Raw genomic sequence first — 455,178 nt, forward strand, 5'->3', positions numbered from 1 at the left:
TCGGGCGAAGGCCGGCTTCGTCGAACGGCTCGTCTGTTTCTGGTCGAACCATTTCTGTGTTTCGGTGGCGAAGGACATCCTCATTGAAGCCAGCGCCGGCGCCTTCGAGCGGGAGGCCATCCGCCCCTTCGTGCTCGGCCGCTTTGCCGACATGCTGCTGGCGGTGGAGCATCATCCGGCGATGCTGCTCAATCTCGACAACCAGCAGTCGGTCGGGCCGGACTCTCGGGCGGGCAGCAACCGCAAGCGCGGGCTCAACGAAAACCTCGCCCGTGAAATCTTGGAACTGCACACGCTCGGCGTCGGCAGCGGCTACAGCCAGGCCGATGTCACCAGTTTCGCACGCATCCTCACAGGCTGGACGATGGCCGGGCGCGACGGGCGGCTGGGCGAGCCCGGCAATTTTGTCTTCAACGCAAACGCACATGAGCCGGGGGATGCGGTGCTGCTCGGCAAGACCTATCCTGCCGGCGGCATGGGACAGGCGGAGGCCGCGCTCAACGATATCGCCCGCCACCCGGCAACGGCCTTGCATATCGCCACCAAGCTGGCCCGCCATTTCATCGCCGACACGCCGCCGCCGTCTGCAATCGCCCGCCTCGCCAAGGTCTTCGCCAAGACCGACGGCAATCTGCGGGCGCTGGCCGCCGCCCTCATCGCCATCCCGGAGGCGTGGTCGACGCCATTGGCGAAGATGCGTTCGCCCTTCGACTATGTCGTCGCCATCCGCAGGGCGACCGGCCCCGGTCCGGCCAAAGATCCCGGCCAGTCGCTCGGCTGGCTCAACGCGCTGGGCGAGCCGCTGTGGCAACCGCCGGGACCGAACGGCTTTCCCGACGGGGCCGACGGCTGGGCATCGGCGGAGGGCATGAAGATCCGCCTCGACATCGCCTGGCAGGCAGCGCGGCAGGCTGGGGATATCGGCAATCCCAACGACATGCTCGATGTGCTGATCGGCCCTGCCGCCTCACCGGAGACGAGGCAAGCGATCGCAAGGGCCGAATCCAAGCAGCAAGGGCTGGCGCTGTTGCTGATGGCTCCCGAATTCCAGCGCAGATAGTTCCAGCGAAGATCGCTGCCGTGGAGGCGAAATCATGAGCCTGCTGTGCGAAACACCGGATCCCTCCCGCCGCGCGATATTGATGACCGGCGGCGCATTGTTTGCCTGGGCCTACATGCCCCGCTTTGCCCGCGCCGCCGACAATCGCGATCCGCGCCTGATCGTCATCGTGCTGCGCGGCGCACTTGACGGGCTCTCGGCGGTCGGTCCGGTCGGCGATCCCGACTATGCCGGCCTGCATGGCGACATCGCCCTGTCGCTGGCAGGCCCGCATGCGGCGCTGCCGCTCGACGGCTTCTTCGCGCTCAATCCGGCGATGCCGGTGTTTGCGCGGCTGTATGGGAATAACCAGGCGGCGGTCGTGCATGCGGCCGCGACCGGCTATCGTGAGCGCTCGCATTTCGACGGCCAGGATGTGCTGGAAAGCGGCTTTGCCGGTCCCGGACATGTCACGACCGGCTGGCTCAATCGGGCGCTGGAAAGCCTGCCAGCGGGCGACCGCGTGGCAACGCTTGGCGGTCTGGCCGTCGGGCCGTCGACACCACTGGTGATCCGTGGGGCGGCGCCGGTGCTTGGCTGGGCGCCGCTATCGCTGCCGACGCCCGGCGACGGGCTCGCGGCGCGCGTTCTCGATCTCTACCAGCACCGCGACCCGGTTCTCGCAGTGGCGCTGCAAAAGGGGCTCGACGCCGACCGGATGGCCGTGGACGACAAGATGGGCAAAACAATGAAGCCGAAGGGCGGCCTCGACAGTGCGGCGGGGATGCGGCAGGCCGCGCAAGGCGCTGCAAGGCTGATCGCTGCCGATGACGGGCCGCGCGTTGCAGCCCTGGCTTTCGATGGCTGGGACACGCATGTCAATGAAGGCGGTGCGACCGGCCGGCTCGCCACCTTGCTCGGCGGCCTCTACGGCGTCTTCGAGGAATTCGAGAAGGGCTTGGGCGAGCGCTGGAAGGACACCGCGATCGTCACCATCACCGAGTTCGGACGCACGGCGCAGGTCAACGGCACCGTCGGCACCGATCACGGCACCGGCACCGTGGTGCTGCTGGCCGGCGGCGCGATCAAGGGCGGCCGCGTCATCGCCGACTGGCCGGGGTTGAAGCCGGCTCAGCTTTACGAACAACGCGATCTCGCGCCGACCAGTGATGTCAGGGCAGTGCTGAAAGGGTTGCTTGCCGATCAGTTCGGCCTTTCCGCCGCGGTCCTCGGCGACAAGGTGTTTCCCGATTCCGCCGCGGTGAAGCCGATGCGAGGGCTCGTCGCCTGAAGTAGCCTTGCTTCAGAGCGACGCCACGGTCTTCAGCGCGCCGTCGAGCATGTCGCCCTTCTCGTCCTTCAGTGCCGCCTCGCGCAGGCGGCGGATCCAGTCGGCGGCATCCGGGCGGCCCTTTACCAGATCGAGCGCCGACAGCACCCGGTCGAATTTCGACTGGGCGCGGACGTGGGTGTCGCTGTAGCCCTTGATCAGCCGGCGGCAGTTGAGGATTTCGACGGCCAGCGCGTAGTCGACCGGCACGTAGCCAAGTGCCAATGCGTACCAGCGTTCGAGATGGTTGGTCTCCACCTGGTGACGCAGCAGGCGACGGCGCCAGCGGCGCAAGCCGCCGATGAACCAGAGCGCTGCAAAGCCGGCGAAACTGTCGGTGCGGATGCGACGGCCATGGTTGATGCGGCGGTCGAGAAAGGCGGCGAGCTTCGGCCGGCTCTCGATGTAGCTGCCTAAGTTTGCCGGCAAAGTACCGCAGAACTCCTCGATGCGCGGATGGAAATATTCGGTCACCTGGAGGATCGAACCGTCCTTGACGCCGACCTCGCGGCGCACCCGCCGGTCGCGCGTCGAGCGCGTCTTGAGATCAGCGACGCGGATCATGTCGTCGTAGCACATGGCGTTGGCGAGATGCTTCGCGGCAGCGACCGACAAGTCATATCCGCGATCCGGCCCGTCCAGCGCGATGGCCTTGTCCAGCCGGTCGAGATATTCACGCCCGTAGGCGATGTCCTGATAGTCGACGACCTTTCTCAGCCCCCTGAGCGCCATGTCGCGCACCGCCTCGGGCATCACATCGATGCGGGCGGTCAGCGCCTGCCAGCCTTGCAGCAGGCTCTGCGGGCCAATCACATGCCCTGCGCCCAGCGCAGATCCGACAATCGCCGGCTCTGCCTTCTTTGGCGCCGGGGCCGCCGTGCCGCGCGCGCGATCAAACGCAGCACCGAAGGCGGCGAGGCTGGCCTTGACGCCGCGCCCGCCGGCACCGATCGCCTGCTCGTAGCTTTCGCGGGTGAACGGCAGCGCGTCTGACCCGGCCAGCGCGCCAAGCAAGCTGGCCGAGATCATCGAGCCATTGTCGGCGGCGATCTTCTCCATGTCGAAAGCGATGAAGCGCTTCGAGGCGGCTTCCGCCGTCGCATGCACTTTCAAGGAGGACGCCCGGCCGTCGCCAGGCTCGATCTTTTCCGAGACGGCAGCGATGCGGTGCGAGGACGCGATCAGCGTCGTCCGCTCTGGCGTGACGAAGCCGCGGATGATGGCGCGGCCGGCTTCCATCAGTTCCGCCGCGATCAATATGTCGACGTCGCCTTGCGAGGGCGACAGCGCGAAGACCGGCAGCTGGCCGGTGTCGCGGGCCATCTCGACATAGTAGATGGTGGCGCCGGTGCGCTGGGCGACACCGGCGACCGAGGTCGATTGCGCGACGTAGCCATTGCGCTCGGCGACGTCGGTGATCCAGTCGGCCAGCACGCCGCCACCCTGGCCGCCGACCGCAAGCACGGCGAGCTTGATGACGCGCTCGTCGTCGTGAGCGCCGGCTCGGGGGCGAAATGGCGGGACAGCGTCAAGCATCTGCGAAGGTCAGGCGCCGGCTCTCGCGGCGGCGCTGCAACAGGCTGATGATGGCGCGCCGCGCCGCTTCGAGGAAGCGATCCCAGCGGCCCGGATTGTGGACGACATCGGCGCGATAGAACGATGGGCACAGCACCGCCGCATCGGCGACCTCGCCGCAATTGCCGCAGCCGACGCAGCTCTGGTCGATATGGGCCACGGGATCGTCGCGCAGCGGATCGTCGAGCGACTTCACCGACAGCGACGGGCAACCGGACAGCCGCATGCAGGCATGGTCACCGGTGCAGATGTCTTCGTCGATGCCGAACTTCGGCTTCACCACGCGCTCGCCACCCTTGATCGCCTTGTCGACAAGGGGCTTTTCGCGGCGCTGCCGGTTGAGCATGCATTCGGACGAGGCGACGATGACCTTCGGTCCCTTCTCGTCGGTGGTCAGCGCCTCGCGCAGCGTGTCCTGCATTTTGGTCACGTCATAGGTGCGGTCGATGTGGCGCAACCATTTGACACCCATGCCTTTCACCGCCTCGGTGATCGGATGCTTGGTCGACTTGGTCTTGTTGCCCGCGCGCGACGACAGAATATCCTGCCCTCCGGTCGCGGCCGAATAGAAATTGTCGACGATGACGATGACGCCATCGTTCTTGTTGAACACGGCATTGCCGATCGAGGAGGTCAGGCCGTTGTGCCAGAAGCCGCCGTCGCCGACGAAGGAGATCGAGCGGCGCTTGGCGTCGGGCGAATTGAAGGCCGAGGCCGAGGCCGGCCCCAGCCCATAGCCCATGGTGGTGGCGCCGAGCTCGAATGGCGGCATGATCGAGAACAGGTGGCAGCCGATGTCGGAAGCGATGTGGTGCTTGCCGAGTTCCTGCTCGACCAGCTTGGTGGCGGCAAAGATCGGCCGTTCCGGGCAGCCGATGCAGAAGCCCGGCGGACGACCCGGCACGACGTTGATCAGGTCGGCAGTATCGACGCCGTCGCCGACCTTGTTGGGCGCGCGCACCTCGCCCGGCAACAGATGCGGCGCCTCGGCACGCAGGAAGGCGCCGATGCCGTCAAGCATGACCTGGCCGGTGTATTCTCCGGCCATCGGCAGATGCTCCTTGCCGACCAGCCTGGTGCCGCGCCCGGCCTTGTGCAGCATCGCCGCAAAGGCCTGCTCGATGTAATTGGGCTGACCTTCCTCGACGACCAGCACGGACTGCTTGCCCTCGCAGAAGGACAGGAACTCGTCGTCGATCAAGGGGTAGACGGCATTGAGCACATAAAGCGGCACATCGGTGTCGCCATAGGTGTCGGCGAGGCCGAGCCGCTGCAGGGCGCGAATGACCGAATTGTACATGCCGCCCTGCATGACGATGCCGACCGAGCCGTGGTCCGAGCCGAACATCTCGTTGATCTTGTTCTTGCGGATGAAATCCACCGCTGCCGGCCAGCGCTTCTGCACCTTCTCCTTCTCGTGCAGGAAGGAGGCGGGCGGCAGCACGATGCGGCCGGTGTCGCGGCGTGGCGCGTCGAGCGCATCGGCCACCGTCATCGGCGGCCGCTTGTTGTCCTTGGCGATGAAATGGCCATGGACATGACAGCAGCGGATGCGGACCTGCAGCATGACCGGCGTGTTGGAAATCTCGGACAGCTCGAAACCGTCCTCCACCGCCTTGACGATCGACGGCAAATTGGGGCGCGGGTCGAGCAGCCAGACCTGGCTCTTCATGGCGAAGGCGTGGCTGCGCTCCTGCATGATAGAGGAGCCCTCGCCGTAGTCCTCGCCGACAATGATCAGCGCGCCGCCGGTGACGCCGCCCGACGCCAGATTGGCGAGCGCATCGGAGGCGACATTGGTGCCGACGGTCGACTTGAAGGTTGCCGCCCCGCGGATCGGGTAATGCACCGATGCGGCCAGCATGGCGGTGGCGGTGGCCTCCGAAGCGCTGGCTTCGAAATGCACGCCGAGCTCGCCCAGAATGTCCTGCGCGTCGGCCAGCACGTCCATCAAATGGCTGATCGGCGCGCCCTGATAGCCGCCGACATAGCCGACGCCGCATTGCAGCAGCGCCTTGGTGATGGCGAGAATGCCTTCGCCGGCAAATTCCTCGCCGGAACCGAGCCGCAGCTTTTCGACTTCCTTGGCAAAAGACCGTTCGGCCATTTCTTTCTCCCTTCCGTTACCGCCGGCGCTGGCGGCGCGTAGGTCTAGATGTCGTGCTTGCGGATGTTTTTGAGCATCTTCAAAAGTGTGGCGATGAGCGCGGAATATTCGGCGTCGTCGATATCGTTAAACATCGCCTCGAACGCGTCATGCATGGCTGGCCAGGCGCGGGTGAACTCGGCGCGGCCATCGTCGGTCAGGAAGACATGGCGGATGCGGCTGTCGGTGACACCCTGCTCGCGCCGCACCAGGCCCTGGCCCTCCAGAGTGTCGAGCGTCCGGCTCAAGGTCGACTGCTCGATCACCGTATAGACCGAGAGGTCGTTGACGGTGATGCCGTCGGTGACCGACAGCACGGCCAGCGTGCGGACCTGCGGAATGGTCAGCCCCTGTTTGCGGAAATCGTCGCGGAGGGTGGCGTTATAGCGGCCCATGATGCGGTTCATCAGATAGGGCGCGAATTGCTGCAGGCCGATCTGCCCCAAGGTGGAAATGCGCTGGCGCTTTTCCGCGACCTTCTGTTCCATCACAGCCTCCCCGCCAGGAGAAAGCCGGAGCCGCCGCCGAGGCCGGCACCGGGATGGGTCGAGGCGCCGATATGATGGAGGCCCTTGATGCCGGTCTGGTGGTTGCGGCTGGTCTTGAACGGGCGCCACAGGAACGACTGGTCGATGGTCGAGGAGCCGCCATAAGGATCGCCGCCAACCAGATTGATGTTCATTGTTTCGAGATCGGCTGGCGAATAGGCGCGGCGCGCGATGACGCTGTCCTTGAAGCCGTCGATATGGCTGGCGAGGATGGCCTCGACGCGGTCGGCATAGGCTTCGCGCAGCGCCTCGGTCCATTGGCCATCGGCCGGTGTCCCCAGCTTGCCGGCGGCATCGCCCTTGATGTAGCGTGGCGCCTCGGGCAGTTGCAGCCACAGGATCGCCTTGCCCGGCGGGCAGCGCGAGGGATCGAGTGCATGCGGCTGGCCGACGCAGATGGTCGGAACCTCCGGCAGCATGCCGCGCGCCGCCTCGTTGCAGGCTTTCGACACGCCATCCAGTCCCGGCGTCAGGTGCAGCAACGCGACCTTGTCCAGGCCTTCGCCGCGCCATGCCGGCGGTCTGTCCAGGGCATAGTGGATCTGAAAATTGCCTTTGCCGTAGCGGTATTTCCGCATCGCCTCGGCATCGCCCCTTGGAGCATCAGCGCCGAGCAGCCGGCCATAGAGTTGCGTCGGCGTGACCGAGCAGATGACGCTCTTCTTCGCGTTGACCGTTTCGCCCGAGGCCAGCCGCACGCCGGTGGCGCGACCTCCAGTCACGATGATGGAGGCAACGTCCGCTTCGGTGGAGATGACGACGCCGCGTTCGGTGATGAGCGCCTCGAAGGCGGACAGCAGGTTCTTCGCCCCGCCCTTGACGATCGGCGCGCCGGCCGCCTCCAGCGCAAAGGCGATGACCTTGGCGATCTGGCCGGAGAAAGCATCTTCCGGTCCGAGCCCGGCATGCAGCACCCAGGGTGCCCACAGCGCGCGGATGGTTTCCGACTGGTAGGTGCTTTCGAGCCAGTTGCGCGCCGGCACCAGCGCTTCGCCGAGAAAGGCGGCAAGGCCACGTGGGCCACGCCGCCAGCCGTCGCCAACCAAAAGCTTCGCCGTCGGATAGGACCACAGGCTGCCGCCGAGCAGGCCGAACAGCAGGCCGGCATTGCGTTCGATGCCACCGACATCGTCTGCATGCCGGTCGCCATCGCCCGCGGCGATGGCATTGAGCGCCGCGATGTTGGCGGCGCGGTCGGTGCTGAGCACGGCACGGCTGCCGTCCGGTCGCAGCACGCCGGTCGGCGTGCCGGTGTGGCAGAACTCCAGCCCGTGCCGGGCGAGGTCGGCGCCCAGCGCCGCAAAGGCCGGTGAGGTGATGAACAGCACGAAGGTCGTCGCCATCACATCATGGATGAAGCCGGGCGCGGTGATCTCCTCGGTGCGCATGCAGCCGCCAATGCGGTCGTTGCGCTCGAGGACGAGCACCTTCGCGCCCTTGCCGCCAAGCATCGCCGCGCAGACCAGCGCGTTGATGCCGCTGCCTACGATGATGTGATCCGGCTGGCTCACGTCAAAACGCTTTCGCTTAGCCCTTCGGAACAAGCGCCAGCGCGCGGATCGGGCTGCCGGTGCCATGTTCGATCTTGAGCGGCGCCGCGATCAGGATCGCACCCTTCGGCGGCAACTGGTCGAGGTTGCAGAGGCTGGCAAGCCCATAACGGTTGGCCTTGTGTATCAGCGTATGCGCCGGGAATGGCGGCTCCATGCCACCGGCCTTGCCGGCGTCGGTGCCGATCGTCTCGCTGCCCCAGCCCTTGATGTCCTTGCTGATCAGGAACTGGATGGTTTCCGCCGTCGGACCCGGCGTATGCGGGCCGGTCTCGTTGGCGTTGAGGAACTCGGCCTCGGAGCCATTGCGCTTGTACCAGTCGGTGCGCATCACCACCCATTCGCCGGCATTGATCGCGCCATGCTTGGCTTCCCACGCCTTGACGTGGTCGACGGTGAGCAGGAAATCGTGGTCGGCGGCGGCTTCCTTCGAGCAGTCGATGACATTGACCGGGCCGACGAAGTTCTGAGCCGGAATGGTGTCGGTGGCGCCGTCTGGATAATCCTTGCCGGTGATCCAATGCTGCGGCGCATCGAAATGCGTGCCCGAATGTTCGCCGAGCTTCAGCCAATTCCACGCCCACCACGGGCCGTTCTTGTCATAGCGGGAGATGTTATGGATTTCGACCTTCGGCGTGTCGACGGCGAGTTCCGGCGGCAGCTTGATCAATGGCGTATTGGGGCCGAGCGGCGCTGACAGGTCGACCACCTTGATGGCGCCTGAAAGAAGCTGGCCGGCGACTTCGCCGAGGAGTTTTTGGGTGTCCATGGTCTCTGTTCCCTCTTTCGTGATGATGATCAAGGCTCGTCTCGGCCCTTAATATCCTACTAGACGAAAACATATGCATCTGCAATTATCTTTAAGCATAAAGGAAATGGGACCGGGGCGTGAGCGAGTTCGACGCCATCTTTGTCGGGGCGGGCCACAACAGTCTGGCATGCGCCGCGCATTTGGCGCTCAAAGGCTGGAAAACCGGGATTTTCGAGCGCAGTGCAACAATCGGCGGCGCCGTCCAGACCCGCGAATTCACCCTTCCAGGCTTCCGCCACGATTTCGGCGCGATGAATTTGAGCTTGTTTGCCGGCTCGGCCTTCCACCGGAAATATGCAAATGAATTGAACCGCCAAGGGCTGGAGTTCGCGCCGGTCGCCGACTGTTTTGCCAGCGCCTTCCCTGACGGACGCTGGTTCGGCGTCAGCAACGACCTGGAAAAGACCGCCTCGCGCATGGCCGCTTTTTCAGCCGCGGATGCCGCAACATGGCGCAGGCTGGTCGCCGCCTTCCCGGCGGAGGCCGAGCATCTGTTCCGGCTGCTGGGATCACCGATGAGCGCCCGCGCGCTTGCCGGCACGGCATGGAACCTGTGGCGCAAGAAGGGCGTGTCCGGCGCGCTCGATACCGGCCGGCTGCTGCTGTCGTCGCCTCGCGCCTGGTTGGAGGAGACTTTCGAGTCGCCTCATGTGCGGGCAACGCTTGCCACCTGGGGCATGCATCTCGACTTCGCGCCCGACATCGCCGGCGGTGCGGTGTTCCCCTATCTGGAATCGATGGCCAACCAGAGTTTCGGCATGGTGCTGGGCAAGGGCGGGGCAGATACCATCATCCGGGCGCTGTCCGGCATGGTCACGTCTGCCGGCGGCACAATCGTCACCAGTGCCGAGGTGGCGGAGATCACGGTTTCCGCCGGCAAGGCGACCGGCGTGCGGCTCGCTTCCGGAGAGACGCATACCGCGACCAAGGCGGTTATCGCCGGCGTGGCGCCGAGCGCGTTGACCGGCAAGCTGCTGCCCAATGGTTCGGGTGACGCCGGCTTCGACACCGCGATGAAAAAGTTTCGCCACGCACCAGGCACGATGATGATCCATCTGGCGCTCGACGACCTGCCGGACTGGCGCGCCGGCGCCGAGTTGCGGCAGTTTGCCTATGTGCATCTGTCTCCCTCGCTCGACGCCATGTCGCGCACCTATCAGCAGGCGATAGCGGGCATGCTGCCGGACGAACCTGTGCTGGTCGTCGGCCAGCCGACGGCGATCGACCCGACACGAGCGCCCGCAGGCAAACACGTGCTGTGGGTGCAGGTGCGCATGCTGCCCGCCGAAATCCTGGGCGATGCGGCCGGCAAGATCGCACCCGCGCATTGGGACAAGGTCAAGGACAACTACGCCGAGCGCGTTCTCGACATCATCGAGAGCTACGCGCCCGGCCTGCGCAACAAGATCCTTGGCCGGGCGGTGTTTTCGCCCATCGACCTGGAGCGCGAGAACCCGAACCTCGTCGGCGGCGACCAGGTCTGCGGCAGCCACCATCTGGCGCAGAATTTCCTGTTTCGACCGACGCGCGGTTTCGCCGGCTGGAACACACCGATCGGCAATCTGCATCTCACGGGGGCCGCGACATGGCCGGGCGCGGGCACCGGTGCCGCCTCGGGCTACATGCTCGCGCAACAACTTGGCGGGAGGTAGGAGCCCCAGGATTTTCTGGGTGAAGAAGGGCAAGGCGCTGCTGCCCAAGGAGGCTGAAACGATGAACTGAGATCGCCGCGCAACGACAATAAACCAACAAGGGGAACGACCATGACAATCAACAGACGCGAATTGCTCGGATACAGTGCCGCGGCACTGGGGGCGGCCGCTATCGGCCTGCCGCAGATCGCCAAGGCCGCTGCCGGCGAACTGACCATCGCCTACAACGTCAACCTGCCGTCCTGGGATCCGACGACCGGACCTTCGGCGGTCAACCCGACGATCCAGGGCCTCTACCAGTCGGTGTTCGACCAGTTCATCCCGCAAAAGCCGGACCTTTCCTTTGCGCCCGGCCTGCTCACCGAATGGGGCTGGAACGACGACCGCACGAAGATCATGATGACAGTGCGCGAAGGCGTGACCTGGCATGACGGGTCGCCGTTCACGGCCGAGGACGTGGTCTGGTCGCTGCAGCGGGCGGGTGACGAAAAGACTGGCAACCCGATCCAGTTCGTCTGGAAGAACGTCAGCAATTTCAAGATCGACGGCAACAAGATCACCGGCGATGTCGTGCAGTTCGACCCGGTGTATTTCAAATGGATGTCGTTCCTGACCGGCTACATCATGCCCAAGGCCTATTACGAGAAAGTGGGTGCGGAAGGTTTTGAGAAGGCGCCGGTCGGCACCGGCCCCTACATGGTGGAAAAATTCGAGCGCAACGCCTTCTTGCGGCTGAAAGCCAATCCGAACTACTGGGGCGGCAAGCCGGCCTTCGAGAATGTGACGATCAAGTTCGTTGCCGATGCGGCGAGCCGGGTCGCCGAAATCGAGTCCGGCTCCTCTCAGGTGACGCTCGAAATCCCATATGAGGAGTACGACCGGCTGATCGCCAAGGAAGGGCTTGCCGGCTCGTGCAAGAACGTCTCCGATATCGGCATGATCTTCTTCAACGACATCGAGGCGATGCTGGATAAGAACGTCCGCCAGGCAGCCGTGATGTCGATCGACAAGAAGCTGCTGGTCGACCGCCTGCTGCGCGGCTACGGCCAGCCGATCGACACGCTGGAGACGCCGGAATACACGGCTTACGATGCGTCGATCAAGGTCGAGCACAATCCGGAAAAGGCCAAGGAACTGCTCGCTGCTTCCGGCTATTCGCCGGAAAAGCCGGTCAAGTTCACGATACAGACGACCAAGGGCTTCAAGCCCAAGGACTATGAGATGATCCAGGCGATCGTCGGCATGTGGCGCAAGGTCGGCATCGAGGCGACGATCGAGGTCTACGAGATCGCCAAGCACTACGAACTGCGCGCCGCCGACAAGCTGGCGCCGGCCGCCTTCTACAATTGGGGCAATGCCATCGGCGATCCGACCACCTCGACCGGTTTCGCCATGTATGGCCCGAGCCCGCATTCGGTGTGGGACAGCCAGGACCTGATCGACATGATCAACCCGCTATGGGGCGAGAAGGACGAGGCCAAGCGCATTGCCGGCTGGAAGGCGGTCGACAAATACATCGCCGAGCAGGCCTATGTGCTGCCGCTGATGCAGTATGCGCAGCCGATCGTGCATGCCAAGGGCGTCAATGTCGTGCAGCACGTGTCCGGCGCGTTGCTGCCGGCCCTGATGACTCCGGCCTGATATCGGCCTGGGATTGCCGCGCGCCGTCCATCGAGACGGCGCGCATTTCCTATCCGGCATACGAGCCAGCTGGCTCCTGCAAAGATTTACATGCTTCTGCAAAGATTCCTGATCCGTCTTCTGACGATGCTGGTGACGCTGTTCGGCGTTGCCGTCGTCGTCTTTGTCGTGATCCGCGTTGCTCCGGGCGATCCGATCGCGATGATGCTGCCGCCCGGCGCCACGGACGCCGACATCGCCCGGCTGCGCGCACTCTATGGGCTCGACAAGACCATCGTGCAGCAGTTCTTCATCTGGCTGTCCGGCGTTGTCAGGGGCGATTTCGGCACCTCGATCTCGCTGCGGCAGGATGTTCTCAGTCTTGTCTTCAACCGGCTGCCGGCGACGCTGGAACTCGCCATCGTCGCTCTGTTGATGGCGGTGGCGATCGGCGGCACGACTGCGATCCTCGGTGCGCGCGAACGCGGCACGGCGGTCGAGGCCGGCATCGATATCGCCAGCGGTGCCGCGCTTTCCATTCCCGACTTCCTGTGGGGCCTGGTGCTGATCTTGCTGTTCGGCGTGCTGGTGCCGATCTTCGACATTTCCGGCCGGGTGTCGCCGCAGCTCGACCTGCCCTTCTTCACCCAGTTTTATCTGGCCGAGAGCATCCTGAGACTCCGCTTCGATCTCACCTGGGATCTCCTCAAACACATGCTGATGCCGGCGGTTGCGCTGGCACTGCCGCTGGCGGCGATCATTTCGCAGTTGTTGAAACAGTCGCTGAAGGAAGTGCTCGACCTCGACTATGTCGTGCTGGCGCGGGTGAAAGGGTTTTCGGAAACGCAGGTCATCCTGCGCGAAGCGCTGAAGAACGCCGCCCTGCCGACACTGACGCTTGTCGGCGTGCAGTTCACCTTCCTGATCGGCGGCACGGTCATCGTCGAACGGCTGTTTTCCTATGAAGGCCTCGGCAATATGGCTATCGATGCCGTCATCAACCGCGACCTGCCGCTGATCCAGGGCATCGTGCTGGTGTTCGCGCTGCTGTTCGTATTGATCAACCTCACCGTCGACATGATGTATGCGCTGCTCAATCCGAGGCTGCGCCATGGATGAGAGGCGCGCTCCGAGGCGTGGCGTATCCCCGCGCTTGTGGCTGGCCGGCGGCTGGTTGCTACTGGCGCTGCTGGCCGCGATCTTCGCGCCACTGGTCGCTCCGCAGGATCCGCTGGCGCAGGATTTGATGCTGGAGCGGCTGCCGCCGTTCTGGCTTGATGGAGCCGAGCCCGGCTATTGGCTCGGCACCGACAGCCTCGGCCGCGATCTGTTGTCTCGGCTGATCTTCGGCGGCCGTATTGCCTTCATCGTCGCCTTCGCCGCCGCCATCGCCACGTGCCTCGTCGGCTCGACGCTCGGGCTGATATCAGGCTATTTCGGCGGCTGGGCCGACCGCATCATCTCGCGCATCGTCGACGTCTGGATGGCCTTCCCGCCGGTGCTGTTCGCCATCCTGCTGGTCGCCGTGCTCGGCACCGGGCTCAGCTCCGTCATCATCGCCATCGCCGTCATCGACTGGACGCGTTTCTGCCGGGTGATCCGGGCCGAGACGATGGGCCAGTCGCGCATGGACTATGTCGAGAATGCCCGCATCGCCGGCTATGGCCGCATCGGCATCATGCTGCGCGAAGTGCTGCCCAATGTGGTGCCGTCGATCGTGGCGCTGCTCTCGCTGGAAATGGGCATCGCCGTCATCGTCGAGGCGATCCTCTCCTTCGTCAATCTGTCGATCTCGACCGACGATCCGACCTGGGGCGGTATCATCGCCGAGGGCCGGATTTCCATCCACCAGGCCTGGTGGGTGCTGGTGTTTCCGCTGATCACGCTGATCCTGACGGTGCTGTCGTTCAGCCAGTTCGGCGAGGCGTTGAAGACGCGTTTCGACCCGGTGCTGCGATGAGCGCTTGTCTCGACATCAGGGACTTGAGCGCCGTGCTGCCGAACGGCCAGCGCGTGCTGCGCTCGGTGTCGCTCTCCGTGCAACCGGGAGAGGTCCGCGCGCTGGTTGGCGAGAGCGGCGCCGGCAAGACGATGATCGGCAAGGCGGTGCTTGGCGTCTTGCCGTCGAGCGTGCGCATTGTCGAGGGCGACATGCTGCTTGAAGGCGAAGACCTCGGCAGGTTGGAGCCAAAGGCAAGGCGCACGCTGATCGGTGCACGCACGGCGCTGATCCCGCAGGACCCGCTGACCGCGCTCAACCCGTCACGTCGCATCGGTTCGCAGATGACCGACCGGCTGGTGCGGATCCTGGGCTGGAGCGGTGAGAGGGCCGATACCCGAATTCGCCAGTTGCTCGACGAGGTGCAGATCCGCGACCCCGATCGCGTGCTGAAGAGCTACCCGCACGAGCTTTCCGGCGGGATGCGCCAGCGCGTGCTGATCGCTGCCGCCTTCGCCGCCGAACCACGGCTGATCGTCGCGGACGAACCGACCACTGCACTCGACGTCACCGTGCAGAAGCAGATCCTGCGGCTGATCGCGCAGTTGCAGCGCGACCACGGCACGGCGATCCTGTTCGTCACCCATGATCTCGGCGTCGTCGCCAAGATCAGCCAGAAAGTTTCGGTGCTCTATGCCGGCAAGGTGGTCGAAGAGGCCGAGACTGCTGCCCTCTTCGCTGCCCCACAACACCCCTACACGCGGGCGCTGATGGCCGCCACACCGCGCTACACCGATCCGTTCGCCTCGCTGAAGCCGGTGGACGAGGCGGTCCTGGCCGGGCTTGCCGCCGAGATCGCCGCCGCCGACCAGGCCTGGAGGCGTCCCCATGGCTGAGCCGCTGTTCAAGGTGCGCGGGCTGAAGGTCGCGCTGCCCGACATGACACGCAAGCCGCTGATCGGCCGCGCGCCGCTGGCCGAGATCTTGAAAGGCCTGGACTTCGACCTGCCCAGGGGCTCGGTGACCGGCATTGTCGGCGAATCCGGATCGGGCAAGTCGACCCTCGGCCGCGCCCTGGTGCGCCTGCTGGAACCCAGCGCCGGCAGCATCAACTTCGACGGCCGCGACATCACCCATCTGTCGGAAGCGGAACTCAGGCCATTGCGCCGCGACCTGCAGATGATCTTCCAGGATCCGATGTCGTCACTCAACCCGCGCCGCACCATCGCCAGCATCATCGCCGCACCACTGAAGCAGAATGGCCTTGGCGACAATCTGAAGGCGCGCGTCGCCGAGGCCTTGCTGCGCGTCGGCCTGCCGCAGAGCTTCGCCAGCCGCTACCGCCACGAACTGTCGGGAGGCCAACGCCAGCGCGTCGGCATTGCGCGCGCGCTGGCGCTGTCGCCGAAATTCGTGCTCGCCGACGAGATCGTCTCCGGCCTCGACGTGTCGACCCAGGCGCAGATCCTGACCTTGCTGGAGAAGCTTGCGGCCGAGATGGGCCTGACCGTCGCCTTCATCAGCCACGATCTGTCTGTCATTCGGAGGCTATGCCGGCAAGTGATCGTCATGCGCGAAGGTGTGATCGTTGAAGCGAGCGCCACCGACGCCCTGTTCGACAACCCCCGGCAAAGCTACACGCGCGACCTGATAGCAGCCATTCCGCTGCCCGAAATCGATGCCGGCTGGCTGGACATTTCTTCCGCCGCCAAGGCGACATGAATGCATACGCACGCCGAAAAGCGGGCCTCGGATGTGCGACGGGCAAATGACCAGGCCCCGCCCATGGAGGAGGACTGACATGAAGACGATACTTCGAAACGCCGCGCTCACCGCCGCTATCCTTGGCAGCGCCGGCATTGCCACCGCCAGCTCGATCCCCGGCATGCGCGGCCACGATCACACCGGCATTACCGTTCCCGACATGAAGCAGGCGGTCGACTTCTTCACCGAAGTCGTCGGCTGCAAGAAGGCGATGTCGTTCGGTCCGTTCGCCGACGACAAGGGCACCTTCATGCAGGATGTGCTGGGCGTCGACAAGAAGGCGGTGATCGAGCAGATCACCATGGTTCGCTGCGGCAGCGGATCGAACATCGAACTGTTCAAATACACCGCGCCCGACCAGAAGGATCTGACACCGAAGAACAGCGACATAGGCGGCTTCCACATCGCCTTCTATGTCGATGACGTCGCCGCCGCCAAAGCCTATCTCGACGCCAAGGGCGTCAAGACGCGCATGGGGCCGATACCGGTTTCCGAAGGGCCGGCCGCCGGCCAGACCATTCTCTATTTCCAGGCGCCGTGGGGTCTGCAACTGGAAGCGATCAGCTACCCCTCGGGGATGGCTTACGAGAAAGGCGCCGAGACCGTGCTGTGGAGCCCGAAGAACCCGGAAAAATGATTGGAAGGCGCGCTTGCGCAACGTCACGCAAGCGCGCCTCCGTGATATCCAGATAATCATTTCGATATGAAACTTTAAGCTTGAAATAATTTGTCGCCGGCGCGATACTGGGGCCAGCAAGCGAAGAGGAGATCGCACAGATGAAGGTTGCGGTTCTCGGCGGCGGACCAGCCGGCCTCTACTTTGCCATCTCGATGAAGCTGAGGGACGCCGCGCACGAGGTGACGGTGTTCGAGCGCAACCGCGCCGACGACACGTTCGGGTGGGGCGTCGTGCTGTCGGCCGAGACGCTCGACAATTTGTCGAAGAACGATCCGGTCAGCGCCGTCTGGATCAAGAAGCATTTTGCCTACTGGGACGATATCGCCGTCATCCATGACGGTGTGCGCACGGTTTCGACCGGCCATGGATTCTGCGGCATCGGCCGCAAGCGGCTGCTGGTCCTGCTGCAGCGGCGTGCGCGCGAACTCGGCGTCAAGCTGATGTTCGAGACCGACATCGCCGATCCGCGGCCCTATATGGAGACGCACGATCTTGTCGTCGCCGCCGACGGCCTGAATTCCAAAGCGCGCAACACCTTCGTCGACGTCTTCAAGCCCGACATCGACACCCGCAAGTGCAAGTTCGTCTGGCTCGGCACCAACCAGAAATTCGACGACGCTTTCACCTTCATCTTCGAGAAAACCGAGCATGGCTGGGTGTGGGCGCACGCCTACCAGTTCGACAGCGACACCGCGACCTTCATCGTCGAGTGCAGCGAACAGACTTGGGCTGCTTTCGGCTTCGGCACGATGTCGCAGCAGGAATCGATCGCCGTCTGCGAGCGCATTTTTGCCAAGCATCTTGGCGGCCATGCACTAATGACCAATGCCAACCATATTCGTGGTTCGGCCTGGATCAATTTCCCGCGCGTGCTGTGCGAACGCTGGTCCTACAAGAACCTGGCGCTGATGGGCGATGCTGCCGCATCGGCGCATTTCTCGATCGGCTCCGGTACCAAGCTGGCGCTGGAAAGTGCCGTGGCGCTGGCAGAGTATGTCGAGTCCGAGCCGGACCTCGACGCCGCGTTCCGCAAATATGAAGATGCCCGCCGCACCGAGGTGCTGAAGCTGCAATCGGCGGCACGCAATTCGCTCGAATGGTTCGAGGAGGTCGAGCGCTATCTCGGCCTCGACCCAGTGCAGTTCAACTATTCGCTTTTGACCCGCTCGCAACGCATCAGCCACGAGAATTTGCGGTTGCGCGATGCCGCATGGTTGGGCGGCGCGGAGGAATGGTTCCAGCGCCAGGCGGGTGCCGGCGGCAACAGCCTGCGCCGCGCGCCGATGTTCGCGCCGTTCAAGCTGCGCGACATGACACTGCAGAACCGCATCGTCGTCTCGCCAATGGCACAGTACAAGGCTGTCGACGGCTGTCCGACCGACTGGCATTTCACCCACTATGCCGAGCGCGCCAAGGGTGGCGCTGGCCTCATCTATATCGAGATGACCTGCGTCAGTCCCGAGGGCCGCATCACACCAGGCTGTCCCGGCTTCTATGCGCCCGAACATGAGGTGGCATGGAGGCGGCTGGTCGATTTCGTCCATACAGAGACAGAGGCGAAGATCTGCGCCCAGATCGGTCACTCAGGCGCCAAGGGTTCGACCCGGCTCGGCTGGGAAGGCACCGATGTGCCGCTGCCCTCAGGCAACTGGCCTGTAATGGCCGCATCGGCCGTTGCATGGTCGCCGCAGAACCAGGTGCCGAAGGCCATGGACCGCGCCGACATGGACAAAGTGCGCGACGAATTCGTGGCCTCGGCCGAAATGGCTGATCGTTGTGGCTTCGACATGCTCGAGATCCATGCCGCGCACGGCTATCTGCTGTCGTCCTTCATCACGCCGGTCACCAACCGGCGCGCGGATGCCTATGGCGGCTCGCTCGAAAACCGCATGCGCTATCCCCTGGAAATCTTCCGCGCGGTGCGCGCCGCCTGGCCAGCTGAGAAGCCGATCTCGATGCGCATTTCTGCCAATGACTGGGTCGGCATCGAGGGCGTCACCCCGGCCGACGCGGTCGAAATCGCACGGCTGCTGCATGAGGCCGGTGTCGACATCTGCGACGTTTCGGCCGGCCAGACTTCGGCATTGGCAAAGCCGGTCTACGGCCGCATGTTTCAGACACCGTTTTCCGACCGCATCCGCAATGAGGTCGGCATGGCGACGATGGCGGTCGGCAACATCTACGAGCCGGACCATGTCAATTCGATCCTGATGGCCGGCCGCGCCGATCTCGTGGCGCTGGCTCGGCCGCATCTCGCCGATCCCTACTGGACACTGCATGCGGCGGTGACGCTCGGCGACCGCGGTGTCAAATGGCCGGATCCGTATCTGCCCGGGCGCGACCAGCTCTACCGGCTGGCCGAGCGCGACGCCGCGGCGGGGCTGAAAGTATGAGCGCCGCTGCAACGATTGCCGGTAAGCATGCACTGGTTACCGGCGGCGGCTCCGGCGTCGGCCGGGCCATCGCGCTGGCGCTGGCGGGCGCAGGCATCGACGTGACCATTTGCGGCCGCCGCGACGCGGAGCTCGCCAAGGTCGCCAAGGAGAGCGACCGCATCTTCGGCATTGCCGCCGACGTCACCAATGAGGCGACAATGGCGTCGCTTTACGAGACTGCCGAAGCCGCGCGCGGCCCCTTCGACATCGTCGTCGCCAATGCCGGCATGGCCGGCAGTACACCGGCGCACAAGACCACCCTTGCCGACTGGCAGCGGACGCTGGATGTGAACCTGACCGGAGCCTTCCTGACAGTGAAGCCGGCGCTGGCCGGCATGGCGGTGCGAAAGACCGGCCGGATCGTGTTCGTTGCTTCCACCGCAGGCCTGAAGGGCTACGCCTATGTTGCGCCCTATGTCGCCGCCAAGCATGGCGTCGTCGGCCTGATGCGGGCGCTGGCGGCCGAGACCGCCAAATCGGGCGTCACCGTCAACGCGGTGTGTCCGGGTTTCGTCGAGACCGAGATGCTGGAGGAATCCATCCAGCGTATCATAGACAAGACCGGCCGTTCAGCCGAGCAGGCACGGTCGAGCCTTGCCTCGACCAACCCGCAAGGCCGCTTCATCCAACCGCAAGAAGTTGCCGCCGCCGTGCTGTGGTTGTGCGGCGATGCCGCGGCGTCGATCACCGGACAAGCGATTTCCATTTCAGGAGGCGAAACATGGTAGCCGGCCCCCTGCCCGCGCCGACCGGACCCGGCAAGGACCGGCTGCGTCTGTGGATACGGCTGCTGCGCGCCTCGCGCACGATCGAGGCCGAGCTGCGCGAGCGCCTGAAGAAGGACTTCAACACGACGCTGCCGCGCTTCGACGTGATGGCCGCACTCTATCGCGCGCCCGAAGGCATGCTGATGAGCGACCTGTCGCGCTTTCTTTTGGTATCGAACGGCAATGTCACTGGCATCGTCGATCGGCTGGTGTCGGAAGGGCTGGTTGCCCGTGCCCGCCGCAATGGCGACCGTCGCACCTCGATGGTGCGGCTGACCGAGGAAGGCTCGAAGGCTTTCGGCATCATCGCCGCGGCGCATGAAGGCTGGATCGGTGAATTGCTGGGCAAGGTCAGCGAGGACGACGCGCGCCGGCTGACCGGCATGCTGACCTCGTTCCGCAGCAATTGGGAGGGACGCGAATGACCGGGATGGCCGGCCTCGAGCCGAAGCATTTCCTCTGGCAGGTCGAGGGCAGGATCGCGAAGATCCGGCTCGACCGGCCAGAGCGCAAGAACCCGCTGACCTTCGACAGCTATGCCGAGTTGCGCGACACATTCCGCGACCTCGTCTATGCCGACGACGTCGACGCCGTGGTGTTCCTGTCCAATGGCGGCAATTTCTGCTCCGGCGGCGATGTCCACGACATCATCGGGCCGCTGGTCAAGATGGACATGAAGCAGCTCTTGGCCTTCACCCGCATGACCGGCGATTTCGTCAAGGCGATGCTGAATTGCGGCAAACCGATCATTGCGGCAGTCGACGGCGTCGCGGTCGGCGCCGGCGCCATCATTGCCATGAGTTCCGATATCCGCATTGCTACGCCAGAAGCCAAGACGGCGTTCCTGTTCACCCGCGTCGGCCTCGCCGGCTGCGACATGGGCGCCTGCGCGATCCTGCCGCGCATCATCGGCCAGGGCCGCGCCGCCGAATTGCTCTACACCGGCCGCACCATGACGGCGGCGGAAGGCGAGCGCTGGGGTTTCTACAACCGGCTGGTCGCTGCCGCTTCACTTGAGGCCGACGCGCTCGACATGGCGGCGCGCATTGTCTCCGGTCCGACCTTCGCCCACGGCATCACCAAGACGCAGCTCAACCAGGAATGGTCGATGGGTCTCGACCAGGCGATCGAGGCCGAAGCGCAGGCGCAAGCGATCTGCATGCAGACGCGCGATTTCGAGCGCGCCTACAAGGCGTTCGTGGCCAAGGAAAAGCCGGTGTTCGAGGGCAATTGATGGCTGACAAGAGCTTCCTCTCCTGGCCCTTCTTCGAGGACCGCCATCGCCAACTGGCCGAGCGGCTGGAGGCGTGGTGTTCGAAAAACCTGCCGGTCGATCATCATGACGTCGATGCCGCCTGCCGCGAGCTGGTGGGCAAGCTCGGCAGGGACGGCTGGCTGAAGCCGACGGCTGTGGACACGGACAATCCCGGCCCCCTCGATGTGCGCACGCTGTGCATCACGCGCGAGACGCTCGCCCGCCATGACGGGTTGGCCGATTTCGCCTTTGCCATGCAAGGGCTGGGCACCGGCGCGCTCAGCCTGTTCGGCACGCCCGAGCAGCAGCAATGGCTGGCAAAGACACGTGCCGGCAAGGCGATTTCCGCCTTCGCCCTGTCGGAACCGCGCTCCGGCTCGGACGTCGCCAACACCGAAATGACGGCGACCCGCGACGGCGACAGCTATGTTCTGTCCGGTGAAAAGACCTGGATCTCCAATGGCGGCATCGCCGATCTCTATGTCGTCTTTGCCCGCACCGGCGAAGCGCCGGGTGCCAAGGGGCTTTCCGCCTTTCTCGTGCCGGGTGACGCCAAAGGCCTTGGCATCGCTGAACGCCTCGAAGTGATCGCGCCGCATCCGCTGGCGCGGCTGTCGTTCGACCAGGTCCGCCTGCCTGCCTCGGCGCTGATTGGCAGACCGGGCGACGGCTTCCGGATCGCCATGTCCGTGCTCGACGTGTTCCGCTCGACCGTGGGTGCGGCAGCGCTCGGCTTTGCCCGCCGCGCGCTGGATGAAAGCATCAAAAGGGTGGCCGAGCGCAACCTGTTCGGCGCGCCGATGGCCGAATTGCAGATGGTGCAGGGTCATATCGCCGATATGGCGCTCGACGTCGACGCGGCGGCGCTGCTGGTCTACCGCGCCGCCTGGACCAAGGACATGGGTGCCGCGCGCGTCACCCGCGAGGCGGCGATGGCCAAGCTGTTCGCCACCGACAAGGCGCAAGAGGTCATCGACAAGGCCGTACAACTGCATGGCGGCGACGGCGTTCGCAAAGGCCATATCGTCGAAAGCCTGTATCGCGAGATCCGCGCGCTGCGCATCTACGAGGGTGCCTCGGACGTGCAGAAGGTGGTGATTGCGCGGCAAGTGATGGGCGCGGCCTGATAGCAGGAAATTTGACGGGCATTCGATTTTGAGACTTGGTTTTTGGACTACCGGGAGGTTTTGAATGCACGAGATCCTGCAGCCGCAAGGCTGGGCAAAACCGGTCGGTTACGCCAATGGCGTCGCGGCGCGCGGCAAGCTGGTCTTCGTCGGCGGACAGGTCGGCTGGAACGGGCAGTGCCAGTTCGAAACCGACGATTTCGTCGGCCAGGTGCGGCAGACGCTTGAGAACATCGTGGCGGTGCTGGCGGAAGCCGGTGCAGAGCCGCGGCACATCACCTCGATGACCTGGTACTTCACCGACAAGGCCGAATACCGCGCCAACCTCCGGGGCATCGGCGAGGCCTATCGCGAGGTGATCGGCCGGCATTTTCCGGCGATGGCCGCCATGCAGGTGATGGCTCTGGTCGAGGACCGGGCCAAGGTCGAGATCCAGGCGACTGCCGTCATTCCGGAATGACCTTTGCTTATCCGCGAAGGCCAGCCTGCCTCAAAATCGGCAGCACGTGGTCGCAGAAATAGGGCAGTTCCTGCGTGTAGTTGACGAAGGACAGCGCGATCCCCTGGTAACCCTGCTCAGCAATGGCGACCATGTCGGCGGCGATCGTTTCGGGCGTGCCAATCAGGGGATAGGTGCCGGCGCCACCGGCGAAACGCTGCCGGTAGCGGTCGTAGGCATGCGGGTCGTGCGATTGCGAGAATTCCTTCTTGCCGGCCATGTGGGCATCGACCGCGTCGTGGTCGGCCATATCAACGGCATAGCGCGTGTAGTAGGCCTGCGCCTCTTCCATCGTCGGGCGGCAAACCACATGCGCCACCGTGTAGACGCCGACATCACGGCCCACTTTGTCGGCACGTTCGCGCATGTCGGCGACGTGCTTGCCGGCGTCGCCCATCTCGGAAAAGGTCGTGAACAGATAGTCGCATCTGGCGGCGGCGAAATCGCGGCCCGGCCCGCCGAAAGCGGCGTTCATCGTCACCGGGCGCGGAACTTGCAGGCTGGCCGGACGGCTGACCGCTTCCTTGAGGCGATAATAGGTGCCTTCATAGTCTAGAGGCTCGCTCGAGGCATAAAGCCGTTCGAGGATCTCGATCCATTCGGCCGCCTGGTCGTAACCCTTTTCGACCAGCGGCGTGCCGAACATGCCGAATTCCTTCGGGTTCCAGCCGCAGACAATGTTGAGGCCGGCGCGGCCCTGGCTGATGTGGTCGACGGTCGCCAGCGCCTTGGCGGCGTAGAGCGGATGCACGAGCGGCACATGCACGGTCATGAACAGGCCAATCTGTTCGGTGGCCATGGCGAGTGCCGCCGCCCAGGTGAAGGTCTCGAACGACCATTCGCGCACCTTGTTGCGGCCGCCGAAGCCGCGCCAGCGCGCGATCGGCAGCATGAATTCCAGCCCGGCGCGGTCAGCGATCTGGGCCGCCGTCAGATTGTCCTGCCAGCTTGCCGCCCAGCGTTCCGGAACGTCGGTGATGGCAAGGCCGCCATCGGCATTGGTCGAAAAGACGCCGAGCTTGAGTTTGTTCGGGCCGTGCAGGGGATGCGTTTTGATCATGTCTGGAACTCGTGGCGGGAGAGCCCACGCTAGGCCCGCGCGAAAATATTTCAAGCCTGAAATAGCTTCGCCTGACAGTCGTTTGCGGATATGGATTCTGGCAGGGCGAGAAAGGTGACGGGCATGAGCGAGTTCCGCCAGAAGTGTATCGGCAAGACGAACCTCGTTGGTTCCTTTGCCGCCATTCCCCATCCCGTGGCAGTCGAAGTGATGGCGCAGTCCGGCCTCGATTTTCTCTGCATCGACTGGGAGCATGCCCAGATCTCGCGCGACATGATCGAGACCATGGTGCGAGCGGCCGACGTGCATCGCTTGCCGGCGATGGTGCGCGTTCCAGGCCATGCGCCGGAAGCGATCCAGGCGGCGCTGGACAGCGGCGCGCAAGGCGTGCTGATCCCACGCGTCTCGACCGCTGCCCAGGCGGCGATGGCTGTCAAAGCCTCGCGCTATCCGCCACAGGGCGAACGTGGCGTCGGGCCCGGCCGTGCGGCCGGCTACGGCTATCGCATTCCCGAATATCTCGCCGGCGCCAATGGCAGGATCGTCGTCGCGGTCCAGGTCGAGACATCGGAAGGACTGGCCAATATCGAGGCCATCGCCGCCGTCGACGGCATCGACGTGATCTTCGTCGGCCCCGGTGATCTTTCGGTGTCGATCGATGCGATCGGACCGAAAGGCGCCGACAAGCTCACCGAGGCAATCCGCAGGATCATCGGCGTCACGGTTGCGCATGGCAGGACATCAGGCATCTTTTGCGCAAAGCCGCAGGACGTCTCCCAATGGGCCGCCATCGGCGTCAGCTTCTTCGTGCTGGCCAGCGACACGATGTTTCTCGGCGCGGGCGTTGCCGCCGGCACCGCCGCCGCGCGGGCCGAGCTGGCTCGAGACGAGCCGTAGCTAGCGCAACAAGGCGTATTGGTCGGGCAACAGGCCGGTCAAACTTTTTAAGCTTAAAACTTTCGCCTTGAAAAGCGCCGCGCTTTGGATAAGCATTCCAAGATCGATGGCGACTGCGGTACCGGGCGGGCTTGCCGGGGGCAGTCCATCGTGGTGTTCCGGGTGGGAGGGGTTTCAGTCCTTGTCGTTCATGCTGCCCCAGTCGTCGTCCAGCGCGCGCTATGCCTTTGATGGCATTCGCGCCCAAATCCGTGACCTGCACACCGAGAACATCGCCAACCTCGCCGTTCGGGCGCGCGAACTCGGCGACGTCATCGCGCTCTGGTACGGCGAAGGCGACATGGTGACGCCCGCTTTCATCCGCGATGCGGCCAAGGCTGCCTTCGATGAAGGCCTGACCTTCTACGTTCCCAATATGCGCGGCCATGGCCCCCTGAATGAGGCGCTGTCGGAGTACCAGACGCGCATCCATGGCCGGTCGATCCCGATCGCGCGCACCACTGTCACGCCGGGCGGCATGCAGGCGCTGTATCTTGCGCTGGAACTGCTGGTCGATACCGGCACCAACGTCGTCTATGTCGCGCCGCAATGGCCCAACATCCACAACGCCATCCACTTGATCGGCGGCGAGCCACGGCCGTTTTCGCTCGACTATAGGGGTGACTGGCATCTCGACCTCGACCGGCTGTTTGCGACCTGCGATGCCCGCAGCCGCGCGATCTTCCTGTCGACGCCGTCCAACCCGACCGGCTGGACCGCCTCAGCCGAGGAAATGCGCGCGCTGCTCGATTTCAGCCGGCGCACCGGCATCTGGATCATCTCCGACGAGGTCTACGGCCGGCTCTATTTCGATAGCGATGTTGCGCCCTCCATCCTGCAGATCGCCGAGGATGGCGACCGGGTGCTGTCGGTCAACAGCTTCTCGAAGGCCTGGGCGATGACCGGCTGGCGCATCGGCTGGCTGACGCATCCGTCCGGGGTGGCCGACCAACTCGGCGCGATGACGCAATATGTAAACAGCGGCACCGCCGCGCCGATCCAAGCCGGTGCGGTTGCAGCGATCCGCCAGGGCGAGCCGCTGGTCGAGGAGATCAGGCAGCGGATCAGGACTGGCCTTGACCTCGCCTATGACCGGCTGGCGCAGATTCCGGGCGTCATTCTGCCAACGAAACCGCGCGGCGGCATGTATGCCTTCTTTGCCATGGAAGGCGAGAGCGATGCACGGCGCGCCTGCACCAGGATTCTCGAGACGGCGCGCGTCGGGCTGGCACCCGGTCATCTGTTCGGAAGTTCGGCAACGGCCTTCCTGCGGATGTGCGTGTGCCGTGAACGCAAAGAGATAGCGACCGCGCTCGACCGCATGGTCGCGGCCATGAATTGACGCCCTGCCGACGGTGGGACGGCAAGAAACCGTGCGGGGCCAACCCCGCCCGATCAACAACCAGAGGGAACACCCCAGAGGGAACACCATGAATCTGAACCGTCGCAATCTCATGCTTCTCGCCGCCGCCATCGGCATCGCCGCCGGCCCTGCCACCGCCTATGCCGCCGACGTCCTCAATGTCGGCGCCTACCCGACCAACCCGCCCTTCGAGTACAAGAACGAGAGCGGCACGTTCGAGGGCTTTGAAGTCGACATCGTCAACGAAGCAGCCAAGCGCATCGGCATGACCACGGATATCGCCGACCTCGGCTTCCAGGCGCTGTTCGCCGCCACGACATCGAAGCGCATCGATGTCGCCATCTCGTCGATCACCATCACGCCGGAGCGGCTGAAGTCGCAGTCGTTCACGCAGCCCTATTATGATTCCGACATGGGCATCGCCACCAAGGCCGACAGCCCGATCAAGGCCGAAGCCGACCTCAAGGGCAAGATCGTCGGCGTGCTATCCGGCTCGACGGGCGAAACTTGGGTCAAGGGGCATCAGGAAGCCGACGGCTTCGCCGACGTAAAGGGCTATGACACGCAGCAGAACCTGCTGCTCGATCTCAGCGCCGGACGCGTCGATGCGGCAGTCAGCGACATCCCTGGCATGCAGTACTCCTTCACCAAAATGAAGGACCTGACAGTCAAGGAGCGCATCAAGACCGGCGAGCAATACGGCCTGATGATGACCAAGGACCACCCGCTGCTCGGCAAGCTGAACGACGCGCTTACCGCGATGAAGAAGGACGGCACGCTGGCCGCGATCCACAAGAAGTGGTTCGGCAGCGACGCGCCCGCCGATTCCTCGACCGTCAAGGAAATGCCGCTGCCGAAGGCCTGAGCGGCGACTGACAGAACGCAGGCGTGCCGGCTCGAAAGGCCGGCACGTCCTGTTTTATTCATGCCCTTCCCGGAGCCGTGGTTTGGTACGGCGCAGCCGATTTCGGTGTTCGGGTCTTGCTCTGGCGTCACTGGACGCAAAACGCTTCGGGAACGCTCCCATGTCGCTGATCGACACTTTCTTCAATCCCGATGTCATCATGTCCAGCTTGCCGGCGCTGCTGCGTGGCTTCCTGAACACACTGCTGCTCGGGCTGCTCAGCATCGGCATCGGCATCCCCATCGGCCTGGTGATCAGCCTGATGCGACTTTATTCGCCGAAGCCGCTGCGGTGGCTTGCGGTCGGCTACACCGACATCTTCCGCGCCCTGCCGGTGCTGGTCGTGCTGATCCTGATCTACTACGCGCTGCCGTTTCTCGGCATCCGCCTGTCATCCTGGGCGTCCGCCGTGACGGCGTTCGCCATCATCATGTCGGCCTACTCGGCCGAGGTGTTCCGCTCCGGTATCGAAAGCATTCCGCGCGGCCAGTTCGAGGCGTCGCAGGCGCTCGGCCTGCCGTTCCTTTTGACCTTGCGCAAGGTGGTGCTGCCGCAGGCGGTCCGCGTGGTCATCCCGCCGATGACCAGCAACTGCGTCTCGATGTTCAAGGACACTTCGCTCGCCTCGACCGTGGCGCTGCCGGAATTGTTGAAGGAAGCGACCAATGCGCAGTCGCTCTACGCCAACCCCTCGCCGCTGATCGGCGCAGCACTCGTCTATCTCATCTTCCTCTGGCCGATGGTCCGCCTCGTCAGCTTGCTTGAAGAACGCTTCAAGACCGAAAAGACGCGCTGACCTCGCAAATCAAACCACCCGCCAAGAACTTCGCAGGAGCCGACCTTGAACAAACATCAAACCGACAATGCGAGCGCCGCCGCGTTCCCCGTCGACACCATCCGCGCCATGTTTCCAGCCTTGCAGCGGGCCGGCGATTTCATCTTCATGGACAATGCCGCCGGCGCGCAGATCCCGCAGAGCGTGCTCGACGCGGTGACCAACCATCTGGTTTCACACAATGTGCAGCGCGGTGGCCGCTATGGCCGCAGCGTGACCGTCGACCAGTCGGTCGCCGACGCCCGCGAAAGTGTCGCCCTGCTGATCAACGCCGCCAGCCCGGCCGAAATCTGCTTCGGCATGAACGCCACCTCGTTCATCCGCCTGGTCAGCCTCGGCATCGGCCAGATGCTTCAAGAGCGCGACGAGATCGTCATCACCGACATGGACCACGACGCCAACATCGCCACATGGCTGGCGCTGGAGTCCGCCGGCGCCAAGTTCAAATGGTGGCGCATGCGCGAAGACGGCAATTTGCATGTCGACGATCTGCGCCCGCTGGTTTCCGATCGTACCCGGCTGGTCGCCTGCACGGTCACAGCGCATTCGATCGGCTCGATCGTCGACGTCGCTTCCGTTGCCAAGATCGCGCGCGCAGCCGGCGCGGAGGTGTTCCTGGACTGCGTGCACTATGGGCCGCATGGGCTGATTGACGTGCAGGCCTGGGATTGCGATTACCTCGTCTGTTCAGGCTACAAGAACTTCTCGCCGCATATGGGCTTCCTGTGGGGCCGCTTCGAGACGCTGAAGCGGCTGCCGACCTTCCGCGAGGATTTCATCCCCGACGAGCCGCCCTACAAGGTCGAGGCCGGCACCTTCATCTACGAGAACGTCTCGGGCATGGATGCGGCCGTGCAGTATCTCGAACTGATCGGCCGCAATCTCGCGCCATCCAACAACCGCTCGCGGCGCGAAAACATCGTCGCGGGCATGGGTGCCATCCGCGACTATGAGCTGGTGCTGGCGCGCGAGATGCTTGGCGTGCTCAAGGATTGCGGCGCGACGATCTACGGCGTCGCCGACGAAGCCCGTATCACCGAACGCGTGCCGACCTTCTGCTTCAACATCGGCAGACTGTCACCGCAAAGAATCGTCGAGGAAATGGCCGACATGCACATCGGCATCCGCGACGGCCACATGTACGCGCCGCGGCTGATGAAGCGGCTCAACCTGTCGATGGACAGCGGCGCCATCCGCGCCTCGCTGGTCCATTACAACACGGTTGAGGAGATCAGGCGCTTTGGCGAGGCGCTGCGCACCATCATCGCCAAGCTGTCGTAAGCGGCTTGGCCTAAAGCGCGTCGCGTTTGAACGGATTCAGGCGACGCGCTTTGGGTTTTTGGTTTCATGCATGTCGTTCTCGCAAAACCGAGGCCACTTTTGCGCGACATGCATTAGGGTGTGTTGAGATTCAGGTCAGGCCGAGTCGAGAATGGTGGCTTCCGAAAACCGGAGCGGAGCGTACTTAAGGTACGTGAGCACCGGAAGCGCAGGAAGCCCGCCATTCGCAGGCCGGCCTCACCTGAATATCGACACGCCCGGTCAGGCGGCCTTCTTCTTTGCCAGCCTCGCCTTGATCGAAGCGACGTCGGCGCGCGGCGTCGCCGCGAACAGCGTCTTGGTGTAGCTGTGCTTGGGGTCGGCGAAGACCTCTTCGCGCGAGCCGTATTCGACCGCTTCACCGAAATACATCACCATCACGTCGTCGGCGATGTAGCGCACCACCGACAGGTCGTGGCTGATGAAGACGTAGGTCAGCTGGAACTCGTCCTGCAGATCGGCGAGCAGGTTGAGCACCTGCGCCTGCACAGACAGATCGAGAGCCGAGACCGGCTCGTCCAGCACCAAGAGGCTGGGGTTGAGCATCAGCGCTCGGGCGATGGCGATACGCTGGCGCTGGCCGCCGGAAAACATATGCGGATAGCGATTGTAGTGCTCGGGTCCGAGACCGACCTTCTTCAGCATCTTCATGGCAAGGTCGCGCCGTTCCTCAGCCGGCTTGCCGGTGTTGATGAGCAGCGGTTCGCCCAGCACGTCGCCGATTTTCTGGCGCGGGTTGAGAGACCCGTAAGGGTTCTGGAAAACGATCTGCACCTTGCGGCGCATCTCCTTGCTCAGCCCGTCCTTGGCGATGTCGACCTTGTTGCCGTCGATGAACAGCTCACCCGAAGTCGCAGGATCGATCAGCGTGATGATGCGGGCCAGCGTCGACTTACCGCAGCCGCTTTCACCGACGATTGCGAGCGTCTTGCCCTTGTCGACGCTGAACGAGACACCCTTGACCGCATGCACCGTACGCTGTGCGCGAAACAGCCCGCCCCCGACATGATAGTCGCGGACGATATTCTTGCCTTCGACGACCTTGATGCTCATGCGGCGGCTCCCGAAGGCGCCGGCTCGAACAGCATGTCGGAAACGGTCGGCAGCCGGTCGCCGACGGCATTCTCCGGCAGGGCCGACAAAAGCGCGCGCGTGTAGTTGCTCTTCGGCGATTCAAACAGCGACAGCACGTCGGCCTCTTCCATCTTGCGGCCCTTGTACTGGACGACGACGCGGTCGGCGGTCTCGGCAACGACGCCCATATTGTGGGTGATCATGATCAGCCCCATGCCGTATTTGGCCTGCAACGACACCAGGAGATCGAGGATCTGCTTCTGGATGGTGACGTCGAGGGCGGTGGTCGGCTCGTCGGCGATCAGCAGCTTCGGATTGCAGGCGATGGCGATGGCGATCATGACGCGCTGGCACTGGCCGCCCGACATCTGGTGCGGGAACGAGTTCAGCCGTTCCGCCGGCTCGGCAATACCGACCTGCGTCAAGAGTTCGATGGCGCGCTCCCGGCGCTGCGCACCGGCCATACCCATATGAAAGCGCAGCACCTCTTCGATCTGGAAGCCGACGGTGAAGCAGGGATTGAGGCTGGCCATCGGCTCCTGGAAGATCATCGACATGTCCTTGCCGACGATCTTGCGCCGCTCGGCAGGGCTTAGCTTCAGAAGATCGCGGCCATTGAAGCTCATGCGGTCGGCGGTGACAGTGGCCGTCCATGGCAACAGCCCCATGACCGCCAGCATCGACACCGATTTGCCTGAACCGGATTCGCCGACGATCGCCAGCACTTCGCGCTCGTCGACATGGAGCGACACGCCGTCAACGGCGCGGAATGAACCGGAAGCGGTCTGGAACTCGACGACGAGGTTCTGGATATCGAGCAGCGCCATCACGACCTCCTCAGTTTCGGATCGAGCGCGTCACGCAGACCGTCGCCGATCAGATTGATGGCAAGCACAGTGATGAGGATGGCAAGACCGGGGAAGGTCACGACCCACCAGGCGCGCAGGATGAATTCGCGCGCCGAAGCGAGCATCGTTCCCCATTCGGGCGTTGGCGGCTGGGCGCCGAGGCCGAGGAAGCCGAGAGCGGCCGCCTCGAGGATAGCGTTGGAAAACGACAGCGTGCCCTGGACGATCAGCGGTCCCAGGCAATTCGGCAGGATGGTGCGAAGCATCTGCCTGATATGGCCGGCGCCGGCGACCTTCGCCGCCACGACATATTCGCGGCTCTTCTCCGCCATCACGGCAGCGCGCACCAGCCGCGCGAAATGCGGCTGCAGGACAAGCGCGATGGCCAGCATCGCATTGAACAGGCCAGGGCCAAGGATGGTGACCATCACCAGCGCCAGCAACAACGACGGGAAAGCCAGGATGAGGTCCATCACGCGCATGATCGCCACGTCGACCCAGCCGCGGAAATAGCCGGCCAGCAGGCCGAGCGTGATGCCGCCGGTGAGCGCCAGCGAGACCACGACCGCGCCGATCAGCAGCGAGAAGCGCGCGCCGTAGAGCAGGCGCGAGAGGATGTCACGCCCGACCGGATCGGTGCCGAGCAGATATTGTGTCGAGCCGCCGTCCTGCCAGGCCGGAGGCCGCAGGAATGCAGTCTTGTCCTGGACGTCGGGTGCATAGGGAGCCAGCAGCGGCGCAAACAGCGCAGCCAGCACCAGCAGGATGAAGACGAACAGGCCGATGACGGCGCCGCGGTTCACCGAGAAATAATACCAGAAGGTCCTGAGACCGGTGAGGCGATCCGGGTTGCCGGCGGCCATCGGGCCGATTTCGGTCGACTGGCTCATCATGCCGCCCTTATGCGTGGGTTGATAACGGCATAGAGTACATCGACGATCAGGTTCACGGCCATGACGATAAGGGCGATCAAGAGCAGGCCAGACTGCACGACAACATAGTCGCGCTTGGATATGGATTCGACCATCCACCTGCCGATGCCAGGCCAGGAGAAGATCGTTTCGGTAAGGATGGCCCCGGCGAGCAGCGTACTAACCTGCAGGCCGATGGTAGTGACCACCGGAATGAGTGCGTTGCGCAGAGCGTGCACGCCGATGACTCGGGCCGACGAAAGCCCTTTGGCTCGGGCCGTCCGCACGTAGTCCTCGCCCAGCACCTCGAGCATGGCGGAGCGCGTCTGGCGCGCTATCACAGCCAGCGGAATGGTGCCGAGCACGATTGTCGGCAGCACCAGATGGCGCAATACCGAGCGAAATGCATCCCATTTGCCGTAGAGCAAGGTGTCGATGGTCATGAAGCCGGTGATCGGCTTGAAGAAGAACTGCAGGTCGATGCGGCCGTTAACCGGTGTCCAGCCGAGATAGCCGGAGAAAAAGATGATCAGCAGCAGGCCCCACCAGAAGATCGGCATGGAGTAGCCGACGAGCGCCGTGCCCATCAGCGACTGGTCGAACCAGGAGCCGCGCTTGATCGCCGCGAAGATGCCGGCCGGAATGCCGAGCACCATGGCGAAAATCATGGCGAAGAACGACAGTTCCAGCGTCGCCGGGAAGAGCGTCTTGAACTCTTCGAGCACCGGGCGCTTGGACGAGATGGAGACCCCGAAATCGCCGGTCACGACCTCGCCGACATAGCGTGCGTATTGCTGCCAGATCGGCAGATTATAGCCGAACTGCTCCTTGAGTTCCTCGTAACGCGCCGGCGCCACGCCGTGTTCGCCGGCCATGGCAAGGATGGGATCGCCAGGCAGCAGCCTGACGAAGGCGAAGGCACAGATAGTGATGCCGACAAGCGTCGGGATCAAAAGTGCAATTCTGTGAAGAATATATTTGAGCATGGCGAAGGGGGCAGCGCTCTACAGCGCCGCCCCACTCGATATCTTATTCGGCTTTGTCGACGCCGTCGAAGCGGTGAATGCCGAGCGGGTCCATCATGAAACCGCTGACATTCTTGCGCACGACTGCGTAGACTTGGCTGTGTGCCAGCAGGAAGGCCGGAGCCTGCTTCTGGAAGACGACCTGCGCCTGCTCATAGAGCTTGGTGCGCTCGGCCTGGTCGCTGGTCTTCTTGGCCTTCTGGATCAGGTCCTCGAAGTCCTTGTCGCACCAGCTCGAGTAGTTCGAGACGCCGATGGCGGAGCAGGCGAACAGGGTGGCGAAGAAGTTGTCCGGATCGCCATTGTCACCGGTCCAGCCAATCTGGAAGGCGCCTGGACGGTCCTTCTTCTTGCCTTCCGAGCGATACTTCGTCCACTCGTAGTTCACGATCTCGGCCTTGACGCCGACCTTGGCCCAGTCGGCCTGGATCAGTTCGGCGGCGCGCTGGAAGTTCGGGTTGTAAGGACGAACGCGATCGGAAGCCCAGAGCTGGATTTCCGTCAGCCCGGCAGCGGACAGAACTTTCTTGGCCGCATCCGGATCATAGGCGTCGGCCTTCACATCCTTGTCCCACGACCACATGGTCGGCGGGATCAGGTTTACGGCCGGCGTGGCGCCAGCGTCCTGGAACAGCGACTTGATCAGTGATTCCCGATCGATGGCCTGATTGAGCGCATGGCGCACCTCGGGCTTGTCGAGTGGCGGGATGGTGGTGTTGTAGCTCATGTAGCCGATGTTCAGGCCGGCCTGATCCATCAGGGTCACGTCCTGGTTGGCCTTGATCGTGCCGATGTCCGCAGGATTCGGATAGGGCGCGATGTCGCATTCGCCAGCGAGCACCTTCTGGATGCGGGCGGTCGCGTCAGGGGTGATGGCGAAGACGAGATCGTCGATCTTCTCCTTGCCCTTGAAATAATCCGGATGGGCCGCGTAACGGATAACCGAATCCAGCTGATAGTCGACGAACTGGAACGGGCCGGTGCCGATCGGCTTGGTCGAGAAATCGGCCATCTTACCGGACTTCTCCAGCTGCTCGGCATATTCCTTCGACACGATCGAGGCGAAGTCCATGCCGAGGTTGGCAAGCATGGGCGCGTTCGGCTCGGTCAGGGTCAGCTTGACGGTCAGGTCGTCGACCTTTTCCCACTTGGCGACATACTTCGGCATGTCCATGCCGGTGTAATAATCCCAAGTCAGGTTCGGCAGGTATTTATCGCCGTTCCACGGGTTCGCCTTGTTGAACTGACGGTCGAAGGAGAAGACGACGTCGTCGGCGTTGAGGTCGCGGGTCGGCTTGAAATAATCGGTGGTCTGGAACTTCACACCTGGATGCAGATGGAAAGTATAGACCAGGCCATCGTCCGAGATTTCCCACTTGTCGGCAAGGCCGGGCTCGACCTCGGTGCCGCCATGCTTGAATTCGACCAGGCGCGAATAGACGGTACGCGACGAGGCATCGAAGTCGTTGCCGCCCGTCGTCGTACCCGGATCAAAATTGGCCGGCGATGCTTCCGAGCAATAGACAAGCGTCTTCGCATTGGCCATGCCGCTCAGGACGCTTGCAGCCAGCAACGCGGCCGCAAAAGCGAGTTTCTTTTTCATTGAGCACTCCCTGATGTTCTTCCAAGCCCCTCTATCAGGCTCGCGAAGCCCGCATATAAGCACCGTTTTTCCGGCTTTGGAACACCCCGTTTGCTTACCCCTCGGGAAGCAGGAAAAAAATCCGCCATTTTGCTAAATGGCAGAAAAAATTAGCAGTTTTTTCCATTCACGGGATTGTTAACGACCGCATTTTTTTATTGATCGCCGATCTGGCGATACAGGTGCCGCGCCGACCTTCGCCCGGCCGAGGATGCGGCAGGACACCGGCTCGCAGTATCGGCGGCGGAAAGATTTTCGGCGGCAAATCTTTCGCCGCCTTGCCGCAGGGGCAAGACTTGCACCGCCGCCGATAGAGGCAATACATAGAAGACATCCCAGGCCGCAGCGGGGGGACGTCTCTGTCAATTCGGGGCGAGCGCGGCACGGGCGAACAAGAATTATCCAGGGAGGAACGGGTGGCAAAAGCATCAAAGACGACGGCGTCGGTGAAAGCCAAGACGGCTGCCAAGGCAGCCGCCGGCGCATTCAAGCCGAAAGCGCCCGTTGCCAAAGCCGCCGCGGCCAAGCCGAAGGCGGCACCTGTGCCGGTGCGGGCAAGTGCAAAGCCCGCGGCCAAGGCCCAGGCCAAGCCTGCCGTCGGAAAGCCGGCCGCGGCCTCGCGATTGCCGAAGGTACTGACGGCCCTGACTGCCGGACTGCCGGAAAAGCCATGGCTCAAAAGCTATCCGAAAAGCATACCAGCTGAAATCGGCGCCTTGCCCTACAGCTCTATCGGCGATTTCCTGGTCGCCGCCTGCAAGCAATTTTCCGCCCAGCCCGCCTTTACCTGCATGGACAAGTCCATCAGCTATGCCGATGTCGAACGGCTGTCGGCGGCCTTCGGCGCATACCTGCAATCGAAGGGACTGCAAAAGGGCGCACGCGTCGCCCTGATGATGCCCAACGTGCTGCAATATCCGGTGGCGATGATGGCCGTCTTGCGCGCCGGCTATGTCGTGGTGAACATCAATCCGCTCTACACGCCGCGCGAACTGGAGCACCAGCTCAAAGATTCCGGTGCACAGGCCATCGTCATCCTGGAGAACTTCGCCAGCACCTTGCAGGCGGTCATCTCCAGAACGGCGGTCAAGCATGTCGTGGTCGCCGCGATGGGAGACATGCTCGGCGGACTGAAGGGCACGATCGTCAATTTCGTCGTGCGCCGGGTGAAGAAGATGGTGCCGGCATGGTCGCTGCCCGGCCATGTCAAGTTCAACGCGGCCGTCAAGGCCGGCGGCGGCGTGGGCTTCAAGCCAGCCAAGGTGGCGGCCGACGATGTCGCCTTCCTGCAATATACGGGCGGCACCACCGGCGTCTCGAAGGGTGCAACGCTGCTCCACAGCAACGTGCTGGCCAATGTCGTGCAGAACGCGCAGTGGATGGAAGACGCCTATACGATCAAGCCGAAACCGGCGCATCCGAACTTTATCTGCGCCCTGCCGCTCTATCATATCTTCGCGCTGACGGTGAACGCGCTGATGGGCATGCAGCAAGGTGCGCGCAATGTGCTCATTCCCAACCCGCGCGATATTCCCGGCTTCGTCAAGGAACTGCAGAAATATCCGATCCACATCTTTCCGGGCTTGAACACGCTGTTCAACGCCCTGCTCAACAATGAGGACTTCCGCAAGCTCGACTTCAAGCCGCTGGTGCTGACGCTGGGCGGCGGCATGGCGGTGCAGAAGGGCGTCGCCGAACGCTGGAAGGCCCTGACCGGCTGTCCGGTGACCGAAGGCTACGGGCTGTCGGAAACCTCGCCGGTGGCCACCGCCAACAAGTTCAGCGCCAGCGACTTCACCGGCACCATCGGCCTGCCGCTGCCGTCGACGGAGATCGCCATCCGCGACGACGACGGCAACAATCTGCCGCTCGGCGAGGTCGGCGAAATCTGCATCCGGGGGCCGCAAGTAATGGCGGGCTACTGGAACCGGCCGGATGAGACCGCCAAGGTGATGACCAAGGACGGCTATTTCAAATCCGGCGACATGGGCTTCATGGACGAGCGCGGCTACACCAAGATCGTCGACCGCAAGAAGGACATGATCCTGGTCTCGGGCTTCAACGTCTATCCGAACGAGCTTGAGGAAGTCGTGGCGATGCATCCGGGCGTGCTCGAAGTGGCGGCGATCGGCGTGCCGGACGAGCATTCGGGCGAGGTGCCGAAGCTGTTCGTGGTCAGGAAGGATCCGGCGCTGACCGCAGAGACGCTCACCGCCTATTGCCGCGAGAACCTGACCGGCTACAAGCGGCCTAAATACATCGAATTCCGGACCGAGCTGCCGAAGACGCCGGTCGGCAAGATCCTGCGGCGGGCGCTCCGCGAATGACGGCAGCCGACGGCCTTGGCGCCGTGGATGCACCTTGCCGTCCTGACCCGACCGAGTTCATCAGGGCGAACATGCGCATCGCCCCGGTGCCGTCGCTTCCCGAGATCCTGCTTTATACGGCTCATCCGGGGAGTGGCCTGAGGCGGCTTATCGATCCGCGGCAAAGCTTCGACGATGATGACGACACGGCCGAGGCGGATGAGGATGGACCCGATCCGCAGCCGCCCTACTGGGCCTATGCCTGGGCCGGCGGCGCCGTCCTTGCGCGCTATATACTCGACCATCCACTAACCGTGGCCGGTCGGCGCGTGCTCGACCTCGGCGCCGGTTCGGGCCTTGTCGGCATTGCCGCGGCCAAGGCCGGGGCGAGCGCGGTGATCGCCGCGGAGATCGATCGTAACGGCATTGCAGCGATCGGCCTCAACGCCGCGGCGAACGGCGTCGCGATGACGGTCATGGCGCAGGATATTACCCGCGGATCGCCGCCTGCGGTCGATGTCGTCACCGCCGGCGACGTCTTTTATGGACAGGACGTCGCCGACCGCGTCATGCCTTTCCTCGACCGCTGCCTTGATGCCGGTATCGAGGTTCTTGTTGGCGATCCGGGCCGCGCCTACCTGCCGCGATCGCGGCTGCGCCTGCTTGCCGAATACCAGGTGCCGGACTTCGGCCAGACGAACGACAGCGCGCCGAAGAGCGGTGTCTTCCGTTTGGAGGGTATATCCGGCCGCTAGATCGTTTCCTTGACTCGCGCCGACAGAAAATCCGGCAGATCGGCAACCGAATCCAGCACGATATCGGCGATCGACGACAGCGATTCAGGTGTGCCGGTGCCGGAGAGCACGCCGATCGCCAGCCCGCAGCCGCCGGCTCGCGCCATCTCCAGGTCGTGGCGATTGTCGCCGACCATGGCGACTTGCGCCGGCTTCAGCCCGGTCAGGTCGCAGAAGGCGAAGATCGTGTCCGGCGCCGGTTTCGGATTGGCCACCGCGTCATAGCCATAGGCAGCGTCGAAGAGCTGGGCGACGCCAAGCGTGACCATCGTCTTCTCCGCGCCGCTGGTTGAATCGTTGGTAGCGACGCCGAGCCGGTAGGATCGCTTGTGCAGCACTGTCAGCGTTTCGACGATGCCGGGCAGCGCCACCGCCATCGACGAGCCTTGCACGGACGTGATTTCGTTGAAGCGGGCGACGGCCAGCATCTGGTCCTCGTCGGACAGGCGCGGGAACCACAGTTCGACGACATCCATGTTGGTGCCCGAGGCAAAGATCGAATCGGGCCTGAACCGCTTGTTGACGAAATCGAAACCCGCCGCCGAAAGGAGCCTGTCGGCCTTCCAGCGATCGCCCTCGGCGGCATCCATGGCCATGAAGTCGGCAATGCCGAGCCAGGTCGCGTTGAAGTCGACAAGCGTCCCGTCCTTGTCGAACAATATGCCCTTGATGTCTGCCAAACTGCTCACTCCGAACCACGCAAATGCTGGATGTATCCCACCAGGCCAGCGGTCGATGCATCCCGCTTCGCGGCACTTTCCTTGCCCTCCACGACAGGCAAGAGGCCGGTGGCCAGTTCCTTGCCGAGCTCGACGCCCCACTGGTCGAAGGAATTGATGTTGAACAAAGTGCCTTCGACGAAGACGCGATGCTCGTAGAGCGCGATCAGCCGGCCGAAGGTGCGCGGGTCGAGCTTGCGGTAGAGGATGGTCAGCGAGGGCCGGTTGCCGGAGAAGACGCGGTGCGGGGCGATCTTGTCGACCTCGGCCGGCTTCATGCCCTTGGCCAGCATCTGGGCGCGCGCCTCCTCCAGCGTGCGGCCCTTCATCAAGGCTTCCGACTGCGCCAGGCAGTTGGCGAGCAGCAGATCATGCTGATGCTTGAGGTCCGGCTCGTGGCCGACGGCCGCGGCGAGGAATTCGACCGGGATGAAATCGGTGCCCTGATGCAGCAGCTGGAAGAAGGCATGCTGGCCGTTGGTGCCAGGCTCGCCCCAGACCAGCGGTCCGGTCGGGGTCGTCACCGCAACGCCTTCGAGGGTGACGCTCTTGCCGTTCGATTCCATGTCGAGCTGCTGCAGATAGGCCGGCAGCCTGGACAGCCGCTGGTCATAAGGAATGACGGCGCGTGCCGGGTATCCGCAGATCACGCGATGCCACCAGCCGACCAGCCCCAGCAGCGCCGGCAGGTTGTCCTGCACCGGCGCGGTGCGAAAATGCTCGTCCATCTCGTGCGCGCCATCGAGGAAGGCGCGAAAATTCCGCGGCCCGACCGCTATCATCACCGGCAGGCCGATCGCCCCCCAGACCGAATAGCGGCCGCCGACCCAGTCCCAAAAACCGAAGACGCGATCCGATTCGATGCCGAACTTGGCCACCAGCTCGAGCGCGGTCGAGACGGCGGCAAAATGCTTGCCGACGGCTTCCTTGCCGAGTGCCTTCTGCACCCATTTGCGCGCCGTCTCGGCATTGGTCATCGTCTCGACGGTGGTGAAGGTCTTGGAGGCGATGATGAAAAGCGTGGTTTCGGCCGACAGGCCCTTCAGCGTGTCGTGGATATGGGCGCCGTCGATGTTGGAGACATAGTGCGCGCGCGGCCCGTCATGGTAGGGGGCCAGCGCCAGCGTCGCCATGGCCGGGCCGAGATCGGAACCGCCGATGCCGATGTTGACGATGTCGGTGATTTTCTTGCCGGTGGCGCCGGCCGCCTTGCCAGAGCGCACGGCATCGGCAAAGGCGCCCATCGCGTCGAGCACGGCAGTGACGTCCGCCTTGACGTCCTGGCCATCCACGATGACGCCCTTGCCGGTCAGGTTGCGCAGCGCCGTGTGCAGCACGGCACGGTTTTCGGTGACGTTGATCTTCTTGCCGGCGAACATCGCCGCACGGCGGCCTTCGAGATCGGCTGCCCTGGCAAGTTTCTCCAGCAGGTCCATGGTGAGCGTGTCGACCGCGCATTTCGACCAGTCGAGCAACAGGTCGCCGTCGGTGGCGGAGAATGTCTTGAACCGCTGCGGATCGGCGGCGAAGGCCTGGCGCATGCTGGCTGGCGCCGCGGCGCGATGATCGCGCAAGGCTGCGAGCTGTTTCTGGAAGGCTGACTGATCCACTGGCGGGACTCCTGGCGTTTTCGACGCACCATATCAGACCGGATGTTTCCGGCGCGTGTCGTCGCGCCAAAACTAGTGAGCCGAATTCTGTACGGTCAATACGCGGGCGATGACGCGAATCGTCACGCGGCGACGATGCAGGCGCGTCCCGAGGTGGGCGGAGTGCCGGATTTTCCGCCGAAGGATCACTGGCATAAATCCCAACGATCAGAAAAATTGATTGGCGCAACCCCTTGTGCCACCGTTACATTCGACTGGTCCAGCCAAGCGAAAAAAGCTGGCCATCGAGGAACATCTTCCATGCCACAGCGAAACGACACGGCGATATGGTCCGGCCTGTTCCGGATTTCGGCCGAATCCGGCCAGACCCTGCAGGCACAGATCCGCCAAGCCATCGTGGCCGCCATTCTCGACCGCCAGATCGCCGCTTCGATGCCGCTCCCCTCTTGCCGGATCCTGGCCGAAAAACTCGGCGTGGCGCGCGGAACCGTGGTGCTGGCCTTCCAGCAGCTCGTCGACCAGGGCTTCCTGGTGGCACGCGAGCGGCGCGGCCATTTCGTCAATCCCGATGTGTTGGCGACACCAGCCAAGCCGCATCAGAAGGCGCCCGACCAGGCCAACGAGCTCGACTGGAAGGCACGCCGCAAGATCGCCGCAAGCGACATGCCGCCGCCGGCCAAGCACGAGAACTGGATCAAGTCGTCCTACCCCTTCGTCTACGGCCAGTTCGACCCGGCGCTGTTCCCGACCGCCGAGTGGCGCGAGTGCAACCGCATGGCGCTTGCCGTGCTCGAAATCCGCAACTGGGCGTCCGACATGGTCGATCGCGACGATCCGTTGCTGATCGAACAGATCCAGGCGCGGCTGCTGCCGCGGCGCGGCATCTTCGCCAATCCCGACGAAATCATCGTCACGCTGGGCGCCCAGAACGCGCTCTACATGCTGGCGACGCTGCTGATGGGCAAGGGCTCCAAGGTGGCGATGGAGGACCCCGGCTATCCCGACGCACGCTCGATCTTCCGCCTTGCGGGCGCCGATATACAGCCGGTGCCGGTCGACCAGTCCGGCATTGTAACCGCTTCTATTCCCAATGATTCCGGGTTCGTGTTCGTCACGCCCAGCCATCATTGCCCGACCATGGTGCCGCTGTCGGCGGAACGGCGGCAGGATCTCCTGGCGCGGGCCAACCGCTACAACCAGATCATCATCGAGGATGGCTATGACAGCCAGCTTCTCGACGAGGCGCCGCAGCAGGCATTGAAGAGCCTCGACCGCTCCGGCCGCGTCGTCTATGTCGGCTCGATGTCGAAGACGCTGGCTCCAGGCCTGCGGCTCGGCTACATCGTCGCCTCGGCCGGACTGATCTCGGAACTCAGGGCGCTGCGCCGCTTCATGCTGCGCCATCCACCTGCCAACAACCAACGCGCCGTCGCGCTGTTCCTGTCGCTCGGCCATCACGAGGCACTTGTGCGGCGGCTGTCGAGCGCCTTCGACGAGCGGCGCAAGCGCCTGGTCCATGCGATTTCCGCTTTCCTGCCGGAATGGCGTTCGACCGATTCGGCCGGCGGCACATCGCTGTGGCTTGAAGGGCCGCGCGGCACCGATTCGCGCGGACTGGCCGAGGCAGCCGCCTCGCGCAGCGTCATCATCGAGCCGGGTGATCGTTTCTTCGATCGCACTGAAAAGCCTTCGCGTTTCATGCGGCTGGGCATTTCCTCGATCGCGCTGCAGCACATCGAGCCGGGCATCCGCGAACTGGCCACCGCCGCCGGACGCAGGCCGGCCGCCGCCTGATCCACCCGCCCGACCCCCTTGCCGGAGCCGCACAGCGTGGCTCCGGCTCCATTAGCCCTGGCATATGCAGCCGGACTGTCTGGCTCATAGGCTGGGCCAATGCCGGCGGCATAGTCGGAGCACAAGGGGAAGAAGCAGCCGATGGTGGACCAACCGCCGCGCTCTGCTTCTCAGAAAGGTGGAGTGTCTCCATGTCAGTTCTTGAAAAGCAGGAAGCGGCGGCGGATCAACGTTCGCGCCGCTCCGGCGGGCGCGAAGCGCGCCGCGCCATGCGGGCAGCACCGTTGGCCGACGACATCAAGCCGGTGCGCGCCGGCCTCGAAGGCGGTAGCTACGGGCCGCTGACGGAGAACGACCAGGAACGCATCCACGAAGCCGTGCTGACGCTCCTGGAAACGGTTGGCTTCGCCAATGCCATTCCCTCCTGCATCGATGCCCTGACTAAGGCCGGCGCCAGCTATGGCGACGATGGCCGCATCCGTTTCCCGCGCGCGCTCGTGCTCGACACGATCAAGAAAGCGGCCCGGCATTTCACGCTGCACGGCCAGGACCCCAAGCACGACATGCTGATCAAGGGCAAGCGCGTGCATTACGGCACGGCGGGCGCCGCCGTGCATCTGGTCGATGTCGAAAAGCGCGAATACCGCGAGTCGCTGCTGCAGGACATCTATGACGCCGCCCGCCTCGTCGAGGGGCTCGACAACATCCATTTCTTCCAGCGCCCGATGGTGCCGCGCGATATTCCCGATCCACTCGATATGGATTTCAACACGCTCTATGCCTGCGTGATGGGCACGTCGAAGCATGTCGGCACCTCGTTCACGGTGCGCGAGAACGTGCAGCCGGCGCTCGAAATGCTCTATGCCATTGCCGGCGGCGAGGAGAACTTCCGCGCCCGGCCGTTCGTTTCGAACTCCAACTGCTTCGTCGTGCCGCCGATGAAGTTCGCCGAGGACGCCTGCGGCGTGCTCGAGGCCTGCGTCGAAGGCGGCATTCCGATCCTCTTGCTGTCGGCCGGTCAGGCCGGTGCCACGGCCCCAGCGGCGATTGCCGGTGCGGTGGTGCAGGCGGTGGCCGAAGTGCTGGTCGGCCTCATCTATGTCAACGCCATCAAGCCGAGGCATCCGGCGATCTTCGGCACCTGGCCATTCGTGTCGGATCTCAGGACCGGCGCCATGTCGGGCGGTTCGGCCGAGCAGGCGGTGCTGACCGCGGCCTGTGCGCAGATGGCGCAATATTACGACCTGCCGGGCGGCTCGGCCGCGGGCATGACGGATTCGAAACTCCCCGACATCCAGTCCGGCTACGAAAAAGGCATCACCGATGTGATGGCCGGCCTTGCCGGGCTCAACCTGGTCTACGAATCGGCCGGCATGCACGCCTCGCTGCTCGGTTTCTGCCTGGAGAGCCTGATCATCGACAACGACATGCTCGGCCACTGCCTGCGCTGCGTGCGCGGCATCGAGGTGACCGACGAGGCGCTGTCGATCGACACCATCGCCGATGTCTGCCTGAAGGGACCGGGCCATTATCTCGGCAACGAGCAGACGCTGCGGCTGATGCAGACCGAGTATTTCTATCCGGCCGTGGGCGACCGATTTTCACCCAAGGAATGGAATGAGAAGGGCCGGCCCGACATCCTGCAACGGGCGATCATCGAAAAGAAACGCGTGCTTGCCGAGCGCTTTCCGCGCCATGTGCCGAAGCTGATCGACGACAGGCTGCGTGCCCGCTTTGGCGAGATGATCAAGCTGCCGCGCGGCAGCATGGGCGGGTAGGCCCTCGCAAAACAATCAGTCCGCGTTGAGCCCGTAGCGCTCGACGACTTCGGCATTGATCAACTTGGCGTGCAGCGTCATCAGCACGATTTGCGCATCCAAGCTGTCGCCAGTTTCAAGGGCGGCCTCGATCCGGCGCTCGGCCTCCAGCCTGTTCTGAAGACCATTCGATCGTTCGAAGGGTTCCCGTCCGGCGATGCAATAGCTGAACAGCCGCGCCACTTCTGAATAAGCTTGTGTGGGCGGCTCGTCGGGCCAGCGATCCTTCATCAGATTGACGATGGTCAGTTTTACGCCCTCCGGCACGAGGGCGGGATGAAGGTCGGCGCCACCCAATGCCGCATCGAGCTGCCTCAAGTCGCCCGAGCGGCCGAACATTCCGAGGAAGCCAAGGGAAGAGCGTCGTGGCGCCATCATGTTCCAATCCGTTTCCAACCACTTAGGTGGTTCGCAAGCGGAATACAAAGGCAGTGATTTCTATGGCGTGTCGCATTGAAACGGGTTCACGCGACGCGCTTTGTGCCTTTGCCGTTGTGCATCTCAGCCACTTGCCGCCAACAGCAAGACACCGGCAAGGGCCGATCCGGCAAGCGTCGGCAGCATGCCGATCTTGAGCTTCAGGATAGCGATCATGGCGACACAGGAAAGCAGCGCCGCGCGCCAGTCGATCGACGAAAATACCGGCACATTCATGCCGAGGCCCAGCGCGTGTACCTCACGGAAAATGACGTGCAGGGCGAACCACAGAGCCAGATTCATGATCACCCCGACAACAGCGGCGGTGATCGCGCCAAGTGCTGCCGACAAGGCCTTGTTGCCGCGCAGGGCCTCGATATAGGGCGCACCGAGGAATATCCAGAAGAAGCAGGGCGTGAACGTAACCCACAGGGTCAGCAACGCCCCCAGCGATCCGGCAAGCAACGGGTCCAGCGAGCCGGGATGGCGGAACGCGGCGATGAAGCCAACGAACTGCAACACCAGGATGAGCGGACCTGGCGTCGTTTCGGCAAGCCCCAAACCGTCGACCATTTCACCGGGAGCGAGCCAACCGAAGGACTGGACGGCTGCCTGGGCGACATAAGCGAGCACCGCGTAGGCGCCGCCGAAGGTGACGACCGCCATGAGACTGAAGAACCGGCCGATCTCGGTCCAGACGCTTGCAGAGCCGGTAAGCCACCAGATCAGCAGAACAGGCCCGAACCAGATCGGCAGCCAGATTGCAATCGTGCGCGGCGCATGCCATTTCGTCGGCCTGATGTGGGCCAGTTCGCCGCGCTCGAACATCAGGTCGACCGCTCCCTTGCTATCGGCAATACCGTCCTTGCCATGTGCCGAGCCGGAAAACAGCGCCGGAGCAATGCGGTTTCCCAGCCATCCTGTCAGGCCCGCGAGCAGGACGATGAGTGGGAACGGTACATTCAACGCATAGATGGCGATGAAAGCCGAGACGGCGATCGACACCATGACCCTGTTCTTCAGGGCACGCCGTCCGATCCGGATCACCGCCTCGATGACAATGGCAAGCACCGCCGCTTTCACCCCGAAAAACAGCGCCTCGACGAGCGGCACGTCGCCATAGAGCACGTAGAGGCTGCTCAGGACGAGCATGACGAGCGCGCCCGGCACCACGAACAGGATGCCGGCAACAAGGCCGCCGATCGTCCTGTGCAGCAGCCAACCGACATAAATGGCGAGTTGCTGGGCTTCGGGGCCAGGCAGCAGCATGCAATAATTCAGCGCATGCAGGAAACGCTGCTCGCCGATCCAGCGCCGATCCTCGACCAGTTCCTTGTGCATCAATGCGATCTGCCCGGCCGGCCCGCCGAAGCTGAGCAATCCGATTTTTGCCCAGAGTTTTGTGGCTTCGGCGAACGTCGGCGCAGCTGGACCCTGGACCATCGTGTCATGCGACTCGAGCGCGCTCATGACGGTTTGCCCGCGCCTGCACCGGGCCAGTTGTGCGTTTCGTCAGTGGCGTCACGACACCAACGGAAGAACGCATCGTAGAGCAGCATGCCTGCGTCCAGCTGTTCCAGGTCGTCGCGAAACATACGCGACAGGCCAAGCGAAGCCGCCAGGAAGCCGGCAGCCTGGGGAACAAGGTCGAGGCTTGCGGTGTCTGCCGCGCGCACGATCAGGGCAAGGCGATCGAGCGCCTCGGATTCCAGCCCGAACTCCTCGATCATCGTGTCGAAGGTGCAGCGTTCGCCGCGATGGCTCCAGAACACATCGTCGATGTCGAAAGGCACGGCCAGGAAGCGATCGGCTACGGCAAGAACTTCGGCCGGCTCGACAAACAGAAAGATCGCGTGAGGATCGACGAAACGCCGGATCAGCCAAGGGCAAGCGATGCGATCCACCTTCGGGCGGGCTCGTGTCACCCACACGGTGCGCCCCTTTTCGTTGCGTGAGGGCAAGGTGTCGGTGCGAACCAGAAGTCCCTTTGCATCGCGCCAGGCTTCGAACCCACCGTCGAGGCTTTCGGCGGAAATGCCCTCATGGCGCAGCCATGCGGCGACACCTTGCGAGAGTTTCAGCCCTTTCTGGCAAACGACCGTCACTGGCTTGCCGGCGAACTCGTCGGCCCAGGTCGAAACGGTTTTGAAATCGCGCCGGCTCGAGGCCGGCAGAAGGCGTGGATCGGCGTCGAAGTCATCATCGATACGGACATCGATGATGACAGGCGCGCCTGGCAGACCGATCAGACGGGATAGTTGCGATACGGTGATAGCGGTTGTTGACGGCATGGCGTCCACCTCCTGGAAAAAGAAGCTTGGACGCGAACGTTGGGCTGACGCCTCACGGGGTCGTCGCGATGCACCCCTTGCCATGATGGTGGATGCATCGCGCGGGCTTGTCAAGGATGACGGCGGCCTGATCCGGATCAAGCCGCCGTTTGTCGTTTATGTAAGCATCTACGAACAGATGATCGCTCAGTGATTGTCCCTGGGGACACCTCTGGTGTGAGCGACATCCTGGTATTTCACCGCCGGCTTCAGCACCATTCCCTCTGAAAACTGCGCAACCATGCCGCGCTGGATCTCCTGCCAGGGCGTCTGGTGCTTGGGATAGTCATAGCCGCCATTGTTCTGCAGTTCGGCACGCCGCCGGGTGATCTCGTCGTCGGTGACGAGGATGTCGGCCGTGCCCTTGCGCAGGTCGATGCGGACACGGTCGCCCGTCTTGAGCAACGCCAACCCGCCGCCGATCGCGGCTTCCGGCGAGGCGTTGAGGATCGACGGCGAACCCGACGTGCCGGACTGGCGGCCGTCGCCGATGCAGGCGAGCGCATGGATGCCCTTCTTGATCAGATAGGCCGGCGGCTGCATGTTGACGACCTCGGCGCCGCCGGGATAGCCGATCGGGCCGGCGCCACGCATGAACAGGATCGTGTGTTCATCGATGCCTTGCGCCGGATCGTCGATTCGGGCGTGGTAGTCCTCGGGCCCGTCGAAGACCATGGCGTTGCCTTCGAAAGCCTCGGGATCCTTCGGATTGGAGAGATAGCGCTCGCGGAATTCGGGCGAGATGCCGCTGGTCTTCATGATCGCGGAATCGAACAGATTGCCCTTGAGGTTGATGAAGCCGGCATTGGCCTTCAGCGGCGCGGCAACGGAGCGGATGACGTCGGTGTTCTCGTTGGCGACACCCTCGCTATTCTCACCGATAGACTTGCCGTTGACCGTGCGCGCACCGGGATGCGGCAACAGTCCGCCCTTCATCAGTTCGGCGATCACCGCCGGCACGCCGCCGGCATGATGGTAATCCTCGCCCAGATATTCGCCCGTCGGCTGCAGATTGACCAGCAGCGGCACATTGAGGCCGACCGTCTGCCAGTCGTCATTGTCGAGCTTGACGCCGAGATGGCGGGCGATGGCGTTGAGATGGATAGGCGCGTTGGTCGAGCCGCCAATTGCCGAATTGACGACAATGGCGTTCTCGAAAGCCTCTCTCGTCATGATGTCGGACGGCTTGAGGTCTTCACGCACCATGTCGACGATACGTTTGCCGGTCTCGTAGGCGATCTGGCCGCGCTCGCGGTAAGGTGCGGGGATGGCGGCCGAGCCCGGCAATTGCATGCCAAGCGCCTCCGCCAGCGAGTTCATCGTCGTGGCGGTGCCCATGGTGTTGCAGTAGCCGGTGGACGGCGCCGAAGAGGCGACGATGTCCATGAACTCGTCATAGTCGATCTCGCCGGCCGACAGGCGCTGGCGCGATTCCCAGACGATGGTGCCGGAGCCGGTGCGCTTGCCCTTGTGCCAGCCATTGAGCATCGGGCCGACCGACAGCGCGATCGCCGGGATGTTGACGGTGGCTGCCGCCATCAGCAGGGCCGGCGTTGTCTTGTCGCAGCCGATGGTGAGCACGACGCCATCGAGCGGATAGCCGTATAGCACTTCGACCAGGCCGAGATAGGCAAGGTTGCGGTCAAGAGCGGCGGTCGGGCGCTTGCCGGTCTCCTGGATCGGATGGCACGGGAATTCGAACGGAATGCCGCCCATCGAGACGATGCCTTCGCGCACGCGCTTGGCCAGCTCGATGTGATGCCGGTTGCAGGGCGAGAGATCCGAACCGGTCTGGGCGATGCCGATCAGCGGCTTGCCGGACATCAGTTCGGCCCGCGTCAGGCCGTAGTTGAGGTAGCGCTCCAGGTAGAGCGCCGTCATGCCCGGATTATCGGGATTGTCGAACCACTCCTGCGAGCGAAATTTTTTCTTCCTGGTGGGGGCGCCTGCCATCGTGGTCTCCGTATTTGTAAGACAAATCGATATGGCAACGCGCGGGAGCAGGCAAGAGGGCGCAGGGTCGCATCCGGACTTTGGTGCGATAGACATGCATGCAGCCGTGCGTTACGGCTTCGATCAATCGTGTCAGGGAGGTTTTCATGGCTTTGGTGATCGAAGGCGAGGAGCGCATTGCCGCGCCCCTGCAAAAGGTGTGGAAAGCGCTGAACGATCCCGAGGTCTTGAAGGCGACGATTCCCGGCTGCCAGAGCCTGGAGATGAAGTCGCCGACCGAGATGGCGGCGACCGTGGTGGTGAAGATCGGGCCAATCAAGGCGACGTTCAACGGCGAGGTGACGCTCAAGAATCTCAAGCCGCCGTACTCCTACACCATCCAGGGCGAAGGCAAGGGCGGCATCGCCGGCTTTGCCAAGGGCGGCGCCGACGTGACGCTGACAGAGGATGGGCCGGATACCACGGTGCTGAAATACGCGGCCAAGGCCGATGTCGGCGGCAAGATCGCGCAGCTCGGCAGCCGGCTGATCGAATCGACCTCGAAGAAACTGGCCGGGCAGTTTTTTTCCAGCTTCGGCGAGAAGGTTGGCGCGGCTTAGGTTACGTCCTCGCTCGAACGACGCCTGGCTTCTCTGGGGCCAGCGCTGCCCCTCATCCGCCTGCCGGCACCTTCTCCCCGTATAGTGACGGGGAGAAGGGAACTGGCCGCAACGTCGGCACCCTTCCTCCCACGCTGGTGATTGGAGAAATCATCAAGGACGGTGTCTTTCTCCCCGTCACGATACGGGGAGAAATGTCCGGCAGGACAATGAGGGGCGGCGCCAACCGAACGAAAAACTACTCGAACACGATGTTCGGCACCGCATCCGCGGCCGCACCACGCTCTTCATTGATCCGGTCCCAAACCTTCGAGGCGATATCCCGGTAGATCCTTGCCTCGGCGCCGTCGGGCTTCGAGACAACCACCGGCGTGCCGGCATCCGAGCTTTCGCGAATGCCCATCTCGAGCGGCACTTCGCCAAGGAAGGTGACGCCCAGACGCTCGGCTTCGCGGCGCGCGCCGCCATGGCCGAAGATGTCGTAGCGTTTGCCGGTATCGGGAGCGATGAAATAGCTCATGTTCTCGACGATGCCGAGCAGCGGCACGTCGACCTTCTTGAACATGTTGAGGCCCTTGCGTGCATCGATCAGCGCCAGATCCTGCGGCGTCGAGACGATGACGGCGCCGGCCAATGGGACTTGCTGGGCCATGGTCAGTTGCGCGTCGCCGGTGCCGGGCGGCATGTCGACGACGAGCACGTCGAGCCGGCCCCATTCGACCTCGCGCAGCATCTGCGTCAGCGCCGACATCACCATCGGACCGCGCCAGATCATCGGTGTCTCCTCATCGACGAGGAAGCCCATCGACATCACTTTAAGCCCATAATTCTCCATCGGTTTCAGGATCTTGCCGTCGACGGTCTGCGGCCGGCCGTGGATGTTGAGCAGTCGCGGCATAGACGGGCCATAGATGTCGGCGTCGAGCACGCCGACGCGCAAACCATTGGCGGCGAGGCCAAGAGCGATGTTGACGGCCGTGGTCGACTTGCCGACACCACCCTTGCCGGAAGCGACGGCGATGATCGCTTCGATGCCAGGCACGCCACGCCTGCCCTGGCTGTGCGAAGGCGGAGCGTGCGGAGCGGCACGCGGCGCGGTGGGAGCCGGCGGCGCTGGCCTGGGTGCAGGGCGCGATGGAACCGGCGCTTCCATGCCGCCGCCTTTCTTTTCCGCCGTCAGTGCAACGACGGCACCGGCAACGCCGGGAATAGCCTTGACGACGCGCTCGGCAGCAGCCCGCAGCGGTTCCATCTCCTGGGCGCGAGCGGCGGGAACGGTGATCGAGAAGAAGACCTTGGAATCGGCGATGAAAATCTCGGAAACCATGCCAAGGTCAACGATGTTGCCGGTGAAATCCGGGCCATTGACCGTCTTCAGGCGCTCGGTGACGATTTCCTTGGTGACGGACATCAGTTCTTCCTTATGCAAGCTTTGGCCTGAGATAGTGCAGTTTCCGGACAGAACCAAGCCGTGGAGCAATAGCTGCCTTGGTGTGCCCGCAAAAACGACGATCGGTGTCGGAGCAGCCGGCATTTTGCGAACCGGCGGTCGCCAAACGGCCCTCCTGATCTATTTCAAGGATCGACATGAGCAATCGAGATGAGCAATCAGGGAAGGAGACGATCATGCTCGCAAACAGCAATGCAACGGCCAATGTGGCGGTGAAAGACCTGGCGAGGGCAAAGGCCTTTTATGAAGGGACGCTGGGCCTGAAGCAGGTGGATGATATGGGTGGCGAACTGATCGTCTACAAAAGCGGCGACACGCTGATCAATGTCTATCATTCGCAATTCGCAGGCACCAACAAGGCGACGGCGGTGACCTGGACAGTCGGCGACGAGATCGGGACCATCGTCAAGTCGTTGAGGTCGAAGGGTGTCGCCTTCGAGCACTATGAGATGCCCGGCCTCACGCTGGAGGGCGACGTGCATGTCGGCTACGGCATGAAGGTGGCATGGTTCAAGGATCCCGACGGCAACATCCTGAACCTCGTCGACAAATAGGCTATTGCGCATTTTCGAAGAGGCGGCGGGCGCATGATCCGGAACAGGCACTCCTAGCCGGTTTCTCTGGAGCCGGCGGTTCGTTCTAAGCTTTTGTTCTGTTGCATTTATGCGGACGCCAAAATGCTCTAGCTTCCGTCCATGATCGACAAGCTGGAATTCTTCATCGCACTGGCCAGGGAAGAGCATTTCGGCCGGGCGGCGGAAGTATGCGGGGTTACCCAGCCGACGCTGTCGGCCGGCATCAAGCAGCTCGAGGGCCAGCTCGGCGTGATGCTGGTGCTGCGCGGCTCGCGCTTCCAGGGGCTGACGCCCGAAGGCAAGCAGGTATTGGTCTGGGCGCGTCGCATCGTCGGCGATACCAGGACCATGCGCGAGGAGATGCGGGCGGCGCGCCACGGCCTGTCTGGTCGCATCCGCATTGCCGCAATTCCGACCGCCCTGGCCATGGTGGCGCGGCTGACGACCCCCTTTCGGGCAAAACATCCCGGCGTCACCTTTTCGGTGCTGTCGCGGACCTCGATCGAAGTGCTGTCGCTGCTCGGCAATTTCGACATCGATGCCGGCATCACCTATCTCGACAACGAGCCGCTGGGGCGCGTCACCAGCGTGCCGCTCTATGACGAGCGCTATCAACTGATCACCGCGGTAGGGAATCCCTATTCCGACCGCGACAAAGTGACATGGGCGGAGCTTAGCAGCCTGCCGCTCTGCCTGCTGACGCCGGACATGCAGAACCGCCGCATCATCGACCAGCATCTGGCCGAGGCCGGGGTGCAGGTGCGGCCGACACTCGAATCCAATTCGATGATCGTACTGTTTTCGCACATCCGCACCGGCAAATGGTCATCGATCATGCCGCTCAACCTGGCGGAAACATTCGGCTTTTCCGAACCGATCCGGGCCATTCCGATCGTCGAGCCGGACGCCAGCCATACGGTCGGCCTGGTGGCTGCGCCGCGCGAGCCGCACACGCCACTGGTCTCGGCGCTGCTGGACGAGGCGATGGCGCTGGCGGACGATTTCCACGCCCGCCGCTAGGATAGACAATAGCGGCTGACCAAGCTCGATAGACGATTTCTATCGAGCAACGAAACAGCTTTATTGATTCCAAGGGTTTCCTCTGATTTTGTAAAGACTTAGCGATAAAAGCTATCGACCAGGGAGGGCGCTGCGTGCCAATGCAGCCTGCAAGTACCGAGATCACATCGCGCACGACCGCGATCATCCAGGAGCTGAAAGGCCTCGAAGGCCCGCTGCTGCCGATCCTGCATGGCATCCAGGAAGAGTTCGGCCATGTGCCGCAGGATGCGCTGCCAGTCATCGCCGAGGCGCTGAACATCTCCAGGGCCGAGGTGCACGGCGTTGTCACCTTCTATCACGATTACCGCAGCCATCCGGCCGGCCGGCATGTGCTGAAGGTTTGCCAGGCAGAATCCTGCCAGTCGATGGGTTCCGACGCCATCGCCGCCAAACTGAAGCAGTTACTGGGCATAGGGTTCCACGAGACGACCCGCGACGGTTCGGTGACGCTGGAGCCGGTCTATTGTCTCGGCCTGTGCGCCTGTTCGCCCGCCGCCATGCTCGATGGCGAAGTGATCGGGCGGCTCGATGACGAGAAGCTCGACGAGATCGTTGCCGAGGTGCGCTCATGATCCCGCGTATCTACATTCCCGCCGATTCGGGCGCACTGGCGCTTGGCGCCGAAAAGGTCGCCAAGGCGATCGCCAGTGAACTGGCGGAGCGCGGCATCGAGGCAAAGATCGTGCGCAACGGCTCGCGCGGCGCTTATTTCCTCGAACCCATGGTCGAAGTTGCGACAGCCAACGGCCGCATCGCCTATGGCCCGGTCAAGCCATCCGACGTCAAAAGCCTGTTCGACAGCGGCTTCCTCACCGGCGGCCCTCACAAGCGCTGGCTGGGCGCGCCGGACAAAATCCCCTTCTTGGCCAAGCAGACACGGCTGACCTTCGCGCGTTGCGGCGTCATCGATCCGCTGTCACTCGAATCCTACAAGAAGCATGGCGGCTTGGATGGGCTGACGAACGCGTTGGCATTGACGCCCGCCGCCATTGTCGCCCAAGTCACCGAATCCGGACTGCGCGGGCGCGGCGGCGCGGGCTTCCCGACCGGCATCAAGTGGAAGACGGTGCTCGATACCGTTGGCGACCGCAAATACATCGTCTGCAATGCCGACGAAGGCGACTCGGGTACCTTCGCCGACCGCATGATCATGGAGGGTGACCCCTTCGTGCTGATCGAAGGCATGACGATCGCCGGAATCGCCACGGGTGCCACCAAAGGCTTTGTCTATGTCCGCTCGGAATATCCGCATGCGGTAGCGATGATGAACAAAGCCGTCGAGGTTGCCCGCAAGGCCGGCGTGCTTGGCGCGAGCGTGTTGGGCTCACCCTACACTTTCGACATGGAGATCAGGGTCGGCGCAGGCGCCTATGTCTGCGGCGAGGAGACGGCGCTGCTTGACTCGCTCGAAGGCAAGCGCGGCATGGTCCGCGCAAAGCCGCCGCTGCCGGCTCACAAGGGGCTGTTCGGCAAGCCGACGGTGATCAACAACGTCATCTCGCTGGCCTCGGTGCCCGTCATCATGGACAAGGGTGCGGCCTTCTACAAGGATTTCGGCATGGGCCGCTCGCGCGGCACGATCCCGATCCAGATCGCCGGCAACATCAGGTATGGCGGCCTGTTCGAGGCGGCCTTCGGCATGACGCTGGGCGAGATCGTCGACGACATCGGCGGCGGCACGACGACGGGGCGCCCGGTCAAGGCGGTGCAGGTCGGCGGACCGCTCGGCGCCTATTTCCCGCGCGCGCTGTTCGACACGCCGTTCGATTATGAAGCCTTCGCGGCCAAGGACGGGCTGATCGGCCATGCCGGCATCGTGGTGTTCGACGACACTGCCGACATGCTGAAACAGGCACGCTTCGCGATGGAGTTCTGCGCCATCGAAAGTTGCGGCAAGTGCACGCCCTGCCGCATCGGCTCGACGCGCGGTGTCGAGACCATCGACAAGCTCGCCGCGGGCATCGAGCCGGAGAAGAACCTCGCTCTGGTCACCGACCTCTGCAACACGATGAAATTCGGTTCGCTCTGTGCGCTGGGCGGCTTCACGCCTTACCCGGTCATGAGCTCGATCACCCATTTCCCCGACGACTTCAAGCCTGCGCCCGTGCGCGTGGCTGCTGAATAGGAGCTGGCAGATGAACATCAAGGCCGACTTCCCATCACTCGTCGAAGAGATCGACTACGGAACCCCGCAATCGAAGGCGCAGAAGCAGGTCACGCTGAGCGTCGACGGCCGCAGCATCACCGTTCCGGAAGGCACCTCGATCATGCGTGCCGCGATGGAAGGCGGGGTCGAGATCCCGAAGCTTTGCGCCACCGACATGCTGGACTCTTTCGGTTCATGTCGTGTCTGCCTTGTCGAGATCGAAGGGCGCGGCGGCACGCCAGCGTCCTGTACGACACCTGTCGGCGAAGGCATGGTGGTGCATACGCAGTCCGGGCGGCTTGACGCCATTCGCCGCGGCGTCATGGAGCTTTACGTCTCCGACCATCCGACCGGCTGGAACGAGACGGCCGGAACCGGCGCCAGCGAGTTCGACACGGTGGCGAAGTCGATCGGCTTGACCGAGAACCGCTACGGCATCGAGGGCCGCAACCACGTCAAGCAGGAAAACGGCGTGGCGCCCGGCCATGGCTCGCTGACGGTCGATTACATCGCACGCGACGAATCCAACCCCTATTTCACATATGATCCCACGCAATGCATCGTCTGCTCGCGCTGCGTGAGGGCCTGCGAAGAGGTGCAGGGCACCTTCGCGCTGACCATCGAAGGACGTGGTTTCGAATCCAGGGTTTCGGCGGGAATGCACGAGGCGTTCATCGATTCGGAATGCGTGTCCTGCGGCGCCTGCGTGCAGGCCTGTCCGACCGATGCGCTGCGCGAAAAAACAGTCCTTGCCAAAGGCCTGCCGGAGCGCTCGGCCGTCACCACCTGCGCCTATTGCGGCGTTGGCTGCTCGTTCAAGGCCGAAGTCAAGGATGACGAGGTCATCCGCATGATGCCCTACAAGGAGGGCAAGGCGAACCACGGTCATTCCTGTGTGAAGGGCCGTTTCGCCTATGGCTACGCCACCCACAAGGACCGTATCTTGTCGCCGATGATCCGCGAAAAGATCACCGACCCCTGGCGCGAGGTGACTTGGGAAGAGGCTATTTCCCACACGGCCAAAGAATTCCGCCGTATCCAGTATCAGTACGGCCGCACCGCGATTGGCGGCATCACCTCGTCGCGCTGCACCAACGAGGAAACCTACCTCGTCCAGAAGATGGTGCGGCAGGGCTTCCGCAACAACAATGTCGACACCTGCGCGCGCGTCTGCCACTCGCCGACGGGCTACGGGCTCGGCCAGACTTATGGCACCTCGGCCGGCACGCAAGATTTCGACTCCGTCGACTACACAGACGTTGCCGTCATTATCGGTGCCAATCCCGTTTCGGCCCACCCGGTGTTCGCCTCGCGGCTGAAGAAGCGGCTGCGTCAGGGCGCCAAGCTGATCGTGCTCGATCCCCGTCGCACCGAGATGGTCAAGTCGACACATGTTGAAGCGGATTATCACCTGCCGCTGAAGCCCGGCACCAATGTGGCGGTGCTGACGGCGCTGGCGCATGTGATCGTCACCGAGGGTCTTTTCAACGAGGCCTTCATTCGCGAACGTTGCGACTGGGCGGAGTTCCAGGATTGGGCATCGTTCGTCGCCTTGCCGGAAAACAGCCCTGAAACCGTTGGCAAACTGTCCGGCGTCGATCCGGAGATGATCCGCGGCGCGGCGCGTCTCTATGCTACCGGGGGCAACGGCGCGATCTATTACGGCCTCGGGGTGACGGAACACAGCCAGGGCTCAACCACGGTGATGGCGATCGCCAACCTCGCCATGGCCACCGGCAATATCGGCCGGCCGGGCGTCGGCGTGAACCCGCTGCGTGGCCAGAACAATGTGCAGGGCTCCTGCGACATGGGCTCGTTCCCGCACGAACTGCCGGGCTACCGTCATATCTCCGGCGAAGCCGTGCGCGACATCTATGAAAGCCTGTGGGGCGTGAAGCTGGACGACGAACCCGGCCTGCGCATCCCCAACATGCTGGACGCCGCCGTCGACGGCAGCTTCAAAGGCATCTACATCCAGGGCGAAGACATTCTGCAGTCCGATCCCGACACCAAGCATGTCGCCGCCGGTCTGGCTGCCATGGAATGTGTCGTCGTGCATGACCTCTTCCTCAACGAGACGGCGAACTACGCGCATGTCTTCCTGCCGGGCTCGACCTTCCTCGAGAAGGACGGCACCTTCACCAATGCCGAACGCCGCATCAACATGGTGCGCAAGGTTCTGGAGCCGAAGGCGCGCTACGCCGATTGGGAAGCGACGCAGGAGCTTGCCCGCGCGATCGGGCTGGATTGGAACTACCAGCATCCCTCCGAGATCATGGACGAGATCGCCCAGACGACGCCGAGCTTCGCCGGCGTCTCCTTCGAGTTGCTCGACCGTGTCGGATCCGTGCAATGGCCCTGCAACGAGAAGGCACCGCTCGGCACCCCGATCATGCATATCGATGGTTTCGTGCGCGGCAAGGGCAAGTTCATCCGCACCGAATATGTGGCAACGGACGAAAGGACCGGCCCGCGCTTCCCGCTGCTGCTGACCACCGGCCGCATCCTGTCGCAGTACAATGTCGGCGCGCAGACCAGGCGCACCGACAACATCATGTGGCACAGCGAGGACCGGCTGGAGATCCACCCGCACGATGCGGAGAATCGCGGACTGCGCGACGGCGACTGGGTCCGGCTGACAAGCCGCTCGGGCGAGACGACGTTGCGCGCGCTGATCACCGACCGGGTGTCGCCCGGCGTGGTCTACACGACCTTCCATCATCCGGACACGCAGGCCAACGTCATCACCACCGACTTCTCCGACTGGGCGACCAACTGCCCGGAATACAAGGTGACGGCGGTGCAGGTCGGCGCCTCCAACGGCCCGTCGGAATGGCAGCGCGACTATGACGAACAGGCCAAGCAGAGCCGGCGCATCGCCTCGCTGCAAGCGGCGGAGTAGTCTTGAGCGAGCGCCGCAAAGCCACGACGCAGGTCTCGCGGCTGGCGCGTCGCGCGAGCGGGACGACGGCTGCCAACCGGATGGTGCCGGAAGAGACGCCGGTGGCGTTCTCCTTTGCCGGCACCACCCATGCGGTGATGATGGCAAGCCCGGCCGATTTCGAGGATTTCGCGCTTGGCTTCTCGCTGACCGAAGGCATCATCGCCAAGCCTGACGAGATCGAAGCCATCGAGGTCGAGGATCATGGCGCCGGCATCGATATCCAGATCCGGTTGAAGGACACCGCCAATACGCGTTTCGAAGCGCGGCGCAGACGATTGGCTGGCCCGGTTGGTTGTGGCCTGTGCGGCATCGAATCGATCGAGGAAGCGATGCGTTCGGTCGACGCGGTCGGTTCGTCGACGCTTACATTTGATGCCGACGATATCGTCCGCTCGGTTAAGCTTTTGTCGAAAGTGCAGCCGCTGCACACGGAGACCGGAGCCGTGCACGCCGCCGGCTTCTATATGCCGGACAAGGGCATCGTCATGGCGCGTGAGGATGTCGGCCGCCACAATGCGCTCGACAAACTCGCAGGTGCGTTGGCGAAAGCCGGCATCGACGGCTCAACGGGCGCTGTGGTGGTGACGTCGCGCGTTTCGGTCGAAATGGTGCAGAAGACGGCGGCTATCGGCGCCGCAATCATCATCGCCGTTTCGGCGCCGACCGCGCTCGCCATCCGCACTGCGGAGGCCGCCGGGATGACACTGGTTGCGCTGGTTCGCGGCGATGATTTCGATATTTTCACCCACCCCGACCGGGTGGTTTGCGGAGTTGCCAAGCATGTCGCATGACGAAGAACACATCATGAGCACCAGCGAGAAGCTGGTGCGCATGGCAAACCAGATTGCCGATTTTTTCCATTCCAAGCCGCGCGAGGAAGGCGTTGCCGGCGTCGCCGAGCATATCAACAAGTTCTGGGAGCCGAGGATGCGGCGGCAGTTGTTCGATTTGCTGGACGGCGGCACCGAGAACTTCAACGAGTTGGTGGTCGCCGCCTCGGCCAAGATCAGGCGACCGATCACGCCGGCTGAGGCCGACCTCCGACTCGGCCTCGAGGCCTCCCCGGCCGACGTCGCCGCTTCGCAAAAATAGCGGCGAGGCACCGCGCCTTATATTTTCCATCGCTAAAGTTTGAACTGCCGCGATCAGGCTGTTCTGCTATGGTTTGACGACCAGAAGTCGTCAGGCCGGGGCGGAACCTCGTGAGGCCGATCGAGACCCGATATGCCCGTAGCGGCGATGTTCGGATCGCCTATCAGGTGGTCGGGCAGGGATCGTTCGATCTCGTCTTCGTGCCCGGCTTCATTTCCAATCTCGACCTGCATTGGGAAGACGAAGGCTACAGCCGGCTTCTGAAGCGGCTTTCGGCGTTCTCGCGGCTGATCCTGTTCGACAAGCGCGGCACGGGACTGTCCGACCGTGTCGACGCGCACCACCTGCCCAGCCTCGAAACGCGCATGGACGATGTGCGTGCCGTGATGGACGCGACCGGCAGCGGCCGGGCGGCACTGCTTGGCGCCTCGGAGGGCGCGCCAATGGCGATGCTGTTCGCCGCCACCTATCCGGAAAGGACGCGGGCGCTGGCGCTCTATGGCGGCTATGCGCATTTCCACAAATGGGTGATGCCGCCGGAACGCCTCGATGCCTTCATCGAGACGGCTGAAACGTCATGGGGCACGGGTGCTACCTTGCCCAGCTTCGCGCCGGGCCGGGTCGACGACCCCCATTTCACCCAATGGTGGGCCCGCTTCGAGCGGTTGTCGGCAAGCCCGACCGCAGCAGGCGCGCTGGCGCGCATGAACGCCGGGATCGACGTGCGCGGCGCGCTGGCGGCAATCCGCGCGCCAACGCTGCTGATCCATCGCCGCAACGATGTGCGGGTCGATCCTGACGCCAGCCGCTTCCTGGCCAAGACCATCCCGAATGCGCGGCTGGCGGAAATCCCCGGGCGCGACCATCCGATCTGGACCGGCGATGTAGATCGGGTGGCTGACCTGATCGAGGAATTCCTGACCGGCCAGCGCGCCGTGGCGGAAGCGGAGCGCGTGCTGGCGGCGCTTTTGGTGACACGCATCCATGACACGGCGCGGCTCGGCGACCGCATGTGGAGCGAACGCAGCCAGCGCTTCCAGGAAACATGGCGAACCCTTGTCGGGCGCCATGGCGGGCGCTGCGTGGAGACGCATGGCGAAGTGATGATTTCACGTTTCGACGGACCGGGGCGTGCCTTGCGATGCGCAGCGGCGTTGCGCGACGCAGCGCAGGAAATCGGCGTAGCGAGCGCGCAGGGGGCGCATGTCGGCGAGGTCGAGTTGCGCGGATCGCCGGAGGGCCTGACAGGTCGCGTGACGATGCAACTCGCTGCTCATGCCGGGCGCGGCGACATCCTGGCATCGCGGCTGGTCGCGGAGCTGGCGGCCGGCTCAGGGCTCCATTTCGCCGATGCCGGCCGTATCAGCATCGACGAACTGGACGAACCGCTGGCGCTCGTGCTGGCGATGTCCGAACAGCATCTGGAACCGGCCTGCCGTCCCAAGGCCAGGGCGACGGAGCCGGCTTCGCTGACGGCGCGCGAGAGCGAGGTTGTGAGCCTGATTGCCGATGGCAAGAGCAATGCCGCGATTGCCGCCGAGCTGAGGCTGAGCGAGCACACGGTCAAGCGCCACGTCGCCAATATACTGCTCAAGCTGGACCTGCCGTCGCGGGCCGCGGCAGCGGCATTTTCCGCCAGGCACACTGGCCCGGACGGGCCATAGGAGCCTTGGCGCTTTCGGGCGAAGCGGCGCGTGGCCTGCAGGCGCTATCAATTCTCTCCATGCGGGCCAGGCGGATGGCGCCGGGAAAGGCCTGCCAAGGGAGGATCAAATGCTGAAGTCAAACCGGACACTCGGATCGCTGGTGATTGCGGCAGGTGTTGGAGCGTTGTTCGCTATAGCTCCCGCAAAGGCCGAGGATGCGTCTGCGACAGCCGCCTACAAGGACATCCAGGCGACGCTCGGCTCGGTGCCGGACATGTTCAAGACCTTGCCGGATGTGGCCGTGGCCGGCGCCTGGGCCGAGATCAAGGGCGTGCAGCTCAATCCGAAGACAGCACTCGACGGCAAGACCAAGGAACTGTTGGGGCTCGCCGTCGCAGCACAGATCCCATGCCAATACTGCATCTATTTCCATACGGAGGCGGCCAAGCTCAACGGCGCCAGCGACGAGGAGATCAAGGAGGCGGTGGCGATGGCCGCGATCGTGCGCCACTGGTCGACGATGCTCAATGGCAGCCAAGTCGATCTCGCGACCTTCAAGAAGCAGACCGACGACGTCTTCGCGGCCGTCAAGGCCAAGTCGCAGTGAAGAAATCCTGCCCGGCGATGAGCGCCGGTAGCATCATGATCATCGACCGCCCGATCGCGAAGACGGGTATATGGAGGATAAAATGCTGACCAAGACACAGGCCGTGGACGGCGCGGCGATCAAGAAGGCGATCGAAGGCCGTGATGGAAAGATGCTGTCGAGCTTCTATTCGGACGATGCGCTGGTGCGGGTGATCGACCGCAACAATCCGCCGAGCAAGCCGCGCGAAATCCGCGGGCGCGCGGCGATCAGCACGTTCTGGGACGACATCTGCAGCCGGGCGATGACCCACAAGGTCGATACCACGATCGCCGATGGCGACAGCCTCGCCTTCACCCAGGCCTGCACCTATCCGGACGGCACGAAAGTGTTCGCGGCAGCCATGCTGGAGATGAAGAACGGGCGGATCGCACGGCAGACTGTCGTGCAGGCCTGGGACGAGTGAGGCGTCCATGTTCAGCGCCAGATGGCAGATCGACGCCAAGTTCGGGCACAAGCAGACCGTGCTCGAACTGATGAAGAAATGGGAACGCGAGATCGGCTCGCAGGTCGGCCTCGCCGACCTGGAATTCCAGATCATGACCGGATCGATCGGCGCGCGGGAGGCGACGATCGAATCCCACCACAAGGTCGAAAGCCTGGCCCAGTTGGAGGCGTTCTTCGCCAAGATCGGCAAGATCGACGCCCACGCCAAATGGGGCAAGGAGTTGGAGCCCTATGTCGTATCGGGCACCAGCCTGTGGAATATCTATCGCATCGTGGAGTAGTGGCCGGTGCCCTTCTCCCCGGCAACGGGGAGAAGGACAGGCGGCGACTACATCAAGCCAAGCTGCTTGTAGAAGCCGAGCGCATCGTAATAGTCGCTCTGGGTAGCGATCTTGCCGTCCTTGATCGAGAACATCGAGGCGCCGGTGAAGGAGAACTTCTTGCCTGTGGCGGCAGTGCCGTCGGCCCAGGCGCCAGTATTGGTGCCGGAAAATTCCCATTCGAACGAGACACGGTCGCCCTCTACCACGGGCGCGCCCTTCATCGTCCACACCGCGTCGGGGACTGCTTTCAGGAAATTGTCGATGACGCCGGTCTTGGCCGCCTCCTTGCCCTTGATCGGTTTGCCGACAGAAGCGTCGTAGTAGGTGACGTCGTCGGCGAAGTAGCCGGCCGCCTTGGCCGCGTCATGGGCGTTCCAGGCGGCGACATAGGCTTCGACCACCGATTGCGCAGTGTCGGCGGCAAAGGACGGCGCCGCGACGAAGAGCGCGGCGGCGACAGCTGCGGATGTCAGAAATTGACGGCGATGCATGGTTCTTTCCTCCCTTGTTGATGGCTTCCTTCAGCGCGCTAGCCGTGAGCCACCATCACATGGCGGACGGCTGTGTAGTCTTCCAGCGCATAGAGCGACATGTCCTTGCCGTAGCCGGATTGCTTCAACCCGCCATGCGGCATCTCGTTGGTCAGCATGAAGTGGGTGTTGATCCAGGTGCAGCCATATTGCAGGCGGGCAGCCGTCGCCATGGCGCGCGAGACATCCTTGGTCCACACCGATGACGCCAGGCCATAGTCGCTGTCGTTGGCCCAGTTCACCGCCTCGTCGACCTCGGAAAAACGGGTGACGGAGACGACCGGGCCGAATACCTCACGGCGCACGATCTCGTCTTCCTGCAGCGCACCTGCAACGACGGTCGGCTGGTAGTAGAAGCCTGAGCCCTCGCCCGGCTTGCCGCCGGTAGTGATCTCGATGTGCTTCAGTTCCGAGGCCCGCTCGACGAAGCTCGAGACGCGGTCGCGCTGGCGGCGCGAGATCAGCGGGCCGATCTCGTTTTCGGTGTCGTCGGGGCGATTGTACTTGATGGTCGAGACAGCCGAGGAAAGATCGGCGACGAGCTTGTCGTAGATCTTCTTGCCGGCATAGATTCGGCAGGCGGCGGTGCAATCCTGACCGGCATTGTAATAGCCGAAGGCGCGCAGGCCGTTGACCACCGCGCCGAGGTCGGCGTCATCGAAGACGATGACCGGCGCCTTGCCGCCGAGTTCGAGATGCGTGCGCTTGACCGATTTGGCGGCCGCCTGCAGCACCTTCTTGCCGGTGGCGACATCGCCGGTGATCGAGATCATGTTGACCTTGGGGTGATTGATCAGCGTGTTGCCGACGCTGTCGCCGCGACCGAGCACGACATTGACGACGCCTTCCGGCAGGATTTCGGCAAGGATTCTTGCCAGCTTCAGCGCCGTCAGCGGGGTCTGCTCCGACGGCTTGAAGACCACGGTGTTGCCGCCGGCGATCGCCGGCGCCAGCTTCCAGGCCATCATCATCAGCGGATAGTTCCACGGTGCGATCGAGGCGACGATGCCGATGGCGTCGCGGCGCACCATCGAGGTGTGGCCGGGCAAATATTCGCCGGCGACGACGCCTGGCATGGAGCGAACGGCGCCGGCAAAGAAGCGGTAGCAATCGACAATCGCTGGGATTTCGTCATTCAGCACGGCGTTGATCGGCTTGCCGCAGTTGAGCGCCTCGAGCGTCGCGAACCCTTGTGCCTCGGCCTCGATGCGATCGGCGATCTTCAGGAGATAGCCGGAGCGCTGCGCCGGCGTGGTGCGTGACCACAAGACGAACGCTTGTTCGGCGGCCGTGACCGCCGCCTCGATCTGCGCCTGGCTGGCTTCGGCAAGGTTGAGGATGGTCGCCCCGGTCTTTGGATTGAGGATCGGCTCCTCGGTTTCGGTGCCCTTCTCGAATTTCGAGCCGATCAGCATCTGGGTGTCCATGGACGTCTCTCCCTAACGAATTCGTGGATTTATTTGCCCGAACCGGCGATCTGGTCGCCACCGCGGGTCAGGTAATAGGCGGCGAGGATCGGCAGCAGCGTCACCAGCACGACGACCATCGCGACGACATTGGTGACCGGGCGCTGGCGCGGTCGGATCAGCTCTTCCAGCATCCAGATCGGCAGTGTCTGCTGCTGGCCGGCGGTGAAGGTGGTGACGATGACCTCGTCGAAGGACAGAGCGAAGGCCAGCATTCCACCGGCGAGCAGCGCGGTGGCGATGTTGGGCAGCACAACATGGCGGAAGGTCTGGAAACCGTCAGCGCCGAGATCCATCGACGCCTCGATCATCGACCCCGAGGTACGGCGGAAACGGGCCACGGCATTGTTGTAGACGACGACGACGCAGAAGGTGGCGTGGCCGAGCACGATCGTCCAGAACGAGAACGGAATGTCGGCCAGAGAAAAGGCCGAGCGCAACGCGATGCCGGTGATGATGCCGGGCAGCGCGATCGGCAGGATGACCAGCAGCGAGATGGTTTCGCGGCCGAAGAACTTGGTCCGTGACACTGCCGCCGAACACAGCGTGCCGAGGACCAGCGCGATCGCGGTCGAGATCGCGGCAACCCTGACCGACAGCGACAGTGCCTGCCAGACATCGGGCCTGTTCCAGGTGACGGCGAACCACTGCGTGGTCAGACCGGGCGGCGGCCAGACAAAACTCTTCTCCTCCGTCGTGAAGGCATAGACGAAGATCAGCAGGATCGGCAGATGCAGGAACAGCAGCCCGCAGGCGGCCGCGATCTTCAGGCTGAGCGGAGCCGACTGAGAACCATCAGAGCGCATCGAAGGCCCCCATGCGCTTGGCGCCCCAAAGGTAGAAGCCCATGATGACGATCGGCACGACGGTGAAGGCAGCGGCGAGCGGGATGTTGCCGGCGGTGCCTTGCTGGGAATAGACCGCCTGGCCAATGAACAGGCGCGAGGTGCCGATGATCTGCGGGATGATGTAATCGCCGAGCGTCAGCGAGAAGGTGAAGATCGATCCGGCGACGATGCCCGGCAGCGCCAGCGGGAACAGCACATTGCGAAAGGTCTGTCCCGGCGAAGCCCCCAAATCGGACGAAGCCTCGACCAGATTGCCCGGCACGCGCTCGAGCGCCGCCTGTACCGGCAGGATCATGAATGGCAGCCAGACATAGACGAAAACGATGAACGTGCCGGTGAACGACACCGACAGGGAATTGCCGCCGACGACCGGCAGCGACAGCCAGGCGTCAATCAGCCATTGCAGATGCAGCTTGCCGAACAGCCAGGTGAGGATGCCTTCCTTGGCGAGGATCAGCTTCCAGGCGTAGATCTTGACCAGGTAGCTCGACCACAGCGGCAGCATGATGCCGAGATAGAACAGCGCCTTCCAGCGGCCACGGGCATAGCGCGCCGCGTAGTAGGCGATCGGAAAGGCGATGATCGCCGAGGCCAGCGTGACCAGAGCCGCCATCGTCACCGTGCGCAGGATGATGTCGAGATTGGCCGCCTGGAACAGGTCGCCATACGTCTTCAAAGTGAACTGGCGGTTGATGAGGCCGGAAAACTCGTCGATGGAGAAAAAGCTCTGCGCCAGCAGCGCGAACAGCGAGCCTATATAGACGATGCCGAGCCACAGAACCGGCGGCAGCAGCATGAGGAGCAGCAGAACCTTGGGTCTGCGCCAGAAAAGATCCGATAGCGCGCCGCGCACGCCACCGCTGCCCGGCAGGATGGCGGGCGCCGTGGCGCGCTGGATGGCGGCGTCGAGGCTCATACCGGCTCGTCCATCAGGTGCAGGTGCTCGCGGTTGAAGGTGAGCACGACCGCCTCGCCTTCCACGGGCAGCGGGTTGCCGGCCGGCACGATCGCATGCAGCTTCAATCCGTCGGCATCGAGCGCGAGTTTTGTCGTGGCGCCGAGATAGTTGGTCGAGACAAGGCGAGCGGAAACGCCTTCGCCACTTGCGGTGCGGCCGACGCGAATGGATTCAGGCCGCAGGCTGCCCCAGCGATGCTGGCCGCAATAGCGCTGGACGAAATCCGGCGGCAGCACGTTGGAGGAACCGACGAAATCGGCGACGAAGCGGGTCTTCGGCCGCTGGTAGATATCCTCCGGTGTGCCGATCTGCATGATCTTGCCGTCATTGAAGACGGCGACGCGGTCGGCCATCGACAGCGCCTCGCCCTGGTCGTGGGTGACGAAGACGAAGGTGATGCCGAGCACTTTCTGCAGCGACTTCAGCTCCTCCTGCATGTTCTCGCGCAGCTTGAGGTCGAGGGCGCCGAGCGGCTCGTCGAGCAGCAGCACCTTGGGCTGGTTGACCAGCGCACGGGCGAGCGCGACGCGCTGGCGCTGGCCGCCGGAAAGCTGGCCGGGGCGGCGGGCGCCATAGCCGGGCAGCCGCACCAGCGACAGCGCCTCTTCAGCCGCCTTGTGCCGTTCCGCCTTGCCGATGCCCTTGACCATGAGGCCATAGGCAACATTGTCGAGCACGCTCAGATGCGGGAACAGCGCGTAATCCTGGAACACGGTGTTGACGTTGCGGCGATAGGGCGGCACGCCCTCGGCGCGTTCGCCGAAGATCGAGATCGAGCCCGAGGTCGGCTGCTCGAAGCCGGCGATGAGGCGCAGGCACGTGGTCTTGCCGGAACCGGACGGCCCGAGCATGGCGAAGAACTCGCCCGGCGCGATATCGAGATCGACCGCATCGACGGCGCGAACGCTGCCGAAATGGCGCGAGGCTTTCTGGAAGGAAACGGCGGTGGTCATGGGTTGTCAGCCTGTTGCCGGTTTAGTTTTGTCATCCTCACCTGCAGAACCCTGGCTGGGATGGCAAATTCGCGCGCCGCTTGACCTCCCCCTCGAGGGGGAGGTCGCGGCAAAGCCGCGGGTGGGGGTGATTTCACAAGCAAGCCATGTCAGGGCAGACCCCCACCCCGACGCTGCGCGTCGACCCTCCCCACAAGGGGGAGGGTAAGGGCACTCACCGCCCGCCAATGACGCCGATATAGTCCGACACCCAGCGGTAATAGGGCACGCACTGGTCGTTCTCGGTGGCGCATTTCGACACCGGAGTCTTCCAGAACTTGATCTTGTCGAAATTGTCGTAGCCGTTGGTCTTGCAGCCTTCGTCGGTCAACAGCTCGTTGCCCTTGCAGGCCGCAGGCACGACCGGCAGCGAACCGAACCAGGCCGAGACATCGCCCTGCACTTTCGGCGACAAGGAATGTTCCATCCACATATAGGCGCAGTTGGGGTTAGCCGAGTCGGCCTCCATCATGGTGGTGTCGGCCCAGCCGGTGACGCCTTCTTCCGGCACGGTCGACGCGACCGGTTTCTTGGCGGCGACCAGCGCATTGACCTGATACGGCCACGAGCCGGAAGCAACGACGCCTTCGTTCTGGAAATCGTCGACCTGGATGGCGGCGTCATGCCAGTAGCGGCCGACCAGCGTGCGCTGGACGCGCAGCAATTCGAGCGCTGCCTTGTACTGGTCCTCGTTCAGCTCGTAGGGATCCTTGATGCCGAGTTCCGGCTTGTGGAACATCAGATAGTTGGCGGCGTCGGCGATATGGATCGGCCCGTCATAGGCCTGGACGCGGCCCTTGTTGGACTTGCCGTCCGGCAGCTTCATTTCCTCGAAGACGATGTTCCAGCTCTTGGGCGCTTCCTTGAACACCTCGGTGTTGTACATCAGGACGTTCGGACCCCACTGGTAGGGAACGCCATAGTGCACGCCACCGACGGTGAACCACGGGGCATCCTTGAGGCGTTCGTCGACAGTCTTCCAGCTCGGGATGAGATCGGTGTTGATCGGCTGCACGCGCTTGCCGGCAACGAGGCGCAGCGACGCATCACCTGAAGCGGTGACGAGGTCGAAGCCGCCCTCGTTCATCAGCGAGACCATCTCGTCGGAGGTGTTGGCGGTCTTGACGTTGACCTTGCAGCCGGTCTCCTTCTCGAAGGAGGTCACCCAGTCATAACCCTTGTCGGTTTCGCCGCGTTCGATGTAGCCCGGCCAGGCAACGATGTTGACCTGACCTTCGCCCTTGCCAAGTTCCTTGACCTGGGCGACGGCCTGGCCGGAGAAGGTCAGCGCGACCGTCAAAGCAGTGCATGACTTCAGGAATGAATTCATCATCGATCTCCCATTTTGGCGCCTGACCCCGAAAGCCGGTTTCGGTCTTCGCTAGGGGTCACGCGCGGACTGAAAACTGTCAGTTCGTGCGTTGGACTTGATGTCGCTCTGGTGGCGACTTTGGTCCCTGGACTGAAAGTGCTTTGAAAATTCCGGTTTCGCAAATTCATTTATCAGAAAGGCGATATCGGTTTTTCCGATAGATCGATGCCCCTTCAAGCCAGCGCCGTCACCAGCCAGCAGGCGGCGTTGAAGCGAGCCTCACCATCCTCCACGAAAGGCGCGAACGCAGCAGGCAACACCGCAGTGATTTTTTCGGCCGTTGCCCGGTCAACCTCACGTAACGCGGCGCCGACCGGCCCTAGTCGGGTGACAAACGTTATCAGATCATCTTCGGCGATCTGACACGCGACATCCACCTGTTCGACTTCGATTGACGACCAGCCACCCGCTTCAAGAATCCGCTTCACCTTGGCGGCGTTGGCAAAGGCAAACTGCCCCGGCGCATCGGGGTCCGGTGCGGGTGCGGGCGGCAGGAAAGGCGCAGCCGCTCGCGCGGCGGTCGTCATGAAATCATTCTCGGCCGGACTGCGCCAGGCAACAAAGGCGAGTTTGCTGCCGCGGCTTGCGGCCTGTCTTATGTTGGCGAACGCAGCCACGGGATCATCGAAGAACATGACACCAAAACGCGAGACAACAGCGTCGAAGTTCCCGGCTTCGAACGCATACGTCTGGGCATCGCCCACTTCAAAACTTGCGTTTGCTACCTCTTCTGCCCCCTTGCGTTTCGTCGCCAAGGCGACAAGCGGCTGCGAGATGTCGAGCCCAACACAATTACCGTCGTTGCCCACGCGGCGCGCCATCGCCAGAGTCGTGGCGCCGGCGCCGCAGCCGATGTCCAGGACATTGCCCCCTTCCCCGGGATAGCCGGCATCGACTACCAGCCGCTCGAACGGCGCCATTACCTGGTCGAGGATCGGTTGCATCTCAACCCAGGCCTTTCCGCTGGCGTCGTTCCAGAGCGCGGCTTGCCGTGTGTTTGGCTGCGCGGATTGCGGCATAACGGACCTCGCTTTTCTGTTGCTCTCACTGATCGTCGCGAGCACTCTACGAGTTCAAGCCGGCTTGAGGTCAAGCATGAAAGATATGGACATTGCCGAAGTGTCGCGCCGCACCGGCGTGCCCGCCTCGACACTTCGCTACTATGAGGAGAAGGGCCTCATCGCTTCAATCGGCCGTCGCGGCCTGAGCCGCTTGTTCGACCCGGCCGTCCTGGAGCGGCTCGCTTTGATCGCTCTTGGACGCGCCGGTGGATTCGCGCTGGACGAGATTTCCGCGATGCTGAGGCCCGACGGCCTGCCGAAAATGGATCGAGGGCGCCTGGATGCCAAGGCGAACGAACTGGACCACACCATCCGGCGCTTGACCGCGATCCGAGAGGCTTTGCGTCACGCCGCCCGATGTCCGGCCGCCCGGCCGATGGAGTGTCCGACGTTCCGCCGCGCCGTCAGGCTTGCCGGTGCTGGCCGCTTCGAGGTTGCTCCGATCGGGTCGTTCAAGGCGGAGGCGGTTTCCGTCACAAGGCGCAAGCGCGAGACTGGAGACGTCAGGCTGGAGTAGGCCACTAGCGGCGGATCGTGCGCTGCGACTGGGCAAGGCCGATAAAATCGCGCGCCGCCTGCGGCAGGCCGGAACCGCGACGCCAGACCATGCCGACCTGGACCACCGGCAAGGAGCCGGAAATATCTCGCGATTCGATGCGGTCGCCTTCCAGCGACCAGGGCCGGTAGACGAGGTCGGGCAGCAGCGCCACGCCGGCGCCGGTGGCAACGAGACTGCGCACGGCTTCCACGGAACGCGTACGAAAGGCGACATGCGGCTTGGCGCCGATCGCCGTCAGCAGCTTGCCGGTGTTTTCCTCGATCTCGTCGACGGTCAGCATGATCAGCGGCTCGAAGGCGATGTCGCCAATGCTGATGATGTCGGCGCCGGCGAGCGGGTGGCCGAGCGGCAGCCAGAGGCGATAGGCCGAGACCTCGAGGATTTCCGACTGCAGTGCCGTGCGGTCGCGCAGGTTGGAGGTGACCATGACGGCAATGTCGAGCTTGCCGCCGATCAGGAGATGTTCGAGATAGTCGCCATTGTCCTCGATGGCCGAGACCTCGACGCCGGGATAGGCGCGGCGGTAGCGGGCAAGAAGATCCGACAGCACGTAACCGGCGACCATCGAGGTGACGCCGAGCTGCAGCCGGCCGCCTGCTGCTGCCTGTTCGCCGGAGAAAGAGCGGCGTGCATCCGAAACGTCGGCAAGGATTTTCGTTGCATGGCGCAGGAACTGGTGGCCCTTGTGGGTGATGTTCAGGCCGCGCGGATGGCGTTCGAACAGTTCGACCCCGAGATCGCTTTCGAGTTCCTTGATCGCTTCGGTGACCGAGGATTGCGAGATCGAGAGGTTCTGCGCGGCACCCGACACCGTGCCTTGCTCGGCGACAGCGATGAAGAACTGCAACTGGCGGATGGTGAAGGCCATGCCGGACTAAACACCGGCGCGCAAGGGAAGGAAAGCCGACGGCAGAGCTTATCCCGTGACTGGTGACTGTGCCGCGAGCTCAGCCTGATACGCCGCCGGCAGCACCGGGCGAGCGGGTGCGCATCTTCGAGTTGTTCTACCGGCTGCAGGATCATGGCGCCGGGCTTGGCCTCAACCTGGTGCAGGAAATCATGCAATTGCATGGCGGGCGCATCGATATCCTCGACGGCAGACCGGGCGGCGCCTGCTTCAGGATGACTTTTCGCGCTCTGACGGCATAGGCATGTCCGCAGACGACCACCGCGCGTAGCGGCGCGTTTGAGATCCGTATGCGTCCACCAATTGCTGATGTTCGGCCAGACTCTTGCGGACTCTAGAATCCGGCTGCGTCGCCGGCGATGCTGAGCCGAGCGCCGGCTTGCGAGAGGGCGGCGGCAATGTCGCGCGACGGCGACCGGTCGGTGGCGAGTTCGGAAAACCCGTCGAGGCCGCAGACCTGGACCAGGCCCAAGCGGCCGAACTTGGTGTGATCGGTGACGACGAGCGAACGCTGGCCGCGCGACAGCACCATACGGGCGAACTCGGCCTCTTCCAGATCGTAGTCCATGACGCCCATCACCGCATCGACTGCACCGGTGGAGATGATGGCATGGCTGACCGAGAAACGGCTGACGAAGTCGATGGCCGAGGCCCCGAAGGCAGCGCCTGAATCGCTGCGCAATTCGCCGCCGGCCATGTAGACCTTGTTGCCGTTGACGGTGGCCAGCGTGCGGGCGATGTCCGACGAGTTGGTGACGACGGTCAGCCGCCGGTGGCCGAGCAGCTCACGGGCCAGGAACGAGGTTGTCGTGCCGGTGTCGAGCATGATCGATTCACCGTCGCGGATGGTGGCGGCCACCATGCGGGCAATGATCCGCTTGGCATCGGCATTCTCGCGCATGCGCCGTTCGAATGGCGCTTCGCCGATCATCGACGGCAGGCCGATGGCGCCATGCATCTTGAGGACGGAGCCGTCGCCGGTGAGCGGTTTGACGTCACGGCGCACGGTCTCGAGTGAAACGCCCAGCCGGTCGGCCAGGCTGGCGATGGTGACGGTCCCCTCTTCCTGCAGCAGCCGCAGGATCTCGCCGTGTCGTTTTGAATGGACCATTTGGGTTTCCCGGACTTAGCCCTTTGCCCGATTCTAAGCTAATTCGAGCGGTTTTAAAGGAATTGCCTGCGCTTTCGGGCAAAATACCCGAAAAAAGTCACAACTTTTTGTTGACAGGCAGGCAACCTTGGCGTGAAATTGAGCTATCAAACACGGGTTCGGAGCTGCAACGGGAGGGTGATGGCAGAGCCGCAACTCATTGACCAGGCAGTTTTGAACGTGTCTGGCGCAAGGAATTTTCAGATCCGCGGGGGCGGATGCCGGGGTCAAAAACCTGGCCAAGGGGCTCGTCGGTGCGGTGCGGGATACCGATCCTGGCGTCTCGCACCGACGAGATTTTTTGTTTCTCCTCGCTGTCGTTGGGCTGTCCATGGCGCCCTTGCCGACGCTCAGCAAAGTCGACGCTCAGCAAACCAGGGATGATTCCGTGATTGCAGAAGACCGCATCCGCGCCCTGCCCTGCTGGACCGGCAACATCGAGATCGCGCCGTTGCCGGGCGGCCTGAGCAACGCCAATTATGTGGTCAAGGACGCGGCCGGAAAGCACGTCGTGCGCTTCGGCAGGGACTATCCGTTCCATCATGTCTTTCGCGAGCGTGAGGTGATGACCGCACGCGCGGCGCATGCCGCCGGTTTCGCGCCAGCCGTCCTCCATGCCGAACCGGGCATCCTGGTGACGGAATACCTTGGTGCGAAAACCTATCTTGCACAGGACGTGCGTGCCAATCTTGGTCGTGTCGCAGGCCTGATGCGCGGCTTCCACCGGGAGATGCCCAATCACGTCTCCGGCGCCGGCTTCATGTTCTGGGTGTTCCATGTCATTCGCGACTATGCGCGCACGCTTGAAGAAGGCGGCAGCCGCAAGCGAAGCGAATTGCCGCGCTTGCTGACGCTGGCTGACGAACTGGAGCGCGCGCAGAAATTGCTGCCGATCGTTTTTGGCCATAATGATCTTTTGCCGGCTAATATTCTAGACGACGGCAGCCGGCTGTGGCTGATCGACTTCGAATATGCCGGCTTCAACACGGCGATGTTCGACCTTGCCGGCGTAGCCTCGAATGCCGGCATGAGCGACGAGGAATCCTTCGCCTTCCTGACCGCCTATTTCATGAAGGAACCGGACCAAGCGATCCGCCGCTCGCATGCGGCCATGCAATGCGCTTCGCTGCTGCGCGAGGCGATGTGGAGCATGGTGTCCGAACTCTACCTCGACGCGCCCGGCATCGACTACGTCGCCTACACCGAGGAGAACCTGACGCGGCTCGAAGCCGCGCTCGATAACTACAGAACGAAGTACGGGATACAGAAATCATGACATTGCCCAGCCAGGCCGCAATCGTCGTCATTGGCGGCGGCATCATCGGCTGTTCGACGGCCTATCATCTGGCGCGTGACCACAAGGCGGACGTGGTGCTGCTCGAACAGGGCAAGCTGACATCGGGCTCGACCTGGCATGCCGCGGGCCTTGTCGGGCAATTGCGCTCGTCGGCCTCGATCACCCGCGTGCTCAAATATTCCGTCGACCTCTACAAGGGACTGGAGGCCGAAACCGGCCTTGCCACTGGCTGGAAGATGACCGGCTGCCTGCGGCTGGCCACCAATGCCGACCGCTGGACCGAGTACAAGAGGCTGGCGACGACGGCGAAAAGCTTCGGCATGGACATGCAACTGCTGTCGCCGGCGGAGGTCAAGGCGATGTGGCCGCTCCTGGAAACCGGCGATCTGGTGGGCGCTTCCTGGTTGCCGACAGACGGCCAGGCGAGCCCTTCGGACATCACGCAGTCGCTGGCGAAAGGCGCGCGCATGCATGGCGCCAAACTGTTCGAGGATGTGCGCGTCACCGGCTTCGAGATGAAGGACGGCCGCATCGCGACGGTGAAGACCAGCAAGGGCGACATTGCCTGCGACAAGGTGGTCAACTGTGCCGGGCAATGGGCGCGGCAGGTTGGCGCCATGGCCGGCATCAACGTGCCGCTGCAGCCGGTGAAGCACCAGTACATCATCACCGAGAAGATCGATGGGCTGGCGACCGAGGCGCCGACCATCCGCGACCCGGACCGGCGCACCTATTTCAAGGAGGAGGTTGGCGGGCTGGTGATGGGCGGTTACGAGCCCAACCCGCAGGCCTGGACGACCGGAGATGTGCCTGACGATTGGGAGTTCCGGCTCTTCGACGACGACTACGACCATTTCGAACAGCATATGCGCCAAGCGATGGCGCGCGTGCCGGCGCTCGAAACCGTCGGCGTCAAGCAGATGATCAACGGGCCGGAGAGTTTTACGCCGGACGGCAATTTCATTCTCGGCGCGGCGCCCGAATGCGCCAATATGTTCGTTGGCGCCGGATTCAACGCCTTCGGCATCGCCTCGGGTGGCGGCGCCGGCTGGGTGCTGGCGCAATGGGTGGTCGACGGCGAAGCGCCGCTCGATTTGTGGGTTGTCGACATCAGGCGCTTTTCCGATCTGCACCGCGACCGGCAGTGGGTCTGCGACCGCACGCTGGAAGCCTATGGCAAGCACTATACGATCGGCTTCCCGCATGAGGAGTACGCCAGCGGGCGGCCGCGCATCGTCTCACCCCTTTACAACAGGCTGAAACAGCAGCGCGCCGTGTTCGGGTCGAAGCTTGGCTGGGAACGGCCGAACTGGTTCGCGCCCGAAGGCGTCGAGCCGCAGGATGTCTATTCGATGGGTCGGCAGAACTGGTTTGCGGCGGTCGGCGACGAGCACCGGCACGTGCGCGAGAAGGTCGGCATCTTCGATCAATCCTCCTTCGCCAAATACGAACTGAGCGGGCCTGACGCGCTGAAGGCGCTGGACTGGATCTGCGCCAACGACGTCAGCAAGCCTGTCGGCCAGCTGACCTACACGCAACTTCTCAACACGCGCGGCGGCATCGAGGCGGACCTGACCGTGGCGCGGCTGGCCGAGGAGAAATTCTACATTGTCACCGGCACCGGATTCCGCACGCATGATCTGTCATGGATCGGCGACCATATCGGCGAAGGGCTCGATGCCACGCTTGTCGATGTTACCGAGGAATTCGGCACGCTGTCGCTGATGGGACCTCGGGCGCGCGACGTGCTTTCTGCCGTGACCGAAGCCGACGTGTCGAACACCAGTTTCCCGTTCGGCCATGTGCGTGAGATTGCCATTGCCGGCCACACAATTCGGGCGCTACGCGTCACCTATGTCGGCGAACTCGGCTGGGAACTGCATGTGCCGATCGCGGCGACAGGCGAAGTCTTCGATGCACTGATGGCGGCCGGCGGCAGGCATGGCATCCGCCCGGTCGGCTATCGCGCCCTGGAATCGCTGCGGCTGGAAAAGGGCTATCGCGCCTGGGGCTCCGACATCACGCCCAACGACACGCCGCAGGAAGCCGGCTTGGGCTGGGCGGTCAAGCTGCGCAAGAACACCGATTTCGTCGGACGGCGCGCGCTCGAGAAGACCAGCGGCGCGGCCTTGAAGAAACGCTTTGCCGGCTTCACGGTCGCTGACCCGGAGATCGTGCTGCTCGGCCGCGAGACCATCCTGCGCAATGGCGAGCCGGTCGGCTATCTCACCAGCGGCGGCTATGGCTACACGGTGAGCCGGAACATCGGCTACGGCTACGTGCGCAACGGCGACGGGGTGAGCGACGATTTTCTCGCCTCGGGCGACTATGAACTGGTCGTGGCGATGGAGCGGACGCCGGCCCAAATCCATCTCGAGCCGATGTACGACCCGACAGCCGCCAAGGTCAAAGTGTAGATCGGGGTCAAAGCGTAGATCAGGTGACGCGCAGGGCGAGACCGCGGCTTGGCAAGGTGTCGGCCTCGCCCGGCATGGAGACGTAGGGACGCGTTTCCTCGACGCGGGTGACAAGGCCTTGCGCTTCGAGTTCGGCGATGCGCGCGCCAAAGCCGGCTTCCCACAGCGTGTTCTTGACTGTCAGCACGATGATGCCACCCGGCCGGCAGATGCGGATCAGTTCGTCCAGCCCCTCGGCACCGACATGGCCGGAGGTGAAGACGCCAGCCGAAATGATGCCGGTATAGGCATCGTCGGCAAACGGCAGCTTGCCGCCGAGCGCCAGGCAATGCAGCGCCGAATAGACCCCCTTGCGGGCGGCCTGGGCCAGCATGCCTTCAGATATGTCGAGCGCCTCGACCAAGGGATAGCCTGTTATATCAAGCCATTCGCCAATAAGCCCGGTGCCGGCTCCCGCATCGAGCAGCGGCGCGGCACCGCGCGGCAGATGGCGGGCCAGCAAGGCAAGGCAGATCGTCGGATGGCGATAGCCGGCGGCCGACATGTCGGCGTCATAGGTCTGCGACCAGCGGTCATAGAGTGCCGCGACGTCCTCTGGCCGCTTCGCCGCGTAGGCTGCTGCAAGCGGGCCTCGATGTTTGCTGTGCGCCACTTTTGTCCTGTCCACCAATCGGTCTTGCATCGCATGATAGCCAAACCACGAAAATTGTGGAACCGTCGCTGCGACAAATAACAGCGTGGGGGCGCAGGCATGGTGACAGACGAGGCGCGTGCGGCACTTGCCGACATTTCCTTGGCCACCATTCCCATGCTGGCCGGCTACACCGGGCCGCTCGAACGGCTCGGCGGCCTCACCAATCTGGTCTTCAAGGCTGGCGGGTTCTGCCTGCGCATTCCCGGCAAGGGCACCGAGGAATACATCAACCGCGCCAACGAGGCGGTGGCGGCGCGCGAAGCGGCAAAAGCGGGGGTCAGTCCAGAGGTGCTGCATGTCGATCCCGCCACCGGGGTCATGGTGACGCGCTTCATCGCCGGCGCCGAGACGATGTCGCCGGAGAAATTCAAGGTTCGGCCCGGCAGTCCGGCGCGGGCCGGCGAGGCCTTCCGCAAACTGCACAATTCCAACGCGGTGTTTCCCTTCCGCTTCGAACTGTTTGCGATGATCGACGACTATCTCAAGGTGCTGTCGACCAAGGACGTCGCCCTGCCCACCGGCTATCACGACGTGGTGCGCGAGGCCGGGAGCGTGCGGTCGGCGCTGGCCGCCCATCCTTTGCCTCTCGCTGCCTGCCACTGCGATCCACTGTGCGAGAACTTTCTCGATACAGGCGAGCGGATGTGGATCGTCGACTGGGAATATTCGGGCATGAACGATCCGCTCTGGGATCTCGGCGACCTCAGCGTGGAAGGTAAATTCGATACGGCGCAGGACGAAGAGATGATGCGCGTCTATTTCGGCGGCGAGGCGAGAGCGGCCGAGCGTGGCCGCATCGTCATCTACAAGGCGATGTGCGACCTGTTGTGGACATTGTGGGGGCTGATCCAGCTGGCCAACAACAATCCGGTCGACGATTTCCGCGCCTATGCCGACGGACGGTTCGTGCGCTGCAAGGCGTTGATGGAGACGGCGGAGTTTTCACGGCACCTGGCAGCGATACGCCTGGGTTAGGCACAGGAAATCTGGACCCTAATTGACGCCTTTCGGCACGTTTTCGGGCGGCACCGTGGTGTCGACCACTTTCTGGCGGTGGAAGATGAACAGGCCGGCGAGAACGACGATGCCTGAGCCGATCAGGATGCGCGGACCGGGAACGTCACCAAAGAACACCAGCCCGAACACCACCGCCCACAGGAGCAGCGTGTAATGTAGCGGCGCCAGCGTCGAGGCCGGGGCCAGCTTGAGCGCCCTGGTGATCATCAGATGCGCGCCGCATGAAACGATACCGAGCAGCAGCATGGCGCCGAAATCAAGCGCCGACGGGGTCTGCCAGGCGCCGATGGTCAACACGCCGCCGACCACCATCGTGCCGATGGTCTGCCATGTCACCAGGTTGGTGTCGCTGGTGCCGCGCAGGCGCCGGTTGAGGATGATGGCGAAGGCGAAGGCAATGCTGCCGGCGAGCGCGAAGCTCGATGACAACGAGAACGCCGCCGAGGACGGTTTCAGCATGATCACCACGCCGCAGAAGCCGAGCAGGATCGCCATCCAGCGGCGCCAGCCGACCTTCTCGCCGAGCAACAAATGCGAGAGTGCCGCGACATAGATCGGTCCGGCCATGTAGAAGCTCATCACGTCGGCAAGCGGCAGGTAGACAACGGCGGCATAGAACAGTGCCGTGTCGAGCGTAGTCATGACCACACGCAGCAGCTGCAGCTCCAGGCGCTCCATGTGAAACAGCTTGGCCGTGCCCTGGTGGGCGATCATCGGGCCAAGCACGAAGAACGCGCCTATGGAACGGATCAGCACCACCTGGCCGACGGAGAAGCTGGCGACCAGCCACTTGCCCATGGCGTCGTTCAGCGCAAACAGGAAATCGCCGGCCAGCATCAGCAGGATGCCGGCCAGAAGCACGTTCCTGATTGTGGAATTCTGCGCCACGGGCTGCGTCATGCCGATCCCGATTCCTCCCTAGAGCAGATGCCGAAAAGTGTGAAGCGGTTTTCGGACGACATCATGCTCTATCTCTTTGATTTAGAGCCGCGTCGTAGACTGAAGCGCCTGCTTTGACGAGGAGAAATCCGGAAATCCGCAAGGCCAGAACCGGGAATCGGCTGGGTCTGGCCTGTTCTATTGGGCCTGATGCGGCGTCCGGTGCCTGCGGTTCACGAGGCCGGGCCTGCCCGGGATGGACAGCCTGGTGTGCTGCTTCGACCGCTGCGCCACCACCTTGCCCTTGGCGATGACGCACAGGCGTTCGGCGCGCAGGCGCAGGGCTTCGATCGGATTGCCGGCATCCAGGATGACCAGGCTGGCGCGCTTGCCGACCGCCAGGCCCAGATGATCGAGCCCCATGATCGACGCGTTGACATTGGTGACCATGTCGAAGCAGCGGGCCATGTCGGCCGGGCTCGACATCTGAGCAACATGCAGGCCCATGAAGGCGACGTCGAGCATGTCGGCGGTGCCCAGCGAGTACCAGGGATCGAGCACGCAATCCTGGCCCCAGCCGACGCGGATGCCCAGCGCCTGCATTTCCTTGACCCGGGTCATACCGCGGCGCTTGGGAAAGGTGTCGTGGCGGCCCTGCAGCATGATGTTGATCAGCGGATTGGGGATCGCCGAAACACCCGCCTCGGCGATCAGCGGCAGCAATTTCGAGACATAGTAATTGTCCATCGAATGCATCGAGGTGAGGTGTGAGCCGGCGACCTTGCCCTGCAGGCCGAGGCGCTGCGTCTCATAGGCAAGCTGTTCGATATGGCGCGACAGCGGGTCGTCGGTCTCGTCGCAATGCAGGTCGACCATCAGGCCGCGCTCTGCCGCGATCTCGCACAGGTCCGTCACCGAGCGCGTGCCGTCGGCCATGGTGCGCTCGAAATGCGGAATGCCGCCGACGATGTCGACGCCCATGTCGAGTGCGCGGATGGTGTTGTCGCGTGCCGTCGGCGAGCGATAAAGCCCGTCCTGCGGAAAGGCGACCAATTGCAGGTCGATATACGGGGCGATCGTCTTCTTGACCTCGAGCAGGGCCTCGACCGCCAGCAGCCTGTCGTCGCAGACATCGACGTGGGTGCGGATGGCAAGCAGGCCCATCGATACCGCCCAGTCGCAGTAGGCAAGCGCGCGGTCGCGCACCGCTTCATGGGTCAACAACGGCTTCAGCTCGCCCCACAGCGAGATGCCTTCGAGCAGGGTGCCCGACGCGTTGATGCGCGGTATGCCGTAGGAGAGCGTTGCATCCATGTGGAAATGCGGGTCGACGAAGGGCGGCGAGACCAGATTGCCACTGGCGTCGATCGCCGTGCCGGCGGTGACATCGAGCTTCGGCTCGATCGCCGCGATCGTCTCGCCGACGATGCCGATATCGGCGACCCTGCCATCAGGCAGCGTACCGCCGCGAACGATAAGGTCGAAATCCATCCGTCGTCATCCCGCTTGAAGAATCAGCATTCTATCGTGGCGGCAAAAATCTGCGGCGCTTGTGCCGCCCGCCTGCCGGCACCTTCTCTCCGTATAGTGACGGGGAAAAGGGACATGCTGCGGCCTCGCCGTTCTTTGTCAACGCCTACAATTGGCGAAATCGTTGGTGACGGCGCCTTTCTCCCCGTCACTATACGGGGAGAAATGTCCGGCAGGACAATAAGGGGCAGCGCCACGCTGATGGAATTCAGCCTTACTCCGGCACGAACCTGACCGCGCCCTTGGCAGCGCTGGTCGCCATCGCGGCGTAGGCGCGCAAGGCTGTCGTGACCTTGCGCTTGCGCTTTTCCTCGGGCTTCCAGGCAGCAATCCCCTTGGCCTCCATCGCCGCCCGGCGACTGGCAAGTTCAGCATCGCTGACGGCAAGGCGGATGGTCCGGTTCGGGATGTCGATCTCGACCGTATCGCCCTCCTGCACCAGGCCGATCAAACCGCCCTCGGCGGCTTCCGGCGAGACATGGCCGATCGACAGGCCGGAGGTGCCACCGGAGAAGCGGCCGTCGGTGACCAGCGCGCAGGCCTTGCCCAGGCCCTTCGACTTCAGATAGCTGGTCGGGTAGAGCATTTCCTGCATGCCGGGACCGCCGCGCGGCCCCTCATAGCGGATGACGACGACATCACCGGCCTTGATCTCGTTGGCCAGGATCGCCTTGACGCTGGCGTCCTGGCTTTCGAACACGCGGGCCGGGCCGGTGAACTTCAGGATCGATTCGTCGACGCCGGCGGTCTTCACGATGCAGCCGTCGAGCGCCAGATTGCCCTTCAACACGGCAAGGCCGCCATCCTTGGAGAAGGGGTGCTCAACCGAGCGGATGACGCCTTTCTCGCGGTCGAGGTCGAGGTCGTCCCAGCGGCGGTCCTGGCTGAAGGCAACCTGCGTCGGCACGCCGCCAGGCGCGGCGAGGAAGAAATCGCGCACGCTTTGGCTGGTCGAGCGCGAAATGTCCCAATGGTCGAGCGCTTCCCCCAGCGTGCGTGTGTGCACGGTCGGCAGATCGCGATTGATCAAGCCGGCATTGTCGAGCTGGCCGAGGATCGCCATGATGCCGCCGGCGCGGTGGACGTCTTCCATGTGCACATCCGCCTTGGCGGGAGCCACCTTGCACAGCACCGGCACCTTGCGTGACAGCGCGTCGATGTCATCCTGATCGAAGTTGATCTCGCCTTCATGCGCGGCGGCCAGTATGTGCAGCACGGTGTTGGTCGAGCCGCCCATGGCGATGTCGAGCGTCATGGCGTTTTCGAAGGCAGCCTTCGAGGCGATGTTGCGCGGCAACGCGGTTTCATCGTCCTGCTCGTAGTAGCGCTGGGCGAGATCGACGATCAGGTGGCCGGCTTCGACGAACAGGCGCTTACGGTCGGCATGCGTGGCCAGCGTCGAGCCGTTGCCCGGCAGCGACAGGCCAAGCGCCTCGGTCAAACAATTCATCGAATTGGCGGTGAACATGCCCGAGCAGGAACCGCAGGTCGGGCAGGCCGAGCGTTCGATGACCTTGACGTCCTCGTCGGAGATCTTGTCGTCGGCGGCCGCCACCATGGCGTCGACCAGGTCGAGCGCCTGCGTCTTGCCGGCCAGCACCACCTTGCCGGCTTCCATCGGTCCGCCGGAGACGAAGACGGTCGGGATGTTGAGGCGTAAGCTGGCCATCAGCATGCCCGGCGTGATCTTGTCGCAATTGGAGATGCAGACCATGGCGTCGGCGCAGTGCGCGTTGACCATGTATTCGACGGAATCGGCGATCAGTTCGCGCGACGGCAGCGAATAGAGCATGCCGTCATGACCCATGGCGATGCCATCATCGACGGCGATGGTGTTGAATTCCTTGGCGACGCCGCCGGCCTTCTCGATCTCGCGCGCGACCAGCTGGCCGAGGTCCTTCAGGTGGACATGGCCCGGCACGAACTGGGTAAAGGAGTTGACCACCGCGATGATCGGTTTGCCGAAATCGGAATCCTTCATGCCGGTGGCGCGCCAGAGGCCGCGAGCGCCGGCCATGTTGCGGCCATGGGTGGTGGTGCGGGAGCGATAGGCAGGCATGAATTTTCCTTGGCTGGCTTGCTGCGCTCCATGCGGAGCGTGGCGGCGCTGAATTCGGACCGCAGGCCTTATAGACGCGCAAGCCTGGTCTGGCCACAATTTTGCAATGCGCCACGAAATCCGGATGTGCGGTTGACGAGCGGCGTTCACCTGTATATAGCCAATCAGGTATATACCCATTTGGCTATGGATACCCGATGAACCAGCTGGACGCCACTTTTGCCGCACTCGCCGATCCGACGCGCCGCGCCATTCTTGCCCGGCTCATCCAGGGCGAAGCATCCGTGATGGAACTCGCCGAGCCTTTTGCGATGAGCCAGCCCTCGATTTCCAAGCACCTCAAGGTGCTGGAAAATGCCGGATTGATTTCACGCGGCCGCGACGCACAGCGCCGGCCGTGCCGGCTCGAAGCAAAACCGCTGGCAGAGGCCAATGACTGGCTGGAGCGTTATCGAAGGATCTGGGAAGGCAACTTCCAGCGCCTCGACGCGTTGCTCGGCGCGATGAAGGCCGAGAAAGCCCCCGACAGTACCGACCAATAGCGCGAAAACATCGCGGCCTGTGTCGGATCACCGGCCTGCCGCACGTCCTTTGGCAAACATGAGGAGGATCATCATGAGCACCACAACCTTGCCCGGCTCGACCGTCGCCACACTGACGGTGACCACGCCCAGCGACCGCGAGGTCCAGATCACCCGCATCTTCGATGCATCGCGGCCGATGGTCTTCGACTGCTGGACGATACCGGAGCTGCTGAAGGGCTGGCTGCACGGCCCCGATGGCTGGCGGCTGGCGGTCTGCGAAATTGACCTCAGGGTTGGCGGCGCCACACGCTACGTCTGGCAGCACCGCGATGGCCGCAGCATGGGCATGAGCGGCGCCTATCGCGAAATCGTGCGTCCAGCCAGGATCGTCGCCACCGAATTGTTCGACGAGGACTGGACCGGTGGCGAAACCATCGGGACGGTGGTCTTCACCGAACAGAGCGGGAAGACGCTTCTGACGCAGACGGTGCTCTACGCTTCGCAAGCGGCCCGCGACGGCGCGCTCGGCACCGGGATGACCCGCGGCATGGGCGAGAGCTATGCCCAGCTCGACGCTTATCTCGCTTCACTTCAGGACGCTGCCAAAGGCGCCGCCTGACGCTTCCTTCATCCCCCAAGAGAAACGAGGAGAAAGACCATGCAAAAGATCACCACCTTCCTGTGGTTCGACGGACAGGCCGAGGAGGCCATGAACCATTACATGTCCGTCTTCAAGAATTCGAAGGAGCTGAGCGTGACGCGTTGGCCCAAGGGTCACGCTGATGAGGGCAAGGTGCTGGTGGCCTCGTTCGAACTCGACGGCGTCCCGTTCCTGGCGCTCAACGGCGGACCACAATACAAGTTCACCGAGGCGATCTCACTATCGATCGACTGCAAGACGCAGGAAGAAGTCGATCATTTCTGGACCAGGCTCACAGAGGGTGGCGGCGAACCAGGACCCTGTGGCTGGCTGAAGGACAAGTTCGGTGTTTCCTGGCAGGTCGTGCCGGAACAACTGCCGCGCCTGCTGCAGGATCCGGACAGGGCCAAGGCCGGCCGGGCGATGAATGCGATGATGCAGATGGGCAAGATCGACATCGCCAAGATCGAAGAAGCGGCCAGAGGGTGAGCGGACTTCCCCTTCTCCCGCTTGTGGGAGAAGGTGGATCGGCGCGCAGCGCCTAGACGGATGAGGGGTGTTCCAGCGGAGTGAGACCTTGGCGTTCCCTGGAACCATCCGTCGCCTTCGGCGACACCTTCTCCCACAAGGGGAGAAGGCAAGATGGCGCTTCAAGCCGCCCTGTCGCGAACCTGATAGTCCTTGATCGTGGCGAAGCGGATCGCCTTCCAGCGTTCCGCTTCGTAGTTCAGCGAGAAGGCGTGCTGGGCGAGGAACACCGGATCATTGTCGAGGTCGCGGGCGATGTCGCCGCGATGTGCCTCGATGAAACGCAAAACCTCGGCCTTGTCCTCGGCCGATATCCAGCGGCAGACCGAAAAGCGTGACATCTCGAACTCGACCGGGAGCGTGTATTCGAAGTTCAGCCGCTCCTTCAGGACGTCGAGCTGCAGCGCGCCGACGACGCCGACGATGGCCGGCGAGCCATCCTCGGGCGAGAACAATTGCACGACGCCCTCCTCAGCCATCTGGTGCAGCGCTTCCTTGAGCTTCTTGGCCTTCATCGCGTCACCCAAGCGGACGCGGCGCAGGATTTCCGGGGCGAAGTTGGGCACGCCTCGGAACAGGATTTCCTCGCCCTCGGTCAGCGTGTCGCCGATGCGCAGCGTGCCGTGGTTGGGGATGCCGACGACGTCGCCGGCAAACGCCTCGTCGGCGGTGACGCGGGTGCGGGCAAAGAAGAATTGCGGTGCCGACAGGCTCATCGGCTTTCCCGTGCGCACCAGCTTGGCCTTCATGCCGCGCTCGAGCTTGCCCGAGCAGACGCGGACGAAGGCGATGCGGTCGCGGTGATTGGGATCCATGTTGGCCTGGATCTTGAAGACGAAGGACGTCATCTTGTCCTCGGTCGCCTCGACCTTGCGGGCATCGGCCTCCTGCGCGCGCGGCGGCGGCCCAAAGGCGCCAAGCGCCTCGATCAGGTCGCGGACGCCATAATTGCGCAGCGCCGAGCCGAAATAGACCGGCGTCAGATGGCCCTCGCGAAAGGCGTCGATGTCGAGCGGACGGCAGGCTTCGCGCGCCAGTTCCAGTTCCTCGATGAAGGCCTCGCGCTCGTTCTCCGGCAACAGGCCGGCGACGCGGTTGGAATCGGGACCGTTGACCGGCGTACGTTCCTTCTCGTCGTCACCCTTGCGCACCGCATTCAGCGCCAGGTGATAGGTGCCGGAAAACGTCTTGCCGCGACCGATCGGCCAGGTGATCGGTGCGGTATCCAGCGCCAGCTTCTGTTCGATCTCGTCCAGAATCTCGAACGGATCGCGGCTTTCGCGGTCCATCTTGTTGACGAAGGTGATGATCGGAATGTCGCGCAGCCGGCAAACCTCGAACAGTTTCAGCGTGCGCGGCTCGATGCCCTTGGCGGCGTCGATGACCATGACCGCGCTGTCGACGGCCGACAGCGTACGATAGGTGTCGTCGGCGAAATCCTCGTGGCCGGGCGTGTCGAGCAGGTTGAAGACATTGTCCTCATATTCGAACGTCATCACCGAAGTAACGACCGAAATGCCGCGCTCGCGCTCGATCTTCATCCAGTCGGAGCGGGTCTGGATCCTATCCTTCTTGGCCTTGACCTCGCCGGCAAGCTGAATGGCGCCGCCGAACAGCAGCAGCTTTTCGGTGAGCGTTGTCTTGCCGGCGTCCGGGTGAGCGATGATCGCGAAGGTGCGGCGGCGCGCCACTTCTTCTTCTATTGCTTCAGGCATTCTTCAGGATTTCCGTGTGACAGGCCGGGCTTCTAGCAGCGCAGTGCCGGGCTGTCGACCGGTCCGGCGGCGCTGACACCGCCGGTTGCCGTGGCTTGCTCAGGCCAACTCGGCCGTACGGCTCGCCGGAACGATCCCCGGAAGCCAGCCGGCAATGGCCTCGCCTATCGCGTCGGCATGGTCCTCCTGCAGATAGTGCGCGCCAGGCCCGAGATTGATGAACCGGCAGTTCTTCAGCCCGGCGGCGAATTCGCCTGCGGCTTGCGGTGAGATCAGCGCACCCGGATCGCCAGCGAACAGCAGTTTCGGGTAGGTGGAAAGCCGCAGCGCCCGATGGTCGTGCTCGCTGATGGAGGCGACGTCGGCAGGCTGACCCTCGATCGGCAATTCCCTGGGCAGGCGCAGCACCGGCTTGCGCGATCGCGGCGTCGGGAATGGCGCCCGGTAAGCCGTCATCTCCTCGTCGCTCATTGTCCGCAAAACCGAGGCCGGCAGCACTTTCTCGACGAAGACATTGTCTTCCAGAACCAACTTTTCGCCGACATCCGGCGTGCGCAGCGCCTTGAACAGCTCGCGGGCCTGCGGACGCTGGTGAAAATCCTCCCAGCGCCCGAAGGGCCGGATGAATTCCATGAAGGCCAGGCCGAGAATGTTGCGCGGCCGCCGCGCCGCGAGATGGAAGGCAAGTGCCGTGCCCCAGTCCTGCGCGACCATCACCATTTCCCTGATGTCGAGCGCATCGAGGAAGGCGTCGAGATAGCGGACATGATCGAAGAAGCGATAGTCGATATCGGGCTTGCCGGACTGGCCGTAACCGATCAGGTCCGGTGCGATGCAGCGCCCGAGCGGCGCGACATGCGGGACGATGTTGCGCCAGATGTGGGATGAGGTCGGATTGCCATGCAGGAACAGCACGGTCGGACCGACCACGCCGGCCTCGACATAGGACATGGTCGAATCGAGCACGGCGATTTCCTCGCGCCGCGATGCGGTGGAGCCGGATTTCGGCTTGTCGACGTTCAAACTCATTGGATCGGCTCCTTTGCAAAGACTGTGCTGAAGATGATTTTCTTGAAGCGCTCGAGCGGCGCCGGGCTGCGCTCGACCTTCATGCGCAGCATGGCGCCTTGCCACGACGACAGCAGGAAGTCGGCGAGGTCGTCGGCATCGAAAACCCGGGGGATGTCACCGCCCGCCTGGCCCTCGGCGATGCAGGCCGCGAATGGCTGGCGCCAGCGCTCGAAGATGGCGACAAGCCGCAGGCGTAGCGGTTCGCTGTGCACCGCGGTTTCGAGGCTGAGATTGCCGATCATGCAGCCGCGCGCCCAGTCATGCGCTTCGAGCTTCGAGGTGATGACATCGAGGTAGCGGCGGAGCCTGCCGACGGGCGGCGTCCCGTCCTGCGCAAGGGCTGTTTCGACCAGGCCGCTGACATAGGCGAAATAGCGGTCGAGCACCTCGCCGGCAAACTCCTCCTTGGAGGCGAAATGGTTGGTGAACGAACCTGGCCGGGCATCAGCCGCGGCAACGATGTCGCGCACGCCGGCAGCGGCATAGCCTGAATTCCATATGGTCCGGAAACCAGCGTCGAGGAGTTTTTCGCGGAGTGATTGTCTAGCCATGGGAGAATAATACGTACGTACGTATTGATGTCAAGCGGCGTATTTGGTGTTGGCAAGCGACCATGGGGATGGCACTGGAATCAGTGCCCTCAGGGGCCACGAGGCAGAGGAGCAAGCATGACTGCGGCGAAACAAATGATCGTCATCGGCGCCGGCATCATCGGTGCCTCCATAGCCTGGCATCTGACCAAGGCAGGGGCGCAGGTGATGGTCATTGCCGACAGCGCCGCCGGCGGCGTCGCGACGCCGAACTCGTTTGCCTGGATCAATGCCAGCTGGGGCAATCCGCAGCCATATTTCCGGCTGCGCACCCGCGCGATGGCCGAATGGACGCGGCTGGCTCGGGACCTGCCCGGCCTCCCACTCAGCTGGTGCGGTGGCCTGTGCTGGGATTTGTCGGCGGCCGCAATGGAAACCTACGCCGCCGAGCACTCCGCCTGGGGCTACGGCATCAAGCGCGTCGACCGCACTGGCGTCGCGCGCCTCGAGCCCAATCTCGCCGAGCTGCCGGATGTCGCCTTGCACGTCGCCGAAGAGGGTGTCGCCGAACCGGTGGCCGCCACCAGGGCGCTGCTGGCGGACGCCGAACGGCGCGGCGCGCGGATCATCTCCAGCACGGTGACGGCGCTGGTCCAGACTGGCGACCATATTACCGGCGTCGACACATCGCATGGCCTGATAGCTGCCGACGAGGTGGTGATCGCGGCAGGCGTCGGGTCACCGCCTATCGCCGCGACGGCCGGGATTGACCTGCCGATCGAGACACCGCCCGGGCTGATCGTCCATTCGCGGCCTTATGCAAAACTGCTCAACGGGCTGGTGCTGGCCGAGCGGCTACACATGCGCCAGACGGCGGAGGGCCGCATCATCGCCGGCTCGGATTTTGGCGGCGCCGACCCTGGCGTGGATGCCGAAGTCACCGCCCGCGACCTGTTTGCGGCCCTGAAAGCCATGCTGCGCGGCGGTGACGGACTGGAGCTGGATTTCCATACTGTCGGCTACCGGCCGACGCCGATCGACGGTTTTCCGATCATCGGCCGCGCCGAGGGCATGGACGGTCTCTACGTCGCGGTCATGCATTCGGGCATCACGCTGGCGCCGGCTGTCGGCCTGTTCGCCGCCCGGGAAATCCTCGACGGCGAGCGCGACCCGCTGCTGGCGCCCTACGGGCTGTCGCGCTTCGCTCAGTAACCCGGCGGACGGCGAAAGCCACCCGCCAGCGGTTCGATTGCCTTGGCGACGCCGAGCAGCCGCGACTCCGACCAGCGTTTGCCGACCAGTTGCAGGCCGATCGGCAAACCGTCGCGGTCCTGTCCGCACGGCAGCGAAAGTGCCGGATGGCCGCTGTAGTTGAACACGGCGCCATAGGCCGGCAGCATCCAGTAGCTCTGCTCTTTGCCGTCGACCTGGATCGGCGCGCCCGGATCGCAATGCGGGAAGGCCGTCGTCATGGCGACCGGGCAAAGCAGCGCATCCCAGGTTTCGAAGAACTGGTCCCAGGCGAGAATGGATCTGTCGCGGCGGGCGAGCGCCTCGAACCAGCGCGAGACCGGTGTCGGCTCCTCCGGCGGCTCCGGCTGCGCGGCCTCCATCATCATGCCGATCAGCGCGCCGCCTTGCTTGAGATCGTCGTGCAGGTCGAGTTTTCGACGTTTCGCTTCCTCGACGGTCGCCCCTGCCGATTGCAGCCGCCTTGCCAGACTTTCGACCGCGGCGCTGATCTCGCTGGCCACTGGCAACCCTGGAAAGGTCGGTGCGAAGGCGATGCGCAATGTCTTGGGGTCGAGCTTCGGCATGCCTTCGACCGGCACCGGCGCAAGATCGGTATCGCTTCCGTCGGGGCCGGCAATGATTTGATAGATCAAGGCCAGATCTTCCACGCTGCGCGCCAGCGGGCCAAGACATGACATCTGCCGCACGCTGCGCGCGGCACCGCTGGGATCGGGGAAGGCGCCGGCCAGCGAGACGCGATGCTCGGTCGGTTTGAGGCCATAGACGCCGCAAAAGGCGGCGGGCAGCCGGATCGAATCCTGCATGTCGGAGCCGACATCGAACGGCGTCATCCCTGAGCAAAGCGCCGCCGCCGCGCCGCCGCTGGAGCCGCCCGCCGTGCGCTGGAGGTTCCACGGATTGCCGGTGCGGCCGAACAGCGGATTGTCCGACTGCCAGTCACCCAGCATGGTCGCGACATTGGTCTTGCCCATCAGCACCCCGCCGGCTGCCTTCAGCCTGGCAACGACCGGACTGTCCCGTTTGGCGACGTAATCGGCGAAGGCGGGAAAACCGACCGTGGTCTTCATGCCTGCCGTCTCGTGCATGTCCTTCAGCGTGAACGGCACGCCATGCAGCGGCCCAAGCGCCTCGCCGCGCGCCAGTGTTGCGTCGGCCCTTTTTGCGCGGTCGCGGGCGCCTTCCCGGTCGAGCGAGATGACGGCGTTGACCGCCCCATTGTGGTTGTCGATCTGCGCCAGATGGGCGTCGAGCGCCTCGACCGCGGAGACTTTTCGAGTGGCGATCGCGGCGGCCAGTGCGGCGGTTGTGGAAAAGGCGATGTCCATGATCAATGCTCCGGCTTGGCCGCGCGTGTCTGGATCAAGATGGCCGACAGCGACGCGACTTTAAGCGAAGTTGAGCATTTGAAACTCGCCAGTACTTGATCGAAATTGCGCCACGGAGATCAATTGAAGCCGGCGCTCTACGGCGCCCCCCTCTCTGTCCTGCCGGACATCTCCCCCACGGGTGGGGAGATTGGGTTTCACGACGGCTTTCGCCAATCTCCAACGTTGCAAGATTGAGCGAAGCGCTGAAGCTGCCAATCTCCCCACCCGTGGGGGAGATGTCCGGCAGGACAGAGGGGGGCGCGAAGGAACGCGAGGTTGCCGCAAAATTGGAAAGCCGGCAAAACTGGACAGCCGAAAGCCTACCCGACCAGCGCCAGCTTCGCGGCTGCCGGTGCAAAGGGACGGATGGCGATACCATCCCTGGTCATGGTGACGAAGCTCGATGGCGGGATCGCCTGCCAGTCGCCGCCCTCGCGATCGAACGGCTCGGAAACAATGCAGCGGCCGCCGCCTTTGCGGAAAACGGAGGTGTAAAGCGTCGGGGCGTGAGCGTCGGTGGCATAGCGCACCGCGTGCAGCGCCTGGCCGTCGGAGAAGGCGGCGGTGAGTTTCAGCGCGGGCTGGAGGCCGGCCCGGCGCGAGGCTTCAAGCACGCGGCTGGTGGCGCGCGAGACGGCGCCTTGCGGATCGGTGGCCAATCCTTCGTCGATCATCAGCAGGAAAAACAATTCGGAATCGGTGGTGCCTTCGCGTTGGTCGAAGACGGCATCGGACAGCGAGTTTTCCAGCGTCCGGCGGATCTTTTCAAAGCCGCCGATCTGGCCGTTGTGCATGAACGACCAGCGCTCCGAAATGAAGGGATGGCAGTTCATGCGGCTGGTGGCGCCGCCGGTCGAGGCCCGCACATGGGCAAGGAACAGGCCCGACTTGATCTGCCGGCACAGGCTCTTCAGATTGGGGTCGGACCAGGCCGGCAGGATGTCGCGGTAGAGACCGGGCTCCGGCCGGTCGCCATACCAGGCAAGGCCAAAGCCATCGCCATTGGTCGGCGATTTCGCTTCCTGGGCACAATGGCTCTGGGCAATCAGCGAGTGACAGGGCGCCGTGAGGATGTCTTCGAGAAAAACCGCTTCACCGAGATAGGCCGCCCACCGGCACATCGCTTCTGTCGTCCCCTAGGCACGATCCATGAGAGCCGTTGGCTCCTTGGTCCCGTGCGAGCCTCTGTTGTGCGTCCGCTCGTAAAGCTCGCGGACGATTCGGCTGGCGGTAGTCTCGAACAGAAATGGCAAGAAAGCGTGAACGAGCGCGGCACCCGCCGCCATCAGCAACCGCGACGAGAACCAGGCGGCAAAGGCCATATGGCCGAAATAGGTTTCACCGACCTTGGCCGGATGAGAGGTGAAGATCGTTGCGAGCGACATGCTGTTCCCCTTTCAGCGCTTGGTGTTCCTGATATGAGTATCATGACACGCTTCGCCGGTTCATTGGTCTCAAAATGTCCTTGTATTTGGCCGCTCCGTGGGACAAACATCCCACATGGCACCGGAAATCGACGAAATCGACCGTAAATTGCTGACCGAACTGCAACGCGACGGCACGCTGTCGGTCGACCAGCTGTCGGAACGGGTGGCCTTGTCGCGCAATGCCTGCTGGCGCCGGGTGAAGCGACTTGAGGAGGATGGCATCATCACCGGCCGCGTGGCGCTGGTCGATGCCGAAAAGCTCGGGCTTGGCCTCTCGGTGTTCGTCCTGATCCGCACGTCCAACCACGACCCGGACTGGCTGCAGAAGTTCCGGGCGGCGGTGACCGGCTTTCCCGAGATCACCGGCGTCTATCGCATGTCGGGCGACCTCGACTACGTGTTGCGCGCCCGGGTCGCCGACGTGAAGGCCTATGACCGGCTTTACCAGCGGCTTATCGCCAAGGTGGCGCTGTCGGACGTTTCGGCCTCCTTCGTGATGGAGGAGATCAAGGAGACCACCGTGGTTCCAATGGAACTGCGCTAGCTCTTGTCACAGTGATGCCCGAAAGAAAGCCGTTGATAGCGCTAGACCTGAGTTGACTGAATCGCCGTTCGCGCCGATAGGATCGATTTTATGCGCGCAGCCCTTCAAAATCCCTCCGTCATCGGTCCGACCGTCGGCTTCGTCAGGTTGCCGCATGGTGACGGACTTCCCCTCCCCGCCTATGAAAGCCCCGGCGCGGCCGGTATGGATCTGCGCGCGGCGGTGCCCGACGACCGGCCGCTGCTGATCCTGCCTGGAAAACGCGCTCTGGTGCCGACCGGGCTGATCCTGGAAATTCCCGAAGGCATGGAAGGCCAGGTCCGGCCACGCTCCGGCCTTGCTTTCAAACATGGTCTTACCGTCCTCAACACGCCCGGCACCATCGACAGCGACTATCGCGGCGAGGTGAAGGTGCTGCTGATCAATCTCGGTGACGAGGATTTCGCGGTGACGCGCGGCATGCGCATCGCCCAGATCGTGTTCGCGGCGGTGACGCAGGCGGCCGTGGAAGAGCGCAGCCTGGCTGGCGGCACGGCGCGTGGCTCAGGCGGGTTCGGATCGACCGGCACCGCCTGATGCCCGAACTGCCAAAACTCGTCATCTTCGACTGCGACGGGATCCTGGTCGATACAGAGAACCTCGCCAATCGACGCCTCGCCGAATGGCTTGTTACCGCCGGCTATCCGACGAGCTTCGAATATTGCCGCAAGCATTTCTCCGGCCGCAGCATGGCGTCGGTGCAAAAACAGATTGAAGAGGAGACCAGCGTCCGCCTCGGCGCCGATTTCGTCGACCGCTGGAATGCCGGCCTGCCGGACCTGTTCGCCCACGGGGTCGAGGCGATCCCTTACGTCCGCGAGTTTGTCGAAGCCGTGCGCTCAGCTGGCATCGCCTATTGCGTCGCCACCTCGGCCAGGGTGTCGAAGATGCACATCACACTTGGCCAGACCGGGCTGTTGCCGCTGTTCGAACACGCGATGTTCAGCTCGACGATGGTCGGGCGCGGCAAGCCATTCCCCGACCTGTTCCTGCATGCGGCCAAGACGATGGGCTTCGCGCCCGCCGACTGCGTCGTCATCGAGGACAGCGTCGCCGGCACGCAAGCCGGCATTGCCGCCGGCATGCGGGTGTTTTCCTATCATGGCGACCCCTATTCCGACCGCGACGGCCTGATCCAGGCCGGCGGCATCCTGTTCAACGACATGCGCGAGCTGGCCGGGCTGGTGCCGATCCACTGACCTGCCGGCCACCGATCCGCCGGGTTTGACGGACGGATTGGACGTCCCGGACCGCTATGCTACGTTCCGCGCGCCCGACAGACCAAGGCGCGCCTATGACAACGAACCTGCTTCGCTTCATCCTCGCCTTGACGCTGCTGCCATTTCTCTGGACAGCCGCCGGCGCGCAAGCCGTCAGCTTCCCGGAACTCGGCAGCGCGCTGCCCGGCCACCAGGACGTCACCTATCTCGACCTGGCGAGGATGGTCATCCCCGATCTCGCCGTGGACAAGGACGGCTTCTACAAGGGTGGGCTGCCGATCGACATGCGCCACATCGAGGGACCTGACAGCGGCGGTTCGCCGCCCGAGACATCGGGCTTTTCAAATGCCGCGGTGCTGGCCGTCAAGGCTGGAGGCAAGGACCGGCTGACTATGCTGTTCGACCTCGGTGATTCTCCCGACAGTGCCGAAGGCTATGCGGTGCTGGCGCTGTACGACACTTCGGCCAAGCCAAAGCTGCTCGACGCCGTCAATGTCGCGGTCGACCGTGGCACCTATTTCCGCGAACCAGGCAAGCTTTCCGTCAGCGCCAACGATGACATCCTCATCACCATGAGCGCGCATTTCAATTCGAACCAGAACTATGTGGCCACGCCGCTGATCATGGTTCGCGGCGACAAGTTCGAACTGATCGACATGATCTATACGTTCGATGAAAACCTGTGCAGCTACAGCCGCAAGCAGGACGTGGCCTTCCAGGCCATCGCCGACGACCGGCCTTTTGCCGCCATCAAGGTGACGGTGACCGATGCCACGGTGCCGAACGGTGAAAGCTGCGATGACACGCCGCCCGCGGCCGCGTCGCAGGACATTTCCGTCACCTATCACTGGGACACCACGGCCTCGCACTACGCCAAGGATTCCGACGCGCTGGAAAAATTGGCAGGAGAGAATGCCAAACGCTTCTGAACCAATGGCATTCGTTTGCCCGGCCAGTGAGGGCAGGATAAAATCCTCTCCGCCACGCCGCACATGATGGGGGGAATTACCATGGACAAGGGCAAGATCTTTCGTGACCTGCATGCCTCGACCTTCGTCATACCCAATCCCTGGGATGTCGGCACGACGAAGCTGCTGGATTCTTTCGGCTTCAAGGCGCTGGCGACGACCAGCGCCGGCTTTGCCTTTTCGCGCGGCCTGCCGGACGGCGCCGTGACCTTCGAAGCGATGATCCATCATTGCCGCGACGTGACGGCGGCGACCAGCCTGCCGGTCTCGGCCGATCTCGAGAGAGGCAAGGGCGACAGCGCCGAACGCGCCGCCGAAACCATTTTCGCGGCCGAAGCGGCCGGCCTTGCCGGCTGCTCGATCGAGGACCACACCGGCGATCCGGACAAGCCGATCTATGATTTCTCGCACGCCGTCGAGCGCGTCGCGGCCGCCGTGGAGGCGGCGCGGGCGTTGAAGCGTGATTTCGTCTTCACCGCGCGGGCCGAGAACTTCCTGTGGGGCAGGTCCGATCTCGACGACACCATCAAGCGGCTGCAGGCCTTCGAGAAGGCCGGCGCCGATGTGCTCTATGCGCCAGGCATCGGCGAAATAGAGATGGTGCGCACGATCTGCTCGGCGGTCAGCAAGCCGGTCAACGTCATGGCGAGGCCCGGCTTCACCGTCGCCGATCTCGCCATGGCTGGCGTAAAGCGCATTTCGCTCGGGCCGTGGTTGACCAATTTCGCCTATGGCATGTTGGAAACGGCGGCACGCGAGATCCAGCAGGACGGCACGTTCGGCTTCACCCGCGCCGCCATGCCGTTCGGCAAATTGCAGGCCTTGTTTGGCAAATCCCCAGATTAAGAGGCCTGTCGCATGACGCTGACTGTCGTCGACATGCATACGGGCGGCGAGCCGCTCAGGATCGTTACCGGCGGCTACCCGGATATCCCGAATGGCACCATCCTGGAAAAGCGCGCCTATGTGCGCGACCATCTCGATCATTTGCGCAAGATTTTGATGTTCGAGCCGCGCGGCCATTATGACATGTATGGCGCCTTGCTGGTCGAGCCGGATCTGCCCGGCGCCGACCTCGCCGTGCTGTTCATGCACAATGAAGGCTATTCGACCATGTGCGGCCACGCCATCGTCGCACTCGGCCGCTACGCCGTCGACGAAGGGCTGGTGACGAAACGCGAGCCGGTGACGACCGTAAACATCGAGGCACCGTGCGGGCTGGTCGTCGCTTCGGTGGAGGTCAGGGATGGCAAGGCCGGTGCTGTCTCGTTCGAAAGCGTCCCGGCATTCCTGTTCGCACGGAACCAGGCGATCGAGCTGCAAGGCTATGGCATGATCGGCTTCGACATCGCCTATGGCGGCGCTTTCTACGCGCTGGCCGACTGTCACCAGTTCGGGCTGGAGTTCGGCCGCGACCGGGTGCGCGATTTCGTCGATGCGGCGACCGCGCTGACCAACAGGCTCAAGGCCGAGCTGCCGCTGTCGCATCCCGACCATGCCGACCTTGCCTTCCTTTATGGCACCATCCTGACCGATGGCCGCGACGCGTTTTCCGGCGACGTGACCAAGAACGTCTGCGTCTTTGCCGAGGCCGAGGTCGACCGCTCGCCGACCGGCTCCGGCGTCACCGCCCGGCTGGCGGCCATGCATGCCAAGGGCGAGATCGACATCGGGCAGACGCGCACATTCGAAAGCATCGCCGGCTCGCGCTTTTCCGGGGCCGTGGTGCGGACGGCGACGGCTGGCCTGCACGAAGCAATCATCGCCCGCGTCGGCGGCCGCGCCTATTATTCCGGGCGAGCAGAATTCATCGTCGAAGCCGATGATGAGTTGGGGCGTGGATTCCTGTTGCGCTGAACAGAGCTCACCCCCGCGAGACGCGAGCCGCTTCCCGTCCGCTAATCGCCTTGTGCAGATGCACCATCATGGCGGCGGCAAAAAGCGGCGTCCCCAGGTTGAGCAGCGGCACGGCGAGGAAGGCTGATATGACCAGCCCGGCGAGGAACACCGTGCCGGCATAGTGCCTGCGCAAGGCCCTGGCCTCTTCTTCCGGGCGAAAGCGCATGGCGGCGAATTCGAAGAACTCACGCCCGAGCAGATAGCCGTTGACGATGAAGAAGGCGGCAATGTTGACGCCCGGCACCAGAAGGAGCAGCAGGGCGATGATGTTGCCGAAGACGACTACGCCCAAGAACCTGGCTGACAAAACCAGCGAGCGCAGCGCCGGCATGGCGCGTCCGGCCGGGTCGCCGGGATAGTCGGTGCGTTCGACGACTTCCGCGATGTCGTCGAGGAACAGGCCGGCGACAATCGCCGTGACCGGCGCGATCAGCAACGCCATGCCGAAGGCAAGGACGATGGCGGCGACAACGCCGCCCAGCCAGCCGGCCCAGGACGGCATGCCGGGCAACAGCGTTTGGAGCCACGGCAGGGCCAGCCACTCGACGAGGCTGGTGATGCCGAACCACAAGGCCACCAACGCCAACAAGGTCAGCCCGAGCGTCTTGATGAACACCGAACGGAATTCAGGCGAGAACAACTGGCCGGCGGCGGCTCGGGCGGCGTCAGAGATCACGGTGCTTCCAACCTCACGTCGAACGGATCGTCCGGAGATAGGCGGCGCGCCCGCCCGCCACAAGCGCGGATCGCTTTCGGGCCGTGGCAATCGTTTCAGGTTTCGAACTCGCCCCACTCCCCTTCCGGAGGTGGGCGCTGCCCCTCACCTGCCTGCCGGCATCCTCTCCCCGTATTTCGCCACAAGTCGGAGACTATCTTCGAAGCGATTGCCCTGCCTATCGCGCGAGCGCCGGCTTTCGAACCGGGATGGTCATGGCTGCGACGCCTGCGACGACAAAACCCATTCCCAGCCATGCCGTCGGGCCGAGGCTTTCGCCGAGGAAGACGGCGCCGATGCCGACGCCGATCGGCACGCGCAGATAGGCTTGCGAGGTGGTGCCGACCGAGCCCAGCGTGTGGATGAGGCGGAAATAGATGACGAAGGCCAGCGCGGTCGAAAACACCGATAGGCCGAGCAAGGCCAGGATCGACGCCGTCGATGGCGTGAGCGTCCAGGGCTGGTCGACCATCAGGCTGAGCGGCAGCAGGATGATGGCGCCGCACAGCATCGAACCGGCAGCGGGCAGCATCGGGTCGAGGCCCTTGAAGCCACGGCCGAAGATAGCCGCACCGGCGTAGCAGATCGTCGCCGCGACGATTGCCAGTTGCGCCCAGAGCTCATGACCGAGACCACCCAGCGCCTCGGTGCCGATGATGAGGCAGATGCCGGCAATGCCGGCGCCGACACCAATCAGTTTGCGAAACGTGACCGGCTCGTGGCGGGTAATGAGCGCGGTCAGCAGGAAGGTGAAGATCGGCGAGGTCGCGTTGAGGATGGTGGCGAGACCGGCGTCAACCGAGCGCTCGGCGGCTGCGATCAGCGTGAACGGCACGACGCTGTTGAGGCATGCCTGGAAGGCGAAGCGGCGCCAGCTTGCGGCATCGCCCGGCATGGCAAGCCCGCGCCAGCGGATGATGGCGAACAGGATACCACCCGCGATCAGTGTGCGGGCGGCAATGAAGGTGACCGGCGGGATCGTCTCGACGCCGATCTTGATGAAGGTATAGGAGGCGCCCCAAAGCACCGCCAGCACGGCGAGCAGCGCCAGGTCGGTGGTCATATCGTTCTTTGTAGGCCTGTTACTTGTAGGCATGGGGGCTGGCTCGCCTTAGAAAAATGATCGCTGCGCCAGGCTTGTAAGCGGCGCCGCGATGAAATGCTTCGGCCACGGTCGAATTGTCATAGCGCCTCGTCGCGGATGCGCACCATGATTTGCAAGAACCGCGGCTCCGCGCCTTGCTCCACAAGGGAATGGTCATCGCCGCCACGCCGGCACGACAGAAAATCGGTTGCCAATTTTCGGAGTCTTGCTGTAGACCCGCCCGGGCATGGCAAGAAGCCGGCTCGGGTTTTTGGCGGAGACATTGATGCCGGATTATGACGTGCTTTGCATCGGCAATGCCATTGTCGACATCATCGCCCAGTGCGACGAGGAATTCCTCGAGACCAACGGCATCATCAAGGGCGCGATGAACCTCATCGACACCCGGCGCGCCGAACTGCTCTACAGCCGCATGGGCCCGGCGATCGAGGCGTCCGGCGGCAGCGCCGGCAACACGGCGGCCGGCGTCGCCAGCTTCGGTGGCCGCGTCGCCTTCTTCGGCAAGGTTTCGAACGATGCGCTGGGCCAAATCTACGCGCATGACATCCACGCGCAGGGCGTCGCCTTCGACACCAAGCCGCTCAAGGGCGAGCCGCCGACGGCGCGCTCGATGATCTTCGTCACTCCCGACGGCGAGCGCTCGATGAACACCTATCTCGGCGCCGCCATCGAACTCGGGCCGGAGGATGTCGAGGCGGACAAGGCTTCCGGCGCCAAGGTCACCTATTTCGAGGGTTATCTGTGGGACCCGCCGCGGGCCAAGGAAGCGATCCGGCAGACGGCGAAGCTGGCGCATACGGCAGGCCGCGAAGTGTCCATGACACTCTCGGATTCGTTCTGCGTCGACCGCTACCGCGACGAGTTCCTCGAACTGATGCGCTCGGGCACCGTCGACATCGTCTTTGCCAACAGCCACGAGATCAAGTCGCTCTACCAGACATCGTCGTTCGACGAGGCGCTGGCGCAGATTCGCAAGGATTGCCGGATCGCCGCCGTGACCCGCTCGGAAAAAGGCTCGGTCATCGTGCGCGGCGACGAGACCGTGCTCATCCAGGCGACCGCGATCAAGGAACTGGTCGACACGACAGGCGCCGGCGACCTCTATGCCGCCGGTTTCCTGCACGGCTACACACAAGGCCGCGACCTCAAGGCCTGCGGCGATCTTGGCTCGCTGGCGGCCGGATTGGTGATCCAGCAGATCGGCCCACGCCCGCGCCAGAACCTGCGCCGCGAGGCTGAGCAGGTGGGATTGCTGTAGCGACAGGCTCTCCCTTCTCCCCTTGCGGGAGAAGGTGGCCGAGCGAAGCTCGGTCGGATGAGGGGTGTTCCAGCTTGGCACCGACGGCACTCCGTCCAGCACCCCTCAACCGTCTTGGCGCTGCGCGCCAATCCACCTTCTCCCCCAGGGGGAGAAGGGAAAAACCGTCGCGCGGCTGTCATACATCGCTCCTACACGCAATCGAGGCTACCTGGGACTGACATTTCGGGGCGCCCGCAGCCAGTTGAGGTGTCAAAAAATGCAAGACAGCATGCTGTCGGGCCGCTGCATCTGTTGCCGCCGCGATTTCCGCTTTCCGCTCTAGCCATTCAACAATCGGCCGCGGCTGTGGGGAGGAGAGCGCGCGGCCCGGAAGACAGATGCATGAACAGATTTCAAACCCAGACAACCAGCATCAAGCAGGACGACTTCGCGGAGATGGTCGCGGAGGACGTCGAACGTGCGCTTGCCCACTATGACGAGGCCATCAACAGACCCACCATGGTCTCGGTCGGCAAGATCGCCGGCAGCATAGCTTCCGCTGTCACCTTGCTGTCGCCGAAGCATCAGCGTGCCATCGACGCCATCCATGCCGACCTTCCTGGCCTTGCATCGAAATTCGTGCGCGCGCTGGCGGCGGAAGCCGCGCGCCGCAGCGAGGCGGGCACAGGCGGCGCAACGAGGCTGCCGCCGGCATCCCCGGCGGATATCGATGGACCTGTTTCCCCGCGCGCCGACGACCTTGAATCGATGCTGATCGAGGACTGGGCCGGCCGCGTCGCCGGATCGACCTATCTGGAAGAGAACCTGCGCATCGCCCGCTCGACCCTGCATCGCTGGCAAAGGCGGGGTGAGGTCATTGCCCTGCGCAAGGGCGGCCGCAAGCATGTCTTCCCGCTGGCACAGTTCGTTGACGGCAGGCCGGTCGCGGGCCTCCGCGACGTGCTCTCCCTGATCGGCAATCCCAGGCTGGCATGGCTGTGGCTGACACGCCCCTCGGCACAGCTCGACCGACGCATTCCGATCGACCTGCTGCGGCAGGATCAGGTCGAGGAGGTCGTCGAAGCCGCGCGCGTGTTCGCGCCCGATTGAAGCCGGGTCTGCGGCTCGATGGCGCGGCTACGCGGTCCGACGGTGACGGGGCAATGGCTGCTGCGGCTCCAGCGCATCGGCAGTGACCAACCGGTCGCGGCCGCCCTTTTTTCCGATGTACATCAGCCGGTCGGCGAGTGCGATCAGCGCTTCGGAACCGGCGGCTTCCGCCGGATACATGGCCACACCGACGGTGCAGCCGACCTGGATCGCGCCATTCGGCGTGGGAACCCTGATCCGCAACCTTTCCAGGATGCGTTCGGCGACGCGCACGGCTTTCTGACGGGCCAGATCGGTGTCGCCCGAGAACAGGAAGGCGAACTCGTCACCGCCAAGCCGGGCGACGAAATCGGCGCGGCGCAGGATCGAGCGAAGCTGGCTCGATACACGCTGCAGAAGCGCATCGCCGGCCTCGTGGCCGAGCGTGTCATTGACCTCCTTGAACCGGTCGAGGTCGATGAACAGCAGGCCGGCCGCCTCGCCGGTGGCGCCGCAGCGGGCGACCACCGACTTCAGCTCATCGTGAAAGGCGCGCCGGTTGGGCAGGTCGGTCAACAGATCGTGGTTGGCCGAATGGTCGCTCTGCTGTTTCGCCAGCTCGATCTCGCGCTTCTGCGCCGATAGCTCCTCGTTGGCGGTCTTCAGGTCTAGCAGCAGTCGGGCATTGAGGTCCTCGACAACCTTACGGTCGCTGATGTCGACGACGAAGCCTTCGAGGAATTCGAGTTCGCCGGCGTCGTCCCAGACACCGCCGCCGATCTCGCGGACCCAGAGCGGTTCGCCGACGGCCGGCACGATGCGGTAGTCAACGTTCCAGTTGCGTCGCGCCGCCAACGCTTCGTCGACCGCGGCATAGACGGCGGCGAGGTCATCCGGGTGGATGGCCGAGACATAGTCGCGCACCGTGTTGTGGATGAAGTCGCTCGGCCGGTAACCGCTGACGGTGAAAATGCCGTCGCTGATATAGAGCATGGTGTAGGACGCGTCATTGCGGCAGCGGTAGAGATAGCCGTCCATGCGGCCGGTGATGCTGAGCAGCGCGTCCAGGCGCTCGTCGTGGTGATGGCCGACCACGGACGCAGGAACTGTATCTTGCTTCATGGCCGCACCCCCAATGGCGGGTCGTTCCCAGCCGAGATGCCGTTGCGGCAGGTCGACACCACCTCCTATAACAGGCGAATATTATTAATGTCTTATTGAAGAAAGCGACGACGCCCATGGTATTCTCGGGCGGGTAAGCGGCACTGCCTACAGCTTTGCCAGCGTCGAAAGCCTAGCTCGAAGAGTAATGTCGTCAGCCGGTTGCACGGCTCGGCTGGGCGGCTTGTGACGCCTTGCGGGGGCCTGTCGTTATGGGCCCCATGACGCATACCTAGTGTGCCGTTCTGATCTATTCACCGCCCGTACGAATCGGCGCGATTTCAGGGCCAAGGAAACCACCTGCGGTCTCGGGCACGAAAAGGATAAGCTTATCCAGCTCCAAAATGCTATATGCCTTCAATGGCCTACGACTTCTCACGATTCTCCACACAATCCTTTGAGCGATTTGTCCAAGCTTTGGCTGCAGCCATAGTCGGGGGGCGCATTCAGATTTATGGCAATGGCAAGGACGGTGCCCGCGAAGCAACCTACACAGGACATTGCAAAATCGCAGATGACGGTTGGCAAGGCTATGTTGTCTTTCAAGCAAAATATCACGAGATATCTGAGACACCCGCTAAGAACGCCTCATGGCTGATCAATCAGATCAATCAAGAGATGTCAAAGTTTGCAGACCCAAAACGAGCATTACCGCTTCCGGATTATTATGTCTTTGCTTCTAATGTGCGTTTGAGTGCTAACTCTTCCAATTCCTCTGGCAAAGGGAAAGGAGGCGTCGACAGGGTCACCGAGCATTTGCAAAGCTGGGCAACAAAGCTCGGAATAAAGGGCATTCATCTATGGCATGCTGACACATTGAGCACATTGCTCGACGTCCACCAAAGCGTAAGGACGCTTTTTGACTTTTGGGTTCAGCCCGGCGACGTGCTTGCAGCGGTCTTGCACCGTCTCAACGATCAACATGGAGACGTTCTTCCCAAGTACCTTCGCAGCAGCCTTCGTCAGGCCCGAGAGATCAAGACGCGCGATATCGGCCAAGCGGTCGGGCGAACCGTATCGCTTGACGAAGTTTTCATTGACTTGCCTATAGATCAGCAGCCGTTGAATAATTTTTCAATAGATTTTGGTTACGTTGATGTCAATCACGTTGATCAGGACGATGAAAGAGAGTTAACAGACGATGACGACCTTGAGATTGAGAATCTCGTAGTACACACACACCCGCGTATATTGGCAAATCTTATGCGACGTTCCTTCGACAAATTTGATCCGCAATCGTGGTATCAAGAAGAATGCGATCGCAACGAAGAAAAGAAGCCTCGTCGTAAATCCGTTTTGCCTAATCGAATTGTTCTGCTCGGCGGCCCCGGTCAAGGCAAATCCACAATTGGACAGTTCTTGGCGCAACTTTGTCGAGCAAGGCTTTTGCGAGAGACCCGCAACGCTCAGACTCCAGAAATAAATTCGGCCACCGTAGCTATCCTCAAACGCGCTACAGCTGAAAGCATTCCGCTTGACGGACCTCTTCGTTATCCGTTCCACGTCGAATTGCCGCGGTATGCTGACGCACTAAGCGAGGCGCACAGGGCCGACTCGAGCCTCTCCATTTTAGCTTATCTCGCCAGGCAGGTGGAAAAGGCTAGCGAAGTTGATGTCACCAGCGCCATGCTTCGTCATTGGGTGAAGGCGATACCTACAGTTATCATTCTGGATGGGCTGGATGAGGTTCCACATAGTGGAAACAGATCCCAGGTAATTATAGCGATCGAGGAACTTCTGGATGCGCTTCATGAAGAAAACGCTGACAGCCTAATTCTCGCCACGAGTCGACCGCAAGGTTATCAGGATGAACTTTCTCGTAAGCTATGGGAACACTGGAATCTTGAGCCACTTGACACGTCGGATGCGCTAAGACTCGCCTCTCGAGCCGCACCAATACTGGTTAGCGAGGAGACTCGCCGCGATGAAATAATGTCGATACTCTCTGACGCTGCCAACGAAGAGGCGACAGCGCCGTTAATGACAAGCCCTCTGCAGGTTATGCTATTGTTTCAACTTGTTTCTACCCACAACAATATACCTAAAGATCGCTGGACTTTATTTTACCGACATTATGAGACTCTTCGAGATCGCGAAATTGCCAAAGGCGGCCGAAACGGTCATACCATAGGAAAATTTCGGTCGCAGATCGATCGTATCCACTATGACGCGGGCTATCTATTACATCTCCGTTCAGAAGGAGCCGGGGGAGCCAACGCGTTTTTTACTATTACCGAGTTCTCTGCCCTGGTCATGGATCACCTTCGTCGAGACGGCTTCGAAGACGATCTTCGGAATCTAACCCACGACATTGTTGATCTCGCGACAAATCGCTTAGTCTTTCTCCGTTGCCAAGTCGATGGCCAAGTCGCCTTTGACGTGCGGTCGCTTCAAGAGTTCATGGCCGCTGCTCGTCTGACAACAAGCCCCGAAGGTAGCATAAAAGATCGGCTCTATGAAATCGCTGGTCGAGCGCATTGGCTCCACGTTTTCAAAATTGCATGCAGCAAAATATATGCTTCGAATACGCACGAGGCGCTTCGCGAGCCAATCATTGCGCTATTGGACAGCTTGGATGCAGGGGATCGGTCTCCAGACGACCGAATCGTAAAAATTGGAGCACGCTTAGCTCTTCAACTCCTCACGGACGGAACCGCTTCGAGTCTCCCAATTTACCGCAAAAAGCTTGTCATCCGAGCTATAAAATTGTTGTCGGTGCCTGATCGGGGCGTGATTTGGCCACTCGCGCGCGCTCTAGATTTGAGCAATAGAGAGATGCTGGAGCCATTTTTTGTTGAAGCGATCAACAGCGGCGACAGAGTTAGTCGCCAGTCGGCCCTACGTTTACTTAGCGCCATGATCAAGGACGATCATGGGCAGGACTTTCATTGGCCATTAGAACTGCTTGCGACCTTTTGGCCTACAACCCCAAGTGAAATTTTGGAGATATTCGACGATATCTCCTCTATCCCCAACTCTTATGCGATTATTAGTAAAATACGAATCTCTCTTTGGCAATCTTCACCTGCGGAAGCAATGACTTGGCTGGGATCACTGGAAGCAGACTATTCGGAAGATCGGGATACACCCTCAGAATTGCTTATTTGCGGTTTGACACCGCGGCAGAAATATTGCTCTCTTCATAACACGGAAGGAAAACCCACAGATATCTCTTTTTCTTACTTCGGTTTGACCTCATCAGTTTCGATCCAGCAAGTTCCTGATGAGGCACTACCTATTTGGCATGTCGCAAGGGCTGCGTCCAATTTCAGTCAAGAGCCGACGATCGCCGCTGCGAGATCCTTTCTTGATGAGATAGATGAGTTAGGCTTACTTGAGCAAGCCAAAAATCTGAGATTGCCGTGGGTTCTTCGAGCTCTATTGGTAAACGTAGATGATGTTGAAGCTCTTCGAGCTCGGAGCAAAGAACTCCATACTGGGATGCATGGAGACACTTCGGCGTGGGAGGCGGCGGAAGCTCGATGGGAATCGAATGGCATCACGCAGCAGGAGCTAGTTCCAACCAGAGGCGCGGGCGGAATCCCCAGCACATTTGTGACGCAGGGCGCACCTCCGCCTACCGGCCGTAGGATTGAAAAAGGGCACGTTAGTGCACTTCCCGAGCTGCTCGATCTAGTCGAGCGTTTGCCAACTAGCATTTGGGCTTTGAACACACTTTTGTTCTATATGTCCAGGACTCGCATACCCTTAGATGAAAGGGCCAACGCGTGGCTGATTGGGGCATCGTTGGACAAAGGCGATGCCCCAACACCGACACTGGGTTGGTTCGCTCTCGCGCTTGTCACCGCTTGGCCAACCGCAAAGGATCGAGGATTGCTAGTAGAACGATTGCGTCAAATCTTGCCTATTAGACAATTTTCTTTTCCTAGAGCGGTTTTCCCTTAATCGGAGTCGTTTGTTTGCAGTGAACGGCTTGTTCTGATTCCCTGATCGAAGTGATTTGCGGAAGGAGCAGCGGCATGGCACGAGCTTACAGCCTGGATTTGCGGACGCGTGTTATCGAGGCGATAGAGGCAGGCCTGTCGACCCGAGAAGCGGCACGGCGGTTTGCCATCGGGATATCGACGTCTGGTGCATGGTATCGGGCCTGGCGTTCGAGCGGCAATCTGGAACCTGGGCGGCAGGGCAAGCCGAAGGTATCGAAGCTGGACGCGCACGAGACTTTCATTCTCGCCTTGGTCGAGACCGATGAGCGGGACATCACGCTTGCCGAGATCGTCGATCGCCTTGCGGCAGAGCGCGGGGTCAAAGCCAGCCTGACGACGGTCCATGCGTTCTTCGCAAAGCGTGGCATCACGTACAAAAAAAGACAGCGCACGCGGCCGAACAGCAGCGACCGGATGTTTTGGCAGCGCGGGAAGAGTGGTTCGAAGGCCAACTCGATCTCGATCCGAGCCGCCTGATCTTCATCGACGAAAGTGGCCTCAATACCAAGATGGCCCGGCTACGAGGCCGCTCTGCGCGTGGACAGCGTTGCCGGGCGGCTGTTCCTCATGGGCACTGGAAATCCACGACCTTCACGGCCGGCCTGCGCCTCGACGGGATCGTCGCGCCCTGGCTCCTGGACGGCGCCATGGATGGCGAAGCATTCCTGGTCTACTTGCGCCGCGTCCTCGTGCCGACGCTTCAACCCGACGATGTCGTCGTGATGGACAACCTGCCTGCTCATAAAGTGGTCGGTGTCCGCGAAATCATCGAGGCTGCGGGGGCTTCCCTTCGCTATCTTCCGCCCTACTCCCCGGACTTTAACCCCATTGAGATGGCCTTCGCCAAGCTGAAGGCTTTACTGCGAAAGGCAGCAGCCCGGTCCATCCCGGAATTATGGGACGCCGTGGCCGTCGCCATCGATCGTTTCCACCCCAAAGAATGCGAAAACCTGTTCGCCCACGCCGGCTACGATGCCTAACCGTGATTATCCAGAAACTGCTCTAGGTCTCCTTCGTATTTTAGAACTCTCGTGAGCATCCTTGACGCCAATCCAGAGCTTCGTGATCTATTACCACTGATAGCGACGCTTTATCGTACTCAGTACAGAAGTGCCGAACACAGAGAGCTACCAGAAAGCGTATTCCATGACGCGATCGGGGATAACTCTGATATCGCTGCGAGCATTGCAATGTTGAATATCCTTGAGGGGAAGACCGTCGCAAACAAACCAGCCACTGTACAGACATTGCTTGCGTCAGACTTGGTACCGGTGTCATTTTTACTTCGTGCTCTTTCTCGCGATTCTGAGCAACAGAACAGTGTGGAGTTGGCTCTCGCAATCGCGCGCGAGGTTTTAACCAGAAGACGGGTTCAAGCTTCAGGGGTTGCTTATGAAATCCTCGGCAACGCCGTGGATGCACGGCCGGTGCCGCTGACGCAAGCGGCTATTGCTGATCGGTTAGAGCTGCCGCAAGCGCTCGCCCCGCCATCTTCCGCTGTGTCTTTGTGAGTCAAACGAATCCCTCAGTGATATAACAGCCTGAACCGTGCTTTTGCGCGCGGACCGTTCCTCAAGCCCCCGCAGTATACGCCGCGATCGCCGCCATGTTGACGATATCGCTATCCTTGGCATTCAGCGACACGATCTGAACCGGCTTGTTCAGCCCGACCAGCAGCGGGCCGATGACGGTGGAGCCGCCGAGCTCCTGCAGCATCTTGGTCGAGATCGAGGCCGAGTGGAAGGCCGGCATGATCAGCACGTTGGCCGGGCCGGTGAGGCGGATGAACGGATACTGCGCCATAGCGCGGGAATTGAGCGCGACGTCGGCGGCCATTTCGCCGTCATATTCGAAATCGACGCGGCGCTTGTCGAGGATGCGCACCGCCTCCTGGACTCGTTCGGAGCGTTCGCCCTGCGGATGGCCGAAAGTCGAATAGGCGAGCATGGCGAGCCTCGGCTCGTAGCCCATGCGGCGGGCAAAGCCTGCCGCCTCCTCGGCGATGTCGGCGATCTGCTCGGCGTTCGGCATGTCGTGCACGGCAGTGTCGGCGACCAGCACGGTCCTGCCCCGCGCCAACACGATCGAGACGCCGATGACGCGGTGGCCGGGCTTGGCGTCGATGACGCGGCGGATATCGTCGAGTGCCGTCGAATAGTTGCGGGTTACACCCGTGACGATGCCGTCGGCATCGCCCAGCGCCACCATGCAGGCGGCGAAGTGATTGCGGTCGTTGTTGATCAGCCGCTGGCAGTCGCGAAACAGGAAGCCTTTGCGCTGCATGCGCTCGTAGAGATAGTCGGTGTAGATGCCGTTGCGGCGCGACAGCCGGGCATTGATGATCTCGATGCCCTGCTTGTTGAGGTCGATGCCGGCGTGCTTGGCGTTTTCCTTGATGACGTCGTCGCGGCCGAGCAGGATGGCGGTGCCGAGCCGCTGGTTCACGTAGGAGACGGCGGCGCGCATCACCTGCTCCTCCTCGCCCTCGGCGAAGACGATGCGCTTGGGCTGGCGGCGCACGCGGTCATAGATGCGCTGCAAGGTCGAGGCGATCGGGTCGCGGCGGGCGGACAGCTCCTGCGCGTAGCGGTCGAGATCGAGGATCGGCTTGCGGGCGACGCCGGAATCCATCGCCGCCTTGGCAACCGCGATCGGAATGGCCGAGATCAGGCGTGGGTCGAACGGCACCGGGATGATGTAGTTGGGACCGAATTTCGGCCGGTTGCCCTGATAGGCGGCGGCGACGTCGTCGGGCACGTCCTGGCGCGCCAGCGCTGCCAGCGCCTGGGCGGCGGCGATCTTCATGTCGTCGTTGATGGTGGTGGCCCGCACATCCAGCGCGCCACGGAAGATGTAGGGGAAGCCGAGCACGTTGTTGACCTGGTTCGGATAGTCCGAACGCCCGGTCGCCATGATGGCATCGGTGCGGATCTCGGCGACTTCCTCCGGCGTGATTTCCGGGTCGGGATTGGCCATGGCGAAGATGATCGGGTTCTTGGCCATCGACTGCACCATGGCGGTGGTCAGCGCGCCCTTGGCGGAGAGACCGAGGAAGACGTCGGCACCGTCGAGCGCCTCGGCGAGGCTGCGCGCCTCGGTCTTGACCGCATGTCCCGACTTCCACTGGTTCATGCCTTCGGTGCGACCCTGGAAGACCACGCCCTTGGTGTCGCACAAAGTGATGTTGTCAGGCGCAAAGCCCATCGCCTTCATCAGCTCGATGCAGGCGATGCCGGCGGCACCGGCGCCGTTGCAGACCATCTTCGTCGTCTTCATGTCGCGGCCGGTGACCTCCAATGCGTTGATCAGGCCGGCGGCCGAGATGATGGCGGTGCCGTGCTGGTCGTCATGGAAGACCGGGATGTCCATCAGCTCGCGCAGCCGCTGCTCGATGATGAAGCACTCCGGCGCCTTGATGTCTTCAAGGTTGATGCCGCCGAAGGAGGGGCCGAGGAAGCGCACGCAATTGATGAACTCGTCGGCGTCCTCGGTGTCGACCTCGAGGTCGATGGAATCGACATCGGCGAAGCGCTTGAACAGCACCGCCTTGCCTTCCATGACCGGCTTGGAGGCCAACGCGCCGAGATTGCCGAGGCCAAGGATGGCGGTGCCGTTGGAGATGACGGCGACCATGTTGCCGCGCGTCGTGTAGTCGAAGGCGCGGCTGGGGTCCTCGGCGATGGCCAAAACAGGAACCGCGACGCCCGGCGAATAGGCGAGGCTCAGATCGCGCTGCGTCGCCATCGGCTTGGTGGCGACAACCTCCAGCTTGCCGGGGCGGCCCATGGCGTGGAATTCGAGCGCTTCCTGCGCACTGACGGACGGACCGTTGTTCTCGGTTTTTTTGGCCATGATGCTTTTGATTTCCTCGCCGGTGCAGCACCTCGTTAGGGCGGGTGCTTTGTGAGGTTCCGAATTAAGACCACGCACCGCCGCGTGTAAACCGCCAGTGTTCGGGAATCGCGCTGGTGCTGGCGATTGCGGGCATCTGGCCGTGTCAGTCGTCCCCTGTTTTTCGAGGCGCCGGCATTAAACCGCGCGACCACATCTGCTAGCGTGCCGCGCATGAACATGCATAGCCCGAACGAGCCGGACGCCCCCGAGGCGATGGCGCCCCTGCCGACAGCCGCTGCCGCCGTCACGCCGATGATGGAGCAGTTCATCGAGATCAAGGCGGCGAACCCGGATTCGCTGCTGTTCTACCGCATGGGCGATTTCTACGAGCTGTTCTTCGACGACGCCGAGAAGGCGAGCCGGGCGCTGGGCATCGTCCTGACCAAGCGCGGCAAACACCAGGGCCACGACATCCCGATGTGCGGCGTGCCGGTGCATGCCGCCGACGACTATCTGCAGAAGCTGATCGGTCAGGGTTTTCGCGTCGCCGTCTGCGAGCAGATCGAGGATCCGGCCGAAGCCAAGAAACGCGGCGGCAAATCGGTGGTACGCCGCGACGTGGTGCGGCTGGTGACGCCGGGCACCATCACCGAGGACAAATTGCTGGCACCGTCGGAATCGAGCTTCCTGATGGCGTTGGGACGGGTAAAAGGTGGGGCGGACCACTCCTTTGCCTTGGCCTGGATCGACATTTCGACCGGGGCTTTCCGCGTCGCCGAGACCACCGCCGATCGGCTGCTCGCCGACATCTTCCGCGTCGATCCGCGCGAGCTGATCGTTGCCGAGCCGGTGTTCTACGATGCCGAACTGAAACCGGTGTTCGACTTGCTCGGCCGCGTCGCCAACCCGCAGCCGCCCTCGCTGTTCGATTCGGCCTCGGCCACGGGGCGCATCGCCCGTTTCTTCGACGTGGCGACGCCGGACAGTTTTGGGGCGTTTTCGCGCGCCGAATTGTCGGCGATCTCGGGCGCCATCGCCTATGTCGAGAAGACGCAGAAGGCCGAGCGTCCGCCGCTGTCGCGGCCGGAGCGCGAGGAGCAGGGCTCGACGCTGTTCATCGATCCGGCGACGCGCGGCAATCTGGAACTGCTGCGCACGCTGTCCGGCAGCCGCGAAGGTTCGCTGTTCAAGGCGATCGACCGCACGGTGACCGGAGGCGGCGCAAGGCTGCTGGCCGACCGGCTGATGGCGCCGTTGACCGATCCGGCGGCGATCGGCGCCAGGCTGGACTCGGTGTCCTTCTTCCGTTCCGAAACGCGACTCTGCCAGGCGGTGCGGGCAAGCCTGAAGAGCGTCGCCGACATGCCGCGCGCTCTGTCCCGGCTGGCGCTGAACCGTGGCGGCCCGCGCGACCTCGGCGCGCTGCGCGCCGGTTTCGAAGCGGCCGGTGCGATCGCCGGGATCTTCGGCGAGACCGCCCTGCCTCAGGAACTCACGGCGGCTCTGGGCGCCATCCAGGCGTTGCCCAGGGCGCTTTCCCAGCACCTGACGCAGGCGCTTGGCGATGAACTGCCGCTGCTCAAGCGTGACGGCGGCTTCGTTCGCGGCGGCTACCACGCCGAGCTCGACGAGATGCGGGCGCTGCGCGACGAATCGCGAAAAGTCATTGCCGGGCTGGAGCGCTCGCTGATCGACGAGACCGGCATCCGCTCGCTGAAGATCCGGCACAACAATGTGCTTGGCTATTACATCGAAGTGACCGCCAACCATCATGCGGTGATGACCGGCAGCGACGGCGCCAAGGCGCGCTTCATCCATCGCCAGACCATGGCCAATGCCATGCGGTTCACGACGACCGAACTCGCCGAACTGGAGACCAAGATCGCCAATGCCGCCGACCGGGCGCTCGGCATCGAGCTTGCAGCCTTCGAGGCGCTGACGGTGGAAGCGGTCGGCGAGGCCGAAAAGATCCGCGCCGGCGCCGATGCACTCGCCGTGCTCGACGTGTCGGCGGCGCTCGCGCTGTTGTCCGAAAGCGAAGCCTGGTGCCGGCCGGTGGTGGATTCGAGCCTTGCCTTCGAAATTTCGGGCGGCCGGCATCCGGTGGTCGAGCAGGCGCTGCGGCGCTCCGGCGAAGGGCCGTTCGTCGCCAATGATTGCGACCTGTCGCCGGAGGGCAGCGCAAAGAATGGCGCGATCTGGCTTTTGACCGGCCCCAACATGGGCGGCAAGTCGACGTTCCTGCGGCAGAACGCGCTGATCGCCATCCTGGCGCAAACCGGCTCGTTCGTGCCGGCGGCATCGGCTCATATCGGCGTCGTCGACCGGCTGTTCTCGCGTGTCGGCGCCTCGGACGATCTGGCGCGCGGCCGCTCGACCTTCATGGTCGAGATGGTCGAGACGGCGGCGATCCTCAACCAGGCCGGCGAGCGTGCGCTGGTAATCCTCGACGAGATCGGCCGCGGCACGGCCACTTTCGACGGCCTGTCAATCGCCTGGGCGGCGGTGGAATACCTGCACGAGAAGAACCGCTGCCGGGCGATCTTCGCCACCCATTTCCACGAAATGACCTCGCTGGCGGGCAAGCTGGCGCGGCTGCACAACGTCACCATGCGGGTCAAGGAATGGGAAAACGACGTCGTCTTCCTGCACGAAGTCGGCAAGGGTGCCGCCGACCGCTCCTATGGCGTGCAGGTGGCACGGCTGGCCGGATTGCCGGAAGCGGTGGTCGACCGGGCCAAGGAAGTGCTGCACCAGCTCGAAGAGGGCGAGGTTTCGGGCAAGACCAACCGTCTGGTGGACGACCTGCCGCTGTTTTCGGTGGCGGTGAAGCGCGAAGCGCCGAAGCCGGTCAAGAACGATGCTCTGGGCGCCGCACTCGGCGACATCAACCCCGACGAGATGACGCCACGCGAGGCGCTTGAGGCGCTGTATCGGCTGAAGGTGCTGGCGGGAAAGTAGTCAAATCATCTCCAGACCGCGCTTGCGGGTCGGAGGCGGAAAGGCGCGGTCGAGTTCGGCGATGTCCTGCGTCGTCAGCTCGATGTCGAGCGCTGCAAAATTCTGGCGGACATGCTGCTGGCTGCTGGCCTTCGGAATGGCGATGACACCCTCCTGGTGCATGACCCAGGCCAAGGCAATCTGCGCCGGGGTCGCATCGTGGCGGGCCGCGACGGCGCCAAGCCTGGTATTGCGCGCCAGCGCGCCCTGCTCGACCGGTGAGTAGGCCATCAAGGGGATGCCGCGCTGGCGGCTCCAGGCCGCCAGATCGAATTCGAGGCCGCGCCGGACCAGATTGTAGAGCACCTGGTTGGTCTGGACGTTGCCGCCGTCGGGCAAGCCGACCAGTTCTTCCATCTCGTCGGTGTCGAAGTTGCTGACGCCCCAGTGGCGGATCTTGCCCGCCGCTTTCAGCGCCTCGAAGGCCGCGACGGTTTCGGCCAGCGGCACGCTGCCCGGCCAATGTAGCAGATAGAGATCGATGCGGTCGGTGCGCAGGCGCTTCAGGCTGTTTTCGCAGGCGCGCTGCACGCCGGCGCGCGAAGCGTTTGACGGCAGCACTTTCGAAACCAGGAACGTTTCGTCGCGGCGCCCGGCGATGGCCTCGGCGACTACCTCCTCGGCACCGCCGCTGGCATACATTTCGGCGGTATCGATGAGCGTGATGCCAAGGTCGAGGCCGAGCTTGAGGGCGTTGACCTCATCGGCGCGGCGACGGATATCCTCGCCCATTTTCCACGTGCCCTGACCAAGCACCTGAACGGCTTCGCCGGAAGGCAGCGTAGTTGTTCTGATCGTCGATGGCATGGCAGGCTCCAGTTGAGGGCCGGATCGCATCACAGGCTCGGCGGGAAATCCAGAGAGAGTTCTCGCCGAATCCTGGTTCGCGAAAGGCTTACTCCACCGGATGGGCTGCGAGCCAGCCCTGCATCTGCTTGATCTCGGCTTCCTGCGCGGCGATGACCCCCTCGGCCAGCTTGCGGATCTCCGGGTCCTTGCCGTTGGCAAGCTCGACCTTGGCCATGTCGATGGCGCCCTGATGGTGCGGGATCATGCCACGGACGAAATCGGCATCGGCATTGCCGGTGTATTGCAACGCCATCATGTCGGCATGCATCTTGTCCATCGCCGCCTTGTAGCCTTCGCTCGATGGGCCGGTCGCATCCGTCGACATGGCGCCCATGTCGTGTTTCATCTCTTCGCTCTGCGCCGGAACGCTTTCGAGGAAGACGGCAAGCAGCATTCCGGCAGCCATCAGCAAAAGGACGAGTTTTTTAGCCAAGGTCATTCATGGTCTCCTGTTGAGTGGGTTTCGTATTTGGGGGCTTTGCTCAGAGTTTCAACGCTCTCAGCCGCAATGCGTTGGATATCACCGACACCGAGGACAGGCTCATCGCCGCCGCCGCCAGCATCGGCGACAAAAGCGTGCCGGTGAGCGGATAGAGCACACCGGCGGCGACGGGTACGCCGAGCACGTTGTAGAGGAAGGCGAAGAACAGGTTCTGGCGGATGTTGCGGATCGTCGCCTGGGCGAGCGTACGCGCCCGCACGATGCCGTTGAGGTCGCCCTTGACCAAAGTAATGCCGGCGCTTTCGACGGCGACATCGGCGCCGGTGCCCATGGCGATGCCGACATCGGCGGCGGCAAGGGCGGGGGCGTCGTTGACGCCGTCGCCGGCCATGGCGACGCCTTTGCTCCTGGCACGCAGCTCTTCGACCAGGGCTGCCTTCTCCTCCGGCAACAGGCCGGCGCGAACCTCATCGATGCCGAGGCTCCTGGCGATCGCTTTTGCCGTGCGCTCATTGTCGCCGGTCGCCATGACGATCCTCAGTCCGCTGTCATGCAGGGCCCGGATCGCTTCGGCGGTGGTCGCCTTGACGGGGTCGGCGACAGCGACGATGCCGGCCAGTTTGTCGCCGACGGCAACGAACATCACGGTCCTGCCTTCGGTCTGGAGCGTTTCGGCCCTGGCGGAGACCGACGCGGTGTCGATGCCGAGATCGGTCATCATCGCCGCATTGCCGAGCGCGACCTTGTTTCCCGACACGGTGCCGGAAACGCCCTTGCCGGTGACGGCCTCGAAGCCGTTGGCATCGGCGATCTCCAGGTCGCGCGTACCGGCGCCTTCGACGATGGCTTCGGCCAGCGGATGCTCCGAGCCCTTTTCGAGGCCGGCGGCAAGGGCCAGCAATTCGTCTTCGGAAAAGCCGTTTGCGGCAACGACATCGGTCAGTTTCGGCCGGCCTTCGGTCAGCGTGCCCGTCTTGTCGACGATCAGTGTGTCGACGGAAGCGAAGCGTTCGAGCGCGGCGGCTTCCTTGATCAGCACGCCGGCATGGGCGCCGCGCCCGGTGGCGGTCATGATCGACATCGGCGTGGCGAGGCCGAGCGCGCAGGGGCAAGCGATGATCAGCACCGACACCGCCGAGACGATGGCGAAGATCAGGCTGGGTTCGGGGCCAAGGACAGCCCAGGCCACGAAGGCGGCGATCGCGACCAGCACCACAGCCGGGACAAAGTAGAAGGAAACGCGATCGGCAAGCCCCTGGATCGGGGCGCGCGAGCGCTGCGCCTTGGCGACGAGTTCGACGATGCGCGCCAGCGTGGTCTCGGCGCCGATCCGCTCGGCACGCAGGATCAGCGAGCCGTTTTTGTTGAGCGTGCCGGCGGTCAGGGTATCGCCTTCGGCCTTTTCGACCGGCAACGGTTCGCCTGTGATCATCGATTCGTCGAGGGAGGAACGACCTTCCAACACGGTGCCGTCGACCGGCACGGCGTCACCGGGACGGATGCGCAGGCGGTCACCCACCTTGACCGCGTCGAGCGGCACGTCGCCTTCGGAGCCGTCGGAACCGATCAGCCGCGCGGTCTTCGGCGCGAGATCCAGCAAAGCGCGGATTGCCGACCCGGTCTTTTCACGAGCGCGCAGCTCCAGCACCTGGCCGAGGAAGACCAGCGCGACGATGACGGCGGCGGCCTCGAAATAGACCGGCACCGCACCGCCATGGCTGCGGAACTGATGCGGAAAAATGTCCGGGAACAGCTTGGCTGCGACGCTGTAGAGATAGGCCGCGCCGACGCCGAGCGAGATCAGCGTCCACATGTTGGGGCTGCGGTTCACGAGCGAATCCCAGCCGCGATGGAAGAAGGGCAGCGCCGCCCACAACACGACGGGGCTGGCCAATGCCAGTTCCAGCCAGACCATTGTGCGATCGTCGACAACGGCCTCGAACGTCAGGCCGAGCATCGGCGCCATGGCGATGAACAGCAACGGCAGCGACAGCACGGCACTGACCCAGAATCGCCTGGTGAAATCGACCAGCTCGGGATTTGGTCCTTCATCACCAGTGGGCACGCCCATCGGCTCCAGCGCCATGCCGCATATCGGGCAGGAGCCGGGCTTGTCGCGGATGATTTCGGGATGCATTGGGCAGGTGTATTGCGTGCCCTTGGGCATCGGCGGCGGTGCGGCCCTGTCGCCAAGATATTTCTGCGGTTCCGCCTCGAATTTCGCCTTGCAGCCTGCAGAGCAGAAGAAGAAGTCCCGACCTTGATGACGGACAGAGTGCTTGGCCGTCGCAGGGTCGACGGTCATGCCGCAGACAGGATCCCGCACCACGGCCGCCTCCCCGGCCGCGGCTTTCGCCAGGCAGCAGCCGTCATGCGTGTGATGATGATGGTCTGAATGCGTCATTCAAAATGCCTCGATGCCTCGTCTCGAGGCGGAGGTAGTGCTTCCAGTAACTGGAAGGTCAAGGGCATAATTTTCTTTTTCCGTATGCCGTCGCCGGCGCCAGGCCACAGTCAAAGAAAGTCGGATGCGCGGCGGCTTCTTGTGCTATGGACCCGCCGCTTGACAATCCAAACGCATCCAAATGCATCGATTCCATTTCCAATGAAGTGCCTGGTCATAAACCTCGACCGGTCCCAGGACCGGCTCGCGCATATGACGTCGGAGTTTGCCCGTATCGGCATTGACTTTGAACGCGTCGCGGCGGTCGACGCCCAGGGCCGATCCGACCTCCCGCAAACACCAATGCGGCTCAATCCGCTGACGCAGTTGCATTTGACCAACACCGAGATCGCCTGTTTCCTCAGCCACAAGGCCTGCTGGGCAAAGATCGCCGATGGCGACGATGCCTACGGCGTCGTTTTTGAAGACGATGTCGTCTTTTCGGAAAATGCCGGCGCGATGCTTGCCGACGCCAGTTGGATCCCGGCTGATGCCGAGATCGTCAAGCTGGAGACGTTCTTCAAGAAGACCCGGCTCGCATGGCGGCGCTCTCCGGCCGGGCACGGCTTTTCCACGTCCAGACTGCACGGAGCTCACGTCGGCGCGGCCGGCTACATACTCTCGAGGCAGGCGGCGCGCGATCTCATCGACGGCACCGCGGAGCTCAGCAGTCCCGTCGACCAGGTCATCTTCAATCCAAGATTCGCCCCCTCACCCGGCAAGGCGATCTATCAGCTGATTCCGGCTCTGTGTGCGCAGGAACGCTTCTTGCGGTCCGCCGCACTGCCGAGCCTGCTTCTTGAGGAACGGCGGGACCAGTGGCTTGCCGGTGTCCAATCCGGGTCGCGCACGACCAAGACGCTGCCGATGAGAATCGGGGCTGAGGCCAGGAAATTGCTGAGCAGGATCGTCGACCTCTGCCTCCTGAAGCAGAGAAACAGGCTCATAGCGTTCTATCGCCACGGCGAACGTGTCCGTCCTGCCCATACCCACAACCGCGAAAAGGCGCTATAGACGCCGCCGAAAAGGCGAGGCCAACCGGTACCTATGGCGAAAATCTCCCTGAAGCTCGACGAACTGATCGACGGCGAAGCCTTGCGCCGCGAGATGACGGCGCTAACCGCGACCACCGCGGGGGACGGCTCCGGACAGGCCGCGCGCAGCGGCGTGCTTCAGCTTCTCAAGGGGCGGTTGGCGGACGGACGCGCCATTGCCGAACGCATGCTGAGGGACGACGGCGGCGGCCGTCCCTGTGCAGCGCGTCTGTCGCACCTCATGGACGAGATCATCCGGGCGCTTTACGATTTCGCCGTCACGCATGTCTACCGGGTCAAGAATCCATCCTCGGCGGAGCGCATGGCCGTCGTCGCGGTCGGCGGCTATGGTCGCGGCACGCTGGCGCCTGGCTCCGACATCGACCTCCTGTTCCTGCTGCCCTACAAGCAGACGCCATGGGGCGAGCAGACCGTAGAGTACATGCTCTACATGCTGTGGGATCTGGGCTTGAAGGTTGGCCACGCCACCCGCAACATCGACGAATGCCTGCGCCTGTCCCGCACCGACGTCACCATCCGGACCTCGATCCTCGAGGCGCGTTTCCTGTGGGGCGAGCTCAAGCTCTATGACGAGCTGATGCTGCGCTTCGACCATGAGGTGGTGCGCACGACCGGCCCCGAATATGTCCAGGCCAAGCTTGCCGAACGCGACGATCGCCATGCCAAGGCCGGCGAAAGCCGCTATCTCGTCGAGCCCAACGTCAAGGATGGCAAGGGCGGCCTGCGCGACCTGCAGACGCTATTCTGGATCGGCAAGTATTTCTACCGCGTGCGCACCGGCGAGGAGCTGGTCGACAAGGGCGTCTTCACAGAGGGCGAATATCGCGAATTCCAGAAGGCCGAGGATTTCCTGTGGGCGGTGCGCTGCCACATGCATTTCCTCACTGGCAAGGCCGAGGAACGGCTGCATTTCGACATCCAGCGCGAGATTGCCGAGCGGCTCGGCTACACCAGCCATCCCGGCCTGTCGGCGGTCGAGCGCTTCATGAAGCACTACTTCCTCGTCGCCAAGGATGTCGGCGACCTGACCCGCATCTTCTGCGCCGCGCTCGAGGAAGAGCAGGCCAAGCACGTGCCGGGCTTCAACCGCATCTTCCTCACCTTCTCGCGGCGCAAGCGCAAGCTCGCGGGCACCTCGGACTTCATCGTCGACAACCACCGCATCAACATCGCCGACGACCAGGTGTTCGAGCGCGACCCGGTCAATCTCTTGCGATTGTTCTGGTTCGCCGACAAGCACGGTCTGGAATTCCACCCCGATGCGCTGAAGCTGCTGACGCGCTCGCTCGGCCTGGTCAACAAGTCGCTGCGGCGCGACGAGGAGGCCAATCGGCTGTTCCTCGACATCCTGACCTCGGACCGCAATGCCGAACTCAATCTGCGGCGCATGAACGAGGCGGGGCTGCTCGGCAAGCTGATCCCGGATTTCGGCAAGATCGTCGCCATGATGCAGTTCTCGATGTACCACCACTATACGGTGGACGAGCACCTGATCCGCTGCATCGGCGTGCTGGCCGAGATCGAGCGCGGTGACGGCGAGAAGGTCCATCCCCTCTCCCACACGCTGATGCCGGGCCTGAAGAAGAGCCGCGAGGCGCTCTATGTCGCCGTGCTGCTGCACGACATCGCCAAAGGCAGGCCGGAGGATCATTCCGAGGCCGGGGCCAGGATCGCCCGGCGCATCTGCCCGCATATGGGGCTGTCACCAGCCGATACCGAAACGGTGGCCTGGCTGGTCGAGAACCACCTCGTAATGTCGATGACGGCGCAGACCCGAGACCTCAACGACCGCAAGACCATCGAGGATTTCGCCGCGATCGTGCAATCGGTCGAGCGGCTGAAGCTGCTTTTGATCCTCACCGTCTGCGACATCAGGGGCGTCGGACCTGGCGTGTGGAACGGCTGGAAGGGCCAGCTGCTGCGCACGCTCTATTACGAGACCGAATTGCTTTTGACGGGCGGCTTTTCGGAAGTGTCGCGCGCGCAGCGGACGGCGGCGGCGCGCGAGCGTCTGGCCGAGGCGCTCGCCAACTGGTCGGACAAGGCCCGCAAGCGCTATGTCGCCCTGCACTACGAGAATTACCTTTTGACCGTCGATCTCTCCGATCAGCTGCGCCATGCCGAGTTCATCCGCGAAGCGGACGCTTCGGGCAACAAGCTCGCCACCATGGTCAAGACCCACCAGTTCGAGGCGGTGACCGAAATCACCGTGCTGGCCCAGGACCATCCCCGCCTGCTCTCGGTCATCGCCGGAGCCTGCGCCGGAGCCGGCGGCAACATCGTCGACGCGCAGATCTTCACCACGTCGGACGGCCGTGCCCTGGACACCATCCTGATCTCAAGGGAATTCGACCGCGACGAGGACGAGCGCCGGCGTGCCGAGCGCGTCGGCCGGCTGATCGAGGACGTGCTGTCGGGCAAGAGCTGGCTGCCGGAGATGATCGAGAAGCGGACCAAGCCTCGACGCGGCGCCAAGGTGTTCAAAATCCCGCCGCGCGCCGAAATCCGCAACGCACTGTCGAACCGTTTTTCGGTCATCGAGGTCGAGGGGCTGGATCGGCCGGGCCTGCTGTCGGAGATCACCGGAACGCTATCCGATCTGTCGCTCGACATCGCATCGGCCCACATCACCACCTTCGGCGAAAAGGTCATCGACACCTTCTACGTCACCGACCTCACCGGCCAGAAGATCGACAACCCGACTCGCATCGCCACCATCCGCAACCGGCTGATGGCGGCTCTTGAAGGCGTCGCGCCCGAGCGTGGCGGCAAGGCCAAGGCCGCCGCCGAGTGACAGCGACCATCACTTTGTCCCAATTCCGCAGGCAGTTCCCAAAAGCATGAGCCTCGTCAAGAAATTCGCAACGGTCGCTTCCGGCACGCTGATGAGTCGCGCGCTCGGCTTCGGGCGTGAGATGCTGATGGCGGCAGCGCTGGGCACCGGACCGGTCGCCGACGCCTTCAACGCCGCCTTCCAGTTTCCCAACACCTTTCGCCGGCTGTTCGCCGAGGGCGCTTTCAACGCCGCGTTCGTGCCGCTGTTCGCCAAGGAGATCGAGACACACGGCACCGAAGGCGCCAAGCGCTTCTCGGAGGAAGTGTTCGGCGTCTTGTTCACGGCGCTGCTGGCGCTGACCATCGTCATGGAATTGTCGATGCCGCTGATCGTGCGCTACCTGGTTGCGCCGGGTTTTGCCGGCATACCGGGAAAATTCGACACCACGGTGACGCTGGCGACGATCATGTTCCCCTACCTGATCTGCATGTCGCTGGGCGCCATGATGGCGGGGATGCTGAATTCACTGCGCCGCTATTTCGCAGCGGCGGTGGCGCCGGTGTTTCTCAACATCATCCTGATCGGCGTGCTCGCCTACGCCTGGTACAAGGGCTCCGACGCCCTCACCGTCGGCTACGGACTGTCCTGGGGCGTGCTGGCCGCCGGACTGGTGCAACTGGCGATCGTCTGGGTGGCGGTGCGCCATGCCGGCATCTCGATCGGCTTCCGCCGTCCGAAAATGACGCCCGCGGTCAAGCGGCTGCTGATCCTGGCGCTGCCGGCGGCGATCACCGGCGGCATCACCCAGATCAACCAGCTTATCGGCACGGCGATCGCCTCGGCGCAGAACAGCGCGGTGTCCTCGCTCGCCTATGCCGACCGCATCTACCAGTTGCCGCTCGGCGTGGTCGGCGTCGCGGTGGCGATCGTGCTGTTGCCCGAACTGTCGCGGGCGCTGAAGTCGGGCAACCTGATCGAGGCGGCCAATCTGCAGAACCGCTCGGTCGAGTTCACGCTGTTCCTCACCTTGCCGGCAGCCGCGGCACTGTGGGTGATGTCGGAGCCGATCGTGCGGCTCGTCTATGAGCGCGGCGCGTTTGCCGCCAACAACTCGACGCCCACGGTGGCGGCGATCCTGGCGATCTTCGGACTCGGCCTGCCGGCCTTCGTGCTGATCAAGGCGTTCACCCCCGGCTATTTCGCCCGCGAGGACACCCGCACGCCGATGATGTTCGCCGCCATCTCGGTGGCGGTGAACGTCACCACGGCGCTGACGCTGTTTCCGGAAATGGGCGCGCCCGGCATCGCCGTCGCCTCGGCCGTCGCCGGCTGGGTCAACGCGCTGATGCTGCTCGGCGTCTTGATCAGACGTGGCCATTGGGGCCGCGACGTGCCGCTGATGAAACGCATTCCGCGGCTGGTGCTGTCTGCGATCGTGATGGGGGTCGCACTCTATTTCGCCGAACACTGGTTCGCCGTCAGGCTCGGCCGGGGTGCGCCGCTGGTCGTCAAGGCGACGACGCTTCTGGCGCTCGTCGCCGGCGGGGCGCTGCTCTACTTCATCACCGCCTTCGCCACCGGCGGCGCCGATTTCGGCATGATCCGGCGCAACGTCAAGCGGGGATCGGGGAAAGCGGCGCCTCCGGCCCCAAAGACCGCCCCGGACGAGTAGGGCCGGATAACTCGACGGGCAAGACCGGTCTTGATCGGATCGTCGTGTTCGTCCATAAGCGCGCCGTCGCAAGACTTTCGCCGCGCGCGAAACGGCCCTCCACAAGCCAAGGGAACAACCATGACCGCCTTCAAGCCACTCGTCTTTTCCGGCGTCCAGCCGACCGGCAATCTGCATCTCGGCAACTATCTCGGCGCCATCAAGAAATTCGTCGCCCTGCAGGAAACCTCCGACTGCATCTATTGCGTCGTCGACCTGCATTCGCTGACGGCACAGCTCGTCTATGACGACCTCGCCGACCAGACGCGGTCGATCACCGCGGCGTTCCTGGCCTCGGGCATCGACCCGAAGAAGCACATCGTCTTCAACCAGTCGCGGGTCATGCAGCATGCGGAGCTCGCCTGGATCTTCAATTGCGTGGCGCGCATCGGCTGGATGAACCGCATGACGCAGTTCAAGGACAAGGCCGGCAAGGACCGCGAGAACGCTTCGCTGGGCCTGCTTGCCTATCCGAGCCTGATGGCTGCCGACATTCTGCTCTATCGCGCCACCCACGTTCCGGTGGGCGAGGACCAGAAGCAGCACCTGGAGCTGACCCGCGACATCGCGCAGAAATTCAACAACGACTTTTCCGACCGCATCGCAGCCCTTGGCGTCGGCGTCGAGATGCAGGTCGGCGAGGAGACCGTCAACGGCTATTTCCCGCTGACCGAGCCGGTGATCGGCGGGCCGGCGGCGCGCATCATGTCACTGCGCGACGGCTCGAAGAAGATGTCGAAGTCGGATCCGTCGGACCTGTCGCGCATCAACCTGACCGACGATGCCGATGCGATCTCGAAGAAGATCCGGAAGGCCAAGACCGACCCGGAAGCGTTGCCGAGCGAGCTGGACGGTCTGGCCAGCCGGCCCGAGGCGGAAAACCTGGTCGGCATCTATGCTGGTCTTGCCGATATGTCGAAGGCAGACGTGCTGAAAGAGTTCGCCGGCCAGCAGTTTTCGGTGTTCAAGCCGGCGCTGGCCGACCTTGCGGTGGAGAAGCTGGCGCCGATCGCCAGCGAGATGCGCCGCATTTCCGATGACCGCGCCTATGTCGACGCGGTGCTGAGGGATGGCGGCGAGCGCGCCAGCGTGCTCGCAGAGGCAACGATGAAAACCGTGCGCGACATCATCGGGCTGCTGCAGAGCTGATCCCAACATCGGGTGCACTGCACCACACTGGCATAAGGCCGGCGGCTTGCCGCCGGTCTGCGGCAGTGGCAGATTGCGGCCGCAATGACACCGAGTACGTAGACATGGTCTCCAAACGCCTCAGCCGCGAAGCCGGCCATCGCCGCAAGTTCCTGGCGATCATCGACGACACGCCGGAATGCGAGCGCGCCGTCGCCTACGCCTCGAAGCGGGCACAGAGTACCAACGGCATGCTGGTGCTGCTCTATGTGATCGAGCCGGACGATTTCCAGCACTGGCTGGGTGTCGAGAAGATCATGCGCGAGGAGGCCAACGCCACGGCGCGCGCCGCGCTCGACGGTTATGCCAACAAGGTGCGCCAGAAGCTCGGCATGGAGCCGGAGATGGTGGTGCGCGAAGGCAAGCCGACCGAAGAGATCCACAAGCTGATCGAGGAAGACCAGGACATCGCCATCCTGGTGCTGGCCGCCGGCGCCGGCAAGGAAGGTCCCGGACCGCTGGTTGGCGCCGTGGCCGGCAAGGGTGCCGCATTCCCGATCCCGGTGACCGTGGTGCCGCAAAACCTGTCGGACGAGGAGATCGACAGCCTCGCCTGAGATGTATCGATATTCGGGTGAGGCCGGCCTGCAAACGGCCAGACCTGAATCGCACCTCAAAGCGCATCGCAGGTCGCAAAAACATTCCGCCAGCCAGCCGTTCCGGCGATGCGTTTCGCTTGAATGTCCAGCCAATAGAGCCTATTTAGAACTATTCCAAACTGGTTGCCCGAAATGGGCACGGAGACGGCCATGTTCATCCAGACCGAATCGACGCCAAACCCGGCGACGCTGAAATTCCTGCCCGGCAAGGAAGTGCTTCTGGAAGGCACCGCCGATTTCCGCGATGCCGACAGCGCCGCCACCGCCTCGCCGCTGGCTGGCCGGCTGTTCGAGATTCCCGGCGTTACCGGTGTTTTCTTCGGCTACGATTTCATTACCGTGACCAAGGATGGCCCCGACTGGCAGCATCTGAAGCCGGCGATTCTCGGCGCCATCATGGAGCATTTCATGTCCGGCGCGCCGGTCATGGTCAAAGCCGGCCCTGCCGCCGAGACCAGCCTGACGGGTGAGTTCTACGACAAGGCCGACGAGGAACTCGTCATCACCATCAAGGAACTGCTCGACACGCGGGTGCGCCCGGCGGTCGCCCAGGATGGCGGCGACATCACCTTCCGCGGCTTCGAGAACGGCACGGTGTTCCTGCACATGAAGGGCGCCTGCGCAGGCTGCCCGTCATCGACGGCGACGCTCAAGCACGGCATCCAGAATCTCCTGCGCCACTTCGTGCCGGAAGTGCAGCAGGTCGAGCAGGTTTCCTGATCGTCCGCCGGACGCTTTGCCGGCAAAGCAGATTCGACAAAACGCAAAAAACAGGCGCAAAAAACAAAAAACCGGGCCGAATTGCCCGGTTTTCTGTTTGGGACGTCCGTTGTTGCCTAGACGGTCCGCGCATGAATGGCGTCTGTATCTGACCATGATTTTGCCGAAAACCGGTACCGGTTTTCGGGATCATGGTCTAAAGAACAATGACCTTGGCGCCCACCGAGGTGCGGTCATAAAGGTCGATAATGTCCTGGTTCATCAGGCGGATGCAGCCTGACGACATTGCCTTGCCGATCGAATTCCACTCCGGGCTGCCATGCAGGCGATAGCCCATGTCGCCGCCCTTGTTGAACAGGTACATGGCGCGGGCGCCGAGCGGGTTCTTCAGGCCCGGCTCCATGCCGCCGGCAAACTTGGCCAGTTCCGGCTGGCGGTGGATCATCTGCGAAGGCGGCGTCCAGGTCGGCCATTCGCGCTTCAGCGCGATGTGGGCGGTGCCGTGCCATTCGAAGCCTTCGCGACCCACGCCGATGCCGTAGCGCATCGCCAGGCCATCACCCTCGACGAAGTACAGGAACTTGTTCTGCGTATCGACGATGATGGTGCCCGGCTTTTCCTTGGTGTCGTAGTCCACCTCCTGCCGATGATACCTCATCGGCACCTTCTCGATCGGGATGCGCGGCAGCTGGTAACCGGCGTCGGTGACCGCACCGTAGTCGTTGGAGAAAATCCGCATGCCGATGCTGCTGCAACCGGCGATAGCAGTGGAAAGCGCCAATGCGGCGACGATTGCAAACGACTTCATGCGCATAAGATGATCCGGTGCCCCGCCCCAACGTCAGCAGCACGAGTCGGCCGCTTCACGATCATTCATGCTGGCATTTTCTTTGCTTGCCAAGCACCCGATGCCTATATGCAGGGGCTTACGTGCTGGTAGGCGCATTACTATGGCATTTCGGCAACAGGCCTCACAGGATTGTGAAGCAAAATCAATGGCCCCGTCCGCAAGCCTCTTAAAAATCAAGGAAAATCGTCATGAATGTCGGTGACGCCGCCCACCATTCAGGCCTGCCGGCCAAAACCATCCGCTACTATGAAGAGATCGGCCTGATCGCCCCTGCACGTGCTGCCAACGGCTACCGCGACTATTCCGGTGACGACATCCACCGGCTGGCCTTTCTGCGCCGCGCGCGCAACCTCGGCTTTTCCATCGACGACTGCCGCCAGTTGATGGCGCTCTACAAGGATCGGAGCCGCGCCAGCCACGACGTGCGCGAGATCGCCGCCGCCCATGTCAGGGCGATCGAGGAAAAGGTGCGCGAATTGCAGTCGATGCGTTCGACCCTGCAGACGCTGATCCACGCCTGCCACGGCGACGAAAGACCAGACTGCCCGATCCTGGATGATATGGCGGGGGCTGCGCTGCCCAGCGGCAAGGATGCTTCGACGGCCGCATAGGCGCTATGCGTCCAGCGGGAGCATCATTTGGAAACCAGTAGGATTTGCCGTAATATTAACCGGGGCTAATGCACATCTCCTTTGGTCGGAAGGGACCTGAGTGGGGAAGTTCCTGGCAGGCCTGGTGGCCGCGGCGCTGGTCGCGTCGGCAGGACGATGCTGGTCCAAGGACAAACAGCCTTACAAGCCGATCTTCGAAGTAAAAGTAAGAATGGCCAGCGCCCTGCGGTATTCCGACATCCTGAGCCAGGAATGCATGCACGGGCGGCGGTATCCGCGGAACAAGATCAAGAACGGCTTCAAAAGGCACTACCAGGAAATGTGCCTGCAGTTGGTCGCGGAAGGGTACACCATCTTGCCTGATGTGACCGGGAACAACTCAGCCAGGGCGCTGTCCGAGATGGAATTCGACGCCAAGCGCCGGCTTGGGATCGCGCCCCAATTTGGCTGTTTTCGAGCATACTGGCTGGATGATTGAGGGCTGCCTCTCAATTGGCCGATAGCGTGGGTCTGTCAGACGTCCGGGCGCGCCATCCTGATGCGGCGCGGCGTGCAACGGCTTTTGATGGAGACGGGCGGCTGGGCATTCCCAAGATCGCCCCGGCCGCACCGGCCATCCGGCCAATCAAGTCGGCTCGCGGGGACGATCTCTCTGTTTTTCGAGGAACTGATTGGCGTGTTCCGCCCAATCATCCGCCGTGATTTTATGTTCCTGGACAGACTTTCCGAAGGCCTCGCGCAGAGCGTCAAGGTCGAAGGCCCACAGCTGTTCGCCTTCGTTGCTGTTCGATGTCGCGTCACCCGTCCCCATGGAACCGACGATAAGCTCCACAAGTTCAGGCTTTCAAGGACCGATGCCTGACTTCTTTTGGGTGCATCCGGGTTAGATCATAAGATCGGCGTCTCGCTCATTGGACGCCCCCTTGCTTAGCGGTTGTGCTTCATACCAGCGGGCCAACTAATCCAAAACGTCGGCATGGAAAGGAGGGCATTTTCCAATCTATGGATTCCCAGCCTGGGGCCTCCAGCCGCGCGGTGTCCTGTGACCTATGTGGCCAGGGCGGTATAGACCCGAGTGATGAAGCCGTGGAATTGCAGCATGTAGTCGCGCAGGAACTCCTCGGTCCCGGCGTCGGTGACCTCGCCTTCATCGGTGATCAGGCCGGGTTTGAACTGGATGTAAGCCTCGATCGAGTTCATCTGCGGGGAGTTGCAGAAGCCAAGAACGCCGCGAAGGCTTTGCTGCGCCAGCGCGGTGCCGATCGAACCCGGCGAGGTGCCGATGACCGCCGACGGTTTTCGGGTGAACGAGTTGTGGCCGTAGGGTCGGCTCGCCCAGTCGATCGCGTTCTTCAGCCCACCTGGGATTGAGCGGTTGTATTCCGGCGTGACGAACAACACGGCTTCGATCCCGGCGAGTGCTTCCTTGAATGCCTTTGCCGGCGGAGGGAAATCAGCGTCGTAGTCGTAGCTGTACAGCGGCAGATCCTTGAACGGGATTTCGGCCATCGAGAGTTCGGCTGGCGCCAAGTTCACGAGCGCCTTGGCCAGCTTCCGGTTGATTGAGCCCTTGGCGAGGCTGCCAATGAGATAACCGACTTTGTACGCGGTCATAAGAATGCCTCCTCGGGAGAAAGCCAGTATGCGGCTGGCAGCGCAGTCCTGAAGGGTACACCCCAAGGCCGATCAATGCACGCGTATCGTGGGTAGCGGCTGCCCTACGGCTGGGCAGGGCGTGTCTGGGACTTCAGTCTTAGTTGAGATATCGCTAATGTGCCTATAGCTTGGGCAGTGCGGGGGACGATCCCAAAAGCCTGATCCCGCAGTGGCCGGTGCGGCCTACCCCCAACACCAAGCACCCCGACCGTACCGGCCACTCCCATAGGGCCGGGCGAATTGGCTAGGCCGCCATTCATCGTAGCGCCTCTACCAACCAAGCACCTGAAGACCTTCTATCGACCTTTCTCGATTGAACTCGTGCCCTTGGGCACGAAGAAACACCGCCATCTGTATCTCTGGTAGGCCTCGAACTTCATATGGGGAATGATCGTTCGATAGAACGTCATTAAATGCTCACAGAGATGGTAGCGGTCATCGGGGGAGGCTTGGGCACGCTCTCTAGGGATAAACCACTCCGGCTCTTGTGGCTCATTCATGTATGCGGGGCGAGGCGACCTGACGTAATAGCCGTCTTTCGTCTCCCTGACCTCGCGGAGGGTCTATCCGGTGGCAATCTTTGTTGCCGCAGCAATCAGATTGCATAACCGGGTCTTTTTTGCCGGTGTACCAATCATGGGCGTCCGCGTCGCCAGATAAGACCAGCCACGCCAGCGCGATCCAACCTCGTGGCTGTCGCATGACATCCCCCTCGCATTTCGGGATAAGAATATATTAGCGATGACTAATTGTCAGCCTAGGGCCTCATGCCATCGGGTCGAAGCACCGGGTTTGTCAAATATATAATCGCCCTCATAAAACAGGTTCAAACCGTGAACAAAATCTGGCATGGTGCCGCCATGCCAATCATCTCGCCGATTCTGCAAAACCCGCTTATCGACGGTCGCCAGTCCGAGCGCGCCATGCTGGTGCGGCGCGGCGTGCAGCGGTTGTTGATGGAGATGGGCGCGCATGTGCTGCCCGAACTGTCGCTGGCCACCGGCCGCCGTGCCGACCTCGTCGCGCTGACGCGGCAGGGCGACATCTGGATCATCGAGATCAAGTCCTCGGTCGAGGATTTCCGGGTCGACCGCAAATGGCCCGACTACCGGCTGCACTCCGACCGCTTCTTCTTCGCCACTCATCCCGGCGTGCCCTCGGAGATCTTTCCTGAGGAGTGCGGCTTCATCCTCTCCGACGGCTACGGCGCCGAAATCCTGCGCGATGCGCCGGAGCACCGCATGGCGGCGGCAACGCGCAAGGCGCTGATGCTGCGGATCGCCCGAGCCGGCGCCTCGCGGCTGCTGGCGGCCGAGCTTGCCGGTGTGTCGGTGCCTGCGCTGGAGGGGGAGAGCGAGTAGTTCGCAGAACCCGGCAACTGCGGGGCCAGCCCTACTCTTCGCTCTCTTCCACCCCACTCGCAGCTGGCGCCATCAACAACACGGCGGCGCCGAGGAGGGCGGCGATGAGGGAGCCGGCGAGGATGCCGACCTTGACCGCGTCCTGGAGTGCCGCGTCGCTGGCGAAGGCGAGCAGGCCGATGAACAGGCTCATGGTGAAGCCGATGCCACACAGCAGCGAGATGCCGATCAAATGCACCCAGCCGGCATGGGCCGGCAGGTCGGCAAGGCCGAAGCGGATGGCAAGTGCCGAGGAGCCGAAGACGCCGACCAGCTTGCCGACGACAAGGCCGGCGGCGACGCCGAGCGTCAACGGCTCGACAAGGGCGCCAAAGCTCAGGCCGGCGAGCGAAACGCCGGCATTGGCAAAGCCGAAGATCGGGATGACGACAAAGGGCACGATCCTGTGCAGGCCGTGCTCGAGCCGGTGCAGCGGCGAATGGTCGAGATCATGGCGGATCCCGGCGGAGCGTTCGAGCGGAATGGTCAATGCCAGCGCCACGCCCGCAAGCGTGGCATGGACGCCCGATTTCAGCACCAGCACCCACAGGATTGCACCGAGCACGAGATAGGGCAGCAGCGTCATCACCCGCATGCGGTTGAGCACGACGAGCACGGCAATGACGGCGAAGGCGGCACCAAGATAAGCGAGCGACAGCCCGCTGGTGTAGAAGATGGCGATGATGATGACGGCGCCGAGATCATCGATGATGGCAAGCGCGGTGAGGAACACTTTCAGCGAAACCGGCACACGGCTGCCAAGCAGCGACAGCACGCCGAGCGCGAAGGCGATGTCGGTGGCGGTCGGGATCGCCCAGCCGGACAGGGCCGCCGCATTGTTGCGGTTGATCGCGACGTAGACGAGTGCTGGAACCACCATGCCGCCGGCTGCGGCGATGCCGGGCAGGACGCGGCGTGGCCAGGTCGAGAGCTGGCCGTCCAGCACCTCGCGCTTGATCTCCAGCCCGACAAGCAGGAAGAACACCGCCATCAGCCCGTCATTGACCCAGTGCGAGACGCTGAGCGGGCCGAGATAGGCGTGGAGAGCGGAGAAATAGGTTTCGGAGAGCGGCGAGTTGGCAACGACCAGGGCCAGTGCGGCCGCCGCCATCAGGACGATACCGCCGGCCGCCTCGCTATCGAGAAATTCGCGGAAGACGGAAACCGGCCGCTGCTTCAAGTCCTGCATGTCGCCTCCGTCGTGCCGCCTATTGGCCGGCGTCATTTTCCGAGCGCTGGCGCCGCCCCTCACCTGCCTGCCGGCATCCTCTCCCCGTATAGTGACGGGGAGAGGGACGCTGTCATCAATGGTTTCGCCAATTTATCAGCGTTGCAAGAAAGGCACCGGCTTTGCGGCCGGCCCCTTTCTCCCCGTCACTATACGGGGAGAAATGCCCGGAAGGGCAATGAGGGGCGGGGCTTACTTCGACAATTGGCGGTCTCGGCCACGAGTTGGAAACCGTCATTGATCCGAAGCCATTTGCCCCGCGTATTGCGGCAATCTTAACGCGGCGCGCGCTTGGCCAGGATCCGCTGCAAGGTGCGGCGATGCATGTTGAGCCGGCGCGCGGTCTCGGAGACGTTGCGCTCGCACATCTCATAGACGCGCTGGATATGCTCCCAGCGGACGCGATCGGCCGACATCGGGTTTTCCGGAGGCGCTGCCCGCTCGCCGGCCGTGCGGGTGAGCGCGGCGAAGATGTCGTCGGCATCGGCCGGCTTGGAGAGATAATCGACGGCGCCGAGCTTCACCGCGGTCACGGCGGTGGCGATGTTCCCGTAGCCGGTCAGGATGATGGTGCGGGAATCGTCGCGTTTCTCACGGATGGCGGCAACCACGTCGAGACCGTTGCCGTCGCCGAGCCGCATGTCGACTACGGCATAGGCGGGCGGGTTGGCGCGCGCCTTGCCGACCGCCTCCTCGACGCTCTCGGCCGTCTCGACCACGAAGCCCCTGGTTTCCATGGCGCGGGCCAGGCGCGTGAGGAACGGCTTGTCGTCATCGACGATGAGCAGCGAGGTGTCCTCGCCTTCCACCATTGCGCCAATGTTTTCGTCGCCTGTCATGGTCTCAAAATTCCTGCTGCCTTAATTCCACGCAGATATAGTTCCTGAGCCTGATTGTCCAATTTTTCGAACCCTTGCAAGGCTCTCAGGCGGTGTCGAACATGCTGGCCGAGGTGATTTCCGGATTGAGGAACACGCCACGCGGCCACGATATCTGTACCACGGCGCCCTCGCCCAGGCCGCTCGAATTGCGGAAATCAAGCGTTGCACCGGAGCGTTCGAGCAGCGTCTTGGCGATGAACAGGCCCAGCCCCAGGCCACCGCCGGCTTCCGTGCCCTGGCGCGTCGACATATAGGGCTCGCCTATACGGTCGATGATCTCGGCCGGAAAGCCCGGCCCGTCATCGATGATCGAGAAGGCCACAGTGGTGTCGTCCCAGCTCCAGCTCACGGTGACGCTCTTGCGGGCGAAATCGACGGCATTCTCGACCAGATTGCCAAGGCCGTAGATGACGCCTGGATTGCGGCGCCCGACCGGTTCGGGGCCGATGCGCTCGCCAGGCCGAAGCTTGATCGAGATACCGAAGTCGCGGTGCGGGGCGGTGACCTCCTCGACCAGCGAGGTCAAAGGCAACCGGGAAAGATGCGCCTCGCCCTCGGACGACAGGCTGGTCAGGCGCTTTAGGATCTCGCGGCAGCGCTCGCTCTGCGAGCGCAGCAGCCTGACGTCTTCGCCGTATTTCGGATCGTTGCCGAGCGCCTTTTCCATCTCCTTGACGACAAGCGTGATGGTGGCGAGCGGGGTGCCAAGCTCGTGCGCGGCGGCCGCCGCCAGCCCGTCGAGCGCCGACAGGTGCTGCTCGCGCTGCAGCACCAGTTCGGTGGCGGCAAGCGCATTGGCCAGAAGCCGCGCCTCGGCGGCCACCCGAAACGCGTATATGGCGGTGAAGGCGATCGAGGACAGCACCGCCATCCAAATGCCGGCGACGTAGATGAAGGGCATCTCCAACGGCGCGCCTTCATGCCAGGGCAGCGGTAGATGGACGAAGACCAGCAAGGTCGCCGCCGTCATCACCAGTCCGCCCAGAATGGCGGTCAGGCGCAGGGGCAGCGATGTCGCCGAAATGACGACGGGCACGGTCATCAGCAGCGAGAACGGGTTGGTGAGGCCACCTGTCATGTAAAGCAGGCCGGCAAGCTGCAGGCTGTCGAAGATGAGGATGCCAAAGGCCGCGAGCGGGGTCAGCCGGTGCGCCGCCGGAAAGCGAAAGGCGAGAAACAGGTTCATCCACGCCGAACAGGCGATCAGGGCGAAGCAGAGGCTGACCGGCAGCGGAAACTTCAGGCCATAGGCTACGACGAGCACCGTCACGCTCTGACCGACGATGGCAAGCCAGCGCAACCTGATCAGCGTGTTGAGGCGCAGTCTCTGGCTCTGCTGGAAATCGGGCGAACGCAAAACATTGATCATGGTGATGGATTACAGCCGCGGGACGGTGAACGCTAGTAGCGCTGCATCAGGGCATTCGCGGGTTGGAGGCCTGTTGAACGCCGAGATTTCATGGTTCGTTTTCAGTGGACCGTCATAAGCATTCGGGATTGGCCGAAGCTTCTCAACGTCGTCATCCACGGGCGGAGCGGGAGCGTAGCGACGCAGCGCAGACCCGAGGATGACGAGGCGATGGGGCGTTTTCGCCAATCTCCAATATACGCCGCCCCCAGGCGAAGGCGGCCCATCAAAACTGCGCCAAGGCTAGGTCCCGCGCGGCTTGGCGCGGGCCGTAGCGGCGGCGAGCAGCGGATTTTCCGGCCAGACATGCTTGGGATAGCGGCCGCGCATGTCGGCGCGCACATCGGCCCAGGAGCCGCGCCAGAAGCCGGGCAGGTCGCGCGTCGTCTGGATCGGCCGGTGCGCCGGCGACAAGAGCTCGAGCGTCAGCGGCACGGTGCCGCCGGCGATGGAAGGATGGCGGTCGAGGCCGAACAGCTCCTGCACGCGCACCGCCAGCACCGGCCATTCACCGTCATAGCGGATCGGTACATGGCTGCCGGACGGGGCGTCGAAATGGGTTGGAGCCAGCGCTTCGATCCTGCGCTGCAAGTCATGCGGCACGAGAGTGGCCAGCCCGGCCGCGACGACGCCCGGATCGATGGCGGCAAAGGAGGCCGCGCCGGACAGAAACGGCAGCAGCCAGTCGTCGAGGCGCTCGATGAGGGGGGCATCCGACATATCAGGCCACGGCGCTCCGAGGCCGCGATGCAGCCAGGAGAGCCGCTGGCGCAGCGTCTGCGCTTCCTTGCCCCAGGTCAGCAGCGACAGCCCATGCTCGCGCAATGCGTCGAGGATGGCGCGATCGGCAGCAGCGCCGGTTGGCGGCGGCAGCATACGCTCGGAAAGGGTGATGGCGCCAAGGCGCACGGTCTCGCGCACACGCACGGCGCGCTTGTCGCGGTCGAAGCTCGTTTGCCTGCGCGTTTCGATCCTGTCGGCAAGGGCTGCGCGGACATCGTCCTCGCCAATTGCCGCCGCCGCCGTGATGCGCGCGTTCTGCGCCTTGCCCTGCAGGTCGGCGACGACCAGAAACGGCTCGCCGGCCAGCGGGTCGGCAGCGTCGAGCATGGCGCCGGAACCGTTGGCCAGCACGAAACGGCCGCGCTCGCCGCGCGCCTTGGCGACGCGGTCGGGCCAGGCGTGGATCAGAAGCGTGCCGGCCCCACCCTCCCCCTTGTGGGGAGGGTCGGCGAGCGCGCCTTGCGCAGCAAGGCGCGGGAGACGGGGTGGGGGTCCCACGCTGGGACCACCCCCACCCCGCTCCGCTTCGCGGATCGACCCTCCCCACAAGGGGGAGGGTGAAGAGGCCTGCCTCGCTAACCTCTCCGCAAGCTGGCGCGCCGCCGTTGCACGCGGTGATCGCTCGGAGCGAAAGCGCATCAGCCGTCGCTCCAGATCGGCGCCGTCGCCGCCAAGTCCGCGTTCCGTCAGCAGCACGGCAAGCATGGCCGCCCCGTCGGCATGGCCGCTCCTGGCGGCCTCGGCGACCATATGCGCGAGCCGAACCGGCAGAGCGAGCTTGCGCATCGCCATGCCCGCTTCCGTCAGGCGCCCGGCCTCGTCGACGGCATCCAGCGCGCGCAGCAGCAGCCTTGCCTCGTTGAGCGCAGGCGCGGGCGGTGGATCGAGAAAGGCCAGGCTCGCCGGATCGGCGACGCCGAAGGCGGCGCAGTCGAGCAACAGCCCGGACAGGTCCGCCTCGAGGATTTCCGGTGGCGTGAAGGCGGGCAATGCCGCCGTCTGCTCGGCCCGCCACAGCCGCATGGCGACGCCCGGCTGCGTGCGCCCGGCACGGCCGGCGCGCTGGTCGGCGGACGCCTTGCTGACACGCACGGTCTCCAGCCGGGTGAGGCCGCTGGCCGGCTCGTAGCGTGGCAGCCGCGACAGGCCGGAATCGATGACGACGCGCACGCCGTCGATGGTGACGGAGGTTTCGGCGATAGAGGTGGCCAGCACCACCTTGCGGCGGCCGGCAGGCGCCGGCTTGATCGCCGCGTCCTGCGCCTTGCCGTCGAGCATGCCGTAGAGCGGCACGATATCGGTGTCGGCGCCAACCTTGCCGGCCAGCCGCTCGGCGGTGCGCTCGATCTCGCGTTGGCCGGGCAGGAAGGCGAGCACGCTGCCGCTCTCGTCGGCAAGCGCGGAGCGGATCGCCTTGGCCATGGCGTCCTCGATGGTGGTGCCGGCCGGACGCTCGTCGTAGCGGATGTCGACGGGGAAGGCGCGGCCCTCGCTCTCGATCACCGGCGCGCCCGACAGCAGTTTAGCAACACGGGCGCCGTCGAGTGTCGCCGACATCACCAGAACCCGCAGATCCGGCCGCAGCGCGCCTTGCACATCGAGCGCCAGCGCCAGACCGAAATCGCCATCGAGCGAACGCTCGTGGAATTCGTCGAAGATCACCGCCGAGACGCCGGGCAGTTCGGGGCCATCGAGGATCATGCGCGCCAGCACGCCTTCGGTGACGACCAGTATCCTGGTCTTGGCCGAGGTGCGGTTCTCCATGCGCATGGCGTAGCCGACGGTGGCGCCGGGCTCCTCGCCGAGCAATTCGGCCATGCGGCGGGCGGCGGCGCGGGCGGCGAGCCGGCGCGGTTCGAGCAGAACGATCTTGCCGGCCCCCAGCCAGGGCGCACCAAGCAGCGCCAGCGGCACCAGCGTCGTCTTGCCGGCGCCGGGCGGCGCCACCAGCACGGCGCTGTTGCGTTCGGCCAGCGCTTCACTCAGCGCCGGCAGCACGGCGGATACGGGAAGCTCCGGCAAGGGTTTTGTCGTCATCGCGTCCGCATATCAGCGGTCGCGGTCGCCGTGCAACCGGGACAGGTTCAAAGCCGGGTGCGCGAAAACGGGTTCCAGCGCACCGTGCCGAGCCGCGCTTCCTCGCGCACCATGGTCAGCAGGCCGGACCCGCCGACGACCGCGAGGCCGACCAGCGACAGCCAGTCGGGATATTCCTGGAAGAACAGCGCGCCGAGGATGACCGCCCAGACGATCTGCGAATAATGCGTCGGCGCGATCCGGTTGGCGGGCGCATATTTGACCGCCAGCAGCTGCAGCAACTGGCCGCAAGCGGTGAAGGCACCCGCCATCACCAGCCACACCAGCTGCTTGCCGTCCGGAACGGTGAACGAGGTGGCGGCGGCCCCAACGCCGTTGAACAACAGGCCGTAGCCGATCAGCACACCCAGCATGGTCGTGCGCTTTTCCTGCTGTGCCAGCGAGCGCATCAGGATGACGCTGGCGGCGGCGAGGAAGGCAACGCCGAAGGCGGCAAGGTGGCCGGGATTGAGCTCGCGAAACCCCGGCCGCACCACCAGCATGACACCGGCAAAACCGGCGACCACCGCCAGCCATCGCCATGGACCGACCTTCTCCTTGAGGACGACGGTGGAGAGGATGGTGACGCAGAGCGGCGCCAGAAAGACCAGGGCATAGACTTCCGCCAGCGGAATGGTGGTGAAAGCGTAGACGCTGAGCACGCCGGACGCGATGCCCGCCCAGGCGCGCGCCTGCACCGCCCAGGGCCGCCTGGTGCGCCAGAAGTCACGCCATCGCTCGCCCGCCGGCCGTGTGAAGAAGAGAAAGAAGCCGGCAAACAGCGTCGTGAAAAATCCGATCTCGAAGACCGTGAACTGTCCGCCGAGGCTTTTGACAACGGCATCGCTACCCGAATAGCTTGCATAGGCGATCAGGGCGAGCAGGATTCCGTTCGTCACGTTTTTTCATTTCCGGGGAGAGAGTGGCTTGAAGATATTGGCGCTCGGTGCGCATCCGGACGACATCGAGATCTTCATGTTCGGTACGATGGCCGCCTATGCCGCGCAAGGCGCAGAACTCACTTTTGCCATAGCCACCGATGGGGCCAAGGGCGGCATGGGCGATCCCGGCGCGCTTGCCCGGGCGCGGCGCAAGGAGGCGAGCCAAGCGGCAAGCCTGCTTGGTGCCACGCCACGCTTTCTCGACTTCCCGGATGGCGCGCTGGTGGCCGATGCGGCGCTGATCGCGGCGCTGAAGGCCCTGGTCGGCGAGGTCGGCCCGGACCTGGCGATCACCCATGCGCCGAACGACTATCACGGCGACCACCGCGCGCTGTCGGACGGCGTGCGCATCGCGGCTTCGTTCGCGGTGCCGGTGCTGCATGCCGACACCCTCGGCGGCACCGGTTTTTCGCCGACGCACTATGTCGATATTTCCGTGCATGCCGACATCAAGGCCAAGGCGATCCGCATGCATCAGTCGCAGGATCCGGAGCGCTTCGTCGACGGCGCGCGAACGCAAAACCTTTTTCGTTCAGGCCAGTGCAACGGCGCGCTGGGTTCATTGGCCGAGGCCTTCCGCTTCGAACCTGTGTTTCCGTTCGCCGACATCCGCGCGCTGCTGCCGCCGGCACCGGCGATCCGGCCGGTCATGGTGAGCACCAAACGGGTCGACTGAGAGCCGAGACGACCTTCCGGTCCGGCCAGACTCGGCCTGCGCGGCTTCCACAATCGGACCCGCGATCCATGCTTTTCCCAACGTTTTCAGACATCGCCGCGAGCATGCTGCGGCGCAGCAACGAATTCGCTTGCGTTGTTTAGTAAAAATTGCATCACTAAACAAATTACTAAACATCTGTAGCGCTGCCGCGCCGCCATGTTTGGGCCCCTGAGGAGAGGGGTTTGGAGTTCTTGAAACCGTCATCCGGACGCGTTTCGCAAATGGGAGGAAGGCATGAAATCGAGCTTGAAACTGGCGTTGGGACTGACCTCGGCGATTACAGCGTCGACAGCCGTCTCGAATGTCGCGCACGCTGAAGACCTGACGCTGTGCTGGGCCGCCTGGGACCCGGCGAACGCACTTGTCGAACTGTCCAAGGATTTTACCAAGGAAACCGGCATCGGCATGAAATTCGAATTCGTGCCGTGGACCAACTATGCCGACCGTTTCCTCAACGAGCTGAACTCGCACGGCAAGCTGTGCGACCTGATCATCGGCGACAGCCAGTGGATCGGCGGCGCCGCCGAGAACGGCCACTACGTCAAGCTGAACGACTTCTTCGACAAGGAGAAGATCAGCATGGACGACTTCGTGCCGGCAACCGTCGTCGGCTATTCGGAATGGCCGAAGAACACGCCGAACTACTGGGCGCTGCCGGCCATGGGCGACGTCGTCGGCTGGACCTATCGCAAGGACTGGTTCTCCAAGCCGGAGCTGCAGAAGGAATTCAAGGAGAAGTACGGCTGGGATCTCGGCCCGCCGACCACCTTCGACCAGCTGAAGCAGATCGCCGAGTTCTTCCAGAAGCGGCAGATCGACGGCAAGACCGTCTATGGCGCCTCGATCTATACCGAGCGCGGCTCGGAAGGCATCACCATGGGCGCCATGGACGTGCTCTACAGCTATGGCTTCCAGTACGAGAATCCGAAGAAGCCCTACGAAATGGAAGGCTTCGTCAATTCCGACAAGTCGGTGAAGGGGCTGGAGTTCTACAAGGCGCTCTATGATTGCTGCACCCCTCCGGGCGCCTCGAACAGCTACATGGGCGAAGGCGTCGATGCCTTCAAATCCGGCCAGGTGGCGATGCACATGAACTTCGCCTTCACGTGGCCGGGCCTGCAGAAGGACGAGAATGTCGGTGGCGACAAGATTGGTTACTTCGTCAACCCCAAGGGACCTGACGGCGACCAGTTCGCCCAGCTCGGCGGCCAGGGCATCTCCGTGGTGTCCTATTCCGACAAGCAGGAATCGGCACTGAAGTACATCAAGTGGTTCGCCAACAAGGATGTGCAGGCCAAATGGTGGTCGCTCGGCGGCTATTCCTGCCTCAACGCGGTGGTCAAGGACCCGAAGTTCCCGGCCAGCCAGCCCTATGCGCAGACCTTCCTCGACTCGATGGCGATCGTGAAGGACTTCTGGGCCGAGCCCAGCTATGCGCCTCTGCTGCAGGCATCGCAGAAGCGCTTCCATGACTATGTCGTCGCCGGCCAGGGTTCGGCCAAGGATGCCCTCGACGGCCTGGTCAAGGACTGGACGCAGGTCTTCCAGGACGATGGCAAGATGTAAACTGGGGCAAAAATGTAACCGGCTCCTCCCGAGCTAGGCCCGAGCGTCCCGTGCCGCCCTTGGCACGGGACGCAGTTCAGATAAATTCCATGACAGAGACGATCCAAGTGACCGAAGCAGGACTGACCATGCTCAATCGGACTGCGGAGAACGTTGCCCGGGCGACCCCGGAGCCGTTGGCCCGCAAGGTCCGGGGCATCAGCGACAAGGGCCTCGCCTGGCTGTTCATCTCGCCGACGATCCTGTTGCTGCTCGCCATCAACATCTTCCCGCTGTTCTGGGCGATCTATCTGTCGTTCACCAACTACCGCGCCAACCGGCCAAACGAGGTGGTGAAGAACCTCGGCTTCGCCAACTACCAGCGCATCCTCGGCGACAAGGACATCTGGATCGCCATGCAGACGACGGCGCATTTCGTGTTCTGGACCATCCTGCTGCAGACGCTGATCGGCTTCACGCTAGCCTGGCTGATCGACAGGAAGTTCCGTGGCCACGCGTTCTGGACGACGCTCATCCTGGTTCCGATGATGCTGTCGCCGGCGGTGGTCGGCAATTTCTGGCGCTTCCTCTACGAGCCGCAGATCGGCCTGTTCGCCTATGCCATTTCCTTCGTCACCGGCATCCCGCCAACAAATATCCAGATGCTTTCCAACGTGTCGCTGGCGCCATGGTCGATCATCATCGTCGACACCTGGATGTGGACGCCTTACGTGATGCTGATCTGCCTCGCCGGACTGCGCTCGATCCCCGAATACATCTATGAGGCGGCCGAGGTCGACCGCGCCTCCAACTGGCGGCAGTTCTGGTCGATCACGTTGCCGATGGCGCTGCCCTTCATCATGCTGGCGGTGCTGTTTCGCGGCATCGAGAACTTCAAGATGTTCGACATGGTCAATCTGCTCACCGGCGGCGGGCCGGGCTCGACCACCGAGGTCGCCTCGATCACGCTCAAGCGTCAGGCCTTCGAGAGCTGGCGCACAGGCTATTCCTCGGCCTTCGCCATCATCCTGTTCGTCGCGGTGTTCGGGCTTGCCAACATCTACGTCAAGGCGCTCAACAAGGTGAAGCAGAGATGAGCCTGACCACTGCCCACTCGGTCGTCGCACCTTCGGCAAATTCGAAGCGCATCGCCGGCGCGATCATCATCGCCTACGCGCTGATCTCGATCGTGCCGCTGCTGTGGATCTTCGCCACCAGCTTCAAGACGCCGCCGGACTCGATTGCCTATCCGCCGAAACTGCTGTTCCAGCCGAGCCTCGAGGGCTACTGCAACCTGTTCACGACGCGGACCCGGCAGACGCCGGAATACATCAACTCGCTGGGACCGGCGACCGGCTTTTGCGACGAGACCACGCGCAAGCGCAACATGGTGATCGCCGGTCCGTCCAACTTCCTGCCGCGCTTCGTCAATTCGCTAATTATCGCCTTTGGCTCGACCTTCTGCGCCGTCTTCCTTGGCACGCTGTCGGCCTATGGTTTCTCACGCTTCAAGGTGCCGCTCGCCGACGACCTCCTGTTCTTCATCCTGTCGACGCGCATGATGCCGCCAATCGCCGTCGCGATTCCCATCTACCTGATGTACCGCGAACTTGGCCTGTCCGACACCGCGCTCGGCATGATCCTGCTCTATACAGCGGTCAATGTTTCACTGGCCGTGTGGCTCTTGAAAGGCTTCATCGACGAGATCCCGCGCGAATATGAGGAAGCCGCGATGATCGACGGCTATACACGGCTGCAGGCCTTCTGGCGCACCGTGCTGCCGCAAGCGACCACCGGCATTGCCGCGACCGCCATCTTCTGCCTGATCTTCGCCTGGAACGAATATGCCTTCGCTGCCCTTTTGACCTCGGGCACGGCGCAGACCGCGCCGCCCTTCATCCCGACCATCATCGGTGAAGGCGGCCAGGACTGGCCGGCGGTGGCGGCCGGCACGACGATCTTCCTGGTGCCGATCCTCGTCTTCACCATCCTGCTTCGCAAGCAATTGCTGCGCGGCATCACCTTCGGCGCGGTGCGCAAATGAGCATGACCAGCCCTCAGAAACACAAATCGCGCTGGCCGGTCTGGGCCAGGCGCGGGCTGATGGAAAACATCGCCACGGTGCTGATCGCCCTCGGCTTCCTGATGCTGTTCCAGCCCTTCGCGCTGTCGCTCTACACCTATTCCTTCATCACCATGCTCGCCGGCACCGTGATGTTCATCATCGTCTCGAAGTTCCCGGAATAGCCATGGCCGAAATTCGCGTTCAGCACCTGAGAAAGGCCTTCGGCGATTTCGTCGCCGTGCAGGACTCCAACTTCGTTGTCGAGGATGGCGAGTTCTTCGTCATGCTCGGACCGTCGGGTTGCGGCAAGACGACGACGCTGCGCATGATCGCAGGGCTCGAACTGCCGACCGGCGGCCAGATCCTGCTTGGCGGCGACGACGTCACCATGCTGCGGGCGCGCGAGCGCGACATCGCCTTCGTCTTCCAGCTGTTCGCGCTCTATCCGCACATGAACGTGCGCAAGAACATCGGCTTCCCGCTGCTGGCGCAAGGCATGCCGTCAGCCGAGATTCGCCAGCGCGTCGAAGAGACGGCCAAGCTTCTGCGTATCGACCATCTGCTCAACAAATCCGTCTCCGGCCTTGCCGGCGGCGACCGCCAGCGGGTGGCGCTCGGCCGCGCCATCGTGCGGCGGCCAAAGTGCTTCCTGATGGACGAGCCGCTGGGGACCCTTGATACCGAGTTTCGCGATTTGATGGTCCACGAGTTGCGCGAACTGCACAACCGCATCCACGCCACCACCGTCTATGTCACGCACGACCAGATGGAAGCGATGTCGATGGCCGACAAGATCGCGGTGATGAACCATGGCGTCATCGAACAATTCGGCACGCCACGTGAGATCTACGACCGGCCGGCGACCATGTTCGTCGCCGACTTCATCGGCTCGCCGCCGATGAATTTCCTGGGCTTCGGCGGTGGACTGGCAAAGGGCGCCAAGGAAATCATCGTCCAGGGTGCGAAGGTCGCGGTGCCGGAAGTGCGCGAGGATATCGCCCCGGCCGACATGGCGCTTGGCATCCGTCCGGAACACATCCGCTTCGACGACAACTCCAAGCTGCGTGGCGCCATCTACGGCACCGAATATCTCGGCACCACGCAGATCGTCGCGGTGGAGACAGCGGACGGCATCATCAAGGCCCGGGTGCCGGCCGAAATCCGGCTCTCGACCGGCGACCATGTCGGCCTGACGCTGAGCAGCGCGCGGCTGTCACTGTTCGAGAAAGGATCGGGCCGCGCGGTGAGAACCGCGATCCACGATGCCGCCTCGGAGCGGAGGGCACAGCATGGCTGACGTGCACATCAAGAATGTGAGCAAGAGTTTTGGCGACCATGTCGCCGTCAACGGGCTCGACCTCTCCATAGCCGATGGCGAGTTCGTCGTGCTGCTCGGGCCGACCGGCGCCGGCAAGACGACGACGCTGCGGCTGATCGCCGGGCTAGAGCGGCCGGATGCCGGCACCATCGAAATCGGCGGCCACAATGCCACGACGCTGTCGCCGGCCGAGCGCGACACCGCCTTCGTGTTCCAGCAATACTCGCTCTATCCGCATTTGTCGGTGTTCGACAACCTTGCCTTCCCGCTGCGTTCGCCGGCACGAAGGATGCCGGAAGAGCAGATTCGCCGCCGGGTCGAGGAAGTGGCGAAGATGGTGCGCATCCACCACAAGCTCGCCAACCGCTCGACCAAGCTGTCGGGCGGCGAAATGCAGCGCGTCGCCATCGGCCGAGCGCTGGTGCGCAAGCCTTCCATCTATCTGATGGACGAGCCGCTGTCGTCGCTCGATGCCAAGTTGCGGGCGGATCTCAGGCTCGAACTGAAACGCATCCAGGCCGAGCTCGGCGCCACCATGCTCTATGTCACGCATGACCAGATCGAGGCTATGACGATGGCCGACCGCATCGGCATCCTTGCCGATGGCGTGCTGGTGCAGATCGGCTCGCCCCGTACGATCTATTCGGAGCCGGCAAACCTGCATGTCGCGGCCAGGCTCGGCCAGCCGGCGATCAATCTTCTGCCAACCGGGCTGCTGCCCGATGGCGGCGCGCCGGCCGGGACCAGGACCATCGGCGCGCGCACCGAACATCTGTCGATCGAGAAGGCCGCGAACGGCCACGCCGACGGCGTCGTCGACTGGGTCGAGCATCTCGGCGACCAGAACCATCTGCATGTGACCGTGGGGACCAGGAAACTGGTGACGCTGACCGATCCCGAAACGGATCTGGGGCAAGGCGACAGGGTGGTGATCCGCTACCGGTCGCCGCTCTATTTTGGTGCCGACGGACAAAGGCTGATGTGAACGGTTTTCGGTGTTTCCCTGCCAAGGGGTCAACACCGGCTTCTGATTGATGACTGCAGACAAGTGACTGGACGAATTCGATGAAGCACTTTTTCAATCGCAGGGAAACGATCGTCACCGAGGCGCTGGACGGCCTCTTGCGGACCATTGGCGCAGGCGACCTCGCGCGGCTCGACGGCTATCCCGAGATCAAGGTCGTCCTGCGCGCCGACTGGGACAAGACCAACGTCAGCGTCGTCTCCGGCGGCGGCGCCGGGCACGAGCCGTCACATGCCGGCTTCGTCGGCAAGGGCATGCTGACGGCGGCGGTTTCGGGCGAGATCTTTGCGTCGCCAAGCGTCGAAGCGGTGCTGGCGGCCATTCGCGCCGTCACCGGCCCGGCCGGCTGCCTGCTGATCGTCAAGAACTATACCGGCGACCGCCTCAATTTCGGTCTGGCGGCCGAGAAGGCGCGCGCCGAAGGCTTTCGCGTCGAGATGGTGATCGTCGCCGACGATATCGCGCTCCCCGACATTGCCCAGCCGCGCGGCGTTGCCGGCACCTTGTTCGTGCACAAGATATCAGGCCATCTGTCGGAAGCCGGCCACGATTTGGCTGATATCGCGGCGGCCGCGCGAGCCGCGGCGAAGGACATCGTGTCGCTCGGCATGTCGCTGTCGTCCTGCTCGATCCCTGGCCAGCCGCACGAAGACAGATTTGGCGAAAACAACGGCGAGCTCGGCCTCGGCATTCATGGTGAGCCCGGCGTCGAGCGGATTGCCGTGCAAAGCGCCGACAGGCTGGTCGCGATCATGGCGGAGCGGCTTGCGGCACGGCTCGATCCTGCGGCCTGCCATGCCTTGCTGATCAACAATCTCGGCTCCGTGCCGCCGCTCGAAATGTCGCTTGTCGCCAATGCGGTGCTTGCTTCGCCGCTGGCCAAGACCATCAAGCTCACGATCGGCCCAGGACCGCTGATGACGGCGCTCAACATGAACGGCTTCTCGCTGTCGCTGATCCGGCTCGACGCCGTGCGCGAGAAAGCCCTGCTGGCGCCGGTTGGTCCGCACGCCTGGATGCCGGCAAAGCCTGTTGTATCGCCCTCGGTCGTGCCCATCGCGAAACCAGCTGCTGAAGGCGCGGCGCGCAAACCCAGCCAGGATGCCCGCACCCGACGGCTTGTCGCCGCCATCTGCGAAAGGCTGATCGCGCTCGAAGGCACTTTGAACGGGCTGGACGCCAAGGCGGGAGACGGCGACACCGGTTCGACGGTGGCGACAGGCGCGCGCAGCGTGCTCGAGCGGCTTGATACGCTGCCACTTGCCGATCCTGCGGCCACCCTTGGCGCGGTGGGCGACATCCTGAGCGCGTCCATGGGCGGCTCCAGCGGGGTGCTGCTGTCGATCTTCTTCACCGCGGCGGCGCAGGCCCTGGATGGCGGCGCTAACGTGGCCAAGGCGCTGCTTGCCGGTCTCGAACGGATGACTTTCTATGGCGGCGCGGAGGTCGGCGACCGCACTATGATCGATGCCCTGGAGCCTGCCCTGAAAGCGCTCGACGCCGGTGGCCTGGAGGAAGCGGCAACAGCGGCTCGACGCGGTGCCGAGGCCACGTCCGCCATGGACAGGGCGAAAGCCGGGCGGTCCGCCTATGTCGGCAGCAAACTGCAGGGCGTGGTCGACCCCGGCGCCTATGCGGTGGCCGAGGCCTTTGCGGCCGCGGCCGCGCTGCTTGCAGCGGCCTGACGCATGCTTCAGTTGTCGAATGAAAATTCTTTCGCTACTGCCGGCAGGGTGGGAACCAGGAATTTGGCTGACATGGCGGCGTTGAACCTTTCCAGGCTGATCGTGGCGGCCGCGGATACGATTGTCGCTCACGCCGAGGAGTTGACAGCGCTGGACCAGGCGATCGGCGACGGCGACCACGGGCTGAACATGAAGCGCGGCTTCGAGGCGGTACGCAGCGAGGCCGAGGCGTTTGCTGCCAAACCGCTGCCCGAGGCGCTCAAGGCGATCGGCACCAAGCTGGTGATGACGGTCGGCGGCGCTTCCGGTCCGCTGTTTGGCACCTTGTTCATGGCGCTCGGCAAGGAGATTTCCGCCGCGCCCGATCGCGCCAATCTGAGCCTGGCTTTCGGCAAGGCGATCGAGGCGGTGGCGGCGCGGGGCAAGTCGCAGGTCGGGCAGAAGACGATGCTCGACGTGCTGCAGCCTGTGCATGAGGCGCTGCTGCGGGGAAAGACGGCGACGGAAATCGCCGATAGCGCCGACGCCGCCGCCGAAGCGACCGTACCGATGAAGGCCTTGCGTGGGCGCGCCTCGTTCCTCGGCGACCGCTCGATCGGCCATATGGATGCCGGCGCGCGTTCGACCGCGCTTCTGGTGCGGACAGTGGCCGAAACCGTCGGGGAAAGCGCATGAGCAATGTCGGCATCGTCATCGTTTCGCATTCGCCGCTCGTCGCCGAGGGCACGGCCGACATGGTGCGGCAGATGGTGGGCGACGAAGTGCCGCTTGCATGGTGCGGCGGAAACGGCCATGGCGGGCTCGGCACCAATGTCGAGGCGATCATGAACGCCATCGACAGGGCCTGGTCGGAAGCCGGCGTCGCCATCCTGGTCGATCTCGGCGGCGCCGAGACCAACAGCGAAATGGCGGTGGAGATGATCGGCGAGCCGCGTGCGCAGAAGATCATCGTCTGCAACGCGCCGATCGTCGAAGGCGCGGTGATGGCGGCGACCGAGGCGTCCGGCGGCGCCTCGCTACGCGAAGTGGTGGCGACGGCGCACGAATTGTCGCCGTCGTGAACGAACGGGAACTTTAAAGACATGTCCGCAGCCGCCGAAGCGACCGTCCTGATCACCCACGAGGTGGGTCTGCATGCGCGTCCTTCGGTGAAGTTCACCAAGCTGGCCAAGACCTTCGCCGCCGAGGTGGAAATAGCGCTGGCCGCCAACGGGCCATGGTTCGACGCCAAGAGCATCGTCAAGGTGATGGCCACCAAGGCGCCGAAGGGCACGGTGCTGCACATCCGCGCCAGCGGCGATGGCGCCGATGATGCCGTCGACGCGCTGGTCGAACTGGTGCGGCGCGATTTCGACGAAGGCGCGGACCATGTCCGAACCGCTTAGGCTGCAAGGCATTTCGGCCTCGGCCGGTTATGCCGAGGGACCGCTGTTCGACCTCGACCAGATTGCAATTGCCTACGCCTGCAAGGAAAATGCTGCCGACGAGAAGGCTGCGCTCGAGACCGCAATCGACGTTGCGACGGGCCGTCTCGCCGCATTGATCAAAATCGCCGACGGTGACGCCGCCGACATCCTCGAATTTCAGATCGCCATGCTGGAGGACGACGCGTTGAGCGGCCCGGCTTTTGCTGCGATTGCCTCTGGACACCCCGCCGATGCGGCATGGCGACAGGCGCTGGATGTGGAAATCGCCGGCTACGAGACCTCGGATCAAGACTATTTCCGCGCCCGTGCGGCCGACATACGCGACATCAGGGACCAGGTGCTGCGGGCGCTGACCGAGGATGGCGGGGTTCAAGCACCATCCGGCGCCATCCTCTACGGCGAGGACATCGCGCCGACGCGTTTTCTCGAAACCGACTGGAGTGGCGGTGGCGGCATCGCGCTGAAGGCGGGCAGCACGGCGAGCCATGTCGCCATGCTGGCGCGCTCGCGCGGCGTACCCATGGTTGTTGGGCTTGGGGTGGTGGGGCTTGGCAACGCGCCCGCCAATCTTGCCGGCATAGCACTGCTCGATGCCGAACATGGCGGCATCGTGCTGTCGCCTTCCAAGGCCGAGATCGACGCCTTTCGCCAATCGTCGTCGTTGTTCTCGGCGCGCCGCGACCGGGCCGGGATTTTTCTGGCGCGGCCGGCGGTGACCAGGACCGGGATAGCGGTGCGGGTGCAGGTCAACATCGCCGACCCGTCCGACGTCGACGGCATCGACATCGCCACCTGCGACGGTGTCGGCCTGATGCGCACCGAATTCCTGTTCGGAAAGACGTTGCCCGATGAGGAAACGCAGTATCGCGCCTATCGAAAGGTGCTGGAATGGGCCGGCGACAAGCCGGTGACGATCCGCACCGTCGATGCCGGCGGCGACAAGCCAGTGCCCGGCTTCACCGTCGAGGAAGGCAATCCATTCCTCGGCCTGCGCGGCATCAGGCTGTCGCTGGCGCGGCCGGAAGTGTTTCGTGTACAAATCCGGGCACTGCTGCGCGCCGCCGTGCACGGCAGTCTGAAAGTGATGTTCCCGATGATCGCCATTGTGGAGGAATACAGACAGGCAGCGGCGATGTTCGCCGAAGAGCAGGCAGCGCTTGCCGCGCGCGGCATCGCGCAACAGATGCCGCCGCTCGGCATCATGGTCGAGGTGCCTTCGGTGGCGATCGTGCCCGAGGCCTTTGCCGAGGCCGCCTTCTTCTCAATCGGCTCCAACGACCTGACCCAATATGTCATGGCGGCTGCCCGCGACAACGCTCTGGTGGCGCACCTCAATTCGGTCCGCCATCCAGCCGTGCTGCGGCTGATCGCTGCGGTGACCGCGTTTGGCCTGCGCGAAGAAATCCCGGTCAGCCTGTGCGGCGACGCCGGCGGTGACCCGGCCGCGATCCCGTCGCTGCTCGAGGCCGGCCTGCGCGATCTGTCCGTCGCTCCGGCGCAACTCGCCATGGCCAAGGCGGCGATCGCGGATGTTACGATCGAGGCGCAGCCGGCATGATCGACAAAATGCCTGAAGCCGGTTCCGAAGAGGCAATCCGCGCCTATAAGACGATCCTGTCGCATGTCATCGACCAGCGACCGTCCGGCATGCGCCAGCGGCTTGCCGATGCGCTTGGCAAGCACCGCAGCTTCGTCACGCAGATTTCCAGCCCGGCCTATTCGATCCCGATACCGTCAAAGCATTTGCCTTCGATCTTTTCCGTCTGCCATTTCAGCCCCGCGGAGCGCGATCAGTTTCTTGCCGCCTACCATCAGGCGCATCCGGGGAAAATGTCTGTGGCGGCAGGCATGCGCAAGACACGGCATGTTTCACTCATCGTGCCCGATTTCGGCGACGACAAGCAGAACGCAGCGCTCGATCGGGCAGTGAATGATTTTATCCAGAAGATCACCAGCATCACCGGCAAGGGTGGCTGATCCGTCAGAGCGGTTCAACAAGGCCCATTTCGGGAGGAGACGGCCGTGAAGAAATTTATGAATTCGGTGGACACGGTGCTGACCGAAAGCCTCGACGGCTTCGTTGCCGCCCATGCCGACATCCTGGTGCTTGGCGAGGAACATAAATTCGTCCGCCGCAAGACCTTGCAGCCTGGCAAGGTGGCGCTGATCTCCGGCGGCGGCTCCGGCCACGAGCCGCTGCATGGCGGCTTTGTCGGCCACGGCATGCTTGACGCCGCCTGCCCCGGCCAGGTGTTCACCTCACCGACGCCGGACCAGATGCTGGCGGCGGCGGAGGCCGTCGACACCGGCGCCGGCTGCCTGTTCATCGTCAAGAACTATGAGGGCGACGTGATGAACTTCGAGATGGCGGCTGAAATGTCGGGAGGCGTCGTGCAAATCGTCACCAATGACGATGTCGCCGTCGAGAATTCGTCCTACACGACCGGCCGGCGCGGCGTCGCTGGCACGCTGGTGGTGGAAAAGATCGTCGGCGCGGCGGCCGAGCATGGCCTGGCGCTGGCGCCGCTGAAGGCGCTGGGCGAACGCGTCAACGCTGCTACCCGCTCGATGGGCGTGGCGCTGACCAGTTGCACCGTGCCGGCCGCCGGCAAGCCGACTTTCGACATCGGCGACGGCGAGATGGAGTTCGGCGTCGGCATCCATGGCGAGCCCGGACGGCGACGAGACACATTGAAAAGCGCCGATGCGATTGCCGAGGAAATTTGTGCCGCGATCCTTGGCGATCTCGGCGACGGAGCCAAGGGCCCGGCGCTGCTGTTCGTCAACGGTTTTGGCGGCACGCCGCTGATGGAACTCTACCTCATGTACAACAGCGCGCGGCGGATTTTCGAGAAGCATGGCGTGACGGTGACCCGTTCGCTGGTCGGCTCCTATGTCACCTCCCTGGACATGGCCGGCTGCTCGATCACGTTGACGATGCTCGACGCGGAAACGACTGCGTTCTGGGATGCGCCGGTGCACACCGCTGCGCTGCGCTGGGGCATGTAATCTTCTGCGAAGCCCGCGGCAGGAACACGCCCGCCGCCGGCTTCCAGCAGGTATCGTCCCAGAAATAGTCTTCTTCGCGATGCGGGAGCGCCCGACCCGTCCGGGCCAGACTGTTGCTTTTCTTCCCCTAAGTAAGGTAAAGACTCCTCGGGCCTTCGGGAGATAGCGTATGCGTTACAATTGGGAGCGGGCTCCGACGAGCTTCGAACGTCACAGAAAAGCCCTGGCGACAGCCATTTTGATCTTCGGTGGCATCGGCCTCATGCTTGTGGCTTTGCCGATCTAGGGCAATCGACTTTGTCAGCGCGGTTGGCCGGTCACCGCAATGAAGCGGCGGTCGCGGCCCTCGAAGCCCTGGCTGAAGCGCTGCACCAGCACCACAATGACGGTGGGCTTGCCTGCCGGGGTGAATTCGTAGGATTCCGACAGGCTGTAGGAGGTCGGGCAATTTCTCGAGCCCGGCACGGTCTTGTCCTCGTGCAAGACCTTGAACGGCTTGCCGTCCTGCCCTTGCAGCGTCAGCTGGAAGCCGAGCGCCTTGCCCGATATGTCGCCTTGCTGTGTGGCGTCGAAACTCGCTGAACAGTCTGTGGTGCTGCTGGCCAGGATCTGGTCGAGCTGGATGGTCGAAATGTCGAGTTGGTCATAGAGCGGCGAAAGCCATTTCTGCGACACCTGCTCGAGGCGGGAAATGTCGTTGTAGGCAACCATCTCATCGGGAAAGGTGAACTTGTCGGAAGCCGTCTGCTCGCCGCGCGATGCGACGGCGTATTTGGCAAGGATGGGCGCCGCCTTGGCGGCGGCCTGTGCCCTTGCCTGCTCGAGGGTCAGTGTCGCCTCCTCGGACTCGTCGACGACGAGGATCGGCTTGCCGCCAACGAAGGCGTCGGTACGGGTGTCGATGATGTCGATCTGCGAATAGCCGGAGTTGGAGGCGCCGGCGTCGAGCGTTCCGTATTGCTCGAAGGCGAAATAGTTGCCGTCGGGCGAAAAACCGATGATGCGCCGTGCCGCCGCATCGCCAGCCCAGGCGGCGGACGCGGCCGTCAATGACAGTGCCGCCAGCACGGCCGCCCCAATCCGATATCGCAATTTCATCGCAGCTTGCCCCCAAGCGCCAGATCGATGCCGGCCGCACAATGGCGCACATTTGCGGCCAAGGTTAGAGCGCGCTATTTGGTGGGAAGAAAAACATTCCTGGGGAGGTGTCGGATGGCTTCACGCTATCACGAGGTCTATGACGGCTGGAAACGCGATCCGGAAAAGTTCTGGGCGGAGGCGGCCGATGCCATCGACTGGTATTCGCCCTATGACAAGGTGTTCGATGCCACGGCCGGCGTCTACGGCCGCTGGTTTACCGGCGCGACCTGCAACACCTGCTACAATGCCGTCGACCGCCACGTCGCGGGCGGACGCGCCGAGCAGATCGCGCTGATCCATGACAGCGCCATCACCGGAACGATCAAGAAATTCACCTATGCCGAACTGAAGCGCGAGGTGGTCGCGCTGACCTCGGTGCTGAAGAACCGCGGCATCGGCAAGGGCGACCGCGTCATCATCTACATGCCGATGGTGCCGGAGGCTGCCTTCGCCATGCTGGCCTGCGCCCGCATTGGCGCCGTGCATTCGGTCGTCTTCGGCGGCTTTGCCTCGCATGAGCTTGCCACCCGCATCGACGACGCCAAGCCGAAGGTGATCATCTCGGCCTCCTGCGGGCTGGAGCCGGGCCGCGTCGTTGCCTACAAGCCGCTGCTCGACAGAGCGATCGAGATTTCCCGCCACAAGCCGGACGGCTGCCTGATCCTGCAGCGCGACCAGTTGCCTTGCGAATTGAAGGAGCATTTCGACATCGACTATGCCGATGCCGTCGCCCGCGAACGGGCAGCCGGCGCCAATGTCGACTGCGTTCCGGTGCTTGCGACCGACCCGCTCTACATCATCTACACATCGGGCACGACCGGTCAGCCCAAGGGCATCGTGCGCGACAATGGCGGCCACATGGTCGCGCTGAAATGGACGATGGAAAACGAGTTCGGCGTCAAGCCGGGCGAGGTGTTCTGGGCAGCGTCGGACGTCGGCTGGGTGGTCGGCCATTCCTATATCGTCTATGGGCCGCTGCTGCATGGCTGCACCAGCGTGCTGTTCGAAGGCAAGCCGATCGGTACGCCCGATGCCGGCACTTACTGGCGGGTGATATCGGAGCATGGCGTCGTCGCGCTGTTCACCGCGCCGACCGCGTTTCGGGCCATCAAGGGACAGGATCCGAAGGGCGAGTTCATTCCGAAATACGACCTGTCGAATTTCCGCACGCTGTTCCTTGCTGGCGAGCGCGCCGACCCCGAAACCATCAAATGGGCGGAGCAGAAGCTCAACGTGCCGGTGGTCGACCATTGGTGGCAGACCGAGACCGGCTCGCCGATGACCATCAACCCCGCCGGCCTCGGCCTCCTGCCGGTGAAGTATGGCTCGCCCGGCGTGCCGATGCCCGGCTACGACATTCGTGTGCTTGACGATGCCGGCCACGAAGTGCCGCGCGGCACGCTGGGCAATGTGGTGGTCAAGCTGCCGCTGCCGGCCGGCTGTCTGCCGACGCTATGGAATGCCGATGCGCGGTTCCGCCAGGCCTATCTCGACGAGTTCCCCGGCTTCTACAAGACGGCGGATGCCGGCATGGTCGACGAGGATGGCTATCTCTATGTCATGGCCCGCACCGACGACATCATCAATGTCGCCGGCCACCGGTTGTCGACCGGCGCCATGGAGGAAGTGCTTTCCGCCCATCCCGATGTTGCCGAATGCGCCGTCATCGGCATCGCCGATACCATGAAGGGTCAGGTACCGCTTGGCTTCGTGGTGCTGAATGCAGGCGTTTCGCGCGAAACCGGCGCCATCGAAAGCGAAGTGGTCGGCCTGGTGCGCGAACGCATCGGCCCGGTCGCCGCCTTCAAGACGGTGGTGACGATCAAGCGGCTGCCCAAGACACGTTCGGGCAAGATCCTGCGCGGCACCATGCAGAAGATCGCCGACAAGGAAGAATGGACGATGCCGGCAACCATCGACGATCCGCTGATCCTCGATGAGATAACCGTCGCCTTGAGGGAGCGAGGGATCGTGGTTTAGGAAAATCGGCGGGGTCGGCGCCGCAATCTTTTGTTGTGCAATGCAGCAATCCACCTTACACCCCTGATCGGGGGGCCATCCGGCGAGGCGGTATGGCTCAGCAGAAGAAAATCACATTTGGCGGCGTCGACATCCTGCGGTTCCTCGCCGCCGTCATGGTCATGGTCTATCACTACGGCTTCTGGGTGTGGGCGTTTCCGGACGGCGTTTCGGCACGCGCCACGGGCGGCATTCCAGCGCAGCCGGCGATAGGCGCCTGGGTCGAATCCGGCTGGGTCGGCGTCCAGATCTTCTTCGTCATCAGCGGCTTCGTCATCGCCTTCAGCGCCGAGAGATCGACGCCGCTGCGGTTTTTCGAAGCAAGGGTGAAACGACTGGCGCCGGCGGTCTGGATCTGCGCACCGGTCACCGCGGTCGTGCTTTTGATCGTCGGCCTGAGCTGGCCAACCGATGCCGTCGACAGGCTGGTTCGCACCGGCCTGTTCGTTCCCTACGCACCCTGGGTGGACAGCGTCTACTGGACGCTCGGCATCGAGATCGCCTTCTATGCCATAGTCTGGACCTTGCTGCGGCTTGGCCGCTTCCATCAGATGGAATGGGTGGCGATTGCCATCGGCATGGTCAGCACGCTTTTCTGGTGCCTCTATTACCCGCTCGGCTGGGCCGACCTTGCCGAGACACGCACGCTCGACCTTTTGCTGGTGCATCACGGCGTTTTCTTCGCGACCGGCGTCATGTTGTGGCTGATGCGCTTCAAGGCGGTGACGACGGCTCGCCTTGCCTTCTGCGCCCTGTTCCTGGGCGGCGGCGTGCTGCAGATCGCCAGTTCGGTCGACGTTCACATCCTGAAGGTCGGGCGAGAGATGCCGTTCGCGCCGCCGATCCTGATCTTCCTCGGTGGGGTCGCACTGATGGCATGGTCGCTTCGGCTCGACCTCTCCTGGAGCGGCTGGCGCCGGATCGGCCTGATGACCTATCCGCTCTACCTCCTCCATGACGTCGTCGGCGCGGCTCTGCTCGGCGTCCTGGTCCGCGCGGGTCTGCCGCATCTCTTCTCGATGGTGATCGTCGGCGCGACGATGATCGCGGCAAGCTGGCTGGTGGCGACCGAGGCCGAACCACGCATCCGGCTGCTGCTCGACCACACCGTTTTTCGCTATCGGCTCAAGGCGGCGTAGTCGCGACTGTTCATCCGCGGGTCTCCGAGGCCCGGCTCGGCACTGCGGCTTTCCAGAGCGGACGGCCGACTGCCACAGGAATCGCCGGACCCGCGAAGAGGGTTGACCCATGTGCCTCTGGAGGCTGACCTGCTCCTAATGCATCACCCAAAGCGCGCGGCGTTCGGGGCATGCATAAAGCAAAGATTCAGGGCGCGTCGACCGACCCTGTTTCAACGCAATGCGCTTTAAGAGGGCCTACTCGAACAACGTCAGACCGTTGCCTTTGCCTTGCTGCGCACTTCCGACTTTTCCAGATAGTAGGTCGAGTATTTGTCGAAGAATTTCTCGGAGCCGCCGAACGATCCGTATTTGGCCAGCTTCTTCAGATCGACCTTGTTCAGCACCGCCCCGATGATCTTGTTGGCAACATAGGGTTCGGATTCGAGCATCGACCTCACCATCGCGCGGGGCGTGCGCCCCCATTCGGTGACGAGCACAAACCCGTCGACCAGCGGCGCGAATGCCTTGGCATCGACCACCGGTCCGAGCGGCGGCAGATCGACGACGATGTATTCGAAGGTCTCCTTGGCGTTATCGATGAAGCGCCGCATCCCGGCCGAGGAGAGAAGTTCGCTGGTGTGCGAGAAGTGACCGCGCGACACGGCCGGGATGATGGCCAGCTTCGTCTGCCGGTCGATCTTGCCAACGGACTGCCAGGCCTGGCCGTTGACCACGGCTTCCATCAACCCTTGCTCGGCTTCCATGCCGAGACCACGGCTGAGGCCGGGGTTGCGCAGGTCGCCGTCGATGAGCAGCGTCTTGGCGCCGTTGGCGGCAAGCAATCCGGCGAGATTTGCCGCGACCGTCGACTTACCCTCGCCGGGAAGCACCGAGACGATGCCGATAACGCGGCTGCCTTGCCCTTCCATCACGACGTCGAAGGCGATCTTGGCGCTGCGCAGCGTTTCGGAGAACATCGACGCAGGCGAATCGATGCTCACCCGCATGCGCGCCCGCCTTTCGGCGGACGACAGCGATCTGGCGGTCTTGTCATCCACCTGGGTATCGCCCGGCTTTTCTTCCTTGCTCAGCTTGCCGCCGATCGTCGGCAGATAGCCGAGGAATTTCAGCCCGACACGGTCGCGCACTTCCTCGCCGGTCCTGAAGAAACGTTCGTTGAACTCATTCAGGCCGCCGAAACCGGCACCCATCAGCGTGCCAAGCACCAGCGAAAGCCCAATCACGATGATCGTGCGTGGGCTTGACGCGGAGAGCGGCATCGAGGCGTCGGAGATGATGCGGATCTTGCCGACCGGGAAGGATTGCTGCTGCGCGGCCTCCTCGTAGCGGCCGAGGAATGTCTGATAGAGCGTGGTGAGCGCCGTCGCCTGCTGATCGAGTTCACGCAGCTTGACTTGTGTCTGGTTGTCGACGGAACTCTTGCCTTGCGCGGCCGCGACATTGGCCCTGAGCGCGGTCTCGCGCGCCAGCGCCACTTCATATTCGTTGCGATAGCTTTCGGTCAGCTGCTTCAGTTCGCCGAAGATCTGCGTCGATATGTCGGCCTTCTCCTTGGCAAGTGCCAACGCCTGCGGATGCTGGGCGCCGAAATTCGCCTCGACGTCCTGCAGCCGCTTGGAGACTGTGAGGTAGCGGGTCTTGAGCGCCGCGATGACCGAGCTGCTCGGCTGGTCGCTTGATATGGCGGCATCCTTGAAAGCGTTGTCGGAGCCGCTGTCGACAATCGCCTTGTATTGCTGGTAACGGGCACTGGCGCGTGCGGTGTCGGCCTGCGCGACGATGAGCTGGGCGTTGAGATCGGACAGTTGCTTGTCGCTCATCAACTGGCCATCGCTGTTGGCGGCCAGGCCATGTTCGGCCCTGAATTTCTCGACCGCGAGCGATGCCGCCTGCGAGCTCTCGCGCAATTCCGTCAACCGGCCCTGCAGCCAGACCGCTGCCCGCTCGGTGGCGTCGAAGCTGGCATCGAGCTGATCGGCGAGATAGGCGTCGGCATAGGCTTTGGTGATCGCATGGGCGAGCGCCGGATCCGTCGACTGATAGCCGAGGGCGATGACGTAGCTTCGCCCCGTGCGCTCCGCCCGCACCTCGCTCTGCAGCTTGAGGATCGCGTAGTCGCGACGGGACGTGGCGATCAGCGCATCGCGGGCGGCGGGGTCGAGCTTGCTGATGTCACCGACGCCCGGCATGACGGGGCTCGGGCGAACATACTGGATCAGGCCCCGGATCAGACCGACGCCCCTTGCCAGAGCCGATACGGGCGGATTCAGGAAGGCATCGTTCTGGTCGAGCTTCAGCTTGTCGACGACCACGGCGGCAAGCCGCGTCGAGGTCAGGATCTCGATCTGGCTCAGGATGGCGGAATCGGTCTGCATGGTTGTCGACGCCGCCGAAATGTCATCGACGATCTTGTTCAAGCCCTCGTCGATCAGCACGCTTGAGACCGACTGATATTGGGGCGGCGTGGTCTGCAGATAGAGCAGGCCTAGAAAGAGACCGATGACGGCGCACACGGCAACCACCTTGGCTTGCCGTGCGGCCATGCCAAGCAGCCGCTCGATGTCGATGAAGTCTTCGCCGTCTCCTGCGTCCGAATTCGGCAATGGCATCCTCTTGTCGAGAGGAAAGTTGGCATAATTCATCTTCGGTCCAATTCCAGAGCCTGTTCCATCCCGACGATCGGGATGGGGATCCATCTCAGCGTTTGAGCATGATCTTTTCCGAAAACCGGTGGTCATCTTTCGGGATCATGCCGTGGCTTGCACAGCCGCGAAGATCGGGAGCATTGCGCAACAAAACGCAAACTTCGTGCCAGGCGGCGCGGGAGCTATCGCCCCGCGTCGCCAGCCATCTGTAAATGCTCCCGAAACATGGGCATTATGCGGCTTCTTCCTGGCGTTCATGCGACCGGACGAACTCCTGAAGCATCTCGAAAATCGGGCCCTTCATGTCGTCGCGCGCTAGCGCGAAGGCTATGTTGGCCTGGATGAACCCTTCCTTCGAACCGCAGTCGAACATGCGGCCCTTGAAAGGTTGGGCGAAGAACGCCTGGTCCCGCGACAGCCGGACCATGGCATCCGTCAACTGGATCTCGTTGCCGGCGCCGCGCTGTTGATTGCCCAGAAGCGCGAAAATCTCGGGCTGCAGGATGTAGCGGCCGTTGATGTAGAAGTTCGACGGCGCGTTGGCAGGCGCGGGCTTTTCGACCATGGCCGTCACCTCGAAACCGCCGCCGATATCGGCGCCACGGCCGACGATGCCGTATTTGTTGGTCTCGGTCGGATCGCAGCGCTCGACGGCGATGACGTTGCCGCCGGTTTCAGCATAGAGATCGACGATCTCGGCCAGGCATCCGCGGCCACCGAACGACACCATGTCCGGCAGCAGCAGGGCGAAGGGCTCGTTGCCGATGACTTCGCGCGCGCACCAGACGGCATGGCCGAGGCCTTGCGGCGACTGCTGGCGGATGAAGGAGGTGGCGCCGGCCACCGGCAGCATGCTTTCGAGCGCCTCCAGCTGGGTCTTCTTGCCGGTCTGCTCCAGGGTTCCGATCAATTCCGGATGCAGGTCGAAATAGTCCTCGATCACCGCCTTGTTGCGGCCGGTGACGAACACAATGTGCTCGATGCCCGCCTCGAAGGCCTCGTCCACCGCATATTGCACGACAGGCCTGTCGACGACGGGGAGCATTTCCTTCGGCATCGACTTGGTCGCCGGCAGGAACCTTGTTCCAAGTCCTGCCACCGGTATCACGGCCTTCCTGATTTTCTTCATCGCAAATTCCTTCTGAGGAGATCGACTTCAGTCCATTCACAAGCCACGAAAAATCCCTTCATGTGCCTGCATCTTCACCTCCCCACCCCAACGGCAAACTGCGCCGCTACTCTTCGCAACCGCACGGCGATCGGCATGCCCATATGCCTGACCGCCGCCGGGTCGCTGAGCGCAGTCCGGATCGCCTTGAGCGGGGACCGCGCCTTGATGTGCTGAACCATAGACAGGAACGATGCAGCCTTGCGCAGGCTGCGGCTGCGCCGGGCGAACGCGACTTGCGCGGCCTCGTCCATCGAATGGGTTTGAGCGAACACGGCATCTGCCTTGCGCATCGCTTCGACGTGGTGAAGTTCGAGCACGCGGGAGATGGAGCCGCTGCGGATATGATAGGCATAGCCGATCGCCGGCTCGACCACGCATTTGCCGCCCTTGGCCAAAGCGTTGGCGAGCAGGATGTAATCTTCGCCGATGCTCAGTTTTTCATCATAGCGAAGCTCGTTTTCGTTCAGGAACGCGCGCTGGAAGATCGGCTTGAGGTAGCCGAGATTGAACTTCGATTCGAAAACGACGTTGCCGGCGATGTAGCTGGCCAGCGAGATTTCGCTCAAATCCTCCAGATAGCGCGTTGGAAACATCGCGTCCTCGACGACACCGTCCTCGCGAATGACCTGCAAATTGTCGACGGCAATCTCGGCGCCCGCCTTTTCGGCACGAGCGATCATGGCCGCGATGCGGTCGGGAAAAACGGCGTCGTCGGAATCGAGAACCGCGATCCATCTGCCGCGGGCGACGTCGAGGCCGGCATTCCTGGCGCCGCCGGGACCGCGATTGCTGGCCAGGGCGACGACACGAACGATATCTTGCGGATAGGCCCGCGCCACGTCGAGCGTCGCGTCGCGCGACTTGTCGTCGACGACGATGATCTCGACGCTGACGTTTTTCTGCGTGATGGCGCTCGCGATCGCCCGGTCGAGGGTCGCCTCGGCGTTGTAGGCGGCGATGACAAAACTGACGTCAGGCTGCACGCTTGCCCCCTTCCTGCGGCGAAGGCTGGCCGTAGAGGCGGATTTCGCGGATGCCGACAAGGCCGCTGACGACACCGACATGCATAATGCCGCGCAGCACGCTGCGGTTCCTTCGAACCGGGCTGATGACGACCGGAAGCGCAGAGGCGAAGCAATAGATGGCCTTTGCCGACGCCAGGCCGACCTGCTTGACCAGGCCGATGCCGCGCGCGTTGCGCCCCAGAAGATGCCCGTGCGTCTGCCCGACGCGGAAGCGTCGGCGGCCGAGCCAGTCGAATGCCGCCCTCGAGCGCGGCACCACCTCGTCGACCCAGGCGTCGGGCGAAAAGACGATGCGGCCGCCCGCTTTGTGCATCTGGTCGAAGAACTCGGTGTCCTCGCCGCCGGTCTGGCCGCGCGCCAGGCTGAAGCGGCGGCCACGCTGGCTGTCCGACCCCATGCGGAGCAGAACGTTGCAGGTGTAGCCGGTCTGGATCTCGCCGCGCACCCAGACCGGCAAGGTCGAATGGAAATCGCCGCGCTGCATCCAGTCCGGCGCATCCTCGCGATAACGCGCCCGGACCGGGCCGAGCACGGCGGCCGCTCCGCTCGCTTGCGCCACCGCGGCCAGTTCGGCGAGCCAGCGCGCCGTGGCCGTCTCGTCGTCGTCGATGAAAGCGACGAAATCGGCTGTGCTGGCGTCGAGGCAAGCGTTGCGGGCGATCGAAATGTTGCGCGCCGGGCAATGTTGATAGCGGACCGGCACCGTCAATTCCCGCGACAGCGCCGTCACCAGGTCGCGGGCGGTCGGCGTGTCGTCATTGTCGGCGACGATGATGCTGATATCGAACCCCGCCGGCATCTCCATGGCGTCGAGCGAGCGCAGGGTGTCGGCCAGCTCCGGCCGACGGAACGTGCAGACGCCGATGTCGATGCTGAGCTTCTTGGCCATCACGCCACCCCGCGCCGCGACCCGAGGCCGAGAAGCTGCAGCCAGAAGCCGATCGACCAGCCAAGGTGCATGACCATCGCCGAGACGCCGGCCAGCGCGATGTCGGCATGGCGCTGGCGGATGGCCGTCCACAGGCCGTAACCCTGGCACACCGAGGCCCACAGCAGCAGTGGCACTGCTGCCAGCCAGTGCACGAATGAGAGCGCCGCCAGCAGCACGACCGGAAACACCAGGAGCGGCACCATCTGCCGGACCTTCGGGATGACGCGGTGCTTCAGCACATTCTTGGCGCGGCCGCGACCATAGCCGAGATACTGGAAATAGAGGCCGCTGAGCGAGGTGCGCGGGTAGTAGATCATATGCGTCTTGCCGCTCATCCAGATCTTGTAGCCGGCCTGTCTCAGCCTGTAGTCGAGCTCGGCATCCTCGTTGTGGCTGAACGTCTCGTCATAGCCGCCGACAGAACCGAACGCCGATATCCTGATCAGCGCGTGATGGCCGTGATCGACCCACTCTCCGGCGGAGCGGTGCCGGTGCTTGGAGCCGCCGGTGCCGAGCTTGGAATTCTGCGCCGCCGCGGCAGCCTTCTGCACGGTGCTGCTGCCGCTGGTCAGCATCGAAACGACAACCGAATCCGCTCCGGTGGCCAATGCCTCCTCGACCAGCCGGTCGCAATAGTCGTCGGGATAGCCGCCATGCGCATCGATGCGGATGAGATAGTCGGCACCTTCGCCGAAGGTGCCGACGGCGAGGTTTATCGCCGCGCTCTGGATGCGCCGTTCGTTGTGAAGCAGGATAACGCGCGGATCCTTGCTTGCGATGTCCTTGACGATAGCCAGCGTGCCGTCGGTGCTGCCGCCGTCGGCGACGATGATCCTGGCGCCAAGCCTTGCCGCGGCGGGGCGCAGTTGATCGAGCAGCACACCGATATGGGCCGCTTCGTTCAGGCACGGAATAACGATCAGGCTGGATGAAGTCTTTTTAGTCTGCGTCATCAGCCTCTGTCCATGTTCAGCCATCCTATGCCAACGCCTCAGCTGCAAACGAACCCGATACGGCGGTCAGGCTGCGCAGCCGCTCGACAAGCGCCCGGCAATCGCTGCGGTCGTAGCTCCAGGTCCTCGGGTTGCGGGCAAGAACATGCGCCTTCAACCCGGCGAAACGATGCTCATCCATCTTGCCAAGCGTCGCTTCGAGCGCCTCGGGCGAAGCCTTCGGCAAGAGAATGCCGATATCCTGTTTGCTGAGGAACCGCCCGGTTTCGGTGTCGCCCATCGAGATCGGCACCGCGCCGAAGCGGCAGCCTTCGTAGAGGCGGTTGGGCAGGAGCCATTCGGAGTTCTGTCCCGCTTCGAAGAAATCGATCGCCCAGGAAAAATGGACGTCGCCATAGATCGACGCCATGTCCTCCGGGTTGCGATAGGGTCCGCCAAACGAGAGCCACGGCTCTGATTCGACGAAGGCATGGAAATCCGGGAATTCGGATAGAGCCGGACGGCCCCGCAGCACGATCTCGAAGCGTCCCTCCATCCGGCGAGAGAAATCGGCCAGCAGTTCGAGCGAGCGGCGGCAGCGCAACGCGCCGAACCAACCGATCCGCCACGGCGGTCCGACGGGACTCGCAACCTCGTCAGGGCTGCCGTGCGTCTCAGGGCTGCCGGGCAGAATCGCGGCCGCCTCGAAATACTTGTTCTCGACCAGTTCGATCGGTGCCGCGACCTGTCCGAACGGCTTGAAGTAGTTGGCGATGAAGGCTGGCGAGCTGGTTACCAGCAGCTTCACATCCCTGGCCAGGAAGCGTTCGACGGCGCGCAACGCCTTGCCCAGGACATCTTTGCGAAGCACAAGGCGATGAATGTCGAGGCACTCGTATACGATCGGAACCGATGCACCGAAGGCGGATCTGGCGCGACGGGCAAGCGCCAGCATTTCCAGATTGCGCGCGATGATGAGATTGGGCCTGGGCGTGTCGCCAAGCCTGGAGCCAATCGAGAACGCCGCCTTGGCGACCGCCGCGAGCCGCTGGCCGAATCGCCCGTCACGCGTCGCGCCAAGGTCGATCGGCCGCAATCCCTCGATATCCGCAATCGGATTTGTGGTGCGACGGAAGCCGGCCAACGTGACCTCGGCCCCACCTGCCCTGAGCATTATGATCCTCCGGCGCACGGCCGGATCGGAGACGTCGTGCACAAGGTACAAGACATGCAGCATGAAAACTCGACCGCTGTTGGCCCACCCAAGGAGAACCTAGTACAGCTCTTGCTGCATCGCAACATTTTTGGCGCGACGATCCACCTTTTCTGTTGCACTGCAAAATTATTGCCGTAGTTTGTCGTTGGCGGCGGTGGTGGATTTTTTCGGGGTCGGAAATCCGCACAAAAGTCAGGAATCCTGAATTTGGAAGCCAATGCATTCGATCCGCCGGAAGGCTCCCTGCGCAAGTCCGTTGGGCGCGGCGTGGTTGTCACGGCCATGGCGCAATCGGTGCGCGTCGCGACACAGATCATATCCGTCATCGTGCTGTCGCGGCTTTTGTCGCCGCAGGATTTCGGCGTCGTGGCGATGTGCGCGCCGGTGCTGGCCTTCATCGCGCTGTTCCAGGATTTCGGCCTGACCCAGGCGACAATCCAGAAGAGCGGCATCCGGCATGAGGAAGTGAACTACCTCTTCTGGATCAATGTGGCCGTCAGCGCGATTCTGGCCTGCGTGCTCGCAGGTGCCGCCCCTCTGGTCGCCGCTTTCTACGGCGAGCCGCGCGTGGCCGGCCTGGTGGCGGCGTTCGGGCTGCAGATCATGGCCTATGGGCTGGGCGCGCAGCACCTGGCGCTTTTGACGCGCCGCATGCAGTTCGGCCGGCTGGCCGTCATCGACGTAGTCAGCGCCGTCGTGGGGCTCGCCGTATCGATCGCCTGGACTTTCATCGACCGCTCCTATTGGGCGTTGTTTGCCGGCACGCTGACCGGTGCCGTGCTGCCGACGCTCTGCTACTGGGCAAGCTCGCGCTGGCGTCCCGGCCTGCCGCGCAAGGTCGCCGGAATCAGCGAATTGATCCATTTCGGCGCCGGCATCACCGGCTTCAACTTCGCCAATTTCTTTGCCCGCAACCTCGACAATGTGCTGATCGGCAAATACTGGGGCGAAGCCCAGCTCGGCCTTTATGACCGCGCCTACAAGCTGCTTTTGTTTCCGCTGAGCCAGATCACCAATCCGTTGTCGAAGGTGATGGTTCCGGCGCTGTCCAGGCTGAAGGACGAGCCAGACCGCTACCGCAGTGCCTATCTGCGCGTCATGCCGCTGATCCTGCTGGTGGCGCTTCCCGGCGTCGCCTTCGCCACCGCGATGTCGGACGTGCTGATCCCCTTCGTGCTCGGCGAGCAATGGCGCGCGAGCGCCGACATTTTCCTGGCGCTCGGCTTTGCCGGGCTGCTGCAGCCGCTCAACAATCCGGCGGGATGGCTTTTCGTCAGCCAGGGCCGCTCCGGCGATTTCATGCGCTGGGGCATCATAACGGCGGTGACGTCGGTGCTGGCCTTCGCGCTCGGCCTGCCCTATGGCGCGCTGGGCGTGGCGATTGCCTATGCGATCAGCGAGTATCTGAGGACGCCATTCCTGTGGCTCTATGTCGGCAAGAGCGGTCCGCTGCAGGCGCACCACGTGCTGCGTGCGGCAGCGCCGTTCGTGCTTGGCGCCCATCTGGCGCTGGCCGCCATCTGGTTCATGAAGCCGGTGCTGCCGCAGCAGCATGTGATTGGCTTGGCCAGCGGCGCCGTTCTCGCCTATCTGATCACCATCGTCGTCGCCTTGGCATTCGCATCCGGCCGCGAAGCCCTGCGCGAGGCCTTGAAGATGCTGCCGGCAAGGCTGCCCGCAGCAGCACCACGCGAGGCGCAATAGTTTGCGCGACCTCGACAGGTACGGACATTCACTCCAGGACCAGGTCTGACCCTATGCACTACCGATCGATTTCCGACATGAACGACGCCATTGTCAGGGGCCTGCACCGGCTGCCGCGCGACATCGACCTGGTCGTCGGCGTTCCCAGAAGCGGTGTGCTCGCGGCAACGCTGGTGAGCCTGGCGGCGAACATTCCGATGACCGATCTGGACAGCTTCCTGGCCGGGCGGATCTACACGTCGGGCATCACAAAGCGCCGGGCGGCACTCGACCGCAAGGTCTCCGAAATGCGCAAGGTGCTGGTGATCGACGACAGCGTCGCCGGCGGCAACGCCATGCGCGATGCACGCTCGCGCATCGAGACTGCCGGCATCGAGGCCGATTTCACCTTTGCCGCGGTGTTCGGCCTGCAGCCGCAGCACCAGGAGACCGATGTCGTCTTCGAGGTCGTGCCGCATCCGCGCATGTTCCAGTGGAATTTCATGCATCACAAATTCCTGGCGCAATGCTGCGTCGACATTGACGGCGTGCTGTGCCTCGATCCGACCGAAGCCGAAAACGACGATGGGCCGGCCTATGAGAAATTCCTCAGCGAGGCGCGGCCTCTCCATGTTGCGACCCACAAGATCGGCTGGCTGGTCACCAGCCGGCTGGGGAAATATCGCGCGCTGACCGAAGCATGGCTCGCCAAGCACGACATCAAATACGACCAGTTGATCATGCTCGATCTGCCGAGCAAGGCGGAACGGCAGCGGCTTGGCGCGCATGGCAGTTTCAAGGCCGATTTCTACCGCAAATCCGATGCCATCCTGTTCATCGAAAGCGAGCACGAGCAGGCGCTGAGGATCACCGAACTGTCCGGCAAGCCGGTGCTGTGCGTCGAAACGCATATGGTGAGTTTTCCCGACGCGCTGTCGCTGCCGGCACTTGGCCAGGCGGCCCGCAACCTGCCGGCAAGGCTGCGGCAGATCAACTCGCAAGAGGGCCGCAAAAGCGCCGCCAAGACTCTTGCCCGCGCCCTGCTCGGTGCGCGCGGTTATGAGACGCTGAAGAGCCGGGTCAAACGCCCGGCCTGATCCGCACAACGCTACGAGCCTTGCCGCGAGTTGGGTCCTACGCGGCTGGCGCCGCGAGCCTGGGTTATGCGGCTTGCCGCGCGCGCTGCTGTATCGCCCTGTCCACGATCGAGAAGAAGGTGATGAACTGGCGGTCGGGTTCCAGTTCCGGCCGCCCGGCGAAGCTGCGCGCGAGGCCCGAGACCCGGTCATATTCCTGGCTGTCGTTCCACAGCCGCCTGACGGCCGCGACCCAGTCGGCGAGCGGTGCATCGTAGTCGAGCACCACGCCACCTGAGCCGATCGCCTCGGGCAGGCCGCCGCGCCGCGAGCCGACAACCGGGATTCCGCTGCAATGGGCTTCCGACGCGACGCGGCCCCATGCCTCTTCCCATTTGCTGGGAGCAAGCAGGATCTTGGTGCGGCCGTAGACCGTCTTCATGTCGCTGGTGCGGCTCTCCAGCACGACATTGCACAAAGGCGCGATCGTCTGTTCGATCCGCGCCCGATGATCGTCTTCCAGCTTCCAGCTTTCGACGAACAGGAACGATATCTCGGGGCAGGCGCCGGCGATGCGCACCGCAAGCTCGAAACCCTTTTCCTCATAGGGATTGATCAGCGTGACAAACTGGCCCGTCGTCGGCGTGCTGTAATGCGCCGGATTGATGGTCGGCGGGATCACCGTCGCGTTGATGTCGAACTCGTTCTTGTAGGTGCGCGCGGTGAACTCGGAATTCGCGATGTATAGTGCAGAACGCAGTTCGCGCAGGTCGCCGCCCAGTTCATGGAATTCGACATTGCGGAGATAGACGACCAAAGGCACGCCCTCCGCCTGCAGCGCCTTGCCGATCGGAACCGATTTGTGACACTGGACGACGGCCACATCCGGCTTCAGCCTGTCGACGGCAAAGGCCGCCGCTTCCCAGGGAAACCAGGCCCGCACCACCGGATAGCCGGGATAGCTGTCGATGACCGCCGGTTGCCGCAACAGCTTCATCTTGGCGCGCGCCTTCAAGCCGAAGACACCATCGCCGAACAGGGCGGCGAGCACAGCGGCTTCATGGCCATGTTCGATCAACTGCTCGGCCAGATGGTGCGTGCTCGACTGAACGCCGCCGCTGAACTCGGGTGGATAGCCGCTGCCACCTGCAAAAAGGACTTTCATGGGATCGGGCTCCTTGTCGCATATCGTATTTCGTTCCGAGGCAACCGGCGGCGCCTCGCTTTCGACGTCAGGCGAGTTTCGGCGGCTCCAGATTCGCGAACGGGTTGGTACAGGATTGCCAGCCGGTAAACCGGATCGGGTCATTGGGCGAACTGCGCCATGCGTAGTCCGTCAGCATATGGAATTCAGCGATGACCCAGCGATCGAATTGGATCAGATCTTCCCGCTTCTCCTGGGGCAGCAGGCGGCGGACGGCGCCCAATTTGAGCTCCTCGACCAGGGTAACGGCGTCGCTAAGCTTGTCGCTGGGAAATATCCACGGGTTCCGGTTGCGGAACTCCAGCACGAACTGCTGCAGATGCTCGATACGGATGTTGAGCCTGCCGAGGTATTTTTCGAGGGTGACGCGCACCAGGTCCTCATCGGAAAACGAGCTGACGGCGGCAAAGGCGACGCCCGTCGACACCACCCCACCGGCCACGATGGCCAAGGCTGAGCGTCTGGAAACTTCGATCATCCGATGCCCTCCTGTCACGCAATGCGGCTCGCCGCCCTCAGGGAGAGGGCCGCGGCGGTCAGGCTCGGGTTGGCGCAGGAACAGCTCGGATAGGTGCTGGTGCCGACGACAACCAGGTTTCTCAACTGATGGTGGATCATGTCGCTGTCGATCACCGAATCGGCCGGACCGGTTCCCATCCTCAGCGTGCCCTGGACGTGCGATTCGGTTGGCCGGATGCCACGATCGAAGAGCTTTTCGACCGGCAGCGGAGCCAGAAGGTCAGGCAATTTCTCCAGCGCGCGGGCCATGCCCTTGACCGCGTAGTCCGACGGCGCCTTGAAGTTGACGAAGGCGTTGTCGTCTTCGTCGAGGGTGACGAAATTTTCGTGGTCGAGCAGGTTTTCGGTGACCACGACGAGCGGCAGCGCCTGGCGCAGCCGCCCCTTTTCGGCACGCATTCCGTGCTGCCAGCGGTTCTCGAAATAGACCAGTGCCGCCGCATGCTCCGATCTGTGCGGACCGTCATAGAGGCCGAAGTTCAGGCCGGTGGTGATGGTGCTGCCGTCGAAATTGTCGACACCGTCGAGATAGACCTCGAAGTTCCAGCCGTATGATTCGTGCAGGCCGCGGCCGACGAATTCGCCGCCCAGGCCGGACCGCAGCATGATCGCCGCGCTCTGGATGGCATTAGCGCCGAGAATGAAAAGGTCACCGCTGACCTGGTATTCCTTGCCGTCATGCATGAACGTGACCGAGCGGACCGTGCCGCCGACATGATCGAGCCGCCGCACCTCCGCACCGAGGCAAACCGAAATGTCGGGATGCTCGAAGACATGCATCAAGCCGTTGTTGACGGTGAATTTGGCGTCGACCGGACACAGCCAGCAGCGCAGGTTGGCACAGCACGAGGTGCGCTGCGCGGTCGGCACCCGCGCCCGCGCCGTCGGCATGACGAAATGCTGGCCGGGCTGCGCCGCCTTCATCATCCGGTCCGGCGTCGACATGCGATGCGGCGGTTGCGGGAACGGCTTCGAGCGCGGCAGCATCGCCGCCATGTCGGGATCGCCGGAGATCGACATGATATCTTCAGCGTCACAGTAGAACGGCTCGACGTCGTCATAGCTGATCGGCCAGTCATTGCCGATGCCGTAGGTGCTTTTCAACCTGAAGTCATTGGGATGGAACCTTGGCGTCTGCGCGAACCAGCAGTTCGTTCCACCCCCCAGTCCGATGGTGTAGTTCCACGGCTTGTCGGAATTGGTCTTGTAGGTCGTCTCGTCGTCGATGTCGGTGTTGGCATTCTGCTGAAGTTGCCATTCATGGGTGTTGTGCCGGCCCCATTCGAGCACCAGGACGCGCGCCTTTCGGCGCTTGGCGAACTCATGCAGGAAGAAGGCCGAGCCGAAGCCGGAACCGATCGCGACGAGATCGAAATGATCGCTGGTGATTTGCTCGGGCTTTACGTCCAGCACCATCAGCCAAAACTCCTTGCCGCGCCGGGCACGCCCGCCGGATTCCGCTTCCGGCTCTTCGCTCCCGGCCTCATGCCGCCATTCTGCCGATCGAGTGATATTCGATGCCGTGGCGGGCGATCACCTTTGGGTCATAGAGGTTGCGGCCATCGAAGATGATCGGCGTGGTCAGCGCATCCTTCATCGCGTCGAAGGACGGCGCGCGGAAACTCTTCCATTCGGTGGCGATCAGCAGCGCATCGGCGCCGCGCAGCGCGGCTTCCTTGGTGCCGCACAACAACAGGTCGTCGCGCAGCCCGTAGATGTGCTGGCATTCCTGCATCGCCTCGGGGTCATAGGCCTGCACTTTGGCGCCGGCGTTCCACAGCGCCTCCATCAGCGTGCGGGCGGGCGCCTCGCGCATGTCGTCGGTGTTGGGCTTGAAGGCCAGCCCCCACAGCGCAAAGGTCTTGCCCTTGAGATTGCCCTTGAAATAACGATTCACCTTGTCGAACAGGACGGATTTCTGCTCGTTGTTGCGCTCCTCGACGGCGCGCAGCAGCTTGGCGTCGAACTTGACGCCTTCGGCGGTCTTGATCAGCGCGCGCACATCCTTGGGGAAGCACGAGCCGCCATAGCCAAGCCCCGGATAGATGAAGTGGTAGCCGATGCGCGGATCGCTGCCGATGCCCTTGCGGACCTCCTCGATGTCGGCGCCGAGCTGTTCGGCCAGGTTGGCCATCTCGTTCATGAAGCTGATCTTGGTCGCCAGCATGCAATTGGCGGCGTATTTGGTGAATTCGGCGCTGCGCACGTCCATCACGATCATCTTCTCGTGGTTGCGGTTGAAGGGAGCGTAGAGCTCGCGCATCACCGCTTCGGTGCCCTCGCTGTCGGTGCCGACGATGATGCGGTCGGGCTTCATGCAATCGGCAACCGCGGAACCCTCCTTGAGGAATTCCGGATTCGAAGCGACGTCGAAGGACAGGTCCTCGCGCCCTCTTTTCTTCAGCGTCTCGGCGACCCTGGCCTTCACCTTTTCGCAGGTGCCGACCGGCACGGTCGACTTGCCGACGATGATCTTGGGGGTGTCCATCTCACGGCCGATGGTCTCGGCGACCGCCAGCACATATTTGAGATCGGCCGAACCGTCCTCGCCCGGCGGCGTACCAACCGCGATCATCTGGATTTCGCCGTGCCTGACCGCGGCCGCTGCGTCGGTGGTGAACTTGATGCGGCCAGCGGCATGGTTCTCCTTGACGAGGCTTTCGAGCCCCGGCTCGAAAATCGGAACGAACCCCTGGTTGAGCCGCTCGACCTTATTGGCGTCGATGTCGACGCACACCACCTGGTGCCCGACTTCGGCAAGCACCGCTGCCTGCACGAGACCGACATAGCCAATTCCAAAGACCGTCAAATTCATTCGAGTTCATTCCCATGCAAGGCAGCGGACCGCTCTCGGCCCGGCCAGTTCAAATCGACTTTCCCAACTACTTTATGCTGCATGCCAGCGATTCTGGAAACTGACAGGGCTCGCCCAAGGCCGTGAACGCCACGCGATCGATCTGCAGCGTGAGCTTGCGGCCTGGATCGGCGAACTCTCCCATCCAACCGGTCATCTTGTCGCTGCCCCAAAGGCTGAAGAATATCTTCTGGGCATGCGTCGGCAATTTCGCCGGATCGGTGATCGTGTTGACCAGCTGGCCGTTGACATACCAGCGCAAGCTATCTTTCTGCCAGACGAAGGCATAGTCGTTGAAGGCCTTGTCGGTGCCGCCCGCCACGTCGACCAGCTTCTCATTGTTGCCCTTGCCGGCGATGTAGGCGTTGACCTGCACCTTGGAGGTGTCCTTGGTCAGGACCTCGAAGTCGATCTCATCCCAGGGCTGCTTGTCGGACGGTCCGATATAGGAGAAGAAAGCCGCATTGAGACCGGAGCCGGTGTCGGTCTTTATCCGCGCCTCATAGGTGCCGTAACCGAAGCGCTGCTTGGTCTGGATCTCGCCGCAGGCGTAGTCGCGGTCCTTCAGCTTCTGCTTTTCGAAGCCGAGCGACAGCACCCCGTCGGACAGCGCGACCAGGCCTTTCGACCAGGTGCAGTTTTGATGACTGCCGTTCGACCAACCGTCGGAAACATACCAGCGTGCACGATCGAAGCTGGTGAAATCATCGACGAATGAAGGCGACGACTGAATGTCCTGGGCGAGGGCGGGAGCCGTCACCAAGCTCCCAAGAGCGACGAGCAGCAACGCGCTGATCGCACTCAGCCGCTTGAGGCCGGCTCGTCTGGCCTGGCTTGTGAACGGCGTTCCGCCGGTTGCGATGGTGGACGTAGTCTTCGGATTCGAATTCATACCAAACTCACCTTTGTGCTGTGCATCCCCAACCCAAAGTCGACGTTCGAACCACTTCCTGAACGGGCCAACCTTGACCTCCTGCTTGACCCTCCCCTGACCTTGTCCTGCCTCGCATCAAATCTGTTGCAGCAATTGCGAACCTTCACTTTCAACCTCTGCCAGCGCCCGCCGGCCTGGTGTACTCGGCGGCAGCGGTGGCCGAATCGGACGCCGCATTCTCGTCGAAGACCGTATCCAGCGAATGACGGAGTTCTTTCATCATGCCGTTCTGGCGCGACAGCTCCGCGATGCGGCGTTCGCAATTCAGGATCGACGTCGTCAGTGCGCTGACTTCGGACGACCGACGGTCGGAGGTGGAGCCGTTCTCCATCGCTTCGACCAGGAAAGCGGCGTTGGTCGCCTTCGTCCGATAGCGATTCTCCAACCCGGCTCTCTCGGCCTCGATCTCGACCGCGATCTGCTCAAACAGCTTTGCCAGGCGATCAAGACGTGAACCATCGGTCTGCCGGTCGCGGGCCGGATCCCTAGATCTGAAACCGAATATCGAAGCCATGAACTCAGATTCCTGTCATCGCCGGCCTACGGGCCGGGCTTCTGGCCGATCCCCGCAGCCGGGGCTCAAAAAACTCATACTGCTCTGTCCTGCTCCCCTGAGGGAGAGACATCAGACCAATCCGATCGGGGGCCAGTTCGGCTGGTCGTCCAATTTGCTGCACCGCAACATAGACTGCCATCGTCTGGGCCGCGAGGCAACCACCCAGTTCGTAAACTCATAAATCCGACCGAAATGGTTTGCGCGATGAGCTTGTCGCCGGCGGGTCAACCCGGACGAAACGGACAGTTTCACCGCTCCTTGCCGCTGCTTGTGCCTGCCATCAAAAAACGCAATGGCGGCACGTGCTTGTGCCTGGACACAAGGCCGACGCGGCGAAACAGCGCCTCGAGCTTGTCGGACGCCACGCCCTGGACGATGGGGACGAGGTTGGATTGGCTGGCAAATGCGTAGGCCGCTGCCGATGCCAGCCCGTGCTCGGCCTTGACGTCGAGGAAATTGCGCAGCCGGTATTTGTCGCGCACGTGCCGCTCGTGCCGTCTCAACACCGCTTTCGAGCCTTCCGGCAGACTGTCGATCGCCAGGAGCGCGAGATCGGCATCGGCCAGACGCTTGAGGTCCTGAGTCTTGTGGCGGCCGCTGAGCGAATCGGCACGGACGATGGCGCCGTAGCCACACGAGCGGATGACCTTGAAGCGCGCGCCGCAGGCGACAGCGCGGGCATAGAGTTCATAGTCCTCGCCGAGCCGCAGGCTCTCGTCATAACGCAACCCATGGCGATCGAGGAAGGCGCGGCTGATCACCGGCTTGAGGAAGCCCAGTTCGCCCCTTTGCACGCGGCGCCTGGAAATATTGCCTTCGACGAAGCTCTCGAAATCGAGGAATTCCGGATCCGCGGCGAATTGCGGGGCGACGATTTTCGTCGCGTCGCCGGTTGCATCATCCCTGATGAGCATGATGTTGTCCGCCGCGAAATCCCAGTCGGCGACGGCAAACAGGTTGCGAAACCGGCCTTCGAGGAAAAAATCGTCGGCGTCGAGAATGCTGATGAACGGCGATCTCGAACTGGCGATCGCGGCGTTGCGAGCGTAGGAGGGGCCGCGATTGACATCGAGGCGCATCACCGCAAGCCGGCCGCTGCCGTCGTCGGCGGATCGCGCGACTGCCGCAGTGTCGTCCGTGGAGGCGTCGTCGACGACGACGACTTCCGCCACTTCCGGTTCGCGCAACGCGGACGCGATGGCGACGGCGATTGTCGCCGCCGCGTTCTTGGCCGCGATGATCACGCAGACCTGTGATTTCGTCATCGACATGGATAGCCTCTCGTACAGGTGATATCGATTTGTGTTCGCCCCGTACCCGTTCGATGCCCGATTGCCATCAGCGCCAGATCTGTGTTCATTCAACGACCGCCCGGCCGTTCAAAGATGCGGCGGCTGATATCGGCGGACGCCGCCCAACCGGCTTCCGCCAGATATCGGACCGGCGCGCGGCCGCACAGTTCCCACAGCACCGTTCGCCGCTGCGGCCACCGAAGCGACGACAGCCACGGCGCCATGACCATGTTGAGCAGGTCCTCATTGCCGATGCGCGACAGGATGCGCGTCGCACGCTCCGACAGCAGCGTGCCGGCACCGCCGAGCAGTACATCGGCTGCGCGTATACCAAGCAGCAGCGTATCGTCCAGTCCCTGCGCTACCGCGGCATCGAGCACATGCCGCTGGTCCGTCTCGTCGAGGCGGCTGGCGCTGGCGCGCACGTCACAGACATAGCCCGCGCAGGGTTCCCGGTTGAACAGTGCCTTGGCGACGCTGATGCAGGACAAAAGCAGCGTGTCGGCGGCCGAGGTGAACGGCACCGTCCCACCGGCGATTTCGACCTGCCGCTTTCGCCGCAGAAACCCGTCCGCGTCGCGCGGGCTCGGCGAGCCGGGCTGCTGGAGGCGGTAGTGGAGATCTACCGTGGACGGCCTCGGTCCGTCGCCGCGCGTCATATGCTGTTCGCCAAGGAAGCGAACCCACCAGACGGAGCGCGACTTGCCGGCGACCTCGTAGCCGATCGAGCGCAGCGCATCCCGCGCTTTGAAATAGCCGACCGGCGAAACCAGAATGTCGACATCGCCCGAGGGCTTCATGAAGTGATCGTCGTAGAGAAGCTGCTGCTGGAACGGACCCTTCAGAAAGACGAAATCGATCCGGCTTTCGCGCAGCACGTCATGGATCGCCATCGAATCCATGATGCAGGACGCGTTCATCGAAACCGTCCTCCTGCGGTAGCTGTCCAGCCAATGGAAAAGCTCGGGCGGTCTGTCACTGACAGGCGCGCGCGACAGGGCCTTGAGGACAAAGGTCGCGACCTTGTTCAGCCTGGCGATGTCGGCAACATTGGCACCGCCTGGGCCGGGCATCGATACGTCGCCAGTAGTGGCTCCTGCCCCGGCGAAATACAACCGCAGGCAGGCCCGCACATAGGCAACCTCGTCGGCACAATCGGCGGCGCGCAGTCGTTCATAGGAACCATCCGGCAAGGCCATTTAGCGCACAGTCTCCCCAAAAAGCGATTTGCGCGGCGCGTATGCTGCAAATGCGAAGCAAGCATCACCAAAAACCTTGATGGCGTAAAGCCTTTCCTTTTGCAGTGCAGAATTTTGCAACCTGAGCGTTTACCGACACTTCTGAAAAGTCGGTCAAAACCGATGTTGAAATACCGCCCCTACCAAGGCGTTTTCAGCTGGCCTCACCATGGATTTGCCGGCTGAGTTCACCCTATTAGGGATGCCTAAAATAAAGGCACTTGGCAAATGTTTTATTCAAGCAAAATCAAATGCTTAAAGAATCGGCATCGACATGGTCGCCAAACATAGGGAATCGGTCTAGAAGACGTCATATTTTAGGCATGACCCACACATAATGTGCTCGCGCAACCTGTAATTGATTAATGCCTGGTAAATCAGGCTTGACTCATAAATGCTGCCATGCAGCTATTGCGCTGCAGCATGCAAGTGCTGACGGCACTCGACAAGCCGTTTCCAGTCCTTATTGGAGAGTAAAATGGAACAGAATGTTGAAAAGCAAGAATACGAGACGCCAAGCCTGACAGTGCATGGTTCGATCGAAACCATCACCCAGGGCGGCGGCGGCAGCACGGCGATCGACGCGTCTTTCCCCGCGCATACGCCGATCGGCGACCTGACGTTTTCCTGAAGCCTATCGCAATTACTCCAGAGTGATGACGTTGGGACTCTGGGTTTAAAAAATAAGAGAGTCGGGGGCACTGCCTCCGACTCCCCTTTCATTGCCTGGAACTGCGAAGCGTAGTGTAAGCGAGGTTTTGGGATGAACTGGAAGCAATCCGGCCAGGAGTTGGCCGACCAGGATTTGGCCGACCGATATTCAGCCGACCACGTTCGTGTGAGTGCGACCAAGGATGCCGTGGCTTGCGAGTTCGGCGATGGCCTGGCGCTCCTCAATCTGAAATCCAACATCTATTACAGCCTGAACGGCGTCGGCGCCTTCATCTGGGATTTGATCCAGGAGCCCAGGTCGGTGGCGGAGATCCGCAGCGCCGTGCTTGCGCGCTACAATGTCGACCCGGAGCGCTGCCAGGCCGACGTCGAGGCACTGCTGAAGGGCCTGGCCGATAACGGGCTTGCGAGGCTTGATCATGAGGAACTTGTCTAAGCAGGTTCCGCACAAGGCCATGGTTTTGCGGCAGGAACCCGCGACCGAAAGGAGCCCCAGACAGAGAAAGCGCCGGCAAGGCCGACGAAGCCTGTTTGGGATTCTCTCCCTGAGCGGCTCGGAAATGATCTTCCTCGGCCGCTGCCTGCTGGTGGTCGCGGCGGTTCGGCTGGGGTTGACACTGTTGTCCTACAACCGTGTTCGCAGCCTGGTGACGCGGCTCGACGCGACACAGTGCGCCAGCATGGGCGAACTGCGGCGCGTCGCCTGGGGAGTTGCCGCAGCGGCCCGTTTCGTTCCCAACGCCACGTGCCTGACCCAGGCGCTTTCGGGTCAATACATGCTTGCTCGACAGGGCAATGCCTCGAAGATACGCATCGGCATCGAGCGCGGCACGGGCGAGCAACTCAAGGCGCATGCCTGGCTGGTCAGCGACAATCATATCGTGCTTGGCGGATCGATCGACGGTTTCGCCCATCTGGTCGACCACGGCAGCCGATGAGCGGCGTGGCCGGAATCCTGCTTCGACAGGGGCACGCGGCAGCGGCCCGGGGGCCCGCCCCAGCGGTCGCGGCGGCCGATATCCAGCAGATGCTGGCGCGCATGCGCCATCGTGGCCCAGATGGAAATTCGTGGTGGCTGGACACCGGCATCGCGCTTGGCCACGCCTGGCTCAACACCACCGATGACGCCGGCCCCGGTCCGTTGACGATGGCCGACGGCAAGCTCGCCATCACCGCCGATTGCCGGCTGGACAACCGCGACGAGCTGCTGGCCAGGCTTGGCATCCGCGACAGATCGGTCGCCGATGCGACCCTGCTGATGCGGGCCTATCTGCGTTGGGGCGAAGCCTGCCCCGTGCATCTGCAAGGCGATTTCGCCTTCGCCATCTGGGATGCCGAGCGGCAGCTGCTGTTTTGCGCGCGCGACCATTTCGGGGTCAAGCCGTTCTACTACCATGCGGCGGATCGGCGTTTTGCCTTTGCCTCGGAGATCGGGCCGATCTTGGGCGTCGAGGGGGTTGGCGGACATGTCAGCGAGCACCAGATCTCGGGGTTTTTGGCCGGGCTTCCCGATGATCCGCAGGCGACACCCTACAGCGACATCTTCAGCTTGCCGGCGCGCCACAGCCTAACCGTCACCGGCCAACAAGTGGTGCTGCGCCGTTACTGGCAGATCGAGCCGTCGCAACGACCGATAGGGTCGGATGTGCCTGAGGAATTCGCCCATCTGTTCTCGCAATCGGTGCGCAATCGCATGCGCGGAACCTCGGCGGTCGGCGCGATGCTGAGCGGCGGCCTCGATTCCTCCTCGATCGCCTGTGTCGCCGGCCTGCAGAACGCCGCCGAGCGCAAGCCGAGGCTGCCCACCTTCTCGCTAATTTTCGAAAAGGGCTCGTCGATGGACGAGCGCCCGTTCATCGATGCCGTGCTGGATCAGCAAAAGGTCGACGGAACGCTCATTCCAGTCGGCAACTATGCGCCATTCGCCGAGTTCGAACGGGTGCTGGAAGAGCAGGAAGGGACGTTCCTGGCGCCGGGCCTGACGCTGACCCGCGGCATCTACCGGACTGCCGGCGCCAAGGGCATCAAGGTGCTGCTGGACGGCCATGGCGGCGACGAGGTCGTTTCACAAGGTCATGGCCATCTGCATGAGCTTGCCAACGCCGGCAGATGGATGGATTTGTGGCGTGAGATCCGCAGCGCCTCCGACACCTATGGCGACAGCACGCTGGGCCTGTATTTCCAGTTCCTGACCCTCTACGGACCGGCCTGGCGGATCGCGAAGCTGAGACATTTGGCAAATCGCGTCCTGAACAGGATACGCAGACCGGCGCAGGCGCCGCGCGGCCGCGGCTGGCGCGACCTGATCAATCCCGATCTGGCCAGGCGCACCGAGCTTGTCGACCGATTTCACCGGGCCGGATATATGCCGCCCGGCGTCCAGGCCAGCGACGCCTTGAGCCATCGCTGGATCCTGTCGAATGGCTATGTCGCGCATGCTTTCGAGGTTCTCGACAAGGCCGCGGCCAATTTCGGCGTCGAGCCGCGCTATCCGTTCTGGGACAAGCCGCTGGTCGAGTTCTGCCTCGGCCTGCCCGGTGAGGAAAAGCTCAGCCACGGCTTTGGTCGCTATGTGCTGCGTCGCGCCATGGAAGGCGTGCTGCCGACAGCGGTTCAGTGGCGGCGCGACAAGATCGACTTCACCGCCAATCTCGTCAACGGCATGCTGCGCAACCACCGCGACCTCCTGGAACAGCTGCTGATCTCGGATGCGAGCCGCATCGCGCCCTACGTCAATCTCCCCCAGGTGAGTGCTGCCTATGCGCGGCTGCTGCGCCAGCCCGATCGGGCGGCGCCTTTGGATGTCCAGTATGTCTGGCGCTCGGCATCGCTGTCGCTCTGGCTGCGGCAGCTCCAGCGCAGCGGGAGCCCCGCATGATGCCGCGCAACGAGCCGCTCGCCGCATACAGTGATCATCCCCGCCCGCATGGCCGGACCGCGAGAGAGCGCCGCTTCTACCGCGCCTATGGCCTGACCATCGCGTCCGAGGTGACGTTGCCCGAACTGGAGCCGGCGGCGCCTGGGGCGGCGGATGTAGTGATCGCCGTCGGCCCGATCGACCTGCCAAAACCCAGCTTGGAAGCCGCGACCGAGTTTCGCTTCGAGGCGGACCAGCAATACCTCGCATGGCAGGCGGTCGGCGCATTCCTTATCAGCGATGGCTGCCGCATCGACGTCGAGCCGGCGCCCGGCGTCGACGACATGCTGATCGCGTTTCCGCTGCTGGGTCCGGTGATGGCGCTGCTGCTGCACCGGCGCGGCCTGCTCGTCCTGCACGCCAGTGCCATTGCGGTTGCTGGTACAAGCGCCATCTTCATGGGCGACAAGGGCGCCGGCAAGTCGACGACGGCAAGCGCGATGATCCGGGCCGGACATGACCTGCTTACCGATGACGTGGTGGCGCTGGATCTGGCCAATCCGGGTGAGCCGATGATCGTTCCGGGTTTTCCGCAGATCAAGCTGGCAGCCGATGCCGCGGCGGCGATCTCGCTCGGAGAAACCGAGGTGCGACCGCAAGTGCATCCGGCAATCGACAAGATGCAGCATCGCCTGAATGGTGCCTTTTCCGCCAACAGGGTGCCTGCGACCAGGATCTATATCCTCGAGCGCGGCGAAAAGGCCGCCATCACGCCGTTGCCCGGCATCGCCGCCCTGCCGGCCATCATCAAATTCTCCTATGTGACGCGGTTCGGCCGCGCGGCTCTGCCCAGCGATCTTGCAGAAGTGCATCTTCGCCAATGCGCGCGGCTGGTTGACCATGTCGGCGTTCGCCGCCTCGAAGTCCCGACGGGCCTCGACAGGATCGGTGAGGCCGTGGACCTGATCGAAAGGGATCTGGCGGCCGGGGATCTGACACCAGGTCGTTGGCGGCCGTGAGCGCAATTATGTCGAAGTCCTCAATCCTTCGCCTGTCTCTGTTTCGAGACGTTGCCGCATTCGGCGCCGCCATTGCCCAGATCGGCGGTCGGCGAACCTGGACGGCGCTGCTCTTCCTGATCCTCGGCAGCCTGACCGAAGGCATCTCCATCCTGCTGCTGGTGCCGCTGCTGCATCTGGTCGGACGCCCCGACCAGGATTTTGCGGTCAAGCTGCCGAACAATGATTTCATACGCTGGCTGGTGCCGGACGGAACGCTGCAACTGACGACCGTGCTTTGCGTGCTGGTCGGGCTTGTTGCCGTGCAGGCGGCGTTCAACCGCTTCAAGTCAGTCTACATGGCCAAACTGCTGTTCGATTTCATCAACCGCGTGCGCATGAATCTGTTCGAGAGCATCGGCAAGGCGCGCTGGGGCGTCTTCACGCGCATGCGCAGTTCCGATCTCGACCATGCCCTGACCGGCGATATCGACCGCGTCCAGGGCGCTGCCTTCTCGCTGTTGATGCTGGTGCAGATCGCCGTGCTTCTGGCCGGCTATCTGCTGGTTTCGGTGTTCATCTCGCCGGTGATGACGCTGTTTGCGGTCATTATCGGCATCGTGATGTTCGTGGCGCTGCAGCCGTTTCGATCGCGGGCCACCGCCTTTGGCCGGGTTCTGACCGCCAATCGCCAGGATCAGTACCGGACGGTTTCGGAATTCCTCGGCGGCATCAAGGTGGCCAAGAGCCTGAATGTCGAGGCGACCTATTTCGCACAGTTGCAAGCGACGCTCGAGAAGATGAAGGCCGACAATGTCGACTATGTGCGCAACAGCACGATCGGCACCGCGGTGTTCCAGGTGGCGAGCGTCGTTGGCTTGAGCCTGTTCATCTATGTGGCACTGGTCCGCTTCAACCTGTCGCTGGCCGAGATCGTCGTCCTGCTGCTGGTTTTCATGCGCATCGCGCCGCGCTTCATGGACATGCAGACGCAGGCCCAGCAGGTCTTGATCAATCTGCCCGCCTATACGGCGATGCGCGGCATGCAGGCGCGTTTCGACGCCGAACGCGAACCGAGCGATGCCGAAACCAGCGAAGGCGGCAAGCTGTCTCTGGCAACCGGCCTCAACATCAGGGACGTCTGTTTCGGCTATGGCGACGACCCGGCCAAGATGGTCGTCAGGGACATCACCTTCGGCCTGCCGGCCGGCAAGGTTACCGCGCTGATCGGCCCCTCCGGCTCGGGCAAGAGCACGATCGCCGACATGCTGCTCGGCCTGCTCGAGCCGACCGCCGGCACGATGCTCGTCGATGGCGTCGAGATCGATGCCGGCAACCGTCGCCGCTGGCGCGATCAGGTGGCCTATGTGCCGCAGGACGTGTTCCTGCTGCATGACACGATCGCGGCGAACCTGCGCCTTGCCGCGCCGCAAGCCAGCGATGACGATCTGTGGACCGCGCTGCGCTCGGCGCACGCCGGCGAATTCGTCGAACGGCTCGACATCGGGCTCGAGACGGTGGTCGGCGACCGCGGCGTGCGGCTTTCGGGCGGCGAACGCCAGCGCATTGCGCTTGCGCGCGCGCTGCTGCGCAAGCCGTCCCTGCTCATCCTGGACGAGGCCACCAGCGCGCTCGACTGGCAGAGCCAGTCGCTGATCGCCCAGTCGATTGACGGATTGCGCGGCACCATGACGATCCTGACCATCGCGCACCGGCCGTCGATGATCGCCTTCGCCGACTGGGTGGTGGCGATGGAAAACGGCCGGGTCGTCGAAGTCGGACAATATCAGCGGCTGAAGGAAAAAGCCGGCAGCCGATTGTCGCGAATGCTTTTGGGCGAACAGTCCGAGAGCCAGCCCGCTAACGTCGCGTGAGGCTGCCAGGCTTCTGGTTAGTGCAGGCTTCGCCTGGCGCTGCCCAGCTTCTCGCCTTCGGCCACCTCGGGCGCATTCAGCTTTCTCTCCGCGTCGCGAGCCATGTCGGCCGGCGTCGGCGGGCTCCGGGCGATCATGGCATAGACGAGCACGAAGTAGCCCGCCTGAATGATAATTGCGCAGATGATGACGCGGATCAGCGTCGTACCGATCGAAGCGCCGCCTAGCCAGGACCAGGCAACGACGATTGAAAGAGCGAAAATCATCCCGACGATGAATTTTGGAAGTGCCATACCCAACAGCCCATAAACCGGCTCGGGTCTATATAACGATTGCCCCACCCGAGCGCCGTCCCTTGTCATGCGGGCTTGTTAAGGTCGCCCGCTCTCGGCCGGTTGCTTCCGGCCTTTTCTACCTGTCGCCACTCTGACAGGTATAATTTGCAATTCTATTAAGGCGAGCAGTAGGCGGCAAGGGCAACTCCGGATATTTTTGATTGAGCTTTTGCGATCGATTCGGCCATGCTGCAACGCACGCAAAGGGATTTGAACCGACCTCGAATGGTCGCCATTCTTGAGTAAAAGAAACAATATTAAGTAGTATTTTACAGGATTTGCCTTGAGTATCGAGCTCTTCTGAAGCACTATTGTGCTCCATGCCTTACCCCATAGGACAGCCCGCCTAAGAACCGCCCCAAAAAGGCCCTTATTTTTCGAGGTTTGCCCATTTATTGTCACAAATGTGCTAAATATCCCGAAATTTGTGCATGGCTAGCTTATTATTTAGTCAATTCATGACGCGACTATTTCAACCGGTTGGTAAATTGTGTGTTGCGCTGCAACATTTTTTTGGTATCTTGCGGCGAACCATTCGTTCACGCATGGAGTTTACGGCATGAGGGACGTTGCCAAGTCGGCCACAGCGGGCTTTTCGCAGGTCGACATCGATTTTCCGCCGCCGATCGGCGGCCTGCTCAAACGCAGCTTCGATATCACCGGATCACTGATTGGCTTGATCGCTCTCAGCCCGCTGTTTGTTATGATCGCTCTGCTCGTCAAACTTTCCGACGGCGGATCGATTTTCTACGGCCACAGGCGAATCGGACGCGGGGGACGGATTTTTCCGTGCCTGAAGTTCCGCACCATGGTTCCCGATGGCGACAAGGTGCTGGCCGCCTATCTCGCAACCAACCCGGACGCCAACGCGGAATGGGTGGCGACCCGCAAGCTGAAGAGCGATCCGCGCGTCACCCGCGTCGGAGCAGTCTTGAGGAAACTCAGCCTCGATGAGCTGCCGCAGATCATCAACATCCTGCAGGGCGACATGAGCCTTGTCGGGCCGCGTCCGGTCGTGCGCGACGAGCTCGAGATCTATGGCACCTCCGCCGTCTACTATCTGAAATCCCGCCCGGGCCTGACCGGCCTGTGGCAAGTGAGCGGTCGCAACGACGTCTCCTATGACAGCCGCGTCGCCTTCGATCGCCACTATGTCGAGAACTGGTCGCTGTTCGAGGATGTTCGCATCATCATCAAGACTGTCCCCGCCGTCTGGATGTCACGCGGTTCTTATTGACCGCCGCGATGCCAGGCTTTCGCGGCAAGCATCTTCGGGCGATGGGGCTAAAGCGGATCGGAACGTTCAGTTGAAAACAGACATGTTTGAAGCCCTTCGCAGCGGCCCGGTTTGCGGCCGGCTGCGAAGGGCGCGTTTGCTGGCCATATGCGTTGCCATGTCGCTGGCCATCCCCCACATAGCCACGGCCGACGAGTACCGTCTTGGATCGCAGGACAAGCTCACCATCCGCGTTGCCGAATGGCAGACGGTCGAAGGCACATTCCGTGACTGGTCGGCGGTGAATGGCGAATACACGGTTGGGCCTTCCGGCACGCTGTCGGTGCCGTTCGCCGGCGAGCTTCCGGCATCCGGCAAGACCACGTCGGAAATCGCGGCGGCGATCGGCCAGGCATTGCAGCGCAAGCTCGCTCTGTCGGACAAGCCCGAAGCCTCCGTCGAAATGGCGCAGTACCGGCCATTCTACATTTCGGGCGAAGTCCAGAACCCCGGCCAATTTCCCTATGTGCCCGAGCTGACGGTGCTGAAGGCCATCAGTGTCGCCGGTGGCATCAGGCGAAACGCCGACTACGGCCCGCAGCTCGGCAAGGACCTGGTCACCGCCAAGGGCAATTTCGATATCTCTGACGACCAGCGCATTCGGCTGCTCGTCAAGCGCGCCCGCATCGACGCCGATATGGCCGGCAAGGCGAGTTTCGAGGTGCCGAAGGAGGCCGAGGCCGATCCCAGATTGCCAGCCATCGTCGCAGACGAGATGACGATCCTGACGTCCGACCAAAAGGCGCTGAAGCTGAAGCTTGAGGCGCTCAGCGATCTGAAGGGGGTTCTGCAGTCCGAAATCGAGTCGCTGCAGAAGAAGATCGTCAACCAGCAGCAGCAGGTCGACCTGGCACAGCAGCAGCTCACCAGCATCGGCCCGCTGGCACAGAAAGGCCTGATCGCCAACGCCCGGCTGCTCGATTCGCGGCAGTCCGTCGCCGACCTGCAGGGCAAGATCCTGGACTACGAAACGGCCATCCTCACCGCCAAGCAGGCGATCAGCAAGGCGACGCAGGACGCCATCGATGCCCAGAACACCTTGAGTTCAAATCTCGCCACCGACCGGCAGCAGACCGAAGCCGACCTCAACGAGGCCGCGCTCAAGGTGAATATGCAGAAAGGCCTGATGGCCCAAGCCAGCGATCCCTCGATGAGGTCCGCCAGCGACACCGACCAGCAACCCAGCCTGCTCTACGCACTGGTGCGGGTCGTCGACGGCAAGAGCAGCGAAATCTCGGCGAAGGAAGATACGCCGGTGCTGCCCGGCGACGTGATCAAGGTCAAGCTGGCGCCGCTGACCAGTCAGTAGACGCCCAGCCAGTAGACCCCTTGAGCAGTTCACCGTTTCACGGAAACGGCGAACTGCCCTAACTCTTTGTTTTGACGCAATTCCCTGAGGGAAAGCGCTACGCGCTTTTCCCGTGAAAACCGTTTCATACTTTCCTGGAATTGTTCTAGCCAGCAGACCCGGAAACCCCAGCACGATCCGGCGTTTTGATCCATCCCGCCAGGGATGGATCCCGCCTTGGGCCAGGCCTGCATGGACGAAAGCTCCCAGGCGAAACCGCCGTTGGCCCGATAAAGCGCGTCGCGTTTGAAGGGATTCATGCGACGCGCTTCAAGCCTTTCTAATGCAGGTCAAAACCGCTGCGCAGTTTGCCCTGCATCGACTCAGGACGGGTTGGCGGCCGCCGGACCATTCACATGCCGGGGCCAGGCGGCCTCTCTCTTGGCCGCCTCGGCCTGCTCGAAAGCGGGGCTCCACGCCGTGCGGGTGACCGGCAGCCGCGCCAGCTTGAAGAAGCTGAAATACATCAGGAAGGAGCCCATGATGTAGGGGTTGAGAATCTCGACCTCGACGAAGGAGCGGATCAGGAGCAGCACCATCACGCCGAAGAGAATCACCGAATCCGCTTGCCATGCCTTGAAGATCACCGCCGAGACATGGCCGTAGAGCGTGCGCAGCATGATCAGCGAGACCAGCGTCGCTCCGACGAAGCCGAGTTCGACGAGGGCTTCGATATAGGTGTTGTGGAAATGGAAGCCGGTGCGGGTGGTGATGTAGAATTCGTTCCACAGCCGCTCGGCTTCGGCGAAGCCCTGCACCCAATAGGCGGCATAGCCGAGGCCGAGAATCGGTGCTTTCTGCACGGCGTTCCAGCCCTGCTCCCACAGATAGGTCCGCCCGGTGAGCGTCGAATCCTTGCCGAAGAGGCCAAGGACGAAGTCCATCAGCCCGAGATTCAAGGCGACGAAGGCGACCACGACCAGCAGGCCGGCGCCGATCAGGAAGATCACCCGCCGATAGCGCCGCGACAGCAGCTTGCTCATGGTAAGAAGCGCGACCAGCGCCAGGACCGCCGGTATCGAGGCCATCGAGGTGGCGGAATGCGCAATGACGAGCAGATAGGCCGACAACAGCACGATAGGCACCGCCAGGATGACGCTCCGCCAGCCGCGCCTGTAAAAAGCAACGAAAACGACGCAGAAGTAGATGCCGAGCGAGGCGACAAAGCCAATCTGGTTCTTGGAGGCGAAAGCGCCGACGAAGTTGTAGGTCCCGTCGAGAACGTCCTCGGAATAGTTTCCGACCCGCAGCGAGTAGAGCAGGACGACAAATATCCCGATCAGGGCGCCTATGGTCAATGTACGCACACTGACGGTGCGCGCCGCGACGTAGGCGCAGGCGATATGGGAAAAATATTGGATCGACGTCCTCGCGGTGACGCCGGGCGCCTGCGACCAGAAGACCGAAAAGCAGACATAGGCGGCAAACAGCAGCGGCAGCCAGGCGCTGGACAGGTGCCGCAGGAACCGCCGGTAGTCGACCAGGATGAGCGGCAGCCAGACCGCGTAGTAGGCGAGAATCAGGATCTGGCCGAAAATGACCGAATAGGAAAACGCCCAGATCGAGACGGCAACGGCAAAACTGCCATAGACCGAATTCTTCTCGGGATCGACCAGCAGGGACTTTGGAATCTTCATCTCAGAGTCCCGCCGGCGCGACCCAAGGCCGGCAGGCCGCGGGCCAGTCGGCATATCCGCAAACAAGGGCGTGCAATAAACGGCGTCTCCATTGTGCAGTGCAATATAACCTATCGCGCCCTGCGCTCAATGGCAAATCCGGTCACCTTGTCTTACAACGAGGCGATTGCCGAGATCAGGCCGGCGCTTGTCCGGCCACAGCTGCCTGGATCAGCGCTACCACAGTGCCCCGCCGGTGATCTGTATGTTTTCCATGGTGATGCCCTTGGCCAGATCCGAGCACAGGAAGACGGCAAGAGCCGCGATCTCCCGTGGCTGCAGGAGGCGCTGCTGCGGGTTGCCGCTGGCGATTTCGGCCATCGCTTGCTCCGCCGTGCGCCGCTTGCCTTCGCGCTCGACGACCTGCGCCACGTTGCGGCGCATCAGTTCGGTCTCAACCCAGGTCGGGCTGATCATGACGCAGGTGACGCCATGCGCCGCCCCTTCCAGCGCCACGCAGCGGGTCAGGCCGAGCAGGCCGGCCTTGGAAGCGCAATAGGCCGGGTTGTCCTTCCAGCCGACGGAGGCGGCGGTCGAGCCTATGTTGACGATACGGCCCCAGCCGCGCCCGATCATGCCGGGCAGCACGGCACGGGTGACGCGGAAGGCGCCGGTCAGATTGGTGTCGACGATCTTGTCCCACAGCGCGTCGGAGTGGCCGCAGACCGGCTGCTCGGCGGTGGTGCCGGCGGCGTTGACCAATATGTCGGCGGGGCCAATAGCGGCTTCGGCTTCCGCCGCGAAACCGTTGGTGACGTCGCTATCGCGCACGTCGAGATGGGCGGCGTGAACCCTGGTGCCATGGGCGGCAAGAGCCGAACGCACACGCACGATTTCGTCGGCGCCGGGATAATAGGCGGCATCGGATTTGTCGGCGCCGGCGGGCGCAATGTAGGAGCCGACGGCGACATTGGCGCCAGCCTCAGCCAGTGCCGTGGCAATGGCAAAGCCCATTCCGGAAAACCCGCCGGTGATGATCGCGCTGCGGCCGGAAAGGTTTGTCATCAGGCGTGGTCTCCAAGACAATTCGGTGCGGGCAGCCAGGCTACCTTGCCTACAACGCGGCTCACAAGATCAGTGTCGTCAAAGTGGTTTGCCCAGCCATTCGCGATAAAAACCTTCGAGATCGGGTTCGAAATCATGCACGATCGGATATCCCGGCGCCGCCGCCTCGACCTCGTGCAAGGTACCGCACTGCGGGCAGATGAATTCGCGGATTTCCATCCATTCGGGATCGGGAAGATCGCTGTTCGGATAGATCTCGCGCAGGGATTGCTCGGTGTTGCGCACGTTGATGGCGGCGTTGAGCTTCCAGTTCTTGCGGTAGTCGCCGAAGGAGTGGCCGCACTCGCAGCGGGTTATCCGCTCATCGCCGCTCTGGCAGATGAACAGGTGATCCGAGACCGGCAGCAGGATCGGATCCTTCCAGGCGACGCGATCCTGATAGACTGCGACCATCTTGAAGAAACGGTCATCGTCCTTGTAGGCACTCATGATGCGCCGCGTCTGCGGCCAGGGCAGCTGGCCGGCAGCCAGATCGCGGATGACTTCCTTGCTGTACGAGGTCATGGCTTTGCTCCCGGCGTGAAGATGGACCTTGCGTCGACGTTCCAGAAATCACTGAAATCCTTGGTGAAGCGCGACGACAGCTTGATCGCGCTGGCGTACATTTTCTTCACCTCGGGCGCGAAGTCGGCCTTTTCGACCCTGCCTCGCTCGGTGGCGATCCAGTCCGCCACCGGGATTGCTTTCGCCAGCCGCTCTTTGCGCATGGCGGCACGCCGAGTCACGGTCGCATCGATATCGGCCGTGGGATAACCGTCTTCATCGTCCCTCAGCACGATGCCGAACACGCTGTCCGCCGCTTCGCGGGTGAGAAAACCGTTCTCGACATCCCAGGCCGTCTTGATCGGATCGCGCTCCAGCACGTCGCCGTAGCCGCCACCGCCATTGTAGGAATGGCTGAAGATATCGCCTTCCTTGTGCGGCGAGGTGATGTAGGGACCCTCGACCACGACATGGTCGCCACCAATGTTCTTCTCGTAGTCCGACACAAGCGGGTCGATGCCTGGCGCATGCGCCAGCGGTTCGCCCCTGGCCGCCAGTTCATGGATGTTGGAATTGCGCACGGCGCGGTGCTTCTGGCAGGTCGGCGCCGGATAGCCGCCGCACATGCCGCCATTGTCGAACACCCGCGAAGAGTGTTCCGAGGTGTGGAGCCGCAGATGCGAGGTCTTGTTGATCAGCCAGGTCGAGACGAAGGAACAGCCGCCGCGATATTTGCCGGCGCCGCCGGAATTCGGCACGATCGAGCGGCCGATATAGACCATCGGCATCGACTGTTCCCAGACCTCGATGTTGCCCATGTCGGATTCCGGGTTCCAGCCGACATAGGCGGTGTCGAGGCCATCCTTGATGGCCAGAGCGCCGGAGCCGGCGGCGGCGCATTCGAAGTGCGCCATGCCGAACGGTGTGCCGTACTGGCTTTCGCCGCCCATCTCGATCATCGGGCTGTTGACCTGACCGACGAACGCCTCCTCGACGAAACCACGGGCAATGAAGCTGCGCGACAGCAGCCGCTGGAACACGCCATAGGCCGGCAGCAGCAGCGCCCATGATGTGGCTGTCGCCACCATCTCGTTGTCGGGGTTGGTCCAGGTGCCGTGCGGCAGTTTCAGCTCGGTCGCCATCCAGGCGCCGTCATTGACCAGGCCTTCGAAATTCATGTGCTGGGTCAAGGTCACGAACATGCCGCCATCCATGCCGGCCGGCGTGCAGTTCATCGAATGGTAGCCCCAGGGCTGGGTGCCCTCGAAGTCCATGGTGATCTTGCCGTCGGTGGTGATCTCCATCTCGATCGGGATGTTGTAGAGCCAGTCCGGATCGCCGAGCAGCTGGAAGCCGGGCTTGCCTGCCGTGACATGGCCATAGAAGGTGTGGCCGCGATAGATGCCGGGCACGGTGAGCTGGCGGGTACGGGCAAGCTGCGCGCGGCGGCCTTCCTCGATGAACTCCTTCGACACCTTCATCCAGTAGTCGAGGCCGATCTCGGAGATCAGCTGCTTGACGCTTTCGCGCATGTCGATGCAGGAGGCGACCTTGGCCTTCTCGTCCAGCACCCAGTAGATCGGCATGCGCAGATTGCGCTCGCAGCGGATGACATAGTCACGGCGGATCTCGTCGTTCTCGCCGATCTTCTCGGCGCAGACGAACAGGCCTTCGGTGAAGCGCTCCTGCGCCAGGCAGACGTCGCCGCCGGGCGTGATGCCGCCGGCCTCGAGCTCATGGCAGACGGCACCGGCCCAGCCGACCAGGGTGCCCTCATGGAAGATCGGCACCACGTCCATGACGTCGGGCACCTGCACGGTGCCGATGAAGGCGTCGTTGTTGGCGAAGATGTCGCCTTCGCGGATGCGCGGGTTTTCCTCGTAGTTGTTCTTGATCATCCATTTGATGAACCGGCTCATCGTGTGGACATGCACCATGATGCCGTTGGAGAGCGCGATGGCATCGCCCTCGGGGGTGTAGATGGCGACCACCATCTCGCCGACTTCGCGCACGCCGGGCGAGGCCGAGATGCGGCGGGCCATTTCGCGTGCAGAGACGCAATAGGCGCGCAGCTTCGTGTGCAACGTCTCGAATTTCAGCGGATCCTGGTTGCGCAGCGAGAGTTCCGTGATGCCGTCATAGCAGCCGGTCTCTTCCATCAGTCGCTCGGAATCGAGCAATCTTTCGCGAAGGCGCAGGGCCGAGGCAGGTTTGTCCAACATGGCGATCGCCCTCTCAAGCGTGGGTGTAGTGCAGCAGCGTCCATTCATCGACATGGACGCGGTCTTGCGGGTGGACGACGAGCGTCGTGGCGGGGTGTTCGATGATGGCCGGGCCGATCACTTCGTGACCGGGCTGCAAGAGATCCATCTCGTAGAGATTGGCCTTGTGCCAGCGCCCACCGATATAGGCCTCGCGCACGCCCTTGTGGGCGGCAGCCGGATTGGAGGCACCGAGCGGCCGCTTGAGCAGCACCGGCTTGACCTTGTCGGCGGTGGCGATCAGGCCGAGTTCGGTGATGGTGAACCCGGCCTCGCCATAGCGCGACACGCGGTGGTTGACCTTGGCATAGACCGCCTCGAACTCGTCGAGCACCTTGCGCATGTCGTCGGCCGAGTTGACCTCAGCGAGCGGCGCCATCACTTCGACGTCCTCGAGCTGGCCGGTGTAGCGCATCATCAGGATCGGCACGGTCCTGATCTTTTCGCGCGCATGGCCGTCGGCGATCATCTCGTCGACCGCTGCCTTGGTCAGATCGTTCCAGACCGTGGTGACCTTGGCGCCGAAAGCGGCAAGCGTCGCCTCGTCGGCGCGCGAGGGGATGTCGTGCTGCGTCGACACCGAATGCCGGCGCATGAAATCGGCCGTTGTGCAGCCGAAGGCGGAGAAGGCGGCGGCGAACTGGAAGGTGATGATGTCCTTGAAGCCGATGCCCCTGGAGCAGCCGGCCAGGTGCAGCGGGCCCGAACCGCCATAGGACAGCAGCGTGAACTCGGAGGGGTGGATGCCCTGGCCGGAGATGACGCGGCGCAGCGCGTTGTTGGCGTCGGCCTCCAGCATGTCGATCATGCCTTCGGCGGCCTCCTCGACACCGACGCCGAGCACGTTGGCGCACTTTTCCTCGAAAGCCTTGCGGGCCTTCTCGACCTGCAGCACGACCTTGCCGCCGAGGAAGTAATACGGGTTCAGCCGGCCGAGAATGGCGTCGCAATCGGCGATGGTCGGTTCGGCACCGCCCCTGGCAAAGCAGATCGGGCCGGGATCGGAGCCCGCGCTTTCCGGTCCGAGACTGACTTTCTTGGTCAGCGGATCGACCTTGAGGATCATGCCGGCGCCCGCACCAATGGTGTCGAGATGCAGCGTCGGCACGTTGAGCTTGAAACGATCCATCAGCGGCTCGTTCTCGATCCGCGTCTGGCCGCGCGTGATGACCCCCATGTCGAAGGAAGTGCCGCCCATGTCCGAACAGATCAGCGAGTCATTGCCGATCAGCTTGCCGACATAGGCAGCACCGAGAATGCCGCCGATCGGGCCTGAAATCATGGTTTCATGCAGGCGCGGATGATTGATCGAGGTCAGGCCGCCGAAGGAGAGCAGCGTCTGCACGCCATATTTGAAGCCGTATTTCTTCGAGACGTCTTCGATCCCCTTGAGCTGCTTGCGGCCACGCGACGTGGCGTAAGCCTCGATCAGCACCGAGTTCAGCCGCGATTGTTCGCGGATGACCGGACGAACCTCGTGGCTGGTGTAGACGGTGATCTCGGCGCCGGCCTTTTCGATCTCTTCGCGGCAGATCTCGGCGATGCGCTTCTCGTGCACCGGATTGACGTGCGAGAAGATCGTCATGATGCAGATCCCCTCGACCTTGTCGGCGATCAGTTTTTTCGCCGCCGCCGCGACCTCATGCTCGTAGAGCGGCAGCACGATGTCGCCGAACTGGTCGATGCGTTCGGTGACGCCATGGGTACGGCGGCGTGGCACCAGCGGGTCGGGATGATGATGGGTGACCGCATGCAGCCGGTCGGCGTAGGAATAGTCGGCCCAGGCCTGCAGGCCGCGACCCATCAGGATCATGTCCTCGAGGCCCTTGGTGGTGATCAGGCCGAGCCGGCGCCCGGTGCGCGACAGCAGCGTGTTGAGCATGCCGGTACCGGAATAGAGCACGACATTGACGCCGGAAAACAGCTGCTCCAGCGAGATGCCCCAGGCGTCCGCCGCGTCCTCGGCCGAAGCGAGGAAACCTTCGGCTTCGTTCTTCGGTGTCGTCGCCGACTTGCCTATCTTGAAGTGGCCGTCCTGATCGACAAGGATCGTGTCGGTCATGGTGCCGCCGGCGTCGATACCGATGACAATTGGATTGCCAATGATCGGCTGATTGCCAACGATGGGGCCGGTGAGGTTGGGCTGGGTCACGGTCGCCTCGGAATCTGGTCTAAGTTGTCGCTAGGCTAGATTCGGCGGGTGGCCTCGCGCCATATGCCTAAAGACACAATGACGGGCTGACTGACATCGCCGAAAAAAGGGCATGCGCATGGGGACCATCTGGGCGCCGCTCGCCAAAGCGATCGCCGCCACCGGCACGGACAGGCATGTCGACTGCCTGATCGACCTGATCGGCGCGGACATCGCGCACGACCTCGTCACCGTGACGCGCTATTCGGCGACGCAGACACCGGAATTCGTCAAGCACCGGCGCTTCTCGGACGAGATGGTGCAGCGCTATCTCGCCAGCTACTACGTGTTCGACCCCTTCTACGCCTCGTGGCGACGCGAGCGAAGGCTCGGCATCATGCCGCTGAAGCGGCTTGCCGACGACGCGGCCAAGCGCGGCCAGTACATTGCCGGCTTCCTGGCGCAGTCGGAAATCTGCGACGAGGTTGGCATCATGCTGGCCGATGGCGGCGACTGGTGCCTCGGCATCTTCCTCGACCGCTCGACCACCGCATTCAAGGACAGCGAGATCGCCCTGCTGGACGAGCGGCTGCCGGTGTTCGAGGCGTTGCATGCGCTCGACATCAAGGCGCGCGGAACCGAGTTCTCCCGCACCTCGGCACCGACCGGCCCCGGTGCCTCGCCCCGGCAGGAGCCGAGCATCCCGGCAAGCCTGTGGCCGGAACTGTCGCTGCGCGAGCGGGAACTGGTCCAGCTGATCCTGGCCGGCCACCCGACGGCGAACATTGCCGAGCGCCTCGGCATCACCGTCGGCACCGTGAAGAACCATCGCCGCCGCATCTACGAAAAACTCGACATCACCACCGAGCGGGAACTGTTCCTGCAGTTCTTCCAGCACCAGGTGGACCGATAGATGCTCCTGCGTCGGTGGCGATGTGACAGCGCCATCCACCGGACCATTCCCTGCGTCGGCGGATATAGCTACAATTCTGCGTGACGGGGGCAACGAAGGGAGCGCTACACGCGTATGATTGCCAACGCCCGAATTGACGAGAACGCAAGAAAGATATGGGAAAGCCATGACACCGAGTGACTGTTCGGCATGCGCGATGACCTGCCATGGGCTCGCCATGCGACCGGCGGAACCTGCGGCGGTCAGGCTGGAGTGTGCATCGTTTGCTTAGGGCCGAACCCGCCGCGCTGTCCGATGACGAGCTTCTGGATCGCTACCAGCGTGCGGCCTTCGACTATTTCCAGGAGAATGTGAACGCGGAGAACGGGCTGGTCGCCGATACGTCGCGGCCGAATTCGCCGGCCAGCATCGCCGTCGTCGGTTTCGCCCTGTCCTGCTATCCGATTGGCGTCGAGCGCGGCTGGATGACACGCGAGGCGGCGGTGAAACTGACCCTTGCTGCACTGCGCTTCTTCTCGACCTCCACGCAAGGCAATGGCGACGACGTCACCGGCCACAAAGGCTTCTACTACCACTTTCTCGACATGCGGACCGGCCTGCGCGTCTGGCGCTGCGAACTGTCGATGGTGGATACGGCATTGCTGATCGCCGGCGTGCTGGTGGCGGGCGCCTATTTCTCCGGTGACGATGACGAGGAAGCCGAGATCCGCCGGCTGGCCGAGGCGCTCTACCGGCGTGTCGACTGGCGGTGGGCGCAAGGCAGCAGTCCAACCTTGCGGCAGGGCTGGAAGCCGAAGAGCGGCTTTCTCCACTATGGCTGGGAAGGCTACAACGAAGCGACGATCCTCTATGTGCTGTCGATGGCCTCGCCCGACAGCCCGACCTCCGGCGACAGCTACGAAGGTTGGACGGCGACCTACCAGTGGGAGAACATCTACGGCTACGACGTGCTCTATGGCGGACCGCTGTTCATGCACCAGTTCTCGCATGCCTGGATCGATTTCGCCGGCATCCGCGACGCTTTCATGCGCGAGAAGAATTCGGACTATTTCGAAAACAGCCGCCGCTCGACCTACCTCCACCGCGACTATGCGCGGCACAACCCCTACGGCTATGGCGGCTACGACGAGAACCTGTGGGGACTTTCGGCAGGCGACGGGCCGGGCGGCTTTCGTACCAGCGTGGATCGGCAGCGCCGCCGGTTTTCCGGCTATGCCGCGCGCGGCGCACCGTTCGGGCCGGATGACGGGACGATCGCCCCATGGTCCTACCCCGCGTCACTGCCTTTCGCGCCGGAGATCTGCCTGGCGGCGTTGCGCCATCTCGGGGATCGCTACCCCGAGGTGGTCGACAATTTCCGGCTGCCGAGCGGCTTCAATCCGACACTGGCGAACCGGCGAAAATTCGGCCGCAACGGCTGGGTGTCGGAAGGCCACTACGGCCTGGACCAGGGCATTGTGGTGATGATGATCGAGAACCACCGCTCGCGCCTGGTCTGGAAGCTGATGCGGTCCAACCAGCACATCCGTCGCGGCTTGCGCAAGGCGGGTTTCACGGGTGGATGGCTGTCGAGGGATGACGGCGATGGCGCGTGACCGGACTGCCGCCTTCCCTGTCGACCGCAATGACATCGAGCTGATCCAGCACGCCCATCCACCGCACTGGAAGAACCCGGAGCCGGACGGTCCCTACAACCTCGTCGTCATCGGCGCCGGGCCAGCCGGGTTGACCGCCGCCCGCGACGCGGCCGGCCTCGGCGCAAAGGTCGCTCTGATCGAACGCAACCTGATCGGCGGCGCCTGCGTCAATGTCGGCTGCATCCCGTCGAAGTCAGTCATCCGCACGGCCAGGCTCTATGCCGATATGCGCGATGCCGAAAGTTTTGGCGGCGACACGCCGGAGCGTCTTCACGTCGACTTCCAGCGGGCCATGCGGCGCATGCGGCAAATCCGGCAGCGGATAAGCCGCGCCGATTCGGCCGCGACCATCGCCTCGGAAGGCATCGATGTCTTTTTCGGCGAAGCGCGGTTTGCCGGACCGGACGCGGTCATCGTCGCCGGCAAGACGCTGCGTTTCAAGAAGGCGCTGGTCGCAACAGGTGCCCGTGCGAGCCTGCCGACAATTCCGGGGCTGGCCGAAGCCGGTTATCTCAGCAACGAGACCGTGTTCAACCTCACAGCGTGCCCGCCACGGCTTCTGGTCATCGGCGGCGGACCGCTCGGTTGCGAGGCGGCGCAGGCCTTCTGCCTTCTGGGCGCGAAAGTCATCCTGGCCCAGCGGGACCCGATGTTCCTGCCCGGCGAGGAGCGCGACGCCGCCCAGGTCCTTTCGGATGCGCTGGCGCGCGAAGGGGTCGAGGTTCGGCTCAACACCGAGGTCGTGGCGGTACGGACGGCAGGCGGGAAGAAGCTCGCCGACCTGCTCCGGGACGACGACACGACGACGATTTCCGTCGACGAGATCATCACCGGCATCGGCCGTTCGCCCAATGTCGACGGTCTCGACTTGGAAAACGCCGGGGTGGCATACGATGCCAACGGCATCAAGGTCGACGATTATCTGCGGACCACAAATCCGCGCGTCTATGCCGCGGGCGATGTCTGCCTCGACTACAAATTCACCCATATCGCGGAGGCAACGGCCCGCATCGTCGTGCAGAACGCCCTGTTCCTCGGGCGCAAGAGGGTGAGCCAGCTGGTCGTGCCGTGGTGCACCTATACCGATCCGGAAATTGCCCATGTCGGCCTCTATCCGGCACAGGCGCGCCAGGATGGCATCCCGGTCAAGACCTATACGGTGCTGATGCACGACGTCGCGCGTGCGGTCATGGACGGCGAGGAGGAGGGCTTTGTCAAAATCCACGTCAAGGAAGGGTCGGATCGCATTCTGGGTGCCACGGTCGTCGCCAGCCATGCAGGCGAGATGATCAATGCGGTGTCGCTCGCCATCAAATCCGGTATGGGACTGCACGCGCTTGCCGACGTCATCCATCCCTTCCCGACGCAGGCACAAGGCATAAAGATGGCCGGAGACGCCTACCGGCGTACCCGGTTCACTTCACTGTGGAAGCGATTGTCGGCGCGCTGGCTGGCGTGGTCCAGGCAGTGACCCCTGTGGCCCGCCGCCATGTTGCTGCACCAGACATCCAATGTATATCCGCCGCTTGACGCAAGCGCCGTTCAGCTAAACGAGTCGAACCCCTTTTGTGATCGCGGAACCGTCTGGAATGCCGTCTGGAACAGAGCCTTGGAGCGCCGAACGGGCGTGTGCTGGTCGTGTCGCACGATCCGGCCTTTCCGCCGCAGTCAGGCACGGATTTGCGCAACCACCGCAATGCCGTGGCGGCAGCGGCGTTCGGACCCGTCTGCCTGGCATCGGTGCGGCCGCAGGCTGTGGAAGCCGTCGACCCGCCGATCCGCATCGAGGCCCTGTCGATCGACGGTGAAGCTCGCACCGGTTCGATCGGCTGGTGGCGCATAAGGGCAGAACATCGCATTTCGCGCTCCGCCCTGACGCGGCTCGAGACCCTCGTTCGAGACTTCCGCCCGGACACAATTGTGGTCGAGGGCATAGGCCTGTTCAAGCTACTGCAGCCTTTGAGACCCCTGACGAAACAGCTCATCCTCGACATGCACAATGTCGAGTCCGACCTGGCGGGGCAATTGCATCGCGCCGACAAGGCGCGATCCGCCGCGGCCAGGCTCGCCACGACCATTGCCATCAGGCGCCTCGAAGGAACGGCGCTTTCCCTCGTCGACAGGGTATGGGTGTGCTCGAACGAGGATCGCGAAAGGCTGACGACCCTTTTCCCGCACAAGGTGCCGGTCGACGTCGTTCCGAACGGAATTCCGCACGCCGGCGATATCCCCGAAACGCTGCGCGCCCAGCATGCGGCTGACAATGACATTCCGGTGATCCTGTTCGTCGGCCATCTCGACTATCCACCAAATGTCGATGCCGCCAAGAGATTAGCCGGCATCATATTTCCCCGCGTCCGGCAGGCTTTTCCAGCGGCGACACTGGCTATTGCCGGGCGCAGGCCGAAACCTGCCGTACGGGCGCTGGCCGGATTGCCTGGCGTGGAGCTCGTCGAAAACCCGGAAACCATGGCGCCGCTGCTGTCCAGGGCGCATCTCACCATCATCCCGCTTGCGGCAGGCGGCGGCACGCGCATCAAGATCCTGGAGGCGATGGCCTGGGGCGTGCCGGTAATCGCGACACCGCTGGCCGCCGAGGGGCTTGGCTTTGTCGAGAACCAGGAGCTGCTGCTGTCGGTTTCCGATGAAGTGCTTGCCGACATGGCGGTCGGACTTTGCCTGGACGCCGAACGCAGAGCAAAGCAGCGCATCCGCGCGCATCAGGCAGTCTGGGCCAGATTCGGCCCGCGAGCCATCCGCAACGCCGTTCGCGACGGGCTGGGGCTGGACGAAGCTGGTGGGTGATTGAGGCGCAGAAGCGCAGGCTTCAGTCGTGCAGTTCCCGCGCTATCGGCGGGCCGACCGAAAAACCGGAGAACGTGACCTCAAAACCCTCGCGTTGCGGCGAACAGCACATCATGCCGACATCGACCACTTTCGAGATCGGAAAATAGGCGAGCCGCACGGGCTTCCATCGACCATCGGAAGCATCGAGATACTGGACGCGGATCGTCTCGGCATGACGGCTCAAGCGGATCCGCACACCGTGCGGACCTGCTGGAATGGTGGCCAACGACCAGTCCGAGGTATCGTTGGTGACGACGACGGAAAAATACATGACGCCGTCGGTGTATTCGATGCCTGCCTTGATCCAGTGCGTTTCGCTCAGCCGGACCATCAATCCGGCCTGATCGTAGAGCACCTCGTAGCGCCCTTCGACAGTGACTTCGGCGGTGAAATCGCCCTCGACCTTACGGTAGAGGAAGTGGCCGTTGTCGCGCCAGAAATCGTAGAAGGTCTCGCGCCAGAAATCGGTCTCCTTGCCGGTGCGCACACGAACTGTATCGCCGTCGATGGCATGGTGCGGCGGCGGATTGAGCCAGGTCAGGTCTCGCAATGTCATCGTCGCGCGCCGGTCCGATGTTCTTGATGTTGGCGTGTTGCCGGCATGATCGGCCCGGTTGGCCGATCAGCCCGGCATGATCGGAGGTGGCCGATCAGCCCGGCATGGTCGGCACTGGCCGATCAGCCTGCGAACGTATAGGCGGTCTTCACCGTGGTGTAGAATTCCATGGCATAGCGGCCCTGTTCGCGCGGGCCGTAGCTCGACCCCTTGCGCCCGCCGAAGGGGACATGGAAGTCGACACCCGCCGTCGGCAGATTGACCATCACCATGCCGGCCTCCGAATTGCGCTTGAAGTGAGTGGCGTGCTTGAGGCTCGATGTGCAGATGCCCGAGGTCAGCCCGAACGGTGTGTCGTTGGCGACAGCCAACGCCTCGTCATAGTCCTTGACGCGGATGACGCTGGCGACAGGGCCGAAAATCTCCTCGCGCGAACTGCGCATGGCGTTGGTGGCTTCGGTCAGCAGGGCCGGGCTGAGATAGAAGCCGGGCGTCTTGCGGTCGAGCCGTTCGCCGCCGAAGGCGAGCGTGGCGCCTTCCCTGACGCCGATGGCAATATAATCCTCGTCCTGCTTCAATTGGGTCGCGTCGACGACCGGGCCGATCTGGGTCTGCGCGTCGAGAGCGTCGCCGACGACCAGTTTGCCCATGCGATCCTTGAGGGCATCGACAAAACGGTCATGGATGGCGTCGGTCACGATCAGCCTGGACGAAGCCGTGCAGCGCTGGCCGGTCGAGAAGAAGGCACCGTTGAGCGCACAATCGACGGCGACCGCAAGGTCGGCATCGTCAAGCACGACCAGCGGGTTCTTGCCGCCCATTTCAAGCTGGAACTTGCGCATGTGCTCGACGCTTGCGGCGGCGACGCGCTTGCCCGTGCCGACCGAACCGGTGAAGCTGATAGCGTTGACATCTGGACTGTCGAGCATGGCCTGACCAACGACCGAGCCCTTGCCCATGACGAGATTGAGCACGCCCTTCGGCAGGCCGGCGCGATGCAGGATGTCGACGATGGACCAGGCGCTCTCGGGAACCAGTTCAGCCGGCTTGAAGACGACCGTGTTGCCATGGGCGAGCGCCGGAGCGATCTTCCAGGCCGGAATGGCGATCGGGAAATTCCACGGCGTGATGATGCCGACCACGCCGACGGCTTCCCGGGTGATCTCGACGCCAACGCCCGGCCGCACGCTTGGCACGACCTCGCCTGACATGCGCAATGTTTCGCCGGCGAAGAAATCGAATATCTGGGCGGCGCGAATGGTCTCGCCAATGCCTTCGGCCAGTGTCTTGCCTTCCTCACGCGCCAAATTGCGGCCGATCTCGTCCTTGCGCGCCATTATCTCGTCCGAGGCCTTTTTCAGCACTGCGTGGCGCGCCAGCGGACCAGACCGGGACCATGCCGGAAACGCGGCCTTTGCGGCAGCGATTGCCTGCCCCGCCTGCGCGGCACCCGCCGAGGCATAGTCGCCGACGACATCGCCGGTGTCCGAAGGGTTGATGTTGCGGGAGCCGGCGTCGCCGACCCATTCGCCATCGATGAGGTTCTGTCGAAACAGGGTCATGTCTTGTCTTCCTGCTGGTTGGCCGCGCGGCGGCGTCTGTCTGAATTGGTATTTGCCAGACAATTGCCTTGCGGGAAAGCATGCAGTGGGCTGGCCGCCCGCGACAAAATCCCAGGCCTGGCATCATGCCGATGGCGCGGCGGCGATAGCGCCATACGATCTCCAGTCCGGCTAACATCCGTGAGGCATCATCCGGGCCAGGCCGAATTGACCTGGACAGAAGTGTCCATAGCCTTGATTTGCCTGATGCAGCGTGTCATGCGTCGTGACCATGGAAGCCACCGATACGACGATCCAGCGCGCCGGCGCCACCGGAAACATCAAGGCCACCCGCGAAGACTGGCTCAAGCTTGCGCTTGAAACGTTGATCTCGGATGGTGTCGAACGCGTTCGCGTGCTGACCCTTGGCCAGAAGCTCGACGTCTCGCGCTCCAGCTTCTACTGGTATTTCAAGAGTCGTCAGGACCTGCTCGACCAGTTGCTGGATTACTGGCGGCAGACCAACACCAGGTTCATCGTCGAACGCGCCAGGCGACCCTCCACGACCGTGATCCGCGGGGTGATGAGCATCTTCGAATGCTGGGTGGACGAAAGGCTGTTCGATCCGCAGCTCGATTTCGCGATCAGGGCCTGGGCCCGTCGCTCGCCTGCCATCAGGCGCGCGCTCGACGAGGCGGACGAGGAGCGCGTCGATGCCATTCGCGACATGTTCGTGCGTCATGGCTATGACGAAGAAGACGCGTTCGTGCGCGCCCGCGTGCTCTATTTCATGCAGATCGGCTATTACTCGCTCGAACTCAACGAGCCGATGAGCAGCCGCCTGGCTCAGGTCGCCTTGTATCTGCGCAGCTTCACCGGCCAGGAGCCTTTGGCAGAGGATGTCGAGGCGTTCTCGCGCTACGTCGAGGAGACGATTTCGCGCAAACGCTAGCACTATCCGCTACGTGCACGATGGACAGGCGTACTAGACATATATGTACAATACCATTACGCTTTACCCTGAGAGATCAGCCTTGCCCGGCACGCCATGACCAGAATTTATTCCGCTTTGTCGCTCTTCAAGGAGGGGCTGGCCGGCCAGACCGGCTGGCAGCCGGCCTGGCGCTCGCCCGAGCCGAAGCCATCCTATGGCGCGATCGTCATTGGCGGCGGCGGCCATGGGCTTGCGACGGCTTACTACCTGGCAAGGAACCATAATATCAGCCGGGTTGCAGTGCTGGAAAAGGGCTGGATCGGTGGCGGCAACACCGGCCGCAACACAACCGTGGTGCGTTCCAACTACTATTATCCGGAAAGCGTCGAGCTCTACGGGCTGGCGCACCGGCTCTACGAGGGGTTGTCCAGGGACCTGAACTACAATGTCATGCTGTCGCAGCGCGGCATGGTCAATCTTTGTCACAGCACCGCCGAAATGGAGGTTGGGGCGCGCACCGTCAACGCCATGCAGATCAACGGCATCGATGCGGAGCTGTTTTCGCCAGAGGATGTGCGCCGGGTGGCGCCGATCTACAATTTCTCAGCCGATGCGCGCTTCCCGGTGTTCGGCGGCATCTGGCAAGGCCGGGCCGGCACGGCGCGCCATGACGCGGTCGCCTGGGGTTACGCGCGGGCGGCGAGCCGGCTCGGCGTCGACATCATCCAGAACTGCGAGATCACCGATTTCATCATCGAGGGCGGCCGCTGTCGCGGCGTCCAGACGACGCGTGGCGCGATCCGTGCCGACCGTATCGGCATGGCGGTCGCCGGTCATTCATCGGTGCTGGCGGCCAAGGCCGGCTTTCGCCTGCCGATCAACTCCTACGCGCTGCAGGCCTGCGTTTCCGAGCCGGTTAAGCCGATCCTCGACACGGTGGTGCTGTCGCCAGGCACAGGGGTTTATGTCAGCCAGTCGGACAAGGGCGAGATTGTCATCGGCGGCGGGCTCGACCGCATCCCCTCCTATGCGCAGCGCGGCAATCTACCCACCTTGGAGACGGTGATTGCCGGCCTGCTGGAGATGTTCCCGATCTTCGGCCAGTTGAAGCTGATGCGGCAATGGGCCGGGATCGTCGATGTCGTGCCGGACTCCTCACCCATCATCGGTGAATCGCCGTTGCCCGGCCTGTTCCTCAATTGCGGCTGGGGCACGGGGGGCTTCAAGGCCATCCCCGCCGGCGGCACGCTGCTGGCGCAATTGCTGGCAACAGGCAAGCACAACGACATCAGCCGTCCGTTCGATCTGGATCGCTTCGCCAGCGGGCGACTGATCGACGAAGCGGCAGGCTCCGGCATCGCGCATTAAGAGGACTTTATGCAGCTTTTCCCTTGCCCGTTCTGCGGCCCGCGCGACGAGACCGAGTTCCACTATGGCGGCGATGCCGGCAATGCGCGGCCAGATGGCGTCGATGTGCCGGTCGGGCGCTGGGCTGATTACCTCTATCTGCGCACCAATCCGAAAGGCACGGCGCGCGAAATCTGGGTGCATATGAACTGCGGCGAGTTCTTCGTCATGGAGCGTGACACCGTCACCCACACGGTGCTGTCCTCAACCGCTCTCGGTGGGGAGAACGCGGCGTGACCGCCTCGCGCCTCGCCACCGGCGGCAGCGCCATAGACCGGTCACGGCCGATCCGCTTCAGCTTCGACGGCGCCACCGTGCATGGCTTTGCCGGGGACACCATCGCTTCGGCGCTGCTGGCCGGCGATGTCGCGGTCGTCGGTCGCAGCTTCAAGTATCATCGGCCGCGCGGCATCTGGGGCGCCGGCGTCGAGGAGCCAAACGCGCTGGTCGATATCGGTGGCAGCGTGCCGGCGACGCCGAACACGCGAGCCACTACCGAGGCGGCGCGCGACGGGCTGGTGGCGAAAAGCGTCAACGCCACGCCAACCGCATTGGCCGACCGCAACGCCTTCCGCGATCGCTTCTCGCGCTTCATTCCAGCGGCGTTCTACTACAAGACCTTCATGTGGCCGGACTGGCACATGTTCGAGCCACGCATCCGCGCCATGGCGGGACTGGGCAAGGTCGATACGGACTGGACATCGCAGGGCACAGCCGACCAGATCAACCACCATTGCGACGTGCTGGTGGTGGGCGCGGGGCCGGCCGGCTTGGCGGCGGCAAGGCTGGCATCCGGCGCCGGTCTGTCCGTCACGCTGGTCGACGACCAACAGAGGCCGGGCGGATCGCTCGGCCACCGCGCCGGCGAGATCGACGGCAAGCCGGTCGCCGACTGGATCGAGGAGACGGTTGCGGAGCTTGCCGCGGCCGGTCACCTGGTCCTGTCTTCGACTACCGCCTTCGGCATCTACGACCACAATCTGGTCGGCCTGAACCAGCGCCATCGCGACGGACGGCCGGACACGCTGTGGCGGGTCAGGCCGCGCCAGATCGTGCTGGCGACCGGCGCCATCGAGCGGCCGCTGCCCTTCGCCAACAACGACCTGCCGGGCATCATGTCGGCGGATGCCGCACTCGCCTATCTCAGGCGGCATGCGGTGCTGGTCGGCCGCAGGATCGTCATCGCCACGAACAATGACAGCGCCTATGAAGTGGCGGAGGCGCTCGCCACGGCCGGCGCCGAAGTCACGCTTGTCGATCTGCGGCGCGACGACACGCCCGCCGGGCCTGCCAATGTCCGGCTGATCGCGGGACGCAGCCTCGCCGCCGCGCAGGGCAGGTTGCGTGTCCAAGCCGTGACCCTCGATGACGGCACCAGGCTGGATGCCGATTGCGTGCTGGTTTCGGGTGGCTGGTCGCCGACCATTCATCTCTTCGGCCAGGCCAGGGGCAAGCTCGCTTGGAGCGAGGCGCGCGCCGCCTTCCTGCCGGGCGACCCGGTCGATGGTATCGCCGTGGCCGGCGCCGCAGCCGGTGCGGTTACCTTGTCGGAGGTGTTTGCGGGCGCCGGCAAGGCTGTTGCATCGCGTGGCCAAACGACCACGGCAGTACCACGCAGCACCGGGCCGGAAGCGACGGGCGGCATTCTCGCGGCATGGCCGATGCCCGGCTCGAGGGGACGCGTCTGGATCGACTACCAGAACGACGTCACGGTGAAGGACGTCGAACTGGCGGCACGCGAAAACTTCGTCTCGGTCGAACATCTGAAGCGCTACACCACGCTCGGCATGGCAACCGACCAGGGCAAGACCTCCAACCTGCCGGGTCTGGCGCTGATGGCCGGGATCACCGGCCGCCCGGTGCCGGAGGTCGGCACCACCACCTATCGCCCGCCGTTCACGCCGGTGCCGCTGGAGAGCTTCGCCGGCGCGCGCGCCGGCGAACTGATGGCGCCGGTGCGCCGGCTGCCGCTGGAGAGCGTGCATCGTGCCAGCGGCGCCGTCTTCCAGGAGTATGGCGGCTGGCTGCGCCCGGCTCACTATGGCGGCAACGCCGACGCGCAACGCTCCATCGCGGACGAGGCGCGGCGCGCTCGCCGGTCGGTCGCGCTGTTCGATGGTTCGACGCTCGGCAAGATCGAGGTGATCGGACCCAAGGCGGCCGAATTCGTCGATTTCATCTACTACAACACCATGTCGACGCTGAAACCCGGCCGCTGCCGCTATGGCTTCATGCTGTCGGAGAACGGTGTGGTCTTCGATGACGGCGTGCTGGTGCGGCTCGACGAGCATCGCTTCGTCGTGTCGTGCTCGTCCTCGCATGTCGCTGCCGTGCATGCGCGGCTGGAGGAATGGCGTCAGGACCGCTTCGGGCGCGGCGCCGTCTACATCCACAACGCCACAGCCGAGATGGCGACGCTGACCGTTTCGGGGCCGAACGCCCGGAAGTTGCTCGAAACGCTGGATCTCGGCCTCTCGCTCGACGATGCCGACCTGCCGCATATGGCGGTCAGCCATGGCTCCCATGCCGGTGACGAGGTCCGCATCGCCCGCGTCAGCTTCACCGGCGACAGGAGCTACGAGATCTCCATCCGGGCTGATCGCGCCGAGCCGCTGTGGGCGCGTCTGCGCCATGCCGGCCAGGCGTTCGACGCGGTTGTCATCGGCCTCGAGGCCTTGATGATCCTGCGGGCCGAGAAGGGTTTTATCGTCATCGGCAAGGACACTGACGGCACCACGCTGCCGCAGGATCTCGGCGTCGAGGGTCCGCGCGCCAAACGTCAGGGCGAATTCGTCGGCCGCCGCTCGCTGTTCACCGAGGAGGCTTCGCGCGGCGACCGCATGCAGCTTGTCGGACTGACAGTGCCGCAAGGCGAAGCGCCGCTGCCGACCGGCGCGCATGGCGTCAGGCGGAGCGACGGCAGATTGCGCAGCCAGGGCTTTGTCACCTCGAGCTACCAGAGCCCAGCACTCGGTCGTCCGGTCGCACTTGGGCTGATCGAACGCGGCGCCGCCCGCCACGGCGAGACGATCGACATCCAGCACCTCGGCAAGGTCAGCAAGGCGACGATTGCCGCCCCTTGCGCCTTCGACCCGGCAGGAAACCGGCTGCATGCGTGATCTGGCTGAAAAATGGTCTGTCGCGCCCGACTGGCAGTCGGCGGTCATCACGGCACCCGGCCTCGTGGTGCGCTCGATCGCCGGCCTCAATCAGTTGTTGGTCAGCGGTGACCTCGACGCCTGGTCGCGGGCGTCCGGCCTGGACGGAAATGGGGTCGGTGCCTTTGGCACAGCGCAAGGCGACCGCTATGCGGCGCGGCTGGCGCGCGACCGGCTGCTCGTCGTGTCGAACAGCCCACTCGCCGTCGCGATGGGCTGGCACGCAGAAGGCTTCGCGGTGACGGCGGTCAGCGCCGGGCTGCAGGTGTTCGAGGTCGAGGGCTCGGCGCTCGACGCTTTCATCGCGCGCGGGACGACACTCGATGCCAAGCAAGCGAGTGCCAGCGCAGCGCTTTCCTACGCCGGCATAAGCGCCATCGTCTATCGCCATCAGGGCAGGCTGCGCATTCATGTCGATCGCGGGCTTGCCGCCTATCTCTGGACATGGATGGCAACGGCGGCCAGCAACATCAGCGTCGGGTCAGGAAACTAGCCGGCTATGCTCTGGTCAGAGCGAGAAGGACCAGAACAGGCAGGCCAGCGTCGCGGCGGCAAAAACCACGAAGAACAGGCTGCGCAGCAGCACATTGCGGCGCAGCTCGTTCATGACGAAGTGGCAACCGACGATCGCTGCGGCAAACAGGAACCGCCAGTTGAGCAGCGCCCACACGGCGCTGCCCTGGCCGAAGGCCCATCTGGCAGCGAGACAGCCGACGATGGCGGCAAACAGCACGATCACGGTCCAGAAGACCGCGTCGGCGGCATGGGTGAGAACGATGCTGGCCGCCCTGATCGGCAGGATCATCATCAGCAGGGCGCTGAAGAAATAGACCGCGGCAAGCGGAATGAACGTTCCGGCATCGGCAATGCCATCGAGCCGCCTGACGCCGATCGCGCCATAGGGATAGCCGTGCCTGGCGACAGCCAGGCTCAACGCCATGAGCAAGGCGGTCAGCACCGCGACCAGTGCGAAGGATGTGAGGGCTTTGCTCATGACGTTCCTGTCTCAGACGAATCAGACAGGAACAGATGTAGCGGGCGGTCGTAAATTGCGCGTAAGCGAGACTACCGCCCACAGGAATTATCGTCGCAATCCGCCGACGGAATGCTACTCGGCGGCGATCCTTCCAGCCGAACGGTTGGCCAGCACGAAGCCGACCTCGTCCACCGCCTGCGCCGCACGCTTCAGGATGGCATCGGAGCGCAGCACGCCGTCGGTAAAATCTTTGTCGGTGGCGTAGACGGCGGTGGGCAGCGTGAAGGCCTCGAAGAAGCCGAACAGCGGCCGCAGCTGATGCTCGACGATCAAGGCGTGGCGCTCGCCACCGCCGGTCGCGGTCAACAGGATGGGTTTTCCCCGCAAGGCGGCCGGATCGATCAGGTCGAAGAAGTGCTTGAACAGGCCGGTATAGCTGCCCTTGTAGGTTGGCGACCCGACGACGAGCACGTCGGCAGCGAGTATTTCCTCGAGGATTGGGTGCGCCTGGCTGTCGAGATCGCGAGCCCATCTTGCCGTTCCCAGCGACCGACCGAGATCCTCGATATCATAGGTGCTCGCCGACAGGCCGTGACGGGCTGCTATGTCCCTGGTGACCAGATCGACGAAGGCGCGCGTCTTTGACGGCCGGGTGATGTTGCCGGAAAAGCCGACGACTGTTGGATTTGACATGGCAGTGGGCCTCTTGATGATCGATGTCTGATGCGGCGAACCTATGCCCGCCGGTGGAAAATCAGCTCCAGGCGTGCAGCGGCGGATTTTCGCCGTTGAGGAAATACTTGCCGAGGATGGAGTATTTCCAGCGCACCGGATCGTGCAGCGTGTGCGTACGGGCGTTGCGCCAATGCCGGTCGAGATTGTGCTCGGCCAGCGTCGAGCGGGTTCCCGCCAGTTCGAACAGCTTGTTGGTGGCGGCGATGGCGATCTCGGTCGACAAGATCTTCGCCTCGGCGGTGACGATCTGCGCATGCGCCACCGTCTCGGCGGTCGGCTCGGCCACCGCCCGGTCTATCGCCAGGCCGGCCTTTTCCAGCAGCGCCTGCGCCGTATGCAGGCGCAGCGTCAGGTCGCCGATGGCCTGGATGGTGTAGGGATCGTCCCAGGCATTGTCGACGCCACTGTCGATCCAGGCGCGGCTCTTGGTCCTGACGAAATTGACCGTCTCGTCGATCGCCGCCTGGGCGATGCCGGTGTCCACCGCCACCTGGATGATCTGGAAGATGGCGCCGTCGGCGGTCGGCTTGTCATAGCCCTTGTAGCCGGGCACCAGATGCGTCTTCGGCACCTTGACATTGTCGATGATGACGGTGCCGGACAGCGTCGTGCGCTGGCCGAAGCTCGACCAGTCGTCGATGACCGTCAGGCCGGGCGCGGCGCGGTCGGCGATCGCATACCAGGCACGGCCCTCGTCATCGAGCGCCACGATCGGCACCAGATGGGCAAGCAGCGCGCCGGACGAATAGAATTTCCGGCCGTTGACGACGACATGATCGCCGGCATCGGTGAAGCGGGTCTCGAAATCGGCGGCGCGCTTGGAGCCGAACTCGGAAAAGGCATTGCCGAACCGCGTGCCTTTCAGCACTTCGGCGAACAGCAGCCTCTGCTGATCCGCATCCGACACCGTGCGAACGGCGGCGACGACACCGAGATGGTTCTGCGCAACCTGGCCGATCGAGGAATCCGCCGCCGAGATGATCTCGATCACCCTGGCGAGCGTGGCGTAGGACAATTCGGGACCACACCGAATGCCTTCGGCACATTGATCGACCACAGGCCGCTTTGCGAAAACGCATCGAGTTCGGCAACGGGCCAGATCCGCTCGCGGTCGCGCCGGGAAGAATCCCTGGCGAATTCGGCGGCGAGCGCTTGGGCGATGGCAATCGCCTCGGCGTCGTCCTTGATGATGTGCGCTGGTACGGTTGGCCTTGCGACTGGTGGCACGGCGGCGGAGGCGTGGTCGGTCTTGACGGTCGAGACGGTCATTTCACTGTTCCTTTGGATTTCGGTTCAGGCAACGGCATGGAGATGGGCTGGCTTGGCGGCCGGCGATGCCTGTTGCCCCAGGTAGAAGGCCCGCACATCCTCGCGCTGGCGAAGCTCGGCAGCCGCACCGGAGAGGACGGAGACGCCGTTTTCGAGCACCGTGGCGTGGTCGGCATACCTAAGCGCGACCGCCGAGTTCTGCTCGGCGACGAGGATCGACAGGCCGGTCTCGCGATTGAGTTTCCGGAGCGTCTGGAAAATATCCTGGACGATGAGCGGCGCGAGCCCCATCGAGGGTTCGTCGAGAACCAGAAGACGCGGCCGCGACATCAGCGCCCGGCCGATGGCCGTCATCTGCTGCTCGCCCCCAGAGGTGAGGCCGGACAGGGTCCGGCGCTTCTCCTTGAGACGGGGAAAATAGCCGTAGATCCGCGCGAGATCCCCGTTGATCTCGGCGCGGCGGCCGCTGCGGCCGATGCCGCCGGCGACCAGGTTCTCCTCGACGGTGAGGCTCTTGAAGCAATGCCGCCCTTCCAGCACCTGCACCAGTCCGGCGCGCACCAGATCGCCCGGCTGGCGGCGCGAGACATCGCTGCCGTCATAGCGGATGGTGCCGGCGTTGACGTGGCCGCGCTCGGCCGGCAGCAGGTTGGAGACGGCCTTCGGCGTGGTGGTCTTGCCGGCGCCGTTGGCGCCGAGCAGCGCCAGGATCTCGCCGCGCCTGAGCTTGAAGCTGACGCCGTGCAACGCGGTGATGGCGTGGTTGTAGGTCGCATGAACTGCATCCACGACAAGAATGACGTCATCGTTTGGCATGAGCTCTTCCCGTGGTTCGAAAACCGGAAATGGGCCGGGCGTCGCGGAAAACTGGCCGTGACGCCCGGCTTGGATTGATCAGTTGGTGGTCACGGCATCGGCGTCATCGGCTGTGCGCAACTTGATGCCTTTCTCCGCGGCATAGGCCTCGGCAGACTTCTCGATGATCGGCCGCAGCAGAGCCCAGTCCGGCGCGATCCAGTTGGAGACGACGTTCCACTTCTTGCCGTCCCACTGCTGGAAGGTCACGTAGCCCTCGCCCTCGTGATTGTCCCAGCTGACATTGATCGAATGGAACAGGTCCTTGGCGCCGAGTGCCTCGACCTTGGCGGGATCAAGCTTGAGATGTTCGAAGCCCCAGCGGACCTCGTCGCCGGTCAGTGTGCGATGGCCGAACTTCTCCTGCGCAACGCGGATCGCCTCGACATTGAGGATGCCGTTGACGATGCCGAGGTTGTGATAGACCGAGCCGATGCGCGACTTGTCTTCCAGATTGCCCTTGCCGGCGTCGTAGACCGTCTTCACGATCTCCTGCACCACCGGATAGGAGTTGCCGGAGGCCTGCGTGGTGATGGCGGTGTAGCCCTTGGCGGCGTCGCCGGCCGGGATCACGTCCTCTTCCGAATTCGACCAGACATTGCCGACGATATGGTCGACGGGATAACCGACCTTGACCGCCGTCTTCAACGCCACCGGATTCATCACGCCCCAGCCGCGCAGGACGACGAAGTCCGGCTTGGCGCGGCGGATGGTCAGCCACTGCGACTGCTGCTCGTTGCCGGGATGCGGCACCTCGATCTGCTGCACGGTGAAGCCGTATTTCTGCGCCAGCAACTCGTAGATCGGGATGGTCTCCTTGCCGTAAGGCGAGCCGTGATAGAGCACGACGATCTTCTTGCCCTTGAGCTTGTCGATGCCGCCTTCCTTCGAGGCGATGTAGTTCACGATGCCGGACGTCTCGCTGTAGGGATTGAGAAGCAGCGGGAAGACGTAAGGGAAGACACGGCCGTCGGTGGAGTCGGTGCGGCCATGGTTGACGGTGATCAGCGGCACCTTGTCGGCGGTGATGCGGTCGATCATGGCGTAGGCGATGCCGACCGAGAGCAGGTTCCAGGCGGCGGCGCCGGCATGGCTCTTCTGCCGTTCGTAGCACTCGACGCCGCGCTCGACCTCATACTGGGTCTCGCATTCGTCCCAGGTCAGCTTGACGCCGTTGACGCCGCCGTCGCGGATGTTGATGAGATTGAGATAGTCGATGAAGCCGCCGAAGAAGCCGGTGCCGCCGGCCGCATAGGGCCCGACGCGGTAGCTTTGCAGCGGGAAATATTGCTCGTCGGCGTGGGCGGCGGGCAAGGCCACCGACACGATCATCGCCGCGGACAGCGCCGCCGCCTTGATGGTGCTCAGGAAGGTCATGGCTAGGTACTCCCGGTATGGGCCGTCTTGGGTCCGGCCTCTGGTTCATTTTCAGTTCGGGGCGGTTGCCCCGGATCAGCTCAAGTCGACCGCCAGGCGAACAGGAGCCGTCTTCGGATCCTGTCCCACAGCGCCACCAGCCCGTCGGGTTCGAGGATCAGAAACAGGATGATGAGCGCGCCCAGCACGATGCGCTGGCTCATGTCGAGCACGCCCGAGTCAAAGAGATCGCCGAGCAGAAAGCCGCCGAGGCGAGACAGAGCGAGCGGAAAGACCACGATGAGGGCGGCGCCGAAAAAGGCGCCTCGGATCGAGGCCAGGCCACCGATGATGATGATGAACAGTATCTGGAACGAGCGATCGAGGTCGAAACCATCCGGCTCGACGGTCCGCAGATAGGCGAAGGCCCAGATGACGCCGGCGACGCCGATGATGAAGGACGAGATGGCGAAGGCCAGAAGCTTGGTCTTCAGGACCGGGATGCCGATGATGCGGGCGGCGGTTTCATTGTCGCGGATGGCGATGAAGTTGCGCCCGGTCTGTGACGACACCAGCCGATAAGCAAGGAAGGTGAGGACGGCGACGATGGTCAGCGCAAAGAGATAACGGCCGACGGCGCCATCGAGAGCGTAGCCGGCTATTGATAGTCTTGGCGCATCGATGACGCCGGACGCCGAGTCGTTGGAGAACCAGCTGAACTTGGTCAGCGCCCACTGGACAAAGAACTGTGCGGCAAGCGTCGAAACCGCGAGATAGAAGCCCTTCAGCCGCAGGCTCGGCAGGCCGAAGACGATGCCGATCGCGGCCGCGACCAGACCGGCCAGGACAATGCTGCCGATCAGCGGCAGGCCCTCGACCCGCAGGTTGAAATTATAGGCGGCGAAGGCGCCCGCCGCCATGAAGGCGGCACTGCCCAGCGAAACCTGGCCGGCATAGCCGGTCAGGATATTCAAGCCCACGCCGGCGAGGCTGAGCGCCAGGAACGGCAGCAGGATGGCCTCGAACAGGTAGCTCGAGCCAATCAATGGCACGACGCCGTAGGCGAAGGCGAGCAGCAGGACGGGCGCGGTCCATTTCGGCAGCACCGGTGCGGAGGAGAAATCGCTTGATATCGCGGTCATGGCTCAGATCCTTTCGACGAGCTTCTGGCCGAACAGGCCGGAAGGACGGATCAAGAGGAAGACGAGCGCGACGACATAGGCGAACCAGCTCTCGATGCCGCCGCCGAAATAGTCGCCGATATAGACCTCGGCGAGCTTCTCGCTGGCGCCGATAAGCAGTCCGCCGACGATGGCGCCGAGGATGGAATCGAAGCCGCCGAGCACCAGCACCGGCAGCGCCTTCAGGACCACCAGGGACAGCGAGAACTGCACGCCAAGGCGAGCCCCCCAAAGCAATCCCGCCACCAGTGCGACGAGACCGGCAGCAGCCCAGACGGTCGCCCAGATCAAGGGCAGGCGCAGGCCAACCGCGAGGGCCGCGAACTGGTCGTCGGCGACAGCTCGAAAGCTGAGGCCGATGCGGGTGTAGCGGAAGAACAACGACAAAAGCAGAACCATGCCGGCGGCCACCACCGCGGCGAAGATATCGAACTGGCTGATCAGCACGCCGCCGATTTCCAACGGCACGTCCTCGATGCCGAGATCGAGGCCATGGACCTGCGTGCCCCAGATCAACTGGGCCGCGCCCTCGATGATATAGGAGAGGCCGAGCGTCGCCATGAACAGCGTGATCGGCGGCTTGTTGGTGAGAGGCCGCAGCACCGTGCGCTCGATGGCGATGCCGATCGCCACCATGATGGCGAAGGTGACCACCAGCGCCAGCGCGAAGGGGATGCCGCGTTCGACCAGGCTGACGAAGGTCAGCGCCGCGAACAGGAGCAGCGCGCCTTGCGCGAAATTGAGCACGCCTGAGGTCTTGTAGATCAGCACGAAGCCGATGGCGACCAGCGAGTACATGACGCCGGAGAGCAGGCCACCGACGAGCACTTCGATGAAGAACTGATAATCGAAGTCGGCGATCATATGCCTGCCCCGTCCTCATTGTCCGAGGCGACGCCGAGATAGGCGTCGATGACCCGCTGGTCGTTCCTGACTTCGTCGGGCGTGGCGTCGGCGATCTTGCGGCCATAGTCGAGAACGGCGATGCGGTCGGACAGGCCCATGACGACGCCGACGTCATGCTCGATCAGCACGACGGTGGTGGCGAAGCGGTCGCGCGCGGCACGCACGAAGCCCGCCATCTCGCCCTTTTCGCTCGCGGTCATGCCGGCCATCGGTTCGTCGAGCAAAAGCAGGCGCGGTTCGGCGACCAGCGCGCGGGCCAGTTCGACCCGCTTCTGCAGTCCGTATGGCAAGGTGCCGACAAGACGATCGCGAACGGGGCTGAGGTCGAGGAATTCGAGGATCTGATCGGCGCGGCTCAAAGTGTCGCGCTGCTCGCCGCGCGAGCGGCCGATGCCGAGCACCTGGCCGGCAAAGTTGGAGCGGACCTTGAAGGCAAGGCCTGAGGCGACATTGTCGAGAACGCTGAGGCCCTTGAACAGGGCAAGGTTCTGGAAGGTCCTGGCGACGCCGAGATGCGCCAGCCGCTGCGTCGGGACGTGGGCATGACGGATCCCGTCGAGCAGGACATGACCGCGATCCGGTCGATAGACGCCGCTGATGACGTTGATCAGCGAGCTCTTGCCGGCGCCGTTCGGGCCGATGATGGCGCGTATCTCGCCTGATAGAACCGACAGGTCGATATCGGCCAGTGCGACGACGCCGCCAAACGACAGGCCGATGCCCTGAAGCGAAAGCAGCGGGGCGGCTTGCGCGGCAAGCCCGGCGCGGCCTTCGGATGGCTGCGCTGGCGGTAGAGCTGACGGCAGGCCGCGCGCCAGGACTTCCGGCGCATAGACCGAAGCCTCCATCACTCCGAGGGCATAACTTGGCAACGGCATTCCAATCGTCCTCGATTGCACCCTCAGGCGCGCAAATCCTCGTTGCCGCTCGAAGGATCGAGCGCGCCGGGCAAGCTTCATTCGTGGGTTGGCCGGCGCCTGTCCGGCCAACCTTTCAGGGTGACTATTCCGCCGCCAGCGAGGCTGCTGCCTCGCTGTCTTCCAGCTCGCGGACAAGCGGGATGACATGCTTGCCGAAATACTCGACCTCTTCCTGGAAGTGCAGGAAGCCGAGCAGGATGAGATCGGCGCCGGCACGCTTCAGGTCGACGATGCGCTCGGCGACCTGCCTCGGCGTGCCGATCAGGTTCGAGCGGAAGCCGTCATTGTACTGGACCAGATCGTCGAAGGACGATTTCGCCCAATTGCCCTCGCCTTCCGGCGAGGCCTTGCCGGCATTCTTGACCTCATGGCCAAAGGCGTTGACCGCTTCGGGATTGGCCTTGGCGATGATTTCGGCAAGCACCGCCTTGGCCTCGTCCTCGGTCTCGCGGACGATGGCGAAGGCATTGACGCCGACCTTGACGGAATGGTTGTTGGCCTTTGCCTTGGCCTGGATGTCATCCACCTGTTTGGCGATCTCGGTCGGTGTGTTGCCATTGGTGAAGTACCAGTCCGAAACGCGCGATGCCATGTCGCGCGCGGCGCGCGACGAGCCGCCCTGGAAGATTTCGGGCAGCGGATGCGGCGGCTTCGGCTTCAGCGAATATTCGTTGAAGCGATAGAAATCGCCACGGAAGGTGAAGCTGTCATGCGTCCATATTCCGCGCAGCGAACGGATGAACTCCTCCGAGCGGCGATAGCGCTCGTCATGGTCGAGCCAATGTTCGCCGATGGCGTGGAACTCGCCACGGAACCAGCCGGAAACGAGGTTGATGGCGACGCGACCGTTGGTCAGGTAGCTGATGGTGGCGATCTGCTTGGCCGCCAGCGCCGGATTCCACGGTCCGGGCAGGATCGCCGCGATGACCTTGAGCGTGGTGGTCGCCGCCAGCAGGTCATGGCTGAACGCCACCGATTCATGCTGCTCGTCGGCGCCGTAGCCGGCGGTGAAACGGATCTGGCTGAGCGCATAGTCGAAGCCGGCCTTCTCGGCGATCTGCGCCAGCTTGCGATTGTATTCAGCCGAATGGTTGGTGCGCTGCTCGATGTTGGAGATCACCAGGCCGCCCGAAACATTGGGCACCCAATAGGCGAACTTGATCGCGTCGGTCTCTGCGTGTGCCATGAACTGTCTCCCCTTCAGGCCGTGTCGTTGATCGATCCGACCGCAGCCGGGTTTCACCAATATTTATTATGTTTATAGAATATGTATACAAAGAAGGATTTTCCGTTTTTGAAGCCCTCTCGGGACGGAAATACCAATTTTGCGCGGCCAACCCGGCTTCCGGTTGTCAGTCCGTGACCAGACCGTGCGCGGCAGTGGCGCCGACGGCCTCGGCTGGCGTGTCGAGCAGCTTTGCAATCTCGGCCGCGACCGCCTGGGCGTGGCGGGCAACCTCCGGCAGGCCCATGAGTTCGCCGAAAGTCCCCCGTGCCAGCGGACCGGCGACAAAGAGCGTCGTGACCACCCTGCCGTCCCGGGCAACGGCGCGGCTGTCGCGACTTGTCTCGATACCGAGCCCGTAAGGGTCGGCCCCGATCAGCCCGGCCTCGGTCAGCGAGCGCAGTGCCGGGTTGTTCTGTAGTGCCTGCCCATGCGCCGGGCCCGTGGTGTTGATGACCGCGTCGAAGCGGGCCGTCTCGATCCGTGTCTGCCCGCGCCGTTGAAAGCTGACCGCCAGGCTGCCGTCCTCATGGTTCGATGCGACAAGCCTGGCGGCAATGTTGTCGAATGTGCCGGCTGCATGTCGGCGGTCGAGCACGGCCGCGACCTGCGGTGCGATCCTGAAACGATGCACGTCCCAGAACACGCGCAGCTGGCGGACCAACCTTGCCCGCTCGGGCGGGGCAAGCGCTGCCCACAGCACCGGTCCCTGCTGGCGCAGCTGGTCGAAGACGGACTGCCAGTTGACATTGGCTGCCTGTGCCGCTGCCAGCGTCGTACGGATCGTCTTGAGCAGAAGCAGCGCCGTCGTGGCCGGCTCGGACGCAAAGTCGCCGAAGGCCTCACCCCTGATGTCAGGGTGGCCGCGCGAGCGCAGCCCGCGGCGAGACAGCGCCAGGATGCGGTCGCGATGCCCGCGACGATCGAGTTCAGCAACCATGTCGGCCGAGGTCAGTCCGGAGCCGACGATCAGCACCGACGCTTCTCGCCCGATCCCGGCAAGTGCTGCAGGAGCGTACGGATCGGCGATGAATCCCGGCGCCTCCGCCAGCGCGGCTAGCGCAGCGGGAATATTGGGCAGCGGATGCGTCGCCGCCAGGACGACGATGTCCGCGGCGACCGGCCCGCTAGTGGTGTGCACGGTCCAGCCCCTGCCATCCGAGTCACGTGCGACATGTGTGGCGAGACCGCCGACATGACGCACCGCGCCCGAACCGAGCCAGGGAGCGAGGTGCTCGGCGACGTAGCGACCGAACACGCGCCGACGCGGATAGGCGTCGCCATTCTTCCAGATGGCGTCCGGATCGCGTTCGAGTTCCCCATCACGGCTCAACCAGCGCGCAAAATGCTGCGGATCATCGGGAGCCATGCTCATTCTGAGCGCCGGGACATTGACCCGGTGCGCGGGCTCCTCGCTGGAATAGGCAAGGCCGCCGCCGAGCGCCGGTCGCGGCTCGATCACGGAAATCGACAGGCGCTCCGGCCGAGATGCCTGTGCCAGATGCCAGGCCACCGCAGCGCCGGAAAAGCCGCCACCGGTGATGGCGACGCGCAACCGACGGGTCGGGGGGAGCGCGTTCACGAGGCGCTGGCGAGTGACTTCGGCCGGTGGTCGCCGGCAATGGTCTCGCCGAACGGGCCGGTGTTGACCGACGAGCCGGCAGCCTTCACCGGATGATCGGTGGGCAGTTTCGGCAGGACCAATTCGCCGAAGCGGTAGGCTTCTTCGAGATGCGGATAGCCGGACAGGATGAAGGTATCGATGCCGAGGCGCCGGTACTCGTCGATGCGTTCGGCAATCGTGTCGGGGTCACCGACAAGCGCTGTTCCAGCGCCGCCGCGCACCAGGCCGACACCGGCCCACAGATTGGGTGCAATCTCGAGCTTGGCGCGGTTGCCGCCGTGCAGTGCGCTCATCCGCGCCTGGCCGACCGAATCCATGCGGGCAAAGACCTTCTGCGCCGAGGCGATCGTCGCATCGTCGAGCCGGCTGATCAGGCTGTCCGCCGCGGCCCAGGCCTGTTCGGTCGTCTCGCGCGCGATGACATGCAGGCGAATGCCGAAGGAGAGCTTGCGGCCGGCCTTCTCGGCCAGTTCACGCACCGTGTCCAGCTTGCGCTCGACATCGGCGGGCGGCTCGCCCCAAGTCAGGTATTTGTCGATCTCCTGCGCCGCCACCACGGATCCGGCGTCGGAGGAGCCGCCGAAATAGAGCGGCGGGTACGGCGTCTGCACCGGCGGAAACAACAGCCGGCCATCCTCGATGCGGAAATGCTTGCCTTCGTGCTCGACCGTCTCGCCGCTCAGCACGCGCTTGTAGATCTGCAGGAATTCCTGAGTCACCTCGTAGCGCTCGGCATGCGACAGGAAGATGCCGTCACCCTTGTTCTCCAGCGGATCGCCGCCGGTGACGACGTTGATCAGCAGGCGGCCGTTGGAGATGCGGTCGAGTGTCGCCGTCATGCGCGCGGCGAGCGTCGGCGATTGCAGGCCGGGCCGCACGGCAACGAGGAAGCGCAACCGCTCGGTCGCCGGCACCAGAGCCGAGGCGATCACCCAGGAATCCTCGCAGGCCCGGCCGGTCGGCAACAGCACGCCGTAATAACCCAGCGTGTCGGCGGCCTTGGCCACTTGCGTCAGGTAGGGCAGGTCGACGGCCCTGCCGCCTTCCGATGTGCCGAGATAGCGGCTGTCGCCATGCGTCGGCAGGAACCAGAGCACCTTGATGCGGTCTGGGATGTCCCGCGTCATGGCTTGCCTCCCGCGGTCTGATGACATTGGCCGACTGTGCCAGACGGAATTGAGGGTGAGCGCAAAAGGTTGGGCATGGCGGGGTCCTGTCCGGGTGGAAACCAGATCGCCAGTGCAGATTGCTTATTCTATAAATTCTGTAGAGTTAGTTTATTCTAAATCCGCGACGGCGATTAGAATTTCTCTCCTCAGGTGGTGGCGCCAACCCGCTTCAACCCTTTGCCCGCCGAACCCGTACTGCGATCGTCTCTTGGTTATGATCTTTCCCCGGCACTCAGGCGGGATGCTGCAGTTGGCTCAGCCCGCCATCGACGACGAGGGTGGCCGCGTTCATGAACGGGCACTCGTCGGAAATCATGAACACCGCGGCGAGCGCGATCTCGTGCGTCGAGGCGATGCGGCCGCCGGGATGCAGCGCCATGGTGTTGGCGCGCGCTGCCACCGGATCAGGAAAACTGTTCCAGTAGTCGATGGCCTTCTGCGTCTCGACATAGCCCGGCGCCAGCGCGTTCACGCGCACGCCCTGCGCCGCATATTCGAGCGCCAGCGATTTGGTCAGTCCGAGCAGCGCGTGCTTGGCGACGGGATAGGGGAAGGTATGCGGAATGATGGTGAAGCTGTGCGTCGAGGCGATGTTGAGGATGACGCCACCGCCGCTTGCGATCATGCCCGGCAAGACTGCCTTGCTGCAGTTCCAGGCGCCCTTGACGTTGACGTCGAAGTTGCGGTTCCACTCCTCCTCGCTGGTGTCGAGCGGCGTCGAGAACACATTGACCCCGGCATTGTTGATCAGCGCGTTGACGGAGCCGATTTCATCGTTCGCCCGGCTGACCGCCGCGGCAATCGCCGCCCCATCGCTGATGTCGGCTGCGGTATGCCCGACATGACCTTGCGGTGCGGCGAGGCCAGCAACGGCCTTGTCCAGCAACGCGCTGTCGCGGTCGACCAGGAACAGTCTCGCCCCTTCGACCAAACAGGCCTTGGCGATGGCGAGCCCGATGCCTTGCGCGGCCCCTGTCAGGAAGATGCGTTTGCCGGACAGGCGCTCAGCCATTCTTGTTGCTCCAGTCGAAGACGGTCAACGCCGGCCCAATGCCGACGAGCGCAGATTGTCGAGCAGCACCGCCAGGAGCAAGATAACGCCGCGCACGATGTACTGGTAGAAGGCCGGGATGTTGAGCAGGTTCATGGCGTTTTCGGCGATGCCCATGATCAGCACGCCGACGATGACGCCCGACATAGTGGCGCGGCCGCCGGCGAGCGAGACGCCGCCGAGCACGCAGGCCGAGATGACCGAAAGCTCCAGCCCGACCGCGGCGTTGGGCTGGCCGGAGGTGATGCGTGACGCGAGCAGGATGCCGGCGATGCCGCAGACGACGCCCTGGAGCGTAAAGATCCAGATGCGCGTCCGGTCGACATTGACGCCGGCCAGCCGCGAGGCCTCCGGATTGCCGCCGATGGCCAGCGTGTTCTTGCCGAAGACGGTGCGGTTGAGGACGAAGCCGAAGATGCCGAAGAGAACGGCCAGCACCCAGATCGGCGTCGGTATGCCAAGCAGTTTCGACAGCGCCAGCTGGTAGAAGTCCGGGCTGTTGATGCCAACGGCGCGACCGTCGGACGCGATCAGCGCAAGGCCGCGCACGATCTGCATGGTGGCCAGCGTGGTGATCAGCGCGTTGATGCGGAATTTGGCGATGACGACGCCGTTGATGAAGCCGACGAAGGCGCCGCAAGCAATTGCCGCCAGAAGGCCAAGCAGGATCGAACCGGTGGCGTTCGACGCCATCACCGCGACCATGCCGGCAAAGGCGACGATGGAGCCGACCGACAGGTCGAAGTCGCGCGCCGCGAGGCAGAACATCATGGTGCAGGCGACGATGCCGACAGTGACCACCGACTGCAGCAGGCCGAGCATGTTGCGGTCGGTGAGGAAGTTCGGCACCAGAGCCGACACCAGCGCGAAGGCAACGACGAAAATGACGACGAGGCCCTGTTCGCCGAGCAGGATCTTCTTCAACCGATCGGTCATGGCAGGGGTCCTCAGGATGCGATCGCGTCGGGGGTTTTCTTGTCGGGAAGTGCTGCGGCCAGGATCGCCTTCTCGGCGAACTGGTTGCGGTTAAGTTCAGCGCTGATGCGGCCGCCGCACATCACCAGGATGCGGTCGCAGATGCCCATCACTTCCGGCAGTTCGGACGAGACGACAACGATCGCCATGCCGTCTTCGGCAAGCTGGTAGAGCAGTTCGTAGATTTCCGATTTGGCGCCGACATCGATGCCGCGCGTCGGCTCGTCGACGATGAGAACCCGCACGCCCTGCTCGGACAGCCAGCGGCCAAGGATGACCTTCTGCTGGTTGCCGCCGGAGAGGTTGATGATGTCCTGCTTGCGCGACGGCGTGCGCACCTTGAGCTTCTTGATGAAGGTTTCGGCGGTCGCGATCTCGCTGGCGCGGTTCAAGACGCCAAAGCGTGTGTGATGGCGGCGCGACGAGATATTGATGTTCTCCTCGATCGAGCGGCCCTGGATGATGCCGTCATGCTTGCGGTCTTCCGAGCACAGCACGACGCCGGCCCGGATCGCGCCATGCGGATCGGTGGCGTGGATCCCCTTGCCGTCGACTGTGATGGCGCCGCCCGAGCGCGGATCGGCGCCAAAGACCAACCGCATCAGTTCCGAGCGCCCGGCGCCGATCAGGCCAAAGAAGCCGACGATTTCGCCGGCGCGGGCCTCGAAGTTGGCCGGCGTCCTCAGCTTTGCTCCTGACAGGGCCTCGATCTTCAGTCTGATATCGCCTGCCTTGCGGGGGCGAAAACCCCAAATGTCCGAAATCTCGCGGCCGACCATTTCGGCGACGACCTGGTCGCGGGTGACGTCCTTGAGCGAAATGTGGTGCGCCGCCAGCTTGCCGTCGCGCAGCACGGTCAGGCTGTCGCAGAGCCGGAACACCTCATCCAATCGGTGCGATACGTAGATGATGACCTTGCCCTCGCCGCGCAGCCGATCGATCAGAGCAAACAGGATTTCGCTTTCGCGCGACGACAGCGACGAGGTCGGCTCGTCCAGTGCGATGACGCGCGCGTCGAGCATGATCGCCTTGGCGATCTCGACCATCTGGCGTTCGCCAATGGACAGCGTCTTGACCTTGCGGCGCATGTCGATGTCGATGCCGGCCGATTTCAGCTTGGCGCCGACGTCGTCCAGCATCCTGGCGCGCGCGATGATGCCGGCGCTGGCGGGAAAGCGGCCGAGGCTGAGGTTTTCGGCAACGGTGAGCTCGGGAACGAGCTGCAGCTCCTGGTGAATGACGATGACGCCATTGTCGAAGGCATCCCGGGTCGAGGCATAGGCCTGGACCTTGCCTTCGATGCTTATCTCACCCGCGTCGGCAAGCTGGTCGCCGGACAGGATCTTGATCAGGGTGGATTTGCCCGCGCCGTTCTCGCCCATCAGGCCGTGCACGGCGCCCTTGTCGACGCCGAACGAGACGTCCGACAGTGCCTTGACGCCCGGATAGGTCTTGGTGATGCGCGAAAAGTCGAGAAAGGACACGGGCGTCGATCCTTGTTGTGCCATGACAAACAGGCGGCGGGATGAGCCGCCGCCTGTTTGTACAGGGAGGATTATTCGATGCCGAGGCCCTGGCGGACCTTCTGATAGTCGTCGCGCTTGGCCAGTGCGCCGGAGGTCAGGATCAGCTTCTCCGGCTCCTTGTTGTTGGCAACCCAGTCATACATGTTGAGCGCCGTCTCATAGCCATGGCGCTTCGGCGAGATGATCACGGTGCCGACAAAGCCAGTGGCGGCCGGCTTCTTGAACTCGTTGATCGCCGAATCCGCGCCGCCGATGCCGACGCCGATCATGCCGTCCGCCGGGATGCCGACGCTTTCTGAGGCGCGCACAGCGCCCAGCACGGCTTCGTCGTTGAGGCCGAAGGAGACCCATTCCTTGATGTCGGCATGGGCATTGAGCACGACCGTCGCGGCATTCAGCGCGGCTTCCGTGTCGGTCTTGGCCTGCGGCGCGTCTAAGATGTTCCCGGCCTTGAAGCCGTTCGCCTTCAGCACCGAGATGGCGCCTTCGACACGATCGACCGCCGTCGGCAGCTGATCATAGGAGACGCGGATGGCGCCAACCTCGTCGGCCTTCCAGCCACGCGCCTTCATTTCATCGACGATCGCCTGGCCGACGGCCTCGCCGATCTTGGTGGCCGAGATGCCCATATGCGGCACGTCTTCCAGCGCCTTGCCGTCGGCACCGACCAGACGGTCGTCGACGGTCATCAGCTTGAGATTGTTGGCGGCGGCCTTGGCGACGATGCCGGGTCCGAGCTTCACATCCGGCGTGCAGACGATGAAGCCCTGGGCGCCCTGGGCGCCGAGATTGTCGATCGCCGACATCAGCTTCTCACCGTCCTCGGCGCCGATCTTGACGAGGGTGAAGCCCTTTTCCTTGGCGGCCTGGTCGGCGAACTTCCATTCGTCCTGGAACCACGGTTCCTCGGGCTGTTTGACGATGAAACCGATCTTGGTGTCCTGAGCATAGGCAGAAGCGATCGTCGTGACGGACAGCACGGCAAGAGCGCCCGCGACGAGCGCGGTCTTCAAAAGTCGCATGATTACCTCCCAGCGATAGGCCGGGCGCTCAGCCCGGGTGTCGGCGTTTCTATTCGCTTTTATCATACTCGTCAATTGATCTGGTATGATAATTAAGGTACATGCTCTGACCAACGATCGCTGGCGCAACTCGTTTGCATCCGCTAATGCCGGGCCGGTTGCGCGAACTAGCAGGTTCGCCGCCTTGGAGGAGGGCTAAGGTGACCGAAATTTCGAAGAAAGCCCCGGAGGGTGCGACCACGCGTCGCCCGCGCGTCATGCCCGATGTGACCAAGGCGATGGCCTCGGACATCTTTTCCGGCCGCTACCCGGCCAGATCCTCCTTGCCGACCGAAAACGAACTTGGCGTCGAGTACGGTGTCAGCCGCACCGTCATCCGCGAGGCGCTGAAGGTGCTGGCCGCCAAGGGGCTGGTGTTGTCGCGGCCGCGCGTCGGCACCGTCGTCTGCAACGAGGACGACTGGAACATCATCGACCCGCAGGTGCTGGCCTGGCACGCGCCGCACGCGCTGGACGACAAGCTCTTCGACGCCATCCTGGAAACGCGCCGGGCCATCGAACCGCTGGTCGCCGAGCTTGCCGCGACGCGCGCGACACTGCAGGAGATCGCCGATCTCGAAGCGGCATGGCGGGGCATGGCAGGCGCCGGCGAGGATCGCGCCGCTTTCTCGCGCAGCGACATCGCTTTCCACCAGATCGTCTATGCCGCGAGCCACAACCCGATCTTCCGCCAGATCGGCAATCTGATCGACACGGGGCTCAAATTCTCGCTGGAAGCGACGGCGACGATTTCGCTCGAGCGGCGTCTGGAAGCGGTGGCGGCACATCGCGAGGTGGTCGAGGCGCTGCGCATGCGCGACGCCGAGGCGGCGCGCGGCGCGGCAAACAAGATCCTCGACCTTGCGGCGCGCGACCTCGTCAGCGCCAAGAAACTCAAGAACAACTGAGACAGCGCATGAAAATCATCTCGCTCACCACCTACATCGTTCCACCGCGCTGGCTGTTCCTGAAGATCGAGACCGATGCCGGCGTCACCGGCTGGGGCGAACCGGTCGTCGAAGGCCGGGCTTTGACCGTCGAAGCGGCGGTCAAGGAACTTGGCGATTATCTCATCGGCAAGGACCCGCGCCTGATCGAGGACCACTGGACGGTGATGCATCGCGGCGGCTTCTACCGTGGCGGACCGATCCTGATGAGCGCCATTGCCGGTATCGACCAGGCGCTGTGGGACATCAAGGGCAAGGCGCTCGGCGTGCCCGTGCATGAACTGCTCGGCGGCAAGTTGCGTGACAGTATCAAGGTCTATTCCTGGATCGGCGGCGATCGGCCGGCCGAAGTCGCCGCGGGCGCCCGGGAAGTGGTGGCGCGCGGCTTCCTGGCGCTCAAGATGAACGGCACCGAGGAACTGCAGATCGTCGACAGCCACGACAGGATAGATGCCGCGGTCGAGCGGGTCGCCATGGTGCGCGAGGCCGTCGGCCCCAACATCGGCATCGCCGTCGATTTCCACGGCCGCGTGCACCGGCCGATGGCGCGCATCCTGGTCAAGGAGCTCGAGCCCTACAGGCTGATGTTCATCGAGGAGCCGGTGCTGAGCGAAAACCGCGAGGCGCTGAAGGAAATTGCCGCCCTTGGCTCGACGCCGATTGCTTTGGGTGAGCGGCTCTACAGCCGCTGGGACTTCAAGTCGGTGTTCGAGGAAGGCGTCGTCGACATCATCCAACCTGACTTATCGCATGCCGGCGGCATCACCGAATGCCGCAAGATCGCGGCCATGGCCGAGGCCTATGATGTCGCGGTGGCGCCGCACTGTCCGCTCGGGCCGATCGCGCTTGCCGCCTGCCTGCAGCTCGATGCGGTCAGCTACAACTGCTTCATCCAGGAGCAGAGCCTCGGCATCCACTACAACGCCGCCAACGACCTGCTCGACTATGCCGCCAACAAGGATGTCTTCCGCTACCAGGATGGTTATGTCGCCATTCCCGATGGTCCCGGCCTCGGCGTCGAGATCGACGAGGACTACGTCAAGGAGCGCGCCAAGGAAGGCCACCGCTGGCGCAACCCAATTTGGCGCCACAAGGATGGCTCCTTCGCCGAGTGGTGATGGCTATGCTTTCACCTGCGCCGCTTCGGATGACTTCAGTCCATCAACCAGGTGATGAAGATCCGCCTCGTTCTCGTAGTGCAGGGTAGAGACCAACGCATCAATCGTAAATTCCGGATCGACCTTGTCTATTTGAGCGCGGTGAGCGGACGCAGCGGTCCGATCGCCCAGCCAGTGATAGGCCGCCGCGACAAAAGCGTGTTGGTTGGCATCCATCTTCGACAGATGCATGAAGGCCTCGATTGCTTCGGGATATTCGTGGGCTGTAAAGTGAGCTTTCCCAAGATGGCTCCAGAAGCGTTCTGGGTGATGAGGGTTCAACCGCATCGCCTTGCGAATCCAGTCGGCCCCTTCCTTGGGGTGACCGAGCCAAGTCAAAAGCTCGCCGTGCTGGACCACGACAAGATCGTAGTTTGGATTGAGTGCGAGAGCCCGCTCCTGGTGGTGCCGAGCCTTCGTCAGATCATTGCGGCTGATGCTGATGGCCGCCAATATCCGTTGGACGTCCGCATCGTTGCTGTCCAGTGCCTGCGCCAACTCAAGCTCACGGACGACTTCGTCGAAAGCGGCGTCCTTATCGGCGCACCAGCCGTAGCCCCAAGCTTGCCCCAGGATGCAGCCCCGCCAGGCATGGGCATGCGCGTATTCGGGATCGAGTTCCAGCGCTCGTGTCACCAGCTTCAGCGCCTCCTCATTCTCGGCTCGACTGCTGCGATGGTGGCGGACCTTGGCCGCGAGCACGCATTCGTATGCCGCCATGTTGGCAGGTGTTTTGCGCGCCACGACATCCTGCTGCGCGGCTTCGACGCGGCCTGGCAGCGTGGCCACGATCGCTGCGGTCAGCTCGTCCTGAATGGCGAAGACATCGTCGAGCTTGCGGTCGTATCGCTCGGCCCAGATGTGCGTATCCGTGGCAGTATCGATCAGCTGCGCCGTCACCCTGAGCTGACCGCCCGATTTTCGGACGCTACCCTCCACCAGGTATTGCGCGCCCAGCTTCCGGGCGATTTCACGGAGGTTTACCGACTGCCCTTTGTAGACGAAGGTGGAGTTGCGCGAGATGACGAACAGCTCGTGCCGCCGCGAAAGTTCCGTGATGATATCCTCGGTCAGACCATCAACGAAAAATTCCTGTTCGGATTCGCCGCTCATGTTGGCGAATGGCAGGACCGCAATCGACGGCTTCACCACGCTGTGCCGGGCCGAGCCGTCCCCCGCTCGCGGATCGGCTGCATCGTCAAGCACCGCGCGCCAGACCCGTATCGGACGGGAGATGTTCTTCAGGGCCTTCTCGCCGAGGTCCTCGAACCTGATTTCGAGCCGATCGAAGACCTGTTCGTACACGGCCTGGGTGACGCACACCCCGCCGACTTCGGCCATCTGCTCCAGACGGGCGGCGACATTCACGCCGTCGCCATAAATGTCGCCCTCATCGAAGATGATGTCGCCGAGATTGATGCCGATCCGAAACTGAATGCGTCCGGCATCCGGTACGTCGGCGTTGCGGCGGCGCATGCGGATCTGCACCTCCGCCGCGCAGCGCACGGCATCTGCCACGCTCTGGAACTCGACCAGCATGCCGTCACCGGTGGTTTTGATGATGTGGCCCTGGTTCTTAGCGATTGCCGGATCAATGAGTTCGATCCGGTGCGTTTTGAGCCGCGCAAGGGTGCCCCTCTCGTCGGCTTCCATGAGCCGAGAGAATCCAGCCATGTCGGCTGCCAGCACCGCCGCGAGCCTGTGTTCCATGTTCAAGCCTCGAAGCACGCAATCCTAGATGGCAAACGCTGCAATCAAAGCCGATCACGGTCTCGCCGCCACCCTAACAGCGCCGTCCCCGCGCGATCGGAAGGCGCCCAGTCATAGCTTTACTCGAAACGAGCGCGTGCGGGAAGGAAATCGAACGCACTCCATACCCGCTCGCGGCTGCTCGATTGGTCTGCCTGCTCGACGGGGCAAGGTTTCATCCCAAATCCATCGCATTCAGTAGTCAGTTGAACGGCTTCGAAGATGGTGCTTCAGGAAAGTGCCTCGTCGCATCGCTCGGCAGCTTTTGAAGGAGTTCGACGAACTCCCGAACGCCGGCCTATCTGGCCAAGCTTGGTGTCAGAGCCGGGACGCGCAACCGAAACCAATAGACATTCCTGCGAAGTAGGAGATGTGACGCCCGACAAGGCACGGACTTCCCTGCGTGTGTACCGCCAATGTGGACCACGTTCGTAGAATAGAGCCTTCAAACCAAAGGCTTTCTAGGAAAATCAACGGCCTAGAGAGAACTTGGTGGAGCCAATCGGAATCGAACCGACGACCTCTTGAATGCCATTCAAGCGCTCTCCCAACTGAGCTATGGCCCCACTTCCGGCAGTCAACCGGCGCCGTTTCCGGCGAAGAGATCCGGCGTGGGTTGGAGACCGCGCCGTTAGTGCAGGCGGCTTCTAACCCCGCCTTTCGTCAATATCAAGCCTTCGAGAGCGGCTTTTTCTTCACAGGCCACGAAAGCTGGCAAACGCCTGCTTTCGTGGCCGATCAGACCTCGTCGTCGTCGTCGCCGACGCCGATCATGTCGGCAACGTCGTCGTCTTCTTCCTCTTCGTCGGCAAGGAAGGTGTCATCCTCGTCGTCGCCGAGATCGACATCATCCTCGTCGTCGCCGAGGTCGGGAAGATCGTCGCCGCTCTTGGTATCCTCGTCGGCCTCTTCGAGCGAGACGACCTCAACACCCTCTTCGTCCTCGGCGTCCACTTCCTTCTCGGCCACTTCCTCTTCCTCCTCGATGACGGCGCTCTTGCCTTCCTCGAAATAGGAACGCGGATAGGTCTTGCCGGTGTAGGGCGAGACAATCGGGTCCTTGTTCAGGTCGTAGAATTTCCGGCCCGTCTCCGGGTCGATGCGCTTTATGCCAAGTTCGGTTTTTGCCACGGCAAGCCTCGTCAATAAAAGAGTGGTCCCCTTAACCACTGTTTGCAGCGCTGTCAAAGCGAAAAGCCGGCGTCACAAAACCATGCAATGGAAGGCCTCGAGTCGATGACGACCATGGGGGATGACCATTTCGGCCCGCCGTGATACGAGACCGCCGCAACAAATGAAAAGCGCCGGCCCGCCGGCATTCCGTCCAGGGAAATTCCATGTCTCACGCCGCCGCCCCAAAGTCGGCCACCGCCCGCAAATCACCAGCCCTTGCCGGCACGGCGCGCGTGCCGGGCGACAAGTCGATCTCGCACCGCTCCTTCATGTTTGGGGGCCTCGCCTCCGGCGAGACCCGCATCACCGGCCTGCTCGAAGGCGAGGACGTGATGCGCACCGGTGCGGCGATGAAGGCAATGGGCGCGCATATCGAGAAGCGCGGCGCCGAGTGGGTGATCCGCGGCACCGGCAATGGCGCGCTGCTGCAGCCGGAAGGCCCGCTCGACTTCGGCAATGCCGGCACCGGCTCGCGGCTGACCATGGGCCTCGTCGGCACCTATGATATGGAAACGACCTTCATCGGCGACGCGTCGCTGTCGGGCCGGCCGATGGGCCGCGTGCTCGAACCCTTGCGCCAGATGGGCGTGCAGGTGCTGAAGGCGACGCCCGGCGACCGCATGCCGATCACGCTGCATGGGCCGAAGCACGCCGCACCGATCACCTACCGGGTGCCCATGGCCTCGGCGCAAGTGAAATCGGCGGTGCTGCTGGCCGGTCTCAACACGCCGGGCATCACCACCGTCATCGAACCTGTCATGACGCGCGACCACACTGAAAAGATGCTGAAAGGCTTTGGCGCCAATCTGTCGGTCGAGACCGACGAGCGCGGCGTGCGCCACATCTTCATCGAAGGCCAGGGCAAGCTGACCGGCCAGACGATCGCGGTGCCGGGCGACCCGTCCTCGGCCGGCTTCCCGCTGGTGGCCGCACTGATCGTGCCGGGCTCCGACATCGTCATCGAAAACGTGCTGATGAACCCGACCCGCACCGGCCTGCTTTTGACGCTGCAGGAAATGGGCGGCAAGATCGAGATCCTCAACCCGCGCAACGCCGGCGGCGAGGATGTCGCCGACCTGCGCGTGCGTTATTCCGAACTGAATGGCGTCACCGTGCCGCCCGAGCGGGCGCCGTCGATGATCGACGAATATCCCGTGCTTGCGGTTGCCGCCAGCTTCGCCGAGGGCGAAACGCTGATGCAGGGGCTCGAAGAGCTACGGGTGAAGGAATCCGACCGGCTGTCGGCCGTCGCCAACGGGTTGAAGATCAACGGCGTCGACTGCACAGAGGGCGAGGCTTCGCTCGCCGTGCGCGGCAAACCGGGCGGCAAGGGCCTTGGCAGGCATCCTAACGGCCAGGACACGACGGTGCAGACCCATCTCGACCACCGCATCGCCATGAGCTTTCTGGTCATGGGGCTGGCGACCGAAAAGCCTGTCACCATCGACGACCAGGCGATGATCGCGACCAGTTTTCCGGAATTCATGGGGCTAATGAAGGGTCTGGGCGCGGAGATAGAATAACCCCAGTTCGTGGCCGCGGTCGCGTAGGCCGGCAGATGAAGAGAGCGAATGCAATATATTCATTGCCGTTGGACAAGCAGCCACCCCGACATGCCGACCGACTACTGGACCGAGGTCGAGGATGACCGTTCCATCAGCCGTGAAGTTCATTGCCGCAACGGCACCGTGATAGGAATGGTATCCTGGGCAACAAAGGTGGAATGGGGGACAGCTTGGCTAGAAGGCGCACCTGTTCCAGATCTCGACGAAATTACCGTTCAACCAGATATGACAGCGGTCGAAATTGAAGGCAGTGTTTTCGAGGAAAAGTGGCAGGAAGCAAAAGCTGCAATGTTGAGTAGCCCTTTCACCATCGCCATCGACGGCCCCGCCGGCGCCGGCAAGGGCACCCTCGCCCGGCGGCTCGCTGACCACTACCGGTTGAACCTGCTCGACACCGGCCTCACCTATCGGGCTGTTGCTTATGCGCTGATCCAGCACGCGCTGCCGCTCGACAATGTCTCGGCGGCCGAAACCGCTGCGCGCCAAGTCGATCTGGCGAAGCTCGACCGGACGGTGCTGTCGGCGCATGCGGTTGGCGAGGCGGCCTCGAAGGTCGCGGTTTTCCCGACCGTGCGGCGCATCCTGGTCGAAAAGCAGCGCGCATTCGCCACGACGCCGCCGGGCGCCGTGCTCGATGGCCGTGACATCGGCACCGTCGTCTGCCCCGATGCCGACATAAAACTCTATGTGACGGCGAGCGCCGAGGTGCGGGCGCGGCGGCGACTGGCCGAAATCGAAAGCATCGGCGGTACCGCCGATTTCACCGAGATCCTCGCCGATATCGTGCGCCGTGACGAGCGCGACATGGGCCGCGCCGACTCGCCCTTGAAGCCGGCGGCAGACGCGCACTTGCTTGACACCAGCGAAATGGCTATAGAAGCCGCGTTTCTCGCAGCCAGAGCTGTCATCGACGACGTGCTGGCCAAGAGAAACAAGGCCTGAGCCGGGTTTTTCCCTCGCGTTTCCGTTGTCGGAGGCGAAGAAAATACCCATATCGGGCAGGAACCAGCCTGCCAGCATTCTTCATGCGCCGGAATTGCCGCTTAAAGAGCGGCCCAGGGCTTTTGCAGCCCGGAACGCCGGCAGGCCAACGCAACGCTAACCCACGGCGCCCGTCCCGCGACAGAAGCGGGGCATTCCAGGAGAAACAATGTCAGCTGCAAATCCCACTCGCGATGATTTCGCGAGCCTGCTCGAAGAATCATTCACCACAGGTCATTCCGGCGAAGGCCAGGTCGTCAAGGGCACGATCACGGCCATCGAAAAGGACATGGCCATCATCGACGTCGGCCTCAAGGTCGAAGGCCGCGTGCCGCTGAAGGAATTCGGCGTCAAGGGCAAGGACACCACCCTCAAGGTCGGTGACACCGTCGAAGTCTATGTCGAGCGCATCGAGAACGCGCTTGGCGAAGCGATGCTCAGCCGTGAAAAGGCCCGCCGCGAAGAGAGCTGGGTCCGCCTCGAAGAGAAGTTCACCAAGGGTGAGCGCGTCGAAGGCGTTATCTTCAACCAGGTCAAGGGCGGCTTCACCGTCGACCTCGACGGCGCCGTGGCCTTCCTGCCGCGCAGCCAGGTCGATATCCGCCCGATCCGCGACGTCTCGCCGCTGATGCACAACCCGCAGCCCTTCGAGATCCTCAAGATGGATCGCCGCCGCGGCAACATCGTGGTGTCGCGCCGCACCGTGCTCGAGGAGAGCCGCGCCGAACAGCGTTCGGAAATCGTGCAGAACCTCGAAGAAGGCCAGGTTGTCGAAGGCGTCGTCAAGAACATCACCGACTACGGTGCGTTCGTCGACCTCGGCGGCATCGACGGCCTGCTGCATGTCACCGACATGGCATGGCGCCGCGTCAACCATCCGACCGAAATCCTCAACATCGGTCAGACGGTCAAGGTGCAGATCATCCGCATCAACCAGGAAACCCACCGCATCTCGCTCGGCATGAAGCAGCTCGAGAGCGATCCGTGGTCCGAGATCGGCACCAAGTTCCCGATCGGCAAGAAGATCAAGGGTACCGTCACCAACATCACCGACTACGGCGCGTTCGTCGAGCTGGAGCCGGGCATCGAAGGCCTCATCCACGTTTCGGAAATGTCGTGGACGAAGAAGAACGTGCATCCCGGCAAGATCCTGTCGACGACCCAGGAAGTCGACGTGGTGGTGCTCGAAGTCGATCCGGCCAAGCGCCGCATCTCGCTCGGCCTCAAGCAGACGCTCGAGAATCCGTGGCAGGCTTTCGCCAGCAGCCATCCGGTCGGCAGCCAGGTCGAGGGCGAGGTCAAGAACAAGACCGAGTTCGGCCTGTTCATCGGCCTCGAAGGCGATGTGGACGGCATGGTCCATCTCTCCGATCTCGACTGGACCCGTCCGGGCGAGCAGGTCATCGAAGAGTACAATCGCGGCGACATGGTCAAGGCGCAGGTGCTCGACGTCGACATCGACAAGGAGCGCATCTCGCTCGGCATCAAGCAGCTGGCCAAGGACACGGTCGGCGAAGCGGCGACTTCAGGCGAACTGCGCAAGAACGCGGTCGTCACCTGCGAGGTCATCGGCGTCAAGGATGGCGGTCTGGAAGTGCGGCTGGTCGACAGCGGCATCGAGACCTTCATCAAGCGTTCCGATCTGAGCCGTGACCGCGACGAGCAGCGCCCCGAGCGCTTCACCGTCGGCCAGAAGGTCGATGCTCGCGTCATCGCCTTCGACAAGAAGACCCGCAAGCTGCAGGTCTCGATCAAGGCGCTGGAAATCGCCGAAGAGAAGGAAGCGGTCGCCCAGTACGGCTCGACCGACTCCGGCGCTTCGCTGGGCGACATCCTGGGTGCCGCGCTGAAGAAGCAGGGCAGCTAAGTCATCTGCCCCCACCGCCTTGCGCGGTGGTCAGTTCAAACCCCGCCGGAGCGATCCGGCGGGGTTTTCTTTACGGTAAGATAAACTTCCTCGGGTATTTGCCAGTAATCCGAGGAGAGGCTTTCCATGCGCAATGACGACGATTGTCCCGCTACGGGCTCTTCGTGGTTGCCGCGTCTCTACATCGGGTCACCGGCCTTGTTCTGCTTTTGCGGAATGGCGATCTTGATGGCCGTCCTCTGGTCCCTAGGCTTCCAGCTCAACGGCGACGTGGACGACCTGGTCAAACTGCATGAAGTTCGCACCTTGCTTGAGACGGGCAACATCTTCGACCGGTTGCTGCCCGGTGTTGCCCAGCCAGAGCCCTATGTCTCGCATTGGCCATGGATCGTGGACCTGCCCTATGCCGCCTTTGCGCGTCTGCTGATGCCGTTTGCCGGCTTCGAGCCGGCGCTGACGATGGCAAGCTTTGCCGTGCCGCTGCTGCTGCTTGCGCCCGCGCTCTATTTCTACAATCGGCTGGTGATCGCAGTGGGCTTTGCCAACCCGGCCGTTGCATTGCCGCTGGCTCTGATCTTTGCCGCGCGCAGCTTTTTCGAATATGCCCCGGGACGGATCGACTACCACAATCTGCAAATTCTGCTTCTGCTCGCGGCCCTGGTCTTGATGTTGTCGCAGAACCGCTTCGCTGCCTTCATCAACGGGCTGCTGGCGGCCTTGGCGCTTGCCATCAGCGCCGAGTTCGCACCGTTCTATGCGCTGGTGATGGCGGTCTATGCCTTTGACTGGATCTTCGGCCGCGAACGGGGTGCCGACAGGATCGCTGGCTTCGGGCTGGCATTGGCCCTGGGCGTGCTCGGGCTGTTCGCCACGATCGTGCCGCCTTCAGCCTATTCCGCCATCAGATGCGACACCTATTCGACACCGCATGTGACGGCACTCGTCGCGGCCGGGCTTTCATTTGCCATGGTGCCGTTGCTTGTTGGCCGGCGCGGCGGATGGGCGACGCGGATAGCGATCTTGCTGGTGTTCGCGTCCGCCAGCGCGGCGGCGCTGGTGGTGTTGTTCCCGCAATGCCTGGCCGGCCCTTATGCTTCGCTCGACGCCTATGTACGCGACAACATGCTCAACAGGATCCCTCAGGAACTGAGCCTGTTCCGGCGCCCTGATTTCGTTTTGTCGGACAGCTTTCCCAGCATGGCGTTGCTGTTCGTCGGCGCGCTCGCCCCGGCAGTCATCTGCCTCAATCCGCGGAGCCGAAGCCGGCCGCTGGTCATCCTGTCGCTGTTCTCGCTGCTCTCGCTGGGGCTGGCGATCGGCTATTTCCGCTACTTTCGCTATCTTCCGGTTTTTTCCGGCATCGGTCTGACCTTCGTGCTGGCGAGTTTCCTGCCACCGGATGCGGGACTGGGGCGCTATTTGAAATCACGCGTGCCGGTGGCGTCGCCAAGATACGCGTTGATCCTACCCGGTCTGGTTCTGTCCGCGGCGATGGCGCTGTACCAGTTGTCGGCAAGACCATCGCAGGCAGCCATTCCAGCCGCCGAGTTCGCCGACAGCTGCGATCTCAGGCACATTGAGCCGCGACAGGGTTGGCCGGCAGGCGCCGTCGTTCTGACGCCACCGTTGATCGGAGCGCATTTTCTTGCTCTTGCCGAAGGTCCCAAGGTGGTGACAATCCCCAATCACCCGTCGGCTCAAGGGATCGAACGGAGCTATCGCTTCCTTGATCCCTCGACCGCCGACCCGCGCACGTTTCTCGATGCGTCCAAGGCGACACATGTCGCCCTTTGCGGGTGGAGAGGCCCGCCGTCGCTTGAACTCGAAAACACCTATCCATTCGCGGCAGCGCTGATGGAGGGCCACCCGCCGTCATGGCTCAAGGAGTGTCCGACGGATGCTTCCTCGCCGCTGCGGCTCTACAGCTACCGCAACGCCGACGGATCGGAAGCCACCTGCCCTGTTTCGACGGTTTCTGCTCAGGCCCTGCCGTAGAGCGGCACAAGCGTTCCGCTCATCGCCTGATTGGCTGGCGAGGCGAGATAGGCGATGGCTTCGGCGGCCGCTTCGAGACTGACCCATCTGGTGACATCGGCATCCGGCATATCGGCGCGGTTTGCCGGCGTATCGAGCGTCGATGGCGCCACGGCATTGACCAGGATGCCCTTACCTTTCAACTCCTCGGCCATCGCCACCGTCATCGCCGCTACCGCGGCCTTGCTGGCGGCGTAGGCAACCATGCCGCTGCCGCGCCGCGGGTCGAGCCCGGCGCGCGCCGTGACATTGACGATGCGGCCCGCGATGTCAGACGCCAGCATCGAGCGCACCGCCGCGCGGCAGCACAGGAATGCGGTGCGTGCGTTGGTGTCCATCATCTCGGCAAAGGATGCCGACTCGATCTTTTCCACCGGTGCCGCGGTGAAGCCGCCGGCCAGGTGGATCGAGCCCCACAGACCTGGAACCTGGCTGTAGAACGCCTCGACCTTGGCGGAGTCCGAGAGATCGACATTGTGCACCAGCTTGACGCGGTCGTGCTCGGCAAAGGGGAAATGCCCGGGCGCCGCGGCATGGGCATTGGGCACATGGCAGATCGCGCCCTCACTCAGCAGTTTGCCGACGACCGCACCACCGAGCGCCCCGGTGCCTCCGGTCACGACAATGTGCCTGCCTTCAAGTGTTTCCGTCATCCTGGACCGCTCCTGTTATTTTTTTGATTGTGTCGCTTGTTACGCCGCCCGACGCTGAGCGTCGCGCCTTTCGCACCATCACTCAACTGATATCTCGACATGGCAGTTGTTGCGTCTTTGCATGCATCAGCCTGTCGGCCAGCCGGGTCCATGCCGGCTGAGACACATGAAGCACGTTGCGCCGCCACTCTTCAGTCGACAGTGATTTCGATGACGCGCGGCAGTCCGGTTGCCCGGGCGCGTTTCAACGCGTCCGCCAAGGCGTCGATATCGGCAAGCCGTTCGGCGCCAAGGCCATAGGCTTCGGCCAGCTTGCAGAAATCCGGCGGCGCCGGTGACACGCCGACCGGCTCGACGCCGACATCGAGCATCGAGGTTTCGATCTCGCGGTAGCCGCGATTGTTCCAGACGACGAAGATGACCGGTGCCTGGGCATCAAGTGCTGCGCCCAATTCCGGTAGCGTGAACTGGAAGCCGCCATCCCCCGTGAGGCAGACGACCGGCGCATCGGGCACGGCAAGGGCGGCTCCGATCGCCGCCGGCGGGCCGTAGCCGAGCGCGCCGAAGCCGGTGGCGGCATTGAACCAGCCGCCGGGGCGATCATGGTCGTAGTAGAGATTGGCGGCATAGATCGGCTGCGTCGAATCGCCGACGATGAGCGCGCCTGGTAATGCGTCGCGGATCACTTCCACGGCGCGCACCTGCGACTGCATCGTCGAACTGATCTCGGCAAAGGCCGCCTCTCGTGCTGCGGTGGCGCGTGATGGTCCGCCCTCGCTTGCCGGGACATGGCTGATTTCCGGCAGCAGCGCTTCGAGCGCCTCGGCGCAATCGGCTTGAATCGAAATCGTCGCCGGGCGGCGGGCCAGCTGGTCCGCGCCGATATCGATGCGGATCAGATTGGCGGGCAGGACGAACCCGCCATCGCTGTAGCCGTCATAGTCGGTGGGGCCGAATTCGGTGCCGGCGGCAATGACCAGATCCGCTTGCGCCATCAGCGCCCGCACTGCCTTGAGGCTTGGACTGGCCGGCACGCAAAGCGGATGGGCATGCAGGAGGCCGCGCGCATTGGCTGTCTCGACGACCGGCGCGCCCAGCTGTTCGGCCAGACGCCGCAATGGCGCTTCGGCGCGTTTGGCGCCGCCGCCGGCCAGGATCAACGGAGTGCGCGCGGCGGCGATGAGTTTGGCCGCGCTGGCAATTGCCGCGCCGGACGGCGTGGGCGGTGCTGCATTGCTCAGCATGGCGGTGATGCCATCCGCCGGCTTGACCATGACGTCGGTCGGGATTTCGATATGGACCGGACCGGGCCGGGCCGATGAAAACAGCGCGAAGGCCTGCGCCAATGCGCCAGGCAATTCACTGGCCTCGGTGACCCTGAGCGAAGACAGCGCCACCTTCTCCATCATGCCGCGCTGGTCGGGCAGTTCATGCAGATGGCCCAGGCCCTTGCCGAGCGTCGGCGTTGCGTTGACGCCTGAGATCACCAGCATCGGCACCGAATCGGCACGCGCCTGCCCCATGGCGGTGATGGTGTTGGTGAGCCCCGGTCCGGTGATGACGAAGGCGACGCCCGGCCTACCGCTGGCGCGCGCATAGCCGTCGGCCATGAAGCCGGCGCCCTGCTCGTGACGCGGCGTGACATGGCGGATCTTCGAGCGCGCAAGCCCCCGGTAGAGTTCCACCGTGTGCACGCCGGGAATGCCGAAGACCGTGTCGACGCCATGGGCTTCGAGCAGCGAAATGAGCGCCTCGCCGACAGTCGTCCCTATGGTGTTCCCGGGGGTGGTCTCAGTCGTGGTCCCAATGGTGGTCATTGGCGCAGCACCGGTCGCGTCAGGCAGGTCGGGCCACCCTCGCAAGCGATGCACAGCGCATCCGCCTCGAAGGTGGAAACCGTGCAGCCAGCCGCCTGCATGGCAGCCGCGGTCCTGGGGAAGCCGGCGACGGCGATGACCTGGCGCGGGGCCGTCGGCAGCACATTGAGGCTGAGCCCGTTGGAGGCATAGAACTCTTCGGCATCGCCTTCGACCAGCGTGATGCCGCGGCCCTTCAGCATCTGGTAGAAGGCGGCCGGCAGCAGAGGCGCGTAGACCAGTGCCAGATCGTCGGCAAGCGGACTGATCACCGACATCAGGTGCAGGCAGGCTTCCTCGCCGTGCCAGAGCGGCAGATCGAAGCCAAAAACCGAAATACCCTTTGGCGACAGCAGGTTGGCGAGCTGCTGGATGCCATCCTGGTTGGTGCGCACGCCACGGCCGACGGCCAGCGTGTTCGCATCCACCCAGACGCAGTCGCCGCCTTCCACCTGGCCCGGATCATCGATGCGGCCGAGGATGGGAATGCCCAGGCGCTTGTAGGCGGCTTCGTGCAGGCCGGGCTCAGTCCGGCGCAGCGCCTTGCCCATGGCAAGAATGATCGCGCCGTGATCAGTCATCAGCGAAGGATCATGGGTGAAGACCGAATCGGCCAGCCCGTCGTTGGCATCCGTCAGCCATTCGACCTCGGCGCCGGAGGCAGAAACCAGCTGCGTCAATCGCTCATGCTGGGCAGCGGCTCTTCCCGGCTCGAAGCCCGGGCCGTAGTGCCACTCCTGCGCCCTGGCATCTCGCATGGCGCTGGCGGCGGACCGCATAAGCACGCGTTTCAGCGGTCCGGCCATGGACTGCGACCCGTATGATTTTCCCACTCAATTCTCCCGACACGTCCGTTGCCGCCACTAACCACTACGGCAAGCTGTGATCAATAGTCCAAAAACCATGGTTGACGGAGGCAAGCGGAACGGTCCATCTTGAGAACGGGAACTCTGTCCAGTGACGGGTAATGGGTAAAAGAATCCAGCAGCGACGGGCTCGACCACTCCTCGGAGCGTCGAAGAGATGATGGCGCAAAGCGCCGTCCCCGTACTGAAACACACGGCGCAGGACGGCGCCGCCGAAGCCATCCATGTCGAGAACCTGCACAAGCGGTTCGGTGAGCTGCATGTGCTGAAAGGCGTCTCGCTGTCGGCGCGCGACGGCGAGGTCATCGCCATCATCGGCGGCTCGGGTTCGGGCAAATCGACATTGCTGCGCTGCATCAACTGCCTGGAGAACCCGACCAGCGGCATCATCCGCGTCAATGGCGAGGAGATCAAGCTGAGGGCCGACAGCCACGGCCACACGGTTCCGGCCGACCGCAAGCAGATCGAGCGCATCCGCTCCAAGCTCGGAATGGTGTTCCAGAACTTCAACCTGTGGAGCCACATGACGCTGATCGAGAACGTCATCGAGGTTCCCGTGCATGTGCTTGGCGTCCAGCACGATGTGGCGATCCGCGAGGCCGAGAAACTGCTCGCCCGCGTCGGCCTGGCCGAAAAGCGCGACGTCTATCCGGCCTATCTGTCGGGCGGCCAGCAGCAGCGCGCCGCGATCGCCCGGGCGCTGGCCATCAATCCGCGCGTCATGCTGTTCGACGAGCCGACTTCGGCGCTCGATCCCGAACTGGTCGGCGAAGTGCTGAAGGTGATCGGCGACCTGGCGCGCGAAGGCCGCACCATGGTGCTGGTCACTCACGAGATGAAGTTCGCCCGCGAGGTCGCGACGCATGTCGTCTATCTCTACAATGGATTGGTCGAGGAAGAAGGACCGCCGGAGCAGATCTTCGGCGCGCCCAGATCCGAAAGGCTCAAACAGTTCATCCGCAACGTCGGCTAGGACAGGCCGAGACGGAAGAAAACCGGGAACCAACAACAAACTGGGAGTCGTGAAATGAAGACTGTTCTGAAGACATTTGCCGCAGCGCTGCTGCTGGGCGTCGCCGCCATGGGCGTGGCCAAGGCCGATCCGGTCAAGATCGGCGTCGCCGCCGAGCCCTATCCACCCTTCACCTCGCCGGATGCTTCGGGCAAGTGGGTTGGCTGGGAGATCGATTTCATCGACGCCGTCTGCGCCGAAGAGAAACTCGACTGCGTCATCACCCCGGTTGCCTGGGACGGCATCATCCCGGCGCTGACGACAAAGAAGATCGATGTCATCGCCAGCTCGATGTCGATCACCGCCGAGCGCCAGAAGACGATCGACTTCTCCGACAAGTATTACAACACGCCAACCGCGATCATCGGTCCCAAGGACCAGAAATTCGGGCCCGCGCCCGCGGACCTCAAGGGCAAGGTGGTCGGGGTTCAGGTGTCGACCGTGCATGCCGTCTACGCCAAGAAGCACTTCACCGAGGCGGCCGAGATCAAGGAATACCAGACCCAGGACGAGGCCAACAACGATCTTGCCGCCGGCCGTCTCGACGCGGTGCAGGCCGATTCCATCGCGCTTGGCGAATTCCTCAAGTCGGACCAGGGCAAGGCGTGCTGCGACCTCAAGGGCATGGTGGCTCCGGACGATGAAGTGCTCGGACCGGGCGTCGGCGCCGGCGTGCGCAAGGAGGACACCGAGCTGAAGGACAAGATCAACGCCGGCATCAAGGCCATCCGCGCCAACGGCAAGTATGACGAAATCTCGAAGAAGTACTTCGATTTCGACATTTACGGCGGCCCGACGCAGTCGAACTGACGTCGTCCACGCATGAGCAAAAACCGCACGGCATCGCGCCGTGCGGTTTCGCCGGAACCTGTCCACGCACGCTTTCCGCTGACGAAAATTGACAGCGGCTGACGCCAGCAATTCGGGGACGACGCTGATCGACGCACTTCTTTCGGCCTCCGCGGCCGGCATCATCGAGCTTCTCTCGCCCTACCCGCCGGGCTGGGGCGGAGCTCTCTTGGTTGGATTGCTCCACTCGATCGAGATCGCGCTGGGCGCCACGTGCCTCGGCCTTCTGATCGGCACCGGTGGCGCCTATGGCAAGCTCTATGGCGGGCCGGTGGTACGCGATCTCCTGGCCGTCTACACCACCATCGTGCGCGCCGTGCCCGAACTGGTGCTGATCCTGCTGCTGTATTATGCCGGAACCGACCTGATCAACCAGGCGCTGACGGCAATGGGTTATCAGCGCGTCGACATCAGCGGCCTTGCCGCCGGCATCGCCGTGCTCGGATTTGTCCAGGGGGCCTATTCGACCGAAGTGATACGCGGCGCGATCCTGGCCATTCCGCAAGGCCAGATCGAAGCCGCCCGCGCCTATGGAATGTCTCCCGGCCTGCTGCTGCGGCGCATCACCTTGCCGGCCATGCTGCCCTTCGCCATACCGGGCCTCGCCAATCTCTGGCTGATCGCCACCAAGGACACCGCGCTGCTGGCGGTCGTCGGCTTCTATGAACTGGCGCTGGCAACGCGGCAGGCCGCGGGCGTCACCAAAGCCTATTTCACCTTCTTTTTCGCCGCCGGCGTGCTCTATCTGCTGCTGTCGCTGTTTTCCAATCTGATCATCGGCCGTATCGAGGCCTGGTCGCGGCGCGGCATGCCTTCGCTCAAGGAGGCGCGCTGATGACCGGTGAAACGGCCATTATCAATATCGTCGCGCGAACGTCGCTGTGGTTGCAGCCGCACCGCATTGTGCTGATCCTTGTGGCGTTGGGGCTGGTCCTGGGGGCCACCTTTTTCATGCGGTGGGACTGGCTGCCGCAGTATTATGAAATGGGATTGCTGGGCATCTGGCGCTCGCTGTGGATCCTGGCCGTCACCTGCGTGCTGGGCTTCCTGCTCGCCGTGCCGCTGGGGCTGGCGCAGGCGACCGGCTCCTTCTGGTTCGCCGCACCGGCCAAGGTCTTCTGCACGGTGATCCGGGGCACGCCGCTGCTGATCCAGCTTTGGCTGCTCTACTACGGCCTGGGCTCGCTGTTTCCGCAATATCCGTGGATCCGCGAATCTTGGATGTGGCCGTATCTGCGGCAAGCCTGGCCTTATGGCGTGCTGGCACTGACCTTGTCTTTCGCCGGGTATGAGGGCGAGGTGATGCGCGGCGCCTTTGCCGGCGTTCCCAAGGGCCAGCTCGAGGCCGCCCGCGCCTTCGGCATGACCCGCTGGAAGACATTTCGGCGCATCTGGCTGCCACAAGCGTTCTATCGTGCGCTGCCGACGCTGACCGGTGAAACCGTGCTGCAATTGAAGTCGACGCCGCTGGTGGCAACGATCAGCGTCATCGATATCTTCGCCGTTTCGTCCAAGGTGCGGCAGGACACCTACCTGACCTACGAACCCTTGCTGCTGCTGGCGCTGATCTACATGACGATCACCGGCATCCTGGTCTTCGCCTTCAGCAGGATCGAGGCGCGGATCCCCAACAAGATCGGCTAGCGAGCAGCCAGCAGCGAATAGCGGGTAGAAGCGGCGCGCCGCATCCTCTATTCACTAGCCACCACTCCCTACTCGCTTAGAGGCAGCCATGATGCAACTCAGTCTCGACCAGGCAAAAGGACTTTGCCGGATGGCGGCGCTTGGCGCCGGCGCCAATGAGGAAGCGGCGCAATCGCTCACCGCCTCTATCATCGCCGCCGAGTCGGAAGGGCTTTCGACCGTCGGGCTGTCGCATTTCATCGATTATCTCGAGGCGCTCGAAGCCGGACGCATCGACGGCAATGCCGACCCGGTGATCACCCGGCCGGCGCTGGCGGTCTATCTCTCCGACGCGCGCGGCGGGCTGGCGCATACCGGCTTCGACCGCACCATCGACGACCTCGCCAAGGCGGCAAAGCTGTTCGGTGTCGCCATCTTCTCGCAGAAGAATGCCTATACATGCGGCGCGCTCGGCTACTTCACCGGCAGGCTGGCAGAACTTGGGCTGGTGTCGTTCGCTGCCACCAATGGCCCGGCGGTGCTCGCCGGCTCGGGCTCGGTCAAGCCGGTCTACTGCACCAACCCGATGTCGTTTGCAGCACCTGCCGCCGACGGCGCGCCGCTGGTCATCGACCAGTCGTCGAGCGCTACCGCCTTCGTCAACATCCGCAAGGCGGCGGAAGACGGCAAAAAGATCCCCGAAGGCTGGGCGCTGGATGCCAGCGGCAACCCGACCACCGATCCGGCCGCCGCCATGAAAGGCGCCATGCTTGCCTTCGGTGGCCAGCGCGGCGCCAACATCGCGCTGATGGTCGAAGTGCTGGCGGCGGGCCTGTCGGGCGCCAACTGGTCGCTCGATGCGCCATGGTTCACCGGCGGGCCGGACAGTCCAGGAACCGGGCTGTTCGTGCTTGCCGTCGAGCCCAAGCTGCTCGATCCCGATTTCGAGCAGCGCATGAAGGACCAGCTCGACCGGCTGCGGCGGCGCTTCGGCGTGCATGTGCCCGGGCGTGCCCGGGCCGAAGCCGCCGAGAAGGCGCAGGCGCGGGGCATCACCGCGCCAAAGGCGGTGGTGCAGCGCATTTCCGAATTCGCCGCACGTTATTCTTCCTGAATAATCCGCTTATTTATCAGCTAGTTATCTGAAGACTGCCCGCCCAAGGCGAGCTGCGGTGCAAATTTTCTTTGCGTGCTGCTGAACCTTTCCGCGCATCGCAGCGACCCAGCTATGTCCAGGGCAAGGCGAGCTTGCCCGATCCACACCGAGGGGAACAGCAAACCGAAGAGAAAGCCTGTTTTACGCAGGGGATGTCCCTTTGCGCCTCGAAAACCCACCCAAAATCAAAAGGAAATTGCCATGACCAACACCAAGCTCACCATGCTGACCGCCGTCCTTCTTCTCGGCTCGTTCATGGGCGCCACACAGGCTGCCTCCTTGAAGGCCGCGCCGGTCAAGCCGTCCGCGCCCGGCGTGATCACCGCTCCGAGCGGCGGCGCCACCGAGGATCATTACTGCAAGAACGGCCATGCAAAATTCGCCAACTGCAGCGCCGATTTCATCGCGGCCTGCAAGAAGGTTGGCGGCACCATGTCGGATGTCCAGGGCTGGGGTGGGCGTACTTGCTTCACGCCCTCCTGATACCGTCCCAGGTCAGGCCGCTCCGTCGGCCCCTGGCTTCGCATGATGTCACCCGGAAAACCCCGCTGCGGCGGGGTTTTCTGTGTTTCGTTCTATGACGCCAAAACATGATGATGAAAGTTAACTTTTGTTAACTTGACTTGATGGGAGCCATCGGGCGTTTGCAAAGGACTATCACAAAAACAGGAGCTACGATGTCCGTGACCACTGACGCCTCCCGCGGCAAGCTGATCGTTCCAGTGCTTGGCCGCCTGTATTCGTCGCTGCATGACGCCGGTGAAACCGCTCTTCGCGTCGTCGCCGGTGCGTTCCTCGCCATCCATGGCTCGCAGAAGATCACCAATCCTTTCGGCGCCGCCGAAATGGTCGAGGGCCTCGGCTTCTATCCCGGCGCCTTGTGGTCGTTGCTTCTGGCCTGCACGGAATTCTTCGGCGGCATCTTCATTGCCATCGGCCTTTTGACGCGGCCGGCCGCCTTTGCTGGCCTGTTCGTGCTGCTGGTCACTGTCTGGTTCCACTGGGTCACCATGAGCCAGGGCTTTTCGGGTGCCGAGAAGTCGCTTTTGTGGGCCGCGATCCTGCTCTTCTTCGTCATTCGAGGCGGCAACCGCCACTCAGTCGACGCCCGCATCGGCAAGGCGTTCTAACAGATCGAAACAGGGGTGACGCGACCACGCGTCGCCCTTTGCCTTTGGCGCGAAACGGATTATGAAACGGCTTCAGCCAAGCTTGCGAGCGCCGGAGCCAGCCATGACCGAAATCCTGCAGACCCCAAAGCTCGTCGTCGTCTTTGGCGGGTCAGGTTTTGTCGGCCGCCATGTCGTGCGCGCGCTGGCCAAGCGCGGCTATCGCATCCGGGTCGCCTGCCGGCGGCCCGATCTCGCCGGCCACCTGCAGCCGCTCGGCAATGTCGGCCAGATCCAGCCGGTGCAGGCCAATGTGCGCGTCCGCTGGTCGGTCGACCGCGCCGTGCAAGGTGCCGACCATGTCGTCAATCTTGTCGCCATCCTGCATCAGAGCGGCCGGCAGAAATTCTCCACGGTGCATGAGTTCGGCGCCAGCGCGGTGGCTGAAGCGGCGCGCGCCGTCGGCGCCGGCCTCACCCATATTTCAGCGCTTGGTGCCGATCTAGACTCCGGATCGGACTACGCACGCACCAAGGCACTTGGCGAAAAGGCCGTCCTGGAGACGATCAGGGACGCCGTGATCTTCCGGCCGTCGATCATTTTCGGACCGGAGGACAGCTTCTTCAACCGCTTCGCCAATATGGCGCGCTATTCGCCGGTGCTGCCGCTGATCGGCGGCGGGCAGACCAAGTTCCAGCCGGTCTATGTCGGCGACGTCGCCGAAGCCGTGGCGCGCTCGGTCGACGGCAAGGTCGATGGCGGCCAGATCTACGAGCTTGGCGGCCCCAAGGTGCTGACCTTCAAGGAGTGCATGGAAGAACTGCTAGACGTGACCGAACGCAAGCGCCTGCTGGTGCCGGTGCCGTGGTGGGTGGCGAATATGCAGGCCTCGATCCTCGGGCTCCTACCCAATCCGCTGCTGACCAAGGACCAGGTGATGCAGCTGCGCGAGCACAACATCGTTTCGGACGCGGCGGCCAAGGCTAACCGGACATTGGTCGGGCTCGGCATCCAGCCGCAATCGATCGCCACGATCCTGCCCAGCTACCTCTGGCGCTTCCGCGCCGCCGGCCAGTTCCAACAGCGCAAGCCCGCAGCATAAGTCAGTGCATCCCTAGCGCGGCGTGACCTGCATCGGCAAACCGCCTTGCGGCTGCGTGGTCAGCTTCTGCACCGGCCAGGGTTTCGTCTCGGCCGTGGTGTCGAAGCGGAAGCGCGCCAGCATGATGGCGAGCGCGATGATCGCCTCCTGCATGGCGAAGCTGGCACCGATGCAGACGCGTGGGCCCGCGCCAAACGGCAGATACTGGAAGCGATCGATCTTCTCGCGGTTTCCCGGGTGGAAGCGCTCCGGCACAAAGGCGTCAGGGCGGTCCCACAGCTTCCTGTGGCGATGGACGACCCACGGCATGACCAGCACCGCGGCGTATTTCGGGATATAAAGATCCTTCCACATTTCCGGTTCGATCGGCTCGCGATTGATCGACGGCGCCGGCGGATAGAGCCTGAGCGCCTCGTCGAAGGCCGCGCGCGTGAACGGCATTGCGTCGAGCCATTTCGTCGGATCGGGCTCGCGCGCCAGCACCCGGTCGATCTCCTGCTCGACCCTGTCGCGCTCCCATGGCGATTCCGCGAGACAGTAAAGCGTCCAGCCGAGTGCACGCGCCGTGGTCTCGTGGCCGGCACCGATGAAGGTGATGATGTTGTCCTCGACCTCGGCCCGCGTCAGCCCGTCGGGCCCCTCAGCCTTGAGCAGCAGCGTCAGGAAATCCTGCGGCACGGCATCGGGGTCGCGCTTGAATTTCTGTTCGCGCAGCTTGACCGTGCCGGTGACGATCTTGCGGAAATAGGCCATGGTCTTGCGACCACGGATGCGGGTGAGCCGTGGCAGCCAATCGGGCGCGCGCAACAGGTCGAGCGGATCGACGCGGCCCATGGTCTCGAACAGCCGGTCGATCTCATTGGCAAAACTGCCCGGCTGGCCAGCGATCTCGCCGGAAAATAGCGTCTCGGCCAGGATGTCATAGGTGAGCAGCGTCATGTCATGGGCGATGTCGGACGTGCCGCCACCCTCGTAGCGGGCGACGAACTCTTGCGTGCGCTTGAGCATCGGCTCGGCGAAGCCGAAGATGTGGCGCGGTGTGAACACCGGCGCCATCGCCTTGCGCGAACGCTTCCAGACCTCGCCCTCGGCGGTCAGCAGGCCGTCGCGCAGGATCGGCCGCAGGATCTTCTGGCGCACCGTCGCCATCTTGTAGTTCTTGGCATTGTCGACCAGCACGTGGCGGATGAGGCCGGGATCGTTGGCAACGACCAGATGTCCACCAATGCCATTCACCGAAATCCAGGGCTCGTTGTAGGTATGCTCGCCCCACAATTCGAGCGGGTTGCGGTAGACGATGCGGATCATCTCCAGCGTCGAGGGCGGCGTCGTGCGCGGCTTTGGCGCCGGGGGAACGAAGGGGGCGGGCTGGACGTCCATGGAGTGCTCCGCTGATACCTCAATGTAGTGGCTGGCAATCCAGGCGTCCATGTGACCGAAACGCAGACCGAAACCTCAGCGCCCAAGACGCGAACTTAGAGAGTCTGTTCATCTGATCGTGACCGCTGCGCCGGCGACCTCGCCTTGTCCCCAGGGACGCTCTGCCGTAGGTGACAGTCACCAACAGATACCGCTAATCGAAGGAGCCCGCCTTGAAGCACCAGTTGAACATCATCATCGGCAGCACGCGGCCCGGCCGCGCCGGACCGGTTTTCGCCGAATGGCTGGAGGCATTCGCGCGCGAGCACGGGAAATTCGACCCGGTGCTGACCGACATTGCCGCGTTCAATCTGCCGGTTCTGGACGAGCCGCATCACCCCAAGCTCGGCAACTATCAGAACGACCACACCAAGGCCTGGTCGAAGGCGATCGATGCCGCCGACGCCTTCGTCTTCGTGGCGCCGGAATACAATTATTTCGCCGCTCCGGCGATCATCAACGCGATCGACTATCTCGCACGCGAGTGGAAATACAAACCCGCCGCCATCTTCAGCTATGGTGGCGTCTCCGGCGGCCTGCGCGCGGCGCAAGCGCTCAAGCCGCTGCTGACTTCGGTGGGCGTAATGCCAATCTCCGAAGGGGTTTCCTTGTCGCTCTATCAGAAACTGCTCGAGCATGACGGCTCTTACCGGGCCAGCGAGCAGGTGCAGGGCGCAACCACGACCATGCTGGACGAGCTGTTGCGCTGGAGTGAAGCCCTGAAGCCGATGCGAGCAGCCTGAAGGAGCCGGTTTTCGGCCCAAAGCCCGGCTTGCTCGCGCCATAAAGAGGTGGAATGGTTGGCGAACAACTGAGCCGGGGCGGTTCGACTTGCGCTTGCTGTTTGCCTTGCTGCTGACGCTTACGACCACCGCCACCGCGGTGGCGGAGCGGCGCGTGGCGCTGGTCATTGCCGATGACGACTACCGTCTGGTCAGGCCGCTCGCCAATCCGATCAATGACGGCGAGGCAATGGAAGCGTCGCTGAAGAAGCTCGGCTTCGAGGTCGTTCTCGAAACCAACCGTGATCTCCGACGCATGCGCCGCGCGCTCGACGATTTTCGCGAGGATGCGAAAGGCGCCGACGTGGCGCTGGTCTACTTCTCCGGCCATGGCGTCGAAATCTCAGGCGACAACCGGCTGCTGCCGATCGATGCCGACGCCTCTTCGCTCGATGCGCTGCAGAAGACCAGCCTGCCGCTGGAGGAAGTGCGCTACACGGTCGCCGCCACCGCAAGGGTCGGGCTGATCGTGCTCGACGCCTGCCGCAGCGATCCCTTCTCGGGAAGCAGCAGCGAAGGGCGCGGCGCGACCTCACTGGCAAAGGATGTTGCCGACAAGGTCAAGCCGGGACTTGGCCGGATTGGCCGCGCGGAAAATATCCTGTTCGCCTTCTCGGCCGCCCCCGGCGAGACGGCTGCCGACGGAACCGGCCAGAATTCGCCGTTTACGACGGCACTGACCAAATATCTCGGCACCGACGGTCTCGAGATCCGCTCGGTGCTGACTTTGGTGCAGCAGGAGGTCTATGACCTGTCGCGCGGAAAACAGCTGCCTTACGTCGAGAGCGGCCTGCCCAAACTGTTCTTTGCCGCGGCGGCCAAGGAACAGCTGCCGGAGCGCGAACGCCTGCTGCTCGCCATGGCCGACGTGACGCCGGACATGCGCGGCCAGGTCGAGCAGATCGCCAGCGACGCCGACATGCCGCTGGCGCCGCTCTATGGCGCGCTGATTGGTTCCGACACCGGCAATTTGTCAGCGGACAGCCTGAATACCCGGCTGCGTGAAGCGGCCGACGCCTTCGTCAAGGTGCGCGGCGAGATGAAGACGCTCGCGGCCGATGATCCGCGAGTGACGGAATTGCGTCGGCAGGCCGAAGAGCAGCTGTCGCTCGGCGCCTTCGACGCAGCGCAGGCAAAGCTGGCGGAAGCGGCCAATATCGACGAGGTGTCGCGCAACGCACTGAAGGTGAATTTCGTCGACCGCACGCTGTCGCAGGCCGCAACGGTATTCCTGTCGGCAGGCGCGGCGCGCGCCGACCTGAACTATGCGGCAGCCATCAACGGCTACGAATTCGTGCTGGCGCTGTATGGCGAGGCCGGGCAGACCTCACTCAGCCTGGAACAGGCCGACCGCCAGAGCCGCACGCTGGAGGAACTCGGTACCCTCTATACGACGGTTGGCAATGTCGAGGCGGCCGGCCGCGCCTTTTCCGCACTTTTGGCCAACCTCGAGCAGCGGTCGCTTCAGGAAACCGATCCCAGCGTCAAGCGCGATCTCGCCATCAGCCATATCAAGCTCGCCAACACAAGGATGGCGCAAGGCGACCTGCCAACCTCCCTGGAAAACTATGAGGCGGCCAGGGACATGCTGCAGGACCTGACCACGAGCGTGCCGGACAAGAAGGACTGGCTCGGTGATCTTGCCATGGCCAACGACAAGATCGGCAACGTGCTGGCGACGCAAGGCGATGTGCGCGCCGCGGCCCAAGCCTATCAGCAAAGCCTCTCGATCAAGCAGCAGTTGGCCGATGCGGAGCCGGGCCGCGCCGATCTGCTCAGTGATCTGACAATCACCTATGACGAAATCGGCGACCTTGCCCGTACTGCCGGTCAGTTGGATGGCGCCCAGACAGCGTTGGAAGAGAGCCTGAGAATTCGGTTGGCGCTGGCCGAGAACAAGCCCGATGACACGCGGCGCCAACGCGCTGTCTCAGTCAGCCAAACCAAGATCGGTGATCTGCTGCGGGAGCGCGGCGACGCCGCCGGTGCGCTCGTAGCCTTCAACAAGAGCCAGGCGATCGCCGAAGACTTGGCGCGCCGCGACCCTAACAATACCGACTTGAAGCGCGACCTGTCGATTGGTTACTCCAAAATCGGCAATGCTTACAGCGACCAGAAGGATTGGCCGCTCGCGCTGGAGGCCCACCAGCAGGCGCTGGCCACGGCGCGCGACCTTGCCGCCATCGATCCCGGCAACACGGACTGGCAGCGCGACCTGTCGGTGTGCCTCGAGCGGGTCGCCGAGGTGCTTAGGGTGCAAGGCAATGCCAGCGGCGCCCTGCAAAACTATCAGGACAGCCTTTCTATTGCCGACCGGCTGGCCAAGCTGGATTCTGCCAATTTGAACTGGCAACGCGATATTTCGATCACCCTGCAGAAGATCGGGTATCTGGAAACCGACCGACGTCACTTTGAGGGTTCCAAGGCGGCCTTCGAGGCCAGCCTCGCTATTGCCCAGAAATTGGCCCAGTCCGATCCGAACAATGCGATCTGGCAAATCGATCTGGCGCGCGCCTACGTCGCCTATGCCTATGTGGCGAGGGATCCGAAGGCCGCGCTGACCACGGCGCTCAACCTAACGCTGGAGCTCGACCGCACGGGGCGGCTGGCGCCCGGAGACAAATTCATGATCAAACATTTGCGCAGCCTTCTCGCCAAATCCGGCGCTCGAAAAAAATAGCCGGCTGCCGGCTCGGGATTCACCCCGGAAATGCCTGCAAACCTTGGAAAAACCGCCTTTAGCGCCTATATCTAGACAATATCAGAGGCGCGATTCGGTGCCGATTTTTAGCACCGTGCAAGCGGCATCCAGACAACAGGTTTTCATGAGCGATCAGATCGACAACAACAACGGCGCTGAAGCCGAATACGGCGCCGATTCCATCAAGGTTTTGAAGGGGTTGGATGCTGTCCGCAAACGCCCCGGCATGTATATCGGCGACACCGACGACGGTTCCGGCCTGCATCACATGGTCTACGAGGTGGTCGACAACGCTATCGACGAGGCCCTGGCCGGTCATGCCGACCTCGTCACGGTGACGCTCAACCCCGATGGTTCGGTCACCGTGATCGACAATGGCCGCGGCATTCCGACCGATATCCACACCGGCGAAGGCATTTCCGCGGCCGAAGTGATCATGACGCAGCTGCATGCCGGCGGCAAGTTCGACCAGAATTCCTACAAGGTGTCGGGCGGCCTGCATGGTGTCGGCGTCTCGGTGGTCAACGCGCTTTCGGCATGGCTGAAGCTCAAGATCCGCCGCAACGGCCAGATCTTCGAGATGAGCTTCACGCACGGCAATGCCGACGCGCCGCTGAAGGCCACGGGCAGCTACGAACAGCACAAGGTTGCCGGCACCTATGAAGGGCGCAGCGGCAGCGAGATCACCTTCTTCCCGTCGGCCGAAACCTTCACCATGGTCGAATTCGACTTCGGCACGCTGGAACACCGGCTGCGCGAACTCGCCTTCCTGAATTCCGGCGTGCGCATCGTTTTGACCGATGCCCGCCATGCCGACATCGTGCGCCACGAGCTGCACTATGATGGCGGGCTGGAAGAGTTCGTCAAATATCTCGACCGCGTCAAGAAACCGCTGATCGACAAGCCGGTCGCCATCAAGGCCGAGCGCGACGGCATCACCGTCGAGGTGGCGATGTGGTGGAACGACAGCTACCACGAGAACGTTCTGGCCTTCACCAACAACATCCCGCAGCGCGACGGCGGCACCCATCTGGCCGGTTTCCGCGGTGCGCTGACCCGTCAGATCACCGGCTATGGCGATTCCTCGGGCCTGACCAAGAAGGAAAAGGTCTCGCTGATCGGCGACGACTGCCGCGAAGGCCTGACAGCGGTGCTGTCGGTCAAGGTTCCCGATCCAAAGTTCTCGTCGCAGACCAAGGACAAGCTGGTCTCGTCGGAAGTCCGTCCGGTTGTCGAAGGGCTTGTCAACGAAGCGCTCGGCACCTGGCTGGAAGAACACCCGAGCGAGGGCAAGGTGGTCATCGAGAAGGTGATCCAGGCCGCGGCGGCGCGTGAAGCCGCGCGCAAGGCGCGCGACATCACCCGCAAGAGCTCGCTCGGCGTCACCTCGCTGCCCGGCAAGCTGGCCGACTGCCAGGAACGCGACCCGGCGAAATCCGAAATCTTCATCGTCGAGGGCGATTCCGCCGGCGGCTCGGCCAAGGGCGGCCGTTCGCGCCAGAACCAGGCGATCCTGCCGCTGCGCGGCAAGATCCTCAATGTCGAACGGGCCCGCTTTGACCGTATGCTCGGCTCCGACATGATCGGCACGCTGATCACCGCGCTCGGCACCTCGATCGGCAAGGACGAGTTCAACGCCGACAAGCTGCGCTACCACAAGATCATCCTGATGACCGACGCCGACGTCGACGGCGCCCACATCCGCACCTTGCTGCTCACCTTCTTCTTCCGGCAGATGCCGGAACTGATCGAGCGCGGCCATCTCTACATCGCCCAGCCGCCGCTCTACAAAGTGACGCGCGGCAAGAGCTCGCAATACATCAAGGACGAGAGCGCCTTCGAGGAGTTCCTGATCGGCTCGGGGCTCGAAGAAGCATCGCTTTCTCTGGGCTCGGGCGAAGTTCGCACCGGACAGGATCTGCGCAGCGCCATCGACGACGCGCTGGCGGTGCGGCAGCTGATCAACGGGCTGCACACGCGCTACAACAGAGGCGTGGTCGAACAGGCGGCGATCGCCGGCGGGCTCAACCCCGACGTCTTCACAGACCTCGGCCGCGCCGATGCCATGGCGGAGCGGATTGCAAAACGCCTCGACATCATCGCAGAGGATACCGAGCGCGGCTGGACCGGCCGCATGTCGACTTCGAACGAAGGCGTCGGTGGCTATGTGTTCGAGCGTACGGTGCGCAGCGTCAAGGAATACGCGCATCTCGACCTGGCGCTGATCAATTCGGCCGATGCACGGCAGCTCGACCGCTACGCACAGCGCCTCAGCGAGGTCTACGGGACGCCGCCGGTGCTGCGCCGCAAGGATGTCGCCGAAACCATCTCGGGGCCGCTGGCGCTGCTCAACGCGGTCTTTGCGACCGGCCGCAAGGGCCTGACCATGCAGCGCTACAAGGGTCTCGGCGAGATGAACGCCGAGCAACTCTGGGAAACCACGCTCGACCCGAATGTGCGGTCGCTGCTGCAGGTCAAGGTCAATGACGCCACCGACGCGGACAGTCTGTTCTCGCGGCTGATGGGCGACGAGGTCGAGCCGAGGCGGGAGTTCATCCAGGACAACGCCTTGTCGGTCGCCAACCTGGATATTTGATCTCCCCGGATATTGATCTCCGGCATTGGCGCGCTGCGGCGCGCCAATTTGTTCCATCCGAGGCAAACAAAATCATTTCATAACCCGCCGGAACGGAAGTCCCCGAGGGACATTGTGACAGTATCGATCACAATTTCTCACAGGAGGCCTTCATGGGACGCGGTATCTTGCTCTGGCTACTTGGAATCCCGATTCCAATCATCATTCTGATCATGCTTTTCGTACGGTAGGGGGAAATTCATGCAGTCCACCCTATCGGCTGTCGACGTTTCCGCTTCCACTGAATCCTCCACTCCTGCCGTCAGCTGGGGACCGATCATCGCCGGTGCCTTCGCGGCCTCGACGTTGACCTTGATCCTGATGCTGCTCGGCTCAGGGCTCGGTCTCACCATCGTGTCACCCTGGTCGGGCTCAGGCGCGTCGGTCACCACCTTCGCGGTGTCCACCGCGATCTGGCTGATCGTCGTGCAATGGCTGTCCTCCGGTGTCGGCGGCTACCTTGCAGGGCGCCTGCGCACCAAATGGGTCGGCATCCATACCGACGAGGTCTATTTCCGCGACACCGCCCACGGCTTCCTCGCCTGGGCGTTGGCCACTTTGCTCGTCGTCGGGGTGCTTGGCTCGGCCCTGTCCACTGCGCTGGGGTCCGGCGTGCAGGCGGTCTCGACCGTTGCCTCGGGCGCCGTCATGGGCGCGTCGGCCGGTGCTTCCGCCGGCGGCGCTTCGACCGACAATGCGACATCGTATCTGGTGGATTCGCTGTTCCGCCCGGCCGATGCGGGCAAGCTCGCAGTAGCCAATCCGGACAGTAATGCCGCCGCGGTCGGGCAAGCCTCGCGCATCCTGATCGCCGGCGCTGCTGCCGGCGAGATTTCGGCGGACGACAAGACCTATCTGTCGCAACTGGTCGTTGCCCGCACCGGTCTGTCCGAGGCCGACGCCAAGGCGCGTGTCGATGCTCTTGTTGCGAAGGTCGAGGACGCCAAGGTCAAGGCCAAGCAGGCGGCTGACACCGCCAGGAAGGGGAGCGCGACCTTTGCGCTGCTTGGTGCGCTGTCGCTGGCCATCGGTGCCTTCATCGCAAGTGCTGCGGCGGCCCTCGGCGGCAGGCAGCGCGACGACGAGGAGGCGGTGTTTCTGACCGGCCGCTGATTCTGGGGCCGAAGCAAATCAATCCACTCCGGGCCAAGCCCGGAGTGGATTTCTGTTTGAATTGCCATGCAGCGCGGTGGGATCTCTCTGTTCTATCGTTTGGCAGTCGCCGGCGCTTGGCTTGGCTCCAGCTTACGGCCAAGATCCACAGCGTCGCGCAGCACGGCAAGATGCGTGCGCGGCACAACGCCGGCCGACGCGGCGACCTCGACGCCGGTTGCCGCCAGCGACCAATAGAGCGTGTGCGTGAAGATGCGGCCGAGGGAGCCGCGCAGCTCGACCTGGACGTTCTCCACGCCGGGGCCGAAATTCTCGGTCATCGGCCCGGAAATCGGGTCGCCGGTCAGCCAGCCATTGCCCCTGTCGAAGATGTTGGTCCATCGCGTTGCGGCAAACACCGCGCCATGATGCACCGCCCGTTGCGGTTTGCCTGACGGACTGCGCCCTTCCTGATAGAGGATAGTGCCTCCGGCTGCGGCCCCTTCGGCGATTGGCGGACAGGCTGAGAGCAGGCGCTCTGCGATGCCGCGCCGGAACTCGGTGAGGTCATACGTCACCAGAAACTCGCTGTGGGTCAGCGGACTGCCGAGCGTGACGAAATCGCTGATCTTCCATGGCAGCGGATGGTCGGCATCTTTCGTGCGCAGCTGTCGGTAAAGCTCCCACTGATCACGCCGCAAACCGGCGAGGTCGTCCAGCCTATCGGGCCACGCGGAACCGTCGGAACTGAGCGTCGCCTTGTCGATGGCGCGGATCGCTTTGAGTTTCGCCTTGTCGCGGATGGCCTCCAGTTTTCGGGGCCTGAAATCGGCCCACAATATCTGCAAGAGATCATAGGCGATCATCGATCCCAGACTGTGCGAGACGAGCACGATCCGGTCGTAGGTATCGTCCAACATCAGGCGCTTCAGCAGCCTGAGGCCACGCTCGCGGATCAGCGCGCGCTTCTCGACTGTCGCCGCTTCCGCGCGCACATAGGCGGCGACATCGCCGAAATAGGGAAGGCCGAACCGGTCGACCGACCAGATGACGAATGAGGCCAGGATCGTGACGAGCACGCCGGCGGCCCAGGACATGTAGCCTTGCCAAACCGACGTCGCCAGCGCCAGCGTCGCGCACAGGACGACGATGACCGCAAAGAGGGTGACGAGATAGAGCTTGCGGGCGTCGCGCGGAATGTCGGCGGGCTTGCGCCACAGCAGGTTCGTCACCCAGGCCGCGAGCCGGCCCCGTGTCGTGCCTTGCGTGATGTCGGCCCAGTAAAGCTCGTAGAAATCGGTGCGACGGCCATCGACATCGTAAGGCGTCGTGATGCGGCGAAGTTCGTACGAATTTGTCCGGCTGTCGGGTGTGATCCAGCTCTGGTTGATCTTCGCGCCGGCGGGGTCGACCGGATCGGCGACATGGGCATAAAACGGCGCACGGGCGGGGTCATGGCTCCAGACCGCCTGAACAAAGCCCCGCAGCGTATCCATGGGCCGCTGTTCGCCCATGCCATGCACGATCACCACCGCCTGGCTGAGCTTGCGCGGCGCTTTTGGGGTGGCCTGCGATGCGATGGGGTCGGGCACCAACGTCTCCGTTGACGACAATCCCGTCGACGGGACGGGCATTCGTCATCGTAGCCCCGAAACCACCGTCAAGCCAAGAAAAAGCCCGGCGCGAGGCCGGGCGTTTCTTGGCGCATCTCAGTGCTGATCCGCTGATCAGTGATCCATAGCCTTGACGATCTCTTCGGTCATCTTCTTGGCATCACCGAGCAGCATCATGGTGCCGTCTTTGTAGAACAGCGTGTTGTCGATGCCGGCATAGCCGGAGCCGAGCGAGCGCTTGACGAACAGGCAGGTGCGGGCCTTGTCGACGTCGAGGATCGGCATGCCGTAGATCGGCGAGGACTTGTCATCGCGGGCGGACGGGTTGGTGACGTCGTTGGCACCGATGACATAGGCGACATCGGCCTGCGCGAACTCGGAGTTGATGTCCTCGAGCTCGAACACCTCGTCGTAGGGCACGTTAGCCTCGGCCAAGAGCACGTTCATGTGGCCCGGCATGCGGCCGGCGACGGGGTGGATCGCATATTTGACGTCGACGCCGTTGGCCTTGAGCTTGTCGGCCATCTCGCGCAGCGCATGCTGCGCCTGGGCCACCGCCATGCCGTAGCCGGGCACGATGATGACCTTCTGCGCGTTCATCATCAGATAGGCCGCATCGTCGGCCGAACCCTGCTTGACCTTGCGCTCGATGCCGTCATCGGCCGCCGCCGCCGTCTCGCCGCCGAAGCCGCCGAGGATGACCGAGATGAACGAGCGGTTCATGCCCTTGCACATGATGTAGGACAGGATCGCGCCGGACGAGCCGACCAGCGCGCCGGTGATGATCAGCGCCAGGTTGCCGAGCGTGAAGCCAAGGGCGGCCGCTGCCCAGCCGGAATAGGAGTTGAGCATCGAGACCACGACCGGCATGTCGGCGCCGCCGATCGGGATGATCAGCAGGATACCCAGCACCAGCGATGCCGCGACGATCAGCCAGAACACCAGCTTCGATTCCGTCGTGACCAGAAGCACGATCAACACAATGAGCGCGATGCCAAGCGCGGCGTTGATGAAGTGGCGGCCGCCGATCATGATCGGCTTGCCCGACATGCGTCCGTCTAGCTTGAGGAAGGCGATGACCGAGCCGGTGAAGGTGATGGCGCCGATGGCGACGCCAAGGCTCATCTCGATCAGGGCCTGGGCATGGATGTCGCCGGCCGTGCCGATGCCGAAGCTTTCCGGCGCATAGATGGCCGCGGCGGCCACCATGACGGCGGCAAGACCGACCAGCGAATGGAAGGCCGCGACCAGCTGCGGCATCGAGGTCATGGCGATGCGGCGCGCGGTGATGGCGCCGACGCCGCCGCCAATGGCAAGGCCAAGCACGATCAAGCCGAAACGGCCGGCCGACGGGGTTGCCAGCGCCAGCGTGGTGGCGATGGCGATGCCCATGCCGATCATGCCGTAGAGGTTGCCCTGGCGGCTGGTGGTCGGATGCGACAGGCCACGCAGCGCCATGATGAACAGGACGCCGGAAACCAGATAAAGGAAGGACGCGAAGTTGGCGTTCATGGCGCTCTACCTCTCCTTCTTCTTGTACATGGCCAGCATGCGCTGGGTGACGAGGAAACCGCCGAAGATGTTGACCGACACCAGCATCAGCGCGACGAAGCCGAAGCCGGCGGCAATGCCGGAGGCGGCGATGCCGACGGCAAGCAGGGCGCCGACGACGATGACCGAGGAGATGGCGTTGGTGACCGCCATCAGCGGCGTGTGCAGCGCCGGCGTCACCGACCAGACGACATAATAGCCGACGAAGATCGCCAGCACGAAGATGGCGAAGCGGAAGACGAAGGGATCGATGGCACCGCCCGACAGCGCATGCGCGGCATCACCGGCCGCCTCGGCGCCGCCGGGCGCGGTCGCCATGTTCTGTACCGCCAGCCGAACGGCGGCGGAGGCCTGGTCGAGCTGGTCGAGGGCTTTCTGCAGGGTCTGATCCATCACGCAATGCCTTTCGACTTCGACGAGGGCGACTTGGGTGCGGCCGGTTTCTTGGGCGCGGCCTTCTTTGCAGCCGGTTTGGCCGAAGCATCGGCGACCATGGTGGTGGCCGGGATCGCGGCGGGTTCGACATGAGGCTGTTGGTCGGCCTTGGCGAAGGCCGGATGGACCACCTTGCCGCCATCGGTCAGCATCGTTGCCTTGACCAGGTCGTCATCGCGGTTGATGGCAAGCGTCTTGGTGGTCTTGTCGACCAGCGTCTCGAGGAAAGCGAACAGGTTCTTGGCGTAAAGCAGCGAGGCGGATGCGGCGACGCGGCCCGGCACATTGAGATGGCCGACGATCTTGACGTTGTTGGCCCTGGTGACGACCTTGCCGGCTTCAGCGCCCTCGACATTGCCGCCGCGCTCGACCGCCAGATCGACGAGCACCGAGCCCGGCCTCATCGAGGCGACCATGGCCGCCGACACCAGCTTCGGCGCCGGCCGGCCGGGGATCAACGCCGTCGTGATGACGATGTCCTGCTTGGCGATGTGCTCGGCGGTGAGTGCCGCCTGCTTGGCCTGATATTCCTTCGACATTTCCTTGGCGTAGCCGCCTGCCGTCTCGGCCGCCTTGAATTCGTCGTCCTCGACCGCCAGGAATTTTGCGCCGAGCGAGGCGACCTGTTCCTTGGCGGCGGGGCGCACGTCGGTGGCGGTGACGACCGCACCGAGGCGACGCGCGGTGGCGATCGCCTGCAGGCCGGCGACGCCGACGCCCATGATGAAGACTTTCGCCGCCGGCACCGTGCCCGCCGCCGTCATCATCATCGGCAAGGCGCGATCATACTCCGAAGCGCCGTCGATCACCGCCTGGTAGCCGGCGAGATTGGCCTGCGAGGAAAGCACATCCATCGATTGCGCCCGGGTGATGCGCGGCATGAACTCCATCGAGAAGGCGGTGACGCCGGCTTTGGCCAGGGCCGCCACGGCGGCGTCATTGCCATAGGGATCCATGATGGCGATGACAGCCGTACCGGGCTTGTAGCCCTTCAGCTCAGTATCCGTCGGCCGGCGGACCTTCAGCACCACATTGGCCTTGGCGACATCGCCGGCCTTGCCGATGGCGGCACCGGCCTTGGCGAACTCCTCGTCGGGGATGCGCGACCTCGTGCCGGCACCGGTCTCGACGACGACATCGAAGCCAAGCCCCGCCAGCCGTTTCACCGTGTCAGGCGAAGCCGCTACGCGCGGCTCGTTGGCATCGAGTTCACGAGGGATGAAAACCGTCTGTCCCACCGCATGATCCTTTCGGCCGGAAGCTGTTTCCCGCAAGACGCCGACCGGCCTCGCGGCGGCGCCGTGGACAAGGTGTCGGAAAAATCTATCGGAGGATAAAGGCGCCGGCGGCCAGAATCAGAATGAACAGGATGGTCGCCGAAAAGAAGCCGCCCGCAAAGAAACCGAAAGCCATCGCCAGCAGTATGGCGCCGCAAAAGAGCGATCCGTATTTGGCCAGCATGAGAAAGCCCGCATAGGTGCGGTCATGCTCGGCATAGTCCATCTTCGCGCCCAGTTCGACAGGACCGGTCGGCGTGTGATCAGCCATAGCAATACCCCTTCGAAGACATCTTTCAGGCACATAGCGAAAAGCCGAGCAGAGAGCAATGGCGCTATTGCCGCATCGCAGCCGACAACTGCCTCAAAGGAAAATTGAAGCCGGCTCCCCGGTGCCCGAGGCGATCGTCGCCGCGACGCTACATTTCTTCGCCGGTTGACGGACGCTTCAGCCGGCAAGATGAGGGAAAAGCCCGAGCAGACCGACGACGATCAGATAGAGCGCGACAATGTAGTTCAACAGCCGAGGCATGATGAGAATCAGCACGCCGGCGATCAGCGAGATGAGGGGCGTGAGCGCGAGCTGCGAGATGTGCATGTGGGGGTTCCTTCAAAGACTTCGCGGCGATGCCCGGGCGCGGCAGCGCCCTTGACGTCATCCAGAACGCGGAAGTGGCCGGAAAGGTCCAGGCGCTTCGCGAAAATCGCGCTGCCTCAGGCGGCTTCGCGATAATATTTCGCTGTCGGCACGATGGACAAGGGCGTCAACCGGTTGATTGCCGGATTGGCAAACATCAGCCGCTGTTCGGTCGGCGTCGACCTGAAGAATGGGAACCGTTCGAGTGTCAGGCGCATGTTTTCGCCGGCAGGGATTTCGAACAGTGCGATCGGAGTAAGAACGCCGGGAAACTCTTTGCCCTCAGTCCTCTGCACGGCATTGAAGTAACGGGCATAAAAATTGGAATGCTCGATCTTGACCGGCGTAAGGACCGAGTCCTGGCCAAAGTAGCGCGAGGCCACCATGGCAAGCCTGAGTGTCAGAAAAGGCAGCACTCCGGGCGCCGGCGCGCTGTCGGGATCGGTTGCGAACCGGGTTCCGTCGATGAAGGTTTCTCCGCGGGCAAGTCGCTCGATCAGTATTTCCGGATAGGCATCGACGGAGGGCGAATACGGGTGCTCGCTGGAGATGTAATGGAAGCGGATCGTGCTGACCAATTCGCCATAGCAATAGACACCGAACCGGTAGGAATTGGGCAGATTGTCCCAGCGATCCTCGAACATCCCGCTGTCGATCGGACCGCACATGCCTGAGCGCAGGTAGGATTTATAGCGAAGTCGGTAGATCGCCTCCAGGTCCTCGCCTCCTGTAATAAGGCGATAATCGACATGCTCCAGCAGTTGCATGATCGATCGGTTCAACACCGAATCCCCAGCCGTGCTGACCCCGCCAGACGCACTCCCTACAGCCCGTGCAGCATCCATTGTCTGTCCTCGAAAATTCCGCCTGCGGATAGGCTATTCGAGCTGAAATGAGACACAAGCTGAAATTCCGATATTGTTGATTTACCTTCTGTTAACGTTAACGGCCGGACGTCGGTTTGGAAATGTCTACTGATGAACAACTCGCATGAGGAGCAGGCTGCCAAGAGCCAACTTCGAAAAGCAGGATACTAACTGGCTGTCCGCTTGCCGGTGAGACGCAGGTCAGCGACGAATGGCCAGGTGGCACTCGACATCGTCTCGATACCCGACGCACTAAGCGCGGCGCCGAAGAGGAAGCCTTGCACGAGATCCGGTTTGACCTGCAAGGCCAGGATCTTGAGCTGCTCGAAGGTCTCTACACCTTCGACGGTCACGGAAAGTCCGAGCGGCCGTGACAGATTGACAATGCCCTTGAGCAGTTCGAGTGAGCGGCTGTTCTGAGTGACGTCTATCAGGAACGAGCGGTCGATCTTGATCTTGTCGAGCGGCAGCTTGTGCAGGTAGCTCAGGCTCGAATAGCCGGTGCCGAAATCGTCGAGCGCAATGCGCACGCCAAGCTGCTTCAGCTCCTCGATGTATTGGCGCGTCAGCGACTTGTCGTCGAGCAGCGCCGTTTCGGTGACCTCGATCTCCAGCCGACCGGCGGCGAGGCCGGAGCTGATCAACGCGTCACGAACCTTCTGGACGACGTCGCGGCTGCGGAAATCCTTGGCGGAGAGATTGACCGAGACGCTCGTCTGGTCCGGCCATTTGGCGCATTCGGTGCAGGCCGCCTGCAGCACGAAGGTGCTGATCTCGGAAATGATGCCCATTTCCTCGGCCAGCGGGATGAAGATGCTGGGCGAGATCGGCCCGAGATCTGGATGATCCCAGCGGCACAGCGCCTCGCAGCTGGCGATACGCATGGTGTTCATCGCCACGATCGGCTGATAGACCACCCGCAGGGCCTTGCTTTCCACGGCGGTTCGCAGATCCGCCTTCATCAGCTGACGGTTGCGGAAGGCGGCATCCATCGAGGCCTCGAACAGCCGCCAGCTGTTCTTGCCGAGTTCCTTGGCCTTGTAGAGCGCCAGGTCCGCCTTGACGATCATGGCGTCGACATCGGTATCCTTGACCCGCGACAGCACCGCGCCGCCGCTGGCCTGGATGCGCAGCCCGTGACCGGCGACGTCGACCTCTCCCTGCAAACCGGCGAAAATCTCGTCGAGCTGGCCGGTCAGATGGCTCTCGTCCTCGACGCGGTCGAAGAAGACCATGAATTCGTCGCCGCCGAAACGGCTGACCGTGATGCCTTGCCCGGCAATGGCGGCAAGGCGCTCGGCGACGGCGTAGATCAACCCGTCGCCGATCGGGTGCCCAAGCGTGTCGTTGACGCTCTTGAAATCGTCGAGGTCGAGCACTGCCAGCCCGCAGAGACGGTCGCCGTCGCCGGACGCCATGGCCTCGCCGACCAGTTCGTGGAAATAGGCGCGGTTGGGCAGGCCGGTGAGGTTGTCGTAGCGGGCCATGAAGCGGATCTTGTCTTCCGCCTCGACGCGGGCGGTGACGTCCTCGAAGGTGATGACGCCCAGCTCCTGGCTACCCTCGCGAGCCGAGAATTCATAGTGCTGGCCGTTGGCGAGCGAAACCAGCACCTTGCGGTCGCGGCCTTCGCGCAGGGCGCGCGTCAACTGGGCCTCGATATAGCGGCAATCCTTCGGCGCCAGCATGCCGCCGGCGACACCGCGCATCAACAGACCGTGGATCGACCGCCCGAGCAGCGCATCCGGTGACTTGAGCGACATCAGATGCGCGGCCTCGGCATTGGCCACCGCCACGCGGCCGTTGGGGCCGAGCATGACAAGGCCGTGCGACATGGTGTTGAGGGCGCGATCGAACCTGAGGGCGAGCTTCCTCGCTTCCTTGTGGCCAATGACGGCCGAGAAAAGCACGTTGCGGACGTGATCGGCGCTGTTGATGGTGATGAAAGTCAACGGGATGATCATCAACCCTAGAACGACCGAAGGGACATCCATCCGCAGCAAGAGTGCAAGTGCCGCCGGACCAATGAAGGTCACGGAAAAAATCCGCACCATGCGCGGAGATCCGTAGTTCCGGCCAACAACCGTGACCAGGGTAGCAATGGCCAGCGACGTCGCGGCCAGTTCGGCAAAGGGGTCAGGGTACACATAGATCGAAATGAAGCATAGCGCGCCCAACCCGAGGCCCTGCAGGCTGCCCTTGAGGATGTAGTTGCGCTCCCACCGCCGCGCCTCGTCGACATTGGCTATGATACCGCCCGCCTTGCGGAAGGCGCGAATGCCGAAGTAACGGAAAAGGCTGATGGACAGTAGAGTAAAAGAGAAAGCCAGGAACAACGGATTGTGCGTGCGAAAGTAGATCATGAATCCGAGGATCCAGTAGCACACGCCGCCAATCACCAGCATGTGGGCGTTGTCGAACAACGACCGCACAAACTGGATATAAACATCCGGTGGGATGTTTTCGGTCTTTGTCCTGCCCATATCGTCGGCCCAACGCTAAGCCCTGTCATGCCACGTCCGCCTTAAGAAAGGCTTAGAACAGTGGTTTCGGCTCGGTTGCCGAGGGCACGCAGATGCAGGACCGACTGAGAAACCAGACTTCAGGTAAACAAGGCGTATCGATCATTCGGCAGCCTGAAGTTTCGGCCGTGCCGGCGTGTTCGACAGACGTTCGAGCAGCCTTTTGCGTTCGCCGGCCGCCTTTTCGGCGCTGGCCTGGCGGACGTGGCCATAGCCGCGAATGAGAGCCGGCACCGAGGCCAGGGCAATTGCCGCATCGACCCCGGCCGGCGCCAGCGATCTGGCGACGAGGTCCAGATCCGCCTCGTACTGCACAAGAAGTTGCCGCTCCATGCGCCGCTCGGCGGTGTAGCCGAACAGGTCGAAGGCGGTGCCGCGCACACCTTTCATCGCCGCCAGTAGCCGAAAACCCTTCATCATCCAGGGGCCGAAGCTCGATTTCCTCGGTGTGCCGTCATTGCCGCGGCGGCCCATGATCGGCGGGGCGAGATGGAATTCGAGTTTCTCGTAGCTCTGGAACTGCTTGCCCAATTCGGCGGCGAAGGAACCATCGGTGTAGAGCCGCGCCACCTCGTACTCGTCCTTTATGGCCATCAGCTTGAACAGGTTCCTGGCGGCAGCCTCCGACACCGCGGTCGAACCGGGCACGGCCTTGGCTTCGGCGGTGCGAAGGACGGCGATCTTTTCGGCATAACGCCTGCCGTAGGCGGCATTCTGGTAGGCGGTCAGGAAAGCGACGCGGCGGGCAATGATGTCATCCAGCGTCTCGGCGATCGCCGCGGCCTGCCCGGTCTTGCCCGGCTGGGCGACGAGGCCGCGCACGAAATCCGGCTGATGGGCGGCACGGCGGCCCCAGCGGAAGGCGGCGATGTTCATCGCCACGGCTTCGCCATTGAGCTCGATCGCCTTCTCGACAGCCTCGGCCGACAGCGGCAAGCCGCCGTGCTGGAAGGCAAAGCCGAGCATGAACATGTTGGCGCCGAGCGAATTGCCGAACAGCGCGGTGGCCGTGCGCGTGGCGTCGAAGAAATGCGCCTTGCCGTCCCCGGCGGCGGCGCGGATCGCCTTCTTCAGGCGCTCGATCGGCAATGAGAAATCGGCCGACCGGGCAAATTCGCCGGGCATGATCTCGGCGGTGTTGGCGAGAAAGATGGTGTGGCCCTCGCGCACCGCCGTCAGCACCTTCTTGGCGCCCGACACGACGAGATCGCAGCCAAGCACGAGATCGGCCTTGCCGGCCGAGACGCGGATGGCATGGATGTCGTCCGGGGTTCGGGCGATGCGGACATGGGTGAATACCGAGCCGCCTTTCTGGGCAAGGCCGGCCATGTCGATCATGCCGCAGCCCTTGTCCTCGAGATGGGCCGCCATGCCGAGCACCGCACCGACGGTGACGACGCCGGTGCCGCCGACGCCATCGATGATCGCCGCCCAGCCCTGCTCGCCAAGCGGGAATTCGGTGGGCGTCGGCACGCCGTCGAGCGGGTCGGCCTTGCCGGCCGCACCCTCGGCCTTGCGGATCTTGGCGCCGTGCACGGTGACGAAGGACGGGCAAAAGCCGTTGACGCAGGAGAAATCCTTGTTGCAGCTCGACTGGTCGATCCTGCGCTTGCGGCCGAATTCAGTCTCCACCGGCTGGATCGAAACGCAGTTCGACTGCACGCCGCAATCGCCGCAGCCTTCGCAGACCAGTTCGTTGATGAAGACCCGCTTGTCGGGATCGGGAAAGGTGCCGCGCTTGCGACGGCGGCGCTTTTCGGCCGCACAGGTCTGGTCGTAGAGCAGCACCGACACGCCTTTGACGCCGCGCAGCTCGCGCTGCACGAGATCGAGGTCGTCGCGGTGATGGATGGTGGCGCCGACCGGGAATTCGGCCTTGCCGGCATATTTGTCCGGCTCATCGGTGACGATGGCGATGCGGTCGATCCCTTCGGCGCGCACTTGCCTGGCGATCATGTCGACGGTCAGGCCGCCTTCGTGCGGCTGGCCGCCGGTCATGGCGACGGCGTCGTTGTAGAGGATCTTGTAGGTGATGTTGGCGTCGGTCGACAGTGCGAAGCGGATCGCCAGCGTGCCGGAATGGTTGTAGGTGCCGTCGCCGAGATTCTGGAAGATGTGGTCGCGCTTCGAAAACGGCGCCTGGCCGACCCATTGCGCGCCCTCGCCGCCCATCGCGGTGAAGCCGAGGGTGTTGCGGTCCATCCACAGCGCCATGAAGTGGCAACCGATGCCCGCAGCGGCGATCGAGCCGTCCGGCACCTTGGTCGAGGAATTGTGCGGGCAGCCGGAACAGAAGAACGGCGTGCGCGAGCCGATATCGGTGGCATCCGCCAGCATCGCCTGGAACTGGCGCAGCTTTGCCACCCGCGCCGAAATCTCTTCCGACGGACCGATCGTCCGCACGATCCTCTCGCCCAGTGCGATGGCGATCTCGTTGGGGTCGAGCGCGCCCTTGGCCGGAAACAGCCAGTCGCCGCGCTCGTCCTTCTTGCCGACAATGACCGGCTGCGAGGCGGTGCCGTAAAGGCTTTCACGCAGTTGCACCTCGATCAGCGAGCGCTTCTCCTCGACGACGACGATGGTGTCGAGGCCGCGGGCAAAGTCCGCGATATGCTGCAGGTCGAGCGGCCAGGGACAGCCAACCTTGAACAACCGCACGCCAATGCGGTTAGCGGCCGCCTCGTCGATGCCGATGTCCTCCAGCGCCTGGCGGACATCGAGATAGCTCTTACCCAGCGTGATGATGCCGAGCTTCGGGTTGCGGCCGCCCGAATAGACGATGCGGTTCAGCCCGTTGGCATGGATGAAGGCGGAGGCAGCGGCGCGCTTGTATTCATTTAGCCGCTCCTCCTGGCCGAGCATGTCGATCTCGTGGCGGATGTTGAGACCGCCGGGCGGCATGTCGAAATCGGGCACGACGATGTTCAGCCGTTCGAGCGAGGCATCGACCGAGGCCGTCGATTCGATGTTGTCCTTGACGCATTTGATCGCCGCCCAGGTGCCGGCAAAGCGCGACATGGCAAAGCCGTAGAGGCCGTAATCGATGATCTCCTGGACGCCGGCCGGGTTGAGGATCGGCACCATGGTGTCGACGAACAGGAATTCGGTGGCGTGCGCGTTGGTCGATGATTCGGCCATGTGGTCGTCGCCCATCAGGGCGAGCACACCGCCATGTTTGGACGAGCCGGCGAGATTGGCGTGGCGGAACACGTCTCCCGCACGATCCACGCCCGGCCCCTTGCCGTACCAGACCGAAAAGACGCCATCATGGGTGCCCTCGCCCAGCAGTTCCGCCTGCTGCGATCCCCAGCAAGCGGTGGCGGCAAGCTCCTCGTTGAGGCCGGGCTGGAAGACGACATCGGCTTGGGCGAGCTGTTTCTTGGCCTTCCACAACTGCATGTCGAGGCCGCCGAGCGGCGAGCCGCGATAGCCGGAAACGAACCCCGCCGTGTTGAGGCCGGCGCGACGGTCGCGCTCGCGCTGCATCAGAAGCATGCGGATGACCGCCTGCGCACCGGACAGGAAGATGCGCTCCTTTGCGAGGTCGAACTTGTCGTCGAGCGCGACATCGTGCAGCGTCATCAGGCATTTCCTCTGCGGAGGCCACGTGGGAGCAGGCAGCCAACGTTCGGAGTCGGATGACGCATCCTTTCTCCCCTTGCAAGGCAGGTCAAACAAAATCGAAGGTACCAGCCAACGCGCAACGAACGGTCCGCGGCGATCACGAATCGGGTGTGGAACCACTCCACGGACGCTGGCTAGCGCACTAAAATTTCTGCGCGTCAGATGCCTTTCGAGCAATCCGGCTTCGGTTCGCCCGGCAACTTGCCGTCGGGATGGCCGACGAGATCGGGATTGGCCGTGTAGAGCTGATCGATGACCAGCGGCCGGTCGGGCAGCACCGACTGGTCCTCCGTCGACATCAAGGTGGTGTCGATCTTTTGCAGGATCGCACCATCCGCGCCCTTGATGCTGATGGCAATCGCATAGGGTTTGTTCTTGACGACGCAGGTCAGGGCCGGGCTCTCAAGGGTCACCTTGTCGAGCTTCGGCCAGACCTTCTGCTCGACCACCAAAGGCGCGCCGCCGGCGGGATCCTGGAAGCTGGCGACCGCCACCTGGCCGTCTCCCATCGGCTGCAGCGGCCGTAGCGTGACGACATAGGTTGCCCTGGCGAGACGGTAGTTGAAGACGAATATCTTGCCGGATATCTCGAACAGCTTGCCTTCGTCGTTGCCGGTATCGCGGCAGGCACCGAGCGCAACGGCGGCAATCAATGCAGCGCCGACAACGATCGAGCGGGAAAGACTTCTAAGCATCCTTGACCTCATTGGCCGCCATGCGGCGGCGGCGATAGTGACGACTTGCCTTCTGACGGTTGCCGCATACCGCCATGTCGCACCAAAGACGGCTGGAATTGCGGCTTCTGTCGACGAACAGCCAGGTGCAGTTGGGACAGATCCTCAGCCTTGCGACGGTGTCGTCGCGCAGCAGCGACAGGGCGGAAACCGCCAGCGCCGCCTCGAAGGCGATCGGCGTCACCGGGTCGCCGAACGGCCTTCCCGGCGCCCCGATTTCAGTCTGGCTGCCAGCCAGCCCCTCCGCGCAGGCGCTCAAGAACCCGGGCAGATCGGCGGTGGCAACCGTGCCTTTCGACACCGCGCCACGAAAAAGCCGGTCCGTCGCCTCGCGGATCGACATCACGACGGGCGCGATTGCGACGGGCGACGATACCGCCAGTTGCCGGTCGCCCAGCTCGGCGGCGCGAAAGCCGCTCGCCGCGTCGGCAAAGCGGGCGATCTCGGCCGGATCATCGAAGCGGTCGAACGTCTTCTCCGGATCGCCGCGCAGCACCACGGTGTTCGCCGTGTCGAGCGCAAGCAGGCCACCGGTGAAGCGGTGCGGGGTCCAGGATACCGTCATGCCCGAAATCTAACCGATAAATCGCATTTGACAAGTTAGATTCCGCGATGCAAACCTTCGCGAGGATGCGGTTTCCCGCAGCCTTTTTGAACATGTCGTCGTCAAAACCGTTGCTTCGGGACGGCATGATCCGAGGGTTTTGCATGCTCTATTTCTTCCAGCAGGTGCTGAACGGGCTGCATTCGGGGGCGCTCTACGCGCTGCTCGCCTTCGGCTACGTGCTGACCAACGGCATCCTGCACCGCACCAATCTCGCCTATGGCGCGCTGTTTGCCTTTTGCGGCCAGACGATGATCCTCACCGCGGCTTTCGGCTATCAGGTTCTGTGGCTGACGCTGCTGGCTGCGGTGGCACTCGGCGTCGTCGCGGCTTTCCTCTATGCCGGGCTGGTCAGCTACGTGCTGTCGCGCAGCGTCTTCGAACCGTTGGCCGACCGCTCGCCCAATGCGATCGTGGTGACGACGCTCGGCATCCTGCTGTTGTTGTCGGAGGCAAGCCGCATCGCCGCCGACACGCATGATCTGTGGCTGCCGCCGATGCTGGCGCAGCCCGTCGTTTTCGCGCAGGACGCAACCTTCAAGGCAACCCTGACGCTCATCCAGCTCATCGACTGCGCGGTGGTGCTGGCGGCAATCGTGCTGGCTGCGTGGGCTTTTGCCCGCTCCACCTTCGGCCGATGCTGGCGCGCCGTTTCCGACGACCCTAAGGCGGCGGCGATGTGCGGCGTCGACGTGCGCGGCGTGTTCCGGCATGCCGTGCTGTTCGGCGGTTTCTGCGCCGCGCTGGCCGGCGTCATGGCCGGCCTTTATTACGGCAATGTCAGCTTCGGCTCCGGCCTCGTCTACGGCTTGAAGATCCTGTTCGTGACCGCGGTCGGCGGCTATCTCTCGCCGCCGCGCGCAGCGCTCGGTGCGGCCGCCTTCGGCATGGCCGAATCGCTGTGGGCCGGGTATTTCCCGGTCGAATGGCGCGATGCCTGGATGTATCTGTTCCTGGTCGCCATGCTGGTGCTGATCGGCGCCGGCCGCGACACCAGCAAAATCGCCTGAAACCATCAGACTTTGGTTGCATGACGCCGGGGCGGACCGCCAATATCCGGACCTGCCCTCCGATGCGATGACGTTTGCTGCCTCCACCTTGTTGACCCGTCAATCCACGCGCGGCATACCGTTGGACCACGCGGCGTGACGGACCTGAGGGGGAAGCCGGCACGCCTCCGGCGCTGGGAGGAATGCATGGCAGGGCTTCTCGCTCTATCCAGGACCATTGATCGCGCGAACGAATTCATCGGCAAATGGGTGTCGTGGCTGATTCTGCTGGCGATCCTGGTCAGCGCCGCCAACGCCATCATCCGCAAGGTCTTCGACATATCCTCGAATGCCTGGCTGGAGCTGCAGTGGTATCTGTTCGGCGCCGCCTTCATGCTGGCCGCCGCCTATACGCTGAAGCAGAACGAGCATATCCGCATCGATATCGTCTACGGCATGTTTTCGCGCCGCGTGCAGCACTGGATCGACCTTCTCGGCCATGTCCTGTTCCTGATGCCGTTCGTGACGTTGATGGTGTTCTATTTCGTTCCCTATGTCCGGCTGTCGTTCCACAGCGGCGAAATGTCCAACAATTCCGGCGGGCTGATCGTCTGGCCGGCCAAGGCTATCCTGCTGGCCGGTTTTTTCCTGCTCGCTCTGCAGGGCATTTCCGAGATCATCAAGAAGATCGCCATCATGCGCGGCGACATGGACGACCCCAACCCCTTCGTCTCCGCGCATGAGCAGGCCGAACTGGAGGCCAAGGCGCTCGCCGACGAGGTGCGCTCGTGATGGAGTTCATCGCGCAGAACATGGCGCCGATCATGTTCGCATCGCTGATCCTGTTCATGCTGATCGGCTATCCCGTTGCCTTCTCGCTGGCCGCAAACGGGTTGATGTTCTTCTGCATCGGCGTGCTTTTGACGCCATATTCGGGCGGCGCGATCAACCTCGCCTGGCCGCTGCTCTATGCGCTTCCGGACAATTTCTACGGCAGCCGGGTGATGTCGAACGACACGCTGCTGGCGATCCCGTTCTTCACCTTCATGGGCATCGTGCTCGAACGCTCCGGCATGGCCGAGGACCTGCTCGACACGATCGGCCAATTGTTCGGGCCGATCCGCGGCGGCCTCGCCTATGCGGTGATCTTCGTCGGCGCGCTGCTGGCGGCGACCACCGGCGTGGTGGCGGCATCCGTCATCGCCATGGGGCTGATCTCGCTGCCGATCATGCTGCGCTACGGCTACGACCGCCGGCTGGCGTCCGGCGTCATCGCGGCGTCAGGCACGCTCGCCCAAATCATCCCGCCGTCGCTGGTGCTGATCGTTCTGGCCGACCAACTCGGCCGTTCGGTCGGCGACATGTATGCGGGCGCGCTCATTCCCGGCCTGATTCTGACGGGTCTGTATTCGCTCTACATTTTGATCGTATCGATCTTTCGGCCCAAGATGATGCCGGCGCTGCCGCTGGAAGCGCGCACGCTCGGCCATGGTGTGATGTCGCTGCTGGTGGCGCTGGCGGTAACGGTGGCCATCTCCTATGCGGCATATCGTTATCTGGCGCCGGCGCATGGCGACAATGCCGATATTCTTGGCGCCTGCGTCGGCGTGATCCTGATCTATGTCGTCGCGATCGCCGACAGGCGGCTGAACATCAACATGATGTCGCGGCTGGCGCAGCAGGTCATCATCGTGCTGATCCCGCCGCTGGCACTGATCTTCCTGGTGCTGGGCACCATCTTCCTCGGCATCGCCACCCCGACGGAGGGCGGCGCCATGGGCTCCGTCGGCGCATTGATCATGGCGGGGGCAAAAGGTCGGCTATCGCTGGATGTGGTCAAGCAGGCGCTGGCCTCGACGACGCGGCTGTCGTCGTTCGTGCTGTTCATCCTGATCGGCGCGCGGGTGTTCTCGCTGACCTTCTATGGCGTCAATGGGCAGATCTGGGTCGAACACCTGCTGACCTCGCTGCCTGGCGGCGAGGTCGGCTTCCTGATCGGGGTCAACATCCTAGTGTTCTTCCTGGCCTTTTTCCTCGACTTCTTCGAACTCGCCTTCATCATCGTGCCGCTGCTGGCGCCGGCCGCCGACAAGCTCGGCATCGACCTGATCTGGTTCGGCGTGCTTCTGGGCGTCAACATGCAAACCAGCTTCATGCATCCGCCGTTCGGCTTCGCGCTGTTCTACCTGCGCTCGGTCGCCGCGCGCGTGCCCTATCTCGACCGCATCACCGGCAAACAGATCGCACCAGTGACCACCGGACAGATCTATTGGGGCGCGGTGCCGTTCGTCTTAATCCAGGTGATCATGATCGGGCTGACCATCGCCTTCCCGCAGATGGTGATGCATTACAAGGGCACGGTGGTCGATCCCGGCACGATCGACTACAAGGTGCCGGAACTACCAGCCCTGTCGCCGCTTGCCGCACCGCCGGCCGACGGCGGTACGGCGCCGGCGGCTCCGGCCGCCCCTGATCTGTCGCAACCACCGAGTTTCGGCGACACGCCGCCGGCCAAACCGGCAGCTCCGCAGCCGGACCTGTCGCAACCGCCAAGCTTCAACTGAGACCGGCATGGCCAAGATCATGAAAGCGGTTCGGTTGGAAGCGGTGGGCAGTATCGCCCTGCGGGAAGTCGACAAGCCGGACATCGGGCCAGATGAGCTTCTGGTGCGCGTTGAAGCCTGCGGCGTCTGCGGCACGGACCGGCATCTGTTCCACGGCGAATTCCCGTGCACGCCGCCGGTGACGCCCGGCCATGAATTCTCCGGCATCGTCGAGGCGATCGGAAAATCCGTATCGGGCTTTACTGTTGGCGACCGTGTCACCGGCGACCCCAACGTCGCCTGCGGGCGTTGCGCGCACTGTCATGCCGGGCGGGTCAACCTCTGCAGCAACCTGCGCGCCATCGGCATTCATCGCGATGGCGGCTTTGCCGAATATCTTGCCTTGCCGCAGAAGCAGGCTTTCATCCTGCCTGCCAGCTTGAAGCCGACGCATGGTGCCTTCTGCGAGCCGCTCGGCTGTTGCCTGCATGGCGTGGACCTGGCCGAAATCAGGCCAGGCAGCTCGGTGGCCGTGCTTGGCGGCGGCGTGATCGGCCTGCTCACCGTGCAGCTGGCGCGTCTGGCCGGGGCCACGACCATCATACTGTCGACCAGGCAGGCCTCGCGGCGCGCGCTCGCCGAGGATCTCGGGGCCACGGCGACGGTCGATCCGACCGCCGCCGATGTCATCAATGCCGTCGCCGGACCAACGGGCCTGGCGCCAGGCGGTGTCGACGTCGTCTTCGAATGCGCGGGCGTGCGGGAGACCGTCGAGCAGTCGATGCGGCTGGCCCGCGCCGGCGGCAAGGTCGTCATCGTCGGCGTGACGCCGCAAGGCATGAAAGCGGAATTCGAGCCTTTCGACCTGCTGTTCCGGGAATTGAAAGTGCTCGGCTCCTTCCTCAATCCCTGCACGCATCGCCGCGCCGCCGAACTCATTGCATCGGGCGCAATCGAGATCGACCGGCTGATCTCCAGGCAAGTGGCGCTCGAAGACGCGGCAGCGGTGATCGCCAATCCGCCGGCCCCCGGCGAGGTCAAGGTGCTGGTGGTGCCGCGCGCGGGCTGAGCGGCTGCGGCTTGGCCGTGCGCGCTTGCCGGCACCCCATCGATCGGCTATTGGGTGCGCGCCGAAAAAGACATGACCGGTTCGGTAGTCCGGTCTCTTCCGTTGTTGAACGGAGGCCCGTTCACCGCATGATTTGCGGGAGAACCCACGGCCAGCAAGCGAGGCCAAAGCCCGCGAGCCGGTTGGGTCATGTCCGGATTTCCTGATGCCACGGCCCGCCGGTTCACAGTCTGCAGCCACGCCTGTCCGCGCTTCAATCAACGACAGGACAAAGGACCATGAAACTGAACCATGCCAATCTCATTGCCACCGAAGTCGCGGCTCTTGCCGGCTTCTTCACCAGCCATTTCGGCTTCGAGCTTGTCGCCATGCGCGGCAAGGATGCCTTCGCGGTTCTACGCGGCACCGACGGTTTTTCCCTCAACCTGATGACACCAGGCAAGGGACAGGCCGCCAGCTATCCCGATGGTTTTCACGTCGGCTTCTTCGTCGGCAAACCGGACATTGTGCACGCAAAGCAGGCCGAGCTTGCCGATGCGGGCCTCGCGCCTGGCGAAGTCCAGGAGCTGACGCGAGGCGGCGTCAATTCGACCACCTTCTACTGCCTTGCGCCAGGCGGAATACTGATCGAGGTGAGTTCCTCGCCAGCCTGAAAGAAAGACCCCGGGCGAACGGGCCCGGGGTCCTTGAATGAATGCACTGGAGTCGTTTGCAGAGCCTACAGCTTGCCGTTCCGCTGCTGGACCATCATGAAGGTGTCGTAATTGTATTCGGCCACCTGCGCCCAGAGATAGTGCTCCTTGCGGAAGCCCTTGATCGATTCCCAGATCTTCTTGAACGGCGCGTTGGAGGCTTCCATTTCGGCATAGACCTCGTTGGCCTTCTCGAAGCAGGCGGCCATGATCTCCTGGCTGAACGGGCGCAGCTTCGCACCACCAGCCACCAGCCGCTTCACCGCTGCCGGGTTCAGATAATCGTACTTCTGCAGCATGTTGGCATCGGTAGCCTGGGCGGCAGTGCGCAGCAGCGATTTGTAAGCCGGCGAAAGCTCGTCGTATTTCGCCTTGTTGAACATCAGATGGACGGTCGGACCGCCTTCCCACCAGCCGGGGTAGTAGTAGTAGGGCGCGACCTTGTAGAAGCCGAGCTTCTCGTCGTCATACGGACCGACCCATTCGGCGGCGTCGATGGTGCCTTTTTCCAGCGCCGGATAGATGTCGCCGCCGGCGATCTGCTGCGGCACGACGCCGAGCTTCTGCACCACCTTGCCGGCAAAGCCGCCGATGCGCATCTTGAGGCCGGACAGATCGGCGACCGTGTTGATCTCCTTGCGGAACCAGCCACCCATCTGCACACCGGTGTTACCGCCCGGCAGGCCGAAAAGGCCCTGCGTGGCGAGAAACTCGTTGAACAGGTCGATGCCGCCGCCATGGTAGTGCCAGGCGTTCATGCCGCGCGCGTTGAGCGAAAAGGGAACCGCCGCACCGAGCGCCCATGTCGGGTCCTTGCCCCAGTAATAATATGCCACCGTGTGGCAGGCCTCGACCGTGCCGGCCGTGGTGGCGTCGGCGGCCTGCAGGCCGGGCACGAGTTCGCCGGCGGCAAAGACCTGGACCTGGAAGTTGCCATCGGTGGCTTCCGACAGCATTTTGGAGAACACCTCGGCGCCGCCATAGATGGTGTCGAGCGACTTCGGGAAGGACGACGCAAGCCGCCACGTCACCTTGGGATTGGACTGGGCTATTGCCGGCGCCGCGAGCGTGGCCGCCGCCGCCGCAGCACCGACGCCAGTAACACCAGCCTTGCGAATGAATGAACGACGATCCATGAAGTTCCTCCCTTTTGGACCAGACAGACCGACGTTCGGAAAATCCTCGCTTCCGTGTCGGTTGGCGCGAAACAATACACAGGCAAGAGGTCGAGTCCAGCGCGGCGGCCCGATTTGACGGCGAAGCCCAGCCGCCTTGCAACTATAGTCTAACAGGCTGTTTCGTGGCCCATGCGACACGTGAAACTTGTCATGGAAAAATGGCGGCGGATCGCCTATTTTGGAGGCAGGACATCCTTTGCAGATGGAAAACAGAGCCAAAATGCATCAGCCGCTCGTCGCCATATCGACCGACGTACGTCAGTTCGACAACTACACCTGGCATGCCGCCCCGCAGCAATATCTGGAGGCGGCGATTGCCGGTGCCGGCGTGTTTCCGGTGCTGGTGCCATCGTTCGGCGACAGGCTCGACTTCGACGAACTTCTCTCGTCGGTCGACGGGGTCATGGTCACCGGGTCGAAATCCAATGTGCACCCCTCGCTCTATGGCGGCGACGCCAGCGAGGCCAATGGCCCCTACGACCCGGCGCGCGACGCCACCACGCTCCCGCTGATTCGCAGGGCGATAGAGCGCGGCGTACCGCTGCTCGCCATCTGCCGCGGTATCCAGGAAATGAACGTGGCGCTCGGTGGCACGCTGGGCACCGAGATCCAGGAGCGCGAGGGTTCGTTCGACCACCGCGCGCCGGTGAGCGACAATCAGGATGAGCGCTTCGCCATCCACCAGACCATTTCGATCAAGCCGGGCAGCTGCCTGGCCGGCGTGTTCGGCGCCGGAGACATCAAGGTCAATTCGTTGCACCGCCAGGCGATCGACCGGCTGGGCTCGAAACTGCAGATCGAGGCGGTCGCCGGCGACGGCACGGTCGAGGCGGTTTCGGTGCGCGACTCCCGCGCCTTCGCCGTCGGCGTGCAATGGCATCCGGAATATTGGGTCAACTCGGACAGCAACTCGGTCAAGATTTTCCGTGCCTTCGGCGATGCCGTGCGGCTGCACGCCGTGGCGAAAGCCGGTGCGCGCGCCGCAGCGGAATAATCAGTCCCTAAAATCACCTGTCGCCGCCAGCGACAGCAATGGTGCGGCCGGCGCATAGGATTCGTAGCCGTCACCGTCAGCAACCGCGAAGGTGACGATCGGATCGACGCCATTGGCGCTGAAGGCGACCGTGCCGTCCTGTTCCTGGCGCCAAAACTTTGCCCGCTCGATGCCGGGCAAGAGCCGGCGGCAGTTCGGCCCCATCGTCAACAGCGACAGGTCATCCGAAACCGACGCACCGCGCGTGACCGCGCAGTTGCCTGTAGCTATTGGATGGTGCGACCGCATCGGCGGCACTTTCACCGCCGCCGTCGTGAAGCAGATGAAAGCTCCCAAACAGCGCGGCGGTAGCTGTCACGAGGGAAAGCGTTTTTATCATTCTTCATCCTCGAACACGGACAGGATGAAGAATGATTTCAGATGGTTAAGCGGACGTTAATAAGTGTGGCAACCTGCCGCCTGTCCGGACGGAAAGGCGCTTCACGCTTTTCCTGGAATAGCTTTGGCCTTCACATTCACAGTCTCCGGCACCGGCGTCAGCGGCCGCCGTTCGGTGAACCAGGAGACCAGATTGTCGACGCACAGATCCGCCATTGCGCGCCGTGTATGGTCCGAGGCCGAGCCGACATGCGGCAACAGCGAGGTGTTCGGTGCGTGGAGCAGCGCCTTGGGCACGTTCGGCTCGTCGGCAAAGACATCGAGCCCTGCGGCGGCGATGGTGCCATTGGCGAGCGCTGCCGCCAGCGCTGTCTCGTCGACCGTGCTGCCGCGGCCGATGTTGACGAAGACGCCGTTGGCGCCGAGCGCCGACAGGATTTCGGCATTGACCGCCTTCTCCGTCGAGGCGCCGCCGGGCGCCACCGAAATCAGCGTGTCGACCGCTTCGGCGAGGCCCTTCAATGTCGGGTGGTACTGGTAGCTCAAGCCTTCGACCCGGCGCCGATTGTGATAGGCGACCGACAGGCCAAAAGCTTCTAGCCGCCGGGCAACCGCTTGGCCGATGCGGCCCATGCCGAAAATACCGACCTTGCGGCCACGCAAGGTCAGCCGGCTCAGCGGATAGTTGCCCTTGCGCAGCCAGCTGCCGTCACGCAGCCAGGTCTCGGCGCGCGGCAGGTCGCGGATGGTGTTGATCAGCAGCCCGATGGTGGTGTCGGCAACCTCTTCGGTCAACACGTCGGGCGTGTTGGTGACCATGATGTTTTTGGCGGCCGCATATCCGACATCAACCGAATCATAGCCGACGCCGAAGGAGGCGATGAGTTCGAGATTGGGCAATGCATCCATCATCGCCGCATTGATGCCGGCGAACGAGGCAATGCCACGCACGTTGCTGCGCATCTCGTCGGTGACCAGCGCCGGATCGGCTCGTTCGATCTTGACTCGCTTGAAGGTGCTGTCGATGCGCTTGATGGCATGATCGTTGAAATCGCCCGGCACCAGAATGGCGACGGTCTGCAATTGCTCGGCCTTGGTCATGCACGCTCCACCGGCTTGCCGGTCGACTGGCGCACATGCAGTTCCGGCTTGATCAGTTCCTGCGACGGCCGCACCGTCTGCCCGTTCAACTTGTCCAGCAGCGCGCTGGCGGCGCGGCGTCCAACCTCGCGCTGGCCGTTCCAGACGGTGGTCAGCGCAGGCGTCGCAATTGCCGCCTCTTCGAGATCGTCATAGCCGGTGACCGAGATGTCGACGCCCGGCACCAGGCCGGCACGCGCGATGCCGTTCATCAGGCCGATGGCGACAAGGTCGTTCCAGCAGCAGGCGGCCGTCGGCTTGTCCTTCAGCGCCAGGAACTGCCCGGCGGCCTCGAAGCCGGCTTGCTTGGTGCGCGGGCCGGCGATGCGCCAGGACGGCCCGACCTCAAGCCCGGCCGCCTCCATGGCGTTGACATAGCCCTGGTAGCGATCGCGGCCGGTCGAGGTCTGGTCGGTGCCGCCGATCATGGCGATACGCTTGTGGCCGAGCGAGATCAGATGGTTGGTGGCGAGCCCGGTGCCATAGGCATCGTCGCCGCGAAAGACCGGCACATCGGCACCCTCGACCGTGCGTGCGATCAGCACCGCCGGCAGGCCGTTCTCCTCGGCCATCAGGATGTCGGAAGCCGGCGTGCCAATGGCCGGCGACATGATGACGCCGTCGGCGCCCAGTTGCAGCAGCGTATCGATGAAGGTGCGCTGCTTCTCGAGCTGGTCATAATGGTTGGACAGGATGAAGGTCTGGCGGCTGCGGTCGAGTTCGCTTTCGATCGAGCGCAGTATCTCGGCGAAGAACGGATTCATGATGTCGTGGACGACGACCCCGACAATGCCCGAACGCGAGGTGCGCAAGCTGGCGGCGCGCCGGTTATAGATATAGCCGATGGCGCGGGCATGTTCCTTGATGCGGTCGCGGGTGGTGCCGGCGACCAGCGGACTGTCGCGCAGCGCTAGTGACACCGTGGCCGTGGAGACGCCGAGCGCATCCGCGATCGTCGAAAGCTTGATTTTCTGTGCCAGCGACCTGTGCTCCCCGACCGGCTTCAGTCTCTATGCATGTCGTTGTCCCGAAACCGGTTCCCACATGCATTAAACAGTTTAAAGGCGGCGTTATGCCATCGATCGGCAGTAAATCAAAGTTTTTTTGCCAACGCCTCCGCTTCGACATCGGAGGCCGCTCGGCTCTGCAGCCGAAGCCTATGCTCGCGATGAACGATGTAGAGGCCGCTGGCGACGATGATCGCGGCGCCGACCAATGTCCAACGGTCGGGGAACTGCTTGAAGACGATCCAGCCGGAAATGATCATCCACACCATCTGCGAATAGGGATAGGGCGCCAATGCGGTGGTCGTCGCAAGCCGGTAGGCCTGGACCAGCAGCCAGTGGCCGACGCCGCCGAACACGCCAAGCATGAGCAGGACGAACCAGTGCCAGCCATCATGCGGCAGGGAAAACGAAAACGGCAGCAGGGGCAAAAGCAGCACCGCCGGCGCCAATGCCGAGAACAGGATCAGGCTTTCCGACGTCTCGCTCGCCGACATGCGGCGCGTCATGATGACGTAGAAGCAGTTCGACAGCATCGAGCCGAGCGCAAAGAGATGCCCGATGCCGAAAACGCCGACACCTGGCCGGGTGATGATCAGAACCCCGGCGAAAGCAGCCAGGATCGCCAGCCAGCGCCGCCAGCCGGCCCATTCGCCAAGCAGCGGGCCGGCAAGTGCGGTGATCACCATCGGCCCGAAGAAATAGATCGAGGTGGTTTCGGCCAGTTGCAGGGACCGTAGCGCCAGGATGTTGAACATGGTCGATCCGAACAGGAACAGACCGCGCAGAACATGGGCCGGCAGGTTGACCGGGCGAAACCGTACCGGTTGGCGCCAGCTGCGCAAAAGCGTGCCGACCAGCACCACATGCACGGCAAAGCGCACCCAGGCGACGACCAGTACGGATACGCCGGCCAGGACGAGATATTTGCTGCTGGTGTCGAGGAAGGTGAAGAAGATGTAGGTGGAAAGCATGCAGAGGATCGCCACCGGGGGCGTTGCGCTTTCTGGATGTCTTTGGGGAGCACTCACTTGCAGGCCGGATGGGAAGCTGGGCTGGAGCCCACCTTTGCGGGAAATGCCGCTTGCCGGCAAGCCAATTGTCGGCTGCCACCACGCCAAAGCCGGCTGGCACAACAACAGCACCCGGCAGGCTTAGTCTTTTGGAGCGAAGGTGCGTCGAAACCCCGATCAGGCCGGCATATTCAGCGCACCCTAGTCGTGCATGCGGGCGCCCTTGGTGATCTTGTCGACCACCTTCTTCTCGGCGCGAAGCGCCATACCGACCACCCTGTCGTCTTCAGGTGCGAATTCGGCAAAGACCGCGCGGTTGGCCGCGTCATGGCCGGTCGCGAACATCTCCTCGACATAGAGCGAGGTCGTCACGCCACGCTCCAGCGTGCGCCGGTGGATTGTGCCCAGTGTCGCCTGGTCGGCGGACAGCACGATGACCGGCTGGATCGACAGCGGATTGTAGAGATTGCCGGCGCGGTCGCGGTAGGGTTCGCCGATGATGTCCGGGAATTGGGCGACGATGCCGCTGGTCAGGAAGGCGGTGACGTTGAGTTTCTGCCAGACCGGCAGATCCTGCCTGAGCACGATTGCAAATTTCGTGTCGAACATGAGACATTGACCATTCGAGCTGTGCCCCAATACGAGGCTGAAGGAGAAGATGTCGCACGATCTAAACAGCAGGGCATTCGAGGGTCTTGGACGTTTGTGCGTTGACGAGGCGGAGAACTGCATCATCTCCGCCTCCGACCCTGCCGGCATGGAGCGGATCGAGGCGCGGTTCCATGGCAGCGCCTTCGACCTGCATCGCCACGATACCTATGCGATCGGAGTGACGCTGCACGGCGTACAGCGGTTTCGCTATCTCGGCGCGACGCACCACAGCCTGCCTGGCCAGATCATCGTGCTGCATCCCGACGAATTGCATGACGGTGGTGCCGGCACCGAGGACGGATTGCGCTACAGGATGCTCTACCTGGAACCGTCGTTGATGCTCGACTACCTTGGCGGCGCGTCTTTGCCCTTTGTCAGGGACGGCGTGCTGACGGACGATAGCTTCTGCACGACGCTGCTTTCGGCGCTGGGGCCGCTGGAGGAGGAACTCGACGAGCTGTTCGTTGCCGACTTCCTCGCCCAGTTGATGCAAAGCCTGACCCGGCATGCCGGCCAGCCGGCGAAGCCGATTGCCAGGACGGCATGGCGGGCGGCTACGCTGGCTCGCGACTATCTCACGGAGAATTTCGGCCGCCCCGTCAGCTCGGGCGAACTGGAGGCGATCACCGGGCTCGACCGCTATGCCCTGTCACGGCATTTCCGGGCCGCCTTCTGCACCAGCCCGCATCGCTTCCTGGTGATGCGCCGGCTTCAGAGCGCGCGGCGGATGATCGCCGCCGGCGAGCCCTTGGCGCAGATCGCCATCGAGGCCGGCTTCAGCGACCAAAGCCATTTTATCAGGCAATTCAAGAAGGCGTATGGCATGACACCGGGGCGCTGGTCATCGCTGATCCAAGGCGCTGCAACGGAGGCGGCTTGATTGTCGCGCCGGGACCAGGCGATCAGTCGTCCGTCTCGGCGTCGTCGTCGATCAACACCAATTCCTCATTCGAGAGGTTGGCCTCGATACGGGCAAGCAGCTTGAACAGTGCCTTCTGGTCCTTCTTGTCGAGGCCCTTCAGCGCCTGCTTTTCGGTCTTCTTCACCGATTTCTCGATAGCGTGGATGATGTCGCGGCCCGTGTCGGTAAGGAAAATATGGGCTTGGCGAGCATCGGCCGAGGAGGCGCGCTTTTCCAGAAAGCCCTGCGCCTGCAGGCGGTTGATGGTCTTGGTGATGGTTGGCGGGCGCACGCCGAGGCGTCCAGCGAGATTTCCCGGCGTCTGGCCGTCTTCACGGTCGAGCGCCAGCATGATCTGGTCCTGGCCGGCATAGAAGCCGTGTGCCAGAAGCCGCGCCGCGAGCGCGGTTCTTGCCAGCCTTGCCGCCGAATGCAGCCGGCTCATTGTTGCAGTCTTGTCCGCCTTGGCCATGGTCATCCCTCTTCGGCCGTACCGGTGCGGTCAGCATAGACGCAGCCGGCCGGTTGGCAATCGACAATCAAAAAGATTCCGGCGCTCCAAACAGCTTTGCCGGCAAGCATTGCGGTGTCCGCCGTGGCTAATGCCAGATGTTTATTTCAGTTAGATGACAAACGACTTTTCGCGAGCGGAGTTTTCGCCGCGGACCAGATGCATGAGGAATGTCGCTCAGCCGGGCTTCACCGCCACGATCATCAGCGCCTGATAGGCATCCTCCACCTCGTGCAGTGCGGCCCGCGACAGCGGTCCGGCCTGCCTGGCGATGCCGTCGCCGGCGTTCGAGGTGTCACGCTTGCCGGGCCTGTCGTTGTATGGCGCGACAGCGGTGAATATCTGGTCGCTGACGCTATCGGGGAAGAACAACTGCCCGGTCATCACCGAATTCTCGTCAGGGAAGACCTTGAAATGGATATGGGTGGTGCGGCCGTGATACCAGCCGGGATAGATGGTGGCGAAGGAAACGACGCCGCTTGCATCGGTCTTCTGCCAGCCACGCAGGAACGTCTGGCCCGACGTGTCGACATCACGGCCGTCACCTTGTCCCGGGTAGCCCGAATAGGCACCTTGCGCATCGCAATGCCAGATGTCGACGCGGGCGCCGGCAAGCGGGCGGCAGGTCGCGTCGACGACCTGCAGCCTTACGGTGAGGGCAACGCCCTTCTTGCCTTCAGTGACGTCGGCACGTTCGAGTTTCGGGTCGAAATAGAACGGCCCTTCGGTCACCTCGGGCGTGATGGCACAAACGCCGGCGCCGGATTGGAACAGGGTCAGCCCGGCATAGGACGAAGACTGGGCAGCGATTGCCGCGGCCGGCAGGACGGCACCACCGCCGGCAGTCACCGCGATCAAGCCGAGCGCCTTGCGCCGGCTCAATGAGATGGAGAATGGCTTTCCGGACATATCGTGCCTCTCGAATTGGCCCCCCGTCTCCTGATCTAGGCTGTGACGGCGGCTCCCGCCAATGAAAATTCGGCAATGCCGGCAAGCCGGTTTGGCCCATCGGTTTGCCTCGTGCAAAAGCCCGGCACACGTCCTATATGGAGCCAACAATCCCTTTTCGAGGCCTTTTTTCAAGGTCCAGATTTTTCGAGGCAAGTCATGAGCGACGCACAGACGCAGATCCCCGTAACCGTTCTCACCGGCTATCTCGGCGCCGGCAAGACGACACTGCTCAACCGCATCCTGTCGGAAAACCATGGCAAGCGCTACGCCGTCATCGTCAACGAGTTCGGCGAAATCGGCATCGACAACGAACTGATCGTCGAATCCGACGAGGAAATCTACGAGATGAACAATGGCTGCGTCTGCTGCACAGTGCGCGGCGACCTGATCCGCGTCGTCGAAGGCCTAATGCGCCGGCCCGGCCGTTTCGACGCCATCGTGGTCGAGACCACCGGCCTCGCCGATCCGGTGCCGGTGGCGCAGACCTTCTTCATGGACGACGATGTGCGCTCCAAGACCAGGCTCGACGCGGTGGTGGCGCTGGTCGATGCCAAGCATCTGCCGCTGCGGCTCAAGGATTCCAGGGAAGCCGAGGACCAGATCGCCTTCGCCGACGTCGTCGTGCTCAACAAGACCGACCTCGTCACCCCCGAAGAGCTCGCCAAGGTCGAAGCGACGATCCGTGCCATCAATCCGGCGGCGAAGATCCATCGCACGACGCGCGCCGGCGTCGCCCTATCGGAAGTGCTCGACCGCGGTGCCTTCGACCTTTCAAGGGCGCTGGAAAACGATCCGCATTTCCTCGAGGCGCATGACGATCACGACCATCACGACCATGACCATCATGATCATGACCATAATGGGCATGACCACCACCATCACGCGCATCCTTCCGACATCCATGACGTGACGGTGCAGTCCGTGTCGCTGCGCGGCGGCGAGATGGACCCGAAGAAATTCTTCCCGTGGATCGAGAAAATCACCCAGATGGAAGGCCCCAACATCCTGCGGCTGAAGGGCATCATCGCGCTCAAGGGCGATGACGAGCGCTACGTCATCCAGGGCGTGCACATGATCATCGAGGGTGATCACCAGCGCGCCTGGAAGGACGGCGAGAAGCATGAGAGCCGGCTGGTCTTCATCGGCCGCGAACTCGATGCCGAGCGGCTGAAGAAGAGTTTTGACGCCTGCCAGGCTGCCTGATTTCCCAATCAGTTTCTGGCGCTAGCGCTGGCCTTCCTTCTCCCCTTGTGGGAGAAGGTGGCCGAGCGAAGCTCGGTCGGATGAGGGGTGCTCCAGCTTCGCAAACCGCAATCCGTCCAGCACCCCTCAACCGTCTTGGCGCTGCGCGCCAATCCACCTTCTCCCACAAGGGGAGAAGGAAACGAGCGCGGTCGCCCGTGATTGAGACGGAAGAGGCGCAAACAGAAATCTCGAATGGAATAGTTGTAGATGCCCACCGTCGCCCCGCTTGATCTCGAAGGCCATTGCGTCGCCGCCGTCTTCCTCGGCGACGTGCCGCATTTCGCGCTGGCCGATGGTGCCGTCCATCGGCTCGACCATGGCCACAAGACCATTCAAGCCAATGACGGGCTGCTCGCCGCCTTCCACGATGCGGCCAATGACCGGCTGATCACCGGCGGCGAGGATGGCAAGATTTATTCTGTTACCGCGGGCGGCAGCTTCCAGGAACTGGCGAGCGGCGGGAAAAAATGGATCACCAGCGTCGCCGCCGGACCGCAGGGCGCCATCGCCTATGCCTCAGGCAAGACCGCCTTCGTGCGCTTCGCCGACGGCAAGACCAGGGAATTTACCCATCCGCGTTCGGTCGAGGGGTTGGCGTTCTCGCCCAAGGGCATGCGCTTCGGTGTTGCCCGATACAATGGCGCGACGCTGCATTTCCCGGCCACCGAAGGCAAGCCGGCGGAGCTCGAATGGGCCGGCGCCCATACCGGCATCACCTTCTCGCCCGACGGTGCGTTCCTAGTCACCACGATGCAGGAGAACGCCCTGCACGGCTGGAAGCTTGCCGACGGCAAACACATGCGTATGAGCGGCTATCCCGGCAAGGTCAAAAGCCTGTCATGGAGCGCGAAAGGCAAGTGGCTGGCGAGTTCCGGTGCGCCGGCGGCGATCGTCTGGCCGTTTTCAGGCAAGGACGGCCCGATGGGCAAGGCGCCCCTGGAACTCGGCACGCGTGGCAACGCCATGGTGACGGCAGTCGCCTGCCATCCGAGCCAGGATGTCGTCGCTGTCGGCTATGATGACGGCATGGTGATGGCGGTACGCTTTTCCGATGCCAAGGAAGTGCTATTGCGGCGACCGGGCAAGGGCGCCATCACCTCGATGATGTGGGACAAGGAAGAGCGCCGCGTCGTCTTCGGCAGTGCGGCCGGCGATTGCGGCGTCATCGACATCACGGCGTAAGGTGTGCTGAAATTCAGGTGAGGCCGGCCTGCAAACGACAGCTCTCTGCGCTTCCGGTGCTCACGGACCCGAACGTCCGCTCCGCTCCGGTTCTCGAAAGCCATCATTTTCGGCTCGGCCTGACCTGAATCTCAACACACCCTGGTCTGGGATCACTCGGCGCCGCAGGAAACCTTGCCGGTCAGATCGGTGGTCTTGCCATCGCCGTCCTTGTCGGCGGTGCTGTCATAGACGGCAAGCGTGTACTGCCCGTCATAGACACCTTCATCGCTGGCCTTGGTCAGGATCGTCAGTTCGACGGAACTGAAGGTCTGGGCCACCTCGTGCTCATGATAGATGTTCAGCCGCAGATCCTTGTCGTCGAGCCAGTACTGGGTGAGGTTGGCATCCTCGAACACGGTCTTGCGCAGATGGTCGTCAGCGGACCTTGCCTTGATTTCGAGGTCGCCGCGAAAGTTGAAAGTCGGGCCGCCCATGCCTCTGGTGACACCGGCGCCGACCTCGAATGCCACCGCCGCATCGTCGACGTTGCACCAGATGCCACCTGAGGCGCAGGCCATACTGGCCGACAAAAGCAGCCCCGTCGCGCAAATGATCGTCCGCATTTTTCCCCCCCGCACCCACAATTGCCCCTCATTGGCGCTGGTTTCGCCAGCAGCGTCAAGCGTTGCCACCAGCGGCTGAGCCAATGCAGGATAGACGCGCGGCCAATTGCGGTCGCGGACATGGATTGGCTATGAGAGACGACCAGAGGGGTTTTCATTTCATGCATAGCGGCAGTTCAAGGACGTCCATCGGCGGCATCGATCGCGATCGCATTGCCGACCTGCTGGAGATCGAGGCGGCAGCCTTCCGCAAGGCGCGGCCGAAATCACAGGCGAAGGTCGGTAATGGCCTGCCGGGCTTCTTCGGCGGCGTGCCGATGCACTGGATGAACGACTGGCCGACGCCGTTTCCGATCCTGGTCGACAGAGCCAGGGGCGCCACCATCACCGATATCGACGGTATCAGGCTCGACGATTTCTGTCTGGGCGACACCGGCTCGATGTTCGGCCATTCGCCGCCGCCGGTGGCGCGCGCCATTCGCCGCCAGGCCGGACGTGGCCTGACCTATATGCTACCCTCCGAAGACGCACTCGCCATCGGCCCGCTGCTGCAGCAGCATTTCGGCCTGCCGTTCTGGCAGATCGCGACGACGGCGACCGATGCCAACCGCTTTGCGTTGCGGGTCGCCCGCGCCGTTACCGGGCGCGAAAAGATCCTAGTCTTCAATGGCTGCTATCACGGCTCGGTCGACGAGACGATGGTGCGGCTGGTGGATGGTGTTCCTGTCAACCGGCCGGGACTGGCGGGCGAATTCCGCGACCTGACCCGCACGGCGAAGGTAATCGAGTTCAACGATGTCGCCGCACTGGAGGCAGCGCTTGGGGACAAGGATGTCGCCTGCGTCATCGCCGAGCCGGTACTGACTAATTCCTGCATGGTGCTGGCCGATCCGGGCTTCCAAGACGCGTTGCGCAGGTTGACGCGCGAAGCCGGTACGCTGCTGCTGATCGACGAGACGCACACCATCTCGACAGGCCTGGGCGGTTACACCAGGAAATACGGGCTGGACCCTGACTTCTTCGTGCTGGGCAAACCGATCGCCGGCGGTGTGCCCGCCAGTGTGTGGGGCATGAGCGACGGTGTCGCCTCGCGCTATGCGGCCTACAACAGGGAAAAGGAGCCGGGCTATTCCGGCATGGGCACGACGCTCTCGGCCAATCCGCTGCAGTTTGCGGCGATGCGCGCCACGCTCGAAGAGGTGATGACCGAAGAAAATTATGCCCGCATGGACCATCTGGCGCGGCGGCTCGACGCCGGGCTGACCGGCGTGATCGACCGCTACGGCCTGCCCTGGCATGTTGCCCGCGTCGGCGCCCGCGTCGAGTTCATCTGTGCACCCGGCCCGCTGCGGAATGGCGCCGAGGCCGAGACGGCGCATGCGCCGGAACTGGAAGCGGCCATCCATGTCGCGCTGGTCAATCGCGGCGTGCTGATCGCGCCCTTCCACAACATGATGCTGATCTCGCCGGCGACTACCGGTGCTCAGGTCAACCGGCTGATCACCGCCTTCGGCGCGGTTGCGGCAAAGCTTGCGGCATGAGACAAGCGGCTAACACATGGGCGCGCCAAAAAAAAGCCGGACAGATCATGACCTCACCTTCGGGCTCGACGCCCACCGAGGCGCAAGCCTTCCTCGAGGTTCATCCCGAGATCGAGGCGTTCGATATCGTGCTGACCGACGCCAATGGCGTCGGCCGCGGCAAGATCGTGCGCCGGCATGAGCTGAAAAGCATCTTCGAGGGCGGCCGGCACATGCCGATCTCGATCCTCGGCCTCGATATCACCGGCGAGGATGTGCACGAAACCGGGCTGATCTGGACGACCGGTGACGGCGACCTCAGGGCCTGGCCTATCCCCGGCACGCTGGTGCCGCTCTACGGCACAAACCCGCCGCGCGGCCAGCTGCTGATGGAGATGTATCACCTCGACGGCCAACCGATGTCGTCGGACCCTCGCCTGGCGCTGGCCCGGCAAGTGGAGATCCTGGCCGCCAAGGGTCTTCATCCCGCCGGCGCCTTCGAGCTGGAATTTTTTCTCCTGGCCAACGAGCGCGATGCCGACGGCAAGGTGCAGCCGGCGCGCGCCGTGCTCGACGGCCGCGTCTCGGGCAAGACGGAAGTCTATTCCGTCGATCACCTGCACGGCATGGAGCCGCTGTTCTCCGACATCTATGCGGCTGCCAAGGCACAAGGTATTCCGGCCGAGACGGTGATTTCCGAATATGCCCCTGGCCAGTACGAATTGACGCTGAATTACCGCAAGGACGTGATGCGGGCGGCAGACGACCTGGTCATGCTGAAGCGGCTGGTGCGGGCACAGGCGCGCCGACACGGGGTCACCGCTTGTTTCATGGCCAAGCCGATCGAAAAATATGCCGGCTCGGGCATGCATTTCCACGTCTCGCTGCAGGACAGAGCGGGCCGAAACGTCTTTGCCGAAGCCGGCGGCGAGAGCTGGTCGCTGCCGCTGCTGCGCGGCCTTGGCGGCCTGATCCAGACGATGGCCGAATCGATGCTGGTGTTTGCGCCGCATGCCAATTCCTGGCGGCGCTTCGTCTCGCAATCCTATGCGCCGGTGGCGCCGACCTGGGGCGTCAACAACCGCTCGGTGGCGCTGCGCGTGCCGGCCGGCGACGCGAAGAACCGGCGCATCGAGCACCGGCCGTCGGGCGTCGACGCCAACCCCTATCTGATCGCCGCTACAGTGCTCGCCGGCATCATCAAAGGTCTCGACGAAGGTCTCGATCCCGGCCCGGAAACCACCGGCAACGGCTATGAGGCAGCGGTGACGCGCACGACGATGCCGGTCGACTGGCGCGCCGCCATCGAGGCGGCGCGAGCATCCAGCTTTCTGAAAGGCGCGCTCGGCGAAGACCTGCACCGCACCTTCGTGGCGATCAAGCAGTCCGAGTACCTGCGCGTGGCGCGCACGGTGAGCGAACTGGATTATCACCTCTACCTGCACGAGGTCTGAGAGCCTTGCGATCAGGCGGCGATCACTTTTTCGCCGCCTGCATCAAATGAGGTGGCGCGCCCGCCTTCAAGAACATATCATGAACATATGTGCGCACTTACCGTCCGCGAAAAGCTAGCGATCCTGTCCGATGCCGCCAAGTACGACGCCTCCTGCGCCTCATCCGGTGCGGCGAAAAAGGATTCACTGAAATCCGGCGGGATCGGCTCCACCGAAGGCATGGGCATCTGCCATTCCTATGCGCCGGATGGGCGCTGCATTTCACTGCTGAAAATCCTGCTGACCAATTTCTGCATCTATGATTGCAGCTATTGCATCAACCGCTCGTCGTCGAATGTGCGGCGCGCCCGTTTCACCGTTGACGAGGTGGTGAAGCTGACCATGGATTTCTACCGGCGCAACTACATCGAGGGCCTTTTCCTGTCCTCAGGCGTCATCCGCTCGCCCGACGAGACGATGGGCGAGATGGTCGAGGTGGCGCGAAGGCTGCGGCTGGAAGAGAAGTTCTCCGGCTATATCCATTTGAAGACCATTCCGGAAAGTTCAGCAGAACTGGTCGAAAAAGCGGGCCTCTACGCCGACCGGTTGTCGATCAATGTCGAGCTGCCCACCGACGAAGGGGTGAAGAGACTGGCGCCGGAAAAGAAGCCGGAAACGATCCGGCTTTCCATGGCCAGGCTGCGCCAGAAGATGGAGGAAAAGGCCGAGCCGACGCTGAGGACCAAAAAGCGCGAACGCTTCGCGCCGGGTGGGCAGTCGACGCAGATGATCGTCGGCGCCGACAGCACCACCGATGACGGGATCCTTCATACCAGCGCGCGGCTCTATGGCAGTTACCATCTGCGGCGCGTCTATTATTCCGCGTTCAGCCCGATCCCGGATTCGTCGTCGTCCCTGCCCTTGCAGAAACCGCCGCTGATGCGCGAACACCGGCTCTACCAAGCCGACTGGCTGATGCGGTTTTACGGATTTTCGCAGCCGGAGATCCTGGCCGGCAGCAGCGACGGCATGCTCGACCTCGCCATCGATCCGAAACTGGCGTGGGCGCTGCGCAACCGGGGACGGTTCCCCGTGGATATCAACCGCGCTGATCGAGAGGCATTGTTGCGCGTGCCCGGTCTCGGCACCAAGGTGATCGCCAAAATCCTGGAGACCCGACGTCACCGGCGGCTGCGGCTGGAAGATATCGGCCGTCTCTGCCAGTCGATCGCCAAGCTCAGGCCATTCATCGTCGCCGAAGGCTGGTCGCCGGGCGCGCTCACCGACAAAGCCGGTTTGCGCGGCAAGATCGTGCGTTCCTGCGAACAACTGTCCCTGTTTTGACCATGCGACCGGCACAGCTCGATCTTGCCAGATATACGGTGCGGCTCGACGCGGAGACCGACTTTTCCGGCTGGCGCGACGCGGCACGCCGGCTGGCCCTGAATAAAGTCCGGCCCGATGACATCAGCTGGCATGTCGAGCCGGGCTCCAATCAAACCGATTTGCCGGACGTGCCTGCGGGCGTGCAACTGGTGGTGCCGCGCGACTTCGTCGAGCATGCCGAAATCGCCTTCTGCTATTCAGACCCCGGCAGGTTCGCTTTTCTCTACCGGTTGCTCTGGCGGCTGCGCACAGAGCCGAAGCTGCTGTCGATTGCATCGGATCCAGACATCAGGCGTCTTGAAACCATGGAGAAGGCGGTGCGGCGCGACATCCACAAGATGCGCGCCTTCGTACGCTTCCGGAAGATCGGCGACGGTGACGAGGAGCGCTATGTCGCCTGGTTCGAGCCGGATCATTTCATCGTCGAGCGCAACTCGGCTTTCTTCGTCAGGCGCTTCACCGGCATGCGCTGGACCATTTTGACGCCGCATGCCTCCGCCGACTGGGATGGCGACAGGCTGGCGATCGGGCCCGGCGCCGTCAAGGGCGATGCGCCGGCGCAGGACGATACCGAAGCCCTGTGGCGCACCTATTTCGAGAGCATCTTCAACCCGGCGCGGCTGAAGGTGAAAGCCATGCAGAAGGAGATGCCGAAGAAATATTGGCGGAACCTTCCCGAGGCCTCGCTCATTCCGGATCTGATCGCAGGAGCGGACAAGGCCGCCAAGGACATGATTGCCAGAATGCCGACGACACCCGCGCCGTACCACGCTAGGCTGCAGGCAAAGCATTGGCCGAAGAATGAGCCGGCTGAGGCCCTGGAAGATCAGGCCGCCAACACCATTTCCGAATTGCGAGAGGCAGCAAAAGGTTGCCGGCGCTGCCCGCTTTGGCGCGACGCCACGCAGACCGTGTTCGGCGAAGGGCCTGACGGGGCCAAGGTGATTTTCGTCGGCGAACAGCCCGGCGATCAGGAGGATCTGGCCGGCAAACCTTTCGTCGGCCCGGCGGGCAAGGTGTTCGATGCCATCCTCGACGACGCGGAGGTTGATCGCCAGAAGGTCTACGTCACCAATGCAGTCAAGCACTTCAAGTTCGAGCCGCGCGGCAAGCGGCGCATCCATTCCAAACCGAATGCCGGCGAGGTTCAAGCCTGCCGCTGGTGGATCGACAAGGAGTTCGAGCTGATCAAGCCGAATCTGGCCGTGGCACTCGGCGCAACGGCGGCCTTGTCGCTGCTGGGCAAGGCGATCCCGGTGACAAAAATGCGCGGCCAGGTGATCGAACGCGAGGACGGCTTGCGTGTCTTCATCACCATCCACCCCTCCTTTATCCTGCGCATCCAAGAGCCCGCGGACAAGGAAGCTGAACGCCAGCGGTTCCTGCAAGACATGAAGCAGGTGAAGCGGCTGATGGCCGCTTGAGGTTACCGGATCAGAATTGCCCGCAGGTCGTTGACATTCGTGCCAGTCGGGCCGGGTACGAATAGATCGCCTATCGCATTGAAGGCCGTCCAGGCATTGTTGCCCGCAAGCATCGCCTTGGCGTCGACGCCCGCCGCCCTCATGCGCGACACGGTCGAACTATCGGCGAAAGCGCCGGCATTGTCTTCCGAACCGTCGATGCCGTCGGTGTCGGCGGCGAGCGCGTGGATGCCGTCCACGCCGTTGATGCCGATGGCGAAGGCGAGCAGGAATTCCGAATTGCGGCCGCCCTTGCCTTTTGCGCGCAAGGTCACGGTCGTCTCGCCGCCGGACAGGATCAGCACTGGCTTTGCGAATGGCCGGTTGCGCGTCGCCACTTCGCGCGCGATGGCGGCATGGACGCCGCCGACCTCACGTGCCTCGCCTTCGATGGCATCGGAAAGGATGACGGCTTCGATGCCTTGCCGTTTCGCCTCAGTGGCCGCTGCTTCGAGCGAGACGCCGGCCGAGGCAATCAGATGCACCTCGTTGCGTGAAAAGTAGGGATCATTGGGGTTTGGTGCATCGGCGGCAGGCGTGCTGATATGCGCCATCACCGCTGCCGGCAGTTTCATCCCATAGGCTGCAATCGACGCCATCGCGTCTTGACGGCTGCCGGTATCCGGCACGGTCGGACCGGAGGCAACCAGGGCAGGATTGTCGCCGGGAATGTCGGAAACGACCAGGGACACCACCTTGGCCGGCCAGGCGGCGGCAGCCAGCCGTCCACCCTTGATGGTGGAAAGATGTTTGCGGATGGTGTTCATCGCTGCGATCGGCGCACCAGACGCGAGCAGCGCCTCGTTGACGGCAATCTCGTCGGCCAGCGTCAGGCTGCCGGCGGGCGATGGCAAAAGCGCCGAACCACCGCCGGAAATCAGCGCCACGACCAGATCATCCGCTGTCAGCCCTTGGACCTTGGCGAGTAGGCGTTGCGAGGCTTCCAGGCCCGCGGCGTCCGGCACCGGATGCGCCGCCTCGATGATCTCGATGCGCTCGCATGTCGCGCCATAACCGTAGCGGGTGACGACCAGCCCCTCGATCGGCCCGTCCCAGACCTTCTCAAAGGCCGCCGCCATCTGCGCGGAGCCTTTTCCCGCGCCAATGACGATGGTGCGGCCCTTGGGCTTCGCCGGCAAATGATCCCGGATGGTTCGCTCCGGATCGGCGGCGGCGACGGCGGCGTTGAAGATGGAGGTGAGGAACGTCTTGGGGTCGCTCATTGTTCTTCCGGGGGCAGTGCCAGACCGCGCTTGTCGATGCCCAAATGATCGCAAAGTGCCTCGACGACGACGCCGTGATCCTGGCGCTCCGGCAGGCCGGAAACGGCGATCACACCGATGACGCCGGCGCCCTTGACCGTGACCGGGAAACCACCTCCGGCCAGCACATAATCAGCAATATCCAGCCCTTCGCCGATCTTGAAGGTGCGATCGGGGCGCTGTTGTTCCAGCACCATGCGGTAGGTGCTTTTCAGGAACCGCTTGACCACATTGATCTTGCGCCGCGCCCAGTCGGGATTGGAGGCGTTCGAACCTGGCATCGCGGCATAAAACAGTGGGCGGTCGAAAGTCCTGATGTCGACGATAACAGGCAGGTTCTCGGCCAAGGCTCGATCACGGATGACCGAGCCGATCTTGAAGGCCACGGCCTCATCGAAGGCGGGAAAGACAAGAACGTCTTCCTGTCTCTTGATCAGAGCGATGTCTTCGGCAACGGCCATGTCGTTCCCCTGTCAACTTCGCCGCACGCTTTGACCGATGGCTGCCGCCGGGTCAAGCAAGGAAACACATCGGAGGGTGCCTAAATCGCCATGTCGGATTTGGCGGCCCGCCCGGCCACATAGACCTCGCGCACGGCGCGATCGTCGCCCAGCGTCTGCAAGAGAAACAATTCCTGTGCCAGCGTCTCGACCGTTTCCATCCTGAGCCGCATCGCCGGGGTAGCCCTGGCATCGAGCACGACGATGTCGGCGTCGCTGCCTTCATCCAGCGTGCCGATCTTTTCCGCCACCGATAGCGCTTCGGCATTGCCGCGCGTCATCTGCCAGAAGGACTGGAAGGGATTGAGCTTCTCGCCGTTCAGCGCGATCACCTTGTAGCCTTCGTCCATGGTGCGCAGCATGGAATAGTTCGTGCCGCCGCCGACATCCGTGGCGGCGGCGATCCTGACCGGCTTACCGCGGCGGCGAAAACGCTGATAGTCGAACAGGCCGGAGCCGAGGAACAGGTTCGAGGTCGGGCAGAACACGGCTACCGAGCCGCTGTCCGACAGCGCATCCGCCTCACGCTCCGACAGATGGATGCAATGGCCGAACAGGCTCTTTGTCCCCAACAGCCCAAAGTGCTCGTAAACGTCGGTGTAGTCGCGCGACCACGGATAGAGTTCCTGGGTGAAGGCGATTTCGGCGTGGTTTTCCGACAGGTGCGTCTGCATGTGCAGGTCGGGGTACTCCCGGCACAGCGCGCCGGCCATCTCCATCTGTTCCGGTGACGAGGTGATGGCAAAGCGCGGTGTGATCGCATAGTGCTGGCGGCCCTTGCCGTGCCATTGCGCGATCAGGGCCTTGCTGTCGTCGTAGCCGGATTGCGGCGTGTCGAGCACGCCGTCGGGCGCATTGCGGTCCATCATCACCTTGCCGGCGATATTGAGCATGTTGCGGTCATGCGATTCGGCAAAGAAGGCCTCGGCTGACGCCTTGTGCACCGAGCAGTAGGCGGCCACCGTCGTGGTGCCGTGGCGCACCATCTCGTCGAGGAACAGCCGTGCGACGCGCCGGCCATGCTGCGCATTGGCGAATTTCGTCTCTTCCGGGAAGGTATAGGTGTTCAACCAGTCGAGCAGTTCGGCGCCATAGGAGGCGATGATTTGCATCTGCGGGAAATGCACATGCGCGTCGATGAAGCCCGGCAGCAGCAGATGCGGCCGATAGTCGATCTTTCTCGCTGCTTCGCCTGCCTGTTTCTCGACGTCTGCATAGGCACCGGCGGCGACGATCCGGCCGTCGCGGATCAGCAGGCCACCATCCTCCTCGTAGCGCCAGGCAGTATGGTCATCGATGGTTTGCGGCCAGCGCACGAAGGACAGCGTGCGGCCGCGCAGAAGTGTCGAGGTCATGCTATTTCCCTGCGCCTTCGAACCAGGCCACCAGCAGCGCCCGTTCCTTGTCGGTAATCTGCGAGACGTTGGCCGGCGGCATGGCGTGGCTGCGGCCGGCCTGCAGATAGATCTCGCGGGCATGGTTTGCAATGTCGGCGTCCGTGTTGAGCATCACCCCCTTTGGCGCGTGATAGATACCCTCATAGACCGGCTCCGCCGCGTGGCACATCGAGCAGCGGCCAAGCACCGTATCGCGCACGGCCGGGAAATGCGCTGATGCGACATAGATCTGCGCGGCGGCCGATTCTTTCGGCTCGCCGGTCAGCACCTTCGGCGCGGTCGACAGCCAGATGATGATGATGAACAGGACAACGGCTCCCAGCCAAGTCCAGGTCGGGTTACCCTTGCGCGCATGGACGCTGTTGAAATAGTGCCGGATCAGCACGCCGATGATGAACACCAGCGAGGCGATGACCCAGTTGAACTGCGTGCCAAACGCCAGCGGATAGTGGTTCGACAGCATCAGGAACAGCACAGGCAGCGTCAGGTAGTTGTTGTGCAGGGAGCGCTGCTTGGCGATCTTGCCGTATTTCGGATCGGGCTTGCGGCCGGCGATGAGGTCGGCAACGACGATCTTCTGGTTGGGGATGATGACCATGAAGACGTTGGCCGACATGATCGTCGCGGTGATGGCGCCCAGATGCAGGAAGGCGGCGCGGCCGGTGAACAGATGGGTGAGCCCCCAGGCAATGAACACCAGCACGCAGTAGAGCACCAGCATCAGGCCGGTGTCGCTTTTTCCCAGCGGCGAACGGCACAAAAGATCATAGACCACCCAGCCGACGCCGATCGTCGCCAGCGACAGCAAGATGCCGACCGGCACCGACATTGGCAGCACATTGGGATCGATCAGGAACAGATCGGCTCCGGCATAATAGACGACGCACAGCATGGCGAAGCCGGACAGCCAGGTGGCGTAGGATTCCCATTTGAACCAGGTCAGGTGCTCAGGCATCTCGGCCGGCGCCACCAGATATTTCTGGATGTGATAGAAGCCGCCGCCATGCACCTGCCATTCCTCGCCAAAGGCGCCGACAGGCATGCCAGGTCGCTGCCGCAGGCCGAGATCAAGCGCGACGAAATAGAAAGACGAGCCGATCCAGGCGATGCCGGTGATGACATGCAGCCAACGCACGGCGAAGCTCAGCCAGTCCCAGAAAATCGCGAAATCCATCATTGAAGTCGTCCCTGCCGATGACGCGACTTTACGGCGTCGCGCGCAAACGGAAAGAGGCGAGGTGCGCGATGACTTTCAAAAAAAAATGGAAAATACTAGGGTTGCTAGACGCAGCTGGATGAGAGCCACGAAACCGCATGGCCTATCTCGACAACATCGCCGTCTTCGTTCGCGTCGTCGAACTCGGCAATCTGTCGGCGGCAGGCCGCGACATGCGCATTTCGCCGGCGGTCGCCTCCAACCGCATCAAGGAGCTGGAGAAGCATCTGGGCGTGCGGCTGTTCAACCGGACCACACGGCAATTGATGCCGACCGAGCATGGCACGGTGTTCTATTCGGGCGCCAAGCAGGTGCTGGAGGCGATCACCGAAGCGGAAGCCGCCGTTTCGGCACTGTCCGGACAACCGCGCGGCACCATCCGCGTGACGGCACCGCTCGGCCTCGGCCGCCGGCTGGTGGCCTCTGGCATCCCCGATTTCCATGACAAATATCCCGATATCGAGGTGCGGCTGAGGCTCTCGGACCACAATGTCGATATCATGAAGGAAGGCATCGACGTCGCCTTCCGGCTCGGCATCATCGAGGATTCCAGCCTCAGGATGCGCGGCATCATGGAATGCGAACGCGTGCTGGTGGCAGCGCCGAAATATCTGGAAGCGCGCGGCGAACCCGTTGAGCCACAAGAGCTGATCGGCAAGAAGCACGACTGCCTGATGCTGCGCTATTCCGGCGCGCGCGAATATGTGTGGACGTTGCAGACCCCCACCGGCCAGCAGAAGTTCGAGGTGCACGGGCCCTACGACACCGACGATGGCGACGTGCTGACCGGCTGGGCGCTGTCCGGCCGCGGCATCATCAACAAGCCGCGCTTCGAGGTCGAGCCGTTCATCCGCGACCGGCGGCTGAAGGTGATCCTGAGCAACACGCCGCCGACGCCGGTGCAGTTCGCCGCCGTCTATCCGCACAAGAAGCTGCAGGACCCCAAGGTGCGGCTGCTGCTCGACTTCATGGCCGAGCGCTGCCAGCGACTGATCAAAGATCTTCTCGCTGGCAAGTAATGGCTGGCAAGCAAGGGCTGGCTAGCAAGTGATGGCTGGCTGGCAAGTGACCGGCCGTTGGCCCAGCGCCAGCGGTTGCCATCGCTGGACGTGACGAACATAGTTCCGATGGTATTTCGCCTTGCAGGGACCATCGATGGAAAACGGCGCCATAATGCATCTTGCCGTTTCACCGCTTCCGGGAACCTCCGAGCCATCGCCAGGAGCCGAGCCGGACTTCAGCCTTCTGGCGCGGTTTGTCCAAAGGGCCGAAGCGGCCGGTCTGGACATGGTGATTTTCGCCGATTCCGCGCCGGCTTCCGGCAGCGATGCCGCGACGATGCCCTTCGAAGCGACGACCTTGGTGGCCGCGCTGGCGACGGTGACAAGTAGGATCGGGCTGGTCGCGGCGGCCTCGACGGTTGCCCACCAGCCCTACAATCTGGCGCGCCGTTTTGCTTCGCTCGACATCATCAGCCATGGTCGCGCCGGATGGAACGCGACCATGGCGCAGGCGCCGCGCGAGGCGGCCAATTTCAGCCGGTCGGAGGGGTTTTCCGGCGACGATTTTCGCCGTCGCAGCGAGGAATATATCGGCATCGTTCAGGGCTTGTGGCAAGGCTGGGACGAGGACGCGCTCAAATTCGACAAGAGCAGCGGCCGCTTCCACGATCCCGAAAAGATGCACCTGCTCGACCACAAGGGCGAATTCTTTTCAGTGCGCGGGCCGCTGAACGTCGCACGCTCGCCACAGGACAGGCCGGTGCTGGTGCTGTCCGGCCTGTCAGCGGCAGACATGGACATTGCCGCTCGCACCGCCGATGTCGTCCTGCTGGATAGTGAACCGATCGAGAGCGCGAAAGCCCGCAATGACGATCTGAAGCGCCGCGTTGCCGCCTGCGGGCGCGACGCGGATGCCGTGAAGGTACTGGTGAATGTCTCTCCGGTCATTGATGACAAGATGGCCGTCACCGCCGATCGTCTCGAAGACATGTTCCGGGGGAAAGGCTGCGACGGGTTCAACATGCTGATGCCGGCGGAGCTTTCGGCACTCGACGATTTTGTCGGTCTGGTTTTGCCGGCGCTGCGGCGGCGCGGCCTGTTTCGAGAAAGCTATCGCAGGACAAATCTGCGGTCGCATCTTGGGATTGCCGGCGGAGGTGATCGATGACCGCCGCTTCCCGCCAGATGAAGCTTGGCGCGTTCCTGTGGGCGACAGGCCATCATATCGCCGCCTGGCGCCATCCCAAGGCATATGTGACGGCGGGCATCGACATCGACCATTACATCCAATTGGCGCGCACCGCGGAGGCGGCGAAGTTCGACATGGTCTTCTGCGAGGACGCCGCCGGCCTGCGCGAAGCCAATGTCGCCATCGCCAGCCAGACCTCGCGCTCGATCGGCTTCGAGCCGATCAGCCTGCTGTCGGCACTGGCCGTCCAGACCAGCCGCATCGGCCTCGTCTCCACCGCGTCGACAAGCTACAACGAGCCCTACGGGCTGGCGCGGACCTTCCTGTCGCTCGACCATTTGAGCGGGGGTCGGGCCGGCTGGAATCTGGTCACCTCGGCCAGTCCCATCGAGGCCGCCAATTTCGGTTCGACCGGCTTGCGGCCGCATGCCGATCGCTACGAGCGGGCGCGTGAGTTCGCCGAGGTGGTCACCGGACTTTGGCGCGGCAATCCAGATGGGGCTCCCGGTCACGATGGCCAGAGCTTTTCGGTTCGGGATCCGCTCGACCTGCCGCGTTCGCCGCAGGGCGCACCGGTGCTGGTTCAGGCCGGCGCCTCGGATGTCGGCCGCGACCTTGCCGCCCGCACCGCCGATGTGGTGTTCACGGCGGCGCAGACCTTCGAGGAAGCAAAGGCCTTCTACGACGATCTCAAGGGGCGCCTGGCGGCCTATGGGCGCGAGCCCGACGACATCAAGATCATGCCCGGCGTCGCTCCCGTGGTGGCTGAAACCGCGGCGCAAGCCCAGGAAAAATACGAGGAATTGCAGGAGCTGATCCCTGACGATGTCGGCGTTGCGCTACTGTCCAGCTACCTCAGCATCGCCGATCTGTGGCGCTATCCGATCGATGGGCCGCTGCCCGAGCTGCCGCCCAGCGAAGGCATGCAGAGCCGGCAAGCGCTGGTCATCGAGCAGTCGCGCCGCGACAACCTCTCCATTCGCCAGCTGGCGCGGCATTTCGCCGGCGCGCGCGGCCATTGGCGCATCGTCGGAACGGCGGCCGAGATCGCCGACGAGCTGCAGGCGCGGTTCGAAGGAGGTGCTGCCGACGGCTTCAACGTCATGCCCTCATTTTTCCCCGGCGAACTCGATGCCTTTGCCACACTGGTCGTGCCGGAACTGCAGCGGCGTGGCCTTTTCCGCAAGGATTATGAAGGCCGCACGCTGCGCGACCATCTGGGCTTGAAGCGGCCGATGTAGCTGTGATGTAAAGTCAGCCGGCTAACACCTTGTCACGCGGGACCTGACGCCCGACGTTTGACGCTGCGCTGTGAATGACCATCGCGGTCATGATTTCTGCGGCCGCGAGTGCGGCGATGACAGGCGGGCGCTTGTCCTTTACGGCATCGCCGCCGATCGGCGAGACGAGGCGGGCAAACTCGGCCTCGCGGCCGTCCGCCGATTTCAGGAACCAGTTCTTGAACGTCGCTTTCTTGGTCTTCGAGCCGATCATGCCGACATAGGCGGTATCGTTGCGCTTCAGCGCTTCGGCGACGATCAGGAAATCAAGCGCGTGGTCGTGGGTGAGGATGGCGAAAGCGGTGCCGGCCGGCGCATCGCGCACCATCGCTTCGGGCATCGGCGTCAACCGGGTCTCGACGGTTTCCGGCATGCCTTCGAGCGCCTCGGCCCGCGTCTCGATGACGACGGCGTGCACAGGGAGAAGGGCCACCGCGAAGGCCAGCGCCTGGCCGACATGGCCGCCGCCGAAGATATAGACATAGGGCAGGTGTGCCTCTTCGGTCTCAGCCGCTGCAACCAGCTCGGCTGCCAGCCCTGCGTCGACGAGCCGGATCAACACTTCGACGCGCCCGCCGCAGCATTGGCCGATCTCGGGACCCAGCGGCACGTCTAGGGTCGCGCAGACCTCGTCGACCTCGATGCGGGCATCCCTTGAGGGGGAGACAAGCATCTGCCGCGCCTTGTCGATCGCCATGTATTCGAGCTGGCCGCCGCCGATCGTGCCAAGAATCGTCGCCTGCGAGACGAGCATCAAGGCGCCCTTCTCGCGTGGCGTCGAGCCTTTGGTGCCCGCCACTTCGACCAGGGCAACTCGGCCGGCGGTGCTGAGAAAGGCTTTCAGACTTTGCACTTTCGAGTTCATTTCTCACGTTCCCGAATGGGAAATGTAGGCTTTTTCGGCCTGAATTGCACGTTTTGCCGGTTTCAGGCGCCGGCCTTGACCTCGTTCTTCAGCCGCTCGATCGCCATCAGAACCCGTTCCGGCGTTGCCGGCGCATCGAGACGCGGACAGATCTTGTGGTCGGCGACGCTGGCCACCGCGTCCGACAGCGCGTGCAGCACCGACATGCCGAGCGGGAACGGCGGTTCGCCGACCGCCTTGGAGTGGTGGATCGTCGGCTCGCTGGCTTCCGGCCAGTCGGCCAAGGTGACGTTGAATATCTTCGGCCGGTCCGACGCCAGGGGGATCTTGTAGGTCGACGGCGCGTGCGTGCGCAGCCGGCCCTTGCCGTCCCACCACAGTTCCTCGGTGGTCAGCCAGCCCATGCCCTGGATGAAGCCGCCCTCGATCTGGCCGATATCGATGGCGCGGTTCAGCGAGCGGCCCGTGTCATGCAATATGTCGGTGCGCTCGACCATGTACTCGCCGGTCAGCGTGTCGACCGAGACTTCCGAGCAGGAGGCGCCATAAGCGAAGTAGTAGAAGGGGCGGCCCTGGCCCTTGTCACGGTTCCAGTGGATCTTTGGCGTTTTGTAAAAGCCCGCCGCCGAAAGCTGGATACGGGCCATATATGCCTGTTTGACGAGGTCGGCGAAGGCGATCTCCTGGTTGCCGATGCGCACCCGGTTGGGCAGGAACAGCACCTGATCGCGCGGCACCTGATATTTTTCGGCGGCGAAATCGGTCAGCCGCTCCTTGATCTGGCGAGCGCCATTCTGCGCCGCCATGCCGTTGAGATCGGAACCGGATGACGCTGCGGTGGCCGAGGTGTTCGGCACCTTGCCGGTCGTCGTCGCGGTGATCTTCACCTGATCGAGATCGATCTGGAACTCTTCCGCCACCACCTGCGCCACCTTGACGTAGAGGCCCTGCCCCATCTCCGTGCCGCCGTGGTTCAGATGCACCGAGCCATCGGTGTAGACATGCACCAGCGCGCCGGCCTGATTGTAGTGCGTGGCCGTGAACGAGATGCCGAACTTGACCGGCGTCAGCGCCAGGCCACGCTTGATGAAACGGCTGTTGGCATTGAAGGCCGATATCTCGCGCCGCCGCCGCGCATAGCTGGCGCTTTGCTCAAGCTCAGCGACGATGCGCTGGATGATGTTGTCCTCGACGGTCTGGTGGTAGGGCGTGATATTGCGGTCGCTTGTGCCGTAAAAATTCTTCTTGCGGATTTCGAGCGGATCCTTGCCGACGGCAAAGGCAACCTCGTCGATGACGCGCTCGGCGCCGACCATGCCTTGGGGACCGCCGAAACCGCGGAAGGCGGTGTTCGACACGGTGTTGGTGTAGAGAGGTGCCGACTGGGCATGCACCGCCGGCCAGAAATAGGTGTTGTCGCAGTGGAACAGCGCGCGATCGGTCACCGGACCTGACAGGTCCGAGGAGAAACCGCAGCGCGCCGCGAACATGAAATCGACGCCGAGAATGTTGCCCTCGTCATCGAAGCCGACTTCGTAGTCGACGAGGAAGTCATGACGCTTGCCGGTGGCGATCATGTCGTCGTCGCGGTCGGGCCGGATTTTCACGGCGCGATGGTGCTTTTTCGCGGCGATGGCGGCCAATGCCGCAAACTGGTTGCCTTGCGTTTCCTTGCCGCCGAAACCGCCGCCCATGCGGCGGATTTCCACCGTGATGGCGTTGCTCGGCACGCCGAGCGCATGGCTGACCATGTGCTGGACTTCGCTCGGATGCTGGGTCGAGGAATAGATGGTGACGTCCTCGTCCTCGCCGGGCACGGCCATGGCGATATGGCCCTCGAGATAGAAATGCTCCTGACCGCCAACGCGCATCTGCCCTTTGAGCCGGCGGGGCGCGGCCTTGATCGCTGCCGCGGCGTCGCCGCGCTTCAGGGTCAGTGGCGGCGTGACCAGTCTGTCCTTACGGGGATCAAGTTCGCCGATGTCGGTGACGAAAGGCAATTCCTTATATTCGACCTTGGCCAGCCTGGTGGCGCGGCGTGCCTGCTCGCGCGTCTCGGCAATGACGCAGAACATCGGCTGGCCGTAGAACTGCACCTTGCCGTCAGCCAGCACAGGCTCATCATGGCGCCCCGTCGGCGAAATGTCGTTTTCGCCTGGCACATCCGTGGCCGTCAGCACGTCGACGACCCCGGGGGCCGTGCGCACCGCCGACAGGTCCATGCTCGTGATGGTGGCATGGGTGGCAGCCGAAAGCCCAAGGCAGCCATGCAGCGTGCCGGCCGGTTCCGGCATGTCGTCGATGTAGACGGCGGTGCCGCTGACATGCTTGTGGCCCGAATCATGCCGCTGGTCGGTGGCGACGCCGCCGGTGATCTTTTCAGCCTTGGGATTGGGAGTGGCGTGCTTGTTCATCATGCCGCCTCGTGCCTTGAAACCTGGATCGGCTCCCTGGTGCCGCTGGTCTCGGCGAAGAAGCGCAGCAAAAGGTTACGCGCCGCCAGGGCGCGATACTCGGCCGAGGCCCGCATGTCGGTCAGCGGGGTGAAATCTTCAGCATACTTCGCCATCGCAGTCACAATCGTCTGTTCGGTCCACGGCTTGCCGAGCAGCGCTTTTTCGACAGCCGACGCCCGCTTCGGTATCGCCGCCATGCCGCCGTAGGCGATGCGCACATCCGCGACCGTGCCATCCTTGGCCAGGTTCAGGAAGAAGGCGCCAAGGGCAGCCGTGATGTCCTCGTCGCGGCGCTTGGTGATCTTGTGGACGGCGAATTTCGTGCCCTTGGCGGGGATGGGAACGTGCACCGCCTCGACGAACTCGCCAGGCTGCCGGTCCTGCTTGCCATAGGCGACAAAGAAGGTTTCCAGCGAGATCGTCCGCCGTTTCTTGCCCTTGCGCAGCGTCAGGCGCGCGCCGAGCGCGATCAAGGGCGGTGGCGTATCGCCGATCGGCGAACCGTTGGCGATGTTGCCGCCGATGGTGCCCATGTTGCGCACCTGATCGCCACCGATGCGATCGAACAGCGGCCCCATCGCCGGGATGCGCTTGGCGAGCGTCGAGAACGCGTCGGTGTAGGTGACGCCGGCGCCGATGGTGATGACGCCCTTGTCTTCGGCGATGGTGCAAAGCCCGTCGAGATCACCGATGAAGATCGCCGGCGAAATATCGCGCATGTGCTTGGTCACCCACAGGCCGACATCGGTCGAGCCGGCAACGATGGTGGCGCCGGGTTCCTTGTCAAGCACGGCGGCGAAATCGTCGACGTTGGCCGGCACGACGAGCCGCTCCTTGCCGGCGCCGATCTCGATCCGAGCGCCGTCATGCATGGCCTGGAGCCTTGCCGTGATTGCCTTGCGCTCGACCGCCAGCGGGTCCTTCGCCGCCTTGCCGTAGCTGGAGATGGCGCGGGCCGCGCGCATGATCGCCTCGTAGCCGGTGCAGCGGCAGAGATTGCCTTGCAGCGCCTTTTCGATGGCTTCATTCGACGGGTCGGGGGACCTCATCCACAGGCCATAGAGCGACATGACGAAGCCCGGCGTGCAGAAGCCGCACTGCGAGCCATGGAAATCGACCATCGCCTGCTGCACCGGGTGCAACTGGCCAGGAAGACCGCGCAAATGCTCGACGGTCACGACATGGGTGCCGTCCAGCGAGCCGAGGAAGCGGATGCAGGCGTTGACGCTTTCATAGACGAGACCGCCTGCCGAGAGCTTTCCGACCAACACGGTGCAGGCGCCGCAATCGCCCTCGGCGCAGCCTTCCTTGGTGCCGCGCTGCGAACGGTCGAGCCGCAGCCAGTCGAGCAGGGTCGCGTCTGGCGCCACCGACGACAGCGCGACATCCCTGCCATTGAGAATGAAGCGGATCTCGTTGCGGATACGGACCTTGGCCATGCGTCAGCTCCCCCTGTAGGTCGAATAGCCGTAGGGCGAGACGAGCAGCGGCACATGATAGTGCACGGGTTCGGCCATGCCGAAGCGGATCGGTATCACGTCGAGAAAGGCCGGCTTGGGCAATTTCGTCCCCTGCTGGCGCAAATAGTCGCCCGCGGCAAAGATCAGTTCGTATTCGCCGGCGCGGAACTCGGCGCCGGCAAGCAGCGGTGCGTCGCAACGGCCATCATCATTGGTGACAACGGTCTTCAGATGTGTCCGGGCGTCGCCCTCGAGGTGATAGAGCGCGATCGACAATCCCGCCGCCGGCATGCCGGTCGCGGTGTCGAGGACATGGGTCGTCAGACGCCCGCCATCGGCTTTCGACGTTTCTGCCACTGGCCGCCTCCCATTTCCTGTACGAGCGAACTGGCCCGGTACAGTCGAACATTGCTGATGAATTGTGCGCCAATTAAAGGCGATGCATAAGTCCCGGTCGAGCGGAGTGCGACAAAAACACTTTCAAAAATTTTCGGGGGAATGCGCGAGCAGCCCTTTCGATATCCTGATCACACATCGGGCAATGCCCGGCGGGAGGGACGATGCGTTACATCAGAGACATGCGCGGCTATGGAGCCAATCCGCCGGATCCGAAATGGCCCTGCGGTGCGCATGTCGCGGTGCAGTTCGTGGTCAACTACGAAGAGGGCGGCGAGAACTGCGTGCTGCATGGCGACAAGGCGTCGGAAGCCTTCCTGTCGGAGATCGTCGGCGCGGCACCCTGGGTGGGCCAGCGCCACTGGAACATGGAATCGATCTACGAATACGGCGCCCGCGCCGGTTTCTGGCGGCTGCTCAGGCTGTTCACCGAGGCCGAGGTGCCGGTGACCTGCTACGGCGTCGCCACCGCGCTCGCCCGCTCGCCCGACCAGGTCACGGCGATGCAGGAAGCCGGCTGGGAGATTGCCTCGCACGGGCTGAGATGGATCGATTATCGCGACCACAGCGCCGAGGACGAGCGCCGCGACCTCGAAGCGGCGATCCGCCTGCACTACGAGGTGACCGGCGAGCGCCCGACTGGCTGGTACACGGGGCGCACATCGGTCAACACGGTGCGGCTGGTGGCTGAGGAAGGCGGCTTCGCCTATGTGTCGGACACCTATGACGACGAGCTGCCGTACTGGTTCGAGCATGAAGGCGGCGCCCAGCTCATCATCCCCTACACGCTCGACGCCAACGACATGCGCTTCGCGACGCCACAAGGCTTCAATTCAGGCGACCAGTTCTTTGCCTATCTGAAGGACAGCTTCGACACGCTCTATGCCGAGGGCAAGGCCGGCCGGCCGCGCATGATGAACATCGGCCTGCATTGCCGCCTCGTCGGGCGGCCGGGCCGGGTGGCGGCGCTGAAGCGCTTCGTCGACTATGTGAAGTCGCACGACAAGGTCTGGCTGGCACGGCGCATCGATATCGCCCGCCACTGGCAAGAGAACCATCCCTATCGACCGGCGGCCCTCAGGCCATCGAAGATGGAATTCGAGGCGTTCGTCCACACTTTCGGCGGTGTCTTCGAACATTCGCCCTGGATCGCCGAACGCGCCTACGAGCTGGAGCTGGGCCCGGCGCATGACACATCCGGTGGCCTGCACAACGCGCTTTGCCGCATCTTCCGTTCCGCCAGCGAGGCCGAGCGGCTTTCAGTGCTCAACGCCCATCCCGACCTTGCCGGCAAACTGGCCAAGGCCAAACGGCTGACGGCGGAATCGACTCGCGAACAGGCCTCGGCCGGCCTCGACGCGCTGACTGACAAGGAGCGCGAACTGTTTTCCAAGCTTAACGCCGCCTACGTCACCACCTTCGGCTTCCCGTTCATCATCGCGGTGAAAGGCAAGACCAAAGAGGAGATCCTGGCGGAATTCGAGGCACGCATCGGCAACAGCCGCGGCGTTGAATTCGAGACCGCCTGCAAACAGGTCGAGCGCATCGCGCTGCTCCGCCTCAAGGACATGCTTCCGCAATAGGTTTAACCATGGATACGATCAGGATGCCCGACCGAACCTATTACGCGCCACGTGGCGGCCACCCCGGCCAGAGCGAGCTGCTGACCGGCCGCGCCGTCTTCACCGAAGCCTATGCCGTCATCCCCAGAGGGGTGATGCAGGACATCGTCACCAGCGCGTTGCCGTTCTGGGACAAGACCCGCGTCTGGATCTTGTCGCGGCCGCTGTCCGGCTTTGCCGAGACGTTTTCGCAATACATTGTCGAGGTCGCGCCCGGTGGCGGCAGCGAGCGGCCGGAGCCCGATGCTGGCGCCGAGGGCGCCCTGTTCGTGGTCGAAGGCGAGTTGACCGTTCTGCTTGCCGGCAAGAAGCATGTGCTGCGACCGGGTGGTTTCGCCTTCCTGCCGCCGGCCAGCGGCTGGACGGTTCGCAACGAGAGCAAGACCGACGTCCGCTTCCACTGGATCCGCAAGGCTTACGAGGCGGTCGACGGTCTAGAGGCGCCGGAAGCCTTCTTCACCAACGAACAGGACATCGCGCCAACGCCGATGCCCGGCACCGAAGGCCGCTGGGCGACGACCCGTTTCGTCGATCCGGCCGATTTGCGCCACGACATGCACATGACCATCGTGACGCTCGAGCCCGGCGCGGTCATTCCCTTCGCCGAGACGCATGTCATGGAGCACGGGCTTTATGTGCTGGAAGGCAAGGCGGTCTACCGCCTCAACCAGGACTGGGTCGAGGTCGAGGCCGGCGACTTCATGTGGCTGCGCGCCTTCTGCCCCCAGGCCTGCTATGCCGGCGGCCCGGGCAAATTCCGCTATCTGCTCTACAAGGACGTCAACCGCCACGCCAAGCTCGGCGGCGCCGGCATTGCTAGGCGGGCGCCGTGACCCGCATCGTCGCGCGGCCGCTGACCCGCGAGAGCTTTGCCGCCTTCGGCGACGTCATCGACATGGGCGGCGACAATCACTACCCGATCAATGGCGGCAAGGCCGAGCGCTACCACGATCTTGCCACGGCGCAAGCGACAGGGCCGAACGCCCGCGTGCTGATCTCGATGGTGCGCGGCACGCCTTATGAATTGCCGCTGAAGCTGACCATGGTCGAGCGCCATCCATTCGGCAGCCAGGCTTTCATTCCGCTGTCGCCGCGGCCGTTCCTTGTCGTCGTCTGCCACGACGGCGATGGGGGACCGGGTGAACCGCAGGCCTTCATCACCGCGCCCGGACAAGGCATCAACTATTCCCGCAACCTCTGGCACGGCGTGCTGACGCCGCTCGGCGAGGCGCAGGATTTCCTGATCGTCGACCGTGGCGGCGACGGTTCCAACCTGGAAGAATTCCATTTCTCGCACGCCTACGAGATCCATCTCCCCGACGAGAGCCTGTAATGACCGACATTTCCCTGATCGACCGCCTGCTCGACGTGATCGAGCACGACATCGTGCCGAAGACCGCCGACGGCGTTGCCCACGGCAACAAGCTGTTTGGCGCGGCGATCCTGCGCAAGGACGACCGTTCGCTGGTGCTGGCCGAGACCAACAACGAGATGGAAAACCCGCTCTGGCATGGCGAGGTGCATTGCCTGAAGCGCTTCTATGAAATGCCGAAGGCCGAGCGCGTCGATACGAAAGACGCCATCTTCATCGCCACGCATGAACCCTGCTCGCTCTGCCTGTCGGCGATCACCTGGACCGGCTTCGACAATTTCTACTATCTGTTCAGCCATGAGGATTCGCGCGACAGCTTCGCCATCCCGCACGATCTGAATATCCTGAAGGAGGTCTTCACCCTCGATCCCGGCGGCTACAATGCCGAGAACGCCTACTGGAAGAGCTTTTCGATCCGCAGATTGGTACGGTCACTGCCCGAGGCCGAGCGCCAGCGGCTGGAAACGCGCATCGGCAAGATCTCGGCACGCTATGACGACCTGTCCGGCGCCTACCAGGCGAGCAAGGGCGACAACGACATTCCGCTGAATTGACGCGGACTGACCAGCCGAATTCGTTGGCTGGCCCACGACGCGATGCCACGGGCTCCATCATCTGGCGATCCTGGAGTCCCGCATGAAAATCGTCACCGAGTTCCCCCGCAAAGTCGTCGAATTTCCAGTAATGGGGATTGTCATGCCGGACGGCTGCCGGCTGTCGGCGAGGGTGTGGATGCCGGAAGATGCCGGCGACGATCCGGTACCGGCGATCCTCGAGCACCTGCCCTACCGCAAGCGTGACGGCACCATTTTCCGCGATCAGCTGACGCATCCCTATTTCGCCGGCCACGGCTATGCGTCGATCCGCGTCGACATGCGCGGCAATGGCGACTCCGAAGGACTGATGGACGACGAATATTCCGAACAGGAATTGCAGGACGCCTGCGACGTCATCGCCTGGGCGGCTTCGCAGCCTTGGTGCAACGGCAATGTCGGCATGATGGGCATTTCCTGGGGCGGCTTCAACTGCCTGCAGGTGGCGGCCAAGCAGCCGCCGGCGCTGAAGGCGGTTATCAGCCTGTGCTCGACCTCCGACCGCTATGCCGACGATATCCACTACAAGGGCGGTTGCCTGCTGATCGAGAATTTCGGCTGGGCGTCGACCATGCTGTCCTATTCGTCGCGGCCGCCGGACCCGCTCTTCACCGGCGACAAAAGGTGGCGCGACCTTTGGCTGACCCGGCTGGAGAACCAGCCTTTTCTCGCGCCGCTATGGCTGAAGCACCAGCACCGCGACGCCTATTGGAAGCGCGGCTCAATCTGCGAGGATTATTCGGCCATCCAGGCCGCGGTGCTGTCGATCGGCGGCTGGCACGACGGCTACCGCAACACCGTCTCGCATCTGGCCACCAACATCGAAGCGCCGGTGAAGGGCATCATCGGACCGTGGATCCACAAATACCCGCATTACGCGGCACCCGCACCGCGCATCGGTTTCCTGCAGGAGGCCCTGCGCTGGTGGGACCGCTGGCTGAAGGATATCGACACCGGTGTCGAGGCCGATCCAGCCTATCGTGCCTATGTCATGGACAGTGTCCGCCCCGCGCGCTGGCATCCCAAGCGGCCCGGTCGCTGGGTGGCTGAGCAGGAATGGCCGTCGCCTGCCATCAAGACGCAATCGATCGAGCTTGTCGCCGACGGTGGCAAGCCCGCCATCGTTGCCTCGCCGCAGAGCTGCGGCCTTGCCGGCGGCGAGTATTTTCCGTTCACCTTCGGCCCCGAACTGCCCGGCGACCAGCGCCCCGATGACGCTTTGTCGGTGTGTTTCGACCAGCCGGAACTCACTGAGGCGATCGACATCGTCGGCGCGCCCGAAGTCGAAGTGCGGCTGTCCTCCGACCGCCCGCAGGCCAACATCGCGATCCGGCTGTGCGACGTGCACCCTGACGGTGCCTCGGAACTGATTTCCTACGGCGTGCTCAATCTGACGCATCGCAATTCGCACGAATTCCCCGAGGCGCTGGTACCGGGCGAAACCGTGTCTGCGCGCGTGGTGCTCGATCAATGCGCCTATCGCGTGCCGGCAGGCCACCATCTGCGCATCGCCGTGTCGAATGCCTATTGGCCGATGATCTGGCCGTCGCCGGAGCCGGTCCGGCTCGCCTTGTCGGCCGCCGTGCTGGCCCTGCCGCTGCGGCCGCTGGCGACAGGCAACGAAGTGACGTTTGCCGAGCCGGAAAGCGCCACTCCCTGGGCGACCGAGACGATCCGCGCCGCCAATTCCGAGCGTCATGTCGATCGCGACGAAAAGACCGGAATTGTGACGCTTTCCATAACGGATGATTTCGGCAAGGTGCGCGATCTTGCCCATGGCCTGGCCAATGGCAGCATCGCCCGCGAGATCTGGACGATCCATCCGGACGATCCCCTGGCGGCCTCGGGAAAAACGCACTGGACACAGACCCTGTCGCGAAATGGATGGTCGGTGCGCACCGAAACGTCAGCCGAAATGCGATCGGACGCGCAAAACTTCATCCTCAGCGCCAGAATCGAGGCCTATGAGGGCGAAACTCTCGTTTTCGAGCGTAACTTCGAGGAAAGGGTGCCGCGCGTCCTCCTGTGACCACGGATTTGGTTGGTCCAAATGCGACGTACGATTTACGCCACGGCATGTCGCATTCGGTCTTGCTTACCGCTTTCCCTTGCGGTCATTATTCTCCTCACAAGAAACAAGAAAAACGACCGCAGAGTCGAACCAACAGAGTGAGGAACTCAACATGTCAAACGAACTGGAATTCCTTAGCCGGCGAGTCGCTTCCGGCAAATTGAGCCGTCGCGATTTTCTCGGTCGGGCGGCAGCACTCGGCGTCACCGCGACCTTCGCCAACTCGCTGCTTTCAGGTGCGGCGCGCGCTGCCGGCCCGGTCAAGGGCGGCACGCTGAAGGCCGGCCTCGTCGGCGGTGAATCCACCAACAGCCTCGATCCGGCGCTGATGATGACGCAGGTGCCGTTCGCCTTCGGCAAGTGCTGGGGCGAAATGATCGTCGAGCTTTCGCCGGAAGGCAAGCTGGAGAACCGCATCGCCGAGGAGATCGGCTCCTCGGACGACGCCAAGGTGTGGACGTTGAAGATCCGCGACGGCGTCGAATTCCACAATGGCAAGACGGTGACCGCGGCAGACGTCGCCGCGACGCTCGAGCGCCATTCGGACGAAAAGTCGAAATCCGGCGCGCTCGGCTACATGAAGGGCATCGAGACCATCAAGGCGAGCGGCAAGGAAGTGGTGCTGACGCTGAAGGAGGCCAACGCCGACCTGCCCTATCTGCTCAGCGACTATCACCTGATCGTGCAGCCGAACGGCGGCAAGGACAAGCCGGATGCCGGCATCTCGGCCGGCCCGTACGTGGTCAAGACCAACGAGCCAGGCGTGCGCCATGGCGGCGAGCGCTTCGCCAATTACTGGCAGGGCGACAAGATGGGCCATGCCGACCAGATCGAAGTCATCGTCATCAACGATGCGACCGCACGTACGGCGGCCCTGCAGGGCGGCCAGGTCAACATGATCAACCGCGTCGAGCCGAAGATCGTCGACCTGATCAAGCGCCTGCCGGGTGTCACCATCCGCAACCACGCGGGTCCTGGCCACTACGTGTTCATCATGCACTGCAACACCGCACCGTTCGACAACAACGATCTGCGCATGGCACTCAAGCTTGCCATCGACCGCGAGGAAATGCTGGACAAGATCCTGCGCGGCTACGGCTCGCTCGGCAACGACTTCCCGATCAATTCGTCCTATCCGCTGTTCACCGAGATCGAGCAGCGCAAGTACGATCCCGACAAGGCCAAGTTCCACTACAAGAAGTCGGGCCACGACGGCACCGTGCTGCTGAGAACCTCGGACGTCGCCTTCCCGGGCGCTGTCGATGCATCGCAGCTGTTCCAGCAGAGCGCGGCCAAGGCCGGCATCAAGATCGAGCTCAAGCGCGAGCCTGGCGACGGCTACTGGAACGAGGTCTGGAACAAGCAGCCCTTCTGCGCCTCCTACTGGGGCGGCCGCTCGACGCAGGACCAGATGTACTCGACCGCCTATCTGTCGACCGCCGACTGGAACGACACGCGTTTCAAGCGTCCGGACTTCGACAAGATGGTGCTGGCTGCGCGCGCCGAACTCGACGAGACCAAGCGCAAGCAGATGTACCATGACATGGCTGTCCTAGTGCGCGACGAGGGTGGCCTGATCCTGCCGATGTTCAACCAGTTCATCGATGCGACCGGCGCCAAAGTCGATGGCTGGGTCGATGATCCGCATCAGGAATTGATGAACGGCTACGCCCTGGCGAAGTGCTGGCTCCAGGCCTGAGCCCGGCTTTGCGGATATGTCTTCACCCATCCTGAAGCTAATTGCCCAGCGCATTGCGCTGGGCATCGTCCTGTTGTTGGCCGTTTCGGTCCTGATCTTCGCCGGCACCCAGATCCTGCCCGGCGACGTTGCGCAAGCCATTCTCGGACAATCGGCAACACCGGAGTCGCTCGCCAATTTGCGCGAGCAGCTCGGCCTCAACGATCCGGCCTATATCAGGTATTTCCGCTGGCTCGGCGGCGTGCTCACCGGCGATCTTGGCACAGCCATGTCGAGCGGCCAGGACATCGCGACGTCGATCAAGGACCGGCTGTGGAACACGCTGTTTCTCGCCTTCTGGGCGGCGATCGTCGCCGTGCCGCTGGCGATTATCCTCGGGCTGATCGCGGTGCGCTACCGCAATGGCTGGGTCGACAAGCTGATCTCCGGACTGGCGTTGGCCTCGACCTCGTTTCCCGAATTCTTCATCGGCTATGTGTTGGTTTATTTCTTTGCCGTGAAATGGCAGATCTTCCCCGGCATTTCGACCGTCTATGACGGCATGCCGTTCGGGGAGCGCATGCAGGCGATCGCCTTGCCGGCGACGGCGCTGACGCTGGTGGTGCTGGCCCACATGATGCGCATGACGCGCGCGGCGATCCTCAACGTCATGCAGTCGGCCTATGTCGAGACGGCCGAACTGAAAGGCCTGTCGGCATTCAACGTCATCCGCAGGCACGCCTTTCCCAACGCGATCGCGCCGATCATCAACGTCGTGATGCTCAACCTCGCCTATCTGATCGTCGGCGTTGTCGTGGTCGAGGTGATCTTCGTCTACCCGGGCATGGGGCAGTATCTCGTCGACCACGTCACCAAGCGCGATGTGCCGGTGGTGCAAGCGGTCGGCCTGATCTTCGCCGCCGTCTACATCAGCCTGAACATCATTGCGGACATAGGGGCTATCGTCGCCAATCCACGTCTCAGACATCCAAAATAGGGGGCGGATATGCTCGATATCAAACGCATCCCCATCCCCGCGCTGATCGGCATCGTGCTGACGTCACTGTTCGTTCTGGCGGCGCTCTTCGCACCCTGGATCGCGCCACACGGCAATGGCGAGATCGTCGGCGACGTCTGGGAACCGATGTCGGCAACGCATTGGCTGGGCACCGACAATCTCGGTCGCGACCTCCTGTCGCGCATGATCTACGGCGCTCGCATCACGCTCTTCATCGCCGTGCTTGCCACGGCGCTGTCATTCTCGCTCGGCGCCATCCTCGGCTTCTCCGCGGCGGTGTTTGGCGGCTGGTTCGATACGCTTTTGTCGCGCCTCGTCGATCTCCTGATGTCGATCCCGACGCTGATCATGGCCCTCGTCGTGCTCTCCGTGCTGCCGACCAACCTGGTGACGCTGATCCTGGTGATGGGCGTTCTGGACTCGACCCGCGTCTATCGCCTGTCACGGGCCGTCGCCGTCGACATCAACGTCATGGACTATGTCGAGGCGGCAAAGCTGCGCGGCGAAGGCAGCGCCTGGATCATTTTCCGCGAGATCCTGCCAAACGCGCTGTCGCCGCTGGTTTCGGAACTCGGCCTGCGCTTCATCTATGCCGTGCTGTTCCTGTCGACGCTGTCGTTCCTCGGCCTTGGCGTCCAGCCGCCGGATGCGGACTGGGGCGGCATGGTCAAGGAAAACAAGGACGGTATCGTCTTCGGCATCGCAGCCGCGCTCATCCCGGCGGCGGCAATCGCCATGCTGGCGATTTCCGTCAACCTGGTTGCGGACTGGGTGCTCAACCGGACGACCAGCCTGAAGGGAGGACGCGGGTGATGGCTGACAGCAAAGCGAACTCTGGCCTCCTGCTCGACATCCGCAATCTGCGCATCGAAGCCACTGTCTTCCCGCCAGGCGAGCCGCCGAAGAACATCGTGCTGGTGCACGATGTCTCGCTGACCCTGCAAAAAGGCAAGGTGCTTGGCCTGATCGGCGAATCCGGCGCCGGGAAGTCGACCATTGGCCTGTCGTCCATGGGCTATGGCCGCGGTGGTGTGCGCATCACCGGCGGCGAGGTGATCCTCAACGGCCGCGATATCCTCAAGGGCGGCAAGGACGGCTTCCGCAAGCTGCGCGGCCGTGAGGTCTGCTACGTCGCGCAATCGGCGGCCGCCGCCTTCAACCCGGCGCACAAGCTGATGGACCAGGTGGTGGAAGCCACCCTGCTGCACGGTACGGCGACACGCGCCGAGGCGGAGAAGCGCGCCGTTGCGCTGTTCAAGAAGCTCAGCCTGCCCAACCCCGAAACCATCGGCGAGCGCTTTCCGCACCAGGTCTCGGGCGGCCAGCTGCAGCGCGTGATGACGGCGATGGCGCTTTGCTCCGAGCCGGACCTGATCGTCTTCGACGAGCCGACCACGGCGCTCGACGTGACGACGCAGATCGACGTGCTAGCGGCGATCAAGGACGCCATCCGCGACACGCATGTGGCGGCGCTCTACATCACCCACGATCTTGCCGTCGTCGCCCAGGTTTCGGACGAGATCATGGTGCTTCGCCATGGCCGGCTGGTCGAATGGGGTGGCACCCGGCAGATCATCAAGGAGCCGCGCCAGGAATACACCAACGCGCTTGTGTCGGTGCATGAGATCGAGCACGCCGAGCAGAAGCCCGGCACGACACCGTTCCTGTCGGTGAAGAACGTCACCGCCGCCTATGGCCGCAGCCATATCAAAGTGCTGAAGAACGTCTCGGTCGACATCTATCCGGGCCAGACGCTGGCCGTAGTCGGCGAATCCGGCTCCGGCAAGTCGACGCTGGCACGCGCCATCACCGGGCTTTTGCCACCCGAGGAAGGAACTGTCACCTTCGACGGGCGCCCGCTGGCAAACCGGCTGGCCGACCGGCCGAAGGAGGACCTGCGCCAGCTGCAGATGATCTACCAGATGGCCGACGTGGCGATGAACCCGCGCCAGACCGTCGGCACCATCATCGGCCGGCCGCTGGAGTTCTATTTCGGCATACGCGGCCGCGAGCGCGACAAACGCGTCGCCGAACTGCTCGATAAGATCGAGATGGGCAAGGGCTTTTCCGATCGCTACCCGGCCGAGCTTTCCGGCGGCCAGAAGCAGCGCGTCTGCATCGCCCGTTCACTCGCCGCCAAGCCGAAGCTGATCATCTGCGACGAGGTGACCTCGGCGCTCGATCCACTAGTGGCGCATGGCATCCTGAAGCTGCTGCTCGAGCTGCAGAAGGAAGAAAACGTCGCCTATCTGTTCATCACGCATGACCTGGCCACGGTGAAGTCGATCGCCGATTCGATCGCTGTGATGTATCGCGGCGAAGTGGTGCGCTATGGCCCGAAGAGCAAGGTGCTGAGCCCACCCTTCGACGACTATACTGACCTTCTGCTGTCGTCGGTCCCCGAGATGGAGATCGGCTGGCTGGAAAAGGCGATCAAGGGACGGCGCATGGCGAGCGCGGGGAACTAGGGCAATTCCAGGAAAAGTGTGAACCATTTTCCGTCCGGATTGCGTCAAAGCACAGGGATAGACCCGACCCGCTGGTCCAGGCACGCCTGCCGTCATCCGCATGCAACACTAGATTGCCACACGTCCCTTTGGACGGGCGCCGACCGTGTGACGTTGTTTTAGAAAAGGGGGTAGGACATGAACACTGAACTCGACCATCTCGCTGAACTCGCCGGACAGGGCCGGATATCGCGTCGCGACTTCCTCGGCCGCACCGCGGCACTTGGCGTCTCGGCGGCACTGGCCACGACGCTGGCCGGCAAGGCCTTCGCCCAGACGCCGGTCAAGGGCGGCATCATCAAGGCCGGACTGCAAGGCGGCGAATCGACCAACAGCCTCGACCCGGCGCTGAACCTCAGCCAGGTCACCTACAATTTCGGCAAGCAGTGGGGCGAATTCCTCGTGCGCCTGACACCCGAAGGCGGCGTCCAGAACCTGATCGCCGAGGAGATCGGTGCTTCCGATGACGCCAAGACCTGGACCATCAAGGTGCGCGACGGCATCGAATTCCACAACGGCAAAACCGTAACCGCCGAGGATGTCGCGGCCACGCTTGAGCGCCACGCCGACGAAAAATCGAAATCGGGCGCGCTCGGCGTGCTGAAGAACATCAAAGCCATCAAGCCGAGCGGCAAGGAAGTGATCGTCACGCTCGGCGACGCCGATGCCGACTTTCCCTATCTGATGGCCGACTACCACCTTGTCATCCAGCCGAATGGCGGCAAGGACAATCCCAACGCCGGCATCAGCGCCGGGCCTTACAAGGTCACCGTCAACCAGCCCGGCGTGCGCCATGGCGGCGAGCGCTTTGCCAATTACTGGCAGGGCGACAAGCTGGGCCATGCCGACCAGATTGAGATCGTCGTCATCAACGACGCGACCGCGCGGCTGGCTGCCTTGCAAGGTGGACAGGTGCAGCTGATCAACCGCGTCGAGCCGAAAGTGGTCGATCTGGTCAAGCGCATCCCCGGCGTCACCATCGAGAACGTGTCGGGCCGAGGCTACTATCCGTTCAACATGTTCTGCGACACCGCGCCCTTCGACAACAGCGACCTGAGGATGGCGCTGAAGCTGGCCATGGACCGCGATGAATTGCTGGAGAAGATCCTGCGCGGCTATGGCTCGGTCGGTAACGACTTCCCGATCAACGAAGCCTATCCGCTGTTTTCGAGCGATATCGAACAGCGTAAGTTCGACCCGGAAAAGGCTGCGGCAGCCTACAAGAAGTCCGGCCACAGCGGCTCGATCCTGCTGCGCACCTCCGACGTCGCCTTCCCAGGCGCCGTCGATGCGGCCCAGCTCTACCAGCAGTCCTGCGCCAAGGCCGGCATCAAGATCGAGATCAAGCGCGAGCCCGGCGACGGCTACTGGTCGGAGGTCTGGAACAAGCAGCCCTTCTCGCTCTCCTACTGGGGCGGGCGGCCGACGCAGGACCAGATGTATTCCACCGGCTATGTCTCGACCGCCGACTGGAACGACACGCGTTTCAAGCGGCCGGAATTCGACAAGATGCTGTATACCGCCCGCGCCGAGCTCGACCAGGCCAAGCGCAAGGCGATCTACCACGACATGGCGGTGCTGATGCGCGACGAAGGCGGGCTGATCGTGCCGTTCTTCAACCAGTTCATCGACGCTGCCGCCACCAACAAGATCGCCGGCTACGTCAAAAACCCGAACGGCGAGATGATGGACGGTTATGCCCTTGGCGCGTGCTGGCTGACCGCCTAGCCTTTCCTGCCTATTGGTTCATAAACGGAACGCCGTGTGCCCAGCGGTGCACGGCGTTCTGATTTCAACTGGTCAATCGCAGGGAGCCGCCCGTGGCGCTCAAGACAAAACTTTTGCTGATCATCCTCGATGGCGTCCCCTACAGGAACTGGCGCCGGCTGATGGGCAATCTCGAGGGCTGGGTGCAATCGGGCGAGGCAAGCGTCTGGAAGATGCGCTCGGTGCTGCCGTCGACCTCCGCCTGCTGCTACGCCTCGATCCACACCGGGGTTTCGCCGCAGGTGCATGGCATCCTGTCCAACGAGAACCGGTTCCGCGTCGAACAACCCGACATCTTCTCCGAAGTCAGCAAGGCTGGCGGCAAGACGGGTGCGGTGACCCATTCCTATTGGTCGGAATTCTTCCGCGCCTATCCCTTCGACCTGGTCGAGGACATGGAATTCGACGAGCCGGGTGGACCGATCACGCATGGCCGGTTCCACACCATGACCGGCTACAACCTTCGCAACCAGATGACGCCGAGCGACGTCGATTTGTTCGCGACGCTGACCATGCTAACCAGGCGCCACGGCATCGATTACGGCATACTGCACACCTGCACGCTGGACTCGATGGGCCACCGCTTCGGCCATGACTGTCACGAGATGGATCATGCCGTCTATGCTATGGACGGCATGCTGGCGGCCTTCCTGCCGCGCTGGATCGAGGCTGGCTACGAGGTGATGGTCACCGCCGACCACGGCCAGACCGATCGCGGCCATCATGGCGGCCATGACGACGAGATGCAGGATTTCGCGCTGTATTATTTCGGGCCCGGCAAGGGACCGCAGGCCGACATGCTGCTCGACCAGCTGCAACTGGCGCCGACCATCTTGGGCCGCCTCGGCGTGCCGGTGCCGGCGACAATGAAGGCGAAGTCTTTCCTGGACTGAAGGGGTGCCGGCGACGCACGCCAACATTGAAAATAAATAGCGAACGCCGACGCCGCCCCTCATCCGCCTGCCGACACCTTCCTTCGGTACGGGAACGTGGAGAAGGGATGGTCTGGCAACCGCCCCACTCTTCGGTTAGCCTCCGCGAATTCCTTGGCGGAGGATGAACCTTTTTGGACCGATCAGCGACAGAGCAGACAGGAGCCAGGCGGCTCGACCGGCCATGACGGCAGCGACGGAGACCGATCGCGCGCTTGTCGACCGGGTCGCGAAGGGCGACCGTGCCGCCGTGCGGCTCCTGTTCATGCGTCACCACGCGCGGGTCTATCGCTTCGTGGCGCGCCAGACGGGATCGGAAATGATGGCAGACGATATCGCGAACGAGGTGTTCCTCGAACTGTGGCGGCAAGCGCCAGGCTTCGAAGGACGCTCCGAAGTCTCGACATGGCTGCTCGGCATCGCCCGGTTCAAGGCGCTGTCTTCGCTGCGCAAGAAAAAGGAAGACTGGATCGACGACGAGGCTGCCGCTGCGGTGCCCGACAGCGCCGACACGCCGGAAGTCGTCACCATGAAGGAAGACAAGGCCGCCGCCTTGCGGCGCTTCGTCGACGCCTTGCCGGAAGAGCACCGCACGGTGATCGACCTTGCCTATTATCATGGGCAGTCGGTGGGCGAGATCGGCGAGGTGCTCGGCATTCCGGTCGCGACCGTCAAGACCCGAATGTTCTACGCCCGCAAGAAACTCGGCGAGGCCCTGAAGGCCGCCGGTTACGACAGGGGGTGGCCATGAGCGCCGCTGAAAAGATGTCGCGCCGCGACGAAATGGAAACGCTGCTGCCGTTCTATCTGAACGGCTCGCTGGAAGGTTCGGACCTGGAAGCCGTCGAGGAATGGCTGGCCAGCGATCCCGCGGCGCTGGCCGCCCTTGGCGAGGCCGAAGCCGAATTCTCCGGCACCACCGCCGCCAACGAAGCGATCCGCCCGCCGGCCGATGCGCTGAGCCGCTTCGCCAAAGTGCTCGACGCCGAGGCCGGACCTGCACGCGCGCAGGCGGGCGCGTCCTGGCTGGCGCAGGCATGGGGCCGCTTCATGGCGGTGCCGGTCGGTGTCGCCTGGGCGGCGGCCGCGGTTCTGCTGGCGCTGATCATCGTGCAGTCGTTTGTTCAGCCCGGCGGCAAGGGCAAGGATTTCGAGATTGCCGGTGCGGAAGGCGATCTGGCGAAAATGCCGTTCGCCCTGGTCAAGTTCAAGCCGGATGCGAAGATGTCGGACATTTCGGGCTTTTTGGGCAACAACGGGCTGAAGATCATCGGCGGACCGACCGCCGATGGCGTGTTCCTGCTTGGTATTCCCGCTGACAACGCCGCCGACTACGCTAAGCAGCTCGGCCTTATTGCCGCCCAGCCCTTCACCGAGACTGTGATCGAGGGAAGGAAACCTGTTGATGGCGGCTGAGGCGGCGGTCATTCGATTTGCGGCAATCCTGGCGGCGGCGATGACAATCGCCGCCGTGCCTGCGTCGGCGCAGACCAACGCCCCCAACCCCGATCCGACGAAAATCGACTGCAGCGACGCGAGCAATGCGGCAAGCGCCGACTGCGCCAAGGATGGCCGCAACACAACGGGCGGATCGGGCGCGGCGCAGTCCGGCGCTGTCTTCCTGCCAGCCCTGATCGTCGATCTGTTCCCCAATCCGGTTGCGCCCCCGGCACCGCCCCCGACGCCACGGCCGGACCCGGCGGAGCCGCCTGCCGACAATCAAGCCGGCCCACCTCCCGGTGGCCCGATCGTCTCGCCGACCGATCTCATCGCCATTCAGCCGCCGCGCGCGGTGGCCGGCGATTTCGTGCCCGACGAAGTGCTGGTGACTGTCGATGGCGATGCCGGCGCCGTGCAGCAGATCGCCGCGTCCTTCGGCCTCGAGGTGCGCTCGCAGCGACAGTCGCGGCTGCTTGGCACCACGCTGGTGCGGTTCGGCATTCCCGATGGCCGCCCCGTCGGCGTCGTGCTGGCGCAATTGGCTGCCGACGGCCGCACCCAGCGGCGCGAACCCAACCATGTCTATTCGCTGCAGCAGGCCGCCAGCATCGTCAACTATGCCTTCGAGCGCATCGCGCTCGATTCCAAACAGGCCAGCGGCGAAAACGTCCGCATCGCGGTGATCGACACTGGCATCGACGACAGCAATCCGGCGCTCTCGGGCGTCATCGCCGGGCAATTCGACGCCATGCCCGACGTGCCTATCGAAAAACGCGATCACGGCACTTCGGTCGACGGGCTGATCGCCGGCGTCGGCGCGCTCGAGGGCATGGCGCCCGGCGCCAGGATCTACCACGCCCGCGCCTTCGAGGGCGGCAAGTCGACCATGGACGTCATCCTGTCGGCGCTCGACTGGGCGGCGAGCCAGGACGTGCGCATCATCAACATGAGCTTCGTCGGACCGAAGAACGACCTGCTCGGCGTTGCCTGCCGCAATGCGCGGGCGCTCGGCATCGTGCTGGTCGCCGCCGCCGGCAACAACGGGCCGAAGGCGCCCTATGGCTACCCGGCGGCCTTCGACGGCGTCATCGCGGTGACCGCCACCGACGCCAAGGACGGGCTGATGCCGCAGGCCAATCGCGGTGCCTATGTCTTCATCTCGGCGCCTGGCGTCGAGATGGTGGCGCCGAGCGGCGCCGGCTCGGACGTGGTCACCGGCACCTCGTTCGCGGCAGCGATCGTCACCGGCGCCATTGCCAATCTCATCCATGCCGCGCCCGACCGCTCGGCCGACGGCATCGAGAAGGCGCTGGCGGCAACGGCCAGGGATCTCGGCCCCAAGGGCCGCGACAATGATTTCGGCTACGGCCTGCTCGACATCAAGGCCGCCGAGGCGGCGAAGGAGTAGTCCGCGACAGGGCTCAAGCCGCGGTTTGCCGAGGACGCACCAGAAAATAGAATGCGGCGATGTGCGTGATCATCAGCAGCGGAACATAGATGACCGGGATCGCGTAGGTGGCGCCCAATTCCCCCGCGCGAACGGGAAGGTCGATCTGGACGGCATGGTAATAGTCAACGATGAGGTCGACTATCCCGACGAGATTGAAGGCGACGACGAACGCCCAGAACAGCCGAGGTATCCTCACGGTGAGCAGCGCCAGCATGGCCAGCACCCCTGTCGCGAAGTCGCCATAGGCGGCGAACACGGCGAAGCTGGCCGGCAGATCGGGGCTGACGACGCCCGGGACGAGGAAGACGAGCCCGAAGAAGCGGAAGCTGTGCAAGGTAGCAATAGCGCGTTGCGACGCGACCCGGTCCATCGACCTCAGCCACGGCAGACCGTAGGCACTGAGGCAAAGCAGCCACGCGACATAGCCCAGAACGAGATGGGTTTGGAACAGGAATTCCGTAGACATTTGGCCTCCTCTCAACGGTTGGTTCACGCAGCCTCGAGCACCGCGGTCAGGACGCCGAGCCGGCCTTCCATCAGATTTCTCCCCAGGTTGGTCGCAAGCTCCGCGAAGTCAGGCCCCATCACCACGCCGAGATTTGGCGAAGGCGGCGGCCCCGAAACGCGGAGCTGTGCGAACCACGCCTTGGCAACCTCGGTGTCGTCTTGCCATGTCAGTATGCGGAAGCCGGCTGATTCGATCGCCTCGCGCGTCGCACCGATGGTCATGAGAAAGCTCGTCGCCGGCGTTCGCGCCCATGGGAGCGGGTAGTGTGGCTCGCCCATGGCCAAGACGACGTCGAAGGTGGCAAACCTGCCGCCTGGCTTCAGCACGCGCCTAATCCCGCGATAGAGCTGCGCCCGGTCGGAGATGTTCATCGCCACATGCTGCAGCAGCACGATGTCGAAACGGCCATCATCGAATGGGAGCTCCAGTGCACTGGCGGTCTGGAACGACAGCTGCCCGCTCTGTCCCGTGCGGTCGGTCAGATAACGCGCGGCATCCACGAAAGGCTCGCTGATATCCACGCCAGTGACCCGGCAACCATAGGTCGCGGCCAGGAAGCGCGCCGGCCCGCCGATGCCCGAACCGACATCCAGCACTGACATGCCGGCGGCGATCCCCGCCAATTGGGCAAGCTCGGCGGTGGCGGCAAGCCCACGGGTATGAAATTGGTCAAGGGCGCCCAATTGCTGGGGCGTGAGAAGTTGATCATCCGGGCCAAGGGCAGCCAGTACCGTCTTCAGCCGCTCAGTCAGGCCGGTCGCGCGATAGTGGTCGCGCACTCCATCAAGTTCATCGGTCATTGCAAGATGTCTCCAGGCTTCACCTCCTACCTAAGCCCGCTTCCATAATTCGACTATCCGCTGTAATCACAACAGCCCATGAAGCAGAACTACACAGTCCGACACGGTGCGCTGGAGGGCGTCGAGGCGTTCCTGGCTGTCGCCAGGCACCGCAACTTCCGCCGTGCCGCCGCGGACCTCGGCGTGACACCGTCCGCCGTGAGCCAGGCGGTGCGCGCGCTGGAAGCGCGTATGGGCACGGCGCTGTTCGTCCGCACGACGCGCAGCGTCGGCTTGACCGAGCCTGGCCAACGGTACCTCGACCGTGCCGGCCCTGCCTTCGAGGAACTCGTCGCTGCCGGCGAGGCGGTGCGCGACGCCAGCCAGCGGCCGACCGGGCTGCTGCGCCTGTCCGTGCCCCGCGCCGTCGTGCCGTTGATCCTGGAGCCGATGATCGCATCGTTCTGCCGAGCCTATCCCGAGATCGAGCTGGAGATCGCCGCGAGCGACGAGATGGTCGATCTCGCGACCGGCGGGTTCGATGCCGGTATCCGCCTTGGCCAGTTCATCGCGGCTGACATGGTGGCGGTGCGGCTCACGCCGCCATTCGCGTTCGTGGTCGTCGGCAGCCCTGACTATCTCGAGCGCCACGGCCGCCCCCAGCGTGTCGACGACTTGCGCCACCACGCCTGCTTGCGCTTGCGCCGTTCGAACGGCGCGATCGCGCCCTGGTCCTTCGTCGACGGCAACGAGGCGATCGAGGCGATGGTCTCAGGCCCGTTGATCGCACACGACTATCCGACGCTGCTCGGTGCCGCCATGCAGGGCGTCGGGCTGGCGCAGACGCCTCGACCCGTTGCCGAAGGTCCGATCGCCGAAGGAAAACTTAAGTCGGTACTGGACGACGTTGCCGCCTCGACGCCGGGCGTCTTCCTCTATCATCACGGCAGGCGCCAGGTCTTGCCGAAGCTGCGCGCCTTCATCGATCACCTCAAATCCCCGGCCTGAGACGCCGGCCAACTGTCGTTCGGAGTTGTCCGGTCCCTAGGCCGGCGCACCGGCGACTGAGCCTCGGACCACCAGGTCGACCGGCCAGACCTCGCCGCGGGCGCCCTCTTCCAGTCCAGAAATCCGCGCTGCCAGCCGCTCGGCGACGCGCGCGCCGGCGAGACGGATCGACGAGCGCGTCGTCGACAGCGGCACGGAGAAGTTCTCCGGCCTCAGCCAGGGGAAAACGTCGTCATGGGCGATCAGCGATATGTCGCCTGGAATGGTCAGGCCGAGATCGCGCACCGCGCGCACCACGCCCAGCGCCATGATCAGGCTGGAGCAGACGATTGCTGTCGGCGCATCGCCCGCCTCCAGCAAGCGCCTGGTGGCGCGATAGCCGTTCTCTTCGGTCATGACCACCGAGCAGACATGGCGTTCGCCCAATGCCAGCCCGCTCGCCGCCAATGCCCGGCGCACGCCGCGCTCGCGATGGATGGCAAAGGTCTCGCGGTCGTCACCGTTGATCAGCGCCAGCCGCCGGTGGCCGAGCTGGATGAGCAGCCGCGATGCCTCGTGAAAGGCGCCTTCATTGTCGATGTCGGTGAAAGGATAGTCGAAATCAAAGCCTTCGCTGCGGCCATGGACGATGAAGGGAATGCCGAGCGTGTTGACCAGCCCCACGCGGCGGTCGGCGGGCCTCGGCGAGGAGATATAGACGGCGTCGACCTGCCGGTTGGCGACGATGCGCCGGTAGGTCGTTTCCTGGTCGTCGGCGTCGGCCGGCGACAGCACCAGGTCCAATTCATGCGAGCGGGCATAGTCGCCGAGGCCGGATAGGAACTCGACGAAATGCGGATCGATATCGACGGACGCACCGGTCGGCAGGACATAGCCGATCATTCCGGTCTTGCCCGTCGCCAGCCGGCGCGCGCTGGGGTTGGGGCGATAGCCATGGCGCTTGGCGGCGTCCATCACCCGCCGGCGCGTCTCCTCGTTGACCTCGGGATAGCCGTTCAAGGCACGGCTTACCGTGGTCTGCGAAAGCGCCAGCATATGGGCGAGCTGCTTGAGGTTCACAGGAGGCCTCCGCGCCTCAAAGCGCTTTTAATTCGATTGGATCCGAGCGTCACGCGGGACGCAGCGATTTGAAGACAAGCATAGGCGCGCTTTGGGCGAGTTTGAAACAAAAATTGCTGCTGCACCGCCATAAATACATGCTGCAGCGCACTTTTTACACGTCGCCAGCTCAAAATTAAATCGATTAGTCGGTCACCCTCTTGACTTCCGAGCGATTCAATGGCGAGATCAAAAAAGCCAAAGCGCTTTGGAAGACTCTTCGAAAGGTTGCGGTTCCTTTCCGACTGAGTCACAGTCCTGCGGCGTCGGCGGGCGGAATGGAGGTTCCGTCCGGTGTTTGTGGCCCACTGGGAGGAATACCGATGAAGAAATTGCTTTTGCTGGGTGCTGCGTTTGCCACGCTCGCCCTGAACGCGCCCGCGCATGCCGAACTGAAGTTCAAGCCGGGCGAGGATCCCCGCTTCAACTGGGCGAATTACGAAGAGCTCGAGAAAGTCGATCTCAAGGGTGAGACGCTGTCGATCTTCGGACCGTGGCGCGGTGAGGACGAAGGCCTGGTGCGCGGCGTTCTCGACTATTTCTCGGAAGCCACCGGCGTCGAGATCAAATACTCCTCCTCGGAGAACTATGAACAGCAGATCGTCATCGACACGCAGGCCGGCAGCCCGCCCAACATCGCCGTGTTGCCGCAGCCGGGCCTGATCCAGGACCTGGCATCGAAGGGCCTGCTGACGCCACTGGGCGACGACACCGCCAAATGGGTCAAGGACAATTACGGCGCCGGCCAGTCATGGGTCGACCTCGGCACCTTCAAGGACAAGGACGGCAAGCCGGGCTTCTTCGCCTTCCCCTACAAGGCCGACGTGAAGTCGCTGGTCTGGTACTCGCCGGACAATTTCGAGGAAGCCGGCTACAAGGTGCCGAAGACGCAGGAAGAACTCGCCGATCTCGAAAAGAAGATCATCGCCGATGGCGGCAAGCCGTGGTGCATCGGCCTCGGCTCCGGCGGCGCCACCGGCTGGCCGGCGACCGACTGGGTCGAAGACCTGATGCTGCGCACCCAGGCGCCTGACGTCTACGACAAATGGGTGAAGAACGAGATCCCGTTCAACGATCCCGCGGTGGTCAACGCCATCGACATCTTCGGCAAGATCGCGACCGACGACAAGATGGTCGACGGCGGCGCCAAGGCTGTTGCGGCGACCGACTTCCGCGACAGCCCGAAGGGCCTCTTCTCGGTGCCGCCGAAGTGCTACCTGCACCATCAGGCGTCGTTCATCCCGACCTTCTTCCCGGAAGGCACCAAGGTCGGCCAGGACGCGGACTTCTTCTACTTCCCGCCCTATGCCTCCAAGCCTGAACTGGGCACGCCGGTGCTCGGCGCCGGTACGCTGGCGATGATCACCAAGGACTCAAAGGCAGCGCGCGCCTTCATCGAATTCCTGAAGATGCCGCTCGCCCACGAGATCTGGATGGCCGAGGGCGGTTTCGTGACGCCGTTCAAGGGCGTCAACAAGGCTGCCTATGCCAGCGACGCGCTGAGGAAGCAGGGCGAAATCCTCGCCAATGCCTCGACCTTCCGCTTCGACGGTTCCGACCTGATGCCGGGCAAGATCGGCGCCGGCGCCTTCTGGACCGGCATGATCGACCTGGTCGGCGGCAAGTCCGCACAGGATGTCGCCACCGACATCCAGAAGAGCTGGGACGCGATCAAGTAGCGGCCGGCAAGCGGGGGCCTGTCCGGCTCGGCGATCAAAACGGCCGAGCCTGCCATTCTCGCACTGGATCCGGACCCTACCGGCCCGGATCCGACGGCGGCCCGTGCCGCAGCCTTTCGTCATGAGCGCATTGACATAAAGCGCGATCGGCATGTGAGCAGGTTTTCCGCCGCCGACGACGCTCCAACAACTGAATCGGCGCCTGGTCCCGTCACCAAGGTCATTCCTTGTCGGATCATGCGCAGGGAGAGGGACCCATGGCGGCTCAGATTTTCTCGGCCATATTCGTCATCATCGTCGGGGTCGGCGGTTGCGTCGCCTATTTCTGGGGCGCCAACAAGCTGGTCGACCTGATATTCCCGTCGCGCGGCGTCGCCGGCGCCGCTGCCATCGATAATCTGCGCCGGCAAGGGCTGGTCAGGCCGTGGCTGTTCGTCGGTCCGGCGATGATCATCCTGACCATCTACCTCATCTATCCAGTGGTCGAGACGCTGCGGCTGTCGTTCCTCGATCGCGGCGGCATAAACTTCGTCGGCCTCGCCAACTATGAATGGGCGTTCGGCGATCGCGAGTTCCGCAACTCGATCCTCAACAACATCGTCTGGCTGGCGGTGGTGCCGGCCGCCTGCACCTTCCTCGGGCTGATCATCGCCGTGCTCACCGACAAGATCTGGTGGGGCACGGTCGCCAAGAGCCTGATCTTCCTGCCGTTGGCGATCTCCTTCGTCGGCGCCAGCGTCATCTGGAAATTCATCTACGAGTACCGTGGCGAGGGCCAGACCCAGATCGGCCTGCTCAACGCCATCATCCAGCATTTCGGCGGCCAGCCGCAGGTCTGGATATCACTGCCGTTCTGGAACAATTTCTTCCTGATGGTGATCCTGATCTGGATCCAGACCGGCTTTGCCATGGTCATCCTGTCTTCGGCGTTGCGCGGCATCCCGGAAGAAACTCTGGAAGCCGCCGTCATTGACGGCGCCAATCCGTTCCAAATCTTCTGGAAGATCATGGTGCCGCAGATCTGGGGCACCATCGCCGTCGTCTGGACGACGATCACCATCCTGGTGCTCAAAGTGTTCGACATCGTGCTGACCATGACCAACGGCCAGTGGAACAGCCAGGTGCTGGCCAACCTGATGTTCGACTGGATGTTCCGTGGCGGCGGCGATTTCGGCCGCGGCGCCACCATCGCCATCATCATCATGATCGCGGTCATTCCGATCATGGTCTGGAACATCCGCCAGGCGAACAAAGAGACGGGAGGACATTGAGATGGCCGTTGCGACCGGAAATTCCTTCGCCAGCCGCTTCGGCGTCCATATTGCCGTCCTCATCTTCGTCGCCATCTGGACCATACCGACGCTCGGCATCCTGGTCTCGTCGCTGCGCGACAAGGACCAGATCATCGCCTCGGGCTGGTGGAACTCGTTCTCCAGTTCCACCCAGACGGAAGCCGGCCGCCTGCCGGCTGCCTCGATGCAAGTCGAAAAGGACGGCAAGTTCGTCCTTCAAGGCAACATCTTCGGCAACAGCCCTGTCCGCAACATCAGCGCTTTCGGCGTCAAGTCGGCAGCACCAACGCAATACCCCGCCGGCACATCGGCCGATCTCGGCGACGGCGTCACCCTGCAGCTCAATGCCGACGGCAGTTTCATCATGCAATCGCCGAAGGCCTTCGAAGGCGATCGCGGCCAGCGCGTCTATTATGCCTCGTCGGCGCCACCGAAATTCACCACCGACAACTACAAGACCGTGCTGTTTTCGGAAGGCATCGGACGGTCGTTCATGAATTCGCTGACCGTCACCATACCGGCGACCGTCATCCCGATCCTGATCGCCGCCTTTGCCGCCTATGCACTGGCCTGGATGCGCTTTCCCGGCCGAGCGCTGCTGATCGCGGTCATCATCGGCCTGCTGGTGGTGCCGCTGCAGATGTCGCTGATCCCGCTGCTGAAGCTCTACAACGGCGTCGGCGCCTTCTTCGGCATGCCGTCGAAAACCTATCTCGGCATCTGGCTGGCGCATACCGGCTTCGGCCTGCCCTTCGCCATCTACCTGCTGCGCAGCTACATTGCCGGACTGCCGCGCGAAATCATGGAATCGGCGCGCATCGACGGCGCCAGCGATTTCGAGATCTTCGTCAAGATCGTGCTGCCGCTGTCCTTCCCGGTGCTGGCCTCGTTTGCCATCTTCCAATTCCTGTGGGTATGGAACGATCTGCTGGTCGCGATGGTTTTCCTGGGTACGGAGGCAGACCAGATCGTGCTGACCGCCAAGCTCAATGCGCTGCTTGGCTCACGGGGCGGCGACTGGGAGATCCTGACGACGTCGGCTTTCGTGACCATCATCGTGCCGCTGATCGTGTTCTTCTCGCTGCAGCGCTATTTTGTCCGCGGGCTGCTTGCCGGCTCGGTGAAAGGAGGCTGAGACCATGCAATCCGCTTTGAAGGCCAGTTCGAAGCCTGACCTCGCCGTCGATCGCGACTGGTGGCGAGGTGCGGTGATCTACCAGATCTATCCGCGCAGCTACCAGGACTCGAACGGCGACGGCATCGGCGACCTGCAGGGCATCATCGGCCGGCTCCCCTACATCGCGGCACTCGGTGCGGATGCCATCTGGATCTCGCCGTTCTTCAAATCGCCGATGAAGGATTTCGGTTACGACGTCACCGATTACTGCGACGTCGATCCGATGTTCGGCACGCTGGCCGACTTCGACGCGCTGACCGCCGAGGCACACAGGCTGGGCTTGAAGGTGATGATCGACGAGGTGCTGTCGCACACCGCCGACAACCACCCATGGTTCAAGGAAAGCCGCTCGAGCCGCACCAACCCGAAGGCGGACTGGTATGTCTGGGCGGACGCCAGACCGGACGGCACGCCGCCCAACAACTGGCTGTCGATCTTCGGCGGCTCGGCCTGGCAATGGGACACCAGCCGCCAGCAATATTACCTGCACAACTTCCTGGCCGAGCAGCCTGATCTCAACTTCCACAACCACGAGGTCCAGAACGCGCTGCTCGACGTCACCCGCTTCTGGCTGGAGCGCGGCGTCGACGGCTTCCGGCTCGACACCATCAATTTCTACTTCCACAGCCAAGGCCTGGAAAACAATCCGCCGCTGCCGCCCGAGCAGCGCAACGACCAGACCGCACCCGCGGTCAATCCCTACAACTACCAGGACCATCTCTACGACAAGAGCCGTCCGGAAAACCTCGGCTTCCTCGAACGCTTCCGCGCCCTGCTCGATGAATATCCGGCTACCGCCGCGGTCGGTGAAGTCGGCGATTCGCAGCGCGGGTTGGAAGTGGTGGCGGCCTATACCGCCGGCGGCAAGCGCGTGCACATGTGCTACTCGTTCGACTTCCTCGCGCCGGAAAAGATCAGCGCGGCCAAGGTTCGCTCGGTGCTGGAATCCTTCGGCAAGGTCGCCAGCGACGGCTGGTCGTGCTGGGCCTTTTCCAACCATGACGTGATGCGCCCTGCCTCGCGCTGGGCGGCAGGCGAAGCCGACCCGACCGCCTATCTCAAGGTCATCTCGGCGTTGCTGATGTCGCTGCGTGGCTCGGTCTGCATCTACCAGGGCGAGGAGCTTGGGCTCGGGGAGGCCGACCTCAGCTTCGAGGATTTGCAGGACCCCTACGGCATCCGCTTCTGGCCGGAATTCAAGGGCCGAGACGGCTGCCGCACACCGATGGTGTGGGACGGCAGCGCCAGGAATGGCGGCTTCTCCTCGGCCAAGCCGTGGCTGCCGGTGCCGGCCAAGCACCTGTCGCAAGCGGTCAATGTCCAGCAGGGCGACGAGAGCTCGCTGCTCGAGCACTACCGGCGCTTTCTCACCTTCCGCCGTGCCCATCCGGCGCTGGCCAAGGGCGACATCACATTCATCGAAAGCGAGGGCGACACCGTCGCCTTCACACGCCGCGCAGGCAATGAGCAGGTCGTCTGCGTCTTCAATCTGGCAGCCAAGCCAACCAGGATTGAGCTTGGCAACCGATCGCTGCAACCTTTGCCGGGACACGGATTTTCGGGGCAGGCGAGCAGTGGTTCCATACAGCTCAACGGCTACGGCGCCTGGTTTGGGCGCATCGACTGAACTTCAGATCACTTGAATTTCAAATCACTGGGAGGAAACCAATGGCCGATGTCACGCTAAGACAAGTGAAGAAGTCCTACGGCAATCTGAACATTCTCCACGGCATCGACCTCGATATAAAGTCGGGCGAGTTCATCGTCTTTGTCGGCCCGTCGGGCTGCGGCAAGTCGACATTGCTGAGGTCGATCGCCGGGCTCGAGGAAATCACCTCCGGCGAACTCAAGATCGCCGGCGAGGTCGTCAACGACGTGCCGCCGTCGAAGCGGGGCATCGCCATGGTGTTCCAGTCCTACGCGCTCTACCCGCACATGACCGTCTACGACAACATGGCGTTCTCGATGAAGATCGGCAAGGAGAACAAGGCCGAGATCGACCGCCGCGTGAAGCAGGCGGCGGAAATCCTGCAGTTGACCAAATATCTCGACCGCCTGCCCAAGGCGATGTCAGGTGGCCAGCGCCAACGCGTCGCCATCGGCCGCGCCATCGTGCGCAATCCGAAAGTGTTCCTGTTCGACGAGCCGCTGTCGAACCTTGACGCCGCACTGCGCGTCGCCACCCGCATCGAGATCGCCAAGCTCAAGGAATCGATGCCCAACACGACCATGATCTACGTCACCCACGACCAGGTCGAGGCGATGACGCTGGCCGATCGCATCGTGGTGCTCAAGGAAGGCCATATCGAGCAGGTCGGCACGCCGATGGACCTCTACAAGAAGCCCGGCAACCTGTTCGTCGCCCAGTTCATCGGCTCGCCGGCCATGAACATCCTGCCGGCGACCATCGACAAGACCGGAAACCCGACCGTCGTCAGCCATGTCGGCGGGCGCAAGGCAAGCGTGCCGATCGCGACGCCGGCTTCGGCAAAGGGTGCTGCGGTGAGTTTCGGCGTGCGGCCGGAAGATCTGATCATCGCCAGCGGCACGGACTATCTGTTCGAGGGGACGGTCGACTATGTCGAGCAACTCGGCGAGGTTCAGCTTGTCTATGTCGACATCGGCCGAGCCGACCTGCCGCTGGTGACCAAGCTGCCTGGCAATGTCGAGGTCAAGCGCGGTGCGACGCTGCGGTTGAGCGCGGACGCCAACGACCTTCACATCTTCGACGCGGACGGGCACTCCTTCTCGCTCCGTCAGCCGGAAGTAAAGGCGGCTTGAGACAGAACCAAGTCTCGACACGAAAAGAGCGGCGGGCCAGGCCCGCCGCTCTTTTTTGGAAATCAACTTCGGCTGTTAGCGATTGCCGAAGAGGTCGCGGTCGGCGCTCTGAGGGGCGGACTTCTCTACGTCACCCGACGAATTGAGCAGCTTGCCGACGAAACCACCGCTGTTGCGGATCGAGCCCGTTTGAGAGTTGTCAACCGAACCGACGGCAGGCTGGTTGGCGCCATTCGAACCGTAGTTGTCGCTGGCGGCGAAAGCGCTGCCGGAGATCGCCACGACGGCGGCGGCAGCAAGCATGATCTTCTTCATTTCAAATCTCCTGAATTCTGGATTTCGCCAGGACGGCGGGAGAGCCCGCCGCCTTCTGGGAATCGGCTGTTAGTTATTGCCGAAGAGGTTACGGTTGCTACCCTGGGCAGGCGTCTGAGCAGCCGGCTCCGACTTCTTGGTCGAAGCGGTGTACGAGCTGTCGACAGCAGCGGTGGCTGCCGGGGCATTCGAACCATAGTGGTCGCTGTTCGCGAAGGCGCTGCCGGAAATGGCCAGAAGGGCGGCGGCAGTGAGGATGATCTTTTTCATTTTTTGGTACTCCAGTATTTCTTATTTTTGCCGTCCGTCTAGCGGCGTGTCTTGGGAAGAAATCGCGTCGTTCGGACAGCCCCGATGTGGGAGAGCCATCCAGCCATTTCCAATCACGAAGTTGTTCCGCGTGGACCAAGAATCCACCACTTGAAATTGCGCCAGGGGTTTCCACACTCAATGTTTTTCTAATTTATATCAAAGAGTTGTACGAAACAGGTACCCCGGTCACCAACTGTGCCGGAGGCCCAGCGTTCACAAGTCCTGCACGCACAGTCAACAGAAACGAACCGTTCGGTTCGATTTTAGCGGCAGCTAATAGTCACTTTTCGATACCGTTAACCTTTTCTGCTTCCTGGCAAGGGTTCGGTTTCGGCGAGATTGGAGCCGGCTATGGTTGCCCAAGAGAAAGGCTTCCGCTTCGCGATCACCGACCGGAACGTTTCGCAAGCGTGTCGCGCCGCATGGATACGATGTCGTTTTCATGCCGATGACGCGCCCGCGATCGTGATTAGATCATGTCATCTCAGGTGCCGCTTCGTGACGACGAGGCGGAGAATTGGGAAGCCGGTCAGAATCCGGCGCTGCCCCCGCAACGGTGGTGGAGTTCAAGTCGCAACGGGAGACCACTGGGCGTCAGCCTGGGAAGGTGTCGCGATGGTCCGCAAGGACAACTCCAGAGCCCGGAAACCAGCCCGAGATGTCTAGACTCGACTGATCGCGGTGGGCGGTCAAGAGGCGGATAGTGCATGTCCGGCGCATCGCCGGCCTGCGTCCAATCCTTCCTCCGTCACCACCAGTTCAGTCCTTAGAAACGAGGACAGGACATGGATGCTCGCAACGACATGCTGAGGCTCTTGAGTGGCCGGCGGCAAGGCTTTTCGCTGGAACAGCCCTTCTACACCGATCCAGACTATTTCAAGCTCGACATGGAGCTGATCTGGTATCGCGACTGGCTGTTCATCGGTCATGATTGCGAGCTGCCGAAGCCGGGCAGCTACATCACGGCGCAGATTGGCGACTATCCAGTCGTGCTTGTCCGCGACCAGAAGGGCAGTATCAACGCCTTCCACAATTCCTGCCGCCATCGCGGCAGCCGCGTCTGCAATTCCGACAAGGGCACGGCGGCAAAGCTGGTCTGCCCCTATCACCAATGGACCTACGAGCTGGACGGAAGGCTCTTGTTTGCCAGGCAGATGGCCGACGGTTTCGACAAGAGCCAGTTCGGCTTGAAGCCCGTCGCCTGTGAAAGCGTCGGTGGCTACATTTTCATCTGCCTGGCCAAGGAGCCGGTGGATTTCGCACCGATGCGCGCGATGATCGAGCCCTACCTTTTGCCGCACCGGCTGCGCGAGGCCAAGGTGGCGTTCGAATCGACCATTGTCGAGAAGGGCAACTGGAAGCTGGTCTGGGAAAACAACCGCGAGTGCTATCATTGCGCCGGCAATCATCCGGAGCTCTGCAAGACTTTTCCAGAGGCACCCACGGTGACCGGCGTGCAAGGCGCCGACAGCGACCCGGAAATGCTTGCGCACTGGGCGAAATGCGAAGCGGCCGGCCTGCCGAGCAAATTCCGCATCGACCCGGCCGGACAGTACCGCGCCACCCGCGCGCCGCTGCTGCGCGATGCCGTCAGCTACACGATGACGGGAAAGCGTGCGGTCAAGAAGAACCTGTCCGACAGCGTTTCGACCGACCGCATCGGTTCCTTGCTGCTCTATCACTATCCGACTACCTGGAACCACATTCTGGGCGACCACGCCGTCACCTTCCGGGTGTTGCCGATCAGCGCCACGGAGACCGCGGTGACGACCAAATGGCTGGTTCACAAGGATGCGGTCGAAGGCGTCGATTACGATCTCGACGAACTCACCCACGTCTGGACCGAGACGAACGACCAGGACCGGCGGATCGTCGAGGAAAACGCCTTCGGCATCCTGTCGCCCGCCTACGAGCCCGGCCCTTATTCGGAGCTGCATGAGGGTGGCGTCATCCAGTTCGTCGAGTGGTACGCGTCGTTCATCGGCCCGCGCCTTGCCGAAGGCGGCCGACCGGCGCTGCGCAGCGTTGCATAGTGCATGTCGCCCAAAAGTGCGCAGCGGTTTTGGGAACTCGACATGCACAGGCCAAGAGTGAGGACAAGAGGATGAATGCGATGACGGATCTCGGCCTCTATCGCCATCTCGACCAGATGACGCCCTGGAACGACCGGCTCCAGGTGCTGGAGGTGATCGGCGTCAGCGACGAAGCGCCTGATGTGAAGACCTTCACCTTCCGCTCCGACAACCAGACCTGGTTCCGCTACAAGCCCGGTCAGTTCGTGACGCTGGAACTGCCGACCGCCGACGGGCCGCTGATGCGCACCTATACGCTGTCGTCTTCGCCATCGCGGCCGTTCTCGATCGCGGTGACGATCAAGGCGCAAGCGGGCAGCATCGGCACACGCTGGATGTTCGACCATCTGACGCCGGGCTCGCACGTCAAGGCCTATGGGCCGACCGGCGACTTTTCGCTGCACAGCCACCCAGCCGCCAAGTACCTGTTCATTTCAGCCGGCTCCGGCGTGACGCCGATGATGTCGATGCTGCGCTGGCTGAACGACTGCGCGCCATGGACCGATGTCGGCTTCGTCAATTGCGCGCGGCGCCCGGAAGAGATCATTTTCCGCAAGGAGCTCGAACTGCTCGGCAGCCGCATGCCGGGCCTGTCGCTCGGCTTCATGATCGAGGAGCGCTCCAGCCGCGAGGGCTGGTTTGGCCATATGGGCCGCATCGACGCGATCCGGCTGCCATTGCTGGCGCCCGATTTCCGCGAGCGAGAGATCTTCTGCTGCGGCCCCGATCCCTTCATGCGCGCGGTGCGCGGCATGCTGGACGCAGCCGGCTTCGACATGACGAAGTACCATCAGGAGAGCTTTGCCGCGCCTGTCGTGGAGGAGATCCCGGCACCGTTCACCTCGCCGGTGGAAGACGGCGCCGCCATTGTCGTCGAGGCCGCGACACCGATCCGGTTTTCGCTTTCGGATGTCGAGGCCGAATGCGTCGCCGGCCAGACCGTGCTGCAGACGGCCCGCGCCTCGGGTGTACGGATTCCGGCTGCCTGCGAGTTCGGCCTCTGCGGAACCTGCAAGGTGAAGAAGGTCGCGGGCGATGTCGAGATGAGCCACAATGGTGGCATCCTCGATCACGAAATCGACGACGGCTTTATCCTCGCCTGCTGCTCGAAGCCACTTTCGGCGCTCGAGATCGAGGCGTGACCGGCGGGCGATGCCAGGCCGCAGAACGACGACTACGGAAAACCTCTCGAAGTGCCGTGTCCGTTCAAACCCCGTAACGCTCGGTGCGGATGATCTCCGCTGCGACGCCGGCATCGATCAGCGCTTGGGCGGCGGCCGAAACGAAGGCGTTGGAGCCGCAGACGAAGGCGATATCAGGCGGTCCGGGCAGGTGCGCCATGGATTGCACCATCATGGCAACGTCCACCCGCCGCGAATAATCGGCTGGACGGCGTGCAGCTTCGCGCGTCAGGGTCAGAATCAGGTCGAAGCCGTCCTTGCGATCGTCGAGGGCAACCAGTTCGTCACGAAAGATCACCTCGTCCCAGACCCGCGCTGAAAAGACCAGGGCGACGGGCACGCTCGAATTGCGCCTGGCGCGATGACGGACCATCGCCATCAAAGGCACGACGCCCGAACCACCCCCGACCAGCAAAACCGGCCCGCCATCGACATCGGGCCAGATGAAATGCCCGCCGAGCGGCCCGCGCAGTTCGACCTCGTCGCCAATTGCTGCGACGTCGTGGAAAAAGGGCGAGACCTCGCCATCGTCGAGTTTTTCGATCGCCAGTTCGATCACCCCGCCATCTCCGGGCGCGGAGGCAATCGAATAGGAGCGGCGCGCCTGATAGCCGTCCGGCGCTGTCAGCCTGACGTCGACATGCTGACCGGCCCGATAGGCGAAAGGCCGCGACAGTTGGAAAAAGAAGCTGGTGACACGCGGCGTGCGCTTTTCGATACGGACGATCCTGACTGTCTGCCAGGGCGATTGCACTGCCGCTGCGTCGCTCATGGATCGTTCGTGTAGCGCTGCTCGCGCCAAGGGTCGCCATAGATGTGATAGCCGCGCAATTCCCAGAAACCGGGCTCATCGCGCTCGGTGAACTGCAGGCCGTTCAGCCATTTGGCCGATTTCCAGAAATAGAGATGCGGCACCAGCAGCCGAGCCGGGCCGCCATGGTCAGATGTGATCGGCTTGCCTTCGTAAAGCAGAGCCACCATCGCCTTGCCGGCGGTGAGGTCCTTGGTCGGCACGTTGGTGGAATAGCCGTCGAAGGAATGCGCCAGCGTGAAGGCGGTCGGCGGCTCGATGCCAGCATCGGCGAGGATGTCGTCAACAAGCACGCCTTGCCATGGCGTGTCGAATTTTGTCCATGCGGTCACGCAATGGATGTCGCGCGTCATCTTGGTCAAGGGCAGCGCGTTGAACTCGGTCCAGTTCCATTTCTTGATCGGCCGCGGTCCGTGCTTCAGCGTGAACGACCAGTCCTCGGTGCGCACCCGCGGCGTCGGGCCGGCTGACAGGACCGGAAATCCCTGCTCGAGATACTGCCCGGGAGGAATGCGCGCGTCGCCGTCGGTCGGCGGGCGCCGTCCTGAAGAAAAACCTCGGGTGACCATCGCGGCAATTCCCCTGCATCAGGCCACTATCGGCCTTATGCAATGTTCTCGAAGATACCGTGGCGGGCAACCGAAATCTTGATGGACAGGATTGGCGGGCCGGCATCGCCGCGCCCGCCGATCGCTACCTTCACGTCAGCGCCCCGGCGTCAGCCATTGGCAAACGGCACCGCGACATAGATCTGGCTGCCGTCGCGCTCGACCAGCAGAAGCACCGATTTGCGGCCGGACTTGCCGGCTTGGGCGATCGCCTGCGTCACTTGCCTGGCGGTTTTCACCGGCGCCTGATTGACGGCAACGATGATGTCGCCGGGCTGGATGCCCGAGGCCGAGGCCGGTTTGTCGGGATTGACGCTTGCGACCAGGGCGCCATGCTGATTGGCCGCCAGGTTCAACTCCTGGCGGACATCAGGGGTGATGTCCATCAGGCCAAGCCCGATTGCCGGGACGCGCGAGCCCTGCTCGGTACTCGGCGCGCCGGACCCGTCGGTCACGGATGCGGTCTTCACATCGTCTCCGTTGAGCCCGACATTGACGGAAATATCCATGGCCTTGCCCTTGCGCCAGATGTCCAGCGTCTCCCTGGCGCCCGGCGCGACATCGGCGACGGCCCGCGACAGGTCCTTGGGATCCTTCACATCCTGTCCGGCAAAGCTGGTGATGACGTCGCCGGTCTCGACGCCGGCCTTGGCAGCCGGCGAACCTTCATTGACCTGCGAAACCAGCGCGCCGCCAGGATGGTCGAGCCCAATGGCGCTAGCCACATCCGGCGTCACCGGCTGTATCTCGACACCGAGGTAGCCATACTGGATGGAGCCGTCCTTCATCAGCTTGGCGACCACCTTCTGGGCCTGGTCCGACGGGATGGCGAAGCCGACGCCGACACTGCCGCCATTGGGCGAATAGATCGCCGTGTTGATGCCGACGACATTGCCGCTGACATCGACCAGCGGACCGCCGGAATTGCCGTGATTGATCGGCGCGTCGATCTGGATGAAGTCGTCGAATGGCCCGCTGTGCAGATCGCGGCCGCGTGCTGACACAATGCCTGCCGTGACCGTGGTGCCGATGCCGAACGGATTGCCGATTGCCAGCACCTGGTCGCCGGTCATCAGCCTGTCGGAATCGCCCCATTTGACGGTCGGCAAGGGCTTGTCGGATTTGATCTTGAGCACGGCGAGATCGTTCTTGGCATCGCGGCCGACGAGCTTGGCGGGAAGCTCAGTGCCGTCGTCGAGCGTTACCTTGATGGAAGAGGCGCCATCGACGACGTGATTGTTGGTGACGATGGTGCCATCGGCAGCGACGATGAAGCCTGAACCGAGCGCCTCGGCACGCGGAGCCTGCTGCGGCGGGGCCTGTGGAGCGGGCATGCCCTGGTCGCCGAAGAACTGACGGAAATACTCGTCGAACGGCGAGTTGCCGAGAGGCATGCCGTCGTCCGTGCTTTCCGGCTGTGCCTTCATGACGGTGGTAACTGTCACCACCGCGGGCTTGTCGGCGGCCACGATGGGAGCGAACGAGCCGTTGGGTGCAGCAATGCCGGCGATAGGTGTCTGGGTTGTCGGAACGGCGTTGCTCGCACTTTGAGCGAAAGAGATGACAAGGGGAGATATGATTAGCGCAGCGCCCAGCGAGGCCGCGACGCGATGTCTGCGAATGATATTCGACATGGTCGTTTGTCCGGGCGAGAGTTGATCCTGCGCTGTGGCCGCCTCTCTTGGAAACTGGCCATCCCGCGTGTCGAGGGTCGCGATTGCCCGTCTCGCCTTGCATGGCAGCCGACCGGATCGACAGCCCTGCATCTAGGGTGCGGATTGGCCCGATTTAGGGTTTTCAGGCGACCTTACGAAGATTTAATTTCCAGACGGCGGCCGGTCACAATGTCGTGGGGTGGCGGCAAGACGGTCTTCCCAGCCCCGCGGAGGGATCAGATCGCGTCGGTTCGCCCGAGATATGCTGTAGCGATGTCGTGCATGCGCTTGCCGTCGAAGCTCGGCCCGTGGCCGCCATGGCCGATGCGGATCGGGACGTCGAGCAGGCGCTGCATCGTGCGGCGATAGGCCGTTCGATCGGAGTCCGGCAGGTCGTCGATCAACGTGTCGTCGTAGATGGCGTCGCCGCTGAAGAACAGGCCATCGGCCTCGTCGAGCAGCGCGATCGAATCCGGCGAATGTCCGGGCAGGTGCAGCACGCGAAACTGACGGTCGCCGAGATCGATCCCGTCGCCCTCGTCAAGGGTTCGCGTCAATGGCGCTGAGGGTATCCTGTAATCGGCTGCCTTCCAGCCCGGCGCGGGCAGTTTCGAGACGGCACCTTCGAGGTCGTGGAACATGTACGCATAGGTCGCGGCGTCATCCATGCTCTCGAACTGCGCGGCACTCATCCTTGGTCCGGCCCGCAACGGGAACTCGTGCAGCGAGCCTACATGGTCGAGATGGATATGGGTTGCGACGACCAGCAGCGGCTTGCCGTCGGACAACTCGATCTCCGGCGCCAACGGACAGATGCCCATGCCGGTGTCGACCAGCAGGTCGACATCGCGGCCGCGCAGATGCCAGATGTTGGCGCGCACGTATTCGTGCACGAACGGCTCGGTCAGCATCGTCGTCTTCTCGTCGACGATGCTCTTGCTGAACCAGCCCGACATCAAGTGTGAGCCCGGCATCACGTATGAGCTGGCATCAGACGAACGGCTTCCCGATCTTGTATTTTTCCGGCACCAGCCGCTTGAGATAGGCCATGCCGGCCTCGGACAGCTGATTGACGTCGGGCTTCATGAAATCGTCGGGCATATGGCGGGTCTTGCCGGCGACGTTGTTCAGCGGCACCTTCTTCAGCACCGTTTTGGCGCCGTCATATTGCAGCGCCACCGAGCCGCCGCCCTGTTCGGCGACGCTGACCGCAAAGGCGCCGGCATCGAATGCCTCCTGCGCGTCGACCGCGCTGATGGCGCCGATATAGCCGCGCGGCATGTAGCCGAGTGCATCGACGCGGGCCCGCTTGCCGGGCAGGCCTTCGGCCAGCGCGCGCTCGAGTGCGGCCGGCAGGTCGCTGCCCGACAGCTTGACATTGCCGTGCGCGTCGCGCTCGAGCTTCTCCGGCGGCACCAGGCTTTCGACCAGCGCCTTGCCATCGGCGGTGCTGACGCCTTCCGACACGGCGACGATACAGCGCTTGTGGCGGTCGAGCGTGGCGCGCACGTCATCGATGAAGCCGGCCGCGGAGAATGGGCGCTCCGGCACATAGACGAGGTGTGGGCCGCTGTCGGGGTCGAGTTGCCATGCCGCGGCGGCGGCCGTGAGGAAGCCCGCGTGACGACCCATGACGATGCCGACATAGATGCCGGGCAGAGCGCGGAAATCGAGGTCGACGGACAGGAAGGCGCCAGCGACGAACTCGGCCGCCGAGATGAAGCCCGGCGTGTGATCGTTCTCCTCGAGATCATTGTCGATGGTTTTCGGTGCATGGACGAAAGCGATCGTGCCGCCGGCGGCGTCGGTCAGGATCTGCTGCGTGCCGGACGTGTCATTGCCGCCGATGTAGATGAAGGCGTCGGCGCCGGCCTTCTTCAGCCCGTTCAGGATGACCTCGCAATAGGCGGCGTCCGGCTTGTCGCGCGTCGAGCCAAGGGCCGCACTTGGCGTGCCGGCGATCAGCCGCAGCCGGTCTTCCGGGATGGCGGAGAGGTCAACATAGTTGCCGTCACGAATGCCGCGCACGCCGTGAATGGAGCCGAGCACCTTGGCGCCGGGATGCCGCTTGCGGATCTCCAACGTCGCCCCGACCACTGTCTGGTTGATGACGGCGGTCGGGCCGCCGCCCTGCGCGATAACGAAAGTTCCGGCCATTCCTGACGTCTCCCGAGCGATGAAATTCGCAGGCACATTCGCCTGTCTTTCGCCATCGCGCAACGGGAGAACCAGAGCATGATCCCGAAAAGCATGCCCCCGGCCCGAGGGTGGGAACCGGCTTTCGCCAGAGATCATGCTCGAACAGAAAGAGAAGCGGCCACGCCGGCGGCCGGCAGGGTCACATGACGACGACCGGGTTTTTCTTGGAGACGCGGCTGTAGAGGTCGATGATGTCCTGGTTGATCAGGCGCACGCAGCCCGACGACATTGCCTGGCCGATGCTCCACCATTCGGGCGAACCGTGGATGCGATAGCCGGTGTCCTTGCCGTCCTGATAGATATAGAGCGCCCGGGCGCCAAGCGGGTTGGTGAAGCCGCCGGGCTGGCCGGCCTGCCATTTCACCAGCTCCGGCTTGCGGGCAATCATTTCGGGCGGCGGCGTCCAGGTCGGCCATTCCCTGCCGTACTGGATGTTGGCGCGACCGGACCAGCGGAAGCCGTCCTTGCCAATGCCGACTCCGTAGCGGATGGCTTCACCGCCCGGCTGGACGAGATAGAGCATGCGCTCCTGCAGATGGACGACGATGGTGCCGGGCGCTTCGCCGGTCGTGTCGACGACGATCTGGCGGCGGAATTCCGGCTTGACCTTCAGATAGGGCACTTCCGGCACGTTGAAGCCGCCATCGGTCAGCCCCGCATACATCACGTCGGGGCTGGTGATGTGCTTGTCAACGCTGATGCTCGGCCGGATCGGCACTGAGCCGGTGACCGTATCGTCGAGATCCAGCACCGGCAGACCGCCGCCCGAGGTCGAGCAGCCGGCAGCGCTGAGCAAAGCCAATGCCCCTGCGCCGGACAGGATGGTGCGACGGGAAAGATGATGATCGGTTTCGATTGCGTCGCCGTTTCGCGGCGGCGTCAGACCTTGCGGCAACTCACGCATATACCCAAACCCTACGCTGTCGGCGGGAAGCACGGTCCGGCCGGATGAAACGCATTTTCATCATTCATGGTTGATAAAGCGTGAAGGCCTTGCGCTGCCTGCGTTTGCGCATTGCCTTGCTAGCGTTCGAGCCGCCGCCCGACCGTCGACCGAAGGGCTGCTGCACAAAAAGGCCTCCGTCAGGTCATATTCCCGGCGCCGGCGCTTCCTACCCCTCCAGGCGGCTACCGAGGGGGACCCATGTGCAAGACCTTAAGAACCGACATCAAGCTTTTTGCCGCGGCCATTGTCTCGGCAGCAATCGTTCTCGGTGCCGATGTCAGCCTGGCCGATATCGTGAGCACGCTGAGCGGCGCGAACTGACCCCGACCTGCCGTTGGCGAAATTAGGGAAATCGCCCTTTACATTCTCCCGCCGCCAAGGATTTATCCTCTTCTTTACGCTCAAAGGAGACGAGCATGTCCTTCGAAAACTGGGCCGCCTTCGCTGCCGCCTCGGCGATCCTTCTCATCATTCCAGGTCCGACCATCCTTCTGGTCGTGTCCTACGCGCTGGGCCAAGGCTGGCGTACCGCCTTGCCGATGGCGGTCGGCGTGGCGCTCGGCGACTTCACCGCCATGACGCTGTCTATGCTGGGCATCGGCGCGCTGCTGGCCGCTTCGGCGACCGTCTTCACCGTCCTGAAGCTGATCGGCGCCGGCTATCTGATCTATCTCGGCGTGAAACTGTTTCGCGCCGGCGGCGCGCTGAAAGCCGAACCGCGCACCGACGTGGTGTCCTCGGCCAAGATGATGGCGCATGCCTGGCTGGTCACCGCGCTCAACCCGAAAAGCATCACCTTCTTCGTCGCCTTCCTGCCGCAGTTCCTAGACCGGCATGCCGATTTCTGGACGCAGATGCTGATCTTCGAGACGACCTTCCTGGCGCTCGCCTTCGCCAATGCCTTCGGCTATGCGCTGATCGCGGCGCGCGCACGCAACGTCGTGCGCAATCCCAAGGCGATCCGCATCTTCAACCGCACCGGCGGCACGCTGCTGGTCGGCGCCGGCATCGCCACGGTGGCGATGCGTTCGGGCAATTAGGGACAATGGAGAAATTTCGGCTTCACCATTTGACGCTGAAGCCGAGATTGCCCTGGAAAATGTACCGGTTGGCGAGTCTGTGGCCCATGCTTTAGGATCGCCTTGGGCCGAAGGTTCGAGGCTCATCGCAAGCCGATCAAAGGACATTGCATGGCCATCAGGGACGCATTGGATCTAACACTTTCGGGCGCAACGGAGGCGGGGTTCACGCCCTACAGCCAGGCCGTGCGTGAACTGCTGTGCTTCATCGGCCATCCCGTCGCCTCCATCGACCGTGCCATATCGGCGGATCCCGGTTTCGTCATGGCGCATGTCTTCAAGGGCTATCTCTTCGGCCTCGCCACCGAGCGCGACGCGACGGCGGTAGCCAGGGCTTGCCACGAGGCGGCGCTGCCGCTTGCCGCCACGACCCGCGAAGAGGCGCATGTCTTGGCCCTCGGCCACCTCGCCAACGGGCGCTGGCATGATGCCGCCAGGATTCTCGAGGATATCGCCATCGAGACCCCGCTCGACGCGCTGGCGCTGCAGGTCGGGCACCAGATCGACTTTTTCACAGGCAATGCGCGCATGTTGCGTGACCGCATCGCCCGCGCTTTGCCGTCCTGGCGGAGCGATATGCCCGGTTATCATGGCATTCTCGGCATGCAGGCCTTCGGGCTGGAGGAAATGGGCGACTACACCAGGGCCGAAAAGCTTGGCCGCGCGGCGGTCGAGATCGAGCCGCGCGACGGCTGGGCGCAGCATGCGGTCGCGCATGTCATGGAAATGCAAAGCCGGCAAAGGGACGGCATCGCCTGGATGCGCGCCAATCCCGAGGCCTGGACAAGGGAGAGCTTCCTGCAGGTGCACAATTGGTGGCACCTGGCGCTGTTCCACTACGATCTCGGTGAGACCGACCAGGTGCTGGCGCTCTATGATGGACCGATCTATGGCACGCCATCGGCCATGGCGCTGAACATGGTCGATGCGTCGGCGATCCTGTGGCGGCTGCATCTCGGCGGCATCGATGTCGGTGACCGCTGGACGGCGCTCGCCGCCAATTGGCCCAAGGCCGGCGCCGGCGATTATGCCTTCAACGATGCGCATGCGATGATGGCCTTCGTTGGCGCCGGGCTCGACACCCCGGCGCGGACCTTGCTCGAGGCGCAGCGCGAGGCGATGCATGGCAGCGGCGACAACGTCGCCTTCACGCGGGATGTCGGCCATCCGCTGACGCTGGCAATCAAGGCATTCGGCGAGGCCAACTACACCGAGACCGTGCAGCTGATACGGCCGATCCGGGCGATCGCCAACCGCTTCGGCGGCAGCCACGCACAGCGCGACGTCATCGACCTGACGCTGATCGAAGCGGCATTGCGGGCCGGCGACGGCGCGCTCGCCAGGGCGCTCACGGCCGAGCGTTCGATGGCGCGGCCGGACAGTCCGCTGTCAGTGCTGCTTTCGCGGCGCGCCGCCGATTTGTCAGAGAATTGACCCGAAGCGGATCTTGTCTTAAAAACTGGCCAAGCCAGATTTTTTCGAGATCCGAAAAAATTAATGGCATGGGAGGAAATCATGTATCTCGGCCTCGATCTCGGGACGTCGGGCGTCAAGGCGCTGCTGATCGATGCCGGGCAGACTGTCATCGGCTCCGGTCACGCATCGCTCGACGTGTCGCGGCCGCATCCGGGCTGGTCGGAACAGGATCCGTCTCACTGGATACGCGCTTGCGAAGAAGCAATTGCCGAACTGAAGGCTTCCCACCCAAGCCAGCTCGCCGCGGTGAAGGGCATCGGCCTGTCGGGACAGATGCATGGCGCGACCTTGCTCGATTCCGCCGACGAGGTGCTGCGGCCCTGCATCCTGTGGAACGACACGCGCAGCCATGCCGAGGCGGCGGCGCTGGACGCCGACCCGCGCTTTCGCCAGCTGACCGGCAACATCGTCTTTCCAGGCTTCACCGCGCCGAAACTTGCCTGGGTGAAGAACAACGAGCCCGCGGTCTTCGCCAAGGTCGCAAAAGTGCTGCTGCCCAAGGATTTCCTTCGGCTCTGGCTTTCGGGTGAGTACATTTCGGAAATGTCGGATTCGGCCGGCACCTCCTGGCTCGATGTCGGCAAGCGGCGCTGGAGTGCGGACCTGCTCGCGGCGACATCGCTCGACGAGAAGCAGATGCCGTCGCTGGTCGAGGGTACTGAGAAGGCCGGGGCCCTGCGCAGCGAACTGGCTTCGAGATGGGGCATGCAGGCCGGCATCCCGATCGCCGGCGGCGCCGGCGACAATGCGGCTTCGGCATGCGGCATGGGCACGGTCGGTGCAGGCCACGCCTTTGTCTCGCTCGGCACATCGGGTGTGCTGTTTGCCGCCAATGCTTCCTATCTGCCCAACCCGGCAAGCGCCGTCCACACCTTCTGCCATGCGCTTCCGAACACCTGGCATCAGATGGGCGTCATCCTGTCGGCGACCGATTCGCTGAATTGGCTGGCGGAGATCACCGGCAAAGGCGCGGGCGAACTGACCGCCGAGCTCGGCGATACGCTGAAGGCGCCGAGCGGCGTGTCCTTCCTGCCCTATCTGTCGGGCGAGCGCACGCCCTACAATGATGCCGCCATCCGCGGCGCGTTCACCGGATTGGCGCATGAATCGAGCCGCGTGGTGCTGACGCAGGCCGTGCTCGAAGGCGTCGCCTTTGCCTTCCGCGACAGTCTCGAGGCGCTCGCCACAGCCGGGACGACCTTGACCCGGGTGACGGCGATCGGCGGCGGTTCGCGTTCGCGCTACTGGCTGAAAGCGATCGCCACCGCGCTTGGCCTGCCCGTCGATATTCCCGCCGATGGCGATTTCGGCGCCGCCTTCGGCGCGGCGCGGCTTGGCCTGCTCGCGGCGACGGGTGCCGATCCGCTCAGCATCTGCACGGCACCCAGGACGGATGCAACCATCGAACCGGATGCGGCACTCGGCGGGGTCTATGCCGATGCCTATCAGCGCTACCGCGCGCTGTATCCGGCGATCAAGGTGGCCACGGCGTGACTGCGTTCTCGCCCACGCCGCGGTCTGCCAGGGCGGCGTTATTGCGCCGGCACCTTGTCGAGAAAGCCAGTGACGTTCTTCAGGCGGCCGTTCTCGATGACACCGATGTCGGTGCCTTCGATGATGGAGGGAGTGCCTTCCGGGCCAAGGTTCCACGAGAAGCGGATGGCGTCGGCAAAACCGTCCGGCGTGCCCTTCAGCGAGAACCGGAAGCCGGCAAAGCGCTGCTGCACGCCGTCGATCAGAGCCGCGACGCCTGCATGGCCGTCGCCCTGCATCAGCGGGTCGCGATAGCTGACGTCTTCGGTGAAGGTCGCCTTGAGCAACTCGGCCCGGCGGTCCGCGTCGCTCTCGTTCCAGGCGCTGATGTAGCCTTCGGCGATCTTGATGAGGTCGGTCATGGTCTGTCTCCTTCGTTTGACGGTTTTGACATGAGCCTTTTCGACCGGCGGAAGAACGAAACCAATTACGCCTGAGGTAATCAGGGCGAACTATTCGAGAGAGGACAAAGATCATGAGCAGCGGATTTTTCGGCGATATCAAAGAGATCAAGTATGAGGGGCCGGATTCGACCGATCCGCTGGCCTACCGGTTCTACAATCCCGACGAGGTGGTGGCCGGCAAGCGGCTGGAAGACCATCTGCGTTTCGCCGTCGCCTACTGGCATTCCTTCGCCTGGCCGGGCGGCGACCCGTTCGGTGGCCAGACCTTCGACCGTCCGTGGTTCCCGAAAGCGGGTGGCGTCGACACGATGGAACTGGCGAAGCTCAAGGCCGATGTCGCCTTCGAAATGTTCTCGCTGCTCGGCGCGCCCTATTTCTGCTTCCACGACGCCGATGTGCGGCCCGAGGGCAAGGACTTTTCCGAAAGTGCGGCACGCCTCGACGAGATCGCGGACTATTTCGCCACCAAGATGAAGCAGACCGGCGTCAAGCTCTTGTGGGGCACGGCGAACCTGTTCTCCAATCGCCGCTTCATGTCGGGCGCCGCCACCAATCCCGATCCGGATGTGTTTGCCTATGCGGCGGCGACGGTGAAAAGCTGCATCGACGTCACCAAGCGGCTGAAGGGCGAGAATTACGTGCTGTGGGGCGGCCGCGAGGGCTATGAGACACTGCTCAACACCGACCTTGCCCGCGAGCAGGAACAGGCCGGCCGCTTCCTCAGCCTGGTCGTCGACTACAAGCATAAAATCGGCTTCAAGGGTACGATCCTGATCGAGCCGAAGCCGCAGGAGCCGACCAAGCACCAGTACGACTATGATGTCGCGACGGTCTATGGCTTCCTCAAGCGCTTCGGGCTGGAGAAGGAGGTCAAGGTCAACATCGAGCAGGGCCACGCCATTCTGGCCGGCCATTCCTTCGAGCACGAGCTGGCGCTGGCCAACGCGCTCGGTATTTTCGGTTCGATCGACATGAACCGCAACGACTACCAGTCGGGCTGGGATACCGACCAGTTCCCCAACAACGTGCCGGAAATGGCGCTGGCCTACTACCAGGTCCTGCAGGCCGGCGGCTTCAAGACTGGTGGCACCAATTTCGACGCCAAGCTGCGGCGCCAGTCGCTCGACCCCCAGGATCTGCTGATCGGCCACATCGGCGGCATGGATTCGTGCGCGCGCGGCCTGAAAGCCGCGGCTCGCATGGTCGAGGACAAGGCGCTGTCGGCGCCGCTGGCAGAGCGCTACGCCGGCTGGAACACGGCCGAGGGCAAGGCGATGCTTGCCGGCAAGCGCACGCTGGAAGAGATCGCCGAGCGCGTCGTCAAGAAGAAGATCGAGCCACAGCCAAGGTCCGGCCGCCAGGAACTGCTGGAAAACATCGTCAACCGGTACGTGTGAAGCCTGATCTCTGGACCGACATCCACCACCTCTGGCTGAAAGCAGCCGTGGTCGCCTTCTGCTAGTCACGGATTTTCGTTGGCCTGTGCGAGTTCAAGGTGCCGCGCCGCCGAAAAGGCGACGCGGCGGCTGGCAGGAGGAGGAAATGGCAGAGGATCGAATCATCGTGCCCCGGGCGCAGGCAACCGACATCCCAGCGTTGAAGCGATGCTGCAGGAAACATTCCAAGGCACCTGGCTGCCGAACATCACCGAGAAATCGGCGCAGCGCTACGTCGAATTGGATACTGGCGGGCGCTACGTCGACCAGAGCTGGCCGGAATTTGCCGTTGCCGAGATCGATTGCGACGTCGCAGGCCTGATCCATTGGCGTGCGGACTTTATCGAAGCCCTGCACGTCATGGCGTCGCGCCAAGGGCAAGGCGTTGGCCGCAAGCTGCTTTCCCATGCCGAACAGGCGATTGGCGCCGCCGGATTTGCGCAGGCGCGGCTGGAAACCGACACGTTCAATCTGCGCAGCCAGACGCTCTACAAAGCGGTTGGCTATGTCGAGAAAGATCGCTACCCCGACGACGAATGGGACAGCGGCTTCACCACCGTGCTGTTCGAGAAGCGGCTGTAGACGTCTCCGACCTGGCCTGGCCAGACGCGGGAACGACTTTGCGCAAGGCTGGCTCCGACGACACGGTTCTGCCCTCTACCGCCCTTCAATGACCTCGCTCTTGCCTTCAAACTGCCGTCACGTATCTCGTATAAGACTGGCTCGTGGCGGGAAGGAAGAAGGAGGCGAACCGATATGCAGAACGAACGTGAAATCGACGCCCTGCTCTCACCTGGCGAGGCCGGATCGATCATCGACCGGCTGATGGCAATGCCGCATCCGAAAGACGGCACGCAGCGCACAAACGAATGGGATCGCGCGGTTGCTGCGCGACTTGAAACAGTGCTGGCCAAGAGCATGCGCTCGCGCATTGTCCACGAAAGCCGCGATGTCGCTTGAAGGTCCCTGTGGTTTGACGAACGGAGCCTGTTTCGTCATCCTTCGCCGATGATACGCGCGGTGCTTCTGGACCTTTTGGGTGTCGTCTACAATGGCGACACCCCGATAGCGGGCGCTGTCTCGGCAATCAATCGCCTGCGCAATGCGGGCTTGCCACTCCGCTTTGTCAGCAACACAACTCGCTCAACACACAAGGCAATCATCGCGCAACTTACCGCCCTCGGCGTCGAGGTTGGAGAAGAGGAATTGCTGACGCCGGCGCGTGCCGCCGTCGAATGGCTGCGCAGGCACGGCCTCACACCGCATCTGCTCGTCCATCCCAACCTGGAGCCTGAGTTTTCCGGACTGGACGGCGCAAATGGGCGGGCCGTCATCGTCGGAGATGCAGGCGAAGCCTTCGATCATGCCAGGCTCAACCAGGCGTTCCGCGAGCTGGTGGCCGGCGCCGATTTTGTGGCGCTAGCCACCAATCGCACCTTCAAGGATGCAGACGGTCTGCTCAGCCTCGACACGGGCGCCTTCGTTGCCGCCCTCGAATTCGCCAGTGGCCGAACCCCTGTCGTGCTCGGCAAGCCGTCACCGGATTTCTTTCTTTCGGCGCTTGCCAATATGAACTGCTCGGCCGCCGATGCGGTCATGGTCGGCGACGATGCCGAGAGCGATGTCGCCGGCGCGCTGCGCGCCGGGCTTGGTGCGGCGCTGCTTGTGCGGACAGGCAAGTATCGCCCAAACGACGAAACACGTTTCAATCCGCCGCCCACGGCGGTGGTAGATGACCTCGCCGCCGCGGCCGACTGGATACTCACCAACCGCGCCGTACTCTGACTGGCGCCTCGCCAAAAGCTCTCGAAAACGCTCTGGAGAACGCCGCGGCGGACGAAAATCCGGTCCGCCCGGCAATATCGGCCATAGCCACCCGGGTGTCGACCACCAGCCGGCGCGCCGCCCCCAGCCGAAGCCTGAGATAGTAGGCACCCGGCGTCTCGCCGATCGACTTGCGAAAGATGCTTTCCAGTGTCCGCGCCGTCACGCCGACGCGCTTGGCCACCGCTTCTATGGTCAGCGGCTGGTCGACATGCGATTCCATCAATCGGATGGCTTGCGCCAGCCGTGGATCGTAGCCATCGAGCCGGCCGAGCGAGACCAACGGCTGGGCATCGGTGGCGGCGCGTGCCTGGTCGTAGATGAAGACGCTGGCGACATCGAGCGCCACCGCCATGCCAAGGCGCGTGCGAATGAGATGCAGCATCAGGTCGAAGGTCGGCGACGCGCCGCCCGAGGTGAAGACCGGTCCGTCGATGACATAGCGGTCGGGGCGGACATCGACGCCGGGAAAGGCCGACGAAAAGTCCTCCATGTCCTCCCAGTGGGTGGTGGCGCTGCGTCCTTCCAGCAGGCCGGCGCGCGCCACCAGCCAGGTGCCGGCCTCGACGCCGCCGCACGCTCGCGCTGCCCGTGCCGCCCGGCGCAAGCCTGAAAGCAGAGCCGACGTTGCGTAGTTCTGGGTGCCGAAGCCGGCGACGACGACAAGCACGTCGGCTGGATCGGCCGCATCGAAGCGGCCACTGACCGCCACCGGCAGGCCGCACGTGGTGACTGGAGCCTCGCCAGTCACCGAGACCAGCTTGAAATCGAAGAGGGTCTCGCCGGAAATGCGGTTGGCGGCGCGCAAGGGATCGACTGCCGACGCGACGCACATGATGGACGAGCCGGAAAACACCAGCAGCGTCACCTTGAGCGGCAGGCGCTCGGCGCGAAAGATGTCAGGTTTTTCGCTTTTTATCATATGCCCTTCGTAAAAGGCAAAACAGTTTCCGGCAAGTCAGGCAATGTTGGTTGGTTCTTATGCATGTCCCAAGGCCGGTTGCCACTTTTGGGCGGCATGCATGGTTGTTTCGATTGGGAGGAGAATTCGATGCCGCTCGCGATGAACCGTGAGGTCTTCATTACCTGTGCCGTGACCGGGTCCGGTGGCTCGCAGGACCGCAGCCCGCATGTGCCGCGCTCGCCCAAGCAGATCGCCGATTCGGCCATCGATGCGGCCAAGGCGGGTGCCGCGATCGTGCATTGCCATGTGCGCGACCCCGAAACAGGCAAACCTCGTCGCGACGTGCATCTCTACCGCGAAGTGACCGAGCGCATCCGCGCGGCAAACGTCGACGTCATCCTGAACCTGACCGCCGGCATGGGCGGCGACATGGTGTTCGGCTCGCCCGAAGCACCGCTGCCTTTGAATGAAAAAGGCACCGACATGGGCGGCGCCACCAACCGCATGGAACATGTGCGCCAGTGCCTGCCGGAAATCTGCACGCTCGACTGCGGCACCATGAATTTCGCGGAGGCCGACTATGTCATGACCAACACGCCCGGCATGCTGCGCGCCATGGGAGGCATGATGACGGCGCTCGGCGTCAAGCCGGAAATCGAGGCCTTCGACACCGGTCATCTGTGGTTCGCCAAGCAGCTGGTCGAGGAAAAGGTGCTGAACCCGGATGCCCTGGTGCAGCTCTGCATGGGCGTGCCGTGGGGTGCGCCTGACGACCTCAACACCTTCATGGCCATGGTCAACAATGTGCCGTCGACCTGGAACTGGTCGGCCTTTGCCATCGGCCGCAACCAGATGGCCTATGCAGCCGCGGCGGTGCTGGCCGGCGGCAATGTCCGCGTCGGGCTGGAAGACAATCTGTGGCTCGACAAGGGCGTGCTGGCAACCAATGCACAGCTGGTAGAGCGTGCCGCCAGCATCGTCACCAATCTGGGCGCCAGGATTCTCGGGCCCGAAGAAGTGCGCAAGAAGCTGAACCTGACCAAGCGGGCGCCGATAGCGGCATAACTCAATCGCTGGGAGGTCGGCATGACTACCGTCAAGTTCACGGCGATGAAGGATGGCGACAGGCAGGACTACGAGTTCCTGACCGCGCATGAGATCGACTATGCGGCGAAGACCGGCGAGCGGCTGCTCGACGCGCTGGTCCAGCTCGATGAAGGCCTGCCGGGGTACAAGATCACCCGACTCGGCCATTCACTGCAGGCGGCCACCCGCGCCTGGCGCGATGGCGCCGACACCGACTGGATCGCCTGCGCGCTGCTGCACGACATCGGAGACATCTACGCGCCCTACAATCACGACGAATACGCCGCTTCGATCCTGAAACCGTTCGTGCGCGAGCAATGCACATGGGTGGTGGAGAAGCATGGCGACTTCCAGCGGCTCTACTATGCCCATCATCTCGGCGGCGACCGCCACGCCCGCGACCGCTTCGCCGGCGAGCGCGTGCCCCTCCTCGATCCCGAAACTGCCACCAAGAGAACCGGAGCCCCAGCATGAGCATCATCAACAAGGCGGCCGCCATCGGCGGCGGTGTCATCGGTGCCGGCTGGGTGGCGCGCCTGCTGCTCAACGGCATTGACGTTTCAATCTTCGATCCCGATCCGGAGGCGTCGCGCAAGGTCAGCGAAGTGATGAAGGGTGCGCGCCGCGCCTACAAGCAGATGGTGCCCGGCGGCCTGCCGAAAGAGGGCCGGCTGACCTTCGCCAAGACCATAGCCGAGGCGGTGGCCGACGCCGATTTCATCCAGGAAAGCGTGCCGGAACGGCTCGACCTCAAGCACCGCGTGCTGGCCGAGATCGATGCCCATGCACCGGCCAATGCCATTGTCGGTTCCTCCACCTCCGGCATCAAGCCGACCGACATGCAGGTGGCGATGAAGAAGCATCCTGAGCGGTTGGTCGTCGGCCATCCGTTCAACCCCGTCTATCTGCTGCCGCTGGTCGAGATCGTCGGCGGCGAGCAGACCTTTCCCGAAGCAATCGAAGTCGCCAAGGAGATCTACGCCTCGATCGGCATGAAGCCGGTCGTCATCCGCAAGGAAATCGAAGCCTTCGTCGGCGACCGCCTGCTCGAAGCGGCATGGCGCGAGGCGCTGTGGCTGATCAAGGACGGCATCTGCACGGTCGAGGAACTCGACGACATCATGCGCTATGGCTTCGGCCTGCGCTGGGCGCAGATGGGCATGTTCCAGGTCTATCGCGTCGCCGGCGGCGAGGCCGGCATGCGCCACTTCATGGCGCAGTTCGGCCCGTGCCTGAAATGGCCGTGGACCAAGCTGATGGACGTGCCAGAGTTCAACGACGAATTGGTCGACCTGATCGCAACGCAGTCGGACGACCAGGCGCATGGGCTGTCGATCCGCGAGCTGGAAAAGATCCGCGACGACAATCTGGTCGCAATCATGGACGCGCTGTCGAAGCAGAACAAAGGCAAGGGCTGGGGCGCCGGCGCCTTGCACAAGGACTATACCAAGCAGTTGGCCAAGCTGGCGGCGAAGAAGCCGACCGCCTCCAAGGCGGCAGAGAAGGCCAAGGCAAGCAAGCCGAAGAAAAAGACCGGCAAGAAGAAGGGCTGACCCCATGGATTTCGGGCTGTCGGAGGAACAGAAGCTCATCGTCGAGACGACGCGAGCCTTCGTCGAAAACGAGCTTTATCCGCATGAGCGCGAGGTCGAGCGCACCGGCGTGCTGCGCCGCGAACTCATCGAGGAGATCAAGGTCAAGGCGATCGAAGCCGGCCTGTACGCCGCCAACATGCCGGCGGACGTCGGTGGCGCCGGGCTCGATACGGTGACCTGGCTGCTTTATGAAAAGGAGCTCGGCCGCGCCAACTATGCGCTGCACTGGACCTGCGTGGCGCGGCCTTCCAACATCCTTTTGGCCGGCACGCCGGAGCAGCGCGAAAAATATCTGTTCCCTTGCATCCGTGGCGAGAAATGGGACTGCCTGGCGATGACCGAGCCGGGCGCCGGTTCCGATCTGCGCGGCATGAAGGCGACCGCGGTGCAGGATGGCCACGACTGGGTGCTGAACGGCACCAAGCACTTCATCAGCCACGCCGATCTCGCCGATTTCGCCATCGTGTTCATGGCCTCGGGCGAAGAGGATTCGCCGCGCGGCAAGCGCAAGAAGATCACCGCCTTCTTCGTCGACAAGGGCACCAAGGGCTTTGCCGTGCGCGACGGCTATCGCAACGTCTCGCATCGCGGCTACACCAACGCCATCCTCGAATTCGATGATTGCCGGCTTCCCGCGAGCCAGGTTCTCGGCGAGGTCCATAAGGGATTTGACGTCGCCAATTCCTGGCTCGGCGCCACCCGGCTGCAGGTCGGCGCCACTTGTGTCGGCCGCGCCGAGCGGGCGCTGGGCCATGCTGTCGAATATGCCGCCCAGCGCCAGCAGTTCGGCCAGCAGATCGGCAAGTTCCAGGGCGTGTCGTTCAAGCTTGCCGACATGGCGACGGAACTGAAGGCGGCTGACCTGATGGTGTTCGAAGCCGGCTGGAAGTACGATCAGGGCACCGTCACCGATCAGGACATGGCCATGGCCAAACTGAAGGCCACCGAAATGCTTGCCTTCGTCGCCGACGAAGCGATCCAGATCCATGGCGGCATGGGGCTGATGGACGACCTGCCGCTGGAGCGTATCTGGCGCGACGCGCGCGTCGAGCGTATCTGGGAAGGCACGTCCGAGATCCAGCGCCACATCATTTCGCGGGCGCTGCTGCGCCCGTTTGGAGCCTGAGCATGATCGTGAAAAGTGGTATCCGGTTTTCTCGGACAAACGATCTCGTTTGTCCCGAGATCATGCTCCAACGAGAAAACCATCATGCATAAACTCGAACGTCTCCTGCGGCCGAAGTCGATCGCCGTCTTCGGCGGTGCGCAGGCTGCCGCCGTCGTCGCGCAATCGATCAAGATGGGCTTTGCCGGCGAGATCTGGCCGGTACACCCGACCAAGGACGAGGTGGCCGGCCGCAAGGCCTATCGTTCGGTGGCCGATCTGCCCGGCGCGCCTGACGCCGCCTTTGTCGGCGTCAACCGCCACCTGACCATCGAGGTTGTCAAGGCGCTGGCCGAACGCGGCGCCGGCGGCGCCGTCTGCTTTGCCGCAGGCTTCCTCGAAACCGAGGCCTATGACGACGACGGCGAGCGGCTGCAGGCCGAACTGGTCGCGGCGGCGGGCCAGATGCCAATCATCGGGCCGAATTGCTATGGCCTGATCAACTATGCCGATGGCGCACTGCTGTGGCCCGACCAGCATGGCGGCATCAGGCTGGCCGAGGGCGGCAAAGGCGTCGCCATCATCACCCAGTCGTCCAACATCGCCATCAACATGACGATGCAGAAGCGCGGCCTGCCGATCGCCTTCCTCATGACCGCCGGCAACCAGGCGCAGACCGGCCTGTCCGAAATGGCGCTTGGCCTGATCGAGGACGAGCGGGTCACGTCGCTCGGCCTGCACATCGAGGCCTTCGATTCAGTAGCCGGCTTCGAACGGCTGGCGGCCCGGGCACGCGAGCTGAAGAAGCCGATCATCGCCATGAAAGTCGGACGTTCCGAGCAGGCGCGGCAGGCGACAGTCTCGCACACAGCCTCGCTGGCCGGCTCGGACGCGGCCTCGGGCGCTTTCCTGAGGCGGCTCGGCATCGCCCGCGTCGATTCCATCCCCGCCTTCATCGAGGCGCTGAAGCTGCTGCACGTCACTGGTCCGCTGCCTGGTTATCGTCTGTCGTCGATGAGCTGTTCGGGCGGCGAGGCCTCCGTCATGGCCGACAGTGCCGAAGGCCGCTGGGTCAATTTCCCTGACCTGACCGGTTCGCACCGCGCTCATGTCAAATCGACGCTCGGGCCGCTGGTGGCGGTAGCCAACCCGCTCGATTACCACACCTTCATCTGGAACAACGAGCCGGCGATGACCGCCACCTTCACCGCGATGGTGTCGGGCGGTTTCGACCTCAACATGCTGGTGCTGGACTTTCCGCGCCCCGACCGCTGCTCGGATACTGACTGGTGGGCGACGTTGCGTGCCTTCGAATCGGCGCTGAAGACCAACAGGGCGCAAGGCGCCATCGTCTCCTCGCTGCCGGAGAACCTGCCGGAAGAATACACGGCCGGACTGATGGCGCGTGGCATGGTGCCGTTGTTCGGCATTTCCGAGGCCATGGACGCCGCCCAGGCGGCAGCCTTCATCGGCTGGGCGTGGCGCGAACCGCAGGCGCAGCCGATCGACACGTCCGCCTCCGGTGCGCCCGGTGGCGACCACATCACGCCCGACGAGGCCGAGGCGAAATCGCGGCTGATCAAGGCCGGCCTGCCAGTGCCCAAGGGCGAACGCGCCGCCAATGCCGTCGAGGCGGTGATCTCCTCGATGGCGCTCGGCTTTCCGGTGGCGCTGAAGGCGCTGGGCGTCACCCACAAATCCGAGGTCGGTGCTGTCAGGCTCAACCTCAAGGACGCCGAATCCGTCAGCACGGCAGCGCATGACCTGCTGCCGCTCGGCACCGGCCTCTATGTCGAACGCATGGTGCGCGACGGCGTCGCCGAACTGATCGTCGGATTCACCCGTGATCCGATGTTCGGCGCGGTGATGACGCTGGGCACCGGCGGCGTGCTGGTCGAGCTGTTGCGCGACAGCGTCACGCTGATGCTGCCGGCAACCCGCGACGACATCGAGGCGGCGTTGCGCGGCCTCAAACTGTTCCCGCTACTCGAAGGCTATCGTGGCCGGCCGAAAGCCGATGTCGCCGCGGCCATCGAGGCTATCTCGGGCATTGCCGCCTTCGTGCAGCAGAATGCCGGCGAGATCGAGGAACTCGACATCAACCCGCTGATCGTCTGCACAGAGGGCAAGGGCGCCTGGATCGCCGACGCGCTGCTGGTGCTGGGAGACAAGAAGAATGTCTGACGTCATTTCGACCCGCCGCGAGGGCACCATCCTGGAGGTCACGCTCGACCGGCCCAAGGCCAACGCCATCGATCTCAAGACCTCTCGGCTGATGGGCGAGACGTTCAAGGCATTCCGCGACGATCCTGATCTGCGCGTTGCCATCGTCAAGACCGCGGGCGACAAGTTCTTCTGCGCCGGCTGGGATCTGAAGGCGGCTGCCGGCGGCGATGCGGTCGACGGCGACTATGGCGTCGGCGGCTTTGCCGGGCTGCAGGAACTGCGCGACCTCAACAAGCCTGTCATCGCTTGCGTCAACGGCATGGCGGTCGGCGGCGGCTTCGAGCTGGCGCTGTCGTGCGATCTGATCTACGCCTCCGATCATTCCTCCTTCGCGCTGCCCGAGATCCGCGCCGGCACGCTGGCCGATGCCGCGACGATCAAGCTGCCGAAGCGCATCCCCTATCACGTGGCCATGGACCTTTTGCTCACCGGCCGTTGGATGGATGTCGCGGAGGCGCATCGCTGGGGTCTGGTCAACGAAGTGCTGCCCAAGGAGAAGCTCGAGGACCGTGTCTGGGAGATCGCCCGGTTGCTCGCCGGAGGCCCGCCGCTGGTGTTTGCCGCGATCAAGGAGACGGCGCGGGTGGCCGAGGCGCTCACCTTCCAGGACGCGATGAACAAGGTGACACGCCGCCAGTTGCCGACCGTCGATGCCCTCTATGGCTCCGAGGACAATATGGAAGGTTTTCGCGCTTTCGCCGAGAAACGCGAGCCGGTGTGGAAGGGGAAGTAGTGGCGGCCCCATGACCGACTACAAAGCCCTCATCGACGCCGAGACCTGGGCCTTCATCGAGCGAACCAATTCCTATTATCCGCCTGATACGATCGACTACACGATCGCGCAGCAGCGCGAGATCTATGACCGGATGTGCCGCGAGTTCTTTGCCGGCTACCCCGAGGGGGTTGCAGTCGAAACCTCTGCCCTTGCAACGCCCACCCATGATATCCCGATCCGCATCTACCGAAGCGCGTCGCAGGCAGCGGCGACGGCGCTTTATTTCCATGGCGGCGGCTTCATCCTCGGCGGGCTGGATAGCCATGACGATGTCTGCGCCGAGCTCTGCGCCCGCACCGGCTATGAGGTGGTCTCGGTCGACTACCGGCTGGCGCCGGAGCACCTGCATCCGGCGGCCTTCGACGACGTGATGAGCGCCTTCGAATGGGCTGCTGCCAATCGCGAGCATCCCGTCGTGCTTTGCGGCGACAGCGCCGGCGGCAATCTTGCCGCTGCCGTCAGCCATGCGACACGCGGCCATCAGCGCAAGCCGATCGGGCAGGTGCTGATCTATCCCGGGCTCGGCGGCGACCGTTCGCGCGGCTCTTATGTGACGCATGCCGAGGCGCCGATGCTGACCGTGCGCGACCTGGAATTCTACAAGAACGTCCGCACCGGCGGCGTGGATGGGACCGGTGACATCACGCTGTCGCCACTCGCCGATGGCGACTTCGCCAATCTGCCGCCGACGGTGCTGATCACTGCCGAGTGCGACCCGCTGTCATCAGACGGCGAAGCCTATCGCGCACGCGTCGCCGCCGCCGGCGGACGGGCATATTGGCTCGAGGAACCTGGGCTGGTGCATGGCTATCTGCGAGCCCGGCACACGGTCGGCCGCGCCCGCGCCAGCTTTACGCGGATCGTCGATGCGGTAGCCGCTTTGGGAACGGGCGAATGGGTCCCCTGAGCGCCGTCATCCATATGCGGCGTATATAATTCAGGCCAAAACCTGGTCTCGAATTCCTATGCGGCCAGCGATTAAGTACTTCCGGGCCGCCGCTCGGCGGCGGCCGGAACGACAGACTGGCTTCAAACATGAAATCACATTCAGTCTGGCTGACCTCCAGGGTCAGCCGCAGGGTGCCGACGGAATATTTTGTCCTGGCAAACCTCAGAGAACAAGGCGCGATCATCGGTCGGCTCGCCGGCCATCCGATCGCCGATACGGTCGTCGATGCGAGCGGATCCCGATATCGCTATGTCGGCGTTGCAACGCGCGACGCCAATGGGCGCTTCGATTTCGAAGCGCTGCGGGCTGGCGAATGGATCGTCCAACCGGGCCTGGTTTATGCCGCTGACGGCAAGGCCGCTCCGTCAAAACCGCTGCTGAGCAGGCGCGACCGCAATCCGTCCTGATTGCATTGCGCCGGGTCCACCCTCGTTCAAAGTCACCATCGCCTCTCGAATTGCCGTTGCGGTTTCAGGACGGACAGGGGTCATTGGCAAGCGGACGTCCGGGCTCAGCCCCAGCGCCAGATGCAGGGCGTATTTGACCGGCACCGGATTGCTCTCCAGCTCGAGCGCCGCGATGAGTGGCCGCAAGCGATGATGGATGGCCCGAGCGGTGTGGTGGTCGCCTTGCCGGTAGGCATCATGCATCTCGACGCACAGTCGCGGGGCGACGTTGGAGACCACGGAGATCGTGCCACGCCCGCCCATCGTGTTGAAGCCGAAGGACGTGGCGTCGTGGCCGGACAGGCAGATGAAACGGCGCCTCAGCACGGCGGGCAGCGAGGACAGGCGGTTCACATCGCCAGTAGCGTCCTTGATGCCGACGATGGTTGGAATCTGCGCCAGGCGCTCGACCGTCTCCTGCGACAGGTCGACACCGGTACGGGCCGGGACGTTGTAGACGATGATCGGTATCTTGACCTTGCCGGCGATGGCTTCGAAGTGGCGGAAAATCCCCTCCTGGCTCGGCCTGTTGTAGTAGGGCGTGACGATGAGGGCAGCGTCGGCCCCGAAAGCCTCGGCGGCTGTCGAAAGAGCAATCGTCGTCTCGGTGCTGTTCGTCCCGGTGCCGGCGATGATCGGCACCCTGCCCGCGGCAATTTTCACGCAGAGCGCGATGATGTCGAGGCGCTCCTCCCACGATAAGGTCGGGGACTCACCGGTGGTGCCGCACGGCACCAGCCCGTTGATCCCTTGTTCGATCTGCCAGCGCAGCAGCGTGGTCAGTTGCTTCAGGTCGACCTCGCCGTCGGTGAACGGCGTTACCAGCGCGGTCATCGCTCCGGTCAGGCGCATTCGTGCTTGTTCGGGTGTCATGGCAATCAAATTCTCCTTGGTGATTGTTTGGGGACGCCGCCTGTTCGAGGTGCGAAAGAAGCAAAGCCGAGAGCACCGCTGCAGCCAGATCGGTGTGGTCCGCTTCGGCTATGCAGGCGTTGCCTGGCGTCGCTACAGGCGGGGTTTGAATGGTGCAAACCCATCGCTCGCCGGTCGTGCTGAGCGACGAAACCGAGCGCTCCGGTTTCGACAGGGCGACGAGCAGGAGGACGGCGTCGAGCGTGGCGCCGGCCTCGACCAGGCCGGCAAACCGCCGGCCTTGCCTAGACGATTTGTCGAGCGACAGGCCGCGTGCGGCCTCCCACAGTTGGTGCTCGAGCAGCCTGCCGACATGCGGGAGACGATCGAACAATCCGGCCAGATCGGCAGTGTTGGACGTGTCCATGGTCAGACCGTTTCGGAAAAGTGAAAGCAGCCGGAAACAGGATCAGTTGAACAGGGAAAGGCACACGCTTGCCGGGGCGAAGCGTATCGCGCCGGCCTGATGACCGCTTTCCATCGTGGCGAAACGAACAGCCGAGGTCCTGTCGGCGAAAACACCGCCGGTCATGCCTTCTTCGTCGCGCGCGATCCAGTGGCCTTCGCCATCGCGCCCAACCACGAAGCGGTGAAACGCGTTTCCGTCAGAGGGGATATGAGAACGTTGCATGATAATCTTCTGCTTTGCGATCAGGAAACTTGAGCAGCGATGGTGGCCGCGACCAGCAAGCCGCCGGCGACCAGGAGCCACCATGTCGGAGTGAAGGGCGCGACCAGGCTGCCTGGCCGGCGATTGTTGTTGGCGGCCCGCCTGATTTGTTCGAGCTGCGACGCCGGCAGCGGACGATGGGTGGGCAGATAGAGCCCGTCCGAGAGGAACATCGAAGACTTCCTTCTTTCTTAACTGTCGCCACGAGGTGGTGACTGCCTGCAGCGGCTCAGGACCGGCTGCACTCAGAAAGATAAAAGCATCCGCATTTGTATTCGAGGCGGCCGAAAACTGAAAAATATAAAAAAGTCATATGTTTATCGCCCGGGCGTATGTGGCCCCCAAGCAGGAAATCGGACCGCCGCGGCGCTGTTTCACGCCACCGCGGCGGCCGCGGCCCGGCCGGCGCTGCGGCCGGAAAAGATGCAGCCGCCGAGGAACGTGCCTTCAAGCGCCGCATAGCCATGCACACCGCCGCCACCGAAACCTGCGGCCTCGCCAACGGCATAAAGCCCCGCCACCGGCTGGCCGTCGGCACCCAGTACACGGCTGTCGAGATCGGTCTCCAGGCCGCCCAGCGTCTTGCGGGTCAGGATGTTGAGGCGGACCGCGATCAGCGGACCGTTTGCCGGGTCGAGCATTTTATGTGGCTTGGCCGTGCGGATCAGTTTGTCGCCAAGGTAAGCACGCGCACCACGCAACGCGGTGATCTGCATGTCCTTGGAGAACGGATTGTCGAGCTGCCGGTCGCGGGCGCGGATCTCGCGTTCGACCTTTGCGAGTTCGAGCAGCGGCTCGCCGCCGGCCAGCGCGTTCATGCGGGCGACCAGCTTCGGCAGGTCGGCCTCGACGATGAAATCCTCGCCCTTCTCCATAAACGCCTTCACCGGGCCCGGAATGCCCGACGTGGCGCGGCCGAGCACCTGACGCCAGCTCTTGCCGGTCAGGTCGGGGTTCTGTTCGGAGCCCGACAGCGCGAACTCCTTCTGGATGATCTTCCTGGTCAGGACGAACCAGGAATAGTCGAAGCCGGTACTCATGATGTGGTTGAGCGTGCCCAGTGTGTCGAAGCCGGGATAGAGCGGCACCGGCAGGCGCTTGCCCCTGGCATCGAGCCACAGCGATGACGGGCCGGGCAGGATGCGGATCGCATGATCGGTCCAGATCGGCGCCCAGTTCCTGATGCCCTCGACATAGTGCCACATGCGGTCGCGATTGATGACGCTGCCGCCGGCCGCTTCGGTGATCGCCAGCATGCGGCCGTCGACATGGTCGGGCACGCCCGTGATCATGCGCTTGGGTGCCGCGCCCAGCCGCTGCGGCCAGTTCTCCCGCACAAGCTGGTGATTGGCGCCAATGCCGCCGGAGGCGACAATCACGGCTTGCGCATGAAGCTCGAAATCGCCTGATATATCGCGCGAGCTCTTGTGGCCACGCTCGACGGTGCTTGGCTGCAGGATGTCGCCGCGCACGCCGTCGACGGTGGCGCCCGTGCGGGTCAATTCGTTGACCCTGTGGCGGAATTTGAAGCGGATCAGCCCGCTTTTCTCGGCTTCGCGGACGCGCTGTACGAAGGGTTCAAGCACGCCGGGGCCGGTGCCCCAGGTGACGTGAAAGCGCGGCACCGAATTGCCATGGCCGATGGCGTTGCCACCGCCACGCTCGGCCCAGCCGACGACGGGAAAGAATTTCAAGCCGCGCTGCGTCAGCCATGAGCGCTTCTCGCCGGCGGCGAAGCCGACATAGGCTTCGGCCCATTTGCGCGGCCAGTAATCTTCCGGGCGGTCGAAAGCGGCGGTGCCCAGCCAGTCCTCGAGTGCCAGATCAGGCGAATCGTGGATGCGCATGCGCCGCTGCTCGGGTGAATCGACGAGGAAGAGCCCGCCGAACGACCAGAACGCCTGGCCGCCGAGCGACTGTTCCGGTTCCTGGTCGACGATGACGGTTTTCTTGCCTGCCTTGGCAAGCTCGGCAGCGGCGACCAGCCCGGCGAGGCCAGCGCCGACAATGATCACGTCCGCATCGTCAGCCATCTTTCCCCTCCCAATTAGCCGGCTAAAGCAATTCCGGGGAAAGCGTGAAACGATTTTCCCTCCGGAATTGCGTCGAACAAAGGGGCTGGCTAGACGGCTTCCCAACCTTCCTTGCCGCCAGCGCGGAAGATGGCGTCGATGACCTTCTGGTTGAGCACGGATTCTTCCAGCGTGAAGACCCGCTCCTTGCCGCCCTGTGCGGCCCGCGCGAAGGTCTCGACCTCCAGCCGGTACTGCTGGGTGCCGGGAAAGCGGAATACCTGCGCCTCCGTGTGGTTCTGGTTGTGCAGTTCGACGCGGTGATGGTCGTAGAGTCCGGCGTTGAAGGGCGAAAACACCTCGATGAGCCCCTTCTCGCCATGGAACACCATGACCTGGCGCGCCGCCATCTGCGTCGACAGGTAGAAGGACAGCTCGAAGTCGCCGAAATCGGCGCGGATCGAGGAATAGATGTCGGTGCCGAATGTCTTGTCGCGCTCGATCGTCGCCTGGACGCGGAGCGGCTCCTTGCCGGTGGAAAAGCGCGTCGAGACGGTCGGGTAGACGCCGATGTCGGGCAGCGCGCCGCCGCCCAGATCGAGCTTGTTGCGCATGTTGTCGGGGTCGACATTGTAATAGGAGAAGGCGCCCTGGACGTGGCGCAGGCGGCCGATGGCGCCGCTGGCGATGAGATCGCGCACCTTGATCCATTGCGGGTGGTAGATGACCATGAAGGCCTCGCAAACCAGCACCTTCTTGGCATCGCGCAGCTTGATCAGCGGCAGGATGTCCTTGGCGTCGAGCGCCAGCGGCTTTTCGACCAGCACGTGCTTGCCGGCCTCGATCGCCTTGGCCGCCCATTCGACGTGTTGGGAGGTCGGCAGCGGGATGTAGACGCCGTCGACCTCGCTGGAGGCGAGCAGGTCCTCATAGGAGCCGAAGGCATGGCGCGCGCCGAAGCGCTCGGCCAGGGCCTTGGCCTTCGACAGGTCGCGGCTGGCGATTGCCGACAGAACGCCGTTCTCCGCGTCGACCATTGCCGGCAACAACTGCTCGCGGCCGATTTTGGCCGTCGACAACACACCCCATCGGAACATCAGGCTTCTCCATAGCGATTGCAGGCGACGAGGTTTGCCCGAAATCTCAGGAAAAGCCAATGACCAGGACTGCCTGGATCAGCTCCGTTTGCCCGTCAGCGTCATGTCGAAGTCGACGATGTTGGAATAGATCGGCGTGCCGACATCCATGCCGTAGCGTGACCTGAGCACCTTGCCGGTGACATGGAATTTTATCGTGCCGGCCTTGAGGTCGCCAAGCTGGGCCGTGAACGCTTCCGGAAACGTCTTGCCGCGCGCCGTCAGGCGGCCGCTGACGAGCGCCGTGGTGTCGCTGGTGCGGGTCACGCTGGTCGAGCGGAACTGGATCTCAGGGCTGTCGGCGGCATCGAACACCGCGTCCGAGCGCAGGAAGGCATCGATGCGGCCCTGGCCGGTGCCGACGCTTTCGGGAAATATGGTGAAATTAACCTGCGAGCGGGCGACGTCGCTGTTGTCGATGCGGATCGAGCCTTTGAAGCGGCCGAACGCGCCATCGAGGCCGCCGCCACCGACCTTGCCGATGGAAAAGCGGATCGAGGAGTTGGCCGGGCTGATCGCGTAGCTGCCGGCGGCATCACCAAGCGCGATTGCCGCTGAAGCCGGCATGGCAAGGCAAACGGCGACCGCCGCAAATCCGAGGATACGCGTGTACATTGAAGTGTTTCCTTGTTGTAGGCAGCGCATTTCCTGCGCGCCCTCACCCAATTAACGAATGACCCGGCCGCTCTATTCCGCACTGTCCTCTGACGAAGGCGTGATCATGCGCGTGAGCACGCCATCCCTGAGCTGGAAATGATGACGCAGCGCCGCCGCGACATGCAGCACGACCAGGGCCATGCCGGCATAGGCGAGATACCAATGCGCTGACGTCCAGAAGCTTTCGGCCGCATCCGATTCGGCCAGCGGCAGGTTCGGCATGAGGAAAAGGTTGAACGGCAGGCTGGGGATCTCCAGCATCGACACCGACACCAGCGCCCAGCCGGACAAGGGCAGGGCCAGTTGAAACGCGTAGAGCGCAATGTGAGCGAGTGGCGCGGCCCGCCGCTCCAAGGTTCCGACCGTGCCCGGCAGCGCCGGCGCCGCATTGCCGAAGCGCCAGGCGATGCGCAGGATCACCAGTCCGAGCAGCAGAAAGCCGAAGGATTTGTGCAGCTGGATCAGTTCGAAGGCAGTGCGCTGGCTGGTCAGCCGCACCATGATGAAGCCGAGCCCGAACTGGCCGATGAAGATCAGCGCTATAAGCCAGTGAAGAATGATCGCACCCCAGCCATACCGGGTCGTGCTGTTGGTAATCGATGCCTGCATGGGACGTGAACGAATGCCGGGGCGACTTTCTTCCTTCGCTTCACCCTCCCCCTTGCTCGAAGCGGAGATTGCGAGACGGGGTGCGCCCTACGAGACCCCCACCCTGCTTCGCAAAGCCGCCTTGCGGCATTTGCAGCGCGACCCTCCCCAAAAGGGGGCGGGTGAGTTTATCCGCTCACCTTGAAGAAATCGACGAAGGCGCGCAGCGCCGGCCGCATCTGGCGGCGGCTGGGATAGTAGACGAAGAACCCGTCGAAAGGCGGGCACCAGTCCTCCAGCACGCGGATCAGTCGGCCGTCGGCGAGCGGCGTGGCGAAATAATCCTCGAAGACAAAGGCGAGCCCGGCACCGTCGACGGCCGTTTGAGCGATCAGATGGTCCTCATCGAGGACAAGCGGTCCCTGCACGGCCATCTCGATCGCCTCGCCGTCCTTCTCGAACTCCCATCGGTAGAGGATGCCGCTGGAGAAGCGAAAGCGGATGCAGCGATGATCGGCAAGCTCGCGCGGATGATGCGGTCTCGGCATGGTCGCGAAATAGGACGGCGCGCCGACAACTGCGCCGCGAATGTCCGGCCCGATGCGCACCGCGATCATGTCGCGTTGCAAGCTCTCGCCAAGCCGCACACCTGCGTCGAAACCACCTTCGACGACATCGGTGAAACGATCCTCGATGACGATCTCCAGCACGATGTCGGGATAGACCGCCGCGAACGCAGCGAGCCGTGGCGTCAACACCAGATGGGCGGCGGTGCGCGGTACGCTAAGCCGAAGATTGCCGGCCGGTCGGTCGCGCGCCTCGACCGCCGTCTCCAGTGCAAGGTCGATCTCGGAAAGTGCCGGCCGCAACCGTTCAAGCAGTTGCGCGCCCTCCTCGGTCGGGGCGACGCTGCGGGTGCTGCGGGCCAGAAGACGAACGCCCAGTCGTGCCTCGAGGCTAGAGACCGCATGGCTGACCGCCGATGGCGCGATGGCCAATTCCCTGGCCGCACCGCGAAAGCTGCCGCATTGGGCAACGGTTGCCAGCACGGCCAGTTGGGAGAGATGCGCTCGGTTCATTGATCTATTTCTTGGAACAGCCCGTGCAAATGAGAGACCATTATCGAACACAAAGCAAGATGCTATCTCCCCATGCATGTCGCCCAAAAGTGCGCAGCGGTTTTGGGGGCAACGACATGCTTAAGACTTAAAACTTAAAGCGCGTTGTCGACGCTTTAAGCATCGCAACAAGGAGACGCGTGATGCAAACCCGCAAGCTAGGAACTGAATTGAACGTGTATCCCGTCGGCCTCGGCTGCATGGGCATGAGTTTTGTCTATGGCGGCCAGCCGGAGGCCGAGGCGATCGCCACGTTGCACCGTGCCATCGAGATCGGCGTCAACTTCTTCGATACGGCGGAAGTCTACGGCCCCTACGAGAATGAGATCCTGCTTGGCAAGGCGCTGAAGGCGGTGCGGGACAAGGTGACCATCGCCACCAAGTTCGGCTTCAAGATCCTGGAGGAAGGCATAGGCATCGATCGCATGGCCGGCGTCGACAGCCGTCCCGAGCACGTCAAGGCCGTCGCCGAGGCGTCGCTCAAGCGGCTCGGCACCGATGTCATCGACCTCTACTACCAGCATCGCGTCGATCCCAACGTGCCGATCGAGGACACGGTCGGCGCCATGGCCGAACTGGTGCGCGAAGGCAAAGTGCGGGCGCTCGGCCTGTCGGAGGCGAGTGCGGCAACCATCCGCCGGGCGCATGCCGTGCATCCGATATCGGCCGTGCAAAGCGAATACTCGCTGTGGAGCCGTGACCCGGAAGACGAGGTGCTCGCCGTCTGCCGCGAACTCGGCATCGGCTTCGTTCCCTACAGCCCGCTCGGCCGTGGCCTGTTGACCGGCACCATCGCCAAGCCCGAGGCTTTGAGCGACGACGACTGGCGCCGTGGCTTGCCGCGCTTCCAGGCCGACGCCATGGCCGCCAACGCCGCTGTCATCGCCACGCTGGAGAAAATGGCGGCTGAAAAGGGCGTGACCTCGGCGCAGCTGGCGCTCGCCTGGGTGCTGGACCAGGGCGATTTCATCGTGCCGATCCCCGGCGCGCGGAAAATCCGCCATCTGGAACAGAACACGGCGGCCGCCGCGATCGAGCTGAGCGCGGCCGAGGTGCAAACCATCGGCGATGCGATGTCGCCGGATAAGGTCGTCGGCAAGCGCTACACCGAGGAGTTGCTGGCGCTGGTGAGTGGGTAAGAACTGGTTATGCCGGATAACTCGAAAGGGGCGCCTTCGGCGCCTTCAGACTGCTGACAAACCCCGTCTATTTTAGGCGGGGTTTTGTTTTATGCGACTGAACGGGTTAGCGATTTCGTTGTCAGGACAATTTGACAGGAGGTTGCAGGACGGGGACCCGTGGTTCGCTGGCCTCAGGCGATGCCTGGTTTTGGCTTTGGCCACAGGCAAAGGGCGATTTTCTTGATGTTCTGGGCGGCGGCTGCAATCAGGCACTGGCAGGCGACGCGAACGTGACTTCGGAAGCGGGCGTAGCGGTGGCCATGCAGTTGCTTGGCGTCCGCGAAGGAGCGCTCGACGGTCTCCTTGCGGCGGCGGTAGATAAGCTTGCCCCAGCCGGTGAGGCGATTGGCGTCGATGCGCTCTCGCGCATCTTGCCAGACATGGCGGGTGATGGTGCGTGTCGCGGCGGCGTTGGTCGTGCAGGAGGCCAGCAGCGGGCAGGTTTGGCAAATGGCCGGGTCGCTCTTGTATTGGCGGTAGCCGTTGCGATCGGTGGTGGCGTAGCTGAGAAGCTGGCCCTGTGGGCAGCGATAGCCATCCAGATCCGGCTCATAAGCGAAGGCGGTTTTCCTCATCATGCCGGGCTTGGGTGGTGTTGGATTGCGATAGCCGGTGACGCCGAGGATGTCGCGGTCCTCCAATCCCTTGGCGATGCCAGCGGTTGCGTATCCCGCATCGAGCCCAACCGCCCCCACTTGGAAGCCGAAGCGTTGGCGCTGTCGGTCGAGGCGTGAGAGATAGACGATCGAGTCATGCACGTTGGCCGGCGTGGCATGGGTGTCGGTGATGATGGCATGGGCGGCGTCCACCGTGCGGTGGTCGAGATAGAAGAAGCCCTTCGGCTTGCCGTCGCGCACCATGTAGCCGCTGTCGGGGTCGGTACGCGACACCTTGGTCTGCTTCTCGGCGGGCTGGCGTTCCTTCTCCTTCAACGGCTTCTTGCCATGTTGGACCCGGTCCTCCTCGATCGCGGCGTCCAGCGCTTCCCAGTAGTCGGCGCGCGACTTGGCCACCACCGCAAGGTCGAAGCGGTTCTTGTTGGCGCTGGCCTTCAGATGCGTACTGTCGGTGTAGAGCACTGTGCCGTCGACAAGCCCATGCCGGATCGCCTGCTCGACGATCCTGTCGAAGATACCCTGCGCGATGGTCTCATCCTGATAGCGCCGGCGTCGGTTCTGCGACAGCGTCGAGGCGTCGAACACCTTGTCCGTCAGCTTCAGCCGCAGGAACCAGCGATAGGCGACGTTGACCTCGATCTCGCGCACCAACTGGCGTTCCGAGCGAACCCCAAACAGGTAGCCGATGAACAGCGCCTTGAACATCAAGGTCGGGTCGAGCGGCGGCCGGCCATTGTCGGCGCAGTACAGCGGCGCGGTCAGATCGTGGATGAACGAAAAGTCGATCGCGCGCTCGATCTTGCGCAACAGATGATCAGCCGGAACAAGCTGATCCAACGTTACCATCTCAAGCGCGGTCTGTTCGGGGGCGGGTCGCTTCAACATGACCCAGTGAATCAAAAACCCCCAGCAAAAGCCAGGGGTTTGTCAGCAGTCTGGGGCGCCTTCGGCGCCTCTTTTTTGAGCGCCGCGCGACGCAAAGGTTGTGAGACGTTGGCGCGAAACACCCCCCTCTGTCCTGCCGGACATCTCCCCCGCAAGGAGGGAGATCAGCAGTTCCACGGCTATCGCCTTTCCTCGACGCTGGCGATTGGCGAAAACCGGCGTGACATCCAATCTCCTCCCTTTGCGGGGGAGATGTCCGGCAGGACAGTGAGGGGGGTGCTGTCCCGCGATATCTAATTCTTCTGCATGCCTACCACGGCACGACATCAATCTCCGGCCAGCAGGCCTTCGCACGCACCCCCTTGGCCTCATGCGTCCTCTGGTTGTCCATCACCCGGTTCGGCGTGATGCGAAACGAGAAGATGTCGTCGAGGTCAAACGGCGCCACGAGGTCGAGCTGCCCCGCCGGGTCGAAGCGGACGCCGACCGCGTGGGTCTTCGAGGCGAAGTGGCGGACCGAGTCGCTGGAACTCGTGTAGCGCGGGCACGGCTGTCCGAACTTCAGGGGATACCAGAGATGGACGCGGGCCTGGTTGCGCACCTCGACCGGCAGCGGCAGCCCGGCGAAGACCGGAGCGGCAGCGGCGATCACGCCATCCTCAGCCTCATAGGAGAGGTCGCTCTCATCGAAATAGAACAGGTCGACATCCCTGATGCCATAACCCGATGGCTTGCCGGTCAGCTCGTTCCAGACAGTGTTGTAGAGCGCGCCGGAGACCAGCAGCCAGTCGGGCAAGGCAAGACGCCGCGCCCGAGCCAAAGCGTCACTCAGCAACGCATCTCTCGACACGATGTCGAGAAACGCCGCACGTTGTGCTTCGAACGGGAGCCCTGAATAGCGCAAATGGTCCATCGCCCTTTGGAGGGCGATTCGCCTCTTGCCCGCAATCCCTCAAGTCCTGAGCACACCACCCGTCTGCTTGCCGACATTCTCGATGATGCGCTTGGCCAGGGCTTCGAAGTCCTCGTCGGTCAGCGTCTTTTCGACCGGCTGGATCGACACCTCGATGGCGATCGACTTCTTGGCCGCGCCGAGTGACGCACCTTCGAAAATATCGAAGACCGAGACAGCGGTGATCAGCTTCTTGTCGGCGGCGAGTGCCGCGCGCACCAGCGTGCCGGCCTCGACCGTCCTGTCAACGACGAAAGCGAAATCGCGCTTGACCGCCTGGAAGGCGGACAGTTCGAGCTTCGGCTTGGTCTTGGTTGGCTTGGCCTTCGGCTCGGGCACGGCGTCGACAAAGACTTCGAAGCCGCAGAGCGGCCCGGAGACATCGAGCCCTTCCAGCGTCTTGGGATGGAATTCGCCGAAGGTGCCGAGCACGGTTTTCGGCCCGAGCTTGATCGTGCCGGAACGGCCGGGGTGATACCAGGCCGGACCGCCGGCCTCGACCTGCAATCGCTCGACCGGCGCACCGCAGGCTTCAAGCGCAGCGATCGCATCGGCCTTGGCGTCGAACACGCCCACGGCGCCTGAATTGCCGGCCCAGTTGCGGCCGGAGCCGTCGAGCCTGGCGGTGCCGCGCCGGACGCCGGCGGCAACGCGCCGCTGCTGGTCGGCGCCGTCGCCCTCATAGGTGCCCGACACTTCGAACAAAGCGACGTCGCCGATGCCCCTGTCGGCATTGCGCTGGGCAGCGGCGATCAGCCCCGGCAGCAGCGACGGCCGCATGTCGGACATGTCGGCGGCGATCGGGTTGGCGAGCTTCAGCGCGGTCTGGCCACCGCCGAACAGCTCGGCGTGCCTGGCCGGAATGAACGACCAGGTGATGGCCTCCATCATGCCGCGCACGGCAAGCGCGCGCTTGGCCGTGCGGGTGCGGACCTGCAGCGTGGTGAGGATCCTGGCATTGACAGCGTCATGCGCGCCAAGCGGCTGCGGCGCGATGTTGTCGACACCGTGGACGCGCATCACTTCCTCGACCAAGTCGGCCTTGCCGTTGACATCGGGGCGCCAGGAAGGCACGGCGACGTTGACAACATCGCCCGGGCCCTCCGGTTCGAAGCCGAGGCGCGACAGGATGTCCAGGCTTTCCGCCCTTGGCACCTCGATGCCGGTCAACCGCTTCACTTCCGACAGCGGGAAGGAGACGATCCTCGGCTGGTAGCCGGCATAGCCGGACACTTCGATCTCCGTCGGCGTGCCGCCGCAGAAATCGAGCACCAGCCTGGTCGCCAGTTCGACGCCGGGCACCATGAATTCAGGGTCGACGCCGCGCTCGAAGCGGTAGCGCGCGTCGGTGATGATGCCGAGCGTGCGGCCGGTGCGGGCAGTGGTGATCGGATCCCAAAGGGCCGATTCGATCAGCACGTCTGACGTGTTTTCGTCGCAGCCCGAATGCTCGCCGCCCATGATGCCGGCGATCGACTCGACGCCGTCCTCGTCAGCGATAACGCACATCTCCGGCGTCAGCGTGTATTCGCGGCCGTCGAGTGCCTGCACCTTTTCGCCATCGCGCGCCCGCCGCACAGTCAGATTGCCGGCGACCTTCCTGGCGTCGAACACATGCAGCGGCCGGCCGCGATCGAAGGTGACATAGTTGGTGATGTCGACCAGCGCACTGATCGGACGCAGCCCAATGGCGATCAACCGCTGCTGCAGCCATTTCGGCGATGGGCCGTTCTTGACGCCACGCACCAGCCGCAGCGCGAAACCAGGGCAGAGCTCTGGTGCTTCGATCGTGACCTTGACCGGCGTCTCGCCCTTGCCCGGGATCGCGTCGATCGCAGCGCTCTTCAACGTGCCAAGCCCGCTCGCCGCCAGGTCCCTGGCGATGCCGTAGACGCTGGTGGCGTCCGGCCGGTTGGGCGTCAGGTTGATCTCGATGACCGGATCGTCGAGATGCGCATAGGCAGCAAAGCTGGCGCCGACAGGCGCATCTTCAGGCAGATCGATGATGCCGTTGTGCTCGTCGGAAAGCTCCAACTCGCGCTCCGAACACATCATGCCATGGCTTTCGACGCCCCTGATCTTACCGACCGTCAGCGTCACGTCGATGCCGGGCACATAGGCGCCGGGCGCGGCAAAGGCGCCGATCAGGCCCGCGCGGGCGTTCGGCGCGCCGCAGACGACTTGCACCGGTGGCTTGCCGTCGCCTGTGTCGACAGTGAGCACGCGCAGCCGGTCGGCATCGGGATGCTGCACCGCCGTCAGCACCTTGGCGATGACGAACGGTTTCAGGCTCGACTTGTCGTCGACATGCTCGACTTCGAGGCCGATCGAGGTCAGCCGCTCGACGATCTCGTCGAGCGTGGCGTCGGTCTCGAGGTGGTCCTTGAGCCAGGAGAGGGTGAATTTCATGGGACTGTTCCGTCTGGTCTTTTGACGCTTGTTTTCAGATGTCTCGGCAGATCGTCTGACATATGCAGGAAGGGAAGCTGCTCGCTGACATAGGCATGCAGCGTCGGCGGGAATTCGGCCGGCATGTCCATGGCGCCGAGCGTGAAATAGATGACGTCCTCCAGTCGCTCGTCGACATAGGCGATCGGCGAGCCGCAGACGCCACAGAACGAGCGCGTCACCGGCCCGTTCTCATACATCTTCAGCGCCTTGCCGGTGAACGCCACCTGACCAACCAGGAAGCCGACAAAGGCCGATACCGGCGCGCCGCTCGCCCGCCGGCAATCGCCGCAATGGCAATAGCTGACGTGGTGCGGTTCGGCCGAGGCCTCGAACCGCACGGCGCCGCAGCGGCAGCCGCCGGCGTGGGCGGCTGTCATGCGCTCAAGCCTCCGAACAGCGTCGGCATGTCGAGCGGCCTGAACCCGTAATGCGACAGCCAGCGCACGTCGGCATCGAAGAAGGCGCGCAGGTCCGGCATGCCGTATTTCAGCATGGCGATGCGGTCGATGCCCATGCCCCAGGCAAAGCCCTGGTATTCGTCCGGGTCGAGCCCGCCATGGCGCAGCACATTGGGATGCACCATGCCGCAGCCGAGGATCTCCATCCAGTCGGAGCCTTCGCCGAAGCGCACTTCGCCGGGCCGCGAACGGTCGCACTGGATGTCGACCTCGAGGCTCGGTTCGGTGAACGGGAAGAAGGACGGCCGGAACCGCATCTTGACCGAGGGCACTTCGAAGAAGGCCTTGCAGAACTCCTCCAGCACCCACTTCATGTTGGCGACATTAGCCGTCTTGTCGATCACCAGCCCCTCGACCTGATGGAACATCGGCGAGTGGGTGGCGTCCGAATCCTGCCGGTAGGTCTTGCCCGGAATGACGATGCGGATCGGCGGCTTCTTCGTCTCCATGGTGCGGATCTGCACCGGCGAGGTGTGGGTGCGCAAAAGCTTGCGCTCGCCCTTCTCGTCCGGCTGGAAGAAGAACGTGTCGTGCATCTCGCGCGCCGGATGACCTTCCGGGAAATTCAGCGCAGTGAAATTGTAATAGTCGGTCTCGATGTCCGGGCCCTCGGCGATCGAGAAGCCGAGGTCGCCGAAGATCGCCGCGATCTCGTCGATGACCTGGCTGATCGGATGGATGCGGCCGCGCTCGGCCGGCGACTGCCGCACGGGCAGCGTCACGTCGACCTTTTCGGCGGCCAGGCGGGCGGTGATCGCCACATCTTTCAGCTCGGCCCGACGCAGCGAGAGCGCATCAGTGACGCGGTTCTTGAGGCCGTTGATAACAGGGCCCTTGAGCTGGCGCTCCTCGGCGCTCATCGCGCCAAGCGTCTTCAGCATCTCGGAAACCGAGCCCTTCTTGCCCAGCGCCGAAACGCGCACCGCCTCGATCGAGGCCTCGTCGGCGGCCGATGCGATATCAGCCATCAGGGAATTTTCGAGAGTTTCCATGTCACTCATGTTCCAGACCCGATAAAAGGCATAAGAAAAACCCGCGCCAGCCGTGCCAGCGCGGGTTCCCCAAATCAGAATTTCGAATGCTTGGGAAGCGCTGGCTTAGGCGACAGCGCTTTCAAAAGCGTTCGGCGTGGTGTTCTTCAGATATTCGAGCGCAACCTTGGCCTTGGCCACGAGTGCAGCGAAAGCCTGCGGCTCATGGATGGCCATGTCCGACAAGATCTTGCGATCGATCTCGATGCCGGCCTTGTTGAGGCCGTCGATGAAGCGGCCATAGGTCAGGCCGTGCTCGTGGGTCGCGGCGTTGATGCGTTGGATCCACAGGGCGCGGAACGAGCGCTTGCGGTTCTTGCGGTCGCGGTAAGCGTACTGCAGCGACTTTTCCACCGCCTGCTTGGCGATGCGGATGGTGTTCTTGCGGCGGCCGTAGAAGCCTTTGGCGGCTTTCAGGACCTTCTTGTGCTTGGCGTGCGAGGTGACGCCTCTCTTTACGCGTGCCATGCCATGATCTCCTTAAAAGCAATTCCAGGAAAAGTGTCTAGCGGTTTTCCGTTCGGAATTGCGTAAAACAAATGCGTGTCCGGACCGAATGCCTTAGAGGCCGTTCGGCAGAAAATTCTTGATGACCTTCTTGCCATCCGGTTCAGCCAGAACCATCGTGCCGCGGGCATTTCGAATGAACTTGTTGGAACGCTTGATCATGCCGTGACGCTTGCCGGCCGCAGCCGACAGGACTTTACCCGTACCTGTGATCTTGAACCGCTTTTTGGCGGCGGACTTGGTCTTCATCTTGGGCATTTTGCTACTCCGTTTCTATGAGGTCGCTGTCCGTGCCTCTGGCACGCAGCACCTCTTGTTTTGTTCGCTTCAGGCCGACCAAAGCCCGAAAAGCAAATGAAACCGCCACGGCATGCCCTGCCGGGCGGTTTTTTGGAACGCGGTCCTATACGTCAAAGCAGGCGGCTGTGCAACACCCACTGCGCCGCTCGTTCGCGGAATGCTCGGCCCTCGATCAGGGAAGTGTAAACCAGACCGGCAGCATGCCCGACTGCTGGGCGCCGTCGATCAGTTCGAAGGCCGGCAGCGCCATCAGGAACACCAGGCCATCGAGCAGCGTGGTCAACAGCAGGCGCGGCTTGAAGCTGCCCGTGTCACCCTCCTGGTAAAGGGAAAGGTTCGGAAAGAAGCGCGGCACCCTCGCCAGATAGGCCTGATAGGGCGCACCAAGCGCTTCCTTGAGGAATTTCTCCTCGCGCAGGATGACGATATGGAAGGCACCCGCGCACAGGACAGCAAAGAGAATGATGCCGGAGAACGAACCGATCTGCGCGCCGACGCCGGCCGCGGCCACGGTCGAGAACACATAGAGCGGATTGCGGGTCATCGAATAGGGTCCGCCCGTCACAACTTCGGAAGATTTGCGCCCGCCTATGTAGAGCGTCGACCAAAGGCGGCCGACGATGCCGAGAAAAATCAGCAGCACGCCGAACATCTCGATCGTCTCATGCATCGCGGTATCGGGCGGGAAGGTCGATTGGCCAAACAGCAGCGCGGCGAACAACACGACCACGAGCACGGCAAGCACTATTCTGCGCGTGCGCTGGTAGTTACCCAGCCCGTATTTGAGTTCTTTGTCCAAGGGAGGATTCCGATCGTCGAGGAGCCTAATGCATGTCGCCCAAAAGTGGCCCCGGTTTTGGGAGGACGACATACATGAAAACAGAGCCGGCGATCGCAGCTGTGGCCAGGAAGCAGGCGTCCCGCCGATCGCCGGGACGCCCTGTACTACAATTCAGGCGGATTTAGAGCGCGGTGACCAAGCCTGACGTCATCGTGATCTCGATGTGTTGACGTTCAGGTGATGCCGGCCTGCAAACGGCGCCTGACCACAATCTCACTGCACCCCTAGCGCGGCGCCAGCACCATCATCATCTGGCGGCCTTCGAGCTTCGGTTCCGCTTCGACCTTGGCAATGGTCGCCACTTCCTCGCGAACCTTGTTCAAAAGCTGCATGCCGAGTTCCATATGCGCCATCTCGCGGCCACGGAAACGCAAAGTCAGCTTGACCTTGTCGCCCTCCTCGAAGAAGCGGCGAACCGCCTTCATCTTGGTCTCGTAGTCATGGCTGTCGATGTTGGGGCGCATCTTGATCTCCTTGATCTCGATGACCTTCTGGTTCTTGCGCGCCTCGGCCGCCTTCTTCTGGTTGGCGTATTTCAACTTGCCGAGATCGAGGATTTTTACGACGGGGGGCACCGCATTGGGCGATATTTCGACGAGATCGAGCCCAGCCTCTTCGGCGAGCAGCAATGCGTCGTTGATTGAAACATCGCCGCGGTTCTGGCCTTCGGCGTCGATAAGCTGGACCCGGGGAACCCGGATGTCACGGTTGGAGCGCGGGCCATCCTTGGTCGGCGCCGCTGCTTTGAAAGGTCTGCGAATGGTCGTGGTCTCCTTGGCCGTTTCGTTCAGGGTTTGCGGATATTGATGCGTGGACGCGCCAATGTGGTAAGCGCGCGGGCGAAGTCAATAGCACAGCATTGACAGGAAATCACCCTGATCACTGCCCTGCACCAAACAAAGAACCATCGCGAGCACTTTTCGCCACGCCACTGGCTGTGCCACAAGACGCCGTGCGCCAAAAGACAGGCGTGAGGAAGAAACCATGACCGACACGCCTCCTGTCTTTCTGGATGTCGACGGATCGAGCATCGCGGTGCGCCATACGACAGGTGCCGCGCCCGGCATCGTCTGGCTCGGCGGCTACAAGTCCGACATGCTGGGCACGAAGGCGCAGACGCTGTCGGACTGGACGGCAAGAGAAGGCCGCGCCTTCCTGCGCCACGACTATTCCGGTCATGGCGAATCCGGTGGCGCCTTTGCGGACGGCACCATTTCGAAATGGCTTTCGCAGAGCCTCGCCGTGTTCCGGCATTTCACCCAGAGCAAGCAGATCCTGGTCGGCTCCTCGATGGGCGCCTGGATTGCGCTGCGCATGGTGCAGGAATTGCGCAAGGCGGGCGACGGCAATGTCGCTGGTCTGGTGCTGCTGGCGCCGGCGCCCGATTTTACCGCTGAGCGGGTCGAGCCGGCGCTGACCAAGGCGCAGAAACGCGCGCTCGCCGAGAAGGGCTTCTTCGAGGAGCCGTCGAACTATTCCGCCGAGCCTTACATCTACACAAGCGCGCTGATCGAGGATGGACGCAACAACCTGGTGATGACAGGCCCGATCGACACGCATTGCCCGGTGCACATATTGCAGGGGCTGGCCGATGCGGACGTGCCGGCAAGCCACGCGCTGAAGCTGGTCAGCCGGCTGCCGGCCGACGACGTGACCCTGTCGCTGATCCCCGAGGGCGACCACCGCCTGTCGCGTCCCCAGGATCTCGACATGTTGGTGCGGGCAGTCGACGCCATGGCGCAGAGGGGAAACTGATGCGCCTTTCCATTCCGATATCCGCTTTTGTCGCGGCAATCGTCGGCTTCGGCGGCACGCTGGCCATCGTCATCGCCGCCGCCAAGGCGGTCGGCGCGACACAGATCGAGACCGCGAGCTGGGTGACGGCGATCTGCCTGGCGATGGCAATCGAATGCCTGTGGCTGTCCTGGCGCACGAAGATGCCGGTCATCACCGCCTGGTCGACACCGGGCCTGGCGTTGATCGCCGCGTCGAGCAGCTTCTCGATGGGCGAAGCGGTCGGCGCCTTCATCGTCACCGGCATCCTCTTGATCGCCACCGGCCTGTTCGGACCGCTGACACGGCTGATCGCCAGGATCCCGCCGTCAGTGGCATCGGGCATGCTGGCCGGCATCCTCGTCAGCTTCGCCATCAACGCGATTAAGGCTATCCCCGCCGATCCCTGGCTGATCCTGCCGCTGATCGCGGCCTTCTTCGTCATTCGCCTGTTCAATCCGGCGGTGTCGGTGCTGGTGGTGCTGATCGGCGGCGGCCTCGCCGCTTTCTTGACCGGCCGCGTCGGCGGCTTGCCGACACCGGAACTGTCGACGCTGACGCTGATCGCGCCGCACTTCAGCATCGCCGCAACCATCGGCCTGGCGCTGCCGCTGTACCTCGTCACCATGGCTTCCCAAAACCTGTCCGGCCTCGCCGTGCTGCGCGCCGCCGGCTATCACCCGGAGCCCGGCCCGCTGATCGGCGTCACCGGCCTGTTTTCGCTGCTGTCGGCGCCGTTTGGCGGCTCGACCACCAATCTGGCGGCGATCTCGGCGGCGATCTGCACCGGGCCGGACGTCCACCCCGACCCCGCCGAACGCTGGAAGACCGGCCCGTTCTATGCGCTCGCCTATCTTGTCTTCGCCATCTTCGGTGCCTCGCTGGTAGCGATCTTCGCCGTCCTGCCGCAGAGCCTGATCGTGCTGGTGGCGGGTCTCGCGCTGATGGCGCCGCTTGCCAACGCCCTGTCGATCGCGCTCAAGGACGAAGATCACCGTATGGCCGCCACCGTCACCTTTGCCGTCACCGCTTCGGATTTGACGCTGTTCGGCGTCGGTGCGGCATTCTGGGGCCTGGTCGCCGGGATGGTCGTGCTTTTCCTCGAAGAACTCAAAAAGCGGCAATCATTTCAGCCGCTTGTCCGGATTTGGCGGACATTGTCCTGAATCGCCGCTTTTCCCTTCCGATTCCACGCAGCCGGAACTGGCTGTCCCTGGACGCCGGCGACCGCACCAAGGATCAGGACGAGTTCGACCGCTTCGTGGCCCACCGCAACATGCTGCGGCGGGCGGGATAGTCGTCAGAGGTCAGCTGCCGCGCCCTGAGGGCATTCAGCCGTTGCGAAACGTATAAGCATAGCCGTTGATGGCTGGAGCGCCGCCAAGGTGGGCGTAAAGCACCTTCGACCCTTCGGGGAAATAGCCCTTCCTAACGAGGTCGATCATGCCCTGCATGGATTTTCCCTCGTAGACAGGATCGGTGATCATGCCTTCAAGGCGCGCGCAGAGACGGATCGCTTCCTTCGTCTCCTGCGAGGGCACGCCGTAGACCGGGTAGGCATAATCCTCGATGAGGATCACATCGTCTTCACTGAGTTCCTTGCCGAGTTCGACCAGAGTCGCCGTGGTCCGCACGATGTCCAGCACTTGCGCCTTGGTCTGCGCTGGGGTGCAGGATGCGTCGATGCCGATTACCTTGCGCTCGCGACCGTCCTTGGCGAAGCCGACCACCATGCCGGCATGGGTCGAGCCGGTGACGGTACAGACGACGATGTAGTCGAAGGCAAGGCCGAGTTCCTTCTCCTGCGCGCGCACCTCTTCGGCGAAGCCAACATAGCCCAGGCCGCCATATTTATGCACCGAAGCCCCGGCCGGAATCGGATAAGGTGTGCCGCCTTTGGCTTTCACATCGGCGATCGCCTGTTCCCAGCTTTCCCTGATTCCGATGTCGAAGCCCTCATCGACCATCTGGACATCGGCGCCCATGATCCGGCTCAAAAGGATGTTGCCGACGCGATCATAGACGGCGTCCTCGTGGGGCACCCAGCTTTCTTGCACGAGGCGGCATTTCATGCCGATTTTCGCCGCCACGGCTGCCACCATGCGCGTATGGTTGGATTGTACGCCGCCGATCGAAACCAGCGTGTCAGCGTTTGAGGCGATCGCGTCCGGGATGATGTATTCGAGCTTGCGCAGCTTGTTGCCGCCGAAGGCGAGGCCCGAATTGCAATCTTCCCGCTTGGCGTAGAGATCGACCTTGCCGCCGAGATGAGCGCTGAGCCTATCCAGTTTCTCGATATGGGTCGGTCCAAATGTGAGCGGATAGCGTTCGAACTTCTCCAACATGAGAGATCCTCCTCTGATTGTGATTTTGATGCTGGAAACACTACCAGTTTTGGCTTGAAAGGTGCTCTCAAAGATCGAGTGGAAAATACCTGAAATCTAACTTTCTGGCGCCAACATGCTATATTACTTCGATAAACTGCCTCAATAACGGAAGAATCTTCCATGAAGGCATCGCTCGACCGGATCGACCTCAAAATGTTGCGCCTGCTCCAGGACAATGGGCGGCTGACCAATGCGGAGCTGGCGCAGTCGGTTGCTGTCAGCCCGGCGACGTGCCACCGGCGCACGCAACGCTTGTTCGATGAAGGCTACATCAGCCATGTCAGGGCAGTGGTGACACCGCAGAAGGTCGACAGAGGCGCGCTGGTGATGGTTGGTGTCGTCCTCGACCGCTCGACCCCGGAAAGTTTCGCGGAATTCGAGAAGGCAGTCGCGAAACTGAAGTTCATTCTTGATTGCCATCTGGTGGCAGGCGACTTCGACTATTTTCTGAAGATCAGGGTCGGCGACATGGCGGACTTCAACCGGATCCACGGGGATCAGTTGATCGCATTGCCCGGCGTTCGCCAGACGAGGACGTTCTTCGTCATGAAGGAAGTCGTCGACAACGCGCCACTGGATTTTTGAAAGGAATGGGTTCCCCGCCGATGCATCAGACCATAGCACCGCCGGCGGCATTGCCACTGTTCCTCATGCCTGGTCGTGCTTTTCTTCGAAACGTTCGAAAAGCGATAATCATTTCATGAGCTTGTCCGGTTTTGGCCGATATTGTCTTGAATCGCCGTTTTCTCCTTCCCATTTCGATTCCACGCAGCCGGATTTTGGCTGTCTCCAACCGAAGGAATGGGAGAAAATGAACACATCTGCATTGATCCGTCCGGCCTGGACGCCGGCAACCATCGCGTTGATGGTGATCGGTTTCATGGTGTTCTGGCCACTCGGCTTCGCCATGCTTGCCTACATCATCTGGGGCGACCGCCTCGATGGTTTCAAGCGTGACGTCAACCGCGCCACCGACGGCATCTTCGCCGGCTGCCGCCGCGGTTCCGACAAGGCGGCGCGCTGGGGCCACGGCTCCGCCCGCACCGGCAACGTCGCTTTCGACGACTGGCGCGAAAAGGAACTGGAGCGCCTCGCCGAGGAACGCCGCAAGCTCGACGAGATGCTGACCGAATTCGACGACTACGCCCGCGAATTGCGTCGTGCCAAGGACCAGGACGAGTTCGACCGCTTCATGGCCAACCGCAACAAGTCGACGGCGCCGACGAAGACCGACCCGAGCACCGGGACGACCACCACCAAGCGTGGCAAGGGCTCGAACCTGCTTGACGACTGAGGCCCGGCGACAGGCCAAGGTATGATGACGGCGTCGCGCGAGCGGCGCCGTTTCTTTTTTGTTCTATTCGTTCTTCTCGAATCGCGTATCGTCCCGCCATGACCCTCGGATTCTTCCGCAATCTGACAAAGCCCAAGGCCACGCCCGTCGTGGAGCGCGAATATTGCGTCGCCGGCCGTACCTTGCCGCTCAAGATCGTCGAGAACGACCGCGCAAGGCGGCTGACGCTGCGCATCGATTCGGGCGGTAAGGGCCTGCGGATCACGGTGCCGCCAGGCCTGCGCCGCGGCGAGGTGGAAAAGTTCCTCGACCGTCACCAGGACTGGCTGGAGCAGCGGCTGGCCAAGGTGCCGGCCCGGCCGCAGGTGCGGCCGGGCATCAAGATCCCCGTACGCGGCGTGCCGCACCGCATCGTCCATGAACCTTCGAAGCGCGGCACGGTGACCATATCGAGCGACGAGCGCGGTCCGCTGCTGATCGTGCATGGCGACCGCGTGCACCTGCCGCGCCGCATCGCCGATTTCCTCAAGCGCGAGGCCAAGCGCGAGATCGAGAAGCTGGTGGGCAAACACACGCTGGCGTTGGGCAAGCGCGCCAAGGCGATCCGCTTCAAGGACACGTCGAGCCGTTGGGGCTCCTGCACCTCCGACGGCAATCTGTCGTTTTCCTGGCGCATCATGATGGCGCCGTCGCCTGTCATAAACTACCTCGTCGCGCATGAAGTGGCGCATCTCAAGGAGATGAACCACGGCCCGAAATTCTGGAAACTGTGCGAACAGCTTTGCCCCGACACCGAACGCTGCAAGGCCTGGCTGAAGCGCAATGGCGGCGCGCTGCAAGCGATTGCGTTTGAGTAGGGCATGGCCGTTAAAATCGACTATCGGGTGGCTGACGCAGGCTGGGCCGACTGCGATGTAGCTATCGACGGCAGCGCGGCCAGCGTTGAAGCATCCTATTTGGGCGATGCCTTGCTCGAGTTGATCGAGGCTACACGCGCTATCGTCGACGGTGCGAACTATTCAGTTGCTCACTTCTACGACGAGCCGGGAGAATGCCGTTTTGTCCTTGAGCCACAAGGCGACACGATCAGGGTTCGCATACTGGAATTTGGGGAAACCTGGTCAGAAGAGCCGGATGAAGCAGGCTTTGTAAGACTTGAGGCGGTATGTCCATTGCAGGAGTTCGCTGAGGCGGTTTTGGCAGCAGCGAGTCAGGTTCTCAATACCCATGGGCTGGAAGGGTACAAGGAAAAATGGGTTCGCCACGACTTTCCATCAGAAGCCGTGTATGGGTTGCGCCGCGCACTGCAAGGAGGGACCCTTCACTGACATCTGACCTCGGCATTGCGCTCAATCGTCATTCGCCGCGTTGAGCTCCTCCGGTCGCAGTCCCTCATCGCCATGATGCGGCCACGGCAGGAAGTTGCTGTCGAACTTATCGCCGCCGAAATAATCCAACGCGCGATGAGCTTCCGCGCCGTTGAAGGCCGCCTTGTCCATCAGATGGGCGATGACCTCGCGCGCCTGCGCGATCTTCTGCCTGAGTTCGGCAACGGTTCTGTCAGCCATGGTCTTGCTCCCGCCTTGTGTCCCTGTCCTTCAATAGGTAGCGCCTTTGGCCTTGCCGGCAAACAGCATGCTTTTTCTCGACTCTTGGCGCTTTTCATGCCAATCCCCGCGCCATGGCGCTCGACATCAAGATTTGCGGCTTGAAGACCGACGTGGCAATGGCCGCGGCGCTGGCCGGCGGCGCCAGCCACGTCGGGTTTATCTTCTTCGCCAAAAGCCCGCGCTATGTCGAGCCGGCCGAGGCTGGCCGCTTGCGCGAGGCGGCGCGCGGCAAGGCAAAAGCGGTGGCCGTCTCCGTGGATGCCAGCGACGCCTTCCTGGATGAGATCGTGGCAGCGATGCAGCCCGACATGCTGCAGCTGCACGGCTCGGAAACGCCGCAGCGTGTGGCCGAGGTGAAAGCCCGCTACGGCTTGCCGGTGATGAAGGCGCTGTCGGTCAGCGAGGTTGCCGACCTCGAGCGGATAAAGCCGTTTATCGGCGTCGCCGACCACTTCCTGTTCGACGCCAAGCCGCCAAAGGGCTCGGAACTGCCGGGCGGCAACGGCGTGGCCTACGACTGGCGCATCCTCACCGGCCTTGACGCCGGCGTCGATTACATGCTTTCCGGTGGACTCAACGCCGCCAATGTCGGCGATGCTCTTCGGCTTGCCAACCCGCCCGGGATAGACATTTCCTCAGGCGTGGAAAGCGCGCCGGGCGTCAAGGATCCGGCGCTGATCGAACAGTTTTTCCGGGCCGTCAGGGCAGCGCGCGACAACCGCGCCGCCTGACCGGCTCAAACCAGAGCATGTCCCGGAAAAGTGGGAACCGGTTTTCCGGCAAGGACATGCCCCCACATCGAGACCAGGAGATCGGCGATGGACAAGCCGGCGACGCCCAATTCCTTCCGTACCGGACCCGACGAACAGGGTATGTTCGGCATTTTTGGCGGTCGTTTCGTTGCCGAAACGCTGATGCCGCTGATCCTCGACCTCGAGCGGCACTGGAACGAGGTCAAGAACGATCCGGACTTCAAGGCCGAACTCACCGACCTTTCGACCCACTATGCCGGGCGGCCGTCGAAGCTCTATTTCGCGGAAGGGCTGACCAGGCATCTCGGTGGTGCAAAAGTCTATTTCAAGCGCGAGGACCTGAACCATACCGGTTCGCACAAGATCAACAACTGCCTCGGCCAGATCCTGCTGGCCAAGCGCATGGGCAAGAAGCGCATCATCGCCGAGACGGGCGCCGGTCAGCATGGCGTGGCGTCAGCCACGGTCGCGGCCCGCTTCGGCTTTCCCTGCGTCGTCTATATGGGCGCGACAGACGTCGCCCGCCAAAGCCCGAACGTCTTCCGCATGAAGTTGCTCGGCGCCGAAGTGCGGCCGGTGACCGCCGGCCACGGCACGCTGAAGGACGCCATGAACGAGGCGTTGCGTGACTGGGTGACCAATGTCGAGGACACCTATTACCTGATCGGCACCGCCGCCGGGCCGCATCCCTATCCGGAGCTGGTGCGCGACTTCCAGTCGGTGATCGGCACCGAAGCGCGCGCCCAGATCCTCGAGCAGGAAGGCCGGCTGCCGGACACCATCATTGCCTGTGTCGGCGGCGGCTCGAACGCCATCGGCCTGTTCCATCCCTTCCTCGACGACAAGGATGTTCGCATCATCGGCATCGAGGCCGGCGGCCGTGGTCTCGACGGCATCGAACACTGCGCCTCGATGAGCGCCGGCGCGCCTGGCGTGCTGCACGGCAACCGCACCTATCTCCTGCAGAATTCCGACGGCCAGATCATGGACGGCCATTCGATCTCTGCCGGTCTCGATTATCCCGGCGTCGGGCCGGAGCATTCCTGGCTGCGCGATTCCGGCCGCGTCGAATATGTGCCGATCCTCGACGACGAGGCGCTGGAGGCCTTCAAGCTGACGACGCGCGTCGAAGGCATCATCCCGGCGCTGGAATCGGCGCACGCCATTGCGCACGCGGTGAAGATCGTGCCGGCCATGGACAAGGACCAGATCGTCATCGTCAACCTGTCCGGCCGTGGCGACAAGGACGTGCACACGGTAGCCAGCATGCTGGGCATGGAGATCTGATCATGACCACCCGCATTGACCGCCGCATGGCCAAGCTGAAGACCGAAGGCCGCCCGGCCCTCGTCACCTATTTCATGGGCGGCGACCCCGACTATGAGACGTCGCTGTCGATCATGAAGGCACTGCCTGGAGCAGGCGCCGACGTCATCGAGCTCGGCATGCCGTTCTCCGATCCGATGGCCGACGGCCCGGCGATCCAGGCAGCGGGCCTGAGGGCGCTGAAAGGCGGCCAGACGCTGGTCAAGACGCTGAAGATGGCCTCGGAATTCCGTGCCGGCGACAATGAAACGCCGATCGTGCTGATGGGTTATTACAATCCGATCTACATCTATGGCGTCGACCGTTTTCTCAAGGACGCGATCGCCAGCGGCATCGATGGGCTGATCGTCGTCGACCTGCCGCCGGAAATGGACGAGGAATTGTGCATTCCGGCGCTCAAGGCCGGCATCAACTTCATTCGGCTGGCAACGCCGACCACCGACGACAAGCGCCTGCCCAAGGTGCTGCAGAACACGTCGGGCTTTGTCTACTATGTGTCGATGACCGGCATCACCGGTTCGGCGCTGGCCGACACCGGCAAGGTGGCGGCGGCGGTGCAACGTATCAAGGGTCACACCGATCTGCCGGTCTGCGTCGGCTTCGGCGTCAAGACCGCCGAGCAGGCCCGCGTGATCGGTGCCAATGCCGATGGCGTCGTCGTCGGCACCGCGATCGTCAATGCGGTGGCCAATGTGCTGGGACCGAAGGGCGAAAAGACCGCCGACCCGGCCGAAGCCGTCGCCACGCTGGTCAGCGGCCTTGCGCAAGGCGTGCGTTCGGCCCGCCTTGCTGCCGCCGAATAGTTCTCCTACCTCTCTTCCCAAATCTTCGTCAGGACAGGAGCCGAAGCGATGAACTGGATCACCAATTACGTTCGCCCGAAGATCAATTCGATGCTCGGCCGGCGCACCGACATGCCCGAGAATCTCTGGATCAAGGATCCGGAGACCGGCGAGATGGTGTTCCACAAGGATCTGGAATCCAACCAGTTCGTCATTCCGTCCTCCGGCCACCATATGAAGATCTCGGCCAAGGAACGGCTGAAGTTCTTCTTCGACAACGGCAAGTACGAGACCCTGGACAACCCTAAGGTCATGCAGGATCCGCTGAAGTTCCGCGACGAGAAGCGCTATGTCGACCGGCTGAAGGACGCCAAGGCCAAGACCGGCTTGGAAGACGCCATCATCAACGCGCTGGGGACCGTCGAAGGCCTGCCGGTGGTGGTGACCGTGCAGGACTTCGCCTTCATGGGCGGCTCGCTCGGCATGGCCGCGGGTGACGCCATCGTGCACGGTTTCGAAGTCGCCTTGCAGCGCAAGCGGCCGCTGATCCTGTTCGCCGCCTCTGGCGGCGCCCGCATGCAGGAAGGCATCCTGTCGCTGATGCAGTTGCCGCGCACCACGGTTGGTGTCGACCGCCTGAAGGAAGCCGGCCTGCCCTACATCGTCGTCTTGACCAATCCGACCACGGGCGGGGTAACTGCCTCCTACGCCATGCTGGGCGACGTGCACATCGCCGAGCCGGGCGCGCTGATCGGCTTTGCCGGGCCGCGTGTCATCGAACAGACCATCCGGGAAAAGCTGCCCGACGGGTTCCAGCGCTCCGAATACCTGATGGAACACGGCATGGTCGACATGGTGGTGTCGCGCCTGGAGATGCGCCAGACCATCGCACGGCTGCTGAAGATGCTGCTCAAGCTGCCGGAGGAGCAAAAGCCGCTCGAGCCGGAAATCCTGCCGCCGGCGACAATTCCGGCCGAGGCACGGCCACAGGCCTGACGCGACACTCTTCGCCGCGAACCGCGATTGCGCCGTGTCCGTGGCGCGCTGTAGCTTTTTGATTGCCATGGCCATTGTGAAACCGATTCTGGTTCCCGGGCCATGGGCCAGGATTGTGCCATGAAAACGCTTGCCGCCGACCGCGAAATCGAAGCCCTGATGGCGCTTCACCCGAAAGGCTTCGACCTTTCGCTCGACCGCATTTCACGGTTACTGAAGCGGCTCGACGACCCGCAGGACCGGGTGCCGCCGGTGATCCATATCGCCGGCACCAACGGCAAAGGCTCGTGCGCCGCGTTTTCACGCGCACTGCTCGAGGCGGCGGACTATCGTGTCCATGTCCACACCTCGCCGCATCTGGTGAACTGGCACGAGCGTTACCGGCTGGCCGCCGATGGCGGCGGCAGGCTGGTCGACGACCGGGTGTTCGCCGATGCCATCGCCCGTGTCGCCAGGGCCAATGAAGGCGAGCATATCACCGTCTTCGAGATCCTCACCGCCGTCACCTTCCTGCTGTTTTCCGAACACCAGGCCGATGCCGCCATCATCGAGGTCGGGCTCGGCGGCCGTTTCGATGCCACCAATGTCATCAAGGAGCCGGCCGTATCGGTGATCATGCCGGTGTCGCTCGACCACGAGGCCTATCTCGGCGACCGTGTCGAACTGATCGCAGCCGAAAAGGCCGGCATCATCAAACGCGGCTGCCCGGTGGTCATCGGCGCACAGGAAAGCGAGACGGCACTGCAGGTGCTGATCGAGACCGCCGAGCGGCTTGAATGTCCGACCTTCGTCTACGGCCAAGATTTCCTCGCCTTCGAGGAGAACGGCCGCATGGTCTACCAGGACGAGGACGGCTTGATGGACCTGCCGCCACCAAGGCTGCCCGGGCGCCACCAGTTCGCCAATGCGGCGGCGGCGATCGCGGCGGTCAAAGCGGCCGGCTTCGAGATCAGCCATCGCGCCGCCGAGAAGGCGATGACCAACGTCGCCTGGCCCGGCCGGATGCAGAAGCTGGCGCAGGGCCGGCTGGCCGAACTGGCGCCGAAGGGCGCCGACATCTGGCTCGACGGCGGCCACAATCCGGGCGCCGGCGTGGTGGTTGCCGAAGCGCTGGCCGAGCAGGAAGAAAAGAACCCGCGACCACTCTTCCTCATCTCGGGCATGATCAACACCAAGGACCAGAGCGGCTATTTCCGCGCCTTCAAGGGCCTCGCCCGGCATGTCTACACGGTGCCGGTGAGCCTCAGCGACGCCGGCGTGCCGAACGACGAACTGGCGATCCGCGCGACGGAAGCCGGGCTGACGGCCGAACCGGTGAGTTCCGTCGCCAGCGCGCTGATGTTGCTGCGCGACACCTGGGACGGCCCGGCGCCGCGCATCCTGATCGGCGGTTCGCTCTATCTGGCCGGTGCGGTGCTCGCCGAAAACGGCACGCCCCCGACCTGAGGTCGGTTTCGGCGATCACCGCAAGGAGCAGTCATGATCAAGGTCAAGCAGCTCGCTCACGTCTGCATCTTCGCCAATGATCTGGAGGCGACGCGAAGCTTCTACCGCGATGTCCTCGGCATGGACACCCAGTTCAATTTCCTGCGCGACGGCAAGATTTTCGGGCTCTACCTCGATTGCGGCGGTCGCAGCCATGTCGAGGTGTTCCAGAAGGACGAGGCCCGCTACAGCGACCTGAACCAGATCAACCACTTCTGCCTTGAGGTGGAAAACATCGACGCAGCGATCGCCCATATCAGGTCGAAGGGCGTCGACGTCACGGCAAAGAAACTCGCCTGCGACGACACCTACCAGGCGTGGATTCGCGACCCCAACGGCGTGAAGATAGAACTGTTCGAGTATACCGAAAAAAGTGCGCAATTCGCCGGAGGCGATCGTATCGCCGACTGGTAATGGCGCCTGCCGCCCGATGGCCTTCGCGGTTACTTCAACTCGATTTCGATGAAGGCGTATTCGCCCTCATTGGCATTGATGACGTCGTGTTCGACGCCCTCCTTGCGGAAATAGGGCGCGCCCTTTTTCATCTCGGCGAAGGATTCGCCGTCCTTGGTCAACAGCTTCACCTTGCCGTCCATCAGCGGCACGACGACATAGTCGTGGCCGTGGCGGTGCCAGCCGGTGTTGTCGCCGGGCGCAAAGCGATACTCGGTGACGATGACACGCTCATTGTCGATGAAGACGGTGGCCTTGGCGGATCCGGTCATGGGCGTACTCCTTGCTTCTCGTGACAACAGAAGACATGGAGTGCGCAGGCGTGAGGGCCAGAACCACCCACCGATGACGCCAACAAAAAGCCCGGCGCGAGGCCGGGCTTGATGTCAGGAATTTGGGACGGATCAGGCGAGGCTGCCATTGATCCAGTGCGACAGCGCGGTCTTGGGTGCGGCGCCAACCTTCATGTCGGCCACTTCGCCGCCCTTGAAGATCATCAGCGTTGGGATCGAGCGCACGCCAAACTGCGCGGCAAGCTCGGGATTCTCGTCGATGTTCAGCTTGGCGATCTTAACCTTGGCGCCGAGTTCGGTGGCGATGTCTTCGAGCGCCGGAGCGATCATCTTGCACGGACCGCACCATTCCGCCCAGAAATCGACGACGACCGGTACGTTGGCGTTAAGCACATCGGCCTGGAAATTGCTCTTGTCGACCTTGACGGTGGTCATGCTGAAAATCCTTTCGAAAGTTTTTGTCGCACCAAATGTGGTGGTGATCGCGCCCTTCTTCAAGCAGGTGTTGTGTCACGCTCCTGTGAGTCGAGCAAGGGCGTCATCCATGGCACCGGCCGGCAGTTCGATCAGCCGCGGCGCTTCGGTGAACAGCAAGGCCGCCTTGACCGCGCATCCGGGATAAAGCGGCTGCAGCAGGGCGCGATAGAGGGCGAGTTGCAGGACGTAAGCCTGCGGGACCTCGGCCAGGGAGGCGGGTGCCGGCCGGTTGGTCTTGTAGTCGACGATAGAGACCGCGTCCGACGTCACCGCCAGCCGGTCGATCTTGCCCGAAATCGAGCGCTTTTTGCCCTTGACCTCCAGGCTGCCCATGATCGCGACCTCGGCGCGCGACGATGGCGCAAACAGCGGACCGAAGCCGGGATCGGCGAGAATGGCGGTGACTGAGGCCAGGGCCTTTTCGCGCTCGCCGGCAGGCCATTGGCCTCCGGTTCGGGCGAGGTAGCGTTGCGCCGCGCCCTCGCGTGCGCCCTCGGCAATGCCCGGCAACATCTGCAGCAATTTGTGCAAAGCGAGGCCGCGCAACACGGCAAAGCCTGGCTCGGCATCGGCGTCGAGCACCGGCGAAGCCTTGTCGACCACCGGTTCCTTGCCTTCGTCGATGAGCGCCGAGGCGCCAGATGGCGACAGCGGACGCGGCAAATCCTCGAAAGGCGGCAAGGGCCGGAACAGCGTCGCCGGCAATGGCCCGAAACTGTGCGCCTGCCGCGCCTGCTCGCTGGAAACCAATGCGACGGGCGGCAGCTTGGTGACGTGGAAACGATGCACCAGATCGCCGCCGGCAGGATGCGGGCGCTCCACGCTCTCAGGCGCACCGATCAACGCGCGGCTGACGATCGAATGCCAGGTGCCGGTATTCGGCGCCCGCTTGCCGTGGTAGCCGCAGACGATCAGCCGGTCCTCGGCGCGGGTCATGCCGACATAGAGCAGCCGGCGGTATTCGTCGTCGGCGAGTTCCCGTGCCCGCACGGCCGCAGCCTTGGAAAACCCATTGGCGACGTCGCTGGCCGAGCGCCAAAGATAGCCCTTGCCGTCCCAGCCCGAGCCTTCGAAAGGCATCAGCCGCGGCAGATGCTGGTCGCTGAACGGCGCCGAACCGCCGTCGACCAGGAACACGACCGGCGCTTCCAGGCCCTTGGCCGCGTGCACGGTCATGACGCGGACCTCGTCGCGGGTTTGGTCCATCTCACGCTTGATCTCGGGGCCGGCATTCTCCAGCGTCGACAGGAAGGCTTCCAGCCCGGGCAGGCCGGTTCGCTCCTCGGCAAGGCAGAAGCTCAGGAACTCGTCGAGAATGTCGCCGGCCTCAGGGCCGAGCCGCGCGATCATCCTCTTGCGCACGCCATCGCGCGCCAACAGGCCGGCGTAAAACTCGAACACCGGCTTGAAGGCGGCCTCGTTCGTCCAGATGTCGAGCTGGGTGACGACCGCCGCCAAAGCCTCGCTCTCGCCGGCATGGGCGCGCAGCGATGCAAACAGCGACAGGCCGGTCGGCCTCTCCGCCGCAAGCGCAAAAAGCCCCTCCTCCGGCAGATCGAAGATCGGGCTGCGCAGAACGGCGGCGAGCGACAGATCGTCCTGCGGCTGGATGAGGAGATGGCCGAGCGCGATCAGGTCCTTGACCGCAATGTGTCCAGGCAGGCTCAACCGGTCGGCGCCGGCGACCGGAATATCGCGGCGTTTGAGCGCCCGGGTCAACGCGTGGACGAAGCGATCGCGCTTGCGCACCAGCACCAGCACGTCGCCCGGCCGCAGCCGCTTGCCACGGCCTTCGACGATCTCGCCGGCGCCGATCCAGCCGGCAATGGTGGCCGCGACATGCTCGGCAACGCGCACCGCCGGCGCATGCGCATGGTCGATGGCTTGCGTCCAGTCGTCGGGCTCGTCGACGACGTCGGCACCGACCGACGGCCAGACTTCGACATAGCCCGGCGCGTCGGTGCGGATCGCCTGGTGGCGCAGCGGATCAGGATCATGGCTGATGCCGCGCCGCACGACAGGATCGGCAAAGACGCGATCGACTGCGGTCAGAACATCGTCGGTCGAGCGGAACGACCAGGTCAGCTTGAGGTCGGCGAAGGACGCCTCTGCATCACGCACCCGTCCCGCAAACAGAAGCCGGCTATCGGCGAAGGAGTCCGGCGCGGCGCCCTGAAAGGAATAGATCGACTGCTTTTCGTCACCGACGGCAAAGACCGTGCGATGGACCCTGTCGCGGGCGCCGAAGCCGGCAAAGAATTCTTCCGCCAGCCGCTTCACCACCTCCCATTGATCCGGGCTGGTGTCCTGTGCCTCGTCGAGCAGGATGTGGTCGATGCCCTGGTCGAGCTTGTACTGCACCCAGGGGCCGGCATCGGGCCGCGCCAAAAGATTGACCGTGCGGGTGATCAGGTCGTTGAAGTCGAGAAAGCCGCGGCTGCGCTTCAACACCTCGTAGCGGGCGATCAGCCAGTCGGCGATGGTCAGCGCGGCGCGCGTGCCTTCCAACATCCGGAACAGGGCCAGCCTGTCGACCGTTTCGACGATGGCATTGGCCGTCGAGAGATACCGTTCCGCCAGATCCGGCAGTCGGTCGACCAGGGCTTTCTTGAAGGCCTTTGCCGGATCGTAGGCATCGCCATCGGTCTTGAGGAAGGCTCTCGCAAGCTGTTGCAGACGGCGAACAGCGTCGGCCTCGGTGAAAGCCTGACGCGCATAGGGCAGGATGTTGTTCAGCACCGTCCTGGCATCGGTTGCATCCGCGGCCTGGGCGAAGCCGGCAAAATAGCCGGGCAGGAAACCCGGCAACGGCCAGACCGATGCCGCTATGCCTTCGGCGGTCTGGCCGGGGCGGAAATGGAATTCATCGAATAGCGCCTGGAAACGCGTGCCATCGCGCCCAATCAAGTCGATGAAATTGCGCAAGCCGTCGCGCTTGCGCACGATCTCGCCCAGCAAGGCATCGAGCCCGGCTTCGCCGCCACGATCGAGAATGGCGGCAAACGCCTCGGCCAGGTCCATGTCGCCGGCGGCCGTTCCGGAAATCATGTCGCGGCGCGCGGTGGCGAACAGCGACGCCTCCATCGCCGGATCGAGCATTTCGAAATGCGCCGGGATGTTGGCCTCCAGCGGGAACTGATGAAGCACCGATTCACAGAAGGCATGGATGGTCTGGATCTTCAACCCGCCGGGCGTTTCCAGCGCCTCGGCGAACAGGCGCCGTGCCCGGCGCATGGTCTCAAGATCGGGCCGGCGGCCTTCCAACGTTTCGATCCTCGCCGCCAATTCCGCGTCGCCAAGTGCCGTCCACTCCGACAGCGTCGAAAACACCCGGTTCGACATGTTGGCGGCGGCGGCGCGTGTATAGGTTAGGCACAAGATCTTCGACGGATCGGTGCCGCGCAGCAGCAGCCGGATGACTCGCTGGGCCAGCACATGGGTCTTGCCGGAGCCGGCGTTGGCCGACACCCAGGCGGAATTCTGGGGGTCGGCGGCGCGAGCCTGACTGGTCGCGGTGTCGCTGGGAATGGGATAGGCCTTCTTCATGCCTCCCCTCCCTCGTCGCCGGCATCGCCGCCGGCGGACCATTCGAGCACACGGGCAAGATGGTCGTAATCGCCATCGGTCTCGCCTTCGCGAAACGGCAGCGCACGCGACAGATATCCGGTCGCCGGGTCGGCATAGTGGATCAGGAGCTTTTCCAGCCGCGCCCAGGCTTCTTCGGCGAGATCGGTGGCGGTGCGCGGCTGGCGATTGTGTTCGAGGATCGATTCCTCGAACACCTCGCCATTCGGCTTCAGGCGCACGAACGCCAGTTGCGAAGGTTGGCGCGTGCCCAGATCCTTGAAGGCGCCCCGCCTGAGCAGCGCGCCCTCCAGCGCCAGTTGCGGTGCGAGCAGCGTGTGCGCCTGTGCCTTGGACGGCGACGAACCTGTTTTGTAGTCCAAGATATCGGCCATCCCACCGGCCAGCAGGTCGACGCGGTCGGCATAGCCGGACAGCGTCACGCCGGACTGCCCGACGACGGTCTTTCCGGCGCGCTCCTCGGCATGCCGCCGCATCACCGCGTCGGCGCGCGTGCGCTCCCACTCGATGATGTTGGCGGCGAGTTTCTCAAAACGCGGCCACCACACCGCCTCAACATCGGCCGGAAGTGCGGCTTCGGCAAAGCAGGCGCGGCCAGCAGCGATGAGGCCGGCGAGCGCGTCGGCTGCGCGCGGATCGGCAACGCGCGCCGAGAACAGATGCAGGATGGCGTGGAACAGCGTGCCGCGCTCGGCCGCACCGGGGTCGCGGATGACCGGATCGAGCGGCATCAGGCCGAGAATTTTTCGTGCATAGACGGCGTAGGGATCACGGCGCAGCGTCTCGATCTCGGTGACCGAGAAATGGTTCGGGCGAACCGACAAAGGCGGCTTCGGCTGTGGCCGCGGTGCGAAATCCTGCCTTGGGCCGGTGTCGAGCGCGCGTGCCCAGGCGAGCAATTCTTCGCCGCGCCGACGCAGTTCAACCGCCTGGTCGTTGCCTATGAATGTGAGCAGGCGCTGCAGCCACCGCGACGGCACGGCAGGCGCGTCGCCGGCACGCGCCGAGCGGGCCAGCACCACCTTCTTCGCGCCCAAGGCCATCTGGAAATCATGCGCGGCAAGGCCGATGCGCCGTTCGGGTGGTTCGAGATCGATGCCGGTCTTCATCAGCCGCGACATGAAGCGGTCGCTCTCGGGCTTGCGCGGCCACACGCCCTCGTTGAGCCCGCCGATGACCAGCGTGTCGACATCCTGCAAGCGCGCTTCCAACGCGCCCCAGATGGCGATGTTCCTGTCGGTTCCCTGTGCCGGCTTGACCGTTTCAGGCGCGATCAGCGCCGCCATCACGTCGGGCCACTCGTCCGCGGCGAATGAGAGTGGCGCGGAAGCCGCGACCAGCCCACGCAGCAATTCGGCAAGCTTTTCGCCGGCGTCACCCGCATAGAGCAAACCAAGGCCGCCATCGGCGGTGCGGCCGAGACTTTCGAGCGCCACGACGCTGGCTCCGACCAGCGCTGCAAGGTCGGCGTCCGCCTGGCCGCGAAACGCCGCGAGCGGCGCCAGCGCTTGCGTGAGGCGTTCGAGCAAATTCTTCGCGGCTTCGATGGAGCGCAGGGTGAGACGGGAAAACCAGAAGGGCTGCCGGCTGCCGCCGGCAAGGCCGGTGAGACGGGTTTCGAACAGTTCCGGTAGCGAAACGATGTCGGGGCGGCCGGTGCCGCCGCGCAGCGCCACCAGTTCGACCAGCTCCGCCGCGTGGCGCACATCGGCTCGTTCGAGGCCAAGCCCAAGCAGTGGATGCTTGAGCAGCGACAGCAGGCCGACCGGATCGCCTGGCCGGTACACCGCCTCGAGCGCCAGGCCGAGCAGGCTGGCCGCCGGGGTGTTGGCGAGCGGCGTGCCACCGGAATCGTCGGCGACAACGCCGAACCGCAGGAGCTCGACCGAGACGCGCCGCGCCAGCGCGCGGTCGCCGGTGACAAGAGCCGCCCTTTCGCCCGGCTCTTCGACCGCGCGCTTGAGCGCAACAGCGATCGCGACGGCTTCATCGCGTTCGCTGGCGGCTTCGAGCAGCGTCACACCGGCAAAGGCCCCGGCAATGTCGGAGGCTGAAAAGCCCTCGCGCGTCTCGGCCCACAATTCGGTGGTTTCGGCCGGCCGCAGCGCTTCGCCGACCAGGGCGGCGCGGAGCGCAAGCCGCGGCTCGGCCGTGCCGATCTCCTCGACATCGCCACGCAGCACGCCGATCTTGCCGATCAGCCTGGCGAGACCGTATTGCGGGTGGCCGAGCACGGCCGGACGCGCGCCGGGCGCCGCGATTGCCTGGAACGACGCTTCGTCCAGCGTCCGGTCGAGACCGGGCAACACGATGGCGCCACCGGGCAAGCGGGCAATCGCGGCAAGCAACTCGGCCGTGGCCGGTATCGAGCCGGTCGAGCCCGCAGCGATGACCGGCCCAGCTGGCGGATTGCGCTGCAGCCGTGCGGCTTCAGCGCGGATCAGCGCGCTGCGATGCGCGGCCGGGTTGGAGCGATCGCGTTCTTCAAGGAATTTCGGCCACGCATCGGTGACGATGCCGAGAAATTCAAGCGTCACCTGCCACCATCCGGCAAGGTTACCGGTCACCAGGCCGGTGAGCTTGGCCCAATCCGTGCCTTCCGTCTCGATTTCGTCCATCAGCCGGGCGAGATCGCGCGACAGCCAGATCGCGTCGGCGGTGGAGGCAGGGATGACGATCTCCTCGGCAAAGAGCGCCGCGACATGCGCCGGCAGCCGGCGTTTCCAGGCGCGCACCAGCGGCGCCAGCAGCAACAGGCGTTCGCTTGCCGAAATCGGCGGCGCGAGGTTGATGGCGGCGGACGCCTCGGTTTCGAATGCAGCCTCATCCTCATCGAACTCGCCGAGCGGACGGATGACCGGCAGGATCGCCGAGCCGCCGCCGCCGCGTGCCGCCAGGCTGTCGACGAAAACACCCCGCAAGGCGCGCGCCGCGCGGCGCGTCGGCACGTAGATGGTGACGTCGGCCAAAGCGAGCGGGTCGCCGTCAAACCGGAACCCCGGAACAAGGCGCCCGGCAAGCAGCGCCTCGGCAAGCGTCGGCAGGAACGGCGCTCCGGAGGGAATTGAGAAAACGCGGCTTGAGCCGCTCATTTCAACTCGGCTAGCGCGCCAGCCACGGCCGCTTCGGCGAGCGGAATGGCATCGGGCGTGCCGACGGTGATCCAATGACCCTGCATCGGCATGCCGAACAGCCGGCCGGCAGCAATGGCGGTGTCGAAATAGGCGTTGAGCGAGTGCGGCCCGGACTGCGCATCCTCGAACAGGCGCGGATGGACGATCGCCGCTCCCGCATAGATCAGTCCGGCCGGATCACCTTTTGATCGCCGCAAGCCACCATCCGGCGCCACCAGGAAATCGGTGCTGCCGTAGTGTCCGGTCGCCTGATGGAGATCCGCCAGCATCAGCAGAATATCCATTTTCGCCGCGTCCCACGCAAGGGCAAGACGGCCGAGATTGAGAGGACCCTGGTCGATCCAGAAGGTATCGGCGTTGAGGATGTAGAATGGTTTTCCGCCCAGCTCGGGCAGCGCCTTGACGATGCCGCCGGCGGAATCGAGCAGCTTTTCGCTCTCATCGGAGATGATGATTTTTGGCGTGCGGCGCGCCGCGACATGGGCAATAATCTGTTCGGGAAGATAATGGACGTTGACGACGGCCTTGCCGACACCGGCGGCGGCCAGGCTGTCGAGCCCCCAGTCGAGCAAGGTCTTGCCGGCGATCTTGACCAGCGGCTTGGGAATGGTGTCGGTGATCGGCCGCATGCGCTTGCCAAGCCCGGCGGCGAGCACGATGGCAGTGTCCAGTTTTGCTGTCACAGTGCCCGCTCCTCCAGCAAGCCGTTGGCGTTGTAGAACTCCCGCAGGCTGGCCAGCCCCGGATGAGACAGCGCCCGACGCAGATAATCGCGAATGCGTGGCAGGTGCTTCAGATAATATGGCTTGCCGTCGCGCTTTTCGAGGCGGACGAAGATGCCGAGGATCTTGGAGTTTCGCTGCGCCGCCATGATCGCGTAGGATTCCAGGAAGCCGTCTTCGTCGAAGGCGCCGGCTGCGTGGCGCGCCGCGACATAGGCGTCGAGCGTCCCTTTCTCGATCTCGGGCGACATCGTAACACGCGCGTCCATGGCGAGCGAGGCGACGTCATAGGCGCACGGACCGATCAGTGCGTCCTGGAAATCGACGATCCCGAGCCGATCATGCCCGGCGCGGTCGCCGCGCCAGATGATGTTGGGCGAATGGAAATCACGCAGCATCAGCGTGGTTTCGCGGCCTCGCAGCCGGTCGAGGAGCGCGTTCCATTGCTGGTGGTAACCGGCACGCAAGGCATCGCTGGCCGGGCTGCCTGATATGGCCGGCACGTACCAGTCGACCAGCAAATCGGCCTCGATCATCATGGCATCACGGTCGAAAGGCGGCACGTCGTGGAAGCTGTCCTGCCCCGTTGCCAGGCGCTGCGGCCAACTCCTGCCATGCATCATGGCCAGCAGCTCCGCCGCCGCCGCATAACGCTCGGCCACCGGCTGGCCATCGCCGTTGAGAAATCCTTCCGAACCAAGATGTTCGAGCAGCAGGAACCCCTGATTCTGGTCCTCGGCATGGATTTCCGGAACGCTCACCCCACCCGCCTTCAAAGCCCGGTCGATGGCGACGAAGGCGGAGACCGACTGCGCGGTGTGAGCGATCTCGGCATAGGGCTTGCCGTCGCGGACCGACGGCCCGAGCACCAGCCGCGGCGAGTTCATCAAGACCTGCGGCTTTCGGCCGGCAAGCGAGACAATCTCGTAGGAGCGGGCCGAGGCATCGCCGATGAAATGGCGGCGCCTTGCGTCGCCCCAGCCGGCAGTTTGGAGAAAGTCGCGCATGGCCAGCGATCGCGCCACGCGGTCGAAGGCGGCGCCCTCGCCCGACAGCCGGGCCAGCCGTCCCTCGCCATGCTGGACGAGTTCGATCAGAACCGAGGTTTTCGGCAGGTAGCCTTCGGCTCGTTCGGGCCATTCGACCAGGGCAGCGCCTTGCGCCAGGGCTTCGTCGAAACCAAGTTCGTCAATCTCAGCCGCCGAGGACAGGCGGTAGAGATCGAAATGATGGACAGGGATACGGGTGTCGTAGCTCTGCACCAGCGTGAAGGTCGGGCTTGGAACATCGAGACCGGCATCGTCGGCCAAAGCCCTGATCAACGCCCGCGCCAGGGTGGACTTGCCGGCGCCGAGGTCGCCCTTGAGCGCCAGGACGTCCCCCGGACGCAATGACAACGCCAGATCCTCGCCCAGCAACGCTGTCTGTGTCTCGTCGGCGAGTAAACGCTCCAGCACCAATCCCGTCATCGAGCGCGCTACTCGGCCGCGGCGCGGATGCCCGGCATGTCGGGAAAGGTGCAGATGACGGTCGTGCCCTTGTCCTTGCCGGTTTCGATGCGAACGCTGCCGCCATGCAGCTCGACAAAGCTCTTGACGATCGACAGGCCGAGACCGGCACCGCGCCGGCGGCCGCCATTGGCACGCGGCTCAAAACGGCGGAACACCGAATCGAGCAGATCTGGCGGCATGCCGGGGCCGTCGTCATGAACCGAGAATTCCACCCCGTCCGCCAGATGGCGGCAGGTGAGCCGGATGGTGCTGGCTTCCGGCGCATAATTGGCGGCGTTGCTGAGCAGATTGTAGAGGATCTGGCGGACGCGGATCTCGTCGCCGTGGAACGTCTTCGGCGCAGCACTGGCGTCAACCTCGAGCCTGATCGAATGCTCTTCCAGCCGGTCGGCCACCAGTTCGGCCGCGGCCGCGATGGTACGATCGACATGCACCTCTGAAATATCGAGCTGCATGATGCCGGCGTCGACCGTCGCCAGGTCGAGGATGTCGTTGACGATGGTGAGCAGGACCGAGGAGGACGATCCGACATGCTCGACATATTCGCGCTGCTTCTGCGTCAGCGGGCCGGTCGCCGGCAGCGACAAAAGTTCGGTGAAGCCGATGATGTTGGTCAGCGGCGAGCGCAATTCATAGGAGACGTGCTGGACGAATTCGTTCTTGAGCTGGTCGGATTTCTGCAGCGCCTCGTTCTTGTCCTTCAGCGCCCGCTCGACGTTGACACTGTCGGTGACGTCGACGAAGGTCATCATCACTTGCCCGTTGGGCAGCGGGATCATGGCGTAGCTCAGCACATTGCCATTGTTGAGTTCTGTCTGGCCGTGACGGTCACGGCGCTCGTCGTCGAACCCGGTGATGGCGGCAACGAAACCCGGCCAGGGACTGTCCGCCGCCGCCTGCCGGTCGCAAAGGTCGCGGATCGCGGACACGTGCACATTGGGCTTGGCCGCATCGCCGCTCAGGCCCCAGAGCTTGGCAAAGGCAGGGTTCGACAGACGAAGCCTGCCATCGGGGCCGAACACCGCCACGCCTTCGGCAAGATTGTCGAGCGTCTCGCCCTGCACCCGCACCGCTGTCTGGTAGCGGCTTTCGAGGTCCATCTTCTCGGTCAGGTTCTCGAACACCCAGGTCACGCCGCCCTTGGGCTGCGGGTTGGCGACGACGCGGATGGTCTTGCCGTCCGGCAGATGCCACCAATGTTCCTGCGATTCGACGGCGCGGTAAGCGCCGAGCAGGCCTTCCTTCCAGCGGCGCCATTCCGGCTGTTCGGCGATCTTGCCCGAGCTGCGCAGCCGGTCGAGCAGCAGAGCATTGTCGGGAGCGCTGTGCAGGAAGCCGCTGTCGAGGCCCCACAGCTTCTGGAAAGCCTGGTTGAAGAACCGCAATTTCTCGTCGGTGTCGAAAATGGCGACAGCCGTGTTTAGCTGGTCGAGCGTGTCGGCGTGGCTCCTGACGGTCCGTTCGTACTCGCTGCGAACGGTCTCGATGGCGCTGGTGTCGCAGGCAAGGCCGGCCGAGCCATCCGCACCGGCAAAGTCGGTGACCGCAAACATACGGCGGTCGCCTTCGATCACGGTGGAAAGCGACTGCTCGAAGACCGGATGCGTCTTGTGCTGGGCGGCAATCGCATCGCGTGCCTGGCCGCCGAGGAACTCCTTTGCCTCGCGAACCGCAGCTTCGGCACTTTCGGCTTCGACCGCATCGGCATAGGCCCGGTTGACCCACTTCAGCCGCCCATCCTCGCTGCGAAGCCATGCCGGCATGTTCAACGCGTCGAGCAGGCCGATCATCGTGTCATGGTCGGCCGCCAGCCGCTGGTTCTCGATCTTCAGCCTGGCCTGGCTGCGCTGCGTCTCCGAGAGCGAGACGAAACGTACCAGCACGTGGGCTGCGCTTTTGCGGCCATGCACTTCGAGCGGTGCGCCGGCCTGCGATTCGATGACGAGGTCGAAGTGTTTCGCCTTCTCGCGCAATCCCGCGACGGCATGTTCGAGCGCCGCCGCCGAACGCGGCATCAGCCAGCGGCCGAAAGCGAGGAAAGCGGCACGGTCCTCGGGGGCACCGCTTTCCACGGGCAATGTGCCGATGAGTTCGGGCTTCTTGTTTTCCGCGGCCCAGACGACCAGGCGCTGGTCGCGCAGATTGAGCAGCGCCTCCGAGCGCCGCAGGGCCGCGTTGATGTCGGCGAGGCGGCTCCTGAGTTCGACATTGTCCGCCGAGGTGCGGGCTCTTTCGCGGATGAGAACGATGGCCGACAGAAGTGCCGCGCCGGTCACGCCGACAAACACTGCAAGCTGCATGACCTCGATCGCGCTGATCGACATCCCGGCCGTGGTCACGCCGGCGGCTTCGGCATGCGCAACCGCATAGGCCAAGGGGCAGGCAAACGCGGATGTGGCAAGGAACAGTGCCGCGCGAGCACGCCATGACAGGCTTCCGCCGTGCAAGGCGGAGCCAGTAACCCCCGAATCGTCTTGGCCGCCGGAAACGGCCCGTCCCGCTCTGTGCGGGTGTTGCCCCGGCATGTCTTGGTCCTCTCCGCCGCCTGAATGCAAGACCGCCCTGATGCGTGCCTCTCTTGATCCCCTCTCGGGCCGGAAGCGTCGCGAATCACCTGACAATAAACCCTCGCCGAATCGCCGTGAAGGCTGGCGGCGCGCAAAAATAAAGCCGGGCGAAAAGTCAATCGCCCGGCATCAATATCTGGTAGCAATTTTAGCTTTGGTTAATAGCGGTAGTGTTCCGGCTTGAATGGACCCTGCTGGGTCACGCCGATATAGGCAGCCTGCTCACCGGACAACTCGGTCAGGCGGGCGCCAAGCTTGTCGAGATGCAGGCGCGCGACCTTTTCATCGAGATGCTTGGGCAGGACATAGACCTGGTTCGCGTACTGGCCGGGCTTGGTGTAGAGCTCGATCTGGGCCAGCACCTGGTTGGTGAACGAGGCCGACATGACGAAGCTCGGATGACCGGTGGCGTTGCCGAGATTGAGCAGCCGGCCTTCCGACAGCAGGATCATCCGCTTGCCGTCCGGGAAGGTGATCATGTCGACCTGCGGCTTGACGTTGGTCCATTTGAGATTGCGCAGCGCGGCCACCTGGATCTCGTTGTCGAAGTGACCGATGTTGCCGACGATCACCATGTCCTTCATCGAGCGCATGTGGTCGAGGGTGACGACGTCCTTGTTGCCGGTGGTGGTGATGACGATGTCGGCGGTGGGCGCCGCATCTTCCAGCGTGACGACTTCAAAGCCGTCCATCGCCGCCTGCAGGGCGCAGATCGGGTCGACCTCGGTGACCTTGACGCGGGCGCCGGCGCCCTTGAGCGAGGCCGACGAGCCCTTGCCGACGTCGCCGTAGCCGCAGACAACCGCGACCTTGCCGGCCATCATGGTGTCGGTGCCACGACGGATGCCGTCGACCAGCGATTCCTTGCAGCCATATTTGTTGTCGAATTTCGACTTGGTGACCGAGTCGTTGACGTTGATGGCGGGGAAGGGCAGCAGGCCCTTCTTCTGCAACTGGTAAAGCCGGTTGACGCCGGTGGTCGTCTCTTCTGTGACGCCGCGGATCGCTGCCTTCTGCTTGGTGAAGAAGCCGGGCGAAGCCTTCAGGCGCTTCTTGACCTGGGCATAGAAGTATTCCTCTTCCTCGCTCTGCGGGTTGGACAGCACGTCCTCGCCGGCCTCGGCGCGGGCGCCGATCAGGATGTACATGGTGGCGTCGCCGCCATCATCGAGGATCATGTTGGAGGTGCCGCCGTCGGCCCACTGGAAAATCTTGTCGGTGTAGTCCCAATACTCCTCGAGCGACTCGCCCTTGACGGCGAACACCGGGATACCGGCCTCGGCGATGGCGGCGGCCGCATGGTCCTGGGTCGAGAAGATGTTGCAGGAAGCCCAGCGGATATCGGCGCCGAGCGCCTTCAGCGTCTCGATCAGCACCGCCGTCTGGATGGTCATGTGCAGCGAGCCGGTGATGCGCGCGCCCTTCAGCGGCTTCTTGTCGCCGAATTCCTCGCGGCTGGCCATCAGGCCCGGCATTTCGGTTTCGGCGATCTCGATTTCCTTGCGGCCCCAGCCGGCAAGCGAGATGTCGGCGACCACATAGTCCTTGCTACCCGTCATGGCAGTGCTCCGATGCGAATTGTTCTTGCTGCGAATTGGTTGCGGATGCGCCCACGCCGGTCGGCGCGTCGAAGGGCGCGAATTCCCGGTCTGACTAGCAGATCGGCGCTCGGACGACAATGGGATATAAAGAAATCTTTATCCCTGCATGTCCATCGGACATGCTTTGGCGATGTAGAGGATCAGCTTTCCTCGCCGAAGCGGGACGCCACCAATTGCTCCAGCGCGTCGATGACCTGCAGCGCCTGCGGCCCGCTGGCGGTGACACGGATCGAGTAGCCCGGGCTTGCCGCCAGCATCATCAGGCCCATGATCGAGGTGCCGCCGACCTTGACGCCGTCCTTCTCGACATGCACCGAAGCGTCGAAGCCGCTCGCCAGTTGGACGAATTTCGCCGAGGCGCGCGCGTGCAGGCCGCGCTGGTTGATGATGGGAAAATCCCGGACGATCTGATCTTCTTCCGGGGACAGCGCGTTCATTTGCTGCTCAAAAGCTGGCTGGCGACGTTGATGTATTTGCGGCCGGCCGCCTGCGCCTCATCAAGTGCGGCCGCCATGTTGTCGCCCTTGCGGATCGAGGAGAGCTTGATCAGCATCGGCAGGTTCATGCCGGCTATCACCTCGGTGCGGCCGGACTCCATCACCGAAATGGCAAGGTTGGAGGGGGTGCCGCCGAACATGTCGGTCAGCACGATGACGCCCGTTCCGGTGTCGACACGGGCGACGGCGTCGACGATGTCGCGACGACGCTGCTCCATATCGTCATCGGCGCCGATCGCCACGGTTTCGAAATTGTCTTGTGGCCCGACGACATGTTCCACGGCATGTCGGAACTCGGCGGCCAGTTGACCGTGCGTTACAAGCACGAGTCCGATCATTCTTTGGTGGCTCCCGTCATCGCCGCTTCACAGGCGCATATTATGCTCGCCAGCCATTCCAGGCGGCGGGAGCGCTATCTTGTCGACGCGCGGCCGGTTGACAAGCCCCAAATTGCGCCGGCCCATGCCATTTTGACGCATTGCAGCAAGAAATCCCAAGCGGATCATAGAAAAGGCGCGATCGACAGCCGCGCCATCACGGCGGGCAGGGCAGTGGCGGCGTTGCGCTCGGCAAGATCGATACGCGGCACCGGGCAGCCTGCGACCGGCTCGCTTATTTCCTCCTGGAAACGGGCCATTTCTGCCTTTGGCACAAGCCTCACATGCAGGTCGATCACTCCGCCCGGCTCGAACGGCAGCGGGCACGGCATGAACCCAGGTACTTCGGCGAGACCGGCGATGGTCGCCGGCACGCGACAGACCAGCCGCCCGGCGCGGGCTGCGGCAAGCAGCCTGTCGTCGCCAATCAGCCGCGAGAACAGCCCGCGCGCGCGGCAATGGTCGAGGAGTGTCAGCGCCAGGGTCGTCTTGCCGGCGCCGGACGGCCCGGTGATAAGGACGCCGCGCTCGCCGATCAGGATCGCGGTTCCGTGAATGTTTTCAGGCTGCGCAACTGGATCAGGCACGATCTTGCCCGATCATGTTTTTGAACGAAGCATGATAGTGTCCGAAAACCGGTTCCCACTTTTCGGGATCATGCATTTTAGATGAAGCATGACCTTGTCCGAAAACCGGTTTCCACTTTTCGGGATCATGCTTCGGCCGGTAGCGTCACGACAAAACGCGCGCCCTTGATTTCGCCGGGCTTGGTGCCGGGGATGTTCTCGGCGGTCAAGGTGCCGCCATGGGCCTCGACGATCTGCCTGGATATCGACAGGCCAAGACCCGAATTCTGGCCGAACGCCTCGCCTGCGGGCCGGTCGGTGTAGAAACGTTCGAAGATGCGGTCGATGTTGTCGGCGCGAATGCCGGGACCATTGTCGTCGACGGTGACGATGTTGAACTTGCCCGCACGGGCCAGCGATACGCTGATGTGGCCATGGTCCTCGGGAACGAAGGAGCGGGCGTTCTCGATCAGGTTGGTGATGACCTGGCCGATGCGCAGATCATGACCGACGACCACATAGCCTTTGACGCCCTGCGGCAGCTTGGCGACCTTGAACTCGATCTCGACGGCCTTCTTGTTGCGCGTGGCTTCACGCGAAACGGCAACGAGATCGGTGATGAATTTCTTCAGGTCGACCGTGCCTGCATCTTCGCGCGCCAGTTCGGCATCAAGACGGGAGGCGTCGGAAATATCGGTGATCAGCCGGTCCAGCCGCCTGACATCGTGCTGGATGATGTCCATCAGCCGGCTGCGCGAATTGTCGTTCTTGGCCAGCGGCAAGGTTTCCACTGCGCTGCGCAGCGAGGTCAGCGGGTTCTTCAATTCGTGCGACACGTCAGCGGCAAAGCTTTCGATCGCCTCGATGCGGGCGTAGAGCGCGTTGGTCATGTCGCGTATGGCGATCGACAGATTGCCGATCTCATCCTGGCGGTCGGAAAAGTCCGGGATTTCCTCGCGGCTCTTGACGCCGCGCCTCACCCGCACGGCCGCCGCCGATAGCCGGCGCAGCGGATTGGCGATGGTGGAGGCGAGCAGCATCGACAGGATGGCGGTGACAAGCGCCGCGATGCCGAAGACGCGCAGGATCGCCTTGCGCTCGGCGGCGACGATCTTGTCGATGTCGCCGCCTTCGGTCGACAGCATCAGCACGCCGAGAACGGCGCGGAAGCGCTGGATCGGCACCGCCACCGAAACGATCTGCTCGCCCTGTTCCGAGATCCGCACGATGGTCGACGGGCTGCCGGTGAGCGCCTTGACCACTTCCGGGAAGGCGGCGCCATTGCCGCCCGGCTGCTCGTGATAGACCGGCAGTTCGGTGTTGCGGAAGAAATCGAAGACGAATTTCTGGATGCGCTCGACCAGATCGGGCTCTTCCTCTTCGACCGGCGGCAGGTCGTAGCGCAGGATCTGGCCGCGCGAATAGAGATGGCGCGAATCGAGCAGCAGATTGGCGTCGCGGTCATAGATGCGGGCGCGCGTCCGGGTCGGCGAGATCAGCCTTCGCAGCACCGGCGCGACACGTTCCGGATTGATCGGGAAGTCGAGATTGTCGAGCTGGTCGGAGCCCGGCCCGAGACTTTCCCCGGCCTGCAGCTCGAGCAGCTTTTCCGGGTCGATGCTGATCGAATCCGTCTCGACCGTCGCCGACGCGGCGATGGCGCCGGCGATGATCTCGCCCTGGGTCATCAGGCTCTCGACCCGGGCGTCGATCAGCCCGTCACGGAAGGTGTTGAGATAGAGGATGCCGGTGACAAGGACGGCCAGGCCGGCGAGGTTGAGGAAGAGGATACGCCGAGTCAGGCTGGAAAAGATATGATGGCCGAGGAAGCGGCGCATCGGCACCGTGATTTTCGAGAGGAATGACGGCATGATACGCGACGGCCGCCTCGCAGCGCCCGCCGGTCTTGCTCGCTGTGCTTCCACTGCCATCGAATAGCAGCTCCCGCCTAGTCTTTGCCTTGATGCATGTCGTTGTCCCAAAACCGGGCCCACTTTTGGGCGACATGCATTACCTTGCTTTGACGCATGTCGTTATCCCAAAACCGGGATCACTTTGGGCGACATGGATCGACTTACGCTTCGCGGAACCGGTATCCGACTCCGTAAAGCGTTTCGATCATCTCGAAGTCGTCGTCGACGGCCTTGAACTTCTTGCGCAGCCGCTTGATGTGGCTGTCGATGGTCCGGTCGTCGACATAGACCTGTTCATCATAGGCCGAATCCATCAGCGCATCACGGCTTTTTACGACACCGGGGCGCTGCGCCAGCGAGTGCAGGATCAGGAACTCGGTGACGGTCAGCGTCACCGGCTCGCCCTTCCAGGTGCAGGTGTGGCGCTCCTGGTCCATGACCAGCTGGCCGCGCTCGAGCGACCGGGCCTGCTGACTGGGCGTCTTTGCCGCAGCCTCGCGGGCACTGGCACGGCGCAGCACGGCGCGCACCCGCTCGACCAGTAGACGCTGCGAGAACGGTTTGCGGATGAAATCGTCGGCGCCCATCTTGAGGCCGAACAATTCGTCGATCTCGTCGTCCTTTGAGGTCAGGAATATCACCGGAAGGTCGGACTTCTGGCGCATCCGGCGCAGCAGTTCCATGCCATCCATGCGCGGCATCTTGATGTCGAGGATGGCAAGGTTCGGCGGGCGTGCCGCCAGCCCTTCCAGCGCAGACGCACCATCCGTGTAGGTCTCGACGCGGTACCCCTCGGATTCGAGGGCGATCGACACCGATGTCAGAATGTTGCGGTCGTCATCGACAAGCGCGATTGTTGCCATTTCAAGCGGCTCCCTCATGAGCTGTCCCTTCTTTCGTAGAGAAGGGGCTTTTGCAGGACAAATTAGGTACAAAATGTGGCATAGGCCTTGTCCGCTGTCACGCGCGGCATGCCGGCGGCCACAATCCTACCCCGATATGGATTGGACGAACGAACACTGCCAATCCTTTGGGCAACCACCAAAGTTTTTGCACATATAAACGATTTAAACAACTTTCAAAATTTTTAAATCGATTAATGATTTGATATCATTTGGCTTTTCTGGTTCTGACGAACTCAGCCTGCTTGTGGGCATGCCGGAATATACGCCGGCAAAGACGCGGAAAACGAAGAGGGACACTTGATGTCGGAAGTCGGAAAACGCAATTCTGCCTGTGCGATCGATCATATCGGCCTGAAGACCACCGGCGTGGTGCGCTATAATTTCGGCGCGGCAGCCCTTTACGAGGAATCGATCCGGCGCGGCGAAGCCCGGCTCACCGCACATGGCGCACTGGTCGCCGAGACCGGCCAGCACACCGGTCGCTCGCCCAAGGACAAATTCGTCGTGCGCGACGGCGCAACCGAGCCGCATATCTGGTGGGACAACAACAAGGCGATCTCGCCGGCCCAGTTCGACCTTCTGCTTGCCGATTTCCGCGCGCATGCCGCGGACAAGGATCTTTACGTGCAGGATCTGGTCGGCGGCGCCGACGCAGGGCTGAAACTGCCGACCCGGGTGGTTACCGAACTCGCCTGGCACTCGCTGTTCATCCGCAATCTGCTCATCCGCCCGGATGCCGCCGAGCTCGAGCATTTCGTGCCCGAGATGACCATCATCGACCTGCCGTCGTTCCGTGCCGATCCCGCCCGCCACGGCAGCCGTACCGAAACGGTGATCGCTGTCGACCTGACGCGCAAGATCGTGCTGATCGGCGGCACCTCCTATGCCGGCGAGATGAAGAAGTCGGTGTTTACCATGCTCAACTATCTGTTGCCGGCGAAGGGCGTGATGCCGATGCATTGCTCGGCCAACGAGGGTGCGAGCGGCGACGCCGCCGTCTTCTTCGGCCTGTCGGGAACCGGCAAGACGACGCTGTCGGCCGATCCGTCGCGCACGCTGATCGGCGACGACGAGCATGGCTGGGGACCGCACGGCATCTTCAATTTCGAAGGCGGCTGCTACGCCAAGACGATCAAGCTGTCGGCGGAAGCCGAGCCTGAAATCTTCGCCACCACGCAGCGCTTCGGAACGGTGCTGGAAAATGTCGTGCTCGACGCCGACGGCGTGCCGGATTTCAACGACGGAAGGCTCACCGAAAACACGCGCTGCGCCTATCCGCTGGATTTCATCCCCAATGCCAGCAAGACGGGACGCGCCAATCATCCGAAAAACATCATCATGCTGACCGCAGATGCCTTCGGCGTGATGCCACCGATCGCGCGGCTGACCCCGGCGCAGGCGATGTATCATTTTCTGTCCGGCTACACCGCCAAGGTGGCCGGAACCGAAAAGGGAGTGACCGAACCCGAAGCGACGTTTTCGACCTGCTTTGGCGCGCCGTTCATGCCGCGCCATCCCTCGGAATACGGCAATTTGCTGCGCGAACTGATCGCCCAACACGACGCCGACTGCTGGCTGGTCAACACCGGCTGGACCGGCGGCGCCTACGGTACCGGCAAGCGGATGCCGATCAAGGCAACGCGGGCATTGCTTGCGGCGGCACTCGACGGCTCGCTGAAGGCGGCCGAGTTCCGCACCGACCCTCATTTCGGTTTCGAGGTGCCGGTCGCGGTTCGCGGCGTCGACAGTGCCATTCTCGACCCGCGGTCGACCTGGGCCGACAAGGCGGGTTACGACCGGCAGGCGGCAAGGCTGGTCGGCATGTTCGCCATCAACTTCGAGAAATTCGAAAGCCATGTCGACGCTGTGGTGCTGGGTGCCGCGCCGCGCATGCAGGAAGCGGCGGAGTAATCACGTCATTGGGCTGAACTCAGCCTGTCGTTGAAAGGCCCGGTTTCGATCGGGCCTTTTCTTTTTCGATCCGCCGCGCCATGACTGCGGCATGGCGAGCGACGACGACATCATCATTGCCGACGATTCGGTGATCCACCCGGGCGACCTGCACGAGGACTTCATCCGCTCGTCCGGTCCGGGCGGCCAGAACGTCAACAAGGTGGCGACGGCAGTGCAACTGCGCTTCGACGCGGCCAACGCAACGGGCCTTTCGGAGCGCGTGCGCGAGCGGACGATCAAACTTGCCGGCCAGCGCGCCACCAAGGACGGCGTCATCGTCATCGAGGCAAGCCGCTTCCGCACCCAGGAACAGAACCGGGCCGACGCACGGGCAAGGCTCACGGCGCTGGTCGCCAAGGCCGCCGAGCCGCCGCCGCCACCACGCAAGAAGACGCGGCCGTCGAAGGGCGCGGTGGAGCGGCGGCTGAAGAGCAAGGCCGGACGCGGCACGATCAAGAAACTGCGCGGCCGGGTCGGCGACGACTGAGCCTTCGGAAGCGTCTGGAGATACGGTTTTCGGGTCGCTGCCGGGTGACCCGTCATGGCATCATGTTTTCGCACGACCAATGTGATTGAACAGCCTCATGCTCGTCCTGCCCAAAGGCGTCCGCCACATGCCGGCCTATCTGTCTCGCACCGTGCAGGAAACGCTGGTCGAGGCGGTGAGAGGCATCGTGCAGCAGGCGCCGCTGTTCGTGCCGGCGATGCCGCGCACCGGCAAGGAGATGAGCGTGCGCATGACCAATTGCGGCCCGCTCGGCTGGGTCACCGACAAGGAGCATGGCTATCGCTACCAGCCGACGCATCCGGTGACTGGATTGCCATGGCCGCCAATCCCGGACGGTCTGCTCGAGCTGTGGCGGCAGGTGTCGGGCTACCCACATCCGCCGGAAGCGTGCCTGGTCAATTTCTATACCCCGGAGGCCAAAATGGGCCTGCATCAGGACCGCGACGAGGCCGATTTTTCGGCACCGGTGGTTTCCGTTTCGCTGGGCGACGATTGCCTGTTCAGGGTCGGCCAGACGACGCGTGAGGGCGGCACTAAGTCGTTCAGGCTGAAAAGTGGCGACGTCGTGGTGCTCGGCGGCGAAGGACGCCTCAGCTTTCACGGCGTCGACCGCATCTACCCCTCGACCTCGGCACTGCTGAAGAATGGCGGCCGCATCAATCTGACGCTGCGGCGGGTGACGAAGCCAACCGCCGCCGCGACGAGCGACGTCCCGGGAGAAGGCCAGTAGGCAATTCCAAGAAATTGACGCGCTGGGCGGACGTCGTCACAGCTTCCTGAGCGCCACTTCCTCGATCAGGTGATCGGCGCCCTTGCGCAGGATGAGGTCGGCGCGAGCCCGCGTCGGGAGGATGTTCTCACGCAAATTTTTCAGATTGATGTTGGTCCAAAGGCCTTCGGCGATGGCGCGGGCCGAATCCTCCGAGAGCTGCGAATAGCGGTGAAAAAAGGAATCCGGATTGCGGAAGGCGGTCTCGCGCAACCGCATGAAACGGGCGGTGTACCATTGATGGATCAGCTTCTCGTCGGCATCGATATAGATGGCGAAGTCGAAGAAGTCCGACAGGAAGGGCACGATCTTGCCGTCCTGCGGCAGCTTGCCGGGCTGCAGGACATTGATGCCTTCGAAGATCAGGATATCGGGGCGGTCGATGGTGACGAACTCGCCGGGAATGACGTCATAGGTCAGGTGCGAATAGACGGGCGCCCGGACATTGCGCTGCGCCGACTTGATGCCCGACAGGAAGCGCAGCAGCGCGCCGACATCGTAGCTGTCGGGAAAACCCTTGCGCTCCATCAGGTTTTCACGGCGCAGCACCTCGTTGGGCAGCAGGAAGCCGTCAGTGGTGATGAGATCGACCTTGGGGCTCGACGGCCAGCGCGCCAGCAACTCCTTCAACACGCGCGCGGTGGTCGATTTGCCGACCGCGACGGAGCCGGCAATGCCGATGATGAACGGCGTCTTTTCCACGTCGACCGCGTTGAAGAAGGCCTGGCGTTGCCTGAACAGCAGCTGGCTCGCTTCGACATGCGCCGATAAGAGCCGCGACAGCGAGAGGTAGATGCGCTTGACCTCTTCGAGGTCGACCGGGTCGTTGAGCGAGCGCAGGCGGCGGAATTCATCCTCGCTCAGCGTCAGCGGCGTGTCGGCGCGGAATTGCGACCATTGCTCGGCGGAGAAGAAACGAAAGGGAGAATATTTCTCGGTCGGCGCGAGCTGATCCATCGAGATACCTGCCCTCCCTCACGGTCAGCCCTTGGGCCGTGACGACTTCTCGGCAATGCCCGAACGACCGGTGCGGTCTTCGAGTTCCCTGAGCACGTCGCTCAACGGAACCCCTGAGATGCCGAGAACGACGAGCCAATGATATATAAGATCGGCACTTTCCGAAACGAGAGCCTGTTTGTCGCCCTTGACGGCGGCAATCACCGTCTCGACCGCCTCTTCGCCGAGCTTCTGCGCCGCCTTGTCGATGCCGCGTGCGAACAGCTTTGCCGTCCAAGACTCCGGGTCACCGGAATGGGCGCGTTCCCTGACGATTTTTTCCAGATCGGAGAGCGAAAACTCGGTCATGGCGCCTAGAGCCTTTTCTTAGCCGGAAAGCCTCTAGGGCCGATCCGCGGGCGAGTCCAGCCGCATCGGCAGCCCGGCCTGGGCCATATGCGCCTTGGCCTGCCCTATCGTGTAGGTGCCGAAATGGAAGATCGAAGCGGCCAGCACCGCGCCGGCATGACCGTCGCGGATGCCTTCGACCATGTGATCGAGCGTGCCGACCCCGCCGGAAGCGATGACCGGCGCGCGCACCGCATCCGCAATCGCGCGGGTCAGTGCGATGTCGTAGCCAGCCTTGGTGCCATCCCGGTCCATCGAGGTCAGCAGGATTTCGCCGGCGCCGCGATCGACCATCAGCCGAGCGAATTCGACCGCATCGATGCCGGTTTTTTCGCGCCCGCCATGGGTGAAGATCTCCCAGCGGTCGGCTTCGCCGGCGCCGGATACTTTCTTGGCGTCGATGGCGACGACGATGCACTGGTTGCCGAACTTGTCGGCGGCTTCGGCGACGAAATCCGGGTTCTTCACCGCCGCCGTATTGATCGACACCTTGTCGGCGCCTGCCAAAAGCAGCTTCCTTATGTCGGCAACCTGGCGTACGCCGCCACCAACGGTCAGCGGCATGAAGCACTGTTCGGCGGTGCGGGCGACGACGTCGAAGATGGTCTCGCGATTGTCCGATGAAGCCGTGATGTCGAGGAAGCAAAGCTCATCGGCGCCGGCCGCGTCATAGGCCTTGGCCGCCTCGACCGGATCGCCGGCGTCGATGAGATCGACGAAGTTGACGCCCTTGACGACACGGCCGTTCTTGACGTCGAGGCAAGGGATGACACGGGCTTTCAGCATCACCTTCCCTCTATCGTGGCGATGAGATCGTTGAGCAGCTGGCCGACCAGCGGTGGAACATCGCCCTTGGCGTCGAAGGCCGGATCGTAGGCGGAAACGGTGATGCCGACGACCGGCACCGCAAGCGCCATGGCGCAAGCCGCGCCGCGCAATTGTTCCGGGTTCGGCCCGCCCGAACTGACGTAACGGTTGGCCTGCAGCTCCTCCGGATCGTGCACGTCCAGATCGAGATGCATGTGAATGCGTTTGGCGCCGGCGGCCTTCAGCTTTTCGGTCGCCTGGGCCACTCCAGGACATTCCGTTCGAAGGATCGGCAATGTCTCGAGAAGCTGTTTTTCAGCCGGATCGAGATCGCGTGCGTTGACGAGCACGCAACGTGACGGATCGATCGGCTGGAAGCCGGGAATGGCCGCCGCCATCGGACGCCAGCACAGGCCGAGCACGGTCGCCAGCGCCATGCCGTCGAGAAAGCCATAGACGGATGTCTCGGGCGTGTTGAGATCGCCATGCTGGTCGGCCCAGACGATCGCATCGGCACCTTCGCCAGCGACCGCGCCGGCGCTGGTCAGGCAATTTCCTGAGAGAACGATGGGAAAGCGGCCGCTGTCGCGAGCAAGGCGAACCATGGCGGCGACCGCGTTGCAGACGGCAAAGCCGGTGGCGATCTCGCGCTCCTGGACGTCGCCTACCCTGCCTGTGTCTTCGACGACAACGTCATGACCGGCTATGGTCAGGGCTTCGACCAGCCCGCCGGATATCAACGCGTCGGGACCCTGGCCCATGCCGCCATGATAGTGGCCGCTGTCATAGGACGCCAGGATGATGGAGATCTTCACCGCTGCGTCTCCACTGCCGGCCTGCCTTGCAGGATCGCCAGCGCCTCGGCCGGATCGATGCGGCCGTCATAGAGCGCCCGGCCGGAGATCGCGCCTTCGAGCTTTTGCGCATCGGGCATGGTCATGCGCACGATGTCCGCGATCGAGGCGAGGCCGCCGGACGCAATGACGGGAATGGACACGGCGTCGGCGAGGTCGATGGTGGCATCCCAGTTGATGCCGGTCAGCACACCGTCACGGTCGATGTCGGTGTAGATGATGGCGGCGACGCCGGCGCCTTCGAATTTCTTCGCCAGTTCGATAACACCGAGGCTCGATGCCTCGGCCCAGCCCTCGACGGCGACCTTGCCGCCCTTGGCGTCAATGCCGACGGCCACCTTGCCAGGAAACGCCTTGCAGGCCTGCTTGACCAGATCGGGATCGCGCACCGCCACCGTGCCGAGGATGACACGGGCGAGCCCGCGGTCGAGCCAGTCTTCGATCTGCTCCAGCGTGCGGATGCCGCCGCCGAGCTGGACCGGGTTCTTGGTCGCCTTGAGGATGGCTCCGACCGCCGCGCTGTTGACGCTCTGGCCCTTGAAGGCGCCATTGAGGTCGACGACATGCAGCCATTCGAAGCCCTGTTGCTCGAAGGCTTTTGCCTGGGCGGCCGGGTCGTCGTTGTAGATGGTCGCGGTCGCCATGTCGCCGTGCTTCAGGCGCACGCACTGGCCGTCCTTGAGATCGATGGCTGGAAACAGGATCAATTTTCAGGCGCCTTCAACGATGACGAAATGGCCGGTCGAGGCGGCGAGCCGGAACTTCGAGGCGTGCTGATATTCCGGCGAATGATAGCATTCGACCGCCTTGTCGTAGGATTCGAACTCGACCAGCACATGACGGTTGCCGGTCGGTCCTTCGGGATTCTCGTAGCGACCGGCCCGCACCGGGAATTTCGCGCCGTATTTCGCAAAGGCCACCGCATTCGCCTCGATGTACTGCTTGTACACATCGGGATCGCGGACATCGATCATAGCCATCCAATAGCCCTTCTTGCTCATGATTCTTCAGGGCCTCCAGCGCAGGAAATTGGTGATCAGCGCTAGGCCCAGCGCCTGGCTCTTTTCGGGATGGAACTGCGTGCCGACGAGATTGTCGCGAGCGACGGTGGCCGTCACCGGGCCGCCATAGTCGGCGACTGCCAGAACCTCGTCGGACCTCCGCGCATCGAGATGGTAGGAATGCACGAAATACGCATGCAGTCCGCTGCTTCCGGTCGGAATGCCCGCAAACAGTGGGTGTTGACGCTTGAGTTCGATCGTGTTCCAGCCGATCTGCGGGATCTTCAGCGCCGGATCGGCCGGCATGATCTCCTTGACGTCGCCGGCGATCCAGCCAAAGCCGTGGGTCACGGTCTTTTCCAGGCCGCGCTCGGACATCAGCTGCATGCCGACGCAGATGCCCAGAAAAGGCCGGCCCTTAAGGATCGCGACTTCCTCGACCGCTTCCCACATGCCGGCGACGGCGCGCAAGCCGGCCGCGCAGTCGGCATAGGCACCGACGCCGGGCAGGACGATGCGGTCGGCGGTGCGGACCCGTTCGGCGTCGGCGGTCAGATCGATTTCAGCCGATATGCCTGCTTCACGCGCGGCGCGCTCGAAGGCCTTGGTGGCCGAGCGCAGATTGCCCGAGCCGTAGTCGATGATCGCAACCCGCATGTCAGGGTCTTCCCGGAATGTGAGTCAGCCCCAGCGCCATGCCCGGCTGCGCCGGGCGCGCCAAGGCGGCATCCGGGACCATGCGCGGCGCCGGCACGGCTTGATCGGAAAATGCTTCCGCCTCCAACGCGTAGCGCCCGTCGGCATCGTCGAGCCGACCGGCCTCGACCACGCCCCATTCATGCCAGCCGCGGCGGCGAAGTGCCGCGATGCGCAGCCCTTGCCCCTCCAACCCGACATAGAGCGAAACCAGCAGCGACAGCAACGAACCGGTCAGGCCGAGGCCGAGCTTTTCGCCAAGCAATGAAAGCAGGGCCGCGACGACGAAGGCGAGCGCGGCTTCGATCCACAGCCGATGCCAGGCAAACCAGAGCGGCGGCACCAGGAAGCCGAGCCAGGTGAAGCCGTCGCGGACAAAGGCCGTTGCGTCGAGCTTCTCGCTGCGACCGGGCGGTTCCATCACGACATAGATGGCCATGACCTTATCCCTTCAACGATCCCTTGGTGGAGGGGACCGCGTCCGGCTGGCGCGGGTCGCGTTCGAGCGCTGTGCGCAGCGCACGTGCCACCGCCTTGAAGCAGGTCTCGGCGATGTGGTGGTTGTTGGCGCCATAGTGGTTGGTGACGTGCAGCGTGATGCCGGCATTCTGTGCCACCGCCTGGAAGAATTCACGCACAAGTTCGGTGTCGAACGTGCCGATCTTCGGCGACGAGAAGGAAACGTTCCAGACCAGGAACGGCCGGCCGGACACGTCGATCGCCGCGCGCGTCAGCGTCTCGTCCATGGCAAGGTCGATCGAGGCATAGCGCATAATGCCGCGCCGTTCGCCGAGTGCCTTGGCCAGCGCCTGGCCGAGCGCGATGCCGGTGTCCTCGACGGTGTGGTGGTCGTCGATATGCAGATCGCCCTTGGCCCGGACCGTCATGTCGATCAGGGAATGGCGCGACAGCTGATCCAGCATATGGTCGAAGAAACCGACGCCCGTCGAAATGTCTGACTTGCCCGAGCCGTCGACATGGACCGATACAGTGATATCGGTTTCCTTGGTCTTGCGGCTTGCTTCGGCGGAACGGGGCGACATGATCTTGTCCTTGTCCCAGGGTTTGATGCGTTCCAAGCCTTCGCCGGCTTGAAAACGAAAGCCTTCTAGCAGCATGATCCGGCGATTGCCAGTTGCCATCCGGGTCGCTATCGAGCCGTTTGCAATCACCGGGCCCATGCATACATATGGCCGATCAAGTCACTCGTACCGCGCCAATCGCCTTTTGGGATGGCGCGAATCGGAGCCAGGAAATGTCTGATAATCTGACCATGCACGCCACGACCATCGTGACGGTGCGCAAGGGCAACAAGGTGGTGATTGCCGGCGACGGCCAGGTCAGCCTTGGCCAGACCATCATGAAGGGCAACGCCAAGAAGGTGCGCCGCATCGGCAAGGGCGGCAATGTGATTGCCGGTTTCGCCGGCGCTACCGCCGATGCCTTCACGCTGCTGGAGCGGCTGGAAGCCAAGCTCGAACAATATCCCGACCAGTTGACGCGCGCCTGTGTCGAGCTCGCCAAGGACTGGCGCACAGACCGCTATCTGCGTCGGCTGGAAGCGATGATGCTGGTTGCCGACAAGTCGACCTCACTGGCGCTGACCGGCACCGGCGACGTGCTCGAACCCGAATATGGCGTCATGGCCATCGGCTCTGGCGGCAACTACGCGCTGGCCGCCGCACGCGCGCTGATGGACACCGACAAGGACGCCGAGGAGATCGCCCGCAAGGCGATGCAGATCGCGTCCGACATCTGCGTCTACACCAACAACAACTTCGTCGTCGAAACGCTCGATGCCGGTTGATCCGGCAGCCCTTTATGATTTTCGGCCGGTGACCGAGAAAGACCTGCCGATGATCGCCGGCTGGCTCGCCGAACCGCATGTCGCCCAGTGGTGGGACGACCCCGAGGCCGAAATCGCCGAGATTCGCGACCATATCGACAGCATTTCCGTCGAGCCGCTGATCGTCGAACTCGACGGCAAGCCGATCGCCTACCTGCAGAGCTACGACCCGCATCTGGAAGACGACCACCCCTATGCCGACCAGCCGTTCGGCACACTCGGCATCGACCTGTCGATCGGCAGGCCGGAGCTGATCGGCCTCGGCCACGGCTCGGCGATCGTGCGGCAATTCGTCGAGCAGCTGTTCGAGGAAGGCGTGCCGCGCGTCATCATCGACCCGCATCCGAACAATGCACCAGCGATCCGCGCTTATGAGAAAGCCGGCTTTGCCGCCTTTGACACCCGGACAACGGAATACGGGCCAGCCCTGATGATGGCGCGCGACGCACCACAGGAGGCCGGTTGATAAGCGCTGAAACACTCGACAAGGCAGTCGCAGAAGGTCTGATCTCGCAAATCACGCGGGATCAGCTGGAGGTCATGGAACGCGCGGTCGCTCTCACCCCCGAGGGCAGGCGCGCCGATGACGATGGTGACGAGGAAAACCTGCGGCTGGTCGGCGGCGGCAACGATCTGTTCGTCACCGTGGGAACAGTCCTGCTCAGCGCCGGCTTCTTCTTTGTCCTCACCACCTTGCTTCCAGGCCAGACATTCTGGATCGCTGGCATCCTCGCGGTTCTCGCCTGGGGGCTCGCCGAAATTGTCACGCGTCAGCACCGGATGAAATTATCGTCGTCCGTGCTTGCGCTGATTTTCATGACCGCCATTCTGGTCGCTCTGGCGCTACAAGTGGAGGCCAGCTTCGGCATACGCAAGCCGGAGACTATCTGGCAGCTATTGGCGTTGCGCCAGACGGCGTCCCGGGCCGGATATCTGTTCCTGGGCGGAGGAATAATCGCGGCGGCGATCTATTTCTGGCGCTTTCGCGTCCCCATCATTGCCGGAGCTATCGCCGTTGCCTTCACACTGCTTGCCTTCCTGCAAACGGCGATAATCCTGTATGACAGTGTGACAACGGGCGCGATTGCGCCGCCGCGCCTTGAGGATGTTCCCGAATTGCTCCGCGCGGCACTTTACATGCCGCTGATCTGCGGCCTGATCGTGTTCGCAACGGGTGTAGCTTTTGACATTTACGATAGGGATCGACGCAAGATCTGGTCCGATTGCGCTTTCTGGCTGCATGTCGTCTCGGCGCCCATGCTGGTGCATCCGCTCTTTATCATGGCAACCGGCCAGAACGTCGTATTCGGACATATCGCACCGGACGCCAATGCAACCATTATGCTAACGATCCTGATCCTTGGCTTCCTCTATGTCGCGCTCGCCATAGACCGCCGTTCGCTTCTGGTTCCTACATTGGCTTACTTCGGCTCGCTGGGCATCTATTATCTGCTGAATTCCGCCTCCGATTCGACGGGCGTCCCGCCTTTTGCCTTGATCCTGGTCGTTGTCGGCGCGCTGATTATTCTATTCGGGGCTGGCTGGCAGCGTATCCGGCGAATTGTCGTCAAACCCACCTTGCCGGCGGCCGTGATCCGCCGGCTACCGCCGCTGAAGGCGTGACGGGCTTTGTGATGGTCGAGACGGCGACGCGGAAGAGAGGCAATAGGGCATGAACGCATCGGGCGACGACAACAGCTATTCGGCCTATGAAGACAGCTGGCGAATGGGGCTGCTGCTTGTGCTGGCCCTGCTCATCTTCCAGGCCGGAGCCCTCTACGGCATGGGTCATCCGCCGATCTGCACCTGCGGTTACGTCAAGCTCTGGCACGGCGTGGTAAACAGTTCCGAGAACTCCCAGCACATTTCGGACTGGTACACGTTCTCACACATCATCCATGGCTTCCTGTTCTACGCGCTGGCACGGTTCCTGTTTCCGCGTTCGCCGATCGGCTTGAGGCTGGCATTCGCGGTCCTCATCGAAGGCGGCTGGGAGTTGCTGGAAAACAGCCCGTTCATCATCGAGCGCTACCGCGCCGGCACGATCTCGCTCAACTATTACGGCGACAGCATCATCAATTCGGTGTCCGACACACTGGCCATGGTGCTGGGATTTGTGATGGCGCGAAGGCTACCTATATGGGTGATCGTCAGCCTCGCCATCATCTTCGAACTCGGTACCGGCTATCTCATCCGGGACAATCTGACACTCAACGTGATCATGCTGCTGCATCCGTTCGAGGCTATCAAGCAGTGGCAAAGTGGAATTTAGTGATATGAGCACATTCTCTCCCCGCGAAATCGTTTCGGAACTCGACCGCTTCATCATCGGCCAGAAGGACGCCAAGCGCGCAGTGGCCATCGCCCTGCGCAACCGCTGGCGCCGCCAGCAGCTGGAAGGCCAGATGCGCGAAGAGGTGATGCCGAAGAACATCCTGATGATCGGGCCGACGGGCGTCGGCAAGACCGAGATTTCACGCCGCCTTGCGCGCCTTGCCGGGGCGCCTTTCGTCAAGGTCGAGGCAACCAAGTTCACCGAAGTCGGCTATGTCGGCCGCGATGTCGAACAGATCATCCGCGACCTGGTCGAGATCGCCATCGGCCTGGTGCGCGAGAAGATGCGCGAGGACGTCAAGGCACGCGCCCACATCAACGCCGAGGAACGCGTGCTGGAGGCGCTGGTCGGCAAGACGGCGAGCCCGGCGACGCGCGATAGCTTCCGCAAGAAGCTGCGCGACGGCGAACTCGACGACAAGGAGATCGAGATCGAAGTGGCCGACACCGGCAATGGCGGCATGCCCGGCTTCGAGATACCCGGCATGCCGGGCGCCAATATCGGCGTGCTGAACATCAACGACATGCTGTCGAAGGCAATGGGCGGCAAGAAAACCAAGACGCGCAAGACGACGGTCAAGGAATCCTACGCGCTGCTGGTCGGCGACGAGTCCGACAAGCTGCTCGACCAGGAGGAGGTGGTGCGCCGGGCGCTGGACGCGACGGAGAATGACGGCATCGTCTTCCTCGACGAGATCGACAAGATCGCGTCGCGTGAAGGCGGCATGGGCGCCGGCGTTTCCCGTGAAGGCGTGCAGCGCGACCTGCTGCCGCTGATCGAAGGCACCACGGTTGCGACCAAATATGGGCCGTTGAAGACCGACCACATCCTGTTCATCGCTTCCGGGGCGTTCCATGTCTCGAAGCCGTCGGACCTGTTGCCGGAATTGCAGGGCCGCTTGCCGATCCGCGTCGAATTGCGGGCGCTGGAGAAGGACGATTTCGTCCGCATCCTGACCGAGACCGAAGCCAGCCTGATCAAGCAGTATATCGCGCTGATGAAGACCGAAGGCGTCGACCTGACCTTCACCGACGACGCCATCGATTCGCTGGCCGGCATCGCCGTCGACCTCAATGCCAGCGTCGAGAATATCGGTGCAAGGCGGCTGCAGACAGTGATGGAGCGGGTGCTGGACGAGATCTCCTATGACGCGCCCGACCGCAACGGCACTGCGGTCACCATCGACGCCGCCTATGTGGAAAAGCATGTCGGCGACCTTTCCAGAAACACAGATTTGTCGCGATTCATCCTTTAAAGGACGGCGCCGGGTCACTCCGGCGCCGGCTTCTTCAAAGTGAAGCATCATGCTTTCCAAGAATCGATACCGATTTTTGGGCCGATGCATTGCAACACAGTCCGGCAAACAGAATCATGTGTGGCCAGATGGCACCATCTGGGCACCTTTCGTCTTGCCGGCGGATGGGGCGCTCTCGACTCGAGAAAGAGCACTACCTAGTTTGCGCGGCAACATCTGCAGGCGGCGGCGCATGAAAAAACTGATCCTGGGCATTCTCGGCTTGACGCTGGCTGCGACGCTGTTCGCCGCCGATGCGGCGACATTGGTGCCGCCAGGAAACCGCAACGCCGAGCAGCCGGATATTCCCGGCGCTTCGAGCCGGCGCACGCAGGCCACCAACACCACCTTCCAGGCGAAGTATCGCAAGGTCTACGCTTTGCTGAAGAACGACGCCGATCTGCGCGGCAAGATCAAGAAGGCCGCTGCGGCCTACGGCATTGATCCCCTGCACATTGTCGGCGCCATCGTCGGCGAGCACACCTACAATGTCGACGCCTACGACCGGCTGCAGACCTACTACGTCAAGGCGATTTCCTATCTCTCCAGCAAGCTGACCTTCGCCTATGACGGCGAGGACATCACCGATTTCGTGCAGCGGCCGGAATTCAAGAAATGCGCTGGGGTTTCGGACAGCTATGATCTGTGGGAATGCCGCGAGCAGGTGTGGAACCATTCGTTTCGCGGCAAAAGCGTCGGTGGCGAGAGCTTCCCCGACGACCGTTTCGGCGCCACCTTCTTCCAGCCCTATTATGCCGGCCAGACCTTCGGCCTCGGCCAGCTCAACCCGCTGACGGCCTTGCAGATGAGCGATCTCGTGCACAAGGTTTCGGGTCTGCCGAAGCTCGACGTTGCCGATCCCAACTCGGTCTACAAGACCATCATGGATCCCGACCTGACGCTGCCTTACGTCGCGGCGACGATCCGGAAATCGATCGACGCCTACAAGAACATTGCCGGCTTCGACATTTCGGGAAATCCGGGGCTCACCGCCACGCTCTACAATGTCGGCAATCCGGAGCAGCGCGCCGAAGCGCTGAAGGCGGAGAACGACAGGCGCCGTGCCGCCGGCGAGCCGGAAAAGCTGCCCGAGGAGAATTATTACGGCTGGCTGGTCAACGACAAGCTGCCGGACCTGAAGGCGCTTTTCTAAGGTGCGGTTTCAGGCTTTTGAGCCGGAACCGACGTCCTGCACCGAAGCTTTCGCTACGCCGCCAGCAACGACTTCAGCTTGATGGCCTGCGACCCGAGTGCTTCCGGCGCCGGCTTCGCCCGTTTGCCGATCAGCATTTCGGCGAGCCTGATGTCGCGGGCGACCGCATTGCCGGGACCGATGCCGCTGGCCGCCACCAGCCTGCCGTCTTCGTCCAGATGGAAGAGGATAAAGGCGCCGTCGCCGAGATCGCGGCGCACGACGCTGCGGCCTTCGTCGGAAAGCCCCGCGATCTGCAGGGACAGACCATATTGATCCGACCAGAACCACGGCACCGCCGCATGCGCCTCGCCGGCACCCAGCATGTTCCTTGCCGCCAGAGCGCCCTGTTCCTGGGCATTGCGCCAGGCTTCCAGCCGCACGCGGCGGCCACCATAGACGGCGAGCGGAAACGAACAGCAATCGCCGGCGGCAAAGATGTCGGGATCGCTGCTGCGTAGCTCGGCATCGACGGCGATGCCGTTGTCGATCGTCAGGCCTGCTTCGGCGGCCAGCCCGGTCACCGGCACGGCGCCGATGCCGATAACGGCCAGATCGGCTGATATCTCCCGTCCGCCGGCAAGCGTCACGCGAACCTGTTGGCCGTCGTCGACGATGGATGCGATGCCGTTGCCGCACAGAATGTCGACGCCCTCGGCGACATGTGCAGCATGGATGATTTCGGCGATCTCGGCCGGCACGCCGCGCATTAGGATGCGTGGCTGCGCCTCGATGACGGTGACCGAAGCCCCCAGTTTGCGGGCCGCGGCGGCGAGTTCGAGGCCGATGAAGCCGCCGCCGACAATGGCGATGCGGTTGCCGGGGCTGAGATGGGCGCGAATGGCCAGCGCATCGGCGAAGGTGCGGAGATAGACGCAGCGCGAACCCAATCCCGGCATCGGCAGCTTGCGCGGGGTCGATCCGGTGGCGAGCAGCAGCTTGTCATAAGGCAGGGCCGAACCGTCCGACAGACGCACCATATGCGGTGCACGATCGATCGCAACGGCCTGGACGGAATGGATATGGCGGATCGATTTCTCAGCCAGGATTGCATCGCTGGCGATCGCCTTGATTTCTGGGGTGTCGCTGGCCATCGTCTCCTTGGACAGAGGCGGGCGTTCGTAGGGCAGATGCGGCTCGTCGCCGACCAGTGTCACCGGCCCGTCATAGCCGAGATCGCGCAACGCCAAGGCTGCCCGGCCGCCGCATTCGCCGGCTCCGATGATGACCATCCCTCGCGCCATACCAGTTATCCGATCTGGATGAGGACTTTGCCGGCGTCGACCTTGACCGGATAGGTCCTGAGGTTGACGCAGACCGGCGCGCCGCGGGCGTCCCCCGTCTTGTAGTTGAAGCGGCCATTGTGCTTGGGGCATTCGATGATGTCGTCCATCACCAGGCCGTCGGCGAGATGCACCTTTTCGTGGGTGCATAGACCGTCGGTGGCGAAATAGTCATCATCCGGGCTGCGATAGATGGCGAAGGTACGGCCGCCATGATCGAAGCGCATCACATCCTCTTCATCGATATCGCCCGCGGCGCAGGCCTCGACCCAGTCGCTCATTCAGTCCTCCCGTGGAAATCGGATAGCTGCACGATCACTCGGCCGCCGCGACGGCATCGTTGTGGAATTCCTCGCGATATGGCCTGGCGGTGGGCGGCAGCACGCGCTTGAGGAAATAGTCTTCGTTGCGCAATTGGCGCAGGAAGGCCGGGATCATCTCGCGATAGCCGGCCAGGATCGACGGCGTCGGAACGGGCAAATCGTGCTTGATCAGTTCATGCAGCTTCGGCAGCGCGTGGTAGGGCACCATCGGAAACATGTGATGCTCGACATGGTAGTTCATGTTCCAATAGATGAATCGGCTGATCGGGTTCATGTAGACGGTGCGGCTGTTGAGGCGGTGGTCGGTAACGTTGTCGGCCAGGCCGCCATGCTGCAACAGCCCGACCATGACGTGATGCCAGGCGCCATAGAGCCTGGGCAGGCCGACCAGCATCAAGGGCAAGAACGAACCGGTATAGAGCGCCAGTGCGATGGTGGTGGCATAGATCGCCGTCCAGATGCGGGCGAAGCGGATCGCCCTTGGCTGCTCCTGCTCCGGAATGAAGGTCTTTTCGGCCGCGCTGATGTTGCCGGCCGCGTTGCGCAGCATATCGCTCATCGCATGCCAGGCATCGAGCACACCGACAAAGGCAAGGACGACGCGAATCAGGTCCGGTGGCCGCATGACCGAGATTTCCGGATCACGGCCGACGATGATGGTGTCGGTGTGGTGGCGCGTGTGGCTCCAGCGCCAGGTCACCGGATTGCGCATGATCATGAAGCAGGCGATCTGGTAGACCACATCATTCATCCACTGCGTCCGGAAGGCGGTGCCGTGGCCGCATTCATGCCAGCGTGAATCGGTGGATGAGCCGTAGAGCACGCCGTAGACGAAGAAGAACGGCACGCACCACCATGTGCCCCAGAACCAGGCGGCGCCGGCGCCGCTGAGGATCAGGGCGGCGAGCCAGATGATGGTATCGCGGATCGCCGGTCCGTCGGAGCGCTGCATCAACTCCTTCATCTGCTTGCGGGGGATGTCGGTGTGATACCACTCGGCCGCCGACAGGCCGGTCTCGACGGCGAGCTTGGCGTCGCGGCCGATCAGGCTGTAGTCACGCCGGGACGGCGCTGTGGACATGGTTGCCTCCCTCGGCAGGGCATTCGCCAGGCGAATGCCCGATATTCCTACGCTTCGAGGCTGAAAATAGCGCCGACGCATGATAGACTCAACATCACAAAGATAGTTTCTATCATTTCCTATCAGAATGATGTAAGACGGGGCCAAGCAATCCGATGAGGCAAGCATGGCAAAACGGCCGACCATCACCGATCTGGCGCGCATTTCCGGCGTCAGCGTTGCCACCGTGGACCGTGTGCTCAACAGCCGCCTGCCGGTGCGCGAGGACACGGCGCGCCGCGTCTACGAGGCGGCAACCGAAATCGGCTATCACGCGGCCGGCCTGATCAAGCAGCGGATGCGCCATGAATTGCCGGAGTACCGGCTGGGTTTCCTGCTGCTCAAGGGCAATTATGTCTTCTACAGCGAGTTCGCCCGCGAGCTCGAACTCGCCGTGTCGCGGTCGCCGCGTTTCCGCGGTGTCGCCATCATCGACTTCGCGGACTCGCTGGCCCCCGATGAAATCGTCGAACGCGCGCGCAGGCTGGCGGCCAAATGCAGGGCCGTCGCCTTGGTCGGGCCGGATCACCCGACGCTGACGGTTGCCGTCGAGGAGATGAAGGCGAAAGGGCTGCCGGTGTTTTCCCTGCTGTCCGACTTCGCCGCCGGCATTCGCGAAGGCTATGTCGGCCTCGACAACCGCAAGGTCGGCCGCACCGCCGCCTGGATGATTTCGAAGGCCGCCAAACGGCCGGGCAAGGTCGCGCTGTTCGTCGGCAGCCATCGCTTCCATGGCCATGAGCTGCGCGAGATCGGCTTTCGCTCCTTCTTTCGCGAGCAGGCGCCGGAATTCACCTTGCTTGAGACATTGGTCAACCTGGAAGCCAACCAGATCACGCAGGACACGCTGCTCGACCTGCTCGGCCGCCACCCCGATCTCGTCGGCTGCTATGTCGCCGGCGGCGGCATGGAAGGCGCGGTCGCCGCGCTCAGGCAAGCAAAGCCGGCCGAAATGCCCGCGGTCATCTGCAACGAGATCACGGCCGTATCGCGTTCCGCCCTGGCGGACGGCGTCCTGACGATGGTGATCTCGACGCCGCTGGCAGCGCTTTGCCGCGAGCTGGTCGACCTGATGGCGCATGCCATCGAAACGGGTGCAGCGAACGCGCCGGGCCAGACCTTCCTGCCGTTCGACATCTACCTGCCCGAGAACATCTAAGGTCTCGACCTTCGGGTTCGGCCGAGGTGCCTTTGACGATGCTTGCGAAAGCCTCGGCTGATCGTCGGGCTGGAGACAGGCGGCAGGCGCCCGTCATCTGAAATTCGCGCATCCGGTTTTGGAATCTCCCTTGACGTCCGGAGGCAAAATGGAATAAATATTTCACCAGCTATATATTTTGGTTCTTTCGTTCCGGAACATCTGTTTCAAACAGAGGGTTTGGCGTTCCAGCAAACGGGAAACGTCACCCGGGACTGAAATGACATCGGGAGAGATTCCCCGGGGAGATCGGGGATTCCGGATAGATCGGTGCAACCGGACACCAATATGTGGAGGAGAAACACAATGAAGAAACTGATTTTGGGCGTCGCTTTCGCGGCGCTGATGAGTTCATCCGCCATGGCCGCCAAGGTCGGCGTATCGATGGCCAAGTTCGACGACAACTTCCTGACCGTGCTGCGCAACGGCATGATCGAGCAGGCCAAGGGCATGAGTGGCGTGGAGCTGCAGGTCGAGGACGCGCAGAACGACGTCGCCAAGCAGCTTGACCAGATCAAGAACTTCGCCGCCTCCGGCGTCGACGCGATCATCGTCAATCCGGTCGACACCTCGGCCACGCAGGCAATGTCGGACGCCGCGGCGGCCGCCAAGATCCCACTGGTCTACGTCAACCGCGAACCGGTCAATGTCGACAAGCTGCCGGAAAACCAGGCCTTCGTCGCTTCGAACGAGGCCGATTCCGGCACGCTCGAGACCAAGGAAGTCTGCCGCCTGTTCAAGGAAGCCGGCAAGAAGGAAGCCAATGTCTATGTGATCATGGGCGAGTTGTCCAACCAGGCCGCCGTGCAGCGCACCAAGGATATTGAAGAGGTGATCGCCACGCCGGATTGCAGCTTCATCAAGATCATCGACAAGCAGACGTCGAACTGGAACCGCGACGAGGCCCAGAACCTGATGACCAACTGGCTGTCGACCGGTAAGCCGTTCGATGGCGTCATCGCCAACAATGACGAGAGCGCCATCGGCGCCATCCAGGCGATGAAGGCCGCCAACATCGACATGAAGTCGGTCGTGGTCGGCGGCGTCGATGCCACCCAGGACGCGCTTGCAGCGATGCAGGCGGGCGACCTTGACGCAACCGTGTTCCAGGACGCGGCCGGCCAGGGCGCGGGCGCATTGGACGCGGCGTTGAAACTGTCCAAGGGCGAGAAGGTCGAACACAAGGTCTACGTCCCCTTCCAGCTGGTGACGCCTGCGAACATCGACAAGTTCCTGAAGAAGAACTGAGCAACGGGCATACGGAGCGGCGCGTCAGCGCCGCTCCCCTTCCCTCAGCGCCGGCAAGGCAGCGAGGGGCGACCGCGGCTGACGGAGGATAAAAGATTTGGCACAGACATCTCATGGCGTCGGCGGGGTCGGCTACGACGCGAAGAAGCGCGCGTGGCCTGCCGAAATCAACGTTTTCCTGGCGCTTGTCATCCTCGTCGTCGTCTTCGAACTGATCGGCCGGATCTTCCTCGGCGACAGCTTCCTGTTCAACACCCGCAGCGACGTCAGCGGGATCTTCAACGAGGCACGCCTGCAGATCATCATCCTGCAGGTGTCGATCGTCGGCATCATCGCCATCGGCGTGACGCAAGTGATCATCACCGGCGGCATCGACCTGTCCTCGGGTTCAATCGTCGGCGCGACCGCAATGATCGCCATGAGTTTTGCCCAGGTGGCGACCGTCAATGGCAATCCCAACCCCAAGGCGATGTTCCTCGCGCAAGGCTGGACCGACCTGCCTGTCATCGTGCCGTTGCTGGTCGCCATCAGTTGCGGGTTGTTCGCCGGCCTGGTCAACGGCGCCTTGATCGCCTACACGCGCATTCCGCCGTTCATCGCCACGCTCGGCATGATGGTGACGGCGCGCGGCATCGCCAAATGGTGGTCCAAGGGACAGCCGATCTCGTTTCCCACCGACAGTTTCGCGGCAATCGGCAAAGGCCTGATGCCGGTCATCATCTTCCTGTCGCTGGCGGTGCTGTTCCAGCTAATCATGACCTACACGCGGTACGGCAAGCACTGTTACGCGATCGGCTCCAACGAGGACGCCGCGCGCATGTCCGGCATCAAGATCGCCAACCACAAGATCCTCGTCTACGTCATCGCCGGCGTGCTCGCCGCGCTCGCCGCCGTGGTGCTGAGCTCCAAGAATCTCACTGCACAGTCGGGCATGGGCGTGATGTACGAACTCGACGCGATCGCCATGGCGGTGATCGGCGGCGTCTCCTTGTCGGGCGGCCGCGGCTCGATCGTCGGCACGGTGATCGGCTCGCTGATCTTCGGCGTCATCATCTCCGGCTTCACCTTCCTGCGCCTCGACGCCTACTACCAGGAGATGGTCAAGGGTGTGATCATCGTCGGCGCAGTCGTTCTCGACCAGTGGCGTCAACGCCTTAGGGCAATGAGGGCTTGATCATGGCAGACATCGTCCTGAAGACCGAAAACCTGACCAAGCGCTATGGCGGCGTGCATGCGCTGGAAGGCGCTAACTTCGAGCTGCGCAAGGGCGAACACGTCGCCATCATGGGCGACAACGGCGCCGGCAAGTCGACCTTCGTGCGCCAGATCACCGCCGTCGAGCAACGCACCGACGGCAAGATCTGGTTCGACGGCAAGGAGGTGAACTTCACCGGGCCGATCGCGGCGCGCGAGGCGGGCATCGAAACGGTGTTCCAGAACCTGGCGCTGGCCGACGACCTCGACGTGCCGTCGAACCTGTTCCTCGGGCGCGAAAAGGTGCTGTTCAATCTCGGGCCGTTCTCGATCCTGGACCGCAAATACATGCGCAAGGCGACCGAGGCGGCACTGGTCCGCACCGCGGTGAAGATCCCCAATCTGTCCAACACCATCCGCCACATGTCGGGCGGCCAGCGTCAGTGCGTGGCGATCGCCCGGACCGCCACCTTTGCCTCCAAGCTGATCATTATGGATGAGCCGACGGCAGCCCTTGGCGTGCAGGAGACCGCACAGGTCGAAAATATCATCCGCACGCTGAAGGACAATGGCGAGCCGCTGATCCTGATCAGCCACAACATGCGCCAGGTGTTCGACCTTTGCGACCGCATCGTCGTCTTCCGCCGCGGCCGCATCGTCGCCAACCTGCGCAAGCAGGACACCGACGGAAACGATATCGTCTCCTACATTACCGGGGCCAAGACCGGTGAGGCGGAACTCGCGGCCTAGGGCCGGGCACGGAGGCGGTGGTCACCGCCTTCCTGTCGATGTCGTCTTGACCGGAACATCACCCGCGCCCATGACCGGCGCCTTGCTTCGAACCATCCTCAAAGGACATTCCATGGTACTCCGCTTCGCCCTCCTCGGTGCCGGCCGCATCGGCAAGGTCCACGCCCGCGCCGTCGGCTCAAACCCGCAGGCCAAACTGGTTGCCGTCGCCGACGCCTTCGAGAAGGCGGCGACTGAGCTGGCGACGGCCTATGGCGCCGAGGTGCGCAGCATCGACGCCATCGAGAAGTCCAAGGACATCGACGCCGTCGTCATCTGCACGCCGACCGACACCCATGCCGATTTGATCGAGCGTTTCGCCAAGGCCGGCAAGGCGATCTTCTGCGAGAAGCCGATCGACCTCGACGTCAAGCGCGTCGAGAAGTGCCTGGCCGTGGTCGAGAAGGCCAAGGCAACGCTGATGGTCGGCTTCAACAGGCGCTTCGACCCGCATTTCGCCGCCGTGCGCAAGGCGATCGACGACGGCGCCATCGGCACCGTCGAGATGGTGACCATCACCTCGCGCGATCCGGGTGCGCCGCCGATCGACTACATCAAGCGCTCGGGCGGCATTTTTCGCGATATGACCATCCATGATTTCGACATGGCGCGCTTCCTGCTCGGCGAAGAGCCGGTGGCGGTCAGCGCGCACGCCTCGGTGCTGGTCGACAAGAAGATCGGCGAAGCTGGCGACTACGATAGCGTCAGCGTCATCCTAGAAACCGCTTCCGGCAAGCAGGCCGTCATCTCCAACTCGCGCCGTGCCACCTATGGCTATGACCAGCGCATCGAGGTGCATGGTTCGAAAGGCATGATCGCGGCCGAGAACCAGCGCCCGGTCTCGATCGAGCTGGCCAACGAGAAGGGCTATACGCGCCCGCCGCTGCATGATTTCTTCATGACCCGCTACCTCGACGCCTATGCCAACGAGATCGCTGCCTTCATCGCAGCCGCGACGTCAGGCAAGAAGGCGACGCCAAGCGGCGCCGACGGGCTCGTGGCGCTGAAACTTGCCGATGCGGCGCTGAAGTCGGCTACATCGGGCAAGACCATCCGTCTCGACACGGCAAAGTAAGAACAGCAGGTACAGGAGCCCAGCGATGAGTACATCAGCCGGTCGCAATCATGAAACACGCGCCATCGTCACCGGCGGTGCGCAAGGCATCGGCTTTGCCGTCGCGGAGGCGCTGGCCGACGAGGGCTGCCGGGCTCTGGCGCTGATCGGCCGCTCGCAGGAGAAGGGCGACAAGGCCGTTGCCCATTTCAAGAAATCGGGCGTCGACGCGATCTTCATCAGCGCCGACGTCTCGAAGGTCGCCGACTGCAAGCGCGCGGTCGCGACCGCAATCTCGCATTTCGGCACCATCAACGCCCTGGTCAATGCCGCAGCGACGTCGGCACGCGGTTCGCTGGTCGAGACGAGCGAAGAGCTTTTCGACCAGATCTTCGACACCAATGTGCGTGGACCCTTCTTCCTGATGCAGGGGCTGGTCGCCCACCTCTTGGAGCGCAAGGCGCCGGGTTCGATCGTCAACGTGCTGTCGATGTCGGCGCATGCCGGCCAGTCCTTCCTGACGCCCTATTCGACCAGCAAGGGCGCGCTGATGACGCTGACCAAGAATGTCGCCAGCTCCTATCGAAAGAACCGCATCCGCTGCAACGCCGTGCTGCCCGGCTGGATGGACACCGAGGGTGAGGCGATCGTGCAGAAGAAATGGCACGACGCTCCGGACGACTGGCTGGAGAAGGCCGAGGCCGCGCAGCCGATGGGCCAACTGGTCAAGCCGGCGCAGCTCGCCCGGCTGATCAGCTATATGATCAGCCCGCAGGCCGGCGTCATGACCGGGTCGCTGGTCGACTACGACCAGAACATTGCCGGGGTGATCGGCGAGTAGAATCTCGGTTCGATGCATCCATATTGGATCACGCTAAGCGGCCATCTTGGTGTCGCCATCACCGCCCGGTCGGAAGCCGATGCGCAGGAACTCTTCGTGCTTGCCTTCGGGTCCGCCGAGAAAATTGTCAGCATCGAGATCATCAAGGACATGAACGATCTCGACCAAAATCACGTCGTGCCCAATATGGGCGGAGCCAACTGGTTTCGACGCGGCATCTGGTTTCCGCAGGGCCACGAGCACATTTCAAATTGAGGGGGGACGTGACAAGCGCCTCCGCTTCGACTATATGAGCCTCATGATCAACCTGACCGCCACGTATTGGTACTTTAGGAGCTCGCTGGCGGCGGGAGGATTGCGCTCGATCTGAAGATTGCAGCATCAAAATCCGAACAGCCGCCAGACCTGGCGGCTTTTTTGTTTCAGCCGGCAGGTCTCCCAATCAGGAGCAGAAAGCCGTGTTGACCACCACAGATGACCTTCGGGTCAAGCAAATCAGGGAACTGAGTACGCCGGACCAGGTGATGCGGGAGATCCCGCGCACGCTGACGGCGACGCGCACCGTTGCCGCGTCACGCAATGCAACCCACGCCATTTTGAACGGGACCGACGATCGACTGCTCGTCATCGTCGGTCCCTGTTCGATCCACGATCCGGTCGCGGCCGTCGATTATGCCAGCCGTCTGGCGGCGCTGCGCGAGACCCTGTCTGACCGGCTCGAGATCGTGATGCGGGTCTATTTCGAGAAGCCGCGCACGACGGTCGGCTGGAAGGGCCTGATCAACGATCCCGACCTCGACGGCAGCTTCAACATCGACAAGGGGCTGCGGATGGCGCGCAACGTGCTCTCCGCCGTCAACAATCTCGGCCTGCCGGCGGCGACCGAATTCCTCGACATGACCACGCCGCAATACATTGCCGACCTCGTCGCCTGGGGCGCCATCGGCGCGCGCACGACCGAGAGCCAGATCCACCGCGAGCTGGCATCGGGCCTGTCCTGCCCGGTCGGCTTCAAGAACGGCACCGACGGCAATCTGCGGATCGCCGCGGAGGCGGTGAAATCGGCCGCCCAGCCACATCATTTCATGGCAGTGACCAAGGGCGGACGCAGCGGCATCGCGACGACCACCGGCAATGAGGACTGCCATGTCATCCTGCGCGGCGGCGTTCAGCCCAACTATGACGCGGCGAGCGTCGAGGCGGCCTCGGTCGAACTCGCCCGCATCGGCGTCGTACCTCGGCTGATGATCGATGTCAGCCACGCCAACTCGGCCAAGAAGCCGGAGAACCAGCCCAAGGTCGCGGCCGACGTGGCGGGCCAGGTGGCGGCGGGCGACGAGCGCATCATTGGCCTGATGATCGAGAGCAACCTCGTCGCCGGCCGGCAGGACGTCGTGCCCGGCAAGCCGCTCGTCTATGGCCAGAGCATCACCGATGGCTGCATCGACTGGGCGACCACCGAGACGGTGCTGCACGGCCTTGCCGGCGCGGTCGAGGGGCGGCGCTCGGCACGCCGCGCCATGATCGACAGCCGCCAAGGGGCAGCCTGACAGGCCGGGTATAAGGCGGCGGTGTTTCAGGCTCGGGCCTGGAATTCACGCCGCCTTCAAACCTTGCCAGGCGGTCAGTGCCGACACCGCAACCAGGAGCAGTCCGGCCGCCCGGCCAGCAAATGCGGTCGCCCGGGGATTGGCGACCAGGAGATTGCGGCTGCGCCCGGCGGTGACGGCGAGCCCGCCATAGACGGCAAACTGCACGGCGAGCGTCATCAATCCCATGATCGCCGCCTGCATCCAGATCGGGCCGTAGGCCGGCTTGAGGAATTGCGGATAGACCGCAAAGACGAAGAGGTAGGCTTTGGGATTGATCAGGCAGATCACCAGCCCCTGGCGAAATGCCTTCCATGCGGAGCGGCTGCCGGCAGGCCCCCCGTCGCCGACCCTGATCGAACTGCGCATCAGCGTCAGGCCGATGAAAGCCATGTAGGCGGCGCCGGCGATCAGCAGCGGATTGTAAAGGATCGGCACGAAATGCATCAGCAGGCCGACGCCGACGGCGCCGTTCAGCGTGTGCACCATGCCGCCCAGCATGATGCCGCCTGTGGCGGCAAGGCCTCTGTTGCCGCCACCGGTCAGCGCATTGGCAAGCACGAAAAGCATGTCCATGCCTGGCACGATGATGATGCCGAACAGCAGGAGGAAGAACAGCCAGAGATTATCCGCATAGTCCATGTCAGTTGCCTGTCGCCTCACCCGGCGAAGCCGCTGAGGAATGTGTTGATTTTCAATTCGATAGGCAGTCGTATAGGTCAGCCCTACTGACGATGTAGTGTCAGTTGTGATCGGAGCGGGTGAGGAAATGCGCAAGGCATCGCGACTGTTCGAGATCATCCAGATCGTGAGGCTGGCGCGGCAGCCGGTGACGGCGGCCATGATGGCTGAAAAGCTGGAAGTGACGGTGCGCTCCGTCTATCGCGATATTGCCGCACTTCAGGCGATGCGCGTGCCTATCGAGGGCGGGCGCGGCATCGGCTACATCCTGCGCCCCGGCTTCGACCTGCCGCCGCTGATGTTTTCGATCGAGGAGATGGAGGCGATCGTTCTGTCGCTGGCGCTGCTGGAGCGCACGGGTGACAGCGAACTCAAGCAGGCGGCCAAGCGTGTCAGCGCCAAGATCGCCGGCGCGGTGCCGCCGCCGTTGCGCCAGACTTTCGACGCCAATGCGTTGCATGCGTGGGGATTCGCCGCGCCCTCGGTCGGCGCGGTCGACCTGGCGCTGGTGCGTCGCGCCATCCGCGACGAGGAGAAGCTCGACCTGTCCTATCGCGACGAGCTCGGCCGCGCCTCCGAGCGCCTCATCCGCCCGATCGCACTGATCTATTACGCGGAAACCGCCAACATCGTCGCCTGGTGCGAGTTGCGCCAGGCCATCCGCAATTTCCGCAGCGACCGCATCGAGGATTGCCAGGCGACGGGCCTGCGGTTCAAGGGCGAAGGCGATCGCTTGCGGCAGGTGTGGGTGAACGGGTGGGAGACGAACGCCGCCCATGCCGCAAGCAACTGAGGCGATTCATCGCGAAGCGGACTATCTCACATCGACCCAGCGCTTTTCGTCGAACGAGCGCGCCATCGCATGCACGGTGCGCTCGATCTCCAGCCCTTCGGCGAACTCAATGATCCGCGCCGGCTTGCCGGCCAGCCGCGTCAACAGTTCGTGGCACTCTATGATCTTGAGATCGTTGAAGCCGAGGCCATGGCCGGGCGCCGGCAGGAAGGCGTCGTAGGGCTTGTGGTGCGGCGCCACCAGAATGGTGCGATAACCCTGCTCGGTCGGACGATCGGCGGTGAGGTAGAGCTGGAGTTCGTTCATCCGCTCCTGGTCGAACAGGATCGATCCCTTCGAGCCGAATATCTGGATGGCGATGCGACCCTTGCGGCCCCAGGCCGAGCGGTTGACCAGCAGCGTGCCGGCAATGCCGTTTTCCAGATGCATCAGCACGCTGGCGATGTCGTAGGTCTCGACGGCGCGGCGGCCGCCGGCGGCGAGCTTGCGGTCGGCATAGGGCTTGGCCATGTCGCAGATGACGCTCGCGACGCGGCCGAACAGGGCGGAGACCAGCGACAGCGGATGCACGGCGAAATCGTCGAGCGCGCCATATCCGGAAGCCGCTTCGTGCTTCCAGAAGAACAGCGCCTCCGGGTCGGCCATGAAGTCCTCGTCCATCTCGATGCGCAGATGGTTCACCTCGCCGATGACCTTCTCGTCGAGAAGCGCGCCGATGTGGCGGATGGCCGGGCTCTGGATGTAGTTGTAGCCGAGGGCGGCGACCTTGCCCGACTTCTTCGCCGCCGCCGCCATGGCTTCGGCCTCGGCGAAGCTCGGCGCCATAGGCTTTTCGCACCACAGATGCTTGCCGGCCTCGAGGATGGCGACGGCCATCTCCGGATGGAACTGGTTGGGCGTGGTCAGCGAGACGATATCGACATCCGGGTCGTTGACGACGGCGCGCCAGTCGCCGGATGCCTTGGCGAAGCCGAACTCACCGGCCTTACGCTCGGCGAGGTCCTCATTGACCTCGCCGAGATGGACGAGCCGGGGTTTGGGCACATCGGGAAAGACGGCGCCGACGGCACTCCATGCGATGGCGTGACACTTGCCCATGAAACCCGTGCCGATGAGACCGACGCCGACCATTTTCGATTTCTCCACTGCCTGAAGCGTTGGATGGATGAATTAGTCCATTTTCTCTTGGAATGGAATGTCTGCCTCATTTTTTATGGCGTTCTTGCGCAGGCTCGCTATGATGGGGCAGAGAGGGTACCCATAGATGAGCCTGGACAGAGCGACGATGGACGAACGGGTACCTCGCGACTTCGAGACGCTGCGCGCCACCATCCTGGACCGGCGCGAAAGCCTGCCCAAGCGCATCGCCCAGATCGCCGCCTACGCGCTCGACAATCCCGACGACATCGCCTTCGGCACCGCCGCCAGCATCGCCGCTTCGGCCGGCGTGCAGCCGTCGACCCTGATCCGCTTTGCCCAGCAGCTTGGCTTCGACGGTTTCACCAGCCTGCAGCAGGTGTTTCGCGAGCGGCTGCGCGAGCGCAACTCGTCCTATGACGAACGCCTGCAGGCGTTGCGTGCCAAGGCCGAGGGCGCCGCCGGTCACCGGGCGATCTTCGACGGCTTCGTCGCCGCCGCCAGCACCTCGCTCAATGACATTTCGCGCACGCTGGACGACGCGCATCTGGAAGACGCGATTTCCCTGCTGGCGAAGGCGGAGACCATCTACGTGCTGGCCAAGCGCCGCTCCTATCCGGTGGCGTCCTACATCGCCTATGCGCTTGGCAAGCTGAAGATCCGCAACCAGCTGATCGAATCGGCCGCCGGGCTGAACGCCGAGATGATCGCATTCGCCACGCCGGCGGACGCCGTCATCGCCATCAGCTTCTCGCCCTACGCGCCGGCCACTATCGAGGAGGCGCGCAGCATTTCGGAACAGGGCGTGCCCATCGTTGCCATCACCGACAGCTCGTTTTCGCCGCTTGCCCAGTTCGCCAGCATCTGGTTCGAGGTGGCCGAGGCCGATTTCGCCGGCTTCCGCTCGCTGTCGGCGACGATGGCGCTGGCCATGGCGCTGACCGTCGGCGTCGGCGAAAAACGGCGCAGCACGGGCCGCAGGCGCAAGGCCTAGCAGGCACCCCAAAGACAATTTTAGACCGGGGAATGCTCATTCCATATTGACTATAGATTGGAATTATTATTTCATATTCCTGGCGCCACGCTGCCGCTCGCGCGTGTACCCCAAAACAACAAGGCCGATGGGAGGTTCCAATGAGCGAAGCCGTGGACGCGAAACAGGCGCCGCTCGACGTCATCACTATCGGTCGCGCTTCCGTCGACCTTTACGGCCAGCAGATCGGCTCGCGGCTGGAGGACATCACCTCGTTCGCCAAGTCGGTCGGCGGCTGCCCGGCCAACATCTCGGTCGGCACGGCGAGGCTCGGCCTGCGCTCGGCCTTGCTCACCCGCGTCGGCGACGAGCAGATGGGCCGCTTCATCCGCGAACAGCTGACGCGCGAAGGCGTCTGCGTCGACGGACTGAAGACCGACAAGGAGCGGCTGACCGCATTGGTGCTGCTGTCGGTCGAGGATGAAGGCGTGTCGCCGATGATCTTCTACCGCTCAGACTGCGCCGACATGGCGCTGGCGCCGGAAGACATCGACGAGGCCTTCATCGCCTCGGCGCGATCCATCGTCGTCACCGGCACGCATTTTTCCCGTCCCAACAGCGATGCCGCCCAGCGCAAGGCAATCCGCATCATCAAGGCCAAGGGCGGCAAGGTGGTGTTCGACATCGACTATCGGCCGAACCTCTGGGGTCTGGCCGGCCATGCCGAAGGGTTCGAGCGTTATGTGAAATCAGACAGGGTCTCGGCCCAGTTGAAGACGGTACTGCCCGATTGCGACCTGATCGTCGGCACCGAAGAAGAGATCATGATCGCGTCGGGTGCCGATCATTGCCTGAGCGCCTTGAAGACGATCCGCTCGCTGTCCGGAGCGACCATCGTTCTGAAGCGGGGCGCCATGGGCTGCATCGTCTATGACGGGCCGATCAGCGACGATCTCGAGGACGGCGTCGTCGGCAAGGGCTTTCCGATCGAGATCTACAATGTGCTCGGCGCCGGTGACGCTTTCATGTCCGGCTTCCTGCGCGGCTGGCTGGGCGGCGAAGACCATGCGACGGCGGCGACCTGGGCCAATGCTTGCGGCGCCTTCGCCGTGTCGCGCCTGCTGTGCGCGCCGGAATATCCGACCTTCGAGGAGTTACAGTTCTTCCTCAAGAACGGCAGCAAGCATCTCGCCTTGCGCAAGGACGAGGCTATCAATCACATCCATTGGGCTACCACCCGTCGCCGCGATGTTCCCTCGCTGATGGCGCTCGCCTGCGATCATCGCGTGCAGCTCGAGGATGTGGCGGCGAAGGCCGGTGCCGATCCCGCACGCATCCGCGATTTCAAGGTTCTGGCGGTCAAGGCGGCGGCGAAGGTCGCCGCCGGCCGTGACGGCTACGGCATGCTGATCGACGAGAAGCATGGCCGTGAGGCGATGTTCGAATTCGCCCGCCATCCCTTCGCCTGGCTCGGGCGGCCCGTCGAATTGCCGGGATCGCGCCCTCTACGCTTCGAGTTCTCGCAGGACATCGGCTCGCAGCTCGTCGAATGGCCGGTCGATCACTGCATCAAGTGCCTGTGCTTCTATCATCCTGACGATCCAGCGGCGCTCAAGGAAGAGCAGCAGCAGAAGCTGCGCGCGCTGTTCGAGGCCGCACGCAAGGTCGGTAGGGAATTGCTGGTCGAGATCATCGCCGGAAAACACGGCAAGCTCGACGACACGACGATCCCGCGCGCGCTGGAGGAACTCTATGCGCTCGGTATCAAGCCCGACTGGTGGAAGCTCGAACCACAGGCTTCGGCAGCGGCGTGGGCAAAGATCGAAGCGGTGATCCTGAAGCATGATCCATGGTGCCGGGGCGTCGTGCTGCTTGGCCTGGAAGCGCCGCAGGACGAGCTGGAAGCGGCTTTTGCCGCAACCGCCAAGGCGCCCATCGTCAAGGGGTTTGCCGTCGGCCGCACCATCTTCGTCCACGCGGCCGAACAATGGCTGGCCGGCAAGATGTCGGATGACGAGGCGATCGCCGACATGGCCTCGCGCTTCGAACAGTTGACCGAAGCGTGGCTTGCCGCGCGCGGCCGCAAAGCAGCATAAGAAGGCGCGGCATAGGACTGCGGAGGAAAACACCATGAGCAAGACAATCCGCCTGACGATGGCGCAGGCGCTGACCCGCTTTCTCAGCAGGCAGATGACCGAGATCGACGGCAAGAAAGTCCCGATCTTCGGCGGTGTCTGGGCGATCTTTGGCCATGGCAATGTCGCCGGCATCGGCGAAGCGCTCTATCAGGTGCGCGACGACCTGGCGACCTTCCGCGCCCACAACGAACAGGCGATGGCGCATGCGGCGATCGCCTATGCCAAGGCCAATTTCCGCCGCCGCTTCATGGCGGCGACCTCGTCGATCGGCCCCGGCGCGCTCAACATGGTGACGGCTGCGGCACTGGCCCACGTCAACCGGCTGCCGGTGCTTTTTCTGCCCGGCGATGTCTTCGCCAACCGCATTCCCGATCCGGTGCTGCAGCAGGCCGAGGATTTCTCCGACGGCACGGCGACGGTCAATGACTGCTTCCGTCCGGTGTCGCGGTATTTCGACCGCATCACGCGACCGGAACAGATCATCCCGGCGCTCGGCCGCGCCATGCAGGTGCTGACCGATCCGGCCGATTGCGGCCCAGTGACGCTGTCGCTTTGCCAGGACGTGCAGGCCGAGGCCTATGACTATCCCGAGAGCTTCTTTGCCGAGCGCGTCTGGCACCAGCGCCGGCCGCGGCCGGACCGCCACGAGCTTGCCGCGGCGGTGGCAACACTCAAGGGGGCGAAGAAGCCGCTGGTGATCGCCGGCGGCGGTGTGCTGTATTCGCAGGCTTCGGACGAACTGGGGAAATTCGTGCAGGGCGCCGGCATCCCGGTCTGCGAGACGCAAGGCGGAAAATCCTCCCTGCCGGACAATCATCCGCTCAACATGGCGGCGGTCGGCGTCACCGGCACCTCGGCCGCCAACCGGCTGGCGGAGGAAGCCGATGTCGTGCTGGCCATCGGCACGCGGCTGCAGGATTTCACCACCGGCTCGTGGGCGCTGTTCAAGAACTCCGGCAAGACCATCATCGGCTTGAACGTGCAGCCCTTCGACGCCGGCAAGCACCGGGCGCTGCCGCTGGTCGCTGATGCGGCTGAGGGGCTGGCCGAACTCGGCGCGGCGCTGAAGGACTGGAAAGCGCCGGCAGGCTGGACCGACAATGCGGTGGCCGGCAAGAAGGCCTGGCAGGTCGAGGCGGCCAAGGTGACGGCGTCGACCAACGCCGCCTATCCTTCCGACGCTCAGGTCATCGGCGCCGTGCAGCGCGCGATGGGCTCTGGCGTAACCCTGCTGCATGCCGCCGGCGGCCTGCCCGGCGAACTGCACAAGCTGTGGCAAGCTGGCGCGCCCGGCTCCTACCACGCCGAATACGGCTTTTCGACCATGGGCTACGAGATTGCCGGCGGGCTTGGCACCAAGATGGCGAAGCCGGACGAGGAGATCGTCGTCATGATCGGCGACGGCTCCTATCTGATGCTGAATTCCGAGATCGCCACCTCGGTGATGCTCGGCCTCAAGCTGACCGTCGTGCTGCTCGACAACCGCGGCTATGGCTGCATCAACCGGCTGCAGATGGCGACCGGCGGCGCCAACTTCAACAATCTCCTGAAGGACTCGCGCCACGAAATCCTGCCCGATATCGACTTCGCCGCGCATGCGGCGAGCATGGGGGCGATTGCCGAGAAAGTGCCGTCGATCGCCGGGCTGGAAAACGCCCTGGAAAAGGCAAGGAAGAACAACCGCACCACCGTGCTGGTCATCGACACCGACCCGCTGGTTTCGACCGATGCCGGCGGCCATTGGTGGGATGTTGCGGTGCCGGAGGTCTCGGCGCGTGCCCAGGTGAACGCGGCGCGCAAGGCCTATGACGAAAAACGGCAGATGCAGACCATTGGCGATTGATGCCAACGCCGGCAAATCCCACCTTTCCCTTCGCGGGGAGGGTGGGCACGAACTGAAAACTGGAGTGACGACTTGAAAGCCAAACTGGGCATGTCCCCCATTGCGTGGTGGAACGACGATCTTGCGGAACTCAGCGATGATGTGTCGCTGGAAGAGTGTTTGCGCCAGTCGCGCTCGGCCGGTTTCACCGGCATGGAGATGGGCCGGCGGTTTCCCAACGATCCCGATGTCATGCTGCCGATCCTGAAGGCGGCCGACGTGACGCTTTGCGGCGGCTGGTTCTCGGGCACACTGGTCGATGAGGACATGGGCAAGAACAAGGATCGCATCCAGCCGATGATCGATCTGTTCAAGGCGGTGAACGCGCCTTGTATCGTCTATGGCGAGGTCGGCCGCTCGATCCAAGGCGACCGCTCGAAGCCGCTCGCAACCAAGCCGAAGCTCTCCGACGACGAGATGAAGGTCTATGCGAAACGCCTCACCAAATTTGGCGAATGGTGCGCCGAACAGGGCATGCCGCTTTCCTATCACCATCACATGGCGGCGGTCGTCGAGACCGAACCGGAACTCGATGCCTTCATGAAGTATTCCGGAGCCGGCATACCGCTGCTGGTCGATGCGGGGCACCTGGCCTTTGCCGGCGGCGACGTCCTGCGCGCCATCGACAACCACTATGCGCGCATCAGCCATGTGCATGTGAAGGACGTGCGCATGGGCGTCATCGACAAGCTCGACCGCACCAAGCAATCTTTCCTCGACGCCGTGGCGCTCGGGGCCTTCACGGTGCCGGGTGACGGCTCGCTGGATTTCGGCGCCATCGTGCAGCGGTTCGCGGACCATGGCTACGAGGGCTGGTTCGTGGTCGAGGCCGAGCAAGATCCGAAGAAGAACCCGCCGCTCAAGATGGCTGAGGTGGGCCACAAGGAATTGATGCGGGTGATGACGGCGGCCGGCTATACGGTCGAGACGCAGGGCTTTCCCAATGCCTAGGGCTTTGCCAATGCCCGACGCGCTGGTTCTCGGCGAAGCCGGGTTGCTGTAGGTTGGCCGGATGAAAGATTCCGAGCATCCGTTTTTCCGGCCTTTGTGGCGGCGAGTCGCCGTCGTCGCGGTCTGCGTCATCTGGTCGATCATCGAATTCGCCACCGGCACGCCGTTCTGGGGCGTGATCGCGCTCGGCTTCGCCGGTTACGCCGTGTGGCAGTTCTTCTATCTCTACAAGCCGGCCGACGAGAGCAAGACAACGGCCGAGGCCGAACCGAAGGAGTAACCGGATGTCGAAACTGCTGGTGAAGGCCGACAAGGGCCATGGCCGCGTCGCCCATGTGACGCCGAAAACCGCCGGCTGGACCTATGTCGGTTTCGACCTGCATCGGCTGAAGCCCGGCGAGAGCGCTGCTGGAAAAACGGACGATCGCGAAGTCTGCCTGGTGTTCGTCACCGGCAAGGGCAAAGCGACAGCCGGCGGCAAGGACCTCGGCCTGCTCGGCGAGCGCATGTCGCCGTTCGAGGGCAAACCCTGGTCGGTCTACATACCCGAAGGGTCGGACTGGTCGGTTACGGCAGACACGGAGCTCGAACTCGCGGTCTGCTCGGCACCGGGCCTCGGCGGTGGCCTGCCGGTACGTGTGATCAGACCAGAGGATCTCGGCCAGGAGGTGCGCGGCAAGGGCACCAACACGCGCTATGTCACCAACGTCCTGCCGGAAGGCAAACCGGCCGATTCATTGCTGGTGGTCGAGGTCATCACGCCCGGCGGCCACACGTCGAGCTACCCGCCGCACAAGCACGACCAGGACAATCTGCCGGCCGAATCCTATCTCGAGGAAACCTATTACCATCGCCTCAACCCGCCGCAGGGCTTTGCCTTCCAGCGCGTCTACACCGACGCCGACAAGAACGGTCATCGCGCGCTGGACGAAGCCATGGCGATCGAGGATGGCGATGTCGTGCTGGTGCCCAAGGGCTATCATCCCTGCGCCGCCTGCCATGGCTACGACCTCTACTATCTCAACGTGATGGCCGGGCCGAAGCGGACGTGGAAATTCCACAACGCGCCCGAGCACGAATGGTTGATGAAGGCCTGACCGGTCGCACGTTTCGGGTGAAGCTGTTGGTCCAGCTTGGAAAAATCGTCGGCTAAGGACCTGCCGGGGCGATTTGCCTTCGAAAACCCTTCAAAGCTTCGTCAATCCGTCATGGAAATCGCCTATGGCAGCGGGGCCAGTGCATGTCGCCCAAAAGTGAGCAGCGGTTTTGGGATTACGACATGCGAAAAAACCAAGACTTAAAGCGCGTCGCAGCATTTCTTCAAACGCGGCGCGCTTTAACGAGGACTTCTTCCCATGCGCTACGCCATCTATTTCACTCCCCGGCAGGACGAGCCGCTGGCGCGGATCGCCGCCAACTGGCTGGGCCGCGACCCGTTCGGTGGCGCGACAAGGCCGGTGGAGACGGTGGCCGATCTGTCGGCGGCGGAAGTTGCCTTCCACACCGCTTCGGCGCGGCGCTACGGTTTTCACGCGACGCTGAAAGCCCCCTTCCGGCTGGCTGCCAACGAGACGGAGACCTCGCTGCGCGCGGCACTCGACCATTTTGCCGAGGCAACGCCGGTGGTGACGATCCCGCGCCTTGTCGTCAGCCAGATCGATAGCTTCTTTGCGCTGGTGCCGGAAGGACCGCTGCCTCCGCTCAACCGCTTTGCCGATGACGTGGTGCTCGGTTTCGACCGGTTTCGCGCACCGTTGACAGAGGCGGAGATCGAACGGCGCAGCCCGGACTCGCTGAAGCCGGCCCAATTCCGCAATCTGTGCCAGTGGGGCTATCCCTATGTCTTCGAGACCTTCCGCTTCCACATGACGCTGTCCGGCCGGGCGGGGCCACAGGAAAGCCCTCGTCTTCGTGCAGCAATCGACAGCCTGTTCGCGGAGGTGTTGCAACAGCCGGTGCTGGTGGATGCGTTGACGCTGTTTGTCGAAACCGAACCGGGCGCACCGTTCATGGTGCTCTCCCATCACGCGCTCGGGCGCCGCCCTGCCAGAAAAACCGCCTGAACAACCCAGCCGGAATAAACAAGGACTGCCTGAAATGACCGCCGAAACTGTTCTTACTAACGCGCGCATCGTGCTTGCCGACGAGATCGTCGAGGGTTCGCTGGTGCTGCGCGACGGCTTTATCGCCGGCATCGATGCCGGCACCGGCCACACCGGCGGGACCATGGCCGGCGAGGACATGGGCGGCGACTACATCATTCCCGGGCTGGTCGAACTCCACACCGACCATCTCGAAGGCCACTACGCGCCGCGGCCGAAGGTGCGCTGGAACCCGATCGCCGCCGTGCTCGCCCATGACGCGCAAGTGGCGACGGCCGGCATCACCACCGTGCTCGATGCCTTGCGCGTCGGCATGGACGAGGACGCCGACCTGACATCGGACGACATCCGCAAGCTGGCCGACGCGATCGAGGACAGTGTTCAGCAAGATCGTCTGCGGGCCGACCATTTCATCCATCTGCGCTGCGAGGTTTCGGCGCCGGACTGCCTTAAGGCCTTCGCCAATTTCGACGGCGACGAGCGGGTCAAGCTGGCATCGCTGATGGACCACGCGCCCGGGCAGCGCCAGTTCGTCAACCTCGAAACCTATGCCTATTACTACCAGCGCAAGCTGAAATTGACCGACCGCGACTTCAAGTTGTTCTGCGAAAAGCGGATGGCGGAATCGGCCCGGAATTCGGGACCGAACCGTGTCCATATCGCCGCCGCCTGCCACGAGCGCGGCATCGTTCTGGCAAGCCACGACGACGCCACGACAGGCCATGTCGACGAGGCGATCGAACAGGGCGTGCGCGTCGCCGAGTTCCCGACCACGGAGGAAGCCGCCAGGGCCTCGAAACAGGCCGGGCTCGGCGTCTTGATGGGTGCGCCCAACGTCATGCGCGGCGCTTCGCATTCGGGCAATGTTTCGGCCCGCACGCTGGCCGGCGACGGGCTGCTCGACATCTTGTCGTCCGACTACATTCCTTTTAGCCTGATCCAGTCGGCGTTCTTCCTCGGCGACGTTGTCGAAGGCATTTCGCTGCCGCAGGCGGTCGCCATGGTCTCGAAGAACCCGGCCGAAGCGGTCGGCCTGACCGACCGCGGCATCATCGAGCAGGGCCGTCGCGCCGATCTGGTGCGCGTGCGTGTCGACGACCATGTCCCGGTCGTGCGCACGGTCTGGCGGCAGGGACGCCGGGTCGCATGATGGTCTCGGCCTTGATCGAGCGCGAATTGTCCGCCGAGAGGTTTCCGATCCGCGACGGCGTCTTCGTCGCCGTCGTCGGACCGAGCGGCGCTGGCAAGGACACGGTGATCGGCTACGCCCGCGCCCGCTTTGCCGACGAGACCCGGCTGGAGTTCGTTCGCCGCGTCATCACCAGGCCGAGCGATGCCGCGAGCGAGGATCACGACACGCTGGCCGACGCGGCCTTCGTTGAAGCCGAAGCGGATGGCGCCTTCGCCATCTCCTGGGAGGCGCACGGCCTGCGTTATGGCATTCCGGCCGATGTCGACTGGTCGGTCGCCAATGGCCATGTTGCCGTCGCCAACGTGTCGCGCGCGATCATCCCGGTGCTGCGCGAGCGCTATGCTAATCTGGCCATCGTCGAGATCACCGCCTCGCCGGACGTGCTGGCCGAGCGGCTGGCGATGCGCGGCCGCGAGTCGCGCGGCGAAGTGCTGGCGCGGCTGGCGCGCAGCGCCAATGTGACCTTGTCCGGACCTGATGTCACCTCGATCGACAACAGCGGCCCGCGCGAGGCGGCCGGCGAACGCTTCGCCGAGGTGCTGCGCAAGGCGATGGCCTTCTCCGACATGTCGGGCCTGATCTAGATCGGTTCATCGTTTCACAGAAAAGCCGAACCGCTCTATCCCTCTTTGCTTGACGCAATTCCCTGAGGGAAAGCGCTATGCGCTATCCCCGGGAAAACCGTTTCACACTTTTTCCTGGAATTGCTCTCAAGCCGCCCTCCTCCAATTTCGATTTCGGGCATCGCCACGCCACGGCCGCCGATGCCACTCCGGCGGTTCGGCGCCGCTCGTCTGCGGACAGGCAACGCGTTCGCCCGCGCCTGACTGCACTTGTCACATCCTTGTAATAGACATTTCGGATGTTGTTGTTCGGTTGCAATCACTACAGCCGGACGAGCGAACCAACTCTCATGACAGATGACGCCTCCGAAGATCTCAAGATGACGGTCGATGCCCGTGTCCAGGCGGCGATCGAAAGCCTCCCACCCGCCGAGCAGCGCATGGCTCGGTTCTTCGTCGACCAGAAGCAGTCGGTGCTTCTGGGTTCGGCGGCCGAGATCGCCCAACTGGCCGGCACCAGCGACGCGACGGTCGTGCGGACGGCGCGTTCGCTTGGTTTTGAAAGTCTCTCCTCGCTTCGCCAGATGCTGCTGTCGGACCTGACCGGCACGCCATCCCCCGGCAAGCGCCTGGCGCGCACCTTAGAGGAGACCGGTGACGACGGCGCCGGGGCGTTGCGGCACGTGATCGAACTCCATGAGAGCGTGCTCGACGTGCTCAAGCGTCTGGAGATCGCGGCCGCCTTCGAGCGCAGCGTCGACATTCTGGCGCGAGCCAATCGCCGCCATGTCTTCGGCATCGGGCCGTCGGGCGCCATGGCCGATTATGCCAGCCTGCAATTCAACCGCATCGGCCTGCCGACCAGCGCGCTGTCGGTGTCGGGAATTGCGCTGGCCGACCGCTTGCTGTGGCTCGGCAAGGGCGATGCCGTGCTGATGATGGCCTACGCGCCGCTCTATCGCGAGGTCGAGATCGTCCTCGATCAGGCGATTCAACTTGACGTCCCCGTCGTGCTGATCAGCGACAGCCTGGCTCCGCTGGTATCCGGCAAGGTGGCGGAAACGCTGCCGGTTCCGCGCGGCAAGGCTGGCCATCTGGCCATGCATGGCGGCACGATCGTTCTCATCGAGGCAATGATCATCGGGCTGGCGAAGCGCAACAGCGAAGCCGCTTTTGACAGTCTTGAGCGGTTGAGCTCGCTGCGCGGCTCGATTGACAAGGCATGGATAAAACGAGGCGTTCGAAAGAATAATGCGAATAACTCGCGTAGTTGACACAAAACATTCAAGTTACATTAGTATGATATGATGGGACTTATTGTGCCCGTTACCAAATTACTGGAGAACGAGATGAAAATCCGCACGACATTCTGCTTTGCAATTGGCTTGAGCGCGCTTTCCATGGCAGCGCCTGCTTCGGCATCCGACCTGGTGCTTTACGACGCGCTCGATTTCGCCGGCCCGGTGGCAAAGGCCTTCCAGGCCAAGACGGGGCTTACCGTCGATGTCGTCGAGCCCGGCAGCACCGGCGAGACGTTGGGCAAGATCGCCGCGGAAGGCGACAACCCGCAATTTGACATCGTCTGGCTCGATGGCTCCGCCGTCATGGAGCGCATGGCGGCCGACCATGTGCTGCAGGCCGTTCCCGCCGCCGCCTACGACAAGGTGGCCTTCACGGATCTCGGCAAGTCGCTGATCCCGCAAAGCCACGCCTTCCTGCCGACCGGCACCAGCACCACCGCCATCGAGGTGAACACCAAGAAAGTGCCAGCCGGCAAGATGCCCAAGTCCTGGTCCGACCTGCAGTCCTTCGCCGGCAGCGTCGCGGCCAAGGATCCCAATCTGTCAGGTCCGGCCTACCAGTGGCTGGCCGGCTTCTTCCAGACCAACGGCCTCGATGCAGGCAAGATTCTGCTGGCCAAGACGCTGACCAACAAGACGCTGTCGGGCCTGTCGAGCGGCGGCAAGGTGAACAAGGCCGTGCTGACTGGCGATGCTTCCGTCGGCATCAACCAGGACAGCGCCATCTTTTCAAAGATTGCTGCCGGCGAACCCGTCGTCGCAGTCTATCCGAGCGAGGGTTCGGTATCGCTGCCGCAAGGCCTCGGCATCAGCGCCAAGACCAAGCACATGGACGCGGCGCAGAAATTCATCGATTTCGTCACCAGCGCCGAAGGCCAGGCCGCCATGCAAAATGGCGACGACACCGACTTCTTCTACATCCCGATCATCAAGGGCATAAACGCCAAGCCCGGCCGCGAAACCAATATCACCTACACGCATCTTGACGATGCCGCAGCCTCCGCCCACGAGACCGAGTGGAAGCAGTGGTACAAAGACAATTTCGTCCAGTGATCCGGCCGTTTGGGTCCAGGCTGTTCTGGCAATGACGATCCTCCAGCATCCTGGCGCCGCGGCTTTTATCCGCGGCGCCAGCGCCGGAAAGCGGCCGCGAGGTGGCCTGCCGGCGCTCGTCCGCGGCAGTGGACCGTTGGTTATCTACGCCGTGTTCGCCCTGCTGATCGGATTGCCGCTTGCCCTGGTGCTGGTCCAGGCAGTGATGCCTGGACTGTTCGCCGCGCAAGGTGCAAGCAACAGTTTGAGCCTCGAGCCCCTGGCGCGCGTCTTCAGGTCGCCCTATGTCGCCGGATCGGTCCTGCATTCGCTCGAACTCGGCATGCTCGTCGCCTTCACCACGACCGCCTTGGGCGGCGCCTTCGCGGTCCTTGTCCAGCGCTGTGACATTCCGCTGCGAACCGCTATTTCCGCGGTGCCGTGGCTGGTTTTCCTGACACCGTCCTATCTGAAGGCACTCGCCTGGGTGTTGCTGATGTCGCCCGGCGGCTATCTGGCGCAGTTTGGACTGCTGCCTGCCTGGCTGGGCTCGTCGTTTTTCGGGCTGACCGGCCTGGTGTTCGTCCACACGCTCAGCCTGTTCCCGCTGGCGGCCTTCATTATCGGCAGCGCGCTGGCCGGGTTGGGCAGCGAACTGGAAGATGCCGCGCGGCTCTCCGGTGCCAGGCCGCTCAGGATCTGGCTGCGCATCAACGGTCCCTTGCTGGCGCCGGCCATCGCCTTGAGTTTCATCGCCACCTTCGCCGAGGTGCTGTCCGATTTCGGCCTCGCCTCGACCATTGCCAGAATGTCTGACTTCGGTGTCCTGACCTATGGCATCTACGCGGCCGCAAGCGACTATCCCGTCGACTTTCCCGCTGCCGGCGCCCAGGCTCTGGTCTTGCTCGGTCTTGTCCTGCTCGTCGTGGTGGCGGACCGGCTGTTGCGTCGCCGCGCCGATCCGCGCCTGATATCGGGGCGCGCCCGGCCGGCCCGACTCTACAATCTCGGCAGCTGGCGCTGGCTCGCCATGGCGGCGGCGCTCGCCATCGCTTTCCTCGCGCTCGCCTTGCCGCTCGCCGCGATCGCGGCGCGCGCCCTGACGCAAACGCTGGGCCATGGGCTGATCTGGAGCAATGTCACCACCGTCAATGTGGTGGCGGCGCTCAGCCTGAACACCGCGGCCAATGACGGCTTGCTGCGCAGCCTGTTCTATGCCGGGCTGACGGCGGTGATCGCCAGCACGCTTGCTTTGCTGTTGTCGGCGCAGCTCGACCGTGCGAGCCCGGTCCTGCGCACCGCCGTCGTCGGCCTGTCGCTGGGCGCGGTGGCGATACCGGGCATCGTGCTCGGCTTCGGCTATATCCTCGTCTGGAATCGCCTGCCGGGTTTCCGCGACTGGCCGTTTCCCCATTATGGCGATGGCTCGCTGCTGGTCATGGGCTATGTCGCGGCGGCACTTCCCTATTGCCTGGTGGTGATCCTTTCGGCCATCGGCCAGTTGGCGCCTAGCCTGACGGATGCGGCGCGCCTGCACGGCGTCGGGACGATCCAGCGATTGCTGGCGATCACCCTGCCGCTGATCCTGCTGAGTGTGGTGACGGCCTTCCTGCTGACGTTCATCCGCACCGTGTTCGAACTGCCGATCTCGCAGATGCTCATTCCCCAGAGCGGCCCGCCGGCGCCGACGCTCATCTTGAAACTGTTCAGCCACGACCGCGACGGATTGGCATCGGCAATCGCGCTGGTCGCGATGGCGGTCGCGGGAATCGGCGCGGCAATGGTCTGGTATCCGCTTCAGCGGTTCGTCAAACCGCGCCGAAGTGGCGGGCATGTCGAACCCGGCAGCGGTCAGATCGCCAGAGCGGGAACCTTGTCATGACCGCCTCCCTGCATTGCACCGGCATTTGCAAGTCGCTCGGTGGCCGCGCCATTCTGACCAACCTCGATCTCAAGATCGCCGCCGGCGAGGTGGTGTCCCTTCTCGGCGCCAGCGGGTCCGGCAAGACCACGCTGCTGCGCATCATTGCCGGACTGGTCGAGCCCGAAAAGGGGTTGATCACGCTGGACGGACGCGTCGTGTGGAGCGAAAAGTCAGTGATACCGCCCGAAAGGCGGCAGATCGGCATGGTCTTCCAGGACTATGCGCTGTGGCCGCACATGACGGTCGCCAACAATCTGGCCTTCGGGCTCAAGGCGCAGCGGCTTTCCGATCGCGACATCGCCCAGCGGCTGGCCCATGCGCTCGACGTCACCCGTCTTGCTCCCTACCGGGATCGCTATCCCACGGAATTGTCCGGCGGACAGCAGCAGCGCGTCGCCATCGCGCGCTGCCTTGCCGCCCGGCCGGCGCTGATGCTGTTCGACGAGCCGCTGAGCAATCTCGACGCGGCGCTGCGCGAGGACATGCGCATAGAGATGATGGAGCTGGTGCGCCGCGAAGCCATCACCGTCGTTTATGTGACGCACGACCAGGCGGAGGCGATGGCCGTCTCCGACCGCATCGCCATCATGCGGGCGGGCGAGATCGTCCAGTTCGATACGCCGCGCGCCATCTACGAAGCGCCGGCCGATTCCTTCGTGGCGAGCTTCATCGGCGGTTTTTCGATCGTTCGCGGCCAGGTTCGTGACGAACGCTTCTCGATCGCCGACAGCGATGCCGAAACAGTGCGCACTCCGGGCGCCCGTTCCGGCGCCGGCATGCTGGTCATTCGCCCCGAGGACGCGCGCCCGGCCGACGCCTATCCCGACAACCGCCTGCAAGGCAGGGTGCTGTCGAGCGCCTTCCAGGGCCGATGCTGGCGACTGGCGGTCGATCTGGGGCCGCAGCGCGTGCGGCTCGACTGGCCGGAAGCGCCGCCAATTGGCGCCTCACTTGCTTTTTCGCTGCCACCGGAGCGCTGTGTGGTGCTGAGCGCATAGTGATGCGCTATCCGCTGGGCAACGACCTTCGAACAGATCATGGTCAAACGAGACGATACAGGAAACCTTCATGCAGACTCTGACACCCATCCTTTCGACGATCACGGCGGCATTCCTGGCGTCTTTCGTGGAGGTCGTCGAGGCCTTCACCATCGTGCTCGCTGTCGGGGTGACGCGCAGCTGGCGCCCGGCACTGACCGGCGCCGCACTGGCGCTGGCGCTGCTGGCGGCCCTGGTGCTGACGTTCGGCCCGCTGCTGGCGCTGGTACCCATCACCACGCTGCAGTTCGTCGTCGGGGTGCTGCTGATCCTGTTCGGCATGCGCTGGCTGCGAAAGGCCATCCTGCGCAGCGTCGGCGTCATCGCCCTGCATGACGAGGAGGCGGCCTTCTCCAAGGAAACCGCCGCCTTGCACCAACAGGCCAACGACCGCCGCGCCGACTACCTCGCCGGGCTGGCGTCGTTCAAGGCGGTGCTGCTCGAGGGCGTCGAGGTGGTGTTCATCGTCATTGCGGTCGGCGCCGCACATGGGCAAACGCTCTACGCCAGCCTCGGCGCGCTGGCGGCTTTCGTCCTGGTGATGCTTATCGGCCTGGCCGTCCATCGGCCGCTGGCACGGGTGCCGGAAAATGCGCTGAAATTCGTCGTCGGGCTGATGCTGACCAGCTTCGGCATCTTCTGGACCGGCGAAGGCATCGGCGCCGACTGGCCGGGTGCCGATCTCGCCTTGCTCGCCATTTTCGCCATCGTCGCGCTGGCGTCGTTTGCCATGGTGCGCTGGCTGCGCGGTGCCTACCCCACACTCACCGGAGGGCTCGTCCGATGAACGTCATTCGTCTTGCGGCCAGGGAATTCTTCGGCATGTTCGTCGATGACGGCAGTCTGGCGCTGCTGGCGCTGGTCCTGGTGGCCATCATCACGACGGCGGTGAAGCTGCTGGCGCTGCCCCCGCCGATCGGCGGCGCCCTGCTGTTGATAGGCTGCCTCGCCATCCTGTTGCACAGCGTTCGCCGCGCCGCACGCGGGACCAATCGATAGGGCCGGCGCTGAGGCGGTTGCTCCAGTCTAAGCTCCAAGGGCAAAGGGCATCAGCGACACGGTGCCAGCCGCACTTTCGCCTGGGGCGAGCACGATGACGCCTTCGTCCGGATCGCTCCATCCGCCCCGGTTGAAAGCGCCGGAGGCGTTGGTCTGCGGTTCGACGCAGAAATACGGTTTCGTCGGGTCGGCGTACAGCATCAGGTGTCCGAAGACGGGATCGGCCTTGATGCGCAAGCCTGCGCCGCGCAGGGGAAAGCGAAGCGTCGCCTCGCCTGTCCAGCCACCATAGTCATTGTTGCGCCAGCCGGCGGGCAAAGGGCGGCCGGCGGCGAAGTCGAGTTCGGGTGCAAGCGTGATCGGATCGCCCGCGATGCCCAGCGGTTCTTCGAGATAGAATCGCGTCGCCTCGAACTGCAACGTGACGTCCGGGTCGCGATCCAACCAGGGATGCAGGCCAAAACCGAACGGCATGGAAACCGGCCCCGTGTTGGTCAGCGTCATGGCCACGCTGAGCCCTACCTCGGACACCTCGAAAGCCTGCGTCGCGCGATAGGAGAAGGGTTCGACGCCGGCTGCGATATCCAGCGACAGCGTTGCTTGGGCGTCGCTCGCCTCAGCGACAGTCCAGGCGTGTTTCCAGCCACTGCCATGCACGTTTATTGTTTCGGGTGGATTGTTCGGCTGGACCTGCCAGCGCTTGGCTGCGAAGTCGAAGGCATTTCCAGCGATGCGGTTGGCGTAGGGCATCATCGGAAACATGGCGACGCCAAGCACGTTGCCCGCTTGCCGATCGTCATCGGAAAGCCGGCGCATGAGGTCGATGCCGCGCCAGCGCAGCGAGCCCACGCTGCCGCCAATGCGCGGCACGAGATCGACCTCGAGCGCCCTGGCCCTGAGCGTCAACGGTTCAGGAATTGCACCCATCGCCTGCCATCCATCCGCCATCGATATCAGGCAATTGCCCGATGTGCGTGTCCAGTGGATCGCAGAAGAGCACCACGGCTGCAATCATTTCATCGATACAGAGCTGTGCCGGGGCTGACGGTTATTCCGCGGCCGCACCGGCCACGTTCTTGCGAGCGGCGTCGACCATCAGCCGCCTTGCCCGGAACACGCCCCATTGCTGGTCGACCAGCACGCCGATGAGGATGACGCCACCCATCACCGCGAAATTGAGCGAGGATGGGATGCCGAGCAGATTGACGAGGTTCTGCAGTTCCTGCAGCAGCACCGTGCCGAGGATGACGCCGATCAACGAGCCCTCGCCGCCGCGCAGCGAGAAGCCGCCGAGCACGGCCGCGGCAATGGCATAAAGCTCGTAGAACTGGCCATGGCTGGCCGGCGAGATCGAGCGCGTGTACATGGCGAAATAGATCGCCGACAGCGCCGTCAGCACGCCGCAGATGACATAGGCGGCCATGACGACGCGGCCAGTGCGGATGCCGGAATATTTCGCCGCCTCCTCGTTCTTGCCGATGGCATAGAGGTAGCGGCCGAACACCGAGCGGTGCAGCACCACCCACATGACGATGGAGATGACGATCAGCGCGATGAAGCTGTTAGGCACGCCCCAGGAGCGGCCGGCCGTCAGGAATTCCAGGTCAGGAAAATTCTGACCGAAGGCGAAGCCGGCGGTGCCGTCGGCGGTGTAGAAGCGGGCGACGCCGCGATAGATCAGCAGGCCGCACAGGGTGACGACGAAGGGCTGCAGCTTGAGCCGCGTGATCAGCCAGCCGTGCACCAGGCCGATGATGGCGCCGAGCGCGATGATCAGCACGAAGGCCAGCGGCCAATCCAGCTCGCGCACGGCGATGAAGTCGATGAACAGCGTTCCCAGCAACGCGACAACCGAGCCGACCGACAATTCGATGCCGCCGGTGATGATGACGAAGGCCTGGCCGATCGACAGGATGCCGAACAGGCCAATCAGGTTCGAGGTGTTGGCGAGATTGATCGGCAGCAGGAAGCGCGGGTTGATGATCGCCACCACCGTTCCCACCACCAGGATAAGGATCAGCAGGCCGAGATCTTTCTTGCTCATCGTCTTCTCCCCAATGCCGCCTGAGCAGATCGCGCTTCCCGCGACCCCGCGGCAAAAAACTATTTCGGCTGCTTGCCCACCGCCAGCAGCAGCACGTTTTCCTGGCTGAACTGGTCCTTGTCGAGAATGCCGGAGATCTGGCCCTCATGCATGACGGCGATGCGGTCGGACACGCCGATGACCTCCTCCATGTCGCTGGAGATCATCAGCACGGCGACGCCGGCGTCGGCCAGCGCCCGCATCAGCCCGTAGATTTCCGCCTTGGCGCCGATATCGATGCCGCGCGTCGGCTCGTCGAGGATCATCACTTTCGGGTTCATGGCCAGCCATTTGCCGAGCACGACCTTCTGCTGGTTGCCGCCCGAAAGCGTGCCGGTGCGTGTCTGCACCGACGGCGCCCTGATGCCGAGATTGCTCTTCTGCTTTTCGGCGGTGGCGGTCTCGGCACTTGCCGAAACCAGGGAGCGGCGCGCATGCGCCGGCAGATTGGGCAGCGAGATGTTCTGGGCGATCGACAGGTCGAGCAGGATGCCGGTCAGCTTGCGGTCCTCGGGCACCAGGAAGATACCGTGGGCGACGGCATCCGCCGCCGAGCCCAGCGCAAGCGGCTTGCCGCCAAGCTCGAGCGCGCCGCCAAGGCTGCTGTCGATGCCGAAAAACACTCGCGCCAGTTCGGTGCGGCCGGAGCCGACAAGCCCGGCAAGGCCGAGGATTTCGCCGCGCCTGACATCGAGATCGACAGGCCGGCTGGGATAGGCAGGAGTGCGGATGGCCTTGGCGGCAAGCGCGACGGCGCCGGGAGCCCGCGCGGCCTCGGAGGCTTTTTCGCGCTCCTTCAGCATGCGGCCGATCATCAGCTTGACCATCTGGTCGTGGTTGATGGCGCTCTTCTGCAGCGTTCCGGCCAGCATGCCGTCGCGCAAAACGACGACGCGGTCGGCGACACGCTCGACCTCATGCAGGCGGTGCGAAATGAAGATGACGCTGATGCCGTCAGCCTTCAACGCCTTGATGACGTCGAGCAGTTTGTCCGTTTCGGCGAGCGGCAGGCTCGATGTCGGCTCGTCGAGGATGACCAGCCTTGCCTTGATCGACAGCGCCTTGGCGATCTCGACCATCTGCTGCTGGGCCAGCGACAGAGCGGCGACCGGCGTGTCGGCTGAAAAATTGGCGCCGACGCGCTTCAGCAGCGGCGCCACCATGGTGCGCAGCCGGGCGCGGTCGACGAGCTTGAGCGCGCCGGCGCGCAACGGCTCGCGGCCAAAGAAGATGTTGGCGGCAACATCGAGATTGTCGAACAGGTTGAGTTCCTGATGAACGAAGGCGATGCCCGAACCGAGGCTGGCTTCGACCGAGAGCCCGTCATGGGCGATGCCGTCGACCGTGACGGTGCCGGTGTCGGGCCTGGTGACGCCGCCGAGGATCTTCATCAAGGTCGATTTGCCGGCGCCATTTTCGCCGACGAGGCCGATGACCTCGCCCGGCCTGACCTCCATGGAGAAGCCGTCGAGCGCGACGACGCCTGGATAGGTCTTGCGCACGTTCTCGAGCGTGAGGAACGGGGTGGACGCCGTTATGGATGTTTCGGAATAATTCATCACGCCTGACAGCAGCCGGTGGGCCACAGACTGACCGGCCTTCGCCGGCCCGTCAATACGAATGCCGGCCCGGGGCGAACCCCGGACCGGCGCAATTGCTCTGTCTCAGTTTCCGGACATCGCCTTCAGATTGGCGGCATAGGCGTCGACGTCGTCCTTGCCGATGATCTTGGTCGGGATGATGATCAGGCCGCCCTCCGGGATGCCCGACTTGTCGCCCTTGAGATAGGAAGCCATCAGCTTCATGCCCTGATAGGCCCATTCGAAGGGTTGCTGCACGACGGTGGCGGCAACGGTGCCTTCCTTGACGCCGCCCAGCGTGATCGGATCGTCATCGAAGCCGACGACGGTGATCGAGCCGAGCTTGCCGGCGTCGCGCAGCGCTTCATAGATGCGCGGCGTGTTGTAGGAATAGAAGCCGACCATGCAGGTGACGTCGGGGCTGGCGACCAGCGCGTCCTCGACGTTCTTCTTGGCGCGCGCCTGGTCGATGTCGTCGCCACGCACGTCGACGAGCTCGATCTTGGTGCCGGCGAGGCCGTCCTTCATGCCCTGGATACGCTCCTTGGCATTGTCGGCGCCGAGCAGGCCGACAAAGCCGAGGCACTTGCCGCCATTGGGCATCGCCTTCTTGGCGATCTCGGCCGCCTGCTTGCCGGCATCGACGTTGGACGAGCCGATATAGGCGACACGCTTGGTCTGCGGGGCGTCGCTGTCGGTAGTGAACAGCGCCGTTTGCGAGGCGATCTTGTTCAGCCCGTCGGTCGAGGTCTTGGGATCGACGGCCGAGACCATGATGCCCTTGACGCCGGCCGTAACCAGGTCATCCATCAGCCGCTGCTGGATGGCGACGGAGGACTGCTCGGGATATTTGAGCTCGAGATTGTAGTCCGGCAGTTCGCCCTGCGCCTTCTTGACGCCGGCTTCGGCGGCCTTCCAGAAATCGGAAGCGCCGTTGACGACGAAGGCCAGCGTCGGCTTGTCGTCGGCGCGTGCGATGGCCGTCGCCGTCAGGCCGATGAGCAGCGCCGCTGTGGCTACGGATGCATTTCGTATCAAGGATTTCATGTTCAACCTCCCGTTTGGCTCAGTCGTTCGACTGACCGATCTTAGTCACCTGGAATTTGCCGTCTGCAGCTTGAACGCCCTCCTCCTCAAAGGGTCCCGGCGCCGAAACAACGGCGTCGTTCCAGCTGCGATCATGGACTTTAGAGACTCATCCTTCGTTCGTAAATAGTCCGATTTGTCAGACATATCACTTGTCCAAAACAGAGCTGGCGGAGGTAGTATCCGCTCGCCATCGGGCTGTTTTCACGCACTCCCACCGCTCCCGGACCGACCGGGCCGGATGCGATGGATTGACGGTACAGCGCATTTTTGTATTAGTAAACAGTATTAGTTTTTGAGCAGTACCCAGGGCAGTATTGCGGTTTCGCGGCGCACCTGCCGGCGAGCCGGCGCATTGCGTGCGTCTGAGAGCAAGCCTTGTGGCTTTTGGGTTTCGGACCCTATGGCACTGCGTGAGAGATGGACCTCGAGAGCGCTAATGGATATAAATGATCGCAGCGATTTCTATAAATCGATAATGTCACGCCATCTTGTCGGCCTCACCGGCTGCCGCTAGACAGGCCTAGGATTGGGGATGCCATGAGCGAGACGACGGATCCGGAAACCCTCGACACGGCGAAGCGGCGCAAGCCGCCGGCAAAGAGCGCCAGGGGTCGCGTCACCATGACCGACATCGCCAGGGCCGCCGGCTGCTCGCAGGCGACCGTTTCCTTCGTGCTCAACAATTCGCCCGGCATCAAGCTGTCGCAGCAGACGCGCGAACGGGTGATCGAGGCCGCGCGCTCCCTCGGCTATGCCGCGCCGGCATTCTCCGCCCTGCGGGCGCCCGTGGCCTCGTTCGAAGGGCTTGACGGGGTTATCGGCTTTGCCGTCGACCAGCTTGCCACCAGCCCCGAAGCCGTCGTCGCCATCGAAGGCGCCCGGCAGGCCTCGTGGAACGCCGGCAACGTGCTTCTGGTGGCGCAGACGCTGGGCGATTCCGTCATGGAGCCGCGCGCCATCGCCGCCTTGACCAAGCGGGGCATTTCGGCGCTGATCTACATGACCATCTTCACCCGCGAGATAACAGCGCCCGACTATCTCTACGGCCTCGACATCCCGGTGATCCTGCTCAATTGCTATACGGCGGACTATGCCTTCCCCGCCGTGGTGCCGAGCGAGATCGCCGGCGGCCAAAGCTCCACCCGCCACCTGATCAGCCACGGCCACCGCCGCATCGCCACCATCACCGGCGAGCCGTGGATGCAGGCCGCACAAGACCGGCTGAAGGGCTATCGCCGGGCGCTCGCCACCGCCGACATCCCGTTCGATCCCGAACTGGTGGTCGAGGGCGACTGGTCGGCCAGCGCCGGCTATGCCGCGACCGTCAAGCTTTTGGCGCTGAAGGACCGGCCGACCGCCATATTCTGCCAGAACGACCGCACCGCGATCGGCTGCTACGAGGCGCTGAAGGAAGCCGGCCTGCACATTCCGCAGGACATTTCCGTCGTCGGCTACGACGACGAGGAAATCGCCCGGCATTTGTTCCCACCGCTGACGACCTCGATCCTGCCGCACATGGCAATGGGACAATGGGCGATCGAGCAGCTCGAGGTGCCGGCGGCTCCTGGGCGAGGACGCTATCCGATCACCAAGCTGGAATGCCCGCTCGTGGAACGGGAGAGTGTGCGGGCCGTGGCGGCCGTGTCCTAAAAAGCGCGTCGCGCTTGAAGAGGTTCAGCGGCAATTCATGTCTTCCATTGCCTTCGCTGCCCGGTTGTTCGCGGCCATGCAAAAGTCCGCCCAGAAATAGTCAAATGCCGCGAATTGACCGCGAGCAAGTCCCGACCTAGCGTCCGCCGCGGTTGGGTTTGGGTTGCCTCAAGAATTTGGTGCTTGAAACGGGTGCGCTGTCCCTGGCGCGGCATCCGGGCGGACAGCTGTGTCCTGTCGACGGGCTCCAGCAGGGCACAAGGGGCGGATGACGCTTGAGCGGCAGGTCTTTTCGGATGGCGGGGCGCGACCCCTCGCGCGCCTGCGGTCCAGGACGCGGCGCGTTGGCGCATTCCTCTTGCCGACCAGGGTCGGCGGCTAAACCCAGAGGATCAATTTTTGCGGCGAACCCGGCCATCACCGCCAGGCGTCGGTGCGGGCGCTAACGAGGGACGACGATGACCACTTTCACGATTTCCGACCAGGCCACCCTCAACGCGGCGATCACCGCTATCGCGGGCCGCGCCGGGACAGACATCTTCAATTTCACGACCAGCTTCACGCTCAGCGGAAATATGACGCCGCTGTTCCTGACGGCCGGCGAAAACCTGACGATCAACGGCAATGGCCAGACGATTGACGGCGCCAACACCTATGGCGGCTTCGTCATCGAGCACGGCACTGTCGCGATCAACGACCTCGACATCGTCCATACCACGGCAAGAGGCGGTACCGGCGGCGTGTGGCAAGGCAATGGCAGCGGCGGCGGCGCCGGGCTGGGCGGCGGCCTGTTCGTCGGCGCCGGCGCCAATGTGACGATCAACAATGTCGATTTCACCGGCGACCGGGCCATCGGCGGCAATGGCGGCGGCATCAGCTGTTGATTTTCACTGAGAACTGACCCGGCATTTCCACCGAGATTTGACCCGCCTTTCATGTATGTTTCGGTTCGGGGTTGAGGGTCAAGGTTCTGGCTTTCTCCTTCGCTTTCTTAGGCTCGTGTGCAGAGCTGTTCTTGAACCGGAAGCTGTCGTTTCCGGTTTCCAGGATGTGGCAATGATGGGTGAGCCTGTCGAGAAGGGCGGTTGTCATCTTGGCGTCACCGAAGTTGTCATGATGCCTCCTTCCTTGATCGCCTGTTGCGTGCGATGCGCGCCCGCAGCGTGCTGATCTGGTTGTCCGAGAGTTCGATTTGCCATGGCTGGCCTTTCGTGAGCTGACGCCCCGTGACCCATCCGCGGGCGAGATAGTCGAAGATAACCTGCGGTGTGATACCCAAGGCGGCTGCTGCCCCTTGAACGGAGTAGGTTCCATCCGGCCACCGAGCTGGATTGGCGCCAATCCCGTTGATCTTGACGGTGGGAATGCTCCAGCGTGTCCGCAGAAGCCAGACATTCTCACCTTTGAACGCGCAGCCGCGTGCTGCGACAAAGCCTTCCGCGTTCAGCGTCGCCGCAATCTCCTTGTCCATCTTGCCGTCGGCATTCAGCTCCGTCACGCGCTCGCGCAATCTCTCGATATCGATGTAGTTGGCGTAGGTGTGGACACGCCTTTGAAGAGAATGCTCGCTTGTTGCCCCGGTCTGCCACAGGATCTTGAACCAGACCTGGCCCCGCAACCGCTTCTGATCGAGGACGACCTCGTCAATGATGAGACGCAGGATGCCCTTTCGCTCGGCCGACGTCGTTGAAGGGGCATACCAGATGCCAGGCAGGTCTTCGCCCAGCTTTTGAAGACACTCGCGGTCGGACTCACTCAAGACCAGGGGCTCGTCGGACCGCCACCGTTCGTAATCCTGCTCGACGGCTTCGGCGGCGCGCAGCTTCTCTTCCCAGCCGCGCTCCAGAGAACGCGCCACCAGACGGTTCTCGGGCTCCACCGCGTCGTATTGGCGCCGTGCCCGTTCCGTCTCATAGCGGGCCCGCTCGCGCCTCAGAGCCCACTGTCGCTCGAGCTGACGTGTCTCTTCTTCAATCTGGCCCAGCGCGGCAATGGCGATGGCAATCCTGTCCGGCTTCAAAGCGTCGAGCAGGATGCTTTCAACATGTGCGTCGACGGGCAGCGCGCGCACTTCCTGGCATAGCGGTCCGCCGTCCTGATCGCGGTCGGCACGACACGTGTAGACGGGATAGTTACCTGCAGGACCGCTATAGCGTAGGCTCATCCGGCGACCGCACCGGCCACAAACGGCAATACCCTGCAACAGTGCCGCTCCCTTGCGCGGCACGCCGGAATGGCCAGCCTTATAGCGGTTGATGTTGTTTGCCAGTAGTCTCTGATTCTCCATAAATTCCTCCCAGTCGATGTATCCGGGATGGGCAGACTGAAGACAAACCTCCCAGTCCGCGATGGGGACCTTCACCGTCTTCGGGCGATAGACATCATGGCGAACCCGCCCGCCCTCCGCCCGGTATCGTCCATAAACATACGCCCCGGCATAGGCAGGATTTTGGAGAATGCTGAGAACCCGTGAACTGTCGGCCTCGCGCCACATGATATCGTGCGGAGCGGGACCCATAAGTGGACGCACAGGCAGTGGCAGATCGTTCTTTCGCAAGTATCGCATCACGGCCCGTGCACTGTGAAGCTCGCGGAATTTGGCGAAGACAAGGATGAGCCTTGCCTGCACCTGCTCATCGGGATTGAGAGCAATCCCGCCTGCGCGATCATGGGCCAGTCCGGCGGGAACGGGAAGCCGCAGCTCGCCACGCGCCGCCTTCTGACGTTCGCCCTGATGGAGGCGCTGCCTGATCTGGTGAAGCTCCGCCTCGCTCATGATGCCGGACAGGCCGAGCAGCAGGCGATCGTGGTAAGCGCAGGGATCATAAAGACGTTCGCCGTCGGCAATGATGACGCTGAAGAGCGAGCACAAATCAAGGAGCTGATGCCAGTCGCGATTGTTGCGGGCAAGCCGCGAAGCGTCGAGGCTGATAACAAGGCCGGCATTGCCCAACCCGATCTCGGCGATCAGCTTCTTGAACCCCACCCGCTCAACTGTCCCGGACCCCGATTTGCCAAGATCCTCATCGATGACGTGCACACGTTCATGCGGCCAGCCGAGGGCGACGGCACGATCGACGAGGCGGTACTGCAACTCCGTGCTTTCTTGATGATGCCGCACCTGGTTCACGGAAGACTGGCGAACGTAAATATAAGCGAGCTTGCCGCGATGCGCGGCTGTCACACATTCGTCCGGCCTATTCGACGCTCTCAACATGCCCGTCCGCCTCGAGCAGCGCGCGCGTTGGTCGCATCCGCATCAGCAGGGGAGCAAGGTTCTGTGCGATCTGCTTTTGCGTTTCCGCTGGCAAGTTGAGCCAAGGTCCCGGGAGTGTTGTCATGCCCGGGTTCGGAAGTTCGGTGAAGGTCTGGGACGCTACGCGGTGCAGATTCGACTGGATGTTCATCGCGAATCACCTCCTCGATACGAGAGGCGAATGTGCTGTTCAAATGGTGCATCAATGTGAGCAACGTCCGGGCGTTGATCCGCCCCAACGACTTCGACGCGCCTTGTTCTTTCGGAGACGGCGCTGCGAGGTCGGTTACCGAGCGCCGAATAGAACGCCGGCGCCCGTCAGGCAGCCGTACGACGACGAAGTCTGGACCTCGGGCCGAATGGGATGACAAAAGCTGAAGACGCTGACCCGCAAGGCCGTGGCGCGGATCCGTGACGGTTAAATGAGATACCACCCCGTCCAGAATGGCGGCACCCTGTAATGTTGGGTTCGCCGAAGACACTCGCCCACTCGCTGAAGCTGAGGTTTGTGGTGATGATGACGCTGGTGCGTTCGTAGAGCTTGCTCAGCAGATGGAAGAGCAATCCTCCACCTGATGCACTGAACGGCAGGTAGCCAAGTTCGTCCAGGATCACGAGATCGGAATGGACGAGGCGATTGGCGATCTGGCCGGATCTCCCCTGAGCCTTCTCCTGTTCCAGCGCATTGACCAGCTCGACCGTCGAGAAGAAGCGAACCCGTTTGTGATGATGCTCGATGGCCTGCACGCCAAGAGCGGTCGCAATATGGGTTTTGCCTGTTCCGGGGCCGCCGACAAGCACAATGTTGTGGGCCTCATCGACGAACTCGCAGCGATGAAGCTGCCGCACGAGTGCCTCGTTTATCTCGCTGCTGGCGAAGTCAAAGCCGTTAAGATCGCGATAGGCTGGAAAGCGTGCGATCTTGAGCTGATAGGCTGTCGATCTGACCTCGCGTTCCGCCGTCTCGGCCTTGAGCAGTTGCGACAGGATCGGAATGGCGGCTTCAAACGCTGGCGCTCCCTGTTCGGTGAGTTCGCCCACAGCTTGCGCCATGCCGTGCATCTTCAGGCTCCGGAGCATGATGACGATTGCGCCGCTGGCAGGATTATGACGCATGGCGCACCTCCACGGCCTTCCTCAAGGCATCATAGCGTTCGACATTGGCCTTCGGCTCATTGGTGAGCGTCAAAGCCTGAGGAGCATCGATGGCCGGCGGCGTGAGGGATTTGCCGTCGACGAGCCGATGGAGAAGGTTCAGCACATGGGTCTTGGTTGGAACGCCGGCCTCCAACGCCATCTCCACGGCCAGGAGCACGGCCTGCTCGTCGTGTTGCAGGACAAGTGCCAGGATCTCGACCATCTCGCGATCGCCGCCCGGCTTCTTGAGCAAATGCTGCTGCAACGACCTGAATGCATCGGGAAGTTCGGCAAACGGTGCTCCGTTGCGTAGGGCGCCTGGCTTGCGCTGAACGACAGCCAGATAGTGCCGCCAGTCATAGATCGTCTGTCCTGGTCGATCATGCGAGCGATCGATGATGCGGCGATGCTCACAGACAATCAGACCTTCTGCAGCGACAACGACACGATCCGGATAGACCCGAAGGCTCACGGGCCGATTGGCAAAGGACGCCGGAACGCTGTAGCGGTTGCGCTCCAGATGCACGAGGCAGGTTGGGGAGACCCGCTTGGTGTATTCGACAAAGCCGTCGAAGAGACGGGACGCCGGCATGAGAGCCTGGGCTTCCTCGGCCCAGACATCCGCAATGGTGCCGCGCATTTTGCCATGCGGGGTCTTGTGCCAAAACTCCTTGCATCGAACCTCCAGCCAGTCGTTCAGGGCTTCCAGGGATGGAAAGCGCGGCATGGGTTGCCACAGTTCGATGACGCGCATCCTGCACGTTCTTCTCGACCTGTCCCTTCTCCCAGCCAGAGGCCGGATTGCAGAACTCAGGCTCGTAGAGATAGTGGCTGGCCATTGCCATGAAGCGGATCGCCTTCGTCCCGGTTGCGAGAGACCAGTTGCTTGCCGCGTTGAACGAGGGCAAGGGAGACGTTGCAGGCGGCAATCTGACAATCACGGCCGGCCGGCGGCAGATCGTCGATTTCGCTGCGCCTTTCGCCGAAGGCGTGCACGAAGTCCTTGTCACCGGACCGGCGGCGCCGCCTGTGGCGACGGTCGACAACCTGGGCGGCAAGGAGGTCTTTGTCCGCAAGAGCAGCAGCTACTACGAGCATCTCCTGGCGATCAACGCGGATCGCAAGCTGGCCGGCAAGGCCGAGATTCTCGTTCGCGAGATCGATGAGAACCTCGAAGACGAAGACCTGATGGAGATGGTCAATGCAGGGCTGCTTCCATGGTGCATCGTCGATCGCTTCTCGGCCCGCATCTGGGCCGAGGTGTTCGAAGACATCAAGGTCAACGACGACATCGCCATTGCGGACGACGGCCAGATCGCATGGGCGATCCGCAAGGACAGTCCGCAGCTGAAGGAGATGCTCGCCGGCTTCGTCAAGGAACACAAGGTGGGGACGACCTTCGGCAATATGCTGAAGAAGCGCTACTACCAGAGCGACAAGATCGTGCGGGCAGCCTACGACAAGGCCGACCTCAAGAGGTTCGAGGAGCTATCGGGCTACTTCGAGAAGCACGCGGCAACCTACAAGACCGACGTGCTGCTTCTCACCGCGCAAGGTTACCAGGAATCGCGGCTGGACCAGAGCGAGCACAGTTCGCGCGGCGCCGTCGGCATCATGCAGCTGCTGCCCACGACGGCGGCCGACAAGTCGGTCGGCATCACGGGCATTGCCGATAGCGCGGACCACAA

Annotated in this window: 412 protein-coding genes, 1 tRNA gene, 7 pseudogenes and 1 riboswitch (2 of these 421 only partly in view); of the genes and pseudogenes, 226 read left to right on the forward strand and 194 right to left on the reverse strand. The window is 63.4% G+C overall.

Translation table 11 applies throughout. The features are described from left to right. Nucleotides 1-1,060, forward strand: partial view of a DUF1800 domain-containing protein gene (locus CGZ66_RS06095; protein ID WP_280952790.1) — the 3' portion only. Its footprint begins 431 nt before the window's first position; the window shows 1,060 of its 1,491 coding nt (coding positions 432-1,491); its start codon lies beyond the left edge, outside the window; the stop codon is at nt 1,058-1,060. Between the two features lie 34 nt (nt 1,061-1,094). After that, nucleotides 1,095-2,330 carry a DUF1501 domain-containing protein gene (locus CGZ66_RS06100; RefSeq protein ID WP_095082546.1) on the forward strand — a complete coding sequence of 412 codons (1,236 nt, stop codon included), beginning with the start codon at nt 1,095-1,097 and terminating at the stop codon, nt 2,328-2,330. A 12-nt stretch (nt 2,331-2,342) separates the two neighbouring features. Here CGZ66_RS06100 and CGZ66_RS06105 read toward each other — a convergent pair whose 3' ends face one another. From CGZ66_RS06105 to CGZ66_RS06125, 5 genes are read right to left on the reverse strand one after another with little or no spacing between them, the layout of a single operon-like run. Then, a complete protein-coding gene (locus tag CGZ66_RS06105; RefSeq protein ID WP_095082548.1) occupies nt 2,343-3,905 on the reverse strand; it encodes an indolepyruvate oxidoreductase subunit beta family protein in 1,563 nt (520 codons plus the stop codon). After that, on the reverse strand, nt 3,898-6,051 hold the full coding sequence (locus CGZ66_RS06110) for a thiamine pyrophosphate-dependent enzyme (protein ID WP_095082550.1): 2,154 nt from the start codon (nt 6,049-6,051) through the stop codon (nt 3,898-3,900). The genes CGZ66_RS06105 and CGZ66_RS06110 overlap by 8 nt, the downstream gene beginning before the upstream one ends. 44 nt (nt 6,052-6,095) lie before the next feature. Then, nucleotides 6,096-6,578, reverse strand: coding sequence for a MarR family winged helix-turn-helix transcriptional regulator (locus CGZ66_RS06115; protein ID WP_095082552.1), 483 nt, complete (start codon nt 6,576-6,578; stop codon nt 6,096-6,098). Further along, entirely contained in the window at nt 6,578-8,149 is a 1,572-nt protein-coding gene (locus CGZ66_RS06120; protein ID WP_095082555.1) for a phytoene desaturase family protein, read from the reverse strand. Before CGZ66_RS06120 ends, CGZ66_RS06115 begins: the two co-directional genes overlap by 1 nt. A gap of 16 nt (nt 8,150-8,165) precedes the next feature. Further along, entirely contained in the window at nt 8,166-8,957 is a 792-nt protein-coding gene (locus CGZ66_RS06125) for a cyclase family protein (protein WP_095084285.1), read from the reverse strand. A 119-nt stretch (nt 8,958-9,076) separates the two neighbouring features. On the opposite strand from CGZ66_RS06125, the gene CGZ66_RS06130 reads away from it, so the two are divergent. From CGZ66_RS06130 to CGZ66_RS06190, 13 genes are all read left to right on the forward strand, one after another. Further along, nucleotides 9,077-10,651, forward strand: coding sequence for a phytoene desaturase family protein (locus CGZ66_RS06130; RefSeq protein ID WP_095082557.1), 1,575 nt, complete (start codon nt 9,077-9,079; stop codon nt 10,649-10,651). A 111-nt stretch (nt 10,652-10,762) separates the two neighbouring features. Then, complete coding sequence (locus CGZ66_RS06135) at nt 10,763-12,292, forward strand: ABC transporter substrate-binding protein (RefSeq protein ID WP_095082559.1); 1,530 nt, start codon at nt 10,763-10,765, stop codon at nt 12,290-12,292. A gap of 90 nt (nt 12,293-12,382) precedes the next feature. Further along, the gene (locus tag CGZ66_RS06140; RefSeq protein WP_095082561.1) at nt 12,383-13,390 is read left to right on the forward strand and encodes an ABC transporter permease; all 1,008 of its coding nucleotides are present in this window, start codon (nt 12,383-12,385) and stop codon (nt 13,388-13,390) included. After that, on the forward strand, nt 13,383-14,231 hold the full coding sequence (locus CGZ66_RS06145) for an ABC transporter permease (RefSeq protein WP_095082563.1): 849 nt from the start codon (nt 13,383-13,385) through the stop codon (nt 14,229-14,231). The genes CGZ66_RS06140 and CGZ66_RS06145 overlap by 8 nt, the downstream gene beginning before the upstream one ends. Continuing rightward, on the forward strand, nt 14,228-15,106 hold the full coding sequence (locus CGZ66_RS06150) for an ABC transporter ATP-binding protein (RefSeq protein WP_095082565.1): 879 nt from the start codon (nt 14,228-14,230) through the stop codon (nt 15,104-15,106). The genes CGZ66_RS06145 and CGZ66_RS06150 overlap by 4 nt, the downstream gene beginning before the upstream one ends. Continuing rightward, nucleotides 15,099-15,932, forward strand: a complete 834-nt coding sequence (locus CGZ66_RS06155) for an ATP-binding cassette domain-containing protein (RefSeq protein WP_095082567.1) — start codon at nt 15,099-15,101, stop codon at nt 15,930-15,932. The genes CGZ66_RS06150 and CGZ66_RS06155 overlap by 8 nt, the downstream gene beginning before the upstream one ends. 79 nt (nt 15,933-16,011) lie before the next feature. Then, nucleotides 16,012-16,611 carry a VOC family protein gene (locus CGZ66_RS06160; protein ID WP_095082569.1) on the forward strand — a complete coding sequence of 200 codons (600 nt, stop codon included), beginning with the start codon at nt 16,012-16,014 and terminating at the stop codon, nt 16,609-16,611. Nucleotides 16,612-16,751: 140 nt separating this feature from the next. Beyond that, complete coding sequence (locus CGZ66_RS06165) at nt 16,752-19,046, forward strand: bifunctional salicylyl-CoA 5-hydroxylase/oxidoreductase (RefSeq protein ID WP_095082571.1); 2,295 nt, start codon at nt 16,752-16,754, stop codon at nt 19,044-19,046. Continuing rightward, nucleotides 19,043-19,816 carry an SDR family NAD(P)-dependent oxidoreductase gene (locus CGZ66_RS06170; protein WP_095082572.1) on the forward strand — a complete coding sequence of 258 codons (774 nt, stop codon included), beginning with the start codon at nt 19,043-19,045 and terminating at the stop codon, nt 19,814-19,816. The genes CGZ66_RS06165 and CGZ66_RS06170 overlap by 4 nt, the downstream gene beginning before the upstream one ends. After that, nucleotides 19,810-20,280, forward strand: coding sequence for a MarR family winged helix-turn-helix transcriptional regulator (locus CGZ66_RS06175; RefSeq protein WP_095082573.1), 471 nt, complete (start codon nt 19,810-19,812; stop codon nt 20,278-20,280). The genes CGZ66_RS06170 and CGZ66_RS06175 overlap by 7 nt, the downstream gene beginning before the upstream one ends. After that, nucleotides 20,277-21,089 (forward strand): enoyl-CoA hydratase family protein, encoded by an 813-nt coding sequence (locus CGZ66_RS06180; RefSeq protein WP_095082575.1) that lies wholly within the window; start codon nt 20,277-20,279, stop codon nt 21,087-21,089. The genes CGZ66_RS06175 and CGZ66_RS06180 overlap by 4 nt, the downstream gene beginning before the upstream one ends. Next, nucleotides 21,089-22,237, forward strand: coding sequence for an acyl-CoA dehydrogenase family protein (locus CGZ66_RS06185; RefSeq protein WP_095082577.1), 1,149 nt, complete (start codon nt 21,089-21,091; stop codon nt 22,235-22,237). The genes CGZ66_RS06180 and CGZ66_RS06185 overlap by 1 nt, the downstream gene beginning before the upstream one ends. Nucleotides 22,238-22,301: 64 nt before the next feature. Further along, entirely contained in the window at nt 22,302-22,697 is a 396-nt protein-coding gene (locus CGZ66_RS06190; RefSeq protein WP_095082579.1) for a RidA family protein, read from the forward strand. Nucleotides 22,698-22,704: 7 nt separating this feature from the next. Here the strand turns inward: CGZ66_RS06190 and CGZ66_RS06195 are convergent, their stop codons facing one another. After that, on the reverse strand, nt 22,705-23,796 hold the full coding sequence (locus CGZ66_RS06195; protein WP_095082581.1) for an LLM class flavin-dependent oxidoreductase: 1,092 nt from the start codon (nt 23,794-23,796) through the stop codon (nt 22,705-22,707). Between the two features lie 123 nt (nt 23,797-23,919). Here CGZ66_RS06195 and CGZ66_RS06200 point away from each other — a divergent pair, with 123 nt between their 5' ends. From CGZ66_RS06200 to CGZ66_RS06220, 5 genes are all read left to right on the forward strand, one after another. Further along, nucleotides 23,920-24,693, forward strand: coding sequence for an HpcH/HpaI aldolase family protein (locus tag CGZ66_RS06200; RefSeq protein WP_095082583.1), 774 nt, complete (start codon nt 23,920-23,922; stop codon nt 24,691-24,693). A 190-nt stretch (nt 24,694-24,883) separates the two neighbouring features. After that, nucleotides 24,884-26,074 (forward strand): pyridoxal phosphate-dependent aminotransferase, encoded by a 1,191-nt coding sequence (locus CGZ66_RS06205; protein WP_167392069.1) that lies wholly within the window; start codon nt 24,884-24,886, stop codon nt 26,072-26,074. Between the two features lie 88 nt (nt 26,075-26,162). Then, nucleotides 26,163-26,960 carry an ABC transporter substrate-binding protein gene (locus tag CGZ66_RS06210; protein WP_095082587.1) on the forward strand — a complete coding sequence of 266 codons (798 nt, stop codon included), beginning with the start codon at nt 26,163-26,165 and terminating at the stop codon, nt 26,958-26,960. 160 nt (nt 26,961-27,120) lie between these two features. Then, nucleotides 27,121-27,795 carry an amino acid ABC transporter permease gene (locus CGZ66_RS06215; protein WP_095082589.1) on the forward strand — a complete coding sequence of 225 codons (675 nt, stop codon included), beginning with the start codon at nt 27,121-27,123 and terminating at the stop codon, nt 27,793-27,795. 45 nt (nt 27,796-27,840) lie between these two features. Next, a complete protein-coding gene (locus CGZ66_RS06220) occupies nt 27,841-29,115 on the forward strand; it encodes a cysteine desulfurase-like protein (protein WP_095082591.1) in 1,275 nt (424 codons plus the stop codon). 261 nt (nt 29,116-29,376) lie between these two features. Here the strand turns inward: CGZ66_RS06220 and CGZ66_RS06225 are convergent, their stop codons facing one another. The 5 genes from CGZ66_RS06225 to CGZ66_RS06245 are packed head-to-tail and all read right to left on the reverse strand — an operon-like array spanning nt 29,377 to nt 34,615. Next, a complete protein-coding gene (locus CGZ66_RS06225; protein ID WP_095082593.1) occupies nt 29,377-30,207 on the reverse strand; it encodes a dipeptide ABC transporter ATP-binding protein in 831 nt (276 codons plus the stop codon). Continuing rightward, on the reverse strand, nt 30,204-31,055 hold the full coding sequence (locus CGZ66_RS06230) for an ABC transporter ATP-binding protein (protein WP_095082595.1): 852 nt from the start codon (nt 31,053-31,055) through the stop codon (nt 30,204-30,206). The genes CGZ66_RS06225 and CGZ66_RS06230 overlap by 4 nt, the downstream gene beginning before the upstream one ends. Continuing rightward, nucleotides 31,055-31,966, reverse strand: coding sequence for an ABC transporter permease subunit (locus tag CGZ66_RS06235; protein ID WP_095082597.1), 912 nt, complete (start codon nt 31,964-31,966; stop codon nt 31,055-31,057). The genes CGZ66_RS06230 and CGZ66_RS06235 overlap by 1 nt, the downstream gene beginning before the upstream one ends. Then, nucleotides 31,966-32,973 carry an ABC transporter permease subunit gene (locus CGZ66_RS06240; protein WP_095082599.1) on the reverse strand — a complete coding sequence of 336 codons (1,008 nt, stop codon included), beginning with the start codon at nt 32,971-32,973 and terminating at the stop codon, nt 31,966-31,968. The genes CGZ66_RS06235 and CGZ66_RS06240 overlap by 1 nt, the downstream gene beginning before the upstream one ends. 43 nt (nt 32,974-33,016) lie before the next feature. Then, the gene (locus CGZ66_RS06245) at nt 33,017-34,615 is read right to left on the reverse strand and encodes an ABC transporter substrate-binding protein (protein ID WP_095082601.1); all 1,599 of its coding nucleotides are present in this window, start codon (nt 34,613-34,615) and stop codon (nt 33,017-33,019) included. 455 nt (nt 34,616-35,070) lie between these two features. Between CGZ66_RS06245 and CGZ66_RS06250 the strand changes: the two genes are divergently transcribed. Further along, a complete protein-coding gene (locus tag CGZ66_RS06250; protein WP_095082603.1) occupies nt 35,071-36,981 on the forward strand; it encodes a long-chain fatty acid--CoA ligase in 1,911 nt (636 codons plus the stop codon). After that, nucleotides 36,978-37,715, forward strand: coding sequence for a class I SAM-dependent methyltransferase (locus CGZ66_RS06255; RefSeq protein WP_095082605.1), 738 nt, complete (start codon nt 36,978-36,980; stop codon nt 37,713-37,715). The genes CGZ66_RS06250 and CGZ66_RS06255 overlap by 4 nt, the downstream gene beginning before the upstream one ends. Here CGZ66_RS06255 and CGZ66_RS06260 read toward each other — a convergent pair. Together CGZ66_RS06260 and pgi are read right to left on the reverse strand one after the other, a co-directional pair. Beyond that, nucleotides 37,712-38,434 carry an HAD family hydrolase gene (locus tag CGZ66_RS06260; RefSeq protein WP_095082607.1) on the reverse strand — a complete coding sequence of 241 codons (723 nt, stop codon included), beginning with the start codon at nt 38,432-38,434 and terminating at the stop codon, nt 37,712-37,714. The two genes, CGZ66_RS06255 and CGZ66_RS06260, sit on opposite strands and share 4 nt — an antisense overlap. 5 nt (nt 38,435-38,439) lie before the next feature. Beyond that, on the reverse strand, nt 38,440-40,083 hold the full coding sequence (gene pgi / locus CGZ66_RS06265) for a glucose-6-phosphate isomerase (protein WP_095082609.1): 1,644 nt from the start codon (nt 40,081-40,083) through the stop codon (nt 38,440-38,442). A 300-nt stretch (nt 40,084-40,383) separates the two neighbouring features. Between pgi and pdxR the strand changes: the two genes are divergently transcribed. Beyond that, entirely contained in the window at nt 40,384-41,877 is a 1,494-nt protein-coding gene (gene pdxR / locus CGZ66_RS06270) for a MocR-like pyridoxine biosynthesis transcription factor PdxR (RefSeq protein ID WP_095082611.1), read from the forward strand. A gap of 191 nt (nt 41,878-42,068) precedes the next feature. Further along, nucleotides 42,069-43,655, forward strand: coding sequence for a trimethylamine methyltransferase family protein (locus tag CGZ66_RS06275; RefSeq protein WP_095082613.1), 1,587 nt, complete (start codon nt 42,069-42,071; stop codon nt 43,653-43,655). Between the two features lie 15 nt (nt 43,656-43,670). Here the strand turns inward: CGZ66_RS06275 and CGZ66_RS06280 are convergent, their stop codons facing one another. The 3 genes from CGZ66_RS06280 to CGZ66_RS06290 all read right to left on the reverse strand — a co-directional run bounded on the left by CGZ66_RS06280 (nt 43,671) and on the right by CGZ66_RS06290 (nt 46,402). Continuing rightward, complete coding sequence (locus CGZ66_RS06280; RefSeq protein WP_095084286.1) at nt 43,671-44,069, reverse strand: hypothetical protein; 399 nt, start codon at nt 44,067-44,069, stop codon at nt 43,671-43,673. Nucleotides 44,070-44,195: 126 nt separating this feature from the next. After that, entirely contained in the window at nt 44,196-45,581 is a 1,386-nt protein-coding gene (gene chrA, locus CGZ66_RS06285; RefSeq protein ID WP_095082615.1) for a chromate efflux transporter, read from the reverse strand. After that, nucleotides 45,578-46,402 carry a chromate resistance protein ChrB domain-containing protein gene (locus tag CGZ66_RS06290; protein ID WP_095082617.1) on the reverse strand — a complete coding sequence of 275 codons (825 nt, stop codon included), beginning with the start codon at nt 46,400-46,402 and terminating at the stop codon, nt 45,578-45,580. Before CGZ66_RS06290 ends, chrA begins: the two co-directional genes overlap by 4 nt. Here CGZ66_RS06290 and CGZ66_RS38995 point away from each other — a divergent pair. Next, nucleotides 46,401-46,595 (forward strand): hypothetical protein, encoded by a 195-nt coding sequence (locus tag CGZ66_RS38995; protein ID WP_143748685.1) that lies wholly within the window; start codon nt 46,401-46,403, stop codon nt 46,593-46,595. The two genes, CGZ66_RS06290 and CGZ66_RS38995, sit on opposite strands and share 2 nt — an antisense overlap. Here the strand turns inward: CGZ66_RS38995 and CGZ66_RS06295 are convergent. Beyond that, nucleotides 46,589-48,394, reverse strand: a complete 1,806-nt coding sequence (locus CGZ66_RS06295) for an IlvD/Edd family dehydratase (RefSeq protein WP_095082619.1) — start codon at nt 48,392-48,394, stop codon at nt 46,589-46,591. The genes CGZ66_RS38995 and CGZ66_RS06295 overlap by 7 nt on opposite strands. Before the next feature lie 146 nt (nt 48,395-48,540). Here CGZ66_RS06295 and CGZ66_RS06300 point away from each other — a divergent pair, with 146 nt between their 5' ends. Then, the gene (locus tag CGZ66_RS06300; protein WP_095084287.1) at nt 48,541-48,993 is read left to right on the forward strand and encodes an SRPBCC family protein; all 453 of its coding nucleotides are present in this window, start codon (nt 48,541-48,543) and stop codon (nt 48,991-48,993) included. Between the two features lie 238 nt (nt 48,994-49,231). Here the strand turns inward: CGZ66_RS06300 and CGZ66_RS06310 are convergent, their stop codons facing one another. Beyond that, nucleotides 49,232-50,404: an Mrp/NBP35 family ATP-binding protein gene (locus CGZ66_RS06310; protein ID WP_095082621.1), complete on the reverse strand. Its 1,173-nt coding sequence runs from the start codon at nt 50,402-50,404 to the stop codon at nt 49,232-49,234. A gap of 215 nt (nt 50,405-50,619) precedes the next feature. Between CGZ66_RS06310 and CGZ66_RS06315 the strand changes: the two genes are divergently transcribed. The 11 genes from CGZ66_RS06315 (at nt 50,620) to CGZ66_RS06365 (ending at nt 61,282) form a co-directional block, all read left to right on the forward strand. Beyond that, a complete protein-coding gene (locus CGZ66_RS06315) occupies nt 50,620-50,997 on the forward strand; it encodes a VOC family protein (protein ID WP_095084288.1) in 378 nt (125 codons plus the stop codon). A 141-nt stretch (nt 50,998-51,138) separates the two neighbouring features. Further along, on the forward strand, nt 51,139-52,038 hold the full coding sequence (locus CGZ66_RS06320) for a LysR family transcriptional regulator (RefSeq protein ID WP_095082623.1): 900 nt from the start codon (nt 51,139-51,141) through the stop codon (nt 52,036-52,038). 140 nt (nt 52,039-52,178) lie between these two features. Beyond that, the gene (locus CGZ66_RS06325) at nt 52,179-52,652 is read left to right on the forward strand and encodes a formate dehydrogenase subunit gamma (RefSeq protein ID WP_206073682.1); all 474 of its coding nucleotides are present in this window, start codon (nt 52,179-52,181) and stop codon (nt 52,650-52,652) included. Then, on the forward strand, nt 52,649-54,205 hold the full coding sequence (locus tag CGZ66_RS06330; RefSeq protein ID WP_095082627.1) for a formate dehydrogenase beta subunit: 1,557 nt from the start codon (nt 52,649-52,651) through the stop codon (nt 54,203-54,205). The genes CGZ66_RS06325 and CGZ66_RS06330 overlap by 4 nt, the downstream gene beginning before the upstream one ends. A gap of 10 nt (nt 54,206-54,215) precedes the next feature. Beyond that, nucleotides 54,216-57,128 carry a formate dehydrogenase subunit alpha gene (gene fdhF / locus CGZ66_RS06335; protein WP_095082629.1) on the forward strand — a complete coding sequence of 971 codons (2,913 nt, stop codon included), beginning with the start codon at nt 54,216-54,218 and terminating at the stop codon, nt 57,126-57,128. Between the two features lie 2 nt (nt 57,129-57,130). Next, complete coding sequence (gene fdhD / locus CGZ66_RS06340) at nt 57,131-57,961, forward strand: formate dehydrogenase accessory sulfurtransferase FdhD (protein WP_095082631.1); 831 nt, start codon at nt 57,131-57,133, stop codon at nt 57,959-57,961. Then, nucleotides 57,951-58,262, forward strand: coding sequence for a formate dehydrogenase subunit delta (locus CGZ66_RS06345; RefSeq protein ID WP_095082633.1), 312 nt, complete (start codon nt 57,951-57,953; stop codon nt 58,260-58,262). The genes fdhD and CGZ66_RS06345 overlap by 11 nt, the downstream gene beginning before the upstream one ends. Before the next feature lie 110 nt (nt 58,263-58,372). Then, nucleotides 58,373-59,926, forward strand: a complete 1,554-nt coding sequence (locus CGZ66_RS06350; protein ID WP_095082635.1) for an alpha/beta fold hydrolase — start codon at nt 58,373-58,375, stop codon at nt 59,924-59,926. A gap of 109 nt (nt 59,927-60,035) precedes the next feature. Further along, entirely contained in the window at nt 60,036-60,515 is a 480-nt protein-coding gene (locus CGZ66_RS06355; RefSeq protein ID WP_095082637.1) for a carboxymuconolactone decarboxylase family protein, read from the forward strand. Between the two features lie 82 nt (nt 60,516-60,597). Next, nucleotides 60,598-60,960 carry a nuclear transport factor 2 family protein gene (locus CGZ66_RS06360; RefSeq protein ID WP_095082639.1) on the forward strand — a complete coding sequence of 121 codons (363 nt, stop codon included), beginning with the start codon at nt 60,598-60,600 and terminating at the stop codon, nt 60,958-60,960. A 7-nt stretch (nt 60,961-60,967) separates the two neighbouring features. Continuing rightward, complete coding sequence (locus tag CGZ66_RS06365; protein WP_095082641.1) at nt 60,968-61,282, forward strand: hypothetical protein; 315 nt, start codon at nt 60,968-60,970, stop codon at nt 61,280-61,282. 47 nt (nt 61,283-61,329) lie between these two features. Here the strand turns inward: CGZ66_RS06365 and CGZ66_RS06370 are convergent, their stop codons facing one another. The 7 genes from CGZ66_RS06370 to CGZ66_RS06400 form a co-directional block, all read right to left on the reverse strand. Next, entirely contained in the window at nt 61,330-61,815 is a 486-nt protein-coding gene (locus CGZ66_RS06370) for an ester cyclase (protein WP_095082643.1), read from the reverse strand. 38 nt (nt 61,816-61,853) lie between these two features. After that, nucleotides 61,854-63,281 (reverse strand): gamma-aminobutyraldehyde dehydrogenase, encoded by a 1,428-nt coding sequence (locus CGZ66_RS06375; RefSeq protein ID WP_095082645.1) that lies wholly within the window; start codon nt 63,279-63,281, stop codon nt 61,854-61,856. Between the two features lie 29 nt (nt 63,282-63,310). Then, nucleotides 63,311-64,126 carry an ABC transporter permease gene (locus CGZ66_RS06380; RefSeq protein WP_095082647.1) on the reverse strand — a complete coding sequence of 272 codons (816 nt, stop codon included), beginning with the start codon at nt 64,124-64,126 and terminating at the stop codon, nt 63,311-63,313. Then, nucleotides 64,116-65,084 carry an ABC transporter permease gene (locus CGZ66_RS06385; RefSeq protein ID WP_095082649.1) on the reverse strand — a complete coding sequence of 323 codons (969 nt, stop codon included), beginning with the start codon at nt 65,082-65,084 and terminating at the stop codon, nt 64,116-64,118. Before CGZ66_RS06385 ends, CGZ66_RS06380 begins: the two co-directional genes overlap by 11 nt. Next, nucleotides 65,081-66,079 (reverse strand): ABC transporter ATP-binding protein, encoded by a 999-nt coding sequence (locus CGZ66_RS06390; RefSeq protein ID WP_095082651.1) that lies wholly within the window; start codon nt 66,077-66,079, stop codon nt 65,081-65,083. Before CGZ66_RS06390 ends, CGZ66_RS06385 begins: the two co-directional genes overlap by 4 nt. A gap of 214 nt (nt 66,080-66,293) precedes the next feature. Continuing rightward, complete coding sequence (locus CGZ66_RS06395) at nt 66,294-67,448, reverse strand: ABC transporter substrate-binding protein (RefSeq protein WP_095084289.1); 1,155 nt, start codon at nt 67,446-67,448, stop codon at nt 66,294-66,296. Nucleotides 67,449-67,663: 215 nt separating this feature from the next. After that, entirely contained in the window at nt 67,664-68,509 is an 846-nt protein-coding gene (locus tag CGZ66_RS06400) for a class I SAM-dependent methyltransferase (protein WP_095082653.1), read from the reverse strand. A 76-nt stretch (nt 68,510-68,585) separates the two neighbouring features. Between CGZ66_RS06400 and CGZ66_RS06405 the strand changes: the two genes are divergently transcribed. Beyond that, nucleotides 68,586-69,068, forward strand: a complete 483-nt coding sequence (locus tag CGZ66_RS06405) for a helix-turn-helix domain-containing protein (protein ID WP_095082655.1) — start codon at nt 68,586-68,588, stop codon at nt 69,066-69,068. 4 nt (nt 69,069-69,072) lie between these two features. Here the strand turns inward: CGZ66_RS06405 and CGZ66_RS06410 are convergent, their stop codons facing one another. Next, nucleotides 69,073-69,978 (reverse strand): LysR family transcriptional regulator, encoded by a 906-nt coding sequence (locus CGZ66_RS06410; protein WP_095082657.1) that lies wholly within the window; start codon nt 69,976-69,978, stop codon nt 69,073-69,075. A gap of 104 nt (nt 69,979-70,082) precedes the next feature. On the opposite strand from CGZ66_RS06410, the pseudogene CGZ66_RS06415 reads away from it, so the two are divergent. Further along, a pseudogene (locus CGZ66_RS06415) lies at nt 70,083-70,259 on the forward strand (ATP-binding protein); the annotation flags it as partial. 92 nt (nt 70,260-70,351) lie between these two features. Here the strand turns inward: CGZ66_RS06415 and CGZ66_RS06420 are convergent. After that, nucleotides 70,352-71,128: a DeoR/GlpR family DNA-binding transcription regulator gene (locus CGZ66_RS06420; RefSeq protein ID WP_095082659.1), complete on the reverse strand. Its 777-nt coding sequence runs from the start codon at nt 71,126-71,128 to the stop codon at nt 70,352-70,354. A gap of 427 nt (nt 71,129-71,555) precedes the next feature. Here CGZ66_RS06420 and CGZ66_RS06425 point away from each other — a divergent pair, with 427 nt between their 5' ends. Together CGZ66_RS06425 and CGZ66_RS06430 are read left to right on the forward strand one after the other, a co-directional pair. Further along, complete coding sequence (locus tag CGZ66_RS06425; protein ID WP_095084290.1) at nt 71,556-72,443, forward strand: phosphotransferase family protein; 888 nt, start codon at nt 71,556-71,558, stop codon at nt 72,441-72,443. Then, nucleotides 72,440-74,881 carry a GcvT family protein gene (locus CGZ66_RS06430; protein WP_095082663.1) on the forward strand — a complete coding sequence of 814 codons (2,442 nt, stop codon included), beginning with the start codon at nt 72,440-72,442 and terminating at the stop codon, nt 74,879-74,881. The genes CGZ66_RS06425 and CGZ66_RS06430 overlap by 4 nt, the downstream gene beginning before the upstream one ends. A gap of 19 nt (nt 74,882-74,900) precedes the next feature. Here CGZ66_RS06430 and CGZ66_RS06435 read toward each other — a convergent pair whose 3' ends face one another. Further along, nucleotides 74,901-75,563 carry a class I SAM-dependent DNA methyltransferase gene (locus tag CGZ66_RS06435; RefSeq protein WP_425352267.1) on the reverse strand — a complete coding sequence of 221 codons (663 nt, stop codon included), beginning with the start codon at nt 75,561-75,563 and terminating at the stop codon, nt 74,901-74,903. A gap of 69 nt (nt 75,564-75,632) precedes the next feature. On the opposite strand from CGZ66_RS06435, the gene CGZ66_RS06440 reads away from it, so the two are divergent. Further along, nucleotides 75,633-76,550, forward strand: coding sequence for a phosphotransferase family protein (locus tag CGZ66_RS06440; RefSeq protein WP_095082668.1), 918 nt, complete (start codon nt 75,633-75,635; stop codon nt 76,548-76,550). An 18-nt stretch (nt 76,551-76,568) separates the two neighbouring features. On the opposite strand, the gene CGZ66_RS06445 is transcribed toward CGZ66_RS06440, so the two are convergent. The 3 genes from CGZ66_RS06445 to ilvD form a co-directional block, all read right to left on the reverse strand. Then, nucleotides 76,569-77,492, reverse strand: a complete 924-nt coding sequence (locus CGZ66_RS06445) for a DMT family transporter (RefSeq protein ID WP_095082671.1) — start codon at nt 77,490-77,492, stop codon at nt 76,569-76,571. Nucleotides 77,493-77,669: 177 nt separating this feature from the next. Then, a complete protein-coding gene (locus CGZ66_RS06450) occupies nt 77,670-78,962 on the reverse strand; it encodes an amidohydrolase family protein (protein ID WP_095082675.1) in 1,293 nt (430 codons plus the stop codon). Nucleotides 78,963-79,215: 253 nt separating this feature from the next. Further along, nucleotides 79,216-81,060 carry a dihydroxy-acid dehydratase gene (gene ilvD, locus CGZ66_RS06455; protein ID WP_095082678.1) on the reverse strand — a complete coding sequence of 615 codons (1,845 nt, stop codon included), beginning with the start codon at nt 81,058-81,060 and terminating at the stop codon, nt 79,216-79,218. A gap of 197 nt (nt 81,061-81,257) precedes the next feature. Between ilvD and CGZ66_RS06460 the strand changes: the two genes are divergently transcribed. The 3 genes from CGZ66_RS06460 to CGZ66_RS06470 all read left to right on the forward strand — a co-directional run bounded on the left by CGZ66_RS06460 (nt 81,258) and on the right by CGZ66_RS06470 (nt 82,713). After that, on the forward strand, nt 81,258-81,602 hold the full coding sequence (locus CGZ66_RS06460; RefSeq protein WP_095082680.1) for an ArsR/SmtB family transcription factor: 345 nt from the start codon (nt 81,258-81,260) through the stop codon (nt 81,600-81,602). Nucleotides 81,603-81,675: 73 nt separating this feature from the next. Beyond that, a complete protein-coding gene (locus CGZ66_RS06465) occupies nt 81,676-82,203 on the forward strand; it encodes an SRPBCC family protein (protein WP_245331030.1) in 528 nt (175 codons plus the stop codon). Nucleotides 82,204-82,242: 39 nt separating this feature from the next. Continuing rightward, nucleotides 82,243-82,713 (forward strand): VOC family protein, encoded by a 471-nt coding sequence (locus tag CGZ66_RS06470; protein WP_095082685.1) that lies wholly within the window; start codon nt 82,243-82,245, stop codon nt 82,711-82,713. A gap of 161 nt (nt 82,714-82,874) precedes the next feature. Here the strand turns inward: CGZ66_RS06470 and CGZ66_RS06475 are convergent, their stop codons facing one another. The 3 genes from CGZ66_RS06475 to CGZ66_RS06485 all read right to left on the reverse strand — a co-directional run bounded on the left by CGZ66_RS06475 (nt 82,875) and on the right by CGZ66_RS06485 (nt 86,089). Then, on the reverse strand, nt 82,875-84,467 hold the full coding sequence (locus tag CGZ66_RS06475) for a peptide chain release factor 3 (RefSeq protein WP_095082687.1): 1,593 nt from the start codon (nt 84,465-84,467) through the stop codon (nt 82,875-82,877). Nucleotides 84,468-84,566: 99 nt separating this feature from the next. Then, nucleotides 84,567-85,496: a haloalkane dehalogenase gene (locus CGZ66_RS06480; protein WP_095082689.1), complete on the reverse strand. Its 930-nt coding sequence runs from the start codon at nt 85,494-85,496 to the stop codon at nt 84,567-84,569. Continuing rightward, nucleotides 85,493-86,089 (reverse strand): TetR/AcrR family transcriptional regulator, encoded by a 597-nt coding sequence (locus CGZ66_RS06485; protein WP_095082691.1) that lies wholly within the window; start codon nt 86,087-86,089, stop codon nt 85,493-85,495. The genes CGZ66_RS06480 and CGZ66_RS06485 overlap by 4 nt, the downstream gene beginning before the upstream one ends. Nucleotides 86,090-86,206: 117 nt before the next feature. On the opposite strand from CGZ66_RS06485, the gene CGZ66_RS06490 reads away from it, so the two are divergent. After that, on the forward strand, nt 86,207-87,280 hold the full coding sequence (locus CGZ66_RS06490) for an NAD(P)/FAD-dependent oxidoreductase (protein WP_095082693.1): 1,074 nt from the start codon (nt 86,207-86,209) through the stop codon (nt 87,278-87,280). Here the strand turns inward: CGZ66_RS06490 and CGZ66_RS06495 are convergent. The 3 genes from CGZ66_RS06495 to CGZ66_RS06510 form a co-directional block, all read right to left on the reverse strand. Beyond that, nucleotides 87,274-88,647 (reverse strand): amidase, encoded by a 1,374-nt coding sequence (locus CGZ66_RS06495; protein WP_095082696.1) that lies wholly within the window; start codon nt 88,645-88,647, stop codon nt 87,274-87,276. The two genes, CGZ66_RS06490 and CGZ66_RS06495, sit on opposite strands and share 7 nt — an antisense overlap. A gap of 362 nt (nt 88,648-89,009) precedes the next feature. Further along, on the reverse strand, nt 89,010-89,810 hold the full coding sequence (locus tag CGZ66_RS06505) for a class II glutamine amidotransferase (protein WP_095082698.1): 801 nt from the start codon (nt 89,808-89,810) through the stop codon (nt 89,010-89,012). A gap of 15 nt (nt 89,811-89,825) precedes the next feature. After that, entirely contained in the window at nt 89,826-90,074 is a 249-nt protein-coding gene (locus tag CGZ66_RS06510) for a DUF6356 family protein (protein ID WP_095082700.1), read from the reverse strand. Nucleotides 90,075-90,189: 115 nt separating this feature from the next. Between CGZ66_RS06510 and CGZ66_RS06515 the strand changes: the two genes are divergently transcribed. From CGZ66_RS06515 to CGZ66_RS06540, 6 genes are all read left to right on the forward strand, one after another. After that, nucleotides 90,190-90,660 (forward strand): Lrp/AsnC family transcriptional regulator, encoded by a 471-nt coding sequence (locus CGZ66_RS06515; protein WP_095082702.1) that lies wholly within the window; start codon nt 90,190-90,192, stop codon nt 90,658-90,660. Nucleotides 90,661-90,750: 90 nt separating this feature from the next. After that, nucleotides 90,751-91,236 carry a dUTP diphosphatase gene (dut, locus tag CGZ66_RS06520; RefSeq protein WP_095082704.1) on the forward strand — a complete coding sequence of 162 codons (486 nt, stop codon included), beginning with the start codon at nt 90,751-90,753 and terminating at the stop codon, nt 91,234-91,236. Next, entirely contained in the window at nt 91,236-91,898 is a 663-nt protein-coding gene (locus CGZ66_RS06525; protein ID WP_095082706.1) for an HAD family hydrolase, read from the forward strand. The genes dut and CGZ66_RS06525 overlap by 1 nt, the downstream gene beginning before the upstream one ends. A gap of 95 nt (nt 91,899-91,993) precedes the next feature. Next, entirely contained in the window at nt 91,994-92,848 is an 855-nt protein-coding gene (locus CGZ66_RS06530; protein WP_095082708.1) for a hypothetical protein, read from the forward strand. A gap of 81 nt (nt 92,849-92,929) precedes the next feature. Continuing rightward, nucleotides 92,930-93,733, forward strand: a complete 804-nt coding sequence (locus CGZ66_RS06535) for an isocitrate lyase/PEP mutase family protein (protein WP_095082710.1) — start codon at nt 92,930-92,932, stop codon at nt 93,731-93,733. A 12-nt stretch (nt 93,734-93,745) separates the two neighbouring features. Further along, a complete protein-coding gene (locus CGZ66_RS06540; protein WP_095082712.1) occupies nt 93,746-94,744 on the forward strand; it encodes a proline racemase family protein in 999 nt (332 codons plus the stop codon). Between the two features lie 7 nt (nt 94,745-94,751). Here the strand turns inward: CGZ66_RS06540 and CGZ66_RS06545 are convergent, their stop codons facing one another. Together CGZ66_RS06545 and CGZ66_RS06550 are read right to left on the reverse strand one after the other, a co-directional pair. After that, nucleotides 94,752-95,462 (reverse strand): sulfate transporter family protein, encoded by a 711-nt coding sequence (locus CGZ66_RS06545; RefSeq protein WP_095082714.1) that lies wholly within the window; start codon nt 95,460-95,462, stop codon nt 94,752-94,754. Nucleotides 95,463-95,679: 217 nt separating this feature from the next. Then, entirely contained in the window at nt 95,680-96,564 is an 885-nt protein-coding gene (locus CGZ66_RS06550; RefSeq protein ID WP_167392019.1) for an EamA family transporter, read from the reverse strand. A gap of 307 nt (nt 96,565-96,871) precedes the next feature. Between CGZ66_RS06550 and CGZ66_RS06555 the strand changes: the two genes are divergently transcribed. Both CGZ66_RS06555 and CGZ66_RS06560 read left to right on the forward strand, forming a co-directional pair. Beyond that, nucleotides 96,872-97,864: an adenosine kinase gene (locus tag CGZ66_RS06555; RefSeq protein ID WP_095084292.1), complete on the forward strand. Its 993-nt coding sequence runs from the start codon at nt 96,872-96,874 to the stop codon at nt 97,862-97,864. Between the two features lie 384 nt (nt 97,865-98,248). Then, the gene (locus CGZ66_RS06560) at nt 98,249-98,956 is read left to right on the forward strand and encodes an antitoxin Xre/MbcA/ParS-like domain-containing protein (protein ID WP_095084293.1); all 708 of its coding nucleotides are present in this window, start codon (nt 98,249-98,251) and stop codon (nt 98,954-98,956) included. A 27-nt stretch (nt 98,957-98,983) separates the two neighbouring features. On the opposite strand, the gene CGZ66_RS06565 is transcribed toward CGZ66_RS06560, so the two are convergent. Beyond that, complete coding sequence (locus tag CGZ66_RS06565) at nt 98,984-100,057, reverse strand: sensor domain-containing diguanylate cyclase (protein WP_095082719.1); 1,074 nt, start codon at nt 100,055-100,057, stop codon at nt 98,984-98,986. A gap of 399 nt (nt 100,058-100,456) precedes the next feature. Between CGZ66_RS06565 and CGZ66_RS39000 the strand changes: the two genes are divergently transcribed. The 3 genes from CGZ66_RS39000 to CGZ66_RS39005 all read left to right on the forward strand — a co-directional run bounded on the left by CGZ66_RS39000 (nt 100,457) and on the right by CGZ66_RS39005 (nt 105,554). After that, nucleotides 100,457-104,002 carry an NACHT domain-containing protein gene (locus CGZ66_RS39000; protein ID WP_143748686.1) on the forward strand — a complete coding sequence of 1,182 codons (3,546 nt, stop codon included), beginning with the start codon at nt 100,457-100,459 and terminating at the stop codon, nt 104,000-104,002. Nucleotides 104,003-104,076: 74 nt separating this feature from the next. Then, a protein-coding gene (locus tag CGZ66_RS06585; protein WP_417568608.1) for an IS630 family transposase occupies nt 104,077-105,023 on the forward strand; the annotation gives its coding sequence in 2 pieces (ribosomal slippage) (nt 104,077-104,418 and nt 104,421-105,023; 945 coding nt in all). 51 nt (nt 105,024-105,074) lie between these two features. Then, entirely contained in the window at nt 105,075-105,554 is a 480-nt protein-coding gene (locus CGZ66_RS39005; protein WP_143748687.1) for a hypothetical protein, read from the forward strand. Nucleotides 105,555-105,615: 61 nt separating this feature from the next. Here CGZ66_RS39005 and CGZ66_RS06590 read toward each other — a convergent pair whose 3' ends face one another. Next, on the reverse strand, nt 105,616-107,895 hold the full coding sequence (locus CGZ66_RS06590) for an NADP-dependent malic enzyme (RefSeq protein WP_095082727.1): 2,280 nt from the start codon (nt 107,893-107,895) through the stop codon (nt 105,616-105,618). Between the two features lie 213 nt (nt 107,896-108,108). Here CGZ66_RS06590 and mutS point away from each other — a divergent pair, with 213 nt between their 5' ends. Then, complete coding sequence (gene mutS / locus CGZ66_RS06595; RefSeq protein WP_095082729.1) at nt 108,109-110,838, forward strand: DNA mismatch repair protein MutS; 2,730 nt, start codon at nt 108,109-108,111, stop codon at nt 110,836-110,838. Here mutS and CGZ66_RS06600 read toward each other — a convergent pair whose 3' ends face one another. From CGZ66_RS06600 to CGZ66_RS06610, 3 genes are all read right to left on the reverse strand, one after another. Next, a complete protein-coding gene (locus CGZ66_RS06600; RefSeq protein WP_095084294.1) occupies nt 110,839-111,684 on the reverse strand; it encodes an aldo/keto reductase in 846 nt (281 codons plus the stop codon). An 88-nt stretch (nt 111,685-111,772) separates the two neighbouring features. Continuing rightward, on the reverse strand, nt 111,773-112,165 hold the full coding sequence (gene copM / locus CGZ66_RS06605) for a CopM family metallochaperone (protein ID WP_095082731.1): 393 nt from the start codon (nt 112,163-112,165) through the stop codon (nt 111,773-111,775). A 43-nt stretch (nt 112,166-112,208) separates the two neighbouring features. Next, nucleotides 112,209-114,572: a heavy metal translocating P-type ATPase gene (locus CGZ66_RS06610; protein ID WP_095082733.1), complete on the reverse strand. Its 2,364-nt coding sequence runs from the start codon at nt 114,570-114,572 to the stop codon at nt 112,209-112,211. 201 nt (nt 114,573-114,773) lie between these two features. Here CGZ66_RS06610 and CGZ66_RS06615 point away from each other — a divergent pair, with 201 nt between their 5' ends. The 6 genes from CGZ66_RS06615 (at nt 114,774) to CGZ66_RS06640 (ending at nt 122,660) form a co-directional block, all read left to right on the forward strand. Continuing rightward, nucleotides 114,774-115,625 carry a glycosyltransferase family 25 protein gene (locus tag CGZ66_RS06615; protein ID WP_095082735.1) on the forward strand — a complete coding sequence of 284 codons (852 nt, stop codon included), beginning with the start codon at nt 114,774-114,776 and terminating at the stop codon, nt 115,623-115,625. Between the two features lie 33 nt (nt 115,626-115,658). Then, a complete protein-coding gene (locus CGZ66_RS06620; protein ID WP_095082737.1) occupies nt 115,659-118,460 on the forward strand; it encodes a [protein-PII] uridylyltransferase in 2,802 nt (933 codons plus the stop codon). Between the two features lie 46 nt (nt 118,461-118,506). Continuing rightward, a complete protein-coding gene (gene murJ / locus CGZ66_RS06625) occupies nt 118,507-120,114 on the forward strand; it encodes a murein biosynthesis integral membrane protein MurJ (RefSeq protein WP_095082741.1) in 1,608 nt (535 codons plus the stop codon). A 120-nt stretch (nt 120,115-120,234) separates the two neighbouring features. Beyond that, nucleotides 120,235-121,302 carry a tryptophan--tRNA ligase gene (gene trpS, locus CGZ66_RS06630; RefSeq protein ID WP_095082745.1) on the forward strand — a complete coding sequence of 356 codons (1,068 nt, stop codon included), beginning with the start codon at nt 120,235-120,237 and terminating at the stop codon, nt 121,300-121,302. A gap of 104 nt (nt 121,303-121,406) precedes the next feature. Next, nucleotides 121,407-121,898: a universal stress protein gene (locus CGZ66_RS06635; RefSeq protein ID WP_095082749.1), complete on the forward strand. Its 492-nt coding sequence runs from the start codon at nt 121,407-121,409 to the stop codon at nt 121,896-121,898. Nucleotides 121,899-122,090: 192 nt separating this feature from the next. Next, entirely contained in the window at nt 122,091-122,660 is a 570-nt protein-coding gene (locus CGZ66_RS06640; protein ID WP_095084295.1) for a NifU family protein, read from the forward strand. Nucleotides 122,661-122,856: 196 nt separating this feature from the next. Here the strand turns inward: CGZ66_RS06640 and CGZ66_RS06645 are convergent, their stop codons facing one another. Continuing rightward, complete coding sequence (locus CGZ66_RS06645) at nt 122,857-123,474, reverse strand: L,D-transpeptidase (protein ID WP_095082750.1); 618 nt, start codon at nt 123,472-123,474, stop codon at nt 122,857-122,859. Nucleotides 123,475-123,698: 224 nt separating this feature from the next. Here CGZ66_RS06645 and cueR point away from each other — a divergent pair, with 224 nt between their 5' ends. The 3 genes from cueR to CGZ66_RS06660 all read left to right on the forward strand — a co-directional run bounded on the left by cueR (nt 123,699) and on the right by CGZ66_RS06660 (nt 124,983). Then, the gene (cueR, locus tag CGZ66_RS06650) at nt 123,699-124,121 is read left to right on the forward strand and encodes a Cu(I)-responsive transcriptional regulator (protein ID WP_095082754.1); all 423 of its coding nucleotides are present in this window, start codon (nt 123,699-123,701) and stop codon (nt 124,119-124,121) included. A 100-nt stretch (nt 124,122-124,221) separates the two neighbouring features. Continuing rightward, nucleotides 124,222-124,599 carry a hypothetical protein gene (locus CGZ66_RS06655; RefSeq protein ID WP_095082758.1) on the forward strand — a complete coding sequence of 126 codons (378 nt, stop codon included), beginning with the start codon at nt 124,222-124,224 and terminating at the stop codon, nt 124,597-124,599. Nucleotides 124,600-124,659: 60 nt separating this feature from the next. Next, a complete protein-coding gene (locus CGZ66_RS06660) occupies nt 124,660-124,983 on the forward strand; it encodes a hypothetical protein (RefSeq protein ID WP_143748688.1) in 324 nt (107 codons plus the stop codon). Between the two features lie 185 nt (nt 124,984-125,168). Here CGZ66_RS06660 and CGZ66_RS06665 read toward each other — a convergent pair whose 3' ends face one another. Next, nucleotides 125,169-125,735: an NADPH-dependent FMN reductase gene (locus tag CGZ66_RS06665; RefSeq protein WP_095082764.1), complete on the reverse strand. Its 567-nt coding sequence runs from the start codon at nt 125,733-125,735 to the stop codon at nt 125,169-125,171. Nucleotides 125,736-126,637: 902 nt separating this feature from the next. Here CGZ66_RS06665 and CGZ66_RS06675 point away from each other — a divergent pair. Then, on the forward strand, nt 126,638-127,138 hold the full coding sequence (locus CGZ66_RS06675) for an MmcB family DNA repair protein (protein WP_095084296.1): 501 nt from the start codon (nt 126,638-126,640) through the stop codon (nt 127,136-127,138). Between the two features lie 31 nt (nt 127,139-127,169). Here CGZ66_RS06675 and nhaA read toward each other — a convergent pair whose 3' ends face one another. The 5 genes from nhaA to CGZ66_RS06705 all read right to left on the reverse strand — a co-directional run bounded on the left by nhaA (nt 127,170) and on the right by CGZ66_RS06705 (nt 134,452). Further along, nucleotides 127,170-128,366, reverse strand: coding sequence for a Na+/H+ antiporter NhaA (gene nhaA / locus CGZ66_RS06680; protein WP_095082765.1), 1,197 nt, complete (start codon nt 128,364-128,366; stop codon nt 127,170-127,172). A gap of 314 nt (nt 128,367-128,680) precedes the next feature. Continuing rightward, complete coding sequence (locus tag CGZ66_RS06690; protein ID WP_095082767.1) at nt 128,681-129,244, reverse strand: ActR/PrrA/RegA family redox response regulator transcription factor; 564 nt, start codon at nt 129,242-129,244, stop codon at nt 128,681-128,683. Nucleotides 129,245-129,329: 85 nt separating this feature from the next. Next, nucleotides 129,330-130,655: an ActS/PrrB/RegB family redox-sensitive histidine kinase gene (locus CGZ66_RS06695; RefSeq protein WP_167392020.1), complete on the reverse strand. Its 1,326-nt coding sequence runs from the start codon at nt 130,653-130,655 to the stop codon at nt 129,330-129,332. 282 nt (nt 130,656-130,937) lie between these two features. Beyond that, the gene (gene hrpB, locus CGZ66_RS06700) at nt 130,938-133,514 is read right to left on the reverse strand and encodes an ATP-dependent helicase HrpB (RefSeq protein WP_095082771.1); all 2,577 of its coding nucleotides are present in this window, start codon (nt 133,512-133,514) and stop codon (nt 130,938-130,940) included. A 47-nt stretch (nt 133,515-133,561) separates the two neighbouring features. Next, nucleotides 133,562-134,452, reverse strand: a complete 891-nt coding sequence (locus tag CGZ66_RS06705) for a DMT family transporter (RefSeq protein ID WP_095082773.1) — start codon at nt 134,450-134,452, stop codon at nt 133,562-133,564. 28 nt (nt 134,453-134,480) lie between these two features. Between CGZ66_RS06705 and CGZ66_RS06710 the strand changes: the two genes are divergently transcribed. The 14 genes from CGZ66_RS06710 (at nt 134,481) to dhaK (ending at nt 147,285) form a co-directional block, all read left to right on the forward strand. Next, entirely contained in the window at nt 134,481-135,170 is a 690-nt protein-coding gene (locus CGZ66_RS06710) for a PIG-L deacetylase family protein (protein WP_095082775.1), read from the forward strand. Between the two features lie 276 nt (nt 135,171-135,446). Beyond that, complete coding sequence (locus CGZ66_RS06715; protein ID WP_095082778.1) at nt 135,447-136,778, forward strand: ABC transporter substrate-binding protein; 1,332 nt, start codon at nt 135,447-135,449, stop codon at nt 136,776-136,778. Nucleotides 136,779-136,906: 128 nt separating this feature from the next. Continuing rightward, nucleotides 136,907-137,854, forward strand: coding sequence for a carbohydrate ABC transporter permease (locus CGZ66_RS06720; protein WP_095084297.1), 948 nt, complete (start codon nt 136,907-136,909; stop codon nt 137,852-137,854). Then, nucleotides 137,851-138,801, forward strand: coding sequence for a carbohydrate ABC transporter permease (locus tag CGZ66_RS06725; protein WP_095082780.1), 951 nt, complete (start codon nt 137,851-137,853; stop codon nt 138,799-138,801). The genes CGZ66_RS06720 and CGZ66_RS06725 overlap by 4 nt, the downstream gene beginning before the upstream one ends. Beyond that, nucleotides 138,798-139,004, forward strand: a complete 207-nt coding sequence (locus tag CGZ66_RS06730; RefSeq protein WP_095082782.1) for a hypothetical protein — start codon at nt 138,798-138,800, stop codon at nt 139,002-139,004. Before CGZ66_RS06725 ends, CGZ66_RS06730 begins: the two co-directional genes overlap by 4 nt. Nucleotides 139,005-139,006: 2 nt before the next feature. Continuing rightward, entirely contained in the window at nt 139,007-140,119 is a 1,113-nt protein-coding gene (locus CGZ66_RS06735) for an ABC transporter ATP-binding protein (RefSeq protein ID WP_095082784.1), read from the forward strand. Further along, complete coding sequence (locus CGZ66_RS06740) at nt 140,112-141,125, forward strand: ABC transporter ATP-binding protein (RefSeq protein ID WP_095082786.1); 1,014 nt, start codon at nt 140,112-140,114, stop codon at nt 141,123-141,125. The genes CGZ66_RS06735 and CGZ66_RS06740 overlap by 8 nt, the downstream gene beginning before the upstream one ends. Before the next feature lie 80 nt (nt 141,126-141,205). Beyond that, a complete protein-coding gene (locus tag CGZ66_RS06745) occupies nt 141,206-142,849 on the forward strand; it encodes a dihydroxyacetone kinase subunit DhaK (protein WP_095082789.1) in 1,644 nt (547 codons plus the stop codon). A 72-nt stretch (nt 142,850-142,921) separates the two neighbouring features. Then, a complete protein-coding gene (gene dhaL, locus CGZ66_RS06750; protein WP_095082793.1) occupies nt 142,922-143,524 on the forward strand; it encodes a dihydroxyacetone kinase subunit DhaL in 603 nt (200 codons plus the stop codon). Further along, a complete protein-coding gene (dhaM, locus tag CGZ66_RS06755) occupies nt 143,521-143,910 on the forward strand; it encodes a dihydroxyacetone kinase phosphoryl donor subunit DhaM (RefSeq protein WP_095082795.1) in 390 nt (129 codons plus the stop codon). Before dhaL ends, dhaM begins: the two co-directional genes overlap by 4 nt. A 21-nt stretch (nt 143,911-143,931) precedes the next feature. Continuing rightward, nucleotides 143,932-144,234, forward strand: a complete 303-nt coding sequence (locus CGZ66_RS06760; protein WP_095082797.1) for an HPr family phosphocarrier protein — start codon at nt 143,932-143,934, stop codon at nt 144,232-144,234. Next, complete coding sequence (ptsP, locus tag CGZ66_RS06765; RefSeq protein ID WP_095082799.1) at nt 144,218-145,834, forward strand: phosphoenolpyruvate--protein phosphotransferase; 1,617 nt, start codon at nt 144,218-144,220, stop codon at nt 145,832-145,834. The genes CGZ66_RS06760 and ptsP overlap by 17 nt, the downstream gene beginning before the upstream one ends. Then, on the forward strand, nt 145,831-146,253 hold the full coding sequence (locus CGZ66_RS06770; protein WP_095082801.1) for a hypothetical protein: 423 nt from the start codon (nt 145,831-145,833) through the stop codon (nt 146,251-146,253). The genes ptsP and CGZ66_RS06770 overlap by 4 nt, the downstream gene beginning before the upstream one ends. A 45-nt stretch (nt 146,254-146,298) precedes the next feature. Then, complete coding sequence (gene dhaK, locus CGZ66_RS06775; protein WP_095082803.1) at nt 146,299-147,285, forward strand: dihydroxyacetone kinase subunit DhaK; 987 nt, start codon at nt 146,299-146,301, stop codon at nt 147,283-147,285. A 300-nt stretch (nt 147,286-147,585) separates the two neighbouring features. Here the strand turns inward: dhaK and CGZ66_RS06780 are convergent, their stop codons facing one another. Beyond that, the gene (locus CGZ66_RS06780; RefSeq protein WP_095082805.1) at nt 147,586-148,383 is read right to left on the reverse strand and encodes a DUF2259 domain-containing protein; all 798 of its coding nucleotides are present in this window, start codon (nt 148,381-148,383) and stop codon (nt 147,586-147,588) included. A gap of 114 nt (nt 148,384-148,497) precedes the next feature. Here CGZ66_RS06780 and CGZ66_RS06785 point away from each other — a divergent pair, with 114 nt between their 5' ends. Both CGZ66_RS06785 and CGZ66_RS06790 read left to right on the forward strand, forming a co-directional pair. After that, nucleotides 148,498-150,405 (forward strand): propionyl-CoA synthetase, encoded by a 1,908-nt coding sequence (locus CGZ66_RS06785; RefSeq protein ID WP_095082807.1) that lies wholly within the window; start codon nt 148,498-148,500, stop codon nt 150,403-150,405. A 92-nt stretch (nt 150,406-150,497) separates the two neighbouring features. Beyond that, complete coding sequence (locus CGZ66_RS06790) at nt 150,498-151,583, forward strand: acyltransferase family protein (RefSeq protein ID WP_095082809.1); 1,086 nt, start codon at nt 150,498-150,500, stop codon at nt 151,581-151,583. Nucleotides 151,584-151,834: 251 nt separating this feature from the next. Here CGZ66_RS06790 and CGZ66_RS06795 read toward each other — a convergent pair whose 3' ends face one another. The 6 genes from CGZ66_RS06795 to CGZ66_RS06820 all read right to left on the reverse strand — a co-directional run bounded on the left by CGZ66_RS06795 (nt 151,835) and on the right by CGZ66_RS06820 (nt 159,527). Beyond that, nucleotides 151,835-154,228, reverse strand: coding sequence for a polysaccharide biosynthesis tyrosine autokinase (locus CGZ66_RS06795; protein WP_095082811.1), 2,394 nt, complete (start codon nt 154,226-154,228; stop codon nt 151,835-151,837). A 235-nt stretch (nt 154,229-154,463) separates the two neighbouring features. Continuing rightward, nucleotides 154,464-155,360, reverse strand: a complete 897-nt coding sequence (locus tag CGZ66_RS06800) for a UTP--glucose-1-phosphate uridylyltransferase (protein WP_095082814.1) — start codon at nt 155,358-155,360, stop codon at nt 154,464-154,466. A gap of 74 nt (nt 155,361-155,434) precedes the next feature. Next, nucleotides 155,435-156,385, reverse strand: coding sequence for a glycosyltransferase family 2 protein (locus CGZ66_RS06805; protein WP_095082818.1), 951 nt, complete (start codon nt 156,383-156,385; stop codon nt 155,435-155,437). Then, nucleotides 156,375-157,316: a glycosyltransferase family 2 protein gene (locus CGZ66_RS06810; protein WP_095082824.1), complete on the reverse strand. Its 942-nt coding sequence runs from the start codon at nt 157,314-157,316 to the stop codon at nt 156,375-156,377. Before CGZ66_RS06810 ends, CGZ66_RS06805 begins: the two co-directional genes overlap by 11 nt. Further along, nucleotides 157,316-158,311 carry a glycosyltransferase family 2 protein gene (locus CGZ66_RS06815; protein ID WP_095084298.1) on the reverse strand — a complete coding sequence of 332 codons (996 nt, stop codon included), beginning with the start codon at nt 158,309-158,311 and terminating at the stop codon, nt 157,316-157,318. The genes CGZ66_RS06810 and CGZ66_RS06815 overlap by 1 nt, the downstream gene beginning before the upstream one ends. Before the next feature lie 25 nt (nt 158,312-158,336). Next, nucleotides 158,337-159,527 carry a glycosyltransferase gene (locus CGZ66_RS06820; protein WP_095082826.1) on the reverse strand — a complete coding sequence of 397 codons (1,191 nt, stop codon included), beginning with the start codon at nt 159,525-159,527 and terminating at the stop codon, nt 158,337-158,339. A gap of 186 nt (nt 159,528-159,713) precedes the next feature. Here CGZ66_RS06820 and CGZ66_RS06825 point away from each other — a divergent pair, with 186 nt between their 5' ends. Further along, nucleotides 159,714-161,210 carry a lipopolysaccharide biosynthesis protein gene (locus CGZ66_RS06825; protein WP_095082828.1) on the forward strand — a complete coding sequence of 499 codons (1,497 nt, stop codon included), beginning with the start codon at nt 159,714-159,716 and terminating at the stop codon, nt 161,208-161,210. A gap of 53 nt (nt 161,211-161,263) precedes the next feature. Further along, on the forward strand, nt 161,264-162,286 hold the full coding sequence (locus tag CGZ66_RS06830; protein WP_095082830.1) for a phosphoribosyltransferase family protein: 1,023 nt from the start codon (nt 161,264-161,266) through the stop codon (nt 162,284-162,286). A gap of 64 nt (nt 162,287-162,350) precedes the next feature. On the opposite strand, the gene CGZ66_RS06835 is transcribed toward CGZ66_RS06830, so the two are convergent. From CGZ66_RS06835 to CGZ66_RS06870, 8 genes are all read right to left on the reverse strand, one after another. Continuing rightward, on the reverse strand, nt 162,351-163,430 hold the full coding sequence (locus CGZ66_RS06835) for a glycosyltransferase (protein WP_095082832.1): 1,080 nt from the start codon (nt 163,428-163,430) through the stop codon (nt 162,351-162,353). Between the two features lie 67 nt (nt 163,431-163,497). Continuing rightward, on the reverse strand, nt 163,498-163,947 hold the full coding sequence (locus CGZ66_RS06840; RefSeq protein ID WP_095082836.1) for a hypothetical protein: 450 nt from the start codon (nt 163,945-163,947) through the stop codon (nt 163,498-163,500). 14 nt (nt 163,948-163,961) lie between these two features. Further along, complete coding sequence (locus CGZ66_RS06845; RefSeq protein WP_095082838.1) at nt 163,962-165,404, reverse strand: GMC oxidoreductase; 1,443 nt, start codon at nt 165,402-165,404, stop codon at nt 163,962-163,964. A 67-nt stretch (nt 165,405-165,471) separates the two neighbouring features. Further along, the gene (locus tag CGZ66_RS06850) at nt 165,472-166,803 is read right to left on the reverse strand and encodes a UDP-glucose dehydrogenase family protein (protein WP_095082841.1); all 1,332 of its coding nucleotides are present in this window, start codon (nt 166,801-166,803) and stop codon (nt 165,472-165,474) included. 67 nt (nt 166,804-166,870) lie between these two features. Beyond that, on the reverse strand, nt 166,871-167,734 hold the full coding sequence (gene exoK / locus CGZ66_RS06855; protein WP_095082845.1) for an endo-1,3-1,4-beta-glycanase ExoK: 864 nt from the start codon (nt 167,732-167,734) through the stop codon (nt 166,871-166,873). A gap of 151 nt (nt 167,735-167,885) precedes the next feature. Then, entirely contained in the window at nt 167,886-168,290 is a 405-nt protein-coding gene (locus tag CGZ66_RS06860) for a hypothetical protein (protein WP_095082848.1), read from the reverse strand. Between the two features lie 290 nt (nt 168,291-168,580). Beyond that, nucleotides 168,581-169,603 carry a glycosyltransferase family 2 protein gene (locus CGZ66_RS06865; protein ID WP_095082850.1) on the reverse strand — a complete coding sequence of 341 codons (1,023 nt, stop codon included), beginning with the start codon at nt 169,601-169,603 and terminating at the stop codon, nt 168,581-168,583. Between the two features lie 89 nt (nt 169,604-169,692). Then, entirely contained in the window at nt 169,693-170,823 is a 1,131-nt protein-coding gene (locus CGZ66_RS06870; protein ID WP_095082852.1) for a nucleotidyltransferase family protein, read from the reverse strand. A 517-nt stretch (nt 170,824-171,340) separates the two neighbouring features. On the opposite strand from CGZ66_RS06870, the gene CGZ66_RS06875 reads away from it, so the two are divergent. From CGZ66_RS06875 to CGZ66_RS06900, 6 genes are all read left to right on the forward strand, one after another. Then, nucleotides 171,341-171,493 (forward strand): lasso peptide, encoded by a 153-nt coding sequence (locus CGZ66_RS06875; protein ID WP_095082854.1) that lies wholly within the window; start codon nt 171,341-171,343, stop codon nt 171,491-171,493. 132 nt (nt 171,494-171,625) lie between these two features. Beyond that, on the forward strand, nt 171,626-171,970 hold the full coding sequence (locus CGZ66_RS06880) for a PqqD family protein (protein ID WP_095082855.1): 345 nt from the start codon (nt 171,626-171,628) through the stop codon (nt 171,968-171,970). A gap of 124 nt (nt 171,971-172,094) precedes the next feature. Beyond that, nucleotides 172,095-172,472, forward strand: coding sequence for a lasso peptide biosynthesis B2 protein (locus CGZ66_RS06885; protein ID WP_245331033.1), 378 nt, complete (start codon nt 172,095-172,097; stop codon nt 172,470-172,472). Continuing rightward, nucleotides 172,469-174,412 carry a lasso peptide isopeptide bond-forming cyclase gene (locus CGZ66_RS06890; protein ID WP_095082859.1) on the forward strand — a complete coding sequence of 648 codons (1,944 nt, stop codon included), beginning with the start codon at nt 172,469-172,471 and terminating at the stop codon, nt 174,410-174,412. The genes CGZ66_RS06885 and CGZ66_RS06890 overlap by 4 nt, the downstream gene beginning before the upstream one ends. Further along, complete coding sequence (locus tag CGZ66_RS06895; protein WP_095082861.1) at nt 174,409-175,410, forward strand: phosphoenolpyruvate carboxykinase (ATP); 1,002 nt, start codon at nt 174,409-174,411, stop codon at nt 175,408-175,410. The genes CGZ66_RS06890 and CGZ66_RS06895 overlap by 4 nt, the downstream gene beginning before the upstream one ends. A gap of 8 nt (nt 175,411-175,418) precedes the next feature. Next, on the forward strand, nt 175,419-177,263 hold the full coding sequence (locus tag CGZ66_RS06900) for an ABC transporter ATP-binding protein (RefSeq protein ID WP_095082863.1): 1,845 nt from the start codon (nt 175,419-175,421) through the stop codon (nt 177,261-177,263). A gap of 17 nt (nt 177,264-177,280) precedes the next feature. On the opposite strand, the gene CGZ66_RS06905 is transcribed toward CGZ66_RS06900, so the two are convergent. Next, a complete protein-coding gene (locus CGZ66_RS06905) occupies nt 177,281-177,625 on the reverse strand; it encodes an exopolysaccharide production repressor exox (protein ID WP_245331034.1) in 345 nt (114 codons plus the stop codon). 532 nt (nt 177,626-178,157) lie between these two features. On the opposite strand from CGZ66_RS06905, the gene CGZ66_RS06910 reads away from it, so the two are divergent. Both CGZ66_RS06910 and CGZ66_RS06915 read left to right on the forward strand, forming a co-directional pair. Continuing rightward, nucleotides 178,158-178,835, forward strand: coding sequence for a sugar transferase (locus CGZ66_RS06910; protein WP_095082866.1), 678 nt, complete (start codon nt 178,158-178,160; stop codon nt 178,833-178,835). A gap of 82 nt (nt 178,836-178,917) precedes the next feature. Next, the gene (locus CGZ66_RS06915; RefSeq protein ID WP_167392021.1) at nt 178,918-180,183 is read left to right on the forward strand and encodes a polysaccharide biosynthesis/export family protein; all 1,266 of its coding nucleotides are present in this window, start codon (nt 178,918-178,920) and stop codon (nt 180,181-180,183) included. Between the two features lie 29 nt (nt 180,184-180,212). Here the strand turns inward: CGZ66_RS06915 and CGZ66_RS06920 are convergent, their stop codons facing one another. From CGZ66_RS06920 to CGZ66_RS06945, 6 genes are all read right to left on the reverse strand, one after another. Beyond that, nucleotides 180,213-180,482: a hypothetical protein gene (locus CGZ66_RS06920; protein ID WP_095082870.1), complete on the reverse strand. Its 270-nt coding sequence runs from the start codon at nt 180,480-180,482 to the stop codon at nt 180,213-180,215. Nucleotides 180,483-180,545: 63 nt separating this feature from the next. Next, on the reverse strand, nt 180,546-181,859 hold the full coding sequence (locus tag CGZ66_RS06925; RefSeq protein ID WP_095082872.1) for an O-antigen ligase family protein: 1,314 nt from the start codon (nt 181,857-181,859) through the stop codon (nt 180,546-180,548). Between the two features lie 216 nt (nt 181,860-182,075). After that, nucleotides 182,076-182,903, reverse strand: coding sequence for an SDR family NAD(P)-dependent oxidoreductase (locus CGZ66_RS06930; RefSeq protein ID WP_095082874.1), 828 nt, complete (start codon nt 182,901-182,903; stop codon nt 182,076-182,078). A gap of 78 nt (nt 182,904-182,981) precedes the next feature. Beyond that, nucleotides 182,982-183,467 (reverse strand): acetone carboxylase subunit gamma, encoded by a 486-nt coding sequence (locus CGZ66_RS06935; RefSeq protein ID WP_095082876.1) that lies wholly within the window; start codon nt 183,465-183,467, stop codon nt 182,982-182,984. After that, a complete protein-coding gene (locus tag CGZ66_RS06940; RefSeq protein WP_095082878.1) occupies nt 183,464-185,668 on the reverse strand; it encodes a hydantoinase B/oxoprolinase family protein in 2,205 nt (734 codons plus the stop codon). The genes CGZ66_RS06935 and CGZ66_RS06940 overlap by 4 nt, the downstream gene beginning before the upstream one ends. 13 nt (nt 185,669-185,681) lie before the next feature. Then, a complete protein-coding gene (locus tag CGZ66_RS06945; protein WP_095084299.1) occupies nt 185,682-187,811 on the reverse strand; it encodes a hydantoinase/oxoprolinase family protein in 2,130 nt (709 codons plus the stop codon). Nucleotides 187,812-187,971: 160 nt separating this feature from the next. Between CGZ66_RS06945 and CGZ66_RS06950 the strand changes: the two genes are divergently transcribed. From CGZ66_RS06950 to CGZ66_RS06965, 4 genes are all read left to right on the forward strand, one after another. Then, on the forward strand, nt 187,972-188,751 hold the full coding sequence (locus tag CGZ66_RS06950; RefSeq protein ID WP_095082880.1) for a helix-turn-helix transcriptional regulator: 780 nt from the start codon (nt 187,972-187,974) through the stop codon (nt 188,749-188,751). A gap of 263 nt (nt 188,752-189,014) precedes the next feature. Then, nucleotides 189,015-190,346: a glucoamylase family protein gene (locus CGZ66_RS06955; protein WP_095084300.1), complete on the forward strand. Its 1,332-nt coding sequence runs from the start codon at nt 189,015-189,017 to the stop codon at nt 190,344-190,346. Next, complete coding sequence (locus CGZ66_RS06960; RefSeq protein WP_095084301.1) at nt 190,336-191,859, forward strand: mercuric reductase; 1,524 nt, start codon at nt 190,336-190,338, stop codon at nt 191,857-191,859. The genes CGZ66_RS06955 and CGZ66_RS06960 overlap by 11 nt, the downstream gene beginning before the upstream one ends. Nucleotides 191,860-192,017: 158 nt before the next feature. Continuing rightward, nucleotides 192,018-193,193, forward strand: coding sequence for a glycosyltransferase family 4 protein (locus CGZ66_RS06965; protein ID WP_245331035.1), 1,176 nt, complete (start codon nt 192,018-192,020; stop codon nt 193,191-193,193). A gap of 22 nt (nt 193,194-193,215) precedes the next feature. On the opposite strand, the gene CGZ66_RS06970 is transcribed toward CGZ66_RS06965, so the two are convergent. Then, nucleotides 193,216-193,791, reverse strand: coding sequence for a DUF1349 domain-containing protein (locus tag CGZ66_RS06970; RefSeq protein WP_095082884.1), 576 nt, complete (start codon nt 193,789-193,791; stop codon nt 193,216-193,218). A gap of 122 nt (nt 193,792-193,913) precedes the next feature. Continuing rightward, entirely contained in the window at nt 193,914-195,353 is a 1,440-nt protein-coding gene (locus tag CGZ66_RS06975) for an aldehyde dehydrogenase family protein (protein WP_095084302.1), read from the reverse strand. 271 nt (nt 195,354-195,624) lie between these two features. Here CGZ66_RS06975 and CGZ66_RS06980 point away from each other — a divergent pair, with 271 nt between their 5' ends. From CGZ66_RS06980 to CGZ66_RS07000, 5 genes are all read left to right on the forward strand, one after another. Next, on the forward strand, nt 195,625-196,284 hold the full coding sequence (locus tag CGZ66_RS06980) for a TetR/AcrR family transcriptional regulator (protein ID WP_167392022.1): 660 nt from the start codon (nt 195,625-195,627) through the stop codon (nt 196,282-196,284). 96 nt (nt 196,285-196,380) lie between these two features. Next, entirely contained in the window at nt 196,381-197,634 is a 1,254-nt protein-coding gene (locus CGZ66_RS06985) for a sarcosine oxidase subunit beta family protein (RefSeq protein WP_095082888.1), read from the forward strand. Nucleotides 197,635-197,643: 9 nt separating this feature from the next. Beyond that, the gene (locus CGZ66_RS06990) at nt 197,644-197,910 is read left to right on the forward strand and encodes a sarcosine oxidase subunit delta (RefSeq protein WP_095082890.1); all 267 of its coding nucleotides are present in this window, start codon (nt 197,644-197,646) and stop codon (nt 197,908-197,910) included. Next, nucleotides 197,907-200,792: a sarcosine oxidase subunit alpha family protein gene (locus CGZ66_RS06995; protein ID WP_095082892.1), complete on the forward strand. Its 2,886-nt coding sequence runs from the start codon at nt 197,907-197,909 to the stop codon at nt 200,790-200,792. The genes CGZ66_RS06990 and CGZ66_RS06995 overlap by 4 nt, the downstream gene beginning before the upstream one ends. After that, a complete protein-coding gene (locus CGZ66_RS07000) occupies nt 200,785-201,324 on the forward strand; it encodes a hypothetical protein (RefSeq protein ID WP_095082893.1) in 540 nt (179 codons plus the stop codon). Before CGZ66_RS06995 ends, CGZ66_RS07000 begins: the two co-directional genes overlap by 8 nt. Before the next feature lie 15 nt (nt 201,325-201,339). On the opposite strand, the gene CGZ66_RS07005 is transcribed toward CGZ66_RS07000, so the two are convergent. The 15 genes and pseudogenes from CGZ66_RS07005 to CGZ66_RS07075 form a co-directional block, all read right to left on the reverse strand. Beyond that, complete coding sequence (locus CGZ66_RS07005) at nt 201,340-201,825, reverse strand: hypothetical protein (RefSeq protein ID WP_095082895.1); 486 nt, start codon at nt 201,823-201,825, stop codon at nt 201,340-201,342. Between the two features lie 114 nt (nt 201,826-201,939). Then, a complete protein-coding gene (gene msuE, locus CGZ66_RS07010) occupies nt 201,940-202,500 on the reverse strand; it encodes an FMN reductase (protein ID WP_095082897.1) in 561 nt (186 codons plus the stop codon). 61 nt (nt 202,501-202,561) lie between these two features. Next, nucleotides 202,562-203,811: pseudogene (locus CGZ66_RS07015) on the reverse strand (SfnB family sulfur acquisition oxidoreductase). Nucleotides 203,812-203,835: 24 nt separating this feature from the next. Beyond that, nucleotides 203,836-204,627, reverse strand: coding sequence for an ABC transporter ATP-binding protein (locus tag CGZ66_RS07020; RefSeq protein WP_095082899.1), 792 nt, complete (start codon nt 204,625-204,627; stop codon nt 203,836-203,838). Between the two features lie 78 nt (nt 204,628-204,705). Further along, nucleotides 204,706-206,043 carry an ABC transporter substrate-binding protein gene (locus tag CGZ66_RS07025; protein ID WP_095082901.1) on the reverse strand — a complete coding sequence of 446 codons (1,338 nt, stop codon included), beginning with the start codon at nt 206,041-206,043 and terminating at the stop codon, nt 204,706-204,708. A gap of 80 nt (nt 206,044-206,123) precedes the next feature. Then, on the reverse strand, nt 206,124-207,164 hold the full coding sequence (locus CGZ66_RS07030; RefSeq protein WP_095082903.1) for a branched-chain amino acid ABC transporter permease: 1,041 nt from the start codon (nt 207,162-207,164) through the stop codon (nt 206,124-206,126). Nucleotides 207,165-207,167: 3 nt separating this feature from the next. Further along, nucleotides 207,168-208,067, reverse strand: a complete 900-nt coding sequence (locus CGZ66_RS07035) for a branched-chain amino acid ABC transporter permease (protein WP_095082905.1) — start codon at nt 208,065-208,067, stop codon at nt 207,168-207,170. Continuing rightward, a complete protein-coding gene (locus tag CGZ66_RS07040; protein ID WP_095082907.1) occupies nt 208,064-208,987 on the reverse strand; it encodes an ABC transporter ATP-binding protein in 924 nt (307 codons plus the stop codon). Before CGZ66_RS07040 ends, CGZ66_RS07035 begins: the two co-directional genes overlap by 4 nt. Nucleotides 208,988-209,111: 124 nt before the next feature. Next, nucleotides 209,112-210,215, reverse strand: coding sequence for a dimethylsulfone monooxygenase SfnG (gene sfnG, locus CGZ66_RS07045; RefSeq protein WP_095082909.1), 1,104 nt, complete (start codon nt 210,213-210,215; stop codon nt 209,112-209,114). A 166-nt stretch (nt 210,216-210,381) separates the two neighbouring features. Further along, nucleotides 210,382-211,836, reverse strand: a complete 1,455-nt coding sequence (locus tag CGZ66_RS07050; RefSeq protein ID WP_095082911.1) for an FAD/NAD(P)-binding protein — start codon at nt 211,834-211,836, stop codon at nt 210,382-210,384. After that, nucleotides 211,833-213,005 (reverse strand): FMNH2-dependent alkanesulfonate monooxygenase, encoded by a 1,173-nt coding sequence (gene ssuD / locus CGZ66_RS07055; protein ID WP_095082913.1) that lies wholly within the window; start codon nt 213,003-213,005, stop codon nt 211,833-211,835. The genes CGZ66_RS07050 and ssuD overlap by 4 nt, the downstream gene beginning before the upstream one ends. A gap of 274 nt (nt 213,006-213,279) precedes the next feature. Then, entirely contained in the window at nt 213,280-214,059 is a 780-nt protein-coding gene (locus CGZ66_RS07060) for an SDR family oxidoreductase (RefSeq protein WP_095082914.1), read from the reverse strand. 24 nt (nt 214,060-214,083) lie between these two features. Continuing rightward, nucleotides 214,084-215,034: an L-arabinose ABC transporter permease AraH gene (gene araH, locus CGZ66_RS07065; RefSeq protein WP_095082916.1), complete on the reverse strand. Its 951-nt coding sequence runs from the start codon at nt 215,032-215,034 to the stop codon at nt 214,084-214,086. An 11-nt stretch (nt 215,035-215,045) separates the two neighbouring features. After that, complete coding sequence (araG, locus tag CGZ66_RS07070; RefSeq protein ID WP_095084303.1) at nt 215,046-216,557, reverse strand: L-arabinose ABC transporter ATP-binding protein AraG; 1,512 nt, start codon at nt 216,555-216,557, stop codon at nt 215,046-215,048. A 71-nt stretch (nt 216,558-216,628) separates the two neighbouring features. Beyond that, the gene (locus tag CGZ66_RS07075) at nt 216,629-217,621 is read right to left on the reverse strand and encodes an arabinose ABC transporter substrate-binding protein (RefSeq protein ID WP_095084304.1); all 993 of its coding nucleotides are present in this window, start codon (nt 217,619-217,621) and stop codon (nt 216,629-216,631) included. A 257-nt stretch (nt 217,622-217,878) separates the two neighbouring features. On the opposite strand from CGZ66_RS07075, the gene CGZ66_RS07080 reads away from it, so the two are divergent. Both CGZ66_RS07080 and dgoD read left to right on the forward strand, forming a co-directional pair. Then, nucleotides 217,879-218,568, forward strand: a complete 690-nt coding sequence (locus CGZ66_RS07080; protein ID WP_245331079.1) for a FadR/GntR family transcriptional regulator — start codon at nt 217,879-217,881, stop codon at nt 218,566-218,568. An 8-nt stretch (nt 218,569-218,576) separates the two neighbouring features. Further along, nucleotides 218,577-219,725, forward strand: coding sequence for a galactonate dehydratase (dgoD, locus tag CGZ66_RS07085; protein ID WP_095082920.1), 1,149 nt, complete (start codon nt 218,577-218,579; stop codon nt 219,723-219,725). Nucleotides 219,726-219,728: 3 nt separating this feature from the next. Here the strand turns inward: dgoD and CGZ66_RS07090 are convergent, their stop codons facing one another. The 3 genes from CGZ66_RS07090 to CGZ66_RS07100 form a co-directional block, all read right to left on the reverse strand. Then, nucleotides 219,729-221,474 carry an adenylate/guanylate cyclase domain-containing protein gene (locus tag CGZ66_RS07090; protein ID WP_095082922.1) on the reverse strand — a complete coding sequence of 582 codons (1,746 nt, stop codon included), beginning with the start codon at nt 221,472-221,474 and terminating at the stop codon, nt 219,729-219,731. Between the two features lie 529 nt (nt 221,475-222,003). Then, nucleotides 222,004-222,079: transfer RNA gene (locus CGZ66_RS07095), tRNA-Ala, on the reverse strand. 172 nt (nt 222,080-222,251) lie between these two features. Further along, nucleotides 222,252-222,644, reverse strand: a complete 393-nt coding sequence (locus CGZ66_RS07100) for a TIGR02300 family protein (RefSeq protein ID WP_095082924.1) — start codon at nt 222,642-222,644, stop codon at nt 222,252-222,254. 206 nt (nt 222,645-222,850) lie between these two features. Between CGZ66_RS07100 and aroA the strand changes: the two genes are divergently transcribed. From aroA to CGZ66_RS07120, 5 genes and pseudogenes are all read left to right on the forward strand, one after another. Next, nucleotides 222,851-224,209 (forward strand): 3-phosphoshikimate 1-carboxyvinyltransferase, encoded by a 1,359-nt coding sequence (gene aroA, locus CGZ66_RS07105; protein WP_095082926.1) that lies wholly within the window; start codon nt 222,851-222,853, stop codon nt 224,207-224,209. A 48-nt stretch (nt 224,210-224,257) separates the two neighbouring features. Continuing rightward, nucleotides 224,258-224,518, forward strand: a pseudogene (locus tag CGZ66_RS41690) (DUF6881 domain-containing protein); the annotation flags it as partial. 24 nt (nt 224,519-224,542) lie between these two features. After that, a complete protein-coding gene (gene cmk / locus CGZ66_RS07110; protein WP_095084305.1) occupies nt 224,543-225,193 on the forward strand; it encodes a (d)CMP kinase in 651 nt (216 codons plus the stop codon). Nucleotides 225,194-225,401: 208 nt separating this feature from the next. Further along, nucleotides 225,402-227,099 carry a 30S ribosomal protein S1 gene (gene rpsA, locus CGZ66_RS07115; RefSeq protein WP_013528183.1) on the forward strand — a complete coding sequence of 566 codons (1,698 nt, stop codon included), beginning with the start codon at nt 225,402-225,404 and terminating at the stop codon, nt 227,097-227,099. 228 nt (nt 227,100-227,327) lie between these two features. After that, nucleotides 227,328-229,094 (forward strand): hypothetical protein, encoded by a 1,767-nt coding sequence (locus CGZ66_RS07120; RefSeq protein WP_245331036.1) that lies wholly within the window; start codon nt 227,328-227,330, stop codon nt 229,092-229,094. Here CGZ66_RS07120 and CGZ66_RS07125 read toward each other — a convergent pair. The 3 genes from CGZ66_RS07125 to CGZ66_RS07135 form a co-directional block, all read right to left on the reverse strand. Beyond that, complete coding sequence (locus CGZ66_RS07125) at nt 229,079-229,786, reverse strand: SDR family NAD(P)-dependent oxidoreductase (protein ID WP_095082930.1); 708 nt, start codon at nt 229,784-229,786, stop codon at nt 229,079-229,081. The genes CGZ66_RS07120 and CGZ66_RS07125 overlap by 16 nt on opposite strands. Before the next feature lie 191 nt (nt 229,787-229,977). Beyond that, the gene (locus CGZ66_RS07130; protein ID WP_095082932.1) at nt 229,978-231,603 is read right to left on the reverse strand and encodes a 5-guanidino-2-oxopentanoate decarboxylase; all 1,626 of its coding nucleotides are present in this window, start codon (nt 231,601-231,603) and stop codon (nt 229,978-229,980) included. Continuing rightward, the gene (locus CGZ66_RS07135) at nt 231,600-232,448 is read right to left on the reverse strand and encodes a dimethylarginine dimethylaminohydrolase family protein (protein WP_095082934.1); all 849 of its coding nucleotides are present in this window, start codon (nt 232,446-232,448) and stop codon (nt 231,600-231,602) included. The genes CGZ66_RS07130 and CGZ66_RS07135 overlap by 4 nt, the downstream gene beginning before the upstream one ends. A gap of 220 nt (nt 232,449-232,668) precedes the next feature. On the opposite strand from CGZ66_RS07135, the gene CGZ66_RS07140 reads away from it, so the two are divergent. The 8 genes from CGZ66_RS07140 (at nt 232,669) to CGZ66_RS07175 (ending at nt 239,359) form a co-directional block, all read left to right on the forward strand. Then, nucleotides 232,669-233,481 (forward strand): ABC transporter ATP-binding protein, encoded by an 813-nt coding sequence (locus CGZ66_RS07140; RefSeq protein WP_095084306.1) that lies wholly within the window; start codon nt 232,669-232,671, stop codon nt 233,479-233,481. A 54-nt stretch (nt 233,482-233,535) separates the two neighbouring features. Beyond that, nucleotides 233,536-234,330 carry a transporter substrate-binding domain-containing protein gene (locus tag CGZ66_RS07145; protein WP_095082937.1) on the forward strand — a complete coding sequence of 265 codons (795 nt, stop codon included), beginning with the start codon at nt 233,536-233,538 and terminating at the stop codon, nt 234,328-234,330. 160 nt (nt 234,331-234,490) lie between these two features. Continuing rightward, a complete protein-coding gene (locus tag CGZ66_RS07150) occupies nt 234,491-235,204 on the forward strand; it encodes an ABC transporter permease (protein ID WP_206073704.1) in 714 nt (237 codons plus the stop codon). Next, on the forward strand, nt 235,204-236,013 hold the full coding sequence (locus CGZ66_RS07155) for an ABC transporter permease (protein ID WP_095082939.1): 810 nt from the start codon (nt 235,204-235,206) through the stop codon (nt 236,011-236,013). The genes CGZ66_RS07150 and CGZ66_RS07155 overlap by 1 nt, the downstream gene beginning before the upstream one ends. A gap of 91 nt (nt 236,014-236,104) precedes the next feature. Further along, the gene (locus CGZ66_RS07160) at nt 236,105-237,106 is read left to right on the forward strand and encodes an Ldh family oxidoreductase (RefSeq protein WP_167392072.1); all 1,002 of its coding nucleotides are present in this window, start codon (nt 236,105-236,107) and stop codon (nt 237,104-237,106) included. A 243-nt stretch (nt 237,107-237,349) separates the two neighbouring features. Beyond that, nucleotides 237,350-237,631, forward strand: coding sequence for a hypothetical protein (locus CGZ66_RS07165; protein WP_095082943.1), 282 nt, complete (start codon nt 237,350-237,352; stop codon nt 237,629-237,631). Nucleotides 237,632-237,825: 194 nt separating this feature from the next. After that, the gene (locus CGZ66_RS07170; protein ID WP_095082945.1) at nt 237,826-238,278 is read left to right on the forward strand and encodes a DoxX family protein; all 453 of its coding nucleotides are present in this window, start codon (nt 237,826-237,828) and stop codon (nt 238,276-238,278) included. A 103-nt stretch (nt 238,279-238,381) separates the two neighbouring features. Then, nucleotides 238,382-239,359, forward strand: coding sequence for a complex I NDUFA9 subunit family protein (locus CGZ66_RS07175; protein WP_095082947.1), 978 nt, complete (start codon nt 238,382-238,384; stop codon nt 239,357-239,359). A gap of 12 nt (nt 239,360-239,371) precedes the next feature. On the opposite strand, the gene CGZ66_RS07180 is transcribed toward CGZ66_RS07175, so the two are convergent. Next, nucleotides 239,372-240,739 carry a cytochrome P450 gene (locus CGZ66_RS07180; protein WP_095082949.1) on the reverse strand — a complete coding sequence of 456 codons (1,368 nt, stop codon included), beginning with the start codon at nt 240,737-240,739 and terminating at the stop codon, nt 239,372-239,374. A gap of 212 nt (nt 240,740-240,951) precedes the next feature. Here CGZ66_RS07180 and CGZ66_RS07185 point away from each other — a divergent pair, with 212 nt between their 5' ends. The 4 genes from CGZ66_RS07185 to CGZ66_RS07200 all read left to right on the forward strand — a co-directional run bounded on the left by CGZ66_RS07185 (nt 240,952) and on the right by CGZ66_RS07200 (nt 248,009). Next, a complete protein-coding gene (locus CGZ66_RS07185) occupies nt 240,952-241,521 on the forward strand; it encodes an NADPH-dependent FMN reductase (RefSeq protein WP_095082951.1) in 570 nt (189 codons plus the stop codon). A gap of 88 nt (nt 241,522-241,609) precedes the next feature. Continuing rightward, complete coding sequence (locus CGZ66_RS07190) at nt 241,610-244,240, forward strand: caspase family protein (RefSeq protein WP_095082953.1); 2,631 nt, start codon at nt 241,610-241,612, stop codon at nt 244,238-244,240. A gap of 145 nt (nt 244,241-244,385) precedes the next feature. After that, nucleotides 244,386-246,857, forward strand: coding sequence for a DNA topoisomerase (ATP-hydrolyzing) subunit B (gene gyrB / locus CGZ66_RS07195; RefSeq protein ID WP_095082955.1), 2,472 nt, complete (start codon nt 244,386-244,388; stop codon nt 246,855-246,857). Between the two features lie 240 nt (nt 246,858-247,097). Continuing rightward, on the forward strand, nt 247,098-248,009 hold the full coding sequence (locus tag CGZ66_RS07200) for a hypothetical protein (RefSeq protein WP_095082957.1): 912 nt from the start codon (nt 247,098-247,100) through the stop codon (nt 248,007-248,009). A gap of 92 nt (nt 248,010-248,101) precedes the next feature. On the opposite strand, the gene CGZ66_RS07205 is transcribed toward CGZ66_RS07200, so the two are convergent. The 11 genes from CGZ66_RS07205 to CGZ66_RS07255 form a co-directional block, all read right to left on the reverse strand. Beyond that, on the reverse strand, nt 248,102-249,580 hold the full coding sequence (locus tag CGZ66_RS07205) for a hypothetical protein (RefSeq protein ID WP_095084308.1): 1,479 nt from the start codon (nt 249,578-249,580) through the stop codon (nt 248,102-248,104). 135 nt (nt 249,581-249,715) lie between these two features. Continuing rightward, nucleotides 249,716-251,113: an NAD(P)(+) transhydrogenase (Re/Si-specific) subunit beta gene (locus CGZ66_RS07210; RefSeq protein ID WP_095082959.1), complete on the reverse strand. Its 1,398-nt coding sequence runs from the start codon at nt 251,111-251,113 to the stop codon at nt 249,716-249,718. Between the two features lie 6 nt (nt 251,114-251,119). Continuing rightward, complete coding sequence (locus CGZ66_RS07215; protein WP_095082961.1) at nt 251,120-251,545, reverse strand: proton-translocating transhydrogenase family protein; 426 nt, start codon at nt 251,543-251,545, stop codon at nt 251,120-251,122. Beyond that, nucleotides 251,545-252,825: a Re/Si-specific NAD(P)(+) transhydrogenase subunit alpha gene (locus tag CGZ66_RS07220; protein ID WP_095082963.1), complete on the reverse strand. Its 1,281-nt coding sequence runs from the start codon at nt 252,823-252,825 to the stop codon at nt 251,545-251,547. The genes CGZ66_RS07215 and CGZ66_RS07220 overlap by 1 nt, the downstream gene beginning before the upstream one ends. A gap of 85 nt (nt 252,826-252,910) precedes the next feature. Next, complete coding sequence (locus tag CGZ66_RS07225; RefSeq protein ID WP_095082965.1) at nt 252,911-253,135, reverse strand: aa3-type cytochrome c oxidase subunit IV; 225 nt, start codon at nt 253,133-253,135, stop codon at nt 252,911-252,913. Between the two features lie 177 nt (nt 253,136-253,312). Beyond that, nucleotides 253,313-253,462, reverse strand: a complete 150-nt coding sequence (locus CGZ66_RS07230; RefSeq protein WP_019862764.1) for a DUF3096 domain-containing protein — start codon at nt 253,460-253,462, stop codon at nt 253,313-253,315. A gap of 116 nt (nt 253,463-253,578) precedes the next feature. Then, the gene (locus CGZ66_RS07235) at nt 253,579-254,286 is read right to left on the reverse strand and encodes an N-acyl amino acid synthase FeeM domain-containing protein (RefSeq protein ID WP_245331037.1); all 708 of its coding nucleotides are present in this window, start codon (nt 254,284-254,286) and stop codon (nt 253,579-253,581) included. A 248-nt stretch (nt 254,287-254,534) separates the two neighbouring features. Further along, the gene (locus tag CGZ66_RS07240) at nt 254,535-256,850 is read right to left on the reverse strand and encodes a putative bifunctional diguanylate cyclase/phosphodiesterase (protein WP_095082969.1); all 2,316 of its coding nucleotides are present in this window, start codon (nt 256,848-256,850) and stop codon (nt 254,535-254,537) included. 141 nt (nt 256,851-256,991) lie between these two features. Then, nucleotides 256,992-260,471, reverse strand: coding sequence for an indolepyruvate ferredoxin oxidoreductase family protein (locus CGZ66_RS07245; RefSeq protein WP_095082971.1), 3,480 nt, complete (start codon nt 260,469-260,471; stop codon nt 256,992-256,994). A 200-nt stretch (nt 260,472-260,671) separates the two neighbouring features. Further along, entirely contained in the window at nt 260,672-261,208 is a 537-nt protein-coding gene (locus tag CGZ66_RS07250; protein WP_095082973.1) for a hypothetical protein, read from the reverse strand. Then, the gene (locus tag CGZ66_RS07255; RefSeq protein WP_095082975.1) at nt 261,201-261,812 is read right to left on the reverse strand and encodes a CGNR zinc finger domain-containing protein; all 612 of its coding nucleotides are present in this window, start codon (nt 261,810-261,812) and stop codon (nt 261,201-261,203) included. The genes CGZ66_RS07250 and CGZ66_RS07255 overlap by 8 nt, the downstream gene beginning before the upstream one ends. A 143-nt stretch (nt 261,813-261,955) precedes the next feature. Here CGZ66_RS07255 and CGZ66_RS07260 point away from each other — a divergent pair, with 143 nt between their 5' ends. The 5 genes from CGZ66_RS07260 to CGZ66_RS07280 all read left to right on the forward strand — a co-directional run bounded on the left by CGZ66_RS07260 (nt 261,956) and on the right by CGZ66_RS07280 (nt 267,105). Beyond that, nucleotides 261,956-262,861: a branched-chain amino acid ABC transporter permease gene (locus CGZ66_RS07260; RefSeq protein WP_095084309.1), complete on the forward strand. Its 906-nt coding sequence runs from the start codon at nt 261,956-261,958 to the stop codon at nt 262,859-262,861. 186 nt (nt 262,862-263,047) lie between these two features. Next, a complete protein-coding gene (locus CGZ66_RS07265) occupies nt 263,048-263,632 on the forward strand; it encodes a TRAP transporter small permease subunit (RefSeq protein WP_095082977.1) in 585 nt (194 codons plus the stop codon). After that, nucleotides 263,629-265,404, forward strand: coding sequence for a TRAP transporter large permease (locus CGZ66_RS07270; RefSeq protein WP_206073686.1), 1,776 nt, complete (start codon nt 263,629-263,631; stop codon nt 265,402-265,404). The genes CGZ66_RS07265 and CGZ66_RS07270 overlap by 4 nt, the downstream gene beginning before the upstream one ends. A 19-nt stretch (nt 265,405-265,423) precedes the next feature. Continuing rightward, nucleotides 265,424-266,452 (forward strand): zinc-dependent alcohol dehydrogenase family protein, encoded by a 1,029-nt coding sequence (locus CGZ66_RS07275; RefSeq protein WP_167392073.1) that lies wholly within the window; start codon nt 265,424-265,426, stop codon nt 266,450-266,452. Between the two features lie 278 nt (nt 266,453-266,730). Further along, nucleotides 266,731-267,105, forward strand: coding sequence for a VOC family protein (locus CGZ66_RS07280; RefSeq protein ID WP_095082983.1), 375 nt, complete (start codon nt 266,731-266,733; stop codon nt 267,103-267,105). Between the two features lie 65 nt (nt 267,106-267,170). Here CGZ66_RS07280 and CGZ66_RS07285 read toward each other — a convergent pair whose 3' ends face one another. Further along, on the reverse strand, nt 267,171-268,280 hold the full coding sequence (locus CGZ66_RS07285) for a TRAP transporter substrate-binding protein (RefSeq protein WP_095082985.1): 1,110 nt from the start codon (nt 268,278-268,280) through the stop codon (nt 267,171-267,173). Nucleotides 268,281-268,542: 262 nt separating this feature from the next. On the opposite strand from CGZ66_RS07285, the gene CGZ66_RS07290 reads away from it, so the two are divergent. Continuing rightward, nucleotides 268,543-269,316 (forward strand): gamma-glutamyl-gamma-aminobutyrate hydrolase family protein, encoded by a 774-nt coding sequence (locus tag CGZ66_RS07290; protein ID WP_095084310.1) that lies wholly within the window; start codon nt 268,543-268,545, stop codon nt 269,314-269,316. Here the strand turns inward: CGZ66_RS07290 and CGZ66_RS07295 are convergent, their stop codons facing one another. The 5 genes from CGZ66_RS07295 to CGZ66_RS07315 form a co-directional block, all read right to left on the reverse strand. After that, nucleotides 269,317-269,613: a hypothetical protein gene (locus CGZ66_RS07295; RefSeq protein WP_425352269.1), complete on the reverse strand. Its 297-nt coding sequence runs from the start codon at nt 269,611-269,613 to the stop codon at nt 269,317-269,319. 183 nt (nt 269,614-269,796) lie between these two features. Continuing rightward, nucleotides 269,797-270,795 (reverse strand): 2-hydroxyacid dehydrogenase, encoded by a 999-nt coding sequence (locus tag CGZ66_RS07300; RefSeq protein WP_095082987.1) that lies wholly within the window; start codon nt 270,793-270,795, stop codon nt 269,797-269,799. Further along, on the reverse strand, nt 270,792-271,814 hold the full coding sequence (locus CGZ66_RS07305) for a LacI family DNA-binding transcriptional regulator (RefSeq protein WP_095082989.1): 1,023 nt from the start codon (nt 271,812-271,814) through the stop codon (nt 270,792-270,794). The genes CGZ66_RS07300 and CGZ66_RS07305 overlap by 4 nt, the downstream gene beginning before the upstream one ends. Nucleotides 271,815-271,927: 113 nt before the next feature. Next, nucleotides 271,928-272,812 (reverse strand): DMT family transporter, encoded by an 885-nt coding sequence (locus CGZ66_RS07310; protein ID WP_167392024.1) that lies wholly within the window; start codon nt 272,810-272,812, stop codon nt 271,928-271,930. 240 nt (nt 272,813-273,052) lie between these two features. Then, on the reverse strand, nt 273,053-273,460 hold the full coding sequence (locus tag CGZ66_RS07315) for a DUF2000 family protein (RefSeq protein ID WP_095082993.1): 408 nt from the start codon (nt 273,458-273,460) through the stop codon (nt 273,053-273,055). A 49-nt stretch (nt 273,461-273,509) separates the two neighbouring features. Between CGZ66_RS07315 and CGZ66_RS07320 the strand changes: the two genes are divergently transcribed. Further along, on the forward strand, nt 273,510-274,382 hold the full coding sequence (locus CGZ66_RS07320) for an AraC family transcriptional regulator (RefSeq protein ID WP_095082995.1): 873 nt from the start codon (nt 273,510-273,512) through the stop codon (nt 274,380-274,382). A 22-nt stretch (nt 274,383-274,404) separates the two neighbouring features. Here the strand turns inward: CGZ66_RS07320 and CGZ66_RS07325 are convergent, their stop codons facing one another. Further along, a complete protein-coding gene (locus CGZ66_RS07325; protein ID WP_095084311.1) occupies nt 274,405-274,875 on the reverse strand; it encodes a MarR family winged helix-turn-helix transcriptional regulator in 471 nt (156 codons plus the stop codon). A gap of 216 nt (nt 274,876-275,091) precedes the next feature. Further along, nucleotides 275,092-275,823 carry an intradiol ring-cleavage dioxygenase gene (locus CGZ66_RS07330; protein WP_095082997.1) on the reverse strand — a complete coding sequence of 244 codons (732 nt, stop codon included), beginning with the start codon at nt 275,821-275,823 and terminating at the stop codon, nt 275,092-275,094. A 198-nt stretch (nt 275,824-276,021) separates the two neighbouring features. On the opposite strand from CGZ66_RS07330, the gene CGZ66_RS07335 reads away from it, so the two are divergent. Then, nucleotides 276,022-277,068: a CobW family GTP-binding protein gene (locus tag CGZ66_RS07335; RefSeq protein ID WP_095082999.1), complete on the forward strand. Its 1,047-nt coding sequence runs from the start codon at nt 276,022-276,024 to the stop codon at nt 277,066-277,068. Nucleotides 277,069-277,317: 249 nt separating this feature from the next. Continuing rightward, nucleotides 277,318-278,292, forward strand: a complete 975-nt coding sequence (locus tag CGZ66_RS07340; protein ID WP_095083001.1) for a WD40 repeat domain-containing protein — start codon at nt 277,318-277,320, stop codon at nt 278,290-278,292. 152 nt (nt 278,293-278,444) lie between these two features. On the opposite strand, the gene CGZ66_RS07345 is transcribed toward CGZ66_RS07340, so the two are convergent. After that, complete coding sequence (locus CGZ66_RS07345; protein ID WP_095083003.1) at nt 278,445-278,897, reverse strand: hypothetical protein; 453 nt, start codon at nt 278,895-278,897, stop codon at nt 278,445-278,447. Nucleotides 278,898-279,058: 161 nt separating this feature from the next. Between CGZ66_RS07345 and CGZ66_RS07350 the strand changes: the two genes are divergently transcribed. The 4 genes from CGZ66_RS07350 to CGZ66_RS07365 all read left to right on the forward strand — a co-directional run bounded on the left by CGZ66_RS07350 (nt 279,059) and on the right by CGZ66_RS07365 (nt 284,660). Continuing rightward, nucleotides 279,059-280,438, forward strand: a complete 1,380-nt coding sequence (locus CGZ66_RS07350) for an aspartate aminotransferase family protein (RefSeq protein WP_095083005.1) — start codon at nt 279,059-279,061, stop codon at nt 280,436-280,438. A gap of 47 nt (nt 280,439-280,485) precedes the next feature. Next, nucleotides 280,486-281,871 carry a glutamine synthetase family protein gene (locus CGZ66_RS07355; protein ID WP_095084312.1) on the forward strand — a complete coding sequence of 462 codons (1,386 nt, stop codon included), beginning with the start codon at nt 280,486-280,488 and terminating at the stop codon, nt 281,869-281,871. Between the two features lie 87 nt (nt 281,872-281,958). Next, nucleotides 281,959-283,194: a putative DNA modification/repair radical SAM protein gene (locus CGZ66_RS07360; RefSeq protein ID WP_095083007.1), complete on the forward strand. Its 1,236-nt coding sequence runs from the start codon at nt 281,959-281,961 to the stop codon at nt 283,192-283,194. 2 nt (nt 283,195-283,196) lie between these two features. Next, entirely contained in the window at nt 283,197-284,660 is a 1,464-nt protein-coding gene (locus CGZ66_RS07365) for a UdgX family uracil-DNA binding protein (protein WP_095083009.1), read from the forward strand. 2 nt (nt 284,661-284,662) lie between these two features. On the opposite strand, the gene CGZ66_RS07370 is transcribed toward CGZ66_RS07365, so the two are convergent. From CGZ66_RS07370 to CGZ66_RS07385, 4 genes are all read right to left on the reverse strand, one after another. Further along, nucleotides 284,663-285,922: a glycerate kinase type-2 family protein gene (locus tag CGZ66_RS07370; protein WP_095083011.1), complete on the reverse strand. Its 1,260-nt coding sequence runs from the start codon at nt 285,920-285,922 to the stop codon at nt 284,663-284,665. Further along, nucleotides 285,919-286,422: a heme-degrading domain-containing protein gene (locus CGZ66_RS07375; protein ID WP_095083013.1), complete on the reverse strand. Its 504-nt coding sequence runs from the start codon at nt 286,420-286,422 to the stop codon at nt 285,919-285,921. Before CGZ66_RS07375 ends, CGZ66_RS07370 begins: the two co-directional genes overlap by 4 nt. Nucleotides 286,423-286,502: 80 nt before the next feature. Then, a complete protein-coding gene (guaD, locus tag CGZ66_RS07380; protein WP_095083015.1) occupies nt 286,503-287,816 on the reverse strand; it encodes a guanine deaminase in 1,314 nt (437 codons plus the stop codon). Nucleotide 287,817: 1 nt separating this feature from the next. Beyond that, nucleotides 287,818-289,035, reverse strand: a complete 1,218-nt coding sequence (locus tag CGZ66_RS07385; RefSeq protein WP_095083017.1) for a urate hydroxylase PuuD — start codon at nt 289,033-289,035, stop codon at nt 287,818-287,820. Nucleotides 289,036-289,172: 137 nt separating this feature from the next. Between CGZ66_RS07385 and CGZ66_RS07390 the strand changes: the two genes are divergently transcribed. The 3 genes from CGZ66_RS07390 (at nt 289,173) to CGZ66_RS07400 (ending at nt 292,505) form a co-directional block, all read left to right on the forward strand. Beyond that, the gene (locus CGZ66_RS07390; protein WP_095083019.1) at nt 289,173-290,093 is read left to right on the forward strand and encodes a LysR family transcriptional regulator; all 921 of its coding nucleotides are present in this window, start codon (nt 289,173-289,175) and stop codon (nt 290,091-290,093) included. A gap of 136 nt (nt 290,094-290,229) precedes the next feature. After that, nucleotides 290,230-291,243, forward strand: coding sequence for an LLM class flavin-dependent oxidoreductase (locus CGZ66_RS07395; RefSeq protein WP_095083021.1), 1,014 nt, complete (start codon nt 290,230-290,232; stop codon nt 291,241-291,243). Continuing rightward, complete coding sequence (locus tag CGZ66_RS07400; RefSeq protein WP_095083023.1) at nt 291,240-292,505, forward strand: LLM class flavin-dependent oxidoreductase; 1,266 nt, start codon at nt 291,240-291,242, stop codon at nt 292,503-292,505. The genes CGZ66_RS07395 and CGZ66_RS07400 overlap by 4 nt, the downstream gene beginning before the upstream one ends. A 13-nt stretch (nt 292,506-292,518) precedes the next feature. Here the strand turns inward: CGZ66_RS07400 and xdhC are convergent, their stop codons facing one another. The 4 genes from xdhC to uraH all read right to left on the reverse strand — a co-directional run bounded on the left by xdhC (nt 292,519) and on the right by uraH (nt 297,682). Further along, nucleotides 292,519-293,409, reverse strand: a complete 891-nt coding sequence (gene xdhC, locus CGZ66_RS07405) for a xanthine dehydrogenase accessory protein XdhC (protein WP_095083025.1) — start codon at nt 293,407-293,409, stop codon at nt 292,519-292,521. A 62-nt stretch (nt 293,410-293,471) separates the two neighbouring features. After that, nucleotides 293,472-295,823, reverse strand: a complete 2,352-nt coding sequence (gene xdhB / locus CGZ66_RS07410; protein ID WP_095083027.1) for a xanthine dehydrogenase molybdopterin binding subunit — start codon at nt 295,821-295,823, stop codon at nt 293,472-293,474. Further along, entirely contained in the window at nt 295,823-297,304 is a 1,482-nt protein-coding gene (xdhA, locus tag CGZ66_RS07415; protein ID WP_095083029.1) for a xanthine dehydrogenase small subunit, read from the reverse strand. Before xdhA ends, xdhB begins: the two co-directional genes overlap by 1 nt. A gap of 3 nt (nt 297,305-297,307) precedes the next feature. After that, on the reverse strand, nt 297,308-297,682 hold the full coding sequence (uraH, locus tag CGZ66_RS07420) for a hydroxyisourate hydrolase (protein ID WP_095083031.1): 375 nt from the start codon (nt 297,680-297,682) through the stop codon (nt 297,308-297,310). A 203-nt stretch (nt 297,683-297,885) separates the two neighbouring features. On the opposite strand from uraH, the gene puuE reads away from it, so the two are divergent. The 14 genes from puuE to CGZ66_RS07490 all read left to right on the forward strand — a co-directional run bounded on the left by puuE (nt 297,886) and on the right by CGZ66_RS07490 (nt 314,129). Beyond that, nucleotides 297,886-299,304, forward strand: coding sequence for an allantoinase PuuE (gene puuE, locus CGZ66_RS07425; protein ID WP_095083032.1), 1,419 nt, complete (start codon nt 297,886-297,888; stop codon nt 299,302-299,304). Nucleotides 299,305-299,312: 8 nt separating this feature from the next. Then, nucleotides 299,313-300,176, forward strand: coding sequence for a bifunctional allantoicase/(S)-ureidoglycine aminohydrolase (locus CGZ66_RS07430; protein WP_095083034.1), 864 nt, complete (start codon nt 299,313-299,315; stop codon nt 300,174-300,176). Beyond that, complete coding sequence (locus CGZ66_RS07435; protein WP_095083037.1) at nt 300,173-300,676, forward strand: ureidoglycolate lyase; 504 nt, start codon at nt 300,173-300,175, stop codon at nt 300,674-300,676. The genes CGZ66_RS07430 and CGZ66_RS07435 overlap by 4 nt, the downstream gene beginning before the upstream one ends. Then, nucleotides 300,676-301,269, forward strand: a complete 594-nt coding sequence (locus tag CGZ66_RS07440) for a nucleoside deaminase (protein WP_095083039.1) — start codon at nt 300,676-300,678, stop codon at nt 301,267-301,269. The genes CGZ66_RS07435 and CGZ66_RS07440 overlap by 1 nt, the downstream gene beginning before the upstream one ends. Nucleotides 301,270-301,351: 82 nt before the next feature. Beyond that, complete coding sequence (locus tag CGZ66_RS07445) at nt 301,352-303,337, forward strand: CocE/NonD family hydrolase (RefSeq protein WP_095083041.1); 1,986 nt, start codon at nt 301,352-301,354, stop codon at nt 303,335-303,337. 154 nt (nt 303,338-303,491) lie between these two features. Next, nucleotides 303,492-305,078, forward strand: coding sequence for an ABC transporter substrate-binding protein (locus CGZ66_RS07450; protein WP_095083043.1), 1,587 nt, complete (start codon nt 303,492-303,494; stop codon nt 305,076-305,078). Nucleotides 305,079-305,094: 16 nt separating this feature from the next. Beyond that, nucleotides 305,095-306,054 (forward strand): ABC transporter permease, encoded by a 960-nt coding sequence (locus CGZ66_RS07455; protein WP_095083045.1) that lies wholly within the window; start codon nt 305,095-305,097, stop codon nt 306,052-306,054. Between the two features lie 9 nt (nt 306,055-306,063). Continuing rightward, on the forward strand, nt 306,064-306,888 hold the full coding sequence (locus tag CGZ66_RS07460) for an ABC transporter permease (RefSeq protein ID WP_095083047.1): 825 nt from the start codon (nt 306,064-306,066) through the stop codon (nt 306,886-306,888). Continuing rightward, entirely contained in the window at nt 306,888-308,543 is a 1,656-nt protein-coding gene (locus CGZ66_RS07465; RefSeq protein ID WP_095083048.1) for an ABC transporter ATP-binding protein, read from the forward strand. The genes CGZ66_RS07460 and CGZ66_RS07465 overlap by 1 nt, the downstream gene beginning before the upstream one ends. A gap of 177 nt (nt 308,544-308,720) precedes the next feature. After that, nucleotides 308,721-310,310, forward strand: coding sequence for an ABC transporter substrate-binding protein (locus CGZ66_RS07470; RefSeq protein ID WP_095083050.1), 1,590 nt, complete (start codon nt 308,721-308,723; stop codon nt 310,308-310,310). Nucleotides 310,311-310,402: 92 nt separating this feature from the next. Beyond that, on the forward strand, nt 310,403-311,242 hold the full coding sequence (locus CGZ66_RS07475) for an alkaline phosphatase family protein (RefSeq protein ID WP_095083052.1): 840 nt from the start codon (nt 310,403-310,405) through the stop codon (nt 311,240-311,242). Between the two features lie 223 nt (nt 311,243-311,465). After that, the gene (locus CGZ66_RS07480) at nt 311,466-312,032 is read left to right on the forward strand and encodes a sigma-70 family RNA polymerase sigma factor (RefSeq protein WP_095084313.1); all 567 of its coding nucleotides are present in this window, start codon (nt 311,466-311,468) and stop codon (nt 312,030-312,032) included. Continuing rightward, nucleotides 312,029-312,697, forward strand: coding sequence for an anti-sigma factor (locus CGZ66_RS07485; protein WP_095083054.1), 669 nt, complete (start codon nt 312,029-312,031; stop codon nt 312,695-312,697). The genes CGZ66_RS07480 and CGZ66_RS07485 overlap by 4 nt, the downstream gene beginning before the upstream one ends. Continuing rightward, nucleotides 312,687-314,129 (forward strand): S8 family serine peptidase, encoded by a 1,443-nt coding sequence (locus CGZ66_RS07490; RefSeq protein WP_095083056.1) that lies wholly within the window; start codon nt 312,687-312,689, stop codon nt 314,127-314,129. Before CGZ66_RS07485 ends, CGZ66_RS07490 begins: the two co-directional genes overlap by 11 nt. A gap of 13 nt (nt 314,130-314,142) precedes the next feature. Here CGZ66_RS07490 and CGZ66_RS07495 read toward each other — a convergent pair whose 3' ends face one another. Together CGZ66_RS07495 and CGZ66_RS07500 are read right to left on the reverse strand one after the other, a co-directional pair. Then, a complete protein-coding gene (locus tag CGZ66_RS07495) occupies nt 314,143-314,637 on the reverse strand; it encodes a hypothetical protein (RefSeq protein WP_095083057.1) in 495 nt (164 codons plus the stop codon). 23 nt (nt 314,638-314,660) lie between these two features. After that, on the reverse strand, nt 314,661-315,479 hold the full coding sequence (locus tag CGZ66_RS07500) for a class I SAM-dependent methyltransferase (protein WP_095083059.1): 819 nt from the start codon (nt 315,477-315,479) through the stop codon (nt 314,661-314,663). A 78-nt stretch (nt 315,480-315,557) separates the two neighbouring features. On the opposite strand from CGZ66_RS07500, the gene CGZ66_RS07505 reads away from it, so the two are divergent. Beyond that, the gene (locus CGZ66_RS07505; protein ID WP_095083061.1) at nt 315,558-316,466 is read left to right on the forward strand and encodes a LysR family transcriptional regulator; all 909 of its coding nucleotides are present in this window, start codon (nt 315,558-315,560) and stop codon (nt 316,464-316,466) included. 36 nt (nt 316,467-316,502) lie between these two features. Here CGZ66_RS07505 and CGZ66_RS07510 read toward each other — a convergent pair whose 3' ends face one another. Beyond that, on the reverse strand, nt 316,503-317,525 hold the full coding sequence (locus CGZ66_RS07510) for a substrate-binding domain-containing protein (protein ID WP_095083064.1): 1,023 nt from the start codon (nt 317,523-317,525) through the stop codon (nt 316,503-316,505). A 362-nt stretch (nt 317,526-317,887) separates the two neighbouring features. On the opposite strand from CGZ66_RS07510, the gene CGZ66_RS07515 reads away from it, so the two are divergent. The 5 genes from CGZ66_RS07515 to CGZ66_RS07535 all read left to right on the forward strand — a co-directional run bounded on the left by CGZ66_RS07515 (nt 317,888) and on the right by CGZ66_RS07535 (nt 324,493). Beyond that, entirely contained in the window at nt 317,888-319,243 is a 1,356-nt protein-coding gene (locus CGZ66_RS07515; protein ID WP_095083066.1) for an ABC transporter substrate-binding protein, read from the forward strand. Between the two features lie 257 nt (nt 319,244-319,500). Then, entirely contained in the window at nt 319,501-320,514 is a 1,014-nt protein-coding gene (locus tag CGZ66_RS07520) for a carbohydrate ABC transporter permease (RefSeq protein ID WP_095083068.1), read from the forward strand. 1 nt (nt 320,515) lies between these two features. Beyond that, nucleotides 320,516-321,670 carry a carbohydrate ABC transporter permease gene (locus CGZ66_RS07525; RefSeq protein WP_095083070.1) on the forward strand — a complete coding sequence of 385 codons (1,155 nt, stop codon included), beginning with the start codon at nt 320,516-320,518 and terminating at the stop codon, nt 321,668-321,670. A 4-nt stretch (nt 321,671-321,674) separates the two neighbouring features. Beyond that, nucleotides 321,675-323,339 (forward strand): beta-galactosidase BglA, encoded by a 1,665-nt coding sequence (gene bglA / locus CGZ66_RS07530; RefSeq protein ID WP_095083072.1) that lies wholly within the window; start codon nt 321,675-321,677, stop codon nt 323,337-323,339. A 41-nt stretch (nt 323,340-323,380) separates the two neighbouring features. Beyond that, nucleotides 323,381-324,493 (forward strand): ABC transporter ATP-binding protein, encoded by a 1,113-nt coding sequence (locus CGZ66_RS07535; protein ID WP_095083074.1) that lies wholly within the window; start codon nt 323,381-323,383, stop codon nt 324,491-324,493. Between the two features lie 75 nt (nt 324,494-324,568). Here CGZ66_RS07535 and CGZ66_RS07540 read toward each other — a convergent pair whose 3' ends face one another. Continuing rightward, a complete protein-coding gene (locus CGZ66_RS07540) occupies nt 324,569-324,808 on the reverse strand; it encodes a DUF680 domain-containing protein (RefSeq protein WP_095083076.1) in 240 nt (79 codons plus the stop codon). Between the two features lie 69 nt (nt 324,809-324,877). Beyond that, the gene (locus CGZ66_RS07545; RefSeq protein WP_095083078.1) at nt 324,878-325,078 is read right to left on the reverse strand and encodes a DUF680 domain-containing protein; all 201 of its coding nucleotides are present in this window, start codon (nt 325,076-325,078) and stop codon (nt 324,878-324,880) included. Nucleotides 325,079-325,589: 511 nt separating this feature from the next. After that, a riboswitch (cobalamin riboswitch) is annotated at nt 325,590-325,791 on the forward strand. Between the two features lie 114 nt (nt 325,792-325,905). On the opposite strand from CGZ66_RS07545, the gene CGZ66_RS07550 reads away from it, so the two are divergent. Together CGZ66_RS07550 and CGZ66_RS07555 are read left to right on the forward strand one after the other, a co-directional pair. Beyond that, a complete protein-coding gene (locus CGZ66_RS07550) occupies nt 325,906-327,153 on the forward strand; it encodes an aromatic ring-hydroxylating oxygenase subunit alpha (RefSeq protein WP_095083080.1) in 1,248 nt (415 codons plus the stop codon). A gap of 80 nt (nt 327,154-327,233) precedes the next feature. Further along, nucleotides 327,234-328,334, forward strand: a complete 1,101-nt coding sequence (locus CGZ66_RS07555) for an FAD-binding oxidoreductase (protein ID WP_095084314.1) — start codon at nt 327,234-327,236, stop codon at nt 328,332-328,334. A gap of 64 nt (nt 328,335-328,398) precedes the next feature. Here the strand turns inward: CGZ66_RS07555 and CGZ66_RS07560 are convergent, their stop codons facing one another. The 6 genes from CGZ66_RS07560 to CGZ66_RS07585 form a co-directional block, all read right to left on the reverse strand. Continuing rightward, nucleotides 328,399-329,145 carry a ferredoxin reductase gene (locus CGZ66_RS07560; protein ID WP_095083083.1) on the reverse strand — a complete coding sequence of 249 codons (747 nt, stop codon included), beginning with the start codon at nt 329,143-329,145 and terminating at the stop codon, nt 328,399-328,401. Then, nucleotides 329,142-329,753, reverse strand: a complete 612-nt coding sequence (locus tag CGZ66_RS07565) for a molybdopterin-dependent oxidoreductase (RefSeq protein WP_095083085.1) — start codon at nt 329,751-329,753, stop codon at nt 329,142-329,144. The genes CGZ66_RS07560 and CGZ66_RS07565 overlap by 4 nt, the downstream gene beginning before the upstream one ends. Nucleotides 329,754-329,902: 149 nt before the next feature. Then, nucleotides 329,903-331,426: a DegQ family serine endoprotease gene (locus CGZ66_RS07570; protein ID WP_095083087.1), complete on the reverse strand. Its 1,524-nt coding sequence runs from the start codon at nt 331,424-331,426 to the stop codon at nt 329,903-329,905. A 257-nt stretch (nt 331,427-331,683) separates the two neighbouring features. Then, nucleotides 331,684-332,403, reverse strand: a complete 720-nt coding sequence (locus CGZ66_RS07575) for an MBL fold metallo-hydrolase (RefSeq protein WP_095083088.1) — start codon at nt 332,401-332,403, stop codon at nt 331,684-331,686. Nucleotides 332,404-332,437: 34 nt separating this feature from the next. Continuing rightward, nucleotides 332,438-333,604, reverse strand: coding sequence for a diphosphate--fructose-6-phosphate 1-phosphotransferase (locus CGZ66_RS07580; RefSeq protein ID WP_095083090.1), 1,167 nt, complete (start codon nt 333,602-333,604; stop codon nt 332,438-332,440). A 181-nt stretch (nt 333,605-333,785) separates the two neighbouring features. Then, on the reverse strand, nt 333,786-334,550 hold the full coding sequence (locus CGZ66_RS07585; protein ID WP_095083091.1) for a L,D-transpeptidase: 765 nt from the start codon (nt 334,548-334,550) through the stop codon (nt 333,786-333,788). Between the two features lie 240 nt (nt 334,551-334,790). Between CGZ66_RS07585 and CGZ66_RS41315 the strand changes: the two genes are divergently transcribed. The 4 genes from CGZ66_RS41315 to xylB all read left to right on the forward strand — a co-directional run bounded on the left by CGZ66_RS41315 (nt 334,791) and on the right by xylB (nt 338,641). Continuing rightward, nucleotides 334,791-334,913 carry a hypothetical protein gene (locus tag CGZ66_RS41315; protein ID WP_095083093.1) on the forward strand — a complete coding sequence of 41 codons (123 nt, stop codon included), beginning with the start codon at nt 334,791-334,793 and terminating at the stop codon, nt 334,911-334,913. Nucleotides 334,914-335,008: 95 nt separating this feature from the next. Then, entirely contained in the window at nt 335,009-335,632 is a 624-nt protein-coding gene (locus CGZ66_RS07595) for a LysE family translocator (protein WP_095083096.1), read from the forward strand. Between the two features lie 150 nt (nt 335,633-335,782). Then, nucleotides 335,783-337,105: a tetratricopeptide repeat protein gene (locus tag CGZ66_RS07600; protein ID WP_095083097.1), complete on the forward strand. Its 1,323-nt coding sequence runs from the start codon at nt 335,783-335,785 to the stop codon at nt 337,103-337,105. 81 nt (nt 337,106-337,186) lie between these two features. After that, the gene (gene xylB / locus CGZ66_RS07605; RefSeq protein WP_095084315.1) at nt 337,187-338,641 is read left to right on the forward strand and encodes a xylulokinase; all 1,455 of its coding nucleotides are present in this window, start codon (nt 337,187-337,189) and stop codon (nt 338,639-338,641) included. 38 nt (nt 338,642-338,679) lie between these two features. On the opposite strand, the gene CGZ66_RS07610 is transcribed toward xylB, so the two are convergent. Further along, the gene (locus CGZ66_RS07610) at nt 338,680-339,042 is read right to left on the reverse strand and encodes a nuclear transport factor 2 family protein (protein ID WP_095083099.1); all 363 of its coding nucleotides are present in this window, start codon (nt 339,040-339,042) and stop codon (nt 338,680-338,682) included. 113 nt (nt 339,043-339,155) lie between these two features. Between CGZ66_RS07610 and xylA the strand changes: the two genes are divergently transcribed. The 4 genes from xylA to CGZ66_RS07630 all read left to right on the forward strand — a co-directional run bounded on the left by xylA (nt 339,156) and on the right by CGZ66_RS07630 (nt 342,305). Further along, entirely contained in the window at nt 339,156-340,481 is a 1,326-nt protein-coding gene (gene xylA / locus CGZ66_RS07615; RefSeq protein ID WP_095083101.1) for a xylose isomerase, read from the forward strand. 207 nt (nt 340,482-340,688) lie between these two features. Continuing rightward, on the forward strand, nt 340,689-341,102 hold the full coding sequence (locus CGZ66_RS07620) for a GNAT family N-acetyltransferase (protein ID WP_245331038.1): 414 nt from the start codon (nt 340,689-340,691) through the stop codon (nt 341,100-341,102). 174 nt (nt 341,103-341,276) lie between these two features. After that, nucleotides 341,277-341,480, forward strand: a complete 204-nt coding sequence (locus tag CGZ66_RS07625) for a hypothetical protein (protein ID WP_095083103.1) — start codon at nt 341,277-341,279, stop codon at nt 341,478-341,480. Between the two features lie 60 nt (nt 341,481-341,540). Next, a complete protein-coding gene (locus CGZ66_RS07630) occupies nt 341,541-342,305 on the forward strand; it encodes a TIGR01458 family HAD-type hydrolase (protein ID WP_342586855.1) in 765 nt (254 codons plus the stop codon). On the opposite strand, the gene CGZ66_RS07635 is transcribed toward CGZ66_RS07630, so the two are convergent. Then, a complete protein-coding gene (locus CGZ66_RS07635) occupies nt 342,283-343,266 on the reverse strand; it encodes a GlxA family transcriptional regulator (protein ID WP_095083107.1) in 984 nt (327 codons plus the stop codon). The genes CGZ66_RS07630 and CGZ66_RS07635 overlap by 23 nt on opposite strands. Nucleotides 343,267-343,395: 129 nt before the next feature. Here CGZ66_RS07635 and bcoG point away from each other — a divergent pair, with 129 nt between their 5' ends. The 8 genes from bcoG (at nt 343,396) to CGZ66_RS07675 (ending at nt 351,391) form a co-directional block, all read left to right on the forward strand. Then, nucleotides 343,396-344,313, forward strand: coding sequence for a 3-dehydrocarnitine:acetyl-CoA trimethylamine transferase BcoG (gene bcoG / locus CGZ66_RS07640; RefSeq protein ID WP_095084316.1), 918 nt, complete (start codon nt 343,396-343,398; stop codon nt 344,311-344,313). 21 nt (nt 344,314-344,334) lie between these two features. Beyond that, nucleotides 344,335-344,808: an HD domain-containing protein gene (locus tag CGZ66_RS07645; protein WP_095083109.1), complete on the forward strand. Its 474-nt coding sequence runs from the start codon at nt 344,335-344,337 to the stop codon at nt 344,806-344,808. Then, entirely contained in the window at nt 344,805-345,887 is a 1,083-nt protein-coding gene (locus CGZ66_RS07650) for a carnitine 3-dehydrogenase (protein WP_095083111.1), read from the forward strand. Before CGZ66_RS07645 ends, CGZ66_RS07650 begins: the two co-directional genes overlap by 4 nt. A 4-nt stretch (nt 345,888-345,891) precedes the next feature. Next, nucleotides 345,892-347,055, forward strand: a complete 1,164-nt coding sequence (locus CGZ66_RS07655) for an acyl-CoA dehydrogenase family protein (protein ID WP_095083113.1) — start codon at nt 345,892-345,894, stop codon at nt 347,053-347,055. An 84-nt stretch (nt 347,056-347,139) separates the two neighbouring features. Continuing rightward, nucleotides 347,140-349,218, forward strand: a complete 2,079-nt coding sequence (locus tag CGZ66_RS07660) for an acetate--CoA ligase family protein (RefSeq protein WP_095083115.1) — start codon at nt 347,140-347,142, stop codon at nt 349,216-349,218. Next, nucleotides 349,211-349,993: a carnitinyl-CoA dehydratase gene (locus CGZ66_RS07665; protein ID WP_095083117.1), complete on the forward strand. Its 783-nt coding sequence runs from the start codon at nt 349,211-349,213 to the stop codon at nt 349,991-349,993. Before CGZ66_RS07660 ends, CGZ66_RS07665 begins: the two co-directional genes overlap by 8 nt. Nucleotides 349,994-350,003: 10 nt before the next feature. Then, nucleotides 350,004-350,942, forward strand: coding sequence for an alpha/beta hydrolase (locus CGZ66_RS07670; protein ID WP_095083119.1), 939 nt, complete (start codon nt 350,004-350,006; stop codon nt 350,940-350,942). A gap of 128 nt (nt 350,943-351,070) precedes the next feature. Further along, the gene (locus tag CGZ66_RS07675) at nt 351,071-351,391 is read left to right on the forward strand and encodes a hypothetical protein (RefSeq protein ID WP_095083121.1); all 321 of its coding nucleotides are present in this window, start codon (nt 351,071-351,073) and stop codon (nt 351,389-351,391) included. Here CGZ66_RS07675 and dapA read toward each other — a convergent pair. Further along, nucleotides 351,350-352,303, reverse strand: a complete 954-nt coding sequence (gene dapA / locus CGZ66_RS07680) for a 4-hydroxy-tetrahydrodipicolinate synthase (protein ID WP_095083123.1) — start codon at nt 352,301-352,303, stop codon at nt 351,350-351,352. The genes CGZ66_RS07675 and dapA overlap by 42 nt on opposite strands. Between dapA and CGZ66_RS07685 the strand changes: the two genes are divergently transcribed. Then, a complete protein-coding gene (locus tag CGZ66_RS07685) occupies nt 352,302-352,733 on the forward strand; it encodes a hypothetical protein (protein WP_095083125.1) in 432 nt (143 codons plus the stop codon). The two genes, dapA and CGZ66_RS07685, sit on opposite strands and share 2 nt — an antisense overlap. A gap of 18 nt (nt 352,734-352,751) precedes the next feature. Here the strand turns inward: CGZ66_RS07685 and CGZ66_RS07690 are convergent, their stop codons facing one another. From CGZ66_RS07690 to CGZ66_RS07720, 7 genes are all read right to left on the reverse strand, one after another. After that, nucleotides 352,752-352,973, reverse strand: coding sequence for a hypothetical protein (locus tag CGZ66_RS07690; RefSeq protein ID WP_095083127.1), 222 nt, complete (start codon nt 352,971-352,973; stop codon nt 352,752-352,754). A 20-nt stretch (nt 352,974-352,993) separates the two neighbouring features. After that, the gene (locus CGZ66_RS07695) at nt 352,994-353,185 is read right to left on the reverse strand and encodes a hypothetical protein (RefSeq protein WP_095083129.1); all 192 of its coding nucleotides are present in this window, start codon (nt 353,183-353,185) and stop codon (nt 352,994-352,996) included. 201 nt (nt 353,186-353,386) lie between these two features. Continuing rightward, nucleotides 353,387-355,045: an FAD-binding dehydrogenase gene (locus CGZ66_RS07700; RefSeq protein WP_095083131.1), complete on the reverse strand. Its 1,659-nt coding sequence runs from the start codon at nt 355,043-355,045 to the stop codon at nt 353,387-353,389. Between the two features lie 89 nt (nt 355,046-355,134). After that, nucleotides 355,135-356,121, reverse strand: coding sequence for a Gfo/Idh/MocA family protein (locus CGZ66_RS07705; protein WP_095083133.1), 987 nt, complete (start codon nt 356,119-356,121; stop codon nt 355,135-355,137). Nucleotides 356,122-356,199: 78 nt separating this feature from the next. Next, a complete protein-coding gene (locus CGZ66_RS07710; protein WP_095083135.1) occupies nt 356,200-356,775 on the reverse strand; it encodes a YceI family protein in 576 nt (191 codons plus the stop codon). A gap of 72 nt (nt 356,776-356,847) precedes the next feature. Beyond that, a complete protein-coding gene (locus CGZ66_RS07715; RefSeq protein ID WP_095083137.1) occupies nt 356,848-357,426 on the reverse strand; it encodes a cytochrome b in 579 nt (192 codons plus the stop codon). A 167-nt stretch (nt 357,427-357,593) separates the two neighbouring features. Then, a complete protein-coding gene (locus CGZ66_RS07720; protein ID WP_095083139.1) occupies nt 357,594-358,484 on the reverse strand; it encodes a LysR family transcriptional regulator in 891 nt (296 codons plus the stop codon). A 182-nt stretch (nt 358,485-358,666) separates the two neighbouring features. Between CGZ66_RS07720 and CGZ66_RS07725 the strand changes: the two genes are divergently transcribed. Next, the gene (locus tag CGZ66_RS07725; RefSeq protein WP_095083141.1) at nt 358,667-359,662 is read left to right on the forward strand and encodes an aldo/keto reductase; all 996 of its coding nucleotides are present in this window, start codon (nt 358,667-358,669) and stop codon (nt 359,660-359,662) included. A gap of 173 nt (nt 359,663-359,835) precedes the next feature. Here CGZ66_RS07725 and CGZ66_RS07730 read toward each other — a convergent pair whose 3' ends face one another. The 9 genes from CGZ66_RS07730 to infC form a co-directional block, all read right to left on the reverse strand. After that, on the reverse strand, nt 359,836-361,206 hold the full coding sequence (locus CGZ66_RS07730) for an IS1182 family transposase (protein ID WP_095081263.1): 1,371 nt from the start codon (nt 361,204-361,206) through the stop codon (nt 359,836-359,838). Between the two features lie 310 nt (nt 361,207-361,516). Further along, the gene (locus tag CGZ66_RS07740; protein ID WP_095083145.1) at nt 361,517-362,119 is read right to left on the reverse strand and encodes a nucleotidyltransferase family protein; all 603 of its coding nucleotides are present in this window, start codon (nt 362,117-362,119) and stop codon (nt 361,517-361,519) included. 39 nt (nt 362,120-362,158) lie between these two features. Then, entirely contained in the window at nt 362,159-364,567 is a 2,409-nt protein-coding gene (gene pheT, locus CGZ66_RS07745) for a phenylalanine--tRNA ligase subunit beta (RefSeq protein ID WP_095083147.1), read from the reverse strand. Further along, nucleotides 364,564-364,986, reverse strand: coding sequence for a GFA family protein (locus tag CGZ66_RS07750; RefSeq protein WP_095083149.1), 423 nt, complete (start codon nt 364,984-364,986; stop codon nt 364,564-364,566). Before CGZ66_RS07750 ends, pheT begins: the two co-directional genes overlap by 4 nt. Beyond that, nucleotides 364,983-366,068: a phenylalanine--tRNA ligase subunit alpha gene (gene pheS / locus CGZ66_RS07755; RefSeq protein WP_095083151.1), complete on the reverse strand. Its 1,086-nt coding sequence runs from the start codon at nt 366,066-366,068 to the stop codon at nt 364,983-364,985. The genes CGZ66_RS07750 and pheS overlap by 4 nt, the downstream gene beginning before the upstream one ends. A 96-nt stretch (nt 366,069-366,164) precedes the next feature. Continuing rightward, nucleotides 366,165-366,566, reverse strand: coding sequence for a 50S ribosomal protein L20 (gene rplT, locus CGZ66_RS07760; RefSeq protein WP_006201247.1), 402 nt, complete (start codon nt 366,564-366,566; stop codon nt 366,165-366,167). 93 nt (nt 366,567-366,659) lie between these two features. Next, nucleotides 366,660-366,863: a 50S ribosomal protein L35 gene (gene rpmI, locus CGZ66_RS07765; RefSeq protein ID WP_006201248.1), complete on the reverse strand. Its 204-nt coding sequence runs from the start codon at nt 366,861-366,863 to the stop codon at nt 366,660-366,662. Nucleotides 366,864-367,077: 214 nt separating this feature from the next. Then, a complete protein-coding gene (locus CGZ66_RS07770) occupies nt 367,078-367,704 on the reverse strand; it encodes a methyltransferase family protein (RefSeq protein WP_095083153.1) in 627 nt (208 codons plus the stop codon). A gap of 266 nt (nt 367,705-367,970) precedes the next feature. Beyond that, nucleotides 367,971-368,507: a translation initiation factor IF-3 gene (infC, locus tag CGZ66_RS07775; protein ID WP_010912915.1), complete on the reverse strand. Its 537-nt coding sequence runs from the start codon at nt 368,505-368,507 to the stop codon at nt 367,971-367,973. A gap of 223 nt (nt 368,508-368,730) precedes the next feature. Between infC and CGZ66_RS07780 the strand changes: the two genes are divergently transcribed. Together CGZ66_RS07780 and CGZ66_RS07785 are read left to right on the forward strand one after the other, a co-directional pair. Then, a complete protein-coding gene (locus tag CGZ66_RS07780; protein ID WP_095083155.1) occupies nt 368,731-369,501 on the forward strand; it encodes an alpha/beta hydrolase in 771 nt (256 codons plus the stop codon). Then, entirely contained in the window at nt 369,501-370,685 is a 1,185-nt protein-coding gene (locus CGZ66_RS07785; protein ID WP_095083157.1) for a benzoate/H(+) symporter BenE family transporter, read from the forward strand. The genes CGZ66_RS07780 and CGZ66_RS07785 overlap by 1 nt, the downstream gene beginning before the upstream one ends. A gap of 165 nt (nt 370,686-370,850) precedes the next feature. Here CGZ66_RS07785 and CGZ66_RS07790 read toward each other — a convergent pair whose 3' ends face one another. Beyond that, nucleotides 370,851-371,864 (reverse strand): 1-aminocyclopropane-1-carboxylate deaminase, encoded by a 1,014-nt coding sequence (locus tag CGZ66_RS07790; RefSeq protein ID WP_095083159.1) that lies wholly within the window; start codon nt 371,862-371,864, stop codon nt 370,851-370,853. A 162-nt stretch (nt 371,865-372,026) separates the two neighbouring features. Here CGZ66_RS07790 and CGZ66_RS07795 point away from each other — a divergent pair, with 162 nt between their 5' ends. The 4 genes from CGZ66_RS07795 (at nt 372,027) to CGZ66_RS07810 (ending at nt 374,528) form a co-directional block, all read left to right on the forward strand. Then, nucleotides 372,027-372,491, forward strand: coding sequence for an Lrp/AsnC family transcriptional regulator (locus CGZ66_RS07795; protein ID WP_095083161.1), 465 nt, complete (start codon nt 372,027-372,029; stop codon nt 372,489-372,491). A 226-nt stretch (nt 372,492-372,717) separates the two neighbouring features. After that, on the forward strand, nt 372,718-373,200 hold the full coding sequence (locus CGZ66_RS07800; protein WP_095083163.1) for a DUF2852 domain-containing protein: 483 nt from the start codon (nt 372,718-372,720) through the stop codon (nt 373,198-373,200). A 98-nt stretch (nt 373,201-373,298) separates the two neighbouring features. Next, complete coding sequence (locus CGZ66_RS07805; protein WP_095083165.1) at nt 373,299-374,057, forward strand: M48 family metallopeptidase; 759 nt, start codon at nt 373,299-373,301, stop codon at nt 374,055-374,057. Nucleotides 374,058-374,060: 3 nt separating this feature from the next. Then, nucleotides 374,061-374,528, forward strand: a complete 468-nt coding sequence (locus CGZ66_RS07810) for a hypothetical protein (RefSeq protein WP_095083167.1) — start codon at nt 374,061-374,063, stop codon at nt 374,526-374,528. Nucleotides 374,529-374,549: 21 nt separating this feature from the next. Here CGZ66_RS07810 and CGZ66_RS07815 read toward each other — a convergent pair whose 3' ends face one another. Next, entirely contained in the window at nt 374,550-374,768 is a 219-nt protein-coding gene (locus CGZ66_RS07815; protein WP_095083169.1) for a hypothetical protein, read from the reverse strand. Between the two features lie 113 nt (nt 374,769-374,881). Between CGZ66_RS07815 and CGZ66_RS07820 the strand changes: the two genes are divergently transcribed. The 6 genes from CGZ66_RS07820 to CGZ66_RS07845 all read left to right on the forward strand — a co-directional run bounded on the left by CGZ66_RS07820 (nt 374,882) and on the right by CGZ66_RS07845 (nt 380,565). Then, the gene (locus CGZ66_RS07820) at nt 374,882-375,541 is read left to right on the forward strand and encodes a phosphoribosylanthranilate isomerase (RefSeq protein ID WP_095083171.1); all 660 of its coding nucleotides are present in this window, start codon (nt 374,882-374,884) and stop codon (nt 375,539-375,541) included. 87 nt (nt 375,542-375,628) lie between these two features. Further along, nucleotides 375,629-376,849 (forward strand): tryptophan synthase subunit beta, encoded by a 1,221-nt coding sequence (trpB, locus tag CGZ66_RS07825; protein ID WP_095083173.1) that lies wholly within the window; start codon nt 375,629-375,631, stop codon nt 376,847-376,849. Nucleotides 376,850-376,851: 2 nt separating this feature from the next. After that, nucleotides 376,852-377,691 carry a tryptophan synthase subunit alpha gene (gene trpA / locus CGZ66_RS07830; protein ID WP_095083175.1) on the forward strand — a complete coding sequence of 280 codons (840 nt, stop codon included), beginning with the start codon at nt 376,852-376,854 and terminating at the stop codon, nt 377,689-377,691. A gap of 48 nt (nt 377,692-377,739) precedes the next feature. After that, nucleotides 377,740-378,666 (forward strand): acetyl-CoA carboxylase, carboxyltransferase subunit beta, encoded by a 927-nt coding sequence (gene accD, locus CGZ66_RS07835; protein WP_095083177.1) that lies wholly within the window; start codon nt 377,740-377,742, stop codon nt 378,664-378,666. A gap of 120 nt (nt 378,667-378,786) precedes the next feature. After that, complete coding sequence (locus CGZ66_RS07840; RefSeq protein WP_095084317.1) at nt 378,787-380,112, forward strand: bifunctional folylpolyglutamate synthase/dihydrofolate synthase; 1,326 nt, start codon at nt 378,787-378,789, stop codon at nt 380,110-380,112. Nucleotides 380,113-380,145: 33 nt separating this feature from the next. Further along, complete coding sequence (locus tag CGZ66_RS07845) at nt 380,146-380,565, forward strand: VOC family protein (protein WP_095083179.1); 420 nt, start codon at nt 380,146-380,148, stop codon at nt 380,563-380,565. 29 nt (nt 380,566-380,594) lie between these two features. On the opposite strand, the gene CGZ66_RS07850 is transcribed toward CGZ66_RS07845, so the two are convergent. The 13 genes from CGZ66_RS07850 to CGZ66_RS07910 form a co-directional block, all read right to left on the reverse strand. Further along, entirely contained in the window at nt 380,595-380,876 is a 282-nt protein-coding gene (locus tag CGZ66_RS07850) for a cupin domain-containing protein (RefSeq protein ID WP_095083181.1), read from the reverse strand. 132 nt (nt 380,877-381,008) lie between these two features. Continuing rightward, nucleotides 381,009-381,332, reverse strand: a complete 324-nt coding sequence (trxA, locus tag CGZ66_RS07855) for a thioredoxin (RefSeq protein WP_013891648.1) — start codon at nt 381,330-381,332, stop codon at nt 381,009-381,011. A gap of 75 nt (nt 381,333-381,407) precedes the next feature. Beyond that, on the reverse strand, nt 381,408-384,920 hold the full coding sequence (gene addA, locus CGZ66_RS07860) for a double-strand break repair helicase AddA (RefSeq protein ID WP_095083183.1): 3,513 nt from the start codon (nt 384,918-384,920) through the stop codon (nt 381,408-381,410). Then, a complete protein-coding gene (addB, locus tag CGZ66_RS07865; protein ID WP_095083185.1) occupies nt 384,917-388,051 on the reverse strand; it encodes a double-strand break repair protein AddB in 3,135 nt (1,044 codons plus the stop codon). The genes addA and addB overlap by 4 nt, the downstream gene beginning before the upstream one ends. Continuing rightward, the gene (locus CGZ66_RS07870) at nt 388,048-388,776 is read right to left on the reverse strand and encodes a nucleotidyltransferase family protein (RefSeq protein ID WP_095083187.1); all 729 of its coding nucleotides are present in this window, start codon (nt 388,774-388,776) and stop codon (nt 388,048-388,050) included. Before CGZ66_RS07870 ends, addB begins: the two co-directional genes overlap by 4 nt. Then, complete coding sequence (tsaE, locus tag CGZ66_RS07875; RefSeq protein ID WP_095083189.1) at nt 388,773-390,284, reverse strand: tRNA (adenosine(37)-N6)-threonylcarbamoyltransferase complex ATPase subunit type 1 TsaE; 1,512 nt, start codon at nt 390,282-390,284, stop codon at nt 388,773-388,775. The genes CGZ66_RS07870 and tsaE overlap by 4 nt, the downstream gene beginning before the upstream one ends. Before the next feature lie 8 nt (nt 390,285-390,292). Then, nucleotides 390,293-392,851 (reverse strand): sensor histidine kinase, encoded by a 2,559-nt coding sequence (locus tag CGZ66_RS07880; protein ID WP_095083191.1) that lies wholly within the window; start codon nt 392,849-392,851, stop codon nt 390,293-390,295. Between the two features lie 200 nt (nt 392,852-393,051). Continuing rightward, nucleotides 393,052-394,452: an adenosylhomocysteinase gene (ahcY, locus tag CGZ66_RS07885; RefSeq protein WP_095083195.1), complete on the reverse strand. Its 1,401-nt coding sequence runs from the start codon at nt 394,450-394,452 to the stop codon at nt 393,052-393,054. Nucleotides 394,453-394,634: 182 nt separating this feature from the next. Next, nucleotides 394,635-394,931, reverse strand: a complete 297-nt coding sequence (locus CGZ66_RS07890; protein WP_095083198.1) for an HPr family phosphocarrier protein — start codon at nt 394,929-394,931, stop codon at nt 394,635-394,637. Next, nucleotides 394,928-395,329, reverse strand: a complete 402-nt coding sequence (locus tag CGZ66_RS07895; RefSeq protein ID WP_056589309.1) for a PTS sugar transporter subunit IIA — start codon at nt 395,327-395,329, stop codon at nt 394,928-394,930. The genes CGZ66_RS07890 and CGZ66_RS07895 overlap by 4 nt, the downstream gene beginning before the upstream one ends. Before the next feature lie 164 nt (nt 395,330-395,493). Then, complete coding sequence (locus CGZ66_RS07900) at nt 395,494-395,955, reverse strand: HPr kinase/phosphorylase (protein WP_095083201.1); 462 nt, start codon at nt 395,953-395,955, stop codon at nt 395,494-395,496. A 125-nt stretch (nt 395,956-396,080) separates the two neighbouring features. Next, a complete protein-coding gene (locus tag CGZ66_RS07905) occupies nt 396,081-397,865 on the reverse strand; it encodes a sensor histidine kinase (RefSeq protein WP_095083205.1) in 1,785 nt (594 codons plus the stop codon). A gap of 143 nt (nt 397,866-398,008) precedes the next feature. Further along, complete coding sequence (locus CGZ66_RS07910) at nt 398,009-398,710, reverse strand: response regulator transcription factor (RefSeq protein WP_013528337.1); 702 nt, start codon at nt 398,708-398,710, stop codon at nt 398,009-398,011. A 342-nt stretch (nt 398,711-399,052) separates the two neighbouring features. Between CGZ66_RS07910 and CGZ66_RS07915 the strand changes: the two genes are divergently transcribed. The 3 genes from CGZ66_RS07915 (at nt 399,053) to CGZ66_RS07925 (ending at nt 401,943) form a co-directional block, all read left to right on the forward strand. Next, nucleotides 399,053-400,663: a phosphoenolpyruvate carboxykinase gene (locus CGZ66_RS07915; RefSeq protein ID WP_095083206.1), complete on the forward strand. Its 1,611-nt coding sequence runs from the start codon at nt 399,053-399,055 to the stop codon at nt 400,661-400,663. 91 nt (nt 400,664-400,754) lie between these two features. After that, nucleotides 400,755-401,192 carry an alternative ribosome rescue aminoacyl-tRNA hydrolase ArfB gene (gene arfB, locus CGZ66_RS07920; RefSeq protein ID WP_095083208.1) on the forward strand — a complete coding sequence of 146 codons (438 nt, stop codon included), beginning with the start codon at nt 400,755-400,757 and terminating at the stop codon, nt 401,190-401,192. A gap of 97 nt (nt 401,193-401,289) precedes the next feature. Then, a complete protein-coding gene (locus CGZ66_RS07925) occupies nt 401,290-401,943 on the forward strand; it encodes an alpha-ketoglutarate-dependent dioxygenase AlkB family protein (protein WP_095083210.1) in 654 nt (217 codons plus the stop codon). A gap of 36 nt (nt 401,944-401,979) precedes the next feature. Here the strand turns inward: CGZ66_RS07925 and coaA are convergent, their stop codons facing one another. The 9 genes from coaA to hisB are packed head-to-tail and all read right to left on the reverse strand — an operon-like array spanning nt 401,980 to nt 407,727. Further along, entirely contained in the window at nt 401,980-402,939 is a 960-nt protein-coding gene (coaA, locus tag CGZ66_RS07930) for a type I pantothenate kinase (RefSeq protein WP_095083214.1), read from the reverse strand. Between the two features lie 24 nt (nt 402,940-402,963). Beyond that, nucleotides 402,964-403,287, reverse strand: coding sequence for a phosphoribosyl-ATP diphosphatase (locus CGZ66_RS07935; protein ID WP_095083218.1), 324 nt, complete (start codon nt 403,285-403,287; stop codon nt 402,964-402,966). A gap of 33 nt (nt 403,288-403,320) precedes the next feature. Further along, a complete protein-coding gene (gene hisF / locus CGZ66_RS07940; RefSeq protein ID WP_095083224.1) occupies nt 403,321-404,112 on the reverse strand; it encodes an imidazole glycerol phosphate synthase subunit HisF in 792 nt (263 codons plus the stop codon). Further along, on the reverse strand, nt 404,112-404,948 hold the full coding sequence (locus CGZ66_RS07945; RefSeq protein WP_095083226.1) for an arginase family protein: 837 nt from the start codon (nt 404,946-404,948) through the stop codon (nt 404,112-404,114). Before CGZ66_RS07945 ends, hisF begins: the two co-directional genes overlap by 1 nt. Continuing rightward, nucleotides 404,945-405,694, reverse strand: a complete 750-nt coding sequence (gene hisA / locus CGZ66_RS07950) for a 1-(5-phosphoribosyl)-5-[(5-phosphoribosylamino)methylideneamino]imidazole-4-carboxamide isomerase (RefSeq protein WP_095083228.1) — start codon at nt 405,692-405,694, stop codon at nt 404,945-404,947. The genes CGZ66_RS07945 and hisA overlap by 4 nt, the downstream gene beginning before the upstream one ends. Nucleotides 405,695-405,697: 3 nt before the next feature. Continuing rightward, nucleotides 405,698-405,988 (reverse strand): DUF1330 domain-containing protein, encoded by a 291-nt coding sequence (locus CGZ66_RS07955; protein ID WP_095083230.1) that lies wholly within the window; start codon nt 405,986-405,988, stop codon nt 405,698-405,700. Nucleotides 405,989-405,994: 6 nt separating this feature from the next. Continuing rightward, on the reverse strand, nt 405,995-406,645 hold the full coding sequence (gene hisH, locus CGZ66_RS07960; protein ID WP_095083232.1) for an imidazole glycerol phosphate synthase subunit HisH: 651 nt from the start codon (nt 406,643-406,645) through the stop codon (nt 405,995-405,997). A 1-nt stretch (nt 406,646) separates the two neighbouring features. Beyond that, entirely contained in the window at nt 406,647-407,123 is a 477-nt protein-coding gene (locus CGZ66_RS07965; RefSeq protein WP_095083234.1) for a DUF2628 domain-containing protein, read from the reverse strand. 4 nt (nt 407,124-407,127) lie between these two features. Further along, nucleotides 407,128-407,727: an imidazoleglycerol-phosphate dehydratase HisB gene (gene hisB, locus CGZ66_RS07970; protein WP_095084318.1), complete on the reverse strand. Its 600-nt coding sequence runs from the start codon at nt 407,725-407,727 to the stop codon at nt 407,128-407,130. A gap of 212 nt (nt 407,728-407,939) precedes the next feature. Here hisB and hslV point away from each other — a divergent pair, with 212 nt between their 5' ends. From hslV to CGZ66_RS08000, 6 genes are all read left to right on the forward strand, one after another. Then, nucleotides 407,940-408,491: an ATP-dependent protease subunit HslV gene (gene hslV, locus CGZ66_RS07975; protein ID WP_095084319.1), complete on the forward strand. Its 552-nt coding sequence runs from the start codon at nt 407,940-407,942 to the stop codon at nt 408,489-408,491. Next, nucleotides 408,481-408,996 carry a GNAT family N-acetyltransferase gene (locus CGZ66_RS07980; RefSeq protein WP_095083236.1) on the forward strand — a complete coding sequence of 172 codons (516 nt, stop codon included), beginning with the start codon at nt 408,481-408,483 and terminating at the stop codon, nt 408,994-408,996. The genes hslV and CGZ66_RS07980 overlap by 11 nt, the downstream gene beginning before the upstream one ends. A gap of 74 nt (nt 408,997-409,070) precedes the next feature. After that, on the forward strand, nt 409,071-410,153 hold the full coding sequence (locus tag CGZ66_RS07985) for a hypothetical protein (protein ID WP_206073687.1): 1,083 nt from the start codon (nt 409,071-409,073) through the stop codon (nt 410,151-410,153). Between the two features lie 49 nt (nt 410,154-410,202). Further along, nucleotides 410,203-410,802: a DUF2585 domain-containing protein gene (locus CGZ66_RS07990; protein ID WP_095083238.1), complete on the forward strand. Its 600-nt coding sequence runs from the start codon at nt 410,203-410,205 to the stop codon at nt 410,800-410,802. A gap of 4 nt (nt 410,803-410,806) precedes the next feature. After that, entirely contained in the window at nt 410,807-412,120 is a 1,314-nt protein-coding gene (gene hslU / locus CGZ66_RS07995) for an ATP-dependent protease ATPase subunit HslU (protein ID WP_095083240.1), read from the forward strand. Nucleotides 412,121-412,352: 232 nt separating this feature from the next. Further along, a complete protein-coding gene (locus CGZ66_RS08000; RefSeq protein WP_095083242.1) occupies nt 412,353-413,312 on the forward strand; it encodes a DUF1402 family protein in 960 nt (319 codons plus the stop codon). A gap of 53 nt (nt 413,313-413,365) precedes the next feature. Here CGZ66_RS08000 and CGZ66_RS08005 read toward each other — a convergent pair whose 3' ends face one another. From CGZ66_RS08005 to CGZ66_RS08015, 3 genes are read right to left on the reverse strand one after another with little or no spacing between them, the layout of a single operon-like run. Continuing rightward, nucleotides 413,366-414,595 carry an NAD(P)/FAD-dependent oxidoreductase gene (locus tag CGZ66_RS08005; protein WP_095083244.1) on the reverse strand — a complete coding sequence of 410 codons (1,230 nt, stop codon included), beginning with the start codon at nt 414,593-414,595 and terminating at the stop codon, nt 413,366-413,368. Between the two features lie 5 nt (nt 414,596-414,600). Then, a complete protein-coding gene (locus tag CGZ66_RS08010; RefSeq protein ID WP_095083246.1) occupies nt 414,601-414,915 on the reverse strand; it encodes a MocE family 2Fe-2S type ferredoxin in 315 nt (104 codons plus the stop codon). A gap of 34 nt (nt 414,916-414,949) precedes the next feature. Further along, the gene (locus CGZ66_RS08015; protein ID WP_095083248.1) at nt 414,950-416,038 is read right to left on the reverse strand and encodes a fatty acid desaturase family protein; all 1,089 of its coding nucleotides are present in this window, start codon (nt 416,036-416,038) and stop codon (nt 414,950-414,952) included. Nucleotides 416,039-416,204: 166 nt separating this feature from the next. Here CGZ66_RS08015 and CGZ66_RS08020 point away from each other — a divergent pair, with 166 nt between their 5' ends. The 8 genes from CGZ66_RS08020 (at nt 416,205) to CGZ66_RS08055 (ending at nt 423,951) form a co-directional block, all read left to right on the forward strand. Beyond that, a complete protein-coding gene (locus CGZ66_RS08020) occupies nt 416,205-417,236 on the forward strand; it encodes a LacI family DNA-binding transcriptional regulator (RefSeq protein ID WP_095083250.1) in 1,032 nt (343 codons plus the stop codon). 345 nt (nt 417,237-417,581) lie between these two features. After that, nucleotides 417,582-418,523, forward strand: a complete 942-nt coding sequence (locus tag CGZ66_RS08025) for a sugar ABC transporter substrate-binding protein (protein WP_095083253.1) — start codon at nt 417,582-417,584, stop codon at nt 418,521-418,523. Nucleotides 418,524-418,620: 97 nt separating this feature from the next. Next, nucleotides 418,621-419,697: an ABC transporter permease gene (locus tag CGZ66_RS08030; RefSeq protein WP_095083255.1), complete on the forward strand. Its 1,077-nt coding sequence runs from the start codon at nt 418,621-418,623 to the stop codon at nt 419,695-419,697. A 2-nt stretch (nt 419,698-419,699) separates the two neighbouring features. Then, nucleotides 419,700-420,467 (forward strand): ATP-binding cassette domain-containing protein, encoded by a 768-nt coding sequence (locus CGZ66_RS08035; protein WP_095083257.1) that lies wholly within the window; start codon nt 419,700-419,702, stop codon nt 420,465-420,467. 112 nt (nt 420,468-420,579) lie between these two features. After that, a complete protein-coding gene (gene iolG, locus CGZ66_RS08040) occupies nt 420,580-421,581 on the forward strand; it encodes an inositol 2-dehydrogenase (RefSeq protein WP_095084320.1) in 1,002 nt (333 codons plus the stop codon). Nucleotides 421,582-421,606: 25 nt separating this feature from the next. Beyond that, complete coding sequence (locus tag CGZ66_RS08045; protein WP_095083260.1) at nt 421,607-422,401, forward strand: SDR family oxidoreductase; 795 nt, start codon at nt 421,607-421,609, stop codon at nt 422,399-422,401. A 12-nt stretch (nt 422,402-422,413) separates the two neighbouring features. Next, nucleotides 422,414-422,656 (forward strand): hypothetical protein, encoded by a 243-nt coding sequence (locus CGZ66_RS08050; RefSeq protein WP_095083262.1) that lies wholly within the window; start codon nt 422,414-422,416, stop codon nt 422,654-422,656. A gap of 203 nt (nt 422,657-422,859) precedes the next feature. Further along, nucleotides 422,860-423,951 (forward strand): 3-deoxy-7-phosphoheptulonate synthase, encoded by a 1,092-nt coding sequence (locus tag CGZ66_RS08055; RefSeq protein ID WP_095083264.1) that lies wholly within the window; start codon nt 422,860-422,862, stop codon nt 423,949-423,951. Nucleotides 423,952-423,996: 45 nt separating this feature from the next. Here the strand turns inward: CGZ66_RS08055 and CGZ66_RS08060 are convergent, their stop codons facing one another. Next, the gene (locus tag CGZ66_RS08060) at nt 423,997-424,632 is read right to left on the reverse strand and encodes a LysE family translocator (protein ID WP_095083266.1); all 636 of its coding nucleotides are present in this window, start codon (nt 424,630-424,632) and stop codon (nt 423,997-423,999) included. Between the two features lie 127 nt (nt 424,633-424,759). On the opposite strand from CGZ66_RS08060, the gene CGZ66_RS08065 reads away from it, so the two are divergent. Further along, a complete protein-coding gene (locus CGZ66_RS08065) occupies nt 424,760-425,464 on the forward strand; it encodes a helix-turn-helix transcriptional regulator (RefSeq protein ID WP_095083268.1) in 705 nt (234 codons plus the stop codon). A 21-nt stretch (nt 425,465-425,485) separates the two neighbouring features. On the opposite strand, the gene CGZ66_RS08070 is transcribed toward CGZ66_RS08065, so the two are convergent. After that, complete coding sequence (locus CGZ66_RS08070; RefSeq protein ID WP_095083270.1) at nt 425,486-426,595, reverse strand: Gfo/Idh/MocA family protein; 1,110 nt, start codon at nt 426,593-426,595, stop codon at nt 425,486-425,488. 154 nt (nt 426,596-426,749) lie between these two features. Between CGZ66_RS08070 and CGZ66_RS08075 the strand changes: the two genes are divergently transcribed. From CGZ66_RS08075 to CGZ66_RS08145, 15 genes are all read left to right on the forward strand, one after another. Then, nucleotides 426,750-427,595: a MurR/RpiR family transcriptional regulator gene (locus tag CGZ66_RS08075; protein ID WP_167392076.1), complete on the forward strand. Its 846-nt coding sequence runs from the start codon at nt 426,750-426,752 to the stop codon at nt 427,593-427,595. A 140-nt stretch (nt 427,596-427,735) separates the two neighbouring features. Further along, nucleotides 427,736-429,670, forward strand: coding sequence for a bifunctional 5-dehydro-2-deoxygluconokinase/5-dehydro-2-deoxyphosphogluconate aldolase (locus CGZ66_RS08080; protein ID WP_095083274.1), 1,935 nt, complete (start codon nt 427,736-427,738; stop codon nt 429,668-429,670). 34 nt (nt 429,671-429,704) lie between these two features. After that, the gene (iolD, locus tag CGZ66_RS08085) at nt 429,705-431,555 is read left to right on the forward strand and encodes a 3D-(3,5/4)-trihydroxycyclohexane-1,2-dione acylhydrolase (decyclizing) (RefSeq protein WP_095084321.1); all 1,851 of its coding nucleotides are present in this window, start codon (nt 429,705-429,707) and stop codon (nt 431,553-431,555) included. 72 nt (nt 431,556-431,627) lie between these two features. After that, complete coding sequence (gene iolE / locus CGZ66_RS08090; RefSeq protein ID WP_095083276.1) at nt 431,628-432,545, forward strand: myo-inosose-2 dehydratase; 918 nt, start codon at nt 431,628-431,630, stop codon at nt 432,543-432,545. Nucleotides 432,546-432,606: 61 nt separating this feature from the next. Then, nucleotides 432,607-432,825 (forward strand): hypothetical protein, encoded by a 219-nt coding sequence (locus tag CGZ66_RS08095; RefSeq protein WP_095083278.1) that lies wholly within the window; start codon nt 432,607-432,609, stop codon nt 432,823-432,825. 4 nt (nt 432,826-432,829) lie between these two features. Then, nucleotides 432,830-433,642, forward strand: coding sequence for a 5-deoxy-glucuronate isomerase (gene iolB / locus CGZ66_RS08100; RefSeq protein ID WP_095083280.1), 813 nt, complete (start codon nt 432,830-432,832; stop codon nt 433,640-433,642). 258 nt (nt 433,643-433,900) lie between these two features. Further along, complete coding sequence (locus CGZ66_RS08105; protein ID WP_095083282.1) at nt 433,901-434,608, forward strand: DUF1045 domain-containing protein; 708 nt, start codon at nt 433,901-433,903, stop codon at nt 434,606-434,608. A 34-nt stretch (nt 434,609-434,642) separates the two neighbouring features. Further along, the gene (locus CGZ66_RS08110) at nt 434,643-435,797 is read left to right on the forward strand and encodes an alpha-D-ribose 1-methylphosphonate 5-triphosphate diphosphatase (RefSeq protein WP_095083284.1); all 1,155 of its coding nucleotides are present in this window, start codon (nt 434,643-434,645) and stop codon (nt 435,795-435,797) included. Further along, nucleotides 435,794-436,423 (forward strand): phosphonate metabolism protein/1,5-bisphosphokinase (PRPP-forming) PhnN, encoded by a 630-nt coding sequence (gene phnN, locus CGZ66_RS08115; RefSeq protein ID WP_167392028.1) that lies wholly within the window; start codon nt 435,794-435,796, stop codon nt 436,421-436,423. Before CGZ66_RS08110 ends, phnN begins: the two co-directional genes overlap by 4 nt. Nucleotides 436,424-436,752: 329 nt before the next feature. Next, nucleotides 436,753-437,676 (forward strand): MurR/RpiR family transcriptional regulator, encoded by a 924-nt coding sequence (locus CGZ66_RS08120; RefSeq protein WP_095084323.1) that lies wholly within the window; start codon nt 436,753-436,755, stop codon nt 437,674-437,676. A 75-nt stretch (nt 437,677-437,751) separates the two neighbouring features. After that, entirely contained in the window at nt 437,752-438,756 is a 1,005-nt protein-coding gene (locus CGZ66_RS08125) for an ABC transporter substrate-binding protein (RefSeq protein WP_167392029.1), read from the forward strand. Nucleotides 438,757-438,787: 31 nt separating this feature from the next. Beyond that, the gene (locus CGZ66_RS08130) at nt 438,788-440,617 is read left to right on the forward strand and encodes an ABC transporter permease (RefSeq protein WP_167392030.1); all 1,830 of its coding nucleotides are present in this window, start codon (nt 438,788-438,790) and stop codon (nt 440,615-440,617) included. Beyond that, nucleotides 440,614-441,657, forward strand: coding sequence for an ABC transporter ATP-binding protein (locus tag CGZ66_RS08135; RefSeq protein ID WP_095083289.1), 1,044 nt, complete (start codon nt 440,614-440,616; stop codon nt 441,655-441,657). The genes CGZ66_RS08130 and CGZ66_RS08135 overlap by 4 nt, the downstream gene beginning before the upstream one ends. Before the next feature lie 70 nt (nt 441,658-441,727). Continuing rightward, nucleotides 441,728-442,483 (forward strand): COG4280 domain-containing protein, encoded by a 756-nt coding sequence (locus tag CGZ66_RS08140; RefSeq protein WP_095083291.1) that lies wholly within the window; start codon nt 441,728-441,730, stop codon nt 442,481-442,483. After that, nucleotides 442,480-442,695, forward strand: a complete 216-nt coding sequence (locus CGZ66_RS08145) for a hypothetical protein (protein ID WP_095083294.1) — start codon at nt 442,480-442,482, stop codon at nt 442,693-442,695. Before CGZ66_RS08140 ends, CGZ66_RS08145 begins: the two co-directional genes overlap by 4 nt. A gap of 27 nt (nt 442,696-442,722) precedes the next feature. Here the strand turns inward: CGZ66_RS08145 and CGZ66_RS08150 are convergent, their stop codons facing one another. The 4 genes from CGZ66_RS08150 to CGZ66_RS08165 all read right to left on the reverse strand — a co-directional run bounded on the left by CGZ66_RS08150 (nt 442,723) and on the right by CGZ66_RS08165 (nt 447,405). Continuing rightward, nucleotides 442,723-443,622 carry an aldose 1-epimerase gene (locus CGZ66_RS08150; RefSeq protein ID WP_095084324.1) on the reverse strand — a complete coding sequence of 300 codons (900 nt, stop codon included), beginning with the start codon at nt 443,620-443,622 and terminating at the stop codon, nt 442,723-442,725. Nucleotides 443,623-443,743: 121 nt separating this feature from the next. Next, nucleotides 443,744-444,739, reverse strand: coding sequence for an ABC transporter permease (locus CGZ66_RS08155; protein WP_095083296.1), 996 nt, complete (start codon nt 444,737-444,739; stop codon nt 443,744-443,746). Nucleotides 444,740-444,798: 59 nt separating this feature from the next. Further along, on the reverse strand, nt 444,799-446,337 hold the full coding sequence (locus CGZ66_RS08160; protein ID WP_095084325.1) for a sugar ABC transporter ATP-binding protein: 1,539 nt from the start codon (nt 446,335-446,337) through the stop codon (nt 444,799-444,801). 105 nt (nt 446,338-446,442) lie between these two features. Then, entirely contained in the window at nt 446,443-447,405 is a 963-nt protein-coding gene (locus CGZ66_RS08165; protein ID WP_095083299.1) for a sugar-binding protein, read from the reverse strand. A gap of 579 nt (nt 447,406-447,984) precedes the next feature. On the opposite strand from CGZ66_RS08165, the gene CGZ66_RS08170 reads away from it, so the two are divergent. After that, nucleotides 447,985-449,097 carry a LacI family DNA-binding transcriptional regulator gene (locus CGZ66_RS08170; RefSeq protein ID WP_167392031.1) on the forward strand — a complete coding sequence of 371 codons (1,113 nt, stop codon included), beginning with the start codon at nt 447,985-447,987 and terminating at the stop codon, nt 449,095-449,097. A gap of 458 nt (nt 449,098-449,555) precedes the next feature. Next, nucleotides 449,556-449,981: a hypothetical protein gene (locus CGZ66_RS08175; RefSeq protein ID WP_095083301.1), complete on the forward strand. Its 426-nt coding sequence runs from the start codon at nt 449,556-449,558 to the stop codon at nt 449,979-449,981. Nucleotides 449,982-450,030: 49 nt separating this feature from the next. Here CGZ66_RS08175 and CGZ66_RS08180 read toward each other — a convergent pair. The 6 genes and pseudogenes from CGZ66_RS08180 to CGZ66_RS08200 form a co-directional block, all read right to left on the reverse strand. Then, nucleotides 450,031-450,204 (reverse strand): annotated as a pseudogene (locus tag CGZ66_RS08180) (ATP-binding protein); the annotation flags it as partial. Between the two features lie 4 nt (nt 450,205-450,208). Beyond that, on the reverse strand, nt 450,209-452,281 hold the full coding sequence (locus tag CGZ66_RS08185; RefSeq protein ID WP_245331040.1) for a recombinase family protein: 2,073 nt from the start codon (nt 452,279-452,281) through the stop codon (nt 450,209-450,211). 13 nt (nt 452,282-452,294) lie between these two features. Then, nucleotides 452,295-452,504, reverse strand: coding sequence for a hypothetical protein (locus CGZ66_RS40685; protein ID WP_095083306.1), 210 nt, complete (start codon nt 452,502-452,504; stop codon nt 452,295-452,297). Nucleotides 452,505-452,661: 157 nt separating this feature from the next. Next, nucleotides 452,662-452,835, reverse strand: a pseudogene (locus tag CGZ66_RS41695) (hypothetical protein); the annotation flags it as partial. Beyond that, a pseudogene (istB, locus tag CGZ66_RS08195) lies at nt 452,810-453,469 on the reverse strand (IS21-like element helper ATPase IstB); the annotation flags it as partial. The pseudogenes istB and CGZ66_RS41695, both read right to left, overlap by 26 nt. Next, nucleotides 453,459-454,341, reverse strand: a pseudogene (locus CGZ66_RS08200) (Mu transposase domain-containing protein); the annotation flags it as partial. The pseudogenes istB and CGZ66_RS08200, both read right to left, overlap by 11 nt. Between CGZ66_RS08200 and CGZ66_RS08205 the strand changes: the two are divergent. Further along, nucleotides 454,334-455,178 carry the 5' portion of an MltF family protein gene (locus CGZ66_RS08205; RefSeq protein ID WP_095083308.1) on the forward strand. It continues 328 nt past the right edge of the window, so only the first 845 of its 1,173 coding nucleotides appear in the window; the start codon lies at nt 454,334-454,336; its stop codon lies off the right edge, out of view. The pseudogene CGZ66_RS08200 and the gene CGZ66_RS08205 overlap by 8 nt on opposite strands.

It is taken from the genome of Mesorhizobium sophorae, assembly GCF_002270415.1.
GTDB classification, from domain to species: Bacteria; Pseudomonadota; Alphaproteobacteria; order Rhizobiales; family Rhizobiaceae; genus Mesorhizobium; species Mesorhizobium sophorae.

What these genes read in the sequence shown, in the direction of transcription:
- CGZ66_RS07090 (WP_095082922.1), bottom strand. Translation starts at nt 221,474, where the DNA reads ATGGAACACAGGCTCGCGGCGGTGCTGGCAGCCGACATGGCTGGATTC.
- addA (WP_095083183.1), bottom strand. Translation starts at nt 384,920, where the DNA reads ATGAAGAAGGCCTATCCCATTCCCAGCGACACCGCGACCAGTCAGGCT.
- CGZ66_RS06495 (WP_095082696.1), bottom strand. Translation starts at nt 88,647, where the DNA reads ATGGACATCGCCTTTTCCACAACCGCCGCACTGGCCGCCGCGATCGCC.
- CGZ66_RS06175 (WP_095082573.1), top strand. Translation starts at nt 19,810, where the DNA reads ATGGTAGCCGGCCCCCTGCCCGCGCCGACCGGACCCGGCAAGGACCGG.
- CGZ66_RS06690 (WP_095082767.1), bottom strand. Translation starts at nt 129,244, where the DNA reads ATGACAGGCGACGAAAACATTGGCGCAATGGTGGAAGGCGAGGACACC.
- CGZ66_RS07555 (WP_095084314.1), top strand. Translation starts at nt 327,234, where the DNA reads ATGACGGATCTCGGCCTCTATCGCCATCTCGACCAGATGACGCCCTGG.
- CGZ66_RS07345 (WP_095083003.1), bottom strand. Translation starts at nt 278,897, where the DNA reads ATGCGGACGATCATTTGCGCGACGGGGCTGCTTTTGTCGGCCAGTATG.
- CGZ66_RS06355 (WP_095082637.1), top strand. Translation starts at nt 60,036, where the DNA reads ATGCTGAAGTCAAACCGGACACTCGGATCGCTGGTGATTGCGGCAGGT.
- exoK (WP_095082845.1), bottom strand. Translation starts at nt 167,734, where the DNA reads ATGAATTCGAATCCGAAGACTACGTCCACCATCGCAACCGGCGGAACG.
- CGZ66_RS07750 (WP_095083149.1), bottom strand. Translation starts at nt 364,986, where the DNA reads ATGACAGCCGCCCACGCCGGCGGCTGCCGCTGCGGCGCCGTGCGGTTC.
- CGZ66_RS08125 (WP_167392029.1), top strand. Translation starts at nt 437,752, where the DNA reads ATGAAAATCCGCACGACATTCTGCTTTGCAATTGGCTTGAGCGCGCTT.
- CGZ66_RS06980 (WP_167392022.1), top strand. Translation starts at nt 195,625, where the DNA reads ATGGAAGCCACCGATACGACGATCCAGCGCGCCGGCGCCACCGGAAAC.
- CGZ66_RS07445 (WP_095083041.1), top strand. Translation starts at nt 301,352, where the DNA reads ATGAAAATCGTCACCGAGTTCCCCCGCAAAGTCGTCGAATTTCCAGTA.
- CGZ66_RS07360 (WP_095083007.1), top strand. Translation starts at nt 281,959, where the DNA reads ATGTGCGCACTTACCGTCCGCGAAAAGCTAGCGATCCTGTCCGATGCC.
- CGZ66_RS08105 (WP_095083282.1), top strand. Translation starts at nt 433,901, where the DNA reads ATGCGCTACGCCATCTATTTCACTCCCCGGCAGGACGAGCCGCTGGCG.
- CGZ66_RS07600 (WP_095083097.1), top strand. Translation starts at nt 335,783, where the DNA reads ATGGCCATCAGGGACGCATTGGATCTAACACTTTCGGGCGCAACGGAG.
- ahcY (WP_095083195.1), bottom strand. Translation starts at nt 394,452, where the DNA reads ATGACGGGTAGCAAGGACTATGTGGTCGCCGACATCTCGCTTGCCGGC.
- CGZ66_RS06835 (WP_095082832.1), bottom strand. Translation starts at nt 163,430, where the DNA reads ATGAAAGTCCTTTTTGCAGGTGGCAGCGGCTATCCACCCGAGTTCAGC.
- CGZ66_RS07550 (WP_095083080.1), top strand. Translation starts at nt 325,906, where the DNA reads ATGGATGCTCGCAACGACATGCTGAGGCTCTTGAGTGGCCGGCGGCAA.
- CGZ66_RS07675 (WP_095083121.1), top strand. Translation starts at nt 351,071, where the DNA reads ATGAAATCACATTCAGTCTGGCTGACCTCCAGGGTCAGCCGCAGGGTG.
- CGZ66_RS07525 (WP_095083070.1), top strand. Translation starts at nt 320,516, where the DNA reads ATGGCCGTTGCGACCGGAAATTCCTTCGCCAGCCGCTTCGGCGTCCAT.
- hslU (WP_095083240.1), top strand. Translation starts at nt 410,807, where the DNA reads ATGAGCACATTCTCTCCCCGCGAAATCGTTTCGGAACTCGACCGCTTC.
- copM (WP_095082731.1), bottom strand. Translation starts at nt 112,165, where the DNA reads ATGACCTTGGCTAAAAAACTCGTCCTTTTGCTGATGGCTGCCGGAATG.
- dgoD (WP_095082920.1), top strand. Translation starts at nt 218,577, where the DNA reads ATGAAAATCATCTCGCTCACCACCTACATCGTTCCACCGCGCTGGCTG.
- CGZ66_RS06815 (WP_095084298.1), bottom strand. Translation starts at nt 158,311, where the DNA reads ATGACGCAGACTAAAAAGACTTCATCCAGCCTGATCGTTATTCCGTGC.
- CGZ66_RS06745 (WP_095082789.1), top strand. Translation starts at nt 141,206, where the DNA reads ATGAAGCACTTTTTCAATCGCAGGGAAACGATCGTCACCGAGGCGCTG.
- CGZ66_RS06610 (WP_095082733.1), bottom strand. Translation starts at nt 114,572, where the DNA reads ATGACGCATTCAGACCATCATCATCACACGCATGACGGCTGCTGCCTG.
- CGZ66_RS07485 (WP_095083054.1), top strand. Translation starts at nt 312,029, where the DNA reads ATGAGCGCCGCTGAAAAGATGTCGCGCCGCGACGAAATGGAAACGCTG.
- CGZ66_RS07020 (WP_095082899.1), bottom strand. Translation starts at nt 204,627, where the DNA reads ATGCCAAACGATGACGTCATTCTTGTCGTGGATGCAGTTCATGCGACC.
- CGZ66_RS07245 (WP_095082971.1), bottom strand. Translation starts at nt 260,471, where the DNA reads ATGACGCTGCACGATGTCGCGCTCGACGACAAGTTCGACCTCGCAAAG.
- CGZ66_RS07285 (WP_095082985.1), bottom strand. Translation starts at nt 268,280, where the DNA reads ATGGATCGTCGTTCATTCATTCGCAAGGCTGGTGTTACTGGCGTCGGT.
- CGZ66_RS06320 (WP_095082623.1), top strand. Translation starts at nt 51,139, where the DNA reads ATGATCGACAAGCTGGAATTCTTCATCGCACTGGCCAGGGAAGAGCAT.
- pheT (WP_095083147.1), bottom strand. Translation starts at nt 364,567, where the DNA reads ATGAAATTCACCCTCTCCTGGCTCAAGGACCACCTCGAGACCGACGCC.
- CGZ66_RS07280 (WP_095082983.1), top strand. Translation starts at nt 266,731, where the DNA reads ATGAAACTGAACCATGCCAATCTCATTGCCACCGAAGTCGCGGCTCTT.
- CGZ66_RS07225 (WP_095082965.1), bottom strand. Translation starts at nt 253,135, where the DNA reads ATGGCTGATCACACGCCGACCGGTCCTGTCGAACTGGGCGCGAAGATG.
- CGZ66_RS06795 (WP_095082811.1), bottom strand. Translation starts at nt 154,228, where the DNA reads ATGAATTATGCCAACTTTCCTCTCGACAAGAGGATGCCATTGCCGAAT.
- CGZ66_RS06475 (WP_095082687.1), bottom strand. Translation starts at nt 84,467, where the DNA reads ATGCCTGAAGCAATAGAAGAAGAAGTGGCGCGCCGCCGCACCTTCGCG.
- CGZ66_RS07165 (WP_095082943.1), top strand. Translation starts at nt 237,350, where the DNA reads ATGACCAACACCAAGCTCACCATGCTGACCGCCGTCCTTCTTCTCGGC.
- CGZ66_RS06730 (WP_095082782.1), top strand. Translation starts at nt 138,798, where the DNA reads ATGAGCATGACCAGCCCTCAGAAACACAAATCGCGCTGGCCGGTCTGG.
- CGZ66_RS07810 (WP_095083167.1), top strand. Translation starts at nt 374,061, where the DNA reads ATGGCCGTTAAAATCGACTATCGGGTGGCTGACGCAGGCTGGGCCGAC.
- CGZ66_RS06695 (WP_167392020.1), bottom strand. Translation starts at nt 130,655, where the DNA reads ATGATCAATGTTTTGCGTTCGCCCGATTTCCAGCAGAGCCAGAGACTG.
- CGZ66_RS06145 (WP_095082563.1), top strand. Translation starts at nt 13,383, where the DNA reads ATGGATGAGAGGCGCGCTCCGAGGCGTGGCGTATCCCCGCGCTTGTGG.
- CGZ66_RS07925 (WP_095083210.1), top strand. Translation starts at nt 401,290, where the DNA reads ATGCTCGTCCTGCCCAAAGGCGTCCGCCACATGCCGGCCTATCTGTCT.
- CGZ66_RS07375 (WP_095083013.1), bottom strand. Translation starts at nt 286,422, where the DNA reads ATGGCCGTTGCCGAAGACATCGCTCTGATCAAGAGACAGGAAGACGTT.
- CGZ66_RS06240 (WP_095082599.1), bottom strand. Translation starts at nt 32,973, where the DNA reads ATGCTCAAATATATTCTTCACAGAATTGCACTTTTGATCCCGACGCTT.
- CGZ66_RS06395 (WP_095084289.1), bottom strand. Translation starts at nt 67,448, where the DNA reads ATGAATTCATTCCTGAAGTCATGCACTGCTTTGACGGTCGCGCTGACC.
- CGZ66_RS07340 (WP_095083001.1), top strand. Translation starts at nt 277,318, where the DNA reads ATGCCCACCGTCGCCCCGCTTGATCTCGAAGGCCATTGCGTCGCCGCC.
- CGZ66_RS06785 (WP_095082807.1), top strand. Translation starts at nt 148,498, where the DNA reads ATGGCTTCACGCTATCACGAGGTCTATGACGGCTGGAAACGCGATCCG.
- CGZ66_RS06235 (WP_095082597.1), bottom strand. Translation starts at nt 31,966, where the DNA reads ATGAGCCAGTCGACCGAAATCGGCCCGATGGCCGCCGGCAACCCGGAT.
- CGZ66_RS06450 (WP_095082675.1), bottom strand. Translation starts at nt 78,962, where the DNA reads ATGGATTTCGACCTTATCGTTCGCGGCGGTACGCTGCCTGATGGCAGG.
- CGZ66_RS06640 (WP_095084295.1), top strand. Translation starts at nt 122,091, where the DNA reads ATGTTCATCCAGACCGAATCGACGCCAAACCCGGCGACGCTGAAATTC.
- CGZ66_RS07910 (WP_013528337.1), bottom strand. Translation starts at nt 398,710, where the DNA reads ATGGCAACAATCGCGCTTGTCGATGACGACCGCAACATTCTGACATCG.
- CGZ66_RS06975 (WP_095084302.1), bottom strand. Translation starts at nt 195,353, where the DNA reads ATGACCCTGTTTCGACAGAACCTCATCGATGGCGAATGGGTCGGCGAC.
- CGZ66_RS06390 (WP_095082651.1), bottom strand. Translation starts at nt 66,079, where the DNA reads ATGACCACCGCCGTTTCCTTCCAGAAAGCCTCGCGCCATTTCGGCAGC.
- CGZ66_RS07315 (WP_095082993.1), bottom strand. Translation starts at nt 273,460, where the DNA reads ATGTTCGACACGAAATTTGCAATCGTGCTCAGGCAGGATCTGCCGGTC.
- CGZ66_RS06770 (WP_095082801.1), top strand. Translation starts at nt 145,831, where the DNA reads ATGATCGACAAAATGCCTGAAGCCGGTTCCGAAGAGGCAATCCGCGCC.
- iolB (WP_095083280.1), top strand. Translation starts at nt 432,830, where the DNA reads ATGTCGAAACTGCTGGTGAAGGCCGACAAGGGCCATGGCCGCGTCGCC.
- CGZ66_RS07635 (WP_095083107.1), bottom strand. Translation starts at nt 343,266, where the DNA reads ATGATAAAAAGCGAAAAACCTGACATCTTTCGCGCCGAGCGCCTGCCG.
- mutS (WP_095082729.1), top strand. Translation starts at nt 108,109, where the DNA reads ATGAACATGCATAGCCCGAACGAGCCGGACGCCCCCGAGGCGATGGCG.
- CGZ66_RS08130 (WP_167392030.1), top strand. Translation starts at nt 438,788, where the DNA reads ATGACGATCCTCCAGCATCCTGGCGCCGCGGCTTTTATCCGCGGCGCC.
- CGZ66_RS06470 (WP_095082685.1), top strand. Translation starts at nt 82,243, where the DNA reads ATGCAAAAGATCACCACCTTCCTGTGGTTCGACGGACAGGCCGAGGAG.
- CGZ66_RS07700 (WP_095083131.1), bottom strand. Translation starts at nt 355,045, where the DNA reads ATGGCTGACGATGCGGACGTGATCATTGTCGGCGCTGGCCTCGCCGGG.
- CGZ66_RS07540 (WP_095083076.1), bottom strand. Translation starts at nt 324,808, where the DNA reads ATGAAGAAGATCATGCTTGCTGCCGCCGCCGTCGTGGCGATCTCCGGC.
- CGZ66_RS06100 (WP_095082546.1), top strand. Translation starts at nt 1,095, where the DNA reads ATGAGCCTGCTGTGCGAAACACCGGATCCCTCCCGCCGCGCGATATTG.
- CGZ66_RS06880 (WP_095082855.1), top strand. Translation starts at nt 171,626, where the DNA reads ATGAACTGGAAGCAATCCGGCCAGGAGTTGGCCGACCAGGATTTGGCC.
- dut (WP_095082704.1), top strand. Translation starts at nt 90,751, where the DNA reads ATGCGCGCAGCCCTTCAAAATCCCTCCGTCATCGGTCCGACCGTCGGC.
- CGZ66_RS07125 (WP_095082930.1), bottom strand. Translation starts at nt 229,786, where the DNA reads ATGACGGAAACACTTGAAGGCAGGCACATTGTCGTGACCGGAGGCACC.
- guaD (WP_095083015.1), bottom strand. Translation starts at nt 287,816, where the DNA reads ATGACCTCGACACTTCTGCGCGGCCGCACGCTGTCCTTCGTGCGCTGG.
- CGZ66_RS06385 (WP_095082649.1), bottom strand. Translation starts at nt 65,084, where the DNA reads ATGAGCCTCGACGCCGCCATCCAGCGCGCCACGGCGCCCGCCATCCTG.
- chrA (WP_095082615.1), bottom strand. Translation starts at nt 45,581, where the DNA reads ATGAGCGCGCTCGAGTCGCATGACACGATGGTCCAGGGTCCAGCTGCG.
- CGZ66_RS06190 (WP_095082579.1), top strand. Translation starts at nt 22,302, where the DNA reads ATGCACGAGATCCTGCAGCCGCAAGGCTGGGCAAAACCGGTCGGTTAC.
- CGZ66_RS08150 (WP_095084324.1), bottom strand. Translation starts at nt 443,622, where the DNA reads ATGGGTGCAATTCCTGAACCGTTGACGCTCAGGGCCAGGGCGCTCGAG.
- CGZ66_RS06180 (WP_095082575.1), top strand. Translation starts at nt 20,277, where the DNA reads ATGACCGGGATGGCCGGCCTCGAGCCGAAGCATTTCCTCTGGCAGGTC.
- ssuD (WP_095082913.1), bottom strand. Translation starts at nt 213,005, where the DNA reads ATGACGCGGGACATCCCAGACCGCATCAAGGTGCTCTGGTTCCTGCCG.
- CGZ66_RS06985 (WP_095082888.1), top strand. Translation starts at nt 196,381, where the DNA reads ATGACCAGAATTTATTCCGCTTTGTCGCTCTTCAAGGAGGGGCTGGCC.
- CGZ66_RS06110 (WP_095082550.1), bottom strand. Translation starts at nt 6,051, where the DNA reads ATGGCCGAACGGTCTTTTGCCAAGGAAGTCGAAAAGCTGCGGCTCGGT.
- CGZ66_RS07465 (WP_095083048.1), top strand. Translation starts at nt 306,888, where the DNA reads ATGGCTGACAGCAAAGCGAACTCTGGCCTCCTGCTCGACATCCGCAAT.
- rpsA (WP_013528183.1), top strand. Translation starts at nt 225,402, where the DNA reads ATGTCAGCTGCAAATCCCACTCGCGATGATTTCGCGAGCCTGCTCGAA.
- pdxR (WP_095082611.1), top strand. Translation starts at nt 40,384, where the DNA reads ATGCCACAGCGAAACGACACGGCGATATGGTCCGGCCTGTTCCGGATT.
- CGZ66_RS06400 (WP_095082653.1), bottom strand. Translation starts at nt 68,509, where the DNA reads ATGCCGCAATCCGCGCAGCCAAACACACGGCAAGCCGCGCTCTGGAAC.
- CGZ66_RS40685 (WP_095083306.1), bottom strand. Translation starts at nt 452,504, where the DNA reads ATGAACATCCAGTCGAATCTGCACCGCGTAGCGTCCCAGACCTTCACC.
- CGZ66_RS07535 (WP_095083074.1), top strand. Translation starts at nt 323,381, where the DNA reads ATGGCCGATGTCACGCTAAGACAAGTGAAGAAGTCCTACGGCAATCTG.
- CGZ66_RS06850 (WP_095082841.1), bottom strand. Translation starts at nt 166,803, where the DNA reads ATGAATTTGACGGTCTTTGGAATTGGCTATGTCGGTCTCGTGCAGGCA.
- CGZ66_RS06930 (WP_095082874.1), bottom strand. Translation starts at nt 182,903, where the DNA reads ATGACAAACCTTTCCGGCCGCAGCGCGATCATCACCGGCGGGTTTTCC.
- CGZ66_RS07030 (WP_095082903.1), bottom strand. Translation starts at nt 207,164, where the DNA reads ATGACCGCGATATCAAGCGATTTCTCCTCCGCACCGGTGCTGCCGAAA.
- CGZ66_RS07720 (WP_095083139.1), bottom strand. Translation starts at nt 358,484, where the DNA reads ATGAACCGAGCGCATCTCTCCCAACTGGCCGTGCTGGCAACCGTTGCC.
- CGZ66_RS07840 (WP_095084317.1), top strand. Translation starts at nt 378,787, where the DNA reads ATGAAAACGCTTGCCGCCGACCGCGAAATCGAAGCCCTGATGGCGCTT.
- aroA (WP_095082926.1), top strand. Translation starts at nt 222,851, where the DNA reads ATGTCTCACGCCGCCGCCCCAAAGTCGGCCACCGCCCGCAAATCACCA.
- dhaM (WP_095082795.1), top strand. Translation starts at nt 143,521, where the DNA reads ATGAGCAATGTCGGCATCGTCATCGTTTCGCATTCGCCGCTCGTCGCC.
- CGZ66_RS07805 (WP_095083165.1), top strand. Translation starts at nt 373,299, where the DNA reads ATGACCCTCGGATTCTTCCGCAATCTGACAAAGCCCAAGGCCACGCCC.
- CGZ66_RS06940 (WP_095082878.1), bottom strand. Translation starts at nt 185,668, where the DNA reads ATGTTGGACAAACCTGCCTCGGCCCTGCGCCTTCGCGAAAGATTGCTC.
- CGZ66_RS07730 (WP_095081263.1), bottom strand. Translation starts at nt 361,206, where the DNA reads ATGTTGAAGCGACCCGCCCCCGAACAGACCGCGCTTGAGATGGTAACG.
- CGZ66_RS06225 (WP_095082593.1), bottom strand. Translation starts at nt 30,207, where the DNA reads ATGAGCATCAAGGTCGTCGAAGGCAAGAATATCGTCCGCGACTATCAT.
- CGZ66_RS06895 (WP_095082861.1), top strand. Translation starts at nt 174,409, where the DNA reads ATGATGCCGCGCAACGAGCCGCTCGCCGCATACAGTGATCATCCCCGC.
- CGZ66_RS06405 (WP_095082655.1), top strand. Translation starts at nt 68,586, where the DNA reads ATGAAAGATATGGACATTGCCGAAGTGTCGCGCCGCACCGGCGTGCCC.
- CGZ66_RS06360 (WP_095082639.1), top strand. Translation starts at nt 60,598, where the DNA reads ATGCTGACCAAGACACAGGCCGTGGACGGCGCGGCGATCAAGAAGGCG.
- hrpB (WP_095082771.1), bottom strand. Translation starts at nt 133,514, where the DNA reads ATGACGACAAAACCCTTGCCGGAGCTTCCCGTATCCGCCGTGCTGCCG.
- CGZ66_RS08050 (WP_095083262.1), top strand. Translation starts at nt 422,414, where the DNA reads ATGCATCCATATTGGATCACGCTAAGCGGCCATCTTGGTGTCGCCATC.
- CGZ66_RS07790 (WP_095083159.1), bottom strand. Translation starts at nt 371,864, where the DNA reads ATGTTGGAGAAGTTCGAACGCTATCCGCTCACATTTGGACCGACCCAT.
- CGZ66_RS07230 (WP_019862764.1), bottom strand. Translation starts at nt 253,462, where the DNA reads ATGCACATCTCGCAGCTCGCGCTCACGCCCCTCATCTCGCTGATCGCC.
- xdhA (WP_095083029.1), bottom strand. Translation starts at nt 297,304, where the DNA reads ATGGCCAAGGTCCGTATCCGCAACGAGATCCGCTTCATTCTCAATGGC.
- sfnG (WP_095082909.1), bottom strand. Translation starts at nt 210,215, where the DNA reads ATGGCACACGCAGAGACCGACGCGATCAAGTTCGCCTATTGGGTGCCC.
- accD (WP_095083177.1), top strand. Translation starts at nt 377,740, where the DNA reads ATGAACTGGATCACCAATTACGTTCGCCCGAAGATCAATTCGATGCTC.
- CGZ66_RS07520 (WP_095083068.1), top strand. Translation starts at nt 319,501, where the DNA reads ATGGCGGCTCAGATTTTCTCGGCCATATTCGTCATCATCGTCGGGGTC.
- fdhF (WP_095082629.1), top strand. Translation starts at nt 54,216, where the DNA reads ATGAACATCAAGGCCGACTTCCCATCACTCGTCGAAGAGATCGACTAC.
- CGZ66_RS06295 (WP_095082619.1), bottom strand. Translation starts at nt 48,394, where the DNA reads ATGGCAGGCGCCCCCACCAGGAAGAAAAAATTTCGCTCGCAGGAGTGG.
- CGZ66_RS07240 (WP_095082969.1), bottom strand. Translation starts at nt 256,850, where the DNA reads ATGGGCAGGACAAAGACCGAAAACATCCCACCGGATGTTTATATCCAG.
- CGZ66_RS08110 (WP_095083284.1), top strand. Translation starts at nt 434,643, where the DNA reads ATGACCGCCGAAACTGTTCTTACTAACGCGCGCATCGTGCTTGCCGAC.
- CGZ66_RS06560 (WP_095084293.1), top strand. Translation starts at nt 98,249, where the DNA reads ATGAACAGATTTCAAACCCAGACAACCAGCATCAAGCAGGACGACTTC.
- CGZ66_RS38995 (WP_143748685.1), top strand. Translation starts at nt 46,401, where the DNA reads ATGGCGTCCACCTCCTGGAAAAAGAAGCTTGGACGCGAACGTTGGGCT.
- CGZ66_RS07740 (WP_095083145.1), bottom strand. Translation starts at nt 362,119, where the DNA reads ATGGACCATTTGCGCTATTCAGGGCTCCCGTTCGAAGCACAACGTGCG.
- CGZ66_RS07500 (WP_095083059.1), bottom strand. Translation starts at nt 315,479, where the DNA reads ATGACCGATGAACTTGATGGAGTGCGCGACCACTATCGCGCGACCGGC.
- CGZ66_RS07800 (WP_095083163.1), top strand. Translation starts at nt 372,718, where the DNA reads ATGAACACATCTGCATTGATCCGTCCGGCCTGGACGCCGGCAACCATC.
- trpS (WP_095082745.1), top strand. Translation starts at nt 120,235, where the DNA reads ATGACCGCCTTCAAGCCACTCGTCTTTTCCGGCGTCCAGCCGACCGGC.
- CGZ66_RS07175 (WP_095082947.1), top strand. Translation starts at nt 238,382, where the DNA reads ATGACCGAAATCCTGCAGACCCCAAAGCTCGTCGTCGTCTTTGGCGGG.
- iolG (WP_095084320.1), top strand. Translation starts at nt 420,580, where the DNA reads ATGGTACTCCGCTTCGCCCTCCTCGGTGCCGGCCGCATCGGCAAGGTC.
- CGZ66_RS06185 (WP_095082577.1), top strand. Translation starts at nt 21,089, where the DNA reads ATGGCTGACAAGAGCTTCCTCTCCTGGCCCTTCTTCGAGGACCGCCAT.
- CGZ66_RS06280 (WP_095084286.1), bottom strand. Translation starts at nt 44,069, where the DNA reads ATGGCGCCACGACGCTCTTCCCTTGGCTTCCTCGGAATGTTCGGCCGC.
- CGZ66_RS08095 (WP_095083278.1), top strand. Translation starts at nt 432,607, where the DNA reads ATGAAAGATTCCGAGCATCCGTTTTTCCGGCCTTTGTGGCGGCGAGTC.
- CGZ66_RS06325 (WP_206073682.1), top strand. Translation starts at nt 52,179, where the DNA reads ATGCAGCCTGCAAGTACCGAGATCACATCGCGCACGACCGCGATCATC.
- CGZ66_RS07040 (WP_095082907.1), bottom strand. Translation starts at nt 208,987, where the DNA reads ATGCCGTTGCCAAGTTATGCCCTCGGAGTGATGGAGGCTTCGGTCTAT.
- CGZ66_RS06530 (WP_095082708.1), top strand. Translation starts at nt 91,994, where the DNA reads ATGACAACGAACCTGCTTCGCTTCATCCTCGCCTTGACGCTGCTGCCA.
- CGZ66_RS07670 (WP_095083119.1), top strand. Translation starts at nt 350,004, where the DNA reads ATGACCGACTACAAAGCCCTCATCGACGCCGAGACCTGGGCCTTCATC.
- CGZ66_RS07880 (WP_095083191.1), bottom strand. Translation starts at nt 392,851, where the DNA reads ATGCCGGGGCAACACCCGCACAGAGCGGGACGGGCCGTTTCCGGCGGC.
- CGZ66_RS07490 (WP_095083056.1), top strand. Translation starts at nt 312,687, where the DNA reads ATGGCGGCTGAGGCGGCGGTCATTCGATTTGCGGCAATCCTGGCGGCG.
- xdhB (WP_095083027.1), bottom strand. Translation starts at nt 295,823, where the DNA reads ATGAACAAGCACGCCACTCCCAATCCCAAGGCTGAAAAGATCACCGGC.
- CGZ66_RS07355 (WP_095084312.1), top strand. Translation starts at nt 280,486, where the DNA reads ATGACCTCACCTTCGGGCTCGACGCCCACCGAGGCGCAAGCCTTCCTC.
- CGZ66_RS07160 (WP_167392072.1), top strand. Translation starts at nt 236,105, where the DNA reads ATGCAACTCAGTCTCGACCAGGCAAAAGGACTTTGCCGGATGGCGGCG.
- CGZ66_RS07645 (WP_095083109.1), top strand. Translation starts at nt 344,335, where the DNA reads ATGACTACCGTCAAGTTCACGGCGATGAAGGATGGCGACAGGCAGGAC.
- addB (WP_095083185.1), bottom strand. Translation starts at nt 388,051, where the DNA reads ATGAGCGGCTCAAGCCGCGTTTTCTCAATTCCCTCCGGAGCGCCGTTC.
- CGZ66_RS06760 (WP_095082797.1), top strand. Translation starts at nt 143,932, where the DNA reads ATGTCCGCAGCCGCCGAAGCGACCGTCCTGATCACCCACGAGGTGGGT.
- CGZ66_RS07005 (WP_095082895.1), bottom strand. Translation starts at nt 201,825, where the DNA reads ATGAGCAAAGCCCTCACATCCTTCGCACTGGTCGCGGTGCTGACCGCC.
- CGZ66_RS06170 (WP_095082572.1), top strand. Translation starts at nt 19,043, where the DNA reads ATGAGCGCCGCTGCAACGATTGCCGGTAAGCATGCACTGGTTACCGGC.
- CGZ66_RS06445 (WP_095082671.1), bottom strand. Translation starts at nt 77,492, where the DNA reads ATGACGCAGCCCGTGGCGCAGAATTCCACAATCAGGAACGTGCTTCTG.
- CGZ66_RS08065 (WP_095083268.1), top strand. Translation starts at nt 424,760, where the DNA reads ATGCGCAAGGCATCGCGACTGTTCGAGATCATCCAGATCGTGAGGCTG.
- hisF (WP_095083224.1), bottom strand. Translation starts at nt 404,112, where the DNA reads ATGCTGAAAGCCCGTGTCATCCCTTGCCTCGACGTCAAGAACGGCCGT.
- CGZ66_RS07155 (WP_095082939.1), top strand. Translation starts at nt 235,204, where the DNA reads ATGACCGGTGAAACGGCCATTATCAATATCGTCGCGCGAACGTCGCTG.
- CGZ66_RS06800 (WP_095082814.1), bottom strand. Translation starts at nt 155,360, where the DNA reads ATGAAGAAAATCAGGAAGGCCGTGATACCGGTGGCAGGACTTGGAACA.
- trpA (WP_095083175.1), top strand. Translation starts at nt 376,852, where the DNA reads ATGACCACCCGCATTGACCGCCGCATGGCCAAGCTGAAGACCGAAGGC.
- CGZ66_RS06820 (WP_095082826.1), bottom strand. Translation starts at nt 159,527, where the DNA reads ATGCTGCATGTCTTGTACCTTGTGCACGACGTCTCCGATCCGGCCGTG.
- CGZ66_RS06600 (WP_095084294.1), bottom strand. Translation starts at nt 111,684, where the DNA reads ATGCCATCGACGATCAGAACAACTACGCTGCCTTCCGGCGAAGCCGTT.
- CGZ66_RS07140 (WP_095084306.1), top strand. Translation starts at nt 232,669, where the DNA reads ATGGCGCAAAGCGCCGTCCCCGTACTGAAACACACGGCGCAGGACGGC.
- CGZ66_RS07250 (WP_095082973.1), bottom strand. Translation starts at nt 261,208, where the DNA reads ATGCTTAGAAGTCTTTCCCGCTCGATCGTTGTCGGCGCTGCATTGATT.
- CGZ66_RS07275 (WP_167392073.1), top strand. Translation starts at nt 265,424, where the DNA reads ATGAAAGCGGTTCGGTTGGAAGCGGTGGGCAGTATCGCCCTGCGGGAA.
- CGZ66_RS07505 (WP_095083061.1), top strand. Translation starts at nt 315,558, where the DNA reads ATGAAGCAGAACTACACAGTCCGACACGGTGCGCTGGAGGGCGTCGAG.
- CGZ66_RS06205 (WP_167392069.1), top strand. Translation starts at nt 24,884, where the DNA reads ATGCTGCCCCAGTCGTCGTCCAGCGCGCGCTATGCCTTTGATGGCATT.
- CGZ66_RS08010 (WP_095083246.1), bottom strand. Translation starts at nt 414,915, where the DNA reads ATGAGCGACTGGGTCGAGGCCTGCGCCGCGGGCGATATCGATGAAGAG.
- CGZ66_RS06435 (WP_425352267.1), bottom strand. Translation starts at nt 75,563, where the DNA reads ATGCAAGACCGATTGGTGGACAGGACAAAAGTGGCGCACAGCAAACAT.
- CGZ66_RS06150 (WP_095082565.1), top strand. Translation starts at nt 14,228, where the DNA reads ATGAGCGCTTGTCTCGACATCAGGGACTTGAGCGCCGTGCTGCCGAAC.
- CGZ66_RS07080 (WP_245331079.1), top strand. Translation starts at nt 217,879, where the DNA reads ATGCCCGATGTGACCAAGGCGATGGCCTCGGACATCTTTTCCGGCCGC.
- CGZ66_RS06525 (WP_095082706.1), top strand. Translation starts at nt 91,236, where the DNA reads ATGCCCGAACTGCCAAAACTCGTCATCTTCGACTGCGACGGGATCCTG.
- CGZ66_RS06735 (WP_095082784.1), top strand. Translation starts at nt 139,007, where the DNA reads ATGGCCGAAATTCGCGTTCAGCACCTGAGAAAGGCCTTCGGCGATTTC.
- CGZ66_RS07665 (WP_095083117.1), top strand. Translation starts at nt 349,211, where the DNA reads ATGTCTGACGTCATTTCGACCCGCCGCGAGGGCACCATCCTGGAGGTC.
- CGZ66_RS41315 (WP_095083093.1), top strand. Translation starts at nt 334,791, where the DNA reads ATGTGCAAGACCTTAAGAACCGACATCAAGCTTTTTGCCGCGGCCATT.
- CGZ66_RS07290 (WP_095084310.1), top strand. Translation starts at nt 268,543, where the DNA reads ATGCATCAGCCGCTCGTCGCCATATCGACCGACGTACGTCAGTTCGAC.
- CGZ66_RS07300 (WP_095082987.1), bottom strand. Translation starts at nt 270,795, where the DNA reads ATGACCAAGGCCGAGCAATTGCAGACCGTCGCCATTCTGGTGCCGGGC.
- CGZ66_RS06365 (WP_095082641.1), top strand. Translation starts at nt 60,968, where the DNA reads ATGTTCAGCGCCAGATGGCAGATCGACGCCAAGTTCGGGCACAAGCAG.
- CGZ66_RS08120 (WP_095084323.1), top strand. Translation starts at nt 436,753, where the DNA reads ATGACAGATGACGCCTCCGAAGATCTCAAGATGACGGTCGATGCCCGT.
- CGZ66_RS06230 (WP_095082595.1), bottom strand. Translation starts at nt 31,055, where the DNA reads ATGGCGCTGCTCGATATCCAGAACCTCGTCGTCGAGTTCCAGACCGCT.
- CGZ66_RS07455 (WP_095083045.1), top strand. Translation starts at nt 305,095, where the DNA reads ATGTCTTCACCCATCCTGAAGCTAATTGCCCAGCGCATTGCGCTGGGC.
- CGZ66_RS06535 (WP_095082710.1), top strand. Translation starts at nt 92,930, where the DNA reads ATGGACAAGGGCAAGATCTTTCGTGACCTGCATGCCTCGACCTTCGTC.
- CGZ66_RS07710 (WP_095083135.1), bottom strand. Translation starts at nt 356,775, where the DNA reads ATGTACACGCGTATCCTCGGATTTGCGGCGGTCGCCGTTTGCCTTGCC.
- CGZ66_RS06590 (WP_095082727.1), bottom strand. Translation starts at nt 107,895, where the DNA reads ATGGCCAAAAAAACCGAGAACAACGGTCCGTCCGTCAGTGCGCAGGAA.
- CGZ66_RS07450 (WP_095083043.1), top strand. Translation starts at nt 303,492, where the DNA reads ATGTCAAACGAACTGGAATTCCTTAGCCGGCGAGTCGCTTCCGGCAAA.
- CGZ66_RS08000 (WP_095083242.1), top strand. Translation starts at nt 412,353, where the DNA reads ATGAAAAAACTGATCCTGGGCATTCTCGGCTTGACGCTGGCTGCGACG.
- trxA (WP_013891648.1), bottom strand. Translation starts at nt 381,332, where the DNA reads ATGACCACCGTCAAGGTCGACAAGAGCAATTTCCAGGCCGATGTGCTT.
- CGZ66_RS07565 (WP_095083085.1), bottom strand. Translation starts at nt 329,753, where the DNA reads ATGGTCACCCGAGGTTTTTCTTCAGGACGGCGCCCGCCGACCGACGGC.
- CGZ66_RS08140 (WP_095083291.1), top strand. Translation starts at nt 441,728, where the DNA reads ATGCAGACTCTGACACCCATCCTTTCGACGATCACGGCGGCATTCCTG.
- CGZ66_RS07820 (WP_095083171.1), top strand. Translation starts at nt 374,882, where the DNA reads ATGGCGCTCGACATCAAGATTTGCGGCTTGAAGACCGACGTGGCAATG.
- CGZ66_RS07990 (WP_095083238.1), top strand. Translation starts at nt 410,203, where the DNA reads ATGAACGCATCGGGCGACGACAACAGCTATTCGGCCTATGAAGACAGC.
- dapA (WP_095083123.1), bottom strand. Translation starts at nt 352,303, where the DNA reads ATGACACCCGAACAAGCACGAATGCGCCTGACCGGAGCGATGACCGCG.
- CGZ66_RS07075 (WP_095084304.1), bottom strand. Translation starts at nt 217,621, where the DNA reads ATGCGACTTTTGAAGACCGCGCTCGTCGCGGGCGCTCTTGCCGTGCTG.
- CGZ66_RS06515 (WP_095082702.1), top strand. Translation starts at nt 90,190, where the DNA reads ATGGCACCGGAAATCGACGAAATCGACCGTAAATTGCTGACCGAACTG.
- CGZ66_RS06540 (WP_095082712.1), top strand. Translation starts at nt 93,746, where the DNA reads ATGACGCTGACTGTCGTCGACATGCATACGGGCGGCGAGCCGCTCAGG.
- CGZ66_RS07370 (WP_095083011.1), bottom strand. Translation starts at nt 285,922, where the DNA reads ATGAGCGACCCCAAGACGTTCCTCACCTCCATCTTCAACGCCGCCGTC.
- CGZ66_RS06465 (WP_245331030.1), top strand. Translation starts at nt 81,676, where the DNA reads ATGAGCACCACAACCTTGCCCGGCTCGACCGTCGCCACACTGACGGTG.
- CGZ66_RS07480 (WP_095084313.1), top strand. Translation starts at nt 311,466, where the DNA reads ATGACGGCAGCGACGGAGACCGATCGCGCGCTTGTCGACCGGGTCGCG.
- trpB (WP_095083173.1), top strand. Translation starts at nt 375,629, where the DNA reads ATGGACAAGCCGGCGACGCCCAATTCCTTCCGTACCGGACCCGACGAA.
- CGZ66_RS06510 (WP_095082700.1), bottom strand. Translation starts at nt 90,074, where the DNA reads ATGTCGCTCGCAACGATCTTCACCTCTCATCCGGCCAAGGTCGGTGAA.
- CGZ66_RS07515 (WP_095083066.1), top strand. Translation starts at nt 317,888, where the DNA reads ATGAAGAAATTGCTTTTGCTGGGTGCTGCGTTTGCCACGCTCGCCCTG.
- araH (WP_095082916.1), bottom strand. Translation starts at nt 215,034, where the DNA reads ATGACCGATCGGTTGAAGAAGATCCTGCTCGGCGAACAGGGCCTCGTC.
- CGZ66_RS07545 (WP_095083078.1), bottom strand. Translation starts at nt 325,078, where the DNA reads ATGAAAAAGATCATCCTCACTGCCGCCGCCCTTCTGGCCATTTCCGGC.
- CGZ66_RS07610 (WP_095083099.1), bottom strand. Translation starts at nt 339,042, where the DNA reads ATGACCGACCTCATCAAGATCGCCGAAGGCTACATCAGCGCCTGGAAC.
- cueR (WP_095082754.1), top strand. Translation starts at nt 123,699, where the DNA reads ATGAATGTCGGTGACGCCGCCCACCATTCAGGCCTGCCGGCCAAAACC.
- CGZ66_RS06460 (WP_095082680.1), top strand. Translation starts at nt 81,258, where the DNA reads ATGAACCAGCTGGACGCCACTTTTGCCGCACTCGCCGATCCGACGCGC.
- CGZ66_RS06370 (WP_095082643.1), bottom strand. Translation starts at nt 61,815, where the DNA reads ATGCATCGCCGTCAATTTCTGACATCCGCAGCTGTCGCCGCCGCGCTC.
- CGZ66_RS07715 (WP_095083137.1), bottom strand. Translation starts at nt 357,426, where the DNA reads ATGCAGGCATCGATTACCAACAGCACGACCCGGTATGGCTGGGGTGCG.
- coaA (WP_095083214.1), bottom strand. Translation starts at nt 402,939, where the DNA reads ATGGATCAGCTCGCGCCGACCGAGAAATATTCTCCCTTTCGTTTCTTC.
- CGZ66_RS06675 (WP_095084296.1), top strand. Translation starts at nt 126,638, where the DNA reads ATGCCAATCATCTCGCCGATTCTGCAAAACCCGCTTATCGACGGTCGC.
- hslV (WP_095084319.1), top strand. Translation starts at nt 407,940, where the DNA reads ATGTCTGATAATCTGACCATGCACGCCACGACCATCGTGACGGTGCGC.
- CGZ66_RS07495 (WP_095083057.1), bottom strand. Translation starts at nt 314,637, where the DNA reads ATGTCTACGGAATTCCTGTTCCAAACCCATCTCGTTCTGGGCTATGTC.
- CGZ66_RS06330 (WP_095082627.1), top strand. Translation starts at nt 52,649, where the DNA reads ATGATCCCGCGTATCTACATTCCCGCCGATTCGGGCGCACTGGCGCTT.
- CGZ66_RS07395 (WP_095083021.1), top strand. Translation starts at nt 290,230, where the DNA reads ATGGAAAACGGCGCCATAATGCATCTTGCCGTTTCACCGCTTCCGGGA.
- CGZ66_RS06970 (WP_095082884.1), bottom strand. Translation starts at nt 193,791, where the DNA reads ATGACATTGCGAGACCTGACCTGGCTCAATCCGCCGCCGCACCATGCC.
- arfB (WP_095083208.1), top strand. Translation starts at nt 400,755, where the DNA reads ATGGCGAGCGACGACGACATCATCATTGCCGACGATTCGGTGATCCAC.
- CGZ66_RS07000 (WP_095082893.1), top strand. Translation starts at nt 200,785, where the DNA reads ATGCGTGATCTGGCTGAAAAATGGTCTGTCGCGCCCGACTGGCAGTCG.
- CGZ66_RS06830 (WP_095082830.1), top strand. Translation starts at nt 161,264, where the DNA reads ATGCACTACCGATCGATTTCCGACATGAACGACGCCATTGTCAGGGGC.
- CGZ66_RS08170 (WP_167392031.1), top strand. Translation starts at nt 447,985, where the DNA reads ATGAGCGAGACGACGGATCCGGAAACCCTCGACACGGCGAAGCGGCGC.
- CGZ66_RS07330 (WP_095082997.1), bottom strand. Translation starts at nt 275,823, where the DNA reads ATGTCCGGAAAGCCATTCTCCATCTCATTGAGCCGGCGCAAGGCGCTC.
- CGZ66_RS06845 (WP_095082838.1), bottom strand. Translation starts at nt 165,404, where the DNA reads ATGGTGCTGGACGTAAAGCCCGAGCAAATCACCAGCGATCATTTCGAT.
- CGZ66_RS06565 (WP_095082719.1), bottom strand. Translation starts at nt 100,057, where the DNA reads ATGAAGCAAGATACAGTTCCTGCGTCCGTGGTCGGCCATCACCACGAC.
- CGZ66_RS06905 (WP_245331034.1), bottom strand. Translation starts at nt 177,625, where the DNA reads ATGACAAGGGACGGCGCTCGGGTGGGGCAATCGTTATATAGACCCGAG.
- CGZ66_RS07660 (WP_095083115.1), top strand. Translation starts at nt 347,140, where the DNA reads ATGCATAAACTCGAACGTCTCCTGCGGCCGAAGTCGATCGCCGTCTTC.
- CGZ66_RS06275 (WP_095082613.1), top strand. Translation starts at nt 42,069, where the DNA reads ATGTCAGTTCTTGAAAAGCAGGAAGCGGCGGCGGATCAACGTTCGCGC.
- CGZ66_RS07655 (WP_095083113.1), top strand. Translation starts at nt 345,892, where the DNA reads ATGGATTTCGGGCTGTCGGAGGAACAGAAGCTCATCGTCGAGACGACG.
- CGZ66_RS07120 (WP_245331036.1), top strand. Translation starts at nt 227,328, where the DNA reads ATGGCCGTCCTCTGGTCCCTAGGCTTCCAGCTCAACGGCGACGTGGAC.
- CGZ66_RS07705 (WP_095083133.1), bottom strand. Translation starts at nt 356,121, where the DNA reads ATGTTCCGATGGGGTGTGTTGTCGACGGCCAAAATCGGCCGCGAGCAG.
- CGZ66_RS06885 (WP_245331033.1), top strand. Translation starts at nt 172,095, where the DNA reads ATGATCTTCCTCGGCCGCTGCCTGCTGGTGGTCGCGGCGGTTCGGCTG.
- CGZ66_RS07620 (WP_245331038.1), top strand. Translation starts at nt 340,689, where the DNA reads ATGCTGCAGGAAACATTCCAAGGCACCTGGCTGCCGAACATCACCGAG.
- CGZ66_RS07440 (WP_095083039.1), top strand. Translation starts at nt 300,676, where the DNA reads ATGACCGACATTTCCCTGATCGACCGCCTGCTCGACGTGATCGAGCAC.
- CGZ66_RS07265 (WP_095082977.1), top strand. Translation starts at nt 263,048, where the DNA reads ATGGCAGGGCTTCTCGCTCTATCCAGGACCATTGATCGCGCGAACGAA.
- CGZ66_RS06300 (WP_095084287.1), top strand. Translation starts at nt 48,541, where the DNA reads ATGGCTTTGGTGATCGAAGGCGAGGAGCGCATTGCCGCGCCCCTGCAA.
- CGZ66_RS07905 (WP_095083205.1), bottom strand. Translation starts at nt 397,865, where the DNA reads ATGGCAGTGGAAGCACAGCGAGCAAGACCGGCGGGCGCTGCGAGGCGG.
- CGZ66_RS07575 (WP_095083088.1), bottom strand. Translation starts at nt 332,403, where the DNA reads ATGTCGGGCTGGTTCAGCAAGAGCATCGTCGACGAGAAGACGACGATG.
- CGZ66_RS07200 (WP_095082957.1), top strand. Translation starts at nt 247,098, where the DNA reads ATGCAGTCCACCCTATCGGCTGTCGACGTTTCCGCTTCCACTGAATCC.
- CGZ66_RS07210 (WP_095082959.1), bottom strand. Translation starts at nt 251,113, where the DNA reads ATGAACGCCAACTTCGCGTCCTTCCTTTATCTGGTTTCCGGCGTCCTG.
- CGZ66_RS06125 (WP_095084285.1), bottom strand. Translation starts at nt 8,957, where the DNA reads ATGGACACCCAAAAACTCCTCGGCGAAGTCGCCGGCCAGCTTCTTTCA.
- bcoG (WP_095084316.1), top strand. Translation starts at nt 343,396, where the DNA reads ATGCCGCTCGCGATGAACCGTGAGGTCTTCATTACCTGTGCCGTGACC.
- xylA (WP_095083101.1), top strand. Translation starts at nt 339,156, where the DNA reads ATGAGCAGCGGATTTTTCGGCGATATCAAAGAGATCAAGTATGAGGGG.
- CGZ66_RS07695 (WP_095083129.1), bottom strand. Translation starts at nt 353,185, where the DNA reads ATGTTCCTCTCGGACGGGCTCTATCTGCCCACCCATCGTCCGCTGCCG.
- CGZ66_RS07180 (WP_095082949.1), bottom strand. Translation starts at nt 240,739, where the DNA reads ATGGACGTCCAGCCCGCCCCCTTCGTTCCCCCGGCGCCAAAGCCGCGC.
- CGZ66_RS06155 (WP_095082567.1), top strand. Translation starts at nt 15,099, where the DNA reads ATGGCTGAGCCGCTGTTCAAGGTGCGCGGGCTGAAGGTCGCGCTGCCC.
- CGZ66_RS07625 (WP_095083103.1), top strand. Translation starts at nt 341,277, where the DNA reads ATGCAGAACGAACGTGAAATCGACGCCCTGCTCTCACCTGGCGAGGCC.
- CGZ66_RS07845 (WP_095083179.1), top strand. Translation starts at nt 380,146, where the DNA reads ATGATCAAGGTCAAGCAGCTCGCTCACGTCTGCATCTTCGCCAATGAT.
- CGZ66_RS07815 (WP_095083169.1), bottom strand. Translation starts at nt 374,768, where the DNA reads ATGGCTGACAGAACCGTTGCCGAACTCAGGCAGAAGATCGCGCAGGCG.
- CGZ66_RS06660 (WP_143748688.1), top strand. Translation starts at nt 124,660, where the DNA reads ATGCGGCGCGGCGTGCAACGGCTTTTGATGGAGACGGGCGGCTGGGCA.
- CGZ66_RS07595 (WP_095083096.1), top strand. Translation starts at nt 335,009, where the DNA reads ATGTCCTTCGAAAACTGGGCCGCCTTCGCTGCCGCCTCGGCGATCCTT.
- murJ (WP_095082741.1), top strand. Translation starts at nt 118,507, where the DNA reads ATGAGCCTCGTCAAGAAATTCGCAACGGTCGCTTCCGGCACGCTGATG.
- CGZ66_RS08035 (WP_095083257.1), top strand. Translation starts at nt 419,700, where the DNA reads ATGGCAGACATCGTCCTGAAGACCGAAAACCTGACCAAGCGCTATGGC.
- CGZ66_RS06960 (WP_095084301.1), top strand. Translation starts at nt 190,336, where the DNA reads ATGGCGCGTGACCGGACTGCCGCCTTCCCTGTCGACCGCAATGACATC.
- ilvD (WP_095082678.1), bottom strand. Translation starts at nt 81,060, where the DNA reads ATGCCTGCCTATCGCTCCCGCACCACCACCCATGGCCGCAACATGGCC.
- CGZ66_RS06375 (WP_095082645.1), bottom strand. Translation starts at nt 63,281, where the DNA reads ATGGACACCCAGATGCTGATCGGCTCGAAATTCGAGAAGGGCACCGAA.
- CGZ66_RS07685 (WP_095083125.1), top strand. Translation starts at nt 352,302, where the DNA reads ATGGCAATCAAATTCTCCTTGGTGATTGTTTGGGGACGCCGCCTGTTC.
- CGZ66_RS06200 (WP_095082583.1), top strand. Translation starts at nt 23,920, where the DNA reads ATGAGCGAGTTCCGCCAGAAGTGTATCGGCAAGACGAACCTCGTTGGT.
- CGZ66_RS08060 (WP_095083266.1), bottom strand. Translation starts at nt 424,632, where the DNA reads ATGGACTATGCGGATAATCTCTGGCTGTTCTTCCTCCTGCTGTTCGGC.
- CGZ66_RS07365 (WP_095083009.1), top strand. Translation starts at nt 283,197, where the DNA reads ATGCGACCGGCACAGCTCGATCTTGCCAGATATACGGTGCGGCTCGAC.
- bglA (WP_095083072.1), top strand. Translation starts at nt 321,675, where the DNA reads ATGCAATCCGCTTTGAAGGCCAGTTCGAAGCCTGACCTCGCCGTCGAT.
- CGZ66_RS06160 (WP_095082569.1), top strand. Translation starts at nt 16,012, where the DNA reads ATGAAGACGATACTTCGAAACGCCGCGCTCACCGCCGCTATCCTTGGC.
- CGZ66_RS06165 (WP_095082571.1), top strand. Translation starts at nt 16,752, where the DNA reads ATGAAGGTTGCGGTTCTCGGCGGCGGACCAGCCGGCCTCTACTTTGCC.
- CGZ66_RS07170 (WP_095082945.1), top strand. Translation starts at nt 237,826, where the DNA reads ATGTCCGTGACCACTGACGCCTCCCGCGGCAAGCTGATCGTTCCAGTG.
- CGZ66_RS06310 (WP_095082621.1), bottom strand. Translation starts at nt 50,404, where the DNA reads ATGTCCGTCACCAAGGAAATCGTCACCGAGCGCCTGAAGACGGTCAAT.
- CGZ66_RS06840 (WP_095082836.1), bottom strand. Translation starts at nt 163,947, where the DNA reads ATGATCGAAGTTTCCAGACGCTCAGCCTTGGCCATCGTGGCCGGTGGG.
- CGZ66_RS06920 (WP_095082870.1), bottom strand. Translation starts at nt 180,482, where the DNA reads ATGAATCCCTTCAAACGCGACGCGCTTTATCGGGCCAACGGCGGTTTC.
- CGZ66_RS08080 (WP_095083274.1), top strand. Translation starts at nt 427,736, where the DNA reads ATGAGCGAAGCCGTGGACGCGAAACAGGCGCCGCTCGACGTCATCACT.
- CGZ66_RS06105 (WP_095082548.1), bottom strand. Translation starts at nt 3,905, where the DNA reads ATGCTTGACGCTGTCCCGCCATTTCGCCCCCGAGCCGGCGCTCACGAC.
- dhaL (WP_095082793.1), top strand. Translation starts at nt 142,922, where the DNA reads ATGGCGGCGTTGAACCTTTCCAGGCTGATCGTGGCGGCCGCGGATACG.
- CGZ66_RS06950 (WP_095082880.1), top strand. Translation starts at nt 187,972, where the DNA reads ATGCGCATGGGGACCATCTGGGCGCCGCTCGCCAAAGCGATCGCCGCC.
- CGZ66_RS07585 (WP_095083091.1), bottom strand. Translation starts at nt 334,550, where the DNA reads ATGCGTGAGTTGCCGCAAGGTCTGACGCCGCCGCGAAACGGCGACGCA.
- CGZ66_RS06480 (WP_095082689.1), bottom strand. Translation starts at nt 85,496, where the DNA reads ATGAGTTTGAACGTCGACAAGCCGAAATCCGGCTCCACCGCATCGCGG.
- hisH (WP_095083232.1), bottom strand. Translation starts at nt 406,645, where the DNA reads ATGCGGGTTGCGATCATCGACTACGGCTCGGGCAATCTGCGCTCGGCC.
- CGZ66_RS07130 (WP_095082932.1), bottom strand. Translation starts at nt 231,603, where the DNA reads ATGACCACCATTGGGACCACGACTGAGACCACCCCCGGGAACACCATA.
- CGZ66_RS06865 (WP_095082850.1), bottom strand. Translation starts at nt 169,603, where the DNA reads ATGTCGATGACGAAATCACAGGTCTGCGTGATCATCGCGGCCAAGAAC.
- CGZ66_RS07255 (WP_095082975.1), bottom strand. Translation starts at nt 261,812, where the DNA reads ATGACGGTATCCTGGACCCCGCACCGCTTCACCGGTGGCCTGCTTGCG.
- xylB (WP_095084315.1), top strand. Translation starts at nt 337,187, where the DNA reads ATGTATCTCGGCCTCGATCTCGGGACGTCGGGCGTCAAGGCGCTGCTG.
- CGZ66_RS08015 (WP_095083248.1), bottom strand. Translation starts at nt 416,038, where the DNA reads ATGTCCACAGCGCCGTCCCGGCGTGACTACAGCCTGATCGGCCGCGAC.
- CGZ66_RS06345 (WP_095082633.1), top strand. Translation starts at nt 57,951, where the DNA reads ATGTCGCATGACGAAGAACACATCATGAGCACCAGCGAGAAGCTGGTG.
- CGZ66_RS06115 (WP_095082552.1), bottom strand. Translation starts at nt 6,578, where the DNA reads ATGGAACAGAAGGTCGCGGAAAAGCGCCAGCGCATTTCCACCTTGGGG.
- CGZ66_RS07795 (WP_095083161.1), top strand. Translation starts at nt 372,027, where the DNA reads ATGAAGGCATCGCTCGACCGGATCGACCTCAAAATGTTGCGCCTGCTC.
- CGZ66_RS06135 (WP_095082559.1), top strand. Translation starts at nt 10,763, where the DNA reads ATGACAATCAACAGACGCGAATTGCTCGGATACAGTGCCGCGGCACTG.
- CGZ66_RS07035 (WP_095082905.1), bottom strand. Translation starts at nt 208,067, where the DNA reads ATGATCGCCGACTTCGATTATCAGTTCTTCATCGAAGTGCTCGTCGGT.
- CGZ66_RS07965 (WP_095083234.1), bottom strand. Translation starts at nt 407,123, where the DNA reads ATGGCCATCTATGTCGTGATGGAACCGCCCGGTCGCAGCGAGAAGCTC.
- rplT (WP_006201247.1), bottom strand. Translation starts at nt 366,566, where the DNA reads ATGGCACGCGTAAAGAGAGGCGTCACCTCGCACGCCAAGCACAAGAAG.
- CGZ66_RS07460 (WP_095083047.1), top strand. Translation starts at nt 306,064, where the DNA reads ATGCTCGATATCAAACGCATCCCCATCCCCGCGCTGATCGGCATCGTG.
- CGZ66_RS06780 (WP_095082805.1), bottom strand. Translation starts at nt 148,383, where the DNA reads ATGAAATTGCGATATCGGATTGGGGCGGCCGTGCTGGCGGCACTGTCA.
- CGZ66_RS07470 (WP_095083050.1), top strand. Translation starts at nt 308,721, where the DNA reads ATGAACACTGAACTCGACCATCTCGCTGAACTCGCCGGACAGGGCCGG.
- CGZ66_RS08075 (WP_167392076.1), top strand. Translation starts at nt 426,750, where the DNA reads ATGGACGAACGGGTACCTCGCGACTTCGAGACGCTGCGCGCCACCATC.
- CGZ66_RS06440 (WP_095082668.1), top strand. Translation starts at nt 75,633, where the DNA reads ATGGTGACAGACGAGGCGCGTGCGGCACTTGCCGACATTTCCTTGGCC.
- CGZ66_RS06720 (WP_095084297.1), top strand. Translation starts at nt 136,907, where the DNA reads ATGCTCAATCGGACTGCGGAGAACGTTGCCCGGGCGACCCCGGAGCCG.
- CGZ66_RS07890 (WP_095083198.1), bottom strand. Translation starts at nt 394,931, where the DNA reads ATGAACGCGCTGTCCCCGGAAGAAGATCAGATCGTCCGGGATTTTCCC.
- CGZ66_RS07690 (WP_095083127.1), bottom strand. Translation starts at nt 352,973, where the DNA reads ATGCAACGTTCTCATATCCCCTCTGACGGAAACGCGTTTCACCGCTTC.
- CGZ66_RS07325 (WP_095084311.1), bottom strand. Translation starts at nt 274,875, where the DNA reads ATGGCCAAGGCGGACAAGACTGCAACAATGAGCCGGCTGCATTCGGCG.
- CGZ66_RS06620 (WP_095082737.1), top strand. Translation starts at nt 115,659, where the DNA reads ATGGCGAAAATCTCCCTGAAGCTCGACGAACTGATCGACGGCGAAGCC.
- CGZ66_RS06925 (WP_095082872.1), bottom strand. Translation starts at nt 181,859, where the DNA reads ATGAAGATTCCAAAGTCCCTGCTGGTCGATCCCGAGAAGAATTCGGTC.
- CGZ66_RS06870 (WP_095082852.1), bottom strand. Translation starts at nt 170,823, where the DNA reads ATGGCCTTGCCGGATGGTTCCTATGAACGACTGCGCGCCGCCGATTGT.
- CGZ66_RS06140 (WP_095082561.1), top strand. Translation starts at nt 12,383, where the DNA reads ATGCTTCTGCAAAGATTCCTGATCCGTCTTCTGACGATGCTGGTGACG.
- CGZ66_RS06875 (WP_095082854.1), top strand. Translation starts at nt 171,341, where the DNA reads ATGGAACAGAATGTTGAAAAGCAAGAATACGAGACGCCAAGCCTGACA.
- puuE (WP_095083032.1), top strand. Translation starts at nt 297,886, where the DNA reads ATGCGTTACATCAGAGACATGCGCGGCTATGGAGCCAATCCGCCGGAT.
- CGZ66_RS08005 (WP_095083244.1), bottom strand. Translation starts at nt 414,595, where the DNA reads ATGGCGCGAGGGATGGTCATCATCGGAGCCGGCGAATGCGGCGGCCGG.
- CGZ66_RS07725 (WP_095083141.1), top strand. Translation starts at nt 358,667, where the DNA reads ATGCAAACCCGCAAGCTAGGAACTGAATTGAACGTGTATCCCGTCGGC.
- CGZ66_RS07145 (WP_095082937.1), top strand. Translation starts at nt 233,536, where the DNA reads ATGAAGACTGTTCTGAAGACATTTGCCGCAGCGCTGCTGCTGGGCGTC.
- CGZ66_RS07570 (WP_095083087.1), bottom strand. Translation starts at nt 331,426, where the DNA reads ATGTCGAATATCATTCGCAGACATCGCGTCGCGGCCTCGCTGGGCGCT.
- CGZ66_RS07310 (WP_167392024.1), bottom strand. Translation starts at nt 272,812, where the DNA reads ATGCTTTCCACCTACATCTTCTTCACCTTCCTCGACACCAGCAGCAAA.
- CGZ66_RS06900 (WP_095082863.1), top strand. Translation starts at nt 175,419, where the DNA reads ATGTCGAAGTCCTCAATCCTTCGCCTGTCTCTGTTTCGAGACGTTGCC.
- CGZ66_RS06910 (WP_095082866.1), top strand. Translation starts at nt 178,158, where the DNA reads ATGAGGGACGTTGCCAAGTCGGCCACAGCGGGCTTTTCGCAGGTCGAC.
- CGZ66_RS06550 (WP_167392019.1), bottom strand. Translation starts at nt 96,564, where the DNA reads ATGACCACCGACCTGGCGCTGCTCGCCGTGCTGGCGGTGCTTTGGGGC.
- CGZ66_RS07915 (WP_095083206.1), top strand. Translation starts at nt 399,053, where the DNA reads ATGTCGGAAGTCGGAAAACGCAATTCTGCCTGTGCGATCGATCATATC.
- CGZ66_RS06935 (WP_095082876.1), bottom strand. Translation starts at nt 183,467, where the DNA reads ATGACCTCGTACAGCAAGGAAGTCATCCGCGATCTGGCTGCCGGCCAG.
- CGZ66_RS07385 (WP_095083017.1), bottom strand. Translation starts at nt 289,035, where the DNA reads ATGATGGATTTCGCGATTTTCTGGGACTGGCTGAGCTTCGCCGTGCGT.
- CGZ66_RS07025 (WP_095082901.1), bottom strand. Translation starts at nt 206,043, where the DNA reads ATGACCTTCCTGAGCACCATCAAGGCGGCGGCGCTGTCCGCGGCGATG.
- CGZ66_RS06555 (WP_095084292.1), top strand. Translation starts at nt 96,872, where the DNA reads ATGCCGGATTATGACGTGCTTTGCATCGGCAATGCCATTGTCGACATC.
- CGZ66_RS07935 (WP_095083218.1), bottom strand. Translation starts at nt 403,287, where the DNA reads ATGACCGAGTTTTCGCTCTCCGATCTGGAAAAAATCGTCAGGGAACGC.
- CGZ66_RS07260 (WP_095084309.1), top strand. Translation starts at nt 261,956, where the DNA reads ATGCTCTATTTCTTCCAGCAGGTGCTGAACGGGCTGCATTCGGGGGCG.
- CGZ66_RS08165 (WP_095083299.1), bottom strand. Translation starts at nt 447,405, where the DNA reads ATGAAATCCTTGATACGAAATGCATCCGTAGCCACAGCGGCGCTGCTC.
- CGZ66_RS07135 (WP_095082934.1), bottom strand. Translation starts at nt 232,448, where the DNA reads ATGGCCGGACCGCTGAAACGCGTGCTTATGCGGTCCGCCGCCAGCGCC.
- rpmI (WP_006201248.1), bottom strand. Translation starts at nt 366,863, where the DNA reads ATGCCCAAGATGAAGACCAAGTCCGCCGCCAAAAAGCGGTTCAAGATC.
- CGZ66_RS07895 (WP_056589309.1), bottom strand. Translation starts at nt 395,329, where the DNA reads ATGATCGGACTCGTGCTTGTAACGCACGGTCAACTGGCCGCCGAGTTC.
- CGZ66_RS06420 (WP_095082659.1), bottom strand. Translation starts at nt 71,128, where the DNA reads ATGGTCCATTCAAAACGACACGGCGAGATCCTGCGGCTGCTGCAGGAA.
- CGZ66_RS06490 (WP_095082693.1), top strand. Translation starts at nt 86,207, where the DNA reads ATGACTGCGGCGAAACAAATGATCGTCATCGGCGCCGGCATCATCGGT.
- CGZ66_RS07980 (WP_095083236.1), top strand. Translation starts at nt 408,481, where the DNA reads ATGCCGGTTGATCCGGCAGCCCTTTATGATTTTCGGCCGGTGACCGAG.
- phnN (WP_167392028.1), top strand. Translation starts at nt 435,794, where the DNA reads ATGATGGTCTCGGCCTTGATCGAGCGCGAATTGTCCGCCGAGAGGTTT.
- CGZ66_RS08145 (WP_095083294.1), top strand. Translation starts at nt 442,480, where the DNA reads ATGAACGTCATTCGTCTTGCGGCCAGGGAATTCTTCGGCATGTTCGTC.
- CGZ66_RS06485 (WP_095082691.1), bottom strand. Translation starts at nt 86,089, where the DNA reads ATGGCTAGACAATCACTCCGCGAAAAACTCCTCGACGCTGGTTTCCGG.
- CGZ66_RS08175 (WP_095083301.1), top strand. Translation starts at nt 449,556, where the DNA reads ATGACCACTTTCACGATTTCCGACCAGGCCACCCTCAACGCGGCGATC.
- CGZ66_RS07430 (WP_095083034.1), top strand. Translation starts at nt 299,313, where the DNA reads ATGGATACGATCAGGATGCCCGACCGAACCTATTACGCGCCACGTGGC.
- CGZ66_RS07350 (WP_095083005.1), top strand. Translation starts at nt 279,059, where the DNA reads ATGCATAGCGGCAGTTCAAGGACGTCCATCGGCGGCATCGATCGCGAT.
- CGZ66_RS06860 (WP_095082848.1), bottom strand. Translation starts at nt 168,290, where the DNA reads ATGGCTTCGATATTCGGTTTCAGATCTAGGGATCCGGCCCGCGACCGG.
- CGZ66_RS06505 (WP_095082698.1), bottom strand. Translation starts at nt 89,810, where the DNA reads ATGTGCCGGTGGGCGGCCTATCTCGGTGAAGCGGTTTTTCTCGAAGAC.
- CGZ66_RS06380 (WP_095082647.1), bottom strand. Translation starts at nt 64,126, where the DNA reads ATGCGCTCTGATGGTTCTCAGTCGGCTCCGCTCAGCCTGAAGATCGCG.
- CGZ66_RS06890 (WP_095082859.1), top strand. Translation starts at nt 172,469, where the DNA reads ATGAGCGGCGTGGCCGGAATCCTGCTTCGACAGGGGCACGCGGCAGCG.
- CGZ66_RS39000 (WP_143748686.1), top strand. Translation starts at nt 100,457, where the DNA reads ATGGCCTACGACTTCTCACGATTCTCCACACAATCCTTTGAGCGATTT.
- CGZ66_RS08025 (WP_095083253.1), top strand. Translation starts at nt 417,582, where the DNA reads ATGAAGAAACTGATTTTGGGCGTCGCTTTCGCGGCGCTGATGAGTTCA.
- CGZ66_RS06635 (WP_095082749.1), top strand. Translation starts at nt 121,407, where the DNA reads ATGGTCTCCAAACGCCTCAGCCGCGAAGCCGGCCATCGCCGCAAGTTC.
- CGZ66_RS07850 (WP_095083181.1), bottom strand. Translation starts at nt 380,876, where the DNA reads ATGACCGGATCCGCCAAGGCCACCGTCTTCATCGACAATGAGCGTGTC.
- CGZ66_RS07985 (WP_206073687.1), top strand. Translation starts at nt 409,071, where the DNA reads ATGGAACGCGCGGTCGCTCTCACCCCCGAGGGCAGGCGCGCCGATGAC.
- CGZ66_RS06255 (WP_095082605.1), top strand. Translation starts at nt 36,978, where the DNA reads ATGACGGCAGCCGACGGCCTTGGCGCCGTGGATGCACCTTGCCGTCCT.
- CGZ66_RS06615 (WP_095082735.1), top strand. Translation starts at nt 114,774, where the DNA reads ATGAAGTGCCTGGTCATAAACCTCGACCGGTCCCAGGACCGGCTCGCG.
- CGZ66_RS08135 (WP_095083289.1), top strand. Translation starts at nt 440,614, where the DNA reads ATGACCGCCTCCCTGCATTGCACCGGCATTTGCAAGTCGCTCGGTGGC.
- hisB (WP_095084318.1), bottom strand. Translation starts at nt 407,727, where the DNA reads ATGTCGCCCCGTTCCGCCGAAGCAAGCCGCAAGACCAAGGAAACCGAT.
- CGZ66_RS06915 (WP_167392021.1), top strand. Translation starts at nt 178,918, where the DNA reads ATGTTTGAAGCCCTTCGCAGCGGCCCGGTTTGCGGCCGGCTGCGAAGG.
- pheS (WP_095083151.1), bottom strand. Translation starts at nt 366,068, where the DNA reads ATGAGTGACATGGAAACTCTCGAAAATTCCCTGATGGCTGATATCGCA.
- CGZ66_RS07060 (WP_095082914.1), bottom strand. Translation starts at nt 214,059, where the DNA reads ATGGCTGAGCGCCTGTCCGGCAAACGCATCTTCCTGACAGGGGCCGCG.
- CGZ66_RS08155 (WP_095083296.1), bottom strand. Translation starts at nt 444,739, where the DNA reads ATGAGCAAGAAAGATCTCGGCCTGCTGATCCTTATCCTGGTGGTGGGA.
- CGZ66_RS06715 (WP_095082778.1), top strand. Translation starts at nt 135,447, where the DNA reads ATGAAATCGAGCTTGAAACTGGCGTTGGGACTGACCTCGGCGATTACA.
- CGZ66_RS06790 (WP_095082809.1), top strand. Translation starts at nt 150,498, where the DNA reads ATGGCTCAGCAGAAGAAAATCACATTTGGCGGCGTCGACATCCTGCGG.
- CGZ66_RS07785 (WP_095083157.1), top strand. Translation starts at nt 369,501, where the DNA reads ATGCGCCTTTCCATTCCGATATCCGCTTTTGTCGCGGCAATCGTCGGC.
- ptsP (WP_095082799.1), top strand. Translation starts at nt 144,218, where the DNA reads ATGTCCGAACCGCTTAGGCTGCAAGGCATTTCGGCCTCGGCCGGTTAT.
- tsaE (WP_095083189.1), bottom strand. Translation starts at nt 390,284, where the DNA reads ATGACGGGATTGGTGCTGGAGCGTTTACTCGCCGACGAGACACAGACA.
- CGZ66_RS06990 (WP_095082890.1), top strand. Translation starts at nt 197,644, where the DNA reads ATGCAGCTTTTCCCTTGCCCGTTCTGCGGCCCGCGCGACGAGACCGAG.
- CGZ66_RS06215 (WP_095082589.1), top strand. Translation starts at nt 27,121, where the DNA reads ATGTCGCTGATCGACACTTTCTTCAATCCCGATGTCATCATGTCCAGC.
- CGZ66_RS06315 (WP_095084288.1), top strand. Translation starts at nt 50,620, where the DNA reads ATGCTCGCAAACAGCAATGCAACGGCCAATGTGGCGGTGAAAGACCTG.
- CGZ66_RS07400 (WP_095083023.1), top strand. Translation starts at nt 291,240, where the DNA reads ATGACCGCCGCTTCCCGCCAGATGAAGCTTGGCGCGTTCCTGTGGGCG.
- CGZ66_RS07780 (WP_095083155.1), top strand. Translation starts at nt 368,731, where the DNA reads ATGACCGACACGCCTCCTGTCTTTCTGGATGTCGACGGATCGAGCATC.
- CGZ66_RS07650 (WP_095083111.1), top strand. Translation starts at nt 344,805, where the DNA reads ATGAGCATCATCAACAAGGCGGCCGCCATCGGCGGCGGTGTCATCGGT.
- CGZ66_RS06665 (WP_095082764.1), bottom strand. Translation starts at nt 125,735, where the DNA reads ATGACCGCGTACAAAGTCGGTTATCTCATTGGCAGCCTCGCCAAGGGC.
- CGZ66_RS06725 (WP_095082780.1), top strand. Translation starts at nt 137,851, where the DNA reads ATGAGCCTGACCACTGCCCACTCGGTCGTCGCACCTTCGGCAAATTCG.
- CGZ66_RS07335 (WP_095082999.1), top strand. Translation starts at nt 276,022, where the DNA reads ATGAGCGACGCACAGACGCAGATCCCCGTAACCGTTCTCACCGGCTAT.
- CGZ66_RS06740 (WP_095082786.1), top strand. Translation starts at nt 140,112, where the DNA reads ATGGCTGACGTGCACATCAAGAATGTGAGCAAGAGTTTTGGCGACCAT.
- CGZ66_RS06210 (WP_095082587.1), top strand. Translation starts at nt 26,163, where the DNA reads ATGAATCTGAACCGTCGCAATCTCATGCTTCTCGCCGCCGCCATCGGC.
- nhaA (WP_095082765.1), bottom strand. Translation starts at nt 128,366, where the DNA reads ATGCAGGACTTGAAGCAGCGGCCGGTTTCCGTCTTCCGCGAATTTCTC.
- CGZ66_RS06245 (WP_095082601.1), bottom strand. Translation starts at nt 34,615, where the DNA reads ATGAAAAAGAAACTCGCTTTTGCGGCCGCGTTGCTGGCTGCAAGCGTC.
- gyrB (WP_095082955.1), top strand. Translation starts at nt 244,386, where the DNA reads ATGAGCGATCAGATCGACAACAACAACGGCGCTGAAGCCGAATACGGC.
- CGZ66_RS08020 (WP_095083250.1), top strand. Translation starts at nt 416,205, where the DNA reads ATGGCAAAACGGCCGACCATCACCGATCTGGCGCGCATTTCCGGCGTC.
- msuE (WP_095082897.1), bottom strand. Translation starts at nt 202,500, where the DNA reads ATGTCAAATCCAACAGTCGTCGGCTTTTCCGGCAACATCACCCGGCCG.
- CGZ66_RS07955 (WP_095083230.1), bottom strand. Translation starts at nt 405,988, where the DNA reads ATGAGCAAGAAGGGCTATTGGATGGCTATGATCGATGTCCGCGATCCC.
- CGZ66_RS07390 (WP_095083019.1), top strand. Translation starts at nt 289,173, where the DNA reads ATGGCCTATCTCGACAACATCGCCGTCTTCGTTCGCGTCGTCGAACTC.
- CGZ66_RS07320 (WP_095082995.1), top strand. Translation starts at nt 273,510, where the DNA reads ATGTCGCACGATCTAAACAGCAGGGCATTCGAGGGTCTTGGACGTTTG.
- CGZ66_RS08160 (WP_095084325.1), bottom strand. Translation starts at nt 446,337, where the DNA reads ATGAATTATTCCGAAACATCCATAACGGCGTCCACCCCGTTCCTCACG.
- CGZ66_RS06195 (WP_095082581.1), bottom strand. Translation starts at nt 23,796, where the DNA reads ATGATCAAAACGCATCCCCTGCACGGCCCGAACAAACTCAAGCTCGGC.
- CGZ66_RS06410 (WP_095082657.1), bottom strand. Translation starts at nt 69,978, where the DNA reads ATGGCCTTCACCATCCGCCAGTTGCAGTTCTTCATCGCTGTCGCCGAG.
- CGZ66_RS07560 (WP_095083083.1), bottom strand. Translation starts at nt 329,145, where the DNA reads ATGAGCGACGCAGCGGCAGTGCAATCGCCCTGGCAGACAGTCAGGATC.
- CGZ66_RS08045 (WP_095083260.1), top strand. Translation starts at nt 421,607, where the DNA reads ATGAGTACATCAGCCGGTCGCAATCATGAAACACGCGCCATCGTCACC.
- CGZ66_RS07580 (WP_095083090.1), bottom strand. Translation starts at nt 333,604, where the DNA reads ATGGCCGGAACTTTCGTTATCGCGCAGGGCGGCGGCCCGACCGCCGTC.
- iolD (WP_095084321.1), top strand. Translation starts at nt 429,705, where the DNA reads ATGAGCAAGACAATCCGCCTGACGATGGCGCAGGCGCTGACCCGCTTT.
- CGZ66_RS08070 (WP_095083270.1), bottom strand. Translation starts at nt 426,595, where the DNA reads ATGGTCGGCGTCGGTCTCATCGGCACGGGTTTCATGGGCAAGTGTCAC.
- xdhC (WP_095083025.1), bottom strand. Translation starts at nt 293,409, where the DNA reads ATGAACTCGAAAGTGCAAAGTCTGAAAGCCTTTCTCAGCACCGCCGGC.
- CGZ66_RS07215 (WP_095082961.1), bottom strand. Translation starts at nt 251,545, where the DNA reads ATGGATCAGACCCTGCAGAAAGCCCTCGACCAGCTCGACCAGGCCTCC.
- CGZ66_RS06645 (WP_095082750.1), bottom strand. Translation starts at nt 123,474, where the DNA reads ATGCGCATGAAGTCGTTTGCAATCGTCGCCGCATTGGCGCTTTCCACT.
- CGZ66_RS06810 (WP_095082824.1), bottom strand. Translation starts at nt 157,316, where the DNA reads ATGGCCAAGAAGCTCAGCATCGACATCGGCGTCTGCACGTTCCGTCGG.
- CGZ66_RS06430 (WP_095082663.1), top strand. Translation starts at nt 72,440, where the DNA reads ATGACATTGCCCAGCCAGGCCGCAATCGTCGTCATTGGCGGCGGCATC.
- CGZ66_RS06290 (WP_095082617.1), bottom strand. Translation starts at nt 46,402, where the DNA reads ATGCCGTCAACAACCGCTATCACCGTATCGCAACTATCCCGTCTGATC.